The sequence below is a fragment of the Pseudomonas sp. D3-10 genome (assembly GCF_051132175.1).
Lineage (GTDB): Bacteria > Pseudomonadota > Gammaproteobacteria > Pseudomonadales > Pseudomonadaceae > Aquipseudomonas.
The window spans coordinates 4,812,501-5,266,875 of record NZ_CP071668.1 but is presented as its reverse complement, the minus strand read 5'-3'; the positions used below and the strand labels follow the sequence as shown (position 1 = coordinate 5,266,875).

General features: G+C 60.6%; 418 protein-coding genes, 11 tRNA genes, 4 rRNA genes and 3 pseudogenes (2 of these 436 only partly in view). 249 read left to right on the top strand and 187 right to left on the bottom strand.

The genetic code is table 11. The features are described 5' to 3' along the window. The 6 genes from J3P90_RS23930 to fdhA all read left to right on the top strand — a co-directional run. Positions 1-230 carry the final stretch of a sarcosine oxidase subunit beta gene (locus tag J3P90_RS23930; RefSeq protein ID WP_030139293.1) on the top strand. It extends 1,021 nt beyond the left edge of the window, so the window shows 230 of its 1,251 coding nt (coding positions 1,022-1,251); the start codon falls outside the window, past its left edge; its stop codon occupies positions 228-230. Between the two features lie 14 nt (positions 231-244). Next, positions 245-574, top strand: a complete 330-nt coding sequence (locus tag J3P90_RS23925; protein ID WP_434561923.1) for a sarcosine oxidase subunit delta — start codon at positions 245-247, stop codon at positions 572-574. Then, positions 571-3,588, top strand: a complete 3,018-nt coding sequence (locus J3P90_RS23920) for a sarcosine oxidase subunit alpha (RefSeq protein ID WP_420764935.1) — start codon at positions 571-573, stop codon at positions 3,586-3,588. The genes J3P90_RS23925 and J3P90_RS23920 overlap by 4 nt, the downstream gene beginning before the upstream one ends. 146 nt (positions 3,589-3,734) lie before the next feature. Next, a complete protein-coding gene (locus tag J3P90_RS23915; RefSeq protein ID WP_420764934.1) occupies positions 3,735-4,367 on the top strand; it encodes a sarcosine oxidase subunit gamma in 633 nt (210 codons plus the stop codon). A 211-nt stretch (positions 4,368-4,578) separates the two neighbouring features. Continuing rightward, positions 4,579-5,436, top strand: coding sequence for a formyltetrahydrofolate deformylase (purU, locus tag J3P90_RS23910; protein WP_434675486.1), 858 nt, complete (start codon positions 4,579-4,581; stop codon positions 5,434-5,436). Between the two features lie 227 nt (positions 5,437-5,663). Beyond that, positions 5,664-6,863: a formaldehyde dehydrogenase, glutathione-independent gene (fdhA, locus tag J3P90_RS23905; RefSeq protein ID WP_039590652.1), complete on the top strand. Its 1,200-nt coding sequence runs from the start codon at positions 5,664-5,666 to the stop codon at positions 6,861-6,863. 45 nt (positions 6,864-6,908) lie between these two features. Here fdhA and J3P90_RS23900 read toward each other — a convergent pair whose 3' ends face one another. The 4 genes from J3P90_RS23900 to J3P90_RS23885 all read right to left on the bottom strand — a co-directional run bounded on the left by J3P90_RS23900 (position 6,909) and on the right by J3P90_RS23885 (position 9,739). After that, positions 6,909-7,436, bottom strand: coding sequence for a hypothetical protein (locus J3P90_RS23900; protein WP_434675485.1), 528 nt, complete (start codon positions 7,434-7,436; stop codon positions 6,909-6,911). A 140-nt stretch (positions 7,437-7,576) separates the two neighbouring features. Beyond that, positions 7,577-8,005: a DUF3757 domain-containing protein gene (locus J3P90_RS23895; RefSeq protein ID WP_420764930.1), complete on the bottom strand. Its 429-nt coding sequence runs from the start codon at positions 8,003-8,005 to the stop codon at positions 7,577-7,579. A gap of 311 nt (positions 8,006-8,316) precedes the next feature. Continuing rightward, entirely contained in the window at positions 8,317-8,691 is a 375-nt protein-coding gene (locus J3P90_RS23890) for a hypothetical protein (protein ID WP_434649831.1), read from the bottom strand. A gap of 154 nt (positions 8,692-8,845) precedes the next feature. After that, positions 8,846-9,739: an acyltransferase gene (locus J3P90_RS23885; RefSeq protein WP_434609142.1), complete on the bottom strand. Its 894-nt coding sequence runs from the start codon at positions 9,737-9,739 to the stop codon at positions 8,846-8,848. Between the two features lie 189 nt (positions 9,740-9,928). Between J3P90_RS23885 and J3P90_RS23880 the strand changes: the two genes are divergently transcribed. The 4 genes from J3P90_RS23880 (at position 9,929) to creD (ending at position 14,209) form a co-directional block, all read left to right on the top strand. Further along, positions 9,929-10,435: an ATP-dependent zinc protease family protein gene (locus J3P90_RS23880; protein WP_420764927.1), complete on the top strand. Its 507-nt coding sequence runs from the start codon at positions 9,929-9,931 to the stop codon at positions 10,433-10,435. A 69-nt stretch (positions 10,436-10,504) separates the two neighbouring features. Further along, positions 10,505-11,185 (top strand): two-component system response regulator CreB, encoded by a 681-nt coding sequence (gene creB / locus J3P90_RS23875; protein ID WP_434675484.1) that lies wholly within the window; start codon positions 10,505-10,507, stop codon positions 11,183-11,185. Beyond that, complete coding sequence (gene creC / locus J3P90_RS23870) at positions 11,185-12,603, top strand: two-component system sensor histidine kinase CreC (protein WP_434675483.1); 1,419 nt, start codon at positions 11,185-11,187, stop codon at positions 12,601-12,603. Before creB ends, creC begins: the two co-directional genes overlap by 1 nt. Before the next feature lie 232 nt (positions 12,604-12,835). Beyond that, entirely contained in the window at positions 12,836-14,209 is a 1,374-nt protein-coding gene (gene creD / locus J3P90_RS23865) for a cell envelope integrity protein CreD (RefSeq protein ID WP_420764924.1), read from the top strand. Between the two features lie 179 nt (positions 14,210-14,388). Here the strand turns inward: creD and J3P90_RS23860 are convergent, their stop codons facing one another. From J3P90_RS23860 to J3P90_RS23825, 8 genes are all read right to left on the bottom strand, one after another. Beyond that, the gene (locus J3P90_RS23860; protein ID WP_434561937.1) at positions 14,389-15,018 is read right to left on the bottom strand and encodes a glutathione S-transferase; all 630 of its coding nucleotides are present in this window, start codon (positions 15,016-15,018) and stop codon (positions 14,389-14,391) included. 98 nt (positions 15,019-15,116) lie between these two features. After that, complete coding sequence (locus J3P90_RS23855; protein ID WP_420764922.1) at positions 15,117-15,296, bottom strand: hypothetical protein; 180 nt, start codon at positions 15,294-15,296, stop codon at positions 15,117-15,119. Continuing rightward, positions 15,293-16,423 (bottom strand): PepSY-associated TM helix domain-containing protein, encoded by a 1,131-nt coding sequence (locus tag J3P90_RS23850; protein ID WP_434675482.1) that lies wholly within the window; start codon positions 16,421-16,423, stop codon positions 15,293-15,295. Before J3P90_RS23850 ends, J3P90_RS23855 begins: the two co-directional genes overlap by 4 nt. 248 nt (positions 16,424-16,671) lie before the next feature. Then, complete coding sequence (locus J3P90_RS23845) at positions 16,672-19,110, bottom strand: TonB-dependent siderophore receptor (protein WP_434561941.1); 2,439 nt, start codon at positions 19,108-19,110, stop codon at positions 16,672-16,674. Between the two features lie 143 nt (positions 19,111-19,253). Then, positions 19,254-20,234 carry a FecR domain-containing protein gene (locus J3P90_RS23840; RefSeq protein WP_434675481.1) on the bottom strand — a complete coding sequence of 327 codons (981 nt, stop codon included), beginning with the start codon at positions 20,232-20,234 and terminating at the stop codon, positions 19,254-19,256. Next, entirely contained in the window at positions 20,231-20,749 is a 519-nt protein-coding gene (locus tag J3P90_RS23835) for an RNA polymerase sigma factor (RefSeq protein ID WP_420764918.1), read from the bottom strand. The genes J3P90_RS23840 and J3P90_RS23835 overlap by 4 nt, the downstream gene beginning before the upstream one ends. Positions 20,750-20,969: 220 nt before the next feature. Continuing rightward, positions 20,970-21,677, bottom strand: coding sequence for a 3'-5' exonuclease (locus tag J3P90_RS23830; protein ID WP_434609160.1), 708 nt, complete (start codon positions 21,675-21,677; stop codon positions 20,970-20,972). After that, positions 21,674-23,608 carry a putative nucleotidyltransferase substrate binding domain-containing protein gene (locus J3P90_RS23825; RefSeq protein ID WP_434611501.1) on the bottom strand — a complete coding sequence of 645 codons (1,935 nt, stop codon included), beginning with the start codon at positions 23,606-23,608 and terminating at the stop codon, positions 21,674-21,676. The genes J3P90_RS23830 and J3P90_RS23825 overlap by 4 nt, the downstream gene beginning before the upstream one ends. A gap of 259 nt (positions 23,609-23,867) precedes the next feature. Here J3P90_RS23825 and J3P90_RS23820 point away from each other — a divergent pair, with 259 nt between their 5' ends. Beyond that, on the top strand, positions 23,868-24,314 hold the full coding sequence (locus J3P90_RS23820; protein ID WP_060740319.1) for a response regulator: 447 nt from the start codon (positions 23,868-23,870) through the stop codon (positions 24,312-24,314). A 219-nt stretch (positions 24,315-24,533) separates the two neighbouring features. On the opposite strand, the gene J3P90_RS23815 is transcribed toward J3P90_RS23820, so the two are convergent. Continuing rightward, complete coding sequence (locus J3P90_RS23815) at positions 24,534-26,711, bottom strand: malate synthase G (protein WP_434675480.1); 2,178 nt, start codon at positions 26,709-26,711, stop codon at positions 24,534-24,536. Between the two features lie 438 nt (positions 26,712-27,149). On the opposite strand from J3P90_RS23815, the gene J3P90_RS23810 reads away from it, so the two are divergent. After that, complete coding sequence (locus tag J3P90_RS23810; protein WP_420764915.1) at positions 27,150-27,668, top strand: glycine cleavage system protein R; 519 nt, start codon at positions 27,150-27,152, stop codon at positions 27,666-27,668. Between the two features lie 217 nt (positions 27,669-27,885). Here the strand turns inward: J3P90_RS23810 and rarD are convergent, their stop codons facing one another. The 5 genes from rarD to J3P90_RS23785 form a co-directional block, all read right to left on the bottom strand. Then, positions 27,886-28,773 carry an EamA family transporter RarD gene (gene rarD, locus J3P90_RS23805; RefSeq protein WP_434609165.1) on the bottom strand — a complete coding sequence of 296 codons (888 nt, stop codon included), beginning with the start codon at positions 28,771-28,773 and terminating at the stop codon, positions 27,886-27,888. 121 nt (positions 28,774-28,894) lie between these two features. Continuing rightward, positions 28,895-29,869, bottom strand: a complete 975-nt coding sequence (locus J3P90_RS23800) for a serine/threonine protein kinase (RefSeq protein WP_434675479.1) — start codon at positions 29,867-29,869, stop codon at positions 28,895-28,897. A 129-nt stretch (positions 29,870-29,998) separates the two neighbouring features. After that, positions 29,999-31,900, bottom strand: coding sequence for a PhoX family protein (locus tag J3P90_RS23795; RefSeq protein WP_434675478.1), 1,902 nt, complete (start codon positions 31,898-31,900; stop codon positions 29,999-30,001). Between the two features lie 67 nt (positions 31,901-31,967). Next, a complete protein-coding gene (locus tag J3P90_RS23790; protein WP_434675477.1) occupies positions 31,968-32,732 on the bottom strand; it encodes a TOBE domain-containing protein in 765 nt (254 codons plus the stop codon). Positions 32,733-32,787: 55 nt separating this feature from the next. Beyond that, complete coding sequence (locus tag J3P90_RS23785; protein WP_434675476.1) at positions 32,788-33,528, bottom strand: double zinc ribbon domain-containing protein; 741 nt, start codon at positions 33,526-33,528, stop codon at positions 32,788-32,790. A gap of 92 nt (positions 33,529-33,620) precedes the next feature. Between J3P90_RS23785 and bioB the strand changes: the two genes are divergently transcribed. From bioB to J3P90_RS23730, 11 genes are all read left to right on the top strand, one after another. Further along, positions 33,621-34,676 (top strand): biotin synthase BioB, encoded by a 1,056-nt coding sequence (gene bioB / locus J3P90_RS23780; protein ID WP_434609170.1) that lies wholly within the window; start codon positions 33,621-33,623, stop codon positions 34,674-34,676. A gap of 161 nt (positions 34,677-34,837) precedes the next feature. Further along, positions 34,838-36,016 (top strand): 8-amino-7-oxononanoate synthase, encoded by a 1,179-nt coding sequence (gene bioF, locus J3P90_RS23775; RefSeq protein ID WP_434675475.1) that lies wholly within the window; start codon positions 34,838-34,840, stop codon positions 36,014-36,016. Then, positions 36,009-36,740: an alpha/beta fold hydrolase gene (locus tag J3P90_RS23770; RefSeq protein WP_434675474.1), complete on the top strand. Its 732-nt coding sequence runs from the start codon at positions 36,009-36,011 to the stop codon at positions 36,738-36,740. The genes bioF and J3P90_RS23770 overlap by 8 nt, the downstream gene beginning before the upstream one ends. Further along, a complete protein-coding gene (bioC, locus tag J3P90_RS23765) occupies positions 36,733-37,545 on the top strand; it encodes a malonyl-ACP O-methyltransferase BioC (RefSeq protein WP_434609174.1) in 813 nt (270 codons plus the stop codon). The genes J3P90_RS23770 and bioC overlap by 8 nt, the downstream gene beginning before the upstream one ends. Next, on the top strand, positions 37,542-38,222 hold the full coding sequence (gene bioD, locus J3P90_RS23760) for a dethiobiotin synthase (RefSeq protein ID WP_420764905.1): 681 nt from the start codon (positions 37,542-37,544) through the stop codon (positions 38,220-38,222). Before bioC ends, bioD begins: the two co-directional genes overlap by 4 nt. A 119-nt stretch (positions 38,223-38,341) precedes the next feature. Beyond that, entirely contained in the window at positions 38,342-38,638 is a 297-nt protein-coding gene (locus tag J3P90_RS23755; RefSeq protein WP_420764904.1) for a pyrroloquinoline quinone biosynthesis protein PqqE, read from the top strand. Between the two features lie 274 nt (positions 38,639-38,912). Then, positions 38,913-40,718 (top strand): phenylacyl-CoA dehydrogenase, encoded by a 1,806-nt coding sequence (locus J3P90_RS23750; protein WP_420764903.1) that lies wholly within the window; start codon positions 38,913-38,915, stop codon positions 40,716-40,718. A gap of 368 nt (positions 40,719-41,086) precedes the next feature. Next, the gene (locus tag J3P90_RS23745; protein WP_420764902.1) at positions 41,087-42,376 is read left to right on the top strand and encodes a GGDEF domain-containing protein; all 1,290 of its coding nucleotides are present in this window, start codon (positions 41,087-41,089) and stop codon (positions 42,374-42,376) included. A gap of 91 nt (positions 42,377-42,467) precedes the next feature. Further along, on the top strand, positions 42,468-44,264 hold the full coding sequence (locus tag J3P90_RS23740) for an acyl-CoA dehydrogenase C-terminal domain-containing protein (protein WP_434675473.1): 1,797 nt from the start codon (positions 42,468-42,470) through the stop codon (positions 44,262-44,264). A gap of 251 nt (positions 44,265-44,515) precedes the next feature. Next, complete coding sequence (locus J3P90_RS23735) at positions 44,516-46,294, top strand: acyl-CoA dehydrogenase C-terminal domain-containing protein (RefSeq protein WP_420764900.1); 1,779 nt, start codon at positions 44,516-44,518, stop codon at positions 46,292-46,294. Between the two features lie 342 nt (positions 46,295-46,636). After that, positions 46,637-46,795: a YqaE/Pmp3 family membrane protein gene (locus tag J3P90_RS23730; protein WP_038436734.1), complete on the top strand. Its 159-nt coding sequence runs from the start codon at positions 46,637-46,639 to the stop codon at positions 46,793-46,795. Positions 46,796-46,928: 133 nt separating this feature from the next. On the opposite strand, the gene J3P90_RS23725 is transcribed toward J3P90_RS23730, so the two are convergent. From J3P90_RS23725 to J3P90_RS23675, 11 genes are all read right to left on the bottom strand, one after another. Further along, complete coding sequence (locus J3P90_RS23725; protein ID WP_434561967.1) at positions 46,929-48,755, bottom strand: prolyl oligopeptidase family serine peptidase; 1,827 nt, start codon at positions 48,753-48,755, stop codon at positions 46,929-46,931. Continuing rightward, positions 48,721-49,851 (bottom strand): pyrroloquinoline quinone biosynthesis protein PqqE, encoded by a 1,131-nt coding sequence (pqqE, locus tag J3P90_RS23720; RefSeq protein ID WP_434561969.1) that lies wholly within the window; start codon positions 49,849-49,851, stop codon positions 48,721-48,723. Before pqqE ends, J3P90_RS23725 begins: the two co-directional genes overlap by 35 nt. Then, positions 49,844-50,119, bottom strand: coding sequence for a pyrroloquinoline quinone biosynthesis peptide chaperone PqqD (gene pqqD / locus J3P90_RS23715; protein ID WP_420764897.1), 276 nt, complete (start codon positions 50,117-50,119; stop codon positions 49,844-49,846). The genes pqqE and pqqD overlap by 8 nt, the downstream gene beginning before the upstream one ends. Beyond that, the gene (gene pqqC / locus J3P90_RS23710) at positions 50,116-50,868 is read right to left on the bottom strand and encodes a pyrroloquinoline-quinone synthase PqqC (RefSeq protein ID WP_434675472.1); all 753 of its coding nucleotides are present in this window, start codon (positions 50,866-50,868) and stop codon (positions 50,116-50,118) included. Before pqqC ends, pqqD begins: the two co-directional genes overlap by 4 nt. Before the next feature lie 11 nt (positions 50,869-50,879). Continuing rightward, entirely contained in the window at positions 50,880-51,791 is a 912-nt protein-coding gene (gene pqqB, locus J3P90_RS23705) for a pyrroloquinoline quinone biosynthesis protein PqqB (protein WP_434675471.1), read from the bottom strand. A 79-nt stretch (positions 51,792-51,870) separates the two neighbouring features. Continuing rightward, positions 51,871-51,945, bottom strand: a complete 75-nt coding sequence (gene pqqA / locus J3P90_RS23700) for a pyrroloquinoline quinone precursor peptide PqqA (protein WP_003177660.1) — start codon at positions 51,943-51,945, stop codon at positions 51,871-51,873. Positions 51,946-52,115: 170 nt separating this feature from the next. Next, positions 52,116-54,551, bottom strand: a complete 2,436-nt coding sequence (gene pqqF, locus J3P90_RS23695; protein WP_434675470.1) for a pyrroloquinoline quinone biosynthesis protein PqqF — start codon at positions 54,549-54,551, stop codon at positions 52,116-52,118. 48 nt (positions 54,552-54,599) lie between these two features. After that, positions 54,600-55,394, bottom strand: a complete 795-nt coding sequence (locus J3P90_RS23690) for a carbon-nitrogen hydrolase family protein (RefSeq protein ID WP_420764893.1) — start codon at positions 55,392-55,394, stop codon at positions 54,600-54,602. 10 nt (positions 55,395-55,404) lie between these two features. Continuing rightward, the gene (locus tag J3P90_RS23685; RefSeq protein ID WP_420764892.1) at positions 55,405-57,087 is read right to left on the bottom strand and encodes a flavin monoamine oxidase family protein; all 1,683 of its coding nucleotides are present in this window, start codon (positions 57,085-57,087) and stop codon (positions 55,405-55,407) included. Between the two features lie 274 nt (positions 57,088-57,361). Next, entirely contained in the window at positions 57,362-57,823 is a 462-nt protein-coding gene (locus J3P90_RS23680; RefSeq protein WP_420764891.1) for an Lrp/AsnC family transcriptional regulator, read from the bottom strand. A 35-nt stretch (positions 57,824-57,858) separates the two neighbouring features. Continuing rightward, entirely contained in the window at positions 57,859-60,222 is a 2,364-nt protein-coding gene (locus J3P90_RS23675; RefSeq protein WP_434675469.1) for a hypothetical protein, read from the bottom strand. Between the two features lie 240 nt (positions 60,223-60,462). On the opposite strand from J3P90_RS23675, the gene J3P90_RS23670 reads away from it, so the two are divergent. Then, a complete protein-coding gene (locus J3P90_RS23670; protein WP_434609195.1) occupies positions 60,463-61,170 on the top strand; it encodes a CatB-related O-acetyltransferase in 708 nt (235 codons plus the stop codon). Positions 61,171-61,269: 99 nt separating this feature from the next. Here J3P90_RS23670 and J3P90_RS23665 read toward each other — a convergent pair. The 5 genes from J3P90_RS23665 to rpsU form a co-directional block, all read right to left on the bottom strand. Then, positions 61,270-61,346, bottom strand: a tRNA-Ile gene (locus J3P90_RS23665). Between the two features lie 15 nt (positions 61,347-61,361). After that, positions 61,362-65,105: a bifunctional diguanylate cyclase/phosphodiesterase gene (locus J3P90_RS23660; protein WP_420764888.1), complete on the bottom strand. Its 3,744-nt coding sequence runs from the start codon at positions 65,103-65,105 to the stop codon at positions 61,362-61,364. A gap of 123 nt (positions 65,106-65,228) precedes the next feature. Beyond that, positions 65,229-67,076, bottom strand: coding sequence for an RNA polymerase sigma factor RpoD (gene rpoD, locus J3P90_RS23655; RefSeq protein WP_420764887.1), 1,848 nt, complete (start codon positions 67,074-67,076; stop codon positions 65,229-65,231). Between the two features lie 67 nt (positions 67,077-67,143). Beyond that, positions 67,144-69,102, bottom strand: coding sequence for a DNA primase (dnaG, locus tag J3P90_RS23650; RefSeq protein ID WP_434675468.1), 1,959 nt, complete (start codon positions 69,100-69,102; stop codon positions 67,144-67,146). Positions 69,103-69,582: 480 nt separating this feature from the next. Beyond that, positions 69,583-69,798, bottom strand: a complete 216-nt coding sequence (rpsU, locus tag J3P90_RS23645) for a 30S ribosomal protein S21 (protein ID WP_002551877.1) — start codon at positions 69,796-69,798, stop codon at positions 69,583-69,585. A 199-nt stretch (positions 69,799-69,997) separates the two neighbouring features. On the opposite strand from rpsU, the gene tsaD reads away from it, so the two are divergent. Further along, positions 69,998-71,023: a tRNA (adenosine(37)-N6)-threonylcarbamoyltransferase complex transferase subunit TsaD gene (gene tsaD, locus J3P90_RS23640; protein ID WP_434609198.1), complete on the top strand. Its 1,026-nt coding sequence runs from the start codon at positions 69,998-70,000 to the stop codon at positions 71,021-71,023. 8 nt (positions 71,024-71,031) lie between these two features. On the opposite strand, the gene plsY is transcribed toward tsaD, so the two are convergent. Beyond that, positions 71,032-71,601: a glycerol-3-phosphate 1-O-acyltransferase PlsY gene (gene plsY / locus J3P90_RS23635; RefSeq protein ID WP_434675467.1), complete on the bottom strand. Its 570-nt coding sequence runs from the start codon at positions 71,599-71,601 to the stop codon at positions 71,032-71,034. Between the two features lie 74 nt (positions 71,602-71,675). On the opposite strand from plsY, the gene folB reads away from it, so the two are divergent. Beyond that, positions 71,676-72,029, top strand: a complete 354-nt coding sequence (gene folB, locus J3P90_RS23630) for a dihydroneopterin aldolase (RefSeq protein WP_420764883.1) — start codon at positions 71,676-71,678, stop codon at positions 72,027-72,029. Beyond that, the gene (folK, locus tag J3P90_RS23625) at positions 72,020-72,538 is read left to right on the top strand and encodes a 2-amino-4-hydroxy-6-hydroxymethyldihydropteridine diphosphokinase (protein ID WP_420764882.1); all 519 of its coding nucleotides are present in this window, start codon (positions 72,020-72,022) and stop codon (positions 72,536-72,538) included. The genes folB and folK (J3P90_RS23625) overlap by 10 nt, the downstream gene beginning before the upstream one ends. A 46-nt stretch (positions 72,539-72,584) precedes the next feature. Here the strand turns inward: folK (J3P90_RS23625) and J3P90_RS23620 are convergent, their stop codons facing one another. The 11 genes from J3P90_RS23620 to J3P90_RS23570 form a co-directional block, all read right to left on the bottom strand. After that, the gene (locus J3P90_RS23620) at positions 72,585-73,814 is read right to left on the bottom strand and encodes a multifunctional CCA addition/repair protein (protein ID WP_434561988.1); all 1,230 of its coding nucleotides are present in this window, start codon (positions 73,812-73,814) and stop codon (positions 72,585-72,587) included. Between the two features lie 64 nt (positions 73,815-73,878). Next, on the bottom strand, positions 73,879-75,444 hold the full coding sequence (locus tag J3P90_RS23615; RefSeq protein ID WP_434561990.1) for a SpoVR family protein: 1,566 nt from the start codon (positions 75,442-75,444) through the stop codon (positions 73,879-73,881). Further along, complete coding sequence (locus J3P90_RS23610) at positions 75,441-76,712, bottom strand: YeaH/YhbH family protein (RefSeq protein ID WP_420764879.1); 1,272 nt, start codon at positions 76,710-76,712, stop codon at positions 75,441-75,443. The genes J3P90_RS23615 and J3P90_RS23610 overlap by 4 nt, the downstream gene beginning before the upstream one ends. Positions 76,713-76,829: 117 nt before the next feature. Beyond that, on the bottom strand, positions 76,830-78,752 hold the full coding sequence (locus J3P90_RS23605) for a PrkA family serine protein kinase (RefSeq protein WP_420764878.1): 1,923 nt from the start codon (positions 78,750-78,752) through the stop codon (positions 76,830-76,832). A gap of 299 nt (positions 78,753-79,051) precedes the next feature. Continuing rightward, a complete protein-coding gene (glpE, locus tag J3P90_RS23600) occupies positions 79,052-79,381 on the bottom strand; it encodes a thiosulfate sulfurtransferase GlpE (RefSeq protein WP_420764877.1) in 330 nt (109 codons plus the stop codon). 33 nt (positions 79,382-79,414) lie between these two features. Further along, a complete protein-coding gene (locus tag J3P90_RS23595) occupies positions 79,415-80,290 on the bottom strand; it encodes a symmetrical bis(5'-nucleosyl)-tetraphosphatase (protein WP_420764876.1) in 876 nt (291 codons plus the stop codon). Next, complete coding sequence (gene apaG, locus J3P90_RS23590) at positions 80,290-80,670, bottom strand: Co2+/Mg2+ efflux protein ApaG (RefSeq protein WP_420764875.1); 381 nt, start codon at positions 80,668-80,670, stop codon at positions 80,290-80,292. The genes J3P90_RS23595 and apaG overlap by 1 nt, the downstream gene beginning before the upstream one ends. Positions 80,671-80,778: 108 nt before the next feature. Next, positions 80,779-81,597, bottom strand: a complete 819-nt coding sequence (rsmA, locus tag J3P90_RS23585; protein ID WP_434675466.1) for a 16S rRNA (adenine(1518)-N(6)/adenine(1519)-N(6))-dimethyltransferase RsmA — start codon at positions 81,595-81,597, stop codon at positions 80,779-80,781. Next, positions 81,594-82,583, bottom strand: a complete 990-nt coding sequence (pdxA, locus tag J3P90_RS23580; protein ID WP_434609208.1) for a 4-hydroxythreonine-4-phosphate dehydrogenase PdxA — start codon at positions 82,581-82,583, stop codon at positions 81,594-81,596. The genes rsmA and pdxA overlap by 4 nt, the downstream gene beginning before the upstream one ends. Then, a complete protein-coding gene (gene surA, locus J3P90_RS23575) occupies positions 82,580-83,896 on the bottom strand; it encodes a peptidylprolyl isomerase SurA (RefSeq protein WP_420764872.1) in 1,317 nt (438 codons plus the stop codon). Before surA ends, pdxA begins: the two co-directional genes overlap by 4 nt. Beyond that, a complete protein-coding gene (locus J3P90_RS23570; RefSeq protein WP_434675465.1) occupies positions 83,877-86,675 on the bottom strand; it encodes an LPS-assembly protein LptD in 2,799 nt (932 codons plus the stop codon). The genes surA and J3P90_RS23570 overlap by 20 nt, the downstream gene beginning before the upstream one ends. Positions 86,676-86,805: 130 nt before the next feature. Between J3P90_RS23570 and J3P90_RS23565 the strand changes: the two genes are divergently transcribed. From J3P90_RS23565 to J3P90_RS23555, 3 genes are read left to right on the top strand one after another with little or no spacing between them, the layout of a single operon-like run. Continuing rightward, complete coding sequence (locus J3P90_RS23565) at positions 86,806-87,831, top strand: aminoglycoside phosphotransferase family protein (protein ID WP_434675464.1); 1,026 nt, start codon at positions 86,806-86,808, stop codon at positions 87,829-87,831. Beyond that, complete coding sequence (gene murU, locus J3P90_RS23560) at positions 87,828-88,499, top strand: N-acetylmuramate alpha-1-phosphate uridylyltransferase MurU (protein ID WP_434675463.1); 672 nt, start codon at positions 87,828-87,830, stop codon at positions 88,497-88,499. Before J3P90_RS23565 ends, murU begins: the two co-directional genes overlap by 4 nt. 1 nt (position 88,500) lies before the next feature. Next, positions 88,501-89,268, top strand: coding sequence for a TerB family tellurite resistance protein (locus tag J3P90_RS23555; RefSeq protein WP_420764868.1), 768 nt, complete (start codon positions 88,501-88,503; stop codon positions 89,266-89,268). 172 nt (positions 89,269-89,440) lie between these two features. Here J3P90_RS23555 and J3P90_RS23550 read toward each other — a convergent pair whose 3' ends face one another. After that, entirely contained in the window at positions 89,441-90,436 is a 996-nt protein-coding gene (locus J3P90_RS23550) for an alpha/beta hydrolase family protein (RefSeq protein ID WP_434675462.1), read from the bottom strand. A gap of 74 nt (positions 90,437-90,510) precedes the next feature. Here J3P90_RS23550 and J3P90_RS23545 point away from each other — a divergent pair, with 74 nt between their 5' ends. The 14 genes from J3P90_RS23545 (at position 90,511) to J3P90_RS23480 (ending at position 106,253) form a co-directional block, all read left to right on the top strand. Continuing rightward, positions 90,511-92,907 carry a PAS domain-containing sensor histidine kinase gene (locus J3P90_RS23545; RefSeq protein WP_434609218.1) on the top strand — a complete coding sequence of 799 codons (2,397 nt, stop codon included), beginning with the start codon at positions 90,511-90,513 and terminating at the stop codon, positions 92,905-92,907. A gap of 105 nt (positions 92,908-93,012) precedes the next feature. Further along, positions 93,013-93,642 (top strand): response regulator, encoded by a 630-nt coding sequence (locus tag J3P90_RS23540; protein WP_047702279.1) that lies wholly within the window; start codon positions 93,013-93,015, stop codon positions 93,640-93,642. Positions 93,643-93,987: 345 nt separating this feature from the next. After that, positions 93,988-95,112: an ABC transporter ATP-binding protein gene (locus tag J3P90_RS23535; RefSeq protein WP_420764864.1), complete on the top strand. Its 1,125-nt coding sequence runs from the start codon at positions 93,988-93,990 to the stop codon at positions 95,110-95,112. 50 nt (positions 95,113-95,162) lie between these two features. Beyond that, positions 95,163-96,206 (top strand): ABC transporter substrate-binding protein, encoded by a 1,044-nt coding sequence (locus tag J3P90_RS23530; RefSeq protein ID WP_042730717.1) that lies wholly within the window; start codon positions 95,163-95,165, stop codon positions 96,204-96,206. 225 nt (positions 96,207-96,431) lie between these two features. Next, a complete protein-coding gene (locus J3P90_RS23525) occupies positions 96,432-97,679 on the top strand; it encodes an ABC transporter permease (RefSeq protein WP_420764863.1) in 1,248 nt (415 codons plus the stop codon). Between the two features lie 12 nt (positions 97,680-97,691). Beyond that, positions 97,692-98,516 carry an ABC transporter permease gene (locus tag J3P90_RS23520; RefSeq protein WP_420764862.1) on the top strand — a complete coding sequence of 275 codons (825 nt, stop codon included), beginning with the start codon at positions 97,692-97,694 and terminating at the stop codon, positions 98,514-98,516. Between the two features lie 202 nt (positions 98,517-98,718). Further along, complete coding sequence (locus tag J3P90_RS23515; protein ID WP_434562012.1) at positions 98,719-99,867, top strand: iron-containing alcohol dehydrogenase; 1,149 nt, start codon at positions 98,719-98,721, stop codon at positions 99,865-99,867. Between the two features lie 78 nt (positions 99,868-99,945). After that, positions 99,946-100,620, top strand: coding sequence for a ribulose-phosphate 3-epimerase (rpe, locus tag J3P90_RS23510; protein WP_420764860.1), 675 nt, complete (start codon positions 99,946-99,948; stop codon positions 100,618-100,620). Continuing rightward, the gene (locus J3P90_RS23505) at positions 100,617-101,435 is read left to right on the top strand and encodes a phosphoglycolate phosphatase (RefSeq protein WP_434675461.1); all 819 of its coding nucleotides are present in this window, start codon (positions 100,617-100,619) and stop codon (positions 101,433-101,435) included. Before rpe ends, J3P90_RS23505 begins: the two co-directional genes overlap by 4 nt. Positions 101,436-101,505: 70 nt before the next feature. Continuing rightward, on the top strand, positions 101,506-102,987 hold the full coding sequence (gene trpE / locus J3P90_RS23500; protein ID WP_420764858.1) for an anthranilate synthase component I: 1,482 nt from the start codon (positions 101,506-101,508) through the stop codon (positions 102,985-102,987). 85 nt (positions 102,988-103,072) lie between these two features. Continuing rightward, complete coding sequence (locus J3P90_RS23495) at positions 103,073-103,666, top strand: aminodeoxychorismate/anthranilate synthase component II (RefSeq protein ID WP_434675460.1); 594 nt, start codon at positions 103,073-103,075, stop codon at positions 103,664-103,666. Between the two features lie 9 nt (positions 103,667-103,675). Further along, the gene (gene trpD, locus J3P90_RS23490; protein ID WP_420764856.1) at positions 103,676-104,725 is read left to right on the top strand and encodes an anthranilate phosphoribosyltransferase; all 1,050 of its coding nucleotides are present in this window, start codon (positions 103,676-103,678) and stop codon (positions 104,723-104,725) included. After that, positions 104,722-105,558 (top strand): indole-3-glycerol phosphate synthase TrpC, encoded by an 837-nt coding sequence (trpC, locus tag J3P90_RS23485; protein ID WP_434562020.1) that lies wholly within the window; start codon positions 104,722-104,724, stop codon positions 105,556-105,558. Before trpD ends, trpC begins: the two co-directional genes overlap by 4 nt. 2 nt (positions 105,559-105,560) lie before the next feature. Beyond that, positions 105,561-106,253: a lipoate--protein ligase family protein gene (locus tag J3P90_RS23480; RefSeq protein ID WP_434675459.1), complete on the top strand. Its 693-nt coding sequence runs from the start codon at positions 105,561-105,563 to the stop codon at positions 106,251-106,253. Here the strand turns inward: J3P90_RS23480 and crp are convergent. Continuing rightward, positions 106,250-106,894 carry a cAMP-activated global transcriptional regulator CRP gene (gene crp / locus J3P90_RS23475; RefSeq protein WP_420764853.1) on the bottom strand — a complete coding sequence of 215 codons (645 nt, stop codon included), beginning with the start codon at positions 106,892-106,894 and terminating at the stop codon, positions 106,250-106,252. The genes J3P90_RS23480 and crp overlap by 4 nt on opposite strands. 238 nt (positions 106,895-107,132) lie before the next feature. On the opposite strand from crp, the gene J3P90_RS23470 reads away from it, so the two are divergent. Next, positions 107,133-107,555 carry an OsmC family protein gene (locus J3P90_RS23470; RefSeq protein ID WP_008061600.1) on the top strand — a complete coding sequence of 141 codons (423 nt, stop codon included), beginning with the start codon at positions 107,133-107,135 and terminating at the stop codon, positions 107,553-107,555. Positions 107,556-107,793: 238 nt separating this feature from the next. Beyond that, positions 107,794-108,588 (top strand): adenosylmethionine decarboxylase, encoded by a 795-nt coding sequence (speD, locus tag J3P90_RS23465; protein ID WP_039590886.1) that lies wholly within the window; start codon positions 107,794-107,796, stop codon positions 108,586-108,588. 81 nt (positions 108,589-108,669) lie between these two features. Here the strand turns inward: speD and coq7 are convergent, their stop codons facing one another. The 6 genes from coq7 to hemJ all read right to left on the bottom strand — a co-directional run bounded on the left by coq7 (position 108,670) and on the right by hemJ (position 113,097). Beyond that, on the bottom strand, positions 108,670-109,317 hold the full coding sequence (gene coq7 / locus J3P90_RS23460) for a 2-polyprenyl-3-methyl-6-methoxy-1,4-benzoquinone monooxygenase (RefSeq protein ID WP_420764852.1): 648 nt from the start codon (positions 109,315-109,317) through the stop codon (positions 108,670-108,672). A gap of 74 nt (positions 109,318-109,391) precedes the next feature. Continuing rightward, on the bottom strand, positions 109,392-109,730 hold the full coding sequence (locus J3P90_RS23455) for a histidine triad nucleotide-binding protein (RefSeq protein WP_434675458.1): 339 nt from the start codon (positions 109,728-109,730) through the stop codon (positions 109,392-109,394). Positions 109,731-109,811: 81 nt separating this feature from the next. Then, on the bottom strand, positions 109,812-110,600 hold the full coding sequence (locus J3P90_RS23450; RefSeq protein WP_420764850.1) for an SDR family NAD(P)-dependent oxidoreductase: 789 nt from the start codon (positions 110,598-110,600) through the stop codon (positions 109,812-109,814). 62 nt (positions 110,601-110,662) lie between these two features. After that, positions 110,663-111,622, bottom strand: a complete 960-nt coding sequence (locus J3P90_RS23445; protein WP_420764849.1) for a DUF805 domain-containing protein — start codon at positions 111,620-111,622, stop codon at positions 110,663-110,665. Positions 111,623-111,664: 42 nt separating this feature from the next. Beyond that, positions 111,665-112,633 carry an NAD(P)H-dependent flavin oxidoreductase gene (locus J3P90_RS23440; protein WP_434675457.1) on the bottom strand — a complete coding sequence of 323 codons (969 nt, stop codon included), beginning with the start codon at positions 112,631-112,633 and terminating at the stop codon, positions 111,665-111,667. A 32-nt stretch (positions 112,634-112,665) separates the two neighbouring features. Next, positions 112,666-113,097 carry a protoporphyrinogen oxidase HemJ gene (gene hemJ / locus J3P90_RS23435; protein ID WP_434562028.1) on the bottom strand — a complete coding sequence of 144 codons (432 nt, stop codon included), beginning with the start codon at positions 113,095-113,097 and terminating at the stop codon, positions 112,666-112,668. Positions 113,098-113,231: 134 nt separating this feature from the next. On the opposite strand from hemJ, the gene argC reads away from it, so the two are divergent. Beyond that, entirely contained in the window at positions 113,232-114,266 is a 1,035-nt protein-coding gene (gene argC / locus J3P90_RS23430) for an N-acetyl-gamma-glutamyl-phosphate reductase (RefSeq protein WP_420764846.1), read from the top strand. Between the two features lie 146 nt (positions 114,267-114,412). Next, positions 114,413-114,763 (top strand): iron-sulfur cluster insertion protein ErpA, encoded by a 351-nt coding sequence (gene erpA / locus J3P90_RS23425; RefSeq protein WP_420764845.1) that lies wholly within the window; start codon positions 114,413-114,415, stop codon positions 114,761-114,763. Between the two features lie 66 nt (positions 114,764-114,829). Here the strand turns inward: erpA and J3P90_RS23420 are convergent, their stop codons facing one another. Continuing rightward, on the bottom strand, positions 114,830-115,921 hold the full coding sequence (locus tag J3P90_RS23420; protein WP_434675456.1) for an anhydro-N-acetylmuramic acid kinase: 1,092 nt from the start codon (positions 115,919-115,921) through the stop codon (positions 114,830-114,832). Positions 115,922-115,924: 3 nt separating this feature from the next. Continuing rightward, positions 115,925-117,331, bottom strand: a complete 1,407-nt coding sequence (locus J3P90_RS23415) for a peptidoglycan DD-metalloendopeptidase family protein (RefSeq protein WP_434675455.1) — start codon at positions 117,329-117,331, stop codon at positions 115,925-115,927. 212 nt (positions 117,332-117,543) lie between these two features. Between J3P90_RS23415 and tyrS the strand changes: the two genes are divergently transcribed. The 56 genes from tyrS to bfr all read left to right on the top strand — a co-directional run bounded on the left by tyrS (position 117,544) and on the right by bfr (position 161,224). Next, positions 117,544-118,743 carry a tyrosine--tRNA ligase gene (tyrS, locus tag J3P90_RS23410; RefSeq protein ID WP_434609244.1) on the top strand — a complete coding sequence of 400 codons (1,200 nt, stop codon included), beginning with the start codon at positions 117,544-117,546 and terminating at the stop codon, positions 118,741-118,743. Positions 118,744-119,304: 561 nt separating this feature from the next. Beyond that, positions 119,305-120,843, top strand: a 16S ribosomal RNA gene (locus tag J3P90_RS23405). Positions 120,844-120,908: 65 nt separating this feature from the next. Next, a tRNA-Ile gene (locus J3P90_RS23400) sits at positions 120,909-120,985 on the top strand. 27 nt (positions 120,986-121,012) lie between these two features. Next, positions 121,013-121,088: transfer RNA gene (locus tag J3P90_RS23395), tRNA-Ala, on the top strand. A gap of 250 nt (positions 121,089-121,338) precedes the next feature. Then, positions 121,339-124,230 (top strand): 23S ribosomal RNA (locus tag J3P90_RS23390). Between the two features lie 154 nt (positions 124,231-124,384). Continuing rightward, positions 124,385-124,500, top strand: a 5S ribosomal RNA gene (gene rrf / locus J3P90_RS23385). Together the 16S, 23S and 5S rRNA genes with 2 tRNA genes alongside form the textbook arrangement of a ribosomal RNA operon. Positions 124,501-124,634: 134 nt before the next feature. Next, complete coding sequence (gene birA / locus J3P90_RS23380) at positions 124,635-125,591, top strand: bifunctional biotin--[acetyl-CoA-carboxylase] ligase/biotin operon repressor BirA (RefSeq protein ID WP_434562036.1); 957 nt, start codon at positions 124,635-124,637, stop codon at positions 125,589-125,591. Then, entirely contained in the window at positions 125,581-126,330 is a 750-nt protein-coding gene (locus J3P90_RS23375) for a pantothenate kinase (RefSeq protein WP_434609247.1), read from the top strand. The genes birA and J3P90_RS23375 overlap by 11 nt, the downstream gene beginning before the upstream one ends. A gap of 7 nt (positions 126,331-126,337) precedes the next feature. Then, complete coding sequence (locus tag J3P90_RS23370; RefSeq protein WP_434562040.1) at positions 126,338-126,793, top strand: hypothetical protein; 456 nt, start codon at positions 126,338-126,340, stop codon at positions 126,791-126,793. Between the two features lie 142 nt (positions 126,794-126,935). After that, positions 126,936-127,020, top strand: a tRNA-Tyr gene (locus J3P90_RS23365). Between the two features lie 24 nt (positions 127,021-127,044). Beyond that, a tRNA-Gly gene (locus tag J3P90_RS23360) sits at positions 127,045-127,118 on the top strand. A 26-nt stretch (positions 127,119-127,144) separates the two neighbouring features. Next, positions 127,145-127,220 (top strand) — tRNA-Thr (locus tag J3P90_RS23355). An 84-nt stretch (positions 127,221-127,304) separates the two neighbouring features. Further along, a complete protein-coding gene (gene tuf / locus J3P90_RS23350) occupies positions 127,305-128,498 on the top strand; it encodes an elongation factor Tu (protein ID WP_339481469.1) in 1,194 nt (397 codons plus the stop codon). 53 nt (positions 128,499-128,551) lie between these two features. Continuing rightward, positions 128,552-128,627, top strand: a tRNA-Trp gene (locus J3P90_RS23345). Positions 128,628-128,672: 45 nt separating this feature from the next. Next, positions 128,673-129,041: a preprotein translocase subunit SecE gene (secE, locus tag J3P90_RS23340; RefSeq protein ID WP_024776457.1), complete on the top strand. Its 369-nt coding sequence runs from the start codon at positions 128,673-128,675 to the stop codon at positions 129,039-129,041. Between the two features lie 9 nt (positions 129,042-129,050). After that, positions 129,051-129,584: a transcription termination/antitermination protein NusG gene (gene nusG / locus J3P90_RS23335; protein WP_010443972.1), complete on the top strand. Its 534-nt coding sequence runs from the start codon at positions 129,051-129,053 to the stop codon at positions 129,582-129,584. 117 nt (positions 129,585-129,701) lie between these two features. Next, positions 129,702-130,133, top strand: coding sequence for a 50S ribosomal protein L11 (rplK, locus tag J3P90_RS23330; RefSeq protein WP_003176435.1), 432 nt, complete (start codon positions 129,702-129,704; stop codon positions 130,131-130,133). Then, a complete protein-coding gene (gene rplA, locus J3P90_RS23325) occupies positions 130,133-130,828 on the top strand; it encodes a 50S ribosomal protein L1 (RefSeq protein WP_030138521.1) in 696 nt (231 codons plus the stop codon). Before rplK ends, rplA begins: the two co-directional genes overlap by 1 nt. A 197-nt stretch (positions 130,829-131,025) precedes the next feature. Then, positions 131,026-131,526 (top strand): 50S ribosomal protein L10, encoded by a 501-nt coding sequence (gene rplJ / locus J3P90_RS23320; RefSeq protein WP_003206099.1) that lies wholly within the window; start codon positions 131,026-131,028, stop codon positions 131,524-131,526. A gap of 78 nt (positions 131,527-131,604) precedes the next feature. Next, on the top strand, positions 131,605-131,970 hold the full coding sequence (gene rplL, locus J3P90_RS23315; RefSeq protein WP_007970414.1) for a 50S ribosomal protein L7/L12: 366 nt from the start codon (positions 131,605-131,607) through the stop codon (positions 131,968-131,970). Positions 131,971-132,190: 220 nt separating this feature from the next. Further along, positions 132,191-136,264, top strand: coding sequence for a DNA-directed RNA polymerase subunit beta (gene rpoB, locus J3P90_RS23310; protein WP_420767524.1), 4,074 nt, complete (start codon positions 132,191-132,193; stop codon positions 136,262-136,264). Between the two features lie 64 nt (positions 136,265-136,328). Then, positions 136,329-140,528, top strand: a complete 4,200-nt coding sequence (gene rpoC / locus J3P90_RS23305) for a DNA-directed RNA polymerase subunit beta' (RefSeq protein ID WP_420767525.1) — start codon at positions 136,329-136,331, stop codon at positions 140,526-140,528. 216 nt (positions 140,529-140,744) lie between these two features. Further along, positions 140,745-141,116 carry a 30S ribosomal protein S12 gene (gene rpsL, locus J3P90_RS23300; RefSeq protein ID WP_003186084.1) on the top strand — a complete coding sequence of 124 codons (372 nt, stop codon included), beginning with the start codon at positions 140,745-140,747 and terminating at the stop codon, positions 141,114-141,116. Positions 141,117-141,218: 102 nt separating this feature from the next. Continuing rightward, on the top strand, positions 141,219-141,689 hold the full coding sequence (gene rpsG, locus J3P90_RS23295; RefSeq protein ID WP_003186074.1) for a 30S ribosomal protein S7: 471 nt from the start codon (positions 141,219-141,221) through the stop codon (positions 141,687-141,689). 30 nt (positions 141,690-141,719) lie between these two features. After that, positions 141,720-143,825 carry an elongation factor G gene (gene fusA, locus J3P90_RS23290; protein WP_434562044.1) on the top strand — a complete coding sequence of 702 codons (2,106 nt, stop codon included), beginning with the start codon at positions 141,720-141,722 and terminating at the stop codon, positions 143,823-143,825. Positions 143,826-143,856: 31 nt separating this feature from the next. Further along, positions 143,857-145,050, top strand: a complete 1,194-nt coding sequence (tuf, locus tag J3P90_RS23285; protein ID WP_339481469.1) for an elongation factor Tu — start codon at positions 143,857-143,859, stop codon at positions 145,048-145,050. Positions 145,051-145,205: 155 nt separating this feature from the next. Then, positions 145,206-145,517, top strand: a complete 312-nt coding sequence (gene rpsJ, locus J3P90_RS23280; RefSeq protein ID WP_003186070.1) for a 30S ribosomal protein S10 — start codon at positions 145,206-145,208, stop codon at positions 145,515-145,517. 80 nt (positions 145,518-145,597) lie between these two features. Next, positions 145,598-146,233, top strand: coding sequence for a 50S ribosomal protein L3 (rplC, locus tag J3P90_RS23275; RefSeq protein WP_003186059.1), 636 nt, complete (start codon positions 145,598-145,600; stop codon positions 146,231-146,233). Between the two features lie 12 nt (positions 146,234-146,245). Then, on the top strand, positions 146,246-146,848 hold the full coding sequence (gene rplD, locus J3P90_RS23270; protein WP_003186057.1) for a 50S ribosomal protein L4: 603 nt from the start codon (positions 146,246-146,248) through the stop codon (positions 146,846-146,848). Next, positions 146,845-147,144, top strand: coding sequence for a 50S ribosomal protein L23 (rplW, locus tag J3P90_RS23265; protein ID WP_002555488.1), 300 nt, complete (start codon positions 146,845-146,847; stop codon positions 147,142-147,144). Before rplD ends, rplW begins: the two co-directional genes overlap by 4 nt. Positions 147,145-147,158: 14 nt before the next feature. After that, the gene (gene rplB, locus J3P90_RS23260; RefSeq protein WP_007924198.1) at positions 147,159-147,983 is read left to right on the top strand and encodes a 50S ribosomal protein L2; all 825 of its coding nucleotides are present in this window, start codon (positions 147,159-147,161) and stop codon (positions 147,981-147,983) included. A gap of 16 nt (positions 147,984-147,999) precedes the next feature. Continuing rightward, positions 148,000-148,275 carry a 30S ribosomal protein S19 gene (gene rpsS, locus J3P90_RS23255; RefSeq protein WP_002555486.1) on the top strand — a complete coding sequence of 92 codons (276 nt, stop codon included), beginning with the start codon at positions 148,000-148,002 and terminating at the stop codon, positions 148,273-148,275. 11 nt (positions 148,276-148,286) lie between these two features. Next, on the top strand, positions 148,287-148,619 hold the full coding sequence (rplV, locus tag J3P90_RS23250; RefSeq protein WP_003103908.1) for a 50S ribosomal protein L22: 333 nt from the start codon (positions 148,287-148,289) through the stop codon (positions 148,617-148,619). 13 nt (positions 148,620-148,632) lie between these two features. After that, positions 148,633-149,319: a 30S ribosomal protein S3 gene (gene rpsC / locus J3P90_RS23245; RefSeq protein ID WP_003176422.1), complete on the top strand. Its 687-nt coding sequence runs from the start codon at positions 148,633-148,635 to the stop codon at positions 149,317-149,319. A gap of 12 nt (positions 149,320-149,331) precedes the next feature. Next, entirely contained in the window at positions 149,332-149,745 is a 414-nt protein-coding gene (gene rplP, locus J3P90_RS23240) for a 50S ribosomal protein L16 (protein ID WP_003186052.1), read from the top strand. Continuing rightward, positions 149,745-149,936, top strand: coding sequence for a 50S ribosomal protein L29 (gene rpmC / locus J3P90_RS23235; RefSeq protein WP_002555481.1), 192 nt, complete (start codon positions 149,745-149,747; stop codon positions 149,934-149,936). The genes rplP and rpmC overlap by 1 nt, the downstream gene beginning before the upstream one ends. A 2-nt stretch (positions 149,937-149,938) precedes the next feature. After that, positions 149,939-150,205, top strand: coding sequence for a 30S ribosomal protein S17 (gene rpsQ / locus J3P90_RS23230; protein WP_003194644.1), 267 nt, complete (start codon positions 149,939-149,941; stop codon positions 150,203-150,205). Positions 150,206-150,228: 23 nt separating this feature from the next. Further along, positions 150,229-150,597 (top strand): 50S ribosomal protein L14, encoded by a 369-nt coding sequence (rplN, locus tag J3P90_RS23225; RefSeq protein WP_420767526.1) that lies wholly within the window; start codon positions 150,229-150,231, stop codon positions 150,595-150,597. 11 nt (positions 150,598-150,608) lie between these two features. Continuing rightward, positions 150,609-150,923: a 50S ribosomal protein L24 gene (gene rplX / locus J3P90_RS23220; protein WP_003186046.1), complete on the top strand. Its 315-nt coding sequence runs from the start codon at positions 150,609-150,611 to the stop codon at positions 150,921-150,923. A 20-nt stretch (positions 150,924-150,943) separates the two neighbouring features. Beyond that, the gene (rplE, locus tag J3P90_RS23215; RefSeq protein ID WP_030140492.1) at positions 150,944-151,483 is read left to right on the top strand and encodes a 50S ribosomal protein L5; all 540 of its coding nucleotides are present in this window, start codon (positions 150,944-150,946) and stop codon (positions 151,481-151,483) included. A gap of 13 nt (positions 151,484-151,496) precedes the next feature. Beyond that, positions 151,497-151,802 (top strand): 30S ribosomal protein S14, encoded by a 306-nt coding sequence (gene rpsN, locus J3P90_RS23210; protein WP_003186042.1) that lies wholly within the window; start codon positions 151,497-151,499, stop codon positions 151,800-151,802. Between the two features lie 210 nt (positions 151,803-152,012). Then, a complete protein-coding gene (rpsH, locus tag J3P90_RS23205; protein WP_017848802.1) occupies positions 152,013-152,405 on the top strand; it encodes a 30S ribosomal protein S8 in 393 nt (130 codons plus the stop codon). Between the two features lie 12 nt (positions 152,406-152,417). After that, entirely contained in the window at positions 152,418-152,951 is a 534-nt protein-coding gene (gene rplF, locus J3P90_RS23200) for a 50S ribosomal protein L6 (protein ID WP_003186039.1), read from the top strand. 10 nt (positions 152,952-152,961) lie between these two features. After that, the gene (gene rplR, locus J3P90_RS23195) at positions 152,962-153,312 is read left to right on the top strand and encodes a 50S ribosomal protein L18 (RefSeq protein ID WP_003186037.1); all 351 of its coding nucleotides are present in this window, start codon (positions 152,962-152,964) and stop codon (positions 153,310-153,312) included. A gap of 3 nt (positions 153,313-153,315) precedes the next feature. After that, positions 153,316-153,816, top strand: coding sequence for a 30S ribosomal protein S5 (gene rpsE / locus J3P90_RS23190; RefSeq protein WP_003186035.1), 501 nt, complete (start codon positions 153,316-153,318; stop codon positions 153,814-153,816). 2 nt (positions 153,817-153,818) lie between these two features. Further along, positions 153,819-153,995, top strand: a complete 177-nt coding sequence (rpmD, locus tag J3P90_RS23185) for a 50S ribosomal protein L30 (protein ID WP_003176408.1) — start codon at positions 153,819-153,821, stop codon at positions 153,993-153,995. Positions 153,996-153,998: 3 nt separating this feature from the next. Further along, positions 153,999-154,436, top strand: coding sequence for a 50S ribosomal protein L15 (rplO, locus tag J3P90_RS23180; RefSeq protein WP_003186032.1), 438 nt, complete (start codon positions 153,999-154,001; stop codon positions 154,434-154,436). After that, positions 154,437-155,765, top strand: a complete 1,329-nt coding sequence (gene secY, locus J3P90_RS23175) for a preprotein translocase subunit SecY (protein ID WP_018612224.1) — start codon at positions 154,437-154,439, stop codon at positions 155,763-155,765. 30 nt (positions 155,766-155,795) lie between these two features. Further along, entirely contained in the window at positions 155,796-155,912 is a 117-nt protein-coding gene (gene rpmJ / locus J3P90_RS23170) for a 50S ribosomal protein L36 (protein WP_002555468.1), read from the top strand. A gap of 130 nt (positions 155,913-156,042) precedes the next feature. Further along, on the top strand, positions 156,043-156,399 hold the full coding sequence (gene rpsM / locus J3P90_RS23165) for a 30S ribosomal protein S13 (protein WP_009045849.1): 357 nt from the start codon (positions 156,043-156,045) through the stop codon (positions 156,397-156,399). Positions 156,400-156,429: 30 nt separating this feature from the next. Then, a complete protein-coding gene (rpsK, locus tag J3P90_RS23160) occupies positions 156,430-156,819 on the top strand; it encodes a 30S ribosomal protein S11 (RefSeq protein WP_002555466.1) in 390 nt (129 codons plus the stop codon). A gap of 18 nt (positions 156,820-156,837) precedes the next feature. Beyond that, the gene (gene rpsD / locus J3P90_RS23155) at positions 156,838-157,458 is read left to right on the top strand and encodes a 30S ribosomal protein S4 (RefSeq protein WP_003176404.1); all 621 of its coding nucleotides are present in this window, start codon (positions 156,838-156,840) and stop codon (positions 157,456-157,458) included. 22 nt (positions 157,459-157,480) lie between these two features. Further along, positions 157,481-158,482 carry a DNA-directed RNA polymerase subunit alpha gene (locus tag J3P90_RS23150; protein ID WP_420767527.1) on the top strand — a complete coding sequence of 334 codons (1,002 nt, stop codon included), beginning with the start codon at positions 157,481-157,483 and terminating at the stop codon, positions 158,480-158,482. A 42-nt stretch (positions 158,483-158,524) separates the two neighbouring features. Next, positions 158,525-158,911, top strand: coding sequence for a 50S ribosomal protein L17 (rplQ, locus tag J3P90_RS23145; protein WP_003176402.1), 387 nt, complete (start codon positions 158,525-158,527; stop codon positions 158,909-158,911). Between the two features lie 241 nt (positions 158,912-159,152). Continuing rightward, the gene (locus J3P90_RS23140) at positions 159,153-160,601 is read left to right on the top strand and encodes a catalase (RefSeq protein WP_434675454.1); all 1,449 of its coding nucleotides are present in this window, start codon (positions 159,153-159,155) and stop codon (positions 160,599-160,601) included. Between the two features lie 158 nt (positions 160,602-160,759). Continuing rightward, the gene (gene bfr, locus J3P90_RS23135) at positions 160,760-161,224 is read left to right on the top strand and encodes a bacterioferritin (protein ID WP_420767529.1); all 465 of its coding nucleotides are present in this window, start codon (positions 160,760-160,762) and stop codon (positions 161,222-161,224) included. A 79-nt stretch (positions 161,225-161,303) separates the two neighbouring features. On the opposite strand, the gene uvrA is transcribed toward bfr, so the two are convergent. Continuing rightward, positions 161,304-164,138 (bottom strand): excinuclease ABC subunit UvrA, encoded by a 2,835-nt coding sequence (gene uvrA / locus J3P90_RS23130; RefSeq protein ID WP_434675453.1) that lies wholly within the window; start codon positions 164,136-164,138, stop codon positions 161,304-161,306. Between the two features lie 168 nt (positions 164,139-164,306). On the opposite strand from uvrA, the gene J3P90_RS23125 reads away from it, so the two are divergent. Together J3P90_RS23125 and J3P90_RS23120 are read left to right on the top strand one after the other, a co-directional pair. Beyond that, positions 164,307-165,704 (top strand): MFS transporter, encoded by a 1,398-nt coding sequence (locus J3P90_RS23125; RefSeq protein ID WP_434675452.1) that lies wholly within the window; start codon positions 164,307-164,309, stop codon positions 165,702-165,704. A 9-nt stretch (positions 165,705-165,713) separates the two neighbouring features. Further along, on the top strand, positions 165,714-166,229 hold the full coding sequence (locus J3P90_RS23120; RefSeq protein WP_024778338.1) for a single-stranded DNA-binding protein: 516 nt from the start codon (positions 165,714-165,716) through the stop codon (positions 166,227-166,229). Positions 166,230-166,320: 91 nt separating this feature from the next. Here J3P90_RS23120 and J3P90_RS23115 read toward each other — a convergent pair whose 3' ends face one another. Then, positions 166,321-166,878, bottom strand: coding sequence for a cysteine hydrolase family protein (locus J3P90_RS23115; RefSeq protein ID WP_420767532.1), 558 nt, complete (start codon positions 166,876-166,878; stop codon positions 166,321-166,323). A 98-nt stretch (positions 166,879-166,976) separates the two neighbouring features. Here J3P90_RS23115 and J3P90_RS23110 point away from each other — a divergent pair, with 98 nt between their 5' ends. The 3 genes from J3P90_RS23110 (at position 166,977) to J3P90_RS23100 (ending at position 170,020) form a co-directional block, all read left to right on the top strand. Then, positions 166,977-167,972: a GlxA family transcriptional regulator gene (locus J3P90_RS23110; protein ID WP_434649890.1), complete on the top strand. Its 996-nt coding sequence runs from the start codon at positions 166,977-166,979 to the stop codon at positions 167,970-167,972. A gap of 190 nt (positions 167,973-168,162) precedes the next feature. Then, a complete protein-coding gene (locus J3P90_RS23105; RefSeq protein WP_420767534.1) occupies positions 168,163-169,272 on the top strand; it encodes a DUF3182 family protein in 1,110 nt (369 codons plus the stop codon). Beyond that, positions 169,262-170,020, top strand: a complete 759-nt coding sequence (locus J3P90_RS23100) for an alpha/beta hydrolase family protein (protein WP_305498458.1) — start codon at positions 169,262-169,264, stop codon at positions 170,018-170,020. Before J3P90_RS23105 ends, J3P90_RS23100 begins: the two co-directional genes overlap by 11 nt. Before the next feature lie 44 nt (positions 170,021-170,064). On the opposite strand, the gene J3P90_RS23095 is transcribed toward J3P90_RS23100, so the two are convergent. Genes J3P90_RS23095 through J3P90_RS23080 form a run of 4 tightly spaced genes read right to left on the bottom strand, consistent with a single transcriptional unit; the run spans position 170,065 to position 174,089 of the window. After that, complete coding sequence (locus tag J3P90_RS23095) at positions 170,065-171,066, bottom strand: lysylphosphatidylglycerol synthase domain-containing protein (RefSeq protein WP_420767535.1); 1,002 nt, start codon at positions 171,064-171,066, stop codon at positions 170,065-170,067. Further along, positions 171,053-172,351 (bottom strand): cardiolipin synthase ClsB, encoded by a 1,299-nt coding sequence (gene clsB / locus J3P90_RS23090; RefSeq protein WP_420767536.1) that lies wholly within the window; start codon positions 172,349-172,351, stop codon positions 171,053-171,055. Before clsB ends, J3P90_RS23095 begins: the two co-directional genes overlap by 14 nt. Further along, on the bottom strand, positions 172,348-173,166 hold the full coding sequence (locus tag J3P90_RS23085; RefSeq protein WP_420767537.1) for an endonuclease/exonuclease/phosphatase family protein: 819 nt from the start codon (positions 173,164-173,166) through the stop codon (positions 172,348-172,350). The genes clsB and J3P90_RS23085 overlap by 4 nt, the downstream gene beginning before the upstream one ends. Next, entirely contained in the window at positions 173,163-174,089 is a 927-nt protein-coding gene (locus J3P90_RS23080) for a DUF72 domain-containing protein (RefSeq protein WP_434675451.1), read from the bottom strand. Before J3P90_RS23080 ends, J3P90_RS23085 begins: the two co-directional genes overlap by 4 nt. A 362-nt stretch (positions 174,090-174,451) precedes the next feature. Here J3P90_RS23080 and J3P90_RS23075 point away from each other — a divergent pair, with 362 nt between their 5' ends. After that, complete coding sequence (locus J3P90_RS23075) at positions 174,452-176,497, top strand: mechanosensitive ion channel family protein (RefSeq protein ID WP_434676600.1); 2,046 nt, start codon at positions 174,452-174,454, stop codon at positions 176,495-176,497. A 125-nt stretch (positions 176,498-176,622) separates the two neighbouring features. Here the strand turns inward: J3P90_RS23075 and J3P90_RS23070 are convergent, their stop codons facing one another. Beyond that, positions 176,623-180,936: a DEAD/DEAH box helicase gene (locus J3P90_RS23070; RefSeq protein WP_434675450.1), complete on the bottom strand. Its 4,314-nt coding sequence runs from the start codon at positions 180,934-180,936 to the stop codon at positions 176,623-176,625. A 324-nt stretch (positions 180,937-181,260) separates the two neighbouring features. Here J3P90_RS23070 and J3P90_RS23065 point away from each other — a divergent pair, with 324 nt between their 5' ends. Together J3P90_RS23065 and J3P90_RS23060 are read left to right on the top strand one after the other, a co-directional pair. Beyond that, on the top strand, positions 181,261-182,145 hold the full coding sequence (locus J3P90_RS23065) for a sugar nucleotide-binding protein (RefSeq protein WP_420767540.1): 885 nt from the start codon (positions 181,261-181,263) through the stop codon (positions 182,143-182,145). Next, a complete protein-coding gene (locus J3P90_RS23060; protein ID WP_420767541.1) occupies positions 182,138-183,067 on the top strand; it encodes an NAD-dependent epimerase/dehydratase family protein in 930 nt (309 codons plus the stop codon). The genes J3P90_RS23065 and J3P90_RS23060 overlap by 8 nt, the downstream gene beginning before the upstream one ends. A gap of 204 nt (positions 183,068-183,271) precedes the next feature. Here J3P90_RS23060 and J3P90_RS23055 read toward each other — a convergent pair whose 3' ends face one another. From J3P90_RS23055 to J3P90_RS23035, 5 genes are all read right to left on the bottom strand, one after another. Further along, positions 183,272-183,970: an OmpW/AlkL family protein gene (locus J3P90_RS23055; RefSeq protein WP_420767542.1), complete on the bottom strand. Its 699-nt coding sequence runs from the start codon at positions 183,968-183,970 to the stop codon at positions 183,272-183,274. A 137-nt stretch (positions 183,971-184,107) separates the two neighbouring features. Beyond that, positions 184,108-184,626: a DUF3299 domain-containing protein gene (locus J3P90_RS23050; RefSeq protein ID WP_434675449.1), complete on the bottom strand. Its 519-nt coding sequence runs from the start codon at positions 184,624-184,626 to the stop codon at positions 184,108-184,110. 11 nt (positions 184,627-184,637) lie between these two features. After that, a complete protein-coding gene (locus J3P90_RS23045) occupies positions 184,638-185,903 on the bottom strand; it encodes an ABC transporter permease (RefSeq protein WP_434675448.1) in 1,266 nt (421 codons plus the stop codon). A gap of 1 nt (position 185,904) precedes the next feature. Further along, positions 185,905-186,615, bottom strand: a complete 711-nt coding sequence (locus J3P90_RS23040) for an ABC transporter ATP-binding protein (protein WP_434562066.1) — start codon at positions 186,613-186,615, stop codon at positions 185,905-185,907. Positions 186,616-186,748: 133 nt separating this feature from the next. Beyond that, positions 186,749-187,345: a DUF2796 domain-containing protein gene (locus tag J3P90_RS23035; protein ID WP_434562068.1), complete on the bottom strand. Its 597-nt coding sequence runs from the start codon at positions 187,343-187,345 to the stop codon at positions 186,749-186,751. A 120-nt stretch (positions 187,346-187,465) separates the two neighbouring features. Here J3P90_RS23035 and J3P90_RS23030 point away from each other — a divergent pair, with 120 nt between their 5' ends. After that, a complete protein-coding gene (locus J3P90_RS23030; protein ID WP_434675447.1) occupies positions 187,466-187,813 on the top strand; it encodes a hypothetical protein in 348 nt (115 codons plus the stop codon). On the opposite strand, the gene trxA is transcribed toward J3P90_RS23030, so the two are convergent. The 3 genes from trxA to J3P90_RS23015 all read right to left on the bottom strand — a co-directional run bounded on the left by trxA (position 187,807) and on the right by J3P90_RS23015 (position 189,986). Continuing rightward, positions 187,807-188,679 (bottom strand): thioredoxin, encoded by an 873-nt coding sequence (gene trxA, locus J3P90_RS23025; RefSeq protein ID WP_434609276.1) that lies wholly within the window; start codon positions 188,677-188,679, stop codon positions 187,807-187,809. The genes J3P90_RS23030 and trxA overlap by 7 nt on opposite strands. A 186-nt stretch (positions 188,680-188,865) precedes the next feature. After that, a complete protein-coding gene (locus tag J3P90_RS23020; protein WP_420767549.1) occupies positions 188,866-189,525 on the bottom strand; it encodes a class I SAM-dependent methyltransferase in 660 nt (219 codons plus the stop codon). Then, positions 189,522-189,986, bottom strand: coding sequence for a YbaY family lipoprotein (locus tag J3P90_RS23015; protein ID WP_434675446.1), 465 nt, complete (start codon positions 189,984-189,986; stop codon positions 189,522-189,524). The genes J3P90_RS23020 and J3P90_RS23015 overlap by 4 nt, the downstream gene beginning before the upstream one ends. Positions 189,987-190,114: 128 nt before the next feature. On the opposite strand from J3P90_RS23015, the gene nrdR reads away from it, so the two are divergent. From nrdR to J3P90_RS22955, 12 genes are all read left to right on the top strand, one after another. Next, entirely contained in the window at positions 190,115-190,579 is a 465-nt protein-coding gene (nrdR, locus tag J3P90_RS23010) for a transcriptional regulator NrdR (RefSeq protein ID WP_013694316.1), read from the top strand. After that, positions 190,576-191,709 carry a bifunctional diaminohydroxyphosphoribosylaminopyrimidine deaminase/5-amino-6-(5-phosphoribosylamino)uracil reductase RibD gene (ribD, locus tag J3P90_RS23005; RefSeq protein ID WP_434675445.1) on the top strand — a complete coding sequence of 378 codons (1,134 nt, stop codon included), beginning with the start codon at positions 190,576-190,578 and terminating at the stop codon, positions 191,707-191,709. Before nrdR ends, ribD begins: the two co-directional genes overlap by 4 nt. 46 nt (positions 191,710-191,755) lie before the next feature. Continuing rightward, entirely contained in the window at positions 191,756-192,418 is a 663-nt protein-coding gene (locus J3P90_RS23000) for a riboflavin synthase (RefSeq protein WP_420767552.1), read from the top strand. Between the two features lie 16 nt (positions 192,419-192,434). Continuing rightward, a complete protein-coding gene (ribBA, locus tag J3P90_RS22995) occupies positions 192,435-193,526 on the top strand; it encodes a bifunctional 3,4-dihydroxy-2-butanone-4-phosphate synthase/GTP cyclohydrolase II (protein WP_420767553.1) in 1,092 nt (363 codons plus the stop codon). 89 nt (positions 193,527-193,615) lie between these two features. Continuing rightward, positions 193,616-194,092 (top strand): 6,7-dimethyl-8-ribityllumazine synthase, encoded by a 477-nt coding sequence (gene ribH, locus J3P90_RS22990; RefSeq protein WP_039594266.1) that lies wholly within the window; start codon positions 193,616-193,618, stop codon positions 194,090-194,092. Beyond that, positions 194,089-194,589 carry a transcription antitermination factor NusB gene (nusB, locus tag J3P90_RS22985; RefSeq protein ID WP_039594265.1) on the top strand — a complete coding sequence of 167 codons (501 nt, stop codon included), beginning with the start codon at positions 194,089-194,091 and terminating at the stop codon, positions 194,587-194,589. Before ribH ends, nusB begins: the two co-directional genes overlap by 4 nt. A 22-nt stretch (positions 194,590-194,611) precedes the next feature. Further along, the gene (gene thiL / locus J3P90_RS22980; RefSeq protein ID WP_420767554.1) at positions 194,612-195,577 is read left to right on the top strand and encodes a thiamine-phosphate kinase; all 966 of its coding nucleotides are present in this window, start codon (positions 194,612-194,614) and stop codon (positions 195,575-195,577) included. Further along, on the top strand, positions 195,574-196,077 hold the full coding sequence (locus J3P90_RS22975; RefSeq protein ID WP_420767555.1) for a phosphatidylglycerophosphatase A family protein: 504 nt from the start codon (positions 195,574-195,576) through the stop codon (positions 196,075-196,077). Before thiL ends, J3P90_RS22975 begins: the two co-directional genes overlap by 4 nt. Positions 196,078-196,088: 11 nt before the next feature. Further along, positions 196,089-196,847: a substrate-binding periplasmic protein gene (locus J3P90_RS22970; RefSeq protein WP_420767556.1), complete on the top strand. Its 759-nt coding sequence runs from the start codon at positions 196,089-196,091 to the stop codon at positions 196,845-196,847. 109 nt (positions 196,848-196,956) lie between these two features. Continuing rightward, positions 196,957-197,574, top strand: a complete 618-nt coding sequence (gene ribA / locus J3P90_RS22965; protein ID WP_420767557.1) for a GTP cyclohydrolase II — start codon at positions 196,957-196,959, stop codon at positions 197,572-197,574. Next, positions 197,571-197,990, top strand: a complete 420-nt coding sequence (locus tag J3P90_RS22960) for an MFS transporter (RefSeq protein ID WP_434675444.1) — start codon at positions 197,571-197,573, stop codon at positions 197,988-197,990. Before ribA ends, J3P90_RS22960 begins: the two co-directional genes overlap by 4 nt. Then, positions 197,990-198,775: a cobalamin-binding protein gene (locus J3P90_RS22955; RefSeq protein WP_434562080.1), complete on the top strand. Its 786-nt coding sequence runs from the start codon at positions 197,990-197,992 to the stop codon at positions 198,773-198,775. Before J3P90_RS22960 ends, J3P90_RS22955 begins: the two co-directional genes overlap by 1 nt. A gap of 137 nt (positions 198,776-198,912) precedes the next feature. Here the strand turns inward: J3P90_RS22955 and J3P90_RS22950 are convergent, their stop codons facing one another. The 4 genes from J3P90_RS22950 to J3P90_RS22935 form a co-directional block, all read right to left on the bottom strand. Continuing rightward, entirely contained in the window at positions 198,913-200,793 is a 1,881-nt protein-coding gene (locus J3P90_RS22950; protein ID WP_434675443.1) for a TonB-dependent receptor domain-containing protein, read from the bottom strand. A 145-nt stretch (positions 200,794-200,938) separates the two neighbouring features. Further along, positions 200,939-202,837 carry a 1-deoxy-D-xylulose-5-phosphate synthase gene (gene dxs / locus J3P90_RS22945; RefSeq protein WP_434609290.1) on the bottom strand — a complete coding sequence of 633 codons (1,899 nt, stop codon included), beginning with the start codon at positions 202,835-202,837 and terminating at the stop codon, positions 200,939-200,941. A 113-nt stretch (positions 202,838-202,950) separates the two neighbouring features. Continuing rightward, on the bottom strand, positions 202,951-203,838 hold the full coding sequence (ispA, locus tag J3P90_RS22940) for a (2E,6E)-farnesyl diphosphate synthase (protein WP_420767562.1): 888 nt from the start codon (positions 203,836-203,838) through the stop codon (positions 202,951-202,953). Further along, complete coding sequence (locus J3P90_RS22935) at positions 203,835-204,077, bottom strand: exodeoxyribonuclease VII small subunit (protein WP_003185917.1); 243 nt, start codon at positions 204,075-204,077, stop codon at positions 203,835-203,837. The genes ispA and J3P90_RS22935 overlap by 4 nt, the downstream gene beginning before the upstream one ends. Before the next feature lie 435 nt (positions 204,078-204,512). Between J3P90_RS22935 and J3P90_RS22930 the strand changes: the two genes are divergently transcribed. The 12 genes from J3P90_RS22930 (at position 204,513) to cyoD (ending at position 220,159) form a co-directional block, all read left to right on the top strand. Beyond that, positions 204,513-205,304 (top strand): YfaP family protein, encoded by a 792-nt coding sequence (locus tag J3P90_RS22930; RefSeq protein WP_420767584.1) that lies wholly within the window; start codon positions 204,513-204,515, stop codon positions 205,302-205,304. Positions 205,305-205,340: 36 nt separating this feature from the next. Continuing rightward, on the top strand, positions 205,341-207,050 hold the full coding sequence (locus J3P90_RS22925; RefSeq protein WP_434562086.1) for a DUF2138 domain-containing protein: 1,710 nt from the start codon (positions 205,341-205,343) through the stop codon (positions 207,048-207,050). After that, complete coding sequence (locus J3P90_RS22920) at positions 207,035-207,694, top strand: DUF1175 domain-containing protein (protein WP_420767564.1); 660 nt, start codon at positions 207,035-207,037, stop codon at positions 207,692-207,694. The genes J3P90_RS22925 and J3P90_RS22920 overlap by 16 nt, the downstream gene beginning before the upstream one ends. Further along, positions 207,691-212,259, top strand: coding sequence for an alpha-2-macroglobulin family protein (locus tag J3P90_RS22915; RefSeq protein ID WP_434676599.1), 4,569 nt, complete (start codon positions 207,691-207,693; stop codon positions 212,257-212,259). The genes J3P90_RS22920 and J3P90_RS22915 overlap by 4 nt, the downstream gene beginning before the upstream one ends. 1 nt (position 212,260) lies before the next feature. Beyond that, a complete protein-coding gene (locus J3P90_RS22910) occupies positions 212,261-213,880 on the top strand; it encodes a DUF2300 domain-containing protein (protein ID WP_434675442.1) in 1,620 nt (539 codons plus the stop codon). 3 nt (positions 213,881-213,883) lie between these two features. Continuing rightward, on the top strand, positions 213,884-214,714 hold the full coding sequence (locus J3P90_RS22905) for a YfaP family protein (protein ID WP_434675441.1): 831 nt from the start codon (positions 213,884-213,886) through the stop codon (positions 214,712-214,714). A gap of 271 nt (positions 214,715-214,985) precedes the next feature. Continuing rightward, positions 214,986-215,870 carry an MBL fold metallo-hydrolase gene (locus J3P90_RS22900; RefSeq protein ID WP_434675440.1) on the top strand — a complete coding sequence of 295 codons (885 nt, stop codon included), beginning with the start codon at positions 214,986-214,988 and terminating at the stop codon, positions 215,868-215,870. A gap of 163 nt (positions 215,871-216,033) precedes the next feature. Beyond that, on the top strand, positions 216,034-216,276 hold the full coding sequence (locus tag J3P90_RS22895) for a YdcH family protein (protein ID WP_420767568.1): 243 nt from the start codon (positions 216,034-216,036) through the stop codon (positions 216,274-216,276). A gap of 14 nt (positions 216,277-216,290) precedes the next feature. Next, the gene (gene cyoA, locus J3P90_RS22890) at positions 216,291-217,217 is read left to right on the top strand and encodes a ubiquinol oxidase subunit II (RefSeq protein WP_420767569.1); all 927 of its coding nucleotides are present in this window, start codon (positions 216,291-216,293) and stop codon (positions 217,215-217,217) included. Positions 217,218-217,239: 22 nt separating this feature from the next. Next, a complete protein-coding gene (cyoB, locus tag J3P90_RS22885) occupies positions 217,240-219,213 on the top strand; it encodes a cytochrome o ubiquinol oxidase subunit I (protein WP_434675439.1) in 1,974 nt (657 codons plus the stop codon). A 2-nt stretch (positions 219,214-219,215) separates the two neighbouring features. Further along, a complete protein-coding gene (gene cyoC / locus J3P90_RS22880) occupies positions 219,216-219,830 on the top strand; it encodes a cytochrome o ubiquinol oxidase subunit III (protein WP_434609307.1) in 615 nt (204 codons plus the stop codon). Continuing rightward, positions 219,830-220,159, top strand: a complete 330-nt coding sequence (gene cyoD, locus J3P90_RS22875; RefSeq protein WP_434675438.1) for a cytochrome o ubiquinol oxidase subunit IV — start codon at positions 219,830-219,832, stop codon at positions 220,157-220,159. Before cyoC ends, cyoD begins: the two co-directional genes overlap by 1 nt. A 142-nt stretch (positions 220,160-220,301) precedes the next feature. Here the strand turns inward: cyoD and J3P90_RS22870 are convergent, their stop codons facing one another. From J3P90_RS22870 to J3P90_RS22845, 6 genes are all read right to left on the bottom strand, one after another. Next, positions 220,302-221,234 (bottom strand): phosphatidate cytidylyltransferase, encoded by a 933-nt coding sequence (locus J3P90_RS22870; protein WP_039594237.1) that lies wholly within the window; start codon positions 221,232-221,234, stop codon positions 220,302-220,304. 1 nt (position 221,235) lies between these two features. Beyond that, on the bottom strand, positions 221,236-221,856 hold the full coding sequence (locus tag J3P90_RS22865) for a lysophospholipid acyltransferase family protein (protein WP_434562094.1): 621 nt from the start codon (positions 221,854-221,856) through the stop codon (positions 221,236-221,238). 196 nt (positions 221,857-222,052) lie between these two features. Then, positions 222,053-222,517 (bottom strand): hypothetical protein, encoded by a 465-nt coding sequence (locus J3P90_RS22860; RefSeq protein WP_434649915.1) that lies wholly within the window; start codon positions 222,515-222,517, stop codon positions 222,053-222,055. Further along, positions 222,514-223,851 carry a phosphatase PAP2/dual specificity phosphatase family protein gene (locus tag J3P90_RS22855; protein ID WP_434675437.1) on the bottom strand — a complete coding sequence of 446 codons (1,338 nt, stop codon included), beginning with the start codon at positions 223,849-223,851 and terminating at the stop codon, positions 222,514-222,516. Before J3P90_RS22855 ends, J3P90_RS22860 begins: the two co-directional genes overlap by 4 nt. Further along, on the bottom strand, positions 223,851-225,608 hold the full coding sequence (locus J3P90_RS22850) for a bifunctional alpha/beta hydrolase/class I SAM-dependent methyltransferase (protein ID WP_434675436.1): 1,758 nt from the start codon (positions 225,606-225,608) through the stop codon (positions 223,851-223,853). Before J3P90_RS22850 ends, J3P90_RS22855 begins: the two co-directional genes overlap by 1 nt. 10 nt (positions 225,609-225,618) lie before the next feature. After that, positions 225,619-226,242 carry a CDP-alcohol phosphatidyltransferase family protein gene (locus J3P90_RS22845; RefSeq protein ID WP_420767576.1) on the bottom strand — a complete coding sequence of 208 codons (624 nt, stop codon included), beginning with the start codon at positions 226,240-226,242 and terminating at the stop codon, positions 225,619-225,621. Between the two features lie 156 nt (positions 226,243-226,398). Here J3P90_RS22845 and J3P90_RS22840 point away from each other — a divergent pair, with 156 nt between their 5' ends. After that, complete coding sequence (locus tag J3P90_RS22840; protein ID WP_434609323.1) at positions 226,399-226,857, top strand: GNAT family N-acetyltransferase; 459 nt, start codon at positions 226,399-226,401, stop codon at positions 226,855-226,857. A gap of 51 nt (positions 226,858-226,908) precedes the next feature. Here J3P90_RS22840 and J3P90_RS22835 read toward each other — a convergent pair whose 3' ends face one another. Genes J3P90_RS22835 through J3P90_RS22825 form a run of 3 tightly spaced genes read right to left on the bottom strand, consistent with a single transcriptional unit; the run spans position 226,909 to position 229,357 of the window. After that, positions 226,909-227,862, bottom strand: a complete 954-nt coding sequence (locus J3P90_RS22835; protein WP_434675435.1) for a hypothetical protein — start codon at positions 227,860-227,862, stop codon at positions 226,909-226,911. Between the two features lie 5 nt (positions 227,863-227,867). Further along, positions 227,868-228,152 carry an acyl carrier protein gene (locus tag J3P90_RS22830; protein ID WP_434609327.1) on the bottom strand — a complete coding sequence of 95 codons (285 nt, stop codon included), beginning with the start codon at positions 228,150-228,152 and terminating at the stop codon, positions 227,868-227,870. 20 nt (positions 228,153-228,172) lie between these two features. Next, positions 228,173-229,357, bottom strand: coding sequence for an MFS transporter (locus J3P90_RS22825; RefSeq protein ID WP_434609329.1), 1,185 nt, complete (start codon positions 229,355-229,357; stop codon positions 228,173-228,175). A 272-nt stretch (positions 229,358-229,629) separates the two neighbouring features. Between J3P90_RS22825 and J3P90_RS22820 the strand changes: the two genes are divergently transcribed. Genes J3P90_RS22820 through J3P90_RS22800 form a run of 5 tightly spaced genes read left to right on the top strand, consistent with a single transcriptional unit; the run spans position 229,630 to position 234,729 of the window. After that, positions 229,630-231,099 (top strand): AMP-binding protein, encoded by a 1,470-nt coding sequence (locus J3P90_RS22820; RefSeq protein ID WP_434609331.1) that lies wholly within the window; start codon positions 229,630-229,632, stop codon positions 231,097-231,099. A gap of 50 nt (positions 231,100-231,149) precedes the next feature. Next, complete coding sequence (locus tag J3P90_RS22815; protein ID WP_434675434.1) at positions 231,150-232,094, top strand: chlorinating enzyme; 945 nt, start codon at positions 231,150-231,152, stop codon at positions 232,092-232,094. A gap of 54 nt (positions 232,095-232,148) precedes the next feature. Further along, positions 232,149-233,060 carry a hypothetical protein gene (locus J3P90_RS22810; protein ID WP_434609335.1) on the top strand — a complete coding sequence of 304 codons (912 nt, stop codon included), beginning with the start codon at positions 232,149-232,151 and terminating at the stop codon, positions 233,058-233,060. A 39-nt stretch (positions 233,061-233,099) separates the two neighbouring features. Continuing rightward, the gene (locus J3P90_RS22805) at positions 233,100-233,351 is read left to right on the top strand and encodes an acyl carrier protein (RefSeq protein ID WP_434609337.1); all 252 of its coding nucleotides are present in this window, start codon (positions 233,100-233,102) and stop codon (positions 233,349-233,351) included. A 58-nt stretch (positions 233,352-233,409) separates the two neighbouring features. Next, positions 233,410-234,729 (top strand): tetratricopeptide repeat protein, encoded by a 1,320-nt coding sequence (locus J3P90_RS22800; protein WP_434675433.1) that lies wholly within the window; start codon positions 233,410-233,412, stop codon positions 234,727-234,729. A 60-nt stretch (positions 234,730-234,789) separates the two neighbouring features. Here the strand turns inward: J3P90_RS22800 and J3P90_RS22795 are convergent, their stop codons facing one another. The 19 genes from J3P90_RS22795 to exaC all read right to left on the bottom strand — a co-directional run bounded on the left by J3P90_RS22795 (position 234,790) and on the right by exaC (position 255,391). Continuing rightward, positions 234,790-235,746 carry an amidohydrolase family protein gene (locus tag J3P90_RS22795; RefSeq protein ID WP_434609340.1) on the bottom strand — a complete coding sequence of 319 codons (957 nt, stop codon included), beginning with the start codon at positions 235,744-235,746 and terminating at the stop codon, positions 234,790-234,792. Beyond that, complete coding sequence (locus J3P90_RS22790) at positions 235,739-236,341, bottom strand: gamma carbonic anhydrase family protein (RefSeq protein WP_434675432.1); 603 nt, start codon at positions 236,339-236,341, stop codon at positions 235,739-235,741. Before J3P90_RS22790 ends, J3P90_RS22795 begins: the two co-directional genes overlap by 8 nt. A gap of 24 nt (positions 236,342-236,365) precedes the next feature. Next, the gene (locus tag J3P90_RS22785; protein WP_434675431.1) at positions 236,366-237,178 is read right to left on the bottom strand and encodes a class I SAM-dependent methyltransferase; all 813 of its coding nucleotides are present in this window, start codon (positions 237,176-237,178) and stop codon (positions 236,366-236,368) included. Continuing rightward, complete coding sequence (locus J3P90_RS22780; protein ID WP_434609347.1) at positions 237,162-237,677, bottom strand: GNAT family N-acetyltransferase; 516 nt, start codon at positions 237,675-237,677, stop codon at positions 237,162-237,164. The genes J3P90_RS22785 and J3P90_RS22780 overlap by 17 nt, the downstream gene beginning before the upstream one ends. Further along, positions 237,655-238,173, bottom strand: coding sequence for a hypothetical protein (locus J3P90_RS22775; RefSeq protein WP_434675430.1), 519 nt, complete (start codon positions 238,171-238,173; stop codon positions 237,655-237,657). Before J3P90_RS22775 ends, J3P90_RS22780 begins: the two co-directional genes overlap by 23 nt. 135 nt (positions 238,174-238,308) lie before the next feature. Continuing rightward, positions 238,309-239,205 (bottom strand): HTH-type transcriptional regulator ArgP, encoded by an 897-nt coding sequence (gene argP, locus J3P90_RS22770; RefSeq protein ID WP_434609353.1) that lies wholly within the window; start codon positions 239,203-239,205, stop codon positions 238,309-238,311. 368 nt (positions 239,206-239,573) lie between these two features. Then, positions 239,574-239,768 carry a DUF1737 domain-containing protein gene (locus J3P90_RS22765; protein WP_434609356.1) on the bottom strand — a complete coding sequence of 65 codons (195 nt, stop codon included), beginning with the start codon at positions 239,766-239,768 and terminating at the stop codon, positions 239,574-239,576. 141 nt (positions 239,769-239,909) lie between these two features. Continuing rightward, on the bottom strand, positions 239,910-240,146 hold the full coding sequence (locus tag J3P90_RS22760; protein ID WP_434609358.1) for a hypothetical protein: 237 nt from the start codon (positions 240,144-240,146) through the stop codon (positions 239,910-239,912). Between the two features lie 184 nt (positions 240,147-240,330). Then, positions 240,331-240,651, bottom strand: coding sequence for a contact-dependent growth inhibition system immunity protein (locus tag J3P90_RS22755; protein WP_434609361.1), 321 nt, complete (start codon positions 240,649-240,651; stop codon positions 240,331-240,333). Then, positions 240,648-245,429 (bottom strand): RNase A-like domain-containing protein, encoded by a 4,782-nt coding sequence (locus J3P90_RS22750; RefSeq protein WP_434675429.1) that lies wholly within the window; start codon positions 245,427-245,429, stop codon positions 240,648-240,650. The genes J3P90_RS22755 and J3P90_RS22750 overlap by 4 nt, the downstream gene beginning before the upstream one ends. Positions 245,430-245,893: 464 nt before the next feature. Continuing rightward, positions 245,894-246,625, bottom strand: a complete 732-nt coding sequence (locus tag J3P90_RS22745; RefSeq protein WP_420767356.1) for a LexA family transcriptional regulator — start codon at positions 246,623-246,625, stop codon at positions 245,894-245,896. Positions 246,626-246,818: 193 nt separating this feature from the next. Beyond that, entirely contained in the window at positions 246,819-247,346 is a 528-nt protein-coding gene (ppa, locus tag J3P90_RS22740; protein WP_003205933.1) for an inorganic diphosphatase, read from the bottom strand. 121 nt (positions 247,347-247,467) lie between these two features. Then, positions 247,468-248,280 carry a zinc-dependent peptidase gene (locus J3P90_RS22735; protein ID WP_420767355.1) on the bottom strand — a complete coding sequence of 271 codons (813 nt, stop codon included), beginning with the start codon at positions 248,278-248,280 and terminating at the stop codon, positions 247,468-247,470. Between the two features lie 7 nt (positions 248,281-248,287). Continuing rightward, positions 248,288-248,944: a DedA family protein gene (locus tag J3P90_RS22730; RefSeq protein ID WP_434562106.1), complete on the bottom strand. Its 657-nt coding sequence runs from the start codon at positions 248,942-248,944 to the stop codon at positions 248,288-248,290. A 388-nt stretch (positions 248,945-249,332) separates the two neighbouring features. After that, positions 249,333-249,794: a GNAT family N-acetyltransferase gene (locus J3P90_RS22725; RefSeq protein ID WP_420767353.1), complete on the bottom strand. Its 462-nt coding sequence runs from the start codon at positions 249,792-249,794 to the stop codon at positions 249,333-249,335. Positions 249,795-249,900: 106 nt separating this feature from the next. Then, on the bottom strand, positions 249,901-250,725 hold the full coding sequence (eutC, locus tag J3P90_RS22720) for an ethanolamine ammonia-lyase subunit EutC (protein ID WP_434562108.1): 825 nt from the start codon (positions 250,723-250,725) through the stop codon (positions 249,901-249,903). 11 nt (positions 250,726-250,736) lie between these two features. Further along, positions 250,737-252,131 carry an ethanolamine ammonia-lyase subunit EutB gene (locus tag J3P90_RS22715; RefSeq protein ID WP_434675428.1) on the bottom strand — a complete coding sequence of 465 codons (1,395 nt, stop codon included), beginning with the start codon at positions 252,129-252,131 and terminating at the stop codon, positions 250,737-250,739. Positions 252,132-252,188: 57 nt separating this feature from the next. Further along, on the bottom strand, positions 252,189-253,637 hold the full coding sequence (eat, locus tag J3P90_RS22710) for an ethanolamine permease (RefSeq protein ID WP_434609370.1): 1,449 nt from the start codon (positions 253,635-253,637) through the stop codon (positions 252,189-252,191). Between the two features lie 233 nt (positions 253,638-253,870). Further along, a complete protein-coding gene (gene exaC / locus J3P90_RS22705; RefSeq protein WP_434562114.1) occupies positions 253,871-255,391 on the bottom strand; it encodes an acetaldehyde dehydrogenase ExaC in 1,521 nt (506 codons plus the stop codon). Between the two features lie 521 nt (positions 255,392-255,912). On the opposite strand from exaC, the gene J3P90_RS22700 reads away from it, so the two are divergent. The 4 genes from J3P90_RS22700 (at position 255,913) to J3P90_RS22685 (ending at position 260,207) form a co-directional block, all read left to right on the top strand. Further along, entirely contained in the window at positions 255,913-257,817 is a 1,905-nt protein-coding gene (locus J3P90_RS22700; RefSeq protein WP_434675427.1) for a sigma-54-dependent Fis family transcriptional regulator, read from the top strand. Between the two features lie 119 nt (positions 257,818-257,936). Then, positions 257,937-259,286 carry a UDP-N-acetylmuramate:L-alanyl-gamma-D-glutamyl-meso-diaminopimelate ligase gene (mpl, locus tag J3P90_RS22695; RefSeq protein ID WP_434562118.1) on the top strand — a complete coding sequence of 450 codons (1,350 nt, stop codon included), beginning with the start codon at positions 257,937-257,939 and terminating at the stop codon, positions 259,284-259,286. After that, positions 259,283-259,930 (top strand): flavin prenyltransferase UbiX, encoded by a 648-nt coding sequence (gene ubiX, locus J3P90_RS22690; protein ID WP_420767346.1) that lies wholly within the window; start codon positions 259,283-259,285, stop codon positions 259,928-259,930. The genes mpl and ubiX overlap by 4 nt, the downstream gene beginning before the upstream one ends. Further along, positions 259,923-260,207 carry a YceK/YidQ family lipoprotein gene (locus tag J3P90_RS22685; protein ID WP_045157038.1) on the top strand — a complete coding sequence of 95 codons (285 nt, stop codon included), beginning with the start codon at positions 259,923-259,925 and terminating at the stop codon, positions 260,205-260,207. The genes ubiX and J3P90_RS22685 overlap by 8 nt, the downstream gene beginning before the upstream one ends. A 155-nt stretch (positions 260,208-260,362) precedes the next feature. Here the strand turns inward: J3P90_RS22685 and J3P90_RS22680 are convergent, their stop codons facing one another. From J3P90_RS22680 to J3P90_RS22670, 3 genes are all read right to left on the bottom strand, one after another. Continuing rightward, on the bottom strand, positions 260,363-261,004 hold the full coding sequence (locus J3P90_RS22680; RefSeq protein WP_434675426.1) for an oxidoreductase: 642 nt from the start codon (positions 261,002-261,004) through the stop codon (positions 260,363-260,365). Between the two features lie 27 nt (positions 261,005-261,031). Beyond that, positions 261,032-262,750, bottom strand: a complete 1,719-nt coding sequence (locus J3P90_RS22675) for a C13 family peptidase (RefSeq protein WP_434675425.1) — start codon at positions 262,748-262,750, stop codon at positions 261,032-261,034. Positions 262,751-262,843: 93 nt separating this feature from the next. Further along, a complete protein-coding gene (locus tag J3P90_RS22670; protein ID WP_039594307.1) occupies positions 262,844-263,299 on the bottom strand; it encodes a MaoC family dehydratase in 456 nt (151 codons plus the stop codon). A 189-nt stretch (positions 263,300-263,488) separates the two neighbouring features. On the opposite strand from J3P90_RS22670, the gene J3P90_RS22665 reads away from it, so the two are divergent. Genes J3P90_RS22665 through J3P90_RS22655 form a run of 3 tightly spaced genes read left to right on the top strand, consistent with a single transcriptional unit; the run spans position 263,489 to position 265,168 of the window. Continuing rightward, positions 263,489-263,854, top strand: coding sequence for a CidA/LrgA family protein (locus J3P90_RS22665; protein WP_420767342.1), 366 nt, complete (start codon positions 263,489-263,491; stop codon positions 263,852-263,854). Next, positions 263,851-264,567: an LrgB family protein gene (locus J3P90_RS22660; protein WP_434675424.1), complete on the top strand. Its 717-nt coding sequence runs from the start codon at positions 263,851-263,853 to the stop codon at positions 264,565-264,567. The genes J3P90_RS22665 and J3P90_RS22660 overlap by 4 nt, the downstream gene beginning before the upstream one ends. Positions 264,568-264,577: 10 nt before the next feature. Beyond that, on the top strand, positions 264,578-265,168 hold the full coding sequence (locus J3P90_RS22655; protein ID WP_420767340.1) for an LON peptidase substrate-binding domain-containing protein: 591 nt from the start codon (positions 264,578-264,580) through the stop codon (positions 265,166-265,168). Positions 265,169-265,170: 2 nt separating this feature from the next. Here J3P90_RS22655 and J3P90_RS22650 read toward each other — a convergent pair whose 3' ends face one another. Together J3P90_RS22650 and J3P90_RS22645 are read right to left on the bottom strand one after the other, a co-directional pair. Next, entirely contained in the window at positions 265,171-266,487 is a 1,317-nt protein-coding gene (locus tag J3P90_RS22650; protein WP_434609381.1) for a bifunctional DedA family/phosphatase PAP2 family protein, read from the bottom strand. A 45-nt stretch (positions 266,488-266,532) separates the two neighbouring features. After that, positions 266,533-267,213: a DNA-3-methyladenine glycosylase gene (locus J3P90_RS22645; RefSeq protein WP_434675423.1), complete on the bottom strand. Its 681-nt coding sequence runs from the start codon at positions 267,211-267,213 to the stop codon at positions 266,533-266,535. 198 nt (positions 267,214-267,411) lie between these two features. Here J3P90_RS22645 and J3P90_RS22640 point away from each other — a divergent pair, with 198 nt between their 5' ends. The 13 genes from J3P90_RS22640 (at position 267,412) to J3P90_RS22580 (ending at position 279,991) form a co-directional block, all read left to right on the top strand. Next, on the top strand, positions 267,412-268,683 hold the full coding sequence (locus J3P90_RS22640) for a glutamate-5-semialdehyde dehydrogenase (protein WP_434609384.1): 1,272 nt from the start codon (positions 267,412-267,414) through the stop codon (positions 268,681-268,683). Between the two features lie 28 nt (positions 268,684-268,711). Next, positions 268,712-269,383: a nicotinate-nucleotide adenylyltransferase gene (nadD, locus tag J3P90_RS22635; RefSeq protein WP_434676598.1), complete on the top strand. Its 672-nt coding sequence runs from the start codon at positions 268,712-268,714 to the stop codon at positions 269,381-269,383. A gap of 71 nt (positions 269,384-269,454) precedes the next feature. Further along, complete coding sequence (gene rsfS / locus J3P90_RS22630; protein ID WP_420767336.1) at positions 269,455-269,949, top strand: ribosome silencing factor; 495 nt, start codon at positions 269,455-269,457, stop codon at positions 269,947-269,949. A gap of 9 nt (positions 269,950-269,958) precedes the next feature. Further along, positions 269,959-270,426 (top strand): 23S rRNA (pseudouridine(1915)-N(3))-methyltransferase RlmH, encoded by a 468-nt coding sequence (gene rlmH, locus J3P90_RS22625; protein WP_003185785.1) that lies wholly within the window; start codon positions 269,959-269,961, stop codon positions 270,424-270,426. A gap of 10 nt (positions 270,427-270,436) precedes the next feature. Beyond that, positions 270,437-272,332, top strand: a complete 1,896-nt coding sequence (mrdA, locus tag J3P90_RS22620) for a penicillin-binding protein 2 (RefSeq protein WP_420767335.1) — start codon at positions 270,437-270,439, stop codon at positions 272,330-272,332. 31 nt (positions 272,333-272,363) lie between these two features. Next, the gene (rodA, locus tag J3P90_RS22615; RefSeq protein WP_045157031.1) at positions 272,364-273,467 is read left to right on the top strand and encodes a rod shape-determining protein RodA; all 1,104 of its coding nucleotides are present in this window, start codon (positions 272,364-272,366) and stop codon (positions 273,465-273,467) included. A gap of 17 nt (positions 273,468-273,484) precedes the next feature. After that, entirely contained in the window at positions 273,485-274,495 is a 1,011-nt protein-coding gene (mltB, locus tag J3P90_RS22610) for a lytic murein transglycosylase B (RefSeq protein WP_434675422.1), read from the top strand. Then, on the top strand, positions 274,495-275,520 hold the full coding sequence (locus J3P90_RS22605; protein ID WP_434562130.1) for a septal ring lytic transglycosylase RlpA family protein: 1,026 nt from the start codon (positions 274,495-274,497) through the stop codon (positions 275,518-275,520). The genes mltB and J3P90_RS22605 overlap by 1 nt, the downstream gene beginning before the upstream one ends. Before the next feature lie 168 nt (positions 275,521-275,688). After that, the gene (locus J3P90_RS22600) at positions 275,689-276,846 is read left to right on the top strand and encodes a D-alanyl-D-alanine carboxypeptidase family protein (protein ID WP_420767332.1); all 1,158 of its coding nucleotides are present in this window, start codon (positions 275,689-275,691) and stop codon (positions 276,844-276,846) included. 82 nt (positions 276,847-276,928) lie between these two features. Beyond that, positions 276,929-277,204 carry a DUF493 domain-containing protein gene (locus J3P90_RS22595; protein WP_420767331.1) on the top strand — a complete coding sequence of 92 codons (276 nt, stop codon included), beginning with the start codon at positions 276,929-276,931 and terminating at the stop codon, positions 277,202-277,204. Continuing rightward, positions 277,204-277,851 (top strand): lipoyl(octanoyl) transferase LipB, encoded by a 648-nt coding sequence (gene lipB, locus J3P90_RS22590; RefSeq protein WP_434562132.1) that lies wholly within the window; start codon positions 277,204-277,206, stop codon positions 277,849-277,851. Before J3P90_RS22595 ends, lipB begins: the two co-directional genes overlap by 1 nt. Position 277,852: 1 nt before the next feature. Next, the gene (lipA, locus tag J3P90_RS22585; RefSeq protein WP_014340371.1) at positions 277,853-278,875 is read left to right on the top strand and encodes a lipoyl synthase; all 1,023 of its coding nucleotides are present in this window, start codon (positions 277,853-277,855) and stop codon (positions 278,873-278,875) included. A gap of 177 nt (positions 278,876-279,052) precedes the next feature. Further along, complete coding sequence (locus tag J3P90_RS22580; RefSeq protein ID WP_434675421.1) at positions 279,053-279,991, top strand: S66 peptidase family protein; 939 nt, start codon at positions 279,053-279,055, stop codon at positions 279,989-279,991. A 112-nt stretch (positions 279,992-280,103) separates the two neighbouring features. On the opposite strand, the gene J3P90_RS22575 is transcribed toward J3P90_RS22580, so the two are convergent. The 5 genes from J3P90_RS22575 to leuS form a co-directional block, all read right to left on the bottom strand. Next, a complete protein-coding gene (locus J3P90_RS22575) occupies positions 280,104-281,426 on the bottom strand; it encodes a lytic murein transglycosylase (protein WP_434562136.1) in 1,323 nt (440 codons plus the stop codon). A gap of 72 nt (positions 281,427-281,498) precedes the next feature. Next, positions 281,499-281,663: an alternative ribosome rescue factor ArfA gene (arfA, locus tag J3P90_RS22570; RefSeq protein WP_030140368.1), complete on the bottom strand. Its 165-nt coding sequence runs from the start codon at positions 281,661-281,663 to the stop codon at positions 281,499-281,501. A gap of 167 nt (positions 281,664-281,830) precedes the next feature. Continuing rightward, entirely contained in the window at positions 281,831-282,868 is a 1,038-nt protein-coding gene (gene holA / locus J3P90_RS22565; RefSeq protein ID WP_420767327.1) for a DNA polymerase III subunit delta, read from the bottom strand. Between the two features lie 52 nt (positions 282,869-282,920). Next, complete coding sequence (lptE, locus tag J3P90_RS22560; RefSeq protein WP_434675420.1) at positions 282,921-283,526, bottom strand: LPS assembly lipoprotein LptE; 606 nt, start codon at positions 283,524-283,526, stop codon at positions 282,921-282,923. A gap of 90 nt (positions 283,527-283,616) precedes the next feature. Next, complete coding sequence (gene leuS / locus J3P90_RS22555; RefSeq protein ID WP_434675419.1) at positions 283,617-286,223, bottom strand: leucine--tRNA ligase; 2,607 nt, start codon at positions 286,221-286,223, stop codon at positions 283,617-283,619. A 304-nt stretch (positions 286,224-286,527) separates the two neighbouring features. Here leuS and J3P90_RS22550 point away from each other — a divergent pair, with 304 nt between their 5' ends. After that, positions 286,528-286,848: a hypothetical protein gene (locus J3P90_RS22550; RefSeq protein ID WP_420767324.1), complete on the top strand. Its 321-nt coding sequence runs from the start codon at positions 286,528-286,530 to the stop codon at positions 286,846-286,848. A 104-nt stretch (positions 286,849-286,952) separates the two neighbouring features. Beyond that, on the top strand, positions 286,953-287,714 hold the full coding sequence (locus J3P90_RS22545; RefSeq protein ID WP_420767323.1) for a YdcF family protein: 762 nt from the start codon (positions 286,953-286,955) through the stop codon (positions 287,712-287,714). 147 nt (positions 287,715-287,861) lie between these two features. On the opposite strand, the gene lnt is transcribed toward J3P90_RS22545, so the two are convergent. The 5 genes from lnt to miaB all read right to left on the bottom strand — a co-directional run bounded on the left by lnt (position 287,862) and on the right by miaB (position 293,299). After that, positions 287,862-289,385, bottom strand: coding sequence for an apolipoprotein N-acyltransferase (gene lnt, locus J3P90_RS22540; RefSeq protein WP_434675418.1), 1,524 nt, complete (start codon positions 289,383-289,385; stop codon positions 287,862-287,864). Positions 289,386-289,412: 27 nt separating this feature from the next. Further along, positions 289,413-290,252: an HlyC/CorC family transporter gene (locus J3P90_RS22535; RefSeq protein WP_420767321.1), complete on the bottom strand. Its 840-nt coding sequence runs from the start codon at positions 290,250-290,252 to the stop codon at positions 289,413-289,415. Between the two features lie 40 nt (positions 290,253-290,292). Continuing rightward, positions 290,293-290,751, bottom strand: a complete 459-nt coding sequence (gene ybeY / locus J3P90_RS22530) for an rRNA maturation RNase YbeY (RefSeq protein ID WP_434675417.1) — start codon at positions 290,749-290,751, stop codon at positions 290,293-290,295. Further along, positions 290,744-291,754 (bottom strand): PhoH family protein, encoded by a 1,011-nt coding sequence (locus tag J3P90_RS22525; RefSeq protein WP_434609410.1) that lies wholly within the window; start codon positions 291,752-291,754, stop codon positions 290,744-290,746. The genes ybeY and J3P90_RS22525 overlap by 8 nt, the downstream gene beginning before the upstream one ends. A gap of 216 nt (positions 291,755-291,970) precedes the next feature. Beyond that, on the bottom strand, positions 291,971-293,299 hold the full coding sequence (miaB, locus tag J3P90_RS22520) for a tRNA (N6-isopentenyl adenosine(37)-C2)-methylthiotransferase MiaB (protein WP_420767318.1): 1,329 nt from the start codon (positions 293,297-293,299) through the stop codon (positions 291,971-291,973). 132 nt (positions 293,300-293,431) lie between these two features. Between miaB and J3P90_RS22515 the strand changes: the two genes are divergently transcribed. Continuing rightward, positions 293,432-293,761 (top strand): DUF1820 family protein, encoded by a 330-nt coding sequence (locus J3P90_RS22515; protein ID WP_003185742.1) that lies wholly within the window; start codon positions 293,432-293,434, stop codon positions 293,759-293,761. 141 nt (positions 293,762-293,902) lie between these two features. Here the strand turns inward: J3P90_RS22515 and J3P90_RS22510 are convergent, their stop codons facing one another. The 4 genes from J3P90_RS22510 to J3P90_RS22495 all read right to left on the bottom strand — a co-directional run bounded on the left by J3P90_RS22510 (position 293,903) and on the right by J3P90_RS22495 (position 297,425). Next, positions 293,903-294,457, bottom strand: coding sequence for a tetratricopeptide repeat protein (locus J3P90_RS22510; protein WP_420767317.1), 555 nt, complete (start codon positions 294,455-294,457; stop codon positions 293,903-293,905). A 218-nt stretch (positions 294,458-294,675) separates the two neighbouring features. Next, entirely contained in the window at positions 294,676-295,959 is a 1,284-nt protein-coding gene (hemL, locus tag J3P90_RS22505) for a glutamate-1-semialdehyde 2,1-aminomutase (protein ID WP_434609412.1), read from the bottom strand. A 26-nt stretch (positions 295,960-295,985) separates the two neighbouring features. Then, positions 295,986-296,612, bottom strand: coding sequence for a thiamine phosphate synthase (gene thiE, locus J3P90_RS22500; RefSeq protein WP_434675416.1), 627 nt, complete (start codon positions 296,610-296,612; stop codon positions 295,986-295,988). 15 nt (positions 296,613-296,627) lie between these two features. Continuing rightward, the gene (locus J3P90_RS22495; RefSeq protein WP_420767314.1) at positions 296,628-297,425 is read right to left on the bottom strand and encodes a hydroxymethylpyrimidine/phosphomethylpyrimidine kinase; all 798 of its coding nucleotides are present in this window, start codon (positions 297,423-297,425) and stop codon (positions 296,628-296,630) included. A 299-nt stretch (positions 297,426-297,724) separates the two neighbouring features. Between J3P90_RS22495 and J3P90_RS22490 the strand changes: the two genes are divergently transcribed. The 4 genes from J3P90_RS22490 to J3P90_RS22475 all read left to right on the top strand — a co-directional run bounded on the left by J3P90_RS22490 (position 297,725) and on the right by J3P90_RS22475 (position 304,197). Beyond that, on the top strand, positions 297,725-300,109 hold the full coding sequence (locus J3P90_RS22490) for a 7TM diverse intracellular signaling domain-containing protein (RefSeq protein ID WP_434562156.1): 2,385 nt from the start codon (positions 297,725-297,727) through the stop codon (positions 300,107-300,109). Positions 300,110-300,183: 74 nt separating this feature from the next. Further along, positions 300,184-301,833, top strand: a complete 1,650-nt coding sequence (locus tag J3P90_RS22485) for an acyl-CoA dehydrogenase family protein (RefSeq protein ID WP_434675415.1) — start codon at positions 300,184-300,186, stop codon at positions 301,831-301,833. Between the two features lie 160 nt (positions 301,834-301,993). Then, complete coding sequence (gene amn, locus J3P90_RS22480; protein ID WP_305501175.1) at positions 301,994-303,493, top strand: AMP nucleosidase; 1,500 nt, start codon at positions 301,994-301,996, stop codon at positions 303,491-303,493. 137 nt (positions 303,494-303,630) lie between these two features. Further along, a complete protein-coding gene (locus J3P90_RS22475; protein WP_434564075.1) occupies positions 303,631-304,197 on the top strand; it encodes a pseudouridine synthase in 567 nt (188 codons plus the stop codon). On the opposite strand, the gene J3P90_RS22470 is transcribed toward J3P90_RS22475, so the two are convergent. Together J3P90_RS22470 and J3P90_RS22465 are read right to left on the bottom strand one after the other, a co-directional pair. Continuing rightward, positions 304,192-304,401, bottom strand: a complete 210-nt coding sequence (locus tag J3P90_RS22470; RefSeq protein WP_003228500.1) for a DUF2788 domain-containing protein — start codon at positions 304,399-304,401, stop codon at positions 304,192-304,194. The genes J3P90_RS22475 and J3P90_RS22470 overlap by 6 nt on opposite strands. 251 nt (positions 304,402-304,652) lie before the next feature. Then, on the bottom strand, positions 304,653-305,132 hold the full coding sequence (locus J3P90_RS22465) for an Lrp/AsnC family transcriptional regulator (protein ID WP_039594083.1): 480 nt from the start codon (positions 305,130-305,132) through the stop codon (positions 304,653-304,655). A 413-nt stretch (positions 305,133-305,545) separates the two neighbouring features. Here J3P90_RS22465 and J3P90_RS22460 point away from each other — a divergent pair, with 413 nt between their 5' ends. Then, positions 305,546-306,550 (top strand): DUF6515 family protein, encoded by a 1,005-nt coding sequence (locus J3P90_RS22460; RefSeq protein ID WP_434675414.1) that lies wholly within the window; start codon positions 305,546-305,548, stop codon positions 306,548-306,550. 178 nt (positions 306,551-306,728) lie between these two features. Here J3P90_RS22460 and J3P90_RS22455 read toward each other — a convergent pair whose 3' ends face one another. Together J3P90_RS22455 and J3P90_RS22450 are read right to left on the bottom strand one after the other, a co-directional pair. Then, positions 306,729-307,622, bottom strand: a complete 894-nt coding sequence (locus J3P90_RS22455) for a cation diffusion facilitator family transporter (protein ID WP_420767310.1) — start codon at positions 307,620-307,622, stop codon at positions 306,729-306,731. A 27-nt stretch (positions 307,623-307,649) separates the two neighbouring features. Beyond that, on the bottom strand, positions 307,650-308,069 hold the full coding sequence (locus tag J3P90_RS22450) for a polyribonucleotide nucleotidyltransferase (RefSeq protein ID WP_420767309.1): 420 nt from the start codon (positions 308,067-308,069) through the stop codon (positions 307,650-307,652). A 95-nt stretch (positions 308,070-308,164) separates the two neighbouring features. On the opposite strand from J3P90_RS22450, the gene hrpB reads away from it, so the two are divergent. Then, positions 308,165-310,681, top strand: coding sequence for an ATP-dependent helicase HrpB (gene hrpB, locus J3P90_RS22445; protein ID WP_434675413.1), 2,517 nt, complete (start codon positions 308,165-308,167; stop codon positions 310,679-310,681). Between the two features lie 130 nt (positions 310,682-310,811). Here hrpB and J3P90_RS22440 read toward each other — a convergent pair whose 3' ends face one another. Together J3P90_RS22440 and J3P90_RS22435 are read right to left on the bottom strand one after the other, a co-directional pair. Further along, a complete protein-coding gene (locus J3P90_RS22440) occupies positions 310,812-311,891 on the bottom strand; it encodes an endonuclease/exonuclease/phosphatase family protein (RefSeq protein WP_434675412.1) in 1,080 nt (359 codons plus the stop codon). Further along, positions 311,888-312,547 carry a hypothetical protein gene (locus J3P90_RS22435; protein ID WP_420767306.1) on the bottom strand — a complete coding sequence of 220 codons (660 nt, stop codon included), beginning with the start codon at positions 312,545-312,547 and terminating at the stop codon, positions 311,888-311,890. Before J3P90_RS22435 ends, J3P90_RS22440 begins: the two co-directional genes overlap by 4 nt. 178 nt (positions 312,548-312,725) lie before the next feature. Between J3P90_RS22435 and J3P90_RS22430 the strand changes: the two genes are divergently transcribed. From J3P90_RS22430 to J3P90_RS22410, 5 genes are all read left to right on the top strand, one after another. After that, entirely contained in the window at positions 312,726-313,481 is a 756-nt protein-coding gene (locus J3P90_RS22430) for a DUF2076 domain-containing protein (protein ID WP_434675411.1), read from the top strand. 128 nt (positions 313,482-313,609) lie between these two features. Then, positions 313,610-314,089 carry an NYN domain-containing protein gene (locus J3P90_RS22425; RefSeq protein WP_434675410.1) on the top strand — a complete coding sequence of 160 codons (480 nt, stop codon included), beginning with the start codon at positions 313,610-313,612 and terminating at the stop codon, positions 314,087-314,089. Positions 314,090-314,110: 21 nt separating this feature from the next. Continuing rightward, the gene (locus J3P90_RS22420) at positions 314,111-314,722 is read left to right on the top strand and encodes a 3'-5' exonuclease (protein WP_420767304.1); all 612 of its coding nucleotides are present in this window, start codon (positions 314,111-314,113) and stop codon (positions 314,720-314,722) included. 157 nt (positions 314,723-314,879) lie between these two features. Beyond that, a complete protein-coding gene (gene yedA / locus J3P90_RS22415; protein ID WP_434675409.1) occupies positions 314,880-315,782 on the top strand; it encodes a drug/metabolite exporter YedA in 903 nt (300 codons plus the stop codon). Between the two features lie 58 nt (positions 315,783-315,840). After that, the gene (locus tag J3P90_RS22410) at positions 315,841-317,178 is read left to right on the top strand and encodes a DEAD/DEAH box helicase (protein WP_434562172.1); all 1,338 of its coding nucleotides are present in this window, start codon (positions 315,841-315,843) and stop codon (positions 317,176-317,178) included. 134 nt (positions 317,179-317,312) lie between these two features. Here the strand turns inward: J3P90_RS22410 and J3P90_RS22405 are convergent, their stop codons facing one another. Together J3P90_RS22405 and J3P90_RS22400 are read right to left on the bottom strand one after the other, a co-directional pair. Continuing rightward, positions 317,313-318,554 (bottom strand): TIGR03862 family flavoprotein, encoded by a 1,242-nt coding sequence (locus J3P90_RS22405; protein ID WP_434675408.1) that lies wholly within the window; start codon positions 318,552-318,554, stop codon positions 317,313-317,315. Between the two features lie 280 nt (positions 318,555-318,834). Next, positions 318,835-319,755, bottom strand: a complete 921-nt coding sequence (locus tag J3P90_RS22400; RefSeq protein ID WP_434675407.1) for a histone deacetylase family protein — start codon at positions 319,753-319,755, stop codon at positions 318,835-318,837. 73 nt (positions 319,756-319,828) lie between these two features. Between J3P90_RS22400 and J3P90_RS22395 the strand changes: the two genes are divergently transcribed. The 3 genes from J3P90_RS22395 (at position 319,829) to J3P90_RS22385 (ending at position 321,961) form a co-directional block, all read left to right on the top strand. Then, positions 319,829-320,398 (top strand): GNAT family N-acetyltransferase, encoded by a 570-nt coding sequence (locus J3P90_RS22395; protein WP_434609436.1) that lies wholly within the window; start codon positions 319,829-319,831, stop codon positions 320,396-320,398. Between the two features lie 103 nt (positions 320,399-320,501). Next, a complete protein-coding gene (gene tesB / locus J3P90_RS22390; RefSeq protein ID WP_181289449.1) occupies positions 320,502-321,371 on the top strand; it encodes an acyl-CoA thioesterase II in 870 nt (289 codons plus the stop codon). Next, the gene (locus tag J3P90_RS22385) at positions 321,368-321,961 is read left to right on the top strand and encodes an HAD family hydrolase (RefSeq protein ID WP_434609439.1); all 594 of its coding nucleotides are present in this window, start codon (positions 321,368-321,370) and stop codon (positions 321,959-321,961) included. The genes tesB and J3P90_RS22385 overlap by 4 nt, the downstream gene beginning before the upstream one ends. 144 nt (positions 321,962-322,105) lie before the next feature. On the opposite strand, the gene J3P90_RS22380 is transcribed toward J3P90_RS22385, so the two are convergent. Together J3P90_RS22380 and ypfJ are read right to left on the bottom strand one after the other, a co-directional pair. Next, positions 322,106-323,053 (bottom strand): alpha/beta hydrolase, encoded by a 948-nt coding sequence (locus J3P90_RS22380; protein WP_434675406.1) that lies wholly within the window; start codon positions 323,051-323,053, stop codon positions 322,106-322,108. After that, entirely contained in the window at positions 323,054-323,941 is an 888-nt protein-coding gene (gene ypfJ / locus J3P90_RS22375) for a KPN_02809 family neutral zinc metallopeptidase (protein WP_434675405.1), read from the bottom strand. Positions 323,942-324,193: 252 nt separating this feature from the next. On the opposite strand from ypfJ, the gene J3P90_RS22370 reads away from it, so the two are divergent. Beyond that, a complete protein-coding gene (locus J3P90_RS22370) occupies positions 324,194-325,072 on the top strand; it encodes a DMT family transporter (RefSeq protein WP_249873253.1) in 879 nt (292 codons plus the stop codon). Positions 325,073-325,220: 148 nt separating this feature from the next. Here the strand turns inward: J3P90_RS22370 and J3P90_RS22365 are convergent. Beyond that, positions 325,221-326,467 (bottom strand): annotated as a pseudogene (locus J3P90_RS22365) (MFS transporter). A gap of 259 nt (positions 326,468-326,726) precedes the next feature. Here J3P90_RS22365 and quiC point away from each other — a divergent pair. Both quiC and J3P90_RS22355 read left to right on the top strand, forming a co-directional pair. After that, on the top strand, positions 326,727-328,625 hold the full coding sequence (gene quiC / locus J3P90_RS22360) for a 3-dehydroshikimate dehydratase QuiC (protein WP_434609449.1): 1,899 nt from the start codon (positions 326,727-326,729) through the stop codon (positions 328,623-328,625). A 102-nt stretch (positions 328,626-328,727) separates the two neighbouring features. Continuing rightward, a complete protein-coding gene (locus J3P90_RS22355; RefSeq protein ID WP_420767292.1) occupies positions 328,728-329,405 on the top strand; it encodes a TetR/AcrR family transcriptional regulator in 678 nt (225 codons plus the stop codon). A 127-nt stretch (positions 329,406-329,532) separates the two neighbouring features. Here J3P90_RS22355 and J3P90_RS22350 read toward each other — a convergent pair whose 3' ends face one another. The 4 genes from J3P90_RS22350 to J3P90_RS22335 all read right to left on the bottom strand — a co-directional run bounded on the left by J3P90_RS22350 (position 329,533) and on the right by J3P90_RS22335 (position 333,497). After that, positions 329,533-330,384, bottom strand: a complete 852-nt coding sequence (locus J3P90_RS22350) for a shikimate dehydrogenase (RefSeq protein WP_434609451.1) — start codon at positions 330,382-330,384, stop codon at positions 329,533-329,535. A 4-nt stretch (positions 330,385-330,388) separates the two neighbouring features. Continuing rightward, positions 330,389-330,829: a type II 3-dehydroquinate dehydratase gene (aroQ, locus tag J3P90_RS22345; RefSeq protein ID WP_434609453.1), complete on the bottom strand. Its 441-nt coding sequence runs from the start codon at positions 330,827-330,829 to the stop codon at positions 330,389-330,391. Between the two features lie 296 nt (positions 330,830-331,125). Next, on the bottom strand, positions 331,126-332,205 hold the full coding sequence (gene trmA, locus J3P90_RS22340) for a tRNA (uridine(54)-C5)-methyltransferase TrmA (RefSeq protein WP_434675404.1): 1,080 nt from the start codon (positions 332,203-332,205) through the stop codon (positions 331,126-331,128). Beyond that, entirely contained in the window at positions 332,202-333,497 is a 1,296-nt protein-coding gene (locus tag J3P90_RS22335; RefSeq protein WP_420767288.1) for an NCS2 family permease, read from the bottom strand. Before J3P90_RS22335 ends, trmA begins: the two co-directional genes overlap by 4 nt. Before the next feature lie 217 nt (positions 333,498-333,714). Here J3P90_RS22335 and J3P90_RS22330 point away from each other — a divergent pair, with 217 nt between their 5' ends. Together J3P90_RS22330 and J3P90_RS22325 are read left to right on the top strand one after the other, a co-directional pair. Next, on the top strand, positions 333,715-334,155 hold the full coding sequence (locus J3P90_RS22330) for a DUF4879 domain-containing protein (protein WP_420767287.1): 441 nt from the start codon (positions 333,715-333,717) through the stop codon (positions 334,153-334,155). A 78-nt stretch (positions 334,156-334,233) separates the two neighbouring features. Next, on the top strand, positions 334,234-334,800 hold the full coding sequence (locus J3P90_RS22325) for a DJ-1 family glyoxalase III (protein ID WP_420767286.1): 567 nt from the start codon (positions 334,234-334,236) through the stop codon (positions 334,798-334,800). A 5-nt stretch (positions 334,801-334,805) separates the two neighbouring features. Here the strand turns inward: J3P90_RS22325 and J3P90_RS22320 are convergent, their stop codons facing one another. Together J3P90_RS22320 and J3P90_RS22315 are read right to left on the bottom strand one after the other, a co-directional pair. Then, positions 334,806-335,093: a HigA family addiction module antitoxin gene (locus tag J3P90_RS22320; protein WP_434609459.1), complete on the bottom strand. Its 288-nt coding sequence runs from the start codon at positions 335,091-335,093 to the stop codon at positions 334,806-334,808. 14 nt (positions 335,094-335,107) lie between these two features. Next, positions 335,108-335,384 (bottom strand): annotated as a pseudogene (locus J3P90_RS22315) (type II toxin-antitoxin system RelE/ParE family toxin). 181 nt (positions 335,385-335,565) lie between these two features. Here J3P90_RS22315 and J3P90_RS22310 point away from each other — a divergent pair. From J3P90_RS22310 to J3P90_RS22300, 3 genes are read left to right on the top strand one after another with little or no spacing between them, the layout of a single operon-like run. Then, a complete protein-coding gene (locus tag J3P90_RS22310) occupies positions 335,566-336,090 on the top strand; it encodes a (2Fe-2S)-binding protein (protein ID WP_434562202.1) in 525 nt (174 codons plus the stop codon). Then, on the top strand, positions 336,087-337,079 hold the full coding sequence (locus J3P90_RS22305; RefSeq protein ID WP_434609462.1) for an FAD binding domain-containing protein: 993 nt from the start codon (positions 336,087-336,089) through the stop codon (positions 337,077-337,079). The genes J3P90_RS22310 and J3P90_RS22305 overlap by 4 nt, the downstream gene beginning before the upstream one ends. Then, complete coding sequence (locus J3P90_RS22300) at positions 337,076-339,277, top strand: xanthine dehydrogenase family protein molybdopterin-binding subunit (protein ID WP_434609464.1); 2,202 nt, start codon at positions 337,076-337,078, stop codon at positions 339,275-339,277. The genes J3P90_RS22305 and J3P90_RS22300 overlap by 4 nt, the downstream gene beginning before the upstream one ends. On the opposite strand, the gene J3P90_RS22295 is transcribed toward J3P90_RS22300, so the two are convergent. Then, a complete protein-coding gene (locus J3P90_RS22295) occupies positions 339,274-340,512 on the bottom strand; it encodes an MFS transporter (protein ID WP_434609466.1) in 1,239 nt (412 codons plus the stop codon). The genes J3P90_RS22300 and J3P90_RS22295 overlap by 4 nt on opposite strands. A 488-nt stretch (positions 340,513-341,000) precedes the next feature. Between J3P90_RS22295 and J3P90_RS22290 the strand changes: the two genes are divergently transcribed. The 3 genes from J3P90_RS22290 to J3P90_RS22280 are packed head-to-tail and all read left to right on the top strand — an operon-like array spanning position 341,001 to position 343,637. Continuing rightward, positions 341,001-342,440 (top strand): cytochrome ubiquinol oxidase subunit I, encoded by a 1,440-nt coding sequence (locus tag J3P90_RS22290; protein ID WP_420767279.1) that lies wholly within the window; start codon positions 341,001-341,003, stop codon positions 342,438-342,440. 3 nt (positions 342,441-342,443) lie between these two features. Continuing rightward, complete coding sequence (cydB, locus tag J3P90_RS22285; protein ID WP_434562210.1) at positions 342,444-343,451, top strand: cytochrome d ubiquinol oxidase subunit II; 1,008 nt, start codon at positions 342,444-342,446, stop codon at positions 343,449-343,451. 21 nt (positions 343,452-343,472) lie between these two features. Further along, on the top strand, positions 343,473-343,637 hold the full coding sequence (locus J3P90_RS22280) for a DUF2474 domain-containing protein (protein WP_080942585.1): 165 nt from the start codon (positions 343,473-343,475) through the stop codon (positions 343,635-343,637). 5 nt (positions 343,638-343,642) lie between these two features. Here the strand turns inward: J3P90_RS22280 and J3P90_RS22275 are convergent, their stop codons facing one another. Beyond that, complete coding sequence (locus J3P90_RS22275; protein ID WP_434675403.1) at positions 343,643-344,767, bottom strand: methyltransferase; 1,125 nt, start codon at positions 344,765-344,767, stop codon at positions 343,643-343,645. A gap of 173 nt (positions 344,768-344,940) precedes the next feature. Further along, positions 344,941-345,654 carry an autoinducer binding domain-containing protein gene (locus J3P90_RS22270; protein WP_434562214.1) on the bottom strand — a complete coding sequence of 238 codons (714 nt, stop codon included), beginning with the start codon at positions 345,652-345,654 and terminating at the stop codon, positions 344,941-344,943. Between the two features lie 282 nt (positions 345,655-345,936). On the opposite strand from J3P90_RS22270, the gene J3P90_RS22265 reads away from it, so the two are divergent. Next, the gene (locus J3P90_RS22265; protein WP_420767275.1) at positions 345,937-346,713 is read left to right on the top strand and encodes a ferredoxin--NADP reductase; all 777 of its coding nucleotides are present in this window, start codon (positions 345,937-345,939) and stop codon (positions 346,711-346,713) included. Positions 346,714-346,755: 42 nt separating this feature from the next. Here J3P90_RS22265 and mscL read toward each other — a convergent pair whose 3' ends face one another. Further along, positions 346,756-347,169 (bottom strand): large-conductance mechanosensitive channel protein MscL, encoded by a 414-nt coding sequence (gene mscL / locus J3P90_RS22260; protein ID WP_420767274.1) that lies wholly within the window; start codon positions 347,167-347,169, stop codon positions 346,756-346,758. Positions 347,170-347,452: 283 nt separating this feature from the next. Here mscL and katB point away from each other — a divergent pair, with 283 nt between their 5' ends. The 3 genes from katB (at position 347,453) to radA (ending at position 351,013) form a co-directional block, all read left to right on the top strand. Continuing rightward, positions 347,453-348,994, top strand: a complete 1,542-nt coding sequence (gene katB / locus J3P90_RS22255; RefSeq protein WP_434675402.1) for a catalase KatB — start codon at positions 347,453-347,455, stop codon at positions 348,992-348,994. Positions 348,995-349,056: 62 nt separating this feature from the next. Further along, positions 349,057-349,605 carry an ankyrin repeat domain-containing protein gene (locus tag J3P90_RS22250; protein ID WP_434676597.1) on the top strand — a complete coding sequence of 183 codons (549 nt, stop codon included), beginning with the start codon at positions 349,057-349,059 and terminating at the stop codon, positions 349,603-349,605. A 40-nt stretch (positions 349,606-349,645) separates the two neighbouring features. Continuing rightward, on the top strand, positions 349,646-351,013 hold the full coding sequence (radA, locus tag J3P90_RS22245) for a DNA repair protein RadA (protein ID WP_030140305.1): 1,368 nt from the start codon (positions 349,646-349,648) through the stop codon (positions 351,011-351,013). Positions 351,014-351,201: 188 nt separating this feature from the next. On the opposite strand, the gene J3P90_RS22240 is transcribed toward radA, so the two are convergent. Then, the gene (locus J3P90_RS22240) at positions 351,202-351,558 is read right to left on the bottom strand and encodes a PilZ domain-containing protein (protein WP_434562218.1); all 357 of its coding nucleotides are present in this window, start codon (positions 351,556-351,558) and stop codon (positions 351,202-351,204) included. 159 nt (positions 351,559-351,717) lie between these two features. Here J3P90_RS22240 and J3P90_RS22235 point away from each other — a divergent pair, with 159 nt between their 5' ends. The 3 genes from J3P90_RS22235 to yjiA all read left to right on the top strand — a co-directional run bounded on the left by J3P90_RS22235 (position 351,718) and on the right by yjiA (position 355,243). Continuing rightward, on the top strand, positions 351,718-353,784 hold the full coding sequence (locus J3P90_RS22235; RefSeq protein ID WP_420767271.1) for a carbon starvation CstA family protein: 2,067 nt from the start codon (positions 351,718-351,720) through the stop codon (positions 353,782-353,784). Positions 353,785-353,799: 15 nt separating this feature from the next. Beyond that, the gene (locus J3P90_RS22230; RefSeq protein ID WP_072390895.1) at positions 353,800-353,997 is read left to right on the top strand and encodes a YbdD/YjiX family protein; all 198 of its coding nucleotides are present in this window, start codon (positions 353,800-353,802) and stop codon (positions 353,995-353,997) included. Between the two features lie 277 nt (positions 353,998-354,274). Continuing rightward, positions 354,275-355,243 carry a GTPase gene (yjiA, locus tag J3P90_RS22225; RefSeq protein ID WP_420767660.1) on the top strand — a complete coding sequence of 323 codons (969 nt, stop codon included), beginning with the start codon at positions 354,275-354,277 and terminating at the stop codon, positions 355,241-355,243. Between the two features lie 78 nt (positions 355,244-355,321). Here the strand turns inward: yjiA and glyA are convergent, their stop codons facing one another. Together glyA and J3P90_RS22215 are read right to left on the bottom strand one after the other, a co-directional pair. Beyond that, complete coding sequence (gene glyA, locus J3P90_RS22220) at positions 355,322-356,575, bottom strand: serine hydroxymethyltransferase (protein ID WP_230153609.1); 1,254 nt, start codon at positions 356,573-356,575, stop codon at positions 355,322-355,324. A 247-nt stretch (positions 356,576-356,822) separates the two neighbouring features. Then, a complete protein-coding gene (locus tag J3P90_RS22215; protein ID WP_434675401.1) occupies positions 356,823-360,671 on the bottom strand; it encodes a sensor domain-containing protein in 3,849 nt (1,282 codons plus the stop codon). A 269-nt stretch (positions 360,672-360,940) separates the two neighbouring features. Here J3P90_RS22215 and ettA point away from each other — a divergent pair, with 269 nt between their 5' ends. After that, a complete protein-coding gene (gene ettA, locus J3P90_RS22210; protein ID WP_420767658.1) occupies positions 360,941-362,605 on the top strand; it encodes an energy-dependent translational throttle protein EttA in 1,665 nt (554 codons plus the stop codon). A gap of 58 nt (positions 362,606-362,663) precedes the next feature. Here ettA and J3P90_RS22205 read toward each other — a convergent pair whose 3' ends face one another. From J3P90_RS22205 to J3P90_RS22190, 4 genes are all read right to left on the bottom strand, one after another. After that, the gene (locus J3P90_RS22205; RefSeq protein WP_434562224.1) at positions 362,664-363,155 is read right to left on the bottom strand and encodes a GreA/GreB family elongation factor; all 492 of its coding nucleotides are present in this window, start codon (positions 363,153-363,155) and stop codon (positions 362,664-362,666) included. Positions 363,156-363,225: 70 nt separating this feature from the next. Next, positions 363,226-363,582: a hypothetical protein gene (locus tag J3P90_RS22200; RefSeq protein WP_434562226.1), complete on the bottom strand. Its 357-nt coding sequence runs from the start codon at positions 363,580-363,582 to the stop codon at positions 363,226-363,228. Between the two features lie 90 nt (positions 363,583-363,672). After that, positions 363,673-365,526, bottom strand: coding sequence for an Lnb N-terminal periplasmic domain-containing protein (locus tag J3P90_RS22195; RefSeq protein WP_434675400.1), 1,854 nt, complete (start codon positions 365,524-365,526; stop codon positions 363,673-363,675). A gap of 88 nt (positions 365,527-365,614) precedes the next feature. Continuing rightward, positions 365,615-366,103: a DUF3015 domain-containing protein gene (locus tag J3P90_RS22190; protein ID WP_420767654.1), complete on the bottom strand. Its 489-nt coding sequence runs from the start codon at positions 366,101-366,103 to the stop codon at positions 365,615-365,617. 274 nt (positions 366,104-366,377) lie between these two features. On the opposite strand from J3P90_RS22190, the gene J3P90_RS22185 reads away from it, so the two are divergent. From J3P90_RS22185 to J3P90_RS22170, 4 genes are all read left to right on the top strand, one after another. Next, a complete protein-coding gene (locus tag J3P90_RS22185) occupies positions 366,378-368,816 on the top strand; it encodes a Lon protease family protein (RefSeq protein WP_434562228.1) in 2,439 nt (812 codons plus the stop codon). Between the two features lie 320 nt (positions 368,817-369,136). Continuing rightward, positions 369,137-369,478: a hypothetical protein gene (locus J3P90_RS22180; RefSeq protein WP_420767652.1), complete on the top strand. Its 342-nt coding sequence runs from the start codon at positions 369,137-369,139 to the stop codon at positions 369,476-369,478. Positions 369,479-369,588: 110 nt separating this feature from the next. Next, complete coding sequence (locus J3P90_RS22175; RefSeq protein WP_420767651.1) at positions 369,589-370,077, top strand: TIGR00645 family protein; 489 nt, start codon at positions 369,589-369,591, stop codon at positions 370,075-370,077. Positions 370,078-370,196: 119 nt separating this feature from the next. Further along, complete coding sequence (locus tag J3P90_RS22170) at positions 370,197-370,814, top strand: FKBP-type peptidyl-prolyl cis-trans isomerase (protein WP_003205746.1); 618 nt, start codon at positions 370,197-370,199, stop codon at positions 370,812-370,814. Between the two features lie 89 nt (positions 370,815-370,903). On the opposite strand, the gene J3P90_RS22165 is transcribed toward J3P90_RS22170, so the two are convergent. The 3 genes from J3P90_RS22165 to J3P90_RS22155 all read right to left on the bottom strand — a co-directional run bounded on the left by J3P90_RS22165 (position 370,904) and on the right by J3P90_RS22155 (position 372,874). Continuing rightward, on the bottom strand, positions 370,904-371,161 hold the full coding sequence (locus J3P90_RS22165) for a PA4570 family protein (RefSeq protein ID WP_003205743.1): 258 nt from the start codon (positions 371,159-371,161) through the stop codon (positions 370,904-370,906). A gap of 203 nt (positions 371,162-371,364) precedes the next feature. After that, complete coding sequence (locus tag J3P90_RS22160; RefSeq protein ID WP_420767650.1) at positions 371,365-371,706, bottom strand: zinc ribbon domain-containing protein YjdM; 342 nt, start codon at positions 371,704-371,706, stop codon at positions 371,365-371,367. Positions 371,707-371,905: 199 nt separating this feature from the next. After that, positions 371,906-372,874 carry a polyprenyl synthetase family protein gene (locus J3P90_RS22155; protein ID WP_420767649.1) on the bottom strand — a complete coding sequence of 323 codons (969 nt, stop codon included), beginning with the start codon at positions 372,872-372,874 and terminating at the stop codon, positions 371,906-371,908. Between the two features lie 252 nt (positions 372,875-373,126). Between J3P90_RS22155 and rplU the strand changes: the two genes are divergently transcribed. The 5 genes from rplU (at position 373,127) to J3P90_RS22130 (ending at position 376,977) form a co-directional block, all read left to right on the top strand. After that, the gene (gene rplU, locus J3P90_RS22150) at positions 373,127-373,441 is read left to right on the top strand and encodes a 50S ribosomal protein L21 (protein WP_003176051.1); all 315 of its coding nucleotides are present in this window, start codon (positions 373,127-373,129) and stop codon (positions 373,439-373,441) included. Positions 373,442-373,476: 35 nt separating this feature from the next. After that, on the top strand, positions 373,477-373,734 hold the full coding sequence (rpmA, locus tag J3P90_RS22145) for a 50S ribosomal protein L27 (protein WP_053153633.1): 258 nt from the start codon (positions 373,477-373,479) through the stop codon (positions 373,732-373,734). 191 nt (positions 373,735-373,925) lie between these two features. Next, the gene (cgtA, locus tag J3P90_RS22140; RefSeq protein WP_039593902.1) at positions 373,926-375,149 is read left to right on the top strand and encodes an Obg family GTPase CgtA; all 1,224 of its coding nucleotides are present in this window, start codon (positions 373,926-373,928) and stop codon (positions 375,147-375,149) included. Between the two features lie 235 nt (positions 375,150-375,384). Beyond that, the gene (gene proB, locus J3P90_RS22135) at positions 375,385-376,503 is read left to right on the top strand and encodes a glutamate 5-kinase (RefSeq protein WP_420767648.1); all 1,119 of its coding nucleotides are present in this window, start codon (positions 375,385-375,387) and stop codon (positions 376,501-376,503) included. A 9-nt stretch (positions 376,504-376,512) separates the two neighbouring features. Further along, the gene (locus tag J3P90_RS22130) at positions 376,513-376,977 is read left to right on the top strand and encodes a CreA family protein (RefSeq protein ID WP_420767647.1); all 465 of its coding nucleotides are present in this window, start codon (positions 376,513-376,515) and stop codon (positions 376,975-376,977) included. 185 nt (positions 376,978-377,162) lie between these two features. Here J3P90_RS22130 and rpsT read toward each other — a convergent pair whose 3' ends face one another. Beyond that, positions 377,163-377,441, bottom strand: a complete 279-nt coding sequence (gene rpsT, locus J3P90_RS22125; RefSeq protein ID WP_020798646.1) for a 30S ribosomal protein S20 — start codon at positions 377,439-377,441, stop codon at positions 377,163-377,165. A 254-nt stretch (positions 377,442-377,695) separates the two neighbouring features. On the opposite strand from rpsT, the gene murJ reads away from it, so the two are divergent. From murJ to ispH, 6 genes are all read left to right on the top strand, one after another. Beyond that, positions 377,696-379,234 (top strand): murein biosynthesis integral membrane protein MurJ, encoded by a 1,539-nt coding sequence (gene murJ / locus J3P90_RS22120; RefSeq protein ID WP_420767646.1) that lies wholly within the window; start codon positions 377,696-377,698, stop codon positions 379,232-379,234. Positions 379,235-379,363: 129 nt separating this feature from the next. Then, a complete protein-coding gene (gene ribF / locus J3P90_RS22115; protein WP_420767645.1) occupies positions 379,364-380,302 on the top strand; it encodes a bifunctional riboflavin kinase/FAD synthetase in 939 nt (312 codons plus the stop codon). Between the two features lie 13 nt (positions 380,303-380,315). Next, a complete protein-coding gene (gene ileS / locus J3P90_RS22110; protein WP_434562236.1) occupies positions 380,316-383,147 on the top strand; it encodes an isoleucine--tRNA ligase in 2,832 nt (943 codons plus the stop codon). Beyond that, complete coding sequence (gene lspA / locus J3P90_RS22105; RefSeq protein ID WP_420767643.1) at positions 383,140-383,652, top strand: signal peptidase II; 513 nt, start codon at positions 383,140-383,142, stop codon at positions 383,650-383,652. The genes ileS and lspA overlap by 8 nt, the downstream gene beginning before the upstream one ends. Further along, complete coding sequence (gene fkpB / locus J3P90_RS22100) at positions 383,645-384,082, top strand: FKBP-type peptidyl-prolyl cis-trans isomerase (RefSeq protein WP_420767642.1); 438 nt, start codon at positions 383,645-383,647, stop codon at positions 384,080-384,082. The genes lspA and fkpB overlap by 8 nt, the downstream gene beginning before the upstream one ends. Positions 384,083-384,217: 135 nt before the next feature. Then, on the top strand, positions 384,218-385,165 hold the full coding sequence (gene ispH, locus J3P90_RS22095) for a 4-hydroxy-3-methylbut-2-enyl diphosphate reductase (protein WP_420767641.1): 948 nt from the start codon (positions 384,218-384,220) through the stop codon (positions 385,163-385,165). On the opposite strand, the gene J3P90_RS22090 is transcribed toward ispH, so the two are convergent. After that, positions 385,119-385,658, bottom strand: coding sequence for a GspH/FimT family pseudopilin (locus J3P90_RS22090; protein ID WP_434675399.1), 540 nt, complete (start codon positions 385,656-385,658; stop codon positions 385,119-385,121). The two genes, ispH and J3P90_RS22090, sit on opposite strands and share 47 nt — an antisense overlap. Positions 385,659-385,799: 141 nt before the next feature. Between J3P90_RS22090 and J3P90_RS22085 the strand changes: the two genes are divergently transcribed. Genes J3P90_RS22085 through thiO form a run of 7 tightly spaced genes read left to right on the top strand, consistent with a single transcriptional unit; the run spans position 385,800 to position 392,583 of the window. Continuing rightward, positions 385,800-386,273 (top strand): GspH/FimT family pseudopilin, encoded by a 474-nt coding sequence (locus J3P90_RS22085; protein WP_420767639.1) that lies wholly within the window; start codon positions 385,800-385,802, stop codon positions 386,271-386,273. Then, entirely contained in the window at positions 386,270-386,731 is a 462-nt protein-coding gene (gene pilV / locus J3P90_RS22080) for a type IV pilus modification protein PilV (protein WP_434609489.1), read from the top strand. Before J3P90_RS22085 ends, pilV begins: the two co-directional genes overlap by 4 nt. Further along, on the top strand, positions 386,728-387,441 hold the full coding sequence (locus J3P90_RS22075) for a PilW family protein (protein WP_434675398.1): 714 nt from the start codon (positions 386,728-386,730) through the stop codon (positions 387,439-387,441). The genes pilV and J3P90_RS22075 overlap by 4 nt, the downstream gene beginning before the upstream one ends. Beyond that, a complete protein-coding gene (locus J3P90_RS22070) occupies positions 387,438-387,932 on the top strand; it encodes a pilus assembly PilX family protein (protein ID WP_420767636.1) in 495 nt (164 codons plus the stop codon). Before J3P90_RS22075 ends, J3P90_RS22070 begins: the two co-directional genes overlap by 4 nt. After that, positions 387,919-391,011, top strand: a complete 3,093-nt coding sequence (locus J3P90_RS22065; RefSeq protein ID WP_434675397.1) for a pilus assembly protein — start codon at positions 387,919-387,921, stop codon at positions 391,009-391,011. Before J3P90_RS22070 ends, J3P90_RS22065 begins: the two co-directional genes overlap by 14 nt. 10 nt (positions 391,012-391,021) lie before the next feature. Then, on the top strand, positions 391,022-391,426 hold the full coding sequence (locus J3P90_RS22060; protein WP_420767634.1) for a type IV pilin protein: 405 nt from the start codon (positions 391,022-391,024) through the stop codon (positions 391,424-391,426). Positions 391,427-391,482: 56 nt separating this feature from the next. Continuing rightward, positions 391,483-392,583, top strand: a complete 1,101-nt coding sequence (gene thiO / locus J3P90_RS22055; protein WP_434609494.1) for a glycine oxidase ThiO — start codon at positions 391,483-391,485, stop codon at positions 392,581-392,583. Between the two features lie 513 nt (positions 392,584-393,096). On the opposite strand, the gene J3P90_RS22050 is transcribed toward thiO, so the two are convergent. The 4 genes from J3P90_RS22050 to J3P90_RS22035 all read right to left on the bottom strand — a co-directional run bounded on the left by J3P90_RS22050 (position 393,097) and on the right by J3P90_RS22035 (position 397,391). Next, complete coding sequence (locus tag J3P90_RS22050; protein ID WP_434611518.1) at positions 393,097-394,374, bottom strand: sigma-54-dependent transcriptional regulator; 1,278 nt, start codon at positions 394,372-394,374, stop codon at positions 393,097-393,099. Between the two features lie 65 nt (positions 394,375-394,439). After that, a complete protein-coding gene (locus J3P90_RS22045; protein WP_434562248.1) occupies positions 394,440-396,029 on the bottom strand; it encodes a two-component system sensor histidine kinase NtrB in 1,590 nt (529 codons plus the stop codon). After that, entirely contained in the window at positions 396,019-396,252 is a 234-nt protein-coding gene (locus J3P90_RS22040; RefSeq protein WP_420767629.1) for a PP0621 family protein, read from the bottom strand. The genes J3P90_RS22045 and J3P90_RS22040 overlap by 11 nt, the downstream gene beginning before the upstream one ends. Before the next feature lie 122 nt (positions 396,253-396,374). Beyond that, positions 396,375-397,391, bottom strand: coding sequence for an outer membrane protein assembly factor BamD (locus J3P90_RS22035; RefSeq protein ID WP_420767628.1), 1,017 nt, complete (start codon positions 397,389-397,391; stop codon positions 396,375-396,377). A gap of 150 nt (positions 397,392-397,541) precedes the next feature. Here J3P90_RS22035 and rluD point away from each other — a divergent pair, with 150 nt between their 5' ends. The 9 genes and pseudogenes from rluD (at position 397,542) to J3P90_RS21990 (ending at position 404,427) form a co-directional block, all read left to right on the top strand. Further along, complete coding sequence (gene rluD, locus J3P90_RS22030) at positions 397,542-398,504, top strand: 23S rRNA pseudouridine(1911/1915/1917) synthase RluD (protein WP_420767627.1); 963 nt, start codon at positions 397,542-397,544, stop codon at positions 398,502-398,504. Beyond that, positions 398,501-399,226 (top strand): peptidoglycan editing factor PgeF, encoded by a 726-nt coding sequence (gene pgeF, locus J3P90_RS22025; RefSeq protein ID WP_434675396.1) that lies wholly within the window; start codon positions 398,501-398,503, stop codon positions 399,224-399,226. The genes rluD and pgeF overlap by 4 nt, the downstream gene beginning before the upstream one ends. Positions 399,227-399,356: 130 nt before the next feature. Next, positions 399,357-401,921, top strand: coding sequence for an ATP-dependent chaperone ClpB (gene clpB / locus J3P90_RS22020; RefSeq protein ID WP_420767625.1), 2,565 nt, complete (start codon positions 399,357-399,359; stop codon positions 401,919-401,921). 315 nt (positions 401,922-402,236) lie between these two features. Next, positions 402,237-402,312: transfer RNA gene (locus J3P90_RS22015), tRNA-Asn, on the top strand. A gap of 7 nt (positions 402,313-402,319) precedes the next feature. Beyond that, positions 402,320-402,396: transfer RNA gene (locus tag J3P90_RS22010), tRNA-Pro, on the top strand. A gap of 5 nt (positions 402,397-402,401) precedes the next feature. Next, positions 402,402-402,477: transfer RNA gene (locus J3P90_RS22005), tRNA-Lys, on the top strand. A 94-nt stretch (positions 402,478-402,571) separates the two neighbouring features. Beyond that, a tRNA-Pro gene (locus J3P90_RS22000) sits at positions 402,572-402,648 on the top strand. Between the two features lie 153 nt (positions 402,649-402,801). Continuing rightward, positions 402,802-403,524 (top strand): annotated as a pseudogene (locus J3P90_RS21995) (MCP four helix bundle domain-containing protein); the annotation flags it as partial. 24 nt (positions 403,525-403,548) lie between these two features. Then, positions 403,549-404,427 (top strand): methyl-accepting chemotaxis protein, encoded by an 879-nt coding sequence (locus J3P90_RS21990; protein ID WP_434635655.1) that lies wholly within the window; start codon positions 403,549-403,551, stop codon positions 404,425-404,427. 60 nt (positions 404,428-404,487) lie between these two features. Here J3P90_RS21990 and J3P90_RS21985 read toward each other — a convergent pair whose 3' ends face one another. The 3 genes from J3P90_RS21985 to J3P90_RS21975 form a co-directional block, all read right to left on the bottom strand. After that, entirely contained in the window at positions 404,488-405,786 is a 1,299-nt protein-coding gene (locus J3P90_RS21985; protein ID WP_420767624.1) for an NAD(P)/FAD-dependent oxidoreductase, read from the bottom strand. A gap of 69 nt (positions 405,787-405,855) precedes the next feature. Next, on the bottom strand, positions 405,856-406,029 hold the full coding sequence (locus J3P90_RS21980; protein ID WP_039593877.1) for a DUF3094 family protein: 174 nt from the start codon (positions 406,027-406,029) through the stop codon (positions 405,856-405,858). An 88-nt stretch (positions 406,030-406,117) separates the two neighbouring features. Continuing rightward, positions 406,118-406,744, bottom strand: coding sequence for a DUF1780 domain-containing protein (locus J3P90_RS21975; RefSeq protein WP_030140261.1), 627 nt, complete (start codon positions 406,742-406,744; stop codon positions 406,118-406,120). 144 nt (positions 406,745-406,888) lie between these two features. On the opposite strand from J3P90_RS21975, the gene J3P90_RS21970 reads away from it, so the two are divergent. Continuing rightward, the gene (locus J3P90_RS21970) at positions 406,889-407,575 is read left to right on the top strand and encodes an energy-coupling factor ABC transporter permease (RefSeq protein ID WP_420767623.1); all 687 of its coding nucleotides are present in this window, start codon (positions 406,889-406,891) and stop codon (positions 407,573-407,575) included. A gap of 9 nt (positions 407,576-407,584) precedes the next feature. Here the strand turns inward: J3P90_RS21970 and yacG are convergent, their stop codons facing one another. From yacG to pilB, 5 genes are read right to left on the bottom strand one after another with little or no spacing between them, the layout of a single operon-like run. Beyond that, positions 407,585-407,791, bottom strand: a complete 207-nt coding sequence (gene yacG, locus J3P90_RS21965; RefSeq protein WP_030140256.1) for a DNA gyrase inhibitor YacG — start codon at positions 407,789-407,791, stop codon at positions 407,585-407,587. Next, positions 407,788-408,411, bottom strand: coding sequence for a dephospho-CoA kinase (coaE, locus tag J3P90_RS21960; protein WP_434675395.1), 624 nt, complete (start codon positions 408,409-408,411; stop codon positions 407,788-407,790). The genes yacG and coaE overlap by 4 nt, the downstream gene beginning before the upstream one ends. Continuing rightward, entirely contained in the window at positions 408,411-409,280 is an 870-nt protein-coding gene (locus J3P90_RS21955) for a prepilin peptidase (RefSeq protein WP_434609503.1), read from the bottom strand. The genes coaE and J3P90_RS21955 overlap by 1 nt, the downstream gene beginning before the upstream one ends. 1 nt (position 409,281) lies before the next feature. After that, a complete protein-coding gene (locus J3P90_RS21950; protein WP_434675394.1) occupies positions 409,282-410,499 on the bottom strand; it encodes a type II secretion system F family protein in 1,218 nt (405 codons plus the stop codon). 2 nt (positions 410,500-410,501) lie between these two features. Continuing rightward, on the bottom strand, positions 410,502-412,202 hold the full coding sequence (gene pilB / locus J3P90_RS21945; RefSeq protein ID WP_434609505.1) for a type IV-A pilus assembly ATPase PilB: 1,701 nt from the start codon (positions 412,200-412,202) through the stop codon (positions 410,502-410,504). A 225-nt stretch (positions 412,203-412,427) separates the two neighbouring features. Between pilB and J3P90_RS21940 the strand changes: the two genes are divergently transcribed. Both J3P90_RS21940 and J3P90_RS21935 read left to right on the top strand, forming a co-directional pair. Beyond that, a complete protein-coding gene (locus J3P90_RS21940) occupies positions 412,428-412,859 on the top strand; it encodes a pilin (protein ID WP_420767618.1) in 432 nt (143 codons plus the stop codon). Positions 412,860-413,164: 305 nt separating this feature from the next. Continuing rightward, on the top strand, positions 413,165-413,518 hold the full coding sequence (locus tag J3P90_RS21935; protein ID WP_420767617.1) for a BON domain-containing protein: 354 nt from the start codon (positions 413,165-413,167) through the stop codon (positions 413,516-413,518). 317 nt (positions 413,519-413,835) lie between these two features. On the opposite strand, the gene J3P90_RS21930 is transcribed toward J3P90_RS21935, so the two are convergent. The 15 genes from J3P90_RS21930 to dksA form a co-directional block, all read right to left on the bottom strand. Beyond that, positions 413,836-414,135 carry a DUF2845 domain-containing protein gene (locus tag J3P90_RS21930; RefSeq protein WP_420767616.1) on the bottom strand — a complete coding sequence of 100 codons (300 nt, stop codon included), beginning with the start codon at positions 414,133-414,135 and terminating at the stop codon, positions 413,836-413,838. A 1-nt stretch (position 414,136) separates the two neighbouring features. After that, positions 414,137-417,070, bottom strand: a complete 2,934-nt coding sequence (locus J3P90_RS21925) for a DUF748 domain-containing protein (RefSeq protein ID WP_434675393.1) — start codon at positions 417,068-417,070, stop codon at positions 414,137-414,139. A gap of 118 nt (positions 417,071-417,188) precedes the next feature. Continuing rightward, a complete protein-coding gene (locus J3P90_RS21920) occupies positions 417,189-418,205 on the bottom strand; it encodes a class I SAM-dependent rRNA methyltransferase (RefSeq protein ID WP_434675392.1) in 1,017 nt (338 codons plus the stop codon). 216 nt (positions 418,206-418,421) lie between these two features. After that, positions 418,422-420,359, bottom strand: coding sequence for an acetate--CoA ligase (acs, locus tag J3P90_RS21915; protein ID WP_434675391.1), 1,938 nt, complete (start codon positions 420,357-420,359; stop codon positions 418,422-418,424). A 191-nt stretch (positions 420,360-420,550) separates the two neighbouring features. Next, complete coding sequence (pgi, locus tag J3P90_RS21910; RefSeq protein ID WP_420767612.1) at positions 420,551-422,215, bottom strand: glucose-6-phosphate isomerase; 1,665 nt, start codon at positions 422,213-422,215, stop codon at positions 420,551-420,553. Between the two features lie 284 nt (positions 422,216-422,499). Then, positions 422,500-422,880, bottom strand: a complete 381-nt coding sequence (gene panD / locus J3P90_RS21905; RefSeq protein ID WP_003228271.1) for an aspartate 1-decarboxylase — start codon at positions 422,878-422,880, stop codon at positions 422,500-422,502. A 214-nt stretch (positions 422,881-423,094) separates the two neighbouring features. Beyond that, entirely contained in the window at positions 423,095-423,955 is an 861-nt protein-coding gene (gene panC / locus J3P90_RS21900; RefSeq protein WP_434562266.1) for a pantoate--beta-alanine ligase, read from the bottom strand. Beyond that, complete coding sequence (panB, locus tag J3P90_RS21895) at positions 423,952-424,752, bottom strand: 3-methyl-2-oxobutanoate hydroxymethyltransferase (protein ID WP_420767610.1); 801 nt, start codon at positions 424,750-424,752, stop codon at positions 423,952-423,954. Before panB ends, panC begins: the two co-directional genes overlap by 4 nt. Before the next feature lie 327 nt (positions 424,753-425,079). Continuing rightward, the gene (folK, locus tag J3P90_RS21890) at positions 425,080-425,565 is read right to left on the bottom strand and encodes a 2-amino-4-hydroxy-6-hydroxymethyldihydropteridine diphosphokinase (protein ID WP_434675390.1); all 486 of its coding nucleotides are present in this window, start codon (positions 425,563-425,565) and stop codon (positions 425,080-425,082) included. A 3-nt stretch (positions 425,566-425,568) separates the two neighbouring features. Next, positions 425,569-426,966: a polynucleotide adenylyltransferase PcnB gene (locus tag J3P90_RS21885; RefSeq protein ID WP_420767608.1), complete on the bottom strand. Its 1,398-nt coding sequence runs from the start codon at positions 426,964-426,966 to the stop codon at positions 425,569-425,571. Positions 426,967-427,681: 715 nt separating this feature from the next. Then, entirely contained in the window at positions 427,682-429,115 is a 1,434-nt protein-coding gene (locus J3P90_RS21880; RefSeq protein WP_420767606.1) for a sigma-54-dependent transcriptional regulator, read from the bottom strand. A gap of 22 nt (positions 429,116-429,137) precedes the next feature. Further along, positions 429,138-432,092 carry a sensor histidine kinase gene (locus tag J3P90_RS21875; protein ID WP_420767605.1) on the bottom strand — a complete coding sequence of 985 codons (2,955 nt, stop codon included), beginning with the start codon at positions 432,090-432,092 and terminating at the stop codon, positions 429,138-429,140. Beyond that, positions 432,076-432,252 (bottom strand): hypothetical protein, encoded by a 177-nt coding sequence (locus J3P90_RS21870; RefSeq protein WP_003176118.1) that lies wholly within the window; start codon positions 432,250-432,252, stop codon positions 432,076-432,078. The genes J3P90_RS21875 and J3P90_RS21870 overlap by 17 nt, the downstream gene beginning before the upstream one ends. A gap of 77 nt (positions 432,253-432,329) precedes the next feature. Next, on the bottom strand, positions 432,330-433,211 hold the full coding sequence (gluQRS, locus tag J3P90_RS21865; RefSeq protein WP_434675389.1) for a tRNA glutamyl-Q(34) synthetase GluQRS: 882 nt from the start codon (positions 433,209-433,211) through the stop codon (positions 432,330-432,332). 228 nt (positions 433,212-433,439) lie between these two features. Next, positions 433,440-433,883 carry an RNA polymerase-binding protein DksA gene (gene dksA / locus J3P90_RS21860; protein ID WP_420767603.1) on the bottom strand — a complete coding sequence of 148 codons (444 nt, stop codon included), beginning with the start codon at positions 433,881-433,883 and terminating at the stop codon, positions 433,440-433,442. A gap of 333 nt (positions 433,884-434,216) precedes the next feature. On the opposite strand from dksA, the gene J3P90_RS21855 reads away from it, so the two are divergent. Together J3P90_RS21855 and sfsA are read left to right on the top strand one after the other, a co-directional pair. Then, a complete protein-coding gene (locus J3P90_RS21855; RefSeq protein WP_434562272.1) occupies positions 434,217-435,389 on the top strand; it encodes a pyridoxal phosphate-dependent aminotransferase in 1,173 nt (390 codons plus the stop codon). Continuing rightward, on the top strand, positions 435,389-436,147 hold the full coding sequence (gene sfsA, locus J3P90_RS21850; RefSeq protein WP_434675388.1) for a DNA/RNA nuclease SfsA: 759 nt from the start codon (positions 435,389-435,391) through the stop codon (positions 436,145-436,147). Before J3P90_RS21855 ends, sfsA begins: the two co-directional genes overlap by 1 nt. Here sfsA and J3P90_RS21845 read toward each other — a convergent pair. After that, positions 436,103-436,420: a Rieske (2Fe-2S) protein gene (locus J3P90_RS21845; RefSeq protein WP_434609531.1), complete on the bottom strand. Its 318-nt coding sequence runs from the start codon at positions 436,418-436,420 to the stop codon at positions 436,103-436,105. The two genes, sfsA and J3P90_RS21845, sit on opposite strands and share 45 nt — an antisense overlap. Positions 436,421-436,589: 169 nt before the next feature. Here J3P90_RS21845 and J3P90_RS21840 point away from each other — a divergent pair, with 169 nt between their 5' ends. From J3P90_RS21840 to J3P90_RS21825, 4 genes are read left to right on the top strand one after another with little or no spacing between them, the layout of a single operon-like run. Continuing rightward, on the top strand, positions 436,590-437,459 hold the full coding sequence (locus tag J3P90_RS21840) for a heme/hemin ABC transporter substrate-binding protein (RefSeq protein WP_420767599.1): 870 nt from the start codon (positions 436,590-436,592) through the stop codon (positions 437,457-437,459). Between the two features lie 50 nt (positions 437,460-437,509). Next, positions 437,510-438,493 (top strand): FecCD family ABC transporter permease, encoded by a 984-nt coding sequence (locus J3P90_RS21835; protein ID WP_420767662.1) that lies wholly within the window; start codon positions 437,510-437,512, stop codon positions 438,491-438,493. Then, positions 438,493-439,260: a heme ABC transporter ATP-binding protein gene (locus J3P90_RS21830; protein ID WP_434562280.1), complete on the top strand. Its 768-nt coding sequence runs from the start codon at positions 438,493-438,495 to the stop codon at positions 439,258-439,260. The genes J3P90_RS21835 and J3P90_RS21830 overlap by 1 nt, the downstream gene beginning before the upstream one ends. Before the next feature lie 21 nt (positions 439,261-439,281). Then, positions 439,282-440,130, top strand: a complete 849-nt coding sequence (locus tag J3P90_RS21825; RefSeq protein ID WP_434675387.1) for a ChaN family lipoprotein — start codon at positions 439,282-439,284, stop codon at positions 440,128-440,130. Between the two features lie 220 nt (positions 440,131-440,350). Here J3P90_RS21825 and J3P90_RS21820 read toward each other — a convergent pair whose 3' ends face one another. The 3 genes from J3P90_RS21820 to J3P90_RS21810 form a co-directional block, all read right to left on the bottom strand. Then, positions 440,351-440,623: a TfoX/Sxy family protein gene (locus J3P90_RS21820; RefSeq protein ID WP_420767596.1), complete on the bottom strand. Its 273-nt coding sequence runs from the start codon at positions 440,621-440,623 to the stop codon at positions 440,351-440,353. Between the two features lie 210 nt (positions 440,624-440,833). Then, the gene (locus tag J3P90_RS21815) at positions 440,834-441,175 is read right to left on the bottom strand and encodes a pentapeptide repeat-containing protein (RefSeq protein ID WP_420767595.1); all 342 of its coding nucleotides are present in this window, start codon (positions 441,173-441,175) and stop codon (positions 440,834-440,836) included. A 90-nt stretch (positions 441,176-441,265) separates the two neighbouring features. Beyond that, on the bottom strand, positions 441,266-442,822 hold the full coding sequence (locus J3P90_RS21810) for an AAA family ATPase (protein ID WP_434675386.1): 1,557 nt from the start codon (positions 442,820-442,822) through the stop codon (positions 441,266-441,268). 116 nt (positions 442,823-442,938) lie between these two features. Here J3P90_RS21810 and mrcB point away from each other — a divergent pair, with 116 nt between their 5' ends. The 3 genes from mrcB to J3P90_RS21795 are packed head-to-tail and all read left to right on the top strand — an operon-like array spanning position 442,939 to position 446,322. Continuing rightward, entirely contained in the window at positions 442,939-445,257 is a 2,319-nt protein-coding gene (gene mrcB / locus J3P90_RS21805) for a penicillin-binding protein 1B (RefSeq protein WP_420767593.1), read from the top strand. Between the two features lie 16 nt (positions 445,258-445,273). After that, a complete protein-coding gene (locus J3P90_RS21800) occupies positions 445,274-445,993 on the top strand; it encodes a tetratricopeptide repeat protein (RefSeq protein ID WP_434675385.1) in 720 nt (239 codons plus the stop codon). Next, positions 445,993-446,322, top strand: a complete 330-nt coding sequence (locus J3P90_RS21795; protein WP_434675384.1) for a YqcC family protein — start codon at positions 445,993-445,995, stop codon at positions 446,320-446,322. The genes J3P90_RS21800 and J3P90_RS21795 overlap by 1 nt, the downstream gene beginning before the upstream one ends. Before the next feature lie 6 nt (positions 446,323-446,328). Here J3P90_RS21795 and J3P90_RS21790 read toward each other — a convergent pair whose 3' ends face one another. Beyond that, positions 446,329-446,751 carry a DUF4124 domain-containing protein gene (locus J3P90_RS21790; RefSeq protein WP_434675383.1) on the bottom strand — a complete coding sequence of 141 codons (423 nt, stop codon included), beginning with the start codon at positions 446,749-446,751 and terminating at the stop codon, positions 446,329-446,331. A 400-nt stretch (positions 446,752-447,151) separates the two neighbouring features. Here J3P90_RS21790 and J3P90_RS21785 point away from each other — a divergent pair, with 400 nt between their 5' ends. The 7 genes from J3P90_RS21785 to J3P90_RS21755 form a co-directional block, all read left to right on the top strand. Then, complete coding sequence (locus J3P90_RS21785; RefSeq protein WP_420767589.1) at positions 447,152-448,876, top strand: acetolactate synthase 3 large subunit; 1,725 nt, start codon at positions 447,152-447,154, stop codon at positions 448,874-448,876. 2 nt (positions 448,877-448,878) lie between these two features. Continuing rightward, positions 448,879-449,370, top strand: coding sequence for an acetolactate synthase small subunit (ilvN, locus tag J3P90_RS21780; RefSeq protein ID WP_003176102.1), 492 nt, complete (start codon positions 448,879-448,881; stop codon positions 449,368-449,370). A gap of 45 nt (positions 449,371-449,415) precedes the next feature. Beyond that, positions 449,416-450,432: a ketol-acid reductoisomerase gene (gene ilvC, locus J3P90_RS21775; RefSeq protein ID WP_003228216.1), complete on the top strand. Its 1,017-nt coding sequence runs from the start codon at positions 449,416-449,418 to the stop codon at positions 450,430-450,432. A gap of 145 nt (positions 450,433-450,577) precedes the next feature. Beyond that, entirely contained in the window at positions 450,578-451,423 is an 846-nt protein-coding gene (pssA, locus tag J3P90_RS21770) for a CDP-diacylglycerol--serine O-phosphatidyltransferase (protein ID WP_420767588.1), read from the top strand. Between the two features lie 74 nt (positions 451,424-451,497). After that, positions 451,498-452,511: a protein-methionine-sulfoxide reductase catalytic subunit MsrP gene (gene msrP, locus J3P90_RS21765; protein ID WP_434675382.1), complete on the top strand. Its 1,014-nt coding sequence runs from the start codon at positions 451,498-451,500 to the stop codon at positions 452,509-452,511. Continuing rightward, complete coding sequence (msrQ, locus tag J3P90_RS21760) at positions 452,511-453,134, top strand: protein-methionine-sulfoxide reductase heme-binding subunit MsrQ (RefSeq protein WP_434675381.1); 624 nt, start codon at positions 452,511-452,513, stop codon at positions 453,132-453,134. The genes msrP and msrQ overlap by 1 nt, the downstream gene beginning before the upstream one ends. Before the next feature lie 550 nt (positions 453,135-453,684). Beyond that, a 16S ribosomal RNA gene (locus J3P90_RS21755) occupies positions 453,685-454,375 on the top strand (it continues 848 nt past the right edge of the window).

Here is a 454,375-nt window from a genome sequence, read left to right as displayed (position 1 = left end):
ACACCACCCCGGACGCCTGCCCGATCATCTCCAAGACCCCGGTGCCGAACATGTTCTTCAACTGCGGTTGGGGCACCGGTGGTTTCAAGGCCACACCTGGCTCGGGCAACGTGTTTGCCGCAAGCCTGGCCAAGGGTGAAATGCACCCGCTGGCCGCGCCGTTTTCCATCGACCGTTTCCACAACGGCGCACTCATTGACGAACACGGCGCTGCTGCCGTCGCCCACTAACAGGAGAAATCCCCATGTTGCACATCTTCTGTCCTCACTGCGGCGAACTGCGCTCCGAAGAGGAATTCCATGCATCCGGCCAGGCGCATATCCCGCGTCCACTGGACCCGAACGCCTGCACCGACGAGGAGTGGGGCGACTACATGTTCTTCCGCGACAACCCTCGCGGCCTGCATCACGAGTTGTGGATCCATGCCGCCGGTTGCCGCCAGTACTTCAACGCGACCCGTGACACCGTGACCTACGAAATTCTCGAAACCTATAAGATCGGTCAAAAGCCGCAATTCACCGACAAGGCTGACAGTCCGAAAGCGGCCGCGCAGGCTCTGGGAGAGAAGGTATGAGCCAGATCAATCGCCTGTCCAACGGCGGACGGATCGACCGTAACAAAGTGCTGAGCTTCACCTTCAACGGCCAGACCTACAAAGGCTTCGAGGGCGACTCCCTGGCCGCCGCGCTGCTGGCCAACGGGGTCGACATCATCGGTCGCAGCTTCAAGTATTCCCGTCCGCGCGGCATTTTCGCCGCCGGCGCCGAAGAGCCGAACGCGGTGCTGCAGATCGGTGCCACCGAAGCCACCCAGATTCCGAACGTAAGGGCAACGCAACAAGCGCTGTACCAAGGCCTGGTCGCCACCAGCACCAACGGCTGGCCGAACGTGAACAACGACATGATGGGGATCCTCGGCAAGGTCGGCGGCAAGCTGATGCCGCCGGGCTTCTACTACAAAACCTTCATGTACCCGCAATCGTTCTGGATGACCTACGAAAAGTACATCCGCAAGGCCGCAGGGTTGGGTCGCTCGCCGACCGAGAACGATCCGGACACCTACGACTACATGAACCGTCACTGCGACGTGTTGATCGTCGGCGCCGGCCCTGCTGGTCTGGCCGCCGCACTGGCCGCGGCCCGCAGCGGTGCGCGCGTGATCCTGGCTGACGAGCAGGAAGAGTTCGGTGGCAGCCTGCTCGATTCCCGCGAGAGTCTGGACGGCAAGCCGGCGACCGAGTGGGTCGCTGCCGCGGTGGCTGAACTGCGCTCGATGCCGGAAGTGGTGTTGCTGCCTCGCGCCACGGTGAACGGCTACCACGACCATAACTTCCTGACCATCCATGAGCGCCTCACCGATCACCTGGGTGATCGCGCTCCGATCGGCCAGGTTCGCCAGCGCATCAACCGGGTCCGCGCCAAGCGCGTGGTGCTGGCGACCGGCGCCTGCGAGCGGCCATTGGTCTACGGCAACAACGACGTGCCGGGCAACATGCTGGCTGGCGCGGTTTCTACTTACATCCGCCGCTACGGCGTGGCGCCGGGCAAGAAACTGGTCCTGAGCACCAACAATGACCACGCCTATCGCGTGGCCCTGGACTGGTTCGACGCCGGCCTGCAAGTGGTAGCCGTGGCCGATGCCCGCAGCAACCCACGTGGCGCACTGGTGGAAGAAGCCCGCGCCAAGGGCATCCGCATCCTTACCGGCAGCGCCGTGATCGAAGCCCGTGGCAGCAAGCGCGTCACCGGGGCACGGGTTGCCGCGATCGATGTGCGCGCCCATACAGTCACCAGCCCCGGCGAATGGCTGGACTGCGACCTGGTGGCGAGCTCCGGCGGCTACAGCCCGGTGGTACACCTGGCTTCGCACCTGGGCGGCAAGCCGATCTGGCGTGAAGACATCCTCGGTTTCGTACCGGGCGAAGCTCCGCAGAAACGGGTGTGCGTCGGCGGTGTAAATGGCGTGTACAGCCTCGGCGATAGCTTGGCCGACGGTTTCGAAGGCGGCGTGCGCGCGGCCAGCGAAGCGGGTTTCAAGGCAGTGGAGGGCGTGTTGCCCAAAGCCCTGAGCCGTCACGAAGAACCGACCCTGGCGCTGTTCCAGGTGCCCCACGAAAAAACCACCGCTCGGGCGCCGAAGCAATTCGTCGACCTGCAAAACGACGTCACCGCCGCCGCCATCGAACTCGCCACCCGCGAAGGCTTCGAGTCGGTGGAACACGTCAAGCGTTACACCGCCCTGGGCTTCGGCACTGACCAAGGCAAGCTGGGCAACGTCAACGGCCTGGCCATCGCGGCCCGTTCGCTGAACGTGAGCATCCCGCAGATGGGCACCACCATGTTCCGTCCGAACTACACGCCGGTGACTTTCGGCGCGGTGGCCGGCCGTCACTGCGGGCACATTTTCGAGCCGGTGCGCTTCACCGCGCTGCATGCCTGGCATGTAAAAAACGGTGCTGAGTTCGAAGACGTCGGCCAATGGAAGCGCCCTTGGTACTTCCCGAAAAACGGCGAAGACATGCACGCCGCAGTCAAGCGCGAATGCAAGGCCGTGCGCGACAGCGTCGGCCTGCTGGACGCCTCGACCCTGGGCAAGATCGATATCCAGGGCCCGGATGCCCGTGAGTTCCTCAACCGCATCTACACCAATGCCTGGACCAAGCTCGACGTGGGCAAGGCCCGCTACGGCCTGATGTGCAAGGAAGACGGCATGGTCTTCGACGACGGCGTGACAGCCTGTCTGGCGGACAACCATTTCCTGATGACCACCACCACTGGCGGCGCGGCTCGTGTGCTGCAATGGCTGGAGATTTACCAGCAGACCGAATGGCCGGACTTGAAGGTGTACTTCACCTCGGTCACCGACCACTGGGCAACCATGACCCTGTCGGGGCCCAACAGCCGCAAGCTGCTGAGCGAAGTCACCGACATCGACCTGGACAAGGACGGCTTCCCGTTCATGACCTGGAAGGAAGGCCTGGTGGGCGGCGTGCCGGCGCGGGTGTTCCGTATCTCGTTCACCGGTGAGCTGTCATACGAGATCAACGTGCAGGCCGACTACGCCATGGGTGTGCTCGAGCAGATCGTCGAGGCCGGCAAGAAATACAACCTGACCCCGTACGGCACCGAGACCATGCACGTCTTGCGGGCTGAGAAAGGCTTCATCATCGTCGGTCAGGACACCGACGGTTCGATGACCCCGGACGACCTGAACATGGGCTGGTGCGTCGGCCGCACCAAGCCGTTCTCTTGGATCGGCTGGCGCGGGATGAATCGCGAAGATTGCGTGCGCGAAAATCGCAAGCAACTGGTGGGGCTCAAGCCGATCGACCCGAATGTCTGGCTGCCGGAAGGCGCCCAGCTGGTGTTCAACCCCAAGCAGGCGATCCCGATGTCGATGGTCGGCCACGTCACCTCCAGCTATGCGCATAACTCTCTGGGTTATTCGTTTGCGATGGGTGTGGTCAAGGGTGGCTTGAAGCGCCTGGGCGAGCGGGTGTTCGCGCCATTGGCCGACGGCCGGGTGATCGAGGCAGAGATCGTTTCTTCGGTGTTCTTCGATCCGAAGGGGGATCGGCAGAACATCTGATTGGCTTGAGATCCTGTGGGGCGCAATCGCGAGCAAGCTCGCTCCCACAGTTGATCGCGTAACCCTTGTGGGAGCGAGCTTGCTCGCGATGACGGCCTGAAGGTCGCCACAAGGTTGGCTCAATAGTATTCAGACAGGTGCTCCATATGACCGCAGTCAACGTGTACCAACAACGCCCAACCACCGGGGCCAAGGCCGAGTCGTCGCTGCACCATGCCGACCTCGCAAGCCAGGTGGGCAAGGGTCGCAAGAACGCCGGCGTGACCGTGCGCGAGAAAAAACTCCTGGGCCACCTGACCATTCGTGGCGATGGCCATGACCCAGCGTTCGCCGCTGGCGTGCACAAGGCCCTGGGCCTGGAATTGCCGGCCGCGCTGACCGTCGTCATCAAGGGCGAAACCAGCCTGCAATGGCTCGGCCCGGATGAATGGCTGCTGGTGGTGCCCACCGGCGAGGAGTTCGCCGCCGAGCAAAAGCTGCGTGAAGCCCTCGGCGACCTGCACATCCAGATCGTCAATGTCAGCGGCGGCCAGCAGATCCTCGAACTGTCCGGCCCGAACGTGCGCGACGTGCTGATGAAATCCACCAGCTACGATGTACACCCAAGCAATTTCCCGGTGGGCAAAGCCGTGGGCACGGTGTTCGCCAAGTCGCAACTGGTGATCCGCCATACGGCTGAAGACACCTGGGAACTGGTGATCCGCCGCAGCTTCTCCGACTACTGGTGGCTGTGGTTGCAGGATGCCGCGGCGGAGTATGGGTTGAGCGTGCAGGCCTGATACACAGAGGCTAAAGCTGAACACTGTTGTGGCGAGGGGATTTATCCCCGCTGGGCTGCGAAGCAGCCCCAAAAGCTTGATGTGATCAACCTGACACTCTGAAGTAGCAGGTCTAGGGGCTGCTCCGCAGCCCAGCGGGGATAAATCCCCTCGCCACAGGGGTTCTGTGCTTAGCGGGGGGATTTGTCCATAACAAACAGGAGTCACCGCAATGAGCCGCGCCCCAGACACATGGATCCTGACTGCCGATTGCCCCAGCGTGCTCGGCACGGTGGACGCGGTGACCCGCTTTCTGTTCGAGCAGGGCTGCTACGTCACCGAACACCACTCGTTCGACGACCGACTCTCGGCGCGCTTCTTCATTCGCGTGGAGTTTCGCCAGCCTGACGGTTTCGATGAGCAGAGTTTCCGCGCCGGCCTGGCCGAGCGTGCCGAAGCCTTTGGCATGGTCTTCGAACTGACCCCGCCCAACTATCGACCCAAAGTGGTGATCATGGTCTCCAAGGCCGATCACTGCCTCAACGACTTGCTCTACCGCCAGCGCATCGGCCAGTTGTCGATGGACGTAGTGGCCGTGGTGTCCAACCACCCAGACCTCAAGCCGTTGGCCGACTGGCACCAGATTCCCTACTACCATTTCCCCCTTGACCCGAACGACAAACCGGCCCAGGAGCGGCAGGTGTGGCGGGTGATCGAAGACACCGGCGCCGAACTGGTGATCCTCGCCCGCTACATGCAAGTGCTGTCGCCAGAGTTGTGCCGCAAGCTTGATGGCAAGGCGATCAACATCCATCACTCGTTGCTGCCGGGGTTCAAGGGTGCCAAGCCGTATCACCAGGCCTACAACAAAGGCGTGAAGCTGGTGGGCGCCACGGCGCATTACATCAACAACGATCTGGACGAAGGGCCGATCATTGCCCAAGGCGTGGAAGTGGTGGACCACAGCCACTACCCCGAAGATTTGATTGCCAAGGGCAGGGATATCGAAGGGCTCACCTTGGCCCGGGCGGTGGGGTATCACATTGAGCGAAGGGTGTTCTTGAACGCCAATCGCACGGTTGTTCTTTAGATTTTTTTGGGCCGCTTCGCAATTCATTCGCGAGCAGGCTCGCTCCCACAGGATCCGTGTCGTTCTACAGATCCTGCTGACACCCACGATCCACTGTGGGAGCGAGCCTGCTCGCGAAGAGGCCCTTACAGACAACACAGAAACAAGCCACAAGCACCAACCCGAGCAATCAACGCGCTGCCTGCCTGGGCAGCGCAGTTTCATAAAAACAACAGCGAGGTGAAAGCATGTCCGGTAATCGTGGTGTCGTGTATCTCGGCAACGGCAAGGTCGAAGTACAGAAAATCGACTATCCCAAAATGCAGGACCCGCGCGGCAGGAAGATCGAGCACGGCGTCATCCTGCGCGTAGTCTCCACCAACATCTGCGGCTCCGACCAACATATGGTGCGCGGTCGTACCACCGCCCAGACCGGGCTGGTCCTGGGCCATGAGATCACCGGTGAAGTGATCGAGAAGGGCAGCGACGTCGAGAACCTGAAAATCGGCGACCTGGTATCGGTACCGTTCAACGTGGCCTGCGGGCGCTGCCGTTCCTGCAAGGAAATGCACACCGGCGTCTGCCTGACCGTCAACCCGGCCCGTGCCGGCGGTGCCTACGGTTACGTCGACATGGGCGACTGGACCGGCGGCCAAGCCGAATACGTGCTGGTGCCGTACGCCGATTTCAACCTGCTGAAACTGCCGGATCGTGACAAGGCCATGGAGAAAATCCGTGACCTGACCTGCCTGTCCGACATCCTGCCCACCGGCTACCACGGCGCCGTCACCGCCGGCGTTGGCCCGGGCAGCACCGTCTACATCGCCGGTGCCGGTCCGGTTGGCCTGGCGGCCGCTGCGTCCGCTCGCCTGTTGGGCGCGGCCGTGGTCATCATCGGCGACGTGAATCCGGTCCGCCTGGCCCACGCCAAGGCCCAGGGCTTCGAAATTGCCGACCTGTCCCAGGACACTCCGCTGCATGAGCAGATCGCCGCGCTGCTGGGCGAGCCTGAAGTCGACTGCGCGGTCGACGCTGTAGGCTTCGAAGCTCGCGGCCATGGCCATGACGGCGTCAAGCACGAAGCCCCGGCCACCGTGCTCAACTCATTGATGGGCGTGGTCCGCGTCGCTGGCAAGATCGGCATCCCCGGCCTGTACGTCACCGAAGACCCGGGCGCGGTCGATGCCGCAGCGAAAATGGGCAGCCTGAGCATCCGCTTCGGCTTGGGCTGGGCTAAATCCCACAGCTTCCACACCGGCCAGACCCCGGTGATGAAATACAATCGCCAACTGATGCAGGCGATCATGTGGGACCGTATCAACATTGCCGAAATCGTGGGTGTGCAGGTCATCAGCCTGGACGACGCGCCGAAGGGGTATGGCGAGTTCGATGCGGGCGTGCCGAAGAAGTTTGTGATCGATCCGCACAAGTTGTTCAGCGCGGCGTAAGGTTGTAGGCAAGACGGAAAAAGGGCGGCAGTGGTGTCGCCCTTTTTATTCAGGACCCTGCGGTGTCAGGACCCGTTCGCAGAATTCGGGATAAAATCCCCGGGCACTGGGGCCACGGCAATATTCCTGGGCCCGGGTCAAGGCCTCGCGACTGAACACCATGCTTTGCGGCATGCTGGCAAAGGTCACGTAGCCGCCCTGTTGCGTCTTGATTGCGTCAAAACCCGGCATGTCGTAAACCAGTTCCACATCATCATCGACAAGCATCCGCGCCTTGATCGTGACGTGTGTGTATTGCTTGGCGCCGGGCGCGTTGTTGAGTGCGGCCAGGCCATGCCCAACCACGCGCAACATGTGCTCCACCCACGGTTCTGACGCCTGCGTGGCAGCGTCTGGACGGTAGAGGACGGTCAAGGATTGCTGGTTGCGGATGACTTCGGTAAGGGCCGGGTCCGAGCGTTTGATGCGATGTTCAACCGTCAGCCATGCCTTCTGCTCGTCACTGAGGTTGTCGGCAAGATCCGGATTCAAAGGGCCACGCTGGCATTCATTGACGCCCAGGACAATCAGCATGCCGGTCAGGATGACGGCGAGGGTGGCGCCACCGATTTATACATGCAGGCTCTGGTAAGAAGATGCCGCACTTTACGGTAACCCCAGCGGGAATGGCAGAGCAGGTTTGGAGTAGCGAAACTCGGACTACGTACCTGACCTTAATCAAAGCTGACTTGAAAATAATCGGCATTGATGAGTTGGCACTCGTTAACATCCTGGCTTTTACAGTTGTTGTTTATCCACGGCGAAAAGGTGGGTTCTTGAACGTGCGGATATTGCATGACCAGATTCATATCGCCATATCGGCATGTGATGGTGGTACGAATGGCAAGTTCTTCTTCGTCCTCGCTCTCTTCGTGCTGTACATATTCCGCGCCTTCGAATAACAGTTTTCTCGGGTTGACCAAATCCACGAGGTTTTCGCTCCGCCATTCGAACTCATCGTGCCCTTCGACAAAATAAACATCTTCTACCGCCTCGATGTTTCTGTGTATGTCCGTGGCCGCGGGGCAGGTTATTTCGCCAGCGTTAACCTGGCCAATAACCCCTAGCAATACCCCCACGCCGCCGGCTCGTATCTTAAACATGTCGCGCCTCCTGGCTCGGCCCATGGCTATTCTTACGGCTGTTTCCAGGTCGGGCTACTGTCAGAGTTGACAGTCCTTTATGTCAATCCGCAATTATGTATAGATATATATCGGCTCACTGCTCTAGCGTGAGATAAATACAAAAGAAATTGGAAGTTTCGGAGTTTGCTGTAGGAAGTTTCTCTGTTATGTAGAAACTTGTGAGCGATAGAAAAGCTATTCTTCAGCGGCGGCCAGCCTGGCTTTCCCGCAGTGCGGCTGGCGCAGGTGTTTGATGAAGGTGGCGACCTCGAAAATCCGCCACGGACTCATCAAAATCTGAGACTGAAATAATCGCTGCTGTTCCGAAATTGGCAAGCACGGGTGCCGAGGCTTGTGCAATGACCGTTCAATCCCGGTGTAAGGTAGTCAAGGGTAAGTTTCGTCTCGCAGTGCTGGTAGATCACGCTGACCTGTTGATATTCGTCAGGTTCCTGGATCGCGAATTCCGCTTCGTCGAATTGTAGTGACGCAGGGTTGAGCTCTTGCACGATGGTTTGGCTCTGCCAGTCAGGAGCATCCTGGATATTGACAGTTGCAGTGTCGTCCTGGAGTTGTGTCAACGCCGGACAAGAAGCTTCTCCAGCCTGAACATGGCCGATTATCAGCAGGATCATTCCCGCGCCGCCTCCAATGAAATATCGCATGTGCATGTCTCCAATTTAATTCTCGGCGACATCGTTACGGCTGTGTCCGGTGAGGGCTACTGTCAACCCTGACAGTTTTTTATCTCGATTTGGAACTACCCATGGCGTGATCTGATTTTTTCGCGATAAACCTCAATTCTCAGCTTAGAAGGTGTTACCCAAGCCGGCCTTCGCTGCGCAGCGCAGCAATACGCCGATCTTTTTCGGCCCACAGCAAGTTGACCCAGTCCTGGACGTGCTGGCGAAACACGGGGTCGTTCTCGTAATCGCCCTGCCATAGCGTCGGGTCCAGTTCGCGGGTCTGGATGTCGATGATGACCTTGGGCACCGCCCCGCTGATCAAGTCCCAAAAACCTGGAATCCGCTCTTGCGGGTAGACCACTGTTACGTCCAGCACCGCGTCCAGTTGCTCGCCCATCGCCGCCAGCACGAATGCCACCCCGCCGGCCTTGGGCTTGAGCAGGTGAGCGAAGGGCGATTGCTGCGCCTGGCTTTTGGCCGTTGTGTAACGCGTGCCTTCAAGGTAGTTCACCACAGTGACCGGTTGGCGCTTGAACAGCTCACAGGCGGCCTTGGTGATTTCCAGATCGCGACCAGCCAGTTCCGGGTTCTTCGCCAGGAAGGCCTTGGTGTAGCGTTTCATGAAGGGGTAATCCAGCGCCCACCAGGCCAAGCCAAGGAAGGGCACCCAGATCAGTTCCTTCTTGAGGAAAAACTTGAAAAAAGGCGTGCGCCGGTTGAGGGCCTGGACCAGGGCGGGGATGTCCACCCAGGATTGGTGGTTGCTGATCACCAGGTAGGAGGTGTCGCCGCGCAGGCCTTCGCCACCGCGAATGTCCCAGCGAGTGGGGATGCACAGGGCAAAGATCAGTTTGTCGATTTCAGCCCAGGTCTCGGCGATCCACATGACCGCCAACGAGGCGTAGTCGCGAAAACGCCCGGGCAGGACCAGTTTCAAGAGCGCAAATACCATGAGCGGTCCGAACAGCACCAAGGTGTTGAGCAGCAGCAACAGGGTGACGAGACAGCCGGTGAGCAGGCGGCGCATAGATGACTCTTGCAAACGGGTGGGCGGGCCATGATAAGCAGCTTCGAGCGACAGGCCAAATCGCGATGGACGAATGTTTCACCTTTTGTTCAATGGGCTGGATGTCCCGTAGCCATCCCTGTCGAAGTCAACCGAACGAATTCACCGACCACGGTCTAAAATCCCACTCCCACAATGGAAGCCTCCTACATGAAATCCGTTCTAGCCCTGCTTTCCCTGGTGGCCCTTCCAGTACTGGCCGCCGAACCCACCTTGTACGGGCGCTATGAATACATAGCGCTGCCGGAAATGGGCGGCGAAGTGCTCAAGGCGAAAATGGACACCGGTGCGCTGACCGCTTCGCTGTCGGCCAAGGACATCGAGACGTTTACCCGTGACGGCGATGACTGGGTACGGTTTCGCCTGGCAACCAAAGACGCGAGCAACAAGATCTATGAGCATAAGATTGCCCGCATCAGCAAGATCAAGACCCGTTCCGAAGAGGACGAGGACGACGATGAAAAGATCGCCCCGAGTAAACGTCCGGTGGTGGAACTGGAAATGTGCCTGGGTAACGTCAAGCGCACCGTCGAGGTCAACCTGACCGACCGCAGCAGCTTCAACTACCCGCTACTGATCGGCGCCAAGGCCTTGCGCGAATTCAAAGCGGCGGTCAACCCGGCACGGCGGTTTACAGCGGATAAACCGGACTGTTGATTTGCGCGATTGACGTGCCCCGAGGCTTGGGGCACCGTTCCGGCAACTTTCCTGTCGGGCTCGGACGCCATGCCTCATATTCTGATTGTCGAAGACGAAGCCGCCATTGCCGATACGCTGGTGTTTGCCCTGCAGGGCGAAGGCTTTGACACCACTTGGCTGAGCCTTGGCGCAGCTGCCCTCGAGCACCAGAAAAACACGCCGGCGGACCTGATCATTCTCGATGTAGGCCTGCCGGATATCAGTGGTTTTGAGACGTGTAAGAATCTCAGACGTTTCAACGACGTCCCGGTCATCTTTCTTACAGCTCGGGACGGCGAGATTGATCGGGTGGTGGGCTTGGAGATTGGTGCCGACGACTACGTGGTCAAACCCTTAAGCCCTCGGGAAGTGGCCGCCAGGGTCCGCGCCATCCTCAAGCGAGTGGCGCCGCGACCGATCGCCGAAACGGGGACAGCGTTGTTCCAGGTCGACCCTGATCGCGTGCAGATCAACTATCGCGGCAAACCGCTGAACCTCACGCGCCACGAGTTTCGCTTGTTGCACTGTTTGCTGGACCAGCCCGAACGGGTCTTCAGCCGCGAACAGTTGCTCGATGCCCTGGGCGTGGCCAGCGACGCCGGTTACGAGCGCACGATCGACAGTCATATCAAGAGCCTGCGTGCCAAACTGCGCCTGGTCCGGGCCGAGGCCGAGCCGATCCAGACTCATCGGGGGCTCGGCTACAGCTACAGCCCGGGGCACAGCTGATGTCACTGGGCATTCGTATCTTCCTTGCCTATGTGTTGTTTATTGGCTTGGCCGGGTATTTCGTGCTCAACACGGTCATGGAGGAAATCCGCCCCGGTGTGCGCCAGTCCACCGAGGAAACCCTGGTGGACACGGCCAACCTGATGGCTGAGATCCTGCGGGACGATTTCAAGGCCGGAACGCTTAGCCAGAACCGCTGGCCGCAACTGCTCAAATCCTATGGTGAGCGCCAGCCGGCCGCGACAATCTGGGGGCTGCCGAAAAACCAGGTCAGCCACCGCATCTACGTCACCGACGCCAACGGCATCGTGGTGCTCGATTCCAGCGGCGCGGCAGTGGGGCAGGACTATTCGCGCTGGAACGACGTCTACCTGACGCTGCGCGGTCACTATGGCGCCCGTTCGACCCGCAGCGATCCGGATGACCCGGCGTCTTCGGTGATGCACGTCGGGGCGCCGATCCGTGACAACGGCCGGATCATAGGCGTGGTGACGGTGGCCAAGCCCAATAGCTCCTTGCAGCCTTACGTCGACCGCACGGAACGGCGTTTGCTCGCCTACGGCGCCGGTCTGATCGGCCTTGGCCTGTTGCTCGGCGCCTTGCTGTCGTGGTGGCTCAGCGCGGCATTGCGGCGCTTGACGGCTTATGCCCAGGCGGTCAGCCAGGGCCGTCGGGTGGAGGTGCCGCACTATCGCGGCGGCGAGTTCGAACAATTGGCGGGGGCGGTGGAGCATATGCGCACCCAGCTTGAAGGCAAGGCGTATGTCGAGCGATACGTACATACCCTGACCCATGAACTCAAGAGTCCGCTGGCGGCGATTCGCGGCGCCGCCGAGCTGCTGCAGAGCGACATGCCGGCCGCCCAGCACCAGCGTTTCGTCAGCAACATCGACAGCGAAAGCGTGCGGATGCAGCAGTTGATCGAGCGTTTGCTCAACCTGGCCCAGGTCGAGCAGCGGCAAGGCCTGGAGGAAGTGGTAGCGGTGCCGGTGGCGGCGTTGATGGAGGAGCTGCTGGAAGCACGCGGCGGCTGGATCGAAAACCGGCATTTGCGCATCGAGCGGCACATGGCGCCTGACCTGACGTTGACGGGGGAGGCGTTCTTGCTGCGCCAGGCTCTGGGCAACCTGCTGGAAAACGCCTTGGACTTCACGCCCGCCGAAGGCCTGCTGCGGATCAGCGCCGAGCGCATCGGCACCTGTGTCGAAATCCGCCTGTTCAACCAGGCTGAACCGATTCCCGACTATGCGCTGCCTCGTTTGAGCGAGCGTTTTTACTCGTTGCCTCGCCCGGGTACTGGTCGCAAGAGCACGGGCCTGGGGCTGAACTTCGTCGAGGAAGTGGTGCAGTTGCATGGCGGGGCGTTCGGTATCGGCAATGTCGAGGGCGGGGTGGAGGTGGTGCTGCGGTTGCCCTGAGACCACGTTCTTGGCAATGAAATACAGTTGTGGCGAGGGAGCTTGCTCCCGCTGGGCTGCGTAGCGGCCCCGTTTGCGACTGCTTCGCAGCCGAGCGGGAGCAAGCTCCCTCGCCACAGGTTTCTCTTTGGGTCGGATAACTTCTACTCTCCACACAATCTCCACATTCCACCCATAAACCTCCCACACAGGCACGCCAGACTCTTCCTCATTCGAACAGGGAGAGCCTCACATGAACCGCAGTCTCGCTATAAAACTGGGCATGATTGCCCTCTTGATCCTCTTGCTGATGATTCCGTTGTTGATGATCAGCGGCCTTATCGATGAGCGCCAAGAGCTGCGCGACGGGGTGCTGCAGGACATCGCCCGCAGTTCCAGCCACAGCCAGCAACTGATCGGGCCGATGATCGTCGTGCCGTTTCGCAAGGACGTGAAAGTCTGGAATACCAACGAAAAGACGGGCGTGCGTTTCCTGGAGACCGTCGAACGAAGTGGTGAGTTGTACTTTTTGCCGGAGCAATTCGAACTCGACGGCCAGGTGCGCACCGAAACCCGCGCCCGGGGTATCTACGAGGCGCGCTTGTTTCACGCTGACAATCGGATCGATGGGCGCTTCAAAGTGCCGGAGCGTTATGGCGTCGCCGCGAAGGATTTCGCCGACTATCGCTTTGACGAGCCGTACCTGAGCGTCGGTATCAGCGACATTCGCGGCATCGAGAATGCCTTGACCCTGACGTTGAACCAGCAGACCGTCGACTTCCTTCCCGGCTCGCGGCTTGGCTGGCTTGGGCAAGGCGTGCATGTACCGCTGCCCATGATCACCGCCCAAGGCAGCCCCGAGCTGACCTTCGGTTTCGACCTGCGCCTGCAAGGTACCGGTGAATTGCAGATCCTGCCGGTGGGCAAGTCCACCAAGGTGCACCTCTCCGCCGACTGGCCGCACCCCAGCTTTATCGGCAACTACCTGCCGGTCGATCGCGAGGTCAACGAGCAGGGCTTCAGTGCCGATTGGCAGACCTCGTTTTTCTCCACCAACCTCTTGGAAACATTGCAGGCATGCGAGCCCAGCGATGGCTGCGAAGCATTCCGCAGCCGTGCATTCGGCGTGAGTTTCGTCGATCCGGTGGACCAATACCTCAAGAGCGATCGGGCGATCAAATACGCGCTGCTGTTCATTGCGCTGACGTTCGCCGGGTTCTTCCTCTTCGAAGTGCTCAAGAGCCTGGCGGTGCACCCGGTCCAATACGCACTGGTGGGCGTGGCCCTGGCCTTCTTCTATCTATTGCTGTTGTCGCTTTCGGAACACATAGGCTTCACCCTGGCGTACCTGGTCTCGGCCAGTGCCTGCGTGGTGTTGATCGGCTTTTATGTCTGCCATGTGCTGCGCAGCGTCAGCCACGGCCTGGGTTTTTCAGCCGGGTTGGCGGGGTTGTACGGTTTGCTCTATGGGTTGCTAAGCGCTGAAGACTACGCGCTGTTGATGGGCTCGCTGCTGCTGTTCGGCCTGCTCGGTGTGTTCATGGTGTTGACCCGCAAGTTGGACTGGTACGGCGTGGGCGCGAAGCCTGTTGCGGCGATGAGCTTCGATCTGGGAGAGGTGAAATGAGTCGGTCGCTGGGGTTGCGGGAGGATCAGTGGTTGGGAGAGCTGCTGGTGAAGCGAATTGCTGGGTTGTTTCCGATGGATCCGGAGCGCGGCCTTCGCGAGCAGGCTCGCTCCCAAAGGGACCACACGATCAATGGGGGGCGAGCCTGCTGGCGAAAAAGTCGTGATATTCAGTAAAAATTAAACCCTGGGCACCGTCTCGAGCATCGAAGGCCGCAAGCTCACCTCGGCAAACCACGCCGCCAGCTGGGGATTGGACTTGCGCCATTCCAGGTCCGGATGGCGCAGGTCCAGGTAACCCAGGGCGCAGGCGACGCTGATGGAGGCGATGTCGAAATGACAGGCCAGTTCGGCAATCGCCTCGGCTTCGAGCAGGGCCACGGCACGGCGAATCTTGTCCCGTTGCGCATCGAGCCATTCGGCCCAGTGTTTTTCCGTGGGGCGCAGCGCGGTCTCGTAGCGGATCATCACCGCCGCGTCCATGATCCCGTCGGCCAGGGAGGCCAAGGTCAAGCGCCGCCAGCGGGCCGCGCCCTCGCGGGGGATCAGCGGGTTGCCGACATGCTGGTGATCGAGGTAATCAAGGATGACGCGGCTGTCGTGGATCACCGTCCCGTTGGCCAGGCGCAGGGCCGGGATCTTGCTCAACGGGTTTTCTTCGATCAGCGCCCGGTCGGGCTTGACCGGCGTGAGTTGACTCAACTGCAACGCCACACGGTCCTGCTGGCCGGTTTCGTGCAGCAGCACCAGCACCTTGCGGACGAAGGGGGACGCGGGGTTGTGGAACAAGGTCATGCTGGGGCTGGACATGCAGAGATCCTCGATGGGGCGGGCTGGGGCTTAGCCTAGACAGTTGCACGGCGGCTGGCGAGTATCGATTGCTCCCACAGGTTTATTGCGCGCTGGAATTATCGGCGCTTGAACAAACCCCAGGTCCCCAGCACCGTCGGTACGCCCAAGCCCACCCAACTCACCGCATCCCACGCGCCATCGCCCAACAATGCTGAAAACAGCCCCGCCGCGCTCAAAGCGCCGATGACCACGGGGATACCAAACACCTTCCAGAAATTAGACTGCCGAGGCCTCACGCTTCGACCTCCGCGCCGACGATTGCGCGCTTGGCGGCCTTGCGCCGAACCACCCACAGATAAACACCACTGCCCAGGACGATGATGGTCAGGATGTCCAGGGTCGCCCAGAAGATCTGCATTGGCCGGCCACCGTAGTCGCCGAAATGCAAGGGCAGGGACAGGCTCATCATGTCCATGTACCAGGGCCGTTCGGCCACGGCGGTGACGTCCAGGGTGCTGGCGTCGATCAGTACAGGCGTCAGCAGATGAGAGGTCAGGTGAGTGCTGCCTTTCATGAACACGCTGTAATGGTGCTCGCTGGAAAACAGCGTGCCGGGGAAGGCGATGAAGCTCGGCTCCATGCCGGGAGCGACATCCTTGGCAATGTCCAGCAAGCGGGTTGCCGGGGCCAGCTCGGTCAATGGTGGCGCGTTGCGATAGGGCTCGACCATGGCGCTGAGGCTATCGTTGCGCCATGCGGCAATGATCAGGTCGGCGCAGGCGGCGATCACGCCAGTCACGCCGACGGTCAGCGCCCAGACCAGGGTGACCACACCGATCAGGTTGTGCAGGTCGAGCCAGCGCAGGCGCGTGGATTTGTCCTGGCGCACCGTGGCGAACTTCAAGCGGCGCATGAATGGCAAATACAGCACCACGCCGGAGACGATGGCGATCACGAACAGCAAACCCATGAACGCCAGCAGCAACTTGCCCGGCAAACCGGCGAACATGTCCACGTGCAGGCGCAGCATGACCATCATGAAACCGCCGTTGGCCGAGGGCATTTCCAGGGCTTCGCCCGTGCGTGCATCGAGCATGAACGTGTGGGAGGAGTTGGGTTCGGTGCCCGGCGTCGGCGCCATGATGGTGATGATGCCGTTGGGGTCGTCCTCGTCCCAGCCAAAATACTGGACCACCTCGCCCGGACGATGGGCCTTGGCTTTTTCCACCAGTTGTTGCAGGTCCAGCGGCGGCGTGCCGGCCGGCATCTCCCGCAGCTCTGGCGCATCGCCCAACAGGTGCTCGATCTCATGATGGAAAATCAACGGCAACCCGGTGATTGCCAACATCAGCAGGAACACCGTGCAGATCAGGCTGGTCCAGGTGTGGACGAAGGACCAGCGGCGGATGGTTTTGCTTTTCATGATCGATCCGAATGCTGAAGGGCGACGATGCTTGAGGTCGTTCAGCCAACCGTGAAACCTACGGGAGCCAGCTTGTGTGGGAGCGAGCTTGCTCGCGAAAGCGAAGTGTCAGTCAAGATCAACGCAGCTGACTCACCGCCATCGCGAGCAAGCTCGCTCCCACAAAGACTCGTCCCACAGGCATTTCATCTGACTGATTGAGCTCAGTTGCAGGTGCCCTCAAAGAGGTTTGCGCAAATGCTAACCGTTTACCATTTGTAATTCACGCTGGCGACGACGTTGCGTTGGTCGCCGTAGTAGCAATAGAAACCATCGCAGGTGGACAGGTAGTCCTTGTTGAAGATGTTTTTCGCGTCCACTGCCACCGTGACGCCCTTGAGCGTCTTGTTCAAACGGCCCAGGTCGTAGTGGGCCGAGGCGTCGTACACCGTGTAGGAGCCGACGTGACCCCAATCGGTGTTGGTGGTGTTGCCATAGGTGTCGCCGACATAACGCACGCCAGCCCCCACGCCGAACCCGTCCAGAGGGCCGTTATGCCAGGTGTAGTCGGCCCATGCGGTGGCCTGGTTACGCGGTACCTGGGCCATGCGCTTGCCTTCTTCGGCCGCGGCGCCCTTGGTGATTTCGCTGTCGTTGTAGGTGTAGGAACCGACCAGTTTCAGGTTGTCGGTGACGTCGCCGGACGCTTCCAGTTCCAGGCCACGCACGCGGACCTCGCCCACCTGCCGGGTGATGTTGTTCTCCGTGACGGAGTTGTTTTGCTGAGTCAGGTCGAACACCGCGGCGGTCAACAGGGTTTTGGTACCCGGTGGCTGATATTTGATGCCGACTTCGTACTGCTCGCCTTCAGTTGGTTTGAACGAGTCAGTGCTGTTGACGGCTGAGCCCGCCACGGCCTGGAACGACTGGGCGAAGGAAACGTACGGTGTCACGCCGTTATCGAACACATAGCTCAATGCGGCGTTGCCGCTGAATTTCTTGTCGCGCTGGGTGTTGGTCGCGTCGTTCTGGTTGTGGAAAACGGTGCCGGTGTGAATCCAGTCCTCACGGCCGCCAAGGGTCAGGCGCCAGTTGTCCAGAGCGATCTGGTCTTGGATGTACAGGCCAGTCTGGTGGGTTTTTTGGTTGTAGTGGTACATGTCGAAATACTGGACGTTGGAGAAGTCCTGTCCGTAAGTCGGGTTGTTGACGTTGCTGGTGGGCACACCACCAGAACCCCAGCGCCAGCGAGCGTTGCTATTGGAGCGCTGGTGGTCCAGGCCCAGCAGCAGCGTGTGGCTCAAGGCTGCGGTCTGGAAATCGGCCTGGAAATTGTTATCCACGGCGTATTGGCTGATGTCTTCATCAACAATACTGGCGCTGCGCCTGACGGTGCCATCGGCGCTCACGGATTCGTCCGGGCCATCTGGGAAAAAAGCCCCACCGGCGGAGATGCCCTGAAATTCCAGATCGCTCTTGGTATAGCGCAGATTCTGGCGGAACTGCCAGGTGTCGTTCAGGCGATGCTCGAAGTTGTAGCCCAGCGCATAGTAGGTGCGATCGTAGAACTCCCAGTCCGGATCACCCAGGTTCTTGTGATGAGAAATCTTGCCCGCCGGCGAGGCCAGCTTTGTGCCTTGCAGCGGCAGGAATTGCCCAGTGATACCCGTGTCATCGCGGGTGTATTGCGACAGGAAGGTCAGGCGAGTGTCGTCGTTGATATTCCACGTCAGGCTTGGAGCAATGTTGTAGCGTTTGTCCGGGATGTGGTCGACCTGGGAGTTGCTGTCGCGCACCGTGCCGCTGAGTCGGTACAGGAACTGGCCTTCGTCATCGACTTTGCCAGTGCTGTCGAAGTTGATCTGCTTGTGCTCGTAGCTGCCGGCCTGCAATTGGACTTCATTGCTGCTTTCAGCCTGTGGGCGGCGGCTGACCATGTCGAGCATGCCGCCGGGGGGCGTCTGGCCGTAGACCGAGGAAGCAGGGCCGCGAAGCACCGCGATGCGCTCAAGGTTCCAGGGTTCGATTTTCGTCGTGATGTAGTTGCCCTTGGGCAGCGGCAGGCCATCGAGGAATTGCGTTGGCACGAAACCGCGCACCAATAGCCAATCGTTACGCGAGTCCGAACCGTAGCCGCTGCTCTGCACGCCGGCGGTGTAGCGCAGCGCGTCATTGAGGTTGAGGACGGAGCGGTCTTCCATCTGCTGGCGCGTGACCACCGAGACCGAGCGTGGCAGCTCGACTATCGGGGTATCGGTCTTGGTGCCGGCGGCGGTGCGGGTCACAGCGTAGCCCTCGCTAGGCCCCCATGCCGTTTCGCTGATTCCCGCGCCGATCACGCTGGTTTCCGGCAGCACCATGACGCCTTCGGGCACGGCCACCAGGCTGTAAGTGCCGGCGCTGCTTTGTTCCAGTTGCAGGCCGGTACCGCGCAAGGCCTCGCGCAAGGCGCCGGTGGCGTCGAATTGGCCCTGGACCGGGGCCGAGGTCTTGCCCGACGCCAATGACGGGTTCAGGCTCAAGGCGAGACCGGCCTGGCTGGCGATCTGATTCAGGGTGCTGGCCAATGGCGCCGCGGGCAGATTGTAGGCACGAACGCCAGATGCCTGTTCGGCGGCGAGCAACGGGCCGCAGGCCAACGGGGTGCTCAAGGCAATGGCAACGGCCAATAGACTGGGGCGCAACAGGGTCTCAAACGGACGGGACATACGGCGGCTCCTGAATGGAAATATTTCTCAATTGCCTGTGTGCCGGATGAAAGTCGAAAAGTGATAGGGCTGGATGAAAATAATTTAGATTCAGATTGCGGCCGGTGGCTTTGGGGTGAGGCCATCACTGGCAACAATACGCTTCAGCGCTTGGCTTCAGCCCTAGGCCCCACCACCACCCACCAACGCGTGTGATGCTCGATTTGCACCGGCAAGGTCGGCAGCAGGGCGGTCAGGGCCAGGTCGGTGTCGTGCAGCGGAAAGCTGCCGGTGATGCGCAAGTCCGCCACCTGGGGCTCGACGCCGAGATATCCACGCCGGTAACGCCCCAGCTCCCGGATCAAATCTTCAAGGCGCGCGTTGTCCACCACCAGCATCCCGCGGGTCCAGGCATCGGCCCCCGCGTTCAAGGCCACGGCCGGCCCGAGGCCATCCCGGTGCATCAGCACTTGCTGGCCTTCGCGCAGGATCTGTTCTCCTTCGCTGCGCTGCGGGTGCGCCGCCACCGCCGATTTCAACACACTCAAGCGTGTGCCCTGGTCTTCGAGCTTGACCAGAAAACGCGTGCCCAAGGCGCGCATGCTGCCTTCGCGAGTCTCGACGATGAACGGCCGCGGATCGTTGTGGCCGGTCTCCACGAGAATCTCGCCTTCCTGCAAAACGATAAGCCGCTGCTTGTCGTCGAAACGTACATCCAGCGCACTGTGGGTATTGAGGTTGACCACCGTGCCGTCCGCCAGGCGCAACGTGCGCTGTTCGCCCGTGGCGGTGCGCTGGTCGGCCAGCCAATAATCCAGCGGCAGGTAACGGTCGCCGGCGAACAGCGTCAGGCCGATGACCGCGACGACACTGGCCAGGCCACTGCCAACCTTGCGCACCCGTCGCCGGATGCTGGCCTTCGATTGCAGCAACGCGGCCCGGGCAGGTCCGCTGGCGATGCTGAAGCGTTGGTCAAGCATGCCGAGCTGTTGCCAGGCGCGGGCGTGCTCTTCATCGGCGGCGTGCCATTGAGCGAATGCTTCCCGCTCCTGGGGACTGCCGCAGCCAGAATCCAGGGACAGCTGCCAGGCAATGGCCGCATCGAGAACGCGCGCCGAGACCGGTTTGCCAAGGGCTGCGGTCATGTCGGCTCACCATAAAGCGCGATGTAGCATTGCCGCATGCCTTGGGCCAGGTATTGCCGTACCCGCGGGACCGAAACGCCAAGGCGCTCGGCGATCTCTGCGTGGCCGAGGCCGTCGAGGCGGTTGTAGAGGAATGCCGCCCGGGCCTTGCTGGATAATTTTCCAAGCAGGCGATCGATATTCTTCAGGTCTTCGAGAATCAGTTGTTGCTCTTCCACCGACGGCTGCTCGCCTTTCGGGACCAGCATCAGTTCGGTCAGATAGGCCTGTTCGAGCGCGGCCCTACGGAAGTAGTCGAACAACAGTCCCTTGGCGATCGCCAGCAGGAACGCGCGCGGCTCGCGGGGCGCCTTCAACTCCTCGCGACCCAGCAAGCGCACAAAGGTGTCCTGGCTCAGGTCCTCGGCCCGTTGCGCACAGGCCACGTTGCGTCGCAGCCACGCCAATAGCCAAGCGCGATGGTCGCGGTATAACGCACCAACCAGATCACTATGAGGACTGGGGACTGACGACACAGAGCATCACCGAAATTTTAAGTAACGAGAATTGTTCGCGATTGTGGCAGAGGCGGGGGAGGGAAAGCAATTGGCGCTGGTCGGAGCCCATAACTCGATAGTTCTGTGGGAGCGACCCTGCTCGCGATAACGGTGGGTCAGTGGCATTGAGGTTCACTGACACTGCGCCATCGCGAGCAAGCTTGCTCCCACAAAAGCTCCCGAGTGCTCGGGTCTTGGATTAAAGCGAAGGCGCCTGCTGCCGCCGTTTCCATTGGCCCAGGCGTTGCTGCAGGTCGAGCGGGCTGTGGATATCCTTCTGGCGGGCGCGGCTGAACAGGATCAGCGCCAGCTCCGCGGTGGCCAGGGCGTCGGCGCTGGCGTTGTGGCGATCGAAGACTTGCAACTTGAACCAGTCGATCCAGTCGTCCAGGCCTCCTTGGCGGATATGAGCCTGTGGGCAAAGCATCGGGGCCAGGTCCGCCACGTCGATGAAGGGATGCTGTAAGCGATAGCCCAGGTATTCCTTTAACGCTCGTCCGAGCATGTGGCTGTCGAAAGGCGCATGAAACGCCAGCAGTGGGCTGTCGCCGACGAACTCCATGAACGCCAGCAGCGCGTCGGCCGGGTCGCTGCCGGCGGCGATGGCGCTTGGCGCCAACCCGTGTATCAACACGCTTGGCCCGAGTTTTTGTTTGTCGCATTGCAACGTCCGCTCGAACTGCTGGCTGAAGTCGATGGCGCCGTCTTCTATCACCACCGCACCGATGGACAACACTTGGTCTTTGTTCAGGTTCAGGCCGGTGGTTTCCAGATCGACCACGACCCAACGCTGTTCCCGCAGGCTGCATTCATTCAGTTGTGCTGCCGCGGGCAGGGCTTCCAGGCGCTGTTGCAAATCCTGCGACAACGTCGGCTGGACCGGACGCAGCCAGGAAAACAGGCTCACAGCTGATACCTCAACGTCAGGCTGCTTTGCAGACGTTGGGCCTGGCGCAGGGATTCGCGCAGGATCCGCCGGTCCAGGTGGTTGAGGCTGTCTGGATCGACGCGGTTGGAGTAGGGAAGGTTCTCCCGGGTCTGCAATTGGTGTTGTTGCATCCGGGTCTGCTGGATGAAGTGATAGGCCTCTTCATAAGCGGCGCCATCAAGCGGCTCGATGACTTCCTTGACCACCAGTTGCCGCAAGCGCTCCAGGGTATTGTTGGCTTCGATGCCATTGGCCAGGGCCAGCAGTCGCGCGCCGTCAACGAAAGGCGTCAGCCCTTGTACCTTTAAGTCGAGGGTGGCTTTTTCGCCGTTCTTGCGGGTCAGCACAAAGTCCCTGAAGCGTCCAACAGGCGGCCGATGGCGAAGAGCGTTTTCGGCCATCATGCGCTGGAACAATCGGTTGTCGGCCACTTGATCGAGAATCTGCTGGCGCAGTTGCTCGCAGCTTTGTTCATCTCCCCAGACCACTCGCAGGTCGAAATAGATGCTTGAGCCCAGCAGGTTCTCCGGCGTCGCTTCGCGGATGAAGGCCGCGAAGCGACGCGCCCATTCCGCGCGGGACAGGCACAGCTCGGGGTTGCCCGCCATGATGTTGCCTTTGCACAAGGTGAAACCGCACAGCGCCAGACTCTGGTTGACCTGTTGGGCGATGGGCAACAGCAGGCCACGGATCTGCGCGGCGTGGGCGGCGTCCCGGGCTTCGAACAGGATGCCGTTGTCCTGGTCGGTATGAAGGGTCTGCTCGCGGCGGCCTTCGCTGCCGAAACACAGCCAACTGAAGGGCACGCCTGGGTCGCCTTTATCGGCCAGGGTCAGTTCGATGACCCGGCACACGGTGTGGTCGTTGAGCAAGGTGATGATATGGGTAATCTGGGTCGATGACGCGCCGTGGGCCAGCATGCGCTCCACCAGTTGGCCAATCTCTCCGCGCAGGGTGACCAGGTTTTCCACACGAGGGGCATTACGAATCGTGCGCGCCAGATGCACCAGGTCGACGCGTTGCAAGGAAAACAGATCCCGTTCCGACACCACGCCACACAGGCGATGCTCCTTGACCAGGCAGACATGGGCAATATGACGCTCGGTCATGGCGATCGCGGCATCGAAGGCGCTGTGCTCCGGTGACAGGAAAAACGGCGCCTGAGTCATGTGCATCGCAATCGACTCGGAAAAATCCCCGGTACCGTCGGCCACGACCTGACGCAGGTCGCGCAGGGTGAAAATGCCTACCGGCGCTTTCTGTTCGTTCACCACGACGATGCTGCCGACTTGTTGCTCATGCATGAGTTTGACGGCTTCGCGCAACGGTGTTTCAGGTGAACAACTGACCGGATGACGCATCGCCAGCTCGCCCAGGCGGGTGTTCAGCGAATATTGCGTGCCCAGCGTCTGGGCAGATTTTTGCTGCACTTGCTGGTTGACCAGGTCGAGCAGGCTGCTGACGCCGCGCAAGGCAAAGTCGCGAAACGGGCCGGACAAGGCAAACAGCTTGATGAACGCCAACTTGTTCAGTTGCAGACAGAACGTATCTTCACCGGCCCGATGCTCGGTGCGGGTAGCGCGCTCACCCAACAGGGCGGCGAGGGGGAAGCATTCGCCCGTGGTGATTTCAAAAGTGGTCTCGGTGCCGCCCTTCGCGGAATGGGGACGCTCGCCCACCACCCGGCCCTGCTTGACGATATAGAAGTGTTCCACCGGGCCGTCGGCCGGCTTGATGATCGTTTCGCCCGGCGCGTAGAAGCGCAGCAGGCATTGCTCCACCAGATAGGCCAGGTGGGCGTTTTCCATCTGGTTGAACGGGGGGAAGCGCTGGAGGAATTGCAACGTCCCCTGAATGTTCTGCAACACGGCGGTTTTCCCTGCCTGGATGAAGGCGTCCGCTTTTTTCATAACCATTGCGCAATCTTTTTCGAATTGTTGTGGTCGGATCTGTTCGCCATGGTCGGCCTCTGGACGTGGAGTGCCCATTGGACGTAAGTCTAGGTCGCCACGATAGAGCCGGAACTACGGAAATATCCCACGCCTCGCCTCGGAAAATTCTTCAGGGAAGACTCTTGGAAAAAAATCCGACGAAGTGCACATTGAAGCGCCGCAGAACGATGTCTGACCACTGTGCCAAGGGATCGATTCAAGGAACGTAGAGAGCACCATGTCCGACCACGATATTTTGAGTGACGCCGAGCGCGAGGCGCTGAGTGCCGTCATGCTGGAACCCGACCTGCCGCCGCAGCGTGTGTTGATCGTCGATGACGACAAGGACGCCCGCGAGCTGTTGTCGGAAATCCTGGCATTGGACGGCATCCACTGCATGACCGCCGCGAGTGGCGAAACCGCGCTCAAGATGTTGGAGACCAAGCCGTCCATCGGCCTTCTGATCACGGACCTGCGCATGGGCAATGTCGATGGCCTTGAGCTGGTGCGCCTGGTGCGCGAGTCGGAGCGTGCGGCGCTGCCGATCATCATTGTGTCCGGCGACGCCGACGTGAAGGATGCCATCGAGGCGATGCACTTGAGCGTGGTGGATTTCCTGCTCAAGCCGATCGATACCGACAAGCTGCTGGGGCTGGTCAAGCATGAGTTGGGGATGGATCTCTAGACCGCTGTACTGGCTGGTTTTTTGTGGCGAGGGCGCTTGCTCCCGCTCGACTGCGCAGCAGTCGCAAGTCCGCAGATAAGGTTTCAAAATAGCTGAAAAGAAGGGCTGCTGCGCACCCCAGCGGGAGCAAGCGCCCTCGCCACAAAAGCAGTTAGTGATCGCAAATGAAAAAGCCCTGGTCTTTCGGCCAGGGCTTTTTCATTGCTATCTACCGCTCAATCACAGCCCATTGGCGGCCTTGAACTCGCGTCGGCGACGGTGCAGCACCGGCTCGGTGTAGCCGTTTGGTTGCCGGGTGCCTTCGATCACCAGCTCGACCGCCGCCTGGAAGGCGATGTTGCTGTCGAAGTCCGGCGCCAGCGGGCGGTACAGCGGGTCGCTGGCGTTCTGGCGGTCCACGACCGGTGCCATGCGCTTGAGGCTTTCCATCACCTGCTCTTGCGTGACGATGCCGTGGCGCAACCAGTTGGCGATGTGCTGGCTGGAAATGCGCAGCGTCGCGCGGTCTTCCATCAGGCCGATGTCATTGATGTCCGGCACCTTGGAGCAGCCGACACCCTGGTCGATCCAGCGCACCACGTAGCCAAGGATGCCCTGGGCGTTGTTGTCCAGTTCGTGTTTGATCTGCTCTGCCGTCCAGTTCGGGTTGACGGCCAGCGGGATGGTCAGGATGTCGTCCACCGAGGCGCGCGCACGCTTGGCCAGTTCGGCCTGGCGGGCGAGCACGTCGACCTTGTGGTAGTGCAGCGCATGCAGCGCGGCGGCGGTCGGCGACGGAACCCAGGCGGTGTTGGCGCCGGCCATCGGGTGAGCGATCTTTTGTTCGAGCATCGCTGCCATCAGGTCCGGCATCGCCCACATGCCCTTGCCGATTTGCGCGCGGCCTTGCAAGCCGGTGCTCAAGCCGATGTCGACGTTCCAGTTTTCATAGGCGCCGATCCACTTCTCGGCCTTCATGTCGGCCTTGCGCACCATCGGGCCGGCTTCCATGGAGGTGTGGATTTCGTCGCCGGTGCGGTCCAGGAAGCCGGTGTTGATGAACACCACGCGCTCGCTGGCAGCCTTGATGCAGGCCTTGAGGTTGACCGTGGTACGGCGCTCCTCGTCCATGATGCCGACCTTGAGCGTGTTGCGCGGCAGGTTCAACACGTCTTCGACGCGGCCGAACAGTTCGTTGGTGAACGCCACTTCTTCCGGGCCGTGCATCTTCGGCTTGACGATGTACACCGAACCGGTGCGGCTGTTGCGGCGCGAGGTGTTGCCGTTGAGGCTGTGGATCGCCGCCAGGCTGGTGACCAGCCCGTCGAGGATGCCTTCCGGCACTTCGTTGCCGTCCTTGTCCAGGATCGCGTCGATGGTCATCAGGTGACCGACGTTGCGCACGAACAGCAGCGAGCGACCGTGCAGCGTCAAGCCCGAACCGTCGACGGCGGTGTAGGCGCGGTCGGGGTTCATGGTGCGGGTGAAGGTCTGGCCGCCCTTGGCGACTTGCTCGGACAGGTCGCCTTTCATCAAGCCGAGCCAGTTGCGGTAGATCACCACTTTGTCATCGGCATCGACCGCGGCAACCGAGTCTTCGCAGTCCATGATGGTGGTCAGCGCGGCTTCCATCAGGATGTCCTTGACACCGGCGGCGTCGGTTTGGCCGACGGGGGTGCTGGCGTCGATCTGGATCTCGAAGTGCAGGCCGTTGTGTTTCAGCAGAACCGCGCTCGGCGCCGACATATCGCCTTGGAAACCGATCAGTTGGGCGTCGTCGCGCAGGCCGCTGTTGGCGCCACCCTTGAGGGCCACCACCAGCTTGCCGTCGACGATCTTGTAGGCAGTGGAATCAACATGGGAGCCGGCCGCCAAGGGGGCCGCTTCGTCGAGGAATGCGCGGGCGAAGGCGATGACCTTGTCGCCGCGCACCTTGTTGTAGCCTTTGCCTTTTTCCGCGCCATCGGCTTCGCTGATGGCGTCGGTGCCGTACAACGCGTCGTACAACGAACCCCAGCGGGCGTTCGAGGCGTTGAGGGCGAAGCGGGCGTTCATCACCGGCACTACCAGTTGTGGGCCGGCCATGCGGGCGATTTCGTCATCGACGTTTTGAGTCGTGGCCTGGAAATCCGCCGCTTCTGGCAGCAGGTATCCAATGTCTTGCAGGAAGGCTTTGTAAGCCACGGCGTCGTGGGCCTGGCCGGCACGGGCCTGGTGCCAGGCGTCGATCCGTGCCTGGAAGTCGTCGCGTTTGGCGAGTAGGGCTTTGTTCTTCGGAGCCAGGTCATGGATGACCTTGTCGGCCCCGGCCCAGAATGCGTCGGCGGTGAGGCCGGTTCCGGGAATGGCTTCGTTATTAACGAAGTCGAACAGGACTTTGGCGACCTGCAGGCCACCGACTTGAACGTGTTCAGTCATTGCTTGCCTCACTCTGCTCAGCTATTTCGCTTTTCAGCTCTTCGATTTTGACAATGAAGCCTCGGGACATTTAAACCACAAACCCCTGAACCAGTACATGCCATCGCTGGCGGCTGGGTTGTTAAGCCTTGCTGGACGGGGCTTTCAGGGGTGCGACTGGCCTTAAGCAGACATCGGTACAACAGGATTGCCGCGATTATGTAGTGCTCGCTGGGGAATACTACATGATCATTTGCGCTTGTGAAAATTAGACTAATTGCGTCGTTCTGCGACCGACTAAAGCAGTACAGTCATTGCGCGGCATGGGATGTTCTCAAAAAACAGATGGATTGTTCCAGATAAATCTCAATAACTGTACACATTAACGAAAAATGCCCCGACCGCGCTGTGGGCAGGCCTTGCCTATACTGTCTTCTCCATCCATAACAGGGCTGCGCCATGGACCATCTCGTCATTACTGTTTTCGCCCCGGACAAACCAGGGCAGGTCGAGCGAATCGCCCAATGCATCGCCGAACATGGCGGAAACTGGCTGGACAGCCGCATGTCCCACCTCGCCGGGCAGTTTGCCGGAATCCTTCGTCTCAGTGCCCCGGCCGAGTCCCATGAAGAATTGATCGAAGCCTTGCAAGGCCTGTCGGCCCATGGCATTCGCGTGCTGATCGCCGAGAACGCGATCGAAGAATCCTGCACCTGGAAACCTATCGCGATGGAATTGGTGGGCAATGACCGTCCGGGTATCGTGCGCGACATCACTCGTCTGCTGAGCGAGCAGGGCGTGAACGTCGAGCGCTTGATCACCCAGGTGCGACCGGCACCGATGAGCAGCGAGTTGCTGTTTCATGCCGAGGCGATCCTTGGGGTGCCGTTGACCTTGTCGCTGGACACGCTGCAGGCATGCCTGGAAACCCTGGCCGATGAATTGATGGTTGAGTTGAAATTCAGCGACGAAACCTGACAGGTGTTATCCAAGGAAAAACTGCGCCTGCCTGTGGATAACCTGTAGAGACCTGGCGCCAGCCCAGGCCCGTCGGGCCTCAGCCAGCGATGATCAAAAAATCACCAGTTTTCAAGGGGTTGTGCACAAACGGCGGGGATCACGTTGTGGATAACCTTTGGAAGGATAAGCGCAGGCCACGCAAAACGTGGCCTGTAGAAGTGTGTGCGTTTTTTGATCAGCTGCGACGGCGCATGCCGATAACGGCATCGATGCTGTACACAGCCAAACCGGCCCAGATGAACAGGAACGCCATCAGCGTGCTGGAGGAAAGATGCTCGTCGAACAGCAGCACTGCGAGCAGCAGCACGAGGGTTGGGGCGATGTATTGCAGGAAACCCAGCGTGGTATAGGGCAGGTGTCGCGCCGCCGCGTTGAAGCACACCAATGGCACGAGCGTCACGGGGCCGGCCGCCACCAGCCACCACGCTTCGGACGTGGTCCAGAACGCGGCCTGGGCACTGGTGGCAGTCGGGTTGAACAGCAGCCACGCGATGGCGATCGGCACCAGCATCCATGTTTCCACTACCAGCCCGGGCAAAGCCTTCACTGGTGCTTGCTTACGGATCAAGCCGTAGAAGCCAAAAGTCAGCGCCAGCACCAGCGATACCCACGGCAGGCTGCCCACCTGCCAAACCTGCTGGGCCACGCCAACCGCCGCCAGCCCTACGGCCACCCACTGCATGCGCCGCAGCCGCTCACCCAGGATCAACATGCCCAGCAACACATTGACCAGCGGATTGATGTAGTAGCCCAGGCTGGCTTCGAGCATTCGACCATTATTCACAGCCCAGACATAGGTCAGCCAATTGGCCGCGATGAGCGTGCCGCTCAGGGCCAGAATAGCCAGGCGACGCGGATTGTCCCGCAACTCGCGCCACCAGCCAGGGTGTTTCCAGACCATCAGCAACGCCCCGCCGAACAAGGCCGACCAGAGTACTCGGTGGATGATGATTTCCACCGATGGGACGCTGGCGATGGCTTTGAAATAAATCGGGAACAGACCCCAGATGATGTAGGCGCTCAGGCCCAGGATGTACCCGCGACGCGGGTTGGCGGCTTGCATGCAGAATCCTTGCTTAGGCAGCTAACAAAAAATTGATTGTAAGGAGATTTGTCTGGTTGTGCAGCGAACCTTTCATTGCCGATCCCACAGGGATTTCCAGTGGCTTTGGGACCCAGCCCAATCAGAACAACTTCAGCGGCTCTTCATTGAGCGCCGCCAATTGCTCGCGCAATGCCAACACCTGGTCGCCCCAATAACGCTCACTGCCAAACCACGGGAAGCTTCGCGGAAACGCCGGATCATCCCAGCGGCGGGCCAGCCAGGCGCTGTAGTGCATCAGGCGCAGGGCACGCAGGGGTTCGATCAGTGCCAGTTCGCGCGGGTCGAAGTCATGGAATTCCTGATAGCCGTCCATTAATTCCGATAGCTGGCCCAGGCACTCCTGGCGATCCCCGGCGAGCATCATCCATAGATCCTGCACGGCCGGGCCCATGCGACAGTCGTCCAGGTCGACGATGTGGAACACCTCGTCGCGGCACATCATGTTGCCGGGATGGCAATCGCCATGCATGCGGATGTTCTGATGGGGCGTGGCGGCGTAGACCTCTTCGACACGCTTGAGCAGATCCCTGGCCACCGACTCGTAGGCGGGTAGCAGGCTCGTGGGGACGAAACCACTTTGCAGTACCGACTCCAGCGAGTCATGGCCGAAGTTCTTCACGCCCAGCGCTTCACGGTGCTCGAACGGGCGGGTGGCTCCGATCGCATGCAAGCGCCCGAGCAGTTGGCCCAGGCGATAGAGCTGATCGAGATTGCCCGGCTCCGGCGCTCGTCCACCTCGACGGGGAAACAGGGTGAAACGAAACCCTGCGTGCTCATGCAGGCTGGCGCCGTTGTGAATCAGCGGTGCCACCACCGGCACTTCGTGATCAGCCAGTTCGAAGGTGAAGCGGTGCTCTTCCAGGATGGCTTCGTTGGTCCAGCGCTGCGGACGATAAAACTTGGCGATCAGCGGTTCTGCATCTTCGATGCCCACTTGATAAACGCGGTTTTCGTAGCTGTTGAGGGCCAGCACCCGGGCATCACTGAGAAAGCCGATGCTTTCGACGGCATCCAGGACCAGGTCGGGCGTGAGGGTTTCAAACGGATGGGACATGCTGACTCCTGCGCAGCGGCAGGGCTGCCGCGTCCGGCCCAGCATGGTAGCGCAAAGCGGTCATGATGGGTCGGTAGGCATTGGGTCGCTCTTCGTGGCGAGGAAGCAAGCTCCCCCGCCAGGAAAGTGTCAGGCGCCGATGACGCCGCCGTCTTCGCGGGTAATCACCATCACCGAAGAGCGTGGCTTGCCGTTGGGCAAATGCTCGGGGAACGTCGAGCCACCGTTTTCGCCTGGATGCTGGATGCCGACGAATATGGCCTTGTAGTCCGGGGCGAAACTGATCCCGGTGACTTCACAGCCCACCGGTCCGACCATGAAGCGGCGAATCTCACCGCTGTTGGGGTCGGCGCACAGCATCTGGTTGTTGCCCATTCCCGCAAAGTCCCCCGTGTTGCTGGAGTCGCCGTCGGTCTGGATCCACAGCCGCCCGCTCTTGTCGAAACCCAGGCCGTCAGGGCTGTTGAACATGTTTTGCGCATTGACGTTGGACGAGCCGGCCTTGGGCGTGCCGGCGTGTACCGTCGGGTTGCCGGCGACCACGAACAGGTCCCAGTCGAAGGTGTTGGCGGCGTGATCGTCGCGGTCGGTGCGCCAGCGCAGGATCTGCCCGTAGACGTTTTTCGCCCGCGGGTTGGGCCCGTCCACCGGCTGGCCGTCTTCGCCGCGCTTGGCGTTGTTGGTCAAGGTGCAATAGACCTGGCCGTCCTTGGGGCTTACCACGATCCACTCTGGGCGGTCCATGCGAGTGGCGCCAACGACGCTGGCGGCCAGTCGCGCATGGATCAGGACTTCGGCCTGGTCATTGAAGCCTTTTGCCGCGTCGAGGCCATTTTTGCCATGGGTCAGCTCGATCCACTGGCCTTTGCCTTTGGGATGGTCCGGATTGCCGTCGCCTGCGTCGAAGCGCGCCACGTACAAGGTGCCGTGGTCGAGCAGGTCGCGGTTGGCCTTGGCATTGCGGTGATCTATACGATCACGGCTAACGAATTTGTAGATGAATTCGCCACGCTCGTCGTCGCCCATGTACACCACCGCGCGACCGTCATCGGTCTGCGCCAGGGCGGCGTTTTCGTGTTTGAAGCGACCCAGGGCGGTGCGTTTCACCGGGGTGGATTTTGGATCGAACGGATCGATTTCCACCACCCAGCCGTGGCGATTGAGTTCGTTGGGGTTCTTCGCCAGATCGAAGCGAGGGTCGTGCAGGTGCCAGTTGATTTCGCGGCTGGTGACGGTAGCGCCGTAGCGCTTTTGACCGTCATCGAATTTCAGGTCGGGCTGGCTGCTGCCGAAGCAGTCGGTGAAGTTTTCTTCGCAGGTCAGGTAAGTGCCCCATGGCGTCATGCCGTTGGCGCAGTTCTGGAAGGTCCCCAGCACATTCTTGCCGCTCTTGTCGGCGAGGGTTTTCACCCAGTCGTGACCGGCAGCCGGGCCGCTCAGGCGAATCGGCGTGTTGCCATGAATCCTGCGGTTGTAGCGCGAGTCCTGGACGAACTGCCATTGGCCTTGACGACGCTCGATCTCGATCACCGACACGCCTTCGCTGGCCTGGGCCTTGTGCACTTCTTCGGCCGACTGCGGTTGGCCGCCGTGGGGGAAGAGGTAGCGGTAGTTGGTGTACTCATTGTTGATCGCCATCAGCGTCCGGTTTTCGTCGCCAGGGAACGGGAACAGGCTCATGCCGTCGTTGTTGTCGCCAAACTGCACTTCCTGGGCGCGGGCGGTGCCGTTGCCGCTGGGGTCGAAAGCCGGGGCGTTTTTCTGTAGCGGCTGGCCCCAACTGATCAACACCGAGGCCTTGTAGCCTGGTGGGAGGGTAATGGTGTCGGTCGTCGCGGCGGCAATGCTGTCGAAGCCCAGCATGCTTTTGTTGCCTTCGCTCACGGCGGCGGCCATGACGCTGCGGCTCAGCAGGTTGCCGCCCAGGAACATCGCCGCGCCGCACAGGGCACCCGCGCCGATGAAACGTCGACGGCTCAGGCCGACGATCTTTTCCAGATCGGTGGATTGGTTTTCTTCTAATAGGCTCATCATCGGGCTCCCTGCTGGTTTTGGCAGCCACCTTAAAGCGGGTCGATGACGATTTTGTTGCAGCGCTTTATAGGGGCGTGCCCAGCAGTACATTTGTCGAAGAAAACCGCACCTGCACCGGCGAATCGCAGGTCAGGTTGCGTTCGCCCAATTGAGACGGGGCGGCGAGGGCGCAAAGGGTCTGGCCGTTGGGCAGACCGATACGCACTTCGCTGGGGCCGTCTTCGGCGATGGCGATGTGTTCGATGATGCCGTGGAGCGTATTGGTCGACGGATCCTCCGGCTGATCGGAGGGGTACAGTTCCAGCCAGCCGGCCTTGATCAGCGCGACGACTTCGGTGCCGGTCTCCAGCTCCAACCGCTGCGTACTGTCATGAGTGATCTGCGCTTCAATGACCAGCCCGCGGGCCAGTACAAGGCGAACACGATCGTTGTGGCCTTGGGCGGTGATATCGAGGACCTTGCCATGTAATTGGTTTCGGGCGCTGGTGCGCAGCATCAGGCGACCGAGCAAGCCCAGGTCGCCTGCGTCCTCGCTCGCTTCCAGAAGCTGGGCCTGCAAGGTTTGCAGGCGCTGGTAAAGACGCAGCACGCGCTGGCCTTCCTCCGACAGCTTTGCACCGCCTCCGCCCTTGCCACCAACGCTGCGCTCGACCAGTGGCCTGTCGGCCAGGTTATTCAACTCATCGATCGCGTCCCATGCCGCTTTGTAGCTCAGCCCGGCGCTCTTGGCAGCCCGGGTGATCGAGCCCTGCTCGGCGATGTGCTGCAACAGCGCGATGCGTTGTGGTCGGCGGACGATGTGTTGGGTCAGGAGCGTAGGCAATGACATGACGGAAACTGCGCGGGAATCGAAGCAAGGACGTTGGCGCCTCGGCGCCCGCGCGTCAAGCCGGGTCGCCGGGTTTCGGCGTGCGAGCCAGGCAATACACATCGACCCGGGCGGCGCCGGCTTCGAGTAGCAGATGCGCAAGCGTCTGGGCCGTCGCGCCTGTGGTGAGCACATCGTCCACCAGCGCCAGGTGACGGTTTGCCAAAGTGGCGTCGGGCGTCAGGGCGAAGGCATGGCGCAGGTTTCGACGTCTTGCCGGGGCATCGAGGGCTTGTTGTGCAGGCGTGTCCTGGATGCGCTGCAACAGGTTTTCTTCGCAAGGGATGTGCAGCGGCCCGCTGAGCCAGCGGGCCAGCAATGTCGCCTGGTTGAACCCGCGTTGGCGCAGTCGACGAGCCGCCAGCGGTACCGGCACCAGCGCATCGGGTCGCTCCAGCCCTTCATCGAAATGATGTTGGACCGACTGCGCCAACAGTTCGCCCAGCAAACGGCCAAGCGGCCACTTGGCCTGATGCTTGAAGCGGGTGACCAGCGTGTCCACGGGAAAGTCATAGACCCATGGCGCCACGACCCGTTCGAAGGCCGGCGGTCGCGTGGCGCATTGTCCACAGCGGAGCCCGGCCATCGGCAGCGGAAGCGCACAGACGCTGCATTGATCGCCGAGCCAGGGCAACTCGCTTTCGCACGGCGTGCAGATGGGTTGCGGTGTGTCGGTGGATTCGCCGCACAGCAGACAGGCATGTTTGTTTTTTAACCAGATGTAAACCGGTGTTGTGTGTCGTGGTTGACAGCGCATGACTCTTCCTTAAATATGCCGAACATCCGTGTCGCGCCTGTGGGTATTCGATTTCCCCCGGGCGCCAGCCAAGCATAATCAAGGAAATGCCCATGAGCGCCAGCACCACTGCCAACCTGCGTCATGACTGGTCTTTGGCCGAAGTCAAAGCACTCTTTGTCCAGCCATTCAATGATCTGTTGTTCCAGGCGCAGACCGTGCACCGCGCGCACTTCGACGCCAACCGCGTCCAGGTTTCCACGCTGCTGTCGATCAAAACCGGCGCTTGCCCGGAAGATTGCAAATATTGTCCGCAGTCCGGCCACTACAACACCGGGCTGGAAAAAGAGAAATTGCTCGAAGTGCAGAAGGTCCTCGAAGAGGCGGCGCGCGCCAAGGCCATCGGTTCGACCCGATTCTGCATGGGCGCGGCGTGGAAGCATCCGTCGGCCAAGGACATGCCTTACGTGCTGGAGATGGTCAAGGGCGTGAAGGCAATGGGGCTGGAAACCTGCATGACCCTCGGACGCCTCGACCAGGAGCAGACCGAAGCGCTGGCCCAGGCTGGCCTGGATTACTACAACCACAACCTGGACACCTCGCCTGAGTTCTACGGCAGCATCATCACCACCCGCACCTACAGCGAGCGCCTGCAGACCCTGGCCTATGTACGGGATTCGGGTATGAAAATCTGCTCCGGCGGCATCCTGGGCATGGGCGAATCCCTGGACGACCGTGCCAACCTGCTGATCCAACTGGCAAACCTGCCGGAGCACCCGGAATCGGTGCCGATCAACATGCTGGTCAAGGTCGCCGGCACGCCGCTGGAAAATGCCGAGGACGTCGATCCGTTCGATTTCATCCGCATGCTGGCCGTGGCGCGGATCCTCATGCCTCAATCCCATGTGCGCCTGTCCGCCGGACGCGAAGCGATGAACGAGCAAATGCAAGCCCTGGCGTTTTTTGCTGGTGCGAACTCGATTTTCTACGGCGACAAGCTGCTGACCACCGCCAACCCGCAGGCCGACAAGGACATGCAACTGTTCGCGCGCCTGGGCATCCAGCCGGAAGCCCGCGAAGAACACGCCGATGAAGTCCACCAGGCGGCCATCGAGCAGGCGCTGGTAGAGCACAGGAGCAGCGAGCAGTTTTATAACGCTGCTGTTTGATCGCTCGCCAATTCCCTGATTGGAAGCAGGACACTGTGGGAACGAGCCTGCTCGCGATAGCGATGCAACATTCAACATTCATGTCGACTGGTACACCGCAATCGCGAGCAGGCTCGCTCCCACAAAGGTCCTGGGCCAATCCTTAGACAGTTGAGGCCTGCATGCCCTTCGATCTCGCCGCACGCCTGGCTGCCCGTCGTGCCGAAAATCTATATCGCCAGCGACCGCTGCTCGAGAGCCCCCAGGGCCCGGAAGTCGTAGTGGACGGCCAACCGTTGTTGGCGTTCTGCAACAACGACTACCTGGGCCTGGCCAATCACCCGCAAGTGATCGAGGCCTGGCGCGACGGCGCAGCGCGCTGGGGCGTCGGCGGTGGAGCGTCCCACCTGGTGGTCGGCCACAGCGCGCCTCACCACGCCTTGGAAGAAGCCCTGGCCGAGCTGACCGGCCGGCCGCGGGCGTTGCTGTTCACCACCGGCTACATGGCCAACCTTGGCGCGGTCACTGCCTTGGTGGGGCAGGGCGATACCGTGCTGGAGGATCGCCTCAACCACGCCTCGTTGCTCGATGCCGGGCTGTTATCCGGCGCGCGCTTCAATCGTTATCTGCACAACGATGCCCGAAGCCTGGCCCAGCGTTTGGAGAAAGCCATTGGCAACACGCTGGTGGTGACCGATGGTGTTTTCAGCATGGACGGGGATGTCGCGGATTTGCCGGCGCTCGCCCGCGAAGCCAAGGCCAAGGGCGCCTGGCTGATGGTCGATGACGCCCACGGCTTCGGCACGCTGGGCGTTACCGGCGGCGGTGTCGTCGAACATTTCGGCATGTGCCAGGAAGACGTGCCCGTGCTGGTCGGCACACTGGGCAAGGCGTTTGGCACCGCCGGCGCCTTTGTGGCGGGCAGTGAGGAACTGATCGAAAGCCTGGTCCAGTTCGCCCGGCCCTACATCTACACCACCAGCCAGCCACCCGCTTTGGCCTGCGCCACGCTCCGGAGCCTTGAACTGCTGCGCAGTGAGCGTTGGCGGCGAGAACATCTGAGGCAGTTGATCAGCCAGTTCCGCCAGGGCGCCGAGCAGATCGGCTTGCGCTTGATGGACAGTTTCACCCCGATCCAACCCATCCTGATCGGTGATGCGGGGCGGGCGATAGAGCTGTCCCGGATGCTGCGCGAGCGCGGGCTGATGGTCACGGCGATCCGGCCGCCCACCGTGCCGGCCGGTAGCGCCCGCCTGCGGGTCACTTTGACCGCCGCCCACAGCGAGGCCCAGGTCCAGCTATTGTTGGATGCATTGGCCGATTGTTATGCAAGGCTGGGACCGGAGCCAAACCATGCGTGATCGATTGATCTTGTTGCCAGGGTGGGGCCTGGGTACTTCGCCCCTCGAACCGTTGGCCGCTGCGCTGCGAGGGCTCGATGAGCACTTGCAGGTGGAAATCGAACCCTTGCCCGCTTTGGCGTCGAGTGCGCTCGATGATTGGCTCGATGAGTTGGATGCTACGTTGCCCCAGGATGCCTGGCTGGGAGGCTGGTCCCTGGGCGGCATGTTGGCCGCGGAACTGGCCGCGCGCCGGGGCGAGCGCTGCTGCGGCTTGCTGACCTTGGCCAGTAATGTGTCTTTCGTGGCCCATGAACAATGGCCTGGGGCGATGGCCCCAGAAATATTCGATGGGTTTCTTGCCGGGTGTGTTGCCGATCCGCGCCAGACGCTCAAGCGCTTCAGTTTGCTGTGCGCCCAAGGGTGCGACGACCCACGCGGGTTGTCGCGATTGCTGCTCGGCGGTGCACCGAACACCGCGCCTGACGTGTTGATGGCCGGGCTCGAATTATTGGCGCAACTCGATACCCGGGCTGCGTTGCAGGGCTTTCGCGGTCCTCAGCTGCATTTGTTTGCCGGGCTCGATGCCTTGGTGCCGGCCGAAGCGGCGGGCGAGTTGCTGGCGTTGCTGCCGGATGTCGAAATCGGCCTGATTGAACAGGCCGGCCACGGATTTCTGCTGGAGGATCCCCGCGGCGTGGCGGGGGCGATCCAGGCTTTCTTGCATGAGTCCGGTGATGACTGACTTATCCGTTGTGAAGCTACCGGGTGCTTTGCCTGATAAACGTCAGGTAGCGGCCTCGTTTTCCCGGGCGGCGGCCAGTTATGACAGTGTTGCCGAGCTACAGCGCGATGTAGGCGGGCAATTGCTCGGGCGCTTGCCTTCGTCGCTCGATCCACAGCGCTGGTTGGACCTGGGCTGCGGCACGGGCTATTTCACCCGAGCGCTGGGCGCGCGGTTCGGCGAGGACGCGGGTCTGGCGCTGGATATCGCCGAGGGCATGCTCATCCATGCCCGCCCGCAGGGCGGTGCTGCGCATTTTATCGCTGGGGATGCGGAGCGTTTGCCTTTGCACTCGGCGAGCTGCGACTTGGTTTTTTCCAGCCTCGCGGTGCAGTGGTGCGATGATTTCGCCTCGGTGTTGCGCGAGGCCCATCGTGTTTTGAGGCCGGGTGGACTGTTTGCCTTTACTAGTCTGTGTGTCGGCACGTTGTACGAACTGCGCGACAGTTGGCGTCAGGTGGATGGCTTGGTACACGTCAACCGTTTCCGTGATTTCGAGACTTATCGACAGTTATGCGCAAGCAGTGGTTTGAACGTCCTCAGTCTGGAAAATCAGCCCCACGTCTTGCATTACCCGGATGTACGTAGCCTGACCCACGAATTGAAAGCATTGGGCGCCCATAATCTGAATCCCGGCCGTCCCGGTGGGTTGACGGGCAGGGCACGGATCCTGGCGCTGGTTGAAGCCTATGAACAGTTTCGCCAGGTCCAGGGCCTGCCCGCGACTTACCAGGCGGTCTACGCCGTGTTGGAGAAACCGCTATGAGCCAGGCTTATTTCATCACCGGCACCGATACCGACGTGGGCAAGACCACCGTGGCGGCGGGCCTGCTGCACGCGGCGCGCCAGGCCGGTATGAGCACGGCCGCCGGAAAACCGGTGGCTTCCGGTTGCGACGTGACGCCCAAAGGGCTGCGCAACGCCGATGCCTTGGCCTTGTTGGCCGAATGCTCGGTGCCGTTGAGTTATGCACAGGTCAATCCGGTGGCGTTCGAACCGGCCATTGCGCCGCACCTCGCCGCCCGGGAGGCGGGCGTCGCGCTAACGGTGCAGTCGCTGCTGGGGCCGATGCGTGAAGTGCTGGCGCTGGGCGCCGATTTCACCCTGATCGAGGGCGCGGGCGGTTGGCGCGTGCCGCTGGCCGGCCAGGACAATCTGTCCGACCTGGCGATTGCGCTGGGCTTGCCCGTCATCCTGGTGGTGGGCGTGCGCCTGGGCTGCATCAGCCACGCCTTGTTGACCGCCGAAGCAATCGCCCGCGACGGCTTGCAACTGGCCGGTTGGGTGGCGAACATCATCGATCCGGCCACCTCACGCCTGGAAGAAAACCTGGCAACCCTGGCCGAGCGCCTCCCGGCGCCTTGCCTGGGCAGGGTGGCGCGGATTCAGAGCGTAACCGCCGAGGCTGTGGCCGGGCACCTGCAGATGGACCTGTTGGACTGACGACTTGCCAAGGTTTTGCCTATGACAAGGCACTGTGCCATTAGTGTTTTTGTCGGGCCTTTTGCCAAGCCTTCTGGTTCAATGCCAGTGCCGACCCTTTCAAGAAAACGAGCCCCGCCATGGAGATCTCAGGAAATACCGCGTTCTACGCTGGTCTGAGCACGATTCAGACGGGGCAGAACCGTGTCGACCAGGCTTCCAGCCAGATCGCCAACAATACGATCGAGCGTTCGGTCACCAGCCAATCCTCCGAAGTCCAGGTCGATCGCCTGCGCTCGGTGGATCGCAGCCAGCAATCGGACCTGGCCAGCAACATGGTGGACATGGCCCAAGGCAAGTTCCAGGTGCAGTTGGGCGTGAACGTCGCCAAGGCTTCCGACGAAATGCTCGGCACTTTGATCGACACATTTGCCTGATCCGACCCGACACGGACTTTGAAAACGCCGCGATAATCGCGGCGTTTTTGTCTCTAACTCCTTCTCCCTCAACTAATCTTTCCCTGCGCGTCCTGCGCACAATCATAGCGATGGATTTCTCGCGTCCCGAACGTCTGCTAATCGATGACGAATGGCAAAAGATCGATGCTTGACAAGTTTTGGGCGTAAACGTATGTTTCAAACAACTGTTTGACCGCTACAACAAATCTGCGCGGTCGTTCATTCCCGGTTACATCAGCAGAGGTTTATCGCTATGCCTGACTACAAGGCCCCCTTGCGTGATATTCGCTTCGTTCGTGACGAACTGCTCGGCTACGAAGCGCATTATCAGAGCCTTCCGGCTTGCCAGGACGCAACTCCAGACATGGTTGACGCCATTCTCGAAGAAGGCGCCAAGTTTTGTGAGCAGGTGCTGGCACCGCTGAACCGCGTGGGTGACCTTGAGGGTTGCACCTGGAGCGAGTCCGGCGTGAAAACTCCGACCGGCTTCAAGGAAGCCTACAAGCAGTTCGTCGAAGGCGGCTGGCCAAGCCTGGCCCATGACGTCGAGCACGGCGGCCAAGGCCTGCCGGAGTCCCTGGGCCTGGCGGTCAGCGAGATGGTCGGTGAAGCCAACTGGTCGTGGGGCATGTACCCAGGCTTGTCCCATGGCGCGATGAACACCATTTCCGAACACGGCACGCCCGAGCAGCAAGAGGCGTACCTGACCAAGCTGGTGTCCGGCGAATGGACCGGCACCATGTGCCTGACCGAACCTCACTGCGGCACCGACCTGGGTATGCTGCGCACCAAGGCCGAACCTCAGGCCGACGGTTCCTACAAAGTGACCGGCACCAAGATTTTCATCTCGGCTGGCGAACACGACATGGCCGACAACATTGTCCACATCGTGCTGGCACGCCTGCCGGATGCACCCGCCGGCACCAAGGGCATCTCGCTGTTCATCGTTCCAAAATTCCTGCCGAACGCCGACGGCACCGTCGGCCAGCGCAACGCCGTGAGCTGTGGTTCCCTGGAACACAAGATGGGCATCCACGGCAACGCCACCTGCGTGATGAACTTCGACGCGGCCACCGGTTTCCTGATCGGCCCGGCGAACAAGGGCCTGAACTGCATGTTCACCTTCATGAACACCGCACGCCTGGGCACTGCGCTGCAAGGCCTGGCCCACGCCGAGATCGGCTTCCAGGGCGGCCTGAAATATGCCCGTGATCGCCTGCAAATGCGTTCTTTGACCGGCCCGAAAGCGCCAGACAAGGCCGCCGACCCGATCATCGTGCACCCTGACGTGCGCCGCATGCTGTTGACCATGAAGGCCTTCGCCGAGGGCAACCGGGCGATGGTGTACTTCACCGCCAAGCAGGTGGATATCGTCAAGTACGGCGTGGATGAAGAAGAGAAGAAGAAAGCCGATGCGCTGCTGGCGTTCATGACGCCGATCGCCAAGGCCTTCATGACCGAAGTCGGCTTCGAATCGGCCAACCATGGCGTGCAGATCTACGGCGGCCACGGCTTCATCGCCGAGTGGGGCATGGAGCAGAACGTTCGCGACAGCCGCATCTCGATGCTGTACGAAGGCACCACCGGCATTCAGGCGCTCGACCTGCTGGGCCGTAAAGTCCTGATGACCCAGGGCGAAGCGCTCAAGGGCTTCACCAAGATCGTCCACAAGTTCTGCCAGGGCAACGAAGGCAACGAAGCGGTCAAGGAGTTCGTCGAACCCCTGGCTGCGCTGAACAAAGAATGGGGCGAGCTGACCATGAAGGTTGGCATGGCGGCCATGAAGGATCGCGAAGAAGTCGGCGCGGCCTCGGTGGATTACCTGATGTACTCCGGTTACGCCTGCCTGGCCTATTTCTGGGCCGACATGGCGCGTCTGGCAGCGGAAAAACTCGCAGCCGGCACCACCGAAGAAGCGTTCTACACCGCCAAGCTGCAGACCGCGCGCTTCTACTTCCAGCGCATCCTGCCGCGTACCCGCACCCATGTTGCGGCCATGTTGTCGGGCGCCAACAACCTGATGGACATGAAAGAAGAAGATTTCGCGCTGGGCTACTAAGCCTTAGGCGATTCTCCACAAGCCGCTGCTTCTTCGGGAGTAGCGGCTTTTTCATGCCTGCCATAACCCCAATCAAGGCCTTCGACGAACCCGTGGCGAGGGAGCTTGCTCCCGCTGGGCTGCGAAGCGGCCCCAAACCTGCCGAATGCGAGCATCAGACACACCGCACCCGCCGGTTTACGACTGCTTCGCAGCCGAGCGGGAGCAAGCTCTCTCGCCACGGGGATTTATAGCGATCCTGAAACAATATTCATCCAACAAAGCCTTAAGAAAACTCCGGCCTCTGCCGTTACAGCGATGGCAGTGTGACATCGGTCACACAGCGCAGGCACAATGCCATCCTTGATCAGCCGGGTCGGAGCTTACCCTTGCCGCGTTCTTCCGCTGTACGTCTCAGCCATTTCCTACCGTCACTGTTGCTGTTGTTGGCAGGGCTCGCGGCTGCCTACGTCAAGGATCTCAACGTATTCTTTACCTCCCTGTTCAATGTGCTTCCTACATTGGTATTGCTACTGGGGGGCGCGTATTGCTCCGTTTACCGGCGCCAGCGTGAGCTGTTTCTGATGGTCACGGTGTACATCGCCTACTTCCTGCTGGACACCCAAACCGATTTCTACCGCGATAACGGTAAGGTGCGTGAAGACGCGGCGGTGGTGTTCCATCTCGTCTGCTTGTTGCTGCCGCTGTTGTTCGGGCTGTTCGCGGCGTGGCAGGAGCGCACCCATCTGTTCCAGGACATGGTGGCGCGGTTCGCGGTGTTGCTGGTTTTCGGCAGCGTGGCGCTGGCCCTGGAGCAAAGTTTCCCCCAGGCCTTGTTGTTGTGGCTTTCGGAGATCCGCTGGCCCGCGTTGCACGGCGCCTGGATGAGCCTGATCCAATTGTCCTACCCTATGTTCGCCGCCGCGTTCCTGCTGCTGGCCTGGCAATACTGGCGTAACCCCCGGCCTCTGCACGCGGCGCAACTGGTGGGGCTGCTGGGATTGTTCTGGATGCTGCCGAAAACCTTCATCTTGCCGTTCACCCTGAACATCATGTGCAGCCAGGTGATGCTGATGATTGCCGCCGCGGTCGCCCACGAGGCGTATCAAATGGCGTTCCGCGACGAGCTCACCGGCCTGCCGGGACGTCGTGCCTTGAATGAGCGCATGCAGCGCCTGGGGCGCAATTACGTATTGGCGATGAGCGACGTGGACCATTTCAAGAAGTTCAACGACACCCACGGCCACGACGTCGGCGATCAAGTGCTGCGCCTGGTGGCCAGCAAGCTGTCGAAAATCGGCGGGGGCGGTAGGGCTTATCGCTATGGTGGTGAGGAATTTGCGCTGGTGTTCGCCGGTAAAACCATTGATGAGTGCATGCCCCATCTGGAAGTCATCCGTCAGTCCATCGAGACCTACGCTATTCAATTGCGTAATTCCGACAGTCGCCCCCAGGACGATCAACAAGGGCGCCAGCGTCGCTCGGGCGCTGGCGCCTCCAGCGTATCGGTAACCGTCAGCATCGGCGTGGCCGAGCGCATCGAGCAGCGTACGCCCGAAGAGGTGCTCAAATCGGCGGACCAGGCGCTGTATAACGCCAAGGGCGCGGGGCGAAACTGTGTGGTCGCCTTCGGGCAGAGTCGTCGTGGTGCGGTGCGCATGGAGGCCGCCGCGGGTTGAGTGATGATGGCGCATTCAGCGTCTGGACTGTGATTGTGGGCCCCGGTGGCCGGCAGTAGGTTTAAACGATCTGCTACCGGAGAAAACCACCATGCCCGAGTACAAAGCTCCCCTGCGCGACATGCGCTTTCTGATCGACCACGTCTTCGATTTCCATGGCCGCTATGCCGAACTGGGTGCCAGCGATGCCAGCCCGGACATGGTCAGCGCCATCCTCGAGGAAGGTGCTCGGTTCTGTGAGAATGTGCTGGCGCCGCTCAATCGTCCAGGTGACGAGGAGGGCTGCCATTTCGACAATGGCGTGGTGACTACGCCTACAGGTTTCCGGCAGGCGTTCGCACAGTATGTGGAAGGCGGCTGGCACGGCCTGGCGGCGGACCCAGCGTATGGCGGCCAAGGCCTGCCCAGTTCCCTGGGCCTGGTCATCAGCGAAATGATCGGGTCGAGCAACACTTCCTGGGGCATGTACCCTGGCCTGACCCACGGCGCCATGTCGGCGATCCACGCCCATGGCACCGAGGAACAGAAGCAGACCTATCTCAGCAAACTCACCGCCGGCCAGTGGACCGGTACCATGTGCCTGACCGAAGCCCACTGCGGCACCGACCTGGGCATTATCAAGACCCGCGCGGTGCCCCAGGCTGACGGCAGCTATGCGGTGACCGGCAGCAAGATCTTCATCAGCGCCGGCGAGCACGACATGAGCGACAACATCATCCATCTGGTGCTCGCCAAGCTGCCGGATGCTCCGGCCGGAACCAAGGGCATCTCGTTGTTTATCGTGCCGAAGTTCCTGCCCGACGCCGCAGGCGAGGCCGGGGAGCGCAATGGCGTTTCCTGCGGGTCGATCGAACACAAGATGGGCATCAAGGCCTCGGCGACCTGTGTGCTGAACTTCGACGGCGCCAAGGGGTTCCTGATCGGCGAGGCGAACAAGGGCCTCAACTGTATGTTCACCATGATGAACCATGCCCGCCTCGGCACCGGCATGCAGGGTCTTTGTCTGGGCGAGGCGAGTTTCCAGGGCGCGGTCAGATACGCCAATGATCGTCTGCAGATGCGCTCGCTGACCGGCCCCAAGGCGCCGGAAAAAGCGGCCGACCCAATCATCGTCCACCCTGACGTGCGCAGGATGCTCTTGACGATGAAGGCCTTCAACGAAGGCAACCGGGCGCTGACGTACTTCACTGCGCAATTGCTCGACACCGCGCACTTGAGCCGCGACGAAACCGCCCGCCAAGAGGCCGAAGACCTGTTGGCCTTCCTCACGCCTATCTGCAAAGCGTTCATGACCGACACGGGGCTGGAGGTAACCAACCACGGCATGCAGGTTTTCGGCGGCCACGGCTTTATCCGCGAGTGGGGCATGGAACAATTGGTACGCGATTGTCGGATCGCGCCGATCTACGAAGGCACCAACGGCATCCAGGCCTTGGACTTGCTGGGACGCAAGGTGCTGGGCAGCCAAGGCAAGCTGCTGCGCGGGTTTACCAAAATTGTTCATCAGTTCTGCGCCGCCAATACCGGGCATGCGCAACTCCAGGGATACATTGCGCAACTGGACGGGCTTAATCGGCAATGGGGTGATTTGACGACCCAGGTCGGCATGGCTGCCATGAAAAATCCCGATGAGGTGGGGGCCGCCTCCGTGGATTACCTGATGTACAGCGGTTACATCATCCTGGCTTACCTGTGGTTGCGCATGGCGTTGGTGGCTCAGGCGCAACTCGACAGTGGCGATGGCGACGCGGATTTTTGCCAGGCCAAGCTGGCGACTTGTGAATTTTATTTCAAGCGCCTGTTGCCGCGCACGGCCGCTCATCGCTCAGCTGTCGAGGCGGGAAGCGAATGCCTGATGAAGTTGCCGGCGCAGTTGTTTGCGCTTTGAAGGGCTGAAATATCTCCTTGGCGAGGGAGCTTGCTCCGGCTTGAGTGCGTAGCTCTCAAAAAAGGGCTGCTGCGCACCCCAGCGGGAGCAAGCTCCCTCGCCACGATAAAACATCAAATTTCGACCGTGACTAAAAATTACAAAACGGTCACGGGTTGACCCTATGTGTCGCAAAAGTTGTTGGGGTACACTCTGACCCATTGTGAAACGCTTTCCCACGAACCAATTGTTTAGATCCTGCGAGGTTTGCCATGGCTGACTACAAAGCGCCCCTGCGCGATATGCGCTTCGTCCTCAATGAAGTATTCGAGGTCGCGAAACTTTGGGCTCAATTGCCGGCGCTGGCCGACACTGTGGACGCTGAAACTGTCGAGGCGATTCTTGAAGAGGCCGGCAAGGTCACCAGCAAAAGCGTAGCGCCCCTCAGCCGCGCGGCTGACGAGGAAGGTTGCCACTGGGCTGACGGCGCCGTCACGACCCCGGCAGGTTTCCCACAGGCTTATAAGACTTATGCCGAAGGCGGCTGGGTGGGTGTCGGTGGTGATCCGGCGTATGGTGGCATGGGCATGCCCAAGGCTGTTTCGGCCCAGGTCGAGGAAATGGTCAACTCCGCCAGCCTCTCATTTGGGCTGTACCCGATGCTGACCGCCGGGGCTTGCCTGTCGATCAATGCCCACGCCAGCGAAGCGTTGAAGGCCGCGTACTTGCCGAATATGTACGCGGGCATCTGGGCCGGCTCGATGTGCCTGACCGAGCCTCACGCCGGTACCGACCTGGGGATCATCCGGACCAAGGCTGAACCCCAGGCCGACGGTTCCTACAAAGTCAGCGGCACCAAGATTTTCATCACAGGCGGCGAACACGACCTCACCGAAAACATCATTCACCTGGTGTTGGCGAAGCTCCCGGACGCACCGGCCGGGCCGAAAGGCATCTCGCTGTTCCTCGTGCCGAAATTCATGGTCAATGCCGACGGCAGCCTGGGCGCACGCAACGCAGCCAACTGCGGTTCGATCGAGCACAAGATGGGCATCCAGGCGTCCGCCACCTGCGTGATGAACTTCGACGAAGCGGTAGGTTATCTGGTCGGCGAGCCCAACAAAGGCCTGGCGGCGATGTTCACCATGATGAACTACGAGCGCCTGGGCGTCGGTATCCAGGGCCTGGCCACTGGCGAGCGTTCCTATCAGAACGCTATCGAATACGCCCGCGATCGCCTGCAAAGCCGTTCGCCAACCGGCGCGCAAAACAAAGACAAGATCGCTGACCCGATCATCGTCCACCCGGACGTGCGCCGCATGCTACTGACCATGAAAGCCTCGAACGAAGGTGGCCGCGCATTTTCCACCTACGTGGCGATGCAACTGGATACCGCGAAATTCAGCGAAGACCCAGCCACGCGCAAGCGCGCGGAAGACCTGGTCGCGCTGCTGACGCCGGTGGCCAAGGCTTTCCTGACCGATCTGGGCCTGGAAACCACGGTCCATGGCCAGCAGATCTTCGGCGGTCACGGTTACATCCGCGAATGGGGCCAGGAGCAACTGGTGCGTGACGTGCGCATCACGCAGATCTATGAAGGCACCAACGGTATCCAGGCGCTGGATCTGGTAGGGCGCAAGATCGTCGGAAGTGGTGGGGCGTTCTATAAATTGTTCGCCGATGAAATCCGTCATTTCACCGCCACCGCAAGCAGCGATTTGTCGGAGTTCACCCAACCGTTGAACGATGCCGTTGGCACGCTGGACGAGCTGACCGAATGGCTGCTCGATCGGGCAAAAAACAACCCGAACGAAATTGGCGCGGCTTCGGTGGAATACCTGCAAGCGTTCGGCTACACCGCTTATGCCTACATGTGGGCGTTGATGGCCAGGGCGGCCCTGGGCAAGGAAAGCCAGGATGATTTCTACGCAGGCAAGCTGGGCACGGCGCGATTCTACTTCGCCCGCCTGTTACCGCGAATTCATTCGCTGAGCGCTTCGGTGAAGGCCGGCAGTGAGTCGCTGTTCCTCTTGGAGCCGGGTCAGTTCTGAAGATGTGTCGTGATGTAAGCAAATGCTTACATCACGTGCTGGCGATTTCCCTCTATCGGCAGATTGGATCCACGGATAATCTAGCTTCCATGGACGTAGCGCAGGACGCGCAAAAGTAACAACACGGACACGTAGGATTCTGCCAGGAAGGCGGAGTGAAATGGATGTCAGGGAAACAGTCTGCAAAGCCCCGCTTCGGCGGGGTTTTCTTTTGCCTGCGTTTTTTGTCCGCGCATAACCTTCCCTTTGGGCGCCCCTTGATGGTCCGCACTGAACCCTGACGAGCGGTCAGGTGTCCATGAGCATATGGCAATATGGCCATCGCCAATCAGGGAGTCATCCATGGATATCATTCGCATCATCATCGCCATTCTTCTGCCGCCGCTGGGTGTTTTTCTGCAAGTCGGTTTCGGCGGGGCTTTCTGGCTGAATATTCTGCTGACGCTGTTGGGCTACATCCCGGGCATCGTGCATGCGGTGTACATCATCGCCAAGCGCTGAAAGTTTGCAGCTAGAGGATTGCTCTTGTGGCGAGGGAGCTTGCTCCCGCTGGGTCGCGGAGCGGCCCCAAGCCCTGCGATTGCTGCGCAATCGAGCGGGAGCAAGCTCCCTCGCCACAAGAGCTCGCCACTTTTTATAAGCTCGCTTCTATCACTTTTCGATAAAACAACCACTCATGCTCCAGCGCATGCGCCTGGTTCAACGCCTTGCGAAAGCCGTGGCGCTCGTCCGGGTAGTAGTGCGCCTCCACCGGAACACCGTTGTCTTCCAAGGCCTTGACCATATCGCGGGTTTGCTGCGGCACGACCACGGCATCGAGTTCACCTTGGAAAAAAATCATCGGCGCGCGGATCCGGTCGGCGTGAAGCAACGGCGTGCGGGCCCTGTAGCGTTCGGCGTCCAGCTGTGGATCGCCGATCAGCCAGTCCAGGTAGTCCCCTTCGAATTTGTGTGTCGCGCGGCCCAGGGCAGCGGGGTCGCTGACGCCGTAGAGGCTGGCGCCGGCACGGAATACGTTCCGGAACGCCAAGGCGCAAAGTGTCGTGTACCCACCGGCGCTGCCGCCACGAATGAAGGCGCAGCGGCTATCGATCAAGCCCTGCTCATCCAGATACGCGACAACCGCGCAGGCATCCTCGACATCCACCACCCCCCAGTTCAAATGCAATGCCTGCCGGTAAGCCCGGCCGTAGCCACTGCTGCCGCGGTAGTTGAGATCGGCCACGGCAAAGCCGCGCTGGGTCCAGTATTGGATGCGCGGGTCGAAAATGGGATAGCAGGCCGACGTCGGCCCGCCATGGATAAACACCACCAGCGGCGGTTTAGCCTCGGCGTCCATCGCAGGATAAAAGAACCCGTGGGCCTCGCTTGAAGCGACGGGATAGCGCAAGGTTTGCGGACAGCTGATGTGCTCGGCGGGTAACGGCGAAACGCCGCCGGCCACGATTATGGCTTCGTGGTTTTGTCGTTCAATAGCAATGACCGCCGACGGGCTGGTCGGCGAAGCGGCAATTGCATAAACGAATTGCTCATCCAAGGCCAGGCTGCGAAAGCGGCTGTAGGGTCCGGTGAACTCCTCAATCGCGCCGCTATGGCGCAGGCCCAGCCGGCCAAAACCCGCTTCGGTCCAGCTCGCCAGGTAAATGTCCTCGCCCAAGGGCAGCCACGTACAGCCGCCCAATTGCCAAGGCGCCGGGGCGTGATCGGCTTCGGCGGCAGCCAATGGTTTCAAGAAGCCGGCATCTTCGACCCAAGGCTGCCAATAACCACCCCGATCCGTCAGGCAATAAAGACGATTCGCCGCGTCGAATCGTGGTTGCTGGATGGACTCATCCTCACCTTGGCCGGCAACGCAGCGCGGCTCACTCCAACCTGCATCGTTACGCTCTGCCAACATCAGTCGCGTGGCCGTCCAGGGTTGATGAGGACGGCTCCATTCGATCCAGGCGAGGCGCTTTTGATCCGGGCTCAGGATCGGCGCGGCGTAGAAATCCGCACCCTCGGCCAGCACCCGTCGCTTAAAATCGGCCAGCCCGATCGACACCAGACGATGCTGATTGGCCTGTTCCTCAACCGCCAGCACTCGCCCCGCGGCGAAGTGCAGGTCGCCATATCGCCTCTCGCCCGAAGTCAGCGCCACGGGACGATCGCCGTCCAATGACTGGTGATACAGCTGTTGGTCGGCCTCGTTGACAAACAGCACGCCGTCATCGCTCAGGCAAAACGACCCGCCACCGTATTCGTAGACCCGACTGCGCGCGCTGAACCCGTCCGGGGTCAGACAGCGGGCCTTGGCATCTTGCCAATGCCAGATCCGGCAGGCGCCATCCGCTGGGCGGTATTCATTCCAGAAAAGCCCTGAAGGCCCGAGTTGCAGTTCGGCAAAGTCGATGCCTGCCGCGACAGCCTGGGCGGCGCTGAGCGGATCAGCCTTTAACGATGAGGCGCGAGTTTCGTTCATTGCGAAAGGCCAATTGTTCAATGGTTTGCGTGGCATGCTCGGCGTCTTCGCGCGCCTGGAGAATCATGCCGTGGTGTTCGGATTTGCTGCACACCGGGTCGGCGTTGCTGGCGTCGCCTGTGAGCATGAACGCCTGGCAGCGGCAGCCGCCGAAATCCTTTTCTTTTTCATCGCACGAGCGGCAGGGCTCGGGCATCCAGTCATATCCGCGGAAACGGTTGAAGCCGAACGAGTCGTACCAGATGTGCTGCATGCTGTAATCGCGCACATTCGGAAACTGCACCGGCATCTGTCGGGCGCCATGGCACGGCAATGCGGTGCCGTCCGGCGTGACGGTCAGGAAGATGCTGCCCCAGCCGTTCATGCAGGCTTTGGGGCGTTCCTCATAGTAGTCTGGGGTCACGAAGATCAACTTGCACGGATTGCCTTCGGCTTCCAGCTTGGCCCGGTATTCATTGGTAATGCGTTCGGCCCGCACCAGCTGTTCCCGGGTGGGCAGCAGGCCGACGCGGTTGAGGTGCGCCCAGCCATAGAACTGGCACGTGGCGAGCTCGACGAAGTCGGCTTGCAGGGCGATGCACAGCTCGATGATGCGATCGATCTTGTCGATGTTGTGCCGATGGGTCACGAAGTTCAGCACCATCGGATAGCCGTGGGCCTTCACCGCCCGGGCCATTTCCAGTTTTTGCGCGAAGGCTTTCTTCGAGCCGGCCAGCAAGTTGTTCACCTGCTCATCGCTGGCCTGGAAGCTGATCTGGATATGGTCCAGGCCGGCCTTCTTGAAATCGCTGATTTTCTGTTCGGTCAAACCGATACCGGAGGTGATCAGGTTGGTGTAGAAACCCAACTTGCGCGCCTCCCCGATCAGCTCGGCCAGGTCCTGGCGCACCAGCGGTTCGCCACCGGAAAAGCCCAACTGCGCAGCGCCCATCTCCCGGGCCTCGCGGAACACCTTGAACCACTGCTCGGTGCTCAGTTCCTTGCCTTGCTCGGCAAAGTCCAGCGGGTTGGAGCAGTACGGGCATTGCAGCGGGCAGCGATAGGTCAGCTCGGCCAGCAGCCACAACGGCAGGCCGACGGCGGGCTTCTCAGGCAAGGGTGATCCAGTGCTCAGCACGGGCGACCTCCATGAATTGCTCGATGTCGTCACCGAGCTCAGGCACACCGGGAAATTGTTTGTCCAGCTCAGCGATGATCGCCGCCACATCGCGCTCGCCATCGATCAGGCCACCGATCAGCGCAGCGCTGTCGTTCAGCTTGATCATGCCTTCAGGATAGAGCAGCACGTGACCTTTCTGGGCCGGTTCGTACTGAAAGCGATAGCCGGGGCGCCAATCGGGGATTTGGCTGCGATCGAAACTCATAAGGCGATTCCTTTGTGCCAGACCCGTTGGTCGGTCACGGTGTGATAGGGCGGGCGGTTCAGTTCGTAGGCCATGCTCATGGCGTCGAGCATGCTCCAGAGAATGTCGAGTTTGAACTGGAGAATCTCCAGCATGCGTTCCTGGCCTTCACGCGTGGTGTAGTGCTGCAAGGTGATCGCCAACCCGTGCTCCACGTCGCGCCGGGCCTGGCCCAGGCGGGTGCGGAAGTATTCGTAGCCGGCCGGGTCGATCCATGGGTAGTGTTGCGGCCAACTGTCGAGGCGCGACTGGTGGATCTGCGGGGCGAACAGTTCGGTCAGCGAGCTGCTGGCGGCTTCCTGCCAGGAGGCGCGGCGGGCGAAGTTGACGTAGGCGTCCACGGCGAAGCGCACACCTGGCAGCACCAGTTCCTGGGAACGCAATTGATCGGGATCGAGGCCCACCGCTTGACCCAGCCGTAGCCAGGCTTCGATGCCGCCGTCTTCGCCAGGGGCGCCGTCATGGTCAATCAAACGCTGGATCCACTCGCGGCGGATCTCCCGATCCGGGCAGTTGGCCAGGATCGCGGCGTCCTTGAGCGGAATGTTCACTTGGTAATAGAAGCGGTTCGCGACCCAACCCTGGATCTGCTCGCGTGTGGCTCGGCCTTCGTACATCGCCACGTGGTACGGGTGATGGATATGGTAGTAGGCGCCCTTGGCGCGCAAGGCTGCTTCAAATTCTGCGGTGGTCAATGGCGTGTCAGTCATTTCGGGGCCTCCTACAGTTCGATGCTCATGCCGTCGTAGGCGACTTCGACATTGCGTCGCACCAGCTCGGCCCGCTCGGGTGAATCCTCGTCGAGTATCGGGTTGGTGTTGTTGATATGAATAAGGACCTTGCGTTGCTCGGGCAGTTGCTCCAGCACTTCGAGCATGCCGCCGGGACCGTTCTGCGCCAGGTGGCCCATTTCCCGACCGGTGCGGGTGCCGACGCCACGGCGCTGCATCTCATCGTCGTCCCACATCGTGCCGTCCACCAACAGGCAGTCGCTGCCGGCCATGATGTCCAGCAGCGGACCGTCGACCTTGCCCAGGCCCGGTGCATAGAACAGCTTGCCGCCGGTGCGCAGGTCTTCGACGATCAGCCCGATGTTATCGCCCGGGTGCGGGTCGAAGCGGTGCGGGGAATAGGGCGGGGCGGCGCTGCGAAGTGGCAGTGGGGTAAAGCGCAGGCTTGGGCAAGCGGCAATAGTGAAACTCTGATCGAGTTGGATGCGGTTCCAGCTCAGGCCGCCGTTCCAGTGGGTGAGCATTTTGAACAGTGGGAAACCCGTGCTCAGGTCTTCATGGACCATGTCGGTGCACCAGACCTGGTGCGGGCAACCTTCGCGCAGGCTGAGCAGGCCGGTGGTGTGGTCGATCTGGCTGTCCATCAGAATGATTGCGCCGATACCGGTGTCCCGCAGGGCCCGGCCAGGCTGCATCGGGGCAAATCCCTGGAGCTGGGCGCGAATGTCCGGCGAGGCGTTGCACAGCACCCAGCTCACGCCGTCGTCGGAAATCGCGATGGACGACTGGGTACGCGCCTGGGCCCGCAGGCTGCCGTTGCGAAAACCTGCGCAATTGGCGCAGTTGCAGTTCCACTGGGGAAAACCGCCGCCCGCGGCGGAGCCTAGAATCTGGACGAACATGGTCGCTCCATCTACAAACCGAAAATAAAAACGCCCCGGATGACCGAGGCGTGGTGTTGCGTACTACCGCCTGCAGCAATCAACGGCTGGCGAAGTACATGGTGACTTCGAAGCCGATACGCAGATCGATATATGCGGGTTTGGACCAGGACATGGGAATACTCCTTTGGTTGGGATACTTCGGTTAGATGGTACGGGTGGAACCTATACATATAGTCCACCTCCGCTCGGAGATGTTCAGATGCTTAGGCGGCTATGTTACTAAATCTGACAAATTCCTTCGCCGCGATTCTTTGAGAAAGCTCGTTGCATGGCCGGTAACGATCATCGCACCGCGCGCCAGGGCGTTCCCGGGCACGGCGCGTTGCTCAGGCAGGAACGTCCGCCGAGGGCTTCTTTCAAACGGTGCGCGGCGTCGACCAGTTGTCCGCGTGTCATCGATGTTATGACGTCGGGTAACCGTTGCAGGTAGTCCGTTGGACGACCGGCCAGTTTGCCCTGCCAGAGCAGTTCGGCTGCCTGGGCGATGGGCATCGCCGCGCTTTGAATCTGGCTGGCCAAGGCCTGTTGCTGGCTGGTCAGGGTCGAGTCGTCTAGCTGCTGGATCAACTCAGGCAAGGTTTCCAGGAACTGCTCCATATGTTCAGCCAACTGCGCTGCCGAGGCACCGGGTGATTGGGCGCCCAGTAGCAGGCCGGTGCGTCCGTCGATCTGCTTCAAACCACTGAACACCGCATAGCCCAGTTGCAGGTCCACTCGCAGGCGTTGGTAGTACGGGGTTTGGCTCAGATGGGCGAGCAAACGCCACGCAGCCTCGTCGCAAATGTCCTGGGTTGCCGTGGGGCAGAACATCAGTACGGCGTGGTCGTCTCCTGGAGTTTCGAGCGTGTGCCAGGCGCGTCCCGGAGCAGCCACGAGCGTCGACACCGCTTCTTCTCGGGCGATCCCAGGAATTCGCGCCAGAACGGGGCCCAGCGCCACTTGAGTGGCCGCCGCCAGACCGACGGCCAAGCCGTCCCATCGGGCGTTCGTCCAGACGCTCTGATCGCTGTCGGACGATGATGGCGATCGTGGGGTTTGCCGCAAGAGCTCCGGCAATTCACGCAACAGCTGTCGGATCGGTATCAAGGGAGGCTCGCTATTGGCCGGGACTGGCGGCAGCGGCTGGCCCAGTTCCACCAGCAGGTGTTCAAGTACTCGCGGCATCGGTGCCTGCAAGCCGGTCAGTTTCAGCAGGCATTGTTCGTCATGAGTCTCGAAGGTAATGTCCACGCCGGCCTGGCGGGCGTCTTCGCGCAGATCCGCCAATTGCCGATCGAGCCTGCGTTGGTGGCCGGGCGATACGGGGGCCGCCAATAGCCAGCGCAGGTACACCGCGCCTTCCGGCGAGGTATCCGGCAATGCCTGGCTGAACTGCATGGGCGAGCGTTCGCGCCGGCCCCGGCTGCGGTCTTGTGCGAATGTTCGTAAGCCGCGGTGGGCACTGGTTTGGCCGCGAATCAATCCGGCGCGGGGTGGTTCGTTGATGCTTTGCAGAAACGGGTTGGGCGAGGGCAATTGCCACGGTTCGACGGGCTGATCGACGGCGTGTAATTGCTTGAGGATTTCCCTGAGGCGCATCAGGTCGTTTTCCGACAAGGGGCCTTGGCGTCCTTCGCTGTCCCAACGAGCCAGTTGCAGGGCTGCTGCCGTCTCCAGTTGGCGTTGGCGTAGCGCAGTGAACGCCTGGCGAAGTGATGCCCAGTCATCCTGAGCGGCAAAAAAACCCAGCCAATCGCGCAGCAGCGGTTGGATATCAGTCGGCACCTGGTCGCGGTCGTGCTTGAACTCGATGTGAAGCAGTGCCTGACCAGAAAATTCATACAGGGGCACGGCTTTGAGGCTGTCAGCCAGACCGCGTTGGCGCAACGTTGCAAGCAACCCGCCCGGTTTAGGGGCGTTGAGCCAGTGGCAGAGGAAATCCAAGGCTTGGGGCGAGGCGGCAGGCAAGTTTTCGAAGGCGAACAGTACGTCGAGCGAATCTTGCCGGGCCTGCTGGTACCCGGTCTCGGTTGCTGCCATGAGCCTCGGCGGTGGCTGCCTGACCTGCGTTCTGCCGGTTGGCAGGCTTTCACCGAACTGAGTGGCCAGCGCCTCCAGGGTCCCGATGCGTTGCGGGCCGGCCAGGCTCAAGGTCATCTGGCCGCTCCGATAGAAACGCTGGTAGAAATCGCGCAGCGCGCTCTGGAATTCTGGCTGTGGTACGGCGAGGCTGTCGCGATTGCCCGCATGAAAGCCGCGCAATGGGTGATCCTTCGACAGTCCTTCATACAAGGCAACCTGCCGCTGGGCCGCCGCATCCTGGGACCAGGCAATAAACTCTGCGTGCAGCACTTCCCGCTCTCGCAACTGGTCGGTCTCATCCAGACGCGGATGGGCCAGCATGTCCGCCAACCGCTCAAGCCCACCGGGCAGGGCGGCAGGTGGCAGCTCCAGAATAAACTCCGTGGTGCGTTCACTGGTACGCGCGTTGACCTGCCCGCCGTGGTCCCGCACGTAGGGCATCAGGTTCTGCCCAGTGGGAAAACGCTCCGTCCCCAGGAAGAAAAGATGTTCAAGAAAGTGCGCCAGCCCCGGCCAGGCCTTGGGCGCATCATGGCTACCGGCGGCCACGCGCAACACCGCAGCGCTGCGCTTGAGGCCAGGAGCATGACGCAACGTCAATTTCAGGCCGTTGGACAGGGTTTCGGTATGGGGGCGGAGGGAATCGGGGGCCGGCATGAGCGCTTCCAGGACTGGGATGTGCTCATGCTAGCGGATTAGCCCGGATCAGTGTTTATGCAAGTCGCCGTACAGCGCCGCACGCCGATCGTGCAGGTAGTTGTAGGCTGCCCGCGATTGCTCCATCAATTGCCGATCCAGCTCACCCACGATCAACGCTTCGTCCAGCCCCGCCAACGCCGGGCGGCTGCCGTTCGGGGCGGCAATGCTGCTCTGACCGCAATACTGCAACTCACCTTCGTGGCCGCAATAGTTGGCATAGGCCACGAAACACTGGTTCTCGATGGCCCGGGCGCGCACGGTGACGTCGGCGATGAACTCGTACGGATGCATGTTGGCGGTGGGTACCAGGATAAGCTCGGCGCCGGCCAGCGCCAGGCGCCGGGCATTTTCTGGAAACTCCAAGTCATAGCAGATCAGGAAGCCGAGCTTCCAACCGTTGAGCTCCACGATCGGCAACGCTGAATCGCCCGCGCTGAACATCGTGCGGTCGAGGTCGCCGAACAAATGACTCTTGCGATAATTGGCCAGGCGCTCGCCGTGGGCGTCGATCAATTGGACCGAATTGTAGATCTGCCCATCTTCGCTGCGCTCCGGGTAACCATAGAGAATGGCCAGGCCGGCCGCCTTGGCGATGCGGCCGATTTGCTGCGCCCATTCGCCGTTGTAGACCTCGGCCAGTACATTCACCGCATCGACCCCAATGTTGTAGCCAGTCAAGAACATCTCCGGCAACACCAGCACATCGGCGCCCCTGGCTTCCAGCGCGACCTGGTGCAGTCGCTGCAGGTTGCCGGCCGGTTCCATGGGCAGCGGTGGGCATTGGTAAAGGGCTACGCGCATCGACAACTCCTTATTCGGGCAAGGCGATCGGACCGATTTCGTCGAACACATCGCCTGGCCCCGGGTTCTCGGGGTGAGTTTCACCGCCGAAATGTTTCATGATCCCCCACACGGCATTGAGCGAGGTCTGGACCGCGCCTTCTACCCAGGCGGGTGTCCATGAGACGTCATCACCGGCGATAAAGATCCCTTTTTGTTCAGCCGGCATGTCGTCTTGCATGAAGTGCGCATACATGCGTTGGTTGTATCGGTAGTGGCCCGGTAGGGCGCCTTTGAATGCACCGAGGAAATAGGGGTCGGCTTCCCAGGAAACTGTGATCGGATCGCCAATGATCCGCGCGGCGATGTCGACGTTCGGATAGATTTTTTTCAGCGCATCAAGCGCCAGTCTCACGCGTTTTTCCACGGGATACGGCAGCATTTTCAACGCATCGCTCATCCATGAGTAGGACAGGCAGATAACGCCTGGCTTGTCGTCGCCGTTGTCGAACAGGTAAGTGCCGCGAGTCAGCCGGTCGGTGAGGGTCATGCTCATCAAGTCGCGGCCGGTCTGCGGGTCCTTGTCCTTCCAGAAGGGCCGGTCGACCATCACGAATGTCTTCGATGCTTGCATGTAGCGGGTGCGGTCCAGGGCCATCCACATTTTTTGCGAGAACAGCGCTTCTTCACATTCGATCTGGGTGGTCAGCAGCCAAGTCTGGCACGTCACCAGCACGGCGGCGTATTCCCGGGTGTCACCCCAGACGTCGGTCACGGTGAAGCGGTCGTTATCGGCACGGGCAATGCGCTTCACGCCGCTGCGAGGCGCGCCCAGGTGCAACGAATTCAGGCTGGTGCCTTCCGGCCAATGCACGCAGCGCTCTGGCACGTGTTTCCAGATTCCGTGGGGGACCTGCTCGACGCCGCCGACCACCAGGTGCTGATGATCGTCGCAGTTGGTCATCACCACGCGAAAGATTTCGAGCATCGAGTTGGGAAAGTCCGAGTCCCAGCCGCCAGTGCCGAAACCAACCTGGCCGAACACTTCGCGATGCTGGAACGAGAGCTTGGCGAAGGCCTTGGACGTAGCGACAAAGTCGTAGAAGGTGCGGTCATCCCACAGCGGCACCAGGGTGTTCCACAGCTCCTTGAGACGCGGGACGTCGCGGTCGCGGATCGCTTGCTGGATATCGCCGAAGCGCGAGCCAGCCTCCAATGCGTCGGCCCAGGCGTCGGCCACTTCTTGGAATAACGCCGGAAGGTCAGCCATGCTTTCTGCGTAATAGGTCTGCCCTTCAAGGTCGATGACCGTGCTGCCCGAGGCCGACGTCAACGGGTTGGGAAAGGGTTTTGTCTCCAGGCCCAGCTTGTCGACGTAGTGGTAGAACGCCGTGGACGACACTGGGAAACGCATGCCGCCGAGTTCGGCGACGATACCTTCGGCGCCGTTGAACGCTTGGGAGCGCAGGCGTCCGCCCAGCTTCGACGCCTCGTACACCACCGGTTTGAGGCCCATCTTCATCAGCTCGTAAGCCGCCACCAGACCGGCGATCCCGGCGCCGACAATTGCTACCTCGGCGCCGTGATTGTGCTTCGGGATCATGCCCAGGCCGGCTGGGTGTTCGATCCAGTCGTCAAAGGCGAAGGGAAAGTCCGGGCCGAAAATGGTGATGGGTTTCTTGCCGTTGGCAGGGTGGCGATTGTTCTTGTTCATGGCTGACCTTGGGAGGCGACTCGGCGCGGTGTTCGCGTCTGAGTATAGGAAAGATGCCAGCCATTCTAGAGAGCATGAAACACGTTAATAAGACGCAATGTGTCGTCGTTTTGTACGTATCGCCGTCATTTTCACTGGCTAGATAGGCTTAATGACGAAACCAGCTCTTGTAGGAGCGAGCCTGCTCGCGATAGCGGGCCGTCAGCCCGTGCAAATGTTGACTGATCCGCCGCCATCGCGAGCAGGCTCGCTCCCACAGGATTTTGGGCAGGTTCTAGACGGGCTGCCCCCGGTCGATCTTGCTGCTGAGAATGATCGAAGTGGTAGTTTTCTCCACCCCGTCCACGCTGCCGATCTGGTCCAGCAGTTGATCCAGCTGTTCCGGCGAGTCGGTGCGCAGCCAGGCCACGTAATCGAACTCGCCGCTCACCGCGCACAACTGCTGGACCTGGGCCATCGCACTCAAGCGCCGCAATACGTCTTTCCCCGAGCGTGGCTGGACCTTTATGCCGACGTAAGCCTGCAAACCGCCATCGATCACTCGCTGCCCCAGACGTACGCCGTATCCGGTGATGATCTTGGATTTTTCCAGTCGAGCCAGGCGCGAGGTCACGGTCGTGCGAGCGATGCCCAACTGCCGGGCAAGCACGGCGACGCTTTCCCGGGCGTTGATTTGCAGCGCCGCGATCAGCTGGCGATCAATTTCGTCGAGGACGGGAGGGCGGGTATCAGTCAAGGTCAGCTCCAGCGCAGGCATCATTGGCGGGCATGTTACAGGCTCCGGCGTTCGAAGTAGCTGATGGCAGGCAAGGCCAGCGCTCGCCAGGCTGGGGCGAGGTGCGCTTGCGAAGGCCTGAGCCAGAGGCCGTCCTCGCCGATCAGTTGTTCCGCGGGCAGCAGCAGCAAATCGTCGAGCGTAAACGACTGCGCCGCGCCTCGATCCTCATCGTCTTCGGTTTCCCAGTCGCGTTCGAAACACCGGACCCGCAGCTTTTCTTCATCGAAGCCTTCGAACTCGGGCCGATTGCCCAGCCATCGCGGATGAATCCGCAGCGTGTGCGCCTGGACATCGAGAAGCATCAGTTGCCAGCCCCGATAACTTCCGCACAGCTGCGCCACGTCAGTTGCCATGCGGGTCAGGGCCAGGTAGTGGCCATCCGAGGACCAGATCATCGAAGGGGCCAGATCGACCAAGGCGCAGCCTGAAGCCGTCAGCAGATAACCGCCAAGCCGCGGCGTACCGGCGCGCACCCAGCTGTCGGCATATTCGGTCTCGCTGCCGAACAGCCAGGCGGCGTCCCGATGAGTCGGCGCGGGCTGGATGAAATCGCCATCGGCAGTCGCCGCCTGCGGCCGATCCACCAAGCGCCATGGGGGGATGACGTTCAGTTGCGAGTCTGTGGGCTGCAACTGCACCGTGTTATAGAACAGCCGGGACTGCTCGTTGGGGCGACAGAAAGACGCGTCGCTGCCGACCTCTGGCGCGGCGACATTGAAGCGCCGGAGCGGGCTGCTCTGCAGATCATTGTCGAGACGACCTACGACCATCGCCAGACTCAACCGACCATCGCGAAAGTCGAGGATCCGTTCTACCCACATGGCGGGCCCTTTCAGCAGGCGCCGCTCTTGCACGTCGGCCACCACTGCATGGGTGGCAACGGTCGTTGCCCCTCCAAAAGGCAGCAGCGCCAGGTAGCGACCACAATCCGAGGCGCGATGATCCAGCAGCCAGCGTTCCGGCAGGAGCCAGTCACCGATCTGGCAGCGATAGCCACCAAGCCCTTCGCGATTGTCACCCTGCCAGCTCAGGCGCGCGCTTGTGCCGCCCAGCAGCGCTTGTGTCTCGATGTGCGAATCGCCCCGGCGGCCCGGGCTGTCCAACGGTATGACGATGGCCATGCGCGTCAGCTTGAACTCGCCCACCTGCACCCGACCCTGGATGTCGTGGCCCGTCTGGGTCTCGGTATCGCTGTGGATACTGTCCAAGCGGTAGCCATACTGGCCGGAACCCGGTCGTGGATAGTCGAGGTAAGCGTCGATATGCACTTGGCCTGCATCGAGCTTCAGCAAGTCATGCCAATAAAAAGACGGTTCGGTGGTGCTCTTGATCCAAGGCAAGGGCAGGTCGCGCCAGCCTTTGTCCACTTGCCACGACCAATACCGTTCGCCTTGCGCCTCGTTGGCCTGTTCCCCGGCCAGGCACACCAGGGCGCGGTGATCGGTGCTCCACACCAATGGCGCATCGGCGGTCATCAAGAGCCCGGACGGCTGCCCATTGATGCTGACGGCATAGCGCGGCGAATACAGTGGCTCCAGGGGTCGGTCCAAATCGCGCAGCGTAGCCGGCAAGATGATGTTGCCAGCCAGGCATTGTCGACCATCAGCGGACGGACGTTCGAAGGTAGGCTGGAGATTGTCCGGGTGCAGGCCAGGCTCCAGCCAAAGATCCGCGACGGGAATCAGGTCGACTGCCTCTGCGGTTTGTAGCAGCTTTTCCAGGCGAACCTGACGGACGCCGTTATCGACCAATGGGCTGTAGCGGCCGCTCAGTTGATCAGAATCAAAAGCGTCCAGCTCCCAGAATTCGCTTTCGGCGCAGCGGTATAAGGTGCGCTGCTGGCGGTCGAGAATGACCAGTCCCCAGTCCTGCCGTGACGGCACCGGCGCGGCAAAATAGCGCCCTTCGCTGGAAAATACCGCCGAAGAACCGATCCCTTGCAAAAGTACGCCATCTGGAAACAAGTAATCGCAATACACAGGACCGCCCATGGCGATTTCACTGTGGTTGAACACCCGGATTGGCTCGCCTTCCGGGGTCAGAAGCGGCTCGTTACCGCCCCAGGCGCTTGGCCCCTTGGTGGAAACCGGTGCCAACCCAAGGCGCCGCTCCCATTTGCTGACACAGGCGAGCCCGACAATGATGGCGATGATCGCCACGAGAATGCCCCACCACTCCGGCAGCGCCCGGCCCAGGCTGAAGCCCAGGCCAAATACGGCACCCACCGTCAGCCTCGCGATGCCTCGGCCCATCGTCAGAGCGCCCAGGCGCGCGGCGAGGCCCATCAGCGACCCTAGGAAAATCACTGCCAGCAAGGCCAGCGGCGGGGGCAGAACGGTAACGAAAAAGGCTGGCACCACGAGGATGCCGAGTTGCCAGAAGAGTTCGAGGAACAGGCGGGACAGGCTGGGAGTGGCGATGATGGAGGTCTCTCGAAGGCCGGGGTTTGCAATTGTAAGTGAGCCGCACTGAAAAAAACGACGGGTCGAGGCTAACCGGCTTCATGAGGATTTTCGGAATGGCCTGACATACACGGCCCGGTATCTCTGCTGCAATTGCGTTCCGCTATGAACTGCTTTGCAGTCTTGGGAAACAAGATGGGATCGTTAAAAGATTTTTACTGGAAGCGTTGGGTCAAGAGACACCGGTGCAAGCTTGCTGGCGGCCTCCAATCGCTGAGCAGGAGGACAGAGCTGACCCTGGAAGAGGGCGTTGCCCTTGGGCACGTCGACATTGACTCGCCGCGTCTCGCGATCGGCGCCCACACTTATATCCGCAGTGGCAGCCATCTATCCCTGGTGGCATCGATCGGTCGCTTTTGCTCAATGGGCACTGGCGTGGTGATAGGCCAGGAAAAGCACACGCATCCCACCGATTGGCTCAGCTCTCATCCTTTCCAATACACGGCTTCCCCGCTGAGTTACCGTGCCAGGACCCAAATGGCCACGATTGGCCACGACGTCTGGGTGGGCAGCCATGCCATGGTCATGGAGGGCGTCAACGTCGGCACGGGCGCGGTGATTGCAACCCGGGCAGTCGTGGCTGGGGATGTGCCGGCCTACGCAATCGTAGCGGGCGTCCCGGCCAAGGTAGTGCGGTTCAGGCACGCTCCTGATGTTATCGAGCGCCTGTTGGCGAGTCGGTGGTGGGAAATCGAGGTGGAGGAATTGAAGACGCTGCCCCTCGACGAACCTGAAACCTGCCTGGAGCTGCTGGAGCGCAAAGCTCCGGTGGCTGCTCAGTACCGAAAAATCAGCGTGACACGTAAGGGTTGTCGCGCGGGGGAAATGATGACCGTGACGTAGTGCTTGCGATTGATGGTTGTACGCTTTTTTCTGGCCCCGACAAGTCAAGATGATGACCGTCTGGAAAAGCAAAAGCCGCGCAATGCGCGGCTTTCGAATTGGTGGGCCCACACGGACTCGAACCGTGGACCAAAGGATTATGAGTCCTCTGCTCTAACCAACTGAGCTATGGGCCCTCAGTAGGCCGCGGATTATAGCGACGGTTTCTCGGCTGTGCTATCCGAAAAATCCGATACGGTTACACGCAGAAACGTTGCGGCGAACTCTTCGGCGCACAGGGGCAGGCTGACAATGTAGCCCTGGATCTGTTCGCAGCCCTCCTCGGCGAGGAATTGTTGTTGGGCCAGGGTTTCGACGCCTTCGGCGATGATGGTGAATTGCATGCTGCGACCCAGGGCGATAATTGCCCGTACGATGGCCGCGTCGTGGGGGTCATCGGGCAGGCCGCGGACGAAGGATTGGTCGATCTTGAGGATATCCAGCGGCAGGCGCTTGAGGTAGCTGAGTGAGGAATAGCCGGTGCCGAAGTCGTCGATGGCCAGTTGCACACCGAGTTTTTTCAACTGGTGCAACACTGCCAGGGCTTCTTCGGCCTGGCTCATGATGAAGTTTTCGGTAATCTCCAGTTGCAATAAGCCCGGTTCGAGATGGTTTTCCCGCAAGAGTTGTTCGATACGACCCAGCAGGTTGGGTTGGCGCAGTTGGACGCCAGCCAGGTTCACTGACAGCGGGCCGAGGCTTTCGTGAGTGCAATTCCATTCGCATAGCTGTCGGCAGGCGGTCTCTAGCACCCAGTCGCCGATCTGCAGGATCATCCCGTTTTCTTCGGCCAGTGGGATGAAGTGTTCCGGGGGCACGTCGCCGAACGTCGGATGGGTCCAGCGAATCAGTGCCTCGGCGCCCACCAGGCTGTTGTCGACCAGGCTGATTTTTGGCTGGAAAGACAACGACAACTCGTTGCGCTCGATCGCCCGTCGCAGTTCGTGTTCCAGCGCCACGCGCTCGCTGGCTTGGGCCGTGAGGTCGCGGGTGTAGCTTTCTACCCGGTTGCGCCCCTTGGCTTTGGATCGGTACATCGCCGCGTCGGCATTCTTGACCAGCGTGGCCACGTCGCAGCCATCCTGAGGATACAGGCTGGTACCAATGCTGGCGCTGATGAAAAACTCGTGTTCACCTGCCTGGAAAGGCGCGCCAAAACAGTTCAGGAGTTTTTGGGCGATGTGCTCGGCGTCGCTGGGCTGTTGCAGGCCAGGCAGCAGGATGATGAACTCGTCGCCTCCCAGGCGCGCCACTGTGTCGATGTCCCGTAGCTGCTCGCGCAGCCGTACGGCGATGCCCTTTAGCAGCAGGTCACCGACCGGGTGCCCGAGGCTGTCGTTGATGTGTTTGAAACGGTCCAGATCAAGGAACAACACTGCGCCTTGTCCTCCGTTTTCCTGCTGGCTGTTCAGGGCGGTCAGCAAGCGGCTTTCGAACAAGGTGCGATTCGGAAGGCCGGTGAGTGGGTCGTGGTGTGCCTGGTAATCGAGTCGGGCCTGGGCGTGCTTGAGGCTTGAAATATCGGCAAAAACCGCAACGAAGTGAGTGATTTGATGGCCCCGGTTGCGAACGGCGCTGATGGTTAGCCAGCTGGGGTACAGTTCCCCGTTTTTACGTCGGTTGGAAATCTCTCCTTGCCAATGACCCTCCGCCGTCAGCTGATGCCACATTGCCGCATAGAAGGCACTGTCATGTAGGCCGGAGGCCAGTAAGCGGGGGGTGTGGCCCAATGCTTCGCTTTCGCTATAGCCGGTGATTTCGGTGAAGGCGCGGTTGACGGCGTTGATGTGCTGTTGCGTGTCGGTGATCAAGACGCCCTCGGCGGTGCTTTCGAACACGGTGGCTGCCTGTTGCAGTTTTTCCTGCATGAAGTGGCGCTCAGTGATGTCCCGGGCGATGGTCAGCATGCAGTCTTCATTGCCGATGGGCAGGGGACGGCTGGACACCTCGCAGAGTCGGATCTGTCCATCGTTGCGGCGGATATGACAGCTGAAATCCTTGACGAAGCCGTCCCGTTGCAGCAGGTCGAGCATCTGTTTGCGTTCGTTGAGGTTGACCCAGATGCCGAGGTCCAGCGTGGAGCGATCCACCGACAGGGCGCTGTTGAAACCGGTGATGCGACTGAAGCCCTCGTTGACTTCTATCAGCAGGCCGTCGCTTTGCCGGGACAGCAACAGGCCGTCGGGCGAGGCATGAAAAGCCTTGGCGAACTTTTCTTCGGAGGTCTGCAGTTGTTGTTGGGTTTCCTTGAGTTGGCTGATGTCGCGCACGACCACCACCAGGGCGGGGGTGGTGTCGAGATCGAAGGGTTCGGCCGAGATCAGGCCGGTAAACACCTGGCCGTTGCTGCGTCGAAAGGGCATTTCGAGGTTGCGGATGCTGCCGGCCTGCAAACGCTGCAACAGGCTTGGCCCGACGCCTTGGATGCCCCAGATGTCCAGGTCCGTAGTGTTTTTGCCAATCACCTGGTCGGCACTGATGCCGATCTGTTCCTCGAAAGCTTTGTTCACTTCCAGCAGGCAGCCGTCCTGCAGGCGCGCAATCACCAGGATGTCGGGGCACTGGCGAAACACCGAGGCGAATTTTTGTTCGGAAAGACGTAACGCTTCCTCGGTGTGCTTGGCTTCACTGATGTCGATCATCAAGCCACGCATCAGCGGCTCGTGGCCGTGCTGGATGAGGCTGACGATATCCCTGACCCAGAGGCAGCGACCATCAGCGGTGATAACCCGGTAATCGACGCAGTGATCGCGGCCGGCGAGGACTTCGTGGTCGCAATAAGTCTGGGCGCGTATGAGGTCTGCCGGGTGGATGATGTTGCGCCAGAAGCCAGGAATGAGCCAATGGGCGAGAGGGTAGCCGAGCAGCTCTTCGGCGTGGGGCGACACGTAGCTGTAGGTGAAATCGCTGACCCTCGCTTCCCATGCGATGGCCGAAAGGCTCTCGACCAATCCCCGATAATGGTATTCGCTGCTGCGCAGTTCCTGTTCAAGATCGACTCGCCGGGCTATTTCCGAGCTGAGGCGACGATTGATGCGAATCACCACGGCCAGGATGCCGCCCAGCAGAAGCATTCCTGGCAGGCCGTAAAGCAGCAGATCTGACCAGAGTTGACGATAATCGCGCACATTGCCGATCCACTTTTCCTGGATCTCGCTGATTTCGGCGGACGTCATGTCAGCCATCACTTTGTCCAGAATGCCCACGAGAATCTTGTTTTCCTGGGGGACGGCCATCGCCAATTGATACCGGTAAGGCGTTTCCCCGCTTACATAAAGCCCATCGAGCTTGAGCTGGCGCAGGCTCCAGACGCTGGAAGCAAGGTCACCCACCACGGCATCCACCTGATCCGTCGCCAGCGCCTGCAAGGCCGAGCTGACGTTGGGCAGGGCAACCAGATTCAGGTCGGGATGGTGATTGCGCAACAACTCGTGGGGGGCATAGTTTTCCACCACGGCGATCTTCAAGCCGTACAAGTCCTCCAGCCTGCGCGGTTGGGCGCCCCCGTGATGGGCGAGGATGACAATCGGGAAATCCAGGTAGGGACGGGTAAAAGCCAGATAATTCTGGCGTTCGGGGGTGGACATGATGCCCGGCAAAAGATCGATTTTGCCCTGTGCGACCTGCTCCAGCACCACGGTCCAGCTCACTGGCTCGATGGGCGTCAATGTAATCGCCAATCGCTGGCGAATGATATCGACGTAATCGGCAGCCAGGCCTTGGTAGCGCCCCTGATCGTCGCGGAATTCGAACGGCGGCCATGAGGCATCGACACCCAGGCGCAGGTCGGGGTGGTCCTTGAGCCAGCGGCGCTCTTCGTCGGTGAGCGTCAACGCGCCGGCAGTCGCGGTCCAGGTCATCAGTGACAGCAAAAGCACGGCCGTCAGTCTGGGCATCACGGTCTCGTCTTGGCTTGGGGAGGATGTTTCGAGTGTAGACGGGCAAAAGGGCGGGGGTGGCAACGAAAGCGTTTTATCTGCGCATAGCAAAACCCCCGGCAGGGCCGGGGGTTTTGAAGGTCACTCGTCGAGGAAAGAGCGTAGATGCTCGCTTCGCGTCGGGTGGCGCAGTTTGCGCAACGCCTTGGCTTCGATCTGACGAATCCGCTCACGGGTCACATCGAACTGCTTACCGACTTCCTCGAGGGTGTGGTCGGTATTCATGTCGATGCCGAAACGCATGCGAAGAACCTTGGCTTCGCGGGCCGTGAGGCCGGAAAGTACTTCGCGAGTCGCTTCCTTGAGGCTCTCAACGGTGGCGACATCGATCGGCGACTGCATGGTGGAGTCTTCGATGAAGTCACCCAGATGGGAGTCTTCATCATCGCCGATCGGGGTTTCCATGGAGATCGGTTCTTTGGCGATCTTCAGTACCTTGCGGATCTTGTCCTCAGGCATTTCCATGCGTTCGCCCAGCTCTTCCGGGGTCGGTTCGCGACCCATCTCCTGCAACATCTGCCGGGAAATACGGTTGAGCTTGTTGATCGTCTCGATCATGTGCACCGGAATACGGATGGTGCGGGCCTGGTCGGCGATCGAGCGAGTGATCGCCTGACGGATCCACCAGGTAGCATAAGTCGAGAACTTGTAGCCGCGACGGTATTCGAACTTGTCCACCGCTTTCATCAGGCCGATGTTGCCTTCCTGGATCAGGTCGAGGAATTGCAGGCCACGGTTGGTGTACTTCTTGGCGATGGAGATCACCAAACGCAAGTTCGCTTCGACCATCTCTTTCTTCGCGCGGCGGGCCTTGGCTTCGCCGATCGACATGCGACGGTTGATGTCCTTGATTTCAGCGATGCTCAGGCCGGTCTCGGTCTCCAGCGCGCTTAGCTTCTGCTGGCAACGAATGATGTCCGGTTGCAGGCGGGCAATGGCTTCGGCGTATTTGCTCTTGCCCTTGGCCAGTGCATCGGTCCAGCTTTCGTCGACTTCGTGACCAGGGAACTGGCGCAGGAAGTCTGCACGGGGCATGCGCGCATCACGAACGCACAATTGCATGATCGCGCGCTCTTGCTGACGCAGGCGATCCAAGGCACTGCGAACACGCTCTACCAAGCCTTCGAACTGCTTGGGTACAAGCTTGATCGGCATGAACAGCTCGGCCAGCGCCAACAGCTCGGCGATTGCCTGCTTGTTGTTGCGACCATGCTTTTTCAGGGCCTTGCGGGTGATCTCCATCTGGTCGGCCACGGCACCGAAGCGCTGGGCAGCGATGACCGGATCGGGACCGCTTTCGGCCTCTTCTTCGTCGTCGCTCGCTTCGGCGTCTTCGTCATCGGTATCGTCGTCAGCCTTGGCGGCTTTCGCGTCGATCGGCGGCGGCACTTCAGCGGCAGGCGGCGCGATGCCGTCGTCCGGGTCGATGTAGCCGCTCAGGACGTCGGATAGGCGGCCACCTTCGGTGGTAACGCGGGTGTACTCGGAGAGAATATGGTCGACCGTGCCAGGGAAGTGCGCGATCGCGCCCATCACTTCACGGATGCCTTCTTCAATACGCTTGGCGATTTCGATTTCGCCTTCACGCGTGAGGAGCTCTACCGTACCCATTTCACGCATATACATGCGCACGGGGTCGGTGGTGCGACCAATGTCGGTCTCGACCGCCGCCAACGCTGCGGCCGCTTCTTCAGCGGCCGCCTCGTCGGTATCGGCGTCGGCCAGCATAAGGGCATCCTTATCTGGAGCAACCTCGAATACGTTGATCCCCATGTCATTGATCATGCGGATGATGTCTTCCACCTGTTCCGGATCTGAAATATCCTCCGGCAGGTGGTCGTTGACCTCCGCGTAAGTCAGGTAGCCCTGCTCACGACCCAATAGGATCAACTCTTTGATACGAGACTGCTGTTGCGCTTTTCCGGACATAACACCCTATCCACTGAAGGTCTTGGCGGGCAAAAAACAAGCCGAGGATTATACCTGAGCTGTGACCTCACGCGCCAGTTGAGGTCGGGTTTGATGCGCAAACATTGCGGCTGAGTAAATCCCGCAATTGGTTTTTCTCTTCGCTGGTCAACTCGCTCTGGCGAGCTTTGCGCAGAAGTTGTTCCAGGTTTCGCTCGCGTTGGCGGGCGGACAAGCTAGTAATGGTGTCGAAAAACTGTTGTTCAAGGTTGTCTCCCTCTATCAGCCATTCCTTCTCGGCCAGCGCCTTCAAGAGGCGCCCCTGCTCGGTGCCATGCCACCGAGCGATCAACTGGAATGAGTTTAGCTTGGGGTTCTTCTGCACGGCTTCAAGGAGTGCGACCAGCAATTGTGTATTGCTGTGGTCCTCGGCGGCAAAATGTCCTGCGTCCTCTACCTTCTCAGCCAGTTGCGGGTGATGCAGCAAGGTGCGCAGGGCGGCCAGTGTTGGTGGTTCGACGGCGGCCGGCACGCGCGGGACACGTGGCTGGTCGCGATCGCCCCGCTTGCCGTTCTTGTCCCAGGGTTTCTTGTCCCATTTCTTGCCGCCACCGGCGGTTTTTTTCGACGTCCATTCCTGCTGAGGCGCGTAATCCTGCTGAGGTTGATGATAGTCGGCGAAATCCGGCATCGCGTCGTAATCGATGCCTGGGTCATACGCTGGCGGTGCTTCCTGCGGAGCGCTGTGCACCAATTGATTCATCGCTTCGTTGTTCAGGCCGGTGATTTCGCTGAGCCGTTGGCGCATGAGTGTGCGCAGGTTGGCACCGGGCACCTTGTCGATCAGCGGTGCCGCGAGGGTGGCCATGTGGGCCTTGCCTTCAAGGGAGCGTGGATCGGCTTCTTCGGTCAGTTGCTGGAAAAAGTAATCGGCCAGCGGTTGGGCGTGCTGGTTGATCCGCGCACGAAATGCGTCGGTGCCTTCGGAGCGCACCAGGGTATCCGGGTCCTCGCCTTCGGGCAGGAACAGGAAACGTGCACGTCGCCCGTCCTGCAGGCATGGCAATGTCGCTTCCAATGCGCGCCAGGCGGCGTTGCGTCCCGCCTGGTCGCCATCGAAGCAGAACAGCACGCTGGGCACCACGCGAAACAGGCGTTTCATGTGTTCTTCGCTGGTGGCCGTTCCCAGGGTCGCAACGGCGTTGCGCAAGCCTTGCTGTGCCAGGGCGATAACGTCCATGTAGCCTTCCACGACAATGATCTCGTCGAGGTTGCGGTTGTTCTTGCGTGCCTCGTAAAGACCGTAGAGTTCCTGGCCTTTATGGAAAACCGGGGTTTCCGGAGAGTTCAGGTACTTGGGCTTGTCATCGCCCAGAACCCGGCCGCCGAAGGCGATGATGCGCCCCCGTGTATCGCGGATCGGAAACATCACTCGGTCACGGAAGCGATCGTAGCGCTTGCCTGTCTCGGCGTTCTCGATGAGCAGGCCTGCGTCGATCATGGCGCGTTGCTGGAGCGTGTCGCTGCTCAGGTGTTTGTACAGATTGTCCCAGCCGGGCGGGGCGAAGCCGAGGCCGAAATCCCGGGCAATCTCGCCAGTCAATCCGCGACCCTTGAGGTAGTCCACCGCCGCCTTGCGCGCGGGGTGGCTTTTAAGCGCCTGGCGATAAAAATCCGCTGCCGCCGTCAGCAGCGGATAAAGCGGCGAATCGGTGGGTTGGCGTGGCTTGTGCTGCCGGCCGGTCTCTTCCCGTGGAATTTCCATGCCTGCGGCTTTGGCCAGTTCTTCGACTGCCTGGGGGAAGTCCAGGTTGTCGTGGTCCATGAGGAAGCCGAGGGCATTGCCGCCCGCGCCGCAGCCAAAGCAGTAATAGAACTGCTTGTCGGGGCTGACGCTGAAGGACGGGGTTTTCTCTTTGTGAAACGGGCAGCAGGCGGTGTAGTTCTTGCCTGCTTTCTTCATTTGCAGGCGAGAGCTGACCACGTCGACGATGTCGGTGCGGTTCAGGAGGTCGTCAATAAAGCTCTGGGGAATTAGCCCGGCCATGGCGTTCTCATCATCACTGCGCGAAATAGGGATCCGAAACCAGTAGGCATGATCGATTCCAGGTTTCGAGGCACGGCAAAAAGGTGGCTCGACCGGATCGTTTGCTTCATTGCTGTCGGAAGTGTATCTGCCGATTGTCCACTGACGTTAATTACTATCAGTACTCGACTGTATGAATGTGTTGCGCTGAATCCGGTAACGGCCGATCTGGCCACGGATAGCTCATGAGGCGGGCACGCAGGCAGGTGCCTTGGGCTGATCGTCGTTAGAGGAATCAGGGTGTGCTCGTCAGTAGCCTTGGAAGGCTCGTCAGAAGAGACGTGCACCGCTGGCAAAAGAGCCAGGTCTGACGCGTTGAAGCGGGTTGTCTAGGTCGCGTCTGCGACTTTGACGGTGAAGCATCAAGCGTTGTTCCGCAAATGCCATAAGCCCGGCTTGAAGGCCGGGCTTGGCAAGAAGCTTGCGACGGGCGTCTGTGTATTAGTACAGACGTACGGCGCGGCGCTGTTCGCGCTGAACTTTCTTGGCGTGACGCTTAACAGCGGCTGCTGCTTTGCGCTTACGCTCGGAAGTCGGCTTCTCGTAGAATTCGCGGCTACGAACTTCAGCCAGAACACCGGCTTTTTCGCAGGAGCGCTTGAAACGACGCAGAGCTACGTCGAAGGGTTCGTTCTCTTTTACTTTGACGGCTGGCATCCAGAGCTACCTTCATTCATTACCGGGGTCAACATCCTCGCGGCAAAAGAGCACTTGAAGACGTCGGTTTTTAAGGGTTGCGGATGTTAACCCCTCATCGCTCGGAATGCAAAGCCTCTGATCGAAAACCGCTGGTCGGGGCACAACGCGGCGACTATTATGCGCGCCTTCGAATTCAGCCTCTACAAGGCGCAAACCCATGCTAGTACTGGGATTAGAAACATCCTGCGACGAAACCGGCGTTGCCCTCTACGACAGTGAGCGCGGCCTGCTGGCTGACGCTTTGTTCAGTCAAATCGACCTGCATCGCGCCTACGGCGGCGTGGTGCCCGAGCTTGCGTCCCGCGACCACGTCAAGCGCATGCTGCCCTTGATCCGCCAGGTCCTGGCCGAAGCCGACTGTGTGCCGACCGAGATCGATGCCATTGCCTATACGGCCGGGCCGGGCCTGGTGGGCGCGCTGCTGGTCGGCGCTTCCTGCGCCCAGGCGCTGGCCTTTGCCTGGGGCATCCCGGCGCTGGGCGTGCATCACATGGAAGGCCATCTGCTGGCGCCGATGCTGGAGCCGCAGCCGCCGCAATTCCCGTTCGTCGCTTTGTTGGTGTCGGGTGGGCATACCCAGCTGGTCCGCGTGGATGGGATCGGTCAATACGAGCTCATGGGTGAATCGCTCGATGATGCCGCCGGGGAAGCTTTCGACAAAACCGCGAAGATGATGGGGCTCAACTATCCGGGCGGGCCGGAAATCGCACGGCTGGCAACCCAGGGTGTTGAAGGACGTTTCGTCTTTCCGCGTCCGATGTGCGATCGACCGGGTCTGGATTTCAGCTTCAGCGGCTTGAAAACCTTCGCGCTGAACACCTGGCAGCAATGTGTCAGCGCCGGGGACGACAGTGAGCAAGCCCGTTGCGACATCTCCCTGGCGTTCCAGCAGGCCGTGGTAGAGACTTTGACCATCAAGTGCAAGCGCGCGTTGAAGCAGGCCGGGCTCAAGCGCCTGGTCATCGCCGGCGGCGTGAGCGCGAACAAGGCCTTGCGGATTTCCCTGGAAAAAATGCTTGGCGACATGAAGGGCGACGTTTACTACGCTCGACCACAGTTCTGCACGGATAACGGCGCGATGATTGCCTTTGCCGGCTGCCAGCGCCTGCAAGCGGGCCAGCAGGAGAGCCTGGCGATCAGCGTGCAGGCCCGTTGGCCAATGGAGCAGTTGTCGCCGCTGTGAAGCGATGTTTAGAAATGCCGTTCGCGCCCGGCGAACAGGTCGCGTAGATTGCCCCGGTGACGCCAGACGATCAGCGCGACGAGCGCTGTCATCGGCAGCAGGGCCGCCGGCTCCTGCCAAGCCAGTAATGGCAGGGTGAGCGGTGTGGCGATCAGCGCGGCTAGCGAGCTGGTGCGGGTCAGGTAGAAAGTCAGTAGCCAGGTGCAGACGGCAAGCAGGGCGGCCGGCGGATACAGGCCCAGCAGCATTCCAGCGGCAGTGGCGACGCCCTTGCCGCCACGAAAGCGAAAGTACAATGGGAACAGATGGCCGATGACGGCACAGACGCCGATCCAGGCCTGTTGCTGTAACGACAGTCCTGCAAGGCTGGCGATCAGTACCGGGAAGAGGCCTTTGCAGAGGTCACCGAGCAGGGTCAGGATGGCGAGTTTTCGTCCGGCCAGGCGTAGCATGTTGGTGGCGCCGGCATTACCCGAGCCACTCATTCGCGGATCCGGACGACCGGTCAGGCGGCTGAGCAAAATGGCGAAGGACAGTGAGCCGAGCAGGTAGGCGAGGATCGCCAGTAACCAATACATGCTAACCATTCCGGGCGGGGACGCCCTGATTCTAACGGCGCAATGCGCCCTTGTCGTGCTGCGGAGAAGAGTGCTTGGACAGAGTTTTTATCGAAGGCCTTGAAGTCGACACGGTAATCGGTGCCTACGACTGGGAACGAGGCATCCGACAGTGCCTGCGCCTTGACCTGAGTTTTGCCTGGGACAACCGTCCGGCCGCTGCGGGCGACGACCTGACCCTGGCGCTCGATTACGCCAGCGTATCGTCACGCATCCAGGCGTTCGCCGAGCAGGCGCAGTTCCAGTTGGTCGAGACCTTTGCCGAACGACTGGCCCAGGTGCTCATGGATGAGTTCGAAATCACCTGGCTGCGCCTGAAAGTGACCAAGCCTGGCGCCGTACCGGCTGCCAGCGGTGTGGGCGTGGAGATCGAGCGCGGATGTCGCTGACACAGGTTTTCCTCGGGCTTGGTAGCAATATCGAGCGCGAAACCCATCTATGCGCGGGGCTTGAAGCACTGGCCGGTTTCCTGGTGGACATGCGCTGTTCGGCCGTGTTCGAGAGCCAGCCGGTGGGTATCAAGAGTGGGCCTTTTTTCAATTTCGTCTTGTCGGCCTTCACTGACCTGTCGCTGATTGAGTTGGACCGTCGCCTCAAGTTCATCGAGGCCGACAACGGTCGTTATGCACCGGACCGCAAGGGCCTGCCGCTGGACATCGACGTGTTGTTGTATGGCGAGCAGGTAGGCAACTTCGACGGCTTGATCCTACCGCGTGCCGAAATTCTCAAGAATGCCTTTGTCCTGTGGCCTTTGTCTTTGATCGCGCCGGATCGAATCCACCCTGGCGTGGGCAAAAGCTTTGCCACGTTGTGGGAAGAGGCGCAGATCGACCAGGTATTGGCCCCGGTGGCTTTCCAATGGCGAGGGCAGCAGCTTACGCCACCGGATCTGCTCTGAGGCGGCGGAACCCCCGGCGAACACGCGGAAACTGGCACGACCGCCTTTAATTCGCTGCTGCTTCCTTGTAGGCCTTCAATGCCCTGAGGCGCTCACGCTTGATTGCCTCACCCAGTTCCTGTCCCTTGAAGCCCTTTTCCAACAGCGGCTGCACCGCCACTGCGCGAGCCGCTGCCGCGGCTCCCCGCAGATAATCAGCCTGTGGATAATTCCGTTCCTCAAGCCCCTTGCGCCCCCGTGCATCCATTTCGCAGGCCATGATGAACTCCTCGAAGCGCTGGGGACGGCGGTACACATCAAAGCTTTGCAACAGTTCCAGCAGCGTAGACGCCTTTAATTCAAGCGCGCGGTGTCCATGCGTGTGATATTGGCCAACCAGCAGTGCCAATTCCTGACAGTCGCGTGGCGCCTTGAAGCGTTCGTTGACCGCTTTGATCAGCTTCAGCCCCTTGTGCTCATGGGCGATGTGTCTCGGCCATTCATGCTCGGGTGTCAGGCCTTTGCCCAGGTCATGCAGCAGGCAAGCCCAGCGCACGGTCAGCGGTTGCTTGTGCCGTGCCGACTGTTCCAGCACGCTCAGCGTGTGAGCGCCGGTGTCGATTTCCGGATGATGGACTTCGGGTTGTGGAACGCCAAACAGCGCATCCACTTCGGGCATGAGGATTTTTAGGGCGTCGCAGTCGCGCAGTACCTGGATAAATACCTGGGGCTGGCTCTCCATCAGCGCTCTGGAAATTTCCTTCCAGCTGCGTTCAGCCGTCAATGCCTCCAGTTCGCCGGATTCGCTGAGCTGGCGCATCAGCTCGAGCGTCTCGTCGGCCACCTTGAAACCCAGGGGGGCATAGCGTGCCGCAAAACGTGCAACGCGCAAGACTCTAAGGGGATCTTCGGCGAATGCGGGGGAAACGTGACGGAGCAAGCGTGCTTCCAGATCGCGCTGCCCGTGGTAGGGATCGGTGAGATTGCCGTGGTCGTCCTCGGCCATCGCGTTGATCGTCAAGTCTCTGCGGACCAGGTCTTCTTCGAGCGTGACCTCGGGGCTGGCATGGAACACGAAACCACCATAACCTCGGCCGTTCTTGCGCTCCGTGCGGGCCAGGGCGTATTCCTCGCCAGTCTTTGGATCAAGAAATACCGGAAAATCAGCCCCTACGGGGCGAAAACCCTTGGCGAGCATCTCCTCGGCAGTGGCGCCCACCACGACCCGGTCAACGTCGGTGACGGGGATGCCTAGCAGGCGATCGCGTACAGCGCCGCCGACTTTGTAGATCTGCATAAAAAACCTCCGTTGGGCCGACAGGATAAACCTTTATGTCGGACGTTCGGAGGCGAAAGCGTGATCAAAGATGAATGACGGCCAGATCCAGGCGCCCATAATCTCCTTCGGCTTGTTCGGTGCGTGGCGGCACATGATGGGTTTTCATCACTTGATCGCCCTGCAGGGTTTCCAGATGGATGTCGAACCCCCATAGACGATGCAGGTGCTTGAGTACCTCATCCGTTGATTCGCCTAGCGGTTTGCGGTTGTGCTGCTGATGACGCAGAGTCAGTGAGCGATCACCGCGGCGGTCGATGCTGTAGATCTGCACGTTGGGCTCGCGGTTGCCCAGATTGTATTGCGCCGCCAGGGTTTCCCGGATGACGCGGTAACCACCTTCGTCATGGATGGCGGGCACCAGCAGGTCATCTTTTTGATCGTCGTCAAGGATGCTGAACAGCTTGAGGTCGCGTATTACCTTGGGCGACAGGTATTGCAGGATAAAACTTTCATCCTTGAAGCTGCTCATCGCGAATTTGATCGTCGACAGCCAGTCCGAGCCGGCGATTTCCGGGAACCAGCGGCGATCTTCCTCCGTAGGGTTTTCGCACATGCGCCGGATGTCCCGATACATGGCGAAACCCAGAGCATAGGGATTGATGCCGCTGTAATACGGACTGTCGAAGCCGGGCTGAAACACCACGCTGGTATGGGAGGTCAGGAACTCCATCATGAAGCCGTCCGTGACCAGGCCCTCGTCGTACAGGTCGTTCATCAAGGTGTAGTGCCAGAACGTCGCCCACCCTTCGTTCATGACCTGGGTCTGGCGCTGCGGATAGAAATACTGGGCGATCTTGCGCACGATACGCACGATTTCCCGTTGCCAGGGCTCCAGCAGGGGCGCATGTTTTTCGATGAAGTAGAGAATGTTTTCCTGGGGCTCGGCCGGAAAGCGTGCATTGTCCTTCTCGTTGTACTTGTCGGCGCCTTTGGGAATGGTCCGCCATAGGTCATTGATCTGTTTCTGCAGATGTTCCTCTCGATCCTTCTGGCGTCGCCGTTCCTCTTCGGCGGAGATCGGATAGGGTCGCTTGTAGCGGTCCACGCCGTAGTTCATCAGGGCATGGCAAGAGTCCAGCAAGTCCTCCACCGCGTCGATGCCATGGCGCTCTTCGCACTGCATGATGTACTGCTTGGCGAAGACCAGGTAGTCGATGATCGAGCTGGCATCGGTCCATGTGCGGAACAGATAGTTGCCCTTGAAAAAGCTGTTATGGCCATAACAGGCATGAGCCACCACCAGCGCCTGCATGCAGATGGTGTTCTCCTCCATCAGATAGGCGATGCATGGGTCGGAGTTGATCACGATCTCATAGGCCAGGCCCATCTGGCCCCGGCTATAGGATTTCTCGGTACTGAGAAAATGCTTGCCATACGACCAATGGTGATAACCCAACGGCATACCGACGGACGCATAGGCATCCATCATTTGCTCGGCGGTGATCACTTCGATCTGGTTGGGATAGGTGTCCAGGGCATAGCGATCCGCGATACGGCTGATCTCGCGGTCGTACGCTTGTATCAGCTCGAACGTCCATTCGGAGCCGGTGGAAATGGGCTGGCGTTTCTGCTCTTTTTTGGCGGTCATGTCACTAACCTGCGCTGGAAGAGTTCACGGAAGACCGGATAGATATCCCCGGCCGAGACCAGTTGCTGCTGGGCAAAAGTATCGGAAAACGCTTCGGCAATGCGTTCGTATTCATACCACAGCGCTTGATGTTCGCGCGGCGTAATCTCGACGTACGTGTAGTACTGGACGAACGGCATGATCTGGTTGATCAGAATGTCGCGACAAATCGGCGAGTCGTCGTTCCAGTTGTCACCGTCGGACGCCTGGGCCGCATAGATGTTCCATTCGTTGGCGGGGTAGCGTTCAGCCATGATTTCCTGCATCAGCTTCAGGGCGCTGGAAACAATGGTGCCGCCGGTTTCCCTTGAATAGAAAAACTCTTCTTCGTCGACTTCCCTGGCGCTGGTGTGGTGCCGGATGAACACCACATCGATCTTGTCGTAATTCCTCTTGAGGAACAGGTACAAGAGGATGAAGAACCGCTTGGCGATGTCTTTGGTGGCCTGCGTCATTGAGCCGGACACGTCCATCAGGCAGAACATGACCGCTTTGGAGCTAGGATTCGGTTGCTTCACCAAAAGGTTGTACTTGAGGTCGAAGGTATCGAGGAACGGCACGCGATGGATGCGCGCGCTAAGACGCTCGATTTCTGCTTCCAAGGCCTGGATGTCGCCGAAATTGTCCGGCTCCTCCTGCTTGAGGCGGGCAAGCTCCTCCTTGGCCTCGCGCAGTTTTGCCCGGCTGCTGCCCGAAAGCGCGATGCGACGTGCGTGGGCTGAGCGCAGGGTGCGGATGATATTGATCCGCGCCGGATTACCCTCATTGCTGATACCGGCGCGCACGGTCTTGAAAGTATCGGTGCCGGTCAGGTTGCGTTTGACCAGGTTTGGCAGTTCCAGGTCCTCGAACATGAATTCAAGGAACTCTTCTTGGGTGATCTGGAAGACGAATTCATCCATGCCCTCGCCGGAATTGCCAGCCTTGCCCGGGCCCTTGCCGCCGCCTCCACCGGGTGGACGAGGGATATGCTCGCCGCTGGTGAATTCCTTGTTTCCAGGGTGTACGACGGTCTGCTTGCCGCCCCGGCCATGGTGAAGCACCGGCTCGTCAATATCTCGGCCAGGGATGCTGATCTGCTCGCCATGTTCCATATCCGTAATGGAACGACGACTGACCGCCTCCTCGACGGCCTTCTTGATGTGGTCGCGGTAGCGCCGCAAGAAACGCTGGCGATTTACCGTGCTCTTGTTCTTGCCATTCAGGCGTCGGTCGATCACATAGCTCATGGGTGCCCTCCGGGCAGCTTCAAGTGGTGAGCTGCAAGCTGCAAGTGGAAGCAGTAGCCCGGCTCCAGGGTTCACGCGCTTTCCTCTTGCAGCTTGTCGCTTGCGGCTTGTTGCTGGCTATTGTGATTTACGGACCCGCAGGTACCACTCGGACAGCAGCCGTACCTGTTTGTCGGTATAGCCACGTTCGACCATGCGTGTAACGAAGTCGTTGTGTTTTTGCTGGTCCTCTTTGCTGGCCTTGGCATTGAAGCTGATGACGGGCAACAGGTCTTCGGTGTTGGAGAACATTTTCTTCTCGATGACCACCCGAAGCTTCTCGTAGCTGAGCCAGGTAGGGTTCTTGCCGTTGTTGTTGGCCCGGGCGCGTAGGACAAAATTGACGATTTCGTTGCGGAAGTCCTTCGGATTGCTGATGCCCGCGGGTTTCTCGATCTTTTCCAACTCTTCGTTGAGCGCTACGCGATTGAGAATCTCGCCTGTTTCCGGATCGCGATATTCCTGGTCCTGGATCCAGAAATCCGCATACAGCACGTAACGGTCGAAAATGTTCTGGCCGTACTCGCTGTAAGACTCCAGATAGGCCGTCTGGATCTCCTTGCCGATGAACTCGATGTACCGTGGCGCCAGGTACTCCTTGAGGAAACGCAAGTAGCGCTCCCGGGTCTCCGCCTGGAACTGCTCCTGCTCGATCTGTTGCTCGAGAACGTACAGCAGATGGACAGGGTTGGCGGCGATTTCGTGGGGGTCGAAGTTGAACACCTTGGACAGGATCTTGAACGCAAAACGGGTGGACAGTCCGTTCATCCCTTCGTCCACGCCCGCGTTGTCCCGGTATTCCTGGATCGACTTGGCCTTCGGATCGGTGTCCTTGAGGTTTTCGCCGTCGTACACCCGCATCTTCGAATAGATGTTGGAGTTCTCCGGCTCCTTCAGGCGCGACAACACAGTGAACTGGGCGAGCATCTTCAGCGTGTCGGGCGCGCAATGGGCCTTGGACAGCGAGCTGTTGAACAGCAGCTTGTCGTAGATCTTCACCTCATCGGAGACGCGCAGGCAGTAAGGCACCTTGACGATGTAGATCCGGTCGATGAAGGCTTCGTTGTTTTTGTTGTTGCGGAAGGTATGCCATTCCGATTCGTTGGAGTGAGCGAGCAGAATGCCGCTGAATGGTATCGCCCCCAGCCCCTCGGTGCTGTTGTAGTTACCCTCCTGGGTGGCGGTCAGCAATGGGTGAAGCACCTTGATCGGCGCCTTGAACATCTCGACGAACTCCATCAGGCCCTGGTTGGCCCGGCACAGCGCGCCCGAATAGCTATAGGCATCGGCGTCGTTCTGTGGGAATTCCTCTAGCTTGCGGATATCGACCTTGCCCACGAGGGCTGAGATGTCCTGGTTGTTTTCGTCACCTGGTTCGGTCTTGGCCACCGCGATCTGGTTGAGGATCGAAGGATAGAGCTTGACCACGCGGAACTGGCTGATGTCGCCGCCGAACTCCGCCAGGCGCTTGGTGGCCCATGGCGACATGATGGTGTTGAGGTAGCGACGGGGAATGCCGAAGTCCTCTTCGAGGATCGCGCCGTCCTCGGTGGCGTTGAAAAGCCCCAGGGGCGATTCGAAGACAGGAGAGCCCTTGATGGCGTAGAAGGGCACTTTTTCGATCAGTTGCTTGAGTTTTTCGGCCAGGGACGATTTACCGCCACCGACGGGGCCGAGCAGATAGAGAATCTGCTTCTTCTCCTCCAGGCCTTGGGCGGCATGGCGGAAATAGGACACGATCTGTTCGATGCATTCTTCCATCCCGTGGAAGTCTGCAAAGGCCGGGTAGCGCCGGATCACTTTGTTGGAAAAAATCCGCGAGAGCCTCGAGTTGGTCGAGGTGTCCAGCAGTTCCGGTTCTCCGATTGCCAGCAACAGACGCTCCGCAGCCGATGCGTAGGCACTGCGGTCTTGCTTGCAGAGTTCGAGGTATTCCTGCAGCGAGTACTCCTCCTGCCGCGTGGACTCGAAACGTTGCTGGAAGTGGCTAAAAATACTCATGACGTCACCTCGCTCGATACGTGGAGCCGGTGTCGGATCAATCAGTCGATGCTGGACAGCCGCTGGGACCCCAGTTGCCGTTTTACCCCCCAGAATGCTTTCAAGAATGCGGCTCCTGAAAGCTGACTCCCGATGATCCGCGCGCCGGTGTACCGGCTCTCCCCTGTTTTGGATGGCCTGAGGCTAAGGATAGTTCGGAATCCGAGAGGTAAAGGTTGAATACGTAATTAGTTGTGGCAGACCGTTCGTCCGCAATGGCCCAAGCCCGCGGTTCTCGTGGGCTTGGGTGTCATAAAAAATTATTCGTGGGTGCCTTGCTCTGTTTCATCAGGATAAACCGTGCGCCACAGCTCAAAGCCGCCGTCCATGCTGTACACGTCACTGAAACCCTGGCTGACCAGGTAAGCCGCTGCGCTTTGGCTGGAGTTGCCGTGATAGCAGACTACGATGGTAGGCGCATCGAGATCAGCGCCCTGGATGAAAGCGTGAAGGGAATGGTTATCCAGATGCTTGGAGCCACTGATATGTGAAGTTGCGTAAGTGGCCGGGTCGCGCACATCGACGAGCACCGCGCCTTGTTCACGCAGGGCCTGGGCCTGCTCGGGGGAGATGCGTTTGAATTCGGTCATGAGGTACTCCTGTGGCCTTGGGCGCAACGCCGGTCAAGCGTCGGTGCCGGCCGGCAATGATGCAATGGTCGATGTATTGAGTCTGGCGTGGCCCTTCTCGTCGCAATCGCAGCGCAGCAACTCGCCGGTGTCGACGTTCATCAGTGTCATCGCGCTGCCCCAGACGCAGCCGGTATCGAGGGCAATAACCCCGGCTTCGTCAGTTTGGCCTTCGAGTGCCGCCCAGTGCCCGAAAATGATCTTCAGGTCGCGGGTTTTGCGCTCCTTGTGCTTGAACCACGGCGCGTAGCCGGGCGGGGCGGTCTCGATGCCTTCCTTGCCCTTGAGATCGAGCTTGCCGTCGCGGGTGCAGAAGCGCATGCGCGTGAAATAATTGGTGATGACGCGAAGACGGGCCGTGCCGGTGAGGTCGTTGTCCCATTTGACGGGTTCGTTGCCGTACATGCCGTCCAGGTAGGGGCCGAACAGGTTGTCGTCGCGCAACGCCTGTTCCACTTCGCCAGCGCACTTGAGCGCTCTGCGCAGCGACCATTGGGGTGGGATGCCGGCATGGACCAGCGCGAGGTTGCGCGCCTCGTCGTAATGCATGAGTTTTTGCTGGCGCAACCATTCAAGCAGCTCGACGCAATCGGGGGCGTCGAGAATCTCGCTCAAGGTGTCGGATTTTTTCAGGCGCTCGATGTTTTGCCAGGCGGCTAACAGGTGCAGATCGTGATTGCCGAGCACGCATACCAAAGAGTCGCGGATACCATAGAGGAAACGAAGGGTTTCCAGCGACTGCGGGCCACGGTTGACCAGGTCGCCGACTAGCCACAGCGTGTCTTTGCGTGGGTCGAACGCTACCTGCTCCAGCAGGCATTTGAGCGGGTCCAGGCAGCCCTGCAGGTCACCAACCGCATACGTGGCCATCAGTGCAGCGCTCCGGGCACCGCCAGTCGAAAGGGCTTGATGATCGCATCGAAGCGCTTACCGTCTTCGGCGAGCATTTGATAGGTGCCCTCCATGGTGCCGACCTTGGTGGTCATCACTGTTCCGCTGCTATAGCTGTGGCTCTTGCCGGCATCGATCAACGGTTGCTGGCCAACCACGCCTTCACCGCGCACTTCTTCTACATGGCCGTCGCCGTTGGTGATGATCCAATGCCGTGACAGCAGCCTGGCGGGCAGCGAGCCATTGTTGCGCACTGTGATGGTGTAGGCGAAGGCGAAGCGGTCGTGCTCGGGTTGTGACTGTTCAGCGAGGAAGCGGGTGGCGACGCTGACGTCGACCTGGTAACGAGGATCGGACATGCAAAAAGGCCTTGAAAGCGGGACGCGGGAAGAACTGAGGGAGTCAGTCTAGGCCAAGTGTCGGGTAGTAAACCAGACCGGCGTACTTCCCGATAACGGCCTCGCATGTCAAATGGCGTTGTCTTTTGGCGCGACCTGTTCACTGAGCTTGTCGGCCAGGCGCACGAAGGCCGCCAGGTCCAGTTGCTCGGGGCGCAAGCTGCCGTCAACACCCGCGGCTTCGATTTCAGCGCTGCTGAGCAGCAGTTTCAACGTGTTGCGCAGGGTTTTGCGACGCTGGTTGAAAGCTTCGCGCACTACGCGTTCCAGCAGGCGGTGATCCTTGGCCGAGTGCGGAAGGACCGCATGAGGTACGAGGCGGACGATCGCGGAATCGACTTTAGGGGGCGGGTTGAATGCTCCCGGGCCCACGTTGAACAAATGGTCGACCCGGCAATGGTACTGGACCATGATCGATAGTCGGCCCCAATCACCACCGCCAGGACCGGCGGCGAGGCGCTCGACCACTTCTTTCTGCAGCATGAAATGCATGTCGCGGATCAGTGCGGCATTGCTCAGCAGATGGAAAATCAGCGGCGTGGAAATGTTATAGGGCAGGTTGCCAACCACCCGAAGGCTGCCCGGCGCGGCGTCCAGGCTGTTGAAGTCAAACTTCAGTGCGTCGCCCTGGTGCAGGTTGAAATTGCTCTTGCCGGCAAATTGCTGGTTGAGAATCGGCACCAGATCCTTGTCCAGTTCCACCACGTCCAGTTGCGCGCCGCTACCGAGCAGGCCTTGGGTCAGTGCACCCTGGCCTGGACCGATCTCCAGCAGGCGATCATCGGGCTTGGCATTGATGGAACGCAGGATGCGGTCGATCACGCCAGCGTCATGCAAAAAATTCTGGCCGAAGCGCTTGCGCGCGCGGTGTTGGTATTGCTCGGTCATAAGTGGGTCTCGGCCATCTGGTAAGCGGTTTCCAAGGCGACTTGCAGGCTGCCGGTGTCGATCCTGCCGCTGCCGGCCAGGTCCAGGGCGGTGCCGTGGTCCACGGAGGTGCGGATGATCGGCAAGCCCAGCGTCACATTGACCGCCGCGCCGAAGCCTTTGTACTTCAGCACGGGCAAGCCCTGGTCGTGGTACATCGCCAGCACCGCATCGCAGTGCTCCAGATATTTGGGGGTAAACAGAGTGTCGGCAGGCAGCGGGCCACGCAGGTCCATGCCCTCGCTACGCAGGCGTTCCAATGTAGGTTCGATGATGTCGATTTCTTCACGGCCCAGGTGTCCGCCTTCGCCGGCATGGGGATTGAGCCCACACACCAGGATTCGTGGCCGGACGATGCCGAATTTTTCCTGAAGGTCGGCGTGCAGTATGCGCGTGACCCGTTCCAGGCGTTGCGGTGTGATCGCGTCGGCGATATCTCGCAAGGGCAGATGAGTGGTGACCAAGGCTACGCGAAGGCCGCGCGTGGCGAGCATCATCACGACTTGCGAGGTTCGGGTCAGGTCTGCCAGGAATTCCGTGTGTCCGGAAAACTGAATACCGGATTCATTGATGACACCCTTGTGTACCGGGGCGGTGATCATCCCGGCGAAAGCCCCATCCAGGCAGCCTTGGCCGGCGCGGGTCAGGGTTTCCAGAACAAACGCCGCGTTTGCCGTATCCAATTGACCGGTGACGACCGGTGCGCCTAGGGGCGTATCCCAGACATACAGGCTGCCCGCAGGTGCCGGGGCATCGGGCCAGGCGTCTGGCGTAACCAACCGCAGATCGACGGCCAACCCCAGTTGCGCGGCCCGCTCGAGGAGCAGGTCGCGGCTGGTGATGGCAATCAGGGGGTGAGGCTGGGCTTGCGAGGCGAGCAGCAGGCACAGGTCGGGACCAATGCCGGCAGGCTCGCCGGGGGTCAGCGCGAAACGCTTGGGTTTCACTGCGCGGCCTGGTCTGCACCAGGGAGTTTGATCTCGACGTAGGCTTCGTCGCGAATCTGGCGAAGCCAGGTTTGCAACTCTTCGTCGTATTTGCGGTTACGCAATACCGTCATCGCCTGTTGCTCGCGCGCCTGGGTGGTACTGTCCGTGGCGCGACGGCCAAGGACTTCCAGGACGTGCCAGCCGTAAGGGCTCTTGAACGGCTTGGACAGTTGGCCCTGGGGTGTTTCGGCCATGACCTGGCGGAACTCGGGGACCAGCGCATTCGGGTCGACCCAGTTCAGGTCGCCACCGTTAAGGGCGGAACCCGGGTCTTCCGAGAAGCTTTTGGCCAGCTCGGCGAAGTCTTCGCCGGCGGTGATCCGCTCGTAGAGCTTCTCGGCCAGGCGCTTGGTCTCGGCTTCGCTACGGATCTCGCTCGGCTTGATCAGGATATGGCGGACATGTACTTCGTCGCGCACCTGTGTGCCGCCGCCGCGTTTTTCCAGCAGCTTGAGGATGATGAAACCACCTGGAGTGCGGGCCGGCTGGGTGATGTCGCCCACGGCCATGGCGCTGAGCTCGCGATCAAACGGAGGCGGCAATTGAGCGGCTTTACGCCAGCCCATGTCACCACCTTCCAGGGCGTTCTCACTGCCCGAACGCGCCACGGCCATCTGGCCGAAGTCAGCACCTTGCTTGAGCTGCTGGTAAACATCCATCGCCTGGCGATAGGCACTCTGAATCGCTTCGGAGTTGGCGCTCTCGGGGGTTGGGATCAGGATGTTCGCCAAGTGCAGTTCTTCAGACAGCTGCATCTTTCCCAGGTCGGAAGCGAGGAAGTTCTTCACTTCCTGCTCGGACACCTGGATGCGCTCGGCCACGCGTCGCTGACGTACGCGGCTGATGACCATCTCACGGCGGATCTGGTCGCGGGCGTCATCAAAGGACAGGCCGTCGCGAGCCAGGGCGGCGCGGAACTGATCGATGGACATGTTGTTGCGCTGGGCAATGGTGCCGACGGCCTGGTTCAGTTCCTCATCGGTGATGCGGATACCGGAACGTTCGCCAATCTGCAGCTGCAGGTTTTCGACGATCAGGCGCTCGAGCACCTGCTGGTCCAGCACGCCCGGTGGTGGCAAGCCGCCGCCACGCTTGGCGATGGTTTGCTGCACTTCATGGACACGCTGGTCCAGTTGGCTCTGCATGACCACGTCGTTGTCGACGATGGCCACGACCTTGTCGATGGACTGTACCGCAGCGTTCGCTGCGGTACCCAGGAACAGCGCGCCCAGCATCAGCGGGCGCAGACAATCAGAAAGCTTGGTCTTCACGTTCACGATAACCTTGAATGCCTTTGTCGAGGAAACTCTCTACTTTGGCGCCGGTAAGGCCGCCGAGTCCCTTCAGAACAATTTGGAGGAAGACGCCGTGGTCGCCTTTTTCGTTTTGCGGGGCGGCTTGACTGAATTCTTCATAGTCGACCCAGTAACGGTTGATCAGGCGCAGTTTCCAGCAGCAGCTGTCGTATTCGAAACCACCGAAGGCTTCCAGGGTACGGTTGCGGTTGTAGTCATATTGCCAGCGGCTGATGGCGTTCCACTGCGGCACGATCGGCCAGATGATCGAGAAATCGTGCTGCTTGATCTTGTAGTAGTCCTTCACGTAGTTCGGATCGCCCGGACGGCCATAGTCGCCACCGCCCACTTGCCATTGGCCGGTGGATTCGTCATAGCGGACCTGGTCGTTGCGATAGCGATAACCGGCGTTGATGACCTTGTTCGGGTTGTCTTCAGGCTGGTAGTGGAACATCGCGCTGCCCGAACGGGGGCTGCGGGTGTCCGGGTCCCAGTTGTAGGTCGCCGTGGTGCGCCAATCGCGGTTCCAGCGATATTCGTATTCCAAGGCATACGGGGAAACGTCGGACTTGGCGTCTTCACGTGTCTTGAAGTCGATGCCTGGCAGTTGGACTTCACGATCCTTGAAGTACAGAGCCTGGCCGACGCTGACGCGCTGACGCTCGAACCCGTTTTCTTCGATCCAGCGACTGGTCACGCCAAGGGACAATTTGTTTTCGTCGCCAACACGGTCGGAGCCGGTGAAACGGTTATCCCGGAACAGCGAGGAGTAGCTGAAGGTCGATTCGCTGGTGTCGAACACGGGGATATCGCTCTGGTCCTTCTCCGGTACATAGAGATAGAACAGGCGAGGCTCCAGGGTCTGGCGATAGTTGGTGCCGAACCATTGGGTGTCGCGGTCGAAATACAGGCCGCTGTCGATGCTGGCGATTGGAACGCCACGGCTCTGGCTGCTGCTGTAGGTGCCGCGCAGGCGATCGGCCTCGGCGTTCTGCGCAGCGACCTGAGATCTGCCCCTGCTATCCAGGTCCAGGTCATATTGAGTGTACTGGTACTTGAGCGACGGCTTGATGTAGCCATAGCTTGCGGTCATCGGCAGGCTCATGACGGGTGCCAGGTTCAGCCGGTCGCCGTTAGCCCTGGCCAAGCCGCGGATGTTGTTATCCAGGAACGGCTCGGTGTTGCCGTCTTCATCGGTGTAGTCACCGGTGCGCAAATCACGATCAAACCGCACCAGTTCGGTCTTGTACGCGAAATCCAGTCCATACGGATGTTCGGGCAGCGAGCCATTGAAGGTGATCTGAGGCAGGCGGTTATATGGCGTGATCTTCGAAATCGTCGCCATCTGGTAAGCCTGGGCATTGAGCCGAGCGGTGTAGTTGTCGCCGCGATAGCTGACAGCGCCTTGCTGGTTCACGTAGTCCCGCGACTCGACGCCGATCTGATCGGTCTGCAGATCCTGGAAATAATACGGATCGCTGATCTTGGTGTAGTCGACTTCTGTCAGCACGCGCGAGTCGAGGCCGCCCTTGTGCTGCCAGTTGTACATGTAGCGGGTCTTGTCGTAGTCGCTCTGCCCGCTGCGCTCATCGTCTTCGTCGTTGAGGTACGCGGCGCCGAACTGGCCTTCGCTGGACTTGGTCAGGTAACGGAACTCGCCTTCCATCAGCAGGCCGCGCTTGCTCATGTAGCGTGGGTACAACGTGGCGTCGTAGTTCGGCGCCAGGTTGAAGTAGTACGGGGTGACCAGCAGGAAGCCGGTATCACTGCCGCTGCCGATGGTCGGCGGCAGGAAGCCGGACTGACGACGGTCGTCGATCGGGAAATAGATATAAGGCGTGTACAGGACCGGGAAGTCCTTGACCCGCAGCGTGACGTTGGTCGCGGTGCCGAAGCCCGTGGCCGGGTTCAAGGTGATGTTGTTGCCCTTGAGTGTCCACGCGTTGCTGCCCGGTTCGCACGTGGTGTACGTACCGTCCTTGAGGCGGATGATCGCGTTTTCGGCGCGGCGGGCGTACAGCGCGTTACCGCGGATGCGCGACTTGTGCATCACGTATTCGGCGTTGTCGACCTTGGCTTCACCGGTGTCCAGCTGCACATCGGCGTGGTCGCCGACAATCAGCGCGCCGTTGTCGCGGACCCGCACGTTGCCGTTCAGCTCGCCACGGTTCTCGGCCTGGTACAGGCTGGCCTCGTCGGCTTCGACCTGCATGCTGCCCTGGCGCATGACCACGTCGCCGGCCAGGGTCGCCACCTGTTGCTCCTGCTCGTAGCGCGAAGCCTTGGCGCCCAGGAAGGTCGGCGCGTCGCTCTTGGCGGTCTTGTCGTTCATGCCCGGACGCGTCGGCTCGATGTACGCGCCAGCGCAGTAAGGACCGGTTTCAGCCAGTTGAGCGGGCGTGAGGTTCTCGCGCGGAACCCAGTCCAAGTGACTGTAGTCTTCACTGCGCGTCTTCAAGCCGCGGCCCTTGGCTTCGGTGACGAGCATCGGCTTGTCGCCGGCCACCTCGCCCGAATCGCTGTCGGCCGGTGCGCTGCCGCTGTCGGCAACCGCGCTGCCTTCATGCACGGGGCGTGGCGGCAATGCAGCGGCCGGCGTCTTGGGTGAACAGTCCCAGGCACCCGAAGCGGAGACGGAACAGTCGTACTGTTGCGCCGCAACGACGAATGAAGAGGCCAGGGGTTGCAGGGCCAGCAGACTGCCGGTAACCAGCAACGGAAATTTTTTACGAAACGCGGGGGATTTCAATGCCATCTTATTAGTCCGGGCTTCCTGCGTGCCATCTGCCCGCGGTGTGGGCCGCACGCCTCTCGATGGTCTGAAAAAGATGCTGGATAATAAAGCATGACCCGCTTGACGGCTAGCGCCGTCGGAGACCCTTGCAATGCCTGACCAAGATGTACGCTTGCAACACCTGAAAGTTTGGCTCGATGAGCAGTTACCGATCCTTTTCAATCAACAGGGGTGGGGGGGCGTACCCCCGGCCACGTTGACCGCGGCCAGCAGCGACGCGAGTTTCCGGCGATATTTCCGCTGGGAAGGCGCGGGCCGCAGCCTGATCGTGATGGATGCACCGCCGCCCCAGGAAAACTGCAAACCCTTCGTGGATATCGCGTTTTTGCTGGCGAAATCCGGCATCAACGTGCCAAAAATTTATGCCGAAGACCTCGATCGCGGTTTTCTTTTGCTCAATGATCTGGGTAACCAGACCTACCTGGATGTAATCAACGGCGAAAATGCCGACGATTTATTCCGCGATGCCTTGCAGGCATTGTTGGCTTTTCAGCAATTGCCTATGGTGGCTCCGCTGCCCAGTTATGACGTTGCTTTGCTGCGTCGCGAGTTGGAGCTGTTCCCGGAGTGGTACGTCAAGCGCGAGTTGGGTATCGAACTCGATGCGACACAGCAGCAACTTTGGCAGCAGGCTTGCGAACTGTTGATCAACAGCGCCCTGGCCCAGCCGAAAGTGCTGGTGCACCGCGACTACATGCCGCGCAATCTCATGCTCAGCGATCCCAATCCAGGTGTGCTCGATTTCCAGGACGCGGTCTACGGGCCGGTGACCTACGATGTGACCTGCCTTTTCAAGGATGCTTTCCTCAGTTGGCCCGAGGCGCGAGTGCGCGGTTGGCTGGAGGATTATTGGCAGCAGGCCGGTGCCCTTGGCATTGCTGTGCAGCCGGACTTCGAAGATTTCCTGCGGGCCAGCGACTTGATGGGCGTGCAGCGCCATCTCAAGGTGATCGGCATCTTCGCGCGCATTTGCCACCGCGACGGCAAGCCGCGCTACCTGAAGGACGTACCGCGCTTCTTCGGCTATATAGAAGCGGTCATCGACCGCCGTCCTGAGCTGGCGCCGCTGGATGAGTTGCTCCGCAGCCTGCGCCAATCGGCCGGGGCAAATGCATGAAGGCGATGATCCTCGCGGCGGGCAAGGGGGAGCGCATGCGCCCGCTGACGCTTACCACGCCCAAGCCTTTGATCCGTGTCGCCGAAATTCCCTTGATCGAATATCACCTGCGGGCGCTGGTCGCCGCCGGGTTTGGCGAAATCGTCATCAATCACGCCTGGCTCGGGCAGCAGATCGAAGACCACCTGGGGGACGGCTCACGGTTCGGCGTGCGCATCGTCTATTCCCCGGAAGGCGAGCCGCTGGAAACCGGCGGGGGGATTTTCCGGGCGCTGCCGTTGCTGGGCGATGAAGCGTTTCTCGTGGTCAATGGCGACATATGGACTGATTTCGATTTCAGCACCTTGCCTCGTTCGCTCGACGCGTCGGCTCATCTGGTGCTGGTGGACAATCCTGAACATCACCCAGATGGCGATTTCGTCCTCACCGACGGAAAGGTTCATGAAGGCGCGTCCACGGCCGACAAACTGACCTACAGCGGTATCGCCGTCCTGCATCCGCGATTATTCGACGGTTGCGCGGCTGGCGCGTTCAAGCTCGCACCGTTGCTGCGCAAGGCCATGGACCATGGGCAGGTCAGCGGCGAGCGGCTGCAAGGTCATTGGGTAGATGTCGGAACCCTTGAACGTTTGGCGCAGGTTGAAAAATTGATAGAAGCGAGCCGTTGATATGTGGTGGCCAGGGACTCTGATCGGAGCGGGAGCAGGCTTTGCCATAGCCAGCATCCCGGGGGCCATGCTTGGCGCATTGCTGGGACAGGCGCTGGACAGGCGCCTGAACGTCCACAGCTGGGCGCAAGTGCGTGAACGGCTGGGCGGGCGCCCGGCGTTGCGCAACGATGAATTATTGTTCGTGTTGCTCGGACGCCTGGCGAAAAGCGATGGGCGGGTTGTGGACGGTCACATTCAGCAGGCTCGCCTGGAAATGCGCGCCCTCGACCTGAGCGAACCGGCGCAGCGTCGTGCCATTGCGGCATTCAACCGAGGCAAGTCCGAGCATGATCGCTTGCGCGGTTATCTGCGTCGCCTCGCCACTCAGCCCCACGCGGCCGAAGGCGTGCTACGCGCCTGCTGGAGGATGGTCTGGGCTGACGGTCGCGCTGGCGCCAGCGAGCGCGAGTTGCTTGTCCAGTGGGGCAAATGGCTGGGTTGGACGCCGCAGCAGGTCCAGGCGTTGGCGATGGATTACGAACCGCAGAAACTGTCGCAACCCTCAAGCGGCGTGACTTATCAGGAGGCATTGCGATTGCTGGGTGTTTCGGCCACCAGCGAGCCGTCGCAAATAAAGCGGGCTTATCGCCGCTTGCTCAGCCGGCATCACCCGGACAAGATCGCCGGCAGCGGCGCCACGCCTTTACAGGTGCGTGAAGCGACCGACAGGACCCGAGAGCTGCACAATGCCTATCGTTTGATTCGCGAGCGGAGGGATTTCCGCTAATACGGGGTGCCTGTGGCGAGGGAGCTCGCTCCCGCTGGTTCACGAAGCGGCGCCTCAACCTGGCGCCGAATTTCTTACGGAGTCTCAGTTGGCTGACGACTGCTGCGCAGCCGAGCGGGAGCAAGCTCCCTTGCCACAGATAGCTAGCGTGTCGCTTACCGCTGGGAAGGTCTCACTCCCCAGGGTTTTGCGGATTCAACCAACCCCGGACCCGACGGAACAATTGCTCTTGCTCCGCCGAACGGTTCGGCACGGCTTTGAGGGCAACCTGGCTGAAGGTCGATCCTTTCAGGCGTTTGCTCGCTTGCAAGCGCTCCAGTGCCGCGTTGCGGTCCAGTGGCTTGTCCATATAGAAGATATCGGCGGTCGCCAGCTTCAGGGTGGGTGTCAGCTCTGCCAGGCCAGGCTTGGCGGTTACCGGAGTCTGGGCCGCGACCATCACGAAGCGTTCGATCTGCGAGGGTTGCTTTTCGCTAAGGTAGCGCGCTGCCCAATAGGCGCCCGTGCCATGGCCTAGCAGCACAATGCTGCGGGCGCTCTGCTGTTCGGCGTAGGCCAGCGCCGCATCGATGCGGGCGAAAATGCGCTCGGCATCGGCGTTGGCGTGTTCTTCACCGGTTTCGGCGATGGCGGCATCCGCTGCCTCGGCTTCGCCCCCCGTCACTTGCTCGATCGGTGCGGCGGTGGTGGCGTCCGGTGCCGCGGCCGCGACGTCGGCGGGTTTGGTCTCGGGTGGCGTTTCCACGGTGCGCGGAGCGATGACGTCGCCTTGCAGGTCCGGCAGGGTGATACTCAGGCTGCTCCATTGGGCATCAGGCAGTTTCTTGCGCAGGGGGCCGACTGCTTGAGGCCAGTCAGCGGTTTCACCGGCGCCAGGGATGATGATGACGGCGCCCTTGGGCTCGCTGGTATTGGCTGGCTTCCACAGCGCGAGGAAGGCGTCGCTACCGGTTTGTAGCTGTTGCTGTTCTTGAGCGGGGACCTTTCTTACGAGCGCCGCCGCCTCTTCCTGGCTACGCTCGAGCAAGGGTTGGCGTTCGACCGGCTTTTCTCCAGCGGATTGTTCCACTGCGGCGGGTGCCGTTTCGCCAGCCTGCACAGAAAATGCACTCGGCAGGATCAGCGACAGGCACAATGCGGGCAACGCCAGGCGATAAACAGAGGGCATCGGATATTCCATGACCAGAAGTATTTCCGGCAGCCTAATGGGTTGGTCAGTATTTGTCAGTGCATGAGACTTCGATGATGCGTTATTGCTGCCTGTGGGTTATCGGCTGTTTATGGCTTCCCTTGATGGCTTGGGCTGCGCCTGCGCCGCAGGTTCATGGCGTGCAACTGAGTGCGGAACAGCGTCAATGGCTGACGCAACATCAACAGCTGCGGGTCGGCGTGGTATTGCAGGCCCCCTATGCACAATACGATCGGCGTTTACAGCGGTTGTCCGGTACCCATGTCGAGTTGATGCAATGGCTGGGTAAGACGCTGAACGTCGAGTTGACCTGGCGCAATTTCCAAGACGTCGCGCAGCTGGAAGCAGCGGTACGTGACGGCGAAATCGATGTCGCGCCCGGCCTCACCCAAACCCCGGTCGGGCTCAGGCTCTGGCAGTTTTCCGACCCTTACATGCGAGTGCCGCAATTGATCGTCGGCGCGCAGAAAAGCGCCGAGGGCGTGGAGCTGGAGAAGCTCGACGGCCAGGTCCGCGTTGCGGTGCGCATGCCCAGCGCCACGGCGGATTATCTGCGCAGCAATTACCCAGCGTTGAACCTGCAAGGGGTGCCGATGGAGCGCGAGGCGCTGCAATTGTTGCTGACCCAGCAGGCGCGGTTCGCGGTGGTCGATGAGGCGCAGCTGGGACGGTTGATGGTCGAGCCCGAGTTCTCGGAACTGGCGGTGGTGGGCGATATTGGGTCGCCACAGTTGCTACGGGTCGCCACGCGCCGGGACTGGCCCCAGTTGGCCGAAATTATCGACAAGGGGCTGCAAGCCATCCCGGCCAAGGAACTTGAGCAACTGCACAGTCGTTGGCTCAAGCCGAAATACCCGCGCCTGACCGAAACTCCGGGTTTCTGGCAGAACCTGACCTTGCTGTTGCTGGCATTGCTGCTCGCCAGCGTGGCCACCGTGTCTTGGCAACGCCGCCAGCAACGTGGACTGGAGCGCCGGTTGCGTGCCGCGCGAGAGGACATCGCCCAACGCACCGCCAGCGAAGCAGCCTTGCGGCTGACGCAGTTTTCCATCGATCAGAGTACGGTCGGCATCCTCTGGGTCAACTGGGACAGTCATGTGCGCTACGCCAACCGCGCCGCCGAAACCATGCTGGGCTACGGCCCGGGCGGAATCATTGACCGCCCGCTGATCGATTTCGAGCCGGGCTTGCACATGGACCGTTGGTTGAATTTGTGGAAGCGCGCCCGAGCCAGTGAAGACGGGCCGCAGAGTTTCGAGACCGAATGTGTGCGCGCCGATGGCAGCATCCTGCCGGCCGACGTTTCCCTGAGCTTCCTGCGTTTTCGCGATGCCGAATACCTGGTCGTCTACCTAAACGACGTGACGGAGCGTCGACGCGCATTGGCGGCTTTGCGTGAAAGCGAGGCGCGCCTGCAAGGCATCGCGGCGAACGTGCCGGGGTTGGTTTTTCGCCTGGAGCGGGCTCCGGTGACTGGACAAATCGACTTTGCCTACATCAGCGAAGGCAGCGAAAGCCTGGTGGGCTACTCCCCGGCGACTTTGGCCCGCAGTGATACCGGTCTGCGCAGCCTGGTCCATCCGGACGACAAGGCCGATTACCACCGCACCCAGGACCAGGCGCTGGACAGCGACAGCGACTGGTCATGGCAAGGCCGCATCCTGACGCGCGAAGGGCAGCAACGCTGGGCCGAGATCAAGGCAATCACACGTCGTCTCGAGGATGGCGCCTACGTCTGGGACGGTATCGTCTGGGACATCACTGAAAGCAAGCGCATCGAACTGGAGCTGGCCAGCTCGCGTGAACAGTTGCGTGAGTTGTCGGCCCACCTGGAAAGCGTAAGAGAGGAAGAAAAAGCACGTATTGCCCGGGAGGTCCACGACGAGCTGGGCCAGATGTTGACGGTGCTGAAGCTGGAGACTTCCATGTGCGAATTGGCCTACGCGCAGCTGGATCCTGGCCTGCAGGAGCGGCTCAACAGCATGAAGCGCTTGATCGCCCAGCTGTTTCAACTGGTGCGAGACGTGGCCACAGCGTTGCGCCCACCTATCCTGGATGCCGGTATCGCTTCGGCCATTGAATGGCAGGCACGGCGCTTCGAGGCGCGTACCCACATCCCGTGCCTGGTGCAGGTGCCTGACAACTTGCCACCGTTGAGCGACGCGAAGGCCATCGGTCTGTTCCGGATTCTCCAGGAAGCGCTGACCAATGTGATGCGCCACGCCCAGGCGCATACTGTGGAACTGACGCTGACCCAGGAAGGCGGCCATCTATGCCTGACGGTCAGCGATGACGGTGTAGGATTCATTGCCGACGCCAGTAGGCCAACGTCCTTTGGCTTGGTTGGCATGCGTGAGCGTGTGTTGATCATGGGCGGACAGTTGACTCTGGATAGCGAGCCGGGGGAGGGGACGACCTTGTCGGTGCGCGTGCCGTTGGGTGAGGCATGACGGGAGTGGTTATCCGGGGTGACCGCATCGCGAGCAAGCTCGCTCCCACATGGATTAATGTTACGCGAGCTTGCTCGCGATGAGATTCTGAATCTGGAGAACAATGTGATCCGTGTACTGGTAGCCGAAGACCACACCATCGTCCGCGAAGGGATCAAGCAGTTGATCGGCCTGGCCAAGGATCTGGTGGTGGCGGGGGAGGCGAGCAATGGCGAACAACTGCTCGAGACCCTGCGACACGTGCCCTGCGAAGTCGTGCTGCTGGATATTTCCATGCCGGGCGTCAACGGCCTGGAGGCGATCCCACGGATCCGGGCGTTGAACAACCCGCCGGCCATCCTGGTGTTGTCCATGCATGACGAAGCGCAAATGGCGGCTCGCGCCCTTAAGGTCGGCGCCGCCGGCTACGCCACCAAGGACAGCGACCCGGCATTGCTGCTCATGGCGATTCGAAAAGTCGCTGCCGGCGGACGCTACATCGACCCGGACCTGGCCGACCGCATGGTCTTCGAAGTGGGCCTGACCGACACCCGACCGCTGCATTCCCTATTGTCGGAGCGCGAGTTCTCAGTCTTCGAACGCCTCGCCCAAGGCGCCAATGTCAACGACATTGCCCAGCAACTGGCCCTGAGCAGCAAGACCATCAGTACCCACAAGGCGCGGCTGATGCAGAAACTCAACATCACCTCGCTGGCGGAACTGGTGAAATACGCGATGGAGCACAAGTTGCTCTGAATCCCACCATCGTCCCCTTGTGGGAGCGAGCTTGCTCGCGATAGCGTCGGACCATACAGCGCATAGGTAGCTGACAGACCGCCATCGCGAGCAAGCTCGCCCCCACAGGGTTTGTGTTGGCATATCCATTTGCGACACGCCCCAGCACAGCGTTTGCCCCGGTTTGCAGCTCGCTGCTTGAAACTTGCCATTGCACTTATCCAATCCCGCCACCCGTGTAGGGAAATCCCTACCCCGACTCTTCCATCCGGCTGAGGCGATTCTCTCCTGCGGCCCGATTTGCGCGGGTCCCGGGCTCCACTAGGCTTGGACTCACAAGCAGTCATCAATACAAAAGGTGCGGGTATGAGCCAGGTCGATTCAAGCGCGGGGGCCAGTGATGTGCTGGTCAGCTTTCGTGGTGTGCAAAAGAGCTACGACGGCGAGAACCTGATCGTCAAAGACCTCAACCTGGACATTCGCAAAGGCGAATTCCTGACCCTCCTCGGACCTTCCGGCTCCGGCAAGACCACCAGCCTGATGATGCTCGCCGGTTTCGAGACTCCGACCGCCGGTGAAATCCTGCTGGCTGGCCGTTCCATCAACAACGTGCCGCCTCATAAGCGCGACATCGGCATGGTGTTCCAGAACTACGCGTTGTTTCCCCACATGACCGTCGCCGAGAACCTGGCCTTCCCGTTGACCGTTCGCGGCTTGAACAAGAGCGACGTCGGTGATCGGGTCAAGCGAGTCTTGAGCATGGTCCAGCTGGAAACCTTCGCCCAGCGTTATCCGGCGCAATTGTCCGGTGGCCAGCAGCAGCGCGTGGCCCTGGCCCGGGCGCTGGTGTTCGAGCCGCAACTTGTCTTGATGGACGAACCCCTTGGTGCATTGGACAAACAGCTGCGCGAACACATGCAGATGGAAATCAAGCACCTGCACCAGCGCCTCGGCGTCACCGTGGTCTACGTGACGCACGACCAGGGCGAAGCCCTCACCATGTCCGACCGTGTGGCCGTGTTCCACCAGGGCGAGATCCAGCAGATCGCCCCGCCGCGCACACTGTACGAAGAACCGAAAAACACCTTCGTCGCCAACTTCATCGGCGAAAACAACCGCCTCAACGGCCGCCTGCACAGCCAGACCGGCGATCGCTGCCTGGTGGAGTTGGGGCGCGGTGAGAAAGTCGAGGCCCTGGCCGTCAATGTCGGCCAGCCTGGCGAGCCGGTCACGCTCTCGATCCGGCCGGAGCGGGTGAGCCTCAACGGCTCCAGCGAACAATGCGTCAACCGCTTTTCAGGGAGGGTGGCGGAATTCATCTATCTGGGCGACCACGTCCGGGTTCGCCTGGAGGTCTGCGGCAAGAACGACTTCTTCGTGAAACAGCCCATTGCCGAGCTCGATCCCGCGCTCGCCGTCGGGGACGTGGTTCCGCTTGGCTGGCAAGTCGAGCATGTGCGCGCGCTCGATCCCCTTTTAGAGGCGAACTGATCGCCCCCCTGCTGTACCAACACCAACCCTGCACGTGGAGAGAACAATAAATGTTGAGATCCTTGAAGTTCACAGCCCTGACATTGGGCATGATGGGTGCGGCAAGCGCGATGGCGGCGGGCCCGGACCTGACCGTGGTGTCTTTCGGCGGGGCGAACAAGGCGGCTCAGGTCAAAGCCTTTTACGCACCGTGGGAAGCTGCCGGCAATGGCAAGATCGTGGCGGGCGAGTACAACGGCGAAATGGCCAAGGTCAAGGCCATGGTCGATACCAAGAGCGTCTCGTGGGACCTGGTGGAAGTCGAGTCGCCGGAATTGTCCCGTGGCTGCGACGAGGACATGTTCGAGCAGCTCGATCCGGCCTTGTTCGGCAAGACCGAAGACTACGTCAAGGGCGCCATCCAGCCTTGCGGCGTGGGCTTTTTCGTCTGGTCGACCGTGCTGGCCTACAACGCCGATAAGCTGAAAACCGCACCGACCAGCTGGGCTGATTTCTGGGACACCAAGCAGTTCCCGGGCAAGCGTGGCCTGCGCAAGGGCGCGAAGTACACCTTGGAATTTGCCTTGATGGCCGACGGCGTGGCGCCCAAAGACGTCTACAAAGTGCTGGCTGGTAAAGATGGCCAGGACCGCGCCTTCAAGAAGCTGGACGAACTCAAACCGAACATCCAATGGTGGGAAGCTGGCGCCCAACCGCCGCAATACCTCGCTTCCGGTGACGTTGTCATGAGCTCGGCCTACAACGGCCGTATCGCCGCGGTGCAGAAAGAAAGCAACCTGAAAGTGGTGTGGAACGGCGGCATCTACGACTTCGACGCCTGGGCTATTCCTCGTGGCCTGGACAAGACGCGCGCAGAAGCGGCGAAGAAATTCATCGCCTTCTCTGTGGCGCCACAGCAGCAGAAGACCTACTCGGAAAACATCGCCTACGGCCCGGCCAACACCCAGGCTGTTCCGTTGCTGGCCAAGGATGTCCTGAAGGACATGCCGACCACTCCGGAGAACATTGCCAACCAAGTGCAGATCGACGTGAGCTTCTGGGCTGACAACGGCGAGCAACTGGAACAGCGCTTCAACTCCTGGGCGGCGAAGTAACCCACGTCTTCCTGGGAGGCGCGGCTTTTTGTGGCGAGGGAGCTTGCTCCCGCTTGAGTGCGCAGCACTCACGAGATAGGCATTGCCGACATTTTTGGGGCCGCTTCGCGGCCCAGCGGGAGCAAGCTCCCTCGCCACGATCACGAGTACGTCCAGGTTGTGGTTTCAAAAGAACAGAGGCGGCCCGCCGCCCCTGTAACGATAAAAAGATTTGCGGAGTTCGCCATGGCCATCGCCGTTCCACTGAACGCGGGCACCAGCCCCACCCTAAAGCAGCGGCTCAAGCGCGCCGAGCGGGTCAACCGCTGGAAGGCCCAGGCCTTGATCGCGCCGTTGGTGCTGTTTCTGTTGCTGGTGTTCCTGGTGCCCATCGTCGCGCTGTTGTTCAAAAGCGTCAGCAACCCGGAAGTGGTCAACGCAATGCCGCGCACCGTGGCTGCGGTCGCCGCCTGGGATGGACGTGGATTGCCAGGCGAGCCTGTTTACAAGGCAGCCAGCGAGGACCTGGCCGAAGCCCGGAAAAATCAGACTTTGGGCGACCTGTCCAAACGATTGAACATGGAACTGGCCGGCTATCGCAGCCTCCTGACCAAGACTGCCAGGGCGCTGCCGTTCGCTGCCGAACCGGCTTCCTATAAAGAAGCGCTCGAAGGCCTCGACGAACGTTGGGGTGACCCGGCCTATTGGCAGGTGATCCGCCGCAACACCAGCGACGTCACGCCGTACTACCTGCTCGCGGCGGTCGACCATCGCATTGACGATCTCGGTGAACTCGCGCCGGCCACTCCCGACCAGGCGATCTACCTGGACATTTTTACCCGCACCTTCTGGATGGGCCTGGTCATTACCGCCATTTGCCTGGTGCTCGCCTATCCGTTGGCTTATCTACTGGCGAACCTACCGTCGCGCCAGAGCAATCTGTTGATGATTCTGGTGCTGCTGCCGTTCTGGACCTCGATCCTGGTGCGTGTGGCGGCGTGGATCGTGCTGCTGCAATCGGGAGGCTTGATCAACAGCGCCTTGATGGCCATGGGCATCATCGATAAACCTTTGGAACTGGTGTTCAACCGCGTCGGTGTGTACATCTCCATGGTCCACATCCTGCTGCCGTTCATGATCCTGCCGATCTACAGCGTGATGAAGGGTATCTCGCCCACCTACATGCGCGCGGCGATTTCCCTGGGTTGCCACCCGTTCGCCAGTTTCTGGCGGGTGTACTTCCCGCAGACCTACGCAGGTGTCGGTGCCGGTTGCCTGTTGGTTTTCATTCTCGCCATCGGCTACTACATCACCCCAGCGCTGCTGGGCAGCCCGAACGACCAGATGGTCAGCTACTTCGTCGCGTTCTACACCAACACCAGCATCAACTGGGGCATGGCCACGGCGCTCGGCGGCCTGCTGTTGCTGGCGACCATCGTGCTTTATCTGATTTACAGCTGGCTGGTGGGCGCCAGTCGCCTGCGCCTGAGCTAAGGGGAGATCGAAATGCTGAGTCCTTACATGTCCCCCGTCGAACGGGTGTGGTTCTACAGCTTGCGCATACTCTGCGGGCTGATCCTGTTGTTCCTGATCCTGCCGGTGCTGGTGATCATTCCGTTGTCGTTCAACTCCGGCAGCTTCCTGGTTTACCCGTTGCAGGGCTTTTCGCTGCAGTGGTACCACGACTTCTTCGCTTCGGCGGAATGGATGCGGGCCTTGAAGAACAGCATCATCGTCGCTCCGGCGGCGACGCTGTTGGCGATGGTGTTTGGCACATTGGCCGCTATCGGACTGACCCGTGGCGACTTCCCGGGCAAGGCGCTGGTGATGGCCCTGGTGATTTCGCCCATGGTGGTGCCGGTGGTGATCATCGGCGTGGCCAGCTACCTGTTCTTCGCGCCGTTGGGAATGGGTAACAGCTTCTTTTCACTGATCGTCGTCCACGCTGTGCTGGGCGTACCGTTTGTCATCATCACCGTTTCGGCGACCTTGCAGGGCTTCAACCACAACCTGGTCCGGGCTGCCGCCAGCCTCGGAGCGTCGCCATTGACGGCGTTTCGCCGGGTGACCTTGCCGTTGATCGCCCCGGGCGTCATTTCCGGCGCGCTGTTCGCCTTCGCGACGTCGTTCGATGAAGTGGTGGTGACTCTGTTCCTGGCGGGGCCGGAGCAGGCGACGTTGCCTCGGCAGATGTTCAGCGGCATCCGTGAAAACCTCAGCCCCACCATCGCGGCGGCAGCAACGCTGCTGATCGCCTTCTCGGTGATCCTGTTGCTGACCCTGGAGTGGTTGCGTGGGCGCAGCGAGAAGCTGCGTACTACCCAGGTCTGAGAATTGCGGTAAAGCAGTGTGGGAGCGAGCCTGCTCGCGAATGCGGTGGCATATTCAACGTTTATGTCGGCTGACACTCCGCTTCGCGAGCAGGCTCGCTCCCACATTGGATTCGTTGGGGCATTCACACGCTGAATAGCAGACAACCCGCCATACCGAGCTATCCTTGTGCCAGCCCACTCTCGAGCAAGAGGCCGCGCACATGAGTCTTTCCTCGTTCAAGATCGCCCACAAACTGATCACCGGTGCCGCTGCCATCGAGCAACTGGCGGCGGAACTGACGCGGTTGGATGTCGACAACCCGCTGATCGTGACCGATGCGGCGCTGGTGAAGTCCGGCACCGTGGAGTTGGCGCTGCAGCATCTTGGCGGTCGCGACTACGAGATTTTCGACCGGGTCATGCCGGACCCGGAAATCGCCATCGTCGAAGACTGCATGCAAGCCTACCGCGACGGTGGCCATGACGGCCTGATCGGCCTGGGTGGCGGCAGTGCCATCGATATCGCCAAGTGCGTGGGCGTCTATGCCGGTTATCACGGCGAACTGCAAGACATGTTCGGCGTCGATCAGGTGCCGCGCAAAGGCCCACCGATGATCGCCATCCCCACCACGGCCGGTACCGGGTCGGAAGTCACGAACGTGGCGATCCTCTCCGACAAGGCTGCACAGCTGAAGAAAGGCATCGTCAGCGATTACCTGTTGCCGGACGTGGCGCTGGTCAGCCCGCAAATGACCCTCACCTGCCCGCGGGGGGTGACCGCCGCCAGCGGTGTCGATGCGCTGGTGCACGCGATCGAGTCCTACCTGTCGCTCAATGCTTCACCGATCACCGATGCCCTGGCCATCGGCGCAATCAAACTGATCACCCGCGCACTGCCCAAGGCCTACGCCAACCCTTCGCACCTGCAAGCCCGCGAAGACATGGCCACCGCAAGCCTGATGGCGGGCATGGCGTTCGGCAATGCCGGGGTGGGGGCCGTGCACGCGCTGGCTTATCCGCTGGGTGGGCGGTTCCATGTATCCCACGGTGTGGCCAACGCGTTGCTGCTGCCTTATGTCATGGCGTGGAACAAAATGGCCTGTGTCGAACGCATGCGAGACATCGCCGACGCCATGGGCATCAAGACTGCCCATCTGAGCGACCTCGAAGCCGCGGACGAGGCGGTGCAAGCCATGGTTGCGTTGTGTGCCGCCGTTGAAATCCCCTCAGGGCTCAGCGGCCTGGGCGTGACCGAGGATGTGATCCCGTCCATGGCAGCGGAGGCTGCGGGGATAGAGCGGCTGATGCGCAACAACCCGCGGCAACTGAGCGCCGCCGATATCGAGAAGATCTACCGCGCGGCGTATTGATCGTCTGCCACGGTGGGCGCGCCAAATCTTGAGGTATACAATGCGCGCCATCGTGATTTCGCTCAAAACAGGTGCGTCATGCAGCCCTTCGCTATTGCTCCGTCGATTCTCTCCGCCGACTTCGCCCGCTTGGGCGAAGAAGTGGACAACGTTCTGGCCGCCGGGGCCGACATCGTGCACTTCGATGTCATGGACAACCATTACGTACCCAACCTGACCATCGGCCCGATGGTCTGCGCGGCGCTGCGCAAGTACGGCATCACCGCGCCGATCGACGCGCACCTGATGGTCAGCCCGGTGGATCGCATCGTCGGTGATTTCATCGAGGCAGGCGCGACCTATATCACCTTCCACCCGGAAGCCTCGTTGCATGTCGACCGCTCCTTGCAGTTGATCCGCGAAGGTGGCTGCAAGGCTGGCCTGGTGTTCAACCCGGCAACGCCCTTGGATGTACTCAAATACGTGATGGACAAGGTCGACATGGTCTTGCTGATGAGCGTCAACCCCGGCTTCGGCGGGCAGAAGTTCATCCCGGGCACCCTCGACAAGCTGCGCGAAGCCCGGGCGCTGATCGATGCCTCGGGGCGCGACATCCGGCTGGAGATCGACGGTGGCGTGAACGTGAACAACATCCGCGAAATCGCCGCGGCCGGCGCCGACACCTTTGTCGCCGGTTCGGCGATCTTCAATGCGCCCGACTACAAAGAGGTCATTGAGAAAATGCGCGCCGAATTGGCCCTGGCGCGCCCATGAGCGGTTTCGAGCAGCTGTTTCCCGGCAGCCTGCCGCGCCTGGTGATGTTCGACCTCGATGGTACGCTGGTTGATTCGGTCCCGGACCTCGCGGCAGCCGTGGACAGCATGCTGCTCAAACTTGGACGTCCCCCCGCTGGTATCGACGCGGTTCGCCAATGGGTTGGCAACGGCGCGCCCATGCTGGTGCGCCGGGCCCTGGCCAACCACATCGATGCCCAGGGCGTCGATGAAGCCGAGGCCGAGCGGGCGATGGAGCTTTTCAACGAAGCCTACGAAGGCAACCACGAACTGACCGTGGTCTATCCCGGAGTGCGTTCCACGCTCAAATGGCTGCACAAGCAAGGCGTGGAAATGGCGTTGATCACCAACAAGCCGGAACGCTTCGTCGCGCCGCTGCTGGACCAGATGAAAATCGGCCGATATTTTCGCTGGATCATCGGCGGCGACACCCTGCCGCAGAAAAAGCCAGACCCGGCCGCGCTGTTCTTCGTGATGAAAATGGCCAATGTCCCGGCTTCTCAATCGCTGTTCGTCGGCGACTCGCGCAGTGATGTGCTGGCGGCAAAGGCGGCCGGAGTCAAATGCGTGGCGCTGAGTTATGGCTACAACCACGGCCGGCCGATCGCCGAAGAGTTTCCGACACTGGTGGTCGATGATTTGCGCCTGTTAATTCCCGGTTGCCTGGACCCGGCCGCTGAGATAACGTTGCCCGACGCTGTTCAATCCTCTTCTGGAAACGCCATCGTGGTGGTCACTCGCAAACTCTGGATGAAAGTCATGAAGGCCTTGGCCCGCTGGCGTTGGCGCGCCTGACTTGTTCCTGGCCGGTTATCCGGCGCGTTTGCATACCTGACTGACAGCTCCTCTTGCCACGAGGCACCCCATGATCCGCGAAGAATTCCTGCGTCTAGCCGCTGCCGGCTACAACCGCATCCCGCTCGCCTGCGAAACCCTGGCCGACTTCGACACGCCGTTGTCGATCTATCTCAAGCTGGCTGACCAGCCCAACTCCTATCTGCTCGAATCGGTGCAGGGCGGTGAGAAATGGGGCCGTTATTCCATCATCGGCTTGCCGTGTCGCACCGTGTTGCGGGTGCATGGCCATCACATCAGCGTGACCCAGGACGGCGTTGAGATCGAAAGCCTCGAAGCCGAAGACCCGCTGGCGTTCGTCGAGACCTTCAAGGCTCGCTACAACGTGCCGACCATCCCCGGCCTGCCCCGTTTCAACGGCGGTCTGGTGGGTTATTTCGGCTACGACTGCGTGCGCTATGTGGAGAAGCGCCTCGGCACTTGTCCCAACCCTGATCCGTTGGGCGTACCGGACATCCTGTTGATGGTCTCCGATGCGGTTGTCGTCTTCGATAACCTGGCGAGCAAGATGCACGCGATCGTCCTGGCCGATCCGTCTCAGGAAGATGCCTACGAGCAAGGTCAGAAAAGCCTGCAGGCGCTGCTGGAAAAACTCCGCCAGCCGATCACGCCACGCCCAGGCCTGGATTTCAGCAAGCAGTCGGCAACCGACCCGGTGTTCCGCTCCAGCTTCACGCAGGACGATTACGAACGGGCCGTCGATACCATCAAGGAATACATCCTCGCCGGCGATTGCATGCAAGTCGTGCCGTCGCAACGGATGTCCATCGACTTCAAGGCCGCGCCTATCGACCTCTACCGGGCGCTGCGCTGCTTCAACCCCACACCCTATATGTACTTCTTCAATTTCGGCGACTTCCACGTCGTGGGCAGTTCGCCGGAAGTGCTGGTGCGAGTCGAAGACAACCTGATCACCGTGCGTCCGATTGCCGGCACTCGTCCTCGCGGCGCCACGGAAGAAGCGGATCGGGCTCTGGAAGAAGACCTGCTGTCGGACGACAAGGAAATTGCCGAACACCTGATGCTGATCGACCTTGGCCGCAATGACACCGGGCGGGTATCGGAAGTGGGTTCGGTGAAGCTCACCGAGAAAATGGTCATCGAGCGCTATTCCAACGTGATGCACATCGTGTCCAACGTCACCGGCCAGTTGAAGGCCGGATTGACGGCCATGGATGCGTTGCGGGCGATCCTGCCGGCGGGCACCTTGTCTGGCGCGCCGAAAATCCGGGCGATGGAAATCATCGACGAGCTGGAACCGGTCAAGCGCGGTGTGTACGGCGGCGCGGTGGGTTATTTCGCCTGGAACGGCAACATGGACACGGCCATCGCCATTCGTACCGCGGTCATCAAGAACGGCGAACTGCATGTACAGGCGGGCGGTGGCATTGTCGCCGACTCTGTGCCTGCGTTGGAGTGGGAAGAAACCTTGAACAAGCGTCGGGCGATGTTCCGCGCCGTGGCGTTGGCGGAGCAGACTTCAGGCAACTGAATTGCTCCCCGACAACCTGTGGCCCGGAGCTTTTTCGCGCTCCGAGGCCGTATTTAAAGTCAGTGAATCCAAAGGTTGCTACGCCATGTTGCTGATGATCGATAATTACGACTCCTTTACCTACAACGTTGTGCAATACCTCGGCGAGCTGGGCTCCGAGGTCAAGGTGGTGCGCAACGACGAGTTGACCATCGCCGAGATCGAGGCCCTCAAGCCCGAACGTATCGTGGTCTCGCCCGGCCCGTGCACGCCGACCGAAGCGGGCGTGTCCATCGAGGCCATCAAGTATTTCGCCGGCAAATTGCCGATCCTCGGTGTCTGCCTGGGCCACCAGTCCATCGGCCAGGCGTTCGGTGGCGACGTCGTGCGCGCCCGGCAAGTCATGCATGGAAAGACCAGCCCGGTGTTCCACCAAGACAAGGGCGTATTCGAAGGCCTGAATCTTCCGCTTACGGTCACTCGCTACCATTCCTTGGTCGTCAAGCGCGAAACCTTGCCTGACTGCCTGGAATTGACCGCCTGGACCCAGCGCGAAGACGGCTCGGTGGACGAGATCATGGGACTGCGACACAAGACGTTAAATATTGAGGGTGTGCAATTCCACCCCGAGTCTATCCTCACAGAGCAGGGCCACGAGCTGTTCGCCAACTTCCTCAAACAAAGCGGCGGCACGCGCTAAGGACTTTTCATGGATATCAAGGCAGCCCTGAACCGTATCGTCGGCCAGCTCGACCTGAGCACCGATGAAATGCGCGACGTAATGCGCGAAATCATGACCGGCCAATGCACGGATGCGCAGATCGGCGCGTTCATGATGGCCATGCGCATGAAGAGCGAGAGCATCGACGAGATCGTCGGTGCAGTCACGACCATGCGTGAATTGGCGGACAAAGTTGAACTCAAGACGCTGGACGGCGTGGTGGATGTCGTGGGTACGGGGGGCGATGGCGCCAACATCTTCAACGTTTCCACGGCCTCGGCGTTTGTGGTTGCGGCAGCCGGCTGCACCGTCGCCAAACACGGCAATCGCGCTGTCTCGGGTAAGAGCGGCAGCGCCGACTTGCTGGAGGCCGCCGGTATCTACCTGAACCTGACGCCAGTCCAGGTGGCGCGGTGTATCGATAGCGTCGGCATCGGTTTCATGTTTGCCCAGACCCACCACAGCGCCATGAAGCACGCGGCGGCACCGCGCCGTGAACTGGGGCTGCGCACGCTGTTCAACATGCTCGGCCCGCTTACGAATCCGGCCGGCGTGAAGCACCAGGTCGTCGGCGTATTCAGCCAGGCGCTGTGCCGCCCCTTGGCCGAGGTCCTGCAGCGCCTGGGCAGTAAACACGTATTGGTGGTCCATTCCAAGGATGGCCTGGATGAGTTCAGTCTCGCCGCGCCGACCTTCGTGGCTGAGCTGAAAAACGATCAGATCACTGAATATTGGGTCGAACCTGAAGACCTGGGCATGAAGAGCCAGAGCCTGCATGGCCTGGCGGTGGATGGACCGGCCCAGTCGCTGGAGTTGATCCGCGATGCCCTGGGACGTCGTAAAACGGAGAATGGCCAGAAAGCGGCGGAAATGATCATGCTCAACGCGGGTGCCGCGTTGTACGCCGCTGATCACGCCAGCAGCCTCAAGCAAGGCGTAGAGCTCGCCCACGATGCATTGCACACCGGGCTGGCCAGGGAAAAACTGGAAGAATTGGGCGCATTTACCGCCGTATTCAAAGTGGAGAATGAAGGATGAGCGTGCCAACGGTTCTGGAAAACATTCTGGCCCGCAAAAGGCAGGAAGTCGTCGAGCGCAGTGCCCGGGTCAGTCTGACCGAGCTTGAAGCCCTCGCACGTTTGGCGGACGCGCCACGTGGCTTTGCCCAGGCATTGATCGACCAGGCGAAGAGAAAGCAACCGGCGGTAATCGCCGAGATCAAAAAAGCTTCCCCCAGCAAGGGCGTGATCCGGGAGCATTTTGTTCCGGCCGACATTGCCAAGAGCTACGAGAAAGGCGGCGCGACCTGCCTTTCGGTGCTGACCGATGTCGATTTTTTCCAAGGCGCGGACGATTACCTCAAGCAGGCTCGGGCGGCATGCAAGTTGCCGGTCATCCGCAAGGACTTCATGATCGATCCGTATCAAATCGTCGAGGCGCGAGCGTTGGGCGCCGATTGCGTGCTGTTGATCGTCTCTGCCCTGGACGACGTGAAGATGGCCGAGTTGGCTGCGGTCGCCAAGGACGTTGGCCTGGATGTGCTGGTGGAAGTTCATGATGGCGACGAGCTGGAGCGTGCCCTCAAGACGTTGGACACCAAACTGGTTGGCGTGAACAACCGCAACCTGCACACCTTTGAAGTCAGCCTGGAGACGACCTTGGACCTGTTGCCACGGATCCCCCGTGATCGGCTGGTCATCACCGAGAGCGGCATCCTCAACCGGGCCGATGTCGAGTTGATGGAAGTCAGCGATGTGTATTCGTTCCTGGTGGGCGAGGCGTTCATGCGGGCTGAAAGCCCGGGCACGGAATTGCAGCGGTTGTTTTTCCCTGAGCGCGGCGTTCCGGTGAGCGGCTCGACGCTGGACTGATGATGCCTCCAGCCATAGCCTTCACCATTGAAAACGGACTCCAAGCCGAACAGGATCTGCTGGCCAGCATCTGCGCCGGGGACGCTGAGTCCGGCTTGCTGTTCTGGCAGCCCAGTGACCGCGCATTGGTCATGCCGCGGCGCTTGAGCCGCTTGCCTGGCTTCGAGCTGGCTTGTGAAGTATCGGCCGCCAATGGGTGGCCCGTGCTGTTGCGTGAAACCGGCGGTGAGCCGGTGCCTCAATCCGCTGCCACCGTCAATATCGCGTTGGTCTACGCACCACCGCGAAGCGAGGGTGACCACGGTCGGATCGAAACCGCTTACCGCCGCTTGTGCGATCCCATCTGCCAGTTGCTCGATGAGTTGGGCGGGGTCGCTTCGCTGGGTGAAGTGGAGGGAGCGTTTTGTGACGGGCGCTTCAATGTCAATCTTGACGGTCGCAAGATGGTCGGCACTGCGCAGCGCTGGCGCCAGAGCAACGGCGGGCAACGGCCTGTAGGGCTGGTGCATGGCGCGTTGTTGCTGGAAGACGAACGCGACTGCATGGTGGCTGCGGTCAATCGTTTCAATGAGGCGTGTGGCCTGGAGCAGCGCGTGCGCGCCGAGAGCCACATCGCCCTCCATGAAAAATACCCGGCGCCTCACGCGCTGGAACGGCTCCAAACGCTCTATCAGAACTTGCTCGACAGCCTTTAGCGGGTTCCGAACACCACCATGGTCTTGCCTTTGACATTGACCAGGTTACGTTCTTCCAGATCCTTGAGTACCCGGCCGACCATTTCCCGCGAACAGCCCACGATCCGACCGATTTCCTGGCGGGTCACCTTGATCTGCATGCCGTCCGGATGAGTCATGGCGTCGGGTTGCTTGCACAGTTCCAGGAGGCAGCGGGCAACGCGGCCTGTTACATCAAAGAAGGCGAGGTCGCCGACCTTGCGAGTGGTGTTGCGCAAGCGCTGTGCGATTTGTCCACTTAGGACGTAGAGGATGTCCGGGTCTTGCTGCGACAGTTCCCGGAACTTGCCGTAACTGATTTCCGCAACTTCGCATTCGACCTTGGCTCTCACCCAGGCACTGCGTTCCTGCTCTTTCCCCGCCTGTTCGAACAACCCTAGCTCGCCAAAAAAATCCCCTGAATTGAGGTAGGCGATGATCATCTCTCGCCCATCGTCATCTTCAATCAGGATAGTGACCGAACCCTTGATGATAAAAAACAGCGTGTCGGAACGATCACCTGCGCAGATGATATTGTGCTTGGCGGGGTAACGGCGACGCTGGCAATGCATCAAGAGTTTGTCGAGATTCTTGATCTTGGACGTGGGAGTAATAGCAACCATGGTTGTGTCCCGGAAAACTGCGCTTTGTGTTGGTTTGGTGTTGTTGTGGGTGCGAATAGTTTTCGCAAAAAAAGCTGGCCATACGCCAGCGATTGGGCGCCAGCTTAACAGAGGCGTTCAAAATTGATTCGAGAATTTACTTAGCTGTATCAGCTCCAAGTAACCCCAGGCGACCGCTGCCATGACGGGGCCCTGTGCTAAGCTGGCGCCCCCTTTTTTTGACAGTGGAGTCTTGGCGATGAAGGCACGCATCCAATGGGCTGGCGAAGCCATGTTCCTCGGTGAGTCGGGCAGTGGTCATGTAGTTGTCATGGACGGCCCGCCGGATGCCGGAGGTCGGAACCTGGGTGTTCGACCAATGGAAATGCTTCTGCTGGGTGTGGGTGGCTGCAGTAATTTCGACGTGGTCAGCATCCTCAAGAAGTCGCGCCAGGCAGTGGAAAGCTGCGAAGCTTTTCTGGAAGCCGAGCGCGCGACCGAGGATCCAAAGGTGTTCACCAAGATTCATATGCATTTTGTGGTAAAGGGCCGAGGGTTGAAGGAGGCCCAGGTCAAGCGCGCCATTGAGCTGTCGGCGGAGAAATACTGCTCGGCCTCGATCATGCTCGGTGCGGCAGGCGTCGAAATCACCCATGATTATGAAATCATCGAGTTGGGTTAAATCGACATCCAACCATCACAAAAGCGGTGCAAGCTCTGGCGATCAGAAGCTGACGTCTGCATAATGCGCCACTTTTTTCAGGGCAGTGATCGGCCAGCGGCCGCTCACTTGTCTGGACAGACAACCAAAATCGCCATCGCGAAGAGGTGTTAACCGTCCTACGCAGGTGCGTCGTTCGCATCTGACGGGCATGCTTGATCACGCGGCCAGGCCGCAATACACAGAGAGTTTTCAAACGGTGAAAAGCAAACTCAAGCTCCATGGGTTCAATAACCTGACAAAGACCTTGAGCTTCAACATCTATGACATCTGCTATGCGGAAACCCCGCAAGACCAACAGGCCTACGTCGAGTACATCAATAAAGAGTACAACGCCAAGCGCCTCACGCAGATCCTCACGGAAGTTGTCGATATCATTGGTGCCAACATCCTGAACATCGCCAGTCAGGACTATGAACCCCAAGGCGCCAGCGTGACCATTCTGATCTCGGAAGAGCCGGTGACACCGACCGACAGCCAGATCGAAGAGTCGCCGGGCCCGTTGCCTGAAATTATCCTGGCCCACCTCGATAAGAGCCACATCACGGTACACACCTACCCGGAAATTCATCCGGTGGACGGTATCGCGACGTTCCGAGTGGACATTGATGTGTCGACCTGTGGCGTCATTTCACCGCTCAAGGCGCTCAACTTCCTGATTCACCAGTTCGATTCCGACATTGTGACGGTGGATTATCGTGTGCGTGGGTTTACCCGGGACGTGGAAGGGCACAAGCACTTCATCGATCATGAAATCAACTCGATCCAGAACTACCTCTCCGAAGACACTCGCGACGCGTACCAGATGACCGACGTGAACGTGTATCAGGAGAACCTGTTCCACACGAAAATGCTCCTCAAGGACTTCGAACTGGACAACTACCTGTTCGGTGACGCCACCAGCAACCTGTCCATCGAACAGCGTGGCCAGGTGGAAGAACGCGTGAAACACGAAATGCTGGAGATCTTCTACGCGCGCAACATGCCGCGCTAAGGTTTCGGCTGAAAAAAAGGCGACTGCCCTGAATGGACAGTCGCCTTTTTTGGTTTTGAAGGTTTGGTTCCGCGTCCGCTGTCAGATCCGATAGGTGCTCTTGGTCATCACTTTGGCCAACAAGCTCATGCCGAATTTGACGGGGGCCGGGAATCGGAAGCCGCCTGCATCGAGCGCGCTTTCAGCATGATGTTCTTCGTCCTGGCGCATCTGTTCGAGAATCGCCCTGGACTTTTCGTCCTCGGCCGGCAATTGCTGCAAATGTTCGTTCAGGTGCTTGCACACTTGATGTTCGGTTGCCGCTACGAATCCGAGGCTGACCTTGTCGCTGATCAACCCGGCGACTGCGCCGATCCCGAAAGACATGCCGTAGAACAAGGGATTCAGCACGCTGGTGTGGCTTCCCAGTTGGTGGATACGTTGCTCGCACCAGACCAGGTGATCGATTTCTTCCTCGGCGGCCTGTTCCATCGCCTCCCGGACCTGCGGCAGTTTCGCCGTCAGCGCCTGGCCCTGGTATAGGGCCTGGGCGCAAACTTCGCCGGTGTGGTTGATGCGCATCAGCCCAGCGACATGGCGAGTCTCTTCATCACTCATCTGCACTTCCGGCTGCACGATTGCCGGTGATGGGCGGTACGGTTGGCCACTGAAAGGCAGCAGCGTGCGCATCGCGGTATCGGCCTGCAGCAACAGACGGTCAATGGGCGAGTAGTGACGTTGGGTAGTCATGCTTACCTCCGGAAAAAATCACGGCGGCCAGTCTAACTCAATCGGCCGCTGAGGATTTGCGTTGGGGCAGGGTATCAACCCGGCGGCCAGTTCATCTGGCGCTGTCCCAGCACGTGCATATGGATGTGATAGACAGTCTGCCCGCCAAGTTCATTACAGTTCATCACCACGCGGAAGCCTTCCTCGCAGCCAAGTTCGAGCGCCAGGCGCTGGGCGGTGAACAGGATGTGCCCGGCCAGTCTCTTGTCTTCCTCGGTCAGGTCGTTGAGGGTTCGGATCGGCTTTTTCGGAATGACCAGGAAGTGCACCGGAGCCTGTGGGGCAATGTCATGGAAGGCCAGGACCTGATCATCCTCGTAAATGATCCTGGCCGGGATTTCCCGGTTGATGATCTTGGTAAACAGAGTATCCACAGCTGTTTCTCCGTTGAGTTGTTTGAGCCAAGTTTACTGAAGGCTCGGTCATCGAGCCCGGGTTTTTCAGGGGAAGGGGCTTCAACGTGCGTAACAGGCTCTGTTGGATCTGCCGGCGAGGATTCGAACCAGCCAGCGCGGCCCGAGTCGTGGCAGCAGGGCAATCCAGCGATTGCGGCGCCCAGGAATGATGATGGCCCGGTTTCTTTCCAGTGCGCGGACGGCGTACAGCGCGACCTCCTCAGGGGGCATCGAGTTGCTAGTGCTGCGCAGCGTCTTCCCGTCGGGCTGGGCCTTGCTAAAAAAGGCAGTTTGGGTGGGGCCTGGGCAAAGTACGGATACGTTGATTGCGTATTTCTTCAGCTCTATTCGAAGGGCTTCGGAGAAGTGCAATACATAGGCTTTGCTGGCGTGATAGGTGCTCATCCAGGGGCCAGGCTGGAACGCTGCGATAGAAGCAACGTTGAGAATCTGACCGCCTCCGTGCAACGCCATGCTATTGCCTACGGCATGACAAAGGCGGGTCAGGGCAAGGATGTTCACCTCGATCAGGTCTTGCTCGGTCATCCAGTCCTGGCCCAGGAACGGACCGCAGGTGCTGATGCCGGCGCAGTTGACCAGCAGGTCGATCTGGCGTTCACCTTCCTCCAGCTCGAGCAGGAAACCTGAAAGTCGCAGGGGCTCGCTCAGGTCGCAGGCTCGAAACAAAACCTCCACGCCAAATCGTTGGGTCAGTTCGATCGCAATGCTTTCCAGCCGATCGCGCTGTCGAGCTACCAGTAACAGGTTGCGCCCGCGCCGAGCCAGTGCTTCGGCCATGGCCAGGCCGATACCACTGGAGGCGCCAGTGATCAGAGCGTAACGGGTCATGCGGTTCTCCATCGCAACGGCTTCGCGCCGGTGGATGGGGCAGTCACCGGCACGAAGTACGCTTATTGTTCCTCTTCTTCTTGATAGTCTACAGAAGGCGAGGCGGGCTCGGCTGCCTCGACGGCGGGTTCTTCGGCGCTCTGGTCGCTGTATTCGCTGCTCTCATAGCTGCTTACGTCGCTGCTGTCGTAATCCTGGAGGGCTCCGAAGATGCCGGCAAACGTGGCCATGAAAATCAACACGATCATCACCAGCCAGAGCGACGCAAGTACTTTGACTGCCGTGGTATTGCGTGGCGGAGGTGGGCCGTATTGGTTTGCGCCGGTATTGCCCGGGGCGATGATGAGGATGAACGGGAAAATACTGCCCACGAAAGGCACGAGGTTGATCAGCCACAACCAACCTGACCAGCCGAGGTCATGCAGGCGCTGGACGTTGAACTGGATACTCACGAAGGCAAAAGCCAGCACAACCACGGCAGCGACCAGGCCGCCGACGATCAGCCCCGCTATCGAATCGGAAGCGAGCAGCCAGGTCGTGGCGAGCCAGAATCCCAGGCCGACCAGCGGCAGGACGGCCAGAGTCAAAACCATGGTCCATGCCAGGTAGCGCAGGCGCCCGATACGGCCTTCGAAACTGAAGGGCTTGAGCGTGCCGTACTCGGCGAATGCTTCACCTACCTGTGCCCGGGGAGGCGCGTAGGGAGAGACTGGGTCGATCACCGACTCGGGATGACGCGCACTCGACTGGGGCGATTCCTGCACTTCGCCAAGGTTCAGTTGGAGGGACGGTTCCGTTTCGATCCGTGCATCGATCCCGGTTTTATGGAGCGCTTCCAGATACTGCTGCGCTTCATTCTGGGAGAGGTTGTGCTTCAGGGACACTTTGCGACCGCTGAACAGACGTTCTATGGCACTGACATCGCTTTTGAACAGTTCGGCGAGATTGAGCTTGGCGGTAGTTGTATCGACGCCAGGCAGCAAAGCCCCGTCGAATACAATGTTGAAGCGGTTTTCGCTCATGCCTGGCATCCTTGTCTTTCCAAGTTGTATTTGTGGTGGGTTTCAGCGGGGCCATTGGCCGCCAAGCTGTGCCGCCCGCGCTTGCGCCTGGCGGTATTCTTCATCCAGGCGTGCGATCAGTTGGTCGACGCTTGGCAAATCATCGATCTCGCCCACGCCTTGACCTGCGGACCATACGGTTTTCCAGGCCTTGGCTTCATCATTGAGCGGTTTGAGTTTCGAATCGGAGCCCGACGCACCCTTGCCTTGCAGGGCGGCCAGGTCGAAGCCGGCACTTTCCAGGCTCTGGCGCATGAAACTGGCCGGCACTCCAGATACAGCGGGAGTATGCACGATGTCCGCGGCTTTGGATGTGAGCAACATCTCTTTATAAGCGTCGGACGCGTGACTTTCGATCGTGCCGATAAAGCGCGTTCCGAAGTAGGCCAGGTCCGCGCCGAGCATTTGAGCCGCCAGGATCTGATGGCCGTGGTTCAAGCATCCTGCGAGTAGCAGGGTTTTATCAAAGAATTGCCGGATTTCCGCAACCAGTGCGAACGGGCTCCAGGTCCCGGCATGCCCACCCGCACCGGCCGCGACGGCAATCAGGCCGTCGACGCCTGCTTCGGCGGCTTTTTCGGCATGGCGGCGAGTCGTCACATCGTGGAAGACCAGTCCGCCATAGCCATGGACCGCATCGACCAGTTCTTTCACTGCGCCCAGGCTGGTGATGACGATCGGCACCTTGTGTTCGATGCAGATCGCCAGGTCGGCCTGAAGCCGTGGATTACTGTTATGAACGATCAGATTGACCGCGTAGGGGGCCGGGTTTTCCAGATTGGCCAAGCCCGCTTCGATTTCTTCCAACCACGCCTTGAAGCCGCTGCTCTCGCGTTGGTTCAAGGCCGGAAAGCTGCCGACTACACCGTTGCGACAGCAGGCCAGCACCAATTGGGGGTTGGAAATGAGAAACATGGGTGCTGCCACGACGGGCAGCCGCAGACGTTGTTCAAGCAAGGCGGGCAGTGACATTGGAGGTACCCCGGGTCAGTGTGCGTTTGAAATCAGAACGGCCGGACCACGACGAGAATTACGATAGCCAGCAATATCACGACCGGTATTTCATTGAACCAGCGATAAAAGACATGGCTGCGGGTGTTTTCGCCACGGGCGAAGCGCTTCACCTGGGCTCCACACATGTGGTGATAACCGATCAGTAATACCACCAGGGTGAGCTTGGCGTGCATCCAGCCGCCTTGAGTGAAGTAGGCGCCGGCGTTAAGGCTGAGCAGCCAGATGCCAAACACCAGGGTAGCGATCATCGCCGGACCCATGATGCCGCGATACAACTTGCGTTCCATGATGCTGAAGCGTTCCTTGCTGACGCTGTCTTCGCTTTGGGCGTGATAGACAAACAGGCGAGGCAGATAGAACAGGCCGGCAAACCAGCAGACCATGCTGACGATGTGAAGTGCTTTGAGCCACAGATAGAGCATTTTTGGTTATTCCCAGATTCACGGTAGGCCGATAGTAGAGGTTAGAGCGGCCACACGTCACCTTGGCGGTTGTCGCGGCGACGCGTGCCCCCTATCATCGACGGCTTTCCAGTGGGTTCGTTGAGGGCAGGTCTATGGTCAAGGTCGGTATTGTCGGCGGCACGGGTTACACCGGTGTCGAACTGCTGCGTCTGCTGGCACAGCATCCGCAGGTTGAGGTAGTGGTCATCACCTCCCGATCCGAGGCCGGCCTGGCCGTCGCCGACCTGTATCCGAACCTGCGTGGTCATTATGATGGCCTGGCATTCAGTGTTCCGGATATCAAGACCCTTGGCGCCTGCGATGTGGTGTTCTTCGCCACCCCCCACGGCGTGGCTCACGCGCTGGCAGGCGAATTGCTCGCCGCCGGAACCAAGGTCATCGATCTGTCAGCGGACTTCCGCCTGCAGGACGCCGACGAATGGGCCAAGTGGTACGGCCAGCCTCACGGCGCGCCGGAGCTGCTTGACGAGGCGGTCTATGGGCTGCCGGAAGTCAATCGGGAGAAAATCAGGCAGGCACGGCTGATCGCTGTCCCTGGTTGCTACCCGACCGCAACGCAACTGGGGTTCCTGCCGCTGTTGGAAGCCGGCCTTGCAGATACCTCGCGGCTGATTGCCGACTGCAAGTCCGGTGTCAGCGGTGCCGGGCGTGGCGCCAGTGTCGGTTCGCTGTATTCCGAAACGTCGGAAAGCATGAAGGCCTACGCGGTAAAGGGGCACCGCCACCTGCCGGAGATTCGCCAAGGGTTGCGCCGGGCAGCGGGCAAGGATGTCGGCCTGACCTTCGTGCCGCACCTGACACCGATGATACGTGGTATCCATTCCACCCTGTATGCGACCGTCGTCGACCGTTCGGTGGACCTGCAGGCGTTGTTTGAAAAGCGTTACGCCAATGAGCCGTTTGTCGACGTAATGCCCGCCGGCAGCCACCCTGAGACCCGCAGCGTGCGTGGTGCGAACGTTTGCCGGATTGCCGTGCATCGTCCGCAGGATGGCGACCTGGTAGTGGTATTGTCGGTCATCGACAACTTGGTCAAGGGTGCGTCCGGCCAGGCAGTGCAGAACCTGAACATCCTGTTCGGCCTGGATGAACGCCTGGGCCTGTCCCACGCAGGGATGTTGCCGTAACCGCAACTGCAAGCTTCACCGCGGCAGCTATAGGCTCGGGCTTGTAGCTGCCGTTGCTTTTCTAATAGTTGACCAATTTTGTAGGAGAAGCGGATAATGCCCGCCATCACGCATTATGGCGGCGTAAGCGCCGGGAGATATTCAGCATGAGCGTCGAAACCTTCACCCCCACGGCTTTGCAATTCACCCAAGGTGCCGCGCACAAGGTGAAGAGCCTGGTCGATGAAGAGGGCAATGATCGTTTGAAGCTGCGCGTATTTGTAACGGGCGGCGGTTGTTCAGGTTTCCAGTACGGCTTCACTTTTGATGAAGAAGTGGCTGAGGATGACACCATTGTCGAGCGCGAAGGCGTGAGCCTGGTGGTCGATCCGATGAGCTTCCAGTATCTGGCCGGGGCCGAGGTGGATTACCAGGAGGGCCTGGAAGGGTCGCGTTTCGTGATCAAGAATCCAAACGCTACCACTACTTGTGGCTGCGGCTCTTCATTCTCAATCTGATAGCTTCATAAAAAAACCGCGGGTGCCTTACGGCACTGCGGTTTTTTGTTGCCTGCAATTTTGACCTCAGGCCGGGTAGATAGCGCCGAGAACGCGCAGGCCGCGGGCGCCTGTGACGCTTGGGCGATTGCCTGGAATACTGCCAAGGCAGCAATGGGCAAGCCAGGCGAAGGCCATGGCTTCGACCCAATCCGGATCAACGCCGTAAACTGCAGTACTGTTGACGGTAGCATGCGGCAGCAAGTCAGCCAGGCGCTTCATGAGCGTGTGGTTGTGCGCGCCGCCGCCGCAGACCAACAACTCTTGGGTATTTGACTGGGCATGTTGCAGTGATTCAACAATCGTCAGGGCAGTGAGTTCGAGCAGCGTGGCCTGTACGTCTTGCGGGGCGATGCCTGGCAGCTGCGACAGATGCCGGGTCAGCCAAGGCAAGTTGAAGACTTCACGCCCAGTGCTTTTCGGCCCCTTGGTGACGAAGAACGGGTCGCTGAGCAGGGTCTTCAGCAGGACTGGTTCGACTTTCCCGCTGGCGGCCCATTGGCCATCGCGATCGAAGTGCTCGCCTCGTTGTTGAAGTATCCAGGCATCGAGCAATACGTTCCCCGGACCGCAGTCGAAACCGGCTACGGGTTTCGCGGGCTCTATCAGGCTGAGATTGCTGAAGCCGCCGACGTTCAGAACGGCGCGATTACCGACTCGTTCTTCAAACAGCGCCTCGTGAAACGCAGGAACGAGTGGGGCGCCTTGTCCGCCAGCAGCCACATCACGGCTGCGGAAATCGCTAACGACGGTGATGCCGGTCAACTCAGTCAGCAATGCTGGATTGCCGATCTGCACGGTAAATCCACGGGCCGGCTCATGGCGAATGGTCTGGCCATGGCTGCCAATTGCCGTGATGTCCGCCGGCTTGAGTTTCTGTTCGTTGAGTAAGGCGTGTATGCCCTGTGCGGCCAGCTTTACCCAGTTTTGCTGGGCAATCGCCGAGCGAGCAATCTCGTCGGGCCCGCTGGTGCACAATTCGAGCAGCTCGGTGCGCAGGGCGGTGGGCATGGGGATGTAGTGGGTGGCGATCAATTTGATCGCCGGGTCCAGTTCGACCAGTGCGATATCCAAGCCATCCAGGCTGGTCCCGGACATCACACCGATATAAAGCGCCATGACTTAGCGCTTGCTCGAGGCTAGCATCGTGGCTTTCTCTTGATCCATGCGAGCCATCAAGGGTTGGCTCTGAGCCAGGAAGCGCGTGCGCTCGGCCTTGGCAATCGGATCGGCCATCGGCAATTTCTGGCCAAGCGGGTCGACGTGGACGCCGTTGACCTGGAACTCATAATGCAAGTGCGGGCCGGTGGACAGGCCGGTGGTACCAATATAGCCGATGACTTGGCCTTGCTTGACGGTGCCGCCCGTCTTCACGCCTTTGGCAAAGCCCTGCATGTGACCATACAGCGTGCGATAGGTATTGCCGTGCTGGATGATCACCGTATTGCCATACCCGCCGCGACGTCCGGCCAGCAGTACCTTGCCATCACCGGCAGCCTTGATTGGCGTACCGCGAGGAGCGGCGTAATCGACACCTTTGTGGGCGCGGATCTTGTTCAGGATCGGATGCTTGCGACCGGCGGAAAACTTCGAGCTGATGCGGGCGAAATCAACCGGTGTGCGGATGAATGCCTTGCGCATGCTGTTGCCGTCGGCGGTGTAGTAACTGCTATTGCCTTGTTTGTTGGTGTAGCGCACCGCGGTGTAGGTTTTTCCACGGTTGGTGAAGCGCGCGGAAAGAATCGGGCCGTTGCCGACGCTCTTCCCATTAACCATCTTCTGTTCATAGATGACGTCAAATTCGTCACCCTGGCGAATGTCCTGGGCAAAGTCGATGTCGTAGCCAAACACATTGGCCATGTCCATGGTCAGACTATGGGAAAGGCCGGCGCGCGCTGCCGACTGAGACAACGAACTGCTGATGACGCCATGAACGTAGGCTGAGCGAACGGTAGGTTTGGCGGTGACGCGGTTGAACACATAACCCTTGTCGTTCTTGGTCAGGGTGATGCTTTCCAGATCGCTCAGCTTGGTGTGCAGGTTGGTCAGTTGGCCTTCTGGATCGAGTTCGAATTCCAGCTTCTGGCCGCGTTGCAGTTGGGCGAATTGTTTGGCTTGCTTGTCGCTGGCCAGGATTTCATGGACGGCAGTCGGGGGCAGGCCGACCTTTTCAAAAAGGGTAGAGAGCGTGTCGCCTTTCGCAACGATCACTTCGCGATGGTCCGGTCCTTTCTGTTCTTCTGCGACAGGTGCTGCAGCCTGGGCAGTATCTTCCGGGCTGTTTTCAATCTGCGCAAAAGGAGAGGCGGCCGGTTCGTTTGTGGCCTGAACGGCTTCGGCGGCGTCTTGTTCTTGTGTCAGTTGTTCAGCAGGGCTTTCCAGTTCGAGACTCAAAGTCGTCTTTTTGGCTTCAACATCGCTGGAGGGAAACACCAGGAGCGCCAGGCTAAGGAGGGCTGCGATGCCACTTGCAGCAAGCAGGTGGGTCTTCGGGTAAAGCGGCGGCGCTTTAGACGGTTCTGAGGTCATAAGTAATTTTGACTTTTAAAAAATGAATTGGAAAAGATGAATGACATGATGAAGATGAAATAACTGTATAAAATATAACCAAAACCCCTGCGAAGCAAGCCCGCGAGCCTTCTGTTCTGTTGGATGGGCTTCCTCATGCCCGGCAAACCTTGTATTTGGTGCGCGATCTTGTATGGTTGGGGCCCTTTGAATCTGAGCCTTACGGGTCTGTTATGAAGTCGGTTGAAGAGCAGCTAGCGCTGATCAAACGTGGTGCGGAAGAACTGTTGGTCGAGTCCGAGCTGATCGAAAAGCTCAAGCGCGGGCAGCCGCTGCGCATCAAGGCTGGTTTCGATCCGACCGCGCCTGACCTGCACCTTGGCCATACCGTGCTTATCAATAAGCTGCGCCAGTTCCAGGACCTTGGGCACCAGGTCATCTTTCTTATAGGTGACTTCACCGGGATGATCGGTGATCCGAGCGGGAAGAGCGCGACACGCCCACCGTTGACCCGTGAGCAGGTTCTCGACAACGCGGAAACCTACAAGACTCAGGTTTTCAAGATTCTTGACCCCGCCAAGACTGAAGTGGCTTTCAACTCTACTTGGATGGATCAGATGGGGCCGGCTGATTTCATTCGCCTGACTTCCCAATACACTGTCGCTCGCATGCTCGAGCGTGATGATTTCGACAAGCGCTACACAACCAACCAGCCAATCGCCATTCATGAGTTTCTCTACCCGCTCGTACAGGGTTACGACTCGGTCGCGTTGCGCGCGGACGTTGAGCTTGGCGGAACCGACCAGAAGTTCAATCTGCTGATGGGGCGTGAGCTGCAGCGCGGTTATGGCCAAGAGGCTCAGTGCATCCTGACCATGCCTTTGCTGGAAGGGCTCGATGGCGTGAAGAAGATGTCCAAGTCCCTGGGCAACTACGTCGGCATCCAGGAAGCGCCAGGCGTCATGTATGGCAAATTGGTCTCTATTCCTGATGTTCTGATGTGGCGTTATTTCGAGCTGTTGAGTTTCCGGTCCATGGACGAGATCAATGGGTTCCGTGCGGATGTGGAGGCTGGGGCGAATCCGCGTGACATCAAGATCAAGTTGGCCGAGGAAATCGTTGCGCGTTTCCATGGTGAGGAGGCTGCGGCCAATGCTCATCGTGCAGCAGGTAATCGAATGAAAGATGGTGAGTTGCCGGATGATTTGCCTGAGGTCGAGTTGATCGCCGCTGAGGATATGCCAATCGCTGCGGTGCTTAATAAGGCAGGTTTGGTCAAGAATGCCGCAATGGCGCGGGACCTCCTGGGTTCGGGAGGTGTGCGTATAGATGGTGAGGTGGTGGATCGCACCTACATATATAAGCTGGGTTCTACCCATGTGTGCCAGGCCGGCAAGAAGGCTTTCGCACGTATTACGCTGAAATCTACGTAAAGCTGAAAATAACGGTTGACGGCAAATTCTGGATGTCTATAATTCGCCCCACTTCCGGCGCAGTCGAAACGGAAAACTCCTTGAGTTTCAATGAGTTAACCGAGTTTCGATAAGTGCGTCGCTTCAGTTCATCGAGGCGCGGAAGGAGTGGGTAGGCCGGTTTGTTGGGCGCTATCGACGGTTCGATCTTCTCGGTCGAAAGCGGTAAAAAAGAGGTGTTGACAGCAGCGAGTAACGCTGTAGAATTCGCCTCCCGCTAACGAGAGATCGAAAGCGCAAGTGGTTGAAGTTGTTAAGGATTTCCAAGCGAAACTTTGAAAACTTCTTAAAATAACCGCTTGACAGATACACGGGGCGCTGTAGAATGCGCGCCTCGGTTGAGACGAAAGGCTCAACCCACCGCTCTTTAACAACTGAATCAAGCAATTCGTGTGGGTGCTTGTGGGGTCAGACTGCTAGTCAACAGATTATCAGCATCACAAGTTACTCCGCGAGAAATCAAAGATGTAACCAACGATTGCTGAGCCAAGTTTAGGGTTTTCTCAAAACCCAAAGATGTTTGAACTGAAGAGTTTGATCATGGCTCAGATTGAACGCTGGCGGCAGGCCTAACACATGCAAGTCGAGCGGCAGCACGGGTACTTGTACCTGGTGGCGAGCGGCGGACGGGTGAGTAATGCCTAGGAATCTGCCTGGTAGTGGGGGATAACGCTCGGAAACGGACGCTAATACCGCATACGTCCTACGGGAGAAAGCAGGGGACCTTCGGGCCTTGCGCTATCAGATGAGCCTAGGTCGGATTAGCTAGTTGGTGAGGTAATGGCTCACCAAGGCGACGATCCGTAACTGGTCTGAGAGGATGATCAGTCACACTGGAACTGAGACACGGTCCAGACTCCTACGGGAGGCAGCAGTGGGGAATATTGGACAATGGGCGAAAGCCTGATCCAGCCATGCCGCGTGTGTGAAGAAGGTCTTCGGATTGTAAAGCACTTTAAGTTGGGAGGAAGGGCATTAACCTAATACGTTAGTGTTTTGACGTTACCGACAGAATAAGCACCGGCTAACTCTGTGCCAGCAGCCGCGGTAATACAGAGGGTGCAAGCGTTAATCGGAATTACTGGGCGTAAAGCGCGCGTAGGTGGTTCGTTAAGTTGGATGTGAAATCCCCGGGCTCAACCTGGGAACTGCATTCAAAACTGTCGAGCTAGAGTATGGTAGAGGGTGGTGGAATTTCCTGTGTAGCGGTGAAATGCGTAGATATAGGAAGGAACACCAGTGGCGAAGGCGACCACCTGGACTGATACTGACACTGAGGTGCGAAAGCGTGGGGAGCAAACAGGATTAGATACCCTGGTAGTCCACGCCGTAAACGATGTCAACTAGCCGTTGGGAGCCTTGAGCTCTTAGTGGCGCAGCTAACGCATTAAGTTGACCGCCTGGGGAGTACGGCCGCAAGGTTAAAACTCAAATGAATTGACGGGGGCCCGCACAAGCGGTGGAGCATGTGGTTTAATTCGAAGCAACGCGAAGAACCTTACCAGGCCTTGACATCCAATGAACTTTCCAGAGATGGATTGGTGCCTTCGGGAGCATTGAGACAGGTGCTGCATGGCTGTCGTCAGCTCGTGTCGTGAGATGTTGGGTTAAGTCCCGTAACGAGCGCAACCCTTGTCCTTAGTTACCAGCACGTTATGGTGGGCACTCTAAGGAGACTGCCGGTGACAAACCGGAGGAAGGTGGGGATGACGTCAAGTCATCATGGCCCTTACGGCCTGGGCTACACACGTGCTACAATGGTCGGTACAGAGGGTTGCCAAGCCGCGAGGTGGAGCTAATCCCACAAAACCGATCGTAGTCCGGATCGCAGTCTGCAACTCGACTGCGTGAAGTCGGAATCGCTAGTAATCGCGAATCAGAATGTCGCGGTGAATACGTTCCCGGGCCTTGTACACACCGCCCGTCACACCATGGGAGTGGGTTGCACCAGAAGTAGCTAGTCTAACCTTCGGGAGGACGGTTACCACGGTGTGATTCATGACTGGGGTGAAGTCGTAACAAGGTAGCCGTAGGGGAACCTGCGGCTGGATCACCTCCTTAATCGACGACAGCAGCGGCTCCATGAGCTCCCACACGAATTGCTTGATTCATTGAAGAAGACGATTGGGTCTGTAGCTCAGTTGGTTAGAGCGCACCCCTGATAAGGGTGAGGTCGGCAGTTCGAATCTGCCCAGACCCACCAATTTCATGGTGTACCCTGTAGCGATACGGGGCCATAGCTCAGCTGGGAGAGCGCCTGCCTTGCACGCAGGAGGTCAGCGGTTCGATCCCGCTTGGCTCCACCATTACAGATTGGTTCCAACGTTTAAAGCTTAGAAATGAGCATTCCATCCGCGGGATGATGAATGTTGATTTCTAGTCTTTTGATTAGATCGTTCTTTAAAAATTTGGGTATGTGATAGAAAGATAGACTGAACGTTACTTTCACTGGTAACGGATCAGGCTAAGGTAAAATTTGTGAGTGGCTCTTAGAGCCAGATCGAATTTTCGGCGAATGTCGTCTTCACAGTATAACCAGATTGCTTGGGGTTATATGGTCAAGTGAAGAAGCGCATACGGTGGATGCCTTGGCAGTCAGAGGCGATGAAAGACGTGGTAGCCTGCGAAAAGCTTCGGGGAGTCGGCAAACAGACTGTGATCCGGAGATGTCTGAATGGGGGAACCCAGCCATCATAAGATGGTTATCTTGTACTGAATACATAGGTGCAAGAAGCGAACCAGGGGAACTGAAACATCTAAGTACCCTGAGGAAAAGAAATCAACCGAGATTCCCTTAGTAGTGGCGAGCGAACGGGGACTAGCCCTTAAGCTTCTTTGATTTTAGCGGAACGCTCTGGAAAGTGCGGCCATAGTGGGTGATAGCCCTGTACGCGAAAGGATCTTAGAAGTGAAATCGAGTAGGACGGAGCACGAGAAACTTTGTCTGAATATGGGGGGACCATCCTCCAAGGCTAAATACTACTGACTGACCGATAGTGAACTAGTACCGTGAGGGAAAGGCGAAAAGAACCCCGGAGAGGGGAGTGAAATAGATCCTGAAACCGTATGCGTACAAGCAGTGGGAGCCCACTTTGTTGGGTGACTGCGTACCTTTTGTATAATGGGTCAGCGACTTATTTTCAGTGGCGAGCTTAACCGAATAGGGGAGGCGTAGCGAAAGCGAGTCTTAATAGGGCGTCTAGTCGCTGGGAATAGACCCGAAACCGGGCGATCTATCCATGGGCAGGTTGAAGGTTAGGTAACACTGACTGGAGGACCGAACCGACTACCGTTGAAAAGTTAGCGGATGACCTGTGGATCGGAGTGAAAGGCTAATCAAGCTCGGAGATAGCTGGTTCTCCTCGAAAGCTATTTAGGTAGCGCCTCATGTATCACTGTAGGGGGTAGAGCACTGTTTCGGCTAGGGGGTCATCCCGACTTACCAAACCGATGCAAACTCCGAATACCTACAAGTGCCGAGCATGGGAGACACACGGCGGGTGCTAACGTCCGTCGTGAAAAGGGAAACAACCCAGACCGTCAGCTAAGGTCCCAAAGTTATGGTTAAGTGGGAAACGATGTGGGAAGGCTTAGACAGCTAGGAGGTTGGCTTAGAAGCAGCCACCCTTTAAAGAAAGCGTAATAGCTCACTAGTCGAGTCGGCCTGCGCGGAAGATGTAACGGGGCTCAAACCATACACCGAAGCTACGGGTATCACGTAAGTGATGCGGTAGAGGAGCGTTCTGTAAGCCTGTGAAGGTGAGTTGAGAAGCTTGCTGGAGGTATCAGAAGTGCGAATGCTGACATGAGTAACGACAATGGGTGTGAAAAACACCCACGCCGAAAGACCAAGGTTTCCTGCGCAACGTTAATCGACGCAGGGTTAGTCGGTCCCTAAGGCGAGGCTGAAAAGCGTAGTCGATGGAAAACAGGTTAATATTCCTGTACTTCTGGTTATTGCGATGGAGGGACGGAGAAGGCTAGGCCAGCTTGGCGTTGGTTGTCCAAGTTTAAGGTGGTAGGCTGAGATCTTAGGTAAATCCGGGATCTCAAGGCCGAGAGCTGATGACGAGTTACCCTTTGGGTGACGAAGTGGTTGATGCCATGCTTCCAAGAAAAGCTTCTAAGCTTCAGGTAACCAGGAACCGTACCCCAAACCGACACAGGTGGTTGGGTAGAGAATACCAAGGCGCTTGAGAGAACTCGGGTGAAGGAACTAGGCAAAATGGCACCGTAACTTCGGGAGAAGGTGCGCCGGTGAGGGTGAAGCACTTGCTGCGTAAGCCCACGCCGGTCGAAGATACCAGGCCGCTGCGACTGTTTATTAAAAACACAGCACTCTGCAAACACGAAAGTGGACGTATAGGGTGTGACGCCTGCCCGGTGCCGGAAGGTTAATTGATGGGGTTAGCTAACGCGAAGCTCTTGATCGAAGCCCCGGTAAACGGCGGCCGTAACTATAACGGTCCTAAGGTAGCGAAATTCCTTGTCGGGTAAGTTCCGACCTGCACGAATGGCGTAACGATGGCGGCGCTGTCTCCACCCGAGACTCAGTGAAATTGAAATCGCTGTGAAGATGCAGTGTATCCGCGGCTAGACGGAAAGACCCCGTGAACCTTTACTATAGCTTTGCACTGGACTTTGAATTTGCTTGTGTAGGATAGGTGGGAGGCTTTGAAGCGTGGACGCCAGTCTGCGTGGAGCCATCCTTGAAATACCACCCTGGCAACTTTGAGGTTCTAACTCAGGTCCGTTATCCGGATCGAGGACAGTGTATGGTGGGTAGTTTGACTGGGGCGGTCTCCTCCTAAAGAGTAACGGAGGAGTACGAAGGTGCGCTCAGACCGGTCGGAAATCGGTCGTAGAGTATAAAGGCAAAAGCGCGCTTGACTGCGAGACAGACACGTCGAGCAGGTACGAAAGTAGGTCTTAGTGATCCGGTGGTTCTGTATGGAAGGGCCATCGCTCAACGGATAAAAGGTACTCCGGGGATAACAGGCTGATACCGCCCAAGAGTTCATATCGACGGCGGTGTTTGGCACCTCGATGTCGGCTCATCACATCCTGGGGCTGAAGCCGGTCCCAAGGGTATGGCTGTTCGCCATTTAAAGTGGTACGCGAGCTGGGTTTAGAACGTCGTGAGACAGTTCGGTCCCTATCTGCCGTGGACGTTTGAGATTTGAGAGGGGCTGCTCCTAGTACGAGAGGACCGGAGTGGACGAACCTCTGGTGTTCCGGTTGTCACGCCAGTGGCATTGCCGGGTAGCTATGTTCGGAAAAGATAACCGCTGAAAGCATCTAAGCGGGAAACTTGCCTCAAGATGAGATCTCACTGGAGCCTTGAGCTCCCTGAAGGGCCGTCGAAGACTACGACGTTGATAGGCAGGGTGTGTAAGCGCTGTGAGGCGTTGAGCTAACCTGTACTAATTGCCCGTGAGGCTTGACCATATAACACCCAAGCAATTTGTAGACTCGAAAGAGGCCAGATTGCGGTGTTGTGAAGACGAAACGAACCGAAAGTTCGAGATACTCACAAGCAACACGCTATCACATACCCATTCGCTGGAACGTGACCGTAAGGCACGCGCTGGCTACCGAATTTCTTGACGACCATAGAGCATTGGAACCACCTGATCCCATCCCGAACTCAGAAGTGAAACGATGCATCGCCGATGGTAGTGTGGGGTTTCCCCATGTGAGAGTAGGTCATCGTCAAGATTAAATTCCGAAACCCCTATCTGCTAATGCAGGTAGGGGTTTTGTTTTTGCGCTTGGTAAAGCCGTTTCGAGTTTCTATGCAACAGTCCTGTGCATGGCTATCATGCTGGCCTCGGTAATCAGGCGCGGTTCGTATGCTCACGTTGTTAAAACTTCTGAAGGATGGTCGTTTCCATTCAGGCCAGGCACTAGGTGCCGGGCTGGGCATCAGTCGCAGTGCTGTCTGGAAGCAATTGCAGCATCTGGAGGCCGAGTTGGGATTGTCTGTTCATAAAGTTAGAGGCAAGGGGTATCAGTTGGCTAGGCCGCTGTCACTTTTGGATGCTGCGAAAATCTGCGCGAAAGAAGGCCTTGAGTGGCCTGTCTATATCCATGACTCCATCGACTCTACTAATGCCGAAGCGTTGCGTTCCATAGAGCGCGGAGTGGATGCGCCATTCTTGGTCTTGGCTGAGCGGCAGCTCGCTGGGCGCGGTCGTCGTGGCCGTAAGTGGGTCAGTCCGTTCGCTGCCAATCTTTATTACAGTCTGGTCTTGCGCATTGATGGCGGTATGCGGCAAATCGAAGGGCTGAGTCTCGTCGTTGGGCTCGCTGTCATGCATGCGCTTCGTGATTTTGGAATCGCTGAGGCTGGGTTGAAATGGCCCAACGATGTGTTGGTGGGCAACAAAAAAATTGCCGGTATCTTGCTCGAATTAGTGGGTGATCCGGCGGACGTCTGTCATGTCGTCCTGGGTGTCGGGGTCAACGTGAATATGCAATCAACTGACGAGGTTGATCAGCAGTGGACGTCCATGAGCCTAGAGGCAGGCCGTGTATTTGATCGTAACGATCTTGTGGTCCATATGAGCGCGAAGCTTCAACAGTACCTCGAGTTGCATCATGCGTCGGGGTTTGCGGCGATCCAGCTGGAGTGGGAAAACTATCATTTATGGCAGGGCCGTGCCGTTTCGCTAATTGCGGGTGTGAACCAGATTGACGGCGTAGTGATGGGCATTGACCACCAGGGAGCGCTGCGTTTGAAGGTGGATGGTGTGGAAAAGAGCTTTAGCGGCGGTGAGCTCAGTTTGAGGTTGCGTGATGATTCTTGAGCTCGATTGCGGCAACAGTTTTATCAAATGGCGGGTTCTTTGCTCCGACGGTGTTACGCCTGTTGAAGGTGGTGTGGTCGGTTCCGATGATGATCTGCTCGCCAGCCTGAGCGATGCCCAGAGGTTTCAGCTAAAGAAATGCCGTCTGGTCAGCGTCAGGACGCCCGAGGAAACTGACTCGTTGGTCGCTTCCTTGACACAGACCTTCGGGGTGTCCGTGGTACGTGCCGTACCGGCTCGAGAAATGGCAGGCGTGACAAATGGTTACGAAGAGTACGATCGGTTAGGTCTTGATCGTTGGCTTGCCTTGCTTGGCGGTTTCCATCTCGCTTCCGGCGCTTGCCTGGTGCTCGATTTTGGCACGGCCGTTACAGCCGACTTCGTCGCGGCGGACGGTGAGCATCTAGGGGGGTTCATTTGTCCGGGCATGCCTTTGATGCGCAACCAGTTGCGTACCCATACTCGGCGAATTCGCTACGATGACACTGCTGCCGAGCGAGCGCACGAGACTCTTGCTCCGGGAAGGGCGACGGTCGAGGCGGTTGAGCGCGGTTGTATGCTGATGCTCAGAGGTTTCGTCCTGACCCAGCTTGAATTGGCGCGGCAATACTGGGGGCAGGATTTCGAGGTGTTTTTAACGGGAGGGGACGCCAGTCTGGTTGTTGGGGTTGTACCGCAAGCCAAGGTTGCGCCTGACCTGGTTTTTGTTGGCTTGGCGATGGCTTGTCCTTTGTCTTGAGGTTTCTATGCGGTGGCTGTTTCTGTTGTTACTGGTTCTGAATGGCTTCTACTATGTCTGGCATCAGCAGGAGGCCCCGCTGCGGGCCAAGGATGTAACGCCACTGAGCTTGTATCGCGGCTCGCAGCAGGATATTCATCTTCTGAGTGAAACGGCGGATTCGCTTGTCAGGCGTGATTTCGGCAAGTCCGGAGAGGTGCGCAAGAATTGTAATTATCTAGGCGGTTTTGCTCGTGCTGAGCTGGCCAGGCAGCTGGAGCAGCGATTGGTTTCGTTGGGCGTGATGGGGCGTACATCTGTGCTGAGCTCCGAAGGTGCACCTGAGGGCGGAGGATTTTGGGTCCAGGTTGTTCCTGAAAGCGCAGGAAAGGTTAATGAAGGGTTGGTTCAAAACCTTTCTAAAGAATTCAATGAGTTAAAACATAAAATAATGCCATGCGAAGGGGTTGCGCCTGCTGGGTAGTTTGCATAGAATGGCGCCCGCTTCGCAGTGAAGACCTTTAACGGTTATCAGTGCGGAGCGATGTCAACGCAGCTAACCTCAGGTTTTTAATGAGAAAATGCTTGACAGAAGGCTGGCATGATATAGAATGCCGGCTCGCTTAGGAGGGGTTCCCGAGCGGCCAAAGGGATCAGACTGTAAATCTGACGTCTACGACTTCGAAGGTTCGAATCCTTCCCCCTCCACCAGTTTTAGCGTGAGCTGCAAGCTCCGCGGGTATAGTTTAGTGGTAGAACCTCAGCCTTCCAAGCTGATGATGCGGGTTCGATTCCCGCTACCCGCTCCAAGTTTGCAGGTTGTGCAAAATGTTTTGCTCTTGTAGCTCAGTTGGTAGAGCACACCCTTGGTAAGGGTGAGGTCAGCGGTTCAAATCCGCTCAAGAGCTCCATATTACAAGGCAGATATGAAAATATCTGCCTTTGTTTTAATGGCTCGTGTGACTTGCTAAATTCTTCTCCTAGGGGTGATTTCGATGGCTAAGGAAAAGTTCGAACGTAATAAGCCGCACGTCAACGTTGGTACCATCGGTCACGTCGACCACGGTAAAACCACGCTGACCGCTGCTCTGACCCGTGTCTGCTCCGAAGTTTTCGGTTCGGCCAAGGTTGACTTCGACAAGATCGACAGCGCCCCGGAAGAGAAAGCTCGCGGTATCACCATCAACACCGCTCACGTTGAATACGATTCGTCCGTGCGTCACTACGCACACGTTGACTGCCCAGGTCACGCCGACTACGTAAAAAACATGATCACCGGTGCTGCCCAGATGGACGGCGCGATCCTGGTTTGCTCGGCCGCTGATGGTCCGATGCCACAAACCCGTGAGCACATCCTGCTGTCCCGTCAGGTAGGCGTTCCGTACATCGTTGTCTTCCTGAACAAGGCTGACATGGTTGACGACGCTGAGCTGCTGGAACTGGTTGAGATGGAAGTGCGCGACCTGCTGAGCACTTACGACTTCCCAGGTGATGACACTCCAATCATCATCGGTTCGGCTCTGATGGCTCTGAACGGCCAAGACGACAACGAAATGGGCACCACTGCTGTCAAGAAGCTGGTGGAAACTCTGGACAGCTACATCCCAGAGCCAGAGCGTGCTATCGACAAGCCGTTCCTGATGCCAATCGAAGACGTATTCTCGATCTCCGGTCGCGGTACTGTTGTGACTGGTCGTGTTGAGCGTGGCATCGTCCGTATCCAGGAAGAAGTTGAGATCGTCGGTCTGCGCGACACTCAGAAAACTACCTGCACCGGCGTTGAAATGTTCCGCAAGCTGCTCGACGAAGGTCGTGCTGGCGAGAACTGCGGCGTACTGCTGCGCGGCACCAAGCGTGACGACGTTGAGCGTGGCCAGGTTCTGGTCAAGCCAGGCACCGTCAAGCCGCACACCAAGTTCACCGCAGAAGTCTACGTTCTGAGCAAGGAAGAAGGCGGTCGTCACACTCCGTTCTTCAAAGGCTACCGTCCACAGTTCTACTTCCGTACAACTGACGTGACTGGTAACTGCGAGCTGCCAGAAGGCGTTGAAATGGTAATGCCAGGTGACAACATTCAGATGACTGTCACTCTGATCAAGACCATCGCAATGGAAGACGGCCTGCGTTTCGCTATCCGTGAAGGCGGTCGTACCGTCGGCGCTGGCGTCGTAGCCAAAGTCATCGAGTAAATAGTTGTAATGTCTTTTTCGGGCCGGCATAATGGTCGGCCTGATTTTGTTTTAGGTCAGTAGCTCAATTGGCAGAGCGACGGTCTCCAAAACCGTAGGTTGGGGGTTCGATTCCCTCCTGACCTGCCAGATTCACTCGGTGTGTCTGGCTTTCTTTTCACAGGATCTTCATAGATGACTCCTAAAGCTGAAGCTCAAGGCTCTCGCTTCGATCTGCTCAAGTGGCTAGTGGTAGTCGCTTTGGTGGTTGTTGGCGTTGTTGGCAATCAGTATTTTTCTGCTTCGCCGATCCTGTACCGTGTACTTGCATTGCTTGCCATTGCTGCTGTAGCTGCCTTTGTAGGCCTGCAGACAGCCAAGGGCAAGTCTTTCTTTGTACTCGCTAAGGAAGCTCGCACCGAGATTCGTAAAGTCGTATGGCCGACTCGCCAGGAAACCACGCAGACCACGTTGATCGTTGTGGCTGTTGTTTTGGTGATGGCGTTGCTGCTGTGGGGGCTCGATTCCCTGCTCGGTTGGCTTGTTTCCTTGATTGTTGGCTAAGGGTGTCCCGTGGCTAAGCGTTGGTACGTTGTGCATGCTTACTCGGGTTACGAGAAGCATGTTATGCGCTCGTTGATAGAGCGTGTGAAGCTGGCAGGCATGGAAGATGGCTTTGGCGAGATTCTGGTTCCCACTGAAGAAGTGGTTGAAATGCGTAATGGCCAGAAGCGCAAAAGTGAACGTAAGTTCTTTCCAGGCTATGTGCTGGTACAGATGGATATGAACGAAGGGACTTGGCACTTGGTCAAGGATACCCCTCGGGTGATGGGCTTTATTGGCGGTACCGCCGACAAGCCGGCGCCGATCACAGATAAAGAGGCGGAAGCGATTCTGCGTCGTGTCGCTGATGGTAGCGACAAGCCGAAGCCGAAGACATTGTTTGAGCCAGGTGAGGTTGTACGCGTCACCGACGGTCCATTCGCTGACTTCAATGGCACGGTTGAAGAGGTTAACTACGAAAAGAGCCGGATTCAGGTCGCGGTGCTCATTTTCGGTCGCTCTACTCCGGTAGAGTTGGAGTTCAGTCAGGTCGAAAAGGTCTGATTGGACAGGCATCCCAACCCCGCAGCCCAAGGCTGTGGGGTTTTGTCGTCACTGGGATAAACGCGCAAGCAACCGGGGAGCCTTTCGAGGCGTTCGAACCCGTAATTGGAGTGCCTCATGGCCAAGAAGATTACCGCTTACATCAAGCTGCAAGTGAAGGCCGCTCAGGCTAACCCAAGCCCACCTGTTGGTCCTGCACTGGGTCAGCACGGCGTGAACATCATGGAATTCTGCAAGGCTTTCAACGCCCGTACTCAGGGTCTTGAGCCAGGTCTGCCGACTCCAGTGATCATCACTGTCTACAGCGACCGCAGCTTCACTTTCGAAACAAAAAGCACCCCTGCTTCGGTTCTGCTGAAGAAGGCTGCAGGTTTGACCAGCGGTTCCGCTCGTCCAAACACCGTTAAGGTTGGCACCGTTACCCGTGCTCAGCTGGAAGAAATCGCGAAAACCAAAAACGCGGATCTGACTGCAGCTGATATGGATGCAGCCGTGCGTACTATCGCCGGTTCTGCTCGTAGCATGGGCCTTAACGTGGAGGGTGTGTAATGGCTAAGCTGACCAAGCGTCAAAAGGCTATCGCCGGCAAAATCGAAGCAGGCAAGGCCTACAACTTTGTAGACGCCGCCGCTCTGCTGGCCGAGCTGTCGACTGTCAAGTTCAGCGAGTCGTTCGACGTTGCTGTTAACCTGGGCGTTGACCCACGTAAATCCGACCAGGTCGTACGTAGCGCTACCGTGCTGCCACACGGCACTGGCAAGACTGTTCGTGTTGCCGTGTTCACCCAGGGCCCAGCAGCTGAAGCTGCTCTGGCCGCTGGTGCTGATCGCGTAGGCATGGACGATCTGGCTGCTGAAATGAAAGGCGGCGACCTGAACTATGACGTCGTGATCGCATCCCCGGATGCCATGCGCGTTGTAGGCCAGTTGGGTCAGATCCTCGGTCCACGTGGTCTGATGCCTAACCCTAAAGTCGGCACCGTAACCCCAGACGTAGCCACCGCGGTTAAAAACGCCAAGGCCGGTCAGGTTCGTTATCGCACCGACAAGAACGGCATCATTCACACTTCCGTTGGCAAAATCGGCTTCGACGCCGTCAAGCTGAAGGAAAACGTTGAAGCTCTGATCGCTGATCTGAAGCGCATCAAGCCAGCTTCTTCGAAAGGTATCTACGTCAAGCGCGTTACCCTGAGCACCACTATGGGCCCAGGTCTGATCATCGATCAGAGCTCGCTCGACGCGTAAGACAAAGGTTGGCGCAAGCGATTGCGCCAATCAAATATTGGGGTCCCTGCCTGGCGGGGGCTGTCCAAGACCGTAGGCGACGAAAGTCTTAAACCACAAGCCTACGCAGATGGTGCTCCCGGTTCCTTACCGAATCAGACACCAAAACGACATTCGGTTTCGATCGGATGAAACGGTAACAAGCAGGAGTTAAACCCGTGGCAATTAAACTCGAAGACAAGAAGGCCATCGTCGCTGAAGTCAACGAGGCTGCCAAAGCTGCTCTGTCCGCTGTCGTGGCTGATGCCCGTGGCGTAACAGTAGGCGCTATGACCGGACTCCGTAAAGAGGCTCGTGAAGCTGGCGTTTACGTACGTGTAGTACGTAACACCCTGCTCAAGCGCGCTGTTGCTGACACTGAATACAGTGTCCTCAACGACGTGTTCACCGGCCCGACCTTGATCGCGTTCTCCACCCAACATCCTGGCGCTGCTGCCCGTTTGTTCAAGGAATTCGCCAAAGGTCAGGACAAGTTCGAGATTAAGGCAGCTGCGTTCGAGGGCAAGTTCCTCGCAGCTAACCAGATCGACGTACTGGCAACTCTGCCGACCCGTGACGAAGCAATCTCCCAGCTGATGAGCGTGATTCAAGGCGCTACCAGCAAGTTGGCTCGTACTCTGGCGGCACTGCGCGACCAGAAAGAAGCTGCCGCAGCCTAAGGCTCGACACTCCTTTTCGCGTTTTTTGTTTATTTCGATGGTCGCGTAGGCCGTCCCCCAATCCAGGAATTTAGAGTCATGTCTATCTCTCAAAACGATATCCTCGAAGCCGTTGGCAACATGTCCGTAATGGAAGTTGTTGAGCTGATCAAAGCTTTCGAAGAAAAATTCGGTGTTACCGCTGCTGCTGCTTCCGCTGGTCCAGCTGTTGCCGCTGCCGTTGCTGAAGAGCAAACCGAATTCAACGTCATGCTGACCGAAGCTGGCGAGAAGAAAGTAAACGTGATCAAGGCAGTACGTGAACTGACCGGTCTGGGCCTGAAAGAAGCCAAGGCTGTAGTTGACGGCGCTCCTGCCATGGTTCTGGAAGCTGTTGCCAAAGACGCAGCTGACAAAGCCAAAGCAGCACTGGAAGAAGCAGGCGCTAAAGTCGAGCTGAAGTAAGCATCGACTTTGCGTCTCCAGCCCGAGCGTTAAGCGACAGGCTGATGGCTGGTGGCTCTTGCCACCGGCCTTTTTCCGTTATTGGCAGCCGACTGGGTCGGTGCTGATCGCGAGCTGTAACCACCCGATGTGGTGGCGCAAACCATGGGGTTTGCACGATTTTCTGGCTGCTCCCGTCGGGAGGGGCCAAACAAGCAGGTGACCAAGCTGGGGAACGCTGATGGCTTACTCATATACTGAGAAAAAACGTATCCGCAAGGACTTTAGCAAGTTGCCGGACGTCATGGATGTGCCGTACCTCCTGGCCATCCAGCTGGATTCGTATCGTGAATTCTTGCAAGCGGGAGCGACTAAAGATCAGTTCCGCGACGTGGGCCTGCATGCGGCCTTCAAATCCGTTTTCCCGATCATCAGCTACTCCGGCAATGCTGCGCTGGAGTACGTCGGTTATCGCCTGGGCGAACCGGCATTTGATGTCAAAGAATGCGTATTGCGCGGTGTTACTTACGCCGTACCTTTGCGGGTAAAAGTGCGCCTGATCATTTTCGACAAAGAATCGTCGAATAAAGCGATCAAGGACATCAAAGAGCAAGAAGTCTACATGGGTGAAATCCCCCTGATGACTGAGAACGGTACCTTCGTAATCAACGGTACCGAGCGTGTAATCGTTTCCCAGCTGCACCGTTCCCCGGGCGTGTTCTTTGACCACGACCGTGGTAAGACGCACAGTTCCGGCAAACTGCTCTACTCCGCGCGCATCATTCCTTACCGCGGTTCGTGGCTGGACTTCGAGTTCGACCCGAAAGACTGCGTATTCGTGCGTATTGACCGTCGTCGCAAGCTGCCTGCATCGGTACTGCTGCGCGCGCTCGGCTATACCACCGAAGAAGTGCTGGACGCGTTCTACACCACCAACGTCTTCCATGTGCAAGGTGAGAACCTGAGCCTGGAGTTGGTGCCTCAACGCCTGCGCGGTGAAATCGCGGTCCTGGATATCCAGGACGACAAGGGCAAGGTTATTGTCGAGCAAGGCCGTCGTATTACTGCTCGCCACATCAACCAGCTGGAAAAAGCCGGTATCAAAGAGCTGCAGGTGCCGATGGACTACGTCCTGGGTCGCACCACCGCCAAGGTCATCGTGCATCCAGCCACCGGCGAGATCATCGCTGAGTGCAATACCGAGCTCACCGTCGAGATCCTGGCGAAAATCGTCAAGGCTCAGGTCGTTCGTATCGAGACCCTGTACACCAACGACATCGACTGCGGTCCGTTCATCTCCGACACGCTGAAGATCGACTCCACTGGCAACCAGCTGGAAGCCTTGGTCGAGATCTATCGCATGATGCGTCCTGGCGAGCCGCCAACCAAGGATGCTGCCGAGACCCTGTTCAACAACCTGTTCTTCAGCCCTGAGCGCTATGACCTCTCCGCGGTCGGCCGGATGAAGTTCAACCGTCGTATCGGTCGTACCGAGATCGAAGGTTCGGGCGTGCTGAACAAGGATGACATCGTTGCGGTGCTCAAGACCTTGGTCGACATCCGTAACGGCAAAGGCATCGTCGATGACATCGACCACCTGGGTAACCGTCGCGTTCGCTGCGTAGGCGAAATGGCCGAAAACCAGTTCCGTGTTGGCCTGGTGCGCGTAGAGCGCGCGGTCAAGGAACGCCTGTCGATGGCTGAAAGCGAAGGCCTGATGCCGCAAGACCTGATCAACGCCAAGCCAGTGGCCGCGGCGGTGAAGGAATTCTTCGGCTCGAGCCAGCTGTCCCAGTTCATGGACCAGAACAACCCGCTGTCCGAGATCACCCACAAGCGTCGTGTTTCCGCACTCGGCCCAGGCGGTCTGACCCGTGAGCGTGCAGGCTTCGAAGTTCGTGACGTACACCCGACTCACTACGGTCGTGTATGCCCGATCGAAACGCCGGAAGGTCCGAACATCGGTCTGATCAACTCTTTGGCCGCCTATGCGCGCACCAACCAGTATGGCTTCCTCGAAAGCCCGTACCGTGTGGTGAAAGACGCCCTGGTCACCGACGAGATCGTGTTCCTGTCTGCCATCGAAGAGGCTGATCACGTGATCGCTCAGGCTTCGGCCACGATGAACGACAAGAAAGTCCTGACCGACGAGCTGGTAGCTGTTCGTCACTTGAACGAGTTCACCGTCAAGGCGCCGGAAGACGTCACCTTGATGGACGTATCGCCGAAGCAGGTAGTGTCGGTTGCAGCGTCGCTGATCCCGTTCCTCGAGCATGACGACGCCAACCGTGCGTTGATGGGTTCGAACATGCAGCGTCAGGCTGTACCGACCCTGCGTGCCGATAAGCCACTGGTAGGTACTGGCATGGAGCGCAACGTTGCGCGCGACTCCGGCGTTTGCGTCGTGGCTCGTCGTGGCGGTGTGATCGATTCCGTCGACGCCAGCCGTATCGTGGTTCGTGTTGCCGATGACGAAGTAGAGCCGGGCGAAGCCGGTGTCGACATCTACAACCTGACCAAGTACACCCGCTCCAACCAGAACACCTGCATCAACCAGCGTCCGCTGGTAAGCAAAGGTGATCGGGTTCAGCGCAGCGACATCATGGCCGACGGCCCGTCCACCGACATGGGTGAACTGGCGCTGGGTCAGAACATGCGCATCGCGTTCATGGCATGGAACGGCTTCAACTTCGAAGACTCCATCTGCCTGTCCGAGCGTGTGGTCCAGGAAGACCGCTTCACCACGATCCACATCCAGGAACTGACCTGTGTGGCTCGTGACACCAAGCTTGGCCCAGAGGAAATCACTGCGGACATCCCGAACGTGGGTGAAGCTGCACTGAACAAGCTGGACGAAGCCGGTATCGTTTATGTAGGTGCTGAAGTAGGCGCGGGCGACATCCTGGTCGGCAAGGTCACTCCGAAAGGCGAGACCCAACTGACTCCGGAAGAGAAGCTGCTGCGTGCGATCTTCGGTGAAAAAGCCAGCGACGTGAAAGACACCTCCCTGCGCGTGCCTACCGGCACCAAGGGTACCGTCATCGACGTACAGGTCTTCACCCGCGACGGCGTTGAGCGTGACGCTCGCGCACTGTCGATCGAGAAGACTCAGCTCGACGAGATCCGCAAGGACCTGAATGAAGAGTTCCGTATCGTCGAAGGCGCGACTTTCGAACGTCTGCGCTCCGCCCTGGTCGGCCACAAAGCCGAAGGCGGCGCCGGCCTGAAGAAAGGTCAGGAGATCACCGACGAAGTCCTCGACGGTCTTGAGCATGGCCAGTGGTTCAAGCTGCGCATGGCTGAAGATGCTCTGAACGAGCAGCTCGAGAAGGCCCAGGCCTATATCGTTGATCGCCGCCGTCTGCTGGACGACAAGTTCGAAGACAAGAAGCGCAAACTGCAGCAGGGCGATGACCTGGCTCCAGGCGTGCTGAAAATCGTCAAGGTTTACCTGGCAATCCGTCGTCGCATCCAGCCGGGCGACAAGATGGCCGGTCGTCACGGTAACAAGGGTGTGGTCTCCGTGATCATGCCGGTTGAAGACATGCCGCACGATGCCAATGGCACCCCGGTCGATGTGGTTCTCAACCCGTTGGGCGTACCTTCGCGTATGAACGTTGGTCAGATTCTCGAAACTCACCTGGGCCTCGCGGCCAAAGGGTTGGGCGAGAAGATCAACCGCATGATCGAAGAGCAGCGCAAGGTCGCTGATCTGCGTAAGTTCCTGCACGAGATCTACAACGAGATCGGCGGGCGCAACGAAGAGCTGGACACCTTCTCCGACCAGGAAATCCTGGACTTGGCGAAGAACCTGCGCGGCGGCGTTCCAATGGCTACCCCGGTGTTCGACGGTGCCAAGGAAAGCGAAATCAAGGCCATGCTGAAACTGGCGGACCTGCCAGAAAGCGGCCAGATGCAGCTGTTCGATGGTCGTACCGGCAACAAGTTCGAGCGTCCGGTTACCGTTGGCTACATGTACATGCTGAAGCTGAACCACTTGGTAGACGACAAGATGCACGCTCGTTCTACCGGTTCTTACAGCCTGGTTACCCAGCAGCCGCTGGGTGGTAAGGCGCAGTTCGGTGGTCAGCGTTTCGGGGAGATGGAGGTCTGGGCACTGGAAGCATACGGTGCTGCATACACTCTGCAAGAAATGCTCACAGTGAAGTCGGACGATGTGAACGGCCGGACCAAGATGTACAAAAACATCGTGGACGGCGATCACCGTATGGAGCCGGGCATGCCCGAGTCCTTCAACGTGTTGATCAAGGAAATTCGTTCCCTCGGCATCGATATCGATCTGGAAACCGAATAACACGTGACGCGAATCGAGAGCGGGGCTGTTTTGCCCGCTCTCTGCTCCGCCAGGAGGAAAGGCCTTGAAAGACCTACTGAATTTGCTGAAAAACCAGGGTCAAGTCGAAGAGTTCGACGCCATCCGTATTGGATTGGCCTCGCCTGAGATGATCCGTTCGTGGTCGTTCGGTGAAGTAAAAAAACCGGAAACCATCAACTACCGTACGTTCAAACCCGAGCGTGATGGTCTGTTCTGCGCCAAGATCTTTGGCCCGGTAAAGGATTACGAGTGCCTGTGCGGTAAGTACAAGCGCTTGAAGCATCGCGGCGTGATCTGCGAGAAGTGCGGCGTTGAAGTCGCGCTGGCAAAAGTTCGTCGTGAGCGCATGGCACACATCGAACTGGCCTCGCCGGTTGCCCACATCTGGTTCCTGAAATCGCTGCCGTCCCGTATCGGCCTGCTGATGGACATGACCCTGCGTGATATCGAACGCGTTCTCTACTTCGAGAGCTATGTCGTTATCGATCCAGGCATGACCACTCTTGAAAAAGGTCAGCTGCTCAACGACGAACAGTACTTCGAAGCGCTGGAAGAGTTCGGCGACGATTTCGATGCCCGCATGGGTGCCGAAGCTGTCCGCGAACTGCTGCACGCTATCGACCTGGAGCACGAGATTGGTCGTCTGCGTGAAGAGATTCCGCAAACCAACTCCGAAACCAAGATCAAGAAGCTGTCCAAGCGTCTGAAGTTGATGGAAGCCTTCCAGGGTTCCGGCAACCTGCCAGAGTGGATGGTGCTGACCGTTCTGCCGGTACTGCCGCCAGACCTGCGTCCGCTGGTTCCGCTCGATGGCGGTCGTTTCGCGACTTCCGACCTCAACGATCTGTATCGTCGGGTGATCAACCGTAACAACCGCTTGAAGCGCCTGCTCGATCTGTCCGCTCCGGACATCATCGTGCGCAACGAAAAGCGTATGTTGCAGGAAGCGGTGGACGCATTGCTCGACAACGGTCGTCGCGGCCGCGCTATCACCGGTTCGAACAAGCGTCCTCTGAAATCCCTGGCTGACATGATCAAGGGTAAGCAGGGTCGTTTCCGTCAGAACTTGCTCGGTAAGCGTGTTGACTACTCCGGTCGTTCGGTAATTACCGTAGGCCCGACCCTGCGTCTGCACCAGTGCGGCCTGCCAAAGAAAATGGCCCTGGAACTGTTCAAACCGTTCATCTTCGGCAAGCTGGAAATGCGTGGTCTTGCGACCACCATCAAGGCCGCCAAGAAGATGGTCGAGCGCGAGCTGCCAGAGGTCTGGGACGTTCTTGCCGAAGTGATTCGCGAACACCCAGTGCTGCTCAACCGTGCACCGACCCTTCACCGTCTGGGTATCCAGGCGTTTGAACCGGTACTGATCGAAGGTAAGGCTATCCAGCTGCACCCGCTGGTCTGTGCTGCGTACAACGCCGACTTCGACGGCGACCAAATGGCCGTGCACGTACCGCTGACGCTGGAAGCCCAGCTCGAAGCGCGTGCGTTGATGATGTCGACCAACAACATCCTGTCGCCAGCCAACGGTGAGCCAATCATCGTTCCGTCGCAGGACGTTGTATTGGGGCTGTACTACATGACTCGTGAAGCGATCAACGCCAAGGGCGAAGGTCGTGTGTTCGCGGACCTGCAGGAAGTTGACCGTGTGTTCCGTGCCGGCGAAGCCGCACTGCACGCCAAGGTCAAGGTGCGGATCAACGAAACCGTAAACGATCGTGATGGCAACAGCGTGACCAACACTCGTATCGTCGACACCACCGTCGGCCGTGCGCTGCTGTTCCAGGTCGTGCCGAAAGGCTTGTCCTTCGATGTCGTCAACCTGCCGATGAAGAAAAAGGCGATCTCCAAGCTGATCAACCAGTGCTACCGCGTGGTTGGTCTGAAAGAGACCGTGATCTTCGCTGACCAGTTGATGTACACCGGTTTTGCCTATTCGACCATCTCCGGCGTTTCCATCGGTGTTAACGACTTCGTTATCCCTGATGAAAAAGCCCGCATCATCGGTGCAGCCACCGAAGAAGTGAAAGAGATCGAAAGCCAGTACGCGTCCGGCCTGGTAACCCAGGGCGAGAAGTACAACAAGGTGATCGACCTCTGGTCCAAGGCGAACGACGAAGTATCCAAGGCCATGATGGCCAACCTCTCGAAAGAGAAGGTCATCGACCGCCATGGCAAGGAAGTCGACCAGGAATCCTTCAACTCGATGTACATGATGGCCGACTCGGGTGCGCGGGGTTCTGCTGCGCAGATCCGTCAGCTCGCCGGTATGCGTGGCCTGATGGCCAAGCCGGACGGCTCCATCATCGAGACCCCGATTACTGCGAACTTCCGTGAAGGTTTGAGCGTACTCCAGTACTTCATCTCCACTCACGGTGCTCGTAAGGGTCTTGCGGATACCGCGTTGAAAACGGCGAACTCCGGTTACCTGACTCGTCGTCTGGTAGACGTTGCCCAGGATCTGGTTGTGACCGAGATCGATTGCGGCACCGAGCATGGCCTGGTAATGACTCCGCACATCGAAGGCGGTGACGTTGTAGAGCCGCTGGGTGAGCGCGTATTGGGTCGTGTCATCGCCCGTGACGTATTCAAGCCGGGTACCGAGGACGTCATCGTTCCTGCTGGCACCCTGGTTGACGAGAAGTGGGTCGAATTCATCGAGCTCAACAGCATCGACGAAGTGATCGTGCGCTCGCCGATCAGCTGTGAAACCCGCTACGGCATCTGCGCCAAGTGCTACGGTCGCGACCTGGCACGTGGTCACCAGGTGAACATCGGTGAAGCGGTCGGCGTTATTGCTGCCCAGTCCATCGGTGAGCCGGGTACCCAGCTGACCATGCGTACGTTCCACATCGGTGGTGCGGCAAGCCGGACCTCCGCGGCCGACAGCGTTCAGGTGAAGAATGGCGGTACTGTCCGCCTGCACAACCTGAAGCATGTTGAGCGTGTCGACGGTCACCTGGTCGCCGTGTCCCGTTCCGGTGAGTTGGCGATTGCCGACGACTTCGGTCGTGAGCGCGAGCGCTACAAGCTGCCGTACGGTGCCGTGATTTCGGTGAAGGAAGGCGACAAGGTCGACGCTGGTGCCATCGTGGCCAAGTGGGATCCGCACACTCACCCAATCGTCACCGAGATGAAAGGTACCGTGACCTACGTGGGCATGGAAGAAGGCATCACGATCAAGCGTCAGACTGACGAATTGACCGGTATGACCAACATCGAAGTGCTCGACGCAAAAGATCGTCCAGCTGCAGGCAAGGACATCCGTCCGGCCGTGAAGATGGTCGACGACAACGGCAAGGATCTGTTGCTGCCAGGTACTGACGTAATCGCTCAGTACTTCCTGCCAGCCAACGCCCTGGTCGGTGTTGCGGACGGTGCGCGGATCGCGATCGGTGATGTTATCGCTCGTATCCCGCAAGAAACTTCGAAGACCCGCGACATCACCGGTGGTCTGCCGCGTGTTGCCGACTTGTTCGAAGCTCGTCGTCCGAAAGAAGCTTCGATTCTGGCTGAAGTCAGCGGCACCATCGCGTTCGGTAAAGAGACCAAGGGCAAGCGCCGCCTGGTTATCACCCCGAACGACGGTAGCGATCCGTACGAAGAGCTGATTCCTAAGTGGCGTCACCTGAACGTCTTCGAAGGCGAACAGGTAAACCGCGGCGAAGTTATCTCCGACGGTCCGAGCGATCCACATGACATCCTGCGTCTGCTGGGTGTCAGTGCGCTGGCCAAGTACATCGTGAACGAAATCCAGGACGTTTATCGTCTGCAGGGCGTGAAGATCAACGACAAGCACATCGAGACCATCCTGCGTCAGATGCTGCGTAAAGTTGAGATCTCCGAGTCTGGCGACTCCAGCTTCATCAAGGGCGACCAGATGGAACTGACTCACGTGCTGGTGGAAAACGAGCGTCTGGCGAACGAGGACAAGTTCCTTGCCAAGTTCACTCGCGTACTGCTGGGTATCACCAAGGCGTCGCTGTCCACCGAATCGTTCATCTCGGCGGCTTCCTTCCAGGAAACCACTCGCGTACTGACCGAGGCGGCGGTAACCGGCAAGCGCGACTACTTGCGCGGCCTGAAAGAAAACGTGGTCGTGGGTCGTCTGATCCCGGCCGGTACCGGTTTGGCCTATCACAGCGAACGCAAGCGTCGTCGTGATGCAGACAAGCCGCTGCGCGTGAGCGCCAGTGAAGTGGAAGCTGCACTGACCGAAGCACTGAACTCGAGCGGTAACTGAGTTCGGCGTTGATTAAGTGCCTGGCCCTGGCCATCCCGTTCGGCGGATCGAGACAAATTGTCGAGATTCGGCGGGCGGGGAGGTCGGGGCCTTGCCTTGACTGGGGACGAGATCCTCTTTAGACTCTTGATCCCCTAAATTTGGCGGGAATTCGTTCCTGCCATTTTGCTTTTCTTGTAAGACAATAGCGTCGCAAGACAACAGTGGAGCTAGTAGATGGCAACTATCAACCAGCTGGTACGTCAGCCGCGTAAGCGTATCGTCGAGAAATCCGACGTGCCTGCGCTGCAGAACTGCCCGCAACGTCGTGGCGTATGCACCCGTGTGTATACCACCACGCCGAAAAAACCTAACTCGGCACTGCGTAAAGTATGCCGTGTGCGCCTGACCAACGGTTTCGAGGTTTCCTCGTACATCGGTGGTGAAGGTCACAACCTGCAAGAGCACAGCGTGGTACTGATCCGCGGCGGTCGTGTAAAAGACTTGCCAGGTGTTCGTTACCACACCGTCCGCGGTTCTTTGGATACTTCCGGCGTTAAAGGTCGTAACCAGGGTCGCTCGAAGTACGGTACCAAGCGTCCGAAGTAATCGGTCGTTTTGCAGTTTTTCATTTTTATTGAGTCGATAAGAGTAAGGTCGGGCACGCATCCGCTGTCCCGGGCTAACCTGAAGACCGCTTGAGGGCTTATCATGCCAAGACGTCGCGTAGCAGCCAAACGTGAGATTCTGGACGATCCGAAATACGGAAGCCAGATTCTCGCCAAGTTCATGAACCACGTTATGGAAAGCGGCAAGAAAGCCGTTGCCGAACGTATCGTTTATGGCGCACTGGACAAAGTTAAGGAACGCAAGAACAGCGATCCCCTGGAAATCTTCGAGAAAGCTCTCGACGCCATCGCTCCGCTGGTCGAAGTGAAGTCGCGCCGTGTAGGCGGTGCTACTTACCAGGTTCCGGTCGAAGTTCGTCCTTCCCGTCGTAACGCCCTGGCAATGCGCTGGCTGGTAGACTTCGCCCGCAAGCGCGGCGAGAAGTCCATGGCCCTGCGTTTGGCTGGTGAACTGTTGGACGCTGCTGAAGGTAAAGGTGCTGCAGTTAAGAAGCGTGAAGACGTGCACCGTATGGCTGAAGCCAACAAGGCTTTCTCGCACTACCGCTTCTAATTTTAGCGTCACTCAATTTGCGAGGGCTTTATGGCTCGTACTACACCGATTAACCGCTACCGTAACATCGGTATCGTTGCTCACGTGGATGCTGGTAAGACCACCACCACCGAGCGCGTCCTTTTTTACACCGGCAAAAGTCACAAAATGGGCGAGGTGCATGACGGCGCCGCGACCACAGACTGGATGGTTCAGGAGCAGGAGCGTGGTATTACCATTACTTCTGCTGCTATTACCGCCTTCTGGAAAGGTTCCGAGAAGCAGTACCCGCACGAGCATCGCTTCAACGTTATCGATACCCCGGGCCACGTAGACTTCACCATTGAAGTTGAGCGTTCCCTGCGTGTACTCGACGGCGCGGTCGTTGTGTTCTGTGGTACTTCGGGCGTTGAGCCTCAGTCGGAAACCGTATGGCGTCAGGCCAACAAATACGGTGTTCCACGTCTTGTTTATGTAAACAAGATGGACCGTGCTGGTGCCAACTTCCTGCGCGTGATCGGTCAGATCAAGCAGCGTCTGGGTCACACTCCGGTGCCTATCCAGCTCGCTATCGGTTCGGAAGACAACTTCCAGGGCCAGATCGACCTGATCAACATGCAGGCCGTGTACTGGAATGACTCCGACAAGGGCATGGTCCCTGTTCGTAAGGAAATTCCTGCCGAGCTGTTGGAAGAAGCCGAGCAATGGCGCAGCAACATGGTTGAGGCTGCGGCCGAAGCCAATGAAGAGCTGATGAACAAGTACCTCGAGGGCGAAGAACTCTCCAACGAGGAAATCAAGGCCGCTCTGCGTCAGCGTACTATCGCTGGTGAGATCGTTCTGGCTGTTTGCGGTTCTTCCTTCAAGAACAAGGGCGTTCCCCTGGTTCTCGACGCCGTTATCGACTTCCTGCCTGCTCCAACCGACATTCCTGCTATCAAGGGTTCCAACCCGGATAACGAGGAAGAGGAAATGGAGCGTCACGCAAGTGACGACGAGCCGTTCGCGGCTTTGGCGTTCAAGATCGCTACTGACCCATTCGTGGGTACCTTGACCTTCGTTCGAGTTTACTCGGGCGTGTTGGCATCCGGCGACGGCGTGATCAACTCGGTAAAAGGCAAGAAAGAGCGCGTGGGTCGTATGGTGCAAATGCACGCAAACGCCCGTGAAGAAATCAAGGAAGTGCGCGCTGGCGACATCGCGGCCTTGATCGGCATGAAGGACGTCACCACCGGTGAAACCTTGTGCAACGCTGACAAGCCAATCATCCTGGTTCGCATGGACTTCCCGGAGCCGGTTATCTCGGTTGCCGTTGAGCCTAAGACCAAGGACGACCAGGAAAAAATGGGTATCGCTCTGGGCAAGCTCGCTCAGGAAGACCCTTCTTTCCGCGTCAAGACTGATGAAGAGACTGGTCAGACGATCATCTCCGGCATGGGCGAGCTGCACCTGGACATCCTGGTTGACCGGATGCGCCGTGAGTTCAACGTCGAAGCCAACATCGGTAAGCCTCAGGTTTCCTATCGTGAGCGCATCACGAAGAGCTGTGAAATCGAAGGCAAGTTCGTTCGCCAGTCCGGCGGTCGTGGCCAGTTCGGTCATTGCTGGATCCGTTTTGCACCGGCTGACGAAGGTCAGGAAGGTCTGCAATTCCTGAACGAAGTCGTTGGTGGTGTGGTTCCTAAGGAATACATCCCGGCGATCCAGAAAGGTATCGAAGAGCAGATGAAGAACGGCGTTGTTGCCGGCTATCCGCTGATCGGCCTGAAGGCGACTGTGTTCGACGGTTCTTACCACGACGTCGACTCCAACGAGATGGCGTTTAAGGTGGCTGCTTCCATGGCTACCAAGCAACTGGCCCAGAAGGGCGGTGGTGAGTTGCTTGAACCTATCATGGCGGTAGAAGTCGTTACGCCTGAAGACTACATGGGTGATGTCATGGGCGACCTTAACCGTCGTCGTGGCATGATTCTGGGTATGGAAGATACGGTTTCCGGCAAGGTTATCCGCGCCGAGGTTCCGTTGGGTGAGATGTTCGGTTACGCAACCGACGTTCGCTCCATGTCTCAGGGTCGCGCAAGCTACTCTATGGAATTCAAAAAATACAATACAGCTCCGTCGCATATCGTCGAGACTGTTACCAAAAAGCAAGGCTGATCCAGCCCCTTTAAGCTAGGAGTTAATTGTCGTGGCTAAAGAAAAATTTGAACGGAACAAACCGCACGTCAACGTTGGCACCATCGGCCACGTTGACCACGGTAAAACCACCCTGACCGCTGCTCTGACCCGTGTCTGCTCCGAAGTTTTCGGTTCGGCCAAGGTTGACTTCGACAAGATCGACAGCGCCCCGGAAGAGAAAGCTCGCGGTATCACCATCAACACCGCTCACGTTGAATACGATTCGTCCGTGCGTCACTACGCACACGTTGACTGCCCAGGTCACGCCGACTACGTAAAAAACATGATCACCGGTGCTGCCCAGATGGACGGCGCGATCCTGGTTTGCTCGGCCGCTGATGGTCCGATGCCACAAACCCGTGAGCACATCCTGCTGTCCCGTCAGGTAGGCGTTCCGTACATCGTTGTCTTCCTGAACAAGGCTGACATGGTTGACGACGCTGAGCTGCTGGAACTGGTTGAGATGGAAGTGCGCGACCTGCTGAGCACTTACGACTTCCCAGGTGATGACACTCCAATCATCATCGGTTCGGCTCTGATGGCTCTGAACGGCCAAGACGACAACGAAATGGGCACCACTGCTGTCAAGAAGCTGGTGGAAACTCTGGACAGCTACATCCCAGAGCCAGAGCGTGCTATCGACAAGCCGTTCCTGATGCCAATCGAAGACGTATTCTCGATCTCCGGTCGCGGTACTGTTGTGACTGGTCGTGTTGAGCGTGGCATCGTCCGTATCCAGGAAGAAGTTGAGATCGTCGGTCTGCGCGACACTCAGAAAACTACCTGCACCGGCGTTGAAATGTTCCGCAAGCTGCTCGACGAAGGTCGTGCTGGCGAGAACTGCGGCGTACTGCTGCGCGGCACCAAGCGTGACGACGTTGAGCGTGGCCAGGTTCTGGTCAAGCCAGGCACCGTCAAGCCGCACACCAAGTTCACCGCAGAAGTCTACGTTCTGAGCAAGGAAGAAGGCGGTCGTCACACTCCGTTCTTCAAAGGCTACCGTCCACAGTTCTACTTCCGTACAACTGACGTGACTGGTAACTGCGAGCTGCCAGAAGGCGTTGAAATGGTAATGCCAGGTGACAACATTCAGATGACTGTCACTCTGATCAAGACCATCGCAATGGAAGACGGCCTGCGTTTCGCTATCCGTGAAGGCGGTCGTACCGTCGGCGCTGGCGTCGTAGCCAAAGTCATCGAATAAGACTCTTTCAGAGTTGACTCGATGAACAGGAAAGCCCCCGCTTAGCGGGGGCTTTTTTATTAGGTTGACACCTATCAGGGGCGTCTATAGAATTGCGCCTCCTTTTAACGGGCGTATTGCGCCCGGTGGGAATAGCAGCCGGAGTCTGAAATCCAATGCAAAATCAGCAAATCCGTATCAGGTTGAAGGCTTTTGACCATCGCCTGATCGACCAATCCACCCAGGAAATCGTGGAAACCGCGAAACGTACTGGTGCTCAAGTGCGTGGTCCAATTCCACTGCCTACCCGTAAAGAGCGGTTCACCGTTCTGGTCTCCCCGCACGTCAACAAAGACGCGCGTGACCAGTACGAGATCCGTACTCATAAGCGCGTTCTGGACATCGTCCAGCCAACGGATAAAACCGTTGATGCTCTTATGAAGCTTGATCTTGCGGCCGGTGTGGAAGTGCAGATCAGCCTCGGCTAAGACTCGGTCTTAGTCGTGTAACGCTCTGAAATGGGCGGCCATAGCGGGTGAAAGCCCCGTACACTCATGAGGTTTACAACATGACTATTGGTGTAGTCGGTCGTAAATGCGGTATGACCCGTATTTTCACCGAAGAAGGTGTCTCCATTCCGGTCACGGTCATTGAGATCGAGCCGAATCGCGTCACCCAGTTCAAAACTGAAGAGACCGATGGCTATCGTGCAGTGCAAGTCACTGTCGGCGAGCGTCGCGCTTCGCGTGTAACAGCTGCTCAAGCTGGCCACTTCGCCAAGGCGAACGTAGCCGCTGGTCGTACCGTAATGGAATTCCGCCTTGAAGAAGGCGAGTACCAGGCCGGCGATCTGATCAACGCTGAAATCTTCGCTGCTGGTCAACTGGTTGATGTAACCGGTCAGTCCAAAGGTAAAGGCTTCCAGGGTACGATCAAGCGTTGGAACTTCCGCGGGCAAGATAACACCCACGGTAACTCCGTATCCCACCGCGTTCCAGGCTCTATCGGCCAGTGCCAGACTCCTGGTCGTGTATTCAAGGGCAAAAAAATGTCCGGTCATATGGGCGCTGAGCGCGTGACCGTGCAGTCCCTCGAAGTAGTGCGCGTGGACGCTGAACGCAATCTGTTGTTGGTCAAGGGTGCTGTTCCTGGCGCTACTGGCGGCAACTTGGTTGTACGTCCAGCAGCCAAGGCTCGCGGTTAAGGGGAAGCTGACATGCAATTAAATGTAAATGACGCTCAAGCGATCGAAGTTTCCGAACTGACATTTGGCGGCGAATTCAACGAGACGCTGGTTCACCAAGCAGTCGTGGCCTACATGGCCGGCGGCCGTCAAGGTAGCAAGCAGCAAAAGACCCGTTCCGACGTTTCTGGTGGCGGTAAGCGCCCATGGCGTCAGAAAGGTACTGGCCGTGCTCGTGCCGGTACTATCCGTAGCCCAATCTGGCGTGGCGGCGGTACCACTTTCGCAGCTCGTCCTCAGGATCACTCCCAGAAGCTGAACAAGAAGATGTACCGCGCAGCAATGCGTTCCATCCTTGCTGAGCTGGTGCGTACTGATCGTCTGGTCGTGGTTCAGGACTTCGCTGTTGAAGCACCGAAAACCAAAGATCTGCTGAACAAGCTGAATGGCATGGGTCTGACTGACGTCCTGATCGTGTCTGACGCTGTTGATCAGAACCTGTACCTGGCTGCTCGCAACCTGCCACACGTCGACGTTCGTGACGTGCAGGGTTCCGATCCGGTCAGTCTGATCGCATACGACAAGGTGTTGATCACCGTGTCGGCCGTGAAGAAATTCGAGGAGCTGCTGGGATGAACCAGGAACGCGTATTTAAAGTTCTGCTTGGCCCGCACGTTTCCGAGAAGGCTACGGTTCTGGCAGACAAGAAAGGCCAGTTCGTTTTCAAGGTTGCAACCGATGCAACCAAGCTGGAAATCAAGAAGGCCGTCGAAAGCCTGTTCAGCGTCAAAGTAGAGCGCGTTACTACCCTGAATGTTCTGGGTAAGAGCAAGCGCACTGCTCGCGGTCTGGGCAAGCGTAATGACTGGAAGAAGGCAGTTATCTCCCTTCAGCCAGGCCAAGATCTCGATTTCAGCAGCAGTGCTGAGTAAGGAAGGGGTGCATCATGGCAATCGTTAAATGCAAACCGACTTCCCCTGGCCGCCGTTTTGTGGTCAAGGTGGTCAACCAGGAGCTGCATAAAGGCGCTCCTCACGCACCGCTGCTCGAGAAAAAATCGAAGTCTGGTGGTCGTAACAACAATGGCCGTATTACCACTCGTCACGTTGGTGGTGGTCATAAGCAGCATTATCGTCTGGTCGACTTCCGTCGCAACGACAAGGATGGCATCGCTGCCACCGTCGAGCGTATCGAATACGATCCAAACCGTACTGCTCACATCGCTCTGCTGCTGTACGCAGATGGCGAGCGTCGCTACATCATCGCCCCTAAAGGCGTGAGCGCTGGCGACCAGCTGATCGCAGGTGCCTTGGCGCCGATCAAGCCGGGCAACGCTCTGCAACTGCGTAACATTCCAGTTGGTAGCACCGTACACGGCATCGAATTGAAGCCAGGTAAAGGCGCGCAAATCGCTCGTTCCGCTGGTGCTTCGGCTCAGCTGATCGCTCGTGAAGGTGTCTACGTGACCCTGCGTCTGCGTTCTGGTGAGATGCGTAAAGTACTGGCTGAATGCCGTGCGACCCTGGGCGAAGTCTCGAACTCCGAGCACAGCCTGCGTTCGTTGGGTAAAGCTGGTGCCAAGCGCTGGCGTGGCGTTCGCCCAACCGTTCGTGGTGTTGCCATGAACCCGGTTGACCACCCACATGGTGGTGGTGAAGGTCGTACCTCTGGTGGTCGTCATCCGGTATCGCCATGGGGCTTCCCGACTAAGGGCGCGAAGACTCGTGGTAATAAGCGTACCGACAAAATGATCGTCCGTCGTCGCAAGTAAATAGAGGGATACGACAGTGCCACGTTCTCTGAAAAAAGGTCCTTTTATTGATCTTCACCTACTGAAGAAGATCGAAGTGGCGGCGGAAAAGAACGATCGCAAACCAGTTAAGACCTGGTCGCGCCGTTCGATGATCCTGCCACAAATGGTCGGTCTGACCATCGCTGTACACAACGGTCGCCAGCACGTCCCAGTTCTCGTGAACGAAGACATGGTCGGCCACAAACTGGGCGAGTTCGCCGGTACCCGCACATACCGTGGGCACGTGGCTGACAAGAAAGCCAAGCGTTAAGGGGTAAGGAAATGGAAGTAGCCGCTAAGTTGTCGGGCGCTCGAATCTCCGCCCAGAAAGCCCGCTTGGTCGCCGACCAGATCCGCGGGAAGAAGGTGGGCGAAGCGCTCAACCTGTTGGCTTTCAGCAGTAAGAAAGCCGCCGAGATCATGAAAAAAGTGCTGGAGTCGGCCGTAGCCAACGCCGAGCATAACGAAGGCGCAGACGTTGATGACCTGAAGGTCAGCACCGTTTTCGTCAACGAAGGGCGTTCGCTGAAGCGCATCATGCCACGTGCCAAAGGCCGTGCTGATCGCATCGTCAAGCGGTCTTGCCATATCACTGTCAAGGTTGCTGACAAGTAACGGAGTCGAAGAGATGGGTCAGAAAGTACATCCCATTGGCATTCGCCTGGGAATCGTCAAGGAGCACACCTCCGTCTGGTACGCAGACGGTCGGACTTATGCGGACTACTTGTTCGCTGATCTGAAGGTGCGTGAGTATCTCCAAGACAAACTAAAAAGCGCGTCCGTCAGCCGTATCGATATCCATCGTCCGGCTCAGACTGCACGTATCACCATCCACACCGCTCGCCCAGGTATCGTTATCGGGAAGAAAGGTGAAGATGTTGAGAAACTGCGTCAGGACCTGACCAAGCAAATGGGTGTGCCTGTGCACATCAATATCGAAGAGATCCGCAAGCCGGAACTCGACGGTATGCTGGTTGCGCAGAGCGTAGCTCAGCAGCTGGAGCGCCGTGTAATGTTCCGTCGCGCTATGAAGCGCGCTGTACAGAACGCAATGCGCATTGGTGCCAAAGGCATCAAAATCCAAGTGAGCGGTCGTCTCGGCGGTGCTGAAATCGCACGTACTGAATGGTATCGCGAAGGTCGTGTGCCACTGCACACCCTGCGTGCCGACATCGACTATGCCAACTACGAAGCTCACACCACCTACGGTGTGATCGGTGTAAAGGTTTGGATCTTCAAAGGCGAAGTAATTGGTGGTCGCCAAGAAGAACTGAAGCCACAAGCACCAGCGCCTCGTAAAAAAGCTGCTAAGTAAGGGGTACGCCAAATGTTGCAACCAAAGCGTACGAAGTTCCGCAAGCAGATGACCGGTCACAACCGTGGCCTGGCATTGCGCGGTAGCAAAGTCAGCTTCGGCGAGTTCGCGCTGAAGTCTGTTGCTCGTGGTCGTCTCACCGCTCGTCAGATCGAGTCAGCGCGTCGTGCTCTGACCCGTCACGTAAAACGTGGCGGCAAGATCTGGATCCGTGTATTCCCGGACAAGCCTGTCACCAAGAAGCCACTCGAAGTTCGGATGGGTAAAGGTAAGGGTAACGTGGAGTACTGGGTTGCCCAGATTCAGCCAGGCAAAGTCCTGTACGAAATCGAGGGTGTTTCTGAAGAGCTGGCGCGTGAGGCTTTCGCCCTGGCTGCTGCAAAGCTGCCGCTCGCCACCTCCTTTGTTAAACGGACGGTGATGTGATGAAAGCGAATGAACTTCGTGAAAAATCAGCACAGCAGCTGAACGAGCAACTGCTCGGCCTGCTGCGCGACCAGTTCAATCTGCGTATGCAGAAAGCAACTGGCCAGTTGGGGCAGTCTCATCTGCTCTCGCAAGTTAAGCGTGACATCGCTCGCGTGAAAACTGTGCTCAACCAGCAGGCAGGTAAGTAATCATGGCTGAAGCCGAAAAAACTGTCCGTACGCTGACTGGCCGTGTTGTCAGCGACAAGATGGACAAAACCATCACCGTTCTGATCGAGCGTCGCGTTAAGCACCCGATCTACGGTAAATACGTTAAGCGTTCGACTAAGCTGCACGCGCACGACGAAACCAATCAGTGCCACATCGGCGACAAGGTCACTATTCGTGAGACTCGTCCGATGGCCAAGACCAAGTCTTGGGCGCTGGTTGATGTTCTCGAACGCGCTGTGGAAGTCTAAGGGCTAGGGGTCGGAGAAATTATATGATTCAGACTCAATCCATGCTCGATGTGGCCGATAACAGCGGCGCTCGCCGTGTTATGTGCATCAAGGTGCTGGGTGGCTCCCATCGTCGTTACGCTGGTATCGGTGACATCATCAAAGTTACCGTCAAGGAAGCAATTCCTCGCGGTAAGGTGAAAAAAGGCCAAGTGATGACTGCTATCGTAGTCCGCACTCGCCACGGTGTTCGTCGTGCTGACGGCTCCATCATCCGCTTTGATGGCAACGCTGCTGTTCTGTTGAACAACAAGCAAGAGCCAATCGGCACCCGTATCTTTGGGCCAGTGACCCGTGAACTTCGTACTGAGAAGTTCATGAAGATCGTCTCGCTCGCCCCAGAAGTGCTGTAAGGAGATCCGACATGCAAAAGATTCGTCGTGACGACGAGATCATCGTGATCGCCGGCAAAGACAAGGGTAAGCGCGGTAAGGTGCTGAAGGTTCTTGCTGACAACCGTCTGGTTGTTGGTGGTCTGAACCTGGTCAAGCGTCATACCAAGCCTAACCCGATGTCGGGCGTACAAGGCGGTATCGTCGAGAAAGAAGCGCCACTGCACGCTTCCAACGTCGCCATCTTCAACGGCGAAACCAACAAGGCTGACCGCGTTGGTTTCAAAGTAGAAGACGGTAAGAAAATTCGTGTCTTCAAGTCGACCCAAAAAGCGGTTGATGCTTGAACACTGCTAGGTAGAAGACCATGGCACGACTAAAAGAGATTTACCGGAAGGAAATCGCACCGAAACTTAAGGAAGAACTTAAGCTTTCGAACGTGATGGAAGTTCCGCGCGTTACCAAAATCACCCTGAACATGGGTCTGGGCGAAGCGATCGGCGACAAAAAAGTCATCGAGCATGCCGTTGCCGACCTGGAAAAGATCACCGGTCAGAAAGTCGTTGTGACTTACGCTCGGAAATCCATCGCTGGCTTTAAAGTCCGTGAAGGTTGGCCGATCGGCGTCAAAGTGACCCTGCGCCGTGAGCGTATGTACGAGTTCCTGGATCGTCTGCTGTCGATCTCCCTGCCTCGGGTTCGCGACTTCCGCGGCCTGAATGCCAAGTCCTTCGATGGTCGTGGCAACTACAGCATGGGCGTGAAAGAGCAGATCATTTTCCCGGAAATCGATTACGACAAGATCGATGCTCTCCGCGGTCTGGACATTACCCTGACCACCACTGCTCGGACGGATGAAGAAGGTCGCGCGCTGCTGCGTGCTTTCAAATTCCCGTTCCGCAACTGATTGGAGTAGGACAATGGCCAAGAAGAGCATGAAGAACCGTGAGCTGAAGCGTCAGCTCACCGTTGCCAAGTACGCCACCAAGCGTGCAGCGCTGAAAGCTATCATCGTTGATCTGAACGCAAGTCCAGAAGCGCGTTGGGAAGCTACCGTAGCACTGCAGAAGCAGCCACGTGACGCCAGCGCCTCGCGCATGCGTAACCGCTGCCGCCTGACTGGTCGTCCGCACGGCGTGTACCGCAAGTTCGGCCTCGGCCGTAACATGCTGCGTCAAGCCGCTATGCGTGGTGACGTTCCAGGTCTGGTCAAAGCCAGCTGGTAAGCACTGTCAATGTCCTGGTGTTCGGGGTCGCGAGATCCTGACCGCCGGTGACCTTGAACTTGAATCAAGCCCCTTTTGGGGCTTGATTCATTTCTGGGGTGTGTCTAGAATACCCGGCTCGCCTGAGCCCGTGTTTTTATTGCGCGGATGCGCTCGGCGACACGTACTAGCCGAAAGGCTAATTTTTTGTGTATTAGGAGCGTCTAGCCCATGAGTATGCAGGACCCGTTAGCGGACATGCTAACTCGTATCCGTAATGCCCAGATGGCTGAAAAGTCCGTCGTAAGCATGCCATCTTCCACGTTGAAGGTAGCTGTTGCCAAAGTCCTGAAGGACGAAGGTTACATTGCGGGTTATCAGATCAGCAGCGAAATCAAGCCTCTGCTGTCCATCGAGCTGAAGTACTTCGAAGGCCGTCCGGTCATCGAGGAAGTGAAGCGCGTTAGCCGTCCTGGCCTGCGTCAGTACAAGTCCGTTGAGGATCTGCCGAAAGTTCGTGGCGGCCTGGGCGTGTCTATCGTCTCCACCAACAAAGGTGTGATGACGGATCGTGCTGCGCGCGCTGCCGGTGTCGGCGGCGAAGTTCTTTGCACTGTGTTCTAAGGGGGGATAAGCATGTCACGCGTCGCTAAGAACCCCGTTAAGCTGCCAGCCGGTGTCGAAGTCAAATTCGCAGGCCAACAGCTTTCGGTGAAGGGTGCCAAGGGCACTCTGCAACTGAACATCCATTCGTCCGTTGAGATCGTTGAAGAAGCTGGTGAGCTGCGTTTCGCTGCTCGCAATGGCGATCAACAGACTCGCGCAATGGCTGGTACCACTCGTGCGTTGGTTAACAACATGGTCCAAGGCGTAAGCCAAGGCTTCGAGCGCAAGCTCCAGCTGGTCGGTGTTGGTTACAAAGCGCAAGCAAAAGGCACAGTGCTGAACCTGGCTCTTGGCTTCTCGCACCCAGTGGATTATGAACTGCCGGAAGGCATCACCGCTGAGACTCCTAGCCAGACCGATATCCTGATCAAGGGCATCGACAAGCAGCTGGTAGGTCAAGTGGCCGCCGAGATCCGCGACTTCCGTCCACCAGAGCCGTACAAAGGCAAAGGTGTGCGCTACGCGGACGAAGTCGTCCGTCGTAAAGAAGCCAAGAAGAAGTAGGGCATAGCAAATGACCGACAAAAAAGTTACTCGACTGCGTCGCGCTCGCAAAGCACGCCTGAAAATGCACGAACTCGAAGTCGTGCGTCTCTGCGTGTTCCGCTCGTCGCAGCACATCTACGCCCAGGTCATTTCGGCCGACGGCAACAAAGTCCTGGCAAGTGCCTCGACTTTGGATAAAGAACTGCGTGATGGCGCCACTGGCAACATCGACGCGGCCACTAAGGTTGGCCAGCTGGTCGCTACGCGTGCTAAAGCCGCTGGCGTCTCGCAGGTGGCTTTCGACCGCTCTGGCTTCAAGTACCACGGCCGCGTCAAGGCGCTGGCTGATGCTGCTCGTGAAGCTGGGCTGGAGTTCTAAGTTATGTCAAATAACGACCAAAAGCGCGACGAAGGCTACATCGAGAAGCTGGTTCAAGTTAACCGCGTAGCCAAAACCGTTAAAGGCGGCCGTATCTTCACTTTCACCGCGTTGACCGTGGTAGGTGATGGTAAGGGCCGTGTTGGCTTCGGCCGTGGCAAGTCGCGTGAAGTGCCTGCTGCGATCCAGAAGGCAATGGAAGCTGCTCGCCGCAACATGATCCAGGTTGATCTGAACGGCACCACCCTGCAGTACGCAATGAAGTCTGCCCATGGCGCTTCGAAGGTGTACATGCAGCCTGCTTCTGAAGGTACCGGTATCATCGCTGGTGGCGCTATGCGTGCTGTCCTCGAAGTTGCTGGCGTTCAGAACGTTCTGGCCAAGTGCTACGGCTCGACTAACCCAGTAAACGTGGTTCACGCCACCTTCAAGGGTTTGAAAGCAATGCAGTCTCCTGAATCCATTGCCGCCAAGCGTGGCAAAAGCGTCAAGGAGATCTTCTGATCATGGCTACCGTAAAAGTTACGCTGATCAAAAGCATGACCGGCCGCATCCCTAACCACAAACTGTGCGTTAAGGGTCTGGGTCTGCGTCGCATCGGTCACACTGTAGAAGTCCAGGATACTCCCGAGAATCGCGGGATGATCAACAAGGCTTACTACATGCTGCGTGTCGAGGGTTAATCGATGAAACTCAATGATCTGAGTCCAGCGCCGGGTTCCCGTCGCGAAAAGCATCGTCCGGGCCGTGGTATCGGTAGTGGTTTGGGCAAGACCGGTGGCCGTGGCCACAAAGGTCAGACCTCCCGCTCCGGTGGCACCATCGCTCCAGGCTTTGAAGGCGGTCAACAGCCGCTGCATCGTCGCCTGCCGAAGTTCGGTTTCGTTTCCCTGAAGGCCATGGACCGCGCTGAAGTGCGTCTGTCCGAGCTGGCCAAAGTGGACGGCGACATCGTCACCGTGCAGTCCCTGAAGGATGCCAACGTGATCAACCAGAACGTACAGCGTGTGAAAATCATGCTGTCGGGCGAAGTTGCTCGTGCTGTCACCATCGGAAAGGGAATCGGCGCCACCAAAGGTGCGCGTGCGGCTATCGAAGCAGCTGGCGGCAAGTTCGAGGAATAAATGGCTAAGCAAGGTGCTCTCTCTGCGCTCGGCAAAGGCGGTATGTCTGAACTCTGGGCTCGTCTGCGTTTTCTGTTCCTGGCGATTATCGTCTACCGAATAGGCGCACACATCCCGGTTCCAGGTATCAACCCGGACCGACTCGCGGACCTGTTTCGACAGAATGAGGGGACCATTCTTAGCTTGTTCAACATGTTTTCCGGCGGCGCGCTGGAGCGGATGAGCATCTTTGCACTGGGGATCATGCCGTACATTTCGGCATCGATCATCATGCAGCTGATGTCCGCTGTCAGTCCGCAGTTGGAGCAGTTGAAGAAGGAAGGTGAAGCTGGCCGTCGCAAGATCAGCCAGTACACCCGCTACCTCACTGTCGTCCTCGCTCTCGTCCAGGCCGTTGGCATGTCCATCGGTCTGGCGGGGCAGGGCGTAGCGTTCACTGGTGACTTTGGCTTCCATTTCGTCGCGGTAACCACTTTTGTGGCGGGCGCGATGTTCATGATGTGGCTGGGTGAGCAGATTACTGAGCGTGGTGTTGGCAACGGTATCTCGATGTTGATCTTCGCAGGTATCGTCGCCGGTCTTCCGAGAGCGATCGGGCAGTCTTTCGAGTCTGCGCGTCAGGGCGATATCAACATCTTTGCTCTGGTTGCCATCGGTTTGCTGGCAGTAGCGATTATCGGTTTCGTGGTGTTCATCGAGCGTGGTCAGCGTCGTATTGCTGTTCACTACGCCAAGCGTCAGCAGGGCCGTAAGGTTTTTGCTGCGCAGACCAGCCACTTGCCGTTGAAGGTGAACATGGCCGGTGTTATCCCGGCCATTTTCGCGAGCAGCATCTTGCTGTTCCCGGCTTCGTTGGGTGCCTGGTTCGGCCAGTCTGAAGGTATGGGCTGGTTGCAGGACATCTCGCAGTCGATCGCTCCTGGTCAGCCGTTGAATATTCTGCTGTTTAGTGCAGGGATTATTTTCTTCTGCTTCTTCTATACGGCGTTGATGTTCAATCCGAAAGACGTAGCGGAAAACCTGAAGAAGTCCGGTGCCTTTATTCCGGGTATCCGTCCTGGTGAGCAGTCTGCGCGCTACATTGATGGCGTTCTGACTCGTTTGACCTTGTTCGGTGCTCTTTACATGACGGCCGTCTGCTTGCTTCCCCAGTTCCTGGTGGTTGCGGCAAACGTTCCGTTCTACCTTGGCGGGACCTCGTTGCTGATCGTGGTCGTGGTTGTGATGGACTTCATGTCCCAAGTACAATCGCACCTCGTTTCGCACCAGTACGAATCCCTGATGAAGAAAGCCAACCTGAAGGGCTACGGCAGCGGCATGTTGCGCTGAGTAGCGTCCATAAGGTTCGAGGAGTTGGTGATGAAAGTTCGTGCATCGGTGAAAAAGCTGTGCCGCAACTGCAAGATTATTCGCCGCGAAGGTGTTGTTCGGGTAATTTGCAGCGCGGAACCGCGTCACAAACAGCGCCAAGGCTGAGTGTGATTGTGCTTTAAGCCCGGCAGCTAGTGCGCTGCCGGGTTGATTATTTGTTATTACAGCGATATTATCTCGCGCCCTATTTCTTGGCTTCCGGGGCGTAGGTAGCTGTCAATTGGAGTCCCACTGAATGGCCCGTATTGCAGGCGTTAACATTCCAGATAACAAGCATACTGTTATCTCGCTGACCTACATCTATGGTGTTGGTCGCACTACTGCACAGAAAATTTGTGCAGAGACTGGGGTCAACCCAGCCGCAAAGATCAAGGATCTGAGCGACGAGCAAATTGAACAGCTGCGTGGCGAAGTGGCGAAGTTCACCACTGAAGGTGACCTGCGTCGCGAAATCAACATGAAAATCAAGCGCTTGATGGACCTCGGTTGCTATCGCGGTCTGCGTCATCGTCGTGGTCTGCCAGTACGCGGTCAGCGTACCAAGACCAACGCGCGTACCCGTAAAGGTCCGCGTAAGCCGATCCGCAAGTAATCGCCCCAGCGAATCGACAGGAATTTAATCATGGCAAAACCTGCTGCTCGTCCTCGTAAAAAAGTTAAAAAGACAGTGGTTGATGGCATCGCCCACATCCATGCTTCTTTTAACAACACCATCGTGACCATTACCGACCGTCAAGGTAACGCTCTTTCCTGGGCTACCTCCGGTGGTTCGGGTTTCCGCGGTTCCCGCAAGTCCACCCCGTTCGCTGCTCAAGTAGCTGCTGAGCGTGCTGGTCAAGCTGCGCTGGAATACGGCCTGAAAAACCTCGACGTCAACGTCAAAGGTCCAGGTCCAGGTCGTGAATCCGCAGTCCGCGCTTTGAACGGCTGTGGCTACAAGATCGCCAGCATCACCGACGTGACGCCAATCCCGCACAACGGGTGCCGTCCGCCGAAGAAGCGCCGCGTGTAATCCAGGAGATTGTAAAGAATGGCTCGTTACATTGGTCCAAAATGCAAACTCGCTCGTCGCGAAGGCACCGATCTCTTCCTGAAGAGCGGCGTGCGCGCGATCGAATCGAAGTGCAACATCGAAGCAGCACCTGGTATCCACGGCCAACGCCGCGGTCGCCAGTCCGACTACGGCACCCAACTGCGTGAAAAGCAGAAGGTCCGTCGTATCTACGGCGTTCTCGAGCGTCAATTCAGCGGCTACTACAAAGAAGCTGCTGGCAAGAAAGGCGCAACCGGCGAAAACCTGTTGCAGCTGCTCGAATGCCGCCTGGACAACGTTGTATACCGTATGGGTTTCGGTTCTACTCGTGCCGAATCCCGTCAGCTGGTATCGCACAAGTCGATCAGCGTTAACGGCCAGACCGTGAACGTTCCGTCCTACCAGGTTCGTGCTGGTGACGTGGTTGCTGTTCGCGAGAAAGCAAAGAACCAACTTCGCATTGTCCAAGCTCTCGATCTGTGTGCCCAACGTGGCCGCGTAGAATGGGTAGAAGTAGACACTGAGAAGAAGTCGGGCGTTTTCAAGAACGTTCCTGCTCGCAGTGATCTGTCCGCCGACATCAACGAAAGCCTGATTGTCGAGCTCTACTCCAAGTAAGGGCTAGAAAATAGGTGCATCCATGCAGATTTCGGTAAATGAGTTCCTGACACCCCGCCATATTGATGTGCAGGTTGTCAGTCCAACCCGCGCCAAGATCACACTCGAGCCTCTCGAGCGTGGTTTCGGCCACACCCTGGGCAACGCGCTGCGCCGCATCCTGTTGTCCTCAATGCCCGGCTGTGCAGTAGTCGAGGCCGAGATTGACGGTGTGCTCCATGAGTACAGCGCCATCGAAGGTGTACAGGAAGACGTAATTGAAATCCTGTTGAACCTTAAAGGTCTGGCTATCAAGCTGCACGGTCGTGACGAAGTTACGCTGACCTTGTCGAAGAAGGGTTCGGGGGTGGTTACCGCTGCCGATATTCAGCTGGATCATGATGTCGAGATCGTTAACCCCGATCACGTAATCGCTAACCTGGCGTCTAACGGCGCCCTGAACATGAAGCTCACCGTAGCTCGTGGTCGTGGTTATGAACCGGCAGACTCGCGTCAGAGCGATGAAGACGAAAGCCGCAGCATTGGTCGCTTGCAGCTTGACTCTTCGTTCAGCCCGGTTCGCCGTATCGCATACGTGGTGGAAAACGCCCGTGTCGAACAGCGTACCAACCTGGACAAGCTGGTTATTGATCTGGAAACCAACGGTACCCTGGATCCTGAAGAGGCAATCCGCCGCGCTGCAACCATTCTGCAACAGCAGTTGGCTGCGTTCGTCGACCTCAAGGGTGACATCGTGCCTGAGGCTATCGAGCAGGAAGACGAGATCGATCCGATCCTGCTTCGCCCGGTTGACGATCTGGAACTGACTGTACGTTCGGCTAACTGCCTTAAGGCGGAAAACATCTACTACATCGGCGACCTGATTCAGCGTACCGAAGTAGAGCTGTTGAAGACTCCGAACCTTGGCAAGAAATCCTTGACTGAAATCAAGGACGTTCTGGCCTCCCGCGGTCTGTCCCTCGGCATGCGCCTCGACAACTGGCCGCCTGCAAGTCTTAAGAAGGACGACAAGGCGACTGCCTGATCGTCGTAATCACCGAACGTTGTGTTTGGTAAGGAATGAACCATGCGTCATCGTAAAAGTGGTCGTCACCTGAGCCGCACCAGCTCGCACCGCAAGGCCATGTTCCAGAACATGGCGGTGTCGCTGTTCGAGCACGAGCTGATCAAAACTACACTGCCGAAAGCCAAAGAACTGCGCCGCGTTGCCGAGCCGCTGATCACTCTGGCCAAGACAGACAGCCTGGCTAACCGCCGCCTGGCCTTCGACCGTACTCGTTCGAAAGCCATCGTTGGTAAGCTCTTCAACGACCTGGGCAAGCGTTACGCTACCCGTGAGGGTGGCTACCTGCGCATCCTCAAGTGCGGTTTCCGCGCTGGCGACAACGCGCCTATGGCGTACGTCGAGTTGGTTGATCGTGCTACTGCTGGCGAAGCTGTAAGCGCCGAGTAAGACGACAGTCTGCAACGAAGAACCGGGCCCAGTGCCCGGTTTTTTGTGCTCGCAAGAAAAAGAGCTTATTCATACAAGCTTGCTTGGGTCGCAAACGCCACTATATGGCGTTGGGGTTGTTGTTAGATAATTTCTATTGAAGCGCACAATTTAATGAATTTGTGGCGCTCATCTTGTTGATCAATACTCCTCACCAGCCGATTAGCCGGCAGTCCGAAGACCGACCTAGGAAGAATTGAGCATGAGCCAGATCAAAACGCTTACGACCGCTAGCGGCGCCCCCGTCGCCGATAACCAGAACTCTCGCTCCGCAGGTCCTCGTGGCCCGCTGTTGCTCGATGATTTCCACCTGATCGAGAAGCTTGCTCATTTCAACCGCGAAAATATTCCCGAGCGTCGTGTGCACGCTAAAGGGTCGGGCGCATACGGTACGTTTACCGTAACGCGTGACATTACCCAATACACCAGCGCCAAGCTGTTCGAATCGGTCGGTAAGCAGACGCCTACGTTCCTTCGCTTCTCTACCGTGGGCGGCGAACGCGGTTCTGCGGATACCGAGCGCGATCCTCGAGGCTTCGCCCTTAAGTTCTACACAGAAGAAGGTAACTGGGACATCGTTGGCAACAACACCCCGGTGTTCTTCATCCGCGACCCGCTGAAATTCCCAGACTTCATCCACACTCAGAAACGCTTGCCGCAAAGCAACCTCAAGAGTGCCCAGATGATGTGGGATTTCTGGTCGCATTCCCCAGAGGCGCTGCACCAGGTCACCATTCTGTTTTCCGATCGGGGTATTCCTGACGGCTACCGTCATATGCACGGCTTCGGCAGTCACACCTACAGCCTGATCAATGGCCAAGGCGAGCGTCACTGGGTTAAATGGCACTACAAGACCAAGCAAGGCATCAAGAATCTCGCGCCGGCCGAAGCCGCGCGCCTGGCGGGCACCGATCCGGATTACGCCCAGCGTGACCTGTTCAATGCGATTGAGCGCGGTGACTTTCCAAAATGGAGCGTCTGCATCCAAATCATGAGCGAAGCCCAGGCTGCAGCCCATTACGAGAATCCGTTCGACGTGACCAAGACCTGGTCGCAGAAGGAATTCCCGCTGATCGAAGTCGGCGAACTCGAGCTGAATCGTAATCCCTTGAACTACTTTGCTGAAGTGGAGCAAGCGGCGTTCGGGCCGAGCAACATGGTGCCGGGCGTGGGTCTTTCGCCTGATCGCATGTTGCAGGGCCGTGTATTCGCCTACGCCGATGCTCACCGCTACCGCGTAGGTAGCAACCACCAGCAACTGCCGGTGAATGCTCCGCGCAGCCCGGTCAATACCTACCAGCGCGACGGTTCCATGGCTTTTGGCAGTAACGGCGGCGCAGCGCCAAACTATGAGCCCAACAGTTACGTGGAGGCGCCGAAGCAAGCCCCGCGTTATGCGGAACCGGCACTGGCCCTCAGCGGCGCAGCGGATCGTTATGATCATCGCGAGGACACCGACTACTACAGCCATGCAGGTGCGCTGTTCCGCTTGATGAACGAGGAACAGAAGGCGCTGTTGATCAGCAATATCGCCGGTGCAATGGCAGGCGTGTCGGCTGACGTGATTGATCGCCAACTGCAGCATTTCTTCAAGGCAGACCCTGCTTACGGAGAGGGTATCGCGAAGGCGTTGGGCGTACAGCTTAACTAAGTCTAAACGAGAAGCAGAACCGCCCTCATTTGGGCGGTTTTTGCGTTATTTAGCGCTCTTTTCTTAGATTATCTTCGCTTTTGTTGCGCTGGGCGAGTGACCTTGCAGTCAGCTTGGTTCAAACTAGAGCCTTTCAAAGCTTGTGGAGATGTAGGGCGATGCAAGGTCACCCAGACGTAATCGATTACCTCAACACGTTGCTGACCGGCGAACTGGCGGCCCGTGATCAATATTTCATCCATTCGCGGATGTACGAGGATTGGGGTTTTACCGAGCTCTACGAACGTATCAACCATGAGATGGAAGAAGAGGCTCAGCACGCCGATGCGCTGATGCGCCGGATCCTGATGCTTGAAGGCACGCCACGCATGCGTCCGGACGACCTGGACATCGGCACTACCGTGCCTGACATGCTCGCTGCCGACTTGCGTTTGGAGTACAAGGTTCGCGCTGCTTTGTGTAAAGGTATCGAGCTGTGCGAGCAGCACAACGACTATGTAACTCGCGAGATCTTACGTGTGCAGCTCAACGACACCGAAGAAGATCACACTTACTGGCTGGAAAAACAGTTGGGCCTGATCAAGCTGATCGGGTTGGAGAATTACCTGCAATCGCAATATTGATCGTAGGCAGGTTCTCTCTGAAAAACGAAAAGCCCCTGGCATCGATGGGATGCCAGGGGCTTTTTCGTGTCCGGGCCAATCAGTCCCGGTCACGCTCCAGCAATGGCTTGAGGTAGTGCCCAGTGTGGGACTGCTTCATTTCCGCCACTTGTTCCGGCGTACCCACCGCGATGATCTGTCCGCCCTTGGATCCGCCCTCCGGCCCCAGGTCCACCAGCCAGTCAGCGGTCTTGATCACGTCCAGGTTGTGCTCGATAACCACCACGGTGTTGCCGTGATCGCGCAGGCGGTGGAGCACGTCGAGCAACTGCTGGATATCGGCGAAATGCAGACCGGTGGTCGGCTCGTCGAGGATATACAGGGTCTTGCCGGTATCGCGCTTGGACAGCTCGCGGGATAGCTTCACCCGTTGGGCCTCCCCACCGGACAAGGTCGTCGCCGATTGCCCGAGCTTGATGTACGAAAGGCCTACATCCATCAATGTCTGGAGCTTGCGCGCCAATGCCGGCACCGCGTCGAAGAAGACCCGGGCCTCTTCGATGGTCATCTCCAGGGTTTCGTGGATGTTCTTGCCCTTGTACTTGATCTCCAGTGTTTCCCGGTTGTAGCGCTTGCTCTTGCATACGTCGCACGGCACGTAGATATCGGGCAGGAAGTGCATTTCCACCTTGATCAAGCCATCGCCCTGGCAGGCTTCGCAGCGTCCGCCCTTGACGTTGAACGAGAACCGGCCTGGCCCGTAGCCCCGTGAGCGCGATTCCGGTACGCCGGCGAACAGCTCACGGATCGGTGTGAACAATCCGGTGTATGTCGCGGGGTTGGAACGTGGCGTCCGGCCAATCGGGCTCTGGTCGATGTCAACGACTTTATCGAGATGCTCGAGGCCCTTGATGCTGTCGTGGGCGGCGGCTTCCAGGGTCGTGGCACCGTTCAAGGCCGTGGCGCTCAGTGGGAACAGCGTGTTGTTGATCAACGTCGACTTGCCGGAGCCGGATACGCCGGTGACGCAGGTCAGCAGACCAACGGGAATTTCCAGGTCGACATTGCGCAAGTTGTTGCCGCGGGCGCCCTTGAGGGTCAGCGACAACTTCTTGTTACGCGGCGTACGTTTGGCCGGCACCTTGATCTTCACTCGGCCAGACAGGTACTTGCCGGTCAACGAGTCAGGGTGCGCCATGACCTCGGCCGCCGTCCCTTGGGCGACGATGTGGCCGCCGTGCACGCCCGCGCCGGGACCGATGTCCACTACATAGTCGGCCAGGCGGATCGCGTCCTCATCGTGCTCGACCACGATGACTGTGTTGCCAATGTCCCGCAGGTGTTTCAGCGTTCCGAGCAAGCGGTCGTTGTCCCGCTGATGCAGGCCAATGGACGGTTCGTCGAGGATGTACATGACGCCCACCAGGCCGGCGCCGATCTGGCTGGCGAGGCGGATACGCTGGGCCTCGCCACCAGACAGCGTGTCAGCGCTGCGGTCGAGGGTCAGGTAGTCCAGGCCTACGTTCACGAGGAACTGCAAGCGCTCGCGGATTTCCTTGAGGATCTTGTCGGCGATTTCGCCCCGACGGCCCGTCAGCTTGAGCCCACCGAAATAATCGGTCGCATCGCCGATCGGCAGGCTGGTCACCGCCGGCAAGGTTTTCTCGCCGACCCACACGTGCCGCGCCTCCCGGCGCAAACGGGTGCCGCGGCAGTCCGGGCAGGGCTGGGTGCTGAGGAACTTGGCCAGTTCCTCACGCACGCTGGCCGACTCGGTCTCGCGGTAGCGCCGCTCCAGGTTGGGCACGATGCCTTCGAACGGGTGGGAGCGCTTGACGATATCGCCACGGTCGTTCAGGTATTTGAAGTCGACGTTTTGCGAGCCGCTGCCTTGCAGGATGAACTTCTGCTGTTCGGCGGGCAGTTCGTTGAAGGGTTTGTCCAGGCTGAACTTATAGTGAGCCGCCAGCGACCCGAGCATCTGGAAATAGTAGACGTTACGCCTGTCCCAGCCGCGAATCGCGCCCTCGGCCAGGGTCAGTTCGCCATTGACCAAACGCTTGGTGTCGAAGAACTGCTTGACCCCCAGACCGTCGCAGGTCGGGCAAGCGCCGGCCGGGTTGTTGAACGAGAACAGCTTGGGCTCCAGCTCGCTGATGGCGTGGCCGCAGATTGGGCAGGCAAAGCGCGCGGAAAAGATGATCTCTTCGCCGGGTTCGTCGTCCATCGGCGCAACCAACGCTATGCCGTCCGCCAGTTTCAGGGCCGTCTCGAAGGATTCGGCGAGGCGCTGTTGCAGGTCGCCCCGGACCTTGAAACGGTCCACTACCACGTCGATCGAGTGCTTCTTCTGTTTATCCAGCTTCGGCAGTTCGTCCAGCTCGCACAGCTTGCCGTTGACCCGGGCACGTACGAAGCCTTGAGCGCGCAGTTCTTCGAACACCATAAGGTGTTCGCCCTTGCGCTCGCGTATGACCGGCGCCAGGAGCATCAACTTGCTGCCTTCGGGTTGGGCCAGCACCAGGTCGACCATCTGGCTGACGGTCTGGGCTTCCAGCGGGATGTCGTGGTCGGGGCAGCGGGGCATGCCGACACGCGCATACAGCAGGCGCAGGTAGTCGTAGATCTCGGTAATGGTGCCTACCGTCGACCTCGGGTTGTGGGAGGTCGATTTCTGCTCGATGGAGATCGCCGGCGACAGGCCTTCGATGGTGTCGACGTCGGGTTTTTCCATCATCGACAAGAACTGCCGGGCATACGCCGACAGCGATTCGACATAGCGTCGCTGGCCTTCGGCGTACAAGGTATCGAAGGCCAGGGATGATTTACCGGATCCGGACAGGCCGGTGATGACGATCAGCTTGTCCCGGGGCAGGGTCAGGTCGATGTTCTTCAGGTTGTGGGTACGGGCCCCACGAATCAGGATCTTGTCCAAAGTGGCCTCGCTCGGCGGGCGTCGAAAACGTAGGAGTATACGGGTAAACACTGGATGGATACACACTATCAAGTGTCATACATGAAGACTGCGCGGCAAACGGTCGCCATATACCCCCTCAATCGATGGGACTGGTAGAATCCCCGCCGGTTCACACGAGGTTTTTCCATGCACGATCCCCACAGCGAACGCATGAGTAGCGGCGAGACCCGCGCGGCAAGCGGTCTGGCCCTGGTGTTCGCCTTCCGCATGCTGGGCATGTTCATGGTGTTGCCGGTACTGGCGACCTATGGCATGGACCTGGCGGGCGCGACCCCGGCCCTCATCGGGTTGGCGATCGGCGCCTATGGCCTGACCCAGGCCATTTTCCAGATTCCCTTCGGCATTATTTCCGACCGTATCGGGCGACGTCCCGTCATTTACCTGGGGCTCATCGTGTTTGCCCTCGGCAGTGTGCTGGCGGCGAACGCGGATTCGATCTGGGGCGTGATCGCCGGACGGATCCTGCAAGGGGCGGGGGCGATTTCCGCCGCCGTCATGGCCTTGCTGTCAGACCTGACTCGCGAACAGCATCGGACAAAAGCCATGGCCATGATCGGCATGACGATTGGTCTGTCGTTCGCGGTCGCCATGGTTGTAGGACCGTTGGTGACGCGTGCCTTTGGCTTATCGGGCCTGTTTCTGGCAACCGGTGCCATGGCATTGGTCGGTATCCTCATCGTCGCGGTCTTCGTGCCGCGCTCTACCGGGCCCTTGCAGCACCGCGAATCCGGCGTGGCCCGCCAGGCGCTGGTGCCGACACTCAGACATCCCGACCTGCTGCGCCTGGACCTTGGCATCTTCGTCCTCCATGCCATGCTGATGTCCAGCTTCGTGGCCCTGCCGCTGGCACTTGTGCAAAAGGCCGGCCTGCCCAAGGAGCAGCATTGGTGGGTCTACCTGACGGCACTGGTTATTTCGTTCTTCGCCATGGTCCCGTTCATCATCTATGGCGAGAAGCGACGCAAAATGAAACGAGTTTTACTCGGCGCCGTCGTGACCCTCATGCTCACTGAGCTATTCTTCTGGCAGTTCGGCGACAGCCTGCGGGCCCTGGTGATCGGCACCGTGGTTTTCTTTACCGCGTTCAATCTGCTGGAGGCGTCGTTACCGTCGCTGATCAGCAAGGTTTCACCGGCGGGCGGCAAGGGCACGGCGATGGGGGTGTATTCCACCAGCCAATTCCTCGGTTCGGCGTTGGGCGGGATTCTCGGCGGCTGGCTGTTCCAGCATGGCGGTTTGTCGGCTGTGTTCCTGGGTTGCGCCGCGCTGGCTGCACTTTGGTTGGCCTTTGCTGTTACCATGCGCGAACCTCCGTATGTGACGAGCCTGCGCTTGCCGTTGTCGCCCGAAGCCATTCGCGAAGCAGGCCTGGCCGAGCGCCTCAGGGCCGTCGTTGGAGTAACCGATGCAGTGGTGGTCGCCGACGAGGCGGCCGTATACATCAAACTGGACACCGAATTATTGGATCGTGCGACGCTCGAGCGCCTGGTGAACAACCCGGCCCCGGCAGCGTGCGAAGCCTAGGAGAACGTTATGGCCCGTGGGGTTAACAAAGTCATATTGGTCGGTACTTGCGGCCAGGATCCAGAAGTTCGCTACCTGCCTAACGGCAACGCCGTGACCAACCTGAGCCTGGCGACCAGCGAACAATGGACCGACAAGCAGACCGGCCAGAAGGTCGAGAAGACCGAATGGCACCGCGTGTCGATGTTCGGCAAAGTGGCCGAGATCGCCGGCGAATACCTGCGCAAGGGTTCGCAGGTGTACATCGAAGGCAAGCTGCAGACCCGCGAGTGGGAAAAGGACGGCATCAAGCGCTACACCACTGAAATCGTGGTCGACATGCAAGGCACCATGCAATTGCTTGGTGGCCGTCCGCAAGGCGACCAGCAGCAGGGTGGCAACAACTACCAGCAGTCCGCCCCGCGCCAGCAAGCCCCTCGTCCGCAGTCAGCGCCACAGCCACAACGCGAGCGCCCGGCCCCACAACAGGCCGCGCCGCAGCCGGCACCGGATTTCGACAGCTTCGATGACGATATTCCGTTCTGAGGCAGCTCTGAGCATCAAGCCCCAAGCTCCAAGCTGAAACAAAACCGCGCTTCGGTTCCCGAGGCGCGGTTTTTTTCTGCCTGAGAGTTGGTTAGGGCTTTTCGACAGCCAGTAGTTGTTCCGTACTCACCACCTTCGCATAGGCAAACCCCAGCGCTGACATGAATGCGGCATGGACATGGGCAGCAGGGACGACAAGCCCATTGAATTCCAGGTCGCGGCTGGCGCAGGCGTCGTGGACCACCGTCACCTCATAACCCATGTCAGCGGCCGCCCGCGTAATGCCGTCGATGCACATGTGGCTCATGCTACCCACGACCACCAGCCGTTCGATACCGTGATGCTCGAGTGTCGCTTGCAGCTCGGTTTCGCGAAACGCATTGACGAAGTGTTTGAGCACCACCGGTTCGTCGGCGCGGTTGGTTACCTTGGGGTGCAACTGCGCGCCTTCGGAGCCTGGCGTGAAGAAAGGGGCCTGGTCGGAAGTGAATTCATGGCGGATGTGAATCACCTGGTTTGCGGCCTGGCGAAACGCCTCGATCAACCTGGCGGCGTTATCGGCGGCTGCTTCGGCGCCGGCCAGAGGCCATTTCCCTTGGGGGAAGTAGTCATTCTGGATATCGACTACGATGAGCGCTTGCTTGGACATGGGGTCTTCCTCGTTTAATCAGGATGTGGCGCCAGTATTGGCGTTTGTCCGGGATTCGACGATTGGCCGCAACGACAATAAGCGAGGGAAAACTGACAATGGCGCAGGAAAGGGCATTCGTCGAACTCGGCGTGCTGATCTACCCCGGCGCGCAAATGGCGGCGGTGCACGGTTTGACCGACTTGTTTGCGGTGGCGGATGCCATCGCGGCGGAGCAGGCCAGTGTGCAATTGCCACGGCTGCGCGTAAGTCACTGGCAAACGGCGAACGGCGAAGTGCCGTCGCGGGTGTTTGCCAGCGATGCCGGTCCGCACGCGCCCTTGATCGCCTTGTTGATACCGCCCTCTATTGCAGGCTTCAATGAAGCTATCGCGACGCCGACCCTGATGGATTGGCTACGGACGCAGCACGCAGGTGGCACCGTTTTGGGCGGGGTTTGCGTCGGCTCGATCCTGCTGGCCGAAAGCGGTTTGCTGGATGGGCGCAGCGCGACCACCCATTGGACTTCAGCCACGACCTTCGCGGCGCGTTATCCCAAGATCAAGCTGGACGCCGATAAACCCATTGTGGACGACGGCGATCTGATCACCACCGCCGGGCTCATGGCCTGGGCGGAGCTTGGGCTGCGGCTGGTGGATCGTCTGCTCGGGCCAAGCATCGCCACACGCACCGCACAGTTCCTGGTGATCGAGCACAGCGACAGCGCGAGCCAGTGCGGCAGCAATTTCGCGCCAATCCTGGGGCATGGCGACGGTGCGATCCTGAAGGTGCAACACTGGCTGCAACGCAGCGGCGCGGTGGATGTTTCCCTTGGCGCGATGGCCGAACAGGCGGGACTGGAAGAGCGCACCTTCCTGCGCAGGTTCCGCGCGGCCACGGGGCTCAAGCCCACCGAATACTGCCAGCACCTGCGAGTTGGCAAGGCTCGGGAAATGCTGGAATTCACCAACGGCACCATCGATCACATCGCCTGGACCGTCGGCTATCAGGACCCTTCTGCCTTTCGAGCGACTTTCAAGAAAATCACCGGCTTAGCGCCGAGTGACTACCGGGCGAAATTTGGCGTGACCCCTCAGAACGCACCCAGAGGCTGACGGGGATGTGCGCAGCGGTCGTGCAAATTGCCGGACGTCCGCTTGCAGTCGTGCAGAATGAAACAGGCCCGGTGCCACATTATTCGCCCATCCCCCCGTTTCCTCGACCGTTCGTCCCCTGCCGAGCCGTTGGCCTGATCTCTGCAATCCTTATAGCTACGGCTATTGAGCGCAGTTAAAAGGACAACGCATGACGTCGATCCCTCGTGACAAATTAGTGGTGGCCCACTCGGTCAATCCCCAGGCACCCCTGCATGAAGTCGAAACCAATAGGGCTCTGGCCCGCTGGTTGGCGAATATCCTTGGCTTGGAATACGGCGGCAGTTACGACAGCCAGCAACACGCCGAGCGGGATTTGTATCTGTTGCCTACGCAAACTCTGATCGGTCCAGAGGCCGCGTTGCGTCTGGGCGTCAAGGGACCGGACGATCTTTGGGGCGGCTATGTCGATCACGATTTCATCTGCACCAAGGCGATTGCCCATGGTCTGTTGAATAAGGACGCGGTCGCGCCGAAGGGCTGGTCACCGCTGTTCGGCAAGTTGACCCGTGGCGTCGTGCTTGATGGTGTCAGCGTCTTCTCGCTCAAGGATGCGCGCCAGGCCGCCGAGCATTTGCTCTACGCCGGGCCGATTCGCTTCAAGCCAATCCATGCTTGTGCCGGACGGGGTCAGCGGGTTATCCGCAGCATCGCGCAATTCGATGAAATCGTCGCGGCTCCAGACGCCCAGGCGTTATTCAGCGAGGGGATCGTGCTGGAGCAGAACCTCAATGAGGTCAAGACCCAGAGCGTGGGCCAGAGCTTTATCAACGGCAAGGTCCTGAGCTATTGCGGCGTCCAGCACCTGACCCGCGACAACCAAGGCGAAGAGGTCTACGGCGGCTCTGACCTGCTGGTGGCCCAGGGTGGCTACATCGAGTTGCTCGGCCTGGAATTGCCGGACGATGTACGCGAAGCGGTGCGGTTGGCGCAGGTGTTCGATGACGCTGCCAACCAGGCGTATCCCACGTTCTTTGCTTCGCGGCGCAACTACGACATTGCCCAAGGGACCGACACCGGTGGCCAATTTCGCGGCGGCGTGCTGGAGCAGTCGTGGCGAATGGGCGGCGCCAGCAGCGCGGAGCTCGCGGCATTGCAGGTGTTTGTCGAGGATCCCGCGACCCGCGCGGTTCGGGTGTCCTCGGTTGAGACCTACACCGACCAACCACTGCCGGCCGGCGCTACGGAGGTTTATCGCGGTGCGGCAGAAAATGGTGATTTCCTACTCAAATACGTAACGGTCCAATCCTATGACGGCTAGAAGCGAAACCATCCAGATTGCCATTGACGATGAGCATATGAACGGGACCTTCCTCAGCCCCAAGTCGAAGGTCCCCGGCGTGTTGTTCGTACACGGTTGGGGCGGCAGCCAGGAGCGCGACCTGGAGCGGGCCAAGGGCATCGCTGGCCTGGGCTGTGTCTGCCTGACCTTCGACTTGCGCGGGCATACGGGGGGCGCCGGGATCCCGCTGTCACGGGTCACGCGGGAGGACAATCTGCGGGACCTGCTGGCGGCCTACGACCGATTGCTCGCCCATCCCGCCCTCGATACCTCGGCGATAGCCGTGGTTGGCACCAGCTACGGTGGCTACCTGGCCTCGATCCTGACCTCGCTGCGTCCGGTGCGTTGGCTGGCCTTGCGCGTGCCGGCACTTTATCGCGACGAGCAGTGGCACACGCCCAAGCGCGACCTGGATAAAGCCGACCTGCTCGATTATCGCAGCACGCTCGTCCATGCCGACACCAATCGCGCCTTGCACGCGTGCTCGCAGTTCACAGGCGATGTGCTGCTGGTGGAGTCCGAGACCGACGATCATGTGCCCCATGCCACCATCATGAGCTACCGCGCCGCCTGTCAGCAGACCCATTCGCTGACCCACCGGATCATCGACGGCGCCGACCATTCCCTGAGCGACCCCGTGTCACAACAGGCCTACACCTCGATCCTGGTGAGCTGGATCACGGAGATGGTGGTGGGCGAGCGGTTGAGCATCATTCAGGAGCGGTAGACATAAGTGTCCAGGCGGGCCTGTTCGTCGGATCAGGCACCGCATCACTTGACCCCAGGCTTGACCCGCAACGCCTTGGCCTTCGCCTCGATCACCAGGTACATCACCACCGTGATCAACAACGGCAGGATGAAATAGATCGCCCGATAGGCAATCAGCCCCGCAATCAAGCTGCCCCGCGACACCTCATGCTGCAGCAGCGCGACGAACACCGCTTCCAGCACGCCGAGCCCAGCGGGAATGTGAGTGATCACCCCGGCGATACTGCTGATCAGCAACACCCCGAGCACCACCGGGTAATCCAATTTGCTCGGTAGCAACGTAAAGATCACCGCCGCCATCAGCGACCAGTTCAACGCCCCGAGGGCCAGTTGCAGCACGGCCATGCGCAGGGAAGGCAGGTTGATCTCCATCCCACGAACCGTCCAGGCGCGGCGTTTTGAAAAGCGGCAGGCCAGCAGGTAGCCGGCGCTTGCCAGCAACAACAGCGCCCCGACGCCTTGCAGTGCATTGCTGCTCAGCTTCCAGCCTGGAGGCATGGTCACCAGGCCGCTGCTGAACACCACGCCGGCCAGGGTCATATAACCGAACCAGTTGGTTGCCAGGCTCAAGCCCAGGATCTTGGCGATATTGCCCGTGCTCACCCCCAGCCGCGAATAAAGTCGGTAGCGCATGGCGATGCCACCCACCCAGGCGCTGAGGTTGAGATTGAACGCATAACTGATCACCCCCACCGGCAGGATCTGCCGCCACCCAAGTTTCTGCCGGATGTAGGTACGGCCGATCAGATCGAAGCAGGCGTAGGTGACGAAACTGGTGATGGTCAGGGCGGCGGCAATGAAAAGCGTGCGCAGCTTGAAGTCCGCCAGGGTGGTGAAAACCTCGGACCAGTCGATGCGCCGAGCCAATGCGGTGAACAGCACAATCAACAGCAGAAAAAAAGCCAGGGTCAGCGGGCGTTTCCAGCGGCTCCAGCGGGACTTGGGCTTGGCCTGTTCCGGCGCATGGGCATCTCTCGGCGCGGTGTGCGCGTCAGAGTGGTTCATGGGGTTCGCTCCGGACCGCCGTCGGCGGTGAAAAAGGTTTCAGACGTGGTTTATGGGCCGGCAGCCATCCGGCCCAGGCCGGAAAATGACGCAGGAAGTGGAACACCATGAAACCGATAGTCATGCGCCAGAGCAGCCCGCGCGGGGCGTGGTTTTCTGGCATGACGGTGCAGTGATTGCGGCTCAGGTGTTCGAGACGCTCGAACAGCTCGCGGTTGAAGCCGCGGTCGCGGATCAGCACGTTGGCTTCCAGGTTCAGCGACAGGCTCAGCGGGTCGAGGTTGCTCGAACCCACGGTGGCCCAGTCCTCGTCCACCAGGGCGACCTTGCCATGCAGCGGGCGCTCGCAATATTCGTAGATCGTCACGCCGGCCTTGATCAAATGGTCATAAAGCATCCGCGCCGCCAGCTTGGCGATCATCATGTCCGGTTGCCCTTGCAGGATCAGCCGGACCTCGACGCCGCGTCGCGCGGCGTTGCGCAGCTCACGCAGCAACCGATAACCGGGGAAGAAATAGGCGTTGGCGATCACTACCCGGCGCTGGGCGCTGCGCAGCACTTGCAGGTAGACCTCCTCGATGTCGGTCTGATGCTCGTGGTTATCGCGATAAACCAGGCGCACCTGACCGTCATGATCATTGAATGCCAGCTCGGTACGGCGGCTGCGGCGACGTTGCCACCAATACTTGGCCCGGGCCGGACGCCCGGTTTGCAGCAGCGCGAAGTGATGGATATCCACCACCGCCGGGCCTTTGATCTCCACCGAATAATCCTGCTTGGCCTCGGGGCCGAAATCGCCCAGGTGGTCAGCGGAAAAGTTGATCCCGCCGATGAATGCGATCACGCCATCCACTACCACGATCTTGCGGTGCAGGCGGCGGAACCAGTTGGTGCGGATGCCCAGGTGCCGTGGGGCAGGGTCGAACATTTGCAGGCGTACTCCGGCATCGCTCAACGACGCGAGAAACGCAGTGCTCAGCTCACCGCAACCAAAACCGTCGAGGTTGACGGTGATGCGTACGCCGCGCTTGGCCGCGTCCACCAATATGTCCCGCAGTTCGAAGCCGACCTTGTCCTCGAACAGAATGAAAGTCTCCAGGAGAACTTCTTCCTGGGCACGGCGAATCGCCTCGAAGACACGTGGGAAATACTCCTCTCCGTTTTCCAGGAGCGTGACGCGGTTGTTGCCATGCCAGCCATATTCGACGTCGGCCAGCGCCGGGTTGCGCTCGGTGGGCGGTACCTCGACCTTTTCCACCGTCGCCTTGTTCATCGTCGCGCTCATAATTCAATCTCCACCGACAGCGGTGCGTGGTCGGAAAGGTGCGACCAGGGTCGTACATTCAGTACCTGGGCGTGATGGGCCTTGAGGTTGCGCACATAGATCCGGTCCAGGCGCAAAATCGGCAGGCGTGCCGGAAAACTTCGGGCCGGTTTGCCCCACTGTTCAGCGAACACCTCCCGCAAACCGCAAGGTTCGAGAAGGTCAGTGGCCTTGCCGCGCCAATCGTTGAAATCCCCCGCGACGATCACCGGGGCCTCGGGCGGCAGCTCGCCCAGGCGTTGGCAAAGCAACTTCAATTGTTCGACGCGATGGCCTTCACGCAGCCCCAGGTGGACGCAAATGGCGTGCACGTCCCGTCCACCCTCAGCGTTCGGCAGGCGCAATACGCTGTGCAGCATGCCGCGGCTTTCATGGCCGCTGATGGACACGTCGAGGTTGTCGTGGCGGATGATCTGGAATTTCGACAGCAACGCGTTGCCATGGTCGCCCGCCGGATACACCGCGTTGCGCCCGTAGGCGAACTGCGGCCAGAGGGTGTCGGCGAGGAATTCGTATTGGGGAATGCTCGGCCAGTTGCTGTAGCGCTGGGGATGGTGCTCGTGGGTGCCATGCACTTCTTGCAGGAACACCACGTCGGCGGAAACGCTGCGCACGGCTTCGCGCAGTTCCGGCAGGATGAAACGCCGGTTCAACGCGGTGAAGCCCTTGTGCGTATTGACCGTCAGCACCGTGAATCGATTGACCTGGTCGAGCAAGCGCTGCGCGGCGTCCTGCAACGGCTCGCGGGTGGCTTCGCTGGATTCTGGCGTGCTCATGGCAATACTCCTTCTGCCGGGCGCTCACCGGGAGCGGTGGCGAGGTGCTTGTCCAGGTCGAAGCGCTCCAGCAGGTGGCGCGCGTCGTAGGGCGCGCGGACCTTGATGTCGTTGTCGAAATAGCAGAACACCTCTCGGCTCTTGCGTGCCCGAGGCTTTTTTTTCGGATCGATCAACTGGGCGTCGCTCGGCTGCGTGCCGTGGCTCCAGGCCTCGATCCGGTCGCCCCAACGCTTGAGCGCCTCGTCGGTATAGCCGCTGGCGTACAGCTCTTCGGCACCGTGCAGGCGCAGGTAGACGAAGTCACTGGTCACATCCTCGCGATAGGGCCATTTTCCGGCGGTATCGGCGACCACCAAGGCGACGTCGTAGCGTTTGAGCAGGGCGACGAAGCGTGGGTCGACGAAGCTTTCATGCCGGATCTCCACCGCGTGGCGCAATGGTCGCTTTTTATCGGTCTCGGTGCTGGCGTGGCCGTCCAGGCGCGACTCGTGCTCGCGTGCCAGCGCGGCGGCGGCGTGGGTGTCGTGGGGCAGCTGCTTGAGGAAGTCCTCGAACAGCTCCGGGTCGAATTTGAAGTTGGGCGGAAACTGCCAGAGGATGGCGCCGAGTTTTTCCTTGAGCTCCAGCACCCCGGAAGCGAAGAAATTCGCCAACGGCTTGTGGATATCCCGCAGGCGTTTGACATGAGTGATGAAGCGCGGCGCCTTGACGCTAAACACGAAGCCTGGCGGCGTCTCGGCGTACCACTGGGCATACCGCTCGGGACGTTGCAGGGCGTAGAACGATCCATTGATTTCGATGCTGTTGACCGCTCGAGAGGCGAATTGCAGTTCCCGTTTCTGCGCCAGCCCCTTGGGGTAGAAGTCGCCCCGCCAAGGCGCGTAGCGCCAACCGGAAATGCCAATGTGGATCGCCGTCATGTATCCCTCCCGTGCCAATGACCTCGTACCGCCTGTGTCTTTTGATGACCGCTGGGCGGGCTGGAAAGTTTCGATGGCCTTACCGACGGAAGGGGCTGAGCAGTTGTGGCGAGGGGATTTATCCCCGCTGGCCTGCGCAGCAGGCCCAATAAGGTCGGGCATGATCAGCCTGAGACACCGAGGGGCTGCTTTTGGGGCCGCTGCGCAGCCCAGCGGGGATAAATCCCCTCGCCACCAGGGTTGTATTGGCCTTCCGAGCGAACTTGCCGGCCCGTTGTTGATCAGTTCCTTACCGATCCTGCGTGAAGGAGCCCTGCGTCTTGTCCCGATTGAGCACTGTGTTGCTGCTTTTCCTGCTGGCCATGGCCGGCACCAGCGCCTACGGGACCGCTGCGATCCCCGGCACCTCCAAGCCCGCCGAAGCCCCGGCCGAACCCGAGCCGCTGGTACAGGGGGGCCTGTTGGGGGCCATCAGCTCGAGCATCGACGACGTCCAGGACAAGCTCGACCTTGACCGCAGCCTGGTGGGCGCGTGGCGTCTGCGGGCGGATCGTGCGGCGGACGAGGTGGATCGCCTGGTGGATCAGACGTCCCGCTCGTCGTGGCGTGTGGCGGGGGATTTCCTGTTGCTTTCGGGCGTGTGGCTGGGGACGTTTGCGCTGATATGGAGCAGCACGCGATTGCTGATGCGCCGTTTGAGTCGGCGCCGCTGGCTGCGCACTCGCCAACGGATGCTGGACCTGCTCGGCTACCTGCTGCCTTACACGTTACCGGCCGTGGCCTGTCTGCCGCTGACCCTCTATGTCAGCCATTTCCTGCAAGTGTCGGTCGGCCGGGCGTTGGCGTTGTGTTTTGCCTACGCCACCAGCAGCGGCATTGTCTCCACATCGGTACTGCTCTGCGTCATCGTCATGTTCAATGGCGGCCACAAGCGGCGAGCAGTGGCGATCCTTCGTCGTTTCAGCCCGCGGCCGTTGTTCCTGATCGGCTTCCTGGCCGCGCTGAGCGATGCCTTGACCAGCCCGCAGATCGCTCGACAGCTGGGTGGCAACATCACCAGCAGCGTCGCGGTGTTCACCGGCCTGTCGGCTTCGATGATCTTCGGTTGGCTGGTGATCCACATGCGCCGGCCGGTGGCCCATCTGATCCGCAACCGGTCGCTGACCCAGCGCTTGAAGCAACCCGCATTGCAGGAGTCGCTGCGGATCTTTTCCGGCCTTTGGTACTGGCCGATCCTGCTGATGGTACTGGTGTCGGCGGTGAGCCTGGTCGGTGTCGGCGAGGACAACCAGAAGGCCCTGCGTTGCGCCTTGTTCACCACCATTTTGCTGATCGCGACGGTGTTCCTCAGCACCGTGTTCCAGCACATCTTCAAATCACCCAAAGCCGAGGCCATCCAGCGCCACAGCGCCTACAAACGGCGGCTGTTGAGCCTGTTGCATGGATTGTTGCGCATCGTCATGGCCGTGGCATTCATTGAGATCCTCGGGCGGATCTGGGGCGTGTCGCTGTTCGAGTTCGCCTCGCGCAATGCCGTGGGGCGGGCGATCAGTGATTCCCTGAGCCGCATTGGCTTGATCTTTCTGGTGACGTGGTTGACGTGGGTAGTGCTCGACACGGCGATCCAGGAAGCACTGAAACCACCGCTCAACAAGCGCGGCGCTCGCCAGCCCAGCACGCGGGTCAAGACCATCCTGCCGCTGTTGCGCAACGCGTCGAAAATAATCCTGGTGGTGATTTGCGCGATCACCACCATGGCCAATCTCGGCATCAACGTCGCGCCATTGCTCGCGGGGGCCGGCGTGGTGGGGCTGGCGATTGGTTTTGGATCGCAACAATTGGTACAGGACGTGATCACCGGGCTGTTCATCATCATCGAGGACACGCTGTCCATTGGCGACTGGGTGGTGCTCAGCTCCGGCCATGCCGGCACCGTCGAAGGCCTGACCATCCGCACCCTGCGCCTGCGCGATGGCAAGGGCTTCGTGCATTCGGTGCCGTTCGGGCAGATCAAGGCCGTGACCAACCAATCCCGGCAATTCGCCTTTGCGTTTTTCTCGGTGCAGTTCACCTACGACACCGACGTGGACCGCGCCATCGAGCTGATCCGCGAAGCCGGCGATTCGATCTCCGAGGACCCATTTCTCAAGTTCAACCTGCAAGGGCCGCTGGATGTATTCGGCGTGGACAAGATGGACCTCAACGGCGTGGTCCTCACCGCCCAGTTCCGCACGGTCTCGGGCGGACAATATGCCGTGAGCCGGGCGTTCAACCAGCGGTTGAAAAAGCTTGTGGATAACGAGCCGTCGGTGCACTTCGCGCAGACTTATCCACAGCAGGTGGTGTTGCCGAAGCGCTTGGTTGAGGAGCCGAAGGAGGAAGGTGCTGCCCCTGAGCAAACTCAGTAAGTTGCTCAGTTTTATAGTGATGCTAGTGGCCCCTTCGCGAGCAGGCTCGCTCCCACAGGGTTGGCCATTCACCGTAGATCCAATGTGGGAGCGAGCTTGCTCGCGATGGGTCCAGCCAGACACCCTCAACTTTTCTGAATAAGCTTGTTCCTGACCCCCGCCATCCCTTCTGCATCCAACTCCACAAACAGATGCTGCTTGCCCGCAACCACCGCAGCCACCGGCAACCCGTCCCGATAAACCAGCCGATTACTCGCCAGCGCCGGTACTTTCGCCCCCGGCAGCAACGTGCCAGCGAGGTTCAACGGATCGACCCCGCACACCGCCACCAGGCTGCCATCGATGGGCCTGCGCCGTGCGTCGCGCAGCAGCGGGATGGCTTCAGGCAAGGCGAACTGTTCGCCGGCCAGCCCGCTGACGAAACGCCCGCCCCGAATCTCGCCTCGCGCCTCCAGGCGATGAAACGTGCGCAGCAACTCACGCCAACTCGGCAGCCAGTCGGCTTCGCGTTCCAGCAAACGCCAGAACACCACGCCATAACGGCGCAGCAGGGTCATGGCGATGTGTTCCAGGGTGTCGGGCGGTGTGGGCGCGGGCCGGTTGCCGGGTTCTGGCGCTGGCGAGCTGCGGCGCAGCAAGGCCCAGCGCCCGGCATCGTCCATGCCTCCGACAAACGCCCCGCGCCCGCGCCGGCTGCTGCGGGCCTGGCGTTTGCTGGCGGGGGTGATCAGGGCACGCAGCCCGGCGAAGCTGTCGGCATTCACCAGCCCGGCACCGACCAATTCCTGCAAGGCGGTTTCCAGTTCGCTGCGCAGCAGGTGGGCCTCGTGCAGCAATTCATCGAAAAACAACGCGCCGTGTTCACTGAGGGCTTGATGGACTTTTTGCGTCTTGAGCGACAGTTCGCTGATCGGTGTCTGCTCGGCGAGGCTGCTCCACAGCGCGACCTTGGCGCGCGGCAGCAACACGATTGGCGTGCTGCGCAGGGCGCTGGCGGACAGCTTCTGGCGGGCGCTCAGGCGCGTCCAGACGAACTTGCCGCTGCGGCACAGCTCGTCAAGCCAGCTCGGCGAATAATCCTTGATCCGCGCCGGCAGAAGGTCGCTGTCCCAGGCCGAGGCGGCGGCCGGGTAGCCTTCGAACTGGCTGATGATCGATGGCAGCACGGCGCTGCCCCGGCCCTGGCTGGACGGCGACAAGTGCTGCCAGTCGAACAGGAACCGCATGAAGTCCTGCAACATTACCGGCTCGATTTCCCGGCGCAGGCGCTTGACCGTGTAGCGGTGGATCCGCGCCAGCAGATGCCGTTCGCACCATTCCTCTTGCCCGGTGCCCGGGGTAAAGCGACCGCGCAGCACATAGCCTTGCTGTTCCAGCTGGGCCAGGGCCTGGGTCGCTTGCGCCGGCGACAGCCCGAGCGGGTAGGCGATCGCAGTCAATGGCTGCGGGCCAAAGGCACTGAGACGCGCGCGCAGCACTTCCACCACGGCCTCGTCGCTGTCCCACGGCGCATCAAACCCCGGCAGCGGTGCCAGCGGCGGCTGCCATTGGGCTTGTGGATAAATTGCTTGCAAGCACGTCAGCCGCTCCAACGGCACCCACAGGCCGCGTTCATCGCTGATTCGCACATGGCTGGCGCGGCCGCGCTCGGCCAGGGTTTGCAGCCCCTCCAGCCACGACGGATCGGCGCTGGCTTCGCTGTCGGCGATGCAGGCCAGGCTCATCAGCGCTTCGTGGATTTCATCGATACTGGTCGGCGTCGGCCAGGCCTCTTCCCGCACGGCCTGGATGGCATCGGCGTCCAATGCGCCCAGGTCATCGGTGGACTGCGGATCGCTCCAGCGTCGATTGATCACCGCTTGGGTGCGGCGTTCTTCCAGCGGCGCGTCGTCGAGAAAGGTATAGGGCCGGGCGCTGAGGATTTCTGCCGCCAGGGGCGAAGGCGCAGGCAGGTCGCGGCTGACCAAGTGTATCTCGCCCGCCTCCATCCGCCGCAGCAGGGCCAGCCAGCCTTCGCTGTCCATGGCTTCATGGAGGCAATCATCGAGGGTCTGTTCCACCAGCGGGTGGTCGGGAATCTCACGCTCGCCGGCGAGGTTTTCCAGGCACGCGATCTGGTCAGGAAATACGCTGGCGATCAAATCTTCACTTTTCATGCGCTGGATCTGCGGCGCGACTTTGCGCCCGCCCGTGTAGCGCGGCAACGCCAGGGCCACGCCGGCGTTCCAGCGCCAGCGCACGCCGAACAACGGCGCGTCCAGCACCGCCTGGACCAGGATCTGTTCGGCGCTCTGGCTGTTGAGGTAGCGCCAGACTTCGTCGAGTTCGAAGCTGTGGCTGGTGGACAGCGACAGCACGATGGCGTCCTCGCTGGAGGCGGCCTGCAATTCGAAGTTGAAGGTGCGGCAGAAACGCTTGCGCAGGGCCAGGCCCCAGGCGCGGTTGATGCGACTGCCGAAAGGCGTGTGGATGATCAGTTGGGTTCCGCCGGATTCGTCGAAAAACCGTTCCATCACCAAGGTGTCCTGGGAGGGCAGGGCGCCGAAGGCCAGGCGCGCCGGGGCCAGGTAGTCGAGGATCTGTTCGGCGCTGGCGAGGTTCAGGTGCAAGGTGCCGGTCAGCCAGTCGAGGGCCGGTTGCAGGTTGCCCGGCGTGGCGCCGAGCAACTGATCCAGCTGGGCTTGCAGGCGGGCCACGGCCAGGGACAGTTCGGCGCTGCGCCCTGGGGCTTCGCCGAGCCAGAACGGAATGGTGGGCGGTTGGCCCTGGGCGTCCTCGACCCGCACGCGGCCGGTCTCGACGCGGATGATCCGGTACGAGGTATTGCCGAGTTGGAAGACGTCGCCGGCGATGCTCTCGACGGCGAAGTCTTCGTTGACGCTGCCGATGTTCAAGCCCTGCGGTTCGAGCAGCACGCTGTAGTCAGCGTTGTCCGGGATGGTGCCGCCGCTGGTCACGGCCGTCAGCTTGCTACCCCGCCGTCCACGCAAGGTCCGGGTCACGGCATCGCGGTGCAGGTAGGCACTGCGTACGCCTTGCCGGCCATTGAGGCCTTCGGCGAGCATTTGCAACAGGGCCTGGTAATGATCTTCGTCGAGCCCGGCATAGGGCGAGGCGCGGCGGAACATCTCCAGCAACGCCTGCTCATGCCATTCCTGGCAACTGACCTCGGCGACGATCTGCTGGGCCAGGACGTCCAGCGGCGCCTTGGGGATGTGCAGGATGTCCAGCTCGCCACGGCGCACACAATCGAGCAGGGCGGCGCACTCGATCAAGTCGTCGCGCGTGGTAGCGAACAGGCGCCCCTTGGGCGTGCCGCCGACCTGGTGACCGGAGCGGCCAACCCTTTGCAGGAACGCCGAGATCGAACGGGGCGAGGCGATCTGGCAGACCAGGTCGACGTCGCCGATATCGATGCCCAACTCCAACGACGCCGTGGCGATCAGTACCTGCAGCTCGCCGCGCTTGAGGCGTTGCTCGGCGTCGAGGCGAAACTCCTTCGCCAGGCTGCCGTGGTGGGCCGCCACCGAGTCTTTGCCCAGGCGCTCGCTCAAGTGACGACTCAGGCGTTCGGCCAGCCGCCGGGTGTTGACGAATACCAGTGTGGTTCGGTGCGCCCGGGCCAGCTCGGCGAGGCGGTTGTAGACCAGTTCCCAGACGTCATTGGCCATTACCGCAGAAAGCGGCACCGGCGGCACCTCGATGTCCAGGTCGCGGGGGCGGGCGTGGCCGATGTCGACAATTTCACAGGCGCGTCCTTCACCGACGAGAAACCGCGATACCGCCTCGATGGGCTTTTGCGTGGCGGACAAGCCGATGCGCACCAACGGTTCGGCGCACAGCGCTTGCAGCCGTTCCAGGCTCAAGGCCAGATGACTGCCGCGCTTGCTGGCGGCGATGGCGTGGATTTCATCGACGATCACCGTGCGGGTGCTGGCAAGCATCTGCCGGCCGGAATCGGAGCCGAGCAGCACATAGAGCGATTCGGGCGTGGTCACGAGGATGTGCGGCGCGGTCTTGCGCATCGCCGAGCGTTCTTTTTGCGGCGTGTCGCCGGTGCGCACGGCGGTGGTGATGGGCAAGGGCGGCAGCCCCATTCGCTGCAATTGCTCAGTGATGCCGGCCAGGGGATTCTGCAGGTTGATCTGGATATCGTTGCTCAAGGCCTTGAGCGGCGAGACGTAGACCACGAGTGTCTCGTCCGGCAGCCCGCCTTGCTCCAGGCCGCGATGTACCAAGTCATCCAGGACCGCGAGAAATGCGGTCAGGGTCTTGCCCGAACCCGTGGGCGCGGCGACCAGCACCGAGCGGCGCTGGCCGATCAACGGCCACGCCCGGGCCTGGGCGGCCGTGACGGCCGGGAATGTCTGGCTGAACCAGGCGCGAACGGCGGGATGAAAGCCTGCCATGGCGTGGTCGGCTGCAAGGGGCAGATTCATGGGGGCAGTTTAGGCGGGTGGGGTGGGGAGGATGCAAGTGGCGAGGGGATTTATCCCCGCTGGACTGCGCAGCAGTCCCTTTAATTAACACCTGGGTGGGTCAGGCTCGCCTCATTTGCTTGGTTGGGGCTGCTGCGCAGCCCAGCGGGGATAAATCCCCTCGCCACAAGAGCTCGGCAACCGCCTTGGAAGACGGCAAACCCGGCGATCTACACATTACGGATGACGGTTGCGCACTAAACCCGCAAAATGCAACGATTCCGGCGACGCCCTCGGGCGTTGTCGACCAAATTCTTGTGCCAACAGACTGGGCCTGCTGACTTTATGCGAATGCGCCTTATGTTACTGGGCGGCGGAAATGCCCTTGGGCAGGCGCTGATTCGCCTCGGTGCGGAAGAAGACATCGGTTTTCTCGCCCCCCGCCCCCCCGAAGACGGCTGGGATGCCGCGAGCCTCACGCAGTTGCTCGACGACACCCGGCCGGACGCCTTGATCAACCTGGCGTACTACTTCGACTGGTTCCAGGCCGAAACCGTCAGCGAGCAACGCCTGGCCAGCCAAGAGCGGGCGGTCGAGCGCCTGGCCGAACTGTGCCAGCATCACAACATTGTCTTGCTGCAACCGTCGAGCTATCGCGTGTTCGACGGCTCCCGCGCCACCGCCTACAGCGAAAAGGATGAACCGGTGCCCCTGGGCCTGCGTGGCCAGGCGTTGTGGCGCATCGAGCAAAGCGTGCGCGCCACTTGCCCGCAACATGTTCTGCTGCGTTTTGGCTGGCTGCTGGACGACAGCGCCGACGGCATCCTCGGCCGTTTCCTGGCCCGGGCCGAGCAGCCTGAAGAGTTGTTGCTGGCCGACGACCGTCGGGGTAACCCCACGCCGGTGGACGATGCCGCGCGGGTGATCATTTCGGTGCTCAAGCAACTCGATTGCGCGGCGCCGCTGTGGGGCACCTATCATTACGCCGGGCATGAGGCGACCACGCCGCTGGCTTTGGGCCAGGCGATCCTCACCGAAGCCCGCGCCCTGCACCCGCTGGCCATCGAGTCGCCGACGCCCCAGGCCCACGCCGCAAGGCCGGACGCGGCGGAAGAACCGCAGCACGCGGTATTGGCCTGCAAGAAAATTCTGCACACCTTCGGGATCAAGCCCCGCGCCTGGCGCGCCGCACTCCCGGCCCTACTGGATAGGTTCTATCGCCATGGCTGAAGGCCCAGTTCTCATCACCGGCGGCGCGGGTTTCATTGGTTCGCACCTGACCGACGCCTTGCTTGCCAAAGGGCATTCGGTGCGCATTCTCGATGACCTGTCCACTGGCAAGCGCAGCAACCTGCCGCTGGATAACCCGGCTCTGGAGCTGATCGAGGGCGATGTCGCCGACGCCGCGCTGGTCGCCCGGGCCGTGGCCGGTTGCAGCGCCGTGGCGCATCTGGCCGCCGTGGCCTCGGTGCAAGCCTCGGTGGACGACCCGGTGCGCACGCACCAGAGCAATTTCATCGGCACCCTGAACGTCTGCGAAGCCATGCGCCAGGCCGGGGTGAAGCGGGTGCTGTTCGCCTCCAGCGCCGCGGTCTACGGCAACAATGGCGAAGGCCAGTCCATCGACGAAGAGACGCCCAAGGCGCCGTTGACGCCTTATGCGGCAGACAAACTGGCCAGCGAATTCTATTTCGACTTCTATCGTCGCCAGCATGAACTGGAGCCGGTGGTGTTCCGCTTCTTCAACATCTATGGTCCGCGCCAGGATCCATCCTCGCCGTATTCAGGCGTCATCAGTATCTTCAGCGAACGGGCGCAGAAAGGCCTGCCGATCACCGTGTTCGGCGACGGCGAGCAGACTCGGGATTTCGTCTACGTTGAGGATCTGGTGGACGTGCTGGTCCAGGCCATCGAAAAACCGGAAGTGGAGGTCGGCGCGGTGAATGTCGGCTGGAACCAGGCCACGACCTTGAAGCAGATGCTCCAGGCCCTGGCCGTGGTGGTGGGCGATTTACCTACGATCAGCCATGGCCCGGCGCGCTCCGGCGATATCCGCCATTCGCGGGCAAACAATGCTCGTTTACTGGAGCGCTTCAACGTCCCGAAGCAGACGCCGATGAGCGTGGGGCTGGCGCGGTTGTTGGGGCGCTGAGTTTCGCAGCCGAAAAAAAGGCGCCTTTCGGGGCGCCTTTTTTGTAAGTCATGCATCGCTTTTGTGGCAAGTGAAACCTGTGGCGAAGGAGCTTGCTCCCGCTCGGGCGCGAAGCGGTCGCAAATTCGTCGGGCCTGCTTCGCAGTCCAGCGGGAGCAAGCTCCCTCGCCACGGGGTGTGTAGGCATGTCAATGTCGTGTGGGGTCAGAACTTGTAACCCAACCCAACCATGTAGACGAACGGGTCCACATCGACGTCCACTTTGGCCCTCGTACCGCCGGCCACGGCGTTGTTGTCGACATAGGCCGTGGTATCGATGTCGATGTAGCGGATCTGGCCGTTGATCATGATGTTGTCTGTCAGCATATAGTCGGCACCGACTTGCCACGCCATGCCCCAGCTGTTTTTCGCGCGAAAGTTGCTGAACCCATTGGCGCTGGCTTCGCTGCCGACGTGTTCGTCATAGATCCAGGTGTAGTTGATGCCGGCGCCGACATAGGGTTGGAATGCCGACTTGGCGTCGAGCGGGTAGTAGACCAGGCTCAGGGTCGGCGGCAGGTGCTTGAGGGTGCCGAGCTTGTTGTTGGCGGCGCCGAGTGCGGTGCCCTTGAGTTTCACGTCGTGCTCGAATGGCGAGGCCGCCAGCAATTCGATTCCCCAGTTGTTGGTGAGCATGTAGGCGAAGTTCAGGCCCAACTGTGTGTCGCTGCTCAGGGTCGCCTTACCGCCCAGGTCGGCGCCGGCCAGCGGGCCACGGTCGACCTTGACGCTGGAGCTGTCGGCGTCCGGGTTGACCGTGATCGCGCCGGCGCGAACGATGATGTCGCCGGCGGTATGGGCTTGGGCAAACGGCGCAGCGAGGGCTAGCGCGATGAGGGAGGCGCTGAGCAGAGACTTGTGCATGGGGGCTCCAGAAGGAATCGAAAATTGATGTCCCATGGTACGGAGCCGTCTGGTCCGGTCTTTTGACTCAGCTCAATGAAAATGTGATGAAGCCCATCGCGAGCAAGCTATCGCAAAAACAACGCATCACTGCGGGGTCACTCCGGCAGTTCATAGACATAAATCTTTTGCGCCTCCATCTGATACCCGGCATCGGCCAGTTCACTGGTGGACGGTTTGACCTGCATCGGCCCTTCGACCCAGTACGGCTGGTACAGCTCGTCGAGCTTGACCCCGACTTCGCTTTTCACATGCACGATCTGGTTCGACGGCGGGGGCGGCACGTGGATGCAGGCGCCGAAATACGGCACCAGCAGGAAATCGGTGGTGCGGCCTTCCTCGCTGACTTCCAGCGGCACGATATAACCGGGCAAGCGGATCTGCTGGCCATCGAGGGCCTTGACCACCGGGGCATTGGGCAGGTCCTGCTTGGCCGCCGGGGCGGATTCGGCGGCCAAGGCATCGCTCATCTTCGACAGGTCGTGCAGGGGCGTCATGTTCGGCACTTCCGGCGTCGCATCTGGTGGGATCATCTCCGACCAGGCCAGGTCCCTCGGCTCGGCCGCCCACAGCGGCAGGGAAACCATCATCAACAGTGCAAGCAGGGCGCGGGGCATTTTCAACGTCCTCATAAACGGATCGACAGGCCATCGGCCAACGATTGGCGATAGGCGCGCCAGGCCGGCACGCTGCCCATCAGCAGGGCGGCGACCAGAATGCCAGCCAGCAGCGCCCATTCATACTCGCTCGGCCAGCCCAATGGCAGGTACAAACCGTAGGCCGACTGCACATAACCCTGGGCGGCGGCGATGCCGATGTACAACAAGGCCAGCCCGGCGGTGACCCCGGCCAATGCCAGGGCGAAGGCTTCGAGTACCAGCAGGCTCGCGATATGCCAGGGCCGCGCGCCCACCGAACGCAGGATCGCCATCTCCCGGCGCCGCTCGTTGAGGCTGGTGAGAATCGCCGTGAGCATGCCGATCAAGCCAGTCAGCACGACGAACAGCGAGATCACGAACAAGGCTTTTTCCGCCGTGCCCATCAGGCTCCACAGTTCTTGCAGCGCCACGCCCGGCAGGATCGCCAGCAGCGGTTCGCCACGAAACTCATTGATCTCGCGTTGCAAGGCGAACGTGGAAATTTTGCTGTTGAGGCCAAGCATGAACGCGGTAATCGCTTTCGGCGTGAGGTCCATGTTGCGGGCCTGGTCGGCGCTGATGCGCCCATTGCCCTGGGCCGGCACGCCATTTTTCCAATCGATATGGATGGCCTCCATGCCGCCGAGGCTGATGTGCAGCGTGCGATCCACCGGCGTGCCAGTGCGCTTGAGAATCCCCACCACGGTAAAGGGTTTGTCGTCGTGCTTGACCAGGCTGATCGCCGCCACGCCGTGGGCCAGCACCAGCTTTTCCCCGAGTTTGTAATGCAGCGCCTCGGCCACTTCCGCGCCGAGCACCACTTCGAATGGGTCGGTGGCGAACGCGCGGCCATCGGCCAACGCCAGGTGTTGCCGGCGGCCGTACTGGTAATGCTCGAAGTAGGCCTCGGTGGTGCCCATCACCCGGTAACCGCGATGGGAGTCGCCAAGGGACATGGGGATCGCCCACTTCACTTTCGGGTTGTTGGCGAACTGCTCGAAGCTGTCCCAGCGGATGTTGTTGGTGGCGTTGCCGATGCGAAACACCGAGTACAACAACAGATTCACGGAGCCGGAGCGGGCGCCGACGATCAGGTCGGTGCCGCTGATGGTGCTGGCGAAGCTGGCCCGCGCCTCGGTGCGCACTCGCTCCACCGCGAGCAACAGGCACACCGAGAGGGCAATGGCAAAAGCGGTAAGGATCGCGGTGAAGCGACGGTTCGCCAGGCTGGCCATGGCTAGACGGAGCAAATACATCTCAGACCTCGAGTGGCTTGGCGGCGCGATTCAGATCGGCCAGCGAGAGGTGACGGTCGAACAGCGGCGCCAGGCTCTGGTCGTGACTGACGAACAACAGGCTCGACCCGGCTTCGCGGCATTCGGCGAACAGCAGACGCAGGAAGTTTTCCCGGGCGTCGTAGTCCAGGGCTGAGGTCGGTTCGTCGGCGATCACCAGTTCCGGTTGGCCGATCAAGGCCCGAGCGGCGGCGACCCGTTGTTGTTGGCCGATGGACAGCGAGTCGGCCCGGCGCTCCAGCAGGTTCGTATCGTTCAGCCCCAGGTGGGCCAACAATGTGGCGGCGGCTTGATCGACACTCCCGTGGCGCTGGATGGCCCGTTGCGCGCGCAATTTCGAGAAATGGCAAGGCAGTTCGACGTTCTCGCGCACCGAGAGAAACGGCAGCAGGTTGAACTGCTGGAAGATGTAGCCGGTGTGGTCCACGCGAAAGCGGTCGCGGCTGCCCGCGCCCAATTCGGTGAGCTCCTGGCCAAGCAGGCGGATGCTGCCGCGATCCGGCGTTTGCACACCGCCCAACAGCCCCAGCAAGGTGGTCTTGCCGCTGCCGCTCGGCCCTTTGAGGAACAAGGTTTCGCCGGCATCCAGGCGAAACGCCGGGATGTCCAGCAGTGGCGGATGCCCGGGCCAGCTGAAGCCCAGGTCGGACAGTTCGATGAGTGCTTGGGTCATATCGCCGGTTTTTCAGGTTAACGGGAATTCCTGTGGGAGCGAGCCTGCTCGCGAATGCGGTGAGTCAGTCAACATCGGTTTGGATGTGCCGGCGCCTTCGCGAGCAGGCTCGCTCCCACAGGGGGGCAGTGAATCAGAATTTCAGGGCTGGCGCCTTGGCCGTCACTTCCACGCCTTGCTGGCCGCTCGGGCTGATCAGTTGTACCTGAATTTTCTGTGTGGCCGGAAAGGTTTTGAACAGTGTCGCCAGGTCCAGGTTCTTCAAGGCGCCAGGGGCCGTGCAAGTGAATTGATAGTCGGCGTGGATCTCGCTGTGTTCGCCATGGTGCTCGTCGCCATCTGCCTCTTCGTCGTGGTCTTCGTGGTCCGGCTCATCACCGAACAACGGGCTTTCCAATTCCTGCTGGGCCACGGTGCACTTGGCGGCGGCCGGCAGGTTGAACAACGCCAGGGGTTTATCCAGCTGCGCCCGCACGGCGGCGACCTTGGCTTTGTCGGCATCGCTGCTGGCGGCGTGTTCGAAGCCCACCAGGTTCATCGCCGGGCTTTCCAATTCCAATTCCAGGGTCTGGCCATCCAGGGCCGCATTCAACCGGGCGACGCCGTGCTCATGGGCGCCCAGGCTGCCGTGCTCGTGATCATGCTCATGATCGTGGTCATGCTCCACCGCCGCGTGAGCGACAGCCAATGGCAGCAGGGCGAATGGCAGGGCAAGAAGCAAACGACGCATGACGAATCTCCAGAAAGGTTATGTAATCTTATAACGATAGTGCGAGGAGTTTGACCATCTGCTTGGCGTCGCGCAAGGCCCATGGGAGCATGGGCAGATGAAATCTTCAGGAGCACGCTGATGTTGCGGATACGCGGGACGGTCGGTGATTGGCCGGTGGACTTGACGATAGAGATGGATGAAGGCGACTGGGCGCAGCTCGGCGCGCGATTGCAAGTGGCCAAGTCCGAAGGCGCGGCGGCGGCGCCCGCCAAGTCGACGAATCAGGATGACGCCCAGTGGCAGATCGCCCGGGAGTTGTTGCGCAAGGCCGGGCAACTGAGCGGCCCGGACTTGCTCGAACAGCTTGAGAGCCTGACCGGCAGCGCCTCGTCAGGCAAGCGCTTGCTGGTGCGCCTGCGCCACAGCGCCGAGGTCAAGGTGCTGAGCGGCGGGGATACGCCGCTCTACAGCTGGATCGGTCAGTAAAGCGCGGCGAACAGCTTGCGACGGTAGGTCGTCACCAGCGGGTGATCGTTGCCCAGCAGTTCGAACACTTGCAGCAACGTCTTATGGGGCAGGCCTTCGCTGTAGCTGCGATTGCGGATGAACAACTTGAGCAGCGCCTCGAGCGCTGGCTCGTACTGCTGGCGCGCCAGTTGCTGGATCGCCAGTTGATACACCGCCTCGTCGTCCTGAGGATCTTTCGCCAGCCGCGCCTTGAGGTCGGCGGCGTCCGGCAGATCCTTGGCCAGGCCGAGAAACTGGATCTGCGCCTTGGCGCCAGCCAGTGCGGCCTTGTGTTCATCGCTTTTCACGGCGTCGAGCACTGTTTGTGCCTCGCCCAGCTCGCCGCGCTCGGTCAGGCAACGTGCGTAAAGGATCAGCGCCTTGGCGTTGGTGTTGTCTTCGCCCAGCAACACGGTGAGCACGGCTTCGGCATCGGCGAAGCGGCCCTCATCGAACAGCGCCTGGGCCTGTTCGAAAGGGTCGGCTGCGGCTGGAGGCGGCATCTGCACATGGGGTTCGAGCATCGCCCGCACCGCCGATTCCGGTTGAGCCCCGGCGAAGCCGTCCACCGGCTGGCCGTCCTTGAACAGCACCACGGTCGGCAGGCTGCGAATGCCGAAGCGGGCGACGATGTCTTGCTCGACGTCGCAGTTGACCTTGGCCAGCAGCAGTTCGCCCCGATAGCTCTCGGCGATACCTTGCAACATGGGCATCAGTGCCTTGCAGGGCGCACACCACTCGGCCCAGAAATCCACCAGCACCGGTTTTTGAAAAGAGTTGGCGATCACCGACTGGTCGAAATCGGCCGTGGTGGCGTCGAAGATGTAAGACGTGTCCTGGGTCATGGGGAATCTCGTAGAACGCTTGAATGGGGCAACTATACGGCTTGGTGGGGGTGGCTGAAAGCGGGGGCTTGCGGCGCCTGATAGACCGCTATCGCGAGCAGGCTCGCTCCCACCGTGTTTTATGCTGCCTGCATTTTTCATGAACTGAACAAAGTTCTATGTGGGAGCGAGCCTGCTCGCGATGCTTTAAGACAAGCGCCGCGCGTGGTACAGGCTCACATGCCGAAACTCCTCCGGCTCAGCCAGGTCCGGCAAGGTCATGGCCTCGAGCATTTCGATGCGTCGGTACAGCGGATGCTGGAAGTCCCGCACCCGGGAATCCGCCACCAGTGCCTCGCGGCCACGGCTGAGGAACTGGTCCAGCAGCGGCAGGTTCGCCCGGTCGTAGAGCACGTCGGCGACGAGGATCAGATCGAAGCGATCAGCCTCGGCGAAAAAATCCGTCGAATAACCCAACGTCACGCCGTTAAGCACTGCATTGGCCTGGCACGCGGCAAGCGCCAGCGGATCCAGGTCGCAGGCCACCACTTCCAGCGCCCCGGCCTTGACCGCCGCAATGCCCGCCACGCCGGAGCCGGCACCGAAATCCAGCACTCGCTTGCCCTCGACCCATTGTGGCTGTTCGGCCAGATAGCGCGCCATCGCCAGGCCGCTGGCCCAGCAGAAGCTCCAATACGGCGGCTCGTGGAGGATGCGCCGGGTTTCTTCCGGGCTGAAGGCTCGGTCCATGTTGTCGCCGTCGATCAACCACAGCTTCAAGTCTGTGTCCGGCAGCGCACAGGCCACCAAACGTGCATCGCCAAGTAACTCGTCCAGCGCTTGTTGCAGGTCCTGCGGTGGCCTCATGGCGCTTTGACGAATTGCAGGACGCCCAGCGCCTGGGTGGTCGGTTGGCTGATGCGTTGCTCCGGCAGGTGCAGGATCAACTGGCCCGACTGGCTGGCCCGGCCGCGCAGTTCCACGCGGGCGCCAACGGGGAAGGCTTCGGGGTTGAAGCGCAGGCGGAAGGGCAGTGCCTGGTTGGTGCCGATCAGGCTGGAACTGGCGAGCAGTTGCTGCGGGCGATCCTTGTCATCGATCACCAGCAGCGCCAGTTCCACCTCGGCCCCTGCCGGCACGCCTTGCAAGGTACCGCTCAGTTCTCGCTGATGCGCCGGCAGCGGCCCAAGCTCGGTGGCTTGGCGGGCCTTTTCCTGAGCCTGTTTAGGCGCGGGCGCCGGGGCTGGCGCGGCGGGTTTCGGGGCGTCGCTGCTGCACGCCATCAGCAGGCTGAAGAGACTGAGCAGAACAATGGGTCGTAGCGGCATGGGTGGCTCCAGCAAGGTGAATTCGATGGATCTGGCGTTAAGCCCGTCTGTATACCGTAAACCCTATGGCTTGTCTTGCCAGTGGGATGCGCTACCATGGCCCTCCCTTTTTTTGTTGCCTGCCCACCATGCACTGTCCCTTCTGCGGTGCCAACGACACCAAAGTCATCGACTCGCGACTGGTCGCCGAGGGCGAACAGGTCCGCCGCCGCCGCGAATGCCTGGCCTGCGGCGAACGTTTCACGACGTTCGAGACCGCTGAACTGGTGTTGCCGCGCCTGATCAAGACCGACGGCAGTCGCCAGCCGTTCGATGAAGAAAAACTGCGCGCCGGCATGCAGCGCGCCCTGGAAAAACGCCCGGTGAGCGTCGAACGCCTGGAAGCCGCGCTGGTGCACATCAAGCACAAGCTGCGGGCGACCGGCGAGCGCGAGGTCAAATCCCTGGTGGTCGGCGAGCTGGTGATGGCCGAGCTGCAGAAGCTCGATGAAGTGGCCTACATCCGTTTCGCCTCGGTGTACCGGCGTTTCCAGGACCTCAATGAGTTCCGCGAGGAAATCGACCGCCTGGCCCGCGAGCCGGTGAAAGAATGACCAGCCCGGCGCAAAAAGCCGTCCTCGACGCCCATTACATGGCCCGCGCCCTGGAATTGGCGCGACGCGGTCACTACACGACCCATCCCAACCCACGGGTGGGTTGCGTGATCGTGCGGGACGGCGAAGTCGTCGGCGAAGGCTGGCACATCCGCGCTGGCGAACCCCATGCCGAAGTCCATGCCCTGCGCGCCGCCGGTGAAAATGCCCGGGGCGCCACGGCCTACGTGACCCTCGAACCGTGCAGCCACCATGGGCGCACACCGCCCTGTGCCGATGCGTTGGTCACCGCCGGGGTGGCGCGGGTGGTGGCCGCGATGCAAGACCCGAACCCGGAAGTCGCCGGGCGCGGCCTGCAGCGGCTGGCCCAGGCCGGCATCGCCACAGAAAGCGGCGTGCTGGAAGGCGAAGCGCGCAAGCTCAATGAAGGTTTCCTCAAGCGCATGGAACATGGCCTGCCGTTCGTGCGGGTCAAGCTCGCCATGAGCCTTGATGGCCGCACCGCCATGGAGAGTGGCGAGAGCCAGTGGATCACCGGCCCCGCCGCGCGCTCGGCGGTACAACGCCTGCGGGCCCAGGCCAGCGTGGTGCTGACCGGCGCCGATACGGTGCTGGCGGACAATGCCCGGCTGACCGTGCGCGCCGACGAGCTCGGGCTGGACGCCGAGCAGACCGCGTTGGCCATGAGCCGTCCGCCGCTGCGGGTACTGGTGGACGGCCGCTTGCGAGTGCCGCTGGATGCGCCGTTTTTCAGGGCCGGCCCGGCGCTCGTCGCTACCTGCATGGCGGTGGAAGAACAGTACGCCAACGGCCCCGAATGCATGATCGTGGCGGGTGACGACGGTCAGGTCGATCTGCGCCGCCTGTTGGCGGAGTTGGCGGCCCGAGGCGTCAACGAAGTGTTGGTGGAAGCCGGCCCGCGCCTGGCGGGAGCCTTTGCCCGTCAGGGCCTGGTGGACGAGTTCCAGATTTTCATCGCCGGCAAGTTTCTGGGCTCCTCGGCGCGACCGCTGCTGGACTGGCCGCTGGCGCAGATGAAGGACGCCGCGCCGCTGAAAATCACCGAAATCCGCGCCGTGGGCGATGACTGGCGAGTCATCGCCGTTCCCGTTTCATCGGCCAGCGTATAATTCCCGGCTTTCGCTCAAGCGGCGGCCCGTTCTCGAGGAGGACTCCATGTTTACCGGCATCATCGAATCCATCGGCAGTATCCGCGCACTCACCCCCAAGGGCGGCGATGTGCGGGTGCATGTCGAAACCGGCAAGCTCGACCTGAGCGACGTCAAGTTGGGCGACAGCATCGCCGTGAACGGCGTCTGCCTGACTGCCGTCGAGCTGCCCGGCAATGGCTTCCTGGCTGACGTCAGCCGCGAAACCCTCGACTGTACCGCGATGAACGATCTCAAGAGTGGCAGCCCGGTCAACCTGGAAAAAGCCCTGACGCCGACCACGCGCCTCGGCGGGCACCTGGTCAGCGGCCACGTCGACGGTGTCGGCGAAGTGGTCTCGCGTACCGATAACGCCCGGGCCGTGGAGTTTCGTATCCGGGCCCCGAAAGAGCTGGCCAAGTACATCGCCCATAAAGGCTCGATCACCGTCGATGGCACCAGCCTGACGGTCAACGCGGTGGACGGCGCTGAGTTCATGCTGACGATCATCCCCCATACCCTGAGCGAAACCATCATGGCCTCGTACCGGCCTGGTCGTCGGGTCAACCTGGAGGTCGACCTGCTGGCCCGCTATCTGGAGCGTCTGCTGCTGGGCGACAAGGCCGCGGAGCCAGCAGCCGGCAATATCACTGAAAGCTTTCTGGCCGCTAACGGCTACCTCAAATCCTGACCCAAGGGGGTGCCGCGTGGCGCTCAATAGCATCGAAGAACTGGTTGAAGACATCCGCCAAGGCAAGATGGTCATCCTCATGGATGACGAAGACCGCGAGAACGAAGGCGACCTGATCATGGCCGCCGAATGCTGCAAGGCCGAACACATCAACTTCATGGCCAAGCACGCCCGTGGCCTGATCTGCATGCCGATGACCCGCGAACGCTGCGAGCTGCTGAAGCTGCCGCTGATGGCGCCGCGCAATGGCTCGGGCTTCGGCACCAAGTTCACCGTGTCCATCGAGGCCGCCGAGGGCGTGACCACCGGTATCTCCGCCGCTGACCGCGCGCGCACCGTACAAGCGGCCGCGGCCGCCGACGCCAAGGCCGAAGACATCGTCAGCCCCGGCCACATCTTCCCGTTGATGGCCCAGGCCGGCGGCACCCTGGCCCGCGCCGGCCATACCGAGGCGGCGTGCGACCTGGCGCGCATGGCCGGCTTCGAGCCCGCCGGCGTCATCTGCGAAGTGATGAACGACGACGGCACCATGTCCCGTCGCGCCGAGCTGGAAGCGTTCGCCGCCGAGCACAACATCAAGATCGGCACCATCGCCGACCTGATTCACTACCGAATGATCCACGAACGTACCGTTCAGCGGATTTCCGAGCAGCCGCTGGACAGCGAACTGGGCCAGTTCAACCTGGTGACCTACCGCGACTCGGTGGAAGGCGACGTGCACATGGCGCTGACCCTGGGCACTGTTTGTGCTGAAGAGCCGACCCTGGTCCGCGTGCATAACATGGACCCTCTGCGCGACCTGCTGATGGTCAAGCAACCGGGCCGCTGGAGCCTGCGCGCGGCCATGGCCGCCGTGGCCGAGGCGGGCAGCGGCGTGGTGCTGTTGCTGGGACATCCACTCGATGGTGACGTGCTGTTGGCCCACATCCGTGAGACCACCGAGCAGCAACCGGTGAAAAAACCGACCACCTACAGCATTGTCGGCGCCGGTTCGCAGATCCTGCGCGACCTGGGCGTGCGCAAGATGCGTCTGATGAGCGCGCCGATGAAATTTAATGCGATATCCGGTTTCGACCTGGAAGTTGTAGAATACGTGCCCTCCGAATAATGGCCCGGGATTTCCCGCCCTGTATTCGTGGCTAATATCACTGAGGAGCGCGTATCGAACGTGCTCCGGCTCTTTAAGAGATCTGACGAATGACCCTGAAGACCATCGAAGGTACCTTCATCGCCCCCAAGGGCCGCTACGCGCTGGTAGTCGGCCGTTTCAACAGCTTTGTGGTTGAAAGCCTGGTCGACGGCGCGGTGGATGCGCTGGTTCGCCATGGCGTGAGCGAAGGCGACATCACCATCATCCGTGCGCCTGGCGCCTTCGAAATCCCGCTGGTTGCGCAGAAAGTCGCCCAAAAGGGCGAATTTGCGGCAATCATCGCCCTCGGTGCGGTCATTCGTGGCGGTACTCCGCACTTCGAATACGTGGCCGGCGAATGCACCAAGGGCCTGGCCCAGGTGTCCATGGAGTTCGGCGTGCCGGTCGCTTTCGGCGTGCTGACCGTTGATTCCATCGAGCAAGCCATCGAACGTTCCGGCACCAAGGCCGGTAACAAAGGTGCCGAAGCTGCCTTGTCCGCCCTGGAAATGGTCAGCCTGCTGGCGCAGTTGGAGGCCAAGTGATTAGCGACGAGAGCGATCGTTTCAACCCGCGCGATCCAAAGCCTGCGGACGCCGGCAAGCCTTCGAAAAGCGTCAAGCGCCGCGAAGCCCGTCAGCTCGCGACCCAGGCCCTGTATCAGTGGCATATGGCCAAGCAATCGCTGAACGAGATCGAAGCGCAGTTTCGCGTCGATAACGATTTCAGTGATGTCGATGGTGCGTACTTCCGCGAGATCCTGCACGGCGTCCCCGCGCACAAGACTGAAATCGACAACGCACTGGCACCTTGCCTGGACCTGACCATCGATGAGCTGGACCCAGTCGAGCTCGCCGTGTTGCGCTTGTCCACCTGGGAGCTGATGCAGCGCGTCGACGTGCCGTACCGCGTGGTAATCAACGAAGGGATCGAGCTGGCGAAAGTCTTCGGTTCCACCGACGGCCACAAGTTCGTCAACGGTGTGCTCGACAAGCTCGCCCCGCGCCTGCGTGAAGCCGAAGTGAAGGCGTTCAAGCGCTGATTGGCGTTTGTGACGACTGACTATGGGTGAATTCGAGCTGATCCGTAACTACTTCGCCGCTGCGCCATGCGCGCAGGGCGGCGAGGGCGTTGCGCTGGGGATCGGCGACGACTGCGCCTTGCTGGCCGTCCCTCCCGGGGAACAGCTGGCGGTTTCCACCGACACGCTGGTCGCCGGTGTGCATTTCCCGGATCCTTGCGATCCGTTCCTGCTCGGCCAGCGCTCGCTGGCCGTGGCGGTCAGTGACTTGGCCGCCATGGGCGCGAGCCCTTTCGCCTTTACCCTTGCCCTGACCTTGCCGATGGTTGCCGCCGATTGGCTGCAAGCCTATGCCCAGGGTTTGAGTCAGATGGCCCGGGCATGCGGCGTCGCGTTGGTGGGCGGCGATACCACGCGGGGGCCCCTGAGCCTGACCCTGACCGTGTTCGGCCGCGTCCCGTCCAGCCAGGCCTTGACCCGCGGCGGCGCGCAGCCCGGCGATCTGCTGTGTGTCGGCGGTGAGCTGGGCAATGCCGCCGGCGCGTTGCCGCTGGTCCTCGGCCAGCGCAGCGCTGAGCCTGCAGTCGCCGAGCCATTGCTGGGCCATTACTGGGCGCCGCGACCGCAGATCGACCTCGGCCTGGCACTGCGGGGCAAGGCCAGCGCGGCGATGGACATTTCCGACGGCCTGCTGGCCGACTGTGGGCATATCGCGCTGGCGTCCGGCGTGGCGTTGACGGTTGAACGTGACCGGCTTCCGCTGTCCAATGCACTTCTGGCGTTGCTCGGCCCGTCAGGCGCGCAACACGCCGCCCTGAGTGGTGGGGACGACTATGTATTGCTGTTCACCCTGCCGTCGGTCCGATTGTCGGCACTTCTGGCCGAAGGCTGGCCGATCCATGTGGTCGGCAGTGTCACGCAGGGGCAGGGCGTCATGCTGGTTGACGACCTCGGGCGCGACATCACCCCGCAAACACGGGGCTATCAACATTTTGGGGAGACACCGTGACAGATCATCCCAACCAGGTACCGGCCGAATTCGTTCCGCCCTCGGTCTGGCGCAATCCCTGGCATTTCCTGGCGTTCGGCTTCGGTTCGGGTACCTTGCCCAAGGCGCCGGGCACCTGGGGCTCGCTGGTTGCGCTACCCTTTATACCGTTGTGGCAGATGTTGCCGGATTGGGGCTACTGGCTGATGCTGGGCATCACCATGCTGTTCGGCTTCTGGCTGTGCGGCAAAGTGGCGGATGACCTGCGGGTACACGACCACGAAGGCATCGTCTGGGACGAAATGGTCGGCATGTGGATCACCTTGTGGCTGGTGCCTGAAGGTTGGCAATGGCTGTTGGCCGGTTTCCTGGTGTTCCGCTTCTTCGATATCCTCAAGCCATGGCCGATCCGCTGGATCGACCGGAAGGTACACGGGGGTGTCGGCATCATGCTTGACGACGTGTTGGCCGGCGTTTTTGCCTGGCTTGCAATGCAAGGGTTGGTGTGGTGTTTCACCTGAGGGAACGAGGCATGGGCGTAAGCCGCGCACTTTTGCTGTTGCTGTGTATCGGAGCGTTGTTCGGCGTTCGGGTGGCCGAGTCGGCGCCGCTGCCCGGCAAGATTCGCGCCGCCAGTGAAGAGTGGGCCGATTACACACAGGCCGATGGGCAGGGCATGGGGTGGGAGCTTTTGCGCGCGGTATTCGAGCCCGAAGGCGTCAAGCTGGAAACCCGTAGCGTGCCCTACACGCGCTCGATCGGGTTGGTGCAGCGCGGCGAGGTCGATGTGCAGGTCGGCGCCTATCGGAATGAGTCCGCAGGAGTGCTTTACCCAAAGTGGCACTACGATGTTGATCATATCTATGCCCTCGGACTGGCCTCCAAGCCGTCCCCAACGTTAGCCACCATCGGCAACTATCGACTGGTGTGGATGCGCGGCTACGAGTACGACAACTACCTGCCCAACGTACGACGTTTCAACGAAATTCATCGCGCCGTGGGAATCCTGCCGATGCTGGCCCATGACCGTGCCGATTTTTATATCGATGCTTCCATGGAGATCGAGGAGGTGCTCGCCAAGGCCGACGATCCCCAGCAATTCAAAATGTCGCCGCTGATCAATCTACCGCTGTACCTGGGCTTCGCCGACAACGAAAACGGTCGCGTGCTGCGTGCGCTGTTCGACCGACGCATGGAAGTGTTAGTGAAGAGCGGTGAGCTGAAACCGATTTTCGAGCGTTGGAATCAACCCTATCCCTTCGACGAGCACGGCAAACCACCGAAGTTGTGATCAAACTTTTCGATGGTTATGCGTGATAATTCAGCCTAAGCGCCCATCGGATCGTGCTGTTACAATGCCCGCCTCTGCGAATCTCGAGTACTAGATCAGGAGCACACCGGTGCCTGTCGTTTTTGTTGCCGCTTCCAAGCTGCCAACGCCTTTTGCTCAATTCACCATGCATGGTTTTCTCGATGAAGCCACCGGTCGCGAGCACGTCGTGCTGAGCCTGGGTGATTTCGCCGACGGCGCTCCGGTACTCGGTCGCCTGCACTCCGAATGCCTGACGGGCGATGCGTTGTTCAGCCAGCGCTGTGATTGCGGCTCGCAGCTTGAAGCCGCGCTGCAAGCCATCGCCCGTGAAGGTCGCGGCGTGCTGCTGTATTTGCGCCAGGAAGGGCGCGGCATTGGCCTGTTGAACAAGATCCGTGCCTATGAATTGCAAGACGGCGGGGCCGACACCGTGGAAGCCAACGAGCGCCTCGGCTTCGCCGCCGATTTGCGCGATTACAGCATCTGCCTGCCGATGCTGGAACACCTGGGCGTCAAGGCCTTGCGGTTGATGACCAACAACCCGCGCAAGGTCAAGGCACTGACCGACATGGGCATCGCGGTGGCTGAACGCGTGCCGCTGCACACCGGCCACAACCCTCACAACAAGCTCTACCTGGCGACCAAAGCCAGCAAACTCGACCACATGATGGGCAACGAGCACCAGGGCGAGGTCGACCGGGCGTGACGCGCGGCCAGGTTCGGCGGCGGCTGGCCGTCAGTTGGTGGCAGTACCTGGCGCTGGCCTTGCTGCCATTATTTGTGATCAACACGGTATTTGGTCAGGGCGAGGCGATCCTGCCGGTGCTGGCGATGCCGCTATTCATCGCGGGCGTCGCGTCGATGTTTGTCAGCCTGCGGTTTTTTGGCGGCTATAAAAACGCCTTGATCGCCACGCATAAATCCCTCGATACGCCTGAAGAACCCGAGGCCTGGATCACCCTGGCAGCCCGGCGTCGCGCAGCTTTCCTGGTGGCAGGCCTGCCGGCCTGGATTGGCGCGTTGGCGGTATTCGTCGGCCTCGAAGCGGTGCCGCTGATGCTGTTGGCGTTATCCACCGCCGTGCTGTTCTACCTGTATCGCATCCCGCGTCAGCTCGGTTGATGCGTCTCTGGCTGGCGGTCCTCCTGCTGGCCGCTAGCGCCTCGACGATGGCGGCTTCGCGCGTTGTCAGCCTGGCGCCCTCGCTTTCTGAAATAGTCGTTGAGCTGGACTCCGCTGACCTGCTTGTAGGTGTGTTGGACGGTGGTGAACGTCCGCCGGCCCTCAAAGAGCTGCCTTCCGTTGGGCGTTACGGCCAACTGGATATGGAGCGCCTGCTCAGCCTCAAGCCCGATCTGCTCCTGCTTTGGCCAGGCAGCGTGGGCCCGGCCCAGCGCCAGCAGCTCAAGGCGTTGGGCATCCCGATCTACATCGCCGAGCCCCACGATCTCGATCAACTCATTACGCAAATTCAAGATATAGCCACCCAACTCGGCCGCCCGGAGCGGGGCGTGCAGCGAGCGGCGCAACTGCGCCAGCGCCTGGAGGCGCTACGCCAACGCTACCGACGGGAGAGGCCTGTGCCGGTGTTCTATCAGGTCTGGGACCGGCCGCTGTATACCGTCGGCGGTGGGCAGATCATCAGTGACGCCTTGGCGATATGCGGCGCGCGCAATGTGTTCGCCGACCTGAGCGTACCGGCGCCGCAAGTGAGTGTGGAATCGGTACTGCAGCGCCAGCCGCAGATGATCCTCGCCACGGATCAGGCACAGCTCGATGCCTGGAAAGCCTGGCCGGTGGCGCAGGGGCGACTTTTGCTGGTGGATGACAAAGGGCTGGAGCGGCCCAGTGGGCAGATGATCGAGGCGACAGCGCGGCTGTGCGGGTTGATTGCGCCCGACCGGTAGACCGCGGTGCCTTCAATCGCGAGCAAGCTCGCTCCCACAAGGATTCGTAGCGCCGCTGATTTTGGATTCACATCGAATCAAATTGTGGGAGCGAGCCTGCTCGCGATGGGGGCTGCCCAGGCACAACAGATTCCGGATCAAAATTCCGGGGTCCAGGTCACCCCAAACAACCATGCCCGACCCTCCTCCCGATACCCGTGCTGCAACCCCTCATGGCTATACAGCGCCCGGCTGTAACCTTTGTCCAGCAGGTTATCCACCTTCATCTCCAACTTCACTTCCCGGCTCAGCGCCCAACTGCCGCGCAACCCGAGCAGGGCATAGCCGCTCAGGGCATTGCGGTTGTTTTCGTCGTCATAGTTGCTGCTCACCGCTTGCCAGGTGGCGCCGAAACCCAGGCGATCGAATTGTCGGTCCAGGTCCAGGCTCAACGTGCGACGAGCGCGGCGGGCCAGGGTGTGGCCGCTGTCACGGTCCCGTGGGTCGATGAAGGCCAGGCCCAGGTTGCCCTGCCAACCGAACAATTCCTGCCGCAAGGCCGCTTCGAAACCATTGATCCGCGCCGACGCAACGTTCTGCGGGCGTGAGCCGCTGCCGAAGATGATCGCGTCCTCCAGGTCCGTGCGGTACAGCGAAGCCTCCAGGCGCGCGCTGTCGCTCAGTTGGCTGCGCCATTGCACTTCGTAGCTCTTGGCCGTTTCGGGTTTCAGGTCTGGGTTGCTGAAGTCCGGGTAATACAAGTCGTTGAATGTGGGGGCGCGAAAGCTTTCGCTGTAGGTCAGCAATACGTCGTTGTCTGAGTTCACTGGCAAGGTGAAGGTGCCGCTCCAACTGTTCTGGCCACCAAATTGCTGGTTCTGGTCGCGGCGCAGGCCCAACTCTGTCGAGAAGGTTTCGGCCTGGAAGCGATGCTGGATAAACGCCGCGCGGTTCCAGCGGCTGTCTTCCTCGAACGGCGTGCTGCTGTTGACCCGGTCTTGATACCAGTCGCCGCCCACGATCAGGCTGTTGCGCTCGTCCAGTGTCACGTCGTTCTGCCAATTCACCGAATCGCGGTAGGTGTTGAAGACTTCGCGAACATCACTGAGCTTGTCGAACGTTTTCTCACGGTTCTCGCTGTGGCTCAGTTCGAGGCGGGACGTCCAGGCGTCGTTGATCCGAGCGTCCGCGTAACTGCTGAAACTGCTTACCGCAAACTCGCTGTACGGCTGCTGGGGCAAGGACTCGAAGGTGCTGGGGTCGAAGCGGCCGAACGGGTTGTCGTATTCACTTTTGCCACGGTTATCCAGCAGGTTCAGGCCGAGCTCCAGATCGTCGCTGGCGGCATGGCTCAAGCTCAGGCTGAAGGACCGGTTGCGGTTGGCGTCGGCGTCTCGGTCGCTGGCGTAGGACTCGTGGGTCCGATTGCTTCCTGCGGTTTCGTCCAGGCTGGCGCCGAGGTTGAAACGCGTCTGCTCGTCGCCTCCGGACATGCCCACGCTGCGCTCCCAGGTCTGGTGGCTGCCAATACCCAGGTGCAGGCGTGGTTGCAGCCCTTGATCGTTGCCGCGCCGTGTGAAGATCTGGATCACCCCGCCCACCGCATCGGCGCCGTAGATCACCGAGCGCGAGCCACGCAACACTTCTACCCGCTCGATCTGGTTGATATTCAGGCGTTGCAGGTTGCTGTCGCCAGAGGTGGCGTTGCCGATGCGCTGGCCGTCCACCAACACCAGGCTCTGGGCCGACTTGGTGCCGCGGATGTAAATCCCCGGCAGGCTGCCGCGCCCGCCCAATGGCGCCACTTGCACGCCCGGCACGCGGCTGAGCAAGTCGGTGACACTGGCCGGTTGCAGGCGGTCGATGTCGTCACGGGTGAATACCGTGTTGGCGGCGCTGCTGTCGTTGCGGGCCTCTACCTGGCGGTTGGCGCTGATGAGGATGTCGGGCAGCTTGAGGGCCTGGTCGCGTTCGAAGGTATTGGCCAGCAGGTCGGGGGTGGGGAGCAGGGCGAGGACGAGGGCGAGGCGGCGTTTCATCGGTGTTCCATGATTTCGTGGTCCACACAGAAACCAATGTGGGAGCGAGCCTGCTCGCGACAGTGGTCAGTCAACACAGCATCGGCTGGTCTACCGCTATCGCGAGCAGGCCCGCTCCCACAGGGGGGCCGTGTGGTCTGAAGAGTTACAGGCCCAACAGCTGCAACCGCAGTCGCACCGCCGCTTCGATCCCCGCCTCGTCCAGCCCGCATTCGGCCAGCATTTGCGCAGGCTTGGCGTGTTCGACGTAGAGATCCGGCAGCCCAAGGTGCAGTACCGACTTGAGGATGTTTTCCCGCGCCAGGAATTCGCTGACCGCGGCGCCGGCACCACCCATGATGGCGTTTTCCTCGATGGTCACCAGCAGTTCGTGGCTGTCGGCCATCTCGCGCACCAGGTCTTCGTCGAGGGGTTTGACAAAGCGCATGTCCACCACGGTGGCATCAAGCTTTTCGGCGACTTTCAAGGCTTCGGCCAACTGCACGCCAAACACCAACAGGGCCGCTTGCTTGCCTTGACGGCGGATCACGCCCTTGCCGATCTCGATGGGCTCAAGGTCAGCCTCGATCGTCGCGTTCGGGCCGGTGCCGCGAGGGTAGCGCACTGCCGCCGGGCCATTGAACAGGTGGCCGGTGGTGAGCATCTTGCGCAGTTCGTTTTCATCGCTCGGCGTCATCACCAACATGCCCGGGATGCAGCGCAGGTAGGACAAGTCGAAGCTGCCGGCGTGGGTCGGGCCGTCTTCGCCCACCAGCCCGGCGCGGTCGATGGCGAACAGCACATCGAGGTTCTGCACAGCCACGTCGTGGACGAGTTGGTCATAGCCGCGCTGAAGGAAAGTCGAATAGATTGCCACCACCGGCTTGGCGCCTTCGCAGGCCATGCCGGCCGCAAGGGTCACGGCATGTTGTTCGGCAATCGCTACGTCGAAATAACGCTGCGGGTAGCGTTCGCTGAACGCCACCAGGTCGGAGCCTTCCTTCATCGCCGGGGTAATGCCCACCAGGCGCGGGTCGGCGGCGGCCATGTCGCACAGCCATTGGCCGAACACGCCGGAATACTTCGGCCCACCGGTCTTTTTCGGCGCGGCGGCTGGGGCATCCAGGGGTTCAAGCTTGGTGATGGCGTGGTAACCGATCGGATCGACTTCCGCCGGGGCGAAGCCTTTGCCTTTCTTGGTGACCACGTGCAGGAACTGCGGGCCCTTGAGATCGCGCATATTGCGCAGGGTGGCGATCAGCGTGGGCAGGTCATGGCCGTCGATGGGGCCGATGTAGTTCCAGCCCAGCTCCTCGAACAGCGTGCCGGGCACCAGCATGCCCTTGGCATATTCTTCGGTGCGTCGGGCGATTTCCCAGGCGCCCGGCAGGCGCGACAGGACCTTCTTGCTGCCTTCGCGCATGCTGGCGTAGGTGCGGCTCGAGAGGATCTTCGCCAGGTAATTGGACAATCCGCCAACGTTGCGCGAGATCGACATGTCATTGTCGTTCAGTATCACCAGCATGTTGGCGTTGACCTCCGGCGCATGGTTCAGCGCCTCGAAGGCCATGCCTGCGGTCAGTGCACCGTCGCCGATCACGGCAATCGCCTTGCGCTCGCTGTTTTGCAGGCGGGCGGCAATCGCCATGCCCAGGGCGGCGCTGATGGAGGTGCTGGAGTGACCGACGCCAAAGGTGTCGTATTCGCTCTCGGAGCGGCGCGGAAAGGCGGCGACACCGTCCTTCTGGCGCAACGTGCCCATGCGGTCGCGACGACCGGTGAGGATCTTGTGCGGATACGCCTGGTGCCCGACGTCCCATACCAACCGGTCGTCCGGGGTGTCGAAGACGTAGTGCAACGCGATGGTCAGCTCGATGACGCCCAGGCCCGCGCCAAAGTGCCCACCGGTCTGGCCGACCGTGTAGAGCAGTTCCAGGCGCAACTCATCGGCCAGGGTCTCCAGCTCGGCTTCACCCAGTCGACGCAGGCCGTCCGGCGTGTTGGCGCGGTCCAGCAGGGGCGTGGTCGGGCGTGTGCGGGGGATCTCTTGAAACGTCGTGGGCATCAGGCGAATCGTTATAGGTATAGAAAGAGGCGGCAGTTTACCTTATGCATCGCAAGCTGCCCACGCGTCGGCCGGAACTTGGCCGATACGCACTTAAATGGGTTGACCGTGGATCAGCTGCGTCGTTCGACGATATAACGCGCCAGATCGCGCAACGGTTCGGCCGCCGCGTCAAAGGGTCGCAGCGCGGCCAGGGCCTGGTCGCGCAGTTCCAGGGCGTAGGCCTTGGCTGCATCGAGGCCGAGCAAGGCCGGATAGGTCGGCTTGTCGCGCGCAATGTCGGCACCCTGGCGCTTGCCCAGGGTCTGGGTATCGCTTTCGACGTCGAGGATATCGTCCTGAACCTGGAACGCCAGGCCGATGGCCCGGGCGTAGGTCTGCAAGGCTTGCAGTTGTTCCGGCGTGGCCCGGCCGCTGGCCAGGGCGCCGAGCCGGACGCTGGCCTCGATCAGAGCGCCGGTCTTGTGCCGGTGCATGTATTCCAGCGCGCTCTGATCCAGCTTCAGGCCCACCGAACCCAAGTCGATGGCCTGGCCGCCCACCATGCCGGCCGGGCCCGCCGCCAACGCCAGGGCGCTGACCATGTCCAGGCGAACCTGCGCCGGGCATTCGCTCAGGGTCGGGTCCAGCAGGGCGCTGAAAGCCAGGCTCTGCAAACCGTCGCCCGCAAGAATTGCGCAGGCTTCGTCGAATTTCTTGTGGGTTGTCGGCTGGCCGCGACGCAGGTCGTCGTCGTCCATGGCGGGCAGGTCGTCATGCACCAGGGAATAGGCATGAATCAGCTCGACCGCGCAGGCCGCGCCGTTGGCCTGCTCGGCCACGCCGCCAAGGGCTTCGCACGCGGCATAGGCCAGCAGCGGGCGCACGCGCTTGCCGCCGTTCATCACGCTGTAGCGCATGGCTTCGTACAGGCGCGCCAGTTCCGGGCTCGGGGCGCTGAACAGGGTCTCCAGTGCAGCATTGACCCGGGCCTGGCTGCTGGCCTGATAGGCGCCGATCATTCAGGCTGTTCCGCGTCGAAAGGTTCTTCGGTCAGCTCGCCGTCGCGTTCGAGCAGCAATTGTACCTTCTGCTCGGCCTGGGCCAGCGCTGCCTGGCAGTCGCGAGTCAAGCCGATACCTTGCTCGAAAGCAGTCAGCGAGTCTTCCAGCGACAGTTCGCCGTTCTCCAGGCGTTCGACCAGCGTCTGCAGGTCGGCCAGAGATTGTTCGAAATCCAATGCAGCTTTTTTGCGGGCCATGGCGGCTATTCCGGTTGACTGTTAAACCGGCGCGACACTAGCAGACATGGGGTGCTCGGGCAAATCAGGGCGGGGTAACGCAGGCTATGATCCAGTGCTTTTGTGGCGAGGGAGCTTGCTCCCGCTCGCGCGCGCAGCGGTCGCAAACTGGATCAACACGGCGGGTTTGGGGCTGCTGCGCAGCCCAGCGGGAGCAAGCTCCCTCGCCACGGGACTTCGTCAGAAGTGACGTCGGGTTCCGTATTCGGCTCACATCAGCTTCGATACGTGATTTCCCACACAGAATCGCGCGTCCCCCGATTGTGAAAAATCCGTCAAATGGCTACTCTTCGCGCCATCTACGGCCCTCTTGCGACGGGGCCTTCAGACGAAACCCGAACAATGACAAGCAGCGCCGAGGAAGGGCGCCGGGTTGCGTCGTGCATGGCAGGAGGCATAGTGCGTTTTCTTTCATTGTTGATCGTGCTGCTCGGCGCGCCGCTGGCGTGGGCCGGGCCTTCGGCTGAAATGTCGGAGCCGGTCGGCGGCTGGCGTTACCACGGCTTGCTCGATCGCACGCAAAACCCGCAAGTCGCCTACCCCACGCCACCGATCGATCGGGGCGTGCAGCGCAACCGCACGATGATCGAAGGCCGGATCAAGGACATGGGCACGGCGCGCCAGCCCCATAGTTTGTCGGTCAACGGCAACCCGCTGAATCTCTACACCGATGACGAGGGGCGTTTCGCCCGGCCGTACGCGTTTGGCGCCGGCTCCAACAGCGTCGAGGTGCGCAGCTCCGAAGGCCAGTCCCTCAAGCGCGTGCAATTCTATGAAGCCAACAACTTGCGCACTCCGGCGCAAATCCGCGTGGTGCTGGGCTGGGACGATCCGAAAGCCGAACTCGACCTGCATATCGTCACACCCGACGGCCAACATGCTTTTTTCGGCCGGCCGGCCCTGACCAACGGCGGCGGCCTCGACCCGGACGGCGTCGACGGCCCCGGCCCCGAGATGTTCACCATGACCGCACCCATGCACGGCACTTACCTGGTGTACGTGAACTATTGGGGCAACTACGGCAGCGGCGGCTACAACTTCGACGAAGCCAGCAACCAGAACGAGGTAATCACCTCGCAGATCAACCTGGTGCTCAACGAAAACACCGTCGATGAAAAACGCGAAACCTTTGTCGTGCCCCTGCGCGCCATTGGCGATCTGCTGCTGGTCAAGACGTTCAACTACTAAGTACTCCGCTCCACGGATGAATAGGCCCTTGTGAATATGAGCGACAACACTGCTTCCCCGACCACGCCGACACCTGTCGCCAAACCTGGGCGCCGTTGGCCGGCGATTCTGATCGGGCTGTGCCTGGTGGCCGGCGCTGCCGCCGGGTTGGGCTGGTTCATGACCAAGCCCAAGGCCCCGCCCATGGCGCTGGCGTTGGAAAAACTCGGCGTGAGTCGTCCCGACGGCTTGATCGAGGCGCATTCCCTGAGCCAGTTGCCCAAGGACCTGTTAACGGTGCCGTTTCTCAAGGCCACGCTCACCGAAGATTTTGTCTTCTATTACGAAGCCCACGCCGACCGTCTCGGCCTGATCGGCAGCCTGCGCCGGATCATCTACGAGCATGACCTCAAGCTGCAGGACAGCCTGATCGAGCAGCTTTTCGACCAGCCGGCGGACGTGGCCTTGTGGCGCGGGGCGGACGGTCGTCTCAAGGATTTCCTGCTGGTGATGGATCGCGGCGGGTTGGCCAAGGTCCTGGAACCGCTGGCGAAAGTCGCCCTGGATGACACCCAGTTGAGCAAGCTCGGCGACCTGAAGGTGAGCGGCGATGAGGTCGCGCTCTATCAACTGAGCTATAACGCCAGCAAATCCCTGGTTTTCGCCTCCCACGGCGACAAACTCGTCGTGCTCTCCAACCCGAGCAAGCTGTACGACCAAGGCCATGGCCCTACCGATGAAGCCGGCATGGTTTCGACCCAGGCCTTAGAAGCCCTGCTGGCGGGGGAAAAACTCTTCCCCGAAGCATTCGGCCTGGCGGCCAAGGCACCCGAGGTCAAGCAGCGCATCTCGGTCAACGCCAGTGTGCTTGCCATGGGCTACCAGCGTTTCATCCCGAACTTCGCCGGCTTGCGCTTCGACATGGACGACAAGGGCTGGCACAGCTTTTTGGCCATGGACGAACTGGAAAACCAGCCGGACTTCGATTTCAAGCCGATCTGGCAAGCCATGCCCATGGGCGCCAGCGCCTGCGTAGCGTTGCCCCTGGCCGCCGAGCAGCAGAAACCGTTGCTGGTGAAACTGGGCGCCGAGGAAAAAGCCGCCCAGGCCATGGTTGATCATGTGGCGGGCGCGGCGGGCCTGTGCTGGTACGCCGATTCTCGCCTGTACACGCCATTGCTGGTGGCGAGCCTGAACGAAGACGATGGCAAGCTCGACGCCGATTTGGGCAACCTGTTTGGTTCGATGGTGGGGGCGTATGAAAACAACGTCGCTGAACACGCGTTCCCGGTGGTAGAGAAACAACAAGGTTCGACGCACCAATGGCAACGCCAGGTCAGCACCAACTTCGGCCCTTACGCGGCCAAAGAGGCGGAGCAGCCTGAAGCGATCACCGGCAAGGCGTTCATGCGCGTGAGCCTGGCGCGCCACGGTTCGACGTTGCTGTTCTCCCTTGATGACAAGCTGGTCGACAAAGCCCTCGGTACCCTCGACAAGCGCTTCCCGCCCATGGCCGACGTGGTGCCCAAGGACTTGCTGATGCCGGTCTACTTCGGCCCGGATTCCATGGCGCAACTGATGCAACGCGAAACCCTCGACAGCCTGCCTCAAGACATGGAGCCGGTGTTCTACAACGCCGCGCAAACCTATCTGATCCCTAAACTGCGCACCCTCGGTGGCTATGGCAAATACGCCCTGACATTGCCTGAAGGCAGCGAGCCGGACGGTCGCTGGCAGTGGTTGCCGCTGGAATGGAAAGCGCTGTGACGGGATTGATTCGCAACCGCGCATGGGCGTTGCTGCTGGCTTTGCTGCTCGGCGGGCCGGCGCTTGCCGTCGAGGCGCCGGCGCTGGATGCACAGCAATCCCAAGTCTTTCGCGCCTGGTTCGTGCGCATCGCCCAGGAACAGCTGACCAAAGGCCCGAGCCCGCGCTGGTACCAGCAGGACTGCGCCGGGCTGGTGCGTTTCGCGGCCAACGAAGCGCTCAAGGTCCACGATGAAAAATGGCTGCGCAGCAATGGCTTGTCCAATCGCTACCTGCCGCCGGAACTGCCCCTCAGCGATGCGCAACGGCGTCTCGCCCAGCAATGGCAACAGGGCGGCGGCAAGATCGGGCCCTACGTCAATGCGATCAAGCTGATCCAGTTCAACAGCCGCCTGGTGGGCCGGGATGTCACCCAGGCCCGCCCCGGCGACCTGATGTTCTTCGATCAGGGCGACGATCAACACTTGATGATCTGGATGGGCCGCTACATCGCCTATCACACCGGCACCACCACCCCAACCGACAACGGCATGCGCTCCGCAAGCCTGCAACAACTCATGAACTGGAAGGACACCCGATGGATACCCGACGCAGCCAACCCCAACTTCATCGGCGTCTATCGACTCAACTTTCTCACCCAATGACCGGTGCCCGCATGCTGCGCTTGTGTTCGAAACTGCCCCTGCTGTTTGCTCTGTTGTTGGCGCCCCTCGTGAATGCCGAAGACACCGTGGAGCCCAGCGGCTATACGCCGGTGTCCGGCGAAAGCTTTTTCCTGCTGGCCGACAGCAGCTTCGCCAGCGACGAGCAGGCGATGGTCCGCCTCGAAGCCCCGGGGCGTGATTACCGACGGTTTCGCATGGAGCCCTACGGCGGTGCTGATATCCGGGTCTATCGGATCGAAAAGCCGTTGGAGTTCCTCAAGCGCCAAAAGAACCTCCACAGGGTGGTCAGCGACGGCCAGTTCAAGGGTGAAGGCCTGTCCAACACCCTCGCGTACCTGTGGGACAACTGGTACCGCAAATCCCGTCGCGTGATGCAGCGGGCGTTCTCCTACGAATCCCGCCAGCAGGTTACCGAAGAGGTGCCGGAGCTGAAGATCGGCAACGCCCTGATCGCGCCGACGCCATACGATGCGCCGGCGCAATTCGCCTTGATCCCCGGTTTGCCGGTGGTCAGCCAGTTCCGCTATCCGCTGTGGCAGGCCAAGCCGATCCAGCCGCCAGCCGGCGTCAACCTGGCCGGTTCGTCCAGCGAGTTCGTCAGCGTCGCGCCGGGTAACGTCTACGTGCCGTTGGGGCAGTTGAAACCGGGCCTGTACCTGGTGGAAGCGCTGATTGGCAAATACCGCGCGACCACCATGGTTTTCGTGTCCAATACCGTGGCCGTAAGCAAGATCGCCGGGGACGAATTGCTGGTCTGGGCCGCGCGCAAGCATGAAGGGCGCTCGGTACCCAAGGTCAATGTGCTGTGGACCGACGGCCTGGGCGTGATGAGCAGCGGTGCCACTGATGAAGACGGCCTGGTGCGTCTCAAGCACGTCAGCCCGGAGCGTTCGTTTGTCATCGGTGAAGACGAAGAGGGCGGAGTATTCGTCTCGGAAAACTTTTACTACGACAGCGAAATCTACGACACCAAGCTCTACGCCTTCACTGACCGGCCGCTGTACCGGCCAGGAGATTGGGTGTCGCTGAAAATCGTCGGTCGCGAGTTCAAGAACGCCCGCGACTCGGTGCAACCAGCGGCCGCCGACGTCAACGTCAGCGTGCTCGATGCCACCGGCACGGCGTTGCAAACCCTGGCCCTGACGCTCGATTCCAAGGCCGGTACACAAGGTCGTTTCCAACTGCCGGAAAATGCCGTGGCCGGTGGTTATGAATTGCGCTTCAGCTACAAGGACCAGCTCTACAGCAGCGCCTTCCGCGTGGCCGAATACATCAAGCCGCATTTCGAGATCGCGCTGAACCTGGCCAAGCAGGATTACCGCACCGGTGAGCCGGTCAAGGGCAATCTGGTGCTGCTGTACCCGGACGGCAAGCCAGTGGCGAACGCCAAGGTCAGCCTGAGCCTGCGGGCCCAGCAGTTGTCGATGGTGGATAACGAGCTGCAATACCTTGGGCAATTCCCGGTCGAGCTGACCAGCAGCGAAGTGACCACCGATGACAAGGGCAACGCCACGCTCGATTTGCCGGCCGCCGACAAACCGAGCCGCTACACGCTCACGGTGTTCGCCAGTGATGGCGCGGCGTATCGGGTCAAGACCACCAAGGAAATCCTCATCGACCGCGGCGCGGCGAATTTCCGCCTGGGCGCGCCTCGACGTTTCAGCGCAGCCGGCGAGAAAGTCGCGTTCAGCTACGCCAACGAAGGGGGCAGCGAACAAAGCAAGGCCGTGACACCGGGCAGCTACGCCTGGGTGCGTCTGGAAGACCAGACCACCGGCGAAGGCAAGCTCGCCGCCAACGACAAGGGCTTCAGCCTGACCTTCGACCGTCCCGGCACCTACAACCTCACGCTCAAGGACGATCATGGACGGGCCATCGGCGCGACCAGCCATGCGGTGACGGGCGAAGGCATCAAGGCCGTGCCGGGCACGGTCGAAATCGTCCTCGATAAAGCCGAGTACAAGACCGGTGACGAAGCCCTGGCGCTGATCACCTTCCCGGAGCCGGTCAGCGACGCGCTGTTGTCACTGGAGCGGGACAAGGTCGAGGCCACCGCGATGCTCTCCAAGGGCGCCGACTGGCTGAAGATGGAAAAACTCAGCGATACCCAGTACCGCGCACGCATCGCCGTGAAGGATCATTTCGCGCCGAACCTGACCTTCTCCGTGCTGTACACCAAGGGCGGCCAGTACAGTTTCCAGAACGCAGGCATCAAGGTCGTCGCGCCGCAGATCGACGTAGCGATCACCACCGACAAAGCGACCTATCGCCCCGGCGACACGGTGACCGTCGACCTGGGCACCCAGTTCGCAGGCAAGGCGATCCCGGCGCACCTGACCGTCAGCGTTGTCGATGAGATGGTCTACGCGCTGCAACCGGAAGTCGCGCCAACCATCGACCAATTCTTCTATCACCCGCGCCGCAACAACGTGCGCACCAGCGCCAGCCTGTCGTTCATCAGCTACGACGTGGCACTGCCGGGCAGCCCCGGCGCGCCGGGCAAGGCCAACCGCAGCGAGCGCGGGGTCAAGGTGCTGGAGCGGCCGCGTCGCGAAGATGTCGACACCGCAGCCTGGCAACCGGAGCTGGTCACTGACGCCAACGGCAAGGCCCGCTTCACCTTCAAGATGCCTGACTCTTTGACCCGCTGGCGCATCACCGCCAAGGCAATCGCGGACGACGGCCAGGTGGGCCAGAAGAAGCAATTCATCGCGTCGGAAAAACCGCTGTACCTGAAGTGGAGCGGCCCGACCCGCTTCCGCACGGGCGACAAGCCGCAATTGGGCCTGTTCACTTTCAGTCAGTCCGAGAAACCTTTGAAAGCCGAGCTGCTGATCCGCTACGCCGGCGCCGAACAGCGCGTGGTGGCGGAACTGAAAAATGGCATCAACTACGTAGCGTTGCCGGCCCTGGAACTGAGTAGCGGCGACTTGAGCGTCCAGTTGCAGTTGAACGGTGAGACCCAGGACTCCCTGGCCATGCACCTCAATGCCATCGGCAACGGTTGGCAAGTCACCCAGGGCCAGCGCCTCGATGTGGCCGGCGGCGACACACCACTGAACCTGCCGGCCGACGCCAGCGATATCCGCCTGCGCCTGGACGATAGCCCGCAAGCGCTGTTCCGTTCTGCCCTGGACGAATTGCTGAGCTACCCGTACGGCGGCGTCGAGCAGACGGCCAGCCGCCTGTTGCCATTGAGCATCGCGTATCCAACCCTGGCGTCGAACCCGCAGATCCGCGACCGCTTGCGGTTGATCATGCAGAACAGCCGCTTGCGCCTGGTGCAGATGGCCGGGCCGTCGGCGAGCTTCACCTGGTGGGGCCAGGACGGCGAGCCGGATGCATTCCTCACCGCTTATGCCTATTACGCCGACTGGCACGCCAGCAAGGCTTTGGACCTGAACCTGCCGGCGGAACACTGGCAGCGGGTGCTGGAGGTCTATGCCAAGCAGGCCGCTGACACGCCGCTGTTGCAGCGGGCGTTGATCCTGTCGTTCGCCAAGCAGATGCAACTGCCGGTGAATACCTTGCTCAGCGGGCTGATGGACGACCTGGCGAAAGCCAGTGAAGACAGCACCGAGAGCGTGCTGGACAGCGGTGAAGACAGCCTGGTCATGTACGCGCCGGATTCGGCCCTCGGCCTGGCCAGCGCCCGGGTGCTGACCGCATCCCTCGCCAAGCAGGCGAAGGTGCCGTTGCCCGCAGCGTTCAGCCGTCAGGCCGAGGCCGCGCAACAGCAGTTGGAGCTGAGCTCGCAGCCGTTCGTGGAAGCACTGCTGCTGTCGTTGCAGGGCTTCGATCAGGCCCGCGCCAGTGCATTGCTGGAGCGCGTGCTGCCGCAGCAATCCACCTTGGAACGCGCGTTGGCCCTGACCTGGCTGCAACGCAGCATCGAACAGGCCGCGCCGGCCGTGGCATTGACGCCGGGCGAAGGTTGGAAAGCCCAGCAAGGCGCCACGGGTGAAACCTACTGGCAATGGCAGGGCGCGCAGTTGCCGACCTTGCTGACGCTCAGCGGCGCCCAGGAGCGTCCGTTGCAAGCGGCATTGAGCTTCCAGAGTCAGCAAGCGCTCGTCGCGCCGATGGCGGTGTCCATCACCCGTCGCCTGTCGCGCCTGGTGCCGGGCGACGAGGCTTTCACGTTCAAGCTTGAAGCCGTGGGCAACAAGCCGTTGTCCAGCGACGCCCTCTACCTGGATGAAGTGATCATCAACAGCAAGGCCGCGACACCGCTGCGCTACGGCATGCTCGAAGTGCCGTTGCCACCGGGCGCCGATGTGGAGCGCACCACGTGGGGCATCCAGTTGATGGGCAAGGCCGACAGCGAGCCAACTTCCCTGGAAAAGGCGCGCTTCGAGCCGGGCCAGATGGCCTACGCGGTACCGGTCGATGCCCTCAGTGGCGAGTTGCGCCTGCGACATTTGGTGCGCTTCTCCCAGAAGGGTCAGTTCACCTTGCCGCCGGTGCGTTTCACCCAGGTCTATGCGCCACAGAACCAGGCGCGGGAACAGAAACCGGCGCTGGGTCAGGTGACGGTCAACTGACATGCGCAGGGCTTGGGGCTGGTGGTGGTTGTGCCTGATTCCTGCGCTGACGACAGCGCAGGAGGAGCCGTTGCGCCTGGCCTTCGACGGTCAACTGTTGCGGGTGAGCCAGACCCAGGTGCTGGATCGCCAGCCGTTGACCAATTCCTTGCAGGCACCGTTGGGCAGTTTGTGGAAACTCTTCGTCTACGCCTGGCTGGTGGACACCGATGCTCGCGAGCCGGTTTACGAATGCCGCGGCGAATCGAAGGAAGAGGTCTATTGCTGCAACGCTGGGCAGAGCATCGGCCGCGATCAGGCGCTGGTGAAGTCCTGTGGTTTGTATTTCGAACCCCAGCGACTCGGGATTTCCGCGCCGGGATGGCGTGATTACTGGCAGGCGCGCCAGGCGCCGAAATGGTTGTTGGACCTGCCGACCTTGCAGCCGCAAACCCAGGTGCCGGTGGCCGAACTGCTCAAGGCGCTGGCGATGCTACCGGCTCAGGAGCAGGCCCGTCGGGTATTGCTCGACGTGGTGCTCGGCGCGGCGGATGGTCGGTTGGTCGGCCAGTTGGGCGCTCGCCTGCGGGTCAAGACCTGGAGTTGGTTGGGCGACCAGGGGCCCTCGTCGCGCCAAGGCGGTTTCGCCGGTTGGCTGGCTGATGGCACCCCGGTGTGGGCCGGTGGCCGCGGCACCAGTCAGCAGGTCCTGAAGAAATACGGCGATGGCTTGGCCACGGCGCTGCCGTCCCGCTGGCCTGTGGACACCGGACGCTGCGTGGAAGTCGACCTGTTTGCCCGTTACCCGTTGCAACGGGTGATGGCTGGCGAGCGACCCGCCACGCCGGGCCAGTTGCGCGGCGACTACCGCGTCGAGTTCACCAACGGTAACCAGCTGGACATCCACAGCGACGGCGAACTGTTCCTGCTGCCGGGCAAACTGGTGGCGCGACTGGACCGGGAGGAGTACGTCGCCCGGGTCCTGCAACGCGAAGCCAAGGCCGAACCCGCCGAAGCGGCCAAAGCCCTGGCCGTGGCGATTCGCACCTACCTGCTGCAAAACGCCCAGCGCAACGGCGATTGCCTGAGCATCGACGACAGCAGCCATCGCCAGCGCGTCGCGCCACGTCCGGCGGCGCCTGAAACCCGGGCCATTGCCGCTTGGACCAGCGACCTGGTCCTGGCTGGCACCGACGTCACTTATCACTCCGATCAACCCGGCCCGGACAAACTATCCTGGGCCCAAGCCGTCGAACAAGCCCACGACGGCCAGCGTTACGACGCGATCCTGCTGCATGCCTATCCGCGCGCGAGCCTCAGCCGTTGGGACAATCCGGTGGCATCCTGCCAAGCATTGCCCGCCGCCCAGGAATGGTTGCTGAAGCAGCGACGTGGCTGGCGTCAACGCTTGGAAAGCGAAGTGGGCTACAACGAAATCAGTTCCTTCGCGGTGTGCCGCGTCGCCTTCGGCCGGCCGTATGTGGACCGCGAGCGCCAGCGCATCTACGTGCGCGGCGTGCTGTCGCTGCAAGACCGCCTCGACCTGACCCATGAATATCTGCACCTGGCCTTTGAAGCTCACCCCAACGGCCAGGACGAAACCTATATCGAAGGGCTCGCCCGTCACCTCTTGCTGGAATAGACCATGACACTCCGTTATCCACAGGTCTTGCTGTTGCTTTGCGGCCTCGCTGCGTTGCCATCGGCCATGGCCGCCGACCCGATCAAGCTAGAAACCCCAGTCGGCGGCTGGCGCAGCGGCGCGCCGGGCGGCGAGGGCGAAAGCTTCAGCCAGACCGTCAACTACCCGGCCTCGTCCGTCAACACGCCCCAGGGCCAGGCGAATACGGCGCGCATCAGCGGTCAGATCAAAGGCACGCCGAAGAGCAATGAGCCAGGCCAACTCATCGTCAACGGTGTGAGCCTGCCGTTGAAGGTTGATGAGCAAGGCCGCTTCGATCGGCCGTTCTCGTTCCCCAACGGCAGCAACAGCGTGGAAGTGCGCAGCGCCGATGGCCAGCAGCGCCACCGCACGCAATTCCTCAACACCAGCGGCGGCGCGACCCCGGCCAAGCTGCGGGTATTGCTGACCTGGGACAGCGATGGTACCGACCTGGACCTGCACCTGGTTACGCCCGACGGCGCCCACATCTGGTACGGCGACCGCGCCGTCGCCAATGGCGCCGCCCTCGACGTCGACGTCACCACCGGCTACGGCCCGGAAATCTTCGCCATGCCCGCGCCGATCAAAGGCCAATACCTGGTGTATGTGAACTACTACGGCGGCGGTTATCGCAGTGACGAGGATGAAGAAGGCGATGGCGAACAAGTCGAACAGGCGCAACAGGCCCTGACCACGGCGAAAGTTACCGTCATCACCGAAGAAGGCACGCCGAGCGAGAAGATGGAAACCTTCGTGGTGCCCATGCGGGCGGTGGGGGAGCTGACGTTGGTGAAGAGCTTCAGCTACCCATAAACCTGTGGTTATGATCCCTTTGGTGAGGGAGCGCTCAAACACCAAAATACCCGTGGGAGCGAGCCTGCTCGCGAAGACGAGGGCACATTCAACATCAATGCAAGCTGACCCAGCGCTTTCGCGAGCAGGCTCGCTCCCGCCCAATCCGTGGTTTGGCCAGGCATGGGCACCGCCTGTCGCCTTTGCGGAATTGAGCCTGTCGCCTTCCTGTCGATTTCTTAGAGTCCGGAAATAACCCGAAATCGACGCGCCATTCGTGCAGGAGGCCTCCATGCATATCCACCACCTCAACTGCGGTTGCATGTGCCCGGTGGGCGGAAAGCTGTTCGACGGTTACAGCCGGGGGCTGACGGCGTGCCTGGTGTGTCATTGCCTGTTGATTGAAACCGACACCAACGGTCTGATACTGGTGGACACCGGTTTTGGCCAGCGCGATGTGCAGACGCCCGAGCGTCTGAGTCGTTTTTTCCGCGCGTTCAACAACATCAAGTTCGAGCATCGCCTCACTGCGTTGGAGCAAGTGCGGCGGCTGGGCTTCGATGCCAACGACGTGCGGCACATTCTTGTTACCCATCTGGATTTCGACCACGCCGGCGGGCTGCAGGATTTTCCCCAGGCCCGGGTTCACGTCATGCGCGACGAAATGGCGGCGGCCCGCACCGCCGACACTTGGATCAGTCGACGCCGGTTCCAGGCGCGTCAGTGGCAGGGCGTCGATAACTGGGAGTTTTATGCTCCGGATGGCGACACCTGGTTCGGATTCGACTCGGTGCGCGCATTAATCGGCGCGGAAGAAGAGGACATTTTCCTGGTGCCGCTCCAAGGCCACACGGCCGGGCACGCGGGCATTGCCGTGCGCACGTCCGACGGCTGGTTGCTGCACGCCGGCGATGCCTATTTTTTTCACGATGAAGTCCATCAAGCCGAGCGTCGCTGTCCGCCGGGGCTGAAGTTTTATCAATACATGATGGACACCTATCGTTCGGCGCGGATGCGCAATCAGCAACGGCTGCGGGAGCTGGCACGGGTCCAGGATGGGCACGTGGAAATTTTCTGCAGTCACGATGCCAAGGAATGGGAGCGGGCCGTCCAGCAGCACCCGGTCCGTGTCGATTCCAGTGCAATGCCGTCGGCCACCGGCAAACAATCTTCCTGACCCGATCCAAGTCAAAACGACTCTTCCCTTTGCCCACGTCTCGTGGGCTTTTTTTTGTTCACGATGCCGTTCGTCACCGTTTCCAGATGTTTCTTTCAACTTAGCCGAAGGGGCCAATTCTAAAAATCGTGTACCCCAACAACACCGTTAAAAGGAGAAGGCCATGCCTGCTTCTCATGATCTTTATCAGGATTTGAATTGCAGCAAAGAGGCGGTTCAACAACGTCGTCAGCAGGATCCGGAACTTGATCGCCTGCTCGATGAATACACGGATTTGGATAACCAAGTGCTAGCGGCCGAATCGATTTCGGCGGGCAATGTCGAGGGTGACGATATCCGTAAGCTCAAGGAACAGCGCCTGTCGATCAAAGACAAGATCGCGCAGCAACTGGCAAACACTCAATAAGCGAAGCGTAAGACATGCGAACTCGACTGCCTTGTTACTTATCAAGGTTGTTGCTGGTCGGCGGGATGCTGTTGCTCGGCGGTTGCGACATGGTGTTGTTCAATCCCAAGGGACAGGTCGGCGTTGACCAACGCAACTTGATCATTCTCTCGACGCTGTTGATGTTGCTGGTGGTGGTGCCGGTCATCGTCATGGCGTTCGTCTTTTCGGTGAAGTACCGCGCTTCCAACACAAAGGCGAAATACACGCCGGAGTGGGCGCATTCGCGAAAGATCGAAACGGTGGTCTGGGGTGTCCCGCTGGTGATCATCATCATTCTGGGCGTGGTCACCTGGAAGTCCACCCATGCGCTGGACCCTTACCGGCCGCTGGATTCGGACGTGAAGCCGCTGGTGGTGCAGGTCATCGCGGCGGATTGGAAGTGGGTCTTCATCTATCCGGAACTGGGGATCGCTACGGTCAACGAGTTGGCGATGCCGCTGGACACACCGGTGAACTTTCGCGTGACGTCCGACGGTGCCATGACCTCGTTTTTCATACCGGCACTGGGCGGGCAGATCTACGCCATGGCCGGCATGCAGACCCAACTGCACCTGATTGCCAACGAGGCCGGGGAATACCGGGGCATCGCCGCCAACTACAACGGCCCGGGTTTTTCCGACATGCACTTCCGAACCCTGGCCACCGATGCGGCGGGCTTCGACAAGTGGGTCGCCGACGTCCGCGCAGGGCAAGGGCGGTTGGACAAGGACAGTTACGCCCGACTCGCCCGACCCACGGTCAAGCACCCGGTGGAGCACTACGCCTCGGTCCAGCCGGACTTGTTCCAGAGCATCATCGATAAGTACGAAGGCATGAACCGATCCCGTGAGGTCGAGCATCGCATGGAGCACATGCAAGGCAGCATCGAATCACCCGTCGGGGCCCCGCAAGGGCAGTAACAAGATCCTGGAGTAGAACAGCATGTTTGGAAAACTCAACCTTGAGGCGATCCCGACGGATGAGCCCATCATCATGTGGACCCTCGCGGTGGTGGGGCTGGTCGCCTTGGCGGGCATCGGCGCCATCACCTTCCGCCGCAAATGGACGTACCTGTGGAAAGAGTGGTTCACCTCGGTCGATCACAAGCGCATCGGCGTGATGTACATCGTCGTGGGCCTGGTGATGCTGCTGCGCGGGTTTTCCGACGCGATCATGATGCGCACGCAGCAGGCGATGGCGTCCGACGGTTCGCCCGGTTACCTGCCACCGGAACACTACGACCAGATCTTCACCGCCCATGGCGTGATCATGATTTTCTTCATGGCGATGCCGTTGGTGGTGGGGTTGATGAACATCGTCGTGCCCTTGCAGATCGGTGCCCGGGACGTTGCGTTCCCGTTCCTCAACGCGTTGAGTTTCTGGCTATTCGTGGCCGGCGCGATGCTGGTGAACATTTCCCTGGCGGTCGGTGAGTTCGCCCGCACCGGTTGGGTCGCTTATCCGCCGTTGTCGGGGCTTTCCTACAGCCCCGGGGTCGGGGTGGACTATTACATCTGGTCATTACAGATATCCGGGGTCGGAACGTTGCTCACCGGGGTGAATTTCTTCGTCACGATCCTGAAAATGCGTACACCGGGTATGACGCTTTTCCGCATGCCGGTGTTCACCTGGACGGTGCTGTGCACGGCGGTGCTGATTCTTGCATCGTTCCCGATTCTTACCGCGACGCTGTTCATGCTCAGCCTCGACCGCTACCTGGACATGCACTTTTTCACCAACGAGCTGGGCGGCAACCCGATGATGTACGTCAACCTCATCTGGGCCTGGGGCCACCCGGAGGTGTACATCCTGATCCTGCCGGCGTTCGGCATCTTTTCCGAGGTGGCGTCCACCTTCAGCCGCAAGCGTCTGTTCGGCTATCACTCGCTGGTGTGGGCGACAATCGTCATCACCATCCTGTCGTTCATCGTCTGGGTGCACCACTTCTTCACGATGGGCTCGGGGGCGAACGTCAACGCCTTCTTCGGCATCATGACCATGATCATCGCCGTGCCTACGGGAGTGAAGATTTTCACCTGGCTGTTCACCATGTACCGCGGGCGAGTTCGCTTTGAAACGCCGATGCTGTGGACGGTGGGCTTCATCGTCACGTTCAGCATCGGTGGCATGACCGGCGTGCTGCTGGCGGTGCCCGGGGCGGATTTCCTGCTGCACAACAGCCTGTTCCTGATCGCCCACTTCCACAACGTGATCATCGGTGGCGCCGTGTTTGGCTACCTGTGCGGCCTGACCTATTGGTTTCCCAAGGCATTCGGCTTCAAGCTCCATGACGGCTTTGGACGGGCGGCGTTCTGGTGCTGGATTGTCGGCTTCTACTTCGCCTTCATGCCGTCCTACTTCCTGGGCTTCATGGGCATGACGCGGCGTTTGAACCACTTTGATGTTCCGCAGTGGCGGCCCTGGCTGGAGCTGGAGTTGATCGGTGTCGGCATCATCCTGTGCGGCGTGGTCTGCCAGATCTTGCAGTTCTACTTCAGCATCCGCCACCGCCACCAGAACCGCGACCTGACGGGCGACCCATGGGACGGTCGCACGCTGGAGTGGTCCACGGCGTCACCGCCGCCGTTCTATAACTTCGCCCAGCAACCGGTGGTGGAGGGCATCGACGCCTATTGGGGCATTAAGGAGCGTGGGCAGAAAACTGCCATCGAAGCCGACTTCCAAGCCATCCACATGCCGCGAAACACCGCCATGGGGCTGGTCATCAGCCTGTTCAGCCTGATCATGTGCTTTGCCCTGGTGTGGCATATCTGGTGGCTGGCCATTGTCGGGTTGGTCGCGACCATCGGCGGCGTGATCTGGCGCAGCGCCGATGACGACATCGATTACTACGTGCCCGCCGAGGAGGTGGCGCGCATCGAAAATCAACGCATCAAGATGTTGGCGGAGGCTTGATCATGTCCAATCTCGTTCAACCCAACGCCACCGCGCCGGAATCCGAACACGGGCACTCGGACGCCAGCTCCATGACCCTGTTCGGGTTCTGGATCTACCTGATGACCGACTGCATCTTGTTCGCAACGCTGTTTGCGACCTATGCGGTACTGGGGCAAAGCGTCGCCGGTGGCCCTGGCGCCGCCGACATTTTCGAATTGCCCTACGTCCTTACGGAAACTTTCATCCTGCTGTTCAGCAGCATCACCTACGGTTTCGCCATGCTCGCGCTGAGCGCTGGCCAGAAGCAAAAAGTGCTGGCCTGGCTCGGCGTGACGTTCCTTCTCGGCCTTGCGTTTATCGGCATGGAAATCCATGAGTTCGAGAAACTCATCGCCGAAGGCTATGGCCCGAACCGCAGTGCCTTCCTCACGGGCTTCTTCACCCTGGTGGGCACTCACGGCCTGCACGTCGCCACCGGGCTGTTGTGGATGGCTGTCGTTATGTTCCAGGTTCAACGCAAAGGCCTGACCACCGTCAACGCGACCCGCATGGGCTGCCTGAGCCTGTTCTGGCACTTCCTAGACGTGGTGTGGATTTGTGTGTTTACCGTGGTCTATCTGTTTGGAGTGATGTAATGAGCAGTCATCAGAGCAGCGTCGATGCCAGCCATGGCAGCCCAAAATCCTACCTCACCGGGTTCGTGCTGTCGGTCATCCTCACCGTCATCCCCTTCGCCCTGGTGATGTATCCCACATTGCCCAAGCCCGTGACGGCCGGGATCGTGGCGATATTCGCGGTGATCCAGATCGTCGTCCACCTGGTGTATTTCCTGCACCTGAACTTCTCACCGCAGCAACGCTGGAACCTGACGGCGCTGGCGTTCTCAGCGGTGGTGATTGCGCTGCTGGTGGGGCTGTCGCTGTGGATCATGTACAGCGTGCATCACAATATGTTGGCGCATTGAATGTGCACCACACCGCTTTTGTGGCGAGGGAGCTTGCTCCCGCTGGGGCGCGGAGCGGCCCTAAGATCTGGGGGCTGCTGCGCAGCCCAGCGGGAGCAAGCTCCCTCGCCACAGGTAAGCGGTGCCTCAGGACAGGGTTATCTCAAGTCCACCAATACCGAACCAGATGAAAGAAGATCGGCGCGGCGAAGCACACCGAGTCCAAGCGGTCGAGCATGCCGCCGTGGCCTTCGATCATGTGGCCCCAATCCTTCACGCCCCGGTCGCGCTTGATGGCCGACATGACGATGCCGCCGGCAAACCCAAGCAGGTTGATCAGCAAAGCGATAAGGAATGACTGCCAGGGGTTGAACGGCGTGATCCACCACAGCGCGCCGCCGATCAGCGAGGCCAGGAAAATGCCGCCGACAAAACCTTCAACGGTCTTCGATGGCGACAGGTTCGGCGCGATCTTGTGCTTGCCGAACAGCTTGCCGCAGACGTACTGCAACACATCCGAGAGCTGCACCACGATCACCAGGTAGGCGATCAGCAACAGGTTGCGCCCTTCAAAACCTGCAATGTCCAAGGTCAGCAGGGCGGGCACGAAGGAAATGCAGAACACCGCGATCATCAACCCCCACTGCACTTTCGACGCGCGTTCGAGGAAGTGCGTGCTGTCGCCGCCCAGCGACGCGAGGATCGGCAACAGCAGGAACACGTACACCGGAATGAAGATCGAGAACAGCCCGTACCAGTCGTAGTAGATCAGCAGGTATTGCAGCGGCAGTGCCAGGTAAAACGCCGCCACGAGGGCAGGATAGTCACTGCGCCGGGTCGGCGTCAGGGTCAGGAATTCGCGCAACGCGTAGAACGACACGGCGTAGAACAGCAGGATTACCGCCGCGTTGCCGAGCCAGAACGCGATGCCGATCACCAGCACCATGATCCACCAGGCGTTGATCCGCGCGTTGAGGTTCTCGATGACTGAGTTCGGCGCGCCTTTGGTCCGCAGCTTGAGAATGAAACCGATCAACGAAGCCAGCAGCAGAATCGCGCCGATCCCGCCAAACAACATCAAGGTATATCGATCCATGTCAGACGTGCTCCGGGGCCAGTGCCAGCAGCGCGGCACGGCTGCGTTCTAGAAATTGCTCTTTGCTTTCGCCTTCCTCGATGCACAGCGGCGCGCCGAAGCTGGTGGTGCACAGCAGCGGCAAGGGCAGCACGCGGCCCTTGGGCATGACGCGGTTGAGGTTGGCGATCCACACCGGGATTACCTCCACCTCCGGGTGGCTTTTCATTAAGTGGTAGATCCCGCTCTTGAACGGCAGCAGGCCTTCGTCCGGGTTGCGCGTGCCCTCGGGGAAGATGATCAACGAGTCGCCGTTTTCCAGCGCGTCGAGCATCGGCTGCAATGGATTGTAGGCAGGGTCCTTGCGCTCGCGATCCACCAGCACGCCGTTGAACACCCGGTTGATGATGTAGCGGCGCATCGGGCTGGTTTGCCAGTAATCGGCCCCGGCAACCGGGCGGGTGAGCTTGCGTAGCGCCGGTGGCAGCGAGGCCCAGAGCAACACGAAATCACCGTGGCTGCTGTGGTTGGCGAAATAGATCCGCTGTACCGGCGTCGGCGCGCAGCCGAGCCACAGGCTGCGAGCGCCGGTGACCATCCGCGCGGCGGAGGTGATGAGATTGGCGACCACGGGTTCGAACATGAGGATTCCTTGTCCTGAAAGCTTGAAGTTATGCGACATCTATCGCAGGCAAACAATGTGGCGAGGGAGCTTGCTCCCGCTGGGCTACGAAGTAGCCCTAACACTGAGGTCGCGGTTTATCAGGCAGATCATAGGGGAGGGCTTCGCCCTCCAGCGGGAGCAAGCTCCCTCGCCACAAAAGCCATTTATTTCCTGTTTAAGTTCCAAGGTCCGAATAAACCAGCCAGGGACTGGCCAGGACGAAGCTCACCGTCAACAAAGCTTGCGTAAACACCAGCCAGGCTTGGCGGCGAAGCAGGCGCATCGAGCCGTGGCTGCGCTCGGGCCACGACCGCCCGCCACGCTCGGCCGGTTGCAGCCCGAGATTGGCGAGGGCCTCGTCCAATGCTTGGGTGCGTTCGGTCAGTGGCTTGCCGGCATCCGCGACGATTTGAAACAGATCGGCATCAAAGGCCACGCGAAACGCCAGATATTTTTCCTGCATGCCGAGGACGAACACGCCGAAGCTCAGCAACAGCAGCCACGGATCGACGCTGCCCACCAGCCATTGGCCCAGGCCGATCAGCGCCGCCAACAGGGTCAGGCCAGTGGAAAGCTGATCCAGCGAATGACCCCGGCGCAACAAGCTCGCCACGGTGTGCAGTTCGATGTCACTGCTCATGACCATTCCCCGAACCCTGCGGATATTTGCCCCAACGCCTGGCGATGGGCCGGGTGCAGGACGACACGCGGGCGCACACGCTGGATCTGCGCAATGGCTGCGTCGACACTGGCAGCACGGCCAGTGCTTAGCAACCACGCCGCCACGGCGGTGGCGCTGCGCGAATAACCCAAGGCGCAGCAGACCAGCACCGGCCCGTGCTGGCGCAGGTGCTCGATCTTGTGCGCGGCCTCCAGGCATTGCTCGGTGGTCGGTGCGGTCAGGTCGAGCACAGGCAAGGTGCGATAAGCGATTGCCGTGCTGTCCATGGACAACTCGGCGCACAGGTCGAGTACCCCGTTGAACGGGCTGTCCTTCAGCGCTGTCGACGTAGGAATCCGCCCGAGCCAGACGTCATCCATGATCTGGTCAGGTTGCGGGTGCTTGCGCGTCCACAGGCGGGAATTGATCCACGCCGCCATCAGATAAGGCGCCAGCAACCAGCGCACCGCCGGGCTCAGCCGGCCGTCTTCACGTTTCTGGAACCCGCTCGCGCCGAACACCAGATAATTCAGTGCCACCATGAGCAGCGCCACCGCCGGCCATATCAGCCAGAGCCACGCGCCACCGTAGGCAAACGCCGGGATGAACATCGCCGCCGCGCCCAAGCCATAACGCATGGCCAAGCGTCGACGGGCTGGATCGGTCGCCAGGCGCGCACTCAACAGCGGACTTGGCCGGTCCAGCGGCCACAACCAGACACACAACCACCCGGCCAGCGCGCCGGTCGGCACGTCGACGAAATGGTGTTGGTAAGTGGTCAGCACCGACACGCCGATCAACGCGAACCAACCGTGCATCAGCCAACGCCAGACGCCTTGCAGGTGGCGCTCATAACAGACCCAGAGCACCACCAGCAGCGCGATGTGCAGCGACGGCGCCTGGTTGAACGGCTTATCGAAGCCGGCCAGTACGTCAAACATCCAGCCGAACACCCCGTCCATTTCCGGCCGAGGGAAGGTAAAAGTCAGCGGCCAGAGCAGGAAGCAGCTGACGGCAATTCCTTGGGCCGTGAGCAGGCGCAAGGCGTGGCGCTTGAGTTCGTCGCGGCTGTTGGGCAACAGCAGTGATAGGCCGTATAACAGGTCAATCGACCAGTACGGCACGATCGTCCAGGCCATGAACGGCATGTGGCTTTCCCAGCCGAACACCAGGCTGCCGACGTCGTCACGCTGGGCCGTGACCCAGGTGGCGAAGCCGTACGTGGTGAAGAACAGCGGCGCCAGCAACAGCAGCCACAGCACCGCCGGTTTCAGCAGCGCGGGTTCGCGGACCGGAGCGATGACGGCGCTCATTACTGGACCCGCTGCGCCAGCGACACGCTGAAAATGCCCCACTCATCGACACGCAGGGTGATCTTGCGAAAGCCCGCCGCCTCGACCAACTGATCCATTTCCGCCTGGGTGCGCCGACGCATCACCCAGGCCTGGCCGGCGCGGTGGCTGGTCAGGGCGCGGGCGATCAGTTCCAGTTGCGGGTGCCACGGCTGACCGGTGTAGACCAGGAAACCGCCGGGCTCCACCGCTTCGGCCAGGCCCGCGAGGGAGCCGCCAACCATCTGGTTATCGGCGAACAATTCGTACAGGCCGGACACCACGGCGAGGGTCGGCTTGGGCTCCAGCGCCGCCAGGTCCTGGCGGTCGAAGGCATCGCCCTTGACGAATCGGGCGATGTCGCCCAAGCCCTTCTCGACGATCAGCGCACTGCCGTCGCGCACGTTGATGTCGCTGTAGTCGCGCAGCAGGATCGACTCCGGCAACGGGCTGACGCCTTGCAGCGCTTCCAGAATGTAGCGGCCATGACCGGCGGCGATGTCGACGATGCGCACCTCGCGGTCCTGGGCGCGCAACTCGGCCATCGCCAGGCGCAGCAACTCCTCGACGTGCACCTTGCGCTGGCGAATACCGCGCCAACCGATGGAGTTCAGGTAGTTCTGGTCGATCATCTTGCCCAGCGCCGACGTGCCGGTGGGGCGGTTGCGGTAGACGTAGTCCAGGGTGCTGCCGGAGTCGAAACCGGTGTCGAAGCCCAGTTTCACGCCGGCAGACAGCTTGCTGCCAAAGCGCATGCTGGCGCGGGTCATGCGCCAGTAAAGATCACGCAGCGAGTTGTGCGGCAGCGGCGTCGCCAGGGTTTCGGCTTCGGCGCAGGTCACGCCGAGGCGATCGGCGTCCAGCAGGGAAGGGCGCTCCAGCGGGCGGGCAAAATTCTGTAGGATGAAACGACGGGCGCTGGCGATGGCTGGCGCACGGTTCTTTTCGCCCAGAGTGTCGTGGAAGAAGCCCGGCAGGATGTGCTTCTCCTTGTGCAGGCTGCCCAGGCGCTCGAAGAACTGCTCCTGGGGTTTGCGATGCACCACGAAGTCGGAACCGGAGATCAACAGCTGCGTCGGTACCTGGATCGCCTGGGCATCGGCTACAACCCGGTCGGCCGCTTCGTACAGGCCCAGCAGCACGTTCACCGAAATGGCCTTGGTGATCAACGGATCGCTGTCGTAGGACGCCACGCGCTCTGGATCATGGCTGAGGAATTTGGCCTTGACGTAGCTGTTGACGAAAAAGTTGCCACGGAACTTGCGCATCAGCGCCAGGCCCGGCCGGGCGAAAGGCACGTAGAGCTTGACCTTGAACGCCGGCGACGCCAGCACCAGCGAGCGAATGCGCGGCGCGTAGTCGTGGACCCAGGTAGACGCGATCACCGCGCCGACGCTTTGCGCGACCACGGCGATGTTCTGTTCGTCGATCTGGTGCGTGGCGCCGATGTGATCGCAAAAAGTCTGCACGTCACGGGCGCTGGTAGCAAAGCTAGGGCTGTCGCCGCGCTCGCCCGGCGACTGGCCGTGGCCACGTGCGTCCCAGGCGAAAAATTCGAACGCGGGCAGATCCAGCTCATCCACAAGGTGCGCGATGCGCCCCGAGTGTTCATGACCGCGGTGAAACAACAACACAGCCTGACGGGGTTCACCCGCCGTGGCCTCGACAGCCGGCCAGTGCCGGTAGAACAACTCCACGCCGTCGTGGGTGGTGAACGTCAGTTCCTGGGCTTCACGCATTGCAATTTCCTTATGCTGAGGGAGCGTTTTCCGACACCTGGCTCAGGCCATGGCGGACCCGATTGACCAAGGTATAAACGAGCAGGGCGGCAACCACCGCCATCACACCATCAACCCACAGCGCCCCGAGCCAACCCAGGGCAATACCGGTCGCCAGCACGCCAAACACAAACGCGCGGTCACTCTTGCCCATCGGCCCGTCATAGCGCCGCGAAGCCCCGACCATCGCGCCCAGCACGCCAGCGTATTCGCTGAACAACGCCAACAGCGTGACCAACAACACAAGCAACAGGCTGGTATCGGGAAACAGGGCAAAAGGCAGGATCAAGGCCGCGTCGGCGATGATATCGCATAGCTCATTGAGGTAGGCGCCCAGATTCGATTGCTGGCCGAACTCCCGCGCAAGCATGCCATCCACCGCATTCAACGCCATGCGCAGGAACATCCACACCGGCACCAGGACGAAAACCCACGGATGGCTGGCGAACCATGCAATCACCGCCCCCACCAGCACGGAAACGAAGCCGGCGAGCAAGGTCACCTGGTTGGCGGTGATGCCTTTGTCGTAAAGGCGTTGTACGGTGGGACGAAGCAGGTTTTGGAAGGCAGGCTTGAGCTGATAAATGGAAGGCATGTGAAATGAGATCTCGGCCGGATTCGGGGCTGGGCTTGTTCAGCTGCGAGATTACGATAGGTTGAGGCCTTGCAGGTGGGTATTTGCTGGGAATGAGCGCGGGTAGGCATCTGCGCCGTATACGCGGTGGAAAAAGACTACAGAAGGATGGTTAAGATGCTGCAAGTGGATTGGCTCCTCAACCACATGGATAAATGCAACCTGATGGCCGAATGGCTGTATCGAGAATTTACCTATGAATTCGCCCACCAATCATTGGCCCACTGGCAGGAGGAATTCTCGGCAGGCCAGCGCGATGGCCGCTGGAAATGCCTGATCGCCATGGAACATGACCAACTGCTGGGCGGTGCCTCGCTGGCACATGACGACCTGCCCGACCACCCCGAGCTCGGCCCGTGGTTGGCCTGCGTATTCGTCCACCCGGATGCCCGACGAAGGGGGTTGGCCGCGCAGTTGATCGAAGGCATCTGCAACCATGCCAAAGAAGCAGGTTTTGCGACGTTGTTCCTGCACACCCACAGTGAACGGGATTACTACGCCAAGCTTGGCTGGGAAGTGCTGGAGCGCTTCGAGGCTTGGGGCAAGGAGCAATGGCTGATGGTGCGGTGTTTGTAATCGCCAGCGGCTTGCTCGCCAAAGGTTGACGCCTGTTTCTTTGGTTGCAGGCTAGCTGGCGATATCGATCGTCCGGGTTAAACGAAGCTCACGCAGATAGTCGGCTTCCAACCCGGCCAAGGCTGCACAGCGCTCGATCAAGTCGCGGCGGCGAACCTTGCCGGTTATCTGAGCCATCGCCATCAGGCCTTTGAGTACACTGGCTTCCTGGACAAACAGGCCAACCCGTTCCATGGCTGCAACGGGAGCACCGGTCATCTCCAGATAGCGGGCAAAGCAATTGCGGGAGCCGGCCAGGAGCGTGAACACATCGTGCAATGCCCGAAACTTTGTCGTATTGCTGGCCAGCGGGTTGTCCAGCAACTGCTCCAGATGGCCATAGAACCAAGGGTCGGTGTTGAAGTCGTCCAGGAAGGCCTGGTGACGCTGACGGAATGAAATCTCGACATCAGGCGATTGAACTGGCGTCCATTCCAGGCAAAACATGCGCCGGCTGCCCTCATTCTGGAAGAACTGTTCAATCACTTCGTGTGGGTAACGGTATTCGCACAACACGCTGGCAGCGTTGTCGTCGACCACCTCCCAACTGCCATCGGCATTGGCCTGGCGCAGCACGACAACATGCTGCGCATGGGTGCTACGGTATTCGGGGCAGTGAGCGAAGTAATACACGTCTCCTGAAAGGAACGCGCATCCATGGGCCTGGATTTGCCCATGGATAATCGGCAGCAGGTCATCCAGGCACTTTGCCTTCTGCTCGTGGAAACGCACGCCCAGCAGGGCCAGGTCGTCTTCGGCGAAGTAGCGGCTTTGCAACGCGTACTTGGGCTTGTTCTCCACCACCATCTGCTGGAACAGGTCGCCCACGGTCGGCAAGGCGTTGTAAAACAGCCAGTCCACTTCGATGCCCAGGCGTTTCATGAAAACTACAGCGTGGCGCTGGAAACAGTTGAGAAAACGACGGTCGTACAAATGCACATCGTAGGGAAACTGTTGTTCTTGCATGAGGCCTAGTCCTTTTCCGGGATAGCCAAGTAGTGATCTTGGAGCAGCCTTGCCACGGATGCCGGGCTGCCCAGGAACTGGGGCGCCAGATGATCGGTTTCGAATTCGATTTGAAACCAGTCTTCCAGGCGCGAGACCAGGAGGATCGCTTTCATCGAGTCCATCCCGGCTTCGAGAAACGACACGTCCGGGTTCACCTGGACGCTTTGGGGCGCGACTTCTTTCATCAGTTGATAGATTTGCGCGAGAACACTGTGGTGACGATCGGCTTCAAGGCCTGCGTGACTCATTGGTTGCCTCCCTTCATGTCTTATGAGCGTGCCAACGGAACGGGTCGCGGGGCGCGACGCAACTGAGCCAGCCCCAGCAGCCCGGTGGCGGTGATCACACCGGTGCCGATCATCAGTGCCGGTCCGGATGCTGGCCCCATAACCGACGCCGACGTGGCGAACGTCAGCAACAACGGGCCCGTGGCCTGCATGGAATACGCGCAAAAGGTGCTGCGGCTGCCCACAAGTGCCGCCTGGGCATCGTTATTGGCGCTGCGCATCAATTGGCTGCGGACGGCGATGCGCAGGTGATTGGTGATAAAGCCGACCAGGAAGGCACCGATCAGCGAAAACGCGACCTGAGGGGCCATGACCATCACCGCATCGACGACGATCAGCCCCACCGCGAACATGGCGAGTCGATGCTTGCCCAGTGGCATCAATGCCGCCAGGAAAGCGCCGATACCTGCGACACCGGATGCAATGCCGAAACTGGTAGGGCTCCAATGATTCACTTGTTGATAGACGACCGGCATCATGCTGTTGAACGCGCCGATATGCAGGGCAATCAGCCCCAGGCAGGCCATCCAGCCATATGGCATGTCGAACACACGATCGCTGGTCTGCTTGTCTTGTCGCGGTTTCGCGCTGTCCGCTACGGTCGTCACGCTACGTTTCATCCTGCCCGCCAGCAGCGCCGGGCTGAGAGCGGCCCCCGCCAACGCCACGCCCATCAGGAACGCCGAGTCGCTGAGCCAGCCCAGCAGTGCTCCGCCGGCCAGCGAACCGGTGAAGCCGCCGACTTGGATGGCCGTTTGCATATAGCGCGCGGCATCGTCGGCCGATAGCCAGTCGGCGACGACCCGACGGGTATTTTCGATTTCCAAGGAGCTGGCGGTCAGGAAGTCGGCCGTCCCCACCATCAGGGCGATCAACAAAAAAACGCTGAGTGCCGTGGCAAGCCCGAGCCATGCCAACAGCGCCGCCATGAGAAAAACGGCGACCCGTAAAATGACCAGCCAGTGGGCATCGATATTGGCGGCGCGTCCCCGGCTCACCACATCCAACGCGAACGGCACGGCGACCGAGAAACACAGGACGACGCCAAGTGGAACGCTCGACCCCGACAGCTTGAGCGACATCCAGATCACGCCGGTCAGCACGGCCTGGTCGCAAGCCGTAGCCAGCGCAACGACGCCGTAGAACAGATAGTTTCGAGCCGACATGATGAAGCTCCGCTGGACCGATCAAGTTAATGGCATTGACGAAACCAGCACCGTCATACGCTGGTCCCGCAAAGAGAAATGGCGTGACCTGACGTTCAAGGGGCAGGGTGTATGGCGTCACGGGACGCCTGAAAATACCCAGCCGCCGCTGAAGTCCGCAACTTGCGTTAGTAAAACTAAAGGCTGCTGCAAAAACCTAACGCAACGCCACGAGCGAGATAGCCGGTAGTAGTCTCTAGCGACCGATGCCATCGGACGCAGGAGCGAGCGGCATGAAAAGTGAGGGACTGGAAACACTGGTTTCAGAACTGAAGCACAATCAGCGCAATGCAGTTTTATTCCACCGTAGTGCGGAAGTGGAGCGCGTCCGGTTTTGTGATCTATACGAAACGATCGCTGTCGTTTCGCGGCAACTCCGCGAGGCCGGGATCACTGCCGGCATGCAGGTTGCCATGGTTGCCGAAAACGGTAAGCCTGCTTTTGTCGTGGACCTCGCGTTGTTGCACATCGGCTGTGTCGTCCTGCAGCTTCCCGAGAAAGCGTTCCAAGGCGGGCTGGCCGATATCGATCAAGCCACTCTTGACTTCCTGTTGGCCGGTCCCTTGTACGGCGAGGCGGTGGACGGCGAGCTGTGGCGCCCCGTAGGGCCGATCTGCGGGTTGGGCCTCTTTGAAAAAATAACGTCTTCGAATGTGTCTCACTCCGTCGTCGGCCCGGTCATTTTCTCGTCGGGAACCAGTGGCAAGGAAAAAAAGATTCGCGTCAACAACGCGACCGTCCTGCATAACGCCAGGCAATTCTTTTCAGCCATCGATGCCGGGCCAGACGATCGTTTCCTAATCTTCCTGCCGCTGTCCAACTACCAGCAGAAACTGTTGATCTACGGGTGCATCGACGCGGGAGTCGATATTGTCTTGAGCTCCATGCAGAACGTCATGCAGGCCCTCAAGCAGACGTCCCCAACCTTGTTCCTGGCGCCACCGCTGTTTTACGACTCGATGTGGCGCCTGGCGGACGGGGACGGGGACAAACTGCGCGTGCTGTTCGGCGCCAATATCCGGCAGATGTGGAGTGGTATGGCCGCACTGCCGTCGGCTGTGCTCAATGGATATCGTACGGGCGGCCTACCGCTTCTGGAAGCGTATGGCATGACGGAATACGGACCTATCGCAGTCAATACCCTTGATCACAATCGACCTGGCTCGGTTGGGCGGGCATTGGTTCCAGGTAGCGTGATGCTGGATGGCGATGGGGAAATCCTGCTCAAGTCAACTCGGCGGTTGACCTGCGGTTACGTGGACCAGCCAGAGGAAGTGGAGCGCGCTGTCTATCGGGACGAAACCCTTATCGCCACGGGCGATATCGGCCATATCGACGAGGACGGTTATATCTTCATCGACGGCCGTAAAAACGACACGATCATTACTTCGGGCGGCCAGAAGATCCACCCCACTTCAGTCGAAGAGGCTTTCAACAGCCTGCCCTTTGTTCACTGTGCGGTAGCGCTGGGCGCCCGTAGACCCCACTTGGGTATGTTGCTGGTCGTCGAACATATCGATTCGAATGCCCGGCAACTCATCGAGCGCACGATTGACAACTACAACCGTGGCGCCACCGTGCCGATACGAAATTATTTCCTGTCGACCGAGCCGTTCACCACGGCGAACGGCCTGCTGACGCAAAACATGAAACTGCAACGCAAGAACATCTCTTCACGATACGAAGCTTCCGTATTCAATTAAGCCGTCACGCAACACTGATCTTCCACACTCAGAAGGCAAGGAGATTGACCTTGGACACGTTAAAAGAAGATTTTGGACTGAGCGATGAGGAAATCGCGTTTTTCTTCAAGAATGGATATGTGAAACCGTTCAAGGTCTACGAGCCGGAAGAGATGGAGAAACAGTGGCGGACGGTGCGCCTGCAGACGCTCGATCGCAGCAACGCGGTGTATTCGGACAACACCATTTCCAATGCGGGTAACAACAACCTCGCCAATTATGACCGGCACTTGGATATTCCTTTCCTTGGACAACATGTCTGCAACCCCAGGATTGTGCATAAAGTGCGTAGCTTGATGGGCAAGGACTTGCTGTGCTGGCGCACCGAATTCTTTTCGAAGTATCCCGGCGATGCGGGTACCGATTGGCATCAGGCGAACACGTTCGCCGGCGTGGCGGGGCGGCCTCATATTGTCTGGCCTGATGACTCAGGGCGTCGCGGCACCTTGACCGCCTGGACCGCTTTCACCGACACGATGAAAGACACGGCCTGCATGGCGATCGTCCCGGGCACTCATAACATGATGCATTACGACGAAGAGAAGCGCCTGATCTTCAACCCGGAGAAAAATAACGATCTGGTCAAGGATGGCGTTCGTCGTGGGCTGTGGGGGTATGACTACCGTGACCTGCAAGTTGACCCTGACTGGAAGCCCGACGAATCAAAAGCGGTCTATTTCGAGATGAAGGCCGGCGAGTGCGTGATCTTCTGGTCGACCGTCCTTCATTCGTCGCTGCCGCACCTGGGCTTGACCGACAAAATGCGCCTGGGGTATTCCGCGCGTTATGTGCCGCCGGAGGTTCTGATTCACCCCGATACCGACATGCTCCACGAGTTCGGTGGTGAAGTCAGCCTGGAAAACTACGGCGCCGTCGTGGTGTCGGGCGAGAACCGTTATTCACATAACCGCATTCGCGACAAGAACATGCTGGGCGATCCGTTCATTCCAGCCTGACCACTCTCGGGCCGGAGGCCTTCCGGCCCTGTTCTTGTAATAGGGAAAATACGGATGCGCATAATGATCGACGCGTGTGCCTACGTTCTGGGTGAACTCGAACGTCCGTATCACGAAGTGCTTGATTTCACGAAGCAGCTGGAGCGATTCGGCTATCCGGATGAGCCGAGCGTGTTTGGCTGGGGAAGCTACTTCAAGAGCGACGGCGATATATTCGAGCTTGGCATAAAGTCAGCACGTCAGACACTGGCTCGCAGCACCGTGTCCGCGGACGATATCGACTTTGTCATGTTCTGTTCAACCTGCTTCCCTGGCGATGAAATCGAGTACATCAACTACAACGTTCGGGTGTCGCAAGGCTTGGGATTGAAGAAGGCATTTCCCATCGGCGTAACGCTGAACAATTGCATCAGTTTCATAAGTGCAGTCGTGATGGCCGAGAGCATGATTCGTAGCGGGATCTACAACAATATTCTGGTTATCACGGCCGACAAGGTCTATGACGAGTCGATACGTTTCAACAACTTTGCTTTGCTCAGCGATTCGGCGGCGAGTTGCCTGGTCACGCGCCAGGAAGTTGCAGGTCTGCAAATAGTGACTTCGCGTTTTGGTGTCAGCGAGGACCCCATGACCTCCAACCATGGGAAAGATGAACCCGAACTCTATGGGCGAATCCTCAACGAGCTGTTGGACGCTGGCGGAACCCGCCTGGGTGATGTCAGTAAAGTGTTTTGCAACAACATCTTCCGTCCCGTGACGCAACTCAAGGAAACCCGCCTCGGCTTTTCTCGCAGACAGTTGTACCTGGATAACGTCGCGCGCTGCGGGCACTGCTTCTCAGCCGATACGCTGATCAACTATGTCGATTACGCCCGTCAGAACCCGCCGACCGAGGGCGAGAAATTTCTGTTCTCGGTCGATGCGCCCAACCTGCGCGCCAACCTGCTTGTTCAATACAAACATTAACCGCCACTTCATTAAACATCTGTCATGCGGAGGAACGCCATGAACATGCCAACCCAGGAACTGCACACTCAGACCGACACCAGCCCGCTATCGACAGTCCACACCATTTGGGCGGAAGTGCTCAAGCATCCGGCGCTCGACGATCAAGCCGACTTCTTCGACGCCGGTGGTAACTCGATGTTGCTCATTGCGATATTGAACCTGATCCACGAGCGCCTCGACCGTGAAATCAACCCGGCGGCGCTGGTCAGTGGCATCACGCCGGCGAGGCTTGCGGAGCTGGCCGCCTGAGCCTCACCAGGCCAGCGCTTCTCAGTGAACGACACGGGACCAACAGGAAGGACTTTTTATGATCGAGTTCATTGATGCTCGCGGTGTGCCGGTGCGTGTACACGACGCCGCCGAAGCAGACGAATTGGAGACTGCCCTGGTCGGCATTCTTGGAATGGAGTTCGATCCACTTCCGCTCCTTCAACAGCGTGACGTTCGCTGCCCGATTTCCCGGTTGATCGAATGTGCCGTCCGGTTATCAAGCATGGAGGACCGGCAAATACAGCACGCCATGGTGCTGCTTGGCGGTCTGGACCAAGAAGATCTGGACCTGCGCGAGCGCGGGCACCTGGCTGCATGCAATCACTGGGTCAATCAGGACTATGAACTGGCCCATGCCTGCTGGCGGAAGCTGTTGGCCCTGCATCCTCGGGATATAGTGGCCTTGTTCAGCGTGCACATGCTGGAATTCAACATGGGCTGGACCGAGCGGATGCGCGAAACCATGGTGACGGCCAGTCCTTCTTGGGCGCTCATGCATCCGCTCTATGGTTACGTGCGAGGGATCGAGGCCTTCGCGCTGGTGGAAAATGGTGACTATGACGCCGCGAGTGTCGCGGCCGAATGTGCCCTGGCGATCAATCCGCGAGACATTTATGCAATCCATGCCGCCTGTCATGTCGGCTATGAACGCGGAGAATATGCCCAGACGTTGAAATGGCTGGACGATACGCAGAGCAGTTGGGCCGACAATCTCTGCATGCGCATCCATCTATGGTGGCACCACGCATTGTTCAACCTTTATATGCAGCGTCCGGACGCAGCATTGCAGACTTTCCATCAGAAAATCAGGATCAAGAACGACCCCGACGGCTATGAGGACCTCGACGCGGTCAGCCTGCTGTGGCGCTTGTCGCTGACCGGCGTGGATGTCTCCGACCAGTGGCAGGAGGTCGCACAGTATTGGATGCCGTCGATCGATCAGTCGCAATACTGGTTCAACGATGTGCATTCGATCATGGCGATGGCCAGCTCCAATCACCAGGTATTGGTGCAACGCATCTTGCGACGTATTGACACCACGTATGCCAAGGTCCCGATGGTTGCCAACGTGACACGAACCGTTTGCCGGGGGCTGATTGCATTCCAGCAGGGTGACTACGACTGCGCCCTGGAGCTGCTAGGCAAGATCCTGCCCGCGGTGCGTTCCATCGGGGGCAGTAACGCGCAACGTGACCTGCTGGAGTTGACCGCGATCGAAGCCGCCATACGTGCCCGGCAATTCGACCGCGCGAAACATTTGATCGAGCAGGGGCGCAGCTTGCGTCACCCTTCGCCCTTTCGTACGTTTTTTATCGATCGCTTGGAGCACGACGAACCGATCCATCTGCGAGCGTGACCGACCTGGCGCGCCCTGAGCATTGCGCTTGTGGGCGTAATGCTCGCCGGATCGGCGCTATCATCGATCGCGCGGCGCGATTCCATTGAGCAGGCGTTGCATGTTCCCCGAAAGAATCAGGCTGGCGTCGTGGTCACTGATAGCGTGTTCGGGGTCAACGATGAACGAGCGAAGGCGCCTGTTGATCGATTCATGATTATTGATGGGCCAGTCCGTGCCGAAGATGATCTTGTGATTGATCTCATTCTCGAACAACGCTTTCAACATGGGCGCCTGGCCGCGAGAGTCGATTGAATGCTGTGCGCCGCTCAAGTCGAGATAGACGTTGGGACGGTACTTGCACAGCTCAATGCATTGTGTCTGATCATTGACCGCGCCGTGGGCCAGGATGAACGGGATGTCCCGATAGCGGCGCGCGGGTTCGTCCACCCAGCGGGCTTGGGCATGGGCAAAGGACAGCGCCGGGGATGTCGGCCCGATGTGCAACAGGACGGGCAGACGATGAGCGTTGCAATATTCATAGAAGGGCTCCAGCAACGGATCGTTGGCCTGGTATCCGCAAGGCGGGTAGAGCTTCAAGCCGCTGAAGCCGTACGTCTCGATCCCGCGTATGAACAGGTCGAGTCCGTCCTTACCCCAGCGTGGGTCGACGCCGGCGAAGACTTCGAAGCGCCCCGCGTGGCGTTGGAGAATGGCCTGGTGTTCCTGGAACATTTCTTCAATGCTCAGTTCGCTGTCCGGCAATGCATAGGTGAAGTCCGGCAGCAGGAGGACGGAGCGATGGATGCCCGAGCGGTCCATAGCGGCGACTTGAGCGTCACCCTGGTGGTCGCATAGGTCCCGCTGGAACTGATCAATGATCCTGGACCTGGGAACCGGAAACCCACTGGCCTGGAGCTTCACTTCGATATTGTCAGCGACGCCCTCCAGGAAGCTCAGGGGGGTGAAACGCGTGGAGGCGACATGGCTGTGGCCGTCGACGAGCGGGCCGACGATACGCCCGGGCTCATCATTCATCATCCACCTGCTGCTTGCGAAGGAAGTGTGCGTAGCGCTCCATCATCTGCCTGACAACGCCTTCGCTCTCGCGATCGACGCCGAATACATAGCGGGGGAAATCCAGCGTCTTTTGGACGTTCCAGATCTGCTCATGCTGGTCGGCGGGGAAGTATTGGGCCGGATCGCCTACCGCGACCCAGCCGATCGGCACCATGGCGCCTGCTTCCATCACGGTCTTGATGTGAACGACACCATTGATGCGGACTTCCGCGCCTTTGCCAATGTGGGCGCCATTAAAAACGCAAGCGCCGGTGGCAATGAATACCTCGTCGTCGATCCGGCAGCCTGTCAGGTGACAGTGCGGCCCGACCATCACATGGTTGCCGATCTGGCAGTCGTTATGGGCAGTGCTGCGGATGACGGCGTTTTCCATGACGATACAATTTTCACCGATCCTCAGCGTGCCGCCCTCTGCGACGAGGACCGCGCCGTGTCCGATGACGGTGCCTGCGCCGATAGACACATCGCCCTCCAGGATTGCGCTCGATGCAATCCGGGCGGAGGGCGCAATCTTCTGGTTCGTGGCCGCGTTCAGTTGGGCTTTGTCAGGCATGGGATGCTCCGTGATTCCTTTCAGTTACTGTTTCGCTGCGGATACGAAGAATACGCCGATCCCCGCCCAGCCACCTGGACTCTCGATGCTGTCCTGGATGATCGCCAATTCGCGCCGGGCCGCTTCGAGTTCGGCCTCGGGAAGCACTTCCATCTTGTAGCCGAATACCAGGTCGCAGAACGCCGAGGCTCCGATCAGCGAAGTGGACACCAACAGCATGCTGCAGCGGATGTCGCCGTAACCGGCTCGTTCCAGATAATGGGCCAGCTTGCTGCCCACGTGACGGTCGCCGCCGCGAGCGGCTTGAGCCTTGGCCACGCGGGCAAGAAATGACTGCAGTTCGGGCGGCTGGGGCGATGCGCCAAACCAGCGGTCATCGATGTCGCAAATGCACAAGCGGCCGCCAATCGCCAGGCTGCGATGGATATTGCGCAGGGCACCCAGCGGGTCCGATAAGTGCTGGAACACCAATCGAGCGTAACTGAAGTCGAACTGCCCCGGGTCGGTCAATCGATCGTCATAAAGATTGCACTGGCGAACCTGAGCTTGATCAACCCCCGCGACGGACAGTTGCTCGCGTGTTTCATTGACGCTTATCTGATTGCAATCGAGTGCCAGCAACCTGCTCGGTTTCGTACGAATTGCAATCTGCGTCGTAATGATGCCGGGACCGCAACCCACGTCGAGCACCCGCTGCCCTTCAGCCAATCCGGCTTGTCTCAGGTGATCGAACTCCAGATCCAGCGCGATGCCCGCTTGGGATTTCAGGCGACGCAAGGAGTCCTCGTTGTCTCGAAAGGTTCCCAGCTGATACGACTCGTCAACGACTGACACCATGAGTATTCCCTTCCATTTTTTTCTGTAGCCAGACTATGTCGACCAGATTGTTTTCCAACTTGGCGATTTGTGGGATTCGTACACATTCGTAAAAGCCTTGGGAAATACACCCGCGAGCGCTGGCGTGGTTCGGCCCCAAGATAATGGCAACCAACGATTCGAAACCGGCCTCGCGCGCAGAGACCTCCAGTGCCTGCAACAATCGAATACCCACGCCGCGTGCGCGCATGTCCCGTCGTACATATACGGCAACTTCCGCCATGGTTTCATCGTCCGGTCGGGCTGAAAACGGCTTGAGTGCGCCCCAAGCGACCGTATCCCCCGCGCTGGAAAGATAAACGAGGACCGCAAACCGCTGGTTTTTTCCGAAATAGGTAAGTTCGAACTTTTCAATGCTGTGGTGGGGAACATCGCAATTGGCGAAAACCTTGTCGGCAATTGCCTGGTTATAGGTTTCCACCATGGAGGGTAAATCGTCAGGAGTGGCTGGCCGAATCATCTGGTAACTTCCTGTAGAAGACATTCAACGTTGAATCCCCACTTGCTCCCACCGCGCCGCCTAGCCTGAACGGACTGCTGGAAAACCAGGCAGCGAGTTGTTTCATCTTGCTGTCCACCACGCAAATAAGCGTGTGTACGCCTTGTTCCAGACCATGTGATGCACAGGCCGAGGACAGCACATCGAAGACGGTGAACGTGGCGTCTTCATCGTCACTGTGCAAGACCAACTTCATGCTGCCGTCATAACCGGCACGCTCGTGAAAACGAAAGTAAACGGCCCATCCTGAAGGACTACCATCCTCACGCGTACAACAGTAAGCAGCGCCTGGTCTTAATGGGTTGAATATTTCGGCGACGCAATCACGCGGGCTGGAAAATCGTTGGGCAAGCATGTGTCTCCAAGTATCGCTGCCTTGGCAGTCGATCAAGCATTCCAATATGGCGTCAAGTGTCATGAGGTGTACGTGGTAAGCAGGTAATTCAGTACTTTTCACGATGACGAGCCCCTCGCTCACCCCTGCTGGATATCGCCCGATTCTACGCCCCCAGCCTTTAGCGCAAACCGAGCGTTAGTTTTTTTGAAGCGGCGGCAGTAACGCTTAACAAGTCTTGACGTCATGGCAGCTCGTTCAACATGGCGTGGGTTGAAGAGACCTGCTGGCAGTGTCGATGATTCGTTTCGCTACCAGATCCTTGACGACTGAGTGGTTCATCCAGCCGTGCCAGTAAAGGGGCTCCCTGTAGCTGCTCTGGGGCATCAGATCGACCAACTGACCCTCGTCAATCAACGGCGCAGCGACATCCGCGGGTATCAGCGCGTAGCCAAGTCCCGCCAGGACCGCGTCCTGGACTCTCGGCAGCGAAGGCAAGTAGTGGCAGGGAAATCGCTCGATGGAGACGCCCAGCAATTCGCGCAGGAAGGCGGTATGACGGGTATCGTTGCGTCCCCGCGTGATGGCCGGTGCGTCGAGCAGGGAGTGCGTTCCCAGGCCCCGGGCCAAGTAACGGCGCATGTAGCCAGGCGTGCTGACGCATTTGTATTCCATGGCCCCCAGAGGATGTACTTCGAAGCCATCGAGGGTATCGGCAATGACTGATACACACCCCTGGACATCACCGCGCTTCAGGATATTGAGACTCGAACAACGATCATCGGAAATGACCTCCACACAAACCCGGTCCGCTCGCATCAGTTCGATCAATAACGGCGCAAACCAGGTGTTGAGTGAATCGGGATGTACGCCGATGGCGACCTTGGAAGTGGTGTTGCCCCTGTGCGAAAGACGCCTGAGCACGTCATGTTCCAATGAACGCAATGCCGAGACATGCTGCAACAAGGCCTGGCCGGCGGAGGTGGGATGGATAGGTCTTTCGCGAATGACCAGGATAGTTGAAAGCGAGTTTTCCAGAGATTTGATTCGCTGCGATATGGCACCGCTGGTGATGTTGAGCGCCGACGCAGCGCGTTCAAAACTTTTGTGTTCAATGACGCAGGCAAACGCTTCCAACTGTTGGCGATCCAGCATGACAACCTCCCTGTAGGCATTGAGCATCCGCTACTCAATGCGCGTGATCATGACGTCCATGTGCTCATGGCAATCTTGCCATCCACATACATTTCACACTGGCAGCAATCCGAAACCGGATTGTTTCAAAAGGAAGACAATCGTGGGGAACACGGCCCAAATCGATTTGAACTGGAAACGCCCTATTATGGGGCGTCGCGTTTGTATTCTTTTCCGATACAAATCGCGTCTGCCCTCAGGCCCTGTTAGTGCTGAGAGCTATATACTTATGCGGATACAAAATAGACCTTCGAACCCTATCAGACAAGTCCCAATCTCCTCGCTTGGATCCAAATAAAGTACTGGCCTTTTGCTTGGGGGCATTGCTGTCAAGCCGGTGCCATTGCCGAAGGCCAGACAACCGCCTGGGCGACGATGACCCGTTCTCCGTTGAATGTGACGGAGGGAGCGCCATGGAGCATATAACCCATCTTCAATGCATCGCTGACGCGATGACAGAACGCGGAATCGTCTGGGCCGGTCAGCACGCGATAGATCGGAAGGCCTTCGGGCGGAAGGGACATAGAGTTTCTCCTTGGGTCAGAGCGGTGCAGCATTCCTGATTGTCCGGTGCTGCCGTGGATAAGCGTTCTACGTGTGTTGGCAGTCTACTTCGGCGCGGGGGAAGGCGAATACCTGTAAAGGGAATGCTGGCGCGGTTCCGCCTAACCGCCTGCCCGCAGGGGCCCGCCGACCGGTACATATGCCACCGGCGCATCCTGAGGCAGAGTCTCGATCGGATCCTCGCGATAACCGAAGCCTTCTTCCTTGAGATTGATCGAATGCACGCTGTGCTCTCGGGCGGTGCTGTCGGTGAGCTTGGTGAATAGGCGGTGATCGGCGGGCAAGGTGAAGCGGTCGCCGGGGTGGAGTTGGGCGAAGGTGAGGGTTGGGTTGTTCATGGCGGCGGGGCTCCGTCTTGGGTTGGTCTCTTTAAAATTGAGCGGGAGCGCTGGGATTGGGTTCCGTTTTTTTGATTATCGACTCAGTGGCGGGGGTGGAACACGACACCAGCATCCATGTGAATCCCATGTGGGAGCGAGCCTGCTCGCGAAGGCGGTGTGTCAGTCGAGAGCAACTCAACTTTCATTTGGGACGGCCAAGCTGACTGATTGTAATGTCTAATCTGTTAGCAATATGAAGCAGCCATTGTTCGCCGGTTTGCCATTCGTTCCAGTAACAGTAATAACAGCTAAGTTCCTTCAAGAGATAATCTCTTAAGTCCTGCTCACTTCTCTGTTCGTTAAGCAATGAGTCGATTTCCTGCTGGACGAGTCTCAGGATGCCGATATTCGATTCAACTAAAAAGGAACTAATGACTTCTTCTGAGCTTCCATGCTCGATCATCCAGTCTTGATGAAAGTAGGCGCCAAAAAAATCATGCAGTTCGACAAGTTTTGTTTTCATGCTTCAGGGAATCCTGTCAGTAAAAAATAGCCCTCTGGTTTCCTAGGGTCTTTTTTCAGTACAAACAAAGCCTTATACGCTGGTATATGATCATCGCGGTCGCGCAGTAAGCTGACACCAACCGGCTCGGCATAAGTATGTGTGATTTTTGTTTTCGTCTTTGGGCTATTTAAAAAGTCTTCAATATTCTGTTCATTGGCGGCTATCCCCCTGGCTGCGGACGACTCGGCAGTCGCTCTATCAGGGAATGTGGAAGCCGCAGGGATATTAGGCTCTGCTTCCATCCTTTGGGCTAGCTGTGCATCTGTTCTGCCTACGTGCTTTGCAATCAAATGCCCACCGCGAGCCTCATGCGCAGCCAAACCTCCCCCGGGCACTATTTCGCTGTACGGCCCATCGGCCTCAATATCTCCAGGGCAACATGACAACCCCAACGGATCCACCCACCCCGTCGGGTTCAGGGTGTACCGATACCCATTGAGCCCACCCGCCAGCTTGCTCGGGTCCAGCGTCAGATACCGCCCCGTCTCCGGATTGTAGTACCGGTGCCGGTTGTAATGCAGGCCGCTTTCCCGGTCGTGGTATTGCCCCTGAAAGCGCAGCGGTTGTTCCAGTCGTTTGCCGTCGCCGTGGCGCAGTTCGGTGAGTTTGCCGTAGCCGTTGTAGCGCGCGGCCCAGACGACTTCGCCTTGGTGGCTGGTCAGTTCCTGAGGGGTGCCGAGGTGGTCGAGGTGGTAGTAGAACGGCGTGGCTTTTTCCGGGCCTGCGCCTTCCAGCAGGGCCAGGGGGCGGAAGGTGCCGGGTTCATAGACGTAGCTCTGGTAGTGACGGTCGCTGCTTTCAGCGATGACCTGGTCGCCCTGCCAGATGAATTCCGTGGTGAGGCCGTCCACGGTCTTTTCGATGCGTCGGCCGAAGGCGTCGTAGCGGTAGGAGGTTTCGCTCCCGTCGGGGGTGGTGACGCCGATGAGCCGATGTTGGCTGTCGTAGCGGTATTGCGTGACGAGGCACTGGGCATGGCCGCGGCGTTCGCGGACCAGGTTGCCGTAGGCGTCGTAGTCATAGTGACGATCGCCCTCCATCAGTAGGCGGTTGCCATTGAGGGTGGTCGGGCCGGGACGGTCGTTGAACAACACATTGCCGGCCGGGTCGTGGGAAAAGTGTTCCGGGGGTTGGCTGTGGGCGTAGTCGATGCGCACCAGGCGATCCAGCGCGTCGTACTGGTAGCCGCGTCGGTTTCGCGTGTCGGAAAGCGCGGCGAGGTTGCCGTTGGCGGTGTAGGAATAGTCGCGCCAGAACAGTTGTTTTTGCTGGCTTTGCCACACGGTCTGGGCCTTGAGGCGACCCTGTTCGTCGTAGCTGTAGTCGCTGAGCAGCTGGCCCTGCTGGCGCTGGCGTTCGCGGCCGCCCTTGAAGCGGTGTTCGGTCAGGCACGTGCCGTTGAGGTCGATGGCGATCAGCGCCCCGCCTCGCAGGTGGCGATAATCCAGGGTGCTGCGATCGGGCAGGCGACAATGGACCAACCGGCCGACATTGTCGTAGCGATAATGCAGGCTCGCCCAACCCTGATGTTCAGCGACGAGGCGGTCCTGGTTGTCGTATTCGTAGGCCAGCGGCCAATGGCCGTCTTCAACGCTGATCAGTCGCCCGAGGGCGTCGTAGCCGTACTCGACCGTGGCACCGTCGGGCAAGGTCTTGCGCAGCAGGCGGCCGGCGGTGTCGCGTTGGTAGGCGGTGATCCGCTGGCTGCCGTCGGCGCCGAATTCGGTCTTTTCCAGCAGGTGGCCGTTGAGGTCGTAGGCGTAGCCGGTGCGCTGGCCGTCGAAGCCGGTTTCCTGTCGGATCAGTCCGTTGGGCGTGTAGTCCAGCTGATACTTTTCGCCGGATTCGTTCTCGATTTCGGTCAGCAACAGCCGCGCCGAGTCGTAGCGGTACTTCAGTTCGCTGCCGTCGGGGTTGAGGCGGCGGCTGACCAGGTGCAGATCGTCGGCGTATTCGTAGCGGGTGATGCGCCCCAGTTCGTCCCGCTCCGCGGTGACCTTGCCGTAGGCGTTGTAGCTCCATGCACGGGTCGCGCCGGTGGGCAGGGTGGTCTGTAGCAAGCGGCCCACGGCGTCCCATTGGTAATGGGTGACGGCGCCGCGTTCGTCTTGACGGGTCAGCAGACGGCCCAGGGCGTCGTAGGAAAAAACTCGCTGGCCGTCGTCCGGCAGGATTTCTTCCGTCAGTTGGCCCAACGGGTTTCGCACAAAATGATGGGCACCGCCGTCCGGGTAGCTGATGGTATTCAGTTGCCCCTGGTCGTCGTAGTGATACCAGGTGCTTTGGCGAGCCGGGTCGACGACTTCGATGATGTCGCCCTGGGCATTGCGCCAGTAGGTCCACACGGCCTTGCCGCGAGTCCGGGCGTGCAGGAAACCGTTTCGGTATTCGTAGGACGTGGGCTCGCCTTCCGGCGGAATCAGCGCCACCAGCCGTCCGACTTCGTCGTAGCGGTATTCGGTGACGGCGCCCAGCGGGTCTTGCTCGGCGATCAGCCGGCCCTGTTCGTCATAAGCCTTGAGGTGTTCGCCGCCGGCGGGATCGACCTGGCGCACCAGCCGCGCGCGGTCGTCGTGGACATACACGTCCTGGCTGCCATCGATATGCCGGACCGTGACGCTGCCGTCGTCGCCCCACGTGTAGCGGCTGTCCATCTGCGCGAACGAAGCCCAATGCCGGACACAGCGCGCCGCCGGGCCGAGGCCTTGCCACTCCCAGTAGAAACTCGCGCCCCCGGCCAGTTGCCGCTGGAGGATGACGTGCTGGTCGTCGTAGTCGTAGCGCTCGCTCTCGCCGGCGGCGTTGGTCGCTTCGATGAGGCGCAAACGCGCATCGTAGCGGTAGGTCACCAGGGTCTGTTCGGTGCGCCAGGCTTCGTCGAGGGTCAGCGCCGGGTGGAAGCTCTGATAGTCGATGGCGACCAGGTGCCGATGCTCGTAGCGCAAACGCAAACAGCGGCCGGCACCGTTGTCCAGACGGCTGATGTCGCCGTAGATGTTGCGTTGGACGGTCAGGCGGTTGTCGTACCGATCGCTCAGGGCCGTCAGATGACCGTCGCGAAAATGTAGGAAAGGAGCGTCTTCGCCGGGCTGGGCGACGATCAATTCGTCCGGCTCGTTGCTCAGGTAAATCGCCGCGCGGGCCAGGCTGTTGTGGATGGCTGAGCGTTGCAGGCTGGGCCGGGGAAACGTGGTGCGGCGGTTTTCCTGGTCGACCCAGGTCACCTGCTCGCCGTCGATCAACAGGCGATGGGCCAGGGCATGGGTCCATCCGCGGCCGAGGCCGATGTCCAGGTCGGCGGCGCTGGTGCGGTAGAGGCGGGTGAAGACGAAGGGCAAGCGTCCGTCGAGGGTGCCGTCTTCGAGGGTGAGCAGCTCTCCGCCGGTGACCATGGACACCGGGCAACCGTCGGTGCGGGTCTGGGCGGCGCTGTCGGCGGGGTCGCCGTTGGGGTTTTTCGATTGGGCGGGGGCGTCGTCGTGGGGCTCGTACTTGTTTAGCTGAGTGGAAGGCTGGGATTTTTCCCGCACGATCGCGGCAGGATTGCTGACCGACAGAGGTGGGGAGTCTCCCGTGGTGATTTGCAAGGGTCTGACAGGCGCCGGCCCCACTGAAGGTCCTCGCCCCGCAATCACGACCGGCTTGAGCACATCGGCATGAGCGTTAAGGCTGTCGCCACCGAGTTGGCCCAGGCGTTGGCTCGAGGCCTGCAACCATGCGCGGGCTCGTTCCGAGCGAACCAAGCGCAGCGCCTTGCCGCTCAGGCGCAGGCCTATGCCTAAGCCGCCGGTAACGATTGCCAGGATGAAGTTGATCAGCACCGCAGCGCGCACTTCGCCCAGGACTTCGGCCAAATATTGCGGTGGCAACATCCGCAGCCAACTGGTGAACGCCGCCGTGTAAACGAAGAGCAAGGGCTCATCGCTCACAATCATCAGCGCTTTGGCGATCGCCTCTGACGAAGTTTCCAGCAGTTGCTCAAGCTCGGCCTCGGTGAGGTATTCCAGGAGCTTTTCACTGTTGGCCTTAAGGTCCGCCAGCAGATCGAAGATCTGTTTGATGTCGTCCCACAGTTCAAACAGGCCTTTTTCAAAGCCGCGTAACTGAGACTGCTCCAACAGGTCGACGCGCTTGAAAAAACGGCTGTCGGAGAATTCCTTCCACTGTGGTTGAAACTCGTTCCACTCGGCTTTCAGCCAACCTTCGAGCTCGGCGATCGCTGTTTGATAAGAGGCATACAGCGCCCTGACGTGATCGCTCGTGACATTCGGAAAAAAGCTGATGCGGTAACGCTGGCCGCGGTCGCATTCAGGGATTTCCAGGATGCCGCTGGGGCCGATGACGTATGGGATTGGATCGCCAAACGTTTCTTTCCCCAGCGCGTCCCGAATGATGGGCTCGAGCACCACCGGTGTGTCGCCGATTGGCACGAAACGTGATGCCTGGAACATATGCACAAGGGTCAATGGACCTTGTGCCGGACAGCTCGCCACCACGGCACTGACTTGCTTGCCGCCGTCCTTCGTAGGCGCGAGCGAGACCTCATTGCCGACCTTGAACACCTGCTCGATGTCCAGCGTCTGGCCGTTCCAGAACTTTTGCGCCCAGGTGTCGTAGTCGCCCAGGCAATTGCGAAAATCCTGTAGCACCGCCTCGACATTGGGCTTGTTCATGACGGCCAGGACCAGCGAACCAATGGCGCCGCTTAGAGACGGGGTCTTGTCAGGGAAACGCATTCAGACATCTCGCAACGCAGGAAGGCGCGAGACTTTGCCGGGGATGGCTGGAGAAATAAGTCAGGAAAGGAGATAGGGTCTGTAGGGCAAATCTTTAATTGGTTCCGGATAGGCAAGAACCCGCTGGACCCCTTGGAATTCAGACAATAAAAAGCCGGCTTATGGCCGGCTTCTCGTTGACTGATTCAGTTCGTTTTTGACAAACCTTACCAGCCTTCAAAACGTACATCCGGCTCTTGCGGCCGGCTGTGGGACTTGGTCAGAAAGTGATCTGCCTTGTCGGTGCGAGGCGTGGGCTCGCAAATGTGGGGCGGAGGATACGCGGGTTTGCTTTGGAATCCCAGTGGTAAGTGGTGTGGAATCATTGGGTTAGGGGTGAATCAGGGGGAACAGCGGGGGGCTGCTGCGCAGCCCAGCGGGAGCAAGCTCCCTCGCCACGAAAAGCGATCCCTGCCGTTGGGAAGTCAATCGGACACCGGCGGTCTCTGTTTGTTGAGGGTTGACCACCAGAACACCCAGCCGATCACGTGGATGTGTTGTGCGTCGATCTGTTCGGCGCTGAAGACTTCGTCGGGGTAGGCGGCGCTGTTGTGGCTGCGCAGCCGAAGTCGGTTACCGGGGATGCGGTGCAGGTATTTGATGCGCAGCATGCCGTCGTGTTCGAGGGCGTAGATTTGGCCGTCGACGATTTGGGTCAGACCCCGGTCGATGGCGAGGGTGGAGCCGTCTTCGATGCGTTCGGCCATGCTGTCACCGACCATGGTGGTGCAGATGGCGTCGCTGGGGTCGATTTCCAGGGATTCTAGGTGGGTGCGGGGCAGGCGGATGGATTGATCGGGGATTTCGGTGATGTAAGTTTTGGTTTCGCCGGGGGCAATCGGGACTTCCTTGTAGAACGGCAGTTCGATGTCCGTGGTTTCCGCCACGCTGTAGACGCCGTCGTTTTCGGCGGCTTCATAGGTGGTGCCGGGGCCGAGGCCCAGTGGGGTTTGCGGGCCTTCGCCGGTGGCGAGCCATTGCGGGCTGACGGTGAGCAGGCCGGCGATGCTGTAGATGCGTCCCGGTGGGATGCCACGGTTGAACCAGTTATTTACATGCTGCGATTTTACGCCGTACAACTTCGCGAAGTCGGCGGATCGGATGTTGGCTTCTTTGAGAAGGGCTCTGAAGCGGTCGCCACTGGAATGTATTTTCATAAACGGAAAGTTTAGGGGCGACTGTGCTTTCGGCAATAAACATGTCGTGTGAATTTATAAGATGATCTTTCCGTTTGCAGGAACCAAAACTAGCGGGATAAACGCAGGTAAACGCTGGTAATACGAAGTTGTATTAGCCAGGGTCCAAGCATAAAAAAACCCCGGTTAACCGGGGTTCTTTTTAAGTTCGGTCTCAGCCTTTGTAGGCGGCAACCGACTTGGTGATCGCTTCGCGGGCGGCGTCTGCGCCGGCCCAGCCTTCGATCTTGACCCACTTGCCTTTTTCGAGGTCTTTGTAGTTCGCGAAGAAGTGCTCGATCTGCTGGATCAGCAGTGGTGGCAGGTCGGTGTATTCCTTCACATCGACGTACAGTTGCGACAGTTTGTCGTGGGGTACTGCGATGACTTTGGCATCGCCGCCGCCGTCGTCGGTCATGTTCAGAATGCCGACTGGACGGGCGCGGATGACCGAGCCTGGAGCCACTGGGTAAGGGGTTACGACCAGCACGTCGAGGGGGTCGCCGTCGTCGGCCAGGGTATTGGGGATGTAACCGTAGTTGGCCGGGTAGAACATCGGGGTGGCCATGAAACGGTCAACGAACAGGCAATCGCTGTCTTTGTCGATTTCGTATTTGATCGGGGCGTGGTTGGCCGGGATTTCGATCGCGACGTAGATGTCGTTCGGCAGGTCTTTGCCAGCCGGAATCTTGCTGTAGCTCATTGGGCGGTGCCCCCGTTAGTTGACCAGATGACTGGTCGGATTGACCAAAAAGTGGCGGCGATTATAGGCATATTCGGCCGCTGTTGCCACGCTACCAGGGTCTTGGGCTTTGCCCTAGACCTTAGTATGACGCCTGATAGACCGGATCTTCGGCCTGAAGTTGCCGCAGCCGGGCCAACGGATCCTGGCGGTAAAACGCCTTGAGCTGTTCATACACCCGAGGATAGGCCTGGTGCAGCAGATCCGGGGCGCTGAAGAAGTATTCGCTGGTGACGGCGAAGAACTCGGCGGGGTTTTCGGCGGCATAGGGATCGATGGCGGTTTCTGCGTCGGGGTTGTGGTCGAGCTGGCGGTCCAGATCATCGAATGCATGTTGCATGGCGTCGGCCCAGTCGCTGACGCGCATGTCGGCGTGGAGCGGTGGCAGGCCGTTGGCGTCGCCGTTGAGCATGTCGAGTTTGTGCGCCAGTTCGTGGATCACCAGGTTGTAACCGTCCCAGCCGCCGCTGGCCATCACGCCGTCCCAGGCCAGGATGATCGGGCCTTGGGGCCAGGCTTCGCCGCTGTGTTCGCCGTCCCATTCGTGCTCGATGCCGCTGGCGTCGCGGTAGCGTTGGGGGCTGAGGAAGTCGTCGGGGTAGAGGACGATTTCGTGGAAGCCCTGGTACCAGTTCAGGTCGCCGAGGTGCATCAGTGGCAATTGGGCCTGGGCGGCGAGCAGCAGGCGTTGTTCCTGGTGCAGTTCGACGCCGGGCAGGGCGGTGAGGTGTTTGTCGTGCAGGAACAGTACGCAGGCTTCACGCAGCCATTGGTCTTCTTCGGCGCTGATGCCGTCGAGGAAGCTCAATTGCTGGCGCACCCGTTGCCAGGTGTCCTCGGCCACGGGGTGTTTGGCGAGGGCGCGTCGGCGGCGCCAGTTGCTCAAGGACCACATGGAGCGATCAGCGCGTTTCGGCTTTTGAGCCGCGCTGGCTCATTTTGCTGCGCACCAGGCCAATGATCATCGGCAGCAGCGACAGCAGGATGATGCCCACCACCAGCAGCGACAGGTTTTGCTTGATGAAGGGCACGTTGCCGAAGAAGTAGCCGAGGGTCACCAGGCCGCCAACCCATAGGATGGTGCCAAGGACGCTGAAGCCGAAGAAACGCAGGTAATTCATCTTGCCGACGCCGGCGACGAAGGGCGCGAAGGTGCGGATGATCGGCAGGAAGCGCGCCAGGGTCACGGTTTTGCCGCCGTGTTTATCGTAGAAATCGTGGGTCTGCTGCAGGTAGTCGCGGCGGAAGATTTTCGAGTTGGGGTTGCTGAACAGTTTTTCGCCAGCGGTACGGCCGATGAGGTAGTTGGTGCTGTCGCCGAGGATGGCCGCGAGCATCAACAGGCCCCCCAGCAGTACCGGGTCCATGGCGCCACCGGCGGCTACGGCGCCGGCGATGAACAACAGGGAGTCGCCCGGCAGGAACGGCATGACCACCAGGCCGGTTTCACAGAAGATCACCAGGAACAGGATGGCGTAGATCCACGTCCCGTAGTTGGTCACCAGCATGTCGAGGTAGACGTCGAGATGCAGGATGAGGTCGAGGGGGTTGAAATCCATGCGTAACACCTTGGTGGCGGCCCGACTCGGCGGGGCTGGTGGGTCAGGCTTTGAGTATGGGCTACAGGATGTGTAGCTTTTTCTTACAAGCTGGGAAGAGCGGCATTATACGGTGGGGATTGTGAAGCGCGTGTTGAGTTTGTAGCGGGGGATTTCCAAGGGGACTGGCTGGATGAGGCGTGGCTCGGACCGATTTTGTGGCGAGGGAGCTTGCTCCCGCTGGACCGCGTAGCGGTCCCAAAGCAGGCAGCTCGGTCGGCCTGATGTACCGCGTGCTCAGGTTTTGGGGCTGCTGCGCAGCCCAGCGGGAGCAAGCTCCCTCGCCACGAGGGTTTCACTCAGTCACAAGGTTTCACCTGGCCACAGAGGCTTCATCTAGCCGCAGGGGTCAAAGCCCTTCACTGATCGGCAGCACGTAGTTCTTGAACTCGGAGTCTTCCTTGAAGCCGATCGACTCGTAGGTTTTCTGCGCGACGTCGTTGTTGCTGCTGGTGGAAACGCGCATGCGGACGGCGTTGGTTTCCTTGGCCATTTTTTTTGCGGTGCGGATCAGGTTGTCGGCGACGAGTTGGCGGCGGGCGTCTTCGGCGACGTAGATGTCGTTGAGGATCCACACGCGCTTGAGCGACAGCGACGAGAAGCTGGGGTAGAGCTGGCAGAAACCGAGCAACTTGCTGTCGTCGTCATCCGGCAGGGCCAGGTAGATCACCGACTCCTTGCGGCGCAGGCGTTTTTCCAGGAAGGCCCGGGACGAGTCCGGAAAAGGCAGCGAGCCGTAGAATTCCCGGTATTTGACGAACAATGGGGTCAGCAGGTCCAGGTGTTCCAGCGTCGCTTGGATAATCCGCATGGTAGGTCTCGTCTGCAAAGGTCGACATCAAGTCTGACAACAACGGCGGACTGCCGTGCCCAGATGCTGCCTGAAAGCGGATCAAAAGCGCAATTGCATGACAGGTTCAGCTTGGGGGCGGCGCCAGTAGGAAATTACCTTTCATATCGGCACCGTTTTCCGCCTCTAAAGTGTTTACCTGGGCTTCGTCCTTCAGATTGACCCCCGAGAGCTGTCGGCGACAGGCCTCGCGCATCAGATAGATCAGGCGATGGGCCGCCATGCCGTAGCTCAGGCCTTCGAGGCGCACATTGGAGATGCAGTTGCGATACGCATCGGTCAGGCCGACCTTGGGGGCGTAGGTAAAATACAGCCCCAGGCTGTCGGGGGAGCTGAGGCCGGGGCGTTCACCGATCAGGATCACCGACATTTTTGCGCCGAGCCGCTGCGCCACTTCATCGGCCACCGCGACGCGGCCCTGTTCCACCAAAACGATGGGCGACACAGACCAGCCTTCGGCGGCGATCTGTTCTTCCAGGCGCGCCAGGAACGGCAGCGTATGGCGATGTACCGCCAGCGCTGACAGCCCGTCAGCCACCACAATGACCAAGTCCACACCGCCGGGATGGGCGGCGGCGTAGTCCTGAAGGATTTGCGCGGAGGCGTCGTCGAGCCGTCGACCCAGATCCGGGCGTTGTAGATAGCTATTGCGGTCGCTGGCTGCGCTGTGGAGCAACAGGCTTTCACGGCCACGCTCAGTCAGTTGTGCGCGGATGCCCTGGTGATCGAACGCCAGGTGCACAGCATCGCGGGCCTGGGCGTGGGCGAATTGGAAGTCCAGTTGCGCCGAGGTGGGTAGGCTGGTGCCGGTGCGGCCCAGGGCGATGCGCGCCGGGGTGAGGTTGCGCAGGTTCAGCCAAGGGTTTTGCGAATCGACGGGGTTTTTATCCATGGGCAGGTCTCTTATCCGAAATGCGCGAGGGCGTGACGAAACGCCGGTGGCAGGTTGTCGCCGAACCGCACCCGGCCATCGGCCTGAGTGAAGATGCCCATGTTCGCCAGCCAGGTTTCGAATTCCGGCGCGGGCTTGAGGCCCAGGGTCTGGCGGGCATAGAGGGCGTCGTGGAACGAGGTGGTCTGGTAGTTGAGCATGATGTCGTCGGAGCCGGGGATGCCCATGATGAAGTTGATCCCGGCCACGCCCAGCAGGGTCAGCAGGGTGTCCATGTCGTCCTGGTCGGCTTCGGCGTGGTTGGTGTAGCAGATGTCGCAGCCCATCGGCACGCCGAGCAGCTTGCCGCAGAAGTGGTCTTCGAGGCCGGCGCGGATGATTTGTTTGCCGTTGTAGAGGTATTCCGGACCGATGAAGCCTACAACCGTGTTCACCAGGAACGGGTTGAAATGTCGCGCCACGGCGTAGGCCCGCGTCTCGCAGGTCTGTTGATCGACGCCGTGGTGTGCATTGGCCGACAGCGCGCTGCCTTGGCCGGTTTCGAAATACATCAGGTTGTTGCCCAAGGTGCCGCGATTCAGGCTGAGCCCTGCGTCGTAGCCTTCCTTCAAAATGTTCAGGCTGATGCCGAAACTGGCGTTGGCCGCTTCGGTGCCAGCGATGGACTGGAACACCAGGTCCAGGGGCACGCCCCGGTTCGCCGCTTCGATGGAGGTGGTGACGTGGGTCAGCACGCAACCTTGGGTGGGGATGTCGTAGCGCTGGATGATGGCGTCGAGCATTTCCAGCATGGCGCAGATCGAGGCGGTGCTGTCAGTGGCCGGGTTGATACCGATCATGGCGTCGCCGTTGCCGAAGAGCAGGCCGTCGAGGATGCTCGCGGCGATGCCGGCGGGTTCGTCGGTGGGGTGGTTGGGTTGCAGGCGCGTGGACAATCGCCCGCGCAGGCCGAGGGTGCCGCGAAACTTGGTCACCACGCGGATTTTCTGCGCCACCAGCACCAGGTCTTGCACGCGCATGATTTTCGACACGGCGGCGACCATTTCCGGCGTCAGGCCAGGAGCCAGTGCCCGCAGGCTCTGTTCGTCGGCGGCTTCGCTGAGCAGCCAATCGCGAAAACCGCCGACCGTGAGGTGGCTGACGACGGCAAAAGCTTGTTTGTCGTGAGTGTCGACGATCAAACGGGTGACTTCGTCGGCCTCGTAAGGAATCAGCATTTCTTGTAGGAAATGGCTGAGGGGCAAGTCAGCCAGGGCCATTTGCGCGGCCACGCGCTCGCCATCGTTGAGCGCGGCGATCTCGGCCAGGAAATCCCCTGAACGCGCCGGGCTGGCCTTGGCCATCAGGTCTTTGAGGCTGTCGAAGCGGTAGGTCTGGGCGCCGACCGTGTGTGCAAAACTGGCCATACAGGTTCTCCGTGACGGCGCCGCTGGGCGGCGCCGTGTTTTTCGGCACGTTACGGCTTAGTGCAAGGCTTCTTCGGCTTTTTGAATGGCCGCGAATTCCTCTTCGGGCGTGCCTGCGACCAAGTGATGCCGACTGTAGAAAGCAAAGTAAGCAATTAACACTCCATAGATGATCGCGGCGCCGATCACCACCCGAGGATCGACCAGGAAGCCCGCCACCACGGCGATACACGCCAGCACCAGCGCCACGCCCGAGGTGAAGATGCCGCCCGGCGTGCGGTATGGCCGGTCCATTTTGGGGCGACGGATGCGCAGGGTGATGTGCGCGGCCATCATCAACACGTAGGAAATGGTCGCGCCGAACACCGCCACCAGAATCAGCAGGTCGCCCTGGCCGGTCAAGGACAGGCCGAAACCGATGATGCCGGGGATGACCAACGCCAGGACCGGCGCTTTGCTTTTATTGGTTTCCGAGAGTTTGCGCGGCAGGTAGCCGGCGCGGGACAGCGCGAAGATCTGCCGCGAGTAGGCGTAGATGATCGAGAAGAAACTGGCGATCAAACCGGCCAGGCCGACCAGGTTGACGAAGTTGCCCATCCAGGTCGAGCCGCCGTAGGCCTTGGCCAGGGCTTCCACCAGTGGGTTGCCCGACGCCATCAACGCGTTGGAGCCCGCGCCGCCCGGGCCGATCACCAGAATCAGCAGGGCAAAGGCCACCAGCACCAGCATCGCGCCGATCAGGCCGCGCGGCAGGTCGCGCTTGGGGTTCTTGGTTTCTTCAGCGGCCAGCGGCACGCCTTCCACGGCGAGGAAAAACCAGATCGCATAAGGGATGGCCGCCCAGACGCCGACGTAGCCGAACGGCAGGAACGAACTGGCCCCAGCGGCCTCGGTGACCGGAATGTCCAGCAGGTTGGCGACGTTGAAGTGCGGCACCATCGCCACCAGGAAAACCCCCAGTGCCAGGGCGGCGACGGCGGTGATGATGAACATCAGCTTGAGGGCTTCTCCGACGCCGAAAATGTGGATGGCAATGAAGATGATGTAGAACGCCAGGTAGATCATCCAGCCGCCAATGCCGAACAGCGACTGGCAATAGGCGCCGATGAACACGGCAATCGCCGCCGGGGCAATGGCGTATTCGATGAGGATCGCGGTTCCCGTGAGGAATCCGCCCCAAGGTCCGAATGCGCTGCGGGCAAAACCGTAGCCGCCGCCGGCGGTGGGGATCATCGAAGACAGCTCGGCGAGGGAAAAACACATGCACAGGTACATCGCGGCCATCAGCAGCGTGGCGAGGAACATCCCACCCCAGCCGCCCTGGGCCAGGCCGAAGTTCCAGCCAGCGTAGTCGCCGGAAATGACATAGGCCACGCCCAGGCCCACCAGCAGGACCCAGCCCGCCGCGCCTTTCTTCAGTTCACGTTGTTGGAAATATTCGGAGCCGACTTTTTCGAAATCGACCGAGGACGTTGCCGGTTGCGGGGTTGCATGATCGCTTGGCATAAGGGTTCACCTGTTTTTATTTTTTTTTGGCCCTGTGAAGCGGGCTTGCTCATGACGCGTGATTCAGTTGTAGCTGTGCTGGATGTGCCGCCGCCATCGCGAGCAAGCTCGCTCCCACAGTGGATCGGTTCCAACCCTGAAGAAGAGTTATCCACAAATCCCTGTGGGAGCGAGCCTGCTCGCGAAGGCAATCTAAAGGGCGAAGCAGGGTTGCCTGCCTCGCCCTTTTTTACTTAGAAGAACCCCAGCGGATTGATGTCGTAGCTCACCAGCAGATTCTTGGTCTGCTGGTAGTGGTCGAGCATCATCTTGTGCGTCTCGCGCCCGACGCCGGACTTCTTGTAGCCACCGAACGCGGCGTGGGCCGGGTACAGGTGGTAGCAGTTGGTCCAGACGCGACCGGCCTTGATCGCCCGGCCCATGCGGTAGGCGCGGTTGATGTCGCGGGTCCAGAGGCCCGCGCCGAGGCCGAACTCGGTGTCGTTGGCGATGGCCAGGGCTTCGGCTTCGTCCTTGAAGGTGGTGATGCTCACCACCGGGCCGAAGATTTCTTCCTGGAAGACGCGCATCTTGTTGGTGCCCTTGAGCAGGGTCGGCTGGATGTAATAACCGCTGGAAAGGTTGCCTTCGAGTTTCTCCACCTGGCCGCCGGTCAACAGTTGCGCGCCTTCGCCCTTGGCGATTTCCAAGTACGAAAGAATCTTGTCGAATTGCTGCTCGGATGCCTGGGCGCCGACCATGGTGTCGGTGTCCAGCGGGTCGCCGCGCTTAATCTGCTCGATTTTCTTCATCACCACTTGCATGAATTCGTCGTAGATCGACTCCTGCACCAAGGCGCGGGATGGGCAGGTGCAGACTTCGCCCTGGTTGAAGAACGCCAGCACCAGGCCTTCGGCGGCTTTTTCGATGAAGCTTGGCTCGGCCTGCATGATGTCTTCGAAGAAGATATTCGGCGACTTGCCGCCCAGTTCCACGGTGGACGGGATGATGTTCTCGGCGGCGCATTTCATGATGTGCGAGCCCACCGGGGTGGAACCGGTGAAGGCAATTTTGGCGATGCGCTTGCTGGTGGCGAGGGCTTCACCGGCTTCCTTGCCGAAACCTTGCACCACGTTCAGCACGCCCGGTGGCAGCAGGTCGCCGATCAGTTCCATCAGCACGCAGATGCCCAGCGGGGTTTGCTCGGCCGGCTTGAGTACCACACAGTTGCCGGCGGCCAGAGCCGGGGCGAGTTTCCAGGCGGCCATCAGCAGCGGGAAGTTCCACGGGATGATCTGCCCGACCACGCCCAATGGTTCATGGATGTGATAGGCCACGGTGTTGCCGTCGATCTCGGCGGCACTGCCTTCCTGGGCTCGCAGGCAACCGGCGAAGTAGCGGAAGTGGTCGGCTGCCAATGGGATGTCGGCGTTGAGTGTTTCACGCACGGCCTTGCCGTTGTCCCAGGATTCGGTGATCGCCAGGGTTTCGAGGTTCGCTTCGATGCGGTCGGCGATTTTCAGCAGGATCAGCGAACGGGCCTGGACCGACGTAGCGCCCCAGGCATCAGCGGCGGCGTGAGCGGCATCCAGGGCTTTGTCGATGTCTTCGGCCGTGGAGCGCGGGAATTCGGCAATGGGCTGGCCATTGACCGGCGAAGTGTTGGTGAAGTACTGACCTTTGACAGGCGCGACGAACTCGCCGCCGATGTAGTTACCGTATTTGGCCTTGAACGAAACGATAGCGCCTTCAGTACCGGGGTGAGCGTAACGCATGATGAGTTCTCCTTGGCTTTTGTGCTTATTAGGGAGCCGCGCAAATTCGCGCTGGTACTTAAGCCTAGAGCAAAGGTTGGGCCATTGCCTTGCAGGGCCCAGAAATCAAGACTTTGGGAGGAATTCGTCAGACAAACGGAGGGGCTGTGTCACGGTTGCGATACGCAGGGTGTGACAGTTTGTGCCATGGCTGAGACAGTCTGTGACCGGCAGGTCGCGCCAGCATTGCAAAGGTCGGTGGGCTGGAGGATGCTGGCTTCGACGGCGAGGCCATGGGCGGACCGCTTTTTTGGCAAGACTGCTTCTCTTGCAGGACTGTTTGGGTGACAAGCCGCTTTTGTGGCGAGGGAGCTTGCTCCCGCTGGACCGCGAAGCGGTCCCAAGGCAGCCAACTCGGTCTGCCTGATGCGCCGCAAACTCAGGTTTTGGGGCCGCTGCGCAGCCCAGCGGGAGCAAGCTCCCTCGCCACGGGGCAATGTGTCTGCAGGTCCAAAAAGGTCCTTCGGGGAGAACAATAAGAAATGCACAGCAACCATTTGAGTCGCCATGCCCAGCAAGTCTTGACGGTCACCCAGGGCAAGGCCCATTTGCAGGGGCCTGGCAGCGATCCGTCGATTGCCCGTTCCTGGCTGCGCTGCCTTGAGGACTATCACCTCGACCCGGCGCAGAACCTGGCGCCGACGGTGCTTGAACATGGCCGAGTGCTGGAAAGCCGCGAGCGTTTGCAGCAAGTGCTGCATATCGCCGGCACGGAAATGACCAGCCTGCATCAGCAACTCTCCGGCGCCGGCCACGCTGTGCTGCTCACCGACGCTCGGGGCGTGATCCTCAACTGCGTCACTGCCCCCAGCGAGCGGAAGATTTTCGAGCGGGCCGGCCTTTGGCTGGGCGCCGACTGGAGCGAAGCCTGCGAAGGCACCAACGGCATCGGCACCTGCCTGGTGGAACGCCAAGCCCTGACCATCCACCAGGAAGAACATTTTCGCGGCCGTCACACCGGCCTGACCTGCTCGGCGAGCCCGGTGTTCGACCCTCATGGCGAACTGCTGGCGGTGCTTGACGTGTCCTCGGCCCGGCCAGACGTGTCGCGCCAGAGCCAGTTTCACACCATGGCCCTGGTCAATCTCTCGGCGAAGATGATCGAGAGCTGTTATTTCCTGCGTTGCTTCGACAATCAATGGTTGCTGCGCTTCCACTTGCAGGCCGAGTCCGTGGGGCTGTTCAGCGAAGGGCTGATGGCGTTCGACGGCGAAGGGCGGATCTGCGCGGTGAACCAGAGCGCGCTGAACTTGCTCGGGCACATTCGTGGCGGCTTGCTTGGTCAGCGGGTCGAAGACTTTTTTGATTGTTCCCTGGATGAGCTGATGGGCCGGGCCAGTGCCCAGGCCAGCGCCAGTTGGCCGTTGCGCACCCGTGACGGCCGGCATCTGTTTGCCGTGTTGCGCGGCCAGCCGCGTAGCGTCCCGGCCCCGGTCGCGCCGGCCCTCAAAGTCATCGAGTCGGCACGTCTGCCGGGGATCTGCCTGGGGGATGCGGCGTTGCAGGAACATTTTCGCAAGGCACTGCGGGTCTACGAACGCGATGTGCCGCTGCTGATCCACGGCGAGACCGGCTCCGGCAAGGAGGCGTTTGCCAAGGCTGTGCACCATGCCAGCCAGCGCGCCGAGAAAAACTTCGTCGCCCTCAACTGCGCCGCGATTCCAGAAAGCCTGATCGAAAGCGAGCTGTTCGGTTATCGCGGCGGCAGCTTCACCGGCGCGAGAAAAGAGGGCATGCGCGGCAAGTTGCAACAGGCCGACGGCGGCACGCTGTTTCTCGATGAAATCGGCGACATGCCGCTGGCCTTGCAGACTCGCTTGCTGCGGGTGCTGGAAGATCGCCTCGTGGTGCCCATCGGCGGCGAACCCGAGGCGGTGAATGTACGCATCATCAGCGCCACTCACCGGCAATTGCTCGACCGGGTGCGCGATGGCAGTTTTCGCGAGGATCTGTATTACCGCCTCAATGGCTTGGAAATCCCGTTGCCGGCGTTGCGTGAGCGCAGTGACAAATCTCAGCTGCTGGATTTCCTGTTGGCTGAAGAGAGCGGCGCCGAGACGGTGTTTATCGACGAGCCGGCGCGCCAGGCGTTGCTGGGCTTCGATTGGCCGGGCAACGTCCGGCAGCTGCGCAATGTGCTGCGTACCCTCGCTGCGTTATGCGACGGCGGGCGGATTGGTTTGGAAGACTTGCCGGCGATGATCCGCCAATGCCCGGTGGAGCAGGTAGAAGCCCCGACAGAACACCCGCTGGAAGATGCCGAGCGGCTGGCGTTGCTCGATGCGCTAGAGCGCCAGCGCTGGCATATGACCCACACAGCTGAACAGCTGGGGATCAGCCGCAATACCCTCTACCGCAAACTGCGCAAGCACGCGATTGCCCGATAACCGCGTCGCGGCCCTTCGCGAGCAGGCTCGCTCCCACGGTGGATCTCGGTGAAGGCTAAACACAAGGTGCGATTTTCCCCTCCCTACGCTAACCTGCGGCCATGTTTACGAGGTCGACTATGCACATCCATATTCTCGGTATTTGCGGCACTTTCATGGGTTCGATGGCGGTTTTGGCGAAGGAATTAGGCCATCACGTGACGGGTTCCGACGCCAACGTCTATCCGCCCATGAGCACTCAGCTGGAAGCCCAGGGCATCGAGTTGACCCAGGGCTATGACCCGGCACAGCTGGACCCGGCGCCGGACCTGGTGGTCATCGGCAATGCCATGTCCCGTGGCAACCCGGCGGTGGAGTACGTGCTCAACAAAGGCCTGCCGTACGTGTCCGGGCCGCAATGGCTGGCCGACCATGTGCTGCAGGGCCGTTGGGTCCTGGCCGTGGCCGGCACCCACGGCAAGACCACCACCAGCAGCATGCTCGCCTGGGTGCTGGAGCACGCGGGCATGAGCCCGGGGTTCTTGATAGGTGGCGTGCCGCAGAATTTCTCGGTGTCGGCGCGCCTGGGTGGCACGCCGTTCTTCGTGATCGAGGCCGATGAGTACGACAGCGCATTTTTCGACAAGCGCTCGAAGTTCGTCCACTACCGTCCACGCACGGCGATCCTTAATAACCTCGAGTTCGATCATGCGGACATCTTCCCCGATTTGCCGGCCATTGAGCGGCAATTCCACCATTTAGTGCGCACCATCCCCAGCGAAGGCCTGGTGATCCACCCGACTACCGAGCCGGCGTTGCAGCGCGTCATTGAAATGGGCTGCTGGACGCCGGTGCAAACCACCGGTGCGGGCGGTCAGTGGCAGGTCAAGCTGCTCAAGGATGACGGCTCTGAGTTTGAAGTGATGTTCGAAGGCCAGCCCCAAGGCGTGGTCGAGTGGGACATGACCGGCCAGCACAACGTCGCCAATGCCCTGGCGACCCTGGCGGCGGCCCGGCATGTCGGCGTGGTGCCGTCCATGGGCATCGCCGCGTTGAGCGCGTTCAAAAGCGTGAAACGGCGGATGGAAAAGGTTGCCGAGGTCCGCGGCATCACCATTTACGACGACTTCGCCCACCACCCGACGGCTATTGCCACCACCCTCGACGGCTTGCGCAAGCGCATCGGTGATGCGCCGTTGATCGCTATCATCGAGCCGCGCTCCAATTCCATGAAGCTCGGTGCCCACCGCGACGGCTTGCCGGAAAGCGTGGTCGATGCCGACCAGGTGATCTGGTATGCGCCGGCCAACCTGGGTTGGGATCTGGCCGCCACCGCCGCGCTGTGTACGGTGCCGTCGATTGTCAGCGATTCCTTGGAGGGCATCATCGAACGCGTCAAAAGCCAGGCCCAGCCCGGTACCCACGTGGTGATCATGAGCAATGGCGGCTTCGGCGGCCTGCACGGCAAACTGGCCGAGGCGCTGAAATGAACACTCGCTTGCAGGGCAATGGCCCGGAACGCATCACGCTGGCGATGACTGGTGCGTCCGGCGCCCAGTACGGCTTGCGCTTGCTCGATTGCCTGGTGCGCGAAGACCGCGAAGTGCATTTCCTCATCTCCAAGGCCGCGCAACTGGTGATGGCCACCGAGACCGACGTGACCCTGCCACCCAAGACCCAGATGATGCAGGCCTTCCTCACCGAGTACACCGGTGCGGCGGCGGGGCAGATTCGTGTGTATGGCAAGGAAGACTGGATGTCGCCGGTGGCCTCCGGCTCCGGCGCGCCAGCGGCGATGGTGGTGGTGCCGTGTTCCACCGGGACGCTGTCGGCGATTGCCACCGGTGCCTGCAACAACCTGATCGAACGGGCGGCGGACGTCACGCTCAAGGAGCGTCGCCAGTTGATCCTGGTGCCCCGGGAAGCGCCGTATTCGAGCATTCACCTGGAGCACATGCTCAAGCTGTCGAACATGGGCGTGACCATTTTGCCGGCCTCGCCGGGTTTCTATCATCAGCCACAGACCATCGATGACCTGATCGATTTCGTGGTCGCCCGGATCCTCAACCTGATGAACATTCCCCAAGACATGCTGCCACGTTGGGGCGAGCATCATTTGAGCAGCGATGAATAAGCTGCTGGCGGTGTTGCTGGCGTTGCAACTGACCGGTTGCGCCACCGCCCGCACCCTCGACGCCGCCAAGCCGGGTGCTCCGGTGGTGTACGCCGGGACGCGCCTGGATCTTTATGCGCTGAACGGCGGTTGCTGCGCCAAGGACCGCTTTGGCGCTGAGGCGCCGAGCTATCCGGGCCTCGACCTGCCTGGGAGCGCGTTGCTCGATACTTTGTTGTTGCCGTTGTCGTTGTTTACGGCGTTGGGTGTGGGGTTCCAGGCGACTGGGGGGTTGTAGCAAGCAATTGCCTCACAACCTGTGGCGAGGGCGCTTGCTCCCGCTGGGCTGCGGAGAAGCCCCCAGCTTTTCCCCCTGAGATCCAAGGCGACTGCTGCGCAGTCGAGCGGGAGCAAGCTCCCTCGCCACTATGCATCCACGCAGGCGCTACAGAATCATTTCCCAAGCCTGCGCAACTCATCCGACTCCACCACCCGCACCCCATCCTGCTCTTCCAGCGCCAGACGCCACATGGCCCGGGCCAGTTGGCAGGCTTCGATACCGTGGTACTTGCCAGGAATCAGCTTGGACAACGGCCCGGCCAGTTGCTCGGCCAGGCGCGGTTCAACCCGCTCGCCGAGCAGCAGGGAAGGGCGGCAGATGGTCAGTTGCGGCCAATCCTGGGCCTTGAGGGCCGCCTCCATTTCGCCTTTGACCCGGTTGTAGAAGATCGACGACTTCGCGTCGGCATTCAACGCACTGATCACGATGAGATGCCGCGCGCCCAGCTCCCGGGCGCGTTTGGCGAAGGCCACCGCCAGGTCCAGGTCCACGGCGCGAAACGCCTGTTCGGAGCCGGCTTTCTTGATGGTGGTGCCGAGGCAGCAGAAGGCGATGTCGACCGGGCCTTCGAGCCGTTGCAGCAACTCGGCCGGTTCCCCAACCGGATTTTCCAAGTGCGGATGCTCGGCCAGTGGCCGGCGGGAAGGCGCCAGTACCCGGGTGATGGTCGGCTCATTGAGCAGCCGATCCAACAGATGTTCCCCGGTCAATCCGGTCGCGCCGGCGAGCAAAACATGCTGAGGCGTCAAGTACATAGTGTCTCCCCCTTGATACGGTTCAGCTTAGTTGCTCTTTTTGCCCTCGTCGTTCAATGCAGCACTTCGCAATGCTTTTCGCGCTTGTTGCTTGCGCAGCAATTGCCAGTGGGACAGCACCGTTCTCGGCGCCCAGATCTGCGGTTCCGAGGCTTCGAAATTGTCCGCCTGCTCGCGTTCGGCAACGATGCCCTTGGCGCGCTTGAACGCTTGCTCCAGGTCGTCGGTCTGGTTCAGCGCCTGGGCGAACAGGGCGTCGCCGAAATAAGTGAAGTTGGCCTCCTCGGAGCAGCCGAATGACACCCGGTCGGCCCGGGACGCGGTCATGATCAACGTGCGTTCATCCTTGAGCGCCGGAATGAACCCACCGGAATAACAGGCCGAGATCACCACGATCTTGTCGCGATGCTTGAGCGGCGCCAGGACAACGGCCAATTCGTCGGCGGGCAGGTCGGCCAGTTCCATGCGAGGTTGGTCGAGCACCAGTTCGTGCTCGCTGGTGCCGTGGCTGGTCAGGTAGATGAATATCAGGTCTTCCGGGCCGCTGCGCTCGGCCAAAGTGACGGCGGCGCGGCGCAGGCTTTCGCGGCTGGCCATGGGCCGGTCGCTGAGGTGATCGCGGTGGTTCACCAGGCGGATCTGGCCGGTCGCGCCGAAACGGCTGGCAAGCATATTGGCAACGTAGTCGGATTCACGCAGGAACACGCTCTGCTTGCCGTCGCCGCCCAGGGTCAGGCTGTACAGTTCCACCTCAGGCGTCGACGCGGGGATATCGGCCAGCGCTTCGTCGAGCAGGCGGCCTTGGGCCAGGATGCCGCGTTCGAGCAGGTCCGGCAGCAGCTTGCCGTCGGCGTCGCGTATCCGCAGGCCGTTGGCCCAGGTGCCGCTTTGCACCGTGCCGTCGGTCAGTACCAAGGTGCCGCGCCCGTGGTAGCTGTCGCTTTCGAACTGGCCCACGTAGAAGCTGCCATCGGGCAGGTTGAGGCGGCCCTCGCCGGTGAAGCGCCATTCGTTGAACTGGCCGAGATAATGACTGCCGTCCGCGCCAATCAGTTCGCCTTTGCCGGTCAGCGCGCCGTCCTTGAACTGGCCGATCCAGACATCGCCGTCGGCATTTTCATAACGCCCTCGACCGTTGAGTTGGTTGTTGCGGAAACCGCCGATGTAGACGTCGCCTTCGGCACTGTTGAACGTGCCCTTGCCCTGGAGCTGGCCGTCGACGAAATGCCCGGTGAACTGGTTGCCGCTGGCATCGAAGCGCTGGCCTTCGCCGTTGGGCTTGCCGTTGGCGAACGGGCCTTGATACTGGCTGCCATCGTCGAGTTCGAGACGCCCGAGGCCGGAGTAACGGTCGGCCTTGAATTCGCCCCGGTAGGTCATGCCGTTTTCCTTGAGCGTCCCTTCGCCGTCCCGCCGGCCTTGCTTGAAGCCGCCGGTGTAGCTGCTGGTCGGTGTGGTCAGGCTGCCCTGGCCATGGAACAGGCCTTGCTCGAATTGGCCGCGATAGACTTCGCCATTGCTGCCGTGCCACTCCCCGGTGCCGTGCCACTGGCCCTTGTCGAACTGGCCGGCGTACCAGCTGCCGTTGGGGTAATCGATGCGTCCCTGGCCTTGCAACAGGCCGTCCACCAGGTCGCCGCGATAACGCCCGCCATCGGGCAGGCGTGCATCGGGAGGCAGCAGCGATTCGCCATCGCCGCAGGCTGTGAGCAGGAGGGCCAGGGTCAGGGGTACAAGTGCGCGCATAACGGGATCCAGGTAATCAGGCGACGAGTATGCCGCAGCTATGCGCGTTGACGCGATGCGAAACTGCATGAGCGGTTTCGCGACCGCGAGGGTCTACACGAAGCAGAGCGACAGTGGCTCGGCAATGTAGGCCGGTTTTTCCGAACCTTCGATTTCCAGCGTGGCGGTGGCCTTGAGCAGCCATTGGCCAGGTTTTTTCTCGGTCACGTCCACCAGATCGACCTTGAGCCGGACCTTGGAGTCGACCTTCACCGGCTGGATGAAGCGCACGCTGTCGAGCCCGTAGTTGACGACCATCTTCACACCCTCGGGCAGGATCAGGATGTCTTCCATCAATTTGGGCATCAGCGACAGCGACAGGAAACCGTGGGCGATGGTGCTGCCGAACGGGGTCTGCGCGGCCTTGACCGGGTCGACATGGATGAACTGGAAGTCGCCGGTGGCTTCGGCGAACAGGTTGATGCGGTCCTGGTCGATGGTCAGCCAGTCGGAACATCCCAGTTCCTTGCCGACATAATCCTTGAGCGCTGTAACGGGAACGTAGGGCATTGAGACTCTCCTTGGTTCATCTGTCCTGCTTTTATGGAACGGGGGTCTGCGCCCCCGAGAACCACTGTAGATCAACATGGCCGACCGGGAAGGTCATCGACCATGCTTTTTACGAATGCCGAACCATAGCGTGGGCGTGCTTATAATGCCGGCGCATTCTTTGAACACGTGTTGCGGGGGAAAGAGCGGATGTTGCTACGGGGCCTGACCTGGCTGGTGCTGTTCCAATTGCTGGGCACTGCCATCAACCATTTGTTCCTGCCGATCCTGCCGGGGCCGATCGTTGGCCTGCTGCTGATGCTGGGCTACCTGATCACTCGCGGCGAAGTCAGCGAGCCGTTGAACCTGGCCGCCAGCAGCCTGTTGCGCTACCTGCCGTTGCTGCTGGTGCCGCCGGCGGTTGGGGTGATGGTCTATGCCCGGGCGATCGCCGCCGATTTCTGGGCGATTGTCGGTGCGCTGGTGTTGTCGTTGGTCCTTTCGGTGGCGTTGACGGGCGTGATGATGCAGCGCCTGGCCCGGCGCCACAGTGTCGAGCCGGAGGACGCACCATGATGTTCGATTGGCAAGGCGCCTGGACCTCGGTCATCCATCACCCGCTGTTCGGCATTGGCATTACCCTGGGCGCCTATCAATTGGTGCTGGCGGCGTCCGAGCAGACTCGCTGGGTGTTTCTTCAGCCGGTATTGATGTCGATGCTGGTGTTGATCGCCGTGCTGGTGGGCTGCGGCATCAGTTACGCCGAGTACCGCAAGAGCACCGAGATCCTGAGCATTCTGCTGGGGCCGGCAACCGTGGCCTTGGCGGTGCCGTTGTACTTGAACCTGCGGCGAATCCGCCAATTGTTCTGGCCGATTTTTACTACGCTGGTGGTAGGCGGGGTGTTCGCCACCGGTTCCGCGGTGGTGCTGGGCTGGGCGTTTGGCGCCGAGCACATGATCCTCATGACGATGGCACCCAAGTCGGTGACGTCGCCGATCGCCATGCTGGTGGCCGAGCAGATTGGCGGCGTGGCGGCCATGGCGGCGGTGTTCGTGCTGATCACCGGTGTGCTGGGGGCGATCCTGGGGCCGAGTATTTTGACCCGATTGGGTGTCCACAGCCCTGAAGCGCGGGGCATGGCCCTGGGCCTGACCGCCCACGCGGTGGGCACCTCGGTGGCGTTGCAGGAAAGCGAAGAGACCGGCGCCTTCGCGGCCCTGGCGATGAGTTTGATGGGCGTGGCCACGGCGGTGCTGCTGCCGCTGGTGGTGTCGATGACTGTTTAAGGAATGGGTTATGAGCTTGCCGCTGTTCCCGTTGAACACTGTGTTGTTCCCCGGTTGCACTCTTGATCTGCAAATCTTCGAGGCGCGTTACCTCGACATGATCGGGCGCTGCATGAAAAAAGGCGAAGGTTTTGGCGTGGTGTGCATCCTCGATGGCGAGGAAGTCGGCATTGCGCCCGATGGCTACGCGCGGGTCGGGTGTGAAGCGCTGATCACCGATTTTTCCCAGCAGGAAAACGGTTTGCTGGGGATCCGCGTGCAAGGCGCACGGCGTTTCCTGGTGCACAGCACCAGCGTCCAGGCGGATCAGCTCACCGTGGCGCAGGTCGAGTGGCTGGAGGACGAGCCGGAACAACCGTTGCAAGATGAAGATGCCGACCTGGTGGCGCTGCTCAAGGCCCTCGCCGAACACCCGATGGTCGAGGCGCTGAACATGGGCACCGAAGCCAAGGGCCAACAGTCCCTCGCCAATCAGTTGGCCTATCTGCTGCCGTTCAATGAGCTGGACAAGATCGACCTGCTGCAACTGGACGACCCGCAACAGCGGCTGGATGCGATCCAAGCGCTGTTGGATGAATTACAGGGCGAACTGTTTGCCTGACATCAATAGGCATACCGCAACATCGCATGCGGCAGGTGCCGCAGGGCGAAGAAGCTGAAGGCCGCCAACAGCGCCGGCAGGACCAGCCACCAGACTCTTGGCGACATGGCGCGCAGCGGTTCCTGGCGCTGGGTCAGCCACAGGACGGCGGCGCAGACGGTGGCGGCGAGCATGGCGCCGGCAACGATGTCGCTCGGCCAATGCGCCCCGAGGTACACCCGCGACAGGGCGATGGCCAGGGCCGGCAATGCGCCTAGCAGCAGCCAGGTCAAGCGCAGGCGCGGCGGCTGTCCCCGGCCGGCCAGCACGGCGAGGGTCAGGAACAGCGCGAATGCGCCAGAAGCATGGCCGCTGGGCATGCTGTAGCTGGTCAACGGTTCGCTCAGGATCTCAGGGCGCACGCGGGCGAAAAACAGTTTGGAGCCGGTGTTGGCCAGGGCCGTGAGCAGCATCGTGCCCCCGGCAAAGATTGCCTGGCGCCATTGGCGTCCCAATAACAACAGTCCGGTAACCAGGGCGCTGAAGATCAGCATGTAGCGGAATTCGCCGATCAGCGTGAAGGTCACGGCGATTTCATCCAGCGTTGCGCTGCGATGTTCCTGGACCAGGGCAATCAGGCCCTGGTCGAAAGCCGTCAGGTAGCGAAAACCAGTGAACAGGCCGATCAGGATGGCCAGGCCAACACCCGCGATGATTGCCGAGGCATGACGGTGACGACGCAGGCTGCTGTTGACGCTCAGGCCGAGCATCACCGCGATGCTGCCGATGACGACGCCGGCTTGTGGCCAGAAGCCTTCGGGCAGTGGCAGGCGGAACGCCGCTCCGGTGGCCCAGCCGGGAAGCAGGTAGGCAACGGTCCAGCCTGCCGCCGCCACCACGCTGACGACCGCGAAGCGTGGGAACGGCATGTCGCACATCCCGGCCACCATCGGCAGCATCGGCCTCAGCGGGCCGATGAAACGCCCCACCAGCAGGCTGGCGATACCGTAGCGCTGGAAATAGCTTTCCGCTGCGCTCATCCATTCCGGATGTTGTCGCAGCCCCGGCAGGCGCCGGATGTTCTGGTGGAAATGCCGTCCGAGAAAGTACGAAACCAGATCCCCCAGCAATCCGCCGAGAAGGCCCAGCAGCAAGGTTTCGCCCAGGGACAACGCCCCACTGCCGGCCAGCACCGCGATGGCGAACAACAACACCGTGCCCGGCACAATCAACCCGGCAATGGCCAGGCATTCAACGCAAGCGACGACAAACACCGCCACCGCCAGCCATTGTGGGTTGACGGTCAGCCAGCCGGTAATGCTATCGAGCCATTGGCCCATAAAGACAACTCCATTTAATATTGATGGGCATGCACGGCGTTGTGTTCAGGACAGCAAAACATAATCCCGGCCCTCGACCTGTCCGCGCCGCAGCGGGTTGCGGGTACACCATTGCGCGTAGGCGGCATCGACGAAGCGGTAGGGCAGGTGTTCGTCTCGTCCCAGTGGAATGCCCAGGCGAGTGGTCTGGATCACATTCACCGTCGGCACGCCCACATCTTCCACCAGCAGCCGTTCAGGGTCGAAGCGTTTGGCGTCCCAGTCCGGCACTTTCAGGCCCAGGGCCTTGCACAGCAAGGTCTGGCCGGCACACAGCTTTTGTGGCGCGCGTGGTCGGCCTTGGGCGTCGGGATTGTTGAGGAGCATCTGCGCCAGGCTGTCCGGGCCGCTGATGGCATCCACCCAGGGATACGCAGACTTGATCAACACCGCATTACCCGGGCCTTGCGCACTGAAATTCAGTGAATCGCCGCCCCGGGCGTAATACATATAGATGTGGCCGCCATCGAGAAACAACGCCCTGCGCTTTTCCGTATAGCCCAGGGAGGCGTGGCTGCCTTTCTCGGCGAAGTAATAGGCTTCGGTCTCGATGATCCGCGCACTGAGCCACAGGCTGCCGACCTTGTGCCGAATGACCTTGCCCAGCAGGTCCCGGGCGAGCACCTGGGCGTCGCGATCAAAAAAAGCGTTTGGCAAAGCGATGGGTACGGAAGGCGAATCGGTCATGTCGATGGACGAAGTAAGGCCAAAAGTAGCGCGATGATAACAATGGAAAGCTTAATTACCGCTGAACATTCACGGAAACATTCGCGTTCGATGGCTGTTTTGCGCCTCCGCCGGTCACCGCTGTGAGTCCATGCTGTTAGTCGAGGGTTACGACAGCTATAATCTGCCGCTTTCCTCTTTGCCAAGACCACACAGACCATGACTGAGTCCGTTCTTGACTACATGACCCGCCTGGGTCGCGCCGCCCGCGAAGCGTCGCGCGTCATCGGCCGTGCCAGCACCGCGCAGAAAAACCGCGCCTTGCAGGCCGCCGCCAACGCGCTGGACGCGTCTCGCGCCGAGTTGTCCGCCGCCAATGAGCTGGACCTGGCCGCTGGCCGGGCCAATGGTCTGGAGCCGGCCATGCTCGAACGCCTGGCGCTGACACCGGCGCGCATCGACGGCATGATCGTCGGTCTGCGCCAGGTCGCGGCACTGCCGGACCCGGTCGGGGCGATCCGCGACATGAGCTATCGGCCATCGGGTATCCAGGTCGGCAAGATGCGCGTGCCCCTGGGCGTGGTCGGGATCATCTACGAGTCGCGGCCGAACGTGACCATCGACGCCGCGAGCCTGTGCCTGAAGTCCGGTAACGCGACCATCCTGCGTGGCGGTTCCGAGGCGATCCATTCCAACCGCGCCATTGCCGCCTGCATCCAGCGTGGCCTGGCCGAAGCCAACCTGCCGGCCGCCGTCGTGCAAGTGGTGGAAACCACCGATCGCGCCGCGGTTGGGGCGCTGATCACCATGCCCGAGTTTGTGGACGTCATCGTGCCCCGCGGCGGCAAGGGCCTGATCGAGCGCGTCAGTCGCGACGCCCGCGTGCCGGTGATCAAGCACCTGGACGGCATCTGCCATATCTACGTCAGCGCCCACGCCGAATTGCCGAAGGCCCAGCGCATTGCCTTCAACGCCAAGACTTATCGTTATGGCATCTGCGGTGCGATGGAAACCCTGCTGGTGGACCAGGCCGTAGCCAAGGATTTCCTGCCGTCGATGGCTGCCCAGTTCCGCGAAAAAGGCGTCGAGCTGCGTGGTTGCGAGCGCACGCGGGCAATTATCGAGGCCGTTGCGGCCACGGAAGAAGACTGGGATACCGAATACCTGGCGCCGATCCTGTCGATCCGCGTGGTCGATGGGCTCGACCAGGCGATCGAGCATATCAACCGTCATGGCTCCCATCACACCGACGCCATCGTCACCGAACACCAGGGCGAAACCCGGAGTTTCGTGGCGCAAGTGGACTCTGCTTCGGTGATGATCAATACCCCGACCTGCTTCGCCGATGGCTTTGAATACGGATTGGGTGCCGAGATCGGCATTTCTACTGATAAGCTGCACGCCCGCGGTCCGGTGGGCCTCGAAGGCCTGACCTGCGAGAAGTACATCGTGGTCGGTGACGGCCAGTTGCGCGGACAGGAGCCGGCCTGACTTGGGCGACCTCGACCCACTGGCCTCTATGACGATGCCCGTTGTGACGGCGATCGCGCCAAAGCGCATTGGTATCCTGGGTGGCACATTCGACCCGGTGCACATCGGCCATCTGCGCGGTGCGCTGGAAGTCGCCGACGCGCTGGCCCTCGATGAGTTGCGCCTGACGCCCAGCGCCCGGCCGCCTCATCGGGACACGCCGCAGGTGTCGGCCCGGGATCGCCTGGCGATGGTCGAGTGCGCGGTGGCCGGCGTGGCGCCGTTGGTGGTGGATGCCCGCGAATTGCAGCGGGACAAACCGTCCTACACCATTGATACCCTGGAGCTGATGCGTGCCGAACTGGCCACCGATGCCCAGGTTTTTCTGCTTCTGGGCTGGGACGCTTTTTGCGGCCTGCCCACTTGGCATCGCTGGGAAGAGTTGCTCCAGCATTGCCACATCCTGGTGCTGCAACGCCCGGATGCCGACAGCGAACCGCCGGATGCCTTGCGCAACCTGCTGGCGGCGCGCTCGGTGAGCGACCCGCTGGCCCTCAAGGGGCCGAGCGGACAGATTGCATTCGTCTGGCAGACGCCGCTCGCGGTATCCGCCACCCAGATCCGTCAACTGCTGGCCAGCGGTAAGTCGGTACGTTTCCTGGTGCCCGACGCGGTCCTGGCCTACATCGATGCGCACGGGCTGTACCGTGCGTCGAACTGAACAAGGCGTGCTCCGCCGACACGAATCCACGTGTACCGAGCACCCGAACACATGAGCAAAACGAGTTTTCTATGACTGACAAAGACCTGAACAAAGTTAAGCGCAAGGGCACCTTCAAGAGCGCCCCGCTGCCGGTAGAAGCACACGCCGGCGTGGCGCTGACCGGCGAAGAGCTGGTCAAGGTGGCCGTGGCGGCCCTGGAAGACGTCAAGGCCCAGGACATCCAGGTGATCGACGTTCGCGAGAAGCAGAGCATCACCGACTACATGATCATCGCCACCGGTACCTCCAATCGCCAGATCAATGCGATGCTGGAAAAAGTTCGCGAAGAAGTCAAAAAGCAAGGCGCCAAGCCGTTGGGCGAAGAAGGCAAGGGCGAAAGCGACTGGGTGCTGCTGGACATGGACGATGTCATCGTTCACATGATGACCGCGTCGGCGCGCCAGTTCTACGACCTGGAACGCCTGTGGGCAGGCGCCGAGCAGAGCCGTTCGGCCAGTGCCGCGCACCACAGCCCGGAAAACTCCCATGAGCACTTCACCAAGCTCAACAAAGACCAGCAATAAGGGATCGCTGTGCGACTGCGCCTGATCGCCGTCGGTTCTCGCATGCCCAAGTGGGTGGAAGAAGGCTGGCATGAATATGCCAAGCGTCTTCCGTCCGAGCTGGCCCTGGAACTGGTGGAAATTCCGCTCAATACCCGTGGCAAGAACGCTGACGTGGCGCGTTTCATCCGCCAGGAAGGCGAAGCCATGCTGGCCAAGGTCGGGCCGAACGAGCGGATCGTCACGCTCGAAGTCCACGGCAAGCCCTGGAGCACCGAGCAACTGGCGGTGGAGCTCGATCGCTGGCGATTGGATTCGCGCACGGTCAATTTCATGGTCGGTGGCCCGGAAGGGCTGGCGCCTGAAGTCTGTGCGCGGGCGGATCAGCGCTGGTCGTTGTCGCCCCTGACGTTGCCGCACCCACTGGTGCGGATCCTGATCGGTGAACAGTTGTACCGTGCCTGGACAGTCTTGTCCGGGCACCCTTATCACAAGTAATCCTGCCCTCATGCCTCAGCCGATCCGCATCAAGGACCACGAAAAAGACGCCCGTCTGGTGCGGGGCCGCGTCGTGTTCGGGGCTATCGCCGTGGTCACGCTGATCGGCGTGCTGATCGCGCGGCTGTATTTCCTCCAGGTCATCCAGTACGAGTATCACTCGACCCTCTCGGAGAGCAACCGCGTCCACGTACAGCCGATTCCGCCGACCCGAGGGCTGATTTTCGACCGCAATGGCGTGGTGGTGGCCGATAACCGGCCTAGCTTCAGCCTGAGCATGACCCGCGAGCGCTCTGGCGACTGGCAAAAAGTCCTCGACGTGATCGTCGAGGTGCTGCAGTTGACACCCGAGGACCGGGCGATTTTCGAGAAGCGCATGCGCCAGGGCCGGCGCCCCTTCGAGCCGGTGCCGATCATGTTCGAGCTGACCGAAGAGCAGATCGCGCTGATCGCGGTGAACCAGTTCCGCCTGCCCGGCGTCGAGGTGGTGGCGCAGTTGGTGCGGCATTATCCGCAAGGGCCGCACTTTGCCCACTCGGTCGGCTACATGGGACGGATCAACGAGAAAGAGCTCAAGACCCTCGATCCGGTCAACTACAGCGGCACCCACCATATCGGCAAGACCGGTATCGAGCGTTTCTACGAGGCCGAGCTGCACGGCCAGGTGGGATACGAGGAAGTCGAGACCAACGCCCGAGGCCGGGTGTTGCGGGTGCTCAAGCGCACCGACCCGATTCCTGGCAAGGACATCGTCCTGAGCCTGGACATCAAGTTGCAGGAAGCCGCCGAAGCGGCGCTGGGCGGACGGCGTGGCGCCGTGGTCGCGTTGGACCCCAGCACCGGCGAAGTCCTGGCGATGGTCAGCCAGCCAAGCTTCGACCCGAACCTGTTCGTCACCGGCATCAGCTTCAAGGCCTACGCCGAGCTGCGCGATTCCATCGACCGGCCGCTGTTCAACCGCGTGCTGCGCGGCCTGTATCCGCCGGGGTCGACCATCAAGCCGGCCGTGGCGATCGCCGGGCTGGATGCCGGCGTGGTCACTGCATCGAGCCGGGTCTATGACCCCGGTTATTACCAACTGCCGAACTACGACCACAAGTACCGCAACTGGAACCGCACCGGTGACGGCTACGTGGACCTGGAAACGGCGATCATGCGCTCCAACGATACCTACTTCTATGACCTGGCCCACAAGCTGGGGATCGATCGGTTGTCGTCCTACATGAACAAGTTCGGTCTCGGCCAGAAAGTCTCCCTGGACATGTTCGAAGAATCGCCGGGCCTGATGCCGTCTCGGGAGTGGAAGCGCGCGACCCGCCGACAGGCCTGGTTCCCGGGCGAAACCTTGATCCTGGGGATCGGCCAGGGCTACATGCAGGCCACGCCGTTGCAACTGGCCCAGGCCACGGCTCTGGTGGCGAGCAAGGGCAAGTGGTATCGCCCGCACCTGGCCAAGACCATCGAGGGCCAGAAGCCCGTGGATCCGGACCCGGTGCCGGACATCATCCTGCGCAATCCATCGGACTGGCAGAAGGTCAACATCGGCATGCAACAGGTAATGCACGGTGCCCGGGGCACGGCGCGCAAGGCTTCCATCGGTGCGCAATACCGGATCGCCGGCAAGAGCGGGACCGCCCAGGTCGTGGCCATCAAGCAGGGTGAGAAGTACGACCGCTCCAAGGTCCAGGAGCGCCACCGCGACCACGCCTTGTTCGTCGGTTTCGCGCCGGCCGATAACCCGAAGATCGTCGTCTCGGTAATGGTCGAGAACGGTGAGTCCGGTTCTGGTGTCGCCGCGCCGGTGGTGCGCCAGGTCATGGACGCCTGGCTGCTGGATGAGCACGGCCAGCTCAAGCCCGAATTCGCAAGCCCGATCAGCGCGGAGGCTACGGCCCGTGAAGAATAATTTCGACCGCATCCTCTCCAGCGAAGATGTGATGCGCCGTCGCGCCACGTTGCTGCAGCGCATGCACATCGACGGTCCGCTGCTGATCCTGCTGCTGACACTGGCGGCCGGCAGCCTGTTCGTACTTTATTCAGCCAGCGGCAAGAATTGGGACCTGCTGGCCAAGCAGGCCACCTCGTTCGGCATCGGCCTGGTGTCGATGATCGTCATCGCCCAACTCGAACCACGCTTCATGGCGCGCTGGGTGCCACTGGCCTATGTGGTCGGCGTGGGGTTGCTGGTGGTGGTGGACATCATGGGTCATAACGCCATGGGCGCCACCCGCTGGATCAACATCCCCGGGGTGATCCGTTTCCAGCCCTCGGAATTTCTCAAGATCATCATGCCGGCGACCATTGCCTGGTACCTGGCCAAGCGCTCGTTGCCGCCGCAGCTCAAGCACGTGTGCATCAGCCTGTTGCTGATCGGTATCCCGTTCATCCTGATCGTGCGCCAGCCGGACCTGGGCACTTCGCTGCTGATCCTGGCCGGCGGCGCGTTCGTGCTGTTCATGGGCGGGTTGCGCTGGCGCTGGATCCTCAGCGTGATCGCCGCCGCCGTGCCGGTGTCGGTGGCCATGTGGTATTTCGTGATGCACGACTACCAGAAGCAACGCGTTCTGACATTCCTCGACCCGGAAAGCGATCCGCTGGGCACCGGCTGGAACATCATCCAGTCCAAGGCCGCCATCGGTTCCGGTGGGGTGTTCGGCAAGGGTTGGCTGATGGGCACCCAGTCGCACCTGGACTTTTTGCCGGAAAGCCACACCGATTTCATCATTGCCGTGATGGGCGAGGAGTTCGGCCTGGTAGGCATCTGCGTGCTGCTGCTGATCTATCTGCTGCTGATCGGGCGAGGCCTGGTGATCACCGCCCAGGCCCAGACCCTGTTCGGCAAATTGCTTGCTGGCAGCCTGACCATGACTTTTTTTGTTTATGTTTTCGTCAACATCGGTATGGTCAGTGGCCTGTTGCCGGTCGTGGGGGTGCCGTTGCCATTCATTAGCTACGGAGGAACTTCGCTGGTGACGCTACTGTCAGCGTTTGGGGTTTTGATGTCGATTCATACGCATCGCAAATGGATCGCGCAGGTTTGAATAAGGTGAAGAGTTCAATGCAAGCAATGCGTGGCTGGTCGACGCGATATGCGCCGTGGGTCGGCCTGGTCGGCTTACTGGGCTGTGCGCCGCATGCCTTGGCGGGCGAATACGAAGGCTCGCCGCAAGTGGCCGAATTCGTCGGTGAGATGACCCGCGACTACGGGTTTGCCGGCGAGCAGCTGATGGGGGTGTTCCGCGAGGCCGAGCGCAAGCAGTCGATCCTCGATGCGATCTCCCGGCCCGCCGAGCGCGTCAAGCAGTGGAGCGAGTACCGGCCGATGTTCATCACGGAGGCGCGTATCGCCCGGGGCGTGGACTTCTGGCGTCAGCACGAGGCGACCCTGGCTCGCGCCGAGCAGGAATATGGCGTGCCGGCCCAGGTCATCGTGTCGATCATTGGCGTTGAAACTTTCTTTGGCCGCAACACCGGCAATTTCCGGGTCATCGACGCATTGTCGACCCTGGGCTTCGATTATCCGCCGCGCGCCGAGTTCTTCCGCAAGGAGCTGCGCGAGTTTCTGCTGTTGGCCCGCGAAGAGCAGGTCGATCCGCTGACTCTCAAGGGTTCCTACGCCGGAGCCATGGGCCTGCCGCAATTCATGCCCAGCAGTTTCCGCGCCTATGCGGTGGATTTCGACGGTGATGGCCACATCAATATCTGGACCAACCCGACCGATGCGATCGGTAGCGTTGCCAGTTATTTCAAGCGCCACGGCTGGGAAGCCGGCGAGCCGGTGGTCAGCCGTGCCGACGTGCGCGGCGAGCAGGTTGACGAGGGCTTGACCGAAGGGATCGAGCCGACGAAAACCGTCGGGGAGTTGCGAGCGCTGGGCTGGTCGAGTCATGATGCGCTGCGTGACGATATGTCGGTCACCGCGATGCGCCTGGAAGGCGAGCAGGGCCCTGAATATTGGATGGGCCTGAAGAATTTCTACGCGATTACGCGTTATAACCGCAGCGTGATGTACGCCATGGCTGTATATCAACTGTCTGAAGAGCTGGTCAAAGCACGGGGCGTCAAATAATGCAGGCATTGCCTACCTATCAACCCCTGAAAGCCAGGCCCCTCAAGCTGGTGGCATTGGCGGCGCTGTCGTTACTGGTTGTCAGTTGTTCGACCAGCCGCGCACCCACCCAGAAAAGCCCCAACGTCGTGCGCGCCACCCCAGGCCTGGACATCAACCGGGCCCACAAGGACGGCGCGCCGTGGTGGGACGTGGATGTCTCGCGCATTCCCGACGCGACGCCGACCCTGCACACCGGCCCCTACAAGGCCAACCCGTATACGGTGCTGGGCAAGACCTATTTCCCGATGGCTGAATCCAAGCGCTACGTCGCCTCGGGCACGGCGTCCTGGTACGGCACCAAGTTCCACGGCCAGAACACCGCCAATGGCGAGGTCTACGATCTCTATGGCATGAGCGCGGCCCACAAGACCTTGCCACTGCCCAGTTATGTGCGGGTGACCAACCTGGACAACAACAAGACGGTGATCCTGCGTGTCAACGATCGTGGGCCGTTCTATTCCGATCGCATCATCGACTTGTCGTATGCGGCGGCGAAAAAGCTCGGTTACGCTGAAACTGGCACCGCGCGGGTAAAAGTCGAGGGCATCGATCCGCAGGAATGGTGGGCCCAGCGCGGCCGTCCGGCGCCTTTGATGCTCAACGAGCCAAAAGTAGCGCAGAATGCCGCGCCAACCGTGACGGCTTCCACCGGCACGGTCGAGCAATGGACCCCACCGCCGCAGCAGCATGCGGCGGCCGTGGTGCCCGTGCAGATCGACGCAAAAAAAAACGCTTCTGCAACAGCGTCTGGCCAGTATCTTCAAGTGGGCGCGTTCGCCAACCCGGACGCTGCAGAACTGTTGAGATCGAAGCTGAGCTCGATGGTCAGCGCGCCGGTGTTCATCAGCTCGATCGTGCGCAACCAGCAGACACTGCATCGGGTGCGCCTGGGGCCGATCGGTTCTCCGGGTGAGGTCCAGCAGGTACAGAACAGCGTGCGCCTGGCCAATCTCGGTTCGCCGAGCCTGGTCACCGCTGAGTAATTGATTGAGGCCCGCTTGTGGTTTGGGCGGGTCAGGTTGTTGGCTCGATGAATAACAAAAGCCCGGCAAGGGTTGTGAGTGAGCAACTTAAGTGCGCGGCGGCCCGTTAGAAAGCTGCCTGTTTAGTATTGCCTCCGGGCAGTTTCCATTAGCGATTTCGAGAGACGGATGAACATCACCACCTTTGCCAAACGCCTTTGCCTGCTAGTCCCGCTGCTTCTCTCACCGGCCGCGTTCGCGGTCGAGATGATGCCGGCGCCGCCTCAATTGGCCGCCAAATCCTTTGTGCTCATGGATGCCAGCAGCGGCGAGGTGCTGGTGGAGAACAACGGTGACCAGCGTCTGCCACCGGCCAGCCTGACCAAGCTGATGACGGCCTACATCGCCACGCTGGAAATCCGTCGTGGCCAGATCGGTGAAAACGATCCGGTGACCGTCAGCGAGAACGCCTGGCGCACCGGCGGTTCGCGGATGTTCATCAAGGTCGGTTCGCAAGTGACCGTCAGCGACCTGCTGCACGGGATCATCATCCAGTCCGGCAACGACGCCAGCGTCGCCCTGGCCGAGCACATCGCCGGCAGTGAAGACGCATTCGCCGACATGATGAACAAGACCGTGGCCGACCTGGGCATGACCAACAGTCACTTCATGAACCCGACCGGTCTGCCGAACCCGGAGCATTATTCGTCGGCTCACGACATGGCGATCCTGGCGCGGGCCATCATTCATGAAGACCCGGCGCACTACGCCATCTATTCCCAGAAAGAGTTCTTCTGGAATGGCATCAAGCAGCCCAACCGCAACCTGCTGCTGTGGCGCGACAAGACTGTCGACGGTCTGAAGACCGGCCACACCGAGGAAGCGGGTTACTGCATGGTGTCGTCGGCCGTTCGTGACGGCATGCGCCTGATCGCCGTGGTGTTCGGCACCAACAGCGAAGTGGCCCGCGCCGCCGAGACCCAGAAGCTGCTGACCTATGGTTTCCGCTTCTTCGAAACCCAGACCTTCTACCAGAAGGGCACCGAACTGGCCCAGGCCCAGGTCTGGAAAGGCGCCACCAACCAGGTCAAGGCCGGCCTGGCCCAGGACCTGACCATGACCTTGCCTAAAGGCCAGCTCAAGAAGCTCGCCGCCAGCATGACCATGAACCCGCAACTGACCGCGCCGATCGCCAAGGGTGACGTCATCGGCAAGGTCGAAGTCAAACTGGACGACAAAGTGGTGCACAGCGCCGACCTGATCGCGCTGGATGCGGTCGAGGAAGGTGGTATTTTCCGCCGCATGTGGGATAGCATCCGTCTATTCTTCTACGGCTTGTTCAACTGATTTCAAGTGTTGACCTGCATGGCCCCGTTCCTTTCCGGCACGGGGCCATGTTCGTTACCACGGCTTGCGAGGCCGTTACGCCATGACAGACTCCGAAGTAAAGGCGCCAAAGATCGAGTTTCCTTGCGAGGACTACCCGATCAAAGTAATCGGCGACACCGGTGTGGGCTTCAAGGACAAGATCGTCGCGATCCTTGAGAAGCACGCCACCGTTGACCTCAAGACCCTGGCCGAGCGCCAGAGTACCAACGGCAAGTACACGACAATCCAGCTGCATATCATTGCCACCGGCCAGGAACAGCTCTACGACATCAACAGCGAGCTGCGAGCGACCGGTTTCGTGCACATGGTGTTGTGATGCCGGGCACGCTGGGCTTTCGCGAGCTAGGCACGATGGCTTACGAGCCGGTCTGGCATGCCATGCAACGCTTCACGAACGAACGCGGTACCACCGCCGACGATGAAGTCTGGCTGGTCGAGCACCCACCGGTGTTCACCCAGGGCCAGGCGGGCAAGGCCGAGCACTTGTTGTTGCCAGGCGACATCCCGGTGGTGAAGGTCGACCGGGGCGGGCAGGTGACTTACCATGGGCCCGGCCAACTGGTCGCCTATCTGTTGCTGGATGTGCGCAAGCTGGGATTCGGTGTACGCGAGCTGGTCACCCGCATGGAAACGTGCCTGATCGATTTGCTCGCCAGCTACGGCGTAAGCGCGGCGGCAAAGCCCGATGCGCCGGGCGTGTACGTCGACGGGGCGAAGATCGCCTCTCTTGGGCTGCGGATCCGCCATGGCTGTTCGTTTCACGGCCTGGCGTTGAACGTGGACATGAATCTTGAGCCGTTTCGACGGATTAATCCCTGTGGCTACGCAGGGCTGGCGATGACCCAGCTGCGCGATCACACAGGATCGATTGAATTTGCCGAGGTAAGTGCCCGGCTGCGCGCGCAGCTCGTCAAACACCTCGACTATGCTGAGCAGACGACCCTCACGGGCGGAATCGACTGATATGACTACTGATGCAGTGCAAACCATGATCCCGACGCTGGACGTCACCGAGCGTCCGGCCCCGCGTGCCAAGGTAGAGGCCGGCGTCAAGCTGCGCGGCGCCGAGAAGGTTGCACGCATCCCGGTCAAGATCATCCCGACCACCGAATTGCCGAAGAAGCCCGACTGGATCCGCGTGCGCATCCCGGTCTCTCCGGAAGTCGACCGCATCAAGGCGCTGCTGCGCAAGCACAAGCTGCACAGCGTCTGCGAAGAAGCCTCCTGCCCGAACCTGGGCGAATGCTTCTCCGGCGGCACCGCGACGTTCATGATCATGGGCGACATCTGCACCCGTCGCTGCCCGTTCTGTGACGTCGGCCACGGCCGTCCGAAGCCATTGGACACCAACGAGCCGGAAAGCCTGGCCATCGCCATCGCTGACCTGAAGCTCAAGTACGTGGTCATCACCTCGGTGGACCGCGACGACCTGCGTGACGGCGGTGCCCAGCACTTTGCCGACTGCATCCGCGAAATCCGCAAGCTGTCGCCGAATGTCCAACTGGAAACCCTGGTGCCGGACTACCGCGGCCGCATGGACATCGCCCTGGAAATCACCGCCGCCGAGCCGCCGGATGTGTTCAACCACAACCTGGAAACCGTGCCGCGCCTGTACAAGGCCGCGCGTCCGGGTTCGGATTACCAGTGGTCGTTGACCCTGCTGCAACGCTTCAAGCAAATGATGCCGCATATTCCGACCAAGTCCGGCTTGATGCTGGGCCTGGGTGAGACCGATGAGGAAGTCATCGAAGTCATGAAGCGCATGCGTGAGCATGACATCGACATGTTGACCTTGGGGCAGTACCTGCAACCTTCGCGCAGCCACTTGCCGGTGCAGCGTTTTGTGCACCCGGATACCTTTGCCTGGTTTGCTGAGGAGGGGTACAAGATGGGCTTCAAGAATGTGGCCTCGGGGCCTTTGGTGCGTTCTTCGTATCATGCTGATGAGCAGGCCAAATTGGTCAAGGCTGAGCTTCTGGGGTCCTGATCTTTTAGCTTTGGGTGGTGTGTAGATCCGTTATTGTGTGATGGCGGCTTATGGTTCCGCCCTTACGGCGGGTTACTTTTTTGGCGTCTGAAAAAAGTGACCCGCTGTAAGAGCGGAACCATAAGCCGCCGTTACCGCAGAAACGGATATTCACACGATCTAAAAATCGGAAAACCCATGGCCCACACCCTAGTCCTGCATCACCCCGTCCCAGCCCTCCCACCCGAAGGCCTGATCGGCGTGATCGCCCCCGCCGGCCCCGCCCCCCTGGATACGGAGAAAGCAATCCAATGGATGCGCGCAAGGGGCCACGAACTGCGCATCTTCCCAGGCGTCTACGAAACGAACGGCTACCTCGCCGGCAGCGACGAAACACGCCTCAACGACCTCCACGCCGCCTTCGCCGATCCAGAAGTCAAAGCCATCATCTGCCTGCGCGGCGGCTACGGCACCCCGCGTCTACTCGATCGCATCGACTTCAACCTCTTGAAAAGCAACCCCAAGCCATTCGTAGGCTACAGCGACATCACAGCCCTGCACCTGGCCATCAGCCGCTACGCAGGCTTCGTCACCTTCCACGGCCCCTTGCTCAATGCCGACCTGCTGGGCGACAAGGAGCCATCGACCATTACCTCATTCTTCAGCCTGCTACGCGGGCAATTGAAGGCCGGTGACGTGTTGAGCCATCCGGCAGCGTATCTGTTGACCACAGTCGAACCGGGCATCGCCCACGGCCGTTTGCTGGGGGGCAATCTGTCGATGATTGCCGCGACCATGGGCACGCCCTACGAAATCGACGCCGAAGGGGTGATCCTGCTGGTGGAGGACGTCAACGAGCCGCTTTACCGCATCGATCGCCTGCTCACCCAGCTGCGATTGGCGGGAACCCTGGCCAAATTGCGAGGAGTGCTGTTGGGAGACGTGGCGGGTGTGGACGTCGAGGCGTTGAATCGCTTGTTCAAGCAGACCTTCGCGCCGTTGCGCATCCCGGTGTTGTCGGGTTGGCGCAGCGGGCACTGTGATCCGAACCTGACGTTGCCCATGGGGGCGCTGGTGACGCTGGATGCGGGGGAGAAGAGGCTGGTGTTGGGGCAGGATGTGGTGGTCAGTCGCTAGTTATTGAGCGTTTGCAAATCAGTCATCGCGAGCAGGCTCGCTCCCACAGGCTTTCCAAGGACCTTGTGGGAGCGAGCCTGCTCGCGATGGCGATACTCCGCCATAAGCGGCTTCAACGGCTACGCAACGCTTCCAGCAATTTGTGCGTCGGATACCCATCCGCCGGCCAGCCAAGCGACTGCTGGGCGCTGCGGATCGCCTTGCGGGTATTGGCGCCGATGATGCCGTCGGGGTTGCCAGCGTCGTAATTATGTTTGCCCAGCAGGGTCTGCAATTCGATGCGTTCGCTGCGGCTCAGGGGCAAGTCGTCCTTTGGCCATGAGCCGTCAATCAGCCCTGCGCCGCTGAAACGCTCCGACAGCAGGCTGACCGCCAATGCATAGGACGACGAGTTGTTGTATTTGAGGATTGCACGGAAGTTGTCCAGCACCAGGAATGCGGGCCCGCGATACCCAGCGGGCAACAGCAGGGCTGCCGACAAATGTTCGGAGCCGGCCGGCGGCTGGGCGCCGTTGGGCAGGCTTACACCCAGTTGCAGCCACTCGGCGACGGGCTTGCGGATCAAGCCGTCGGCCAGCGGATAGTCGAAGCCTTCCTTCAGCCGCACCTCGAACCCCCACGGCTGGCCGCGCTGCCATCCGGAGCTTTGCAAGTAATGCGCGGTCGAGGCCAGGGCGTCGGTAGAGCTGCCCCAGATGTCCCGGCGGCCGTCGCCGTCGAAGTCCACCGCATGGGTGTTGTAGGTGGTTGGGATGAACTGGGTCTGGCCCATGGCGCCGGCCCAGGAACCGAGCATTTTTTCTGGCGTGATATCGCCCTGTTGCAGGATCTGCAGCGCGGCGATCAGTTGTGCGTGGGCAAAACCTGGGCGTCGTCCTTCATAGGCCAGGGTCGCCAAGGAGTTGATGACCGACTTGGTGCCCTGGAACTGGCCGAAATTGCTCTCCATGCCCCACACCGCCACCAACGCCGCGCGATCGACGCCATAGCGTTGCTCGATGCTTTGCAGGATATCGGCGTGCTGCTGGACCAACGCCTGGCCCTTGCGTACCCGCAGAGGCGACAACGCTCCGTCGAGGTATTCCCACACCGGCCGGGTGAATTCAGGTTGGCTGCGATCGGCCTTGATCACGCTCATGTCCGGACTGACGCCGATGAAGGCGCGGTCGAACAGGTCGGCTCGAATCCCGGCGGCCAATGCCTGCTTGCGGAACCCGGCTTGCCATTCGGCAAAGGTCTGGGTGGGCACGATGGCCAGGTCGTCCCCGGTAGGCACGACAGGCGGCACGATAGCCGGCGCTGTCACGACGGGAGCGGTCTGGAGCGGTTGGGCGTCGGCGGCGGTGGGTTTCTCTGCACAGGCCACCAGCAGGACAACGCTTGTGGCGGCAATCAATTGGCGCAAAGGCCAACCACGGGGAAGACAGAAGGGCATTCAGGGGTCCAGAAAATCAAATCAGGTGCTGACCTTAACATGCGAAAGGGCTGTAGGGCTTGTCCAGGTGTTTCATGCCGCCAGAAAGCAAGAAGCCTCCCAGTTGTCAGACTGGAAGGCTTCGCGGCGGTAGCTGCCTTTGCCCTTGGCGGGTCGTTCCTGGCGGCTGCGGAACAGGGGTTGGGCGACGATGGACTTGGCTTTGTTGGGGCCATGCCTGGATGGCTTTTTGCTCATGATTGGATCTCTCGTGGGGGTGGTTGTGCGGGGGGAATCATGGGACAGGACTGGGGTTTTGTCCAGTCCCTGCATTGCGTAGGAAATTTCAAGATGGCGAGGGGATTGTGGCTCCCTCGCCACAAAATCATGCTTGACACAAAAAGTCTGTTGCTTGGAAAAGAGGTTTATTCCGCGGGTAAAGGGAGTCGTTGTCCGGCCATCAACAACGACAACCGACTGAGGCTCATCCACGGCGAGCCGGCGGCCTGGCCCTTGATCTGCGCGTCGATGCGCTGGGCCTCGAGCAGCAATTGGGCCCAGCGTGACGCGGAATAGCGTTGCAGCGCCTTGCTCATCAGCGGTTTGCGCTTGTCCCACACTGGCGGGCGAGCCTGACTGAAGGCCTTGTCCAGGGGCACCCCCTGGCTGTATTGCAGCGACAGGTTGGCCAGCAGCCGCAGCTCCCGGGCCAGGGCCCAGAGGATCACCGGAGGTTCGACGCCTTCGCCCCGCAGGCCTTCGAGCATGCGCAAGGCATGAGCGGCTTCGCCGTTGAGGATTGCGTCGGTCAGCCCGAAGACATCGAAGCGGGCGCTGTCAGCCACGGCGGCCTGCACCGTTTCCACGGTGATCTGGCCGCCCTCGGCCATCAGCTTGAGCTTTTCGACTTCCTGGGCGGCGGCCAACAGGTTGCCTTCGACCCGGGCGGCAATCAGTTCAACCGCGTCCTGGCTGGCCGATAGACCGGCCTGGGACAGGCGTTGGCGGATCCAGTTCGGCAGCTGGCTGGCATCCACCGGCCAGATCTGCACGAACTGGGTCTGTGGACCTTCGACCAGCGCCTTGCCCCATTTGGTTTTCTGCGCGCTGCCGTCGAGTTTCGGCAGGCTGATGAGCAGCACCGTGTCTTCGGCCGGTCGAGAGCAATATTCGATCAGCGCGGCGGCGCCTTTGTCACCGGGTTTGCCCGAGGGCAAGCGCAGTTCCAGCAGGCGTTTTTCGGCAAACAGCGACATGCTCGCCCCTGCCAGCAGCAGCGTGCCCCAGTCGAAACTGGCGTCGGCCGCGAACACCTGGCGTTCGTCGAAGCCTTGTTGGCGAGCGGCGGAGCGGATGGCGTCGGCGGCTTCCTGGCACAGCAGCGGGTCATCGCCGCTGATGATGTAGACCGGCGCGAGGGCGCCTTGCAGGTGTTTGCCGAGTTGGGCGGGGGCCAGTTTCATAAACGCTGTTCAGGAGAGAAGGCGAGCGGGGCACCGAGGCGCCCCGCAAGGCTTATGGAGCAGGAATTTGCATAGGCGATTGTTGCGGGGTTTCCGCTTCCGCCTTGCGTGCTGCTTCCAGCGCTTCGGCTTCGGCCTTGGCCTTGGCGTTGGCGGTCTGTTGCAGTTGCTCCAACTGGGCCGGGCTCAGTTGTTGCAGGCGCAGCATCATCCGTTGTACCAGGTCGCGACGCATTTCTTCGCGTACTTCGCTGGACTCCTGGTCGGAGCCGGTGATGTTGTTGCCGTCATGCAGGTAGACCTTCTGTACTTGCAGCTTGTCGTCCAGCAGCACCAGGTTGTTTTGCCCGCGGATTTCATAGTTCAGCACGTTGTTGAGCTCGTATTCGGCCGAGCGACCGGCGCCGGCATAGCTCAGGCTGCGCTGGCTTTGCTGTTCGCGGGTCAATACCAGCTTGTACGGCGCACCGCTGTAGACTTTCACGCCGCTGTCTTCCAGCGTGTCGCGCAACGCTTTTACGGTATCGCCATAGGCGTCGCGCGCGCTGAGGTCCAGTTCGGTGATGGCCAGTTCGGTGGTGCCGGTGCCGCGCAGCTGGAAGCCGCAGGCGCTCAACAGGACCGCCAGGCCCATAACCAGCAGATTACGTTTGATCATCTTGTTGCTCCCCTTGAAACCCATGGGCCGAGCGTGCGGCCCCGCAGGTCAAATTCGGCGCCGGGCCCCTGGCCCGGACGCCCGATCCAATTAGCTTGCGACGATGTTGACCAGTTTGCCGGGCACGACGATCACTTTGCGGATTGTCAGGCCATCGACGAAGCGCAGCACGTTTTCGTTGGCCCGCGCGGCGGCTTCGACTTCTTCGCGCGTGGCGGCGGCCGGCATTTCCATCTGGCCCCGCAGCTTGCCGTTGACCTGGATGACCAGGGTCAGGCTGTCCTGCACCAGCGCACTTTCGTCCACCAGCGGCCAGCGGGCGTCGATCACCGGGTCAGCGTGACCCAGGCGATTCCACAACTCGTGGCTGATGTGCGGGGTGATCGGCGCCAGCAGCAGCGTCACGGCTTCCAGGCCTTCGTGAATCAGTGCGCGATCCTGCTCGGTGCCTTGGGCGGCTTTTTCCAGTACGTTCATCAGCGTCATCACCTGGGCGATGGCGGTGTTGAATTTGTGGTTCTGGCCGACGTCGTGGCTGGCCTGCTTGATCGCCAGGTGGATCGAACGACGGACGGCTTTCTGGTCATCGTTCAGGCTGGCGACGTCCAGTTTGCCCGGTAGGCCCTGGGTGACGTGGGCCTGGGCCAGGCGCCAGACGCGCTTGAGGAAGCGGTGCGAGCCCTCGACGCCGGAGTCGGACCATTCGGCGCTCATGTCAGGTGGCGAGGCGAACATCATGAACAGGCGGCAGGTGTCCGCGCCGAACTGGTCGATCATCGACTGAGGGTCGACGCCGTTGTTCTTCGACTTGGCCATTTTCTCGGTGCCGCCGATTTCCACCGGCAGGCCGTCGGCGATCAGCTTGGCGCTGATGACCTTGGCCTTGCTGTCGCGTTCGAGTTCGACGTCGCTCGGGTTGAACCACGTGTAGGCACCGTTGGCTTCGCGACGATAGTACGTCTCGGCGATCACCATGCCCTGGGTCAGCAGGTTCTTGAACGGCTCGTTTGAGCTCACCAGGCCTTCGTCACGCATCAGCTTGTGGAAGAAGCGCGCGTAGAGCAGGTGAAGAATGGCGTGTTCGATGCCGCCGATGTATTGATCCACCGGCAACCAGTGGTCAGCCGCGGATTTTTCCACCAGGCCGCCTTCAAAGTGCGGCGAGGCGTAGCGGGCGTAGTACCACGAGGACTCGACGAAGGTGTCCATGGTGTCGGTTTCACGCTTGGCCGGTGCGCCGCATTTCGGGCAGCTGCACTCGTAGAACTCGGGCATGCGCGCCAGGGGCGAACCGGCGCCGTCGGGTACGACGTCTTCCGGCAGGACCACCGGCAGCTGATCTTCCGGCACCGGTACGTCACCGCAGGTGTCGCAATGCACGATGGGGATCGGGCAACCCCAGTAGCGCTGGCGGCTGATGCCCCAGTCGCGCAGGCGGAACTGGGTGCGCGAGGCACCGAGGTTCTTCTTGATCAGGGCCACTTCGATGGCATCGAAGGCGCCAGCGAAATCCAGGCCGTCGAACTCACCGGAATTGATCAGCTCGCCGTGTTCGCCGTAGGCGTCCTGCCAAGGCGCTGGTGTCTGGTCGCCGGCGCTGGTGCGCACGACCGGCTTGACCGGCAGGTTGTATTTGTGGGCGAACTCGAAATCACGCTCGTCGTGGGCGGGCACCGCCATGACCGCGCCGTCGCCGTAGTGCATCAGCACGTAGTTGGCGACCCACACCGGCAGTTTCTCGCCGGTGAGCGGGTGCTCGACGAACAACGAAGTCGGCAGGCCTTTCTTCTCTTGGGTGGCGACGTCGGCTTCGGCGACGCTGCCGCCTTTGCATTCGGCGATGAACGCCTGCAGCTCGGGGTTGTTCCGCGCTGCCAGAGTCGCCAGCGGATGCTCGGCGGCCACTGCCACGTAAGTGGCGCCCATCAGGGTGTCCGGACGGGTGGTGAAGACCTTCAGGGTGCCGGCTTCGCCAATGGAGGCGACGTCGTAGGGGAACTGCACTTCCATGCCCCGGGACTTGCCGATCCAGTTGCGCTGCATGGTCTTGACCTGCTCGGGCCAGCCGGTCAGCTCGTCGAGGCTCTCCAGGAGTTCATCCGCGTAGGCGGTGATCTTGAAGTAGTACATCGGGATCTCGCGCTTTTCGATCAGCGCGCCGGAGCGCCAGCCGCGACCGTCGATCACTTGCTCGTTGGCCAGTACGGTCTGGTCCACCGGGTCCCAGTTCACGGTGCCGTTCTTGCGGTAGATCACGCCTTTCTCGAACAGGCGGGTGAACAGCCATTGTTCCCAGCGATAGTAGTCGGGCTTGCAGGTGGTCACCTCGCGGGACCAGTCCACCGCCAGGCCCAGGCTGCGCAGCTGGGTCTTCATGTACGCGATGTTTTCGTACGTCCACTTGGCGGGGGCGACGTTGTTCTTCATCGCGGCGTTTTCCGCCGGCATGCCGAAGGCGTCCCAACCCATGGGTTGCAGGACATTCTTGCCTTGCATGCGCTGGTAGCGGGAGATCACGTCGCCGATGGTGTAGTTGCGCACGTGCCCCATGTGTAGCTTGCCGCTGGGGTAAGGGAACATCGACAGGCAGTAGTACGTCTCCTTGCCTGGCTGTTCACTGACTTCAAAGGACTTTTGCTCGTCCCAGAACGACTGGGCGGCGGCTTCGATTTCACGGGGCTGGTAGTGTTCGTGCATGGCTACTTTTGTACTGAATGGGGTGGCCCAATCCTCTTCATTGCCATGCTGGACGCAGATGACGCCGAATGCGGCGTTTTCGATGCCCAGCCAAGCTGGAAGTGGAGTTACAGGAAGCGCCGTAGCATACATGACCGCGCTCCGCCGAGGGAAACCCTGATTGCTGCTCAACCATTGCCGAGCCTTTTGCCGACCATTGGCGACGACCGGGGTTCTGGGCCGTTGGTCGCGGCGTCCAGCCGGTTTGCCCAGCGAAGCTAAGCTTCTGAATGGGGAGTGAGTCTTATCTTCAATGAGGTGAGGGATGGTTGAATCACAACGAAAAGTCGCTACACCTGAGTTGTATGAAAAACTGATCGATCGCCTGGGGATGGCCTTGGACGCCGCAAGAACCGCCGGTCGCTTGCGTGATGAACGCCCGGCAGAGCTGGAACTGCGAGGCCTGAGCCCCGCAGAGTTCGAGCTGGTCAAGGCTTACCTTGAACAGGCCGGGCACCAGGCCTCAGCAAATGGGGCCCAGGCAAACAAGCGTCTCGAAGCGCCCCGATCGGCCAAGGTTGTCTGGCTCAAGGATCGGACGCCCGACAAGGATGCTGTAAAGGTCCGGTCCCTGCAGTTCAAGTAAAGGCCGGATTCACGCGTGTCGCTTTTTTTTGATTCGAGGTTCTTGGAATCTGTTGTCGCTTTGCGTCAACCCACCTAGGCTTCGGGCATCTATGGAGATGCCCGATGCCGTTTCGCTATTTCATCAAACAACTTCTATTGCCGCCTGGCATTCTTTTGCTTTTGCTGGCGCTTGCCTGGTGGTGGCGTGATTCCCGGCCGCGCCTGGCCCGCGTGTGTTTTATCCTGGGGCTGGGTGGTTTCTGGCTGATGAGCCTGCCGATAGTGGTGCAGTGGAGCGCCAAGGCATTGGAGCGCGAACCGCCGCTGCTGCGCAGTGAATGGGCGACCCTGGCCCAGCGCGCCGACGCCATCGTGGTGCTGGGCTCGGGGCGCGAGCGCGGTGACCTGGCCTGGGGCACCGACCAGCCCACCGGGGTGGGCCTGGAGCGCCAGCGTTACGCGGCGCGGCTGGCCAAGGCTTCGGGCTTGCCCGTGTTGACAACCGGCGGCTTGCATTACGGCACCCCGCCCAGCGAGGCCAAGCTGATGGCTGACTCGATGCGTGAGGATTTCGGCGTCGACGTTCGCTGGCAGGAGGGCCACAGCCGCACCACGTGGGAGAACGCCCAGATGAGCGCGCAGATCCTGCTGCCCGAAGGGGCGAAGCGCGTGGTGGTGGTGACCCAGGCCTGGCACATGCCACGGGCGGTCTGGAGTTTTGAACGTTCTGGATTTGAAGTGGTGCCTGCGCCTGTCGGTTTCCTGGGTCAGGATAACGCCCGGCCGTTGGGTGGCTGGATGCCGGAATTCAAATCGGTGTGGCAATCGGGGCAGTTGATGAACGAGGCGGTGGGGTTGGTGGGGTATTGGTTGTTTTATCGCTGAATAATTGAAGTGAACGCTTATTGTGGCGAGGGAGCTTGCTCCCGCTGGGGCGCGCAGCGGCCCCAAAAAGCGGGGCCTGCTGCGCCCGAAGCGTCGGACCGGTCCAGCGGGAGCAAGCTCCCTCGCCACAGGGATGGGGGGAGCGAGTTAAACCGTCTTGGCCATCCGCCCCGCCACCAGCGCCCAACCCAAAAGCAATACACACAAAATGATCAGCGGCCACGAGCGCCATTGAAGGTACGGCGTCAGGTCGTGCATCGGCACCACTTCACCGTAGAGGATGCCGCGTTGGAACTGCGGGATCTGGACGGTGATCTGGCCGAAGGGGTTGATCAGGCCGGTCACGCCATTGTTGGTGGCGCGAATCATCCAGCGCCCGGCCTCCAGCGCGCGCATCTGGGCCATTTGCAAGTGCTGCAACGGGCCGATCGACGTACCGAACCAAGTGTCGTTGCTGATCGTCAGCAACAGATCGCTTCGCGCTGAAAGGCTGGCAGCGAATTCCGGGTAGACCACTTCGTAGCAAATGAATGGCGCGATCTGGTAACCCTTGGCCTGCAGCAATGGCTGATCAGCCGGGCCGCGGGCGAAATCCGACATTGGCAGGTCGAAAAACGCGATCAGGCCGCGCAGGATATCCTGCAATGGCACGTACTCGCCGAAGGGCACCAGTTTCTGCTTCAGGTAAGTGCCGTCGCCTTCGCCGGTCACGGTGATGCCGTTGAAATAGCGCTTCTCATGACGTACTTCCTGGCGGATCGGTACGCCGGTGATCAGTGCCGAATGCCGCTCGGCGGCGAAACTGCCCATCATGTCTAGGTAGCCCTGGGCGGACTCCTTGAGTACCGGCACGGCCGTTTCCGGCCAGACCAGCAGGTCGACGCGCTTGGACGTGAAGCTCATGTCACGGTACAGCGCCAGTTGCGCGTTGAGCTGCTCGGGGTCCCACTTCATGCTTTGTTCGATGTTGCCCTGGATGGCCGCGACACTCAGCGGCTCGCCCGAGGGGCTGGTCCAGGCATGCCCCTTGAGCGCAAAGCCGGCCGCCCAGGGGCCGATCAGCAAGGCCACACCCGCGACGACGAAGCCTTTGCGCCCGGAACGCAGCAATCGGGGCGCGTTGTACAACAGCGCGGCGGTCAGGGCCAGGGTGAAGGAGATCAGCCACATGCCACCCAGCGGTGCAAGGCCGGCCAGCGGGCCGTCGAGTTGACTGTAGCCAGAGTAAAGCCAGGGGAATCCGGTCAGGAACCAGCCCCGAAAGGCTTCCTGGCCCAGCCAGAGCGCGGCGAAGGCCAGGGCATCGGCCAACGGTGCCTCGTTGCGCCGCAGCCAGCGCGCCCAGAGCCAGGCGGGCAGGGCGAAGAACCAAGCGATCGCGGCAATGAACAGCAGCATCAAAAGCCCGGCCAGCAGCACCGAGGCGCCACCGAAGTTATGGATGCTGACGTAGATCCAACTGGTGCCGGCGCCAAACAGGCCGAAACCGAAACACCAGCCGCGCCCCAGGGCCTGGCGCGGCGAGAGCTCGCGCAGGCCAGCATAGAACAGCCCGACCGCCAGCAATGCCAGCGGCCAGATATCGAACGGCGCCAGGGCCAGGGTGGTGATCGCACCGGCCGCCACGGCCAGCAGGTTACCGGGCCAGCCGGGGCGGTTTATCCAGCGCATGTGTTTCCTTAGCGGCTCTTGCAGGGTTTAACGGGCAATGGGTGACAGGCGCAGCAGATGAATCCGGCGGCTGTCGGCATTCAGGATGCGGAAGCGCCAGGAGCCGATCTCGGTGGTTTCGTTGCGCTTGGGCAGGTGGCCGAAGGCACTCATCACCAGGCCGCCGACGGTGTCGAACTCATCGTCGGAGAATTCGCTGTCGAAGAACTCGTTGAAGTTCTCGATCGGCGTCAGGGCCTTGATCAGGAAGTCGCCGCTGGGCAAGGGCTTGATGTAGCTGTCTTCCTCGACGTCGTGCTCATCCTCGATGTCGCCGACAATCTGTTCAAGCACGTCTTCGATGGTGACCAGCCCGGCCACGCCGCCGTATTCGTCGATGACGATGGCCATGTGGTTGTGGTTGGCGCGGAATTCACGCAGCAGTACGTTCAGGCGCTTGGACTCGGGCACGAACGTGGCCGGGCGCAGCAGGTCCTTGATATTGAAACTGTCGCCGTTCTCCTGGAGGATCAGCGGCAACAGGTCCTTGGCCAGCAGCACGCCCATGACGTCGTCATGGCTCTCGCCGACGACCGGGTAGCGCGAGTGAGCGGAGTCGACCACGGCGGGCAGGAATTCGCGCGGAGTCTGGGTCGCCTTGATGCTGATCATCTGCGAGCGCGGGACCATGATGTCCCGAACCTGCAGGTCAGCCACCTGGATGGCGCCTTCGACGATGGCCAGCGCTTCGCTGTCCAGCAATTTGTTCTGGTGTGCATCGCGCAGCAGCTCCAACAGCTCCTGGCGGTTTTTCGGCTCATGGGCAAAAGCCTGGGTGAGCTTGCCCAGCCATGACTTCTGCCCGTTGGTCGATCGATCTTCGCTCATAGCGATTACTCTGAATCCTTTGTCGTTACAGGTTGATGTTTCAGTGTTCGTCGCCGGCATATGGGTCGGGATGACCCAGCTCGGCAAGCAACGTTCGTTCCAGCGCTTCCATCTCCTCGGCTTCGTCCTCTTCCATATGGTCGTAACCAAGCAAATGCAAGCAGCCATGGATCACCAGGTGGGCCCAGTGGGCTTCGGGTGACTTGCCTTGTTCGGCGGCCTCGCGCTCGACGACCGGGACGCAGATCACCAGGTCCCCCAGCAACGGGATGTCGAGCATTTCGTCGGGCACGTCGGCGGGAAACGACAGCACGTTGGTGGCGTAGTCTTTCTGCCGCCAGGTGTGGTTCAGCTCGCGGCCTTCGGCTTCGTCCACCAGGCGGATCGTCAGTTCCGAGTCGGTGCTGCGCTGGCGCAGCGCCAGTTCGCACCATTGGCGGAACTGGGCTTCGCTGGGCGCGGGGTGTTCACTGGCCTCTTGCAGGTCGAGTTCAAGCATTGTGGCGATTGCCTTTGCTTTCGGCCGAATCTTCATCGGCGCGGTTCTCGAAACGCTCGTAGGCTTCGACGATGCGCTGCACCAACGGATGGCGTACGACGTCCTTGGGCATGAAGTGCGTGAAGCTGATGCCCGGGACGTCCTTGAGCACCTGGATCACGTGGTTCAGCCCGGACTTGGTGCCTCGGGGCAGGTCGACCTGGGTGATGTCCCCGGTGATGACGGCGGTGGAGCCGAAACCGATCCGGGTCAGGAACATCTTCATCTGTTCGACGGTGGTGTTCTGGCTTTCGTCGAGGATGATGAAGCTGTTGTTCAGGGTCCGACCACGCATGTAGGCCAGCGGCGCGACCTCGATGACCTGTCGCTCGATCAGCTTGGCGACGTATTCGAAGCCGAGCATTTCGTACAGCGCGTCATAGAGCGGGCGCAGATACGGGTCGATCTTCTGGGTCAGGTCGCCGGGCAGGAAACCGAGTTTTTCCCCTGCTTCGACGGCGGGACGCACCAGCAGGATGCGGCGCACCTGTTCGCGCTCCAACGCGTCGACCGCACAGGCAACGGCCAGGTAGGTCTTGCCGGTACCGGCCGGGCCGATGCCGAAATTGATGTCGTTGGCCAGGATTTCCTTCACGTAGCGCTGCTGATTCAAGCCGCGAGGGCGAATCATGCCTTTTTTCGTGCGCAGGGCCACGGCAGGTTCCGACGGGGCGTGATTGTCGAGTTCTTCGACCGCCGACTCTTGCAGGAACAGGTGGACCATGTCCGGAGACAGCTCGCTCGCCTTGGTTTCTCGGTAGAGACGGCGCAGCAGGTTTTCCGCGGAGGTGGTGTGCTTGGGATCGCCGATCAGTTCGAACTGGTTCCCGCGATTGCGGATCTCGATGGCCAGGCGCTGTTCGATCAAGCGAAGATGCTCGTCGAATTGCCCGCACAGATTGGCGAAGCGGCGAGCCTCAAAGGGCTCGAGAATGAAACGATGAGGTTCGATGGGTGCGTTCAAGGTCGTTTTTAGCCGCCCAGGGGCAATTAAGGTGAAATCAAGGATAACGCCAGTAAGCTGGGTGCGAAAGGTCTTAAGCGGCGCAATCTGACAACAGGACCTACACAGCCCATTGTGGGAGCGAGCCTGCTCGCGAAAACGGTCTTGTATTCAGCGCATGTGTTAGCCGATAGACCGCTTTCGCGAGCAGGCTCGCTCCCACAGGGATCTGTACAGTTACTGCACCAGCGAACCCCGCAGCGAGTGCGGTTGCGCGGCGTCGATGTGTACGTCGGCGAACTGGCCGATCAGGGCTGGCGTGTCGCAGCGGAAGTTGACGATACGGTTGTTTTCCGTACGGCCCTGCAATTCGCCCGGGTCTTTTTTCGAGTAGTCGGTGACCAGGATCCGCTGGATCGAACCGACCATCTGTCGGCTGATTTCAAAGCCCTGCTGGTTCAAGCGGTGCTGCAAAGCATTGAGCCGCTCCTTCTTCACTTCCTCGGGCGTCTCATCCGCCAGGTCGGCCGCCGGCGTGCCGGGGCGCTGGCTGTAGACAAAGGAATAGGAGAAGTCGAAGCCCACGTCTTCGATCAGCTTCATGGTCTGCTGGAAATCCTTCTCGGTTTCGCCAGGGAATCCGACGATAAAGTCCGAGCTGATGCAGATCCCTGGCACTGCGGCGCGCAACTTGCGCAGTTTGGATTTGTACTCCAGCGCCGTGTGGTTGCGCTTCATCGCTGCGAGGATTCTGTCCGAACCCGATTGCACCGGCAGGTGCAGGTGCTTGACCAGCTCGGGAACTTCGGCGTGGGCCTGGATCAGGCTGTCGGAAAACTCCAACGGATGGGACGTGGTGTAGCGGATCCGGTCGATACCGTCCACCGCCGCCACGACGCGGATCAACTCGGCGAGGTCCGCCAGGCGACCGTCGTGGGTCAGGCCGCGATAGCCGTTGACGTTCTGCCCCAGCAAGGTCACTTCACGCACGCCGTTTTCCGCCAGGTGGATGATCTCGGCGATCACGTCGTCGAACGGCCGGCTGACCTCTTCGCCGCGGGTATAGGGGACCACGCAGAACGTGCAGTATTTGCTGCAGCCTTCCATCACCGACACATAAGCGCTGGGGCCGTCGATGCGCGGCTCGGGCAGGTGGTCGAACTTCTCGATTTCGGGGAACGAAACGTCGACTTGGGGCAATTTGGTCACGCGCGCCGCGTCGATCATTTCCGGCAGGCGGTGCAGGGTCTGGGGGCCGAAGACCACGTCCACGTACGGCGCGCGGTCACGAATGGCCGCGCCTTCCTGGCTGGCGACGCAGCCGCCGACCGCGATGACCATTTCCGGGTTGGCCAGCTTCAGTTCACGCCAGCGGCCCAGTTGGGAATACACCCGGTCCTGGGCGCGCTCGCGGATCGAGCAGGTGTTGAGCAGGATCACGTCTGCGTCTTCGGCGCGGGCGGTGACTTCCAGGGCCTGGTGTTCACCCAGCAGATCGACCATGCGCGAGCTGTCGTACTCGTTCATCTGGCAACCGTGGGTTTCGATGTAAAGCTTCTTGGCCATGGACGGATCATCACGTGATTCAAAGAACCGCGCATTATAGGCAACAAGTCCCCCGGTTCCTACCGCTGCGCGAGCAGTGGCTATGCTATAGTTCGCGCCCTCATTTTTACCCGCCGATGTGTTTCGCCAGCCATGACCAAACGTGAAGCTCCAATCTACAAGGTGATTTTCCTCAACCAGGGCCAGGTGTTCGAGATGTACGCCAAGCAGATCTATCAGAGTGATCTGTGGGGCTTTCTGGAAGTGGAAGAGTTCGTCTTTGGCGAGCGTACACAAGTGGTCGTCGACCCAAGCGAAGAAAAGCTCAAGGCGCAATTCGAGGGCGTGGTGCGCAGCTTCGTGCCGATGCATTCGATCGTGCGCATCGATGAGGTCGAGCGCCTTGGCACTCCGAAAATCAGCGAAGCCCGCGGCGCGGTCGGCAATGTGATGCCGTTTCCGATGCCGATGCCTGAGAAGTAGGGTTCAAGACCGGGTTGCTCCCAATCGCGAGCAGGCTCGCTCCCACAGTAAATCGCCGGTGAGCGCAAATCTTGCGTCGCCAGAGAGCCAACTGTGGGAGCGAGCTTGCTCGCGATGAGGCCTTCAAGGCCAGAACATTAATCAGGGCAGTGGCGAGAACGGCGTGCGTCCGTCGGCGTTCTGCAATTCCATCAGGTATTTACGAAAGATCTGCCCCAGCACCTGGGTGGCCACTTCCAGCTCGTCGCGGGGCATCTGCTCGGCGACTTCGTCGGCGGTGTCCAATGCCTCTTCGGCGCCGTTTACCGCCGCCATCTTCAAGACGATATACGCCTGGACATTGTTGGCCGGTACGCCTTCGCCATGGAAGAACATGCCGCCAAGCTTGAACTGCGCCTGGGCGTGGCCTTGTAGCGAGGCTTTTTCGAAATAGTTGAGGGCCAGCTTGAGGTCGCGGGGCGCGGCCTTGCCGTCGTAGTAGAACTCGCCCAATTCATATTGCGCTTGGGCATCGCCCTCGTCGGCCGCTTTTCGACAGGCGTCGAGTGCCGGTGCGAGATCTTGTGGCTGGGTGTTGAGGGTGCAACGGCCCATCGCCGGGATCAACAACGAGTTACCGCCTGCCTGTGCATGAGCGAGCAGGGGCTGAAGGAGCAACAGGCAGCCCAAGGCAAGGGTGCGGCCGGTGCGGTTCATGGGAATCGACTTACCTCTGAGGGGCGCGTGGACCCTTCGGGGGATCCAATAAGCGCGCATTATGAAATAAGCGGGGCCATCCTTACAAAGTCTTTACTCGTTTTTCTGCTGCAAAGGAACCGCAACGACGGTTTGTTGGGCAGATATGTAGGAAAAGGCACGGTGGGTTATGGGCAATAACTGACGCTGGTGTCAGCCAGCGTCAGTTATCCACAGGCTTATTTCAGTGCCGCGAAGGCTCGTTCAGCCGCGTCGAGGGTAATCTTCAGTTCCGCCTCGCCATGGGCGATGGAGGTGAAGCCGGCTTCGAAGGCGCTTGGCGCCAGGTAGACGCCGCCTTCGAGCATCAGGTGGAAGAAGCGCTTGAAGCGGTCGGCGTCGCTGGCCATCACGTCGTCGAAGGTCACGATGTCATCGGCGCCGCTGAAATACAGGCCGAACATGCCGCCGGCCTGGGTGGTCACAAACGGAATGCCGGCCGCGTCGGCGCGCACCTGCAGGCCATCGAGCAGGCGCGTGGTGAATTCGGTCAGTTCGGCGTGGAAACCCGGGCGGCTGATCAGGCGCAGGGTGGTCAGGCCAGCAGCCATCGCCAACGGGTTGCCCGACAGCGTGCCGGCCTGATAGACCGGGCCCAGCGGCGCGATGCATTCCATGATGGCGCGTTTGCCGCCGAAGCAGCCCACGGGCATGCCGCCACCGATGATCTTGCCGAAGGTGCTCAAATCCGGCGTCACGCCATAGTGGGCCTGGGCGCCACCAAGGGCGACACGGAAGCCGGTCATCACTTCATCGAAAATCAGCACCACGCCATGCTGGTCGCACAGGCTGCGCAGACCTTCGAGAAAGCCTGGCGCCGGCGGCACGCAGTTCATGTTGCCGGCCACCGGCTCGACGATGATGCATGCCACCTCCTGACCGACTTCGCCGAGCATCTTCTCGACTTCTTCAAGGTCGTTGAACGGCAGGGTCAGGGTGTGCTTGGCAAATGCCGCTGGCACGCCCGCCGAGCTCGGAACGCCTTGGGTCAGGGCGCCGGAACCGGCCTTGACCAGCAGGCTGTCGGAGTGGCCGTGGTAGCAGCCTTCGAATTTGATGATGCTGTCGCGGCCGGTGTAGCCACGGGCCAGGCGGATCGCGCTCATGGTCGCTTCGGTGCCGGAGCTGACCATGCGCACCATTTCCATCGACGGCACGATGGAGCAGACCAGGTCCGCCATCTCGGTTTCCATCGCCGTCGGCGCGCCATAGGACAACCCGTGCTCCAGCTGCTGGCGCACCGCATCCAGCACGTCCGGATGGCTATGGCCGAGGATCATCGGCCCCCACGAGCCGACGTAGTCAACGTAGCGCTTGTCGTCTTCATCGGTGACATACGCGCCTTCGGCGTGCTTGAAGAACAGCGGGGTGCCGCCGACGCTCTTGAACGCGCGAACAGGCGAGTTCACGCCGCCGGGGATATGTTTCTGGGCGTTGGCAAACAGGGTTTCGGAACGGGACATGGTAGGGCTCTCGAAAACGGAAATGACTATTTGATGTGCAGCAGGTCGTTGAAGGCGCGGGCGCGGCGCGTCACTTCAGCGGTGCTGTCGGCGCCGAACAGGCCGTGGACCACCGCAAGCAGGTCGACCCCATGGGCCACCAGCGGGGCGGCGTTTTCCAGGGTGATGCCGCCGATGGCGCAAACCGGTATATGCAGTTTGATGCGGGTCTGTTCGAGCAGTTCAAGGTTTGCGCTGGGTGCCCCGGGCTTGGTGCTGGAGTTGAAGAAGCGCCCGAACGCGACGTAGCTGGCGCCTTCGTTGACGGCCTGTTCGGCCAACTCCAGGCTGGCGTGGCAGGTTGAGCCGACGATTGCCTTGTGGCCCAGCAACGCCCGCACCGGCGCCAACGGGCCATCGGTCTGGCCCAGGTGCACGCCGACGCCCAGGCGCGCGGCCAATTCGGCGTCATCGTTGATGATCAGTTGGGTCTTGTAGCGCTCGCACAGGTTGCGCAGGGCCTCGGCCTCACGAAGGCGGCGGGCCTCGTCGCTGCTTTTGTCGCGGTACTGCAGCAAGGTCACGCCGCCTTCCAGCGCGGCTTGCACATAGGCAAGGAACTTGCCGGCCAGCAGTTGGCTGTCGGTCACGGCATAAAGGCCACGTAATTTCATTCCACGGCTCCTGTGCTACGAGCAGAAATCCAGCGGTAGGCGACGCGGTACGAACTGGCCTTTGCCCAGTTGTTCGGCATCGCGCAGCGTGCGCCACGTGTAGTCCAGGGCTGTCTTGACCGCGCTGGAGAGTTGTTCGCCCTGGGCCAGTCGGCCGGCGATGGCGCTGGCGAGGGTGCAGCCGGAGCCGTGGTAACTGCCGGGCAAGCGCTGGCAGGTGAACGTTTCGCGGTGTCCGTCGCGGCTGTACAGGCGATTATGGACTTCATGCTCGTCGCCATGACCGCCGGTGATCAGCAGGTGCTTGACGAAGGGCAGCAGTTTTTCGGCGCATTCATCGGCGCTGCCTTCGGGCAGTTCGGCGAGGATGCGTGCTTCAGGCAGGTTGGGCGTGGCGATGGTGGCCAGGGGCAGCAGGCGCTCGCGCATGGCGTAGCCGACTTCATCCTTGCCCAGCCGTCCGCCACCGCCGGCGCGCAGCACCGGGTCGCAGACCATCGGCAACTGCGGGTGTGCCTGGAGCAGCTCGACCACGGTGTCGACCATTTCCAGCGAGCCGAGCATGCCCAGCTTGACCGCCGCGACGGGGGAGTCGTTGAGCACGGCATTGGCTTGCGCCAGCACCCACTCGCGATCCAGCACGCGGAAATCGCTGACGTTGACCGTGTCTTGCACGGTCAACGCAGTAACGGCCGGGGCGGCATGACATCCCTGGGCAAGCAGGGCTTCGATATCTGCCTGCAAGCCGGCGCCACCACTGGGGTCGTGGCCGGAGAGACAGAGGACAACGGGGCGAGAGCTGTAGATATTCATGGTGCGCGAGCTTATCACCAAACCTCTTTTATCGGTGATTGGGCTCAGAGGGTTTTGTTGGCGACCACTTTTGTGCTTCACCAATTGGCAACCTGACCAAAGCAACAGCTCTATCTCAATGGTTGGCGCTGAGACGCCCGTGCTAGAGCCTTTTGTCGGAAAAATTTCCGTGGTGCAAATTGGCCATCAACGGCTATGCTAGAGATGGATCCAACCAATAACAGGTAATGCCGGTTTTACGTCTACTCAGGGAATGGGGGGCTTCCTGACTCAACCGGACAGGCCACGCTGGGGCTTAAATGCGCTATTTGCTGATGTTGCTGCTGTGCTTGTCCCCCTTGGCAAGTGCGCTCGAATTCGATGAATCAACCCAAAGCCTGCCTTTGGGCCACGCTTTGCAAGTGTTGGAAGACCCCAGTGGCACGGCCTCCATCGATGAGATTCTGGCCCAGGCCGCGGCCGGTCGTTTCAAGCCCCATGACAAAGCCACGCTGAACGCCGGTTACTCACGTTCGGCGTTCTGGTTGAAAGTGGACCTGCACTATCGTCCTGCCAATCCCGATGCCCAGCGGACCTGGTTGCTGGAGCTGGCGTATCCGCCGCTGGATCATCTGGACCTGTACTTGGCCGACGGCAGCGGAGCCTATCGCCTGGTCCGCCAGACGGGCGATGCTCTGCCTTTTGCCAGTCGCGAGGTCCGCCAGAACAATTACCTGTTCAGCCTGGACTTCCAGCCGGATCAACGCCAGGTCGTGTACTTGCGTCTGCAAAGCCAGGGTTCGATCCAGGCGCCGTTGACGCTGTGGTCGAGCACGGCGTACCTGGAGCAGCAGCCGGTGCGCCTGTATGTGTTGGGGATCATCTATGGCGTGCTGCTGGGGATGCTGGTCTACAACCTGTTCATTTACCTGAGCGTGCGCGACACCAGTTATTTGTACTACATCTTCTATATCGCCTCGTTCGGTCTGTATCAGTTGTCGGTCAATGGCGCGGCGGTGGAATATTTCTGGCCGGACAATCCCTGGTGGGCCAATGCCGCAACGCCGTTCTTCATCGGCTGCGCGGGGCTGTTCGGCAGTCAATTCGCCCGCAGCTTCCTGCAGACCTCACAACACAGTCGCTGGCTCGATCGACTGCTGCTGGCGCTGATCGCCTACAGTGCCGTGGTGGTAGGGCTGTCGCTGATGACCAGCTACGCCTTGGCCCTGCGCCTGGCGACGGCGTTGGCCCTGGTATTTACCGTGGTGATTTTCGCCGCCGGGCTGTTCGCCTGGTGGCGTGGCCTGCGGGTGGCTCGTTATTTCATTATCGCCTGGTCGGCGTTCCTGCTGGGGGGGATCGTCAACACGATGATGGTGCTCGGTTACCTGCCGAACATCTTCCTGACCATGTATGCCAGCCAGATCGGTTCTGCCATCGAGGTGGCATTGTTGTCCCTGGCCCTGGCGGACCGCATCAACGCCATGCGCGAGCAGCAGGCCCAGACGCTGTTCGACGCCGGACAGAAACTGGAAGTGCTCAACCAGCAATTGGCCCACGGCAACAAACTCAAGGATGAATTCCTCGCCACCCTCACCCATGAATTGCGCACCCCGATGAACGGTGTGATCGGCTCCCTGGAGCTGATGGAAACCGTCGAGATGGACGAGGAGCTGACCCAGTATCAACAGACCGCCGCCGGTTCGGCGCGGGACATGATGCGCATGGTCAACGGCATCCTCACCCTTACCGAGTTGCAGGCCGGCAAGCTCAAGGTCTACCCGACGCCGTTCAGCCTGCGTGGTGTGATTGATGCCCTGCAGGTGCAGTTCGGTGCCAACGCGGCGGCCAAGGGTTTGGACTTCAAGGTCGACATAAGCCCCAGCCTGGCGGATCGGTTGGTGGGAGACAGCGCTAAATTGGCCCAGTGCCTGGAATGCCTGCTGGATAACGCTATCAAGTTCACCCGCTCGGGTGGCATCGCCCTGCGGGTCAGTGGACGACCGTCGGAGCTCGATCGCCTGGTGCTGTCATTCGCGGTGATCGACACCGGCATCGGTTTCACCGATCTTGGCGAGGCGACGTTGTACCAGCGTTTCTTCCAGCTCGATGGCTCGATGACGCGCGAGTACGGCGGGCTCGGCGTAGGCTTGGCGATCTGCCGCCAACTGGTCGAATTGCTCGACGGGCGCCTGACTCATATTTCCGAGCCGGGGCGCGGCAGCCGTTTCCAGCTGGACGTGGAATTCGAAATCGCCTTGCCAGTGGAGGTCCCGACGCCTTTTTCGTTCGGTGGGCGCCGGGATTCCCGCCAGCCCCAGGACTGCACGGTACTCCTGGCGGACGACAACCCCGTCGATCAATTGGTCATGCGAGGCATGTTGCTCAAGCTGGGCTATCGGGTGCGCACCGCCGACAACGGTCGGGCGGCCCTGGACCTGCTACAGGGCGAGAGTGTTGACGCGGTGCTCCTCGATTGCCATTCGGCGCCATTGGACGGGGTGTCGCTCTGCTGCCAGATCCGAGCGCTGTCCGGTTGTGAGGATCTGCCCGTGCTGGTAGTCAGTCCGAACCTCGAACAGGAGCGATGCCCGTCTGGAGCGTTGATCGACTATCTGAGCAAACCGGTGAAGTTCGAGGTGCTCCAGGCGATTCTGCAGCGACGGGTGCTTTGTCCGAAACAGGGTGAAAGCGCCGATATTTAGGCGGATATGCCACTTTGATCGACCTGGAGGCGGTGCTTAACTGATCCTCTGCTGGCCGACCGAGGAGCCCCGTCATGAATTTGCATCAGTTCGCCGAAACCCACGACGTCACCAATCAGCCGCCGTCCTTGGACGGCGCCAACCTGTACCGCATCGATCTGCCGTTGCAACAGTGGTCCCAGCGTTTCGGTGCCGGTTGGGCGCAGGCGCGGATCGATGCCTACGGTGCGTTGGCCGGCGGGCCGTTGATGGAAGCGGGGTTCCTGGCCAACCAGAACACGCCGGTGTTTTCCAGTCATGACCGGTATGGCCATCGCATCGACCTGGTGGAGTTTCATCCCGCGTATCACGAGTTGATGCGCACCGCCGTCGAGCACGGCTTGCCCAGCCTGCCGTGGGCTCATCCGCAACCCGGCGCCCATGTCGCCCGTGCGTCGATGACCTATCTGCACAGCCAGGCCGAAGCCGGCACCGGTTGCCCGTTGACCATGACTTTCGCCAGCGTGCCGGCCCTGCGCCTGCAACCGGACCTGGCCGAGCGCTGGGTGCCGAAGGTGCTCGCCACCGAGTACGACCCGCGCAACGTCGGCATCGCCCACAAGGCCGGGGTCACGATTGGCATGGCGATGACCGAAAAACAGGGCGGCACCGACGTGCGGGCCAACACCACCAAGGCGTATCCGGTAGGCGCCAGCGGGCCTGGCCAGGCCTACGAACTGGTGGGGCACAAATGGTTCTGTTCGGCGCCGATGTGCGACGCTTTCCTCACCCTGGCCCAGACCGACAAGGGCCTCACCTGTTTCCTGCTGCCGCGCCATCGCCCGGATGACACACGTAACCAGTTCTATATCCAGCGACTGAAAAACAAGCTGGGCAATTGTTCCAATGCGTCCAGCGAAGTGGAGTTTCGCGGTGCGCTGGCCTGGATGGTCGGGGAGGAGGGCCGAGGCGTGCCGACAATCATCGAGATGGTTGCCATGACTCGCTTCGATTGCATGGTCGGCTCCAGCGCGCTGATGCGCCAGGCGCTGACCCAGGCCAGTCATCACTGCGCGCACCGCAAGGTCGGTGGCAGAGTATTGAGCGAACAGCCATTGATGCAAAACGTGCTGGCCGACCTGGCGCTGGAAAGCGAAGCCGCGCTGGCCCTGAGCCTGCGCATGGGGCGGGCGCTGGACCACTTGAACGACGACCACGAGGCCAAGTTCGCCCGACTGGTGACGGCGGTGGGCAAATACTGGATCTGCAAGCGCGCCCCCGCGATGATCAACGAAGCCGCCGAGTGCATGGGCGGCGCCGGCTACGTCGAAGACAGCATCCTGCCTCGCCTGTATCGTGAGGCGCCGGTCAATTCGACCTGGGAAGGCTCCGGCAATGTGCAATGCCTCGATGTGTTGCGGGCCCTGTCCAAGGAACCGGGCGTACTGGAAGTGCTGTTCAACGAACTGGGCGATGGCCATGGCGATAAACGCCTGGCCTACCACATCGACCAATTGCACGCGGCATTCAAGGACACCGACGACATCCAATACCGCGCCCGGCAATTGACCGAAGACATCGCTGTTGGGCTGCAGGCGCGATTGCTGCTCGAAGCGGGCAACAGCGACGTCAGCGATGGGTTCATTGCCAGTCGCCTTGGGGCCGGCGCCAGGGTCTACGGCGCATTGCCCCGAGGCTTGAATGTGGAGGCCATCGTCGCTCGCTCGACCCCACAGGGTTTCTAAAAAGGGCTCAGTTCGGCACATGACCCTGTGGGAGCGAGCCTGCTCGCGATAGCGTCGGCACAACCAACCTTCCCAGTGCCTGACACACCGCTATCGCGAGCAGGCTCGCTCTCGCAATACCCATACGCCACTGTTCCCGTCGGACCACGATGCAGGCAAGATGAAGGCCTGCAAGTCAGAACACAGGAAGCTGATCGTGACCGAAGCGTTTATTGTCGTTCAAACCGCCGAGCAAGCCGTGGATCGGCTGGCGGCCCTGCACGAGCGTGCGACCACTGCGCTGAACCAGGCGCTCAAGCGGTATCTCAAGGACCGCATCGAGCCGGATGCCGAGCAACGGGCCTTGTTTCGCTATCCGGCCCTGCGCCTGACCTACCATTGCCACGGCGAGGTCCCGCAAACCACCCGCGCCTACGCCAAGGTCCAGTTGCCAGGCACCTACAGCGTCACCGTCACCCACCCGGCCGCGTTCCGTAAGTACCTGCTGGAACAACTCGTTCCGTTGATGCACGACTTCACTGTCACCGTCGAAGTGGGCGTCAGCGAGCAGAACATTCCGTACCCGTACGTGGTGGAGCAGGGCGATGAGCTGGCCGGCTCCGGTGTGACCGCCGCCGTGCTGGCGCGGGTTTTCCCCAGCACCGACCTGTCGGCCGCCACCGATGGCATCGCCGACGGCCTCTACGATTGGGAAAACACCGACCCGCTGCCCCTGGCGCTGTTCGACGCCGCGCGGGTGGACTTTTCCCTGCGTCGGCTGGTGCATTACACCGGCAGTGACTGGCGCCATGTGCAGCCGTGGATCCTGCTGACCAACTACCACCGTTATGTCGACCAATTCATCGTCCATGGCCTGGAGCAACTGCGCAGCGACCCGCGCTTCGTGCGCATGGTGCTGCCGGGCAACGTGATCATCGACAAGAACATGGACCACGGCGAAGCCTCGGCCATCGCCGCGGGTGTGGTCTGGCACCGCTACCAGATGCCGGCCTATCACTTGCAGGCCAGCGATGGCCATGGCGTAACCCTGGTGAACATCGGCGTCGGGCCGTCCAACGCCAAGAACATCACCGACCACCTGGCCGTGCTGCGTCCGCATTGCTGGCTGATGATCGGCCACTGCGGCGGCCTGCGACAATCCCAGACTATCGGCGACTACGTGCTGGCCCACGCCTATATGCGCCGCGATGGCATCCTCGACCGCGTCGTGCCGCCGAACATCCCGATCCCGGCCCTGGCCGAAGTGCAACTGGCGCTTCAGCAGGCGGCGGCGAACATCACCGGCGAGAAAGGCGACGAGCTGAAAAAGCGCCTGCGCACCGGCACCGTGCTGACTTACGACGATCGCAACTGGGAGCTGCGCTGGGCCCAGGAGAGACCGTTGATCAACCTCTCCCGCGCCGTCGCGGTGGACATGGAAAGCGGCACCATCGCTGCCCAGGGTTATCGCCTGCGGGTGCCTTATGGCACGTTGCTTTGCGTTTCGGACAAACCGCTGCACAGCGAGATCAAGCTGCCGGGCTCGGCCAACGCGTTTTATGAGCGGGCGGTCAACCAGCATTTGAAGATCGGCATCGCGGCGCTGGACCTGCTGCGCAACGAACTCAACTCGTTGCACTCGCGCAAACTGCGCAGTTTCGATGAGCCGCCGTTCCGCTGATCAGGTGGTGGTCATTTAACGGTCGGGCCACTAGCATGGTCGGCCCAGACCGTTAGATGTTCACTGCCATGCCCCGACCGCCCCGTCCCGTTTCCCGCCGCCCTGGCGCAAAGCCCTCAGCCTCCGCCCCGCGCCGCGTGGCCAAGGCGCCGCCGGCCGAGCCGAAGCTGATCCTGTTCAACAAACCCTTTGACGTGCTGACGCAGTTCAGCGACGGCGAAGGGCGCGCCACGCTCAAGGATTTTATCGACGTGCCCGGCATCTACCCCGCCGGTCGGCTGGACCGTGACAGCGAAGGGCTGTTGTTACTCACCAACGACGGTCAATTGCAGGCGCGAATCGCCGACCCCAAGCACAAACTGGCCAAGACGTATTGGGTACAAGTCGAGGGGGAGCCGAGCGACGAACAGCTGCAGCGCTTGCGCGATGGCGTGGAATTGAACGACGGCATGACGCTGCCGGCCGAGGCCCGCCTACTGGACGAACCGCAGTTGTGGCCGCGCAACCCGCCGGTGCGTTTTCGTAAAAGCGTGCCGACGAGCTGGTTGGAACTGGTGATCCGCGAAGGGCGCAACCGCCAGGTACGCCGCATGACTGCCGCCGTGGGATTGCCGACTCTGCGGCTGGTGCGGGTCAGGATCGGCGATTGGACGATCGAAGGGCTCGACCAGGGCCAGTGGAAGGAAGTGCCGGCGCGCTTATAACGCGCCGGATTCGATCAGGCCGATCACCACGCTCTTGATGATGAACGCCGCGACGCCCAGGCCCAGCACAAAAAACAGGATGAACGAACCAAAGCGCCCGGCCTTGGACTTCTTCGCCAGGTCCCAGACGATGAAACCCATGAAAATGATCAGGATGCTGACCAGGCCGGTCATCATCCACTCTTCGAAAACAGCAGGATCCATCGGGGCACTCCGGCATTGGCGGGGTTGTAAAGGCGCGGCGAGTATACGGCATGGGGGCGGGGCGCAGGATTGGGCTGCGGCGGTGTGTCGCAGCTATTCATCGCAAGCTGGAGCTTTTGTGGCGAGGGAGCTTGCTCCCGCTGGGTTGCGCAGCGACCCCAAAAAGATCTGACCGGTTCCTGATTGCCAGTGGGCCGGTTTGCGACTGCTGCGCAGTCGAGCGCGAGCAAGCTCCCTCGCCACAAAAGCGGTCAGCTGCGCAGATGTGTCAACGGCAGTTCGGTGCTGTTGAGCACCTGGTTCAACACGAAACTCGACCGCACGCTGGTGACCCCTTCGATTCGGGTCAGATGCCCCAACAGCAATTTCTGATAGTGGTCCATGTCCGGCACCACCACCTTGAGCTGGTAGTCTGCATCGATGCCGGTGACCAGGCTGCATTCCTGTACTTGCGGCAGGTTGCGGATCGCGGCTTCGAAGGTCTCGAAGCGATCGGGGGTGTGGCGATCCATGCCGATGAGCACGTAGGCGGTGAGGCTCAGGCCCAGCATCTTGCGATCGAGCAGGGCAACCTGGCGGGTGATATAGCCGTCGTCTTCCAACTGCTTGACCCGCCGCGAGCACGGTGAGGGCGAGAGGCCGATGCGTTCGGCCAGTTCCTGGTTGGAGATACGTGCGTCGCGCTGCAATTCCGCCAGAATACTCAGGTCGTAACGGTCAAGTTTGCTCATCGAGCGGGCCTTTATTCGGTTAATTGCGTTGGATTATCCATCCTGAGGTAAAAATTGCGCAAGTGGAGTTTATTCGAGCAATCTTCGCAATCGCCTGCCGACGCCTCGGGCCTATGCTTATCACCAAGATCACTGCTCGGACAAACAGTCCAGTGCAGCCCGCCCAATCCGGCCGGCTGCGGTCGCAGTACCCACCGGTACTGGCAGACCCCCGAGCTGCACACTGTCCAGAAGACGGCGTGAGGTGAGCCGACGTCAAAAGCGTCGAGCACGGACTAGATTCTCAAGGGGAGGCCGACGGGCCTCCCTTTTTTATGCCTGCGAAATAAACCCCGCGGCTGATAACCTATCGCCGAACCGGCCTGGGCTTTTCCAGTCTTACGTCCAGGCCCCGAACCGTTGTGAGGAATTTCATGAAGTCGCGCATCTGGCGTTTGGCAGGTGTTGGTCTGTTGTGGGCAAGTGTCAGTGCGCAGGGGGTGGCCGACGATCAGCAAAACCGTGGCGGCCCGGACGGTGCCCGTGGGCAGGACGGACGAGGCGGCAACGGCCAGGGTTATTCAGGGCAACCCAGGCAGCAAAGCAACGAGATCATCCGGGGCGATAACAGCCGACAGTTCGAGGTCAGGCCGCAAAACCCGGGTGGACAGCAATATGAGCGTCCACCGCAGGACCCCAACAGTCACGGCCGCCCACCGCAACAGCCGGGCAACAACCTGCCGATCCAGGGCCGGCCCGACAGCGTGAACCAGACCCGTGAACCGCAACCGGGCTACTACCGCGACATCCCGCGCCGCAACGATGGCTACCCCAATGGCGGGCCTCGTCCCGGTCATGAGGGGCGTCCCGAGCAGCACTGGCCCGGCCGGCCTGACGGCCATGGCAACGGCTGGGGGCCGGGGCCGCAATATCGCCCGGGTTATGTGATCGATCGCTTCCCGGATCGCAATTATCGTGTGCCTTATCGCGGCCACGATTATTTCTACTCCGGTGGCTACTGGTATCGCCCTCAAGGGCCGCGTTATGTCGTGGTCCAGCCGCCACGGGGCATTCGCACCCGTTATCTGCCCGATTATGCCCGCGAGGTCTGGATCGGCAGTTCGCTGTTCTTCCTCGCCGCCGGCGCCTATTACATCTACGAAGCCAATACCCAGGACTACGTCGTGGTCGACGCGCCGGTCGCCAACCCGCAGCCGCAACCGCAGGGCAACAGTTTTGATGTGGTGGCTTATCCGGCCAACGGCCAGTCCCGGGAACAGGTCAACCAGGACGGCTACGATTGCTATCGCTGGGCGGTGCAGCAGAGTGGGTTCGACCCGCGCAACTACACCTACCCGCCGGCGCCGGAGGTGGTGCAGACCTATCGCCAGGCGCAGGGCAATTGCCTGAGCAGCCGTGGGTATCAGGTGACGTACTGAGGCGTGGCAAAGATCGTGCGGACGCTGCTTTTTGTGGCGAGGGGATTTATCCCCGCTGGGGTGCGAAGCGGCCCTGAACCACCGCCTCGGTGTGCCAGGCAGATTGAGTTGGCTGCTTTGGGACTGCTTCGCAGTCCAACGGGGATAAATCCCCTCGCCACAAGTTTGTGTGCACGAGCTAGGCGCTGGCGCGCTTCACCACTTCCGACGGATCGGCATGCACCAGCACTTCGGCCTTCGGATAAGCACGCTGGATAGCATCGGCGGCCTGGTCGCTGATGCCGTGGGCCACTGACAGGGTCAGTTCCCCCGGCAGTTCCAGGTGCAGTTGCACGAACCAATGGTTGCCGGAGACCCGCGTGCGCAGGTCATGGGCGCCGATCACGCCGGGCACCGCGCAGGCCAGCTCGAGCATGCGTTGGCTGACGTCGGGCGGCAACTCCTCATCCATCAGCACCGCGAAGCTTTCCCGGGCGATCTGGATCGCGCTCCACAGGATGTATACCGCGATCCCCAGGCCGAACCAGGCGTCGAGCTGATACCAACCGAACCCGGCCAGGACCAGCGCCACCAGGATGCTGCCATTGAGCAACAAATCCGAACGGTAATGCAGCGAGTCGGCGCGCACGGCATTGGAGCCGGTGGCGCGGATGACCCGATGCTGCAGCGCCAGCAGGGCCAAGGTAAGCAACAGGGAAAACACGATCACGCCGACGCTGAGCCAGGGCGCGTCCACGGGCACCGGGTCCTTCAGCCGCTCGAAAGCCTGCAACGCGATCAATACCGCGCTGCCGCCGATAAACAGCGCCTGGGCCATGCCGGCCAAGGATTCGGCCTTGCCATGCCCGTAGCGGTGATCTTCATCGGCGGGGCGCAGCGCGTAATGCACCGCCAGCAGATTGAGCAGCGAGGTGACGCCGTCCAACGCCGAGTCGGTCAGGCCGGCGAGCATGCTCACCGAGCCGCTGAGCCACCAGCCCAGCGCCTTGGCGACGATCAGCACGAGTGCCACGGCCACCGATGCCCGGGTGGCCATGCGCAGCAGGCGAGCGTGTTCGGTTCGGGTGGTCATGGCGCGGTCTTCCTTGGGCTGCGCCTCTTATGCGGCGGGTTTGAGGCCGAACGCGGCCAGTTGCTGGACGTTGCCCTTGTGCTGGATAAGACGTGGGTCATCCAGCGGGAAACTGCGGCCCAGCTCGCTTTCCAGGATCGCTTGCAGCTTGTGGTTATTGACCGTGCCGTCGGGGTTGATGGCCGGCTTGAGTTTCTCTGGCTCGATCTGGACGCTGCGGCCCGGCTCGAAATAGATCGCGCCGGTGGCGAAGTCCACGGCGAAGGCGATCAGGCCGGGGATGATGTAGAACAGCAGGCCAACGGCATCGAGCGCGGCGATGGCCGGGTCGATCTTGCCTTCGATCTGGCCGCGACGGTCCGGGTAGAAGATCGAGCCGCACGCGCTGATCTGGGTCAGCAGGGTGGCGACCAGGACGCCGCCGATCACGCGAAAGGGAATACGCATAGCAATCTCCTGAGCAGGTATGGGCGTTGCTGGTTGGAGTCCAGACCACGCCAAACAGTTCGCCGTTATACTCGGCCCTCTGTTTTGGAGCCAGCATGATTTCTTTGCCGATTGATGAAGTTTTACCCGCGCTGCGCCAAGCCCTGGCCTCGCGCCACGAAGCGGTGCTCGAAGCGCCCCCCGGCGCCGGTAAAACCACCCGTGTTCCCTTGGCCCTGCTGAACGAGCCTTGGCTGGCCGGGCAAACCATCCTCATGCTCGAACCCCGGCGCCTGGCGGCACGGGCGGCTGCCGAGCGCCTGGCCAGTGAGCTAGGGGAAAAGGTCGGTGAAACCGTGGGCTACCGGATTCGCCTCGACAGCAAGGTGGGCCCCAACACGCGCATTGAAGTGGTCACCGAAGGCATTCTCACCCGCCGCCTGCAGGACGATCCGGCGCTGGAAGGCGTGGGGTTGCTGATTTTCGACGAATTCCACGAGCGCAGTCTCGACGCCGACCTCGCCCTTGCCTTGAGCCTCAATGGCCGGGAGCTGTTTCGCGAAGACCAGCCACTGAAAATTCTGCTGATGTCCGCGACCCTGGAAGGCGAGCGCCTGGCGGGATTGCTGGACGACGCGCCGATCCTGCGCAGCGAAGGACGGATGTTCCCGGTGACGGTGCGTTGGGGCCGGCCGTTCCAACCTGGGGAATTCATCGAGCCGCGACTGGTGCAGACCGTGCTCGAAGCGCTGCACGACGAAACCGGCAGCGTGCTGGTGTTCTTGCCCGGGCAAGCCGAAATCCGCCGCGTTCATCAACAATTGGCCGACGCCCTTGGCGACGGCGGCAACGTGTTGCTGTGCCCGTTGCACGGTGAACTGGACCTGACGGCCCAGCGCGCCGCCATCGATCCAGCACCGCCCGGGCTGCGCAAAGTCGTGCTGGCGACCAACATCGCCGAGACCAGCCTGACCATCAATGGCGTGCGGGTGGTGGTGGATGCCGGGCTCGCCCGCGTCCCGCGTTTCGATCCGGGCAGCGGCATGACCCGCCTGGACACCCAGCGCATCTCCCGCGCCAGCGCGACCCAGCGGGCCGGCCGTGCCGGACGCCTGGAACCGGGGGTGTGCTATCGGCTGTGGTCCGAAGACCAGCACGAACAGTTGGCCGCTTATGGCAGCGCCGAAATTCTTTCGGCGGACCTGGCCGGGCTGGCCCTGCAATTGGGGCGCTGGGGCATGACGCCGCAGCAATTGGTGTGGCTCGACGTCCCGCCGACCGCCGCGTATGCCCAGGGCCAAGACCTGTTGCAACGTCTCGGCGCACTCGATGGCGGCCAACTGACCCGCCACGGCCAGGCCATGGCCGAACTCCCGGCTCATCCGCGAATCGCCCACTTGCTGTTGCGCGGCCAGGGGCTGGGGCTGGCGGACATGGCCTGCAACGTCGCCGCGTTGTTGGGCGAGCGCGACATTCTTCGCGGCGCCGGCGCGGACCTGCATAGTCGCCTGGCCTTGCTCTCCGGCGAGGAACGGGCGGCACGCGGCGCCCAGGGTGGCGTGCAGCGGGCGCGGCAATTGGCCCGGCAATATCGCGGTTACTTGCGGGGCAAGGCTGGGGAAGCCGTGGCCGATCCCGATCATCCACGTTGGCTCGGCGCGCTGCTGGCGCTGGCTTACCCGGATCGCGTCGCCCAACAGCGCCGGCCCGGCGGCGCGGAGTATCGCCTGGCCAACGGTCGTGCGGCGCTGTTTGCCGAGGCCGACAGCCTGATGAAGCAACCCTGGCTGGTCATTGCCGATTTGGGCAGCCGCCAAGGCCAGCGCGAAGAGCGGATTTATCTGGCGACGGATTTCGACCCGACGCTGTTCGACTCGGTGCTGGCCGAGCAGGTGCATACGGTCGACCAGCTGGACTGGGATGAGCGCGAAGGCGTACTGCGCGCCGAGCGCCAGCGCAAGGTCGGCGAGTTGGTGCTCAGTCGCGAGCCGTTGACCGGGCTGGAGGAAACGGCCCGCAGCCAGGCGCTGGTCAACCTGGTGCGGCGCAAGGGCCTGGAATTGCTGCCATGGACGCCGGAGTTGCGGCAATGGCAGGCGCGGGTGGCGCTGTTGCGTCGCCTCGATGTGGAGAGCAAGGGCCAGAGCGAATGGCCGGACGTCAGCGACGCAGCGTTGCTGGGCAGCCTCGAAGACTGGTTGATGCCGTACCTGGGACGGGTGTCGCGTCTCAGTCATTTCGCCAGCCTGGATCTGTCGAGCATCGTCCATAACCTGTTGCCCTGGCCTTTGCCGCAACGCTTGGACGAACAGGCGCCGCACCATTTGAGCGTGCCCTCGGGCTCGTCGATCCGCCTGGACTACAGCGAACACCCGCCGATCCTCGCGGTGCGCTTGCAGGAACTCTTCGGCCTGTCCGACACCCCGCGCATTGCTGGGGGGCGGCAGGTGGTCAAGTTGCACCTGCTGTCGCCGGCTCGTCGGCCCGTGCAGGTGACCCAGGACCTGGCTAACTTCTGGCGCAGCACCTACGCCGAGGTAAAGAAGGACCTCAAGGGACGGTATCCCAAGCATTACTGGCCGGACGACCCGTTGGTGGCTGAAGCGACGGCGCGGGTCAAGCCGCGCAAGTGACCTGGTCCCACCGCAGGCCCACTGTGGGAGCGAGCTTGCTCGCGATGGCGGCGAATCAGCTGCATCAGTATTGGCAGACACACCGCGATCGCGAGCAAGCTCGCTCCCACAGTGGGCAAGGCGAGTCTGACTAAGGCATCGCCGGCAACAAAAACCGCGCAATCACCGGCAAATGATCGGAAATGCGCAACGTGTCGTCCTGTCGGACCTGGGCTTCGACCCGTTTGAGGCGTGGGCTGTAGAACAGGTAGTCGACGGTGCGGTCTGGGCCGTTGAGGCCGGGGTCGTTGGGGTAGTGGGTCAGCCAGTGCGTGCGGTCGATACCGCTGGCCTCGTTGTTGGTGGGGATCATCGGGTATTTGTCCCACAGCAAATGTAGCTCGCTGTCCGCGGAGTAGGGCGAGCGCTGTTCGATCGACAGGCGCCGGTATTGGCCCAGGGGCAACAGGTTGAAATCGCCCCCGATCAGCCAGGGCGTGCCAGCGGACTCGAGCTTGTCGAGGGACTTGGAAATGGCTTCGACCTGCCTGCGCGCCGTGTCGTGCGGCTGCGTGGCTCGCTCCAGGTGCGTATTGAGCACCGCCAGTTGACCGCCGCCGTTAAGGGCCAGGTAACTCACGAGCAAGGCGTTTTTCGGCTGGAACTGACGGCTGATGAAGTTCCCATCGGCCACCGGCAATTGCACCCGCTCGGCATGGTCGATGCGGTAGCGGCTCAGCGTCGCCAGCTGTCGGCCGACGCTCCCGAAGATGCGCGGATCGGGAATGAAGTCGGCTTTCCAATCGAAGGCGCTGGTGCCGCACGGGTAGAGGTCGGCCAGGCGTTCCTGCAACAGCTTGAGCTGGTCCTGGTAATCGCTGGCCTTGGCGCCGTTGTCCAGTTCCTGGAGCAAGACCACGTCTGGTTGCTCGTCGCGAATGACCCGAGCCACTTCGTCCAGACTGAAGGCCATGTCTTCGGGAGTCGGGCTTTCATCGTTGCCCTGGGCCAGGTCGTGCCAGAACACATAGCGCTTGCCGGCCAGGAACTGGACGTTCCAGGTCATGACTTTCAAGGCCTGGCCGGGCATCAGCGGCGCGGCGTTGGCGGCGCAGCCGACGGGCAGCGTTTCCCGGGCCTGTGGACGCCAGGTCAGGCCATAAACCGAAAAGGCGCCGATTCCGACAATCAACAGCAGGCCCAGCAGGGCGTATCGCAGCAGGCGGGTCATGGCTCAGGTTTTTCTGCAATCAACATGAACATTCGGAACAGCACCACCGTAGTGAACAATTGCAGGAAGCTGTGGATGCTGTCGATCAGCAAACTGACCAAGGGGTTTTGCGGCGGCGGATACACCGAGACGCTGGCGCCCTTGAGCAGCCACAGCGGGATCATCACGGCCAGGATACACAGCAGGATCCGCCAGAAATGACCGCGGCTCATGCGCAGGCTTTCCTTCATCGCGGCCAGTGGTGCCAAGCCTTTGAGTACCACCAGATACTCACCAAAGGCGAGGACAACCATCAGCCAAAGCCCTGGCAGGAAATACAACGAGATGCCAATCAGGATCAATAGCGTATTGAGGGCGGTCAGCAAGGCAAAGCGTGGCCATTGCAGGAGCGAGGCCGCGAGCAGGTCGCGAGGGCGGGGGGCTTCGCCACGACTGCGGGCGTCAAGAAACAGAATCAACGCCGCGGTGTACAGCGGGTATACCAACAGCCCGACGATCACGCTGTAACCGGAAAAGCCCTCGGCCCCGACGGCGCTGTCCACCCCTTGTTGCAGCACGGCTTCAAGTATCACCAGCGGCAGGCACAACTGGGCGATCCGGCCCAGATGGCGCTTGAAAAAATACAAGGAGTCACGCAGTACTTCTAACGGATTCATGGGTCGGTATCGCAGTTCAGAAAAGCGGTCCGACACTTTACCCATCAGCTGCCCGCATAAACAAACGTAAACATCAGGTAAAGACCATTGAAAGCGTCTTGGCGGGCCCCATTACAAACGGGCGCCGGTCTTTTGCGGACCGGCCTGGTTTTTTATTCGGCAATCTGATGAGGTCGCCATGAACAGCGAAGAACAAACCCTGATCGATGGACTGTTTTCACGGTTGCAACAGGCCGAAAAGGATTCAGCCCCGCGCGACGCCCAGGCTGAGGCGCGGATCAAGGAGCATTTGGCCAAGCAGCCTGCGGCGGGCTATTTCATGGCCCAGGCGATCCTGGTGCAAGAGGCGGCGATCAAGCGACTGGACGAGCAGAACAAGCAACTCGCCCAGCAGGTCGAGCAATTGCAAGCCGAGTTGCAGCAGGCGCGCAACCAGACATCGGCGCCAAGCGGTGGCGGTGGCTTTCTTTCAAGCATCTTCGGCGGCAGCAACCGAGATTCACATCCCGCAAGCGCGCCGGCACCCAGCGGTGGCGGCTGGCGCGAACCGGCACGGCCATCTTTTAATGCGCCGACACAGCAAGGCTTCGGCGCAGCGCCCGGCAACTATGGCGCGCCACAACAGCAGGCCCCGGCGGCCAGTAGCTTTCTGGGCGGTGCGCTGAAAACCGCAGCGGGCGTGGCCGGTGGCGTGATGCTGGCCCAAGGCATCAGCAGCCTTTTCCATAGCAATCAGCCTCAGGAAATCGTCGAGATTCTCAAGGAAGAACCGGCCCAACCCGTCAACGACACGGTTGATAACAGTGGCAACGGTTGGGGCGATGACTCGCGCACGGCCGACAACAGTACCTACGACAACGACCCGGGCGGTTTCAGCGACGCGGACTACAGCGACGATTCGTCCTTCTTCGGCGACGACGACTCCTTCGTCTGACCTGCCATTCGTCCGAGGCGCCCAGCCGCCTCGGGCCGATTATTCGCGGAACATTCCTTGAGGCTGGCATACTGGGCGACTTTTCGGGCCTGGTGGCCTGCGCGCGTGTGCACTCATGAGGAAACGCGGTGAAAAAAATCGCAGTGTTCGCCGATGTCCAGAACCTCTATTACACCGTGCGCCAAGCCTACGGCTGCCATTTCAACTATGCGGCGTTGTGGGCTGATGTCAGCAAACAGGGTCTGATCGTCGAGGCCTATGCCTACGCGATCGATCGCGGCGACAGCAAGCAACAACAGTTCCAGCAGATCCTGCGCAACCTGGGTTTCACCGTGAAGCTCAAGCCCTATATCCAGCGCAGCGACGGCTCGGCCAAGGGCGACTGGGACGTGGGCATCACGCTGGACATCATGGACGCCGCCGATCACGTCGATGAGGTGGTGCTGGCCTCCGGCGACGGCGATTTCGACATGCTGCTCGAACGCATCATCAGCAAGCATGGCGTGCAGGCGGTGGCCTACGGTGTACCGGGGCTGACCGCCAACTCGCTGATCCGCGCCGCCAGCCGCTACGTGCCCATTGAAGGCGCGCTGCTGCTCAAGAACTGATCTTCAAGGAGCCCCACAGGTTTGGAACGCATCGCAGTCATCGACTTTGAAACCACCGGCATCACCCCGAGCAGCAGCTGCCGGGCCACCGAAATCGCCGTGGTGATCCTTGAACGGGGCCGGATCGTCGACCGTTATCAGAGCCTGATGAACGCGGGCGTTCGCGTCCCCGCCTTCATTGAACAGCTCACCGGCATCAGCAACGCCATGTTGCGCAGCGCACCCCCGGCGGAAAAAGTGATGAACGAGGTCAACGAATTCGTCGGCATCACGCCGCTGCTGGCCCACAACGCCGCGTTCGACCAGAAGTTCTGGGATTTCGAATTGGGACGCATCAAGCGCACCCGCTTGCAGAACTTTGCCTGCTCGCTGTTACTGGCCCGGCGCTTGATGCCAGCGGCGCCGAACCACAAGCTTGGCACCCTCAACACTTTCGCCGGCTTGCCCCACACCGGCCAGGCTCACCGCGCCATGGCCGACGCCGAAATGGCCGCCAACCTCACCGCGCACCTGGCCTCGGAACTGCGAGAAAAGCATGGGCTGCGGGCGTTGTCCCATGACTTGCTGTGCAGCTTGCAAAAAGTGCCGGCGGCGAAGATCAACGAACACCTCAAACGCCATCGCGGGTTCTGAGTACACCGCGAAACCTTCCCACAGGATGGGTCGTGTTGATCTGAGATCTGTCGTGTCTTGAAAAGTGTATGGCTCGGATAAACAGATTTTGTAACTTAATTTCTGTCGATCGCCTTTTTAGAATGACAGGTTTCATCGTCCTGACTTCGAGCTGAACATGCCTGGCCCACGCCGTTTCCCCTTGCCTCTGATCGCTGCTTTTTTTGCCTTGTACGTCATCTGGGGCTCGACCTACCTGGTGATTCGCATTGGCGTCGAGCATTGGCCGCCGTTGCTGCTGGCCGGGATTCGCTTCGTGATCGCCGGATCGCTGATGTACGGCTTCCTGCGCTGGCGCGGGGCGCCGGCACCGACCTGGGCGCAATGGAAGGCCGGGGCGCTCATCGGCGTGCTGTTGCTGACGTTCGGCAATGGTGCGGTGAGCATCGCCGAGCACATGGGCGTGGCGTCGGGGGTGGCGGCGTTGGCCGTGGCGACGGTGCCTTTGTTTACCTTACTCTGTGGATATTTCTGGGGCGCGCGTAATACCCGTCTCGAATGGGCCGGTATTGTGTTGGGATTGATCGGCATCGCCATGCTCAACCTGGGCTCCAACCTGCAAGCGAGCCCGTTGGGGGCGGCCTTGCTGGTGTTCGCGGCGGCTTCCTGGGCCTTCGGTTCGGTACTGAGCAAACATCTGCCGTTGCCGGCGGGAGCGATGGCCAGCGCCGTGGAGATGCTGGTGGCCGGCGTGGTGCTATTGATCGGCAGCTTTGCCAGCGGCGAACGTCTGGACCACATGCCGCCGCTGGAAGGCTGGTTCGCGCTGGTCTACCTGATCGGTTTCGGTTCGATCATTGCCTTCAACGCCTACATGTATCTGCTCAAGCATGTGCGCCCGGCCGCGGCCACCAGCTATGCCTACGTCAACCCGGCGGTGGCGGTGTTGCTGGGGATCGTCTTCGCCGGTGAGACCATTGGTATCGAGGAAGCCTTGGCGATGCTGGTGATCATCAGCGCCGTGGTGCTGATCGGTTTGCCCCAGTGGCGCAAGCCCAAGCCCGCACCGGCCGAATCCTGATTTAGGGTAAACTGCCGCGCATTGCACACCCTGCGCTGATTTTTCCTACGGTACCTCCATGACTTTCGCCACCCTTGGCCTGATCGAACCCCTGCTGCGCGCCCTCGAGACGCTCGGCTACCAGACTCCGACCCCGGTCCAGGCCCAAGCCATGCCGGCCGTGCTCGCCGGGCGCGACCTGATGGCCGCGGCCCAGACCGGCACCGGCAAGACCGCTGGTTTCGCCGTGCCGCTGTTGCAGTTGCTGACCACCGAAGGGCCGAAAGTCGCCGCCAACTCGGTGCGTGCGCTGATTTTGGTGCCGACCCGCGAGCTGGCCGAGCAGGTCCACGAAAGCGTGCGCCAATATGCGCAGCACTTGCCTTTGAGCACCTACGCCGTATATGGCGGTGTCAGCATCAACCCGCAGATGATGAAGTTGCGCAAAGGTGTCGACTTGCTGGTGGCCACGCCGGGCCGCTTGCTCGATCTGTTCCGCCAGAACGCGCTGAAGTTCAACCAATTGCAAACGCTGGTGCTGGACGAAGCCGACCGCATGCTCGACCTGGGTTTCTCCGAAGAGCTGGCGAACATCTACAAGGCATTGCCGAAGAAGCGCCAGACGCTGCTGTTCTCGGCGACCTTCTCCGATGCGATCCGCCTGTTGGCCGGGCAGATGCTCAACGACCCGCTGAGCATCGAAGTGAGCCCGCGCAACGTGGCTGCCAATACCGTCAAGCAATGGGTGGTGACGGTGGACAAGAAGCGCAAGCCGGAACTGTTCATTCACCTGATGCGCAAGCACAAGTGGAAGCAGGTGCTGGTGTTCGCCAAGACCCGCAACGGCGTCGATGCGCTGGTGGAAAAACTCCAGGGCCTCGGTGTGAATGCCGACGGCATCCACGGTGACAAACCCCAGGCGACCCGCCAGCGCGCGCTGGATCGCTTCAAGGCCAGCGAAGTGCAGATACTGGTAGCCACCGACGTCGCCGCCCGTGGCTTGGACATTGAGGACTTGCCGTTGGTGGTGAACTTTGACCTGCCAATCGTGGCCGAGGACTACATCCACCGCATCGGCCGTACGGGCCGGGCAGGTGCTACGGGCCAGGCGATTTCCCTGGTCTGCGCCGATGAAGTGAACCTGCTGTCGGCCATCGAGACCCTGACCCGTCAGACATTGCCGCGCCAGATGGAACAGGATTTCGAGCCTGAACACCGCGTGCCGGAGACCGATGCCAGCGGCCAGGTCATCAAAAAACCGAAGAAGCCGAAGAAACCAAAGACCTCCGGTGGCGGCGGCAAGCGCAATCTGGGCAAGTGGGTGGACAGTGGCGACGCTGCGCCTGTGGAACCTTCGGTCAAGCCTGTGCGCAAAGTGCCGGTCTTCAACACTGGGCCGCGTAAGCGTAAGCCTTGATATTGCTGCGCCTGATATAGCGCTATCGCGAGCAAGCTCGCTCCCACAGTGGTGCTCAGGTGTTCACAGATCCTGTATGCACCACAGATCTTCTGTGGGAGCGAGCTTGCTCGCGATGGCCGGCGCCCAGGTTTTCAATCCAGGCGCTGTAACCACTCCAGCATCCCCGACCCCGCCGCCCGGCCACTGGCAACGCACGCCGTGAGCAGGTAGCCGCCGGTCGGTGCTTCCCAGTCGAGCATTTCCCCCGCGCAGAAAACGCCGGGTAATTGCTTGAGCATCAGCCGTTCGTCCAGCGCTTCGAAGGTCACGCCGCCGGCGCTGCTGATGGCTTCGTCCAGTGGACGGGTTTTCACCAGCGTGACCGGCAAGGCCTTGATCGCTTTCGCCAGCCGCGCCATGTCGGCGAAGCAATCGGCGGACGTCAGCTCGCGCAACAGCGCTGCCTTGACCCCGTCGAGCCCCAATTGACTGTGCAAGTGCTTGGCCATCGAGCGTGACCCGCGTGGTTTGTTCAAGGCCTGGAGGATTTTATCCACAGGCCGGCCTGGCAACAGGTCCAGATGAATGGTCGCGCTGCCGTGCTGGTTGATGGCCTCGCGAATCGCTGCCGACAGGGCATAGATCAAGCTGCCTTCGAGGCCGGTGGCGGTGACTACGCATTCGCCCAGGCGTGGCACATCGTCGTCGAGGCCGATGGCGATGTTCTTGAGCGGGGCACCGGCGAACTTGCCGATCATGAAGTCGCTCCAGGCGGCCACGTCGAATCCGCAATTGCTCGGTTGCAAGGGTGCCAACGCCACGCCGCGCTGTTCCAGCGACAGCATCCAGGCGCCATCGGAACCCAGGCGCGACCAACTGCCGCCGCCCAGCGCCAACAGCGTTGCGTCGGGGAACAAGGTTTTTTCACCGTCCGGGCTGGCGATGCGCAAGCCGCCGTCGGGGCTCCAGCCATGCCAGCGGTGGCGGGTGTGGATCACCACCCCGGCGTCCCGCAGGCGCTTGAGCCAGGCGCGCAGCAGTGGGGCGGCTTTCATGTCGGTCGGAAAGACGCGCCCCGAGCTGCCCACAAACGTGTCGATGCCCAGGCCCTGTATCCATTGGCACAACTCATCCGCGCCGAATGCCCGCAGCAGCGGGGCGATATTTGGCGAGCGTTCGCCGTAGCGGGACAGGAACGCCGGGAACGCTTCGGAGTGGGTGATGTTCATGCCGCCCACGCCCGCCAATAGAAATTTCCTGCCCACCGACGGCATGCTGTCGTACAGGTCGACCTGGACACCGGCCTGGCTCAACACCTCGGCTGCCATCAAGCCGGCGGGGCCGCCGCCGATGATGGCGATGTGTGGGGAGGAGGGCTGGGTGGTCGAGGTCATGGTGTGAACTGCGGAAACGAGGAATAGCGCGGCATTCTATCAGTACAAACTCCTGTGGGAGCGAGCCTGCTCGCGAAGCGGCGGATCAGTAACATCCATGTCGACTGACATGCCCCTATCGCGAGCAGGCTCGCTCCCACATTTGAATGTGATGCCTTCTGAGTACGTGATCAAAAAACAACCACATCTACGCAAGCTATACGCGCCATAGGCTGTAAGCCGTTTCGCTCAGGTTATCCACAGGCCGCTCCACAGGCATTGTGGGTAAAGCGCCCAGATTTCAATGACAGCCTGATGACGCCCAGATCTTTTGTGCGCTGTGGTGCAGGATCCCGTGGCGCCGGGCCAGGGCCTTGCGGTCCTTGCTGTAGCCCCCGCCGATGACGCCCACTACCGGAATGTCCCGCCCCAGGCAATGGCGCATGACGCTTTCGTCCCGGGCGGCGAGGCCTTCGTCGGTAAGTTTCAGGTAACCGAGGGCGTCATCCTTGTGTACGTCGACGCCGGCGTCGTACAGCACCAGGTCCGGCTGGTAGAGCGGCAGCAGATAATTTAGCGCATCGTCCACGACTTTAAGGTACGCAGCGTCTTCCATGCCCATCGGCAGTGGAATGTCCCAGTCACTCTGCGCCTTGCGTGCGGGAAAATTCTTTTCACAGTGCAGGGAAACTGTCACGGCGTCTGGAGTGTTATGGAGTATTCGAGCCGTACCGTCACCCTGGTGCACGTCGCAGTCGAAAATCAACACGCGCGAAACGCGGCCGCTGGCCAGGAAGTAGCGGCTGATCACCGCCAGGTCATTGAAAATGCAAAAGCCGGCCGGGTGGTCGTAATGGGCGTGATGGGTGCCGCCGGCCAGATGACAGGCCAGTCCGTGTTCAAGCGCCTTTTCGGCGGCCAGGAGCGAGCCACCCACGGCGCGCACCGTTCGCCGCGCCAGGGCTTCGCTCCAGGGCAGGCCAAGTCGCCGTTGGTCTTCGCGGGACAACTCGCCGCCCATGTAGCGTTCGATATAAGCGCGGTCATGGGCCAGGGCGAGAATCTCCGGCGGGCACAGGGCGGGACGCAGCAGGTCTGTGTCCCGGGCCAGGCCGCTCTCCACCAGGTGATCGCGCAGCAGGCGGAACTTGTCCATGGGGAAGCGGTGTTCCGCTGGGAACTCGGGGCTGTAGTCTTCGTGGTAGATCAACGGTAGCGGCATGGTGTTTTCAGTGGTGGTTGAGCCACGGATCCTACCAGCGATGTAGACTCTGGGGCATGGAAAGGGAGTGAAGATGGAGCCGATACTGGAACTGGAAAGCGCACGGTTGATACTGCGGCAATGGCGCGACGATGATTTGCCCACGTTCGCGGCCATGTCTGCCGATGCGCAAGTGATGCGTTATTTTCCGGCACCCTTGAGTCGCCTGGAAAGCGCTGCGTTGATCGGCCGAGTGCGCGGGCATTTTGCAGAGCATGGTTTTGGTTTGTGGGCGTTGGAGCGCAAGGATACTGGCGCTTTCATTGGCTTCACCGGGCTGGGCGTGGTCGGATTCGACGCGCATTTTACCCCGGCGGTGGAAATCGGCTGGCGCCTGGCCCGCGAGCATTGGGGGTTCGGCTATGCCAGCGAAGCGGCGTGGACGGCGTTGCGTTGCGCCTTCGACCGCCTGGGGCTGGACGAGGTGGTGGCGTTTACCGCCACCGACAACCTGCCGTCGCAGAAGGTCATGCAGGCCATCGGCATGCACCACGACCCGGCCGATGACTTCGAACATCCAAAGCTCGCGGTCGGTCATCCATTGCGTCACCATGTGCTCTATCGCATTGACCGAGAGCAGTGGTTGCAGACTCTGCACGGTTAGCCGACACGGACGTTACAATGCCCACCAAAATGGCCCGGGCCACTATCGATCCGCCGCCGCAGCGTAGACTGCGCGGTTTTTGCGCTGTGTGAGGAAAGTCTGAATGAGCCACGTGTTGGAAGATCTGGTCGACCTGCTGACCCTGGAACCGATCGAAGAGAACCTGTTTCGCGGTCGTAGCCAGGACCTGGGGTTTCGCCAGTTGTTCGGCGGCCAGGTATTGGGCCAGTCGTTGTCGGCGGCCAGCCAGACCGTGGAAGAGGCGCGCCACGTGCATTCGATGCATGGTTATTTTCTGCGTCCGGGCGATGCGGCCCTGCCGGTGGTCTATCAGGTAGACCGCGTACGGGACGGCGGCAGTTTCAGTACCCGGCGGGTCACGGCGATTCAAAAGGGCAATCCGATCTTCACCTGCAGCGCATCGTTCCAATATGACGAGCAGGGTTTCGAGCACCAGAGCACCATGCCGCAAGTCGTCGGGCCGGAGAACCTGCCGTCCGAGCTGGAGCTGACCCAGCAGCGCGCCCATCTGCTGCCCGAGCACATGCGCGAAAAACTGCTTTGCCCCAAGCCGATCGAGGTGCGTCCGGTCACCGAAAAAGACCCTTACAACCCGCAACCGGCCGATCCGGTCAAATACGTGTGGTTCCGTGCCGATGGCGCCTTGGCGGACATCCCGGCCCTGCACAAATACCTGCTGGCCTACGCGTCGGATTTCGGCCTGTTGACCACCTCGCTGCTGCCCCACGGCAAGTCGGTGTGGCACAAGGATATGCAGGTCGCCAGTCTTGACCACGCGTTGTGGTTCCATGCCGACCTGCGCGCCGATGACTGGTTGCTCTATGCCATGGACAGCCCGTGGGCCGGAAATTCCCGTGGATTCTCCCGAGGCAGCGTGTTCAACCGCGCCGGGCAGTTGGTGGCATCGGTGACCCAGGAAGGCCTGATCCGCCATCGCAAGGACTGGGCATGAGGCTGTCCGATGTGCGCCATTGGGTGTTCGACATGGATGGCACGCTGACCATTGCCGTGCATGATTTCGCCGCGATCCGCGTCGCCCTGGCGATTCCGGCCGAAGACGACATCCTTACGCACCTGGCGGCATTGCCCGCGGAAGAAGCCGCCGCCAAGCACGCCTGGTTGCTGGAGCACGAGCGGGACCTGGCGCTGGGCTCCAAGCCCGCGCCGGGGGCGGTCGAATTGGTGCGTGAGCTGGCCGGGCGTGGGTACCGCCTGGGCATCCTGACCCGCAATGCCCGCGAGCTGGCCCATATCACCCTCGAAGCCATCGGCCTGGCTGACTGTTTTGCGGTGCAAGACGTGCTGGGCCGCGACGAGGCACCGCCCAAACCGCACCCCGGTGGCCTGTTGAAACTGGCCGAGGCGTGGGAAGTGGCGCCCGGCTCGATGGTGATGGTGGGGGATTACCGCTTTGACCTGGACTGCGGCCGGGCAGCGGGGGCGCGGACGGTGTTGGTGAACCTGCCGGACAATCCCTGGCCTGAATTGACGGACTGGCATGCGCGGGATTGCGAGGAGTTGCGGCGGATGTTGTCGGCTTGAGAGGTCGGTTGGCTGATTGATCGTCATCGCGAGCAAGCTCGCTCCCACAAGGAGATTTCCGTCGAGCGCAAGATTTGTGTCTGCACCAGGCCCACTGTGGGAGCGAGCTTGCTCGCGATGAGGCCCGATACGCCGCCACAAGACTTACTGCCCAAACAATACTTGTAGCCCCTCCGGCGAGTTGAACATCCCATCCCCATCATGCCCAACCCCTGGCACTTCGATCAGCCGCTGATTGAATCCTTGCGGATGGCGCCGCGTCAGGTAGTCGAAAAAGAAATGCCCGCGCAGTAAGCGATACGCCCCTTGGGTCTGAGCCTCGCAGCCTTTGTCCAGCGCCGGATGCTCCGGGTCGATGTCCTGTTGTCCCAGCAAATAAGTGATGTCGCGCTTGATGTATTGATCTTCGAGCTGCGTGGCGGTTTGTCCGGACGCATAGGCGGGCAGGTACTCCAAGCCATATTTCCAGCGATTGAAAGCCGGGCAACTGGCCGGGTCGAACGCCATGGGCCGTTGCGCGTCAAGATAGGCATACGACGATGGATTGGCGATGACGAACCGAGGCGCGATGCGATACGTGCCGTGGGCGAGCAGGGCGTAGCGCTGCACCACCTGGGCGCCACCGGAATGGCCGGCGATGACGATTTCCTTCACTTCTGGAAACTGCTGTCGGTCGCTGACCCGTGCCACGATGTCGTCCAGCATTTGAAATGAACTGACCGGATTCGGTCCGATGGACAAGCCGCCCGCCATCCAGTCGTTGCCTTGCCAGCGCAGGAGGTCGGCGGGCAACTGATGACGTGCCGCATCCAGTTCGTTGAGAAACTGCGGGGCGATGATCAACGTCGTGGTCGATTGACCGGCCTGCGCGGCGGCCTTTTCACCGCTGTGAAGGTAAGTGTCGGCATTGCGCAGCCGACCGTGAAGGATGATCAACACCCGCTCGATCGAAGCCGGCGGCGGGCTCACGGCAACGGCCATGATCCCGCCCTTGAGCAGCAGGCGCCCCTGGGCGACCGCCTGGACGCCGTGTTCCTCGGCCTGGGCAACGGCGCAACAGAGCACCAGCCCGATCAACGCCGCCCACTTCATCTACAGGTTTTTCGCTGCGAAGGTGTCGCACTGGCTGACCTGGCCCTGGGCGAAACCGGTCTTGAACCAGCGCACCCGCTGGGCCGAAGTGCCGTGAGTGAAGGAGTCCGGCACAACGCGGCCCTGGCCTTGCTGCTGGAGGCGGTCGTCGCCGATGGCATTGGCGGCGGTCAAGGCTTCCTCGATGTCCCCTGGCTCAAGCCAGTTGAGGCGTTTCTGCGCGTGATTGGCCCAGACGCCGGCCAGGCAATCGGCCTGCAATTCCTGGCGCACCAGCAAACCGCCGTCGCCTTCCATTTGCCGGCCTTGCTGGCGCGCCTCCTGGATTTTCGCCGACACGCCGAGCAGGGTCTGCACGTGGTGGCCGACCTCGTGGGCGATGACGTAGGCTTGGGCGAAGTCCCCGGCGGCGGAGAAACGCTGGGACATTTCATGGAAGAAACTCATGTCCAGGTAGACCTGTCGGTCTGCCGGGCAATAGAACGGTCCGGTGGCCGAGGATGCCAGGCCGCATGCAGAATTGACCCGACCGCTGAACAACACCAGCTTCGGTTGCTGGTACTGGCGCCCGGCCTGCTGGAAGACCTGGCCCCATGTGTCCTCGGTATCACCCAAAATCGAGCGCACGAATTCCGCCTGCTCATCGTTGGCCGGTGGCGCCTGGCGGGATTGCGAAGAGGTGGGCGCGGAACCTTGTTCCATCTGCCCGGTGAGTTGTCCGAGAATCTGCATCGGGTCCTGGCCGGTGATCCAGCCGATGCCGACGATGAGGATGATGGCCGTCAGGCTCAGCCCCTTGCCAGCGCCGAAACGCATCCCGCTGCCGCCCCCACCGTCACCCCGGGCATCCACCACGTTGTCACTGCGGCGACCTTTTTTCCATAACATGTGGGAAATCCTCTGAATGGCCCTGCGAAGAAATGACTGCCGTGGCGATGAGTCTAGCCTTCAGGCGTTCAAGGCGCGCGTCGCGCTTGAGCAGTCAGGCAACCGCCGGGGATTTTGGTTCATCGGCGAGCCGATCCTGTCCGGCTGTGGATTTTTCATTACACTTGGGATCCAGAACTTATCGGAACCCTCGCTGGCCCAATAACTGCACTGTGCGTCCGGCCTCAATATCAAGCAACGCAGGTTTCCTTCATGACCATCAGCACTCCGCTCTCCGGCGTCAATCAGGCTTTCAAGGGCATCGTGCTTATTCTGGTCGCAACGTTTTTGTTCTCCAGTCACGATGCGTTGTCCAAATATCTCTCGGGTTTCTATCCCATCATCATGGTGGTATGGGCCCGTTACGTGGTGCACACCTTGTTGATGGCGGGTATTTTCCTGCCACGTTCGGGGTTGCGGGTACTGCGTACCAAGCGCCCGTTGTGGCAGGTTGCCCGGGCTTTATGCCTGTTAGGCACCAGTTTGTTTTTTACCACCTCGCTGATGTTCATCCCATTGGCGGAGGCGACGGCGGTCAACTTCCTCGCCCCCGTGCTGGTCACGGCATTGTCGGTACCGCTGCTGGGCGAGCATGTGACACGTGGTCAGTGGATCGCGGTGATCTTCGGTTTCATCGGGGTGTTGATCATTGTTCACCCCGGTGGCGATTTGTTCACGCCGGCGGTGTTGTTGCCGTTCTGTTCGGCGCTGTTCTTCTGCTTCTATCAACTGCTCACGCGCAAACTCGCCGAGATAGACAGCCCCACCACCAGCAATTTTTTCGCCGGACTGTGCAATACGCTAGTGATGAGCGCCTTGGTGCCGTTCTTCTGGCAGGTGCCGAGCGTGACCCACGGCTTGATGATGTTGGCGCTGGGGGCGTGCGGGATGACCGCGCATTTGATGCTGACCCAGGCTTTCCGCTTCGCCGCCCCGGCGCTGCTTGCGCCGTTCGGGTATTGCCAGATCATCTTTGCCGGGCTGCTGGGCTGGTTGTTTTTCAGCCATACGCCGACGCTGACGACGGTGGTGGGTATTACGCTGATCTGCTTGAGCGGGTTGGCGGCGGCGTGGCAACAGCGGCGCAGATAACGGGCTGCACACACCCCTGAGGGTTGGCGCTGACGTTTGTGGCGAGGGAGCTTGCTGCCGCTGGGCTGCGAAGCGGCCCTCGCTTTTTTGCGATCGCTGCGCAATCGAGCGGGAGCAAGCTCCCTCGCCACGGGGCGTTATAGCCCCATCAATTTTCCAGGGTAGGCACCTTACGCGGCGCCATGAAGTACATCCAGGCCAGCGCGATGAAGTACATCGCCGGGATCAGGGTGAACAGCACGGTGTAGTTGTTGTTAGTGATGGTGAGGATGTGCCCCACCAACTGAGTCATGAACATCCCGCCGATGGCCGCGCACATGCCGCCGAAGCCGAACACCGTGCTCATCATGTGCTTGGGCGTGTAGTCCATGACCAGGCTCCAGATGTTCGCGGTCCAGGCCTGGTGCGCGCCGATGGCCAGGGAAATCGCAAGTACCGCCACCCACAAACTGCTGGAGCCGGCCGCCATGATCACCCCGACAATGCAGCAAGCGAACAGCAGCATGGACATCAGTCGCGCCTTGATCGGATTGACCCCGCGGCCGATCAGGAATGACGACAGGATCCCCCCGCCGACACTGCCAAAATCGGCGGTCAGGTAAATGATGATCAATGGGATGCCCATCTGGGTCACGTTGATGCCCAGGTGCCGCGCATGCGCAGGATGCGGGAGAACGGAACACTTACCGGGTCCGGTTCTTCCTGGGCCTGGATGTAGTCCAGTTCCGACTGCTTCACGCTCGGGTGGTCTTCGGGGTTGAAGTATTTCAGGCCCCAGAACACCAGCCAGATACCGCCCAGGGCCGCCATGCACAGGAACGCGGCCTGCCAGCCCCAGACGTGCAGGATCAGCGGCAGGAGCATTGGGGTGAACATCGCGCCGACGTTGGTCCCGGCATTGAAGATGCCGGTGGCCACGGCGCGTTCGCCCGCCGGGAACCACAACCGCGTGGTTTTCACGCAGGCCGGGTAGTTGGCGGCTTCGGTCAGGCCAAGGATGAAGCGGCAGACCATGAAGCCCACCGCCGAGGTAGCCAAGCCGTGGGCGCCGGTCGCCAGGCTCCAGAGCAGCACGGCGCAGAAGAACACGCGCTTGACGCCGATTTTGTCGATCAACCGCCCTTGCAGCACGAAACCGACCGCGTAACCGACCTGGAACCAGAAATTGATATTGGCGTAGTCCATCGCCGTCCAGCTCATCTCCTTCGCCAGGATCGGCTGCATGACTCCGAGGGCGGCGCGGTCGATGTAGTTCAGGGTCGTGGCGAAAAATACCAGGGCGAGCATGCCCCAACGGGTCTTGCCCACGGCCATCGCGCCACGGATCTTGTCGCCGATGCCACCGCTGGCGACAACCGGGCCGTGGGCCAGGCGGGAACTTTGGGAAGGAATCATAGGGTCACCCGTTCTTGAAATTCTTATGGCGTGGTCTGGGTCTGCATTGAGGCTTTGGCAACAATGTGATGTCGATGGTGGGCAGTGGACAAAAAATCGTCAATTCGCTGATCGGGCATAGTGTTCGATAATCGCCCAAAAAACTAACCGGATGGTACATATTAAATTGCCCAAAGAAACCGGCAGCTCAATAATCCCCCGACTCTTTTAAAAAGCGGCGCATTTTTTGTAGCCGACGCCAGTCCCGGGAGCCGAAGTCATGCAGCGTTCCATTGCCACTGTTTCCTTGAGCGGTACCCTGCCGGAAAAACTCGAAGCCATTGCCGCCGCCGGTTTTGACGGTGTGGAGATTTTCGAGAACGATCTCCTTTACTACGACGGCAGCCCTCGGGAAATCAGGCAGATGTGCGCCGACCTGGGCATTGCCATCACGCTGTTCCAACCCTTTCGAGATTTTGAAGGGTGCCGCCGGGATCGCCTGGCGCGCAACCTGGAGCGAGCCGAGCGTAAGTTCGACTTGATGCAGGAGTTGGGCACCGACCTGGTGCTGGTGTGCAGCAATGCTTCGGCCGACAGCGTCGGCGACGAACGGATACTGATCGATGACCTGCGGCTGCTGGCCGAGCGGGCCGGCGCCCGAGGCTTGCGCATCGGTTATGAAGCGTTGGCCTGGGGCCGGCACGTCAATACCTATCAACAGGTCTGGGACATCGTCCGCCAAGCCGATCACCCGAACCTGGGCGTGCTGCTCGACAGTTTCCATACCTTGTCGCTCAAGGGCGACCCCAGCGCCATCGCCGAGATTCCAGGCGAGAAAATCTTCTTCGTGCAAATGGCCGATGCGCCGATCCTGGCGATGGACGTCCTGGAATGGAGCCGGCACTTCCGTTGTTTCCCGGGTCAGGGCGAATTCGATTTGCCGGGATTCCTCGCGCCGATCATCAAGAGCGGCTATACCGGGCCGCTGTCGCTGGAAATCTTCAACGACGGCTTTCGCGCCGCGCCGCCCAGGGCCAATGCAGCCGATGGGTTGCGTTCACTGCTGTACCTGGAAGAGAAGACGCGCCAGCGCCTGGCCGAGGAAGCGCCCGCGCAGACGCCTGAAATTCTGTTCGAGACCCCTGCGGCCAGCGAATACAACGGCATCGAGTTCCTTGAATTTGCCGTGGACGACAATCTCGGCGCCAAGCTCGCCCATTGGCTGGAGCGCCTGGGCTTCGTCAAGGCCGGCCAGCATCGCTCCAAGAACGTCAGCCTGTTGCGCCAGGGCGATATCAACCTGATCCTCAATTGCGAGCCGTATTCCTTCGCCCATAGTTTTTTCGAGGCCCACGGCCCTTCGCTGTGCGCCATGGCGGTACGCGTCAAGGACAGCACCAGCGCCCTGAAACGGGCCGTGGCCTACAAGGGCCAGCCGTATCGCGGGCTCGTCGGGCCCAATGAACTGGAGCTGGCGGCGGTACGCGCGCCGGACAGCAGCCTGATCTACCTGGTGGATCAGGACGCCGACGTCTACGGCACCGACTTCAATCTGCAGCCCGCTGCCGCCATCGGCGCCGGGCTCAAGCGCATCGACCACATGGCGATGGCCCTGCCGGCCGACAGCCTCGACAGCTGGGTGCTGTTCTACAAGAGCCTGCTGGACTTCGAGGCCGACGACGAAGTGGTACTGCCGGACCCGTATGGCCTGGTGAAAAGCCGTGCGCTGCGCAGCCGCTGCAGCTCGATTCGCTTGCCGTTGAACATTTCCGAGAACCGCAACACCGCAATCTCACATGCGCTGTCGAGTTATCGCGGTTCCGGCGTGCATCACATCGCCTTCGATTGCGATGACATCTTTGCCCAGGTCAGTTGTGCCAAGGAGGCCGGGGTGCCGTTGCTGGACATCCCCCTCAATTACTACGACGACCTGGCGGCGCGTTTCGATTTCGACGATGAGTTCCTCAGCGAGCTGGCATACTTCAACGTGCTGTACGACCGGGATGCCCAGGGTGGCGAGCTGTTTCATGTCTATACCGAGCCGTTCGAAGGGCGTTTCTTCTTCGAAATCATCCAGCGCAAGAACGGTTACGCGGGGTACGGCGCCGCCAACGTCGCGGTGCGCCTGGCGGCCATGGCCAAGTCCCGCAGTGGCGGCGTGCGGCACGCCAAGTTGTAGGGAAATCGTAACGATGGCGGTAAAGGGCGGTGCCTTGGCTTCCTTCACTGCCCGGTGCGGCCCATAATCGCCAACCTGTGCAGTGACGGCCGTGAGCCCGCAATGACTATGAATCCAGAGCTTTCCGCAGCCCTCGACGAACCTGTCGCCGCGCCGCGCAAGAGTCGCAAGAACAACCCGGAGAAAACCCGGGAGAACATTCTCCAGGAAGCCATCGTCGAGTTTGTCCAGCAAGGCCTGGCGGGCGCTCGGGTCGACGCTATCGCCGAGCGCATCCACACCTCCAAGCGCATGATCTATTACTACTTCGGCAGCAAGGAACAGCTGTACGTGGAGGTGCTGGAGAAACTCTACGGCGATATCCGCACCACCGAAAGCCGCCTGCATCTGGCAGAGCTGGCGCCAGTCGAGGCGATCCGGCGCCTGGTGGAATTCACCTTCGATCACCACGACCGCAACGTAGATTTCGTGCGTATCGTCTGCATTGAAAACATCCACAACGCCGAGTACGTGAAACAGTCTGGTGCAATCAAGGCGATGACCAATACCATCCTCGACTCCCTGGGCGTGATCCTGCGTCGCGGCGCCGAAGAAGGGGTGTTCCGCGCCGGCCTGGAACCGCTGGATGTACATTTGCTGATCAGTTCGTTCTGCTTCTACCGGGTGTCGAACCGCCAGACGTTTGGTGAGATCTTTCAGATCGACTTGTCGGACGAAGCGGTCAAGCAGCGACACCGACAGATGGTGTGTGAGTCGGTGCTGAGATATCTGCAAGCCTGACCGTGAACCTAACGCATACCTTGTGGGAGCGAGCCTGCTCGCGAAGGCGGTGTGTCAGTCACGAATTCGCTTACTGACACACCGCTTTCGCGAGCAGGCTCGCTCCCACAGGGATTTTGGCTTGGCTTCAGGGATTCATGCTCTGAAAATGCGCCAGCATCCGCCCCGCATCCGGCGCCACGCCGCTGAACAGTTCGAACGCCTTCACCGCCTGGAACACCGCCATGGTGCCGCCGTCCAGTGTGCGGCAGCCGAGCGCGCGGGCGTTGCGCAGCAGTTCGGTTTCCAGCGGGAAATACACAATCTCCGCCACCCACAGGTCGCCCCGCAACAACTCGACCGGCACCGGCATGCCCGGCAGTTTTGCCATGCCCATGGGCGTGGTGTTCACCAAGCCGTCGGCTTCGGCCATGGCAGCGGGAAGGTCATGCCCGGCACGGGCGCGACCGGCGCCGAAGTGTTGGTTCAGGTTGTTGGCCAATGCCTCGGCACGGCTGACCTCGACATCAAAAATGCTCAGCGTCTCCACGCCCTCCACCAATAAGGCGTGGGCCACCGCTGCGCCAGCGCCGCCAGCGCCCATCTGGACCACGCGGTTGCGCGCGACATCGCCCAGGCCTCGACGAAAACCTTCGGCGAAACCCAGGCAGTCGGTGTTATGGCCGATGCGCTTGCCGTCCTTGAGCACCACGGTGTTCACCGCGCCGATTCCCCGCGCTTCCGCCGAAAGGTCATCCAACAGAGGGATGACCGCCTGCTTGCAAGGAAAGGTGATGTTCAGGCCGGTGAAATCCATGCGTTCGGCGGCCATCAGCAAGTCGGGCAGGGCGCTGCTGTCGAGTTTCAGCGCGTCGAGATCGATCAGTCGATACAGGTAACGCATGCCTTGGGCATCGCCTTCGCGCTCGTGCAGCGCTGGCGTGCGAGACGCCTGGATACCCGCGCCGATCAGGCCGGCCAGTACAGTGACGTTCGGCATGCGCTCAACCCTTCAACCGATGACTGAAATGTTCGAGGGCCAGGCGATAACCATGGCTGCCAAACCCGCACATCACGCCGATGGCGACGGATGAGACGAAGGAGTGGTGGCGAAACGTCTCGCGGGCGTGGACGTTGGAAAGATGGACTTCGATGACCGGCACTTCGCTCGCCACCAGGGCATCGCGGATCGCCACGGAGGTGTGGGTCCAGGCCGCCGGGTTGATGACGATACCGCCGCACCGGCCTCGGGCGTCGTGAATCCAGTCGATCAATTCACCCTCCTGGTTGGTCTGGCGAAATTCCACGGTCAGGCCGAACTCCTCGGCGGCGCGGCCGCACAGCGCGGAAATATCGGCCAGGGTTTCGTGGCCATAGGTCGCCGGCTCGCGGGTGCCGAGCAGGTTCAGGTTCGGGCCGTTGAGCACCAGAACGATCGGAGGCATCGCACAATCTCCACATTTTTATTGTTGGTCTCGGCGGGTTTCAGCCGGTGGAGATAAATTGTACTAGATGGTTAATTTGGTCAAATAAAGCAGCGGTTGTCGGGCAATAAGTGTTCGATGATCGAACATTGCCGGCCGAAAGGTGAGGGAGAGCAATTGTGGCGAGGGGATTTATCCCCGCTCGAGTGCGCAGCACTCGCAAGAGGCCAGACAAGACAGAGCAGAGGGCCGCTTCGCAGCCCAGCGGGGATAAATCCCCTCGCCACAGGGTAATCCTTCACCCCGAAAGGGAGGACTCAGCGCCGCGTCAACAACACCCCGGATTCCATGTGGTGGGTCCAAGGGAATTGATCGAACAACGCGCAGCGCGTGATGCGGTGGGTATCGTTCAGTTGCGCGATGTTCGCGGCGAGGGTTTCGGGGTTGCAAGAGATGTAGAGGATGTTGTCGAAGCGCCGGGTCAGCTCGCAGGTGTCCGGGTCCATGCCGGCGCGAGGCGGGTCGACGAAGACGCTGCCGAATTCGTAGCTTTTCAGGTCGATGCCCTGCAGGCGCCGGAACGGCCGAACTTCGTTCAGGGCTTCGGTCAGCTCTTCAGCGGACAGGCGCACCAGCGTGACATTGTCTACCGCATTCTCGCTGAGGTTGCTCAGTGCGGCGTTGACCGAAGTCTTGCTGATCTCAGTGGCGAGCACTTTGCGCACACGGGTTGCCAGCGGCAAAGTGAAGTTGCCGTTGCCGCAGTACAACTCCAGCAGGTCGTCATTGCGATCGCCCAGGGCTTCATAAGCCCAGTTGAGCATCTTCTGGTTCACCGTGCCGTTGGGCTGGGTGAAGGCGCCTTCGGGTTGGCGGTAGCTGAAGGTGCGGCCGCCCACGTGGAGTTTCTCCACCACGTAGTCGTGGCCGATCACTTCGCGTTTGCCCTTGGAGCGGCCGATGATGCTTACGCCAAGCTCGGCCGCCAGTTTCGAAGCTGCGGCGTGCCAGTGTTCATCCAGCGGACGGTGGTAACACAGGGTGATCATCGCGTCGCCGGCCAGGGTGGTCAGGAACTCCACCTGGAACAGCTTGTGGCTCAACGGCGCGCTGGCTTGCCAGGCGGCCTTGAGCTGCGGCATCAATTGGTTGATGCGCAGGCTGGCGATGGGGAACGCTTCGATGAGGATCGGCGTGCGCTTGTCTTCCTGGGAAAACATCGCGTAATGGCGTTCGCCGGCCTCGCGCCACAGGCGGAATTCGGCTCGCAGGCGGAAGTTCTGTAGCGGAGAGTCGAACACCTCGGGCTCGGGGGCATCGAACGGAGCCAGCAGGTCGCGCAGGCGCACGACCTTGTCTTGCAGCTGGGTGGCGTAGGCCTGGGAATCAAAAGTCATGCGTTGAACCAACCCAACTTGATAACGAACAGGATCGAAAGGATGACCAGCGCCGGGTTCAGCTCACGGCCGCGGCCGGACACCAGTTTGATGGCGGTCCAGGCGATGAAGCCGAAGGCGATGCCGTTGGCGATGGAATAGGTGAACGGCATCGCCAGGGCAGTGATCACCACCGGAGCGGCAACGGTAACGTCGTCCCAGTCGATTTCCGCCAGGCCGGAGGTCATCAATACCGCGACGAACAGCAAGGCCGGCGCGGTGGCGAAGGCCGGGACGCTGGCGGCCAACGGTGAGAAGAACAGCGCCAGCAGGAACAGGATCGCGACCACGATCGCCGTAAGGCCGGTGCGGCCGCCGGCGCTGACGCCCGCCGCCGATTCGATGTAGCTGGTGGTCGTCGAAGTGCCTAGCAGCGAACCGGCCATGGCGGCGGTGCTGTCGGCAATCAGCGCACGGCCCATTTTCGGCATGTGGCCGTCCTTGCCCATCAGCCCGGCGCGCTTGGCGACGCCGATCAGGGTGCCGGAGTTATCGAACAGATCCACGAACAGGAACGCGAAGATCACGCTCACCAGGCCGATGTCCAGGGCGCCCTTGATGTCCAGCTGCAGGAAGGTCGGGGCCAGGGATGGCGGCGCGGAAATGATGCCGCCAAAGGGCGTGAAGCCCATCAGGATCGAGACGATGGTGACCGCCAGGATGCCGATCAGTACCGCGCCGCGCACTTTAAGCGCCTCCAGAGCGACAATCAGTACAAAGCCCAGGGTTGCCAGGATCGGCGCCGGTTGCTTCAGGTCGCCGAGGCCGACCATGGTCGCTGGGTTTTTCACCACGATGCCGGCGTTGTTCAGGGCGATCAACGCCAGGAACAGGCCGATACCGGCGGCGATGGCCGAGCGCAGCGGCAGCGGGATGCTGTTGATGATCCATTCCCGGATGCGGAAGATCGATAGCAGAAAGAACAGCACGGCGGAGACGAACACCGCCCCCAGCGCCACTTGCCAGGTATGGCCCATGTGCAGGACCACGGTGTAGGTGAAGAAGGCGTTCAGGCCCATGCCCGGCGCGAGGGCGATCGGGTAGTTGGCGATCAGGCCCATGACTGTGGAACCAATGGCCGCCGCCAGACAGGTGGCGACGAATACCGCGCCCTTGTCCATGCCGGTTTCGCCGAGGATGCTCGGGTTGACGAACAGAATGTAGGCCATGGCCAGGAACGTCGTGACGCCCGCCAGGATCTCAGTCCGCACGTTGGTATTGTGTGCCTTGAGTTGAAACAGCCTTTCCAGCATGTCTGCTCCCCGTGGCGCGCGCGGCGCCGTGAATGTATCGACCTCAACAGCAAAGCACAGGTCGCCAGGGGCGCCGGGATTTTCTGCGGGTCGGAAAAAGCCGCGCATCATAGCAGCGCGGCGATGTGGCTGCGATCCTCGGTGTGCGTCGCATAAGTGTGCGCAGGCAAAAGTTGGGCCATACTGCGCCCGATTTCGGACGGTCGGGATGTATCGCATGAAAAACATTGCATGGGCCTGGGTGTTCGGCCTGGGGCTGGCCGTGCCGGTCGCGCACGCCGCGTCGGCACCACCGCTGAGCGAGGTCAAGGTGCTCAAGGTCGAGTCGCCGGCCTGTGGTTTCGAAGACGTTTCCGCAGGACAGGCGCAAACCCGTTGCGACCACAGTGGCCCGCATATCAAGGTCTACGTGCTGGAGCTCGGCATAGGCCACCAGCCAAATGTCACGCTGGACGGCTTCGAGGTCGACGGCACCCGTTCACCGGTGTGTGCATACGACAATGGCAATCTCAATGATTGTTCGACCGGAGCCCGGCGAACGGTCGGCTACTTGTATATCTTCGATCTGAAGGGCAAGCAGGAAGGCACCTTCAGCTTCAGCAACGTGTCGATCAACGCACCGGGCAACCGAATGTCGACCCAGTTGTACATCAAATGACATGCCGTGGACGACCTTCGGCTGACAGGGCCCGGCAAAGCTGACTAGTCTTGAAGGATCACCCAGCGGAGAGTGCCCATGATGCCTGGAACCAAGATCCCCCGAGTCCTGATCGCCGTGGCTGAAGGCGTTGATGATTTGCAGGTGGTGACGCTGATCGACGTGTTGCGCCGGGCGCAGCTTGAAGTCGTCGTGGCGAGTATCGAAGGCCGTCGCATGCTCACCTGCGCACGCGGAACGCGCCTGACCGCCGACGGCATGCTGGTGGACGTGCTGGTGCAGGATTTCGATTTGATCGTCTTGCCGGGCGGCATCATCGGCGTGCAACACCTGGCGGCCCACCCGCCTTTGCAACAGTTGATCAAGGACCAGGCGGCCGCCGGGCGCATCTTCGCCGCCATCGCCGAAGCCCCGGCGTTGGTGCTCCAGGCGTTCGGCGTGCTGCGCCAGCGCCGGATGACCTGCCTGCCCGCCGTGAGCCAGCAACTGTCCGGGTGCAGCTTCGTCGACCAGCCGGTGGTGGTGGACGGCAATTGCATCACCGCCCAGGGTTCCGCCGCCGCCTTGGTGTTTGCCCTTGCGCTGGTGGAAGCATTAGCCGGTAAAGGGGTGAGAAGCGTGGTGGCGGCGGAGTTGTTGGCGTGACAGCGTCAAATGTGATGGGCAAGGGGTTCGATCATTGGTTGTTCGCGCCGCTCGGCTTGCCATAGGTCATAGTCGGTCTGGACGCCCAGCCAGACGCCTGCCTTGCCAATGCCTGCGCGTTCCAGGCGTACTGCCAGGTCTGGGCTGACCGGTGCATGGCCGTGCAGTACCCGAGAAAGGTGCGGTCGAGCGAAACCGAGGTGTCTCGCCAGTTCGGTCACCGTGATGCCCAGCTCGGGCAATACGTCCACCAGCAATGTTTCGCCAGGATGTGGCGGATTGTGCATGGGCATGTTCCAGCCTCCTGTCAGTGATAGTCGAGGTAATCGACCAGTTCGATGTCGGACTCGATGAAGCGGAAGACAATTCGCCAGTTCCCCGAAACGCTCAGCGACCAATAATCGACCAGATCACCCTTGAGCGAATGCAATCGCCACCCGGGTATGTCCAGGTCGCTTGGCATGCATGCCCTGTCCATGAACTGAAGCATGCGAGCCAGCCGCTTCCCGTGGTCTGCCGAATTCCCGCGTCGAACCCGTTTCATAAAAGACCCTGAGGCCTTTGTGCTGGAAGGATTTCATCATGGAATAGAGTGTAAGGCGATACATTACAGTCTGTGCGATACATATGTACCGCACAGGCGCGCTGGACTCGTGCATTGGGGGCGGGCAATTGTCTTGGAACGCTCATCCCACCCCGAAGTCGTACCCCTTATGACGGCGGTTTTCCAAAACGCCGCGTGTACGACCAACCGTGAGGTGTTCCATGAGCGCGACCTTGTCCGAAGCGACGCAGGCGTCCTTCGTCCGTCATCCCATACGTCTGACACTCAATGGCGCGGTGCGCGAGTTGCAGGTGCTGCCCTGGACTACGTTGCTCGATTTGCTGCGCGAACAATTGGACCTGGTGGGCAGCAAAAAGGGCTGTGACCACGGCCAATGCGGCGCCTGCACGGTGCTGCGCGACGGCAAGCGGATCAACGCCTGCCTGACCCTCGCGGTGATGTGCGACGGTGCCGAGTTGACCACCGTCGAGGGCCTGGCCAATGGCGACGAGTTGCATCCGATGCAACGGGCATTCATCAAGCATGACGCGTTCCAGTGCGGCTATTGCACTCCCGGGCAGATCTGTTCGGCAGTGGCGCTGGCCCACGAGGGGCGGGCGAGCACTGGCGCCGAAATCAGCGAGCTGATGAGCGGCAACCTCTGCCGATGCGGTGCCTACAACAACATTCGCGATGCCATCGAAGAAGCCCTGCCGCTCTGCCAGCAGACCGGAGGTGAGTCGTGAATCCCTTTCGCTACAGCAAGCCCGACACGCTGCAGGCCGCCGTCGAGCTGTCGAGTGCCGATTCGCGTTTCATCGCTGGCGGCACCAACCTGCTCGACCTGATGAAGGAAAACCTCACCCGCCCCCAGCACCTGATCGATATCACCGGGCTGCCCTTGGCCGACCTCAGCGAAACGCCATCGGGCGGGGTGATGATTGGCGCGTTGGTGAGTAACGCCGATTTGGCCTGGCACCCCTGGATCGAGCGCCGTTATCCATTGCTCTCCCAGGCCATTCTTGCCGGTGCTTCGCCACAGCTGCGCAACATGGCCAGCACGGGTGGCAACCTGTTGCAGCGTACCCGTTGTTACTATTTTTATGACGCCGGTGTGCCGTGCAACAAACGTCGGCCCGGCAGTGGCTGCCCGGCTCGAAGCGGTTTGAACCGTATTCACGCGATTCTTGGGGCGAGCGATCAATGCGTCGCGACTCATCCCTCCGACATGTGTGTGGCACTGGCCGCGCTTGACGCGGTGGTCCATGTGCTGGGCCGGGGTGGACCACGGACCATCGAATTCGCCGACTTCCATCGCCTGCCCGGCGACGCTCCGGACCGGGACAACCAATTGGCCGATGATGAACTGATCACCTATATCGAGCTGCCGCCCACAGGCTTCGCCGAACACAGCCAGTACTTGAAGATCCGTGACCGCGCGTCCTATGCCTTCGCTCTGGTCTCGGTCGCCGCCGCGCTGGAGCTGGACGGGCCGGTGATTCGCCAGGCTCGCCTGGCCCTGGGTGGCGTGGCCCACAAGCCTTGGCGTGATCGATCCGTGGAGAGTTGGTTGGTGGGGCAGCCGGTCAGCCGCGAGACGTTCACGGCCGCCGCGGATGCGCTGCTGCAAGACGCCGAGCCGCTAGAGCACAACGGTTTCAAGGTCAAGTTGGCGCGCCGGGCGATTGTCCGCGCCTTGAGCGATGCCGCACTGGTGGGAGGAACCGCCCGATGAATGCACCGAGCAAAACCATAGGCCAACCGCTGGACCGGGTTGATGGCCTCCTCAAGGTGACCGGTCGGGCCCGTTACGCCGGGGAATATCCGGAAGACGGCTTGTTGCACGGCAGTGTCGTATCCAGTGCCATCGCCCGGGGGCGGGTGGTGGGTATCGATGCTTCCCGCGCCCTGGCGCTGCCGGGTGTCGTTGCTGTGATCGATCATACCAATCGGCCCAAAATCGCCAGCTACGACGAACCCTATCAGGATGCCGACGCGGCGGAGGGCTCGCCGTTCCGGCCACTGTTCAACGACCAGATCCTCTATAGCGGCCAGCCGCTGGCCCTGGTGGTCGCCGAAAACCTGGAGCTGGCCCGTTATGCCGGCTCGCTGGTGGAGATTGAATACGAGGCTGAGGGGCATCAGACCGATCTGACAATCCTGCAAAACGAAGCCCATCCAGCACCTGCAGAACTGCCCAAGCCCCGTGGGAATTTTCAGGGCGAGTACGCGAGCGCAGCCCTGAGTGTGGACGTGTCCTACAGCACGCCGATAGAACACCACAACCCGATGGAGCCCCATGCCTCCACCGTGTTGTACCAACCCGACGCAAGCCTGCATATCCACGACAAGACCCAAGGCGCGCAGAACTGCCAGGCGTACGTGCAAAAAGTATTCGGGCTGGAAAAGGAGCAAGTGCGGGTATTTGCCGCCTACGTGGGCGGCGCGTTTGGTTCCGGCCTGCGTCCGCAATACCAATTGGCGCTCGCGGTGATGGCCGCGCTGCATCTCAAGCGCTCCGTACGGGTCAGCCTGACGCGCCAGCAGATGTTTACGTTTGGCTATCGGCCTCGGACATTCCAGCGCTTGCAATTGGGTGCTGCGGCCAACGGAAGATTGCTCGCGGTAGCGCATACCGCCATTGGCCAGACCTCGCGTTTCGAAGATTTTACCGAGCACGTGGTGGAGTGGAGCGGCATGCTCTATCACTGCGATAACGTGACACTGACGTACAAACTGGCGCCGTTGGACGTGTACACACCGCTGGACATGCGCGCCCCGGGCGCGGCCCTCGGGTTGATCGGGCTGGAGTGTGCCATGGACGAGCTGGCCTGCGCCCTGGCGATCGACCCGCTGCAGTTGCGTCTGATCAACTATGCCGAACGCAACGAAAACGAAGGCAAGCCCTATTCCAGCAAGGAGCTGCGGGCCTGTTACGCCCAGGGCGCCGACCGTTTCGGTTGGAGCAAGCGCAACCCCGAACCGCGCAGCATGCGCAGCGGCCGACAACTGGTGGGCTGGGGCATGGCGGGCGGCGTGTGGGAAGCCATGCAGCAAAAAGCCAGTGCCCGCGCCTCGCTGGACGCCAACGGCAAGTTGACCGTCAGCAGCGCAACGACGGACATCGGCACCGGCACCTATACCGTCATGACTCAAATTGCCGCCGAGGCGTCAGGCGTTTCCCTTGAGGACGTCACCTTTGTCCTGGGCGACTCGTCGCTGCCAACGGCACCATTGCAGGGTGGTTCGTTTACCGTCTCGTCGGTGGGCACGGCGGTGCAGAAAGCTTGCGAAGCGCTCAGGGAAAAGCTGCTCGCCGTGGCCCGTCAGTCCTGTCCTGCCTTCAGCGGCGCGACCCTTGAGCAGGTAACCTTCATCGACGGTGAACTGCGCATGGGCGAGGCCCGTGTCGCCCTGGCGGAGCTGGCGCAAAAAAGCGGCGAAATGCCGTTGCACGCGGAGGTCGCCACCGGACCGGATGAAAAACGCCAGGCCTATGCGACCGCCACGCATTCGGCGGTTTTTGTTGAGGTGTTGGTGGATGAAGACCTTGGCACGGTGAAGGTCAACCGAGTGGTCAGCGCCATCGCGGCGGGCCGGGTAGTCAATCCGAAGACTGCCCGCAGCCAGATCCTCGGTGGGGTGGTCTGGGGCGTTGGCATGGCACTGCACGAAGAAACCTTGACCGACCATGCCCTTGGCCGCCACATGAACCACAATCTGGCCGAGTACCATGTGCCGGTGAATGCCGACATTGGCGAGATAGACGTGATATTTGTCGAAGAACATGACGAGATCGTCAACGCCCTCGGGTCCAAGGGCGTCGGCGAAATCGGCATTGTCGGCGTGGCCGCGGCGGTGGCGAATGCGATCTACCATGCCACGGGCAAACGGGTGCGGGATTTCCCCATCACCCTGGATAAGTTGCTCTAGGCTTTCGCCTCGTCCACCGGTTCGTGCATCCGGTCACGGTTGGCCAGGGTCGGGAACAGTTTGATCCAGGCCCCGGTCACCAGCAGCGTGCCGACGCCGCCCATGACCACCGCCGGCACCGTGCCGAACCAGTGGGCGGTGAGCCCGGACTCGAATTCGCCCAACTGGTTCGAGGCGCCGATAAACAACCCATTCACAGCGCTCACCCGACCGCGCATCTCGTCGGGCGTTTCCAACTGCACGAAGGAGGCGCGGATGACCATGCTGATCATGTCCGCCGCGCCCAGCACCACCAATACCGCCAGGGAGAACCAGAACGACGTGGAAAGGCCGAACGCAATGGTGGCGACGCCGAACACGCCCACGGCGGTAAACATCACCCGGCCGACCTTGCGCTCCACGGCAAACCGCGCCAGCCACAGCGACATCAGCAAGGCCCCGACCGCCGGCGCCGAACGCAACAGGCCCAGGCCCCAGGGGCCGGTGAGCAGGATGTCCTTGGCGAATACCGGCAACAGCGCGGTGGCGCCGCCCAACAGCACCGCAAACAAGTCCAGAGAGATCGCCCCTAGGATGTCCGGGCGGCTGCGAATGAAGCGAATACCGGCCAACAGCGAGTCGAGGGTCGCCTTGCCTTTATTCAGCGGTGTCTGCCGGGCGGGCAGGTTGAGCATCAGGCAGCAGGCGATGACATAAAGCAACACGGTTGGCCCATAGACCCAGACGCTGCCAAAGGCGTACAGCAAACCGCCCAGGGCCGGGGCGACGATGGTGGCCGATTGTTGTGCTGATTGCGCGGCGGCCACAGCCCGGGGAAACAACGCGGCAGGGACAATGCTCGGCAACAGCGCCTGGGTGGTCGGCATTTCGAAGGAGCGGGCCGCGCCGAGCAGGAACGCAAGGATGAAGATCATCTCGCGCGTAACGTTGTCGCTGGCGCTGCCAATCGCAAGGGTGAGGGCGATCATCGCTTGCAACGATTGGCAGATGGCCGCGACTTTACGTCGATCGTATCGATCCGCCACGTGCCCGGTATGCAGCATGAACAGCACCCGTGGGGCGAACTCCACGAGGCCGACGAGCCCCAGGTCCAGGACATTGCCGGTCAGTTGATAGAGGTTCCAGCCGATGGCCACGGTCAGCATCTGGAAACCGCTGGCGGTGAATATCCGAGCCAGCCAGAAAGCAATGAAGGGACGATGGTGACGGAGCAGAAGGGGCGCTTGGCTGGGCATCTGTGACGGGGTCCGGTGATGGGAAGGTCGAGATTATCACTGAGCTGTAACAGGAAGTTGCGGTGGTTGGAAAAATAGTTAGCCAAACATCGATATTGGCTTGAGGGAACATTTGTGGCGAGGGGATTTAGCGAAACGTCGCACCGCCCCGCTGGGGCGCTAAGCGGCCCCAAGCTTTTGCGAGTGCTGTGCAATCGAGCGGGGATGAATCCCCTCGCCACAAGAGTTTTTACTTATGTCCTGAGCACCTGGGACAACCTGCCACGCGACAAAAAACCACGCCGTCCATCGGCCATATAGCGACTACTCTTTGAACATTGCTTGACCCAGGTCAATCCCCTTGGGGCGTTGTGCTGGCGGCCATTGGGCCAAAGTCCTGCGTTGTGACGGTTTAAAAAGAACGATTTTAAAAGCATCGCACTCCATATCCCTGGGGGCTGTGATGCAAGCCCCGCCCGCAGCCGGTTTTACCTGACAGAGGAAGACTTATGTTCGGTTTGGAGGCGCTCGATCTCGCCCGAATCCAGTTCGCGTTCACCATCTCGTTCCACATCCTGTTCCCGGCCATCACCATTGGCCTGGCGAGTTACCTGGCGGTACTCGAAGGCCTGTGGCTGAAGACACACGACGATACCTACCGCGACCTGTATCACTTCTGGTCGAAGATTTTCGCCGTCAACTTCGGCATGGGGGTGGTCTCCGGGCTGGTGATGGCCTATCAGTTCGGCACCAACTGGAGCCGTTTTTCGGATTTCGCTGGCGCTGTAACCGGGCCGCTCCTGACTTATGAAGTGCTCACGGCATTCTTCCTCGAAGCGGGCTTCCTCGGCGTAATGCTGTTCGGCTGGAATCGCGTGGGGCGTGGCTTGCACTTCTTTTCCACGGTCATGGTGGCGATCGGTACGCTGATCTCGACCTTCTGGATCCTGTCGTCCAACAGTTGGATGCAAACCCCGCAAGGCTACGAAATCATCGATGGCCGGGTCATTCCGGTGGACTGGCTGGCCGTGGTGTTCAACCCCTCGTTTCCGTTCCGGCTGATGCACATGTCGGTCGCGGCCTTTGTCGCCACCGCGTTTTTCGTCGGCTCGTCGGCGGCCTGGCACCTGCTGCGCGGTCGCGATAACCCGGCCATTCGCCGCATGTTGTCGATGGCGATGTGGATGGCCCTGCTGGTCGCGCCTGTACAGGCGGTAATCGGTGACTTCCACGGTCTCAATACGCTGAAGCACCAGCCGGCAAAAATTGCCGCCATCGAAGGGCACTGGGAAAACGTCGGCGATGAACCCACGCCGCTGATTCTGTTCGGCTGGCCGGACATGAAGGCCGAGCAAACCAAGTTCGCTGTGGAAATCCCGTACCTGGGCAGCTTGATCCTGACCCACTCGCTGACCGATCAGGTGCCGGCGCTGAAGGATTTCCCGCCTGAGGATCGACCGAATTCGACCATCGTGTTCTGGTCGTTCCGGGTCATGGTGGGCCTGGGGTTGCTGATGATATTCACTGGGCTGTGCAGCCTCTGGCTACGCCGCGGCAACCGGCTTTACCAATCCCGCCCGTTCCTGCATCTGGTGCTGTGGATGGGGCCTTCCGGGCTGATCGCGATCCTGGCCGGTTGGTTCACCACGGAAATCGGTCGCCAGCCGTGGGTAGTCTACGGCTTGATGCGCACGGCGGATGCGTCGTCCGGCCACAGCTTTGCGCAGATGAGCTTCACCCTGGTCATGTTCGTGGTGGTGTATTTCGCGCTGTTCGGCGCGGGGTTGAGCTACATGATGCGTCTGGTGCGCAAGGGCCCGGTGGCCCAGGAAGCCGAGCCGACCGACGGTGGCCCCGGTCAGAAACGCACCCCGGCCCGTCCATTGTCGGCCGCCAACGAAGGCGACGACGAAGTGGACCACAACGACAGCTCGAACAAGGGGAATTGAGTCATGGGTATTGATCTTCCGCTGATCTGGGCCGTGGTCATCATCTTCGGCATCATGATGTACGTGATCATGGACGGCTTCGACCTGGGCATCGGCATTCTCTTCCCCTTCGTCAAGGGCGAGCGCGACCGCGACGTGATGATGAACACCGTCGCGCCGGTCTGGGACGGTAATGAAACCTGGCTGGTACTGGGCGGGGCAGGGCTGTTCGGGGCGTTCCCGCTGGCGTATTCGGTGGTGCTCTCGGCATTGTACCTGCCGCTGATTCTGATGCTCATCGGGCTCATCTTCCGGGGCGTGGCGTTCGAGTTCCGCTTCAAGGCCAAGGCCGAGAAGCGGCATCTTTGGGACAAGGCATTTATCGGTGGCTCGCTGACGGCGACGTTCTTCCAGGGTGTCGCCCTGGGGGCGTTCATCGACGGCTTCGAAGTGGTCAACCGCCAGTTCGCCGGCGGTTCCCTGGACTGGCTCACGCCGTTCACCATGTTTTGCGGCCTGGCGCTGATCGCCGCCTATGCCTTGCTCGGCTGTACCTGGCTGATCATGAAGACCGAAGGCAAGCTGCAAGAACAGATGCATGACCTGGCCAGGCCGTTGGCCTTCGTGGTGCTGGCGGTGATCGGCATCGTCAGCATCTGGACCCCACTGGCCCATGCCGATATCGCCGCGCGCTGGTTCACCTTGCCGAACCTGTTCTGGTTCCTGCCGGTGCCGATCCTGGTGTTGGTGACCATGTACGGGTTGTTCCGCGCCGTGGCCCGCAACGCCAACTACACGCCTTTCATCCTGACGCTGGTGCTGATTTTCCTGGGTTACAGCGGCCTTGGCATCAGCCTGTGGCCGAACATCGTGCCGCCGTCCATTTCGATCTGGGACGCCGCGTCGCCGCCACAGAGCCAGGGCTTCATGCTGGTCGGCACGTTGTTCATCATTCCGTTGATCCTGGTGTACACCTTCTGGAGCTACTACGTGTTCCGGGGCAAGGTGACCCATGACGATGGCTACCATTGACCGACCTGCGAGGTGCCGAAGATGGCCAAGCCTGACTTGAAAGACATCGAGGCCGCGGAAAAAAAGCCGCTATGGCAGCGGCTCGGTTGGCTGGCGGCGATTTGGGCCGGTAGCGTGCTGGCATTGTTCATCGTAGCCAGCTTGATGCGGATGTTCATGAACGCCGCGGGTTTGACGACTCACTGACGGAGTTATTTGCGGGCTTTGAGGATCACGAACTTCGGCGTGGCGGCCACCTGCTCGACACCGCGGAACAGCCGCGCCAGCTTGCTGTGATAGCCCAGGTGGCGGTTGCCGACGATGTACAGCGCGCCGCCGACGACCAACGCTTCACGGGCCTGCTGGAACATGCGCCAGGCAAGGAAATCGCCCACCACTTGCTGCTGATGGAAGGGCGGGTTGCACAGCACCACATCCAGGGACTGCGCTTCTTGCCCGGCCAAGCCATCGCCCGCCCTCACGATCACTTCGCGCTCGCCCAGGGCGGCTCGCCAGTTTTCGGCGGCTGATTGCACGGCCATGTACGACTCGTCCACCAGGGTGTAGCGAGCGTCCGGGTTAGCCAGGGCGCTGGCAATGGCCAGCACGCCGTTGCCGCAACCCAGGTCCGCAACACGCGCCGAGCCCAGGTTCTTGGGCAGGTGCGGCAGGAAGGCGCGGGTGCCGATGTCCAGCCCTTCACGGCAGAACACGTTGGCGTGATTGAGCAACTCGATGTTCGGCTCATCCAGCGCATACCGAGTGGGGTAAGGGGAAGCGGCCGGTGTCCTCGGTTGCGGCGTGGCAATCAACAGACGGGCCTTCTTGACAGCGAGCGAGGCCTGCACCGGGCCGACGTAGCGCTCCATCAGGTCGCCTGCGGCCCGGGGGAGGTGCTTGACCATCGCGGCAGCGATCACCTGGGCCCCTGGTGCCAGTTGCCCTTGCAGCCGGATCAGTTGCTCCTCCAGCAGCGCCAGGGTCTTGGGCACCTTGACCAGGACACAATCGAAAGGCCCCGTCAGCGCTTCGCTGGCCGGCACGATGGGCACCGTATCGAACGGCAAGCCGTTGCGCACCAGATTCTTTTCCAATGCCTGCAGCGCCAGGAACGAGTCACCGCTGCTGGTGACCTTGACCTTGCCTGCGAGGCTGGCCGCCAGGGCGCCGAAGCCATCATTGAGTACCAGCACCCGGGTTTCCGCGCCCGGTTGCTGTTCGGCCAGGTGCGCAAGCAGATATTCATCGGCAGCGTCGAACGCTTGCAGGGGTTCGTTCGGCTGTTCGGGCTGGCGGATCAGGTCGAGTTGGGCGAAGGGAGTATCGAGCAAGGGCATGGCTGGGACTCTGGCAAATCAACGGGTGTCCCGCTGCCTTGGGCAGGTCTGTCAGCGGGACCTCCTGAATGAACTGCGTCGCGGACTAGGCGCGTCATCATTCAAGTGGGGCCGTAAATGGTACGTTTTTTTGCCAGGCATTACCCGTGGGTTTTTGCGGACTGAGTGGTTACCTAGATCACATGGATGTGCGCAGCTTTCGCCACCGCCGAGATTTTATTGGTCACGTTCAACTTCCGCATGCAGCTGCAGACGTGGAAATTCACGGTACGTTCGGACAGGCACAGGATGCGCCCGACCTCCGACGCCGTCTTTCCTTCGGCGGACCACCTCAGCACTTCGATCTCCCGGGGGGAGAGGTGGTAGGTTTGCGGGGGCACCATATTGTCGACCAGCTTCTTGCCCGCCAGAGCATGCAATTTCTGGCTGGCGAAGATGGCATAGCCAAGGTTCCCATAGTGCTCGTCGGCATCGATCGGACAATGCGTCCTGGCGAGGCTGAATAAACTGTAATGGGAGCCGTGCTCATCATGTATGGCTTGTGTCCAGCCGTGCCTGAGACCCTGTCGGTTAAGTTCCCGCCATAACTTGGGTGCTTCGGAAAATGCACTCTCACTCCACAGGATCGGTAATGCGGACTGGTTGCAATGCGCCACTATCGGGTCATTGTTGACGTAACCATTTTGTTCATAAAGCCGGTCCCATCCATAAGGGTAATTATTAATATTGATCTTACTGGCATACCGATCGGGAACGCCCGAGTATGCGGCAAAGGCACAGTATTCAAATCCTTGAAAATTAAAGAAATCCAGTACCAGACGATAGGCCCTTTGCAAGTCCTTTTCACATGACAGTTTTCGCAGTTGCAAGTCCTTCCACTCGTCCATTGCACTTCTCCTTTGGAACTTTCAACGAGGTGGATCCAATCGGTGACGCGAAAATGAGTGTAGGACTTTTCCTTGCTCGGTAGTTAGATTTTTTTCTTTTGTCTGGCGTCGTCGCTATTGACGAAGTCACTTTACTAACAGTGTTTTTGATACATGTTTTTAACTTTGTAGAGCTTTATCCGCCGATGTACAAGGTGGGTGGCTTAACGCTATCAATCTTCGGCGGTGGTTAATATCCTCTCTTTGCGGGACACTGCAGGCCTTGTTCGATTGGAGTGCCCCATGACCGACAATGCAGAAAAGTTTACCCGCCAGAGACTGGTCGACGTACAAACGTTGACGCCTCACTTGTTTACGCTACGCACCACCAGGGATCGCGGTTTCCGCTTCCGGGCTGGTCAGTTCGCCCGGCTCGGTGTCGTCAAGGCGGATGGGAGCACCGTCTGGCGCGCTTATTCCATGGTGTCATCGCCGTTCGACGAGTTTCTCGAGTTCTTTTCGATCGTCGTCCCGGGCGGTGAATTCACCAGCGAGCTGAGCCGTCTGAAACCAGGGGATAATCTGCTGGTCGAGCGCCAGGCCTTTGGCTATTTGACGCTGGACCGTTTTGTCGACGGTCGTGATCTATGGCTGTTGTCCACGGGAACGGGTGTCGCCCCGTTTCTTTCGATCCTGCAGGATTTCGAGGTCTGGGAAAAATTCGAACGGATCATCCTCGTCTACAGTGCGCGGGAGGCCAGGGAACTGGCGTACCAGGACCTTATCGAGGGGTTGTTCCAGCGAGACTACCTGGCCGAATACGCGCATAAGTTCCGGTTTATATCGACCGTCACCCGTGAGCAGGTTCCAGAGGCCCTTAACGGGCGAATCACTACGTTGATAGAAAACGGTGAGCTGGAACGGGTCGCCGGTGTCCCGCTGACGCCTGAGCATTCCCGGGTCATGCTGTGCGGCAATCCCCAGATGATTGACGACACGCGCAAGCTGCTCAAGGCCAGGGGCCTGCAACTGAGCCTCACCCGCCGGCCCGGCCAGGTAGCGGTGGAAAACTATTGGTAGAAAAATGGCGTCCCGGGGACGCCATTTCTAGGCGCGGGAATATCAGGGCCGTTCGTTCTGGGCCTTGAGCAAGTCGCGGATCTCACTCAGCAATAGCTCTTCCTTGGTCGGCACAGGGGGGGCGCTCGGCGCGACGGCTTCTTCGCGCTTGAGCCGGTTGATGGCCTTGACGCCCATGAAGATCGCGAACGCGACGATGATGAAGTCCACTGTGCTCTGGATGAATTTGCCATAGGCCAGCACAACTGCCGGCGTATCGCCTTGGGCGGCCTTGAGGGTGATGGCCAGGTCGCTGAAGTCCACCCCGCCGATCAGAAGGCCGATCGGAGGCATGACCACGTCACCCACGAACGACGAAACGATCTTGCCGAAAGCAGCACCGATAATGATCCCGACGGCCATGTCGACGACATTGCCTTTGACCGCGAAGGCCTTGAACTCGCTTAGCACGCCCATGAATGATTCCTTGTGACAGATGAGTTGATAGCCGCAGTGTAAGCCAGTCATCGGTGTCTCGCTCGACATGATTGCTTACAAAGCGTGCCTGTAATCGACCCGGCCCCCCGCGAAAAGTTTACAAAGTGCCACCAATCGCGCGCGATACGCGCTTCAGGGCTGACTCCCTATATTGTTTTTTCTATCAGCGCGGTATGGCATTTCTATTTAGGTTTTCATTTTCCGAGCACTAGCCTCTGAAAGGCGCACATGGATGCGCTTTATAAAATCAGAGGAAACTTCAATGAACACTTCCCTTGGCCTCGGCGCTATGTCCGGTCGCCGTTCCCTTGTTGTGCTGACCGCCAGCCTGTTTTCCCTGTCCATCCATGCCGCCACGCTGACTCGCGATAATGGTGCAGCGGTAGGCGACAACCAGAACTCGCAAACGGCGGGGCCCAATGGCCCAACCTTGCTGCAGGATGTGCAACTGATCCAGAAGCTTCAGCGGTTCGACCGCGAACGTATCCCCGAGCGCGTCGTCCATGCCCGTGGCACCGGCGCCCATGGCGAATTTACCGTGTCCGATGATTTGAGCGACCTGACCAAGGCCAAGGTTTTCGCGGCGGGCCAGGTCACGCCAGTGTTCGTACGTTTTTCCGCCGTGGTGCATGGCAATCATTCACCCGAAACACTGCGCGACCCGCGTGGCTTTGCCACCAAGTTCTATACGGCGGAGGGTAACTGGGATCTGGTGGGTAATAACTTTCCGACATTTTTCATCCGTGACGCTATTAAGTTCCCTGACATGGTCCACGCGTTCAAACCCGATCCGCGAACCAACCTGGATGATGACTCCCGTCGTTTCGACTTCTTTTCCCATGTTCCAGAAGCGACTCGCACCCTGACCGAGTTGTATTCAAACTCCGGGACACCAGCCAGTTACCGCGAGATGGACGGTAACGGTGTACATGCTTACAAACTGATCAACGCAAAGGGCGAGATCAGTTACGTAAAGTTTCATTGGAAAAGTTTGCAGGGCCTCAAAAATCTCGACCCGAAAGAAGTGGTGAAGGTACAAGGACAGGATTACAGCCATATGACCAACGATTTGGTCAGCCATATCAATAAGGGGGACTTTCCAAAGTGGGACTTGTTCATCCAGGTGCTCAAGCCTCAGGACCTGGCCAAGTTTGACTTCGATCCATTGGACGCGACCAAGATATGGCCGGATGTTCCGGAGCGAAAAGTTGGGCAAATGGTGTTGAACCGTAATCCGGCGAATGTTTTCCAGGAAACCGAACAAGTGGCAATGGCGCCGGCGAACCTGGTGCCGGGTATCGAGCCTTCGGAAGACCGGTTGTTGCAGGGGCGGGTGTTTTCCTACGCCGATACGCAAATGTACCGGATTGGGCCGAACGCGCTGCAGTTGCCAATCAATGCCCCCAAGGTCGCTGTCAACAACGGCAACCAGGATGGCGCGATGAATTTTGGCAAGACCAGCACCGGTGTGAATTACCAGCCGAGCCGCTTGATGCCCCGTGAAGAACAACAAGCGGCGCGCTATAGCCAGGCCGAGCTGACCGGTAGCACCCAACAGGCGAAAATTCAGCGCGAGCAGAACTTCAAGCAGGCGGGCGACCTGTACCGCTCGTTCAACCAAAAGGAGCGCAGTGACTTGATCGAGAGTTTTGGTGGGTCTTTGGCGACTACCGATGACGAGAGCAAGCACATCATCCTGTCGTTCCTCTACAAGGCCGATCCTGAATACGGGACGGGAGTGGCCCGTGTCGCCAAGGGCGACCTGGCGCGAGTCAAGGCGCTGGCCGAGAAGCTGAGCGACTGATCCGCTTATGGGAGCCGAGTGGGTTCGGCTCCCATAATTCGCAGTCGCATGGAGAGGTCATGATGCGTAAGTTCCTTTCATTGATATTAATCACATGGTCATGGGCTGTGCTGGCCGATCAGGCTCCGACCGCCGACGCGGATGAGGTGCGGGCACAGTTGCAAGATTATTATTTCGATGCCGCCCGCCGGGGCGATGTGCCGATGCTCGATACCTTCATCGAGGCCGGCTATTCGCTCGACACGCGGGATGAGAAGGGCTACACCGCGCTGATCCTGGCGGCGTATCACGGTCATGGCCCGGCGGTCGAGCGTCTGTTGGTCGCCGGGGCGGATGCCTGTGCCCAGGACAAACGTGGCAACACCGCGTTGATGGGGGCGATTTTCAAGGGCGAAGTGCAGATCGCGCGTCGTTTATTGTCCACCGATTGCAGTCCAGACCAGCGCAACGGTGCCGGGCAGACCGCCGCGATGTATGCCGGTCTGTTCAAGCGTGGCGAGTTGCTCGATGCCCTGAAGGCCAAAGGGGCCGACCTGGAGGCCAGGGATCCGTTGGGCAACACCCCGGCAGATCTGGCAAAGGGTGAAATCAGAATGCCGGCCCCGCGGTAAAGCCCGGCTGTTATCATCGCGGTTTTTACCCGGAGTTCAGATGGCCAAGGCAAAGCGCATGTACGGCTGCACCGAGTGCGGCTCGACCTTTCCCAAATGGGCCGGCCAATGCAGCGAATGCGGGGCCTGGAACACTCTGACCGAAACCATGGTGGAAAGCGGCGGCGCGGCGGCGCCCACCGGGCGTACGGGCTGGGCCGGCCAGCAGGCGCAGATCAAGACGCTGGCCGAGGTCAGCGTTGAAGAAATTCCGCGGTTCTCCACGGCATCCGGTGAGCTGGACCGCGTGCTGGGCGGTGGTCTGGTGGACGGTTCGGTGGTGTTGATCGGCGGCGATCCGGGCATCGGCAAGTCCACCATCCTGTTGCAGACGTTGTGCAATCTCGCCACGCGCATGCCGGCGCTGTATGTCACTGGCGAAGAATCCCAGCAGCAGGTGGCCATGCGCGCCCGGCGCCTGGGGTTGCCCCAGGATCAGTTGCGAGTCATGACCGAGACTTGCATCGAAACGATCATCGCCACGGCGCGCCTGGAAAAACCCAAGGTCATGGTGATCGACTCGATCCAGACGATTTTTACCGAACAACTGCAATCGGCCCCGGGCGGTGTGTCCCAGGTGCGCGAGAGCGCTGCGTTGCTGGTGCGTTACGCCAAGCAGAGCGGCACGGCGATTTTCCTGGTAGGCCACGTCACCAAGGAAGGCGCGCTGGCCGGGCCACGGGTGCTGGAGCACATGGTCGATACCGTGCTGTATTTCGAAGGCGAATCCGATGGTCGCCTGCGATTGCTGCGGGCGGTGAAGAATCGCTTCGGCGCCGTCAACGAACTGGGTGTATTTGGCATGACCGACAGGGGCTTGAAGGAAGTATCCAACCCCTCGGCGATCTTTCTGACACGCGCCCAGGAAGAAGTTCCAGGCAGCGTTGTCATGGCTACGTGGGAAGGCACCCGACCGATGCTGGTGGAAGTGCAGGCGTTGGTGGATGACAGTCACCTGGCGAACCCGCGCCGTGTCACGTTGGGGCTGGATCAGAACCGATTGGCGATGTTGCTGGCTGTCCTGCACCGGCACGGCGGGATTCCTACGCACGACCAAGACGTGTTTCTCAACGTGGTGGGCGGAGTCAAGGTGCTGGAGACCGCATCCGACCTGGCACTGATGGCAGCGGTCATGTCCAGCCTGCGAAACCGGCCGCTGCCCCACGATTTGTTGGTGTTTGGGGAAGTGGGGTTGTCGGGAGAAGTGCGACCGGTGCCCAGTGGGCAGGAGCGGCTGAAAGAAGCGGCCAAGCATGGCTTCAAGCGCGCCATCGTGCCCAAGGGCAATGCGCCGAAGGAGGCGCCGGCGGGGTTGCAGATCATCGCGGTGACACGTCTGGAGCAGGCGTTGGATGCGTTGTTCGAATAGCACCGAGGCGGGTGCGGTCCACTGTGGTGAGCGGATTTATCTGTGGCGAGGGGATTTATCCCCGCTGGGCTGCGCAGCAGCCCCAAAAAAGCGACCCCAATCAACCTGGCACACCGAGTTGTCAGGTTTAGGGCTGCTTTGCAGCCCAGCGGGGATAAATCCCCTCGCCACAGGGGGCACTGCTGGATTCAAATGTGGATCAACGCCGCCAGTTCCCGCTCCAGTTCATCATGGTCGGCCAGGTTCAGTTCCACCAATCGACGCAAGTGGGCGATGGAATCCAGGTCGATATGCTCGCAGACGAAGCCCAGGTGGCCGTGGTCGTCGTGAGCCAGCCGGACTTCCATCTTGACCTCTGCCTCCGGGCTCAGGTGGATGTCTGCCATGAAAGGCGCCTCGGGATCACCGAGCCAAGGCTGGGGCTTTTCGATCAGCAGCCCCTTGAGGGACAGGTCGAGCAACTTCACTGGCCAGATGAAGGGCCCTTGGCTCAGTTCGGTCTTGGCATGGAATTCAATTCGTACGAAGCGGCGGCGTTCGCTCATTACCCGTTCCCCCTGAAGATCCACTGACTATAGACCCAACTGGCGCGCCGTCGTTGTCGTTCGGTCAGTGGCCGACGAATGTCGGGGTATGGCCTTTACGCTGGTTAGCGCTAAACTCCAGTGGCTATCTTTCTTGTCCACCCTGGCTGGAATATAAAAATGAAAAACAATAATAGCCTGCTACGCCATCTGCCCTGGCTACTGCTGGCCGTCGTAGGAGCGTGCGCCCTGGGCGTCGTGGCATTGCGTCGAGGCGAGGCGATCAACGCCCTCTGGATCGTCGTCGCAGCCGTGGCCATTTACCTGGTCGCCTATCGCTACTACAGCCTCTTCATCGCCAACAACGTGATGCAACTCGATGCGCGCCGGGCCACGCCTGCCGTGCTCAACAATGATGGCCTGGACTACGTCCCGACCAACAAGCACATCCTGTTCGGCCACCACTTCGCGGCCATTGCCGGCGCGGGGCCGCTGGTCGGGCCCGTGCTGGCCGCGCAGATGGGCTACCTGCCCGGCACGCTCTGGCTGATCGCTGGCGTGGTGCTGGCCGGTGCGGTGCAGGACTTCATGGTCCTGTTCCTGTCCACCCGCCGCAACGGTCGCTCCCTGGGCGACATGGTGCGCGAGGAAATGGGCCGCATTCCCGGCACCATCGCGCTGTTCGGCTGCTTCCTGATCATGATCATCATCCTCGCGGTGCTGGCGCTGATCGTGGTCAAGGCCCTGGCCGAGAGCCCGTGGGGCATCTTCACGGTGATGGCGACCATCCCGATCGCGATGTTCATGGGCATCTACATGCGCTACATCCGCCCGGGCCGCATCGGCGAGATCTCGATCATCGGCGTGCTGTTGCTGTTGGGTTCGATCTGGCTGGGCGGGCAAATCGCCGCCGATCCGGTCTGGGCCAAGGCCTTCACCTTCACCGGAATCCAGATCACCTGGATGCTGATCGGCTACGGTTTTGTCGCGGCGGTCCTGCCGGTGTGGCTGATCCTGGCGCCACGGGACTACCTGTCGACCTTCCTCAAGATCGGCACCATCGTCGCCCTGGCGATCGGCATCCTGGTCACCATGCCCGAGCTGAAAATGCCCGCGCTGACTCAGTTCACCGACGGCACCGGGCCGGTATGGAAGGGCGGCTTGTTCCCGTTCCTGTTCATCACCATCGCCTGCGGCGCGGTCTCGGGTTTCCATGCGCTGATCTCCTCGGGCACCACGCCCAAGCTGCTGGATAACGAAACCAACGCCCGCTACATCGGTTACGGCGGCATGCTGATGGAGTCCTTCGTGGCCATCATGGCGATGGTTGCCGCCTCGGTGATCGAGCCGGGCGTGTACTTCGCCATGAACAGCCCGGCGGCGATCGTCGGCACTGACGTGGTGGCCGTGGCCCAGACCGTCAGCAGTTGGGGCTTTGCAATCACTCCCGACGCGCTGCAAGCGGTGGCCAAGGACATCGGTGAAACCACCATCCTGGCCCGTGCCGGCGGTGCGCCGACCCTGGCGGTCGGTATCGCGCAGATCCTGCACTCGGTGCTGCCGGGTGAGAACACCATGGCCTTCTGGTATCACTTCGCGATCCTGTTCGAAGCGCTGTTCATCCTCACCGCGGTGGACGCCGGCACCCGTGCCGGGCGGTTCATGCTGCAGGATCTGCTCGGCTCGTTCGTGCCGGCCCTCAAGCGTACCGAATCCTGGACCGCCAACCTGATCGCCACTGCCGGCTGCGTCGCGCTGTGGGGTTACTTGCTGTACCAGGGCGTGATCGATCCGCTGGGCGGCATCAACACCTTGTGGCCGCTGTTCGGCATCTCCAACCAGATGCTGGCCGGTATCGCGCTGATGCTCGCCACCGTGGTGCTGATCAAGATGAAGCGCCAGCGCTACGTCTGGGTCACGCTGCTGCCGGCGAGCTGGCTGCTGATCTGCACCACCACCGCGGGCCTGATCAAGCTGTTCGACGCCAACCCGGCGATCGGCTTCCTGGCCCTGGCGCGCAAATACAACGATGCCCTGGCCGCCGGCCAGATCCTGGCCCCGGCCAAGAGCATCGAGCAGATGCAGCACGTGGTGTTCAACGCCTACACCAACGCAACGCTGACGGTATTGTTCCTGTTCGTGGTCTTCAGCATCCTGTTCTACGCGCTTAAGGTCGGCATCGCCGCCTGGGGCACGAAAGAGCGCACGGACAAAGAAGCGCCATTCCAGGCCCTGCCGGACGCTTGATAGAGGATTGCAACGATGTTCAATGACTTGAGTCGCCTCGGTAAATACCTCGGTCAGGCCGCCCGCCTGATGGTCGGCATGCCCGACTACGACAACTACGTCGAGCACATGCAAACCAAGCACCCGGACAAGCCGCTGATGGACTACGAGGCGTTCTTCCGAGAGCGCCAAGAGGCCCGTTACGGCGGCAAGGCCGGGCCCAAGTGCTGTTGAACTGAGGCCCATCCCTTGTGGGAGCGAGCCTGCTCGCGATAGCGGAGTGTCAGTTAATGATGAATTGACTGACCTGACGCCATCGCGAGCAGGCTCGCTCCCACAGTTGTTTTGGGCTGGACTTGGGATTGCGTACACCACGGATCGCCTTGTGGGAGCGAGCCTGCTCGCGATAGCGGTGGGTCAATTAATGATGAATTGACTGACCTGACGCCATCGCGAGCAAGCTCGCTCCCACAGGATCCGCTTTCTTTTTCAGGCATCAAGGAGATTCAGTTTGTCCTCTCCCATCCCGGTCACGATCCTCAGCGGCTTCCTCGGCGCTGGCAAGACCACGCTGCTGCGTCATCTGCTCAAGGCCGAGCACGGCCTGAAAATTGCCGTGATCGAGAACGAATTCAGCGATGCAGGCATCGATACCCAGTTGCTGGGCGAAGAGCCGGTGCAGGTCATGACCCTGGCCAACGGCTGCGTTTGTTGCACCATCCACACCGACCTCACCAAGGCCCTGTACTTGTTGCTCGAGCGGCTGGACAGCGGCGAGATCCAATTTGACCGCCTAGTGATCGAATGCACCGGTCTCGCCGATCCCGCACCGGTGGCGCAAACCTTTTTCATCGACGAGGACCTGCGTGAGCGCTACATCCTCGACGGTATCCTGACCTTGGTGGATGCCGCGCATGCCGACACCCACCTGGCCCAGGCCATTGCCCAGGCCCAGGTCGGATTTGCCGATCGCCTGCTATTGAGCAAGACAGACCTGGTCGACGCGGCCCATGTCGAGGCTCTTCGGGAACGCCTTATGCGCATCAACCGGCGGGCGCCGATTCGGGTGGTCGAACACGGCAAGATCGACCTGGCCGAATTGCTGGACATCCGCGGTTTCAACCTCAATGCGGACCTGGGCGCCGGGCTCAGCCTTCGTCCGGTTGGCAAGGCGACCACGGGCGATCGCATCAGCAGCCTGGTGCTGCGCACCGACAAGCCGCTGGACATCGACAAGCTCAGCGACTTCATGAACCAGTTGCTGGAAGAACACGGCAAGCAGTTGCTGCGCTACAAAGGCGTTTTGAACATCGCGGGCGAGTCCCGTCGGTTGGTATTCCAGGGTGTGCTCAAATTGTACGGTTTCGATTGGGACACCGATTGGGCGCCAGGCGAGGCCCGAGAAAGCGTTATCGTGTTCATCGCCGATGAACTGCCCGAAGAAAAGATCCGCGCCGGCTTCGAAGCCGCGCTCCACTGACCATCCACGCGTGGGGCGAGTGGTTTTCCAACGATAAAAAAACCGGCCACTGGGGCCGGTTTTTTTTTGCTACTGCTATCAGGCGCCGTATACCGGCAGCTTCTTGCAGATCGCCTTGACCTTCTCACGCACGGCGTCGATCACCGCTTCGTTGTTCAGGTCGGCCAGGATGTCGCAGATCCAGCCAGCCAGTTCCTTGCACTCGGCTTCCTTGAAACCGCGAGTGGTCACCGCAGGGGTGCCGAAACGCAGGCCCGAGGTGACGAACGGGGAACGTGGATCGTTGGGTACCGAGTTCTTGTTGACGGTGATGAACGCTTTACCCAGCGCCGCGTCAGCGTCTTTGCCGGAAATCTCTTGCTTGATCAGCGAGAGCAGGAACAGGTGGTTTTCAGTACCGCCGGACACCACGTCGAAGCCGCGCTCGATGAACACGCCGGCCATGGCCTTGGCGTTCTTCACCACTTGTTGCTGGTAGGCCTTGAACTCAGGCTGCAGGGCTTCCTTGAAGCAGATCGCCTTGGCCGCGATCACGTGCTCCAGCGGGCCGCCCTGGGCGCCTGGGAATACCGCCGAGTTCAGCTTCTTCTCGATGTCGGCGTTGGCGCGCGCCAGGATCAGGCCGCCACGTGGACCGCGCAGGGTCTTGTGGGTGGTGGTGGTGACCACGTCGGCGAACGGTACCGGGTTCGGGTACACGCCAGCGGCAACCAGGCCGGCAACGTGGGCCATGTCGACGAACAGGTAGGCCCCGACCTTGTCGGCGATCTCGCGAAAGCGCGGGAAATCGAGGATCTGGGAGTAGGCGGAGAAACCGGCCACGATCATTTTCGGCTTGTGCTCGAGGGCCAGGCGCTCGACTTCGTCGTAGTCGATCAGGCCATTGCCGTCGATACCGTACTGAACGGCGTTGTACAGCTTGCCGGAGGAGGAAACGCTGGCGCCGTGGGTCAGGTGACCGCCGTGGGCCAGGCTCATGCCCAGGATGGTGTCACCGGCCGACAGCAACGCCAGGTACACGGCGGCATTGGCCTGGGAACCTGCGTGTGGCTGGACGTTGGCGTAATCGGCGCCGAACAGCTGCTTGGCGCGGTCGATGGCCAATTGCTCGACCACGTCGACGTACTCGCAACCACCGTAGTAACGCTTGCCTGGGTAGCCTTCGGCGTACTTGTTGGTCAGTACCGAGCCTTGAGCTTCCATCACCGCTGGGCTGGTGTAGTTTTCCGAAGCGATCAGCTCGATGTGCTCTTCCTGGCGCTGAGCTTCTTGCTCCATGGCGGCAAAGAGATCGGCGTCGTACTTGGCAATAGTCAAATCACGGCTGAACATGGCGGTCCTCAAGGATCGGGGCAGAAAAGGGGGGCATTCTACCTCAACCGGTTTTGGAAGGCATATGAAAGGGCGTCATGTCTTGGACGAATGGGTTTCACGCAGGGCTCAGCGTCGCCTGTACCGGCCTCATCGCGAGCAGGCTCGCTCCCACAGGGATCTGTGGTGTATGTAGATTGCCAAGGCACCCAAAACAAGTGTGGGAGCGAGCCTGCTCGCGATGAGGCCAGTCCAGACACCAAAAATTTCAGTCGATCATGAACAACGCATCATTGCTGAACTGCGCTTCAAACCGATTCGCCGGCATCGGCCGGCCGAACAGGTAGCCCTGTACTTCGTCGCAGCCGTGTTCGCGCAAGAAGTCCAGTTGCTCGTGGGTCTCGACGCCTTCGGCGATCACCGCCAGGTTGAGGCTGTGGGCCATGGCGATGATCGCCCGGGCGATCTGCGCGTCCTGCTCGCCGGACGGCAGGCCGTCGACGAAGGTGCGGTCGATCTTCAGCACGTCGATGGGGAATTGCTTGAGGTAGTTGAGCGACGAATAACCGGTGCCGAAGTCATCCACCGCGATACTCAGGCCAAGGTTTTTCAACCCGGCGAGGATCTGCATCGCCTCGCTGACTTCGCGCATCAGGATACTTTCCGTCAGTTCCAGCTCCAGGCAGGCCGGTGGCAGCCCAGTGCTGCGCAAGATATTGGCGATGCGTGTGCCGAGTTGGCCGTCGGAGAACTGCCGGGCCGAGATGTTGACCGAGACCTTCGGCACCCGGACCTTGGCCTGGTGCCAGGTCTTGAGCTGGCGACAGGCTTCGCTGATGACCCAGTCGCCGACGTCCACCACCAGGCCGAGTTCTTCCAGCACCGGGATGAAATCCCCCGGCGGCACCAACCCGCGTCGCGGATGGCGCCAGCGCAGCAAGGCCTCGGCGCCGGTCAGGCGCTTGCCGTCGCCACTGAACTGGGGTTGGTAATAGAGCACGAACTCATTCTGTTCCAAGGCGTGGCGCAGGTCGCTTTCCAATTCCAGCCGCTCCAGGGCGCTGGCGTTCATGTCGGCCTGGTAGAACTGGAAGTTGTTCTTGCCGCGCTCCTTGGCGTGATACATGGCCGTGTCGGCGTTCTTCATCAATTGGCTGAGTTCGTTGCCGTCCTGGGGACTGAGGGCGATACCGATACTGGCGGTGACGAAAAACTCGCGACCTTCCAGCACGAAGGGCCGGACGAGGCTAGCAAGGATCTGCTCGGCCACGGTGATCGCCCTGTTCAACGCCATCTCGCGAGTGGCTCGCGGTTGCAGCAGCAGGGTGAATTCATCGCCGCCCATGCGCGCCACGGTGTCGTCGTCGGCCACGCAGCCGAGCAGGCGCGTCGCCATTTCCTTGAGCATCCGGTCGCCAGCGGCATGACCCAGGGAGTCGTTGATCGGCTTGAAGCGGTCCAGGTCGAGAAACATCAGCACGACCCAGGTCTTCTGTCGCTCGGCTGACTGCAGCGCGGTGTGCAGACGGTCCTGGAACAGCGTGCGGTTGGGCAGGTGAGTCAATGCGTCGTAGTAGGCCAGGCGATGGATGCGTTGCTCGCTGGCCTTGCGTTCGCTGATGTCGCTGAAGAAACACACGTAGCTGGCAAGGTCGCCTTCGTCGTCGAGCACCGCCGTGATGCCGACCCAGGCCGGGTAATGTTCGCCATTACGGCGCTTGAGCCAGACTTCGCCTTCCCAGGTGCTGTGTTGTTGCAGTTGCTTGAGCACGTAGCGCAAATGGGCTTCCTGCTGCTCATCCACGGTCAGCATGGTGGGCAGTTGGTCGAGCACTTGCGATACCGCGTAACCGCTGACGCGACTGAACGCCTCGTTGGCCTGAACGATGTAGCCGGCCGGGTCGGTGATCAGGATCGCCGATGTCGAGTGCTCGAATACGGTGGCGGCCATGCGCAGGTCTTTTTCGGCGCGCCGCTGCTGGCTGATGTCACGGCCCACCCCCAGTACACCTTCGAACGCGCCATGGTCATCCCACACCAGCACCAGCCGCAGCTCGATAGGGATCTTGCGCCCATCGGCGCGCAGGCAGTCGAACAGATACAACTGGGTCTGCATCTGGTTGCGCAGCTCGGTCAGTTGGTCGGGCTTGTCGAGGGCCTTGCTGAGCCGGTCCATCAGGCTGTAGATGCCGGTCAGTTGTTGCGGGTTGGCGATGGTCGACTGCCAGCCGTTCCGGAAGATCGAGTCGGCGGTGTAGCCCAGCACCGCCTGGACGGACGGGCTGACATAGTTGAGCGACAGCTTGCTGTCGGTCGAGAAAATCACATCGCTGATGCTTTCGGCGAGCATCCGGTAGCGTTGCTCGCTGTCGCGCAGCGATTCGCTGGCCTCGATCTGCTCGGTAATGTCCTTGGCCACGCCGATGATCCGGGTCACCTGGTCGTAGCGGTCCCGGGCCAGGGCCTGTTCGCGGACCTCGAAACGGCGCCACTTGCCGTTGCGATGGCGGAACCGCAGCTGGCATTGCAGCAACTGCGTGTAGCCGCCGCGCCGCTGTTCCTGGCGCAGCGTGTGATAGTGATCGGCGTCGTCGCTGTGCAGCAGGATTTCCCAGAAATACTCGCCCATCTGGTGCAGTTCGGTTCGGTCGTAGCCGAGCGTCTGGCCCAGGTGGTGGTTGCTGAAGATCATCCGCTGGCTGATCACATCCTGCACATAAAGATGATCCGGAACGGTGCGCACCACATCGGACCAGAACCCTTCGCGTTCCAGTAGCGACAGTTCGATCAGCTTGCGGCTGGTGATGTCGCTGATGCTCAGGATGACCGCGTTATAGTCGTGCTGGGTTTCCGGCAGGCGCAACACCAGCCACAGATGCTGATCCCGGCCGTGGGCGTCCTGGAGCCTGATTTCCAGCTCCAGCTGTTTATGGGGATCGAGCAACGCTTCGAGCAGTTTCGAACCGACCGGGTTGTTGTCCCTTTCGGCGTTGCCAACCAGCAGTTGCCAGGCTTGTTGGCAGGAGTCGACATTGAGCAGCTTCAACGCCACCTGGTTGACTTCGGTGACGTGCACTTGCTGTTGCAACTGTTCGAGCTGTTGCGGAACCTGCAACCAGGCGCGCAATTGCTCGCCGTTGTGCAGGCCAGTCCTGGCAAAAAACGCCTTGAGGCCGGACAGGTCGAGCACGCAGAGGGCCACGCCGGTGCCCTCGAAAATGTCCTGATAGCGACGGCGCCCTTCGTGCAGCTGCCGCTGGCGTCGGCGCATGTTCAGCAGGGCAATGACCGGCAACATGGAAAACGCCAGGCCCAGCAGGCATTTGCCGATGAAGGCCGGGAGCAGCTGCTCGAGCACCTGGCGCCGGTCGAACAGCCCGCGCAGCTGCCAGTCGCTGCTGCTCAGGGGGACGGTCAACACCGTGTTGCTCAGGTCCTGCGGGGTCAGTTGGGACGGGGTGATCGTGGGCAGGCTTTCGTCGCGGCTGATGATCTGCCGATTGAGACGGTTCTCCACCAGCCACAGTGGCCGCAGGCCCGTATCGCCCTGTTTGGTCAATGTCGAAAAGAAACTCGGAGACAGGCGCAGCGCCCAGTATCCGCGAGAGCTGCCGCTGGCCTGGTGCAACAGCAGATGCACCACGGATCCGTCCTCGGCATTGCTGAAATAGTGAGCCTGGGCGCGACTGCGCCGTACCAGTTCGGCCAGGTAATCCGCGTCCTGGCTATCCGCGTCACTGTCGCTGAGCACTCTGCCGGAGGGGCTCAGCAGCGCCAGGCTGCGCAATTCGGGCAATGATTGCTTGAGCTTGCGCAACAGCGCCTGCTGTTCGTCGGCGGTTTGCGGTTGTTCGACGATCGGTAGCAGATTGAGGGCTATTTGCGCGTTCAGGGCCATGTTCAGGCTGACTTGCGCGGCGAGGTCGGCCGTGTAATCGATGGTGTATTGGCGCTGCTGCTGTTGGGTTTCGCGCAGTTGGTCAAGCAACTGCCAGAAGAGTAGCCCCAGCAACAACAGCACCAGCGAGGCCAGCCCGCCCTTCAATGTCCCGCGCAGGGGCAAGCCTGGCACGGCGACGGGTGCGCGTGGGGACGGGGGCGGAGTGACGTTGGACAAGCTGTAATCCTGCGGTTTGCTGGACTGGCGCGACGTCACTATAAGCCGGACGCCCGAAGGGCGGCTAGCATGCCTTGCCTTGTGGCAAAGTGCCAGCCCTCGGTGGCTGGACCTGGACCGACGGTTGAGGTAGCTTTGCCGGTCAAACAAGAGCGTTCCAGCTCCGGATTCCCAGGCTCCATCGGCTCGCAGGTAGTGATCAACATCAACTGCCCGCGCCGCGCATGGCCTGGCTCGTTCTTTTCACTGTCACTGACGCTAGGTTCACCATGGCTCAATACGTCTTCACCATGCATCGGCTGGGCAAAGTTGTTCCGCCGAAGCGGGAAATCCTGAAAAACATTTCTCTTTCCTTTTTCCCTGGCGCCAAGATCGGCGTACTGGGCCTCAACGGCTCGGGTAAGTCCACGCTGCTGAAAATCATGGCCGGCGTCGACAAGGAGTTCGACGGTGAAGCCCGTCCGATGCCCGACCTGAACATCGGCTACCTGCCGCAAGAGCCACAACTGGACCCGACCAAGACCGTGCGTGAAGTGGTCGAGGAAGCGGTCAGCGTGATCAAGGACGCCCAGGCGCGCCTGGACGAGGTCTACGCCGCCTACGCCGACCCGGACGCCGATTTTGACAAGCTGGCCGCCGAACAGGCCAAGCTCGAAGCGATCCTGCAGGCCAGCGACGGTCATAACCTGGATCGCCAGCTGGAAGTGGCCGCCGATGCGCTGCGCCTGCCGGCCTGGGACGCGAAAGTGGAACATCTGTCGGGCGGTGAAAAGCGTCGCGTGGCCCTGTGCCGCCTGCTGCTGTCCGCGCCGGACATGTTGCTGCTCGACGAACCGACGAACCACCTGGACGCCGACTCCGTCGCCTGGCTCGAACACTTCCTGCACGACTTCCCAGGCACCGTGGTTGCGATCACGCACGACCGTTACTTCCTGGACAACGTCGCCGGCTGGATCCTGGAACTCGACCGCGGCGCGGGCATTCCGTACGAGGGCAACTATTCGGGCTGGCTGGAAGCCAAGTCCGATCGTCTGGCCCAGGAGTCCAAGCAGCAGTCGGCCCATGAAAAAGCCATGAAGGAAGAACTGGAATGGGTGCGCAAGGGCGCCAAGGCCCGCCAGTCCAAATCCAAGGCTCGCCTGCAACGCTTCGAGGAAATGCAGTCTCAGGAATTCCAAAAGCGCAGCGAAACCAACGAGATCTACATCCCGGCCGGCCCGCGCCTGGGTGACAAGGTCATCGAATTCAAGAACGTCACCAAGGGCTACGGCGACCGCGTGTTGATCGACAACCTGTCGTTCTCCATGCCTAAAGGCGCCATTGTCGGTGTGATCGGTGGTAACGGTGCGGGTAAATCCACGCTGTTCCGCATGCTGATGGGCAAGGAAACCCCGGACTCCGGCACCATCGAGATCGGTGAAACCGTGCAACTGGCCTGCGTCGACCAGAGCCGTGAGGACCTGGACGGCAGCAAGACCGTGTTCCAGCAGATCTCTGACGGTTCCGACCAGATCCGTATCGGCAACTATGAAATCCCGTCGCGCACTTATGTCGGTCGTTTCAACTTCAAGGGCGGCGATCAGCAGAAATTCGTCAAGGATCTCTCCGGCGGTGAGCGCGGTCGCTTGCACCTGGCGTTGACGTTGAAGGAGGGCGGTAACGTCTTGCTGCTCGACGAACCGTCCAACGACCTCGACGTCGAAACCCTGCGTTCCCTGGAAGAAGCCTTGCTGGACTTCCCGGGCGCCGCCATTGTGATCTCCCACGACCGGTGGTTCCTTGACCGCGTGGCAACCCACATCCTGGCATATGAAGACGACTCCCAAGCGGTGTTCTTCGAAGGCAACTACACCGAGTACGAAGCCGATCGCAAGAAACGCCTCGGCGAAGCCGCCGCCCAGCCGCATCGCGTACGGCACAAGAAACTGGCCTGATTCGGTCGGTTGCATGAAAAACGGAGCCTTCGGGCTCCGTTTTTCATGGACCGTGGCTTTACTTCAGGTCAATTGCCACCACCTCAATCGATAGATCCCCCGCCGGCCGCTTCCACACCACTTCATCCCCAACCTTCGCCCCCAGCAAGGCCCGCCCCAGCGGCGAGCCCCAGTTGATCAGTCCATTGGCCGCATCGGCCTGGTCTTCCCCAACCAATTGCACACACCGTTCCTGATCGTGCTCATCGGCAAAAGTCACCCAGTGCCCGATTCGCACCTGATCGCAATGGCTCGGCGTAACGACCTGGGCGCTTTGCAGGCGTTGATTGAAATATCGCAGATCCCGTTCGATATCGGCGATACGCTGCTTGTCTGCCCGCTCGCCCTGGGCAGACTGTTGGCTATGCAGTTGCTGCAGTTCGGTGACCCGTGCCTGCAATTGAGCAAGCCCCGCCGGCGTGACGTAGTTGGGCTGTGCGCTGACCTGGCGTTCGACCGGTTGATCGGCCTGGGCGGCGGCGTTGTCTTCGTTGACGAAAGCGCGACTCATAGGGTTCTCCTCTGTTGGAGTTTGGGCGATGGTCGCAAGGTTTTGGTTTCGACGGATGTCTCTGAGCGACTCACTGCGTGCGATAGGCCCGAGCGGCGTCGCGATCTTTCTCCTGCTGCCAGGCACGTTCGCGATCGTCCCAGTGGCGTTCGCGGTAGGCGTCACGCTCTTCACTCTCGCGCATGGCCTGGCACTGGCGAAAGCCGTCGCTCCAGCCCTCGGCGTAGCGGGCATCCTTGAGATAACGCGGCACGTCCTTCCTGAACTGGCCTGTGATCACGCCGGCGGCTTGCCGACCGCTACTGCAGCCATCATCGAAACCGTCGGCGAAGGCCGGTGGATAACCTCGGGCAATCAAATCCTCATGGGTTGTTTCACAGCCACCGAGCAACACCAACACCCCCAATACCACCGCCGCGCGCCACATGTTTTGCGTTCCTGCCCGATCCACTCATAAAAGAAGTCTAGAAGCGGATTCGTCAGAAAGGTGTGAAAGCGCGGTGATCAATCCGTTCGTTCAGTAGTGGTACCACTTCACCTCGAGCATCACCTCGTTCTCTGGCGAGGCCAAGTGGCTGAACTCTCGCTGGGCGCTCAGGCGCAGGCCCAGGTTGCGGGACAATTCCCACTGCTGGTTCAGGCTCAGGCTACGGCGTACCTCGCCATTGACGAAGTAATCGCCCTTGGCTTCCAGGCTCAGGTTGCCCAGCGGGTTCTTCCACAGCACGCCGCTGTTGAATCCGGCGGCCGGGGCGATGAATTGAGCGAAATCGTTGTTGCGTTCGACCCGCACCGTGCCTAGTGCAAAGCCCAGTACATCTTCGCCCAGCGCCCAAGTGCCACCCGCGCCGCCGTTGACGTGGCTGACCAATGTTTCGTCGTCGTGTTTGCCCGGAACCCGCTCCAGGCCACCAGTGACCTGCCAGGACAACGGTTGCAGCAGCTCGTTGCGCGGGGTCAGGGAGCGGATGGTCGCCAGGTCCAGCTGCTGCACTTGCCAGTCGTTGCCTTCGTACTGGCGCAGCTTTAGTTGAAGGATCTCGATTTGCGCCCCCAGCGGAAAGCTTTCGGCGTTGTCGTTGAGGTCGTGATAGGCCATGCGCAGGCCGTACTCACCGAACGCACGGTCACCCCGCGTACCCAGGCCGGCCTGCCAGGTGCGCGATTCGTGGCCGTCTTCCGGAAGGCCCGGCTGTGGGATGTCCAGTTCCGGCGCGGGGTTCTGGTTGATCGCCCTCAGCAGCTCGAAACTGCGCTGGGCCCGCTGTGGATCGCGCTCCTGGCCGTTGGCGCGATAACGCTCCAGGCGGTAGGCGGCATCGATGATCAGCGCCTGACGCTCGCGCGGTAGCGCCTTGAAGTCGGGCGTTTGCAATTGTTGCTGGTCGGCGCTGACCTTCAAAACCCACTGCTGCTCATTATCGCTGAGCGGTTCGGCGCGGCTGAGCAACTCTCGCTCCCGGGACGGGCGGTACTGGATGCTTTCCACCAGCCCGGCTTCTTTCACCGCCTTGACGGTGTCGGTGGGGATCGCCGTGAGCGGGAACTGTTCGGTCAGGCGCAGGCTGGGACGGGCGACTTGCAGCAATTCAAGCAGGCGATAGGAGCAGTTTTCGTCGAAGAAGAAATAGTCGAACTGGATCTGCTTGAGCTCCCACACATGCTCGACCATCCGTTCGGTTTCCGCCTGGCTCAGGTTCAGGCGGTATTCCCATAGGTCGCGATTCTCGAGGCTGCGGTATTCGGAGAGTTTTTCCTGGTACGGCACCAGGGCGAACAGGCCAGGGTAGCCGCCCATCAGGCCCTTCCAGGCGTAGAGGATGCTGTTATCCGAACCTTCAATGTAGGCGCCGAAGTTGATCGCGTAGCTGAGCAGCGCGGTCTTGTCGCTTTGCACATCGGCCTGGTCGATGCGCAGCAACGTATGGCCGAACATCGATGACGGGCTGTTCAGGTACGCGGCCGGGAAGATCATCACCGCGCTGTGGGGCGAAACGTCCTTGAACCATTGGGTGTAATCGCTGCAATTGACCGAGGGCAGGTCCGTCAGGTCGAGCTGCGCCTTCAGCCAGCGGGTACGCGCCGCGTACACGCACTGGGCATGCTGCTGGCCGGCACTGGCCGGGCCGTACAGGGCTTGCAGCGTGGCGGTCAGTTCGCGGTCGGGATGCTCGTTGCCGTCGGGTGCGAGGAAGAATTTCTTGTCGCTGATGTAGCTGCGCCAGCCGCCGAGCTTGGCGGTTTCGTAGTGGCCAAGGGAAATCCAGAAGCGGTCATTGGCCAGTTGCTGCAAACGTTGAGGGTCGACATGAGGCGCGGCGGATAGCGGGGCGCACACACAGAGCGCCAGCCAGGCAAGGCGTTTGAGCATAGTCGGCTACTTGGAAGATCGAAAAATAAAGACCGAGAGGGCCCCAGAAAGAAAACCCGCTCCCCGAAAGGAGCGAGTGGTGTCGAGCTTAAGCTTGAGTCGCGTACTTGGCCAGGCGAGGGTCGTTTTTCAGAATGGCCAGGGTGTTGGCATGCACGTCTTCTGCGGTCACGTCAGCCTTGCTGAAGATCTGCTGGAAGTGCTCGTGGGTCACAGCGGAGAAGTGAGCGCGATCTTCCGGCGCCACACCCAGTACCACGGCGTAGGTGGTCAGCGCTTCGCCCTGACCCTTGGCCATGTCTTCGGACAGCTCGTTCATCATGCCATTCATGGCCAGCCAGGACTTACCACCGTAGGTCAGTGCTGCGTTGGTCGAGCAGCCGTTGGTGCCGGAGGTCATGCCGAAGGTGGCGTTGCCGGAGGTGCCGTTGGTGGTGGATGCGAGGAAGTGGGCCGGGGTGCCACGCTGACCTTCGAACAGCATGTTGCCCCAACCGCAATCCGGGCCGCCCGGCGCCTGAGCCATGGCGTTGATGGATACAGCGGTGAAGAGAGTACCGAGAAGAATCCGTTTCATAGCTATGTTCTCTTTATGTGCATACCAATGGACAGGGTCTGGCCCCTACAGGAGCCAGTGGGCCGGTTATTGTTCCAGCCGCGCAGTTTGGAGTTTAGGCACGATCCGAGGGTTCCGTGACATTTTGCAAAAACATTACTGCAAACCCGTTGCTTGCGGGGCTCTGCGCTGGGTTTTTCCCTCGACTATGCTTTGGCCTGAGACGCTCCTTGCCAGTCAGGTATAGGCAGCGCCAGAATGCCGCTATCTGCCCCGCCTGATGTAAGGAAGCCCGATGCCTGATCCTGTTGCTGCCAGCTTGCGTCTAGCGCCCGAAGCGCTGACCCGTCCGTTTTCCGCTGAACAGTTCAGCTTCTCTACCACCAATGATCTGGAGCCCTTCCGCGGTGTGCTTGGCCAGGAGCGTGCGGTCGAAGCATTGCAGTTCGGTGTGGCGATGCCACGCCCCGGTTACAACGTATTCGTCATGGGTGAGCCCGGTACTGGCCGGTTCTCTTTCGTCAAGCGCTACCTCAAGGCCGAAGGCAAGCGCATGCAGACCCCGTCGGACTGGGTCTATGTCAATAACTTCGATGAGCCTCGCGAGCCACGCGCCCTGGAGCTGCCCTCGGGTACGGCGGGCACGTTCATTGGCGATATCAATGGCCTTATCGACAATCTGCTGGCGACTTTTCCGGCCGTGTTCGAGCACCCGTCCTACCAGCAGAAAAAAAGCGCCATCGACCGCGCCTTCAACCAGCGCTACGACCGCGCTCTCGATGTGATCGAGCGCCTGGCATTGGAAAAGGATGTCGCGCTGTACCGTGACAGCAGCAACATCGCGTTCACGCCGATGAGCGAGGGCAAGGCGCTGGACGAGGCGGAGTTCGCCCAACTGCCGGAGGCCGAGCGCGAGCGGTTCCACGAAGATATTTCCGGCCTGGAGGAGCGCCTGAACGAAGAGCTCGCCAGCCTCCCGCAGTGGAAACGCGAATCCAACAACCAGTTGCGTCAGCTCAACGAAGAAACCATCACCCTGGCCTTACAGCCTTTGCTGGCGCCGTTGTCGGAAAAGTACGCCGAGAACGCCGCGGTTTGTGGATATCTGCAAGCCATGCAGGTCTATCTGCTCAAGACCGTGGTCGAACAACTGGTGGACGACAGCAAGACCGACGCCGTCGCCCGCAAGCTGCTGGAAGAGCAATACGCGCCGAGCCTGGTCGTCGGCCATCCGGCGAGCGGTGGCGCGCCGGTGGTGTTCGAGCCGCACCCGACCTACGACAACCTGTTCGGGCGCATCGAGTACAGCACCGACCAGGGCGCGCTCTACACCACGTATCGGCAGTTGCGCCCAGGCGCCTTGCACCGTGCCAACGGTGGTTTTCTGATCCTGGAAGCGGAAAAGATGCTCGGCGAGCCGTTCGTGTGGGATGCGCTCAAGCGTGCCCTGCAGTCGCGCAAGCTGAAAATGGAGTCGCCACTGGGCGAGTTGGGGCGGCTGGCGACGGTCACCCTGACGCCGCAGCACATCCCGTTGCAGGTCAAGGTCGTGATCATCGGCGCGCGCCAGCTCTATTACGCCTTGCAGGACCTGGATTCGGATTTCCAGGAAATGTTTCGCGTACTGGTGGACTTCGATGAAGACATCCCGATGGGCGACGAGAGCCTGGAGCAGTTTGCCCAGTTGCTCAAGACACGCACCTCGGAAGAGGGCATGGCGCCGCTGACCGCCGATGCGGTGGCGCGCCTGGCGACTTACAGTGCGCGTCTGGCCGAACACCAGGGACGCCTTTCGGCGCGTATCGGTGACCTTTTCCAACTGGTCAGCGAGGCGGATTTCATACGCCAACTGGCCGGTGACGAGATGACCGATGCCGGTCACATCGAGCGCGCCTTGAAGGCCAAGGCAACCCGCACCGGGCGTGTCTCGGCGCGAATCCTCGACGACATGCTGGCGGGGATCATCCTCATCGACACCGACGGCGCGGCCGTGGGCAAGTGCAACGGGTTGACGGTACTTGAGGTGGGCGACTCTGCGTTCGGTGTCCCGGCGCGCATTTCGGCCACGGTATATCCCGGCGGCAGCGGTATCGTCGACATCGAGCGAGAGGTCAACCTCGGCCAGCCAATCCACTCCAAGGGTGTGATGATTCTTACCGGCTACCTGGGAAGCCGGTATGCCCAGGAATTCCCGCTAGCGATCTCGGCCAGCATCGCCCTGGAGCAGTCCTACGGCTATGTGGACGGCGACAGCGCATCCCTCGGCGAAGCTTGCACGCTGATCTCGGCCTTGTCGAAGACGCCATTGAAGCAGTGCTTCGCCATCACCGGCTCGATCAACCAATTTGGTGAAGTGCAGGCGGTGGGTGGGGTCAACGAGAAGATCGAAGGCTTCTTCCGCCTCTGTGAAGCCCGCGGGCTGACAGGCGAGCAGGGGGCGATCATTCCCCAGGCCAATGTTGCGACCCTGATGCTCGATGAAAAAGTGCTGGCCGCCGTGCGCGCCGGGCAATTCCACGTCTACGCCGTGCGCCAGGCCGACGAAGCCCTGAGCCTGCTGGTGGGCGAACCCGCGGGCGAGCCGGACGAGAACGGCGAGTTCCCGGAGGGCAGCGTCAATGCGCGCGTGGTGGAGCGGCTGCGGGTTATCGCGGAAATGATCAGCGAGGACGATATCAAGGAGGCGGAAAAGGAACTGGCGCAGCAGGCGCTGGCGGAGGCCAAGCCTGCTTGAGGATTTTCCCTATATCGGAAAATCTAATTGTGGGAGCGAGCCTGCTCGCGATAGCGGATGGACAGTCGACATCATTGTTGCTGTCCATCCGCCTTCGCGAGCAGGCTCGCTCCCACACTGTTTTTTATGGATCATTTTTTCTTAATGCGCCACCAGTTTGGCGTCAATATTCACACTGTGACCGCTCGGCGCATTCTGGTTTCGAAATCCTTCGCCGCCGGAACTTTTCTCCTATCCTCAGTTCAAGGATAACGAGAGCCATCATTGGATCGAAACAGCCCCGCCTGGGCTGAATACCGGATCTACCGAGGGGCGCCGCCATGTCGCGCAACCTTTGCCTTACCCGCCAGTGCCTGGGCCTGGTGACCCGCATTGAATGTGCTGTCCGTCCGCTCGCTGGAGACACGGGCATGTGGACCGTGCTCTTCGCCGCCGGAATGGCCGGCGAGCAACCTTCCGCCATCAAGGCCCAGGGGCCGTTTCCCGGGCCGACCGCCGCAGAAACCATACTCGACACCATCGTCCAGAGCCTGACAACCCACGGTTATGAACTGGCCGACGATCCGCAGATCTGGTCCCTGCACATGCAGGCGCAACTGCGGGAGATCAACGGAGGGCGTTGTCGCAACGTTGGCGGTTTTGAGTTTCGTCCGCTTCAGTGAGTCGTCCAGGGGCATGCTCCGCCAGTAGATCCGCAGGCCGGACCGGCGTTTGTCGGTAGGGGCGTGGCTGGTATACTCGCCGCGTTTTTTCAGCCCTGGTGTGAGACTCAATGGAACGCTTTATCGAAAATGCAATGTACGCCTCCCGTTGGCTGCTGGCGCCGATCTACTTCGGGCTGTCTCTGGGCTTGCTGGCCCTGGCGCTGAAATTCTTCCAGGAAGTCTTTCACGTCATCCCCAACGTGTTTTCCATGGCCGAGTCCGAGCTGATCCTGGTACTGCTGTCGCTGATCGACATGGCGCTGGTGGGCGGTTTGCTGGTCATGGTGATGATCTCCGGCTATGAGAATTTCGTCTCGCAACTGGACATCGATTCCGACAAGGAAAAGCTCAACTGGCTGGGCACCATGGACTCTTCATCCCTGAAGATGAAGGTGGCCGCGTCGATCGTAGCCATCTCTTCCATCCATTTGTTGCGTATCTTCATGGATGCCAAGAATGTCGATCCCGACCACCTGATGTGGTACGTGATCATCCACATGACGTTCGTGGTGTCGGCCTTCGCCATGGGGTATCTGGACAAGCTGACCAAGCACTGAGGTTCGTCACGCGCTGCGGCATCTGTGCTAGTCTGCTCGCCCTTTTGGTTCCGGGCGCTCCGGGAGGCGCTGTGTACGCACGGCAACTTCCCGGGCCGTCCGCACAGCGGAGCAGCATCATGTCCGAAGTTAACCTGTCCACCGACGAAACACGCGTCAGCTACGGCATTGGCCGTCAGTTGGGCGACCAACTGCGCGACAATCCGCCACCGGGCGTGAGCCTGGACGCGATCCTGGCCGGCCTGACCGACGCGTTCGCCGGCAAGCCAAGCCGCGTGGGCCAGGACGAGATGTCCGCCAGCTTCAAGGTCATCCGTGAAATCATGCAAGCGGAAGCCGCCGCCAAGGCTGAGGCCGCTGCGGGCGAAGGTCGTGCGTTCCTGGCTGAAAATGCCAAGCGCGAAGGCATCACCACCCTGGCCTCCGGCCTGCAATTCGAAGTGCTGACCCAGGGTGAAGGCGCCAAGCCGACCCGTGAAGACCAAGTGCGAACCCATTACCACGGCACCCTGATCGACGGCACTGTGTTCGACAGTTCCTACGATCGTGGCCAGCCAGCCGAATTCCCGGTAGGCGGCGTGATTCCTGGCTGGACCGAGGCGCTGCAACTGATGAACGCCGGCAGTAAATGGCGTTTGTACGTGCCTAGCGAGCTGGCCTACGGCGCCCAGGGCGTTGGCAGCATCCCGCCGCACAGCGTGCTGGTGTTCGACGTCGAGCTGTTGGACGTATTGTAAGACCCTGTCCGGTTTTTACAGCCGGACAAAAAACTGTGGGAGCGAGCCGCACCATCGCTCCCACAGGTTCTCCCACAGGTTATTTATGCTCATCCATGGAATCTGCCGCTGAAGTCACCCGTTGGGCGCAACGCCCGGGCGTAGCAGAACAGGAACAGGTTTCGCACCAACTCCTTTAGCACCAGCGGTTCGCTGGAGTTGAGGCTGTTGAGGTCCAGATCCCCCTGGTCCTGCAGCTCATTCAAGGCTTCTTCTTCAAGCACCGCACAGACTTCCCCGGTTTCCCGGTGCAGGATCCTCAGGTAGGGATGTGGACGGTCCAGCCAGGCATCGATCAAATAAGTCATGGTTCTCATCTCCTTGATGGGTTCGATGAGAATAATTCTTATTCGCTAAATAGCAAGTCTCTATTGGCGCAACGGTTTTTTTCTGACGATGGGTTGTGAAAGCCCAAGCGGGTGGAATCCCGTGGGGCCGCACAAAATAGGGTTGGGGAGGGGGAAGGCAAGCACCATCCCACGCGGGGCATGGGATGGGAAATACAACAGATTCAGACTTTTCTGACGAACTCGGATTTAAGCTTCATCGGGCCGATGCCGTCGATCTTGCAGTCGATATCGTGATCGCCATCGCATAGGCGGATGTTCTTGACCTTGGTGCCAACCTTGACCACCAGGGAAGTGCCCTTGACCTTGAGGTCCTTGATCACGGTAATGGTATCGCCGTCCTGCAGGACGTTGCCGACCGAATCCTTCTTCACGATGTCGTCGGATGGCGCTTGCGCTTCGCCGCCGGCGGACCATTCATGGGCGCACTCCGGGCAGACCAGCTGGGTACCGTCTTCGTAGGTGTATTCGGAATTGCATTTCGGGCAGGGAGGCAACGTGCTCACTAAGGTTCCTTGGTATCAGGAGGGCAAAAGGGCGCACATTGTATAGGGTTTTGTTGCCAGGAGGGTGATACGGGGCTTTTGTGGCGAGGGAGCTTGCTCCCGGTGGGCTGCGCAGCCGCCCCCTTATGGCACTTGCGGTCGCTGCGCAACCGAGCGGGAGCAAGCTCCCTCGCCACAAAAGCTCGCCGTTTTCATGCAATCAATGGGTGCGGGCGACCGCAAACTCGCTCAGTTCCACCAGCGCATCGCGGTACTCGCTGGCCGGTAGGGCGTCGAGGCACTTGATTGCGCGGGCGACGTAGTCCTGGGCCAATTTCGCGGTGTATTCCAGCGATCCGGAAGCTTCGACCGCGATCCGGATGCTCTCCAGGTCCTCGATCCCGCCTTTCTGGATCGCCTGGCGTACCAAAGCTGCCTGTTCAGGCGTGCCTTCACGCATGGTGTAGATCAGCGGCAGGGTCGGCTTGCCTTCGGCCAGGTCGTCACCGACGTTCTTGCCCAGGGTCTCGGCGTCGCCCTTGTAGTCCAGCAGGTCGTCCACCAGCTGGAAGGCCACGCCCAGGTGGTCGCCAAAGGTGCGCAGGGCTTCGCTCTGCTCGGCGGTGGCACCGGCCAGGGCGGCGGCGCTGTGGGTCGAGGCTTCGAAGAGCATCGCGGTCTTGCCGCGAATGACCTCCATGTAGGTTTCTTCGGTGGTGCTGGCATCGCGCACCTTGGACAACTGCAGCACTTCGCCTTCGGCGATGATGCGCGTGGCCTGGGACAGGATCTTCATTACCGGCATCGAGCCCAGCTCGACCATCATTTCGAACGAGCGCGAGTACAGGAAGTCACCTACCAGCACGCTCGGGGCGTTGCCCCACATGGCGTTGGCGGTCGAACGGCCACGGCGCATGCCGGACATGTCGACGACGTCGTCATGCAGCAGGGTCGCGGTGTGCAGGAATTCGATGGTGGCGGCGAGCAGGCGCATGTCGTCGCCTTCGCGACCCAGTGCCTTGCCGCACAGTAGCACCAATAAAGGACGCAGGCGCTTGCCGCCGGCCGACGTGATGTAGTCGCCGATTTTCGATACCAGCGGCACGCGGGACGTCAGCTGCTTCTTGATGATACCGTCGACGGCACTAAAATCGTCCGCCACTGCGCGGTAGAAAGCTTGGGGTTGCATCAGCGACAGGCGCTCCAGAAGGGTTGCGCGGCATGCTAGGACCCACGTCCGCAGGTGTCAAGGCGCATGCTTCTACAGTGCGGGGCGGCCACTTGCAAGGCTCGGTCAGCTTGCGTACAATCGCGCACCCTGAACTTCCTGGGCAGCACCTGCCTTACGCAATTGCATCCGGGCCTTCCAGCCCATGCAGCCATGCCAGCCAATACCTCTTCTTATAAAGCGCTGGGTGAGCAGGATTATCGGAGAAATACCATGTCGTATGCAGTAATCGTTACTGGTGGCAAGCAATACAAGGTCGCCCCAGGTGAATACCTGAAGATCGAAAAACTGGAAATCGCTACCGGCGAATCCGTGACTTTTGATCGCGTTCTGTTGGTCGCCAATGGCGATGACGTGAATATCGGCGCTCCAGTCGTTGCTGGCGCTACCGTAGTGGCTGAAGTGATCTCCCAAGGTCGTCACGATAAAGTCCGCATCATCAAGTTCCGTCGTCGTAAGCACCACATGAAGCGTATGGGCCACCGCCAGTGGTACACCGAGATCAAAATCACCGGTATTCAGGCTTAATTTCAGCCTAATTCCTCACTAGGAGAATTGAACTCATGGCACACAAAAAAGCTGGTGGTAGTACCCGTAACGGTCGCGACTCAGAAGCCAAACGCCTTGGCGTGAAGATGTATGGCGGCCAGGCTATCAAAGCGGGCAACATCATCGTGCGTCAGCGCGGCACCCAATTCCACGCTGGCTACGGCGTTGGCATGGGTAAGGATCACACCCTCTTCGCTAAAATCGAAGGCGTGATCAAGTTCGAAGTAAAAGGCGCCTTCGGTCGTCGTTACGTAAGCGTTATCGCAGCTTAATTGCGAGACCGCTGGAAAAGCCCTGTCTTGCGACGGGGCTTTTTCGTTTGTGGGGTGAGTCTCTTGCAAAACTGTTTGTATGGGCTGTCGGCGCTGCGGTTGGGGCGTGTTTTGAGGTCGCTGCGCTCATTTTTGCAAGAGTCTTATGTCTTGTTTTTTTCGGCTCGTCCGTACGGCGAGAGGCGTGTGTCATGAAGTTTGTTGATGAAGTATCGATTCGAGTAAAGGCTGGCGACGGCGGCAATGGCTGCATGAGTTTCCGTCGGGAAAAATTCATTGAAAACGGTGGCCCGAACGGTGGTGACGGGGGCGACGGCGGCTCGATCTACATGCTCGCCGATGAAAACCTCAATACCCTGGTGGACTACCGTTACACCCGGCACTTCGATGCCGAGCGTGGCTCCAACGGTGGCAGCACCGACTGCACCGGCAAGAAGGGCGAAGACCTGATCCTGCGCGTGCCGGTCGGTACCACGGTGATCGATTCCGCCACCCAGGAAGTCATCGGCGACCTGACCAAGGCCGGCCAGCGTTTGCTGGTGGCCCATGGTGGCTGGCACGGTCTGGGCAACACCCGTTTCAAATCCAGTACCAACCGCGCGCCGCGCCAGACCACGCCAGGCAAGCCCGGCGAACAGCGTGACCTGAAGCTGGAAATGAAAGTGTTGGCCGATGTGGGTCTGTTAGGTCTGCCGAATGCCGGTAAAAGTACCTTCATTCGCTCGGTGTCGGCGGCCAAGCCTAAAGTGGCCGACTACCCGTTCACCACCCTGGTGCCAAACCTGGGCGTGGTCAGTGTCGACCGTTGGAAAAGCTTCGTGATCGCCGACATTCCGGGGCTGATCGAAGGCGCTTCCGAGGGTGCCGGCCTGGGCATTCGCTTCCTCAAGCACTTGTCCCGTACCCGCCTGTTGCTGCACCTCGTCGACATGGCGCCTCTGGATGAAACCAGTGCTGCCGATGCTGCCGAGGTCATCGTCAACGAGCTGACCAAGTTCAGCCCGGCCCTGGCCGAGCGCGACCGTTGGCTGGTGCTGAACAAGTGCGACCAGATCCTCGAGGAAGAGCACGAGGAGCGGGTCAAGGAGATCGTCGATCGCCTGGAGTGGGAAGGTCCGGTCTACGTGATCTCGGCCATCGCCAAGGAAAACACCGAGCGTCTGTGCCACGACATCATGCGTTACCTGGAAGATCGCGCCGATCGCCTGGCCAACGACCCGGCCTACAAGGAAGAGCTGGCCGAGCTCGACCAGCGCATCGAAGACGAGGCGCGCGCCCAGTTGCAGGCGCTGGACGACCAGCGTGCCTTGCGCCGCAGTGGCGTCAAGTCGGTCCATGACATCGGTGACGACGATTGGGACGAAGAAGATGTGGATGACGAGGACGGTCCGGAGATCATCTACGTCCGCGACTGATCTTGTGCTGATGCCGGCCGCTTGAAGGCAAAACCTGTGGGAGCGAGCAGGCTCGCTCCCACAAGGATTCTCGTGTGGCTGGCATTAACTGGTCCAGGGCGGTGTTATCATCGCAGCCAGCCGGTTTCCAAGGCGCCGCTCAATCGAGCGGCGTTTTGGTATCTGTAAAACGCAAATACGAATAATCCCATGGGCGGCGCTGGGTCGCGCCGTTCGCTGGCAAAGGTTGAAGAAAATGCGGAGCAAGGTGACGGGTGCGCAGCGCTGGGTCGTCAAGATCGGCAGCGCACTGCTGACGGCGGATGGCAAGGGCCTGGATCGCACGGCTATGGCGGTGTGGGTCGAACAGATGGTGGCCTTGCATGAGGCGGGTGTCGAGTTGGTGTTGGTCTCTTCCGGGGCCGTGGCTGCCGGCATGAGTCGCCTGGGCTGGACGTCGCGACCCAGCGCGATGCATGAGCTGCAAGCTGCCGCCGCCATCGGCCAGATGGGCCTGGTCCAGGCTTGGGAGTCGAGCTTCGCCGAGCATGGTCGCCACACGGCGCAGATCCTGCTGACCCATGACGACCTGTCCGACCGCAAGCGCTACCTCAATGCCCGCAGTACGTTGCGGGCGTTGGTCGAGCTGAAGGTTATCCCGGTGATCAACGAGAACGACACGGTGGTCACCGACGAAATCCGTTTTGGCGACAACGACACCCTGGCCGCGCTGGTGGCGAACCTGGTGGAGGCGGATCTGCTGGTGATCCTCACGGATCGCGACGGCATGTTCGATGCCGATCCACGCAACAATCCCGACGCCAAGCTGATCTACGAGGCCCGCGCCGATGATCCGGCGCTGGATGCCGTGGCGGGTGGCACCGGCGGGGCTTTGGGGCGTGGCGGCATGCAGACCAAGCTGCGCGCGGCGCGCCTGGCGGCCCGCTCCGGGGCGCATACGATTATCGTGGGTGGTCGGCTGGAACGTGTATTGGATCGCCTGAAGGCTGGCGAGCGTATCGGAACATTGTTGTCGCCCGAGCGCGGCATGCTGGCGGCACGCAAGCAATGGTTGGCCGGGCATCTGCAAACCCGTGGCACCTTGGTGCTGGATGCGGGGGCGGTGTCGGCCTTGTCCCAGGGCAACAAGAGTTTGCTGCCAGTGGGCGTGAAGCTGGTCCAGGGCAGTTTTCGTCGCGGCGAGATGGTGGTATGCGTCGCGCCGGACGGTCGCGAAATCGCCCGCGGCCTGGCCAACTACAGCGCGTTGGAAGCGCAGAAAATCATCGGCCAGTCGTCTGATGCGATCGTCGGCTTGTTGGGTTACATGGCGGAGCCCGAATTGGTCCACCGTGACAACCTGATCCTCGTCTAAGGAAAAAACATGGGTATGGCAAAAGGATTGATCGGTTTGCTGCTGGCACTGCCGCTGCTGGCTTCGGCCGAGGAAATCGGCCAGGTCTCGACGGTGTTCAAGTTTGTCGGGCCGAACGATCGGATCGTGGTCGAGGCGTTTGACGATCCCAAGGTGGACGGCGTGACCTGTTACCTGTCGCGGGCCAAGACCGGTGGTGTAAAAGGCGGTCTGGGCCTGGCCGAAGATCGCGCCGAGGCGTCCATCGCCTGTCGGCAGGTCGGGCCCATCAGCTTCAAGGGCGACCTCAAGGACGGCGAAGAGGTGTTCCGCGAGCGCACTTCGTTGGTGTTCAAGACCATGCAGGTGGTGCGGTTCCTCGACAAGAAGCGCAATACGCTGGTGTATCTGGTCTATAGCGATCGCGTGATCGAGGGCAGCCCGCAAAATGCGGTGACGGCGATTCCGATCCTGCCGTGGGCTCGGGCTCAATAACCTACGCTCAATGCCCCTGTGTGGGAGCGAGCCCGCTCGCGATACGGTGTGTCAGGTGGCATCAATGCTGCTGGCAGACAGCATTCGCGAGCAAGCTCGCTCCCACAGTTTTTTTGCTGTGTGGTTGATAAATCGCAGGCAATAAAAAACCGACCCTGAGGTCGGTTTTTTAACGAGCGCGTCGCTTAGGCAGCAGCGGCAACGTTCAAGGCCTTTACGTGGCCATTCAGGCGGCTCTTATGGCGAGCAGCCTTGTTCTTGTGGATGATGCCTTTATCGGCCATGCGGTCGATAACTGGCACAGCCAGAACGTAAGCAGCTTGTGCTTTTTCAGCGTCTTTTGCGTCGATGGCCTTGACTACATTCTTGATGTAGGTACGGACCATGGAACGCAGGCTGGCGTTGTGGCTGCGACGCTTCTCAGCCTGTTTTGCACGTTTTTTGGCGGAAGGTGAGTTGGCCACCGTCGAGCTCCTCGAAAGACTTTTTAGGAAATAGCAAACAAAATAGGCCGCGAATCATGCCGATGAGTTGAGGTCTTGTCAAGGGCGGGTGACACGTTCCGCTGAATGGCAGGTGCGGCGCACCGAATGATTTCTTTCCGGCGTGCGACCTGTAAACTCGCGGGCTTTGGCGCTGTGCTGTTTAGCGGCGCGGAGTATCGCACAAGTGGGCGCATTGTTCGCCTGCTGTTTATCGACAGGCAAAAACTCTTTTCATGAATCTGCTTAAATCGTTGGCTGCCGTCAGCTCTATCACGATGCTTTCCCGTGTCCTGGGGTTCGTTCGCGATACGCTGATCGCCCGGATATTCGGTGCCGGAATGGCCACCGACGCCTTCTTCATTGCGTTCAAATTGCCCAACCTGCTGCGGCGAATCTTTGCCGAAGGGGCTTTTTCCCAGGCCTTCGTGCCGATCCTGGCGGAATATAAAAGCCAGAAGGGCGACGAGGCGACCCGCACCTTCATCGCCTATGTAACGGGGTTGCTGACGCTGGTGTTGGCACTTGTCACGGCCGCCGGCATGCTCGCCGCGCCTTGGGTGATCTGGGCCACCGCGCCAGGGTTCACCGACACGCCGGAAAAGTTCCAGCTCACCTCGGATCTGTTGCGGGTGACCTTTCCTTATATATTGCTGATTTCCCTGTCGTCGCTGGCCGGGGCGATCCTCAATACCTGGAACCGCTTTTCGGTGCCGGCCTTCGTGCCGACGCTGCTCAATGTCAGCATGATCGTGTTTGCGTTGTTCCTGACGCCGTATTTCGATCCACCGGTAATGGCTCTGGGATGGGCGGTATTGGTGGGTGGCCTGGCGCAGTTGCTCTATCAACTGCCGCACCTGAAGAGGATCGGCATGCTGGTGCTGCCGCGGCTGAACCTGCGCGACAGCGGCGTGTGGCGCGTCATGAAGCAGATGCTGCCGGCGATTCTCGGTGTCTCGGTGAGTCAGATCTCGCTGATCATCAACACTATTTTTGCCTCGTTTCTGGTGGCTGGCTCGGTGTCGTGGATGTACTACGCCGACCGCTTGATGGAGTTGCCGTCCGGCGTGCTGGGCGTGGCGCTGGGCACGATTCTGCTGCCGACCCTGGCCAAGACCTACGCCAGCCAGGATCGCCATGAGTACTCGCGGATCCTCGATTGGGGCCTGCGCCTGTGCTTCGTGCTGGTCCTGCCTTGCGCGTTGGCGTTGGGGATCCTCGCCGAGCCGCTGACCGTTTCCTTGTTCCAGTACGGTCAATTCAATGCATTTGATGCCCTGATGACGCAGCGGGCACTGATTGCCTATTCGGTGGGGCTGCTCGGGATCATCGTGATCAAGGTCCTTGCGCCAGGTTTCTATGCCCAGCAGAACATCCGCACGCCGGTGAAGATCGCGGTCTTCACGCTGGTGATGACCCAACTGTTCAACCTGTTGCTCATCGGTCCCCTGGCCCATGCCGGCCTGGCCTTGGCAATCAGTGCAGGGGCCTGCCTCAACGCTGGGCTGCTGTTCTATCAACTGCGCAAGCAGAAGATGTATCAACCGCTGCCGGGCTGGGGCAAGTTCGGCCTCAAGCTGCTGGTCGCCGTGGCGGTGATGTCGGCGGTATTGTTGGCCGGGATGCACTTCATGCCGGCTTGGGGCGAAGGGCAGATGCTCGAGCGTTTCCTGCGCCTGGGCGTGTTGGTCGTGGCGGGCGTGGTGGCGTATTTCGGCATGTTGCTGCTGATGGGGTTCCGTTTGCGCGACTTCAATCGCAAAGCCTTGAACTGAGCACCTGCTCTGTATGATCACGGGCCCGACGGCGGTTTTGTCGGTTCGATCACTTTGGGTTACGGTGTTGCCTGTCACCGACCGCCGGGTGTGGTTATAATCGGCCACTTTATGAGCAAGAAGCGCGTTATGCAGCTGGTTCGAGGCCTTCACAACCTGCGTCCCCGCCATCGGGGCTGTGTCGCCACCATTGGCAACTTCGACGGTGTCCACCGTGGTCACCAGGCTATCCTGGCGCGGCTGCGCGAGCGTGCGCTGGAATTGGGCCTGCCCAGCTGCGTGGTGATCTTCGAGCCGCAGCCCCGGGAGTTTTTCGCCCCGGACACCGCTCCGGCCCGCTTGGCGCGGCTGCGGGACAAGCTGCAGCTGCTGGCCGCCGAAGGCGTCGACCGGGTCCTGTGCCTGGCCTTCAACCAGCGCCTGAGCAAACTCAGTGCCGCCGAATTCGTCGATACCATCCTGGTGGATGGTCTCGATGTGAAACACTTGGAAGTCGGCGATGACTTCCGTTTTGGCTGTGATCGGTCCGGAGATTTTGATTACCTGCAACAGGCAGGTATCGCCCAGGGCTTCACGGTTGAAGCGGCGCAGACCGTCGAGATGGACGGTTTGCGCGTCAGCAGCACCCAGGTCCGCAACGCCTTGGCGGCCGCCGACTTCGAATTGGCCGAGCGCTTGCTCGGCCGGCCGTACCGGATTGCCGGGCGGATCCTGCATGGGCAAAAACTGGCGCGTCAATTAGGCACGCCAACGGCCAACGTGCAGCTCAAGCGCCGTCGTGTGCCGCTCACCGGGGTGTTCCTGGTGAGTGTCGACATCGATGGCAAGACCTGGCCCGGCGTCGCCAATATCGGCGTACGGCCGACGGTCCAGGGAGATGGCAAGGCCCATCTCGAAGTACACATTCTGGATTTTGCCGGCGATCTGTATGACCGGCGTTTGACGGTGGTTTTCCACCAGAAGCTGCGTGAAGAGCAGCGTTTTGCCTCTCTGGAGGCGCTCAAGACGGCGATCCATGCAGATATCGCCGCCGCCCGTGCCCTTGTCGCAACCAGCGCCAATCGCTAATGAAGAGCCTTAAATGACCGACTATAAAGCCACGCTAAACCTTCCGGACACCGCCTTCCCAATGAAGGCCGGCCTGCCTCAGCGCGAACCACAGATTCTGCAGCGTTGGGACAGCATTGGCCTGTACGGAAAGTTGCGCGAAATTGGCAAGGATCGTCCGAAGTTCGTCCTGCACGACGGCCCTCCGTACGCCAACGGCACCATCCACATCGGTCACGCGCTGAACAAGATTCTCAAGGACATGATCATCCGCTCCAAGACCCTGTCGGGTTTTGACGCGCCGTATGTCCCGGGCTGGGACTGCCACGGCCTGCCGATCGAGCACAAGGTCGAGGTGACCCACGGCAAGAACCTGGGCGCGGACAAGACCCGCGAGCTGTGCCGTGCCTATGCCACCGAGCAGATCGAAGGGCAGAAATCCGAATTCATCCGCCTCGGCGTGTTGGGCGACTTCGCCAACCCGTACAAGACCATGAGCTTTGCGAACGAAGCCGGCGAAATCCGTGCCTTGGCGAAAATCGTCGAGGGTGGCTTCGTGTTCAAGGGCCTCAAGCCCGTGAACTGGTGCTTCGATTGCGGTTCGGCCCTGGCCGAGGCGGAAGTCGAGTACGAAAACAAGAAGTCCTCGACCATCGACGTCGCATTCCCGATCGCCGATGAAGACAAGCTCGCCGCCGCGTTCGGCCTGGGCAAGCTGGCCAAGCCGGCGGCTATCGTGATCTGGACCACCACCCCGTGGACCATCCCGGCCAACCAGGCGCTGAACGTCCACCCGGAATTCAACTACGCCCTGGTCGATGTCGGTGACAAGCTGCTGGTGTTGGCCGAAGAGCTGGTCGAATCCTGCCTGGCCCGTTACGGCCTCGAAGGTTCGGTGGTTGCCACCGCGCCAGGTTCGGCGTTGGAACTGATCAATTTCCGCCATCCGTTCTACGACCGTCTGTCGCCGGTGTACCTGGCCGACTACGTGGAACTGGGCGCGGGCACCGGCGTGGTTCACTCCGCGCCGGCCTATGGCGTTGACGACTTCGTGACCTGCAAGAAATACGGCATGGTCAACGATGACATCCTCAACCCGGTGCAGAGCAATGGCGTGTACGTGCCGTCGCTGGAATTCTTCGGCGGCCAGTTCATCTGGAAAGCGAACCCGGCCATCGTCGACAAGCTGACCGAAGTCGGCGCGCTGCTGCACACCACCGTCATCGAACACAGCTACATGCACTGCTGGCGCCACAAGACCCCGCTGATCTACCGTGCCACGGCGCAGTGGTTCATCGGCATGGACAAGCAGCCCACCAGCGGCGACACCCTGCGCCAGCGTTCGCTCAAGGCTATCGAAGAGACCCAGTTCGTGCCGGCCTGGGGCCAGGCGCGCCTGCACTCGATGATCGCCAACCGTCCGGACTGGTGCATCTCTCGCCAGCGCAACTGGGGCGTGCCGATTCCGTTCTTCCTGAACAAGGAAAGCGGCGAGCTGCACCCGCGTACTGTCGAGCTGATGGAACAAGTTGCCCAGCGCGTCGAAGCCGAAGGCATCGAAGCCTGGTTCAAGCTGGACGCCGCCGAGCTGCTGGGCGACGAAGCGCCACTGTACGACAAGATCAGCGACACCCTGGACGTCTGGTTCGACTCCGGCACCACCCACTGGCACGTGCTGCGCGGTTCACACCCGATGGGCCACGAGACCGGCCCGCGCGCCGACCTGTACCTGGAAGGTTCGGACCAGCATCGCGGCTGGTTCCACTCGTCCTTGCTGACCGGTTGCGCCATCGACAACCACGCGCCGTACCGCGAGCTGCTGACCCACGGCTTCACCGTCGACGAGTCCGGCCGCAAGATGTCCAAGTCCCTGGGCAACGTGATCGCGCCGCAGAAAGTCAACGACACCCTCGGCGCTGACATCATGCGCTTGTGGGTTGCATCCACCGATTACTCCGGCGAGATGGCGGTTTCCGAGCAGATCCTGCAACGCAGCGCCGACGCCTACCGGCGAATCCGTAACACCGCGCGTTTCCTGCTCTCGAACCTGACCGGCTTCAACCCGGCCACCGACCTGTTACCGGCCGAAGACATGCTCGCCCTGGATCGCTGGGCCGTGGACCGTACTTTGCTGCTGCAACGTGAATTGCAGGAACACTACGGCGAATACCGTTTCTGGAACGTCTACTCCAAGATCCACAACTTCTGCGTGCAGGAGCTCGGTGGTTTCTACCTCGACATCATCAAGGATCGCCAGTACACCACCGGCGCCAACAGCAAGGCGCGCCGTTCCTGCCAGACCGCGCTGTTCCACATCAGCGAAGCGCTGGTGCGCTGGATCGCGCCGATCCTGGCGTTCACCGCCGATGAGCTGTGGGAATACCTGCCGGGCGAGCGCAATGAATCGGTGATGCTCAACACCTGGTACGAAGGCCTGACCGAACTGCCGCAAGGCTTCGAGCTGGACCGTGCGTACTGGGATCGAGTGATGGCGGTCAAGGCAGCGGTCAACAAGGAAATGGAAATTCAGCGGGCGGCCAAGGCCGTCGGCGGCAACCTGCAGGCCGAAGTGACGCTCTACACCGAAGACGCCCTGGGCGCCGACCTGGCGAAACTGGGCAACGAGCTGCGCTTCGTGCTGATCACCTCCACCGCCAGTGTCGCGCCGTTGGCGCAGGCGCCGGCTGATGCTGTGGTCACCGAAGTGAGTGGCCTGAAGCTCAAGGTGGTCAAGTCGAGCTTCGTCAAATGCGCCCGTTGCTGGCACTGCCGTGAAGACGTCGGCGTGAACCCGGAGCATCCGGAAATCTGCGGTCGTTGCGTCGACAACATCAGCGGCACAGGCGAGGTTCGCCACTATGCCTAATGTGGCGGGCCGTTTCGGGCGGCTGGGCTGGCTCTGGTTGAGCGTGCTGGTGCTGGTGATCGATCAGGCCAGCAAGTACTACTTCGAGGGTTCGTTGACCCTGTACCAGCAAATCGTGGTCATTCCTGACTACTTCAGCTGGACACTGGCCTACAACACCGGTGCAGCGTTCAGCTTCCTGGCCGACAGCTCGGGCTGGCAGCGCTGGCTGTTCGCGCTGATCGCCGTGGTGGTCAGCGCCGTGCTGGTGGTCTGGCTCAAGCGCCTGGGGCGTGACGAAACCTGGCTGGCGGTGGCGCTGGCCTTGGTCCTGGGTGGGGCGCTGGGCAATCTCTACGATCGGATTGCCTTGGGCCACGTCGTCGATTTCATCCTGGTGCATTGGCAGAATCGCTGGTACTTCCCCGCGTTCAACTTTGCCGACAGCGCCATCAGCGTGGGCGCCGTGATGCTCGCGCTGGATATGTTCAAGAGCAAGAAAACCGGAGAAGCCGTCCATGACTGAGCAGCGTATCGCTCAAAACACCGAAGTGAAGCTTCACTTCGCCCTGCACCTGGAAAACGGCGACACGGTCGACAGCACTTTCGACAAGGCGCCGGCGGTGTTCAAGGTCGGCGACGGCAACCTGCTGCCGGGCTTCGAGGCGGCGCTCTTCGGTTTTAAGGCCGGCGACAAGCGCACCGTGGTCGTTCCACCGGAAAATGCCTTTGGTCAGCCCAACCCGCAAAACGTGCAGACCATGCCACGCTCGCAATTCCAGGACATGGAACTGTCCGAGGGCTTGCTGGTGATTTTCAACGATGCGGCCAACGCCGAGCTGCCGGGTGTGGTGAAGGCTTTCGACGATGCCCAGGTGACGGTGGACTTCAACCATCCATTGGCGGGCAAGACCTTGAGTTTCGAAGTGGAAATTCTTGAGGTCAAGGCGGTTTAAGGTTTAACGGCAATTATCGCCCCCACAATACCTGTGGGAGCGAGCCTGCTCGCGAAAGCTGAGTCACAGTCGCCATCGAGTTGACTGGTCCACCGTATCGCGAGCAGGCTCGCTCCCACAGACACGAGGCACAGCATGCAAATCAAACTCGCCAACCCCCGTGGCTTCTGCGCTGGCGTGGACCGGGCGATCGAAATCGTCAACCGCGCCCTGGAAGTCTTCGGGCCTCCGATCTACGTGCGCCATGAAGTGGTGCACAACAAGTTCGTCGTCGAGGACCTGCGCAGTCGCGGGGCCATTTTCGTCGAGGAACTGGACCAGGTGCCGGACGACGTCATCGTGATCTTCAGTGCCCACGGCGTTTCCCAGGCGGTGCGTACCGAAGCCGCCGGTCGCGGCCTGAAGGTGTTCGACGCCACATGCCCATTGGTCACCAAGGTTCACATCGAGGTGGCGCGCTACAGTCGTGACGGTCGCGAATGCATCCTGATCGGGCACGAGGGCCATCCGGAAGTTGAAGGCACCATGGGCCAGTATGACGCCAGCAACGGCGGCGCCATCTATCTGGTCGAGGACGAGGAAGACGTGGCGGCGTTGCAGGTGCGCAATCCTGAAAAGCTCGCTTTCGTCACCCAGACCACTCTGTCCATGGACGACACCAGTCGGGTGATCGATGCCTTGCGTTCGCGCTTTCCGGCTATCGGCGGACCGCGCAAGGATGACATCTGCTACGCGACCCAAAACCGTCAGGACGCGGTCAAGCAACTGGCCAACGAATGCGATGTGGTCCTGGTGGTGGGCAGCCCGAACAGCTCCAACTCCAATCGCTTGCGCGAACTGGCCGAGCGCATGTCCACCCCGGCCTACCTGATCGATGGTGCCGAAGACATGCAGCGCAGCTGGTTCGACGGCGTCGAGCGGATCGGCATCACCGCCGGTGCTTCCGCGCCGGAAGTCCTGGTACGTGGCGTAATCGAGCAGTTGCAGGCCTGGGGCGCCACCGGGGCTGACGAGCTGGCCGGTCGCGAGGAAAACATTACGTTTTCGATGCCGAAGGAACTGCGCGTCCGCTCCCTGCTTTAAGTCCTTTTGCGCACAGGGCCTGTTCGGCTTCGATACTTTCCAGACGGACGCGGCCGGAGGGCGCCAATATCACCTGGTGATGGCTGACCGGTTCGCGCTTGGCGCAGACATGCAGCGTGCCGGCCTGGAAAGAGCCATTGAGGTGCAGCGCTTCCCCCTGGCTGCCGAATCTCACCCTGCGTTTGACCGTCGAGTTGCCGATCACCCGAGCGTGTGCGCTGCGCTCCATCAGCAAGGTTTTCTCCTTGTTGTCCAGCGTGATCCGCCAGCCTTTACCCCAATCGTTGTCTATTCCTTGTATCAGCACCCGGCGGTTGCGCGTGATGGCTTCGCTGCGGGCGCTGCGCAACCCGCTGAGCAGCAACTGCGCCGTATCCTCGCGCTGCATGGATTCGATCAGCTCTTTGCAGCTTGTGCCGGCCCATGGCAGAACAATCGCGGCAATTGTCAGTCCCATGAGCAGTTCGAGCAGGCTGAAGCCTTGTTGGTACATGACGTCTCCTCCCTGGAGAGTATGAAGCGGCGCGATTGGCAGGAAGCATGTTGTGGCGAGGGCGCAAGCTCCCTCGCCACAAGCGGTGGTTTGTTCTAGCGTTGTAGAAGCAGGTATAGCCGACGGCAACGGAGGGCATCGATGGATCTTCGTACAAAAGGTTTCACGCTGATCGAGCTGCTGGTGGCCCTCGGTGTGCTGTTGATCCTGATCACCATGGCGGTGCCGTCGTTCACCGGGTCGCTGCAAAGCAGCAAGGCCGATACCGAGATCGGCGACTTGCGCCGTGCCTTGAACTTCGCGCGAATGGAAGCGATCAATCGTGGCATTACCACGCGAATTCGTCCCACGACGCAGGGTGGAGCCTGGAGTGGTGAGTTGACCGTGTATGACAGCACCGGCAATCCGGCCAATGTATTGCGGGTTGTTCCAGCGATGGGCAGCGGCGTGACTCTGACGCTAACCTCAGATGTGACCAGTATCGATTTCAACAACCTGGGCGGATTATCGGCACCGGCCACGCCGGTGAGTTTCAGTTACGTACGGGGGGCGCAGAGCAGGACGCTCAGTGTTTGCCTCAATGGACGAATTGTATTGGATGGAAGTTGCGGATGAAGGGTTGCAGTAGACGGGCACAGGAGGGCATGACGCTGATCGAGGTGCTGGTGGCGGTGCTGATCCTTGGCGTGGGCCTGTTGGGGGCGGCGATGGTCCAGCTCAATGCGCTCAAGTACACCGACAGCTCGCGCATGACCAGCCAGGCCAGCTTCATCGCCTACGACCTGATGGACCGTATCCGCGCCAATTCAGCCGCCGACTACACCATCACGCCGCCCAGCTCACCCAATCTCAGCGTGGCCCGGGACCAGGACCTGTACGACTTCAAGACCAACATCGTCGCCTTCGGCGGCGCCACGGCCACGGGCACTGTCGCGCTGAATCAGCGGGTCTACACCATCACTGTTTCCTGGGACGATGCCCGGGCCGCCAACACGACAAACACAGCGCAGGCCAGGCGTAGCTTCGTATTGACCAGCCGTGTCGCCGTCGACCCGGTGGCGACGCCACCATGAATAGAAGCAACCGGGGATTCGGCCTGATTGAATTGATGATCGCGCTGGTGATCAGCCTGGTCGTGGTGTTGGGCGTCGTGCAGATTTTCATCTCGGCCAAGAACACCTATGTCAGCCAGAACGCTGCGGCGGTGATGCAGGAGGACGCACGGTTTGCCTTGAGCAAGATGATCCAGGAGATTCGCATGGTGGGCATGTTTGGCTGCCTGGCGACCATCACCGATGCCACCTCGAACAATGATTTCGCCGCCAGCCAGCTCACCCCGATTCGCTGGGACAACGCCAACCGAAGGTTGACCCTGGTGACGGCCGACATCGGCAACAGCGGCGGCACGCCGGCCTGGACGATCATTTCCGACTGCCGTAACACGGCGACCGCCTACACCGGGGCGCGATTACCGGCGAGCGGGCAATTGGCTTTTCCGATTCGTCGTTTGATCTACGGTTTCAGCAACAATCAACTGCTCCTGGGCAGTGGCCGCGGCAACCCGACCATGGCGGTGCTGGTGGACAACGTGCGGGCGTTCGACGTGACCTTTGGCGTGGCCGACAGTGCGACGGATATCGCGGCCACCAACTACAGCGCCAACCCGACCGACCCGGCGCTGATTCGCAGCGTGCGCTTGACACTGACGCTGTTCGATCCGAGGAACAGCGTGCGCGACCAGACCTTCAACGTGGTTGCCGCCTTGCGCAACCGGCTGCCATGAGGGAGCGACCGATGACTTCGACAGGCCTCGGACATCGCCAGCGCGGCATGGCATTGCTGGTCAGCCTGGTTTTTTTGCTGCTATTGACGCTGATCGGCCTGTCGTCGATGCAGAGCGCCACGCTTCAGGAAAAAATGACCGGCAGCGTCATGCAGCGCAACCAGTCGTTCCAACTGGCCGAGGCTGCGCTGAGGGTGGGGGAAAGCGCTGTGCAGGTCGAGACGTATTCATTGCCGGTCTGTAGCACCCCGGCACAATGTGCTCCACCGGCCGAGTCGGCGACGGTGACAGGGGCGGGGCGTAATTCGTCGTCGGGGGTGCTCTGGGTGGCCGCCGCGGGCGGCTTTTATGGCGTGCAGAATATCGGCACGACCCTTGCGGCAGTCAACGTGCCGGTCAATACCTCGGCGACGTTGTATCGGATCACTGCGGTGGCTGTAGTGGGCAACAATCAGCGCAGCGTGGTGGAGAGCATCTATGCGAAGTATTAGGGCGCTGCTCGGTTCGTTGTGGGGGGCGTTGCTCAGCCTTTACCTGGCGGCGCCGGTCTATGGCTTCACGCCTTCGGAGTCGCCACTGTTGAGCGCGGCGGCGGTGACGCCCAACGTGATGCTGCTGATCGATGATTCCGGGAGCATGAACAACATCATCTGGGCCGCCGGCTTTGATCCGGCGGCGACGCAGACGCGCACCTTTGCATGTAACGCCAGTAACAACTGCAACGACAGGTATGAGCTGGATCAGGACGATTCGAACGTTCTGTTGGTGAGCCTGTTGCGGGGCGGCTGCTTGTCTGGCTGGTACGGCTTCTATCGGACCGGCATCGGGCGAATCTGCCTGCGACTGCCAGATCCGGTGGGCGGGGGTAATACCCGTTACGCGGGGAAGTACCTGGCCTATCTGGTAACCCTGGCCAACGGTGCCAGCCGGGACTTCACCACGGGGACGATTCCCAACGATTATCGCATCAACGTTGCACGGGATGTCTCGACCGACCTGGTCGCCAACAACCGCGCCCTGCGCATTGGCCTTGCCACCTTCAACCCGCCCAACAGCAGCAACTCCGGCCCGGGCGGCTACATTGCCCGGGCCATCAGCGATCTTTCTTCAGTCAGTGGCAGCGTGACCCAGGCCCAGGCCAACAATAACTACAGCGCCTTGATCAACGCCATCAACGGCTTGGGCGCCGTTGCCAACACGCCTTTGGCCGAAAGTTATTACGAAGTCACCCGCTATTTCCGAGGCATGGCGCCGTATTACAACGGTACACCCAGCACCTATACCAGCCCGATCCAATACCGATGCCAGAAGAACTTTGGCGTGGTGATCACGGATGGCCTGCCCACCTATGACCGCACGTTTCCAACCAACGACTCCCTAGGGGGCAACCGCTTGCCGAACTGGGATGGCATCAGTGCCAACGATGGTGCCAGCTCCAGCGGCGATGCGGAGGGCGACACGCTTTATCTGGATGACATCGCCAAGTTCGCCTTCGACATTGACATGCGCACCACAGGCACCGATGTCACGGGCAAGAGCTGGGATGGGGCCGAGTTTCGCCGGCAGTACCTCAACACTTATACCGTAGGGTTTGCCGTTACTAACCAGATGCTTTCCGACGCCGCTCGCTATGGTGCGGGCAAATATTATCCGGCCACCGACAGCGAGGGCTTGAACTCGGCGCTGTCATCGGCCCTCAGCGACATCACCTCCAAGGCCGGTTCGGGAGGCGGCGGCACCAGCAATGGCGCCACGCTCTCAAGCACCTCCAGTTACTACCAGACCACCTATGACCCCAGGGATTGGCGCGGGACCATAAAGGCGTTCGGTTTCAACTCCACCGGGACGGTCAACACGGCGGCGGTTCAATGGACCACCGACACCGCTATCGTGCCCGGCGCCACGGCGCCGATCTATCAGTCCTGGAACACCGCCACCAACGTGGCGGTAACCCTGGCCTACGGGAACTTCTCCCCGGCTCAGCAGACCAGCCTGAGCCAGGGCCTGCCTATAGGGGTCACCGGCAACGATTTGGTGGAATGGAGCAAGGGCATCAACAAGACCGGGCTGAAAGCGCGCAGCGCCTTGCTCGGGGACATCATCAATTCACCGCTGCTGCTGGCTTCGCCCAACGACCAGACCGCCTCCGACCTGGTGAATGACACCAGCTACAGCGCCTACCTGACGACCAAGGCGGCGAACATGAACGCCAGCCTGGTGGTGAACGCCAACGATGGTTTCTTCAGCGTCATCAACAGTACGAACGGCACCCGGCGTTACGCTTACATGCCATCGAGCGTCCTGCCGTCGTTGCAGCTCATCGCCGACCCCAGCTACGTCAACGGCGTAAGCCACAAATTCCTGGTGGATGGGCAGCTCGGCGTTTTTGATGCACAACTGGGCTCCGTCTGGAAAACCCTTGCCCTGGGCGGAACCGGCGCGGGTGGCCGGGCGTTTTATGCGGTGCAACTGTTCGATGCATCGGCGGGCAACGCGATTCGGGCGTTGTGGGAAATCAGCGCGCCGACGGTCGCCAACACAGCGCACCCCTTCAATGACCTGGGCTACGCCTACGCACGCCCCGAAGTGGCGCGGTTGGCGGATGGCCGTTGGGCCGCGTTTATCTCCAATGGTTACGGCAGCAACACCGGTGTGGCCGCGCTGTACGTGGTGGATATTCGCGACGGTTCGCTGATCCGGAAAATCATCGTCAACAGCAGCGAAACCAATAACGGGCTGTCGTCGGTCAAGCTTCGGGTCAATTCCCAGAATGTGGTTCAGGCCGCCTATGGCGGTGACCTGAGAGGGCGGATGTGGAAGTTCGACCTCAGTGGTACCTCACCGAACACCTGGGGCCTGGCATTCGCCGGTCAGCCATTGTTCACCGCCCCCGGCGGGACGACCCAGCCGATTACCGCCCAACCTTTGCTGGCGGAAAACCCCCAGGGCGGCATTCAGGTGTTTTTCGGCACGGGCAAATTCAACGAGTCCGTGGACAAGCTCAACAAGGATCTGCAGGGGTTCTATTCAATCTGGGACGCCACTGGCGGCACGGGGCAGATCACCGTCTCGAGCCTGCAAGCCCAGTCAATCACGGGTATCTTTTCCGGCGCTACGGGGCAGTTCATAACGACCAGCGAGACCGACGTGGCCTATCCCACGAAGAAAGGCTGGTATCTGCCGCTGACATACAACAATGCGCTCACCGGCGAGCGTGTCATCAATCCGGCCAACCTGGTACTTGGTCGCGTTGTTTTCACCACGGCCGCCGTGGACACCACCGACCCATGCGCCAGCTTCGGTACCGGCAAATTGATCGAAGTGGATGCGTTCAACGGTAAGATGCTCAACTATGCGGTACTCGATACCAATAACGATGGTTCGCTCAACAGCCTCGACACGATTTCCGCCGGCGTGGTGTTCACGGGCGGGATCCCGACCCTAAGCGCGGTGGTCAGTGCCAACGGGGCTACTAATATGATCGTGAACGATTCCGGTGGTGGTATCACCGATCTGCTGGGCAAAGCCGTCGGCGGCAGCCGCCGCATCATGTGGCGACAAATACAGTGAGAGGCAAGGCATGCACAGATCCAACCGAGGTTTTACCTTGATCGAAATCATGATTGTCATCGCGATCATCGGTATCGTGATCACCATCGGCTATCCGAGCCTGACCGAATACATTAAAAAGGCCCGGCGTACCGAGATTGCCTCGCTGTTGTCGGAGCAGGCGCAGATCCTCGAGCGTCACTACTCGAAGAACAACGTCTATTCCAACGCGACCGGCCTGAGCACTGGGAATGACTTCTACACCATTATCCCTACGACCTTGACGGACCAGACCTTCACGTTGACGGCCGCGCGCAGGAGCGGCTCGTCCATGGCCGCGGACAAGTGCGGTGATTTCACGATCAACAACACGGGCAAGCGGGACATCGCGAACGCCGCTGCCGGGGTGACCGTCAAGGACTGTTGGGGCCGCTGAGTTTTCTATTGATGGGCGCGGCGTTGCGCCCTTTGTCTAATGAGTCGAAACAGAACATGACCAGGCAACAGCAAGTGGTGATCGTCGGCGGTGGGGTGATTGGCCTGCTGACCGCATTCAATCTGGCCTGCGAGGGGCAGCGCGTCGTGCTGCTGGATCGCTCCGGCGTTGGGCAGGAGTCATCCTGGGCGGGTGGCGGTATCGTTTCGCCGTTGTACCCGTGGCGTTATAGCCCGGCGGTCACCGCGCTGGCCCATTGGTCACAGGATTTTTATCCACAGCTGGGCGAGCGCTTGTTTGCCGCCACCGGGATTGATCCACAGGTGCATGTCACCGGGCTGTATTGGCTGGACCTCGATGACCAGGACGAAGCGCTGGCCTGGGCCGAGCGGGAAGGGCGTCCGTTGCGCGCCGTGGATATCTCGGCGGTTCACGACGCCGTGCCGGTGCTGGGCTCAGGGTTTTCCCGGGCGATCTACATGGCCGACGTGGCTAACGTGCGTAATCCCCGGCTGGTGAAATCCCTCAAGGCCGCGTTGGCAGCGCTGCCCAACGTCACGCTCCATGAGTACTGCGAAGTCCGGGGATTCATACGCGACGGTGAGCGCGTGGTGGGAGTGGACAGCTCGGCTGGAGCGATTCGCGGCGATCAAGTGGTATTGGCGGCTGGCGCCTGGAGTGGCGAGCTGCTCAAGACATTGGGCTTGAAGTTACCGGTCGAACCGGTGAAGGGGCAGATGATCCTGTACAAATGCGCGGAGGATTTTTTGTCGAGCATGGTCCTGGCCAAGGGGCGCTACGCGATTCCACGTCGTGATGGGCACATCTTGGTTGGAAGTACGCTGGAGCGTGAGGGCTTTGACAAGACGCCGACCGATGCCGCGCTGGAGAGTCTCAAGGCTTCGGCGGTGGCGCTTATTCCTGAGCTTGCCGATGCCGAGGTGGTTGGGCACTGGGCGGGGTTGCGACCTGGGTCGCCGAAAGGGATTCCCTATATTGGCGAAGTGCCAGGGTTTGCGGGGCTTTGGTTGAACTGTGGGCATTATCGCAATGGGCTGGTGCTGGCGCCGGCTTCGTGTCGGTTGTTTGTGGATTTGATGTTGGGGCGCGAGCCGGTGGTTGATCCTGTGCCTTATGCGCCGGCTGGGCGGTTGTAGTTGTGGTGGTGTACATATCCGTTGCTGCGGTAACGGCCGCTGGCGGTTCCGCCCTTACGGCGGCTCACTTTTTTTCAGACGCCAAAAAAAGTAAGCAAAAAAGGCTTCGCCCCACCACTCGGCACCTCGCCTAGGCGAGGTGCCGAGTGGTGGGGCAAAGCGCTTTTGGTTACTTTTGGCGCTCTTCCAAAAGTGACCCGCTGTAAGAGCGGAACCGCCCGTGGTCGTTACCGCAGAAACGGATATACACACCAGCGATGGAGGCCTAAACAACCGGCCAAAATTTGTGGGAGTGGTCGGACAGCGTCCTCAATCAAGCCGAATTATCCGACAAGGTCTGGCGGTTGCCGGATGGGAAGAACTCTCGCTAACCTATTCCCGTCGCTGCCAATTCAGCGTCCGGGCGTCGCGGCCCGCTAACTTGGTAATCCATTCCTCTTTGGAGTACCGCAATGTATGACAAGCCTTCTTCACTCCCTCGCCACGGGATGAGCATGAACCCCAAGCTTTGAGCTAATCCAACCCCAACTTCTTCAACCGATATCGCATCGACCGAAACGACAACTTCAATCGTTGTGCCGCCGCCGTGCGATTCCAGCGGGTTTCCTCCAGCGCCTGGAGGATGACCTTGCGTTCAACGTCTTCGAGGTAGTCTTCCAGGTTGTCGACCCGCACCAGGTCGGCATTGGCCACGTCGCCACCCGCGTAGCTCTCGGCAAGGCGCAGGTCATCGGCCTCGATCTGATGGTGTTCGCAAAGGGTATAGGCCCTTTCCAGCATGTTTTCCAATTCCCGCACGTTGCCCGGAAAACGATAGTTGCGCAGAGCCTCGAGTGCTTGTGGGTGCAGCTTCGCCACAGGGTTGCCAGTGCTGGCGGCCAGGCGCTGGAGCATGTGGTTGGCCAGCGGTTCGATGTCTTCACGGCGTTCGCGCAGGGGCGGGACGCGCAGTTCGATGACGTTCAGTCGGTAGTACAAATCCTGGCGAAAGCGCCCGGCGGCGACTTCAGCGTCCAGGTCTTTATGGGTGGCACAGAGGATTCGTACGTCCACCACTTCTTCCTGCTGGCCTCCGACGGCGCGAACGGCTTTCTCCTGGATGGCGCGCAAGAGTTTGACCTGCATCGCCAGCGGCAGGTCGGCCACTTCATCGAGGAACAGCGTTCCGCCGTGCGCGGCCTGGAACAGTCCGGGTTTGTCTTCGATGGCGCCGGTAAAGCTGCCTTTTCGATGGCCGAAAAACTCGCTTTCCATTAGCTCATTGGGAATCGCCCCACAATTGACAGGCACGAAGTGCTGACTGGCACGGGGCCCTTGCTCGTGGATCAGGCGGGCGACCAGTTCCTTGCCGCAACCCGATTCGCCGCTGATGTACACCGGCGCCTGGCTGCGGGCCAGTTTTTCGATGTGCTTGCGCACGCTGCGCATCGGTGGCGAGTCGCCCAATAGACAGCGTTCGACGGTGGCGGCGGGCGGGATGCCGGCTGAAAGGCGCAGGGCGCTGCCGACCAGTTCCCGCAGGCGAGTCAGGTCCACGGGCTTGGTCAGGAAATCGAAGGCGCCGGCCTTGAGGGCGTCGATGGCGACGTCCAGGCTGCCGTAGGCGGTGATCATCGCCACGGGCAGTTGGGGATAACGTTGCTGGATATGTTTCACAAGTTCCAGGCCGGTGCCATCGGGCAGGCGCATGTCGGTCAGGCACAGGTCGAAGGCTTCGCCCGCCAGGGCGGATTGCGCCTCGGCCAGGTTCTTGGCGCTGCGGGTGTCGAGTTTCATCCTTCCCAGGGTCATTTCCAGGAGTTCGCGGATGTCCGGCTCGTCATCGACGACCAGGATTCGTTGCCGTGAGCGTGTATTCAAATCTGTTTCCGTCCGTGAGCAAAGGTGATGCGAAAGCAGCCGCCGCCTTGGCGTGGTTTGAAGTCTAGGCGGGCCTGGTTGCTTTCGCACAGCTCACGGGACAGATAGAGCCCAAGGCCAGTGCCCTGGTTGCTGGTGGTGAAGAACGGTTCGAACAGGTGTGTCTGCTGGTCAGGTGTCACGCCGGGGCCGTTGTCGCGGATGTCCAGTGTCGCCAGTTGACTGCGGGGATCGATGAATAGCTCCAGCCACGCCTCGGCCTGTTCATGGGCCATTGCGCTGTGGCGCCAGGCGTTGCGCAGCAGGTTATCCAGCACCTGGGCCAGCTGGCCGGGGTCCATCAGGGTGATGTAGTCGCCTGGAGCGATGTCCAGGTGCAACTGTTGGTGTTGCGCGGCGCTTTCCCTGGCCTGTTGGACGAATTGCTCCAACCAGGTGCGTAGATCCAGGCGTTGGGGCGCGGTTTGCTGGCGGCGTGACAGCTGCAGGACATTCTCGATGACGCGATTCATACGTTGGGAGTGATCTTGAATAATCTGCGTCAGACGCCGGTCCGCGTCGTTCAGTTCCTCGGACTCGCGCAGCAATTGCGCAGCGTGGCTGATCGCTCCCAGCGGGTTGCGGATTTCATGGGCGATACCGGCGGTGAGGCGACCGAGGGAAGCCAACTTCAGTTGCTGGGCGTGTTGCGCCACCTGGGCCAGATCTTCGAGAAATACCAGGATCTGCTGCTGATCCTGCGATCCCAGGGCGATAAAGCTTGGCTGCAACGTCAGGCCGCTGCCGCTGATGGTCAGGCTTTGCGGCCGCAGGCTGGGGTTGTTCAGCCATAGTTGCAGTCGTTCGACCAGGGCGCTCGATGAATCGTCGATTCGCTGGCCGATCAGGTCATGCATGCCCAGCAGGTTCAAGGCGCTTTCATTGGCCAGTTGGACCCTGCGTTGACGATCCAGGACCAGGATGCCGGTGCGCATGCGTTGCAGGATCAATGCGTTGAGCGCTTCGAGGCTGAGCACTTCGCTTGCCCTTTGCTCGGCGAGGATCTCGCTCGCTTCCAGTCGTCGGGTCAGGCGCTGCACGAGCAACGCGGCGGCAAAGCACAAGGCGCCCAGGGTGCCCGCCTGCAAATAACTGCTGGGCCGGCTCGAATCGCTGAGGCCGAGCACGAAAGTCGAGCCGACGATTCCGAGGGTGGCCACGGCGGCGAGCAGAAGGCCGATTCGGCCGCGCAGCAAGGTATTGCCGATCGCCACCGACACAATGATCAGGTTGCCGATGGCGCTGGGGGCGCCGCCCGCGACGAAGAACAGCCACGACAGCAGCAATATGTCGGTCAATGCCAGGCCAAACAGTCGCGCGGGGTGGCGAGTGTTCTCCAGGAACACTACCAGCAGGATGTTCAATATCAGGTATAACCAACTGCCACTGCGTAGCAGGTCGTCGTTGGCGAACTCCAGCAGGCGGTTGTCCATGTTGCTGGAGATCAACAGCACCAGGGTGATGCCGATGCTGAGGCGGTACAGGTGATAAAGGCGCAGCAGGCGCTGCGCCTGTTTGACGCGAGGGCGTTCGTCCTTAGCGATCACGAGTGCCCGGGCCTTGCTCGAGATGAGCCTGGCTGCAGTACCATTGTTGCTGGAGCTCCAGCGCCCGGTCCCGTGGCAAGTGAACGCCGCAATGGGCGCAGCGAACCATCGGCGGCGCGTCCTGCTCCCGGGGCGAGTTGGACGCGGAGGAGGCACCCTTGAACTTGCGCCACAGCCATATCGCGGCGGCAATCAGTACGATCCAGAACAATAGACGAAGCATGGTGGGCGACTTTTTGGCTAGAGATCAGGCAGTTTAGCCAAGGACAGGAACGGCGCACAGCGCAATAAAACCCAGGCACAAAAAAGGAGACTCGCGAGTCTCCTTTTTCATCGGGCCGTGTGTCAGTCGAACAGGCCGAAGGTCATGTAGCTGAACCAGGAGCGGTCGCTGGACTCGCTTTCAGGCTCTGGCTCTTCGATCACGTCGCCATTTTCATCCTTTGGCTTGAGCTCGTTCGGAATGGCTTCCTTGGCATCCTGGAACTGACGCTGTACGTCCTGGTTGGCGCGGGTTTCGCCCGGTGGCAGCGGAGGACGGGACTCGATCAGGCCAAGGGTCGCCTTGCTCAGCCACGAACGGTTGTCGGCTTCGTCGACGCGTGGGGTGAATTGGCCGTCGACCAGGGAAGGGTGGTCGGGGTAGTTCAGCTTCAGGGTTTCCAGGCTGGTGGCCGCAAGTTCGTCCAGGTGCAGGCGCTGGTAGGCTTCGGTCATCACCGCCAGGCCGTCGCCGACCGATGGGGTTTCCTGGAAGTTTTCCACCACGTATCGGCCACGGTTGGCGGCGGCGACGTAGGCCTGGCGAGTCAGGTAGTAATCAGCCACGTGGATTTCGTAGGACGCCAGCAGGTTGCGCAGGTAGATCATGCGCTGCTTGGCGTCGGGCGAATAACGGCTGTTGGGGAAGCGGCTGGTCAGCTGGGCGAACTCGTTGTAGGAGTCGCGCGCGGCGCCCGGGTCACGCTTGGTCATGTCCAGCGGCAGGAAGCGCGCCAGCAGTCCGACGTCCTGGTCGAAGGAGGTCAGGCCCTTGAGGTAGTAAGCGTAATCGACGTTCGGGTGCTGCGGGTGCAGACGAATGAAGCGCTCGGCGGCGGACTTGGCAGCTTCCGGCTCGGCGTTCTTGTAGTTGGCGTAGATCAGCTCCAACTGCGCCTGGTCGGCGTAGCGACCGAACGGATACCGCGACTCCAGCGCCTTCAGCTTGGCGGTGGCGCTGGTGTAGCTGTTGTTATCCAGGTCGTTCTGCGCCTGTTGGTACAGTTCGACTTCGCTCAGGTTTTCGTCTACGACTTCCTTCGACGAGCAAGCAGCAGTCAATGCGAGGATGGCGATCAGCAGCAGGTGTTTCACTTGCATGGCGGCTTGCGTCCCTATGACGGCCGCTGTCTTGGGCGGGGCCGTCCTGTTATGATGAGCGCCCCGTTGAAAGCCTCGGGGCAAAAGACGCCGTATTTAACCACAAGCGCGCAGCCGAAACCAAAGGCTGTGCCGACGCCCAGTCCGAGCATGTCCGATAAAATAGAACTTCGCGCAGAGGTGCCGTCCGAATTGGGCGGCCAACGCCTCGATCAAGTCGCCGCCCAACTCTTCGCCGAGCACTCGCGCTCGCGCCTTTCCGCCTGGATCAAGGACGGCCGCCTGACGGTGGACGGGGCGGTGATCCGCCCGCGCGACATCGTCCATGGCGGTGCCGTCCTCGAGCTGACCGCCGAGCAGGAGGCCCAGGGAGAATGGGTCGCCCAGGACATTGCCCTGGACATCGTCTATGAAGACGACGATATCCTGGTGATCAACAAGCCTGCGGGCCTGGTGGTCCACCCGGCGGCCGGTCATGCCGACGGCACGTTGCTCAACGCCTTGCTGCACCACGTGCCGGGCATCATCAATGTGCCGCGCGCCGGTATCGTCCATCGCCTGGACAAGGACACCACCGGTCTGATGGTGGTCGCCAAGACCATCCAGGCGCAGACGCAACTGGTGACACAGCTGCAAAGCCGGAGCGTCAGCCGCATCTATGAGTGCATCGTGATCGGGGTGGTCACCGCCGGTGGCAAGATCAACGCGCCGATCGGCCGTCACGGCCAGCAGCGCCAGCGCATGGCCGTGATGGAAGGCGGAAAGCAGGCCGTCAGCCACTACCGCGTGCTTGAACGCTTCCGTTCCCACACCCACGTGCGGGTCAAGCTGGAAACCGGCCGGACCCACCAGATCCGTGTGCACATGGCTCACATCAATTTCCCATTGGTGGGCGACCCGGCCTATGGCGGTCGTTTCCGTATTCCACCGGCTGCCAGCCAGACCATGGTGGAATCACTGAAGAATTTCCCTCGACAGGCGCTGCACGCGCGCTTCCTTGAGCTCGATCACCCGACGACCGGCAAGCGCATGAGCTGGGAATCGCCGCTGCCGGATGATTTTGTCTGGCTTTTGACGTTGCTCAAGCAGGACCGCGAGGCGTTCATCGGATGAATGACTGGCTGCTCCCCGACTGGCCCGCGCCAGCCCGGGTCAAAGCCTGCGTCACCACCCGCGAAGGCGGCGTCAGCCTGGCGCCGTTCGACAGCCTCAACCTGGGCGACCATGTCGGCGACGACCCTGCGGACGTCGCTGAAAATCGTCGCCGCCTCACCGACCGATTCGCGATTACTCCAACCTGGCTGCAGCAAGTCCACGGTATTGACGTGGTCGAGGCTGATCCGACCCAGGTGGTTACCGCTGATGCGAGCTGGAGCGCCACGCCGGGTGTCGCTTGCACGGCAATGACGGCCGATTGCCTGCCGGTGTTGTTCTGCAACCGCGCCGCAACCCATGTCGCGGCGGCCCATGCCGGGTGGCGCGGACTGGCGAACGGTGTGCTGGAAGCCACCCTCGATAGCCTTGCCATGCCCGCGGATGAAATCCTTGCCTGGCTCGGCCCGGCCATCGGTCCGCAAGCGTTCGAAGTTGGGCCGGAAGTGCGCGAAGCCTTTATTGCGCAACTGGCCGGCGCAGAGCGAGCCTTCGTACCCAGCCACAACACCGGCAAGTTCCTGGCTGATATCTACGCGCTGGCGCGCCTGCGTCTGGCGGCACGGGGCGTTACCGCCGTGTACGGTGGCGGCTTGTGCACCGTGACCGACCCACGCTTCTTTTCCTATCGCCGCAACGCGCGCACCGGTCGCTTCGCTTCCTTGATCTGGCTCGAACGCTAGACTCTCCTGATCTGTATCAACAGTGCGCTGCTTGAATCTTCCAGAATCGGCCACATCTATAGCGGTATCTGGCAGGTTTCTTCATTCAGGATGTTTCTTAGGTCCGGCCTGCTCAAAAGGAAGGTGACCCATGCGTATTGACCGTTTAACCAGCAAATTACAATTGGCCTTGTCCGACGCCCAGTCCTTGGCCGTCGGGCTGGACCATCCCAGTATCGAACCGGCGCATTTGATGCAGGCCATGCTCGAACAGCAGGGCGGCTCGATCAAGCCGCTGCTGATGCAAGTGGGCTTTGACGTCAACAGCCTGCGCAAGGAACTGGCCAAAGAACTCGACCAGTTGCCCAAGATCCAGAATCCGACCGGTGATGTGAACATGTCCCAGGATCTGGCGCGGCTGCTCAACCAGGCCGACCGCCTGGCCCAGCAGAAGGGCGACCAGTTCATTTCCAGCGAACTGGTGTTGCTCGCCGCGATGGACGAGAACAGCAAGCTTGGCAAGTTGCTGCTCGGTCAGGGCGTGAGCAAGAAAGCCTTGGAAAACGCCATCAACAACCTGCGCGGGGGCGATGCGGTCAACGACCCGAACCACGAGGAAGCGCGCCAAGCCCTGGATAAATACACCGTCGACCTGACCAAGCGCGCCGAAGAAGGCAAGCTCGACCCGGTAATCGGCCGTGACGATGAAATCCGTCGAACCATCCAGGTCCTGCAACGGCGCACGAAGAACAACCCGGTCCTGATCGGTGAGCCCGGCGTGGGTAAGACCGCCATCGCCGAAGGCTTGGCCCAGCGCATCATCAACGGCGAAGTGCCGGACGGGCTGAAGGGCAAGCGCCTGCTGTCTCTGGACATGGGGGCGCTGATCGCTGGCGCCAAGTATCGCGGTGAATTCGAAGAACGGCTCAAGGCCCTGCTCAATGAACTGTCGAAGCAGGAAGGCCAGATCATTCTATTCATCGATGAATTGCACACCATGGTTGGCGCCGGCAAGGGCGAAGGCTCGATGGACGCCGGCAACATGCTCAAGCCTGCGCTGGCCCGTGGTGAGCTGCATTGCGTCGGTGCGACCACGCTCAACGAATACCGCCAATACATCGAGAAAGACGCGGCGCTTGAGCGGCGATTCCAGAAAGTGCTGGTGGATGAGCCCAGCGAAGAAGACACCATCGCCATCTTGCGCGGCCTGAAGGAGCGCTATGAGGTCCACCACAAAGTGGCCATCACCGATGGCGCGATCATCGCGGCGGCCAAGCTCAGCCATCGCTATATCACCGACCGTCAGTTGCCGGACAAGGCCATCGACCTGATCGACGAGGCCGCCAGCCGTATCCGCATGGAAATCGACTCCAAGCCCGAAGTGCTGGATCGGTTGGAGCGACGCTTGATTCAACTCAAGGTCGAGTCCCAGGCGCTGAAAAAAGAAAGCGACGAAGCGGCGAAGAAACGTCTGGAAAGGTTGCAGGAAGAAATCGTTCGTCACGAGCGCGAATATTCCGATCTCGAAGAGATCTGGAATTCGGAAAAAGCTGAAGTCCAGGGTTCGGCTCAGATCCAGCAAAAGATCGAACAATCCCGCCAGGAGCTGGAAGCGGCTCGCCGCAAAGGTGACCTCAACCGCATGGCCGAGCTGCAGTACGGGGTCATCCCGGACCTGGAGCGCAGCCTGCAGATGGTCGACCAACACGGCAAAAGCGAAAACCAGCTGCTGCGCAGCAAGGTCACCGAGGAAGAAATCGCCGAAGTGGTGTCCAAGTGGACCGGCATTCCGGTCTCGAAGATGCTCGAAGGCGAGCGCGACAAGCTGCTGAAGATGGAAAGCCTGTTGCACCAGCGTGTGATCGGCCAGGAAGAGGCGGTGGTGGCGGTGTCCAACGCCGTGCGCCGGTCCCGTGCCGGGTTGTCGGACCCCAACCGTCCGAGCGGCTCGTTCATGTTCCTCGGCCCGACCGGTGTGGGTAAAACCGAGCTGTGCAAGGCGCTGGCCGAGTTCCTCTTCGATACCGAGGAAGCCATGGTGCGCATCGACATGTCCGAATTCATGGAGAAGCACTCCGTGGCCCGCTTGATCGGCGCGCCGCCGGGCTATGTTGGATATGAAGAGGGCGGTTACCTGACCGAGGCCGTGCGTCGCAAGCCGTACTCGGTGATATTGCTCGATGAGGTCGAGAAAGCGCACCCGGATGTCTTTAACATCCTGCTGCAAGTGCTGGAGGACGGTCGCCTGACCGACAGTCATGGGCGCACGGTGGACTTTCGCAACACGGTGATCGTGATGACCTCCAACCTGGGCTCGACGCAGATCCAGGAGCTGGTCGGCGATCGCGAGGCGCAACGTGCCGCAGTGATGGATGCGATCTCTACGCACTTCCGGCCGGAGTTCATCAACCGTGTCGACGAAGTGGTGATCTTCGAGCCGTTGGCCCGGGACCAGATCGCCGGCATCACCGAGATCCAGCTGGGTCGCCTGCGCAGCCGCCTCACCGAGCGCGAGTTGAAGCTGCAACTGAGCGACGAGGCGTTGGACAAGCTGATCGCGGTGGGTTACGACCCGGTCTATGGCGCGCGGCCGCTCAAGCGAGCGATCCAGCGCTGGATCGAAAACCCGTTGGCGCAGTTGATTCTGTCCGGGCGGTTCATGCCGGGCGAAACCGTGACCGGTACCGTGGAAAACGACGAAATCGTCTTCAACTGAAGGCCGGCATCGCCGGATATTGGAATGGCCTTGCCTTGCGAGGCCATTTTTTTCATCAGGCCGTTGAACTCAAAGGAAAAGACTTGTAAAGTGCGCCCCGCAGTACGTCACCCCAAGGGCGACTTCTCTTTGGGAAGGAACCTAAAATAAGTTGCAAATCATTGTCTTGAAAGCAATTTAAGGGGTTGACAGAGGTTACGAAGATTGTAGAATAGCGCGCCTCAGACACACGAACGCAGCGATGCTGAAGGGTAGAAGAGGTTGAAGCTGGCTTCAATGTTGTAGCTTCAAATAGCAGTAACTTGAAATATCAGTTCCGTGATAGCTCAGTCGGTAGAGCAAATGACTGTTAATCATTGGGTCCCAGGTTCGAGTCCTGGTCACGGAGCCATTTCAATCGGGGTATAGCGCAGTCCGGTAGCGCGCCTGCTTTGGGAGCAGGATGTCAGGAGTTCGAATCCCCTTACCCCGACCATATTTGGGTCGTTAGCTCAGTTGGTAGAGCAGTTGGCTTTTAACCAATTGGTCGTAGGTTCGAATCCCACACGACCCACCATTTTTGAAACCAGTTCGCTGGAATCGAATCTTAAGATCAGAGGCCAAAAGCGCTGATCGAGGAAGGCGACTTGCGAAGGTCGCCTTTTTTTTACCGGGGTATAGCGCAGTCCGGTAGCGCGCCTGCTTTGGGAGCAGGATGTCAGGAGTTCGAATCCCCTTACCCCGACCATATTAAGAATCCCCGTATCGAAAGATACGGGGATTTTTTTTGCCTGCGGAAAAGCCGATGGCTTCAAGTCGTCGTACAACCTGCCGATAACCCGCCAACAGGGCAAGCATCGATCGCCCACCTTCAGGCCAACAACAAGAAAAGGCGCCCGACATGTTCCTTCGCCAACTGAATATTGCCCGCCGCGCCGCGCTGGGTTTTGCCTTGATCGCCGTCCTGGTGGCGCTGCTCGGGGTCTTTGCGCTGGGACAGATGTCGAGCATTCGCGACAGTGAGGTCGCGGTGGAAACCCAGTGGTTGCCCAGCATCCGTGGCGGAGACGAGATCCGTGAATTGATGCTGCGCATTCGCACCATTTCCCTGCGCATGGCCTTGGACCAGGACCCGAAAAACATTGCGGTGTATCGCGGCCAGATGGATACCCGCGATAAAGAACTGAGCGAAAAAATCGCCAGTTACGACAAATTGGTCGTCACGCCGGAAGGCAAGGCGCTTTACGACCAGTTCAAACAGACTTTCGCCGCCTATCGCTCGGGTATCGCCCAGTCGTTTACCTTGGCGAAGCAGGGGCGTCGGGATGAGCTGATCAAGCTGTTGCTGGTGGACATGAAAACCGTGGTGGACGGTTCGGGCAAACAGCTCAATGATCTGGCGGAATTATTCTCCAAGCAGGTGTCGATCGAGAGCCAGAAGTCCCAGGAGCACTACGTCAATTCCCGCATGATCGTCAGCCTGTTCATTGTGCTTGCCGCCCTGGCTACGGTGGCCCTGGCCATGTTGCTCACGCGCAGCATCGTCAAGCCCCTGGGCGAGGCGCTGAATGCTGCGCAGAGCATAGCCCGGGGTGACCTGACCCGGCCGATCGAGACCCATGGCAACGATGAAGTCAGCCGTTTGCTCATGGCGCTGGCGGCCATGCAGCAGAATCTGCGTGAGACGTTGCAGGGCATCAGCGGCTCGGCCGCGCAACTGGCCACGGCAGCCGATGAGCTGAACGCCGTCACGCTCGACAGTACCCACAGCCTGCAGCAGCAGAACAACGAAATTGAACAGGCTGCCACTGCCGTCACCGAGATGACCACCGCCGTGGAGGAAGTCGCGCGCAACGCCGTTTCAACCTCCGACGCCACCCGCCAATCCAGCGAATCGGCGACGTTGGGGCAGGAGCGGGTCAGCGACACCGTCGACGCCATCAGCGCGCTCGCCAACGATGTTCAGGTTACCGGCGGCCTGGTGCAGTCACTGGCCAGCCAATCCCAGGATATCGGCAAAGTGCTGGATGTGATTCGGGCCATTGCCGAGCAGACCAACTTGCTGGCCCTTAACGCGGCCATTGAAGCGGCCCGGGCGGGAGAGAGCGGGCGGGGGTTTGCGGTGGTTGCCGACGAGGTGCGGGCGCTGGCGTATCGCACGCAGCAATCGACCCAGGAGATCGAGCAGATGGTCCAGGGCATGCGCAGCGGTGCCACCCAGGCGCTGGATTCCATGCAAGCCAGTTCCAGCCGTGCGGCGAGCACCCTCGCGATGGCGGAGCGGGCAGGGGAAGCGCTGCAAACCATTACGGCATCGGTCAGCGAGATCCATGAGCGCAACCTGGTCATCGCCAGTGCCGCCGAAGAACAGGCGCAAGTGGCTCGCGAGGTTGATCGCAACCTGGTGAATATTCGCGATTTGTCCGTGCGCTCGGCTTCCGGCGCGGATCAGACCAGTGCCTCCAGCCATGAATTGTCGCAGCTTGCAAACTCGCTGCGCACGATGGTGCAGCGGTTTCAGGTTTGATTGACGACTAAGTGCTGGACGGGCGGTGTTCCCACGCGAAGCGTGGGAACGATCGTCATGTCAGTGCAGTTTCAACCGTGGCTCGGTCCCACGCCCGATCTTGCTACCCAGCATCAGCATCGCGGTACGGAACATCCCGTACAGCGCCATCTGGTGCATGCGGTACAACGACACATAGAACATCCGCGCCAGCCAGCCTTCAAGCATCACGCTGCCGGTCAGGTTGCCCATCAGGTTACCCACCGCCGAAAAGCGCGACAGCGAGATCAGCGAGCCGTAGTCAGTGTATTTGTATTCAGGCAAGGCCTTGCCCTCGATCCGCAACTTCAGCGATTTAGCCAGCAGCGAGGCTTGCTGATGCGCTGCCTGGGCGCGGGGTGGGACGTTGCGGTCGCTGTCCGGTTGCGGGCAGGCGGCGCAGTCGCCGAAGGCAAAGATGTTGTCGTCGCGAGTGGTCTGGAGTGTCGGCAGCACCTGCAGCTGGTTGATCCGGTTGGTCTCCAGTCCGTCGATGTCCTTGAGGAATTCTGGCGCGCGGATCCCGGCGGCCCAGACTTTCAGGCTCGCGTCGATCACTTTGCCGTCCGCCGTAATCAAGCTGTCGGCAGTCACCTGGCTGACGGAGGCGTTGGTCATGACATTCACCCCAAGTTTTTCCAGGGTTTTGTGCACTGGCCCGCCGATCCGCTCTGGCAGTGCCGGCAAGACCCGTGGGCCCGCCTCGATCAGGGTGATGTGCATGTTCTCCGGTTTGATCCGGTCCAGGCCGTAGGCATGCAGTTCGTGGGCGGCGTTGTGCAGCTCGGCCGCCAGTTCAACGCCGGTCGCACCGGCGCCGACGATCGCAACGCTGATGCGCTCGATGGTATCGGTCTGCCCGGCGTGAGCGCGCAGGTAGTGGTGAAGCAACTGCTGGTGGAAGCGCTCGGCCTGCTTGCGGGTATCGAGGAACAGGCAATGCTGCGCCGCGCCCTCGGTGCCGAAATCGTTGGTGGTGCTGCCCACCGCAATCACCAGCGTGTCGTAGCCCAGCTCCCGGGCTGGCAACAGCTCGACGCCCGCCTCGTCATAGGTGGCGGCCAGTTGGATTCTCTTGTTCTCGCGATCCAGGCCGCTCATGCGCCCGAGCTGGAACTCGAAGTGGTTCCATTTCGCCTGGGCCACATAGTTGAGTTCGTCTTCGGAGGAGTTGAGGGAGCCGGCCGCTACTTCGTGGAGCAACGGTTTCCAGATGTGGGTCAGGTTCGCGTCGACCAGCATCACACTGGCCGTGCCACGCTTGCCCAGGGTCTTACCCAGACGGGTAGCCAACTCCAGACCGCCGGCGCCGCCGCCAACGATGACAATACGATGAGTCATGGGGATATCTCGCAAGGCTAAAGGAATTCGGTGCCGTTACCTGCGCGAGCGTCAATGACAAAAAGCGGCTCATAGCGTCAGGTAACTGATCAATCGGCTCAACAGGCCCAGGCCAATCGTGATGGCCAGTACCACCACCAGGAGCATCCACGGCCGGAAAGGCCGGCGCTCGACTCGGTGCTGGGACAGTTGCAGGTACTCTTCGACATGCTTCTGGTCATCTGGGTTCAGGCGGCTGGTCATAAAGGCCTCGTCAGGTAGACGTTGCGGAATGTGAAGACGTTACAGTGTCTGGCTATCCGGCGTATACAGCCCTGAGACGACAAGCGAATCACAGGCTGATCCCCACGTCGAAGACAATGCTGCGGCCCAGGTTGCCTCGCAGGAAGTCCGGCGCATCGGGGTGGGCGAACAGCACCCGGGCGAACGTCGGCCCCACCAGCGACAGCGAGCGCCAGCCCTGGCGCAGGTATTCGGTCGGCGGTGGGAAGTGGCTGTTGAGGTCCAGGACTTCGCGCTTGAGGCTGGCGAACGCGATGATGTCCAGTTCGCCCAGGTCCATGCCACGCTCGGTGTAGTTATGGGCTTTCTTGCGTAGGGTCGGTGCCAATCTCATCAGAAACTCATTGGCGGGAATTCGTCGGGGCTTGGCCTCGCGCCGCACCAGTTGGCTCAGTGAGAAGGCACTACGACGACGCTGCAGTTCATCGCGCCATTCGTCATTGAGACGACGGCCCTCGTCGAGCACAAAAAATACTTCGAAATTGGCGTCGCGAAACAGCACATCCGGCGGCTCTCCGGCCGGAGCGAATTCGTCGGCGCGATAAGGCACGTTGAGCCCTTGTAACAGGCGCTGGCAGACCCACCGCTCACGCTCCCATTTGCGGGCGTTGGAGAGAAAGGCGTTGGCCTGCTCGGCCGCGATGGTCAGCAGGCGTAAATAATCGGAATCATCCATGAACCCAAGCTTAGCGTTCAATTGCTACAAGCCCAAAGCGTTGCGTTGATTAATGGCGTCCCGTGGGGAGGTGTAGACTGCCAGCTTGAATCTCGGGGCGACCACGGGGTCTGTGTTGCACGGGCATGCCAAAGGAGTAGATCGATGATCGGAGCCGAATTGCTCTCGTCGCAGACCTTGGTGGCCGGCTGGCTGATCTATGTGCCGGCGCTGGCCTGGGCGGTGGCGCGTGCTCCGTGGGTCGAGCTGTTTACCGACGGTCGTCGCCAGCATCTGTTGTTCGGCACGGTGTTCGCGCTGTTCATGTTGTGGCTGGTGCGACGAGACTTCGACACGGGCGTTTCGTATCACTTCATCGGCCTGACCGCCGTGACTCTGCTGTTGGACTGGCCGCTGGCGATCCTTGGTGGCTTGTGCGCGCAGCTCGCGCTGGTGCTGCTGGGCCGTCAGGACATGATGGCGGTCGGCATCAACGGCGCGCTGTTGGTTCTCCTGCCAGTGCTGATCACTGAGTGTTGCGCGATCCTGGTGGAGCGTGCCCAGCCGCGCAACCTGTTTGTGTATATCTTCTGCTCGGGGTTCCTGGCTGCCGCGCTTTCGGCGCTGGTCTGCCTGCTGCTGGGGCTGGGCCTGCTCTGGCATGACGGCATATTTGCCATGCCTTACTGGCTGGGGGATTTCATCGGCTACCTCTGGCTGATCATTTTTCCCGAGGCTTTCATCAACGGCATGGTGGTCAGCGCGTTGGTGGTGTTCAGCCCCGAATGGCTGGAGACTTTCAACCGCACGCGCTACCTGTCGGCACCCTGGAACGACGACGACAAGCCTTGATTGCGCCGTTTAATGGTGGGAACGAGGGTTGAAGTCTTCGCTGAACAACTCATCCTCGGCATCCGGTGCCACGGGGATCTTGTGTTCTTCCGACGCCCAGGCGCCCAGGTCGATCAGCTTGCAGCGATCTGAGCAGAATGGCCGGAATTTACTTTCAGGGGTCCACTCGACCGGGGCGCCACAGGTTGGGCAATCGACGATGGGGGGTTGGCTCATGGTTGGCCTCCACGCAAGGTAAGGTAAAAGTGATGCAGGCGCTCGACCTCGCTGTGCAGCCAGGTGAGATCGCGGTCGTTGACCACCACATCGTCGGCATGGTCCAGGCGGTCCTGACGGCTGGATTGGGCCTTGAGGATCGCCTGGACCTGCTGTTCGCTGGTCTGGTCGCGCTGCAAGGTGCGTTCGATCTGCAGTTGTTCAGGCGCGTCGATCACCAGGATCCGCTGGGTCATTGCGTATTGTCCCGACTCGATCAACAGCGGTGACACCAGGATCGCGTAGGGCGATTGGGCCTGCCCCAGATGATGGGCAATTTCCTCGGCAATCAGCGGGTGCAGCAGCTTTTCCAGCCAACGACGCTCATCGGCATTCTCGAAGATCAGCGTGCGCAGCGCCGAGCGATCCAGCGCGCCGTCTGCCTGCAACACGCCAGGGCCGAAGTGCTCGGCAATGCTTGCCAGTGCCGGGCGTCCAGGTTCGACCACCCAGCGTGCCGCATGATCGGCATCGATCGCGTGCACGCCCAGGTCGATGAAGTGCTGGGCGGCCGCGCTCTTGCCGCTGCCAATGCCGCCGGTCAGGCCGAGAATCCAGGGTTTTTTCGCAGGGCTGTTCATTAGAAACCGACTGACTGCCAATAGAAGTCGGTTATTTGACCACCCCAGAGCAGCGCAATCCAGCCGGCGATGGCCAGATAGGGACCGAAGGGGATTTGTGTCGAGGCCGGCGCGTCCCGCATGCGCAGCACAATAATGCCGACGACGGCGCCCACCAGCGAAGACAGCAACAGCGTCAGCGGCAAGATTTGCCAGCCCCCCCAGGCGCCCAGCATCGCCAGCAACTTGAAATCGCCGTAGCCCATGCCTTCCTTGCCGGTGATCAGTTTGAAGACCCAGAACACCGACCACAGCGCCAGATAACCCGCCACCGCGCCCCACAATGCCTGGTTCAGCGAGACGAACAGCTCGAAGCTGTTGACGATCAGCCCCAGCCACAACAACGGCAGTACGAGGGTATCGGGCAGCAGCTGATGCTCGGCGTCGATCAGGCTCATGGACAGTAGGCCCCAGCTCAGCACCATCGCCATCGCGGCGTGCCAGCCGAAGCCGAAATGCCAGGCAACGAAAGCCGACAGCGCGCCGCAGGCCAGTTCGGTCAGTGGGTAGCGCTTGCCGATGGGCGCGGCGCAACTCGAACAACGGCCCCGCAACACGAGGTAGCTCAGCAGCGGAATATTTTCCCACGCCCGGATACGGTGGCCGCAATGAGGGCATTGGGAATGAGGCAGCATCAGGTTGTAGACCGGGCCAGGGGCCTGCGTCGGCAGGCCCAGCAGGTCCTGGGCTTGCAGGCGCCATTCACGGTCGAGCATCTTGGGCAGGCGCCACGCCAGCACATTGAGAAAGCTGCCGACGATCAGCCCGAGCAGCAATGCGGTCAGCACGAAAGCCAAGGGGTAAAGCACGAAGAATTCGCTCAGGGGCATGTCAGATCGCAGAGCCGAGTTGGAAGATGGGCATGTACATGGCAACCACAAGGCCACCGACCACCACCCCCAGGATTACCATGATGAAGGGTTCCATCAGGCTGGTGAGGTTGTCCACCAGATTATCCACCTCGGCTTCATAAAAACTCGCCACCTTGTCGAGCATGTCATCCAGCGCGCCTGATTCTTCGCCGATGGCGGTCATCTGAATCGCCAGGTTCGGGAAAACGCCGGAAGCGCGCATTGAAAAATTCAACTGCATGCCGGTCGAGACATCCTGCCGGATGCGTTGTACCGCGCGCTTGAACACTACGTTGCCGGTAGCGCCCGACACGGAATCGAGGGCTTCGACCAATGGTACGCCGGCCGCAAAGGTCGTCGACAGCGTACGGGCGTAGCGAGCCACGGCGGACTTGTACATCAAGGTGCCGATCAAGGGCAGCTTGAGCAGCCATTTGTCTCGCCAGTCACGAAATGCCTGGGAACGCTTGAGCGCATATTTCACGCCGAAGAACCCACCCACCAGCCCTCCCAGCAACATCCACCACCACTCTTGCAAGAACTCCGACAAGCCGATGACCATCAGCGTGAAGGCCGGCAGCTTTGCGCCAAAGCCTGCGAATACCGACTCGAACTGCGGCACGACCTTGATCAGCAGGATGCTTGTGACCACGGCGGCAACGGCGATCACCGCGGCAGGATAGGTCATGGCTTTCTTGATCTTGGCCTTGAGGGCCTCGCTTTTTTCCTTGTAGGTCGCGACGCGGTCCAGCAGCGTGTCCAGGGCACCGGCCTGCTCACCGGCATCTACCAGGTTGCAGTACAACTCGTCGAAATACTGGGGGCATTTGCGCAGCGAGGCGGCGAAGCTGTTACCGGCGGCGACCTCCTGCTTCACCTCGTCCACCAACTTGCGCATATTCGGGTTGTCGAAGCCCTCGCCAATGATGTCGAACGCCTGCAGCAGCGGCACCCCGGCCTTGAGCATCGTCGCCATCTGGCGGGTGAACAGGGCGATGTCCAACGGCTTGATGCGCTTGCCCTTGCTGAATATCGAGGTGGACTTTTTGCGAACCTTGCCGGGGTTGATGCCCTGCTTGCGCAACTGTGCCTTGACCAGTGCCGGGCTTTGGCCGGTCAGTTCGCCGGACATTTTCGTGCCTTTGCGGTCTTTGCCTTCCCACGCGTAGACGTCGGTTTTTACTGCCTTGACCGCCATGTTCAATCCTTGGTGACCCGGTTGATTTCTTCGAGGCTGGTGATGCCTTGCATCACTTTGAACAGCCCCGAGGTGCGCAAGTCGTTAAAGCCGTCCTTGCGCATCTGCAGGTCGATTTCCAGGGAGTTGCCCTCGGCCATGATCAATCGTTGCAGCTCTGGCGTGTTCTTCACCACTTCGTATACCCCCACGCGACCTTTGTAACCGCTGTTGCACTGTTCGCAACCGACCGGCTCATAGATCGTGAATGAGCCGATGCGTTCCCGGGGGAAACCCTCTTTAAGCAGGGTTTCCTCGGGAATCTCGATGGCTCTCTTGCACTGTGCGCACAGCTTGCGCGCCAGGCGCTGGGCGATGATCAGGTGGACCGCCGTGGCAATGTTGAAGCCGGGGATGCCCATGTTCTGCAGGCGGATCAGTGTCTCGGCGGCGCTGTTGGTGTGTAGGGTGGACAGCACCAGGTGCCCGGTCTGGGCGGCCTTGATGGCGATTTCGGCGGTTTCCAGGTCACGGATCTCGCCGACCATGATCACGTCCGGGTCCTGACGCAGGAACGAGCGCAGGGCATGGGCGAAATCCAAGCCCTGGCGCGGGTTCACGTTGACCTGGTTGATGCCTTCCATATTGATTTCCACCGGGTCCTCCGCCGTGGAGATATTGATATCAACGGTGTTGAGGATGTTCAGGCCGGTGTAGAGCGACACGGTCTTGCCCGAGCCGGTCGGCCCGGTCACCAGGATCAACCCTTGTGGTTGCTTCAAGGCTGTCATGTACAGGTCTTTCTGTTCCGGCTCATAGCCCAGGGCATCGATGCCCATTTGCGCGCTGGAGGGATCGAGGATCCGGATCACCACTTTTTCCCCCCACAGCGTGGGCAGGGTATTGACCCGGAAGTCGATGGACTTGGTCTTCGACAGGCGCATCTTCAGTCGACCGTCCTGGGGTTTGCGTCGCTCGGAAATGTCCAGGCTCGCCATGACTTTCAAGCGCGCGGCAATGCGGTTGGCTAGCTGGATGGGAGGCTTGGCGACCTCCCGCAGCATGCCGTCGGTACGCACCCGCACCCGGTAGGTTTTCTCATAAGGCTCGAAGTGCAGGTCGGAAGAGCCGCCCTTGATCGCGTCCAGCAGCATCTTGTTGACGAAACGCACGACCGGCGCATCGTCGCCGTCCTGCCCCGCGATAGTGTCCTGCTTGCGGTCGTCGATCGACTCGATGTCCAGGCCGTCGAGATCGACGTCGGCCATGCCCTCCAGGCCGGTGCTGCTGGATTCGAAGAATTTTTCGATGGCATCGCTGAGCTTGTCGTCTTCCACCAGGATGGCTTCGGTGGTCAGGCCGGTGCTGAACTGGATGTCGTTGATGGCTTGGTGATTGGTGGGGTCGGAAATGCCCACATAGAGCTTGTTGCCGCGCCGCCACAGCGGCAGCACGTGATGCTGGCGCACCAGTTTCTCGCTGACCAGGCCGGCGGGCTGGTTGTCTTTGTCTAGGCTGTTGAGGTCCAGCAGGGCGATACCAAAATGCTCGGAGGCGATTTCCGCCACCTGGCGGCTCTGGATCAGTTTGTTTTGCACCAGGTAGCTGACCAGGGGCACTCGGTTGCGCTGGGCCTGTTGAAAAGCATGCTGCGCGCTTTGTTCGGTGATCAGTTCAGCCAACACCAATTGCTTGGCCAGGCCGCTGAGGGCGATGTCATTCATGGGGATACCGGACGCGGACTGTTCATGATTTATAGCCTAGTCAAGCATCGGTGGCTGACCAGCGAGCAGAGGTGACAAAAAGCGTCAGATAGTGCGGCTGTTGGGGTAGGAGGTTGATCTCATGCGGCAGGGAAAGCCTGGGCTGGCGGGGCTTCCAGGGTTGGCATGTGCCCTGCAATGACCGTTTCAGGTCATGAGATTTCGACTCATGCACGGGAGATGTCTATGAATAAGCAAAAGGGTTTTACACTGATCGAGCTGCTGATCGTGGTGGCGATCATTGGGATCCTGGCGACGTTTGCGTTGCCGCAGTACTCGAAGTACCAGGCGCGGGCGAAGGTGACGGTCGGGCTGGCGGAAGCTTCTTCATTGAAGGTGCCGGTTGAAGACCTTCTGAATAAAGGTACAACGCCAACCGCTGCCAACACGGGCGTACCGGCGTCGAGCAATAACTGCACGATGACCATTGGGGGTGACGCGGCCGCTGGGACGGCCAGCATCACTTGCACTATCAAAGAGGCACCTGCCTCCATCATAGGCAAGACGATCATTCTCAGCCGTGCCGGGACAGGTGCCTGGACATGTACTTCTAACGTTGCGGAAGAGTTTTTGCCTGCGGGCGGTTGCACAGCAGCGGCTGGCGCGGCAGCGGGTTGACAGTTGTTGCGAGACTACCCAAAGCCCCGCATCAGCGGGGCTTTGTCATTTAGCGGGGGTAAATCTCCAATATCGAAATAACCTCGGTAATTCATGAGCTTAGCAATCGGCAAAACCCGCATGTTGCATGTACCAAATCCCTCGGTCATGCAATTTGCATGATTATGACAATAACCGCTTCGCTTAACTGATTGATTTATAACGAATTTCACGTTGTTTCAAAACTGGCACAGCCTTCGCACTACTCCTGACAACCTGCCGCGATGCAATTTCGGCAGTTTCTGAGAAAAACAGGAGTTACTCGTATGAAGAAGTTCGCTATCACTGCCGCTGCTGCCACTGCACTGACCCTGACCATGGCTAGCGCTTTCGCCGAGACCACTCAAGCAACTCAGGCCCCGATGATGCTGGCTGCGGGCGAAGTGACAGAGGCTAAGGAAGACGTTTCCGATACCTGGATCACCACCAAGGTCAAGGCCGACCTGGTGACCGAGAAAGGCATTCCAGGCTCCGACATCAAGGTTGAAACCAACAAGGGCGTCGTGTCCCTGTCTTCGACCGCTGTGTTGAGCGATGCCCAGAAAGACACCGCCGTCGCGATCGCCAAGAAAATCAAAGGCGTACGTGATGTGTCGGCCGATGGCCTGAAATCCGAGTAAGGCAAGGCTTCTCGCCTGGACGGGAGAAGGCGCGGCAAGCGGGCTGTGTTTTACGCTTGCCGATGCTTTGGAGTTCATGCGAAAGGCCACATGGACGTGGCCATTACAGGCCCCCGGCATTCGTGCCGGGGGCCTGTTCTATTTTGGGAAGGAGAGAATGTGAGCCAGTCAGGGAAACCGGGTAGTCCCTTTCGCGAGCAGGCTCGCTCCCACATTTGATCGCATTCTTCCAGAAACAACCCGGCCCCTGTGGGAGCGAGCCTGCTCGCGAAGGCGTAGGCACTGTCGCTGCAGATACCCTGGAATAGCCCAACCAATCACCGCCCACGCTTGCTGGTAATCTCCACCAGCCGATTCCTCTCGAAGCGCAAGTACTGGTACATCCCGCTACGGGGTCCGTAAGTCCATTCCTCCACCGGATACTCCTCCCGGCGGTTGACGCTGCGTTTGTAGCCCAGATCATCACGCGCTGCAGGCTGTCCACATTTTTGCAGCACCTCGCTCGTACGATCACCGATGCTGATCAAATGGCTGCCACAGCGCAACGTATTGGCGGCTGTGGCCTGGCCGGCTGCCAATAGCAGCAGACTCAGGCTGAATCCGTACCAATACTTCATTTCACTCCGCATCCAGATGCATTGGCGTAATGACGGTGCCGTCCTTTTCGGCCTGGCCCAGGCTGGCGTCAATGAAGTACACGCGGTCATCGGCCAGCTTGCCCTTGTCCACGAGGAAATCCTTGATGCTGCTGGCCCGCTCCTGGCCCAGTTCGCGCAACAGTACATCACTGCCGCTCCAGAACTTGATGACGCCTTCACGGAGCTTGTCGATGCGGGCCTGTTTGTCCAGTTGCGTCCATTCAGCCGGTGGCTGGGTCTTCAGGCGGGTGCGGTAGATACCTTCCAGCAGCGGGGCTTTTTCGTCTTCCGGTACTTGCAACAGGGAAGCCTTGGCCGGGACTTTATCGCCCCGGCGCTGCAGTATCTTGTAGTAGTTGTACTGATATTCGCGTTCCAGGCGCTGGGCGGCGAGCAGCGGGCCGTCGCTGCTCTGGGCGGCGGTACCCTCGATCTCCAGGCGCAGTTCCGGACGTTTGCCCAAGGCCTCGGACAACTTCAACAACACGCTTTCGTTGTCCTGGCTCAGGTCGCTTGACCCGGGGGCGAACGCCACGCTGCCCAAGTCTTCCGAACCGCCGCCGGCCACCAGCCCGCCGATGAGCTTGAACGGTGCCTGGGCAGCGCGGACCACCAGGTTGCGCAGGGTTTGCCAGACGATTGGCATCACGCTGAACTGCGGGTCGTTGAGGTTGCCGGAGACCGGCAGTTCAATGGAGATCCTGCCCTCGGAGTCCTTGAGCAGGGCGACGGCCAGCTTCAGCGGCAGGCTCACGGCGTCCGGGCTGTCGACCTTTTCGCCCAATTGCAATTGCTCGACCACCACTTTGTTGTCGGCCTGGAGCTGGCCCTTGGTGATCCGGTAATGCAGGTCGAGGTTGAGCCGGCCCTTGCGGATGCGATAGCCGGCGAACTTGCCGGAGTAGGGCGTCAGGGTCGTCAACTCGACCCGCTTGAAACTGGTGGCGATATCGAGACTGGCCATTGGGTCGAAGGGGTTGACCGCGCCCTTTATGGTCACCGGTGCGTAGCGGTCGACCTTGCCTTTTACGTCCACGGTGGCGGGCTTGGCCTGGCGGCTGTCGATGGTGCCGATCTCTCCGTTGAGCTGCTGGATGGCCGTGGCGAAGTTCGGCGTCAGGCTGAAGTCGGCGAAATTGGCCGAACCGTCATTGATCGCAATGGCTCCGACGTGAATGCCCAGCGGCTTTTCCTTCGATGCCGGTTTGGCCCCGCTGTCCTTGGCCGTGCCGTCGGCGGGTTGCGGGATCAACAGGTCGTCGACGTTGGTGGTGCGATCGTCATTGATCATGAACCGCGCGTAGGGTTGGAGCAGATTGACCTTGGCGATCGACAGGCTGTCGCCATGCTGGTAGTTGAGGCCCTGGAGTTCAAGGCGTTGCCATTTGAGGAAGTCGCGGGTCTTGAGCGTATCGAGGGTGTGCAACTGGTCGACCTGGGCGCGGCCGGTGACGGCCAATGCCAACGGCTCGGTGCTCTTGAGATCCACCACCAGGTCGCTGCCGAGCATCCCGGAGCGTAGCTCCAGGCGAATGAACGGGTTGATGTAGGCCTGGGCGACTCGCAGGTCGATGTCCTGGGTCTTGACGTTGAGCTTCGCGGTGACCGGGTTGAGGTTGACCACGCCGTCGGCGAGTAACTTGCCCTGCTTGCCCAGCCCGGTATCCAGCTTCAGGTTGAAGGGCGAGCCGTTGAGGGTGTCGTAGTTTTGCAGGTCGAGGTTCAGTGGGCCAACCTCCAAGGCTACGGGCGGCTGTGCCTGGCGGTCGGCCAGGTGCACGTGGTAATCGCGCAACTGCACGTCTTTGAGCAGCACTTGCCACGGTTTGCTGGGTGCTGTCGGCTCAGGCTTGGGCGAGTCGGCGGCTGCCGGGGCCGAGGCGGGTTCGGCCTTGACCTGCGGTTTGGCTGGCTGGCTGGCGAATAGCTTCTGCCAGTCCAATTGTCCGTCCGCTTCCCGAGCGGCCCAGGTTTCCAGCTTTTGACTGCGGATCTTGCCGACGATGACCTGCTGCTTGGCCAGGTCCAGGGAGGTTTCGCTTACGTCCAGGCGCTCCAGCCGTGCCAATGGACGGCCGTCAGGCGCCTTCATGGCGAACGGCGCGACGCTGACCGCTGCGTTGCTGAGCAGCAATTGCGTGCCCTGGGCGAGGTTGAGCTTGTAGTCGGTGCTGAGGTTCAGCACGCCGTTTTCCAACACCAGGGGCACCGCGTCACGCACGTAGGGCCACCAGGCTTTCATCTGTCCATCGGTAATTTTCAGTGTGCCCTCGGAGGCAATTGGCGCGAGGCTGAAATTGCCCGTCCAGTCGATCTGCCCACCCTCGGGGCCCGCGGCCACCAATGTCATGTCTGCGCTGTCGTCGGGTAGGGTGCTGAGGTTTTTCAGCTCGAAATCGAGGGCGTCGTACAAAAACTCGATGGGCTCGCTGGGGCGCAGGTCCTGGAAATGCACGTAGCCGCTGGCAAGCCTGACCCGATCCACCCGCAGGGGAAACGGCTTGGCATCCGGATCGGCCGGGGTCGGCTCGCTGGGTGGCAGTTTGAACAGGCCCAGCAGGTTCAATTGGCCGTCCTTGGCGAACAACACTTCGGTCTTGGGCTTGTCCAGTTCGATGTCCGCCAGGTGCAGGGCGCCCGTCCACAGGCTGTCGACTTGCAGGTTGGCGTAGAGGCGTTCGAAGCCGACCTGCTCCTTGCCCGGCTCGCCGACGATCAGGCCCCACAAGGTCAATTCAAGGCTGAAGGGATTGAGTTCGATACGCTGGATCTGGGCCGGCACCGTGGCGTGGGCAGCCAGTTGCTGATTGACGATGCGCAGGGCGATGCCCGGCAAGATCAGGAAACCCATCAAGCTGTAGAGGGCCAGTGCGGTCAACAGGGCGCCGAAAGCGCGAATCAATCCTTTGGGCATGTGTGGCTTCGTCTGGTATGAATCGGAGTGCCTTGGAGTATGGCATGCGTTTACGGTTCCGAAGCCACTGTGTTTTATGAGATTTGTCCGTTTTTTTGGTGGGATCGCTGAGGCGTGCTCAGAATTGAAGAATCAGCGTTTTGAGCGGTGGCTGCTGGTCCCGCGACGGGAAATCGTCGCCGGGCGCCAGCACGCTCCACTCGCGGACCGGGCGACCAGCCTTTTGCGCACAACGCAGGACTTGTTCACGCCAGTCCTCCATGGGCACTTTCGCCAGGTTGTTGCAGCAGATCAGCACGCCATCGTCGGCGGTAGCGAGCAGCGCCGGCTTGAGCAGGCTCTGGTAGTCGCGCAATAAATCGACGGTGCCGAATGCGCTCTTGGCCCACGCGGGTGGGTCGAGGAGCACCAGATCGTACTGGCGCTGTTCCAGGCGCACGTAACTTGGAAGTTTCTGTCCGCGCCGTTGGCTGACGGGCAGGCCGGCCAGCTGGCGGATTGCTGGAAAATAATCCGATTGTACGAATTCCATCGTCGGCAGCTCGGGATTGAGCAGGCCATTCTCGCGGCCCACCGCCAGATTGCCTTCGGCAAAATCCAGGTTGCAGACCTCCCGCGCCCCGCCGGCCGCCGCGCTGAGCCCTACACCACAGGTGTAGGCAAACAGGTTCAGCACGCTTTTGTTCCGGCTGTGCGCCTTGACCCAGCCGCGCGCGTTGCGCAAGTCGAGAAACAACAACGGATCCTGCCCGGCATGGCGGCCGCGGACGCGGTAGTTCAAACCCCACTCATGCCCGACGAGGTCTTGCAGGGCGGCCTCATTGGCCTGGTAGACGCTGTTCTGACGGTCGATACGCGAATTGCCCCGGGAGCGGTCGTTATAGACCAGCAGGGTGTCGAGGCTCAGGTGTTCATTGACGATGCCGTGCAGCTGCAGCAAGGGTTCCAGTTCCAGCGACTGATGGAAACTCTGCACCAGCAGTTGCGGGCCATAGCGGTCGACGGTGAGGCCCGGCGCGCCTTCCTGGCTGCCGTGGAACAGGCGATAGCAATCGGTGCCTTGCTGGTGCAGTTGGTCGAGCAGGGCCTGGCGTTGGTCGAGGGCGGCGCGCAGCGCCAGATTCAAGGAAGACATGCCGGGCGCGCCTTAGAGAAATGAGGCGCGGGAGTTTAGCAGTTATGGATACTCGGGTATTGTCTGCAGATTTGAGTCAGGCAGCGCTTTTTGTGGCGACGGAGCTTGCTCCCGCTGGGGTGCGAAGCGCCCCTTTTTTTCAAAGGGGCGATAGCGATTGCGTCTGCTGCGCAGCCGAGCGGGAGCAAGCTCCCTCGCCACGGGGTTTATGTTGTCTCAGCGGTTCAGGCGTTTGTCGATCAAACCCTCCACCACGCTCGGGTCGGCCAGGGTCGAGGTGTCACCCAGGCTGTCGAGCTCGTTGCAGGCGATCTTGCGCAGGATCCTGCGCATGATCTTGCCTGACCGGGTCTTCGGCAGCGCCGGCGCCCACTGGATCAGCTCCGGCTTGGCGAAACTGCCGATTTCCTTGCTGACATGGGCCAGCAGCTCTTGCTTCAGCGCGTCGTTGGCCTCGACGCCGTCCATTGGCGTGACAAACGCATAGATGCCCTGGCCCTTGAGGTCGTGGGGATAACCAACGACGGCCGCCTCGGCGATGTTGTCGTGCAACACCAGCGCGCTTTCCACTTCAGCGGTGCCGATGCGGTGGCCCGAGACGTTGATGACGTCGTCGATACGTCCGGTGATCCAGTAGTCGCCGTCTTCGTCGCGGCGGGCGCCGTCGCCGGTGAAGTAATAGCCGGGGTAGGGTTTGAAGTACGTATCGACCATGCGTTGATGGTCACCGTAGACGCTACGAATCTGTGCCGGCCAGCTGGATTTGATCGCCAGCACGCCACTGCCCGGCCCGCTGATCTCCTTGCCGGTCTCATCCAGCAGCACCGGCTGCACGCCGAACATCGGCCGAGTGGCGCAGCCCGGCTTGAGCCTTGGCGCGCTCACCAAGGGGCTGAGCATGATGCCGCCGGTTTCGGTCTGCCACCAGGTATCGACAATCGGGCAGCGCTGCTCGCCGACGACGTTGAAGTACCATTCCCACGCCTCGGGGTTGATTGGCTCACCGACGCTGCCGAGCAAACGCAGGCTCTTGCGAGACGTGTCCTGCAAGGGGGCGGCGCCTTCGCGCATCAGGGCGCGCAGGGCGGTCGGCGCGGTGTAGAATATATTGACCTGGTGTTTGTCGATTACCTGCCAGAACCGCGAACTGCTCGGGTAGCTCGGCACGCCTTCGAAGATCAGCGTGGTGGCGCCGTTGGCCAGCGGGCCGTAGACAATGTAGCTGTGGCCGGTGACCCAGCCGACGTCGGCGGTGCACCAGAACACTTCGTTGTCGCGGTAGTCCAGCACGTACTTGAACGTCATCGCGGCTTGCAGCAGATAGCCGCCGGTGGTGTGCAGCACGCCCTTGGGCTTGCCGGTGCTGCCGGACGTATAGAGGATGAACAGAGGGTCTTCAGCGTCCATCGGCTCGGGCTGGCAATCATCGCTCACTTCATGGGTGGCCTGGTGATACCAGAGATCACGGCCTTCGACCCAATCCACCTCGCCCTGGGTGCGCTCGACCACCAGCACGGTGCTGACGTTCGGGCAGCTTTGCAGCGCCTTGTCGACATTACGCTTGAGAGGTATGAAGCGCCCACCGCGTACGCCTTCGTCGGCGGTGATGACGGTGCGGCAGTCGGCGTCGAGGATCCGGTCGCGCAGTGAATCCGGCGAGAATCCACCGAACACCACCGAATGCACCGCACCGATGCGGGTGCAGGCGAGCATGGCGTACGCCGCCTCCGGGATCATCGGCATGTAGATACATACCCGGTCGCCTTTCTTCACCCCACGGCTTTTCAACACATTGGCCAGTCGGCAAACGTGGTGATGAAGTTTGCTGTAGGTAATTTGTGCCGATTCGGCAGGGTTGTCGCCTTCCCAGATGATCGCTGTCTGATCGCCTCGGGCTTCCAGGTGACGGTCAATGCAGTTGGCGCTGACGTTCAGCTTGGCGCCGGTGAACCAACTGGCTTCGCCACTCCTGAGGTCGTAGCGCTGGACGGTCTGCCACGGCGTCATCCAGTCGAGAAAGCGCGTGGCCTGCTCGGCCCAGAAGGCGCTGGGGTGTTCGATGGATTCCTTGTAGAGCCGCTTGTACTCGTCTTGACTCAGTTGCGCAGCCCGGCGGACGGCATCGGCTTGGGGGTACTGGCTGATATCGAACATGACGGTTCCTTATTCTTGTTTTGCGACAAGATATAAAGATGCGCCCAGTGGCCGTAGGGTTCAAGTCACCCATAAGCAACTGTGGGAGCGAGCCTGCTCGCGAATGCGGTGGGTCAGTCAACTTAGGTGTTAACTGATCAACCGCTATCGCGAGCAGGCTCGCTCCCACAAAGGCAATGCAAAACCTGGGATCAGCCGCGATGACGCCCGCGGAAATAATTGATCAGGCCTTGGGTCGAGGCGTCTTCGGCCGCGCTTTCCTCGCTGCCCACCAGACGGTTGTAGACGCCTTTGCCCAGTTCCTTGCCCAACTCCACGCCCCACTGGTCGAAGGCGTTGATGCCCCAGACCACGCTTTGTACGAAGACCTTGTGTTCATACAGCGCGACCAGCGCACCGAGACGGCGCGGGCTGATGCGTTCCACCACCAGGGTGTTGCTCGGACGGTTGCCCGGGATCACCTTGTGGGCGGCCAGTTTCTGTACGTCTGCTTCGCTGACGCCTTTCTCACGTAGCTCGGCCTCGGCTTCGGCGCGGGTCTTGCCGAGCATCAGTGCCTGGCTCTGGGACAAGCAGTTGGCGTACAGCCACTGGTGATGGTCGGAAACCGGGTTGAAGCTGACGATCGGCACGATGAAGTCGGCCGGGATGAATTGGGTGCCCTGGTGCAGCAACTGATGGTAAGCGTGCTGGCCGTTGGCGCCGACGCCGCCCCAGATCACCGGGCCAGTGTCGGTGGACACCGGCGTGCCGTCCTGGCGGACGCTCTTGCCGTTGGACTCCATGTCCAGCTGTTGCAAATGCTTGGTGATGTTGCGCAGGTAGTGGTCGTACGGCAGGATCGCGTGGCTCTGCGCACCCCAGAAGTTGCCGTACCACACGCCCAGCAATGCCAACAGCACCGGCATGTTCTGTTCGAACGGCGCACTCTGGAAATGCTGATCCATGGAATAGGCGCCGGACAGCAATTCCTTGAAGTTCGACATGCCGATGGCCAGGGCGATCGGCAGGCCGATGGCTGACCACAGCGAGTAACGCCCGCCGACCCAATCCCACATCGGGAAGATGTTTTCTTCGCGGATGCCGAAGGCCACGGCGGCGGCGTTGTTGCTCGACACCGCGATGAAGTGGCGATACAGCTCCGCTTCCGAACCGCCTTGGGCCAGGTACCAAGCACGTGCAGCTTGGGCGTTTTTCAGGGTTTCGAGGGTGTTGAAGGATTTCGACGAGACAATGAACAACGTGGTCTCGGCGCGCAGTTTCATCGTCAGCTCGTGGAACTCGCTGCCGTCGATGTTCGCCAGGTAATGGCAGCGAACGCCCTTATGCGTGTAGGACAACAACGCTTCGGATACCAGCTGCGGGCCGAGGAAGGAGCCACCGATACCGATGTTCACCACGTCGGTGATCGGCTTCTCGGTGTAACCGCGCCACAGGCCGTCGTGAATGCGGCCCACCAGGTCGGTAATCTGGTTCAGCACTTTGTGCACGTCTGGCATCACGTTGACGCCATTGACCAGCAACTTGTCGCCGACCGGGCGACGCAAGGCGGTGTGCAGGGCGGGGCGGTTTTCCGAGGCGTTGACGATCTCTCCTTCGAACAGCGCCTTGATCGCGCCCTGGAGGTCAACTTCGTTCGCCAGGCCCACCAGCAGGTCGCGGGTCTGGGCGTTGATCAGGTTCTTCGAATAGTCGAGAAACAGGCCGCAGCTCGACAGGGTGAATTGGTTGAAACGCTGCGGATCGGCATTGAACGCTTCGCGCATGCTGAAATCCTGCATGGCTTTGCGGTGGTCATTCAGCGCTTGCCAGGCGGGCAGAGCGGTCACGTCTTGAGGAGTTCGGTAATACGCCATCGCTGCGGGTTTCCTTTTTACTTGAACGACCTTTTGTACACGAAAAATTCCGGCGCGGCTCGAAGCGGGCTTCCGGATAACTGCACCGACACGATCACCAGGCGCAGGGCGACTACAGTAAACCTCGCGTTGCGATCTGTCTTGACTTTGTCTGACAGTTTCCCGGTACTTTTTTATACAGCGGGGGATGGAAGGGGCCGACAGACGGAACGCGGTGGATCCTGATGAATCACTGTGGAAGCGAGCTCGCTCCCACACAAGTATGGTGATGCAGAGGGTTTCGGTCAGGCGACCTGAACCGGAATGGCGTTGCTGGTATGGCTCAGTTCGTTGCCCGGCGCCATGTAGAGCATGCGAGGCTTGAAGTTGAGCAGCTCGGCTTCGCTGTAGTGGGCGTAGGCGCAGATGATGACGCGATCGCCCACCTTGGCCTTGTGCGCGGCGGCGCCGTTGACTGAAATCATCCGCGAGCCTTCTTCGCCACGAATCGCGTAGGTGGTGAAGCGCTCGCCGTTATCGACGTTGTAGATCTGGATCTGTTCGTATTCACGGATGCCCGACAGGTCCAGCCATTCACCGTCAATGGCGCAGGAGCCTTCGTAATCGAGCACGGCGTGAGTGACTTCGGCGCGGTGCAACTTGGCCTTGAGCATGATGGCGTGCATGGGTGTTTCCTCAGGTCGGGTCCAAACGGCGGGCAGTTTGCCCGAAGGCTTTGGGAGCGGCAATACGGCTGGAATTTGCAAATGCAGTCTGTTGAATACCACATCCCCCTGTGGGAGCGAGCCTGCTAGAGATAGCGGTGTGCCAGTCAAAGTCGATATCAACTGATCTACCGTTATCGCGAGCAGGCTCGCTCCCACGTTCGGACTGAGGTGTTCAGGCGGGCGCGTCGAGATCCAGGTGCAGGTTGTCGATCAACCGTGTGGTGCCCAGGAAAGCAGCGGCCAGGATCACCAGGTCGCGGTCCTCGCTCACGGCCGGACGCAAGGTCTTGGCGTGACGGATTTCCAGGTAGTCGGGGCGCAGGCCCGCGGCTTCGAGTTGCTTGAGCTGTTCATCGATCAACGCCGGATAATCCCGTTGCCCCTGCTGGATAGCTTGAGCGATCTGGCTCAGGACGCGATAGACCACGGGCGCGACGGCGCGCTGCTCGGGGCTGAGGAAGCCGTTGCGCGACGACAGCGCCAGGCCGTCCTCGGCGCGGACGGTTGGCTCACCGATAATCTGGATCGGCATGTTCAGGTCATGGACCAATGCGCGGATCACCGCCAATTGCTGGAAATCTTTCTGGCCGAACACTGCCAGGTCCGGCTGGACCATATTGAACAGTTTGCTCACCACGGTCGCCACACCCTCGAAATGCCCCGGACGGCTGGCTCCGCACAATCCTTCGGACAACTGCGGGACGCTGACCCGGGTCTGCCCGGCCATGCCATCGGGATACATTTCCTCGACACCGGGTGCGAACAGCAAATGACAACCGGCCTGAAGCAGTTTTTCCTGGTCAGCGGCGAGGGTGCGGGGATATTTGTCCAGATCCTCGCCAGCGCCAAATTGCAGCGGGTTGACGAAAATACTTGCCACGACGAAATCGGCTCGTTGCGAGGCTTTGGTCACCAGGGCCATGTGGCCGCTGTGCAGGTTGCCCATGGTCGGCACGAAAGCGATGCGCTTGCCCTCGCCGCGGGCGCGGGCCACTGCGGCGCGGAGTTCGCGTACGGTCTTGACGGTGTTCATGCGGAGAATCCGTGCTCAGCGCCGGGAAAGGACGCAGCCTTCACTTCGGCGACATAGGCCTGCAGGGCTGCCTGGATAGAGGGTTGCCCAGCCATGAAGTTTTTCACGAATTTCGGCACGCGACCGGTGATCGACAGCCCGAGCATGTCGTGGAGCACCAGCACCTGGCCGTCGGTGGCGTTGCCGGCGCCGATGCCGATCACCGGGATGCTCACTGCCTGGGTGATTTCCTGGGCCAGTTCGCTGGGCACGCATTCGAGCAACAGCATGGCGGCTCCGGCCTGTTCCAGCGCGATTGCATCGGCACGCATCTGCCGCGCTTGGTTTTCACTGCGACCCTGGACCTTGTAACCCCCCAGGATATTCACCGCCTGGGGGGTGAGGCCCAGGTGTGCGCATACCGGGATACCACGCTCGGCCAGCAAGCGGATCGAATCGGCCAGCCACAACGCGCCTTCGATCTTGACCATGTGCGCGCCGGCCTGCATCAGCAGGGCGCTGTTGGTCATGGTTTGCTCGAGGGTGGCATAGGCCATGAAGGGTAGGTCGGCGAGGATCAGCGCATCGGTGTTACCGCGTTTGACGGCGGCCACATGGTAGGCCATGTCGGCGGTTGTCACCGGCAAGGTGCTGTCATGACCTTGCAGCACCATGCCGAGGGAGTCGCCCACCAGCAACACTTCAACTCCGGCCTCGTTGCAGGCATTGGCGAAGGTGGCGTCATAGCAGGTCAGCATGGTGATCTTCTCACCTTTCTGCTTGAGACCTTGCAGCGTGGTCAGGGTAATAGCTGGCATGAAAAAGTCCTCATTAGGCGCTCCAATACAGGCGCACCTTCTATGCACGGTGCTTGTAAGGCCTGGATTGCACCCATTAGCGCCGCGTTGGCGGCGACGGGACGCCTATAGTCGTGAGGAGTACCGGGGAAGTCAATTGGATGTGTTACCGCCGGGTGTTACCGGGGTTACTGATGCGTTTCAGCGCAGGGGCGTGTTTCGAATCTGACTGCCGGGTCCCGGATCCTTGGGAGCGAGCTTGCTCGCGATAGCGCTGTGTCAGTTACAGGTGGGGCAACTGATCCACCGCCATCGCGAGCAAGCTCGCTCCCACAGGGGATGTCTTCGTCAGATAAGAGGCAAGCGTTCCAGGCCGGCGAATGGGCACGCCGCAAGCAGGTCCTTGAGACGGCGTCCGTCAGCGAGGCGCAGGTCGGCGGGCGCCAGCTCTGCCAGGGGATAGAGCACGAAGGCCCGGGCCTGCATATGGTAATGAGGAACCTTGAGACGGGGTTCGTCGATCAGGCGATCGCCGAACAGCAGGATATCCAGGTCCAGCGTCCGCGGGCCCCAGCGCTCCAGGCGTTCACGCCCTTGATCGGTTTCGATGGCTTGCAGCGCATCGAGCAGATCCAGCGGTGCGAGGCTGCTCTCCAGCGCCGCCACGGCGTTGGTGTAGCGTGGCTGGCCAGGAAGCAGCGAGTCGCTTTGATAAAACGCCGAGACGCCTGCCAATCGGGTCTCGGGCAGTCGCGCCAGCGCTTCGACGGCGCTGCGCAGTTGTCCTGCGGGTTCGGCCAGGTTGCTGCCCATGCCGATGTAGATGCGTTCCATCGCTTACTCGCCCGAGGCGCTCGGTACACCCGCGCGCTTGCGCTTGGCACCGCTGCTACGTCGGCGCTTGCGCGGGCCGCCGGTGCCGTCGTCCTTGCCGCTGAGGTCACGGATCATGTCGCGGCGTTCGCTGTCGTTGGCGTCCTGGTAATCGGTCCACCATTCGCCCAGGCCATCGGTCTGCTCGCCCGCGCTTTCGCGCAGTAGCAGGAAGTCGTAGCCGGCGCGGAAACGCGGGTTGTCCAGCAGCAGGTCGGCACGTTTGCCGCTGCGGCGGGGGAGGCGTTCCTGCATGTCCCAGATTTCGCGAATCGGCATCGTGAAACGTTTTGGAATGGCGATGCGCTGGCACTGTTCGGCAATCAGCTCGTGGGCGGCTTCCTGCATCGCCGGGATCGGCGGCATGCCGCGCTCTTGCAAGCGCAAGACGCGGGCGGGGAGGGCCGGCCAGAGCAAAGCGGCGAACAGGAACGCCGGAGTTACCGGTTTGTTCTGCTTGATGCGCAGGTCGGTGTTGATCAGCGCTTCGCTGATCAGTGTGTGGGTGTAGGTCGGGTTGTATTCCAGCGCCTCGGCACTGGCTGGGAACAGCGGGTCGAACAATTGCAGGTCGACGAGCATCTCGAAGGTGTCTGCGGCGTTGCCTGAAAGGAACAGCTTGAGCACTTCTTCGAACAGGCGAGCCGAAGGAATTTCCCTGAGCATTGGGGCCAGGTCGCGGATAGGCGCGGCGCTGTGTTTCTCGATACCGAAATCCAGTTTGGCGGCGAAACGCACGGCCCGCAGCATTCGCACCGGGTCTTCCTGGTACCGCTGCCTGGGATCGCCGATCAGGCGGATGAGCCGATTGCGGATGTCGTGTACGCCGTTGGCGTAATCGAGGATGCGTTCGCTGACCGGATCGTAATACAAGGCGTTGATGGTGAAGTCGCGGCGTTGCGCGTCTTCTTCCAGCGTGCCGTAGACGTTGTCGCGCAGGATGCGTCCGCTTTCGTTGCGAGAAGACTGGTTGCTGTCTTCGTCTTCGTCATTCTGCGGATGGTTGGCGCGAAAAGTCGCCACTTCAATGATTTCGCGGCCAAAGTGGATATGCACCAGCTTGAAGCGACGCCCGATGATCCGTGCGTTACGGAACTCGGCCCGTATCTGCTCTGGCGTGGCGCTGGTGGCGACGTCGAAATCCTTGGGGGTGATGTTCAACAGCATGTCACGCACGCACCCGCCGACCAGGTAGGCCTGGTAGCCGGCGTTCTGCAGGCGTTCGACGATGTTCACCGCGTAACGGCTGAATTGGGCCTTTTGCAACGAATGCTGGCCGCTATTGAGCACTTCAGGCGTGCTGCGTATGTGTTGCGTACGACGCAAGGGAGAACGGAATGACTGGAACAGCTTCTTCAGCATGGGATGCACTGTTTGAAGGAATATTCGGCCAAAAACCAAGAATGACCGCATGATGGGCGGGGATTCTAGCATTTAGTCGAGGGATGGTGTAGGACGCAGGCGTTTTGTATTGCAAGCGTTGAGCGACAGGCTTGTAGGATGCGGGAAGGCTGAACGACAGAAACCACAAGGGGAGCCGAAGCTCCCCCAGAATTAGTTGCGTGCTCTTTTTTTATTATTGGTTTCGGGCTTCTTGTTTTTGTTGAGCGCCCATATCACGAGGTCTTCCCTTCGTGACCCTCCCAATCGGGAGCCAAGAGCAAACGGATTGCTTTGGTCGCTGTGTTGCAGTGATCAATCGATCCAACCAGTTCAGGCACCTGTCTTGAGACAGTTTTTATTGTTCTCGGCCTGGTTGTGGGGCAAGCCCCAAATACAACGCCTCTCCAAAAGAATCAGTTAGCTGCGCCTCTCGCCGTCTTGTTTTTATTGTGCGTGAGTCGATTCGTCTTATTTTTATTGTCTTGTGCATTGCTTGTTGTTGTTCTTGTACCAAAGCTATAGCAGGGTGCGTGCCAACTTTTGCAAGGCCCAGGAAAGACGGGGGTTCTATGCTTATTCCGGTTTGCTCGGGGCAAAAAAAAGCCGGGATTTCGTTACCGTAAACCCCGGCTTTTGTTACGTGAAAAAGCTGAGGTAACAGTTTTTTCACATCCAGCGATGTTACCTGGGCACCTCAGCTTTCGCTGGTGGCCCCGGTCTTGCGCCGTGGAATACCCAGGCGCTGCCGGCGTTCCCACAGGCATTTGCGGCTCACGCCCAGCTTGCGCGCCAGCTCCGTCTCGGTCATGTGGTCCTGGTGCTCGAGGACGAAGTGCTGGAAGTAGTCTTCCAGCGACAGGTCCTCGGTGGGCTCGTGGCTGGTGTTGTTCGCGCCGTTTTGCTGCGGTGCGAGCCCGATGAACTCTTCATCGTCCAGGTCGCCCACCTCGATATCGATGCCCAGCAGGTCGGCGGAAATTTCCGGGCTCTCGCACAGGATCACCGCGCGCTCCACGGCATTCTCCAGTTCGCGTACGTTACCCGGCCAGGCGTAGTGACGAATGGCCTGCTCGGCGTCCGGGGCAAACTTGAGGTCGGTGCGGTTGACACGCGCACTCTGGCGGGCCAGGAAGGCATTGGCGATTTCATTGACGTCCGCGCCACGCTCGCGCAGCGGCGGCAGCTTGAGCGCGATCACGTGCAGGCGGTAATACAAGTCCTCACGGAACTGGCCGATCTTCGCCAGGCTCTTGAGGTCCCGGTGGGTCGCCGCGATCAGGCGCACATCGACCTTCTGCGATTGCACGGAGCCCACCCGGCGGATCTCGCCTTCCTGGAGCACGCGCAGCAACCGCGCCTGGGCTTCCAGAGGAAGTTCGCCAATTTCATCGAGAAACAACGTGCCGCCGTCCGCTGCTTCAACAAGACCGGCGCGCCCGGCGCTGGCGCCCGTGAATGCGCCTTTTTCGTGGCCGAACAATTCGGACTCGATCAGGCTTTCCGGGATGGCTGCGCAGTTCACCGAGATCATCGGGGCCTTCGCCCGGCGGGACAGGTTGTGCAGCGCCCTGGCCACCAGTTCCTTGCCGGTGCCGGACTCGCCCTGGATCAGCACATTGGAGTCGGTCGGCGCCACTTTACGGATCTTGCCGTAAAGGTCCTGCATCGGAGGGCAAGAGCCGATGATGCCGATTTCGCCGTTGCTGTTGCTTGCGCCCACCTTACCGGACGCCGCGGCCTTACCGTTCGTCGCTTCCGCTGGCTGGCTGCTCGCCGTCTGTCGATCACGCAGGATCCGGGCCACGGCCTGGAGCATCTCGTCGTGGTCGAATGGCTTGGCGATGTAGTCGACCGCGCCCATTTTCATGGAATCGACCGCCGAGCGCAGGCTGGCGTAGCTGGTCATGATCAGTACGGGCGTGCCCTGGCCGAGCTTGATCAGCTCGGTGCCGGGTGCGCCGGGCAGGCGCAGGTCGCTGACGATCAGGTCAAAGGTTGGAATACTGAAGCGTTCTTGTGCTTCCTGCACGGAACCGGCTTCGCTGACCTGGTACTGGTTGCGTTCCAGCAGGCGGCGCAAGGCGGAGCGGATGATTGTTTCGTCTTCGACGATCAAAATGTGCGGCATTGATTCGATTCTCTCGACGGTCTCAGTTCACAGCGGACGTCGCTTCGACATGACGCGGCAAGGTCACCCGAATACGGGTGCCGCGTTGGCTCTGAACATCGGCCGGGCTGTCGATGGTGATTTGTCCATAATGCTCTTCAACGATGGAATAGACCAGTGCGAGGCCCAGACCGGTGCCTTCGCCAGGATCCTTGGTGGTGAAGAAGGGTTCGAACAATCGGTCCATGATGTTCTGTGGAATACCGCTGCCTTCGTCTTCGACGATCAGGTCGACGGTATGTTCGAAAGCTTCGCTCTTGACCCGTACCGCGCTGCCGGCCGGTGAGGCGTCGCGCGCATTGGAGAGCAGATTGATCAGCACCTGGGCGAGCCGTTGGGGGTCGCCGTCGACCCAGTGTTCGGGGTCGCACAGGTTGAAGAACTGGACTTCGAAGTTGCGCCGGTTGAGCGCCAGCAGGCCGATGGCGTCCTGGGCCACTTCGGCCAGGCACACCGGCTCGTCGTTGTGCTGATGACCGCCGGCGTGGGCGAAACTCATCAACGACTGGACGATGCGCGATACGCGCTTGGTCTGTTCGAGAATCTGGCCGCTGATTTCCGTCAGCTCGCCATCGTCCTCGCGCTCTTCGCGCAGGTTCTGCGCCAGGCAGGCGATGCCGGTGATCGGATTGCCGATTTCATGGGCCACCCCGGCGGCCAAGCGACCGATGCTGGCCAGGCGCTCGGAGTGGACCAGCTTGTCTTCGAGCATCTGCGTGTCGGTCAGGTCTTCCACCAGCAGCACCAGGCCGCTGTTGCCCGGCGCCAAAGGCTCGTCGATCGCTGCCTTGTGCAGGTTCAGCCAGCGGGTCTGTCCGTCCAGGGCCAAGTGTTGTTTGTGCAGATGCTCGTCCGGCAGGTCGATGAAGCCTTGCAGCAAGCCTTTCCACGGCTCGCCCAACGTGCTCAGGCGGGAACCGACCACCCGCTGCGCGGCAATCCCGGTCAGTTCTTCCATGGCCTTGTTCCACATGAGGATCTCCTGGTCCTTGGCCAGGGAGCACACGCCCATCGGCAGTTCCTGCAGGGTCTGGCGATGGTAACGGCGCAAGGCATCCAGCTCGGCGGCCAGGCCGGTGAGGCGCGAGTGGTAATCCTCCAGGCGGCTCTCGATGAAGTGGATGTCTTCGGTGACATAGTTCTCGCCGCCGGCCTTGTAGGGCAGGAACGTTTCGACCATGTCCTGGGCCACGCTGGGGCCCATCAGGCCGGACAGGTTGGCTTCGATCCGATCCCGCAACCGACGCAAGGCGTATGGACGGCGTTCGTCGAATGGCAGGTAAAGGTCGCGCAGGGCCTGTTCGACTTCCTTTTGCGCGGCCTTGGCGCCAAGAGGCTTGGCCAGTTGGGTGGCGAATTCCTGGGGCGAGGCAGCGTGCAGTTCACGGCGCTGGGGCCGGCGCACGTTATCCACAGCGCAGGCTTCGGCGGCACTGGCTTCTTCGCTGCTGGCATTGGTGAACAGCGAGATCAGGGTAAACATCAGCACGTTTGCCGCCAGCGAGGCGATGGCTGCCATGTGCCAGCTGGTGTCGTCGAGCACGTAGATCATGTTTAACAGCGGAATATAGAAACCCTGCAGGTTGCCCAGCAGCGGCAGCAGCATGGCGACCAGCCAGACCACGATCCCCGCCAGCAGGCCGGCAATAAAGCCGCGGCGGTTGGCGGTCGGCCAATACAACACTGACAGGACGCCGGGCAGGAATTGCAGGGTCGCAACGAACGCGACGATGCCCAGGTTGGCCAAGTCCTGTCCGTCGCCCAGCATCAGATAGAAACCGTAGCCGGCCATGATGATCGCAACGATCAATGCGCGACGGGTCCATTTCAGCCAGCGATAGATGTTTCCCTCGGCTGGAGGCTGGTAGAGCGGCAGTACCAAGTGGTTGAGAGCCATGCCCGACAGTGCCAGGGTGGTCACGATGATCAGGCCACTGGCCGCTGACAGGCCGCCGACATACGCCAGCAGCGCCAAGGCTTCGTTGTTGGCGGCGATGCCGATGCCGAGGGTGAAATATTCCGGGTTGGTGCTGGCGCCCAGTTTCAAGCCGGCCCACAGGATCAGCGGCACGGCCAGACTCATCAACAGCAGGAACAGCGGCAAGCCCCAGCTCGCGCTGACCAGCGAGCGCGGGTTGAGGTTCTCGGTGAAGGTCATGTGGTACATGTGCGGCATGACGATCGCCGAGGCGAAGAACACCAGCAGCAGCGTGCGCCACGGGCCTTCCTGGAGCGGCGTATGCAGCGCGGCGAGGGCGGTCTGGTTCTGCAACAGCCAGATCTCGAGCTGCTGCGGGCCATCGAATACGCCATACAAGGCATAGAGGCCGACGCCGCCGATGGCGACCAGCTTGATCACCGATTCGAAGGCGATCGCGAACACCAGGCCTTCATGTTTTTCCCGCGTGGCGATGTGCCGCGAGCCAAAGAAAATCGTGAACAGGATAATCAGGACGCAGAAGCTCAGCGCCACTCGGTGCTGCACCGGTTCGTGGGTCAGAATGCTGATGGAGTCGGCGACCGCCTGCATTTGAAGCGCCAGCAATGGCAGCACGCCGACCAGCATGAAGATGGTGGTCAGCGCACCGGCCCAGGTGCTGCGGAATCGAAAGGCGAACAGGTCGGCCAACGAAGACAATTGATAGGTGCGGGTGATTTTCAGGATCGGATAAAGCAGCACCGGCGCCAGCAGGAAGGCGCCGGACACCCCGAGGTAACTGGACAGGAAGCCATAGCCGTATTGGTACGCAAGGCCGACCGTGCCATAAAACGCCCACGCACTGGCGTAGACGCCCAACGAGAGGGTGTAGGTCAGCGGGTGGCGAATGATTGCCCGGGGGATCATGCCTCGTTCACTGATCCAAGCCACGCCGAACAGCACCGCCAGATAGGCGGCGCTGATCAGGATCATCTGGGTCAGGCTAAAGCTCATCGGCATCTTTTTGGCTCTGCAGGATGAAGGTCACGACGATCAGGATCAGCCAGAGCAGATAGGGCCGATACCAGGCACCCGTGGCATCGATCCACCAATCCATGATGGCTGGGGAGAACAGGTAAATCCCCACTACCAGGAGCAGGACCAAGCGATAGATGTACATCCCGGCCTCTCTTTTTTATGCACGTGCCCGAAAACGTGCGGCGATGGTAACGGATAGGCGGCAGGCTGCAAGGGCCGTCACTGTATTTGCGCTTCGGGCAGGGACAGTGTGCGTGGGATCTTTCCCGCATCCCAGTGGCGAATGCCCCAGGCCAGCAACTCCCGTGGGCTGGCATCGACCAACTCCGATGCGGGTTGCTGGCCCAGTGCGCGCAGCGCTCTCAACAGCAGAGGCGTTGCCTGATCGGCCGTCAGGGGTGGTGAACGATAGGATTTGCCGAGTTTGTGCCCGTCCGGCTGGGTAATCAGTGGCACGTGCAGATAGCGCGGTTGTGGCAACCCAAGCAGTTCTTGCAGGTATAGCTGGCGCGGCGTGGAATCCAGCAGGTCGGCGCCTCGGACTATATCGGTGACACCCTGCCAGGCGTCGTCCAGGACCACTGCCAATTGGTAGGCATACAGCCCGTCGCGGCGACGAATCACAAAGTCGCCGGCCTCGCGGCCCAGGTGCTGGCGGAATTCGCCTTGGACCCGATCGACGAAATGGTATTCAAGTTCGGGGACGCGCAGGCGGATGGCGGCGTCTTCGATGTTGTGACCTGCGTTGCGGCACAGTCCCGGATAAATGCCCTGATAGGGTTCCAGTTGCTTGCGCGAACAGGTGCAGGCGTAGGCGAGGCCTTGGTTGAACAAGCGATCGATGACCTGCTGGTAGGCGGCGTGGCGGTCGCTCTGGCGCACCATTTCACCATCCCATTCAAAGCCGTAGCTTTCCAGCGCCTTGAGAATTGCCGCCTGCGCGCCGGGCTCTTCCCGGGGCGGGTCGAGGTCTTCCATGCGCAACAACCAGCGTCCGCCCACGGCCCGGGCGTGGAGGTACGACGCCAGGGCGGCGACCAGCGAGCCGAAATGCAAGTGGCCGCTGGGGGTGGGGGCGAAGCGTCCGGTGTAGTCAGTCATAGAGCGAATTTTACGGGGTCCGGGCGAAAGGAGTGCAAATCTTGATGACGGAGCATAATTCCCTGTAGGAGCGAGCCTGCTCGCGAAAGCGGTGTGGCTGTCACATCAATGTTGGCTGGACGAACGCATTCTCGAGCAGGCTCGCTCCCACAAGAACTGAGGGCATGGGAGCCTCGCAAACAAAAAACGGAGCGTATGAACGCTCCGTTTCGATGACAGCCCCGGCGATTACTTGCCGACCTGTTTTTCCTTGATTTCCGCGAGGGTCTTGCAGTCGACGCACATGTCGGCGGTCGGACGTGCCTCCAGTCGCTTGACGCCAATCTCGACGCCGCAGGACTCGCACCAGCCGTATTCTTCGTCTTCGATCAGTTGCAGCGTCTTGTCGATTTTCTTGATCAGCTTGCGTTCACGGTCGCGAGCGCGCAGTTCAAGGCTGAATTCTTCTTCCTGGCTGGCACGGTCGGCCGGGTCGGGGAAGTTAGCAGCGTCGTCCTTCATATGGTCAACCGTGCGGTCGACTTCCTGCATCAAGTCCTGTTTCCACTTGTTCAGGATCTTGGTGAAGTGCGCGCGCATGGGGGCGCCCATGTACTCTTCGCCCTCTTTCGCGACATACGGCTCAAACCCGCTGAGCGACTGATTTTGATTCTGCTTTGCTTGGGTGGGCATGAATGGACCGCCTCTACTCTTGTAATCCACTACGCAGGATTGCTCCATCACCGACACCTGCCGGCCCTGCGGCTGCAAGCGGGCGAACTTACCAGATCAAATCAGCCTGCGCTACTCCCGGTTGTCGAGCCTGGCGCGGCTGGGGCCCGTAAAACATGATCGGGTCCGGTTCGGTGGTGTTGCAAACCTGCTCAATGCTTGATTTTAGTCAAGTCTGGGTTTAACGCTGGAGTCATTTCCAGCTAGCGCTAGGACCGTTTTAGATTTGCGCTCGTTCCCGCACCCGTTCCCGAGTTGGGTAGAATCGGTTCTTTTTTCGTGAAGGACGGCCCAATGGCCCAGCCCTACAGCGCACGCAGCCGTGCCATCGAACCATTCCATGTCATGGCGCTGCTGGCGCGCGCCAACGAACTGCAGGCCGCCGGGAACGATGTCATTCACCTGGAAATCGGCGAGCCGGACTTCACCACCGCCGAGCCGATCATCCAGGCCGGCCAGGCTGCCCTGGCCGCCGGCAAGACCCGCTACACCGCGGCCCGGGGCATTCCCGAGCTGCGCGAAGCCATCGCCGGTTTCTACGCGCAGCGCTACGGCGTGGAGATCGATCCCCGGCGCGTCCTGGTTACTCCGGGCGGCTCCGGCGCGTTGTTGCTGGCCAGTGCTCTGCTGGTGGACCCTGGTAAACATTGGCTATTGGCCGACCCAGGCTATCCCTGCAACCGTCATTTCCTGCGGCTGATCGAAGGCGCGGCACAATTGGTGCCCGTGGGGCCGGACGTGCGTTATCAGTTGACGCCGGACCTGGTGGATCGCCATTGGGACCAGGACAGCGTCGGTGCCCTGGTGGCTTCCCCGGCCAACCCGACCGGGACGATTCTCAGCCGGGATGAATTGGCGGGATTGTCCAAGGCGATCAAGGCCCACAACGGGCACCTGGTCGTCGACGAGATCTATCACGGCCTGACCTACGGCACCGACGCCGCCAGCGTGCTGGAAGTCGATGACGATGCGTTCGTCCTTAATAGCTTTTCCAAATATTTCGGCATGACCGGCTGGCGGCTGGGCTGGCTGGTGGCGCCTTCGGCGGCCGTCGCTGAGTTGGAAAAGCTCGCGCAAAACCTCTACATCAGTGCGCCAAGCATGGCCCAGTACGCGGCCTTGGCCTGTTTCGAGCCGGCGACCATTGCGATTTTCGAACAACGGCGCGCCGAGTTCGCGCTGCGTCGTGACTTTCTCCTGCCAGCGTTGCGTGAGCTGGGGTTCGGCATCGCAGTGGAGCCCCAAGGGGCGTTCTACCTTTATGCCGATATCAGCGCTTTCGGCGCAGATGCCTTCGCGTTCTGCCAGCACTTCCTGGAAACCGAACACGTGGCGTTCACGCCGGGGCTCGATTTCGGTCGTCATCAGGCCGGTCATCACGTGCGTTTCGCCTACACCCAAAGCCTGCCGCGGCTGCAAGAAGCGGTGGAGCGAATTGAACGCGGACTGCGGAGCTGGCAAGGCTGATGCTCTTTTCCCCTGCCTTGGAAGAAGGACGGTTGATTCGACGTTACAAACGTTTTCTCGCCGATATCGAGACCGTTCATGGCGAACTGTTGACAATTCATTGTCCCAACACCGGCTCGATGCTCAATTGCATGGCCGAGGGCGCGCGCGTCTGGTTCAGTCGCTCCAACGACCCCAAACGCAAGTTGCCGGGCACTTGGGAAATAGGCGAAACCCCTCAGGGGCGCTTGGCCTGTATCAACACCGCGCGGGCCAATGGGTTGATCGAGGAAGCGCTGCGCGCCGGTGTCATCAGTGAGCTGAACGGGTTCATAGGGCTCAAGCGGGAAGTGGCCTATGGCGTCGAGAACAGCCGCATCGATTTTCGGCTCGCCTACGCGGATCGCAGCTCGGCCTGGGTCGAGGTGAAAAGCGTCACGCTGGGTTTCGACGGGACGAATGTCGCGGCGTTTCCCGATGCGGTAACCCTGCGTGGCGCCAAGCACCTGCGAGAGCTGGCTTGCCTGGCGCGGGAGGGCGTGCGCGCGGTGCAGTTGTATTGCGTGAACCTGAGCGGCATCGATGCGGTGCGGCCGGCGCACGAAATCGACCCGGTGTACGCCGCGGCGTTGCACGAGGCCGTGGCCGCCGGGGTGGAAGTGTTGGCATATGGCGCCATGCTGACGCCGGAGCAGATGTGGGTCGATCGTCCGCTGCCGGTGTTGCTTGAGCCACTACAGCTCGACCCAAATGCCTTGATCGTCCTCCCGGCTATCTAGCGCCGCCAGGAATTGCCCCGCGCAAGGGCCGGCGACGCACTCACCGCTTTCGATCAGGAACAGCGCGCCGTGGGTCGCGCACTGGATGAGGCTGGCGCTGGTATCGAGAAACTGGTCGGGTTGCCATTCCAGCGGCACGCCGCGGTGCGGGCAGCGGTTGAGATAGACATACGCCTGGCCTGCGCGCCGCACGGCCAGGAGCTTGCGCCCATCCACGTCGAAACCGCGACTGCCGCTTTCAGGCAGCTCGGCGGTGCTACAAAGAAATTTCATGTGAGTCTCTAGGTGTCATAAGGACGGGCTCGTTGAAGGCTATGTTGTCGAGTGCCATGCTTGACGGTCAAATGAAAACAATTATCAAATGGCGCCTCCTTCGCAGGTGGTGTCGAGGATACTTGTCCAAGCCCGACCCTGTGGAAAACTTCTTCGAGGAAGCTGCCCGATGCGCCTGAATGTCCGCGTTGCTGCGCTCTGTATCGTCTTGCTGGCCTGCCAGGGAGCGTTGGCGGCCGATCTTGCGCAGCGCTGGGTGAGCGCCGGCGGCGCCTTGTCCGAGTGGGTCGGCGCGCTGGGTGGTGAATCGAAACTGGTGGGCGTGGACACGACCAGCCAGCATCCCGAATCGCTGCGAGCGTTGCCCAGTATCGGTTATCAGCGGCAGCTATCGGCGGAGGGCGTGCTGAGCCTGCGTCCGCAGATTCTGGTGGGTACCGAAGAAATGGGGCCGCCTCCGGTTTTGGCGCAGATTCGCAACGCCGGGGTGCAGGTCGAACTGTTCTCTGCGGCGCCAAGCCTGGCGGCGCTCCAGGACAATCTGCGTCACCTGGGTCAGTTGTTGGGAGCCGAGTCCAGGGCTAGAGAATTGTTCGAGGATTATCAACAGAGTCTTTCCCGGCATAGCGTTAGGGTGGATGAAGCCCGGCTCAAGCAAAAGGCGCCTGGTGTATTGCTGTTGGTGGGCAGCGCTGGCGGCAAGCCGCTGGTCGCGGGCAAGGACACCGCCGCTGATTGGCTACTGCAGCAGGCCGGCGGCCACAACCTGGCGACCCACAGCGGTTACAAACCGTTCTCCGTTGAAACCCTGGCCAGCCTGAACCCTGAAGTGCTGGTCTTCGCCGATCGTGCCTTGCGCGGTGAAGAGGCGCGCGCGGCGTTGTTCAAGGAAAATCCGATCCTGTCCTCGACGCGCGCCGCCAGAGACGGGCGCGTCATGGAGCTGGACCCAACGTTGCTGGTGGGCGGACTAAGCCCACGTTTGCCGCAAAGCCTGGTGAAGCTGACCAATGCGTTCTATCCGGCCCAGGTGCCATGACGGCGCTGGTCAAGCCGCGCACGTTGTTTATTGGGCTGGGCCTGCTGTGTCTGCTGGCGACCTGGCTGTCCCTGGCGTTGGGGCCGGTGAGCTTGCCCTTATTCGATACCTTGCGGGCCGCCCTGCGCCTGTTGGGTTTGCCGGTGGCCGCCGATGGCCTGGAGCAGGCCGAGCTGATCCTTGGCCAGATTCGTCTGCCGCGCACGTTGCTGGGACTGATGGTGGGGGGAGTGTTGGCGCTGTCCGGCGTGGCGATGCAAGGATTGTTTCGTAACCCGCTGGCCGACCCGGGGTTGGTGGGCGTGTCCAGTGGCGCGGCGTTGGGTGCCGCGTTTGCCATCGTCGCCGGCTCGGCGCTGGGCGGGGTGCCCGAAGCGTTGGGACCCTACGTATTGTCGTTGTGTGCGTTTCTCGGCGGGCTTGGAGTCACGGCGCTGGTCTATCGCCTCGGCCGGCGCAACGGCCAGACGCATGTCGCCACCATGCTCTTGGCTGGCATTGCCTTGACCGCGCTCTCCGGTTCCGCGGTCGGCTTGTTCACTTACCTGGCGGACGATGCGACCTTGCGCACCCTGACGTTCTGGAACCTGGGGAGCCTAAACGGTGCCAGCTACGGCCGGTTGTGGCCGTTGTTGCTGGTCAGCGTCGGCGTCGCGATCTGGCTGCCGCGTCGCGCCCGGGCGCTTAACGCCTTGCTGCTCGGCGAATCGGAAGCCGCCCATCTGGGCATCGACGTCGAACGGCTCAAGCGAGAGTTGGTGTTCTGCACCGCCTTGGGCGTCGGGGCTGCCGTCGCGGCGGCGGGCATGATCGGCTTTGTCGGGCTGGTGGTGCCGCACCTGGTACGGTTGATGGCGGGGCCGGACCACCGCGTCCTGTTGCCGGCATCGGTGCTGGCGGGGGCGAGCCTGTTGCTGCTCGCCGATTTGGTCGCGCGTCTGGCGCTGGCCCCGGCTGAGCTGCCGATCGGCATCGTCACGGCCTTCATCGGCGCGCCGTTTTTCCTTTATCTTTTGTTGCGGGGGCGCGCCTGATGTTACGAGCGCAGAACCTGTACATTCGCCGGGGCCACAAAACCGTATTGGCGGATATCGATCTGCAGCTCACTCCGGGCGAAGTGCTGGGTGTGCTGGGTCCCAATGGGGCGGGCAAAAGTACGCTGCTCGCCGGTTTGTGTGGAGAAATGCGTCCGGCACAAGGAGAGGTCTGGCTCGATGATCGGCCACTGGCCCAGTGGGAAGGCAGCGAGCGCGCCCGTCGCCTGGCGGTATTGCCGCAGACCTCGACCCTGGATTTCGCATTCCGTGTTGAAGAAGTCGTCGGCCTCGGGCGGCTGCCCCACCAGAGCGGCCGGATACGTGACGGGCAAATTGTCGAATTGGCGCTGCGGGCTGCGGACGCCGCACATTTGCAAGGTCGCAATTACCTGAGCTTGTCCGGCGGTGAGCGACAGCGGGTCCATCTGGCCCGGGTACTGGCGCAATTGTGGCCGGGCGAGGCGGGACAGATCCTGCTGCTGGACGAACCCACTTCCATGCTCGATCCGCTGCATCAGCACACCATTCTGCAAGCGGTGCGTGAATTTTCCGGTCGTGGCGCGGCGGTGCTGGTGATCCTGCATGACCTGAACCTGGCGGCGCGTTACTGTGATCGCCTGTTGCTGCTGGCGTCCGGCAGGCCGGTGGCCCTGGATTCGCCCCAGCAAGTGCTGCGCCCGGAGCCCCTCAAGGCGGTGTTTGGCCTGGACGTGCTGGTGCAGTCCCATCCGGAGCGCGGCCATCCGTTGATCATTGCCCGCTGAGTCTGGCTGGAGAATACCGATATGCGCTTGATCCTGATGCTGGCATTGGCTGTGTTGACGGCCTGTCAAAGCGTCGAGCCCCCTCCGCTTGGTGGACGGATTCGTGATTTGCACACCGGCCAATCGATCACGGCCCAGGCATTGGTCAAGCGTTTGGCGGGTGCCCAGCGAGTCGTGGTTGGAGAGCAACATGACAATCGCGATCACCATGAATTGCAGCGTTGGCTGCTCCAGGCCTTGGCCGAGCGACGGGCCCAAGGCAGCCTGTTACTGGAGATGTTGACGCCCCAGCAACAACCACGGGTCGACGCGGTTCGCCAGTTGTCTGCCTTGCCAAGGGAGCTGCCCGGCGCGTTGGACTGGTCGCCAGGTTGGGACTGGAGCCTCTACGGGCCCATGGTCGAGTTCGCCCTGATGCAATCCTATCCCGTGCTGGCGGCCAATCTGGACAGCGCGCAGATCCAACGGATTTATCGTCAAGCGCCTGTGTTGCAGGGAATTCGTTCCAATTCGGATGCTGTGAAGGGCGTGCTGCTGGAGCAGATCCGTGAGTCCCACTGCGGACTCCTGCCAGAGTCGCAAATGCCCGCGATGCTAGCTGTGCAGCAGCAGCGTGACCGGCGCATGGCCGAACGATTGCTTGAGGCTCCCGCGCCGGCGTTGTTGTTCGCGGGCGCCTGGCATGGCCGCAAGGACGTTGGCGTGCCGCTGCATGCGCTGGATCTGGGGGCCCACGATGGGCCGTCGGTGCTGATGTTGGCTGAAGAGGGCAGCAATGTGACACCGGCCATGGCGGATTACGTGTGGTACACCCCGGCAATGCCGCCGCAGGATTACTGCGCGCAAATGCGTTCAGGCGACGCGAAGTGATTCTCCAGGCAAAAAAAGACCCGGCATAAGCCGGGTCAAATAACCGTGATTAGCCTGATGAGGAGATATCTGAGAGTCCGAACCAAGGGCTTTTCAAATATCGACCAGTCTCGCGACCGGATGTGGTAATCATAGCGATTCTCATTACCAAGTCAAACATTCTTTCCCGATTGCCCGAAGTTTCTTGGCGTGAGCGGGTCGGACGCGAGAAAAAATGGTTTCAGGCTTTGTGCCGCGCCGAAATGGCATCCAACTGTTTGTTGAGGGCTTCCTTGCGTTCCGGGGGGATATCGTTCCAATGCATGTCCATCAGCGCGCCTTCGATGGCATACAGCAGCACTTTGGAAGCGCGAAACCCGCGAGTGCGTACGGCGCGATAGGCGTCTACCGCGCCGAGCCGGCGCAGATCCGAGGCGCTGTGGATGCCCACGGCGTGCAGCCACTGGGCTGATGTCTTGCCCAGATTCTTCAGGTGTTGCAGTTCATCATTCATCGAGCCTCCTTGCGACGGCCGACTGGTGCAGTGGGCAAGCTTTTCAGGAGTGTAGCGTTCAGCAGGAAAAGCGTGATTCTTTGATCGGAATCGACGCAAAAGCTTCTAATGCATTACGCACGATGGGTGAGGAAAGAAGGAAAAGCGCATCGTCCAGCGCAGGCAGGGGCGCTGGAGAGTGATGGTGCCGCAACCACGGGTGCCGTCGTTTCAGCGGGTGCGATAGCGCAGGCGAGTGCCGAAATTCATCGACATCAGGATCTCGTCGGCAGATAGCTCGGGTGGAAAGTAGGTGCCGGAGATCTGCGCATGAGCCAGGCTCGCGCCTTCCAGTGACGACTTGCGAAAATCGATGCCGCGCAAATCGGTGGAACGGAAGTAGGCATCCGTGAAATCCACGTCGTCGGCGTTCAGTTCCCGCAGGTCGAGGCCACGAAAATCGCCGCCGCGCATGTCGATAGGACCTTGAGGTCGTTCGGCGTTAAACCCGGCGACGTCATCTTTGCGCAACAAGGCATAAAGCGGGGTATCGAGAAGCTTTGGGTGGCTCATGGCATATCACCTGATGGTTTTATGACGCCAGTATAGTGCCACTATTTGGCGGCCGTGAAGCCGGGCGTCGCTTCACGGCCGAAATAGTTTCTACAGGCCCGGCAAGCGCTGGCGGATCTGCGCCACCACGACATCCAGCGTGCCGCTTTCGTTGGTTTGAACCCGTTTGCTGCAAAGGATTTCTGCCGGCGTCAGTGCTTCCCGGCTCGCCTGCTGGGCGGCGATGACGGTCAGGTTGGCATCGGAAGGATCCTTCTGGTCGGCTTGGCGCTGGGCGAGCCGGCTCTCGATCACTGCTTGCGGCGCCTCGCAATCCAGAATCAGGAACGGCGCGCCCGTGCCTTCGGCAATCTTGGCCGCGGCGTCGCGCTGGTCATGCTTGAGGTAGGTGGCATCGATCACCACGGGGAACCCGGCGTGGAGGATCGCATCGGCGACCTCATGCAGCCGGGCGTACGTGGCGCTGCTGGCATCGCTGCTATAGATGCCGGCCTGTGGATCGTTCGGCACTTGCTGTTCACCGAACAGGCGCTTGCGTTCCACGTCCGAGCGCAGGCGAATCGCGCCAAGCGCTTCCACCAGGCGCATCGCTACGTGGCTTTTGCCAACGGCGGACACGCCATGGGTGATGGCCAGGAAGCGCGAAGGAATCGTGCTGTAGCTTTCCGCCAGGTTGGCGTAGTTGCGGTATTGACGCAGGGTCGTGGCGCGCTGCACCGGATCGGCTTCGGCGGGCATGCTGAACAGCGCGACCTTGGCGCGGACCAGGGCACGATAGGCCTTGTAGAAGTTCAGCAATTCCAGGCCATCGTAATCGCCGGTCAGCTCCAGGTATTGGCTGACGAAGCGTCGCGCCAGGGACTTGAGGCCGCGGTCTTCAAGGTCCATCGCCAAGAACCCGGTGTCGGCGTAGACATCGGTGAAACGGAATGGCTCGTTGAATTCGATGCAGTCGAAGATCACCACTTTGCCGTCGATCACCGTGGCGTTGCCCAGATGGATGTCGCCGTGGCATTCGCGAATGAAACCGTCGGCCTTGCGTTGGGTAAACAACGGCTTGAGCCGCTCGAAGCTGGTTTCCGCCCAGGCCTGGAGAGCCTCGAGTTGCAGCAGGTCAGCCTTGTCGTTGAGGAATGGACGGATCTGTTCGAAATTCTGCCGCACCGGCGCCATGACGCTGTCTGGTGTGCCCGCCGCATTGTCGGCAGGCACTTTTGGCGTGGTGAGGTGGAACTGGGCGATCTGCGCGGCCATTTCATCGATGTGCGCGGTGGTCAGTTCGCCATTGGCCTGCAGCGTGCTGAGCAGTTCACTTTGGGGGAACTGGCGCATTTTCAAGGCGTATTCGATAGCCGGGCCGTCGCCGCCCAGTTGTGGCGCTTGGGCACTGCCAGTGATCGGCAAGACTTCCAGGTAAAGGTCCTGGGTCAGGCGTTGGTTCAGGCGCAGTTCTTCGCCGCAGAAATGCTTGCGTGCGTCGAGGCTGGTGAAGTCGAGGAAGCCGAAATTGACCGGTTTCTTGAATTTGTAAGCGTAGGGGCCGGTGAGCAACACCCAGGAGATGTGGGTTTCGATGACCTGGAACCCTTCGATGGGATGCGGGTAGAGGGCTGGGTTTTGCAGGGCAGCGATCAGTGATTGGCTCACGGGCGATCCTTCAGAGACTGGAAAATTCAAGGCGGTCATTATGGCCGCAAGCGGCGCTAACGCAAACCTTGGCGGACTCATGTTGAACCTCGACAAAGTGCGTATAATCCGCCGCCATGACTCGTACCCGATCCCCCCGCACCCCCAAGAAACCACCCGCCAGCCGCCTGCGGCCCTGGTTGGGCTGGGCCCTTAAACTGAGCCTGGTAGGCCTTGTCGTGCTTGCCGGTTTTGCCGTCTACCTCGATGCCATCGTCCAGGAGAAGTTCTCCGGCAAGCGCTGGACCATCCCGGCCAAGGTCTACGCGCGGCCGTTGGAGCTGTTCGTCGGACAAAAGCTGAGCAAGGATGATTTCCTGACTGAGCTCGATGCCTTGGGTTATCGCCGCGAAAGCGTCGCCAATGGTCCCGGGGCGGCGTCGGTGAACGGCAATACCATCGACCTCAACACCCGCGGTTTCCAGTTCTATGAAGGCATGGAGCAGGCGCAACCGGTGCGGGTGCGGTTTTCCGGCGACTATGTAGCCGCGCTGACCGGTGCCAACAATGCCAAGCTGTCCGTGGTGCGTCTTGAGCCGCTGTTGATTGGCGGCCTATACCCCAAGAACCTCGAAGACCGGATCCTGATCAAGATCGACCAGGTGCCACCGTTCCTGCTCGATACGCTGATTGCCGTCGAGGACCGTGATTTCTACCATCACTTCGGCGTCTCGCCCAAGTCGATCGCCCGTGCCGTCTGGGTCAATACTTCTTCGGGGCACATGCGCCAGGGCGGCAGTACCTTGACCCAGCAGTTGGTCAAGAACTTCTACCTGACCAACGAGCGCAGCCTGACCCGCAAGTTGACTGAAGCCATGATGGCGTTGCTGCTGGAGCTGCACTACGACAAGCAGGAGATCCTGGAGGCGTACCTCAACGAGGTCTTCGTCGGGCAAGACGGCCAGCGCGCGGTGCACGGTTTCGGCCTGGCCAGCCAGTTCTTCTTCAGCCAGCCACTGTCCGAACTCAAGCTGCACCAGGTGGCGTTGTTGGTGGGCATGGTCAAGGGGCCGTCTTCCTACAATCCGCGTCGTAATCCGGAGCGTGCGCTTGAGCGCCGCAACCTGGTGCTCGATCTGTTGCAGCAGCAGGGCGTGGCAACGGCGGAACAAGTCGAGGCGGCGAAAAAGATGCCGCTGGGCGTGACCAAGCGTGGCAGCTTGGCGGACAGCTCGTTCCCTGGCTTCATGGACCTGGTCAAGCGTCAACTGCGAGAAGACTACCGCGACGAAGACTTGACCGAAGAAGGCCTGCGGATCTTCACCAGTTTCGACCCGATCCTGCAGATGAAGGCCGAGGCCTCGGTCAATGACACTTTCAAGCGACTGGCGGGGCGCAAGGGTTCCGACGAAGTCGAAGCGGCTATGGTGGTGACCAACCCTGAAACCGGGGAAGTCCAGGCGATGATCGGCAGCCGCCAGGCCAGTTTCGCAGGATTCAACCGGGCGTTGGACGCGGTGCGACCGATCGGCTCGCTGATCAAACCGGCGGTTTATCTCACTGCTTTGGAAAAGCCAAGCCAGTACACGCTCACCAGTTGGCTGTCCGATGAGTCGTTCTCGGTCAAGGGCGCGGACGGGCAGGTCTGGACGCCGCAGAACTATGATCGTCGTCCCCACGGCACGGTGTTCCTGTACCAAGGCCTGGCGCATTCCTACAACCTATCGACGGCCCGCCTCGGGCTGGAAGTCGGCGTGCCGAATGTGCTCAAGACCTTGGCGCGCCTGGGAGTGAACCGCGAATTCCCGGCCTTCCCATCGATGCTGTTGGGCGCCGGTGGCCTGGCTCCGATCGAAGTGGCGGCCATGTACCAGACCCTTGCCAATGGTGGCTTCAACACACCGATGCGCGGGATCCGCAGCGTGTTGACCGCCGATGGCGAGCCGCTCAAGCGTTATCCGTTCCAGATTCAGCAACGCTTCGACCCGGCTTCTATTTATCTGATCCAGAGCGCCATGCAACGAGTCATGCGCGAAGGCACTGGCAGTTCGGTCTATAACGTACTCCCACGGACGTTGACCCTGGCGGGCAAGACCGGTACGAGTAACGATTCGCGCGACAGCTGGTTCGCCGGATTCAGCCAGGACTTGCTGGCGGTTGTCTGGCTTGGCCGTGACGACAATGGCAAGACGCCGTTCACTGGCGCCACCGGTGCGTTGCAGGTCTGGACCAGTTTCATGCGCAAGGCCGATCCGCTGCCTCTGGACATGCCGCAACCCGACAACATCGTCCAGGCCTGGGTCGATTCGCGCACTGGGCAAGGCTCCGATGCCAACTGCCCGGGCGCTGTGCAGATGCCGTATATTCGCGGCAGCGAACCGCCACCCGGTGCAGCCTGTGGTGGTCAGAATCCCGCCGAATCGGTGATGGATTGGGTCAAGGACTGGATGAATTAAGCAAAGAGGGTTTCAAGTGAACAAGTGGTTGATTCCAGCGGTAACCGCCGTGGCTTTGCTCAGTGGCTGTTCCACCGTACAGCGCGGTTCGATTCCGGTCGTCGACTCCGGTACGGCCGTTTCCAATAGCGAGCGAGTCTCGGCCAACGGTGGTTTCCGTCAGACGACGGTCAAGCGGCCAGTACAAGGCCAGGCGCAGGCGATTCCCCAAGGGGACACCGGCGTGGTGGTAATGGTGCCGGGAGGTGGCGCCACCACGTCGGCACCGATCAGCAGCACGCCGATCACGCCGGGCCCGATCACGCCTGGACCTATCGAAACCTCGCCGATCAACCAGGGCAGCTACAGCATGCCATCGACGCCGAGCAGTACCCCATCGGCCAGTTCCGGTGGCTTGTCCGCCGATGAGCAACTGGACGGACCGGTATTGGCCCTGTTGACCACGGCGCAACAGCAGCAGGCGGGAGGGGATCTCAACGGTGCTTCCTCGAGCCTCGAGCGAGCCCAGCGTGTTGCGCCGCGTGAGCCGCAGGTTCTTTATCGTCTGGCCCAGGTACGCATGGCCCAGGGCGATGCGCCGCAAGCCGAGCAACTGGCTCGTCGCGGCCTGACATTCTCCAGCGGTCGCCCGGCGCTCCAGGCGAGCCTGTGGGAATTGATCGCCCAGGCTCGCGAGAAGCAAGGCGATTCGGCAGGCGCGGCACTGGCCCGCCAGAAAGCCAAGGTTTCGCTCTGATGGATGTTCGGTTTCCCAAGATTGCCGATCAGCTACTGCTGATCGAGCGAGAGCTGCGGGTCCAGGGCTGGTGGAGTGATGTTTCGCCTTCGGCCGAGGCGCTGGCCAGTGTCGAGCCGTTCGCCGTCGACACCCTGGATTTCGAGCAGTGGCTGCAATGGATCTTTCTTCCGCGCATGAAAGCCATCCTGGAAAACGACCTGCCGCTGCCCAACGCCTCGGGTATTCTGGCCATGGCTGAAATGGTCTATGCCCAACGGCCAGGGCAGGGGGCCGAGTTGCAGCGACTGCTGGCACAATTCGACCAGCTGATCGCCGACGTCAGCTGACGGTACTCACTGGCAGTTCTCGTCGATCTGCGCACGGGTTTCATCGATGCGCTGGCGCCGCTCTTCGTCGGTAAGCCGGCGCATTTCGCCTTCCACCTCTTCCCGTACCCTAGGGTTGTTCTGCAGCTGCGCCAGGTTTGTCCGTGCCTGTTCGCAAAACGCCTTGAGTTGAGCTTCCTGTTCAGCAACCTGCTGTTTTACCTGCTGATCGATGGTTTTCTGGTCGCCAATGACTCCTCCTGAAGCTGGTGCCGCAGGTTTGGGGGCGGGCGTCGCGGATTTGCCCACGGTGGTCGCTTGGACGCCCTCGGGCGGCTGGGCCCCGAAATGGGTCACGCCTTGGGCATCGACCCACTTGAAGATCTGGCCGGCCATGCTCATCGGGCTCAGGCCCACCAACAGGCTGGCCATCAATAACATCATTCGCATGCTGTTTCCTTGTCCTGGGTTGCGCAATCGAAGCTAACAGAGTAGCCGTTTAAAGGTTTTTTCTTGCGTTCTCATGTGCTTACTTCAATAAAGCACATTGACGACTTGACTTGCAGAGGGCGAAACAGAAGAATCCAAAGTCCGCTGTAGAGGGACTGCCAGAAGCAGACCCACTCGGCAGATCATGAGGCGCACATCCGCGCCGACCTGTTACACCCGCAACGCGTTACCTCGCGCTGGGTGGGAAAGGCCCGCAACACTTGGGACGATCCCAATACTTGCTCAGTCAGTGCTGACGTAGTCGGCGACCACCGTCGCTCATGCTCTGCCGAGAAGTAAACCTATTAAGACCCGTCCCTTTCCCATGGGTCGGTATTCTGGCGTTTTAGAGGTGAACAACGTGGAGCTTTTATCTGGCGGTGAGATGCTCGTCCGCTTCTTGCGTGACGAAGGCGTCAAATATATCTACGGGTACCCCGGTGGTGCTCTTCTTCATGTCTATGATGCCCTGTTCAAAGAACCGGAAGTGACCCACATCCTGGTTCGCCACGAACAAGCGGCCACCCACATGGCTGACGGCTATGCCCGCGCCACCGGCAAGGCCGGCGTGGTTCTGGTGACATCCGGCCCCGGCGCCACGAACGCCATTACCGGTATCGCCACGGCCTATATGGACTCGATTCCAATGGTGATCATCTCCGGCCAGGTGCCCAGCACCATGGTCGGCACCGATGCGTTCCAGGAAACCGACATGATCGGTATCTCCCGGCCGATCGTGAAGCACAGCTTCATGATCAAGCACGCTTCGGAAATCCCGGAGGTCATGAAAAAGGCGTTCTACCTGGCCGAGTCCGGTCGTCCTGGCCCTGTCGTGGTCGACGTGCCAAAAGACATGACCAACCCGGCCGAGAAGTTCGAATACATCTATCCGAAGAAAGCCAAGCTGCGCTCCTACAGCCCGGCCGTGCGCGGTCACTCGGGACAAATCCGCAAGGCTGCCGAAATGCTGCTGGCGGCCAAGCGTCCAGTGCTCTATTCCGGCGGTGGCGTGATCCTCGGCGGTGGTTCTGAGCCCCTGACCGAACTGGCCAAGATGCTCAACCTGCCTGTTACGAATACGCTGATGGGGCTCGGCGCCTACCCAGGTACCGACCGCCAGTTCATCGGCATGCTCGGCATGCACGGCAGCTACACCGCCAACCTGGCGATGCACCATGCCGATGTGATCCTGGCCGTGGGCGCGCGCTTCGACGACCGTGTCATCAACGGTCCGGCGAAGTTCTGTCCGAACGCCAAGATCATCCACATCGATATCGATCCGGCGTCCATCTCCAAGACCATCAAGGCAGACGTGCCGATTGTGGGTCCTGTCGAGAGCGTGCTGACCGAGATGGTCGCGATCCTCAAGGAAATTGGCGAGGCTCCTAACAAAGATGCCGTGGCCAGTTGGTGGAAGCAGGTCGATGAATGGCGTGGCGATCGGGGCCTGTTCCCGTACGACAAGGGCGACGGCAGCGTAATCAAGCCGCAGACCGTCATCGAGACGTTGTGCGAAGTGACCAACGGCGACGCCTTCGTGACGTCGGACGTGGGCCAGCACCAGATGTTCGCGGCGCAGTACTACAAGTTCAACAAACCCAACCGCTGGATCAACTCCGGCGGCCTCGGCACCATGGGCTTCGGATTCCCGGCGGCCATGGGCGTCAAGTTGAGCTTCCCGGACAACGATGTTGCCTGTGTGACGGGTGAAGGCAGCATCCAGATGAATATCCAGGAGCTGTCGACCTGCCTGCAATACGGTCTGCCGGTGAAAATCGTCAACCTGAACAACGGTGTACTGGGCATGGTTCGCCAGTGGCAGGACATGAGCTACGGCAGCCGTCACTCGCACTCCTACATGGAGTCGTTGCCGGATTTCGTCAAGCTGGTCGAGGCCTATGGTCACGTCGGCATCCGCATCACTGACCTGAAGGACTTGAAGTCCGGGCTCGAAGAAGCCTTCGCCATGAAGGATCGACTGGTGTTCCTGGACATCCAGGTCGACACCAGCGAGCACGTCTACCCGATGCAGATCAAAGACGGCTCCATGCGCGATATGTGGCTGAGCAAGACGGAGCGTACCTAATCATGCGACACATTATTTCCTTGCTTCTGGAAAACGAACCGGGTGCTCTGTCTCGCGTAGTGGGCCTGTTCTCACAGCGCAACTACAACATCGAAAGCCTGACCGTGGCACCAACGGAGGATCCGACCTTGTCGCGTCTGACGCTGACCACCGTGGGCCACGATGAAGTCATCGAGCAGATCACCAAGAACCTGAACAAGCTGATCGAGGTGGTCAAGCTGGTGGACCTGTCGGAAAGCGCTCACATCGAACGCGAACTGATGTTGGTCAAGGTCAAGGCCACCGGTGCCCAGCGCGCCGAGATCAAACGCACTACCGATATTTATCGTGGGCAGATCGTCGATGTCAGCGCCAGCGTCTATACCGTTCAGTTGACCGGTACCAGCGACAAGCTCGACAGCTTCATTCAATCGATCGGCACTGCCTCGATTCTGGAAACCGTACGCAGTGGCGTCACCGGGATTGCCCGTGGCGACAAAGTACTGAGCATCTAAACCAAATTAGCGAATGGCCGGAACGGCCGGATATAGGGGAAATTCATGAAAGTTTTCTACGATAAAGATTGCGACCTGTCGATCATCCAGGGCAAGAAAGTCGCCATCATCGGCTACGGTTCTCAAGGTCACGCCCAGGCGTGCAACCTGAAAGACTCCGGCGTTGACGTGACCGTGGGCCTGCGCAAAGGCTCGGCCACTGTTGCCAAGGCCGAGGCCCATGGCCTGAAAGTCACCGACGTGGCTTCCGCCGTAGCCGCTGCCGACCTGGTCATGATCCTGACCCCGGACGAGTTCCAATCGTCGCTGTACAAGAACGAAATCGAGCCGAACATCAAGAAAGGCGCCACCCTGGCCTTCTCCCACGGCTTCGCGATCCACTATAACCAGGTTGTGCCACGCGCCGACCTCGACGTGATCATGATCGCGCCGAAGGCACCGGGCCACACCGTACGCTCCGAGTTCGTCAAGGGCGGCGGTATCCCTGACCTGATCGCGATTTACCAGGATGCGTCCGGCAACGCCAAGAACGTGGCCCTGTCCTACGCTGCCGGTGTTGGTGGCGGTCGTACCGGCATCATCGAAACCACCTTCAAGGACGAGACTGAAACCGACCTGTTCGGCGAGCAAGCCGTTCTGTGCGGTGGTACCGTTGAGCTGGTGAAAGCCGGTTTCGAAACCCTGGTTGAAGCAGGCTACGCGCCTGAAATGGCCTACTTCGAATGCCTGCACGAACTGAAGCTGATCGTTGACCTCATGTACGAAGGCGGTATTGCCAACATGAACTACTCGATCTCCAACAACGCCGAGTACGGCGAGTACGTGACCGGTCCGGAAGTCATCAACGCCGAGTCCCGTCAGGCCATGCGCAATGCCCTGAAACGTATTCAGGACGGCGAATACGCCAAGATGTTCATCAGCGAAGGTGCTACTGGCTATCCTTCGATGACCGCCAAGCGTCGTAACAACGCCGCTCATGGTATCGAGATCATCGGCGAGCAACTGCGCTCCATGATGCCGTGGATCGGTGCCAACAAGATCGTCGACAAAGCCAAGAACTGAGTCGCGAGCTTGATCGAAAAAAACGCGGCCCAGGCCGCGTTTTTTCGTTTGGGCGTCGGCTTCTGGTATAAAGCTGCATCGTTTGGGGTCGAACCGTCGCCCCGGGCACCTGTCGAATTTTTCACACCGTTGCAAGGTACTGTCCATGAGCGAACGTCCCGACGAGCCGAACCAGGCTCCTGACGCCGAAAGCCTGTTGCCTATCGACGAGCATGTCGAAGAGGGGCATGACGCGGAAGGCCGTAAGGTCCGGCATCGTGGCATCTATCTGCTGCCGAACCTGTTTACCACCGCGAACCTGTTCGCCGGTTTCTATTCCATCATCAGCTCCATGAGTGCCCAGGCGGCATTAAGTGCGGGTGACAGCGCTGGGGCGAGTCGCTACTTCGCTTTTGCCGCGATTGCGATTTTCGTCGCCATGGTGCTCGATGGCCTGGATGGGCGCGTGGCCCGCATGACCAACACCCAGAGTGCATTCGGTGCCGAATACGATTCTCTGTCCGACATGGTTGCGTTCGGTGTCGCCCCTGCGTTGCTGGCATTCGGCTGGGCGCTGGGTGACATGGGCAAGGTCGGCTGGATGGTTGCCTTCATCTATGTAGCCGGTGCCGCGTTACGTCTGGCGCGTTTCAATACCCAGGTCGGCACTGCGGACAAGCGCTACTTCATTGGTCTCGCCAGTCCTGCGGCTGCTGGGGTCGTGGCGGGGGTGGTCTGGGCGTTCAGCGACTACGGGATCCAGGGCTCGAAGATGTCGTTCCTGGTCGCCTTGTTGGTCGCGGCGGCCGGAATGCTGATGGTCAGCAACATCAAGTACAACAGCTTCAAGGAGCTGGACCTGAAGGGCCGTGTGCCGTTCGTGGCCATCCTGGCCGTAGTACTGGTGTTTGCGGTGGTGTTCAGCGATCCGCCACGTATCCTGCTGCTGGTCTTCCTCGCCTATGCCGCTTCCGGTCCGGTGCAATATTTGTTGCGTCTTCGCCGCCGCTAAATGTTGCCTTAATCTAATTTCCCCCATACTCCGCAGTCTATTGGTGCATCTCCCCCCAATGCTGCGGAGTCGTCATGCTGATCAAGATCCCCAAGTCGTCCGATTGTCATGAGTCGGACGTCACGCCCGAATCCCTTTATCTATCCCGTCGCCAGATGCTGGGGGCCGCCGTGGCTGGCGTCGCCATAAGCAGTCTGCCGCGCTGGGCCGGCGCCGCTGATGTGGCGCGTTATCCCAATGTGGAGCCTGGAAACGCGCCGTCCTGGTTTGCCGATAAGCTGCCTGCTACCCAATGGGATGCGGTGACCGCCAAGGGGGAGGCGATCACACCCTTCAAGGATGCAACCCACTACAACAACTTTTATGAGTTCGGCACTGACAAAGGCGATCCGGCTGCCAATGCGGGATCGTTGAAAACCGAGCCCTGGACCGTGGTGGTGGATGGCGAGGTGGGCAGGCCGGGGCGCTATGGACTGGAAGATTTCATGAAGCCTTATCAGCTCGAAGAGCGTATCTACCGTTTGCGCTGCGTCGAGGCTTGGTCAATGGTCATCCCTTGGATTGGTTTCCCCATATCCGCGTTACTCAAGCAAGTCGAGCCGACGTCCAAGGCCAAATACATTCGTTTTGAAACCTTGCAGGACCCCAAGACCATGCCAGGCCAGCGTTCAGGTTTTGCATTGATCGACTGGCCCTACGTGGAAGGTTTGCGGTTGGATGAAGCGATGAATCCGCTGGCCATCCTGGCGGTTGGCATGTACGGAAGGGAGCTGCCTAACCAGAATGGCGCTCCTTTACGGTTGGTGGTGCCGTGGAAGTATGGCTTCAAGAGCGTCAAGTCCATCGTGCGCATCAGCCTGGTGGGCGAGCAGCCCAAGACCACCTGGCAAAGCATAGCCTCCGATGAGTACGGCTTTTATGCGAACGTGAATCCCACCGTCGATCATCCCCGTTGGACCCAGGCGCGAGAGCGTCGTTTGCCAAGCGGTCTGTTCAGCCCCAATGTGCGCGATACCTTGATGTTCAACGGATACCAGGAGGAAGTGGCTTCTTTATATGCAGGGATGGATCTGAGGAAAGACTACTGATGCGTTTCCTGGCATGGCGGATAGGCGTTTTCGTCGCAGCGGCGATATGGCCATTGCTTTGGCTTTACGAAGCGTTCATGAATTCGTTGGGACCGGATCCAGGCAAGGTGCTCGTGGATCGACTCGGGTTGGGAACATTGGTACTGCTATTGATCACATTGAGCATGACGCCGCTGCAGAAGCTGACCGGCTGGGCTGGGTGGATTGCCGTAAGACGACAGTTGGGGTTGTGGTGCTTTGCTTACGTCGTGTTGCATTTGGGTGGATATGCGGCGTTCATCCTGGGGTTCGATTGGTCGCAGTTAGGCGTCGAGCTGAGCAAACGGCCCTACATCATCGTTGGAGCGCTCGGCTTTCTTGGCCTGCTGGCCTTGGCAGTTACGTCCAATCGTTATAGTCAAAGGCGACTTGGAGCCCGCTGGAAAAAGCTGCATCGGCTGGCCTACCTGATCCTCGGGCTTGGGTTGCTGCATATGTTGTGGATCGTGCGAGCGGATCTCAAGGAGTGGTCGATATATGCCTTTATAGGCGGCGTATTGTTGTTGCTGAGGATTGGGCCGGTTGCGCGGCGGATCCCTCGTTTAATCGGCAAGAAGATCCCGTCGGTAATAAAAACGAAATAAAGGGTTGACGGCAAATTCTGGATGTCTATAATTCGCCCCACTTCCGGCGCAGTCGAAACGGAAAACTCCTTGAGTTTCAATGAGTTAACCAAGTTTCGGTAAGTGCTTCGCTTCAGTTCATCGAAGCACGGAAGGAGTGGGTAGGCCGGTTTGTTGGGCGCTATCGACGGTTCGATCTTCTCGGTCGAAAGCGGTAAAAAAGAGGTGTTGACAGCAGCGAGTAACGCTGTAGAATTCGCCTCCCGCTAACGAGAGATCGAAAGCGCAAGTGGTTGAAGTTGTTAAGGATTTCCAAGCGAAACTTTGAAAGCTTCTTAAAATAACCGCTTGACAGATACACGGGGCGCTGTAGAATGCGCGCCTCGGTTGAGACGAAAGGCTCAACCCGCCGCTCTTTAACAACTGAATCAAGCAATTCGTGTGGGTGCTTGTGGAGTCAGACTGCTAGTCAACAGATTATCAGCATCACAAGTTACTCCGCGAGAAATCAAAGATGTAACCAACGATTGCTGAGCCAAGTTTAGGGTTTTCTCAAAACCCAAAGATGTTTGAACTGAAGAGTTTGATCATGGCTCAGATTGAACGCTGGCGGCAGGCCTAACACATGCAAGTCGAGCGGCAGCACGGGTACTTGTACCTGGTGGCGAGCGGCGGACGGGTGAGTAATGCCTAGGAATCTGCCTGGTAGTGGGGGATAACGCTCGGAAACGGACGCTAATACCGCATACGTCCTACGGGAGAAAGCAGGGGACCTTCGGGCCTTGCGCTATCAGATGAGCCTAGGTCGGATTAGCTAGTTGGTGAGGTAATGGCTCACCAAGGCGACGATCCGTAACTGGTCTGAGAGGATGATCAGTCACACTGGAACTGAGACACGGTCCAGACTCCTACGGGAGGCAGCAGTGGGGAATATTGGACAATGGGCGAAAGCCTGATCCAGCCATGCCGCGTGTGTGAAGAAGGTCTTCGGATTGTAAAGCACTTTAAGTTGGGAGGAAGGGCATTAACCTAATACGTTAGTGTTTTGACGTTACCGACAGAATAAGCACCGGCTAACTCTGTGCCAGCAGCCGCGGTAATACAGAGGGTGCAAGCGTTAATCGGAATTACTGGGCGTAAAGCGCGCGTAGGTGGTTCGTTAAGTTGGATGTGAAATCCCCGGGCTCAACCTGGGAACTGCATTCAAAACTGTCGAGCTAGAGTATGGTAGAGGGTGGTGGAATTTCCTGTGTAGCGGTGAA

What these genes read in the sequence shown, in the direction of transcription:
- J3P90_RS23925 (WP_434561923.1), top strand. Translation starts at nt 245, where the DNA reads ATGTTGCACATCTTCTGTCCTCACTGCGGCGAACTGCGCTCCGAAGAG.
- J3P90_RS23920 (WP_420764935.1), top strand. Translation starts at nt 571, where the DNA reads ATGAGCCAGATCAATCGCCTGTCCAACGGCGGACGGATCGACCGTAAC.
- J3P90_RS23915 (WP_420764934.1), top strand. Translation starts at nt 3,735, where the DNA reads ATGACCGCAGTCAACGTGTACCAACAACGCCCAACCACCGGGGCCAAG.
- purU (WP_434675486.1), top strand. Translation starts at nt 4,579, where the DNA reads ATGAGCCGCGCCCCAGACACATGGATCCTGACTGCCGATTGCCCCAGC.
- fdhA (WP_039590652.1), top strand. Translation starts at nt 5,664, where the DNA reads ATGTCCGGTAATCGTGGTGTCGTGTATCTCGGCAACGGCAAGGTCGAA.
- J3P90_RS23900 (WP_434675485.1), bottom strand. Translation starts at nt 7,436, where the DNA reads ATGCTGATTGTCCTGGGCGTCAATGAATGCCAGCGTGGCCCTTTGAAT.
- J3P90_RS23895 (WP_420764930.1), bottom strand. Translation starts at nt 8,005, where the DNA reads ATGTTTAAGATACGAGCCGGCGGCGTGGGGGTATTGCTAGGGGTTATT.
- J3P90_RS23890 (WP_434649831.1), bottom strand. Translation starts at nt 8,691, where the DNA reads ATGCGATATTTCATTGGAGGCGGCGCGGGAATGATCCTGCTGATAATC.
- J3P90_RS23885 (WP_434609142.1), bottom strand. Translation starts at nt 9,739, where the DNA reads ATGCGCCGCCTGCTCACCGGCTGTCTCGTCACCCTGTTGCTGCTGCTC.
- J3P90_RS23880 (WP_420764927.1), top strand. Translation starts at nt 9,929, where the DNA reads ATGAAATCCGTTCTAGCCCTGCTTTCCCTGGTGGCCCTTCCAGTACTG.
- creB (WP_434675484.1), top strand. Translation starts at nt 10,505, where the DNA reads ATGCCTCATATTCTGATTGTCGAAGACGAAGCCGCCATTGCCGATACG.
- creC (WP_434675483.1), top strand. Translation starts at nt 11,185, where the DNA reads ATGTCACTGGGCATTCGTATCTTCCTTGCCTATGTGTTGTTTATTGGC.
- creD (WP_420764924.1), top strand. Translation starts at nt 12,836, where the DNA reads ATGAACCGCAGTCTCGCTATAAAACTGGGCATGATTGCCCTCTTGATC.
- J3P90_RS23860 (WP_434561937.1), bottom strand. Translation starts at nt 15,018, where the DNA reads ATGTCCAGCCCCAGCATGACCTTGTTCCACAACCCCGCGTCCCCCTTC.
- J3P90_RS23850 (WP_434675482.1), bottom strand. Translation starts at nt 16,423, where the DNA reads ATGAAAAGCAAAACCATCCGCCGCTGGTCCTTCGTCCACACCTGGACC.
- J3P90_RS23845 (WP_434561941.1), bottom strand. Translation starts at nt 19,110, where the DNA reads ATGTCCCGTCCGTTTGAGACCCTGTTGCGCCCCAGTCTATTGGCCGTT.
- J3P90_RS23840 (WP_434675481.1), bottom strand. Translation starts at nt 20,234, where the DNA reads ATGACCGCAGCCCTTGGCAAACCGGTCTCGGCGCGCGTTCTCGATGCG.
- J3P90_RS23825 (WP_434611501.1), bottom strand. Translation starts at nt 23,608, where the DNA reads ATGAAAAAAGCGGACGCCTTCATCCAGGCAGGGAAAACCGCCGTGTTG.
- J3P90_RS23820 (WP_060740319.1), top strand. Translation starts at nt 23,868, where the DNA reads ATGTCCGACCACGATATTTTGAGTGACGCCGAGCGCGAGGCGCTGAGT.
- J3P90_RS23815 (WP_434675480.1), bottom strand. Translation starts at nt 26,711, where the DNA reads ATGACTGAACACGTTCAAGTCGGTGGCCTGCAGGTCGCCAAAGTCCTG.
- J3P90_RS23810 (WP_420764915.1), top strand. Translation starts at nt 27,150, where the DNA reads ATGGACCATCTCGTCATTACTGTTTTCGCCCCGGACAAACCAGGGCAG.
- rarD (WP_434609165.1), bottom strand. Translation starts at nt 28,773, where the DNA reads ATGCAAGCCGCCAACCCGCGTCGCGGGTACATCCTGGGCCTGAGCGCC.
- J3P90_RS23800 (WP_434675479.1), bottom strand. Translation starts at nt 29,869, where the DNA reads ATGTCCCATCCGTTTGAAACCCTCACGCCCGACCTGGTCCTGGATGCC.
- J3P90_RS23795 (WP_434675478.1), bottom strand. Translation starts at nt 31,900, where the DNA reads ATGAGCCTATTAGAAGAAAACCAATCCACCGATCTGGAAAAGATCGTC.
- J3P90_RS23790 (WP_434675477.1), bottom strand. Translation starts at nt 32,732, where the DNA reads ATGTCATTGCCTACGCTCCTGACCCAACACATCGTCCGCCGACCACAA.
- J3P90_RS23785 (WP_434675476.1), bottom strand. Translation starts at nt 33,528, where the DNA reads ATGCGCTGTCAACCACGACACACAACACCGGTTTACATCTGGTTAAAA.
- bioB (WP_434609170.1), top strand. Translation starts at nt 33,621, where the DNA reads ATGAGCGCCAGCACCACTGCCAACCTGCGTCATGACTGGTCTTTGGCC.
- bioF (WP_434675475.1), top strand. Translation starts at nt 34,838, where the DNA reads ATGCCCTTCGATCTCGCCGCACGCCTGGCTGCCCGTCGTGCCGAAAAT.
- J3P90_RS23770 (WP_434675474.1), top strand. Translation starts at nt 36,009, where the DNA reads ATGCGTGATCGATTGATCTTGTTGCCAGGGTGGGGCCTGGGTACTTCG.
- bioC (WP_434609174.1), top strand. Translation starts at nt 36,733, where the DNA reads ATGACTGACTTATCCGTTGTGAAGCTACCGGGTGCTTTGCCTGATAAA.
- bioD (WP_420764905.1), top strand. Translation starts at nt 37,542, where the DNA reads ATGAGCCAGGCTTATTTCATCACCGGCACCGATACCGACGTGGGCAAG.
- J3P90_RS23755 (WP_420764904.1), top strand. Translation starts at nt 38,342, where the DNA reads ATGGAGATCTCAGGAAATACCGCGTTCTACGCTGGTCTGAGCACGATT.
- J3P90_RS23750 (WP_420764903.1), top strand. Translation starts at nt 38,913, where the DNA reads ATGCCTGACTACAAGGCCCCCTTGCGTGATATTCGCTTCGTTCGTGAC.
- J3P90_RS23740 (WP_434675473.1), top strand. Translation starts at nt 42,468, where the DNA reads ATGCCCGAGTACAAAGCTCCCCTGCGCGACATGCGCTTTCTGATCGAC.
- J3P90_RS23735 (WP_420764900.1), top strand. Translation starts at nt 44,516, where the DNA reads ATGGCTGACTACAAAGCGCCCCTGCGCGATATGCGCTTCGTCCTCAAT.
- J3P90_RS23730 (WP_038436734.1), top strand. Translation starts at nt 46,637, where the DNA reads ATGGATATCATTCGCATCATCATCGCCATTCTTCTGCCGCCGCTGGGT.
- J3P90_RS23725 (WP_434561967.1), bottom strand. Translation starts at nt 48,755, where the DNA reads ATGAACGAAACTCGCGCCTCATCGTTAAAGGCTGATCCGCTCAGCGCC.
- pqqD (WP_420764897.1), bottom strand. Translation starts at nt 50,119, where the DNA reads ATGAGTTTCGATCGCAGCCAAATCCCCGATTGGCGCCCCGGCTATCGC.
- pqqC (WP_434675472.1), bottom strand. Translation starts at nt 50,868, where the DNA reads ATGACTGACACGCCATTGACCACCGCAGAATTTGAAGCAGCCTTGCGC.
- pqqB (WP_434675471.1), bottom strand. Translation starts at nt 51,791, where the DNA reads ATGTTCGTCCAGATTCTAGGCTCCGCCGCGGGCGGCGGTTTTCCCCAG.
- pqqF (WP_434675470.1), bottom strand. Translation starts at nt 54,551, where the DNA reads ATGCCGGCCCCCGATTCCCTCCGCCCCCATACCGAAACCCTGTCCAAC.
- J3P90_RS23690 (WP_420764893.1), bottom strand. Translation starts at nt 55,394, where the DNA reads ATGCGCGTAGCCCTTTACCAATGCCCACCGCTGCCCATGGAACCGGCC.
- J3P90_RS23685 (WP_420764892.1), bottom strand. Translation starts at nt 57,087, where the DNA reads ATGAACAAGAACAATCGCCACCCTGCCAACGGCAAGAAACCCATCACC.
- J3P90_RS23670 (WP_434609195.1), top strand. Translation starts at nt 60,463, where the DNA reads ATGGGATCGTTAAAAGATTTTTACTGGAAGCGTTGGGTCAAGAGACAC.
- J3P90_RS23660 (WP_420764888.1), bottom strand. Translation starts at nt 65,105, where the DNA reads ATGCCCAGACTGACGGCCGTGCTTTTGCTGTCACTGATGACCTGGACC.
- rpoD (WP_420764887.1), bottom strand. Translation starts at nt 67,076, where the DNA reads ATGTCCGGAAAAGCGCAACAGCAGTCTCGTATCAAAGAGTTGATCCTA.
- dnaG (WP_434675468.1), bottom strand. Translation starts at nt 69,102, where the DNA reads ATGGCCGGGCTAATTCCCCAGAGCTTTATTGACGACCTCCTGAACCGC.
- rpsU (WP_002551877.1), bottom strand. Translation starts at nt 69,798, where the DNA reads ATGCCAGCCGTCAAAGTAAAAGAGAACGAACCCTTCGACGTAGCTCTG.
- tsaD (WP_434609198.1), top strand. Translation starts at nt 69,998, where the DNA reads ATGCTAGTACTGGGATTAGAAACATCCTGCGACGAAACCGGCGTTGCC.
- plsY (WP_434675467.1), bottom strand. Translation starts at nt 71,601, where the DNA reads ATGTATTGGTTACTGGCGATCCTCGCCTACCTGCTCGGCTCACTGTCC.
- folK (WP_420764882.1), top strand. Translation starts at nt 72,020, where the DNA reads ATGTCGCTGACACAGGTTTTCCTCGGGCTTGGTAGCAATATCGAGCGC.
- J3P90_RS23620 (WP_434561988.1), bottom strand. Translation starts at nt 73,814, where the DNA reads ATGCAGATCTACAAAGTCGGCGGCGCTGTACGCGATCGCCTGCTAGGC.
- J3P90_RS23615 (WP_434561990.1), bottom strand. Translation starts at nt 75,444, where the DNA reads ATGACCGCCAAAAAAGAGCAGAAACGCCAGCCCATTTCCACCGGCTCC.
- J3P90_RS23610 (WP_420764879.1), bottom strand. Translation starts at nt 76,712, where the DNA reads ATGAGCTATGTGATCGACCGACGCCTGAATGGCAAGAACAAGAGCACG.
- J3P90_RS23605 (WP_420764878.1), bottom strand. Translation starts at nt 78,752, where the DNA reads ATGAGTATTTTTAGCCACTTCCAGCAACGTTTCGAGTCCACGCGGCAG.
- glpE (WP_420764877.1), bottom strand. Translation starts at nt 79,381, where the DNA reads ATGACCGAATTCAAACGCATCTCCCCCGAGCAGGCCCAGGCCCTGCGT.
- J3P90_RS23595 (WP_420764876.1), bottom strand. Translation starts at nt 80,290, where the DNA reads ATGGCCACGTATGCGGTTGGTGACCTGCAGGGCTGCCTGGACCCGCTC.
- apaG (WP_420764875.1), bottom strand. Translation starts at nt 80,670, where the DNA reads ATGTCCGATCCTCGTTACCAGGTCGACGTCAGCGTCGCCACCCGCTTC.
- rsmA (WP_434675466.1), bottom strand. Translation starts at nt 81,597, where the DNA reads ATGACCGAGCAATACCAACACCGCGCGCGCAAGCGCTTCGGCCAGAAT.
- J3P90_RS23570 (WP_434675465.1), bottom strand. Translation starts at nt 86,675, where the DNA reads ATGGCATTGAAATCCCCCGCGTTTCGTAAAAAATTTCCGTTGCTGGTT.
- J3P90_RS23565 (WP_434675464.1), top strand. Translation starts at nt 86,806, where the DNA reads ATGCCTGACCAAGATGTACGCTTGCAACACCTGAAAGTTTGGCTCGAT.
- murU (WP_434675463.1), top strand. Translation starts at nt 87,828, where the DNA reads ATGAAGGCGATGATCCTCGCGGCGGGCAAGGGGGAGCGCATGCGCCCG.
- J3P90_RS23555 (WP_420764868.1), top strand. Translation starts at nt 88,501, where the DNA reads ATGTGGTGGCCAGGGACTCTGATCGGAGCGGGAGCAGGCTTTGCCATA.
- J3P90_RS23550 (WP_434675462.1), bottom strand. Translation starts at nt 90,436, where the DNA reads ATGCCCTCTGTTTATCGCCTGGCGTTGCCCGCATTGTGCCTGTCGCTG.
- J3P90_RS23545 (WP_434609218.1), top strand. Translation starts at nt 90,511, where the DNA reads ATGATGCGTTATTGCTGCCTGTGGGTTATCGGCTGTTTATGGCTTCCC.
- J3P90_RS23535 (WP_420764864.1), top strand. Translation starts at nt 93,988, where the DNA reads ATGAGCCAGGTCGATTCAAGCGCGGGGGCCAGTGATGTGCTGGTCAGC.
- J3P90_RS23530 (WP_042730717.1), top strand. Translation starts at nt 95,163, where the DNA reads ATGTTGAGATCCTTGAAGTTCACAGCCCTGACATTGGGCATGATGGGT.
- J3P90_RS23525 (WP_420764863.1), top strand. Translation starts at nt 96,432, where the DNA reads ATGGCCATCGCCGTTCCACTGAACGCGGGCACCAGCCCCACCCTAAAG.
- J3P90_RS23520 (WP_420764862.1), top strand. Translation starts at nt 97,692, where the DNA reads ATGCTGAGTCCTTACATGTCCCCCGTCGAACGGGTGTGGTTCTACAGC.
- J3P90_RS23515 (WP_434562012.1), top strand. Translation starts at nt 98,719, where the DNA reads ATGAGTCTTTCCTCGTTCAAGATCGCCCACAAACTGATCACCGGTGCC.
- rpe (WP_420764860.1), top strand. Translation starts at nt 99,946, where the DNA reads ATGCAGCCCTTCGCTATTGCTCCGTCGATTCTCTCCGCCGACTTCGCC.
- J3P90_RS23505 (WP_434675461.1), top strand. Translation starts at nt 100,617, where the DNA reads ATGAGCGGTTTCGAGCAGCTGTTTCCCGGCAGCCTGCCGCGCCTGGTG.
- trpE (WP_420764858.1), top strand. Translation starts at nt 101,506, where the DNA reads ATGATCCGCGAAGAATTCCTGCGTCTAGCCGCTGCCGGCTACAACCGC.
- J3P90_RS23495 (WP_434675460.1), top strand. Translation starts at nt 103,073, where the DNA reads ATGTTGCTGATGATCGATAATTACGACTCCTTTACCTACAACGTTGTG.
- trpD (WP_420764856.1), top strand. Translation starts at nt 103,676, where the DNA reads ATGGATATCAAGGCAGCCCTGAACCGTATCGTCGGCCAGCTCGACCTG.
- trpC (WP_434562020.1), top strand. Translation starts at nt 104,722, where the DNA reads ATGAGCGTGCCAACGGTTCTGGAAAACATTCTGGCCCGCAAAAGGCAG.
- J3P90_RS23480 (WP_434675459.1), top strand. Translation starts at nt 105,561, where the DNA reads ATGCCTCCAGCCATAGCCTTCACCATTGAAAACGGACTCCAAGCCGAA.
- crp (WP_420764853.1), bottom strand. Translation starts at nt 106,894, where the DNA reads ATGGTTGCTATTACTCCCACGTCCAAGATCAAGAATCTCGACAAACTC.
- J3P90_RS23470 (WP_008061600.1), top strand. Translation starts at nt 107,133, where the DNA reads ATGAAGGCACGCATCCAATGGGCTGGCGAAGCCATGTTCCTCGGTGAG.
- coq7 (WP_420764852.1), bottom strand. Translation starts at nt 109,317, where the DNA reads ATGACTACCCAACGTCACTACTCGCCCATTGACCGTCTGTTGCTGCAG.
- J3P90_RS23450 (WP_420764850.1), bottom strand. Translation starts at nt 110,600, where the DNA reads ATGACCCGTTACGCTCTGATCACTGGCGCCTCCAGTGGTATCGGCCTG.
- J3P90_RS23445 (WP_420764849.1), bottom strand. Translation starts at nt 111,622, where the DNA reads ATGAGCGAAAACCGCTTCAACATTGTATTCGACGGGGCTTTGCTGCCT.
- J3P90_RS23440 (WP_434675457.1), bottom strand. Translation starts at nt 112,633, where the DNA reads ATGTCACTGCCCGCCTTGCTTGAACAACGTCTGCGGCTGCCCGTCGTG.
- hemJ (WP_434562028.1), bottom strand. Translation starts at nt 113,097, where the DNA reads ATGCTCTATCTGTGGCTCAAAGCACTTCACATCGTCAGCATGGTCTGC.
- argC (WP_420764846.1), top strand. Translation starts at nt 113,232, where the DNA reads ATGGTCAAGGTCGGTATTGTCGGCGGCACGGGTTACACCGGTGTCGAA.
- erpA (WP_420764845.1), top strand. Translation starts at nt 114,413, where the DNA reads ATGAGCGTCGAAACCTTCACCCCCACGGCTTTGCAATTCACCCAAGGT.
- J3P90_RS23420 (WP_434675456.1), bottom strand. Translation starts at nt 115,921, where the DNA reads ATGGCGCTTTATATCGGTGTGATGTCCGGGACCAGCCTGGATGGCTTG.
- J3P90_RS23415 (WP_434675455.1), bottom strand. Translation starts at nt 117,331, where the DNA reads ATGACCTCAGAACCGTCTAAAGCGCCGCCGCTTTACCCGAAGACCCAC.
- tyrS (WP_434609244.1), top strand. Translation starts at nt 117,544, where the DNA reads ATGAAGTCGGTTGAAGAGCAGCTAGCGCTGATCAAACGTGGTGCGGAA.
- birA (WP_434562036.1), top strand. Translation starts at nt 124,635, where the DNA reads ATGCTCACGTTGTTAAAACTTCTGAAGGATGGTCGTTTCCATTCAGGC.
- J3P90_RS23375 (WP_434609247.1), top strand. Translation starts at nt 125,581, where the DNA reads ATGATTCTTGAGCTCGATTGCGGCAACAGTTTTATCAAATGGCGGGTT.
- J3P90_RS23370 (WP_434562040.1), top strand. Translation starts at nt 126,338, where the DNA reads ATGCGGTGGCTGTTTCTGTTGTTACTGGTTCTGAATGGCTTCTACTAT.
- tuf (WP_339481469.1), top strand. Translation starts at nt 127,305, where the DNA reads ATGGCTAAGGAAAAGTTCGAACGTAATAAGCCGCACGTCAACGTTGGT.
- secE (WP_024776457.1), top strand. Translation starts at nt 128,673, where the DNA reads ATGACTCCTAAAGCTGAAGCTCAAGGCTCTCGCTTCGATCTGCTCAAG.
- rplK (WP_003176435.1), top strand. Translation starts at nt 129,702, where the DNA reads ATGGCCAAGAAGATTACCGCTTACATCAAGCTGCAAGTGAAGGCCGCT.
- rplA (WP_030138521.1), top strand. Translation starts at nt 130,133, where the DNA reads ATGGCTAAGCTGACCAAGCGTCAAAAGGCTATCGCCGGCAAAATCGAA.
- rplL (WP_007970414.1), top strand. Translation starts at nt 131,605, where the DNA reads ATGTCTATCTCTCAAAACGATATCCTCGAAGCCGTTGGCAACATGTCC.
- rpoB (WP_420767524.1), top strand. Translation starts at nt 132,191, where the DNA reads ATGGCTTACTCATATACTGAGAAAAAACGTATCCGCAAGGACTTTAGC.
- rpsL (WP_003186084.1), top strand. Translation starts at nt 140,745, where the DNA reads ATGGCAACTATCAACCAGCTGGTACGTCAGCCGCGTAAGCGTATCGTC.
- rpsG (WP_003186074.1), top strand. Translation starts at nt 141,219, where the DNA reads ATGCCAAGACGTCGCGTAGCAGCCAAACGTGAGATTCTGGACGATCCG.
- fusA (WP_434562044.1), top strand. Translation starts at nt 141,720, where the DNA reads ATGGCTCGTACTACACCGATTAACCGCTACCGTAACATCGGTATCGTT.
- rpsJ (WP_003186070.1), top strand. Translation starts at nt 145,206, where the DNA reads ATGCAAAATCAGCAAATCCGTATCAGGTTGAAGGCTTTTGACCATCGC.
- rplC (WP_003186059.1), top strand. Translation starts at nt 145,598, where the DNA reads ATGACTATTGGTGTAGTCGGTCGTAAATGCGGTATGACCCGTATTTTC.
- rplD (WP_003186057.1), top strand. Translation starts at nt 146,246, where the DNA reads ATGCAATTAAATGTAAATGACGCTCAAGCGATCGAAGTTTCCGAACTG.
- rplW (WP_002555488.1), top strand. Translation starts at nt 146,845, where the DNA reads ATGAACCAGGAACGCGTATTTAAAGTTCTGCTTGGCCCGCACGTTTCC.
- rplB (WP_007924198.1), top strand. Translation starts at nt 147,159, where the DNA reads ATGGCAATCGTTAAATGCAAACCGACTTCCCCTGGCCGCCGTTTTGTG.
- rplV (WP_003103908.1), top strand. Translation starts at nt 148,287, where the DNA reads ATGGAAGTAGCCGCTAAGTTGTCGGGCGCTCGAATCTCCGCCCAGAAA.
- rpsC (WP_003176422.1), top strand. Translation starts at nt 148,633, where the DNA reads ATGGGTCAGAAAGTACATCCCATTGGCATTCGCCTGGGAATCGTCAAG.
- rplP (WP_003186052.1), top strand. Translation starts at nt 149,332, where the DNA reads ATGTTGCAACCAAAGCGTACGAAGTTCCGCAAGCAGATGACCGGTCAC.
- rpmC (WP_002555481.1), top strand. Translation starts at nt 149,745, where the DNA reads ATGAAAGCGAATGAACTTCGTGAAAAATCAGCACAGCAGCTGAACGAG.
- rpsQ (WP_003194644.1), top strand. Translation starts at nt 149,939, where the DNA reads ATGGCTGAAGCCGAAAAAACTGTCCGTACGCTGACTGGCCGTGTTGTC.
- rplN (WP_420767526.1), top strand. Translation starts at nt 150,229, where the DNA reads ATGATTCAGACTCAATCCATGCTCGATGTGGCCGATAACAGCGGCGCT.
- rplX (WP_003186046.1), top strand. Translation starts at nt 150,609, where the DNA reads ATGCAAAAGATTCGTCGTGACGACGAGATCATCGTGATCGCCGGCAAA.
- rplE (WP_030140492.1), top strand. Translation starts at nt 150,944, where the DNA reads ATGGCACGACTAAAAGAGATTTACCGGAAGGAAATCGCACCGAAACTT.
- rpsN (WP_003186042.1), top strand. Translation starts at nt 151,497, where the DNA reads ATGGCCAAGAAGAGCATGAAGAACCGTGAGCTGAAGCGTCAGCTCACC.
- rpsH (WP_017848802.1), top strand. Translation starts at nt 152,013, where the DNA reads ATGAGTATGCAGGACCCGTTAGCGGACATGCTAACTCGTATCCGTAAT.
- rplF (WP_003186039.1), top strand. Translation starts at nt 152,418, where the DNA reads ATGTCACGCGTCGCTAAGAACCCCGTTAAGCTGCCAGCCGGTGTCGAA.
- rplR (WP_003186037.1), top strand. Translation starts at nt 152,962, where the DNA reads ATGACCGACAAAAAAGTTACTCGACTGCGTCGCGCTCGCAAAGCACGC.
- rpsE (WP_003186035.1), top strand. Translation starts at nt 153,316, where the DNA reads ATGTCAAATAACGACCAAAAGCGCGACGAAGGCTACATCGAGAAGCTG.
- rpmD (WP_003176408.1), top strand. Translation starts at nt 153,819, where the DNA reads ATGGCTACCGTAAAAGTTACGCTGATCAAAAGCATGACCGGCCGCATC.
- rplO (WP_003186032.1), top strand. Translation starts at nt 153,999, where the DNA reads ATGAAACTCAATGATCTGAGTCCAGCGCCGGGTTCCCGTCGCGAAAAG.
- secY (WP_018612224.1), top strand. Translation starts at nt 154,437, where the DNA reads ATGGCTAAGCAAGGTGCTCTCTCTGCGCTCGGCAAAGGCGGTATGTCT.
- rpmJ (WP_002555468.1), top strand. Translation starts at nt 155,796, where the DNA reads ATGAAAGTTCGTGCATCGGTGAAAAAGCTGTGCCGCAACTGCAAGATT.
- rpsM (WP_009045849.1), top strand. Translation starts at nt 156,043, where the DNA reads ATGGCCCGTATTGCAGGCGTTAACATTCCAGATAACAAGCATACTGTT.
- rpsK (WP_002555466.1), top strand. Translation starts at nt 156,430, where the DNA reads ATGGCAAAACCTGCTGCTCGTCCTCGTAAAAAAGTTAAAAAGACAGTG.
- rpsD (WP_003176404.1), top strand. Translation starts at nt 156,838, where the DNA reads ATGGCTCGTTACATTGGTCCAAAATGCAAACTCGCTCGTCGCGAAGGC.
- J3P90_RS23150 (WP_420767527.1), top strand. Translation starts at nt 157,481, where the DNA reads ATGCAGATTTCGGTAAATGAGTTCCTGACACCCCGCCATATTGATGTG.
- rplQ (WP_003176402.1), top strand. Translation starts at nt 158,525, where the DNA reads ATGCGTCATCGTAAAAGTGGTCGTCACCTGAGCCGCACCAGCTCGCAC.
- J3P90_RS23140 (WP_434675454.1), top strand. Translation starts at nt 159,153, where the DNA reads ATGAGCCAGATCAAAACGCTTACGACCGCTAGCGGCGCCCCCGTCGCC.
- bfr (WP_420767529.1), top strand. Translation starts at nt 160,760, where the DNA reads ATGCAAGGTCACCCAGACGTAATCGATTACCTCAACACGTTGCTGACC.
- J3P90_RS23125 (WP_434675452.1), top strand. Translation starts at nt 164,307, where the DNA reads ATGCACGATCCCCACAGCGAACGCATGAGTAGCGGCGAGACCCGCGCG.
- J3P90_RS23120 (WP_024778338.1), top strand. Translation starts at nt 165,714, where the DNA reads ATGGCCCGTGGGGTTAACAAAGTCATATTGGTCGGTACTTGCGGCCAG.
- J3P90_RS23115 (WP_420767532.1), bottom strand. Translation starts at nt 166,878, where the DNA reads ATGTCCAAGCAAGCGCTCATCGTAGTCGATATCCAGAATGACTACTTC.
- J3P90_RS23110 (WP_434649890.1), top strand. Translation starts at nt 166,977, where the DNA reads ATGGCGCAGGAAAGGGCATTCGTCGAACTCGGCGTGCTGATCTACCCC.
- J3P90_RS23105 (WP_420767534.1), top strand. Translation starts at nt 168,163, where the DNA reads ATGACGTCGATCCCTCGTGACAAATTAGTGGTGGCCCACTCGGTCAAT.
- J3P90_RS23100 (WP_305498458.1), top strand. Translation starts at nt 169,262, where the DNA reads ATGACGGCTAGAAGCGAAACCATCCAGATTGCCATTGACGATGAGCAT.
- J3P90_RS23095 (WP_420767535.1), bottom strand. Translation starts at nt 171,066, where the DNA reads ATGAACCACTCTGACGCGCACACCGCGCCGAGAGATGCCCATGCGCCG.
- clsB (WP_420767536.1), bottom strand. Translation starts at nt 172,351, where the DNA reads ATGAGCGCGACGATGAACAAGGCGACGGTGGAAAAGGTCGAGGTACCG.
- J3P90_RS23085 (WP_420767537.1), bottom strand. Translation starts at nt 173,166, where the DNA reads ATGAGCACGCCAGAATCCAGCGAAGCCACCCGCGAGCCGTTGCAGGAC.
- J3P90_RS23080 (WP_434675451.1), bottom strand. Translation starts at nt 174,089, where the DNA reads ATGACGGCGATCCACATTGGCATTTCCGGTTGGCGCTACGCGCCTTGG.
- J3P90_RS23075 (WP_434676600.1), top strand. Translation starts at nt 174,452, where the DNA reads ATGGCCGGCACCAGCGCCTACGGGACCGCTGCGATCCCCGGCACCTCC.
- J3P90_RS23070 (WP_434675450.1), bottom strand. Translation starts at nt 180,936, where the DNA reads ATGAATCTGCCCCTTGCAGCCGACCACGCCATGGCAGGCTTTCATCCC.
- J3P90_RS23065 (WP_420767540.1), top strand. Translation starts at nt 181,261, where the DNA reads ATGCGAATGCGCCTTATGTTACTGGGCGGCGGAAATGCCCTTGGGCAG.
- J3P90_RS23060 (WP_420767541.1), top strand. Translation starts at nt 182,138, where the DNA reads ATGGCTGAAGGCCCAGTTCTCATCACCGGCGGCGCGGGTTTCATTGGT.
- J3P90_RS23055 (WP_420767542.1), bottom strand. Translation starts at nt 183,970, where the DNA reads ATGCACAAGTCTCTGCTCAGCGCCTCCCTCATCGCGCTAGCCCTCGCT.
- J3P90_RS23050 (WP_434675449.1), bottom strand. Translation starts at nt 184,626, where the DNA reads ATGCCCCGCGCCCTGCTTGCACTGTTGATGATGGTTTCCCTGCCGCTG.
- J3P90_RS23045 (WP_434675448.1), bottom strand. Translation starts at nt 185,903, where the DNA reads ATGTATTTGCTCCGTCTAGCCATGGCCAGCCTGGCGAACCGTCGCTTC.
- J3P90_RS23040 (WP_434562066.1), bottom strand. Translation starts at nt 186,615, where the DNA reads ATGACCCAAGCACTCATCGAACTGTCCGACCTGGGCTTCAGCTGGCCC.
- J3P90_RS23035 (WP_434562068.1), bottom strand. Translation starts at nt 187,345, where the DNA reads ATGCGTCGTTTGCTTCTTGCCCTGCCATTCGCCCTGCTGCCATTGGCT.
- J3P90_RS23030 (WP_434675447.1), top strand. Translation starts at nt 187,466, where the DNA reads ATGTTGCGGATACGCGGGACGGTCGGTGATTGGCCGGTGGACTTGACG.
- trxA (WP_434609276.1), bottom strand. Translation starts at nt 188,679, where the DNA reads ATGACCCAGGACACGTCTTACATCTTCGACGCCACCACGGCCGATTTC.
- J3P90_RS23020 (WP_420767549.1), bottom strand. Translation starts at nt 189,525, where the DNA reads ATGAGGCCACCGCAGGACCTGCAACAAGCGCTGGACGAGTTACTTGGC.
- J3P90_RS23015 (WP_434675446.1), bottom strand. Translation starts at nt 189,986, where the DNA reads ATGCCGCTACGACCCATTGTTCTGCTCAGTCTCTTCAGCCTGCTGATG.
- nrdR (WP_013694316.1), top strand. Translation starts at nt 190,115, where the DNA reads ATGCACTGTCCCTTCTGCGGTGCCAACGACACCAAAGTCATCGACTCG.
- ribD (WP_434675445.1), top strand. Translation starts at nt 190,576, where the DNA reads ATGACCAGCCCGGCGCAAAAAGCCGTCCTCGACGCCCATTACATGGCC.
- J3P90_RS23000 (WP_420767552.1), top strand. Translation starts at nt 191,756, where the DNA reads ATGTTTACCGGCATCATCGAATCCATCGGCAGTATCCGCGCACTCACC.
- ribH (WP_039594266.1), top strand. Translation starts at nt 193,616, where the DNA reads ATGACCCTGAAGACCATCGAAGGTACCTTCATCGCCCCCAAGGGCCGC.
- thiL (WP_420767554.1), top strand. Translation starts at nt 194,612, where the DNA reads ATGGGTGAATTCGAGCTGATCCGTAACTACTTCGCCGCTGCGCCATGC.
- J3P90_RS22970 (WP_420767556.1), top strand. Translation starts at nt 196,089, where the DNA reads ATGGGCGTAAGCCGCGCACTTTTGCTGTTGCTGTGTATCGGAGCGTTG.
- J3P90_RS22955 (WP_434562080.1), top strand. Translation starts at nt 197,990, where the DNA reads ATGCGTCTCTGGCTGGCGGTCCTCCTGCTGGCCGCTAGCGCCTCGACG.
- J3P90_RS22950 (WP_434675443.1), bottom strand. Translation starts at nt 200,793, where the DNA reads ATGAAACGCCGCCTCGCCCTCGTCCTCGCCCTGCTCCCCACCCCCGAC.
- dxs (WP_434609290.1), bottom strand. Translation starts at nt 202,837, where the DNA reads ATGCCCACGACGTTTCAAGAGATCCCCCGCACACGCCCGACCACGCCC.
- ispA (WP_420767562.1), bottom strand. Translation starts at nt 203,838, where the DNA reads ATGATCGGCGCCTATCAGGCCAGCAGCCAGGCCCGGGTCAATGCTGCA.
- J3P90_RS22935 (WP_003185917.1), bottom strand. Translation starts at nt 204,077, where the DNA reads ATGGCCCGCAAAAAAGCTGCATTGGATTTCGAACAATCTCTGGCCGAC.
- J3P90_RS22925 (WP_434562086.1), top strand. Translation starts at nt 205,341, where the DNA reads ATGAGCGACAACACTGCTTCCCCGACCACGCCGACACCTGTCGCCAAA.
- J3P90_RS22920 (WP_420767564.1), top strand. Translation starts at nt 207,035, where the DNA reads ATGGAAAGCGCTGTGACGGGATTGATTCGCAACCGCGCATGGGCGTTG.
- J3P90_RS22915 (WP_434676599.1), top strand. Translation starts at nt 207,691, where the DNA reads ATGACCGGTGCCCGCATGCTGCGCTTGTGTTCGAAACTGCCCCTGCTG.
- J3P90_RS22910 (WP_434675442.1), top strand. Translation starts at nt 212,261, where the DNA reads ATGCGCAGGGCTTGGGGCTGGTGGTGGTTGTGCCTGATTCCTGCGCTG.
- J3P90_RS22905 (WP_434675441.1), top strand. Translation starts at nt 213,884, where the DNA reads ATGACACTCCGTTATCCACAGGTCTTGCTGTTGCTTTGCGGCCTCGCT.
- J3P90_RS22900 (WP_434675440.1), top strand. Translation starts at nt 214,986, where the DNA reads ATGCATATCCACCACCTCAACTGCGGTTGCATGTGCCCGGTGGGCGGA.
- J3P90_RS22895 (WP_420767568.1), top strand. Translation starts at nt 216,034, where the DNA reads ATGCCTGCTTCTCATGATCTTTATCAGGATTTGAATTGCAGCAAAGAG.
- cyoA (WP_420767569.1), top strand. Translation starts at nt 216,291, where the DNA reads ATGCGAACTCGACTGCCTTGTTACTTATCAAGGTTGTTGCTGGTCGGC.
- cyoB (WP_434675439.1), top strand. Translation starts at nt 217,240, where the DNA reads ATGTTTGGAAAACTCAACCTTGAGGCGATCCCGACGGATGAGCCCATC.
- cyoC (WP_434609307.1), top strand. Translation starts at nt 219,216, where the DNA reads ATGTCCAATCTCGTTCAACCCAACGCCACCGCGCCGGAATCCGAACAC.
- cyoD (WP_434675438.1), top strand. Translation starts at nt 219,830, where the DNA reads ATGAGCAGTCATCAGAGCAGCGTCGATGCCAGCCATGGCAGCCCAAAA.
- J3P90_RS22870 (WP_039594237.1), bottom strand. Translation starts at nt 221,234, where the DNA reads ATGGATCGATATACCTTGATGTTGTTTGGCGGGATCGGCGCGATTCTG.
- J3P90_RS22865 (WP_434562094.1), bottom strand. Translation starts at nt 221,856, where the DNA reads ATGTTCGAACCCGTGGTCGCCAATCTCATCACCTCCGCCGCGCGGATG.
- J3P90_RS22860 (WP_434649915.1), bottom strand. Translation starts at nt 222,517, where the DNA reads ATGAGCAGTGACATCGAACTGCACACCGTGGCGAGCTTGTTGCGCCGG.
- J3P90_RS22855 (WP_434675437.1), bottom strand. Translation starts at nt 223,851, where the DNA reads ATGAGCGCCGTCATCGCTCCGGTCCGCGAACCCGCGCTGCTGAAACCG.
- J3P90_RS22850 (WP_434675436.1), bottom strand. Translation starts at nt 225,608, where the DNA reads ATGCGTGAAGCCCAGGAACTGACGTTCACCACCCACGACGGCGTGGAG.
- J3P90_RS22845 (WP_420767576.1), bottom strand. Translation starts at nt 226,242, where the DNA reads ATGCCTTCCATTTATCAGCTCAAGCCTGCCTTCCAAAACCTGCTTCGT.
- J3P90_RS22840 (WP_434609323.1), top strand. Translation starts at nt 226,399, where the DNA reads ATGCTGCAAGTGGATTGGCTCCTCAACCACATGGATAAATGCAACCTG.
- J3P90_RS22835 (WP_434675435.1), bottom strand. Translation starts at nt 227,862, where the DNA reads ATGCAAGAACAACAGTTTCCCTACGATGTGCATTTGTACGACCGTCGT.
- J3P90_RS22830 (WP_434609327.1), bottom strand. Translation starts at nt 228,152, where the DNA reads ATGAGTCACGCAGGCCTTGAAGCCGATCGTCACCACAGTGTTCTCGCG.
- J3P90_RS22825 (WP_434609329.1), bottom strand. Translation starts at nt 229,357, where the DNA reads ATGTCGGCTCGAAACTATCTGTTCTACGGCGTCGTTGCGCTGGCTACG.
- J3P90_RS22820 (WP_434609331.1), top strand. Translation starts at nt 229,630, where the DNA reads ATGAAAAGTGAGGGACTGGAAACACTGGTTTCAGAACTGAAGCACAAT.
- J3P90_RS22810 (WP_434609335.1), top strand. Translation starts at nt 232,149, where the DNA reads ATGCGCATAATGATCGACGCGTGTGCCTACGTTCTGGGTGAACTCGAA.
- J3P90_RS22805 (WP_434609337.1), top strand. Translation starts at nt 233,100, where the DNA reads ATGAACATGCCAACCCAGGAACTGCACACTCAGACCGACACCAGCCCG.
- J3P90_RS22800 (WP_434675433.1), top strand. Translation starts at nt 233,410, where the DNA reads ATGATCGAGTTCATTGATGCTCGCGGTGTGCCGGTGCGTGTACACGAC.
- J3P90_RS22795 (WP_434609340.1), bottom strand. Translation starts at nt 235,746, where the DNA reads ATGAATGATGAGCCCGGGCGTATCGTCGGCCCGCTCGTCGACGGCCAC.
- J3P90_RS22790 (WP_434675432.1), bottom strand. Translation starts at nt 236,341, where the DNA reads ATGCCTGACAAAGCCCAACTGAACGCGGCCACGAACCAGAAGATTGCG.
- J3P90_RS22785 (WP_434675431.1), bottom strand. Translation starts at nt 237,178, where the DNA reads ATGGTGTCAGTCGTTGACGAGTCGTATCAGCTGGGAACCTTTCGAGAC.
- J3P90_RS22780 (WP_434609347.1), bottom strand. Translation starts at nt 237,677, where the DNA reads ATGATTCGGCCAGCCACTCCTGACGATTTACCCTCCATGGTGGAAACC.
- argP (WP_434609353.1), bottom strand. Translation starts at nt 239,205, where the DNA reads ATGCTGGATCGCCAACAGTTGGAAGCGTTTGCCTGCGTCATTGAACAC.
- J3P90_RS22765 (WP_434609356.1), bottom strand. Translation starts at nt 239,768, where the DNA reads ATGTCCCTTCCGCCCGAAGGCCTTCCGATCTATCGCGTGCTGACCGGC.
- J3P90_RS22760 (WP_434609358.1), bottom strand. Translation starts at nt 240,146, where the DNA reads ATGAACAACCCAACCCTCACCTTCGCCCAACTCCACCCCGGCGACCGC.
- J3P90_RS22755 (WP_434609361.1), bottom strand. Translation starts at nt 240,651, where the DNA reads ATGAAAACAAAACTTGTCGAACTGCATGATTTTTTTGGCGCCTACTTT.
- J3P90_RS22750 (WP_434675429.1), bottom strand. Translation starts at nt 245,429, where the DNA reads ATGCGTTTCCCTGACAAGACCCCGTCTCTAAGCGGCGCCATTGGTTCG.
- J3P90_RS22745 (WP_420767356.1), bottom strand. Translation starts at nt 246,625, where the DNA reads ATGAAAATACATTCCAGTGGCGACCGCTTCAGAGCCCTTCTCAAAGAA.
- ppa (WP_003205933.1), bottom strand. Translation starts at nt 247,346, where the DNA reads ATGAGCTACAGCAAGATTCCGGCTGGCAAAGACCTGCCGAACGACATC.
- J3P90_RS22735 (WP_420767355.1), bottom strand. Translation starts at nt 248,280, where the DNA reads ATGTGGTCCTTGAGCAACTGGCGCCGCCGACGCGCCCTCGCCAAACAC.
- J3P90_RS22730 (WP_434562106.1), bottom strand. Translation starts at nt 248,944, where the DNA reads ATGGATTTCAACCCCCTCGACCTCATCCTGCATCTCGACGTCTACCTC.
- J3P90_RS22725 (WP_420767353.1), bottom strand. Translation starts at nt 249,794, where the DNA reads ATGCGGATTATCCAAGCGACGCTGGAACACCTGGACCTGCTGACCCCA.
- eutC (WP_434562108.1), bottom strand. Translation starts at nt 250,725, where the DNA reads ATGGATAAAAACCCCGTCGATTCGCAAAACCCTTGGCTGAACCTGCGC.
- J3P90_RS22715 (WP_434675428.1), bottom strand. Translation starts at nt 252,131, where the DNA reads ATGGCCAGTTTTGCACACACGGTCGGCGCCCAGACCTACCGCTTCGAC.
- eat (WP_434609370.1), bottom strand. Translation starts at nt 253,637, where the DNA reads ATGCCAAGCGATCATGCAACCCCGCAACCGGCAACGTCCTCGGTCGAT.
- exaC (WP_434562114.1), bottom strand. Translation starts at nt 255,391, where the DNA reads ATGCGTTACGCTCACCCCGGTACTGAAGGCGCTATCGTTTCGTTCAAG.
- J3P90_RS22700 (WP_434675427.1), top strand. Translation starts at nt 255,913, where the DNA reads ATGCACAGCAACCATTTGAGTCGCCATGCCCAGCAAGTCTTGACGGTC.
- mpl (WP_434562118.1), top strand. Translation starts at nt 257,937, where the DNA reads ATGCACATCCATATTCTCGGTATTTGCGGCACTTTCATGGGTTCGATG.
- ubiX (WP_420767346.1), top strand. Translation starts at nt 259,283, where the DNA reads ATGAACACTCGCTTGCAGGGCAATGGCCCGGAACGCATCACGCTGGCG.
- J3P90_RS22685 (WP_045157038.1), top strand. Translation starts at nt 259,923, where the DNA reads ATGAATAAGCTGCTGGCGGTGTTGCTGGCGTTGCAACTGACCGGTTGC.
- J3P90_RS22680 (WP_434675426.1), bottom strand. Translation starts at nt 261,004, where the DNA reads ATGTACTTGACGCCTCAGCATGTTTTGCTCGCCGGCGCGACCGGATTG.
- J3P90_RS22675 (WP_434675425.1), bottom strand. Translation starts at nt 262,750, where the DNA reads ATGCGCGCACTTGTACCCCTGACCCTGGCCCTCCTGCTCACAGCCTGC.
- J3P90_RS22670 (WP_039594307.1), bottom strand. Translation starts at nt 263,299, where the DNA reads ATGCCCTACGTTCCCGTTACAGCGCTCAAGGATTATGTCGGCAAGGAA.
- J3P90_RS22665 (WP_420767342.1), top strand. Translation starts at nt 263,489, where the DNA reads ATGTTGCTACGGGGCCTGACCTGGCTGGTGCTGTTCCAATTGCTGGGC.
- J3P90_RS22660 (WP_434675424.1), top strand. Translation starts at nt 263,851, where the DNA reads ATGATGTTCGATTGGCAAGGCGCCTGGACCTCGGTCATCCATCACCCG.
- J3P90_RS22655 (WP_420767340.1), top strand. Translation starts at nt 264,578, where the DNA reads ATGAGCTTGCCGCTGTTCCCGTTGAACACTGTGTTGTTCCCCGGTTGC.
- J3P90_RS22650 (WP_434609381.1), bottom strand. Translation starts at nt 266,487, where the DNA reads ATGGGCCAATGGCTCGATAGCATTACCGGCTGGCTGACCGTCAACCCA.
- J3P90_RS22645 (WP_434675423.1), bottom strand. Translation starts at nt 267,213, where the DNA reads ATGACCGATTCGCCTTCCGTACCCATCGCTTTGCCAAACGCTTTTTTT.
- J3P90_RS22640 (WP_434609384.1), top strand. Translation starts at nt 267,412, where the DNA reads ATGACTGAGTCCGTTCTTGACTACATGACCCGCCTGGGTCGCGCCGCC.
- nadD (WP_434676598.1), top strand. Translation starts at nt 268,712, where the DNA reads ATGACGATGCCCGTTGTGACGGCGATCGCGCCAAAGCGCATTGGTATC.
- rsfS (WP_420767336.1), top strand. Translation starts at nt 269,455, where the DNA reads ATGACTGACAAAGACCTGAACAAAGTTAAGCGCAAGGGCACCTTCAAG.
- mrdA (WP_420767335.1), top strand. Translation starts at nt 270,437, where the DNA reads ATGCCTCAGCCGATCCGCATCAAGGACCACGAAAAAGACGCCCGTCTG.
- rodA (WP_045157031.1), top strand. Translation starts at nt 272,364, where the DNA reads ATGCGCCGTCGCGCCACGTTGCTGCAGCGCATGCACATCGACGGTCCG.
- mltB (WP_434675422.1), top strand. Translation starts at nt 273,485, where the DNA reads ATGCAAGCAATGCGTGGCTGGTCGACGCGATATGCGCCGTGGGTCGGC.
- J3P90_RS22605 (WP_434562130.1), top strand. Translation starts at nt 274,495, where the DNA reads ATGCAGGCATTGCCTACCTATCAACCCCTGAAAGCCAGGCCCCTCAAG.
- J3P90_RS22600 (WP_420767332.1), top strand. Translation starts at nt 275,689, where the DNA reads ATGAACATCACCACCTTTGCCAAACGCCTTTGCCTGCTAGTCCCGCTG.
- J3P90_RS22595 (WP_420767331.1), top strand. Translation starts at nt 276,929, where the DNA reads ATGACAGACTCCGAAGTAAAGGCGCCAAAGATCGAGTTTCCTTGCGAG.
- lipB (WP_434562132.1), top strand. Translation starts at nt 277,204, where the DNA reads ATGCCGGGCACGCTGGGCTTTCGCGAGCTAGGCACGATGGCTTACGAG.
- lipA (WP_014340371.1), top strand. Translation starts at nt 277,853, where the DNA reads ATGACTACTGATGCAGTGCAAACCATGATCCCGACGCTGGACGTCACC.
- J3P90_RS22580 (WP_434675421.1), top strand. Translation starts at nt 279,053, where the DNA reads ATGGCCCACACCCTAGTCCTGCATCACCCCGTCCCAGCCCTCCCACCC.
- J3P90_RS22575 (WP_434562136.1), bottom strand. Translation starts at nt 281,426, where the DNA reads ATGCCCTTCTGTCTTCCCCGTGGTTGGCCTTTGCGCCAATTGATTGCC.
- arfA (WP_030140368.1), bottom strand. Translation starts at nt 281,663, where the DNA reads ATGAGCAAAAAGCCATCCAGGCATGGCCCCAACAAAGCCAAGTCCATC.
- holA (WP_420767327.1), bottom strand. Translation starts at nt 282,868, where the DNA reads ATGAAACTGGCCCCCGCCCAACTCGGCAAACACCTGCAAGGCGCCCTC.
- lptE (WP_434675420.1), bottom strand. Translation starts at nt 283,526, where the DNA reads ATGATCAAACGTAATCTGCTGGTTATGGGCCTGGCGGTCCTGTTGAGC.
- leuS (WP_434675419.1), bottom strand. Translation starts at nt 286,223, where the DNA reads ATGCACGAACACTACCAGCCCCGTGAAATCGAAGCCGCCGCCCAGTCG.
- J3P90_RS22550 (WP_420767324.1), top strand. Translation starts at nt 286,528, where the DNA reads ATGGTTGAATCACAACGAAAAGTCGCTACACCTGAGTTGTATGAAAAA.
- J3P90_RS22545 (WP_420767323.1), top strand. Translation starts at nt 286,953, where the DNA reads ATGCCGTTTCGCTATTTCATCAAACAACTTCTATTGCCGCCTGGCATT.
- lnt (WP_434675418.1), bottom strand. Translation starts at nt 289,385, where the DNA reads ATGCGCTGGATAAACCGCCCCGGCTGGCCCGGTAACCTGCTGGCCGTG.
- J3P90_RS22535 (WP_420767321.1), bottom strand. Translation starts at nt 290,252, where the DNA reads ATGAGCGAAGATCGATCGACCAACGGGCAGAAGTCATGGCTGGGCAAG.
- ybeY (WP_434675417.1), bottom strand. Translation starts at nt 290,751, where the DNA reads ATGCTTGAACTCGACCTGCAAGAGGCCAGTGAACACCCCGCGCCCAGC.
- miaB (WP_420767318.1), bottom strand. Translation starts at nt 293,299, where the DNA reads ATGGCCAAGAAGCTTTACATCGAAACCCACGGTTGCCAGATGAACGAG.
- J3P90_RS22515 (WP_003185742.1), top strand. Translation starts at nt 293,432, where the DNA reads ATGACCAAACGTGAAGCTCCAATCTACAAGGTGATTTTCCTCAACCAG.
- J3P90_RS22510 (WP_420767317.1), bottom strand. Translation starts at nt 294,457, where the DNA reads ATGAACCGCACCGGCCGCACCCTTGCCTTGGGCTGCCTGTTGCTCCTT.
- hemL (WP_434609412.1), bottom strand. Translation starts at nt 295,959, where the DNA reads ATGTCCCGTTCCGAAACCCTGTTTGCCAACGCCCAGAAACATATCCCC.
- thiE (WP_434675416.1), bottom strand. Translation starts at nt 296,612, where the DNA reads ATGAAATTACGTGGCCTTTATGCCGTGACCGACAGCCAACTGCTGGCC.
- J3P90_RS22495 (WP_420767314.1), bottom strand. Translation starts at nt 297,425, where the DNA reads ATGAATATCTACAGCTCTCGCCCCGTTGTCCTCTGTCTCTCCGGCCAC.
- J3P90_RS22490 (WP_434562156.1), top strand. Translation starts at nt 297,725, where the DNA reads ATGCGCTATTTGCTGATGTTGCTGCTGTGCTTGTCCCCCTTGGCAAGT.
- J3P90_RS22485 (WP_434675415.1), top strand. Translation starts at nt 300,184, where the DNA reads ATGAATTTGCATCAGTTCGCCGAAACCCACGACGTCACCAATCAGCCG.
- amn (WP_305501175.1), top strand. Translation starts at nt 301,994, where the DNA reads ATGAAGGCCTGCAAGTCAGAACACAGGAAGCTGATCGTGACCGAAGCG.
- J3P90_RS22470 (WP_003228500.1), bottom strand. Translation starts at nt 304,401, where the DNA reads ATGGATCCTGCTGTTTTCGAAGAGTGGATGATGACCGGCCTGGTCAGC.
- J3P90_RS22465 (WP_039594083.1), bottom strand. Translation starts at nt 305,132, where the DNA reads ATGAGCAAACTTGACCGTTACGACCTGAGTATTCTGGCGGAATTGCAG.
- J3P90_RS22460 (WP_434675414.1), top strand. Translation starts at nt 305,546, where the DNA reads ATGAAGTCGCGCATCTGGCGTTTGGCAGGTGTTGGTCTGTTGTGGGCA.
- J3P90_RS22455 (WP_420767310.1), bottom strand. Translation starts at nt 307,622, where the DNA reads ATGACCACCCGAACCGAACACGCTCGCCTGCTGCGCATGGCCACCCGG.
- J3P90_RS22450 (WP_420767309.1), bottom strand. Translation starts at nt 308,069, where the DNA reads ATGCGTATTCCCTTTCGCGTGATCGGCGGCGTCCTGGTCGCCACCCTG.
- hrpB (WP_434675413.1), top strand. Translation starts at nt 308,165, where the DNA reads ATGATTTCTTTGCCGATTGATGAAGTTTTACCCGCGCTGCGCCAAGCC.
- J3P90_RS22440 (WP_434675412.1), bottom strand. Translation starts at nt 311,891, where the DNA reads ATGACCCGCCTGCTGCGATACGCCCTGCTGGGCCTGCTGTTGATTGTC.
- J3P90_RS22435 (WP_420767306.1), bottom strand. Translation starts at nt 312,547, where the DNA reads ATGAATCCGTTAGAAGTACTGCGTGACTCCTTGTATTTTTTCAAGCGC.
- J3P90_RS22430 (WP_434675411.1), top strand. Translation starts at nt 312,726, where the DNA reads ATGAACAGCGAAGAACAAACCCTGATCGATGGACTGTTTTCACGGTTG.
- yedA (WP_434675409.1), top strand. Translation starts at nt 314,880, where the DNA reads ATGCCTGGCCCACGCCGTTTCCCCTTGCCTCTGATCGCTGCTTTTTTT.
- J3P90_RS22410 (WP_434562172.1), top strand. Translation starts at nt 315,841, where the DNA reads ATGACTTTCGCCACCCTTGGCCTGATCGAACCCCTGCTGCGCGCCCTC.
- J3P90_RS22405 (WP_434675408.1), bottom strand. Translation starts at nt 318,554, where the DNA reads ATGACCTCGACCACCCAGCCCTCCTCCCCACACATCGCCATCATCGGC.
- J3P90_RS22400 (WP_434675407.1), bottom strand. Translation starts at nt 319,755, where the DNA reads ATGCCGCTACCGTTGATCTACCACGAAGACTACAGCCCCGAGTTCCCA.
- J3P90_RS22395 (WP_434609436.1), top strand. Translation starts at nt 319,829, where the DNA reads ATGGAGCCGATACTGGAACTGGAAAGCGCACGGTTGATACTGCGGCAA.
- tesB (WP_181289449.1), top strand. Translation starts at nt 320,502, where the DNA reads ATGAGCCACGTGTTGGAAGATCTGGTCGACCTGCTGACCCTGGAACCG.
- J3P90_RS22385 (WP_434609439.1), top strand. Translation starts at nt 321,368, where the DNA reads ATGAGGCTGTCCGATGTGCGCCATTGGGTGTTCGACATGGATGGCACG.
- J3P90_RS22380 (WP_434675406.1), bottom strand. Translation starts at nt 323,053, where the DNA reads ATGAAGTGGGCGGCGTTGATCGGGCTGGTGCTCTGTTGCGCCGTTGCC.
- ypfJ (WP_434675405.1), bottom strand. Translation starts at nt 323,941, where the DNA reads ATGTTATGGAAAAAAGGTCGCCGCAGTGACAACGTGGTGGATGCCCGG.
- J3P90_RS22370 (WP_249873253.1), top strand. Translation starts at nt 324,194, where the DNA reads ATGACCATCAGCACTCCGCTCTCCGGCGTCAATCAGGCTTTCAAGGGC.
- quiC (WP_434609449.1), top strand. Translation starts at nt 326,727, where the DNA reads ATGCAGCGTTCCATTGCCACTGTTTCCTTGAGCGGTACCCTGCCGGAA.
- J3P90_RS22355 (WP_420767292.1), top strand. Translation starts at nt 328,728, where the DNA reads ATGACTATGAATCCAGAGCTTTCCGCAGCCCTCGACGAACCTGTCGCC.
- J3P90_RS22350 (WP_434609451.1), bottom strand. Translation starts at nt 330,384, where the DNA reads ATGCCGAACGTCACTGTACTGGCCGGCCTGATCGGCGCGGGTATCCAG.
- aroQ (WP_434609453.1), bottom strand. Translation starts at nt 330,829, where the DNA reads ATGCCTCCGATCGTTCTGGTGCTCAACGGCCCGAACCTGAACCTGCTC.
- trmA (WP_434675404.1), bottom strand. Translation starts at nt 332,205, where the DNA reads ATGACTTTTGATTCCCAGGCCTACGCCACCCAGCTGCAAGACAAGGTC.
- J3P90_RS22335 (WP_420767288.1), bottom strand. Translation starts at nt 333,497, where the DNA reads ATGCTGGAAAGGCTGTTTCAACTCAAGGCACACAATACCAACGTGCGG.
- J3P90_RS22330 (WP_420767287.1), top strand. Translation starts at nt 333,715, where the DNA reads ATGAAAAACATTGCATGGGCCTGGGTGTTCGGCCTGGGGCTGGCCGTG.
- J3P90_RS22325 (WP_420767286.1), top strand. Translation starts at nt 334,234, where the DNA reads ATGATGCCTGGAACCAAGATCCCCCGAGTCCTGATCGCCGTGGCTGAA.
- J3P90_RS22320 (WP_434609459.1), bottom strand. Translation starts at nt 335,093, where the DNA reads ATGCCCATGCACAATCCGCCACATCCTGGCGAAACATTGCTGGTGGAC.
- J3P90_RS22310 (WP_434562202.1), top strand. Translation starts at nt 335,566, where the DNA reads ATGAGCGCGACCTTGTCCGAAGCGACGCAGGCGTCCTTCGTCCGTCAT.
- J3P90_RS22300 (WP_434609464.1), top strand. Translation starts at nt 337,076, where the DNA reads ATGAATGCACCGAGCAAAACCATAGGCCAACCGCTGGACCGGGTTGAT.
- J3P90_RS22295 (WP_434609466.1), bottom strand. Translation starts at nt 340,512, where the DNA reads ATGCCCAGCCAAGCGCCCCTTCTGCTCCGTCACCATCGTCCCTTCATT.
- J3P90_RS22290 (WP_420767279.1), top strand. Translation starts at nt 341,001, where the DNA reads ATGTTCGGTTTGGAGGCGCTCGATCTCGCCCGAATCCAGTTCGCGTTC.
- cydB (WP_434562210.1), top strand. Translation starts at nt 342,444, where the DNA reads ATGGGTATTGATCTTCCGCTGATCTGGGCCGTGGTCATCATCTTCGGC.
- J3P90_RS22280 (WP_080942585.1), top strand. Translation starts at nt 343,473, where the DNA reads ATGGCCAAGCCTGACTTGAAAGACATCGAGGCCGCGGAAAAAAAGCCG.
- J3P90_RS22275 (WP_434675403.1), bottom strand. Translation starts at nt 344,767, where the DNA reads ATGCCCTTGCTCGATACTCCCTTCGCCCAACTCGACCTGATCCGCCAG.
- J3P90_RS22270 (WP_434562214.1), bottom strand. Translation starts at nt 345,654, where the DNA reads ATGGACGAGTGGAAGGACTTGCAACTGCGAAAACTGTCATGTGAAAAG.
- J3P90_RS22265 (WP_420767275.1), top strand. Translation starts at nt 345,937, where the DNA reads ATGACCGACAATGCAGAAAAGTTTACCCGCCAGAGACTGGTCGACGTA.
- mscL (WP_420767274.1), bottom strand. Translation starts at nt 347,169, where the DNA reads ATGGGCGTGCTAAGCGAGTTCAAGGCCTTCGCGGTCAAAGGCAATGTC.
- katB (WP_434675402.1), top strand. Translation starts at nt 347,453, where the DNA reads ATGAACACTTCCCTTGGCCTCGGCGCTATGTCCGGTCGCCGTTCCCTT.
- J3P90_RS22250 (WP_434676597.1), top strand. Translation starts at nt 349,057, where the DNA reads ATGCGTAAGTTCCTTTCATTGATATTAATCACATGGTCATGGGCTGTG.
- radA (WP_030140305.1), top strand. Translation starts at nt 349,646, where the DNA reads ATGGCCAAGGCAAAGCGCATGTACGGCTGCACCGAGTGCGGCTCGACC.
- J3P90_RS22240 (WP_434562218.1), bottom strand. Translation starts at nt 351,558, where the DNA reads ATGAGCGAACGCCGCCGCTTCGTACGAATTGAATTCCATGCCAAGACC.
- J3P90_RS22235 (WP_420767271.1), top strand. Translation starts at nt 351,718, where the DNA reads ATGAAAAACAATAATAGCCTGCTACGCCATCTGCCCTGGCTACTGCTG.
- J3P90_RS22230 (WP_072390895.1), top strand. Translation starts at nt 353,800, where the DNA reads ATGTTCAATGACTTGAGTCGCCTCGGTAAATACCTCGGTCAGGCCGCC.
- glyA (WP_230153609.1), bottom strand. Translation starts at nt 356,575, where the DNA reads ATGTTCAGCCGTGATTTGACTATTGCCAAGTACGACGCCGATCTCTTT.
- ettA (WP_420767658.1), top strand. Translation starts at nt 360,941, where the DNA reads ATGGCTCAATACGTCTTCACCATGCATCGGCTGGGCAAAGTTGTTCCG.
- J3P90_RS22205 (WP_434562224.1), bottom strand. Translation starts at nt 363,155, where the DNA reads ATGAGTCGCGCTTTCGTCAACGAAGACAACGCCGCCGCCCAGGCCGAT.
- J3P90_RS22200 (WP_434562226.1), bottom strand. Translation starts at nt 363,582, where the DNA reads ATGTGGCGCGCGGCGGTGGTATTGGGGGTGTTGGTGTTGCTCGGTGGC.
- J3P90_RS22195 (WP_434675400.1), bottom strand. Translation starts at nt 365,526, where the DNA reads ATGCTCAAACGCCTTGCCTGGCTGGCGCTCTGTGTGTGCGCCCCGCTA.
- J3P90_RS22190 (WP_420767654.1), bottom strand. Translation starts at nt 366,103, where the DNA reads ATGAAACGGATTCTTCTCGGTACTCTCTTCACCGCTGTATCCATCAAC.
- J3P90_RS22185 (WP_434562228.1), top strand. Translation starts at nt 366,378, where the DNA reads ATGCCTGATCCTGTTGCTGCCAGCTTGCGTCTAGCGCCCGAAGCGCTG.
- J3P90_RS22180 (WP_420767652.1), top strand. Translation starts at nt 369,137, where the DNA reads ATGTCGCGCAACCTTTGCCTTACCCGCCAGTGCCTGGGCCTGGTGACC.
- J3P90_RS22175 (WP_420767651.1), top strand. Translation starts at nt 369,589, where the DNA reads ATGGAACGCTTTATCGAAAATGCAATGTACGCCTCCCGTTGGCTGCTG.
- J3P90_RS22170 (WP_003205746.1), top strand. Translation starts at nt 370,197, where the DNA reads ATGTCCGAAGTTAACCTGTCCACCGACGAAACACGCGTCAGCTACGGC.
- J3P90_RS22165 (WP_003205743.1), bottom strand. Translation starts at nt 371,161, where the DNA reads ATGACTTATTTGATCGATGCCTGGCTGGACCGTCCACATCCCTACCTG.
- J3P90_RS22155 (WP_420767649.1), bottom strand. Translation starts at nt 372,874, where the DNA reads ATGCAACCCCAAGCTTTCTACCGCGCAGTGGCGGACGATTTTAGTGCC.
- rplU (WP_003176051.1), top strand. Translation starts at nt 373,127, where the DNA reads ATGTCGTATGCAGTAATCGTTACTGGTGGCAAGCAATACAAGGTCGCC.
- rpmA (WP_053153633.1), top strand. Translation starts at nt 373,477, where the DNA reads ATGGCACACAAAAAAGCTGGTGGTAGTACCCGTAACGGTCGCGACTCA.
- cgtA (WP_039593902.1), top strand. Translation starts at nt 373,926, where the DNA reads ATGAAGTTTGTTGATGAAGTATCGATTCGAGTAAAGGCTGGCGACGGC.
- proB (WP_420767648.1), top strand. Translation starts at nt 375,385, where the DNA reads ATGCGGAGCAAGGTGACGGGTGCGCAGCGCTGGGTCGTCAAGATCGGC.
- J3P90_RS22130 (WP_420767647.1), top strand. Translation starts at nt 376,513, where the DNA reads ATGGGTATGGCAAAAGGATTGATCGGTTTGCTGCTGGCACTGCCGCTG.
- murJ (WP_420767646.1), top strand. Translation starts at nt 377,696, where the DNA reads ATGAATCTGCTTAAATCGTTGGCTGCCGTCAGCTCTATCACGATGCTT.
- ribF (WP_420767645.1), top strand. Translation starts at nt 379,364, where the DNA reads ATGCAGCTGGTTCGAGGCCTTCACAACCTGCGTCCCCGCCATCGGGGC.
- ileS (WP_434562236.1), top strand. Translation starts at nt 380,316, where the DNA reads ATGACCGACTATAAAGCCACGCTAAACCTTCCGGACACCGCCTTCCCA.
- lspA (WP_420767643.1), top strand. Translation starts at nt 383,140, where the DNA reads ATGCCTAATGTGGCGGGCCGTTTCGGGCGGCTGGGCTGGCTCTGGTTG.
- fkpB (WP_420767642.1), top strand. Translation starts at nt 383,645, where the DNA reads ATGACTGAGCAGCGTATCGCTCAAAACACCGAAGTGAAGCTTCACTTC.
- ispH (WP_420767641.1), top strand. Translation starts at nt 384,218, where the DNA reads ATGCAAATCAAACTCGCCAACCCCCGTGGCTTCTGCGCTGGCGTGGAC.
- J3P90_RS22090 (WP_434675399.1), bottom strand. Translation starts at nt 385,658, where the DNA reads ATGTACCAACAAGGCTTCAGCCTGCTCGAACTGCTCATGGGACTGACA.
- J3P90_RS22085 (WP_420767639.1), top strand. Translation starts at nt 385,800, where the DNA reads ATGGATCTTCGTACAAAAGGTTTCACGCTGATCGAGCTGCTGGTGGCC.
- pilV (WP_434609489.1), top strand. Translation starts at nt 386,270, where the DNA reads ATGAAGGGTTGCAGTAGACGGGCACAGGAGGGCATGACGCTGATCGAG.
- J3P90_RS22075 (WP_434675398.1), top strand. Translation starts at nt 386,728, where the DNA reads ATGAATAGAAGCAACCGGGGATTCGGCCTGATTGAATTGATGATCGCG.
- J3P90_RS22070 (WP_420767636.1), top strand. Translation starts at nt 387,438, where the DNA reads ATGAGGGAGCGACCGATGACTTCGACAGGCCTCGGACATCGCCAGCGC.
- J3P90_RS22065 (WP_434675397.1), top strand. Translation starts at nt 387,919, where the DNA reads ATGCGAAGTATTAGGGCGCTGCTCGGTTCGTTGTGGGGGGCGTTGCTC.
- J3P90_RS22060 (WP_420767634.1), top strand. Translation starts at nt 391,022, where the DNA reads ATGCACAGATCCAACCGAGGTTTTACCTTGATCGAAATCATGATTGTC.
- thiO (WP_434609494.1), top strand. Translation starts at nt 391,483, where the DNA reads ATGACCAGGCAACAGCAAGTGGTGATCGTCGGCGGTGGGGTGATTGGC.
- J3P90_RS22050 (WP_434611518.1), bottom strand. Translation starts at nt 394,374, where the DNA reads ATGACCCTGGGAAGGATGAAACTCGACACCCGCAGCGCCAAGAACCTG.
- J3P90_RS22040 (WP_420767629.1), bottom strand. Translation starts at nt 396,252, where the DNA reads ATGCTTCGTCTATTGTTCTGGATCGTACTGATTGCCGCCGCGATATGG.
- J3P90_RS22035 (WP_420767628.1), bottom strand. Translation starts at nt 397,391, where the DNA reads ATGCAAGTGAAACACCTGCTGCTGATCGCCATCCTCGCATTGACTGCT.
- rluD (WP_420767627.1), top strand. Translation starts at nt 397,542, where the DNA reads ATGTCCGATAAAATAGAACTTCGCGCAGAGGTGCCGTCCGAATTGGGC.
- pgeF (WP_434675396.1), top strand. Translation starts at nt 398,501, where the DNA reads ATGAATGACTGGCTGCTCCCCGACTGGCCCGCGCCAGCCCGGGTCAAA.
- clpB (WP_420767625.1), top strand. Translation starts at nt 399,357, where the DNA reads ATGCGTATTGACCGTTTAACCAGCAAATTACAATTGGCCTTGTCCGAC.
- J3P90_RS21990 (WP_434635655.1), top strand. Translation starts at nt 403,549, where the DNA reads ATGGCGCTGGCGGCCATGCAGCAGAATCTGCGTGAGACGTTGCAGGGC.
- J3P90_RS21985 (WP_420767624.1), bottom strand. Translation starts at nt 405,786, where the DNA reads ATGACTCATCGTATTGTCATCGTTGGCGGCGGCGCCGGCGGTCTGGAG.
- J3P90_RS21980 (WP_039593877.1), bottom strand. Translation starts at nt 406,029, where the DNA reads ATGACCAGCCGCCTGAACCCAGATGACCAGAAGCATGTCGAAGAGTAC.
- J3P90_RS21975 (WP_030140261.1), bottom strand. Translation starts at nt 406,744, where the DNA reads ATGGATGATTCCGATTATTTACGCCTGCTGACCATCGCGGCCGAGCAG.
- J3P90_RS21970 (WP_420767623.1), top strand. Translation starts at nt 406,889, where the DNA reads ATGATCGGAGCCGAATTGCTCTCGTCGCAGACCTTGGTGGCCGGCTGG.
- yacG (WP_030140256.1), bottom strand. Translation starts at nt 407,791, where the DNA reads ATGAGCCAACCCCCCATCGTCGATTGCCCAACCTGTGGCGCCCCGGTC.
- coaE (WP_434675395.1), bottom strand. Translation starts at nt 408,411, where the DNA reads ATGAACAGCCCTGCGAAAAAACCCTGGATTCTCGGCCTGACCGGCGGC.
- J3P90_RS21955 (WP_434609503.1), bottom strand. Translation starts at nt 409,280, where the DNA reads ATGCCCCTGAGCGAATTCTTCGTGCTTTACCCCTTGGCTTTCGTGCTG.
- J3P90_RS21950 (WP_434675394.1), bottom strand. Translation starts at nt 410,499, where the DNA reads ATGGCGGTCAAGGCAGTAAAAACCGACGTCTACGCGTGGGAAGGCAAA.
- pilB (WP_434609505.1), bottom strand. Translation starts at nt 412,202, where the DNA reads ATGAATGACATCGCCCTCAGCGGCCTGGCCAAGCAATTGGTGTTGGCT.
- J3P90_RS21940 (WP_420767618.1), top strand. Translation starts at nt 412,428, where the DNA reads ATGAATAAGCAAAAGGGTTTTACACTGATCGAGCTGCTGATCGTGGTG.
- J3P90_RS21935 (WP_420767617.1), top strand. Translation starts at nt 413,165, where the DNA reads ATGAAGAAGTTCGCTATCACTGCCGCTGCTGCCACTGCACTGACCCTG.
- J3P90_RS21930 (WP_420767616.1), bottom strand. Translation starts at nt 414,135, where the DNA reads ATGAAGTATTGGTACGGATTCAGCCTGAGTCTGCTGCTATTGGCAGCC.
- J3P90_RS21925 (WP_434675393.1), bottom strand. Translation starts at nt 417,070, where the DNA reads ATGCCCAAAGGATTGATTCGCGCTTTCGGCGCCCTGTTGACCGCACTG.
- J3P90_RS21920 (WP_434675392.1), bottom strand. Translation starts at nt 418,205, where the DNA reads ATGTCTTCCTTGAATCTGGCGCTGCGCGCCGCCCTCGACCAACGCCAG.
- acs (WP_434675391.1), bottom strand. Translation starts at nt 420,359, where the DNA reads ATGTTCGATATCAGCCAGTACCCCCAAGCCGATGCCGTCCGCCGGGCT.
- pgi (WP_420767612.1), bottom strand. Translation starts at nt 422,215, where the DNA reads ATGGCGTATTACCGAACTCCTCAAGACGTGACCGCTCTGCCCGCCTGG.
- panD (WP_003228271.1), bottom strand. Translation starts at nt 422,880, where the DNA reads ATGCACGCCATCATGCTCAAGGCCAAGTTGCACCGCGCCGAAGTCACT.
- panC (WP_434562266.1), bottom strand. Translation starts at nt 423,955, where the DNA reads ATGAACACCGTCAAGACCGTACGCGAACTCCGCGCCGCAGTGGCCCGC.
- panB (WP_420767610.1), bottom strand. Translation starts at nt 424,752, where the DNA reads ATGCCAGCTATTACCCTGACCACGCTGCAAGGTCTCAAGCAGAAAGGT.
- folK (WP_434675390.1), bottom strand. Translation starts at nt 425,565, where the DNA reads ATGGAACGCATCTACATCGGCATGGGCAGCAACCTGGCCGAACCCGCA.
- J3P90_RS21885 (WP_420767608.1), bottom strand. Translation starts at nt 426,966, where the DNA reads ATGCTGAAGAAGCTGTTCCAGTCATTCCGTTCTCCCTTGCGTCGTACG.
- J3P90_RS21880 (WP_420767606.1), bottom strand. Translation starts at nt 429,115, where the DNA reads ATGCCGCACATTTTGATCGTCGAAGACGAAACAATCATCCGCTCCGCC.
- J3P90_RS21875 (WP_420767605.1), bottom strand. Translation starts at nt 432,092, where the DNA reads ATGCCGATGAGCTTTAGCCTGACCCAGATGATCCTGATCAGCGCCGCC.
- J3P90_RS21870 (WP_003176118.1), bottom strand. Translation starts at nt 432,252, where the DNA reads ATGTACATCTATCGCTTGGTCCTGCTCCTGGTAGTGGGGATTTACCTG.
- gluQRS (WP_434675389.1), bottom strand. Translation starts at nt 433,211, where the DNA reads ATGACTGACTACACCGGACGCTTCGCCCCCACCCCCAGCGGCCACTTG.
- dksA (WP_420767603.1), bottom strand. Translation starts at nt 433,883, where the DNA reads ATGCCCACCCAAGCAAAGCAGAATCAAAATCAGTCGCTCAGCGGGTTT.
- J3P90_RS21855 (WP_434562272.1), top strand. Translation starts at nt 434,217, where the DNA reads ATGGCCCAGCCCTACAGCGCACGCAGCCGTGCCATCGAACCATTCCAT.
- sfsA (WP_434675388.1), top strand. Translation starts at nt 435,389, where the DNA reads ATGCTCTTTTCCCCTGCCTTGGAAGAAGGACGGTTGATTCGACGTTAC.
- J3P90_RS21845 (WP_434609531.1), bottom strand. Translation starts at nt 436,420, where the DNA reads ATGAAATTTCTTTGTAGCACCGCCGAGCTGCCTGAAAGCGGCAGTCGC.
- J3P90_RS21840 (WP_420767599.1), top strand. Translation starts at nt 436,590, where the DNA reads ATGCGCCTGAATGTCCGCGTTGCTGCGCTCTGTATCGTCTTGCTGGCC.
- J3P90_RS21830 (WP_434562280.1), top strand. Translation starts at nt 438,493, where the DNA reads ATGTTACGAGCGCAGAACCTGTACATTCGCCGGGGCCACAAAACCGTA.
- J3P90_RS21825 (WP_434675387.1), top strand. Translation starts at nt 439,282, where the DNA reads ATGCGCTTGATCCTGATGCTGGCATTGGCTGTGTTGACGGCCTGTCAA.
- J3P90_RS21820 (WP_420767596.1), bottom strand. Translation starts at nt 440,623, where the DNA reads ATGAATGATGAACTGCAACACCTGAAGAATCTGGGCAAGACATCAGCC.
- J3P90_RS21815 (WP_420767595.1), bottom strand. Translation starts at nt 441,175, where the DNA reads ATGAGCCACCCAAAGCTTCTCGATACCCCGCTTTATGCCTTGTTGCGC.
- mrcB (WP_420767593.1), top strand. Translation starts at nt 442,939, where the DNA reads ATGACTCGTACCCGATCCCCCCGCACCCCCAAGAAACCACCCGCCAGC.
- J3P90_RS21795 (WP_434675384.1), top strand. Translation starts at nt 445,993, where the DNA reads ATGGATGTTCGGTTTCCCAAGATTGCCGATCAGCTACTGCTGATCGAG.
- J3P90_RS21790 (WP_434675383.1), bottom strand. Translation starts at nt 446,751, where the DNA reads ATGCGAATGATGTTATTGATGGCCAGCCTGTTGGTGGGCCTGAGCCCG.
- ilvN (WP_003176102.1), top strand. Translation starts at nt 448,879, where the DNA reads ATGCGACACATTATTTCCTTGCTTCTGGAAAACGAACCGGGTGCTCTG.
- ilvC (WP_003228216.1), top strand. Translation starts at nt 449,416, where the DNA reads ATGAAAGTTTTCTACGATAAAGATTGCGACCTGTCGATCATCCAGGGC.
- pssA (WP_420767588.1), top strand. Translation starts at nt 450,578, where the DNA reads ATGAGCGAACGTCCCGACGAGCCGAACCAGGCTCCTGACGCCGAAAGC.
- msrP (WP_434675382.1), top strand. Translation starts at nt 451,498, where the DNA reads ATGCTGATCAAGATCCCCAAGTCGTCCGATTGTCATGAGTCGGACGTC.
- msrQ (WP_434675381.1), top strand. Translation starts at nt 452,511, where the DNA reads ATGCGTTTCCTGGCATGGCGGATAGGCGTTTTCGTCGCAGCGGCGATA.